Genomic DNA, 461,373 nt, shown 5'->3' on the forward strand with positions numbered 1-461,373 from the left:
ATGATTTGCTTAAGGCCATTGATGAGGTGGAGTCCTATGCGTGGGATATCGACCAGATTATGGGCCATGCACGCAAATTCGATGAGCAGGCGTTTATGGTTCAGTTCAAGCAGTATGTGGAACAGGCCTACGTCAATTTCCTAAAAGGAGGATGAAAGTATGAAACTCGCAGTGATTGGTACCGGCTATGTAGGACTTGTATCAGGCGTATGCTTTACCCTAAATGGAAATCATGTCATCTGTGTGGATAAGGATGAGGAGAAAATCACTAAGCTGAACCGGATGGAATCTCCCATCTATGAGCCGGGCATTGAGGCCCTGATCGAGATGAATCTGCGCGAGGGCCGGCTGAGCTTCTCGTCCGATCTTCAGGAGTCGGTCCGCCGCTCGGATATCGTCATTCTTGCCGTGGGTACACCGTCCCTGCCGGGCGGCGAAGCCGACCTCAGATATATCGAAGGAGCGGCTGCCGAGATTGCGCAGGCGATGGAGGGCTATAAGATTATTATGACCAAGTCGACTGTCCCCGTTGGCACCAATGAGCGTATCCGCCAGCTGATCTCCTCCCTCACGAATCATCCCTTCGATATCGTCTCTGCGCCTGAATTCCTCCGTGAAGGCTCTGCCATCCGCGACACGCTTCATCCCGACCGGATCGTGATCGGACTCGACAATCCTGAACTGGAGCCGACCATGCGCGAGCTGCATAAGGGCTTCACAGAGAATGTATTCGTCACGGATATCCGCAGCGCCGAGATGATCAAATATGCCTCGAATGCTTTTCTGGCGACGAAGATTTCCTTCATTAATGAGATTGCCAACATTTGCGAAAAGGTAGGAGCGGATGTCACCGAAGTCGCAGGCGGCATGGGGATGGACCAGAGAATCGGTTCGACCTTCCTGCAAGCCGGTATCGGTTATGGCGGCTCCTGCTTCCCGAAGGACACCAATGCGCTGATTCAGATTGCCGGTAACGTGGATTATGAGTTCAAGCTGCTCAAGTCCGTCGTTGAAGTCAATAAAGGCCAGCGCTTCATGATTATCTCCAAGCTCCATGAATCGCTCGGCAGCCTGCGCGGTGCAGTTATCGGCATCTGGGGGCTTGCCTTCAAGCCCAATACCGATGATGTCCGCGAGGCTCCGGCCCGTGAGATCGTCGAGGCGCTGGTCGCCGAGGGCGCCATTGTGAAGCTGTACGATCCCATCGCTGCGGATAACTTCCGCAAGGAATACGATCATCCGCAGCTGCGCTGGTGCGGACTGGCCGAAGAGGCAGCCGAGGGCAGCGATGCCGTCTGCCTGCTGACCGACTGGAGCCAGTTCAAGGAGATCAACCTGCACGCCCTTGCGGGAACCATGCGCCGCCAGGTGCTGATCGACGGCCGCAACGTCTATACCAAAGAGCAGATCGAGGGCACCGGCCTTGAGTACATCTCCGTCGGCCGCCCGCAGATGGGCGGGCTTAGCGGATTCTCCGCCAGCGTGGCTGGCGCGGTGTAGCTGGCGATCCACTTGAAGGCGTTACGCCGGAAGTAGGCTGCGCGGCGAAATGAAGGGGATAAATCCCCTTGAATGGGCCGAAAGTGGGCCGCGCGGCGAAATGAAGGGGATAAATCCCCTTGAATGGGCCGAAAGTGGGCCGCGCGGCAAAATGAAGGGGATAAATCCCCTTGAATGGGCCGAAAGTGGGCTGCGCGGAGAAATGAAGGGGATAAATCCCCTTGAATGGGCCGAAAGTGGGCTGCGCGGCGAAAAGAGAGGGATAAATCCCGTTGAATACGCCGAACGTCGGCTGCGCGATGAAATGAGAGGGATAAGTCCCCTTGAATGCGCTGAAAGTGGGCTACGCGGTGAAATGAAGGGGATAAATCCCCTTGAATGTGCCGAAAGTGGGCTGCGCGGCGAAATGAAGGGGATAAATCCCCTTGAATGTGCCTAAAGTGGGCTACGCGGTGAAATGAGAGGGATAAATCCCTCTGAAGGTGCTAAAAGTTGGCTGGATGTGGAAATGAGGAGCACAAGTGCCCCTGAATCCCGGAAAAGTTGGCTAAATGAGTAAATGAGGAGCACAAGTGCCCCTGATTTCCCGGATACGAGCAAAATGGAGGAAATGAGGAGCACAAATGCCCCTGATTTCTCGGATTCGAGCCAATTGGAGCAACTGAGCAGCATTTGTGTCCCGTACTTAAACTAACCAGCTTCTGCCGCCGCAAATTTGTGCGGCAAGCCCTTGGAACAAGCGGCAGCCCGGCCCTATTGCCGCTACAACAGGCCGGCAATACCCGGATCTTTAGCCGGGAGCTTCGCCTGCGGGCGAAGCGGTTATGAAATCACAAGCCTGTTATGAAATGGAGCGGAGAGGAATTTTGGAGCTGTAGGAGCGTAGCGTCCGCCTAAAAGCTTTCCGCAGGAAAGCTCGCTTCGGAAGCATATGCTGTATTTGGATTTCTACCGCGAGGAGCGGTTTTAATCAGGAAATCCAAATTGGGCAGCGGCCGTAAGCCCAAAATTCCTTGCAGCGACCCTCATAACAGGCGGGGTTTTAACCTACAACCGCAATAAGAAATACCCAATAACAATACGATATGGAGGGTTCACTATGAAACTAGTACTTCTATCAGGCGGCTCAGGCAAGCGGCTCTGGCCGTTGTCCAATGATTCACGCTCCAAGCAATTTCTGAAGGTACTGGCAAGTCCGGCAGGTGAACCGGAATCAATGGTACAACGGGTATGGAGACAGCTGGAGGAGAACGGCATGGCCGGGTCCTCTTATCTGGCGACCGGACGCAGCCAGGTGGAGATGATCCAGAGCCAGCTCGGCAGCGGGGTGCCGATCATCGTGGAGCCGGAGCGGCGGGATACCTTCCCGGCCATTGCGCTGACGGCGGCCTATCTATATTCCATCGCGGGAGTATCCCCAAGCGAGACCGTGGCGATTCTGCCGGTGGACCCATACGTGGAATCCTCCTTTTTCGAAACGGTGCTGCAGCTGGAGAACACTATGCTGGTGAGCGGAGCGAACCTGGCGCTGATGGGCGTAGTGCCCGAGCATGCTTCGGAGAAATACGGCTACATTATTCCAACGGGCGCAGATGCGGGAGCGAATGGTTATCTGCAGGTCAGCCACTTCCAGGAGAAGCCGGACCGTGTGCAGGCCGAGGAGCTGATCAGCCAGGGCGCGCTCTGGAACTGCGGGGTGTTCGCCTTCCGCCTGGGTTACCTGCTGGATATTCTGCAGCGCAAAGGGCTGCCGCTGAATTACGAGGAGCTGCAGAAGCAGTATAAGCTGCTGTCTTCCATCAGCTTCGATTATGAAGTGGTGGAGAAAGAGGAGAACATCGTCGTGCAGCCGTACGCAGGATTCTGGAAGGACCTGGGTACCTGGAACACCCTGACCGAGGAAATGACCAGCAACCATGTCGGCAAGGGCTTCGTAACGGCAGACTCCGAGGGCACCTCGCTCATTAACGAGCTGGATATTCCGATTACCGTGATCGGGGCGAAGGATCTGATTATCGCCGCCAGCCCGGACGGCATTCTGGTGACACATAAGACCGAGAGTCCGCGGATCAAGGAAGTGCTGAAGACCTTTGAACAAAGACCGATGTACGAGGAACGCCGCTGGGGCCACTACAAGGTGATCGACTATGTGAAATATGACGAGGGCAACGAGGTGCTGACCAAGCGGATTTTCATCAATGAGGGTAAAAATATCAGCTATCAGCTGCATCACAAACGCAGTGAAATCTGGACCTTCGTCAGCGGGGAAGCCAGCATAGTCATCAATGAGAAGATGCATACGGTGAAGGCGGGAGATGTGGTGCGGATACCGGAAGGGACCAAGCATGCCATTCTGGCTCTTACCGATGTGGAATTCATTGAGGTGCAGACCGGGTCTGAGCTGGTAGAGGAAGACAACATCCGTATTACTCTGGACTGGGAGGATATAGCGCTACATCAGTTCATTTCATAGGTCTAACTTATCTATTTAACCAATTGTTACAAAATCAAAACAGGTACTCGGAACTATTTATTCGGAGAAATTCGCGTTTGCTCTACAAAAAAATTGCATAAAGACGATAATTTACGGTAAGAGGGATTGATCCTTCCAAAACGACAAAGGCAAACCTGATCGAAAGACAGGGACGCAAAGCTATAGGGCCTTCGCAAGAGTGGCAGCCTGGCTACCGAAAGGAAGAGAATATTGTGAAAACTTACCGTAAGTCTCGTTTGCTCTGCGCTGTGCTGTCGCTGGCCGTGGTATGGTCTGCTGTACCTGTGGGACTGGGAATCGCCCCTTCCACCGTCAAGGCTGCCCCTTCTGAAGGAGCGCCGGTGAACCCTAACGCCTCAGCCGAGGCGGTCAAGCTGCTGAACAATCTGTATGAAATCTCGGGAAATGGAATCATTACAGGCCAGCATGACTATTTCGAGAGTCCGGATGAGCTGAGCAACAAGCTGAAGGGAACAAGCGGACAATACGCAGCACTGCATGGTTATGAGCTTGGAGCAATCGGTCGGCAGAGTGAGAGCGGAGTAGCTGCACAACGCAAAAATATCGTCTGGAGTGCGACGAACTGGTCCAGAGCAGGCGGCATTGTCGCTATGACCTTCCACCAGAATCTGCCGGGCACCAAGTACGAATGGTCCAATGTGCAGAAGTCAATCACCCAGGCGCAATTTAACAAATACGTAACCCCCGGAACACCAGAGTATAATGCGCTGATCACCGATCTGGATAAAGTAGCTGTCTCTCTGAAAAGCCTGCGGGATGCCAAAGTTCCGATCCTCTGGAGACCTTACCATGAAATGAACGGCGGCTGGTTCTGGTGGGGGAAGAAAGATAATTTTGCAGCATTGTGGAATATTATGTATGACCGGTTCGTGAACGTTCATCAGTTAAATAATCTGCTCTGGGTATGGAACCCGAATGCGCCGAATGCAAACTCCGATCCCTATCCACGGACTTATCCGGGTGCGGACAGAGTGGATGTGCTGGCGGCGGATATATACAATAATGACTACTTGAATAAATACCATGATGATCTGACCAGCCTGGCTGGCGGCAAGCCGATAGGCATCGGCGAGAACGGTGAAATGCCAAATATCTCGAAGCTGAAGCTGACCCAGCAGAATTATGTGTTTATGATGAACTGGGGCAAGATGCTCTACGAGAATAACAGCACAGCTACGATCAAGAATTTCATGAATGACAGCTACACACTGACCCGTGACCAATATAAGGCCTGGTCTGCTCCGGCGGCGGCTCCTAAGCCAACCGCAACGCCGACACCAACACCAACCGTAACACCGACACCAACTGCAACACCAACGCCGACGCCAACTGCAACGCCGACACCAACACCAACCGTAACACCGACGCCAACTGCAACGCCGACACCAACACCAACCGTAACACCGACGCCAACTGCAACGCCTACCGCAACACCTACCGTTGCGCCGAAGCCGGTCCCAACTCCCGGTGATACGGAGGGTAAGCCTGCCCAGAATGGCTTGCTTGGAGAATACTTCAAGAACATGACGCTCTCGGGGACACCGGTTATGGTCCGTAACGATGATGTCATCAGCTTCAATTGGCGTCAGGGTACCCCTAATGCCGCACTTGGAGTAGATTACTTCTCGATCCGCTGGACCGGCCAGATTAAGCCCGCTTACAGTGAGACTTATCAGTTCTATACTACATCGGATGACGGTATCCGCTTGTGGGTGAACGGCACAGCCGTCATTGACAGCTGGGTCAAGCAGAGCGGAACGGCCCGCACAGGAAGCATAGCCTTGACTGCCGGGCAACTGTACGACATCAAGGTAGAGTATTACGAGAATGCAGGCGATGCGAATGTTCATCTGATGTGGCAGAGTCCCAGCCAGGTGAAGGGAACCGTACCTGCAAGTGCGCTTTTCTCCAGGGCAGGCAACACATCCATACCTGCTCCGGCTGCAACCGCAGTACCGACCACGGTACCAGCAGCGACAGCAGCACCAGCGCAGACAGCAACGCCGGCACCAGTAACGACACCAATGCCAGCACCAACACTGACGCCATTACCGGCACCGACACCAACGCCAACACCGGTGCCAACGCCGACAGCGGCTCCTGTTCCCGTTCCTACTCCTACAGCAACACCGGTGGATCTGCCGGTAGAAGTCCCTGCTGCTAATGGATTGTACGCGGAATACTTCAATAACATGACGCTTTCGGGCGAACCCGCTGTAGTGCGTACCGATGCTGTGCTTGATTTCAACTGGCGCCAGGGCTCGCCGGATGCCGCTATCGGCATAGACTTCTTCTCTGTCCGCTGGAGCGGGAAGATTAAGCCGCTGTACACGGAGACTTATCAGTTCTATACCCATTCCGATGACGGTATCCGCGTACGGGTGAACGGTGAGCTTGTGATTGACAGCTGGGTGAAGCAGAGCGGCACTGAACGCATGGGCAGCATCAGCCTGACCGCAGGCGAGCTGTATGATATCCAGGTAGAGTATTATGAGAATCAAGGGGATGCAAAAGCGCGGCTGATGTGGCAGAGTCCGAGCCAGGCCAAGGGTACCGTTCCGGCAAGCGCGCTGTTCCTCCCGTCCGCTTCCTAAGCTCATAAGGTCCGCAGCTGTGTTCATCATTGGCGCTGTTACTGGTTAAGACGTTACAATTATAAATCCTGTAAGCCACACTCTTAATGGCCCTGCTTACCAGCAGGGCTACTAAGCTATAGAAAGGCAGACAATCCGGGTGGTATAACCTCAGGGTTCTGCCGGAGAAGTGTGGCTGGAGAAAGGAGATTACATTGAACACTTACCGTAAGTACAGGCTATATACAACTATTTTCCCTCTAATCCTTATCCTTTCATTACTTCCATGGGGGGAAGGGCGCAGTCTGCCCGCAGCCGCCAAGGTTACGGCACCTGCCGCCCCCGCTCCCATAAAGCCCATTAATCCTTCGGCCTCCAAGGAGGCTTCCGCACTGTTAAGCTATCTCAGTGATCTTAGCGGCAAGGGGATGATCTCCGGCCAGCATGATTACCTGGAGAGCCCCGATGAATTCAATAATAAGCTCCGCACAACAAGCGGCCGCTATGCGGTTCTGCATGGCTATGAGCTGGGAGCTATAGGCAATCAATCCAAGGAGACCATTGCCAGACAGCGTCAGGCTGTCGTGGACAGTGCTATACGGTGGCATGAGGGTGGTGGCATTGTCGCCATGACCTTCCATCAGAATCTGCCGGGAACCGCGCCGGTATGGACCAATGTGCAGAAGCCGATTACCCAGAGTCAATTCAAGCTGTATATCACTCCCGGAACGCCGCAGTACAAAGCATTAGTTGCCGAGCTGGATGAAGTGGCCAAGTATCTGGGCGAGCTGCGCGATGCCGGAGTTCCGGTGCTATGGCGGCCCTATCATGAAATGAACGGCGGCTGGTTCTGGTGGGGGCAGAAGGATGACTTCGCGAAGCTCTGGGACCTGGTCTATGACCGCATGGTGAATAAGCATAAGCTGAACAATCTGCTGTGGGTGTGGAATCCAAATGCCGAGAACAAGTCGTCTGAGCCGTATGCCGCCTATTTTCCCGGCACCGCCAAGGTGGATATTCTGGCCGCCGATATTTATGACAATGATTTCAAGCAGTCCTATTATGATAGCCTCCTGAAGCTTGCGGACGGCAAACCGATCGGCATCGGGGAGAGCGGAGAGCTTCCAGACCCTGTCATCATGTCTCAAAAGCAAAGCAAATGGGTATATACGATGACATGGGGCAAGATGCTGGTTGAGAATAACCCGACTGTGAAAATTCAAAGCTTCATGAACCATAAATACACAGTATCGCGGGAGGATTACAAGCTGGCGGCGGGTGTCAAAACCCATGCGGCGGCTGTAAGCTCAAGGAACGGCCTGCGAGGCCAATATTATGGCAATATGGACCTGTCCGGCACACCGCTGCTTACCCGTAATGACAGCACCCTTCAATTCAACTGGCATGGCAATTCACCGGCCTCCGGCCTGCCCAAAGATGCATTCTCGGTACGCTGGACCGGGACCCTTAAGCCTCTCTACAGTGAAAAGTATACGTTCACCGCTTCTTCGGATGACGGCATCCGCGTATGGATCGGCGGCAAGCTCCTGATCGACAACTGGAAGAATCAGAGCAGCGCGGGCAAGGAGGGCAGCATCACCCTTTCCGTAAATACCCCTTACGCCATCAAGGTAGAGTATTATGAGAACCGCGGGGATGCCAGCGTCAGTCTGATGTGGAGAAGCCAGAGCCAGAAGCAGATGATTATCCCACAGAGTGCGCTGACGCTTCCTTAAGGAAGCCCCGCAGCAGAAGAAGCGTGACGTTATCCCGGTACAGCATAGAATTCCGGAAGAAAGCGAGGACAAGGGAATGAGGACTAGAGTTCAAAAGAAACCCGGTAAATATCTCCACAGGCTACTAAAATTCGCAGCATTGATCATCTTGATTCTGTTGTCCGTCTCTGTCTTCGGAGATTACGGGACGAAGGACGGTGAAGAGGATGTGGATCTGTCTTCATTGTCGGCGGCTAAGGATGCCGGTCCTGAGATGCCGGAAGGAACGGTTCTATGGCAGCTTGGCAAGCATGACGGCTCTGCCGATGAGTTCAAGGCGGCGGGGTCAAGCGGGGTGAAAAAGACGCTCAGCATAGCCTCAACCACTGCCAGGTCGGGAGAGCTGAAGTCACTGCCCTCCGGCCTGCACGGGGAGACCAACCCGGAGCTGCGGATTCAGTATGAGCTGGATAAGATCCCGGAGCACGGGGTCTTATTTCGCGTGAGCATTATCGATGCTTACAAGTCTGTACCCCAGATGAGCGTATTCTCCAACGGTCAACTCTCAGGCATCATTCAGATCGCCGGGATTGCCGGAACCGGCAGCAAATACGATTTCCGCAAAACCTATGAGCTGTACATTCCCAAAGAGCAGCTCATCAGCGGCACCAACGAGCTGACGCTGCGGACGGCCAGGGGAATCTATTCCTCAGAAGCTGAGGATAAGTACAACTGGTGGACATGGGATAATCTCAGTCTGGAGGCGCTCAAGTCTCCGGTTAAGGAGCCGATCCATGGCAGCTATACGCTGACCGGGACGGTGGTGAATAACAAGCAGTTTTATTTTGACGAGGGGGCGGTTACCCATCTGCCCTATATTATGAAGTGGCTGGGCGTAGCCTACAGCGGTAATATCATGCGTACCAGCTGTGCCAGTGATGTGGGCCGTTCCTGTGAGAAGATGGATGAGTACTACAAGGTCCTGAAGGATTACAATATGCAGGCCGTAGCGCTCTATCTGCATACAGGCGATATCAAGCTGAAGGCAGACGGCACGCTGCCCGAGGATGCCGAGAAGAAGCTGACGGATTATTTCCAGAAGTACAGTCCGTACTTCCAGTACTACGAGGTGGATAACGAACCGGGCCTGTTCAACCGTTCCAAAGCGGTCAATCTGGCCATAGCAGAGTGGCTGAACAGCAAGGGAAAGACAATTGCGCCGCATCTGCAGACGGTTGCACCCGGATGGGCCTACTGGCCGGGCTACAGCGAAGATTCGTGCGGCAACCAGAAGGGGCCGGTGAAGCAGTGCGGGGACCCGGACGGCTGGGAACGTGACCCGAAGCAGCGGGATGAGCTTGAGACGGTAACGGATCTGACGAATGGCCATTCTTATGGCGATTCCTATATTTTCGGTCAGGGCGGGAGCTTCACGGAGAACCTGAAGACCTTCGGGGGATCGGTAGACGGCCTTAGCAAAAAAATGCTCGCCACCGAGTTCGGCACCTCGGACTCTCATGTGGACGCGTATCAATACGGGGCCAAGGAGCGGACCTCGGCGGTGTTCGACCGGATTATGCGGGCACATATCGGCTATGCCGAGATGTTCGTGCAGCATGCCGCCTTCTTCAAGAATTTCAGCCTGTTCAAATACGGCTTCAATCTGGAGGATCATGATCCGGCGGCTACAGAGATCTACTACACCAAGGAAGGCGAAGAATCCCGTGTCAGTATCATGCGCAGGCTGGATCTGGCTTATGCCACACACGGCGCTCCGCTGACCTATCAGATCAGCAATAAGGAGGAGCTGAAGGATAAGCTGGTCTACGTAAGAGCCGTGGACACCTCCACGCTTGAGCCGCTCGCGGGCAGCAAGGCGACATCCAACAAGGTGCTGGTGAACTTCGTCAATTTCGAGCAGACCGAGCGGACCGTTAAGGTCAAGATCACTATGCCGAAAAAAACGGAGTACGAAGGAGAACGGTTCGGCAAGGGCGATACTTATGAGGAGGCCCGCAGCTATGTAACCGGCAGAGCCGCTTCGCCGGAGCTGGAATTCACGGAGACGCTGGCTCCGGGAGAAGGCGTGCAGTACATTCTGGAGCCTTCCTCCGAGGTGGCAGATACGGCGCCGCAGGGTCTGAAGGCAACTGCTGTCAAAGGATTATCTATGCATCTGAACTGGCTGGAAGCCCCCGGAGCAAGCTATGAAGTGCTCCGGGCGGACGGCCCGGACGAGAAGCTGAAGGTCATCGCTACAGCGGTGAAGGGAACGGAGTATAACGACAGCAAGCTGAAGGAAGGCACACTTTATACTTATGCTGTACGGGTGTCCGGCTCTGGCGTGATGTCAGAGAAGACACAGATTACAGCAACCGGACTTGTCCCGCTGGACCGGGCAGGCTGGAAGGTGACGTCCAGTGTGAGTAAGGAGGCATCCAATCCGGGAGGTGCCATTGACGGAGACCGGCGGACCCGCTGGGATACGGTCAAGCATCAGGCTTCGGGGGAGTACTTCCAGATTGATCTGGGCGCAGAACATACGGTAGAAGCTATAGATATGGATTATCCTTTATCACCCTATGACTATCCGCGCGGCTACATTGTGCAGGTATCGGATGATGCCAAGAGCTGGAGACAGGTTGCAGCGGGCAAAGGCGGGCTGGCGAAGACCAAGATTACGTTTGCCCCGGTCAAGACCCGGCATATTAAGATTACCCAGACAGGCTCCGGCGGCAACTATTGGTCCATTCAGGAGCTGCAGGTGTATTCAAGAGAATGAACGACGGCATAATAACCTCCGTGGAACTCAGCCCACCGGGGTTTTTTTCTGTCCTGGAATCATAAACATTACTATAAAATACATGGGGCTAAGGCGGATACCCGGCTCCGGGGAAGGTGTGAACCGGTTCATGACTCATCTTGCAGATCAAATCATTCTGCTGCTGGCGGCTTTACTGCTGATCGCCGTGCTCTCCACCAAATTCTCCACCCGTTTTGGCATGCCTGCTCTGGTCCTGTTTATTGCAGCCGGCATGGTGCTCAGCCATTTTATTTATTTCAACAATGCTTCGCTCACACAGATTGCCGGCATTTTTGCCCTGGTGGTGATTCTGTTTGAGGGCGGCATGCAGACGAGCATGAAGGATATTCGCCCGATTCTGAAGCCGGCATTGTCGCTGGCTACACTCGGAGTACTGCTGACTACCGTGATCGTTGGTATTTTTGCCAAATTTGTACTCGGTGTACCCTGGGCGGAGAGCTTCCTGTTCGGGGCCATTGTCGGCTCCACAGATGCGGCGGCGGTATTCTCCGTACTGGGCGGCAAAAATATCGATAAACGGCTAACCTCCACCCTTGAAGCCGAATCCGGCAGCAATGATCCAATGGCCGTATTCCTTACCGTGTCGCTGATTGAATGGCTACAGCACCCGGATACCGCAGTCTTGCGTCTGGTGCTGTCATTCTTCTGGGAGATGGGGGTAGGGCTGCTGGCCGGGATCATCATCGGCAAGCTGGCAGTTTATCTGATTAACCGGATTAATCTGGACTCCACCGGGCTGTATCCGGTCATGGCGGTCGGCTTCGCAGTTCTGACTTACGGGGTCTCGGCCATGGTACACAGCAGCGGGCTGCTTGCCGTCTATGTCATGGGGCTGGTGCTGGGGAATTCCGAGCTGATGTACCACCGCACCATTATGAACTTCAACCATGGCTTTGCCTGGATGATGCAGATTGCCATGTTCATTCTGCTCGGGATGCTGGTCTTCCCGCAGGAGCTGGCGGCTGTGGCCTGGCAGGGGCTGCTGCTGTCCGTCATCCTGATGGCCCTGGCAAGACCGCTTGGCGTATTCCTCAGCCTGCTTGTGTCGAGGTTCTCCTTCCGTGAAAAGCTACTGATCTCCTGGGCCGGGCTCCGGGGAGCCGTCCCGATTGTCCTGGCGACCTACCCGCTGCTCGCGGGGCTGCCGCATGGCAGGCTGTTCTTCAATGTCGTATTCTTCGTGGTCCTGACCTCGGCTGTGATTCAGGGAACAACCATTTCGCCCCTGGCCTCGCGGCTGAGGCTGGTGGGCCGGGAGCATGCATCCCAGCCTTCATTAATGGAGCTGGTCGCATTCGGGAAGACCGATTCTGAATTCAATCATATCGGAATCGACCGGCAGATGGCGATATGCGGCAGGCAGATTGCAGAGATCGGCCTGCCGGACGATATTCTGTTCACGGCCATTATACGGAACAAGACCATCGTGACGCCGCATGGCAGCACGGTGATTGAGCCTGGGGATACGGTATATGTGCTTAGCCCCAAGAGCAAGCGGGAGGAGATGCGCGCCATCTTCCGCAGCGGCCTGGGACGGGCGGCAGAGACGGATATCCCCACGGTGTAAGGGAGATCCTACGGAAGGATGTAAGCTTCTCTTCCGGTTCAAGTGATTTATGTCAATCCATGTGCATTTGCGTCAATTGTGATTCAAATTATAGGATAGGCTCCCGGAGGAATGCTAGAATGTGCAATACATCAAGGATGCAGGATATTCGATTGCAATACGGCAAAAAGTATGTTAAATTGTATATAGATTTAGAACGAGTCTAAATACAATACGTTGTAAAACACACACTCCGGGAGGTTTTTTGAATGAGTACACAAGTTAACAGCCACACTGCACTGCATGCTGTCCTGAACCGTCAGACCGCGAACTGGACGTTGCTGGGAGTGAAGCTGCATCATTACCACTGGTATGTCAGCGGACCCCAATTCTTCACACTGCATGAGAAATTCGAAGAGCTGTACAACGAAGCTGCGGGTTATGTGGATGAGCTGGCTGAGCGGCTGCTCGCCATCGGCGGACGTCCTGCATCTACTATGGCAGAGTACCTGAAGCTCTCCAGCCTGGAGGAAGCTGCCGGCGGTGAGAGCGCGAAGGAAATGGTGGCACAGCTGGTTCAAGATTTCGCTGCCGTAGCGGAAGAGCTGAAGCAGGGCATTACTAGCGCAGAGGAGGTCAGCGACCAGCCTACCGCCGATCTGCTGATCGGAATCCGGACAAGCGTAGAGAAGACAGCCTGGATGCTGAACGCTTACCTGGAAATATAAGAACGTATAGGTTTCACGCTGATATAGAAGAGCGCCCGCAGGTGTAACGCGGGCGCTCTTTGCTTACTTAATAAATACACCGCCGAAGGGCAGGGCCTCCCGCAGGAAGCGCTTGATAATGCCGTCTTCATTATTGTCGCGCTCGAAGCGTCTGCTCTGGCGTCCGGCCTGGAACAGCACAGGCCCGTGGCCTGTCATTTTCCAGTGATAGCTCATATGCTGGCTGGCGAGATGATTGCCGTAGACCGTCAGCTCAAGCTTGGCATTCTCGGGATAAGCGATAATGCTCCCGGCATCGACATACAGCGGATCGAAGGGATGCAGCTCTGCTTCGCAGACCGTACCCTCCGTGAGAATGCCTATGCTGCCGCGGCCGGAGAATTTGACCTTGACGATATCCCGGGTAATCAGCATATTCTTCATGCTCAGGACTCTTGTCTGCATCGTGACTCCCTTGCTGTAGAAGAAGAGATGCCTGAAGTCGTAGAGCAGATCGCTTTTGCTGTCGAGCCGGATGGTCTTGACCCGGTAGCCCGGCGGCAGCGCGGCTGTGAACCGGCAAGGGCCGGTCAGATCCGCCCGGATCAGCTTGCGTTTGCGGTACATGCCCTTCACATCCATGAACCGGTCGGCCCGTCCTGCCGAAGGGCCCTGGTAAGCAATAATCTGCTGCGGGTGCAGCACATGGACTTCTTCGTTCTCCTGAATGGTAAAAGCAACCGCCTGTCCGCTGCCGCTGTCGCCTTCATCCTGAATGTCAATATTCATGCTTCATTCATCCTCCTTAACGCAGCCGGTCACTTCTTCTGGAGCGGTGGCGCATTGTGAAGCGCAGCACCCGGATCAGCAGGAAGTAGCCGAGAAGAAGAGCAATCCCGGAGATGACCGTCACCTTGATCCGGTTGAAGTAGTTCTCTCTCGCTGTCCGGTCATTCTTCAGCTCGTCCACGACCTGGCTAAGCTGGCGGTTCTGCTCCTGCAGGGCAGCGTTCTGGGATTGATACGTCTGCATTTGCTGCAGGCTGTCCGTCAGCTGCTCCTTGGTCTGCCCCAGCTCGTCTACCGCTTCTCCGAGATCCTCCTTCGTCTGCTGAAGCTCCTCGGCAGTCTTCCGGTAGCTCTCCTGCAGCTTGCTGACCTCTCCGGGCAGCTCCGAGAAGCTCTGGATTCCATTGTATATATCATTCAGATAATTGGCCTTTGCCTCGGGGGCAGGCCAAGTGAGAATAAGGCCAAGCAGAAGCAGGGACGAACCCAGCAGCTTCAGCATCACTTCAGTTACCTGTCTTTTCATCAACTGATCACCACCTGTTAGAGCTAATTGTCTTCCTATTTTATCATAGCTGCTTGCCGTTTGGACAACCTGAAAGGCTGTAGGCATAATTACCCTTCAGGTCCATAAAGAGAACCATACAGAGAACCATACAGGTAATACAGCGTTAAGCCAGGGATGGTTCCCGCGATATTGAGTGTCGCTGCAAATTAACGTATACTGTGAACGGAAAGGGGCTGTATTCAATGAATAGATGGCTCAAAACACTGTTGTTCCTGGCAGGCTCCGCCCTGTTAACCCGGTTTATTCCGTTCTCCTCCTTATTCCGTAATCTGGATACCATGTTCCATGAATTCGGCCACGCGCTGATGACCCTGCTGCTCTCCGGCAATGTGCTGCGCATTGAGCTGTATTCGGATCACAGCGGTGTGACCTATTCGGCAATAGCTGCCGGAGGCAAGGCGATCCTGGTGTCGCTGGCGGGGTATCCTCTGGCTTCACTGTTCGCGTTGCTGCTCTTCTATTTCTATAGTAGAGATAAACGGGAATGGGGGCTGGTTCTGGCCAGCCTGGTCGCACTAATTATGCTGGTGCTGTATGTGCGGGGCGGCTTCGGGATGATCTGGCTGAGCGGCTTCATTCTGCTGAATGCTGCAATGCTGTTCCTCTGGCCGAAGGTCAGCAAGGTGTACTACCTGTTTCTTGCGTTTCTGACCCTGGAGGAGTCTGTGATGGGGACCGTATTCCTGGTCTATGCTTCCGTCGTGACGCCTGCCCGTGCAGGGGATGCAGCGAATCTGTCCAGATTAACCATTTTACCGGCTCCGGTGTGGTCACTTCTGTTCTTCCTGTTCGCATTGCTGTGTGCAACCTGGGCCCTTGGCCTGTTCTTCCGGCATGAGAAGGCGGGCAGACGGGTCAGATTGATGTAATGCGTAAAACTTTGTTCGTCATATTTTGACAAAAGGATAGACTTTCGTAAAGAGGCAATCCCCTTTAGGGGGAGGTTGGCTCTTTTTTTGTCGATATTATAGGACCGAACATACATTCCATGACAAGGAGTTGTCCGCCAATATTGGTACATTAATAGAAGACCCAAAATAAGAAAGAGGTGGAAATATGCAAGCAAGTATTCAGACGTTGTTTACATGGAGCCAGGAGCGTATTTTGGCGGGCGGTGCCAAGAAAGTAGTGCTGCTCGTGGAGTGGAAAGGAGCGCTACAAGGCGAGGAGTTCCGCAAGAAGAGCCGCAAGGTGGTAGCCCGGGATATTGAGCTGCGTGTCTGGCTCGAAAGTCATGTCAAGGTAACAGGATGTTACGGGTGTAGTGCAGAAGAAGGAGAGGGAAGATCACTGCTCCTGAAGCTTGGCAAAATCCATTCCGGACAGCGCAGGTACATTGCCCTGGAATTCATGATGGCAGGTATGCCTGCAGGCATACATGAAGCCCTCTGGCTGCAATGGCAATACAAGCAGCCTACGGTGGAGCGTATCCGCGAGCTGCCGCTCAAGAAGCTGGGAATCGAATATTCCCATCATACCGACCTGCTGGGGGCCCGCTCCTGCTTTCATGTGGAGAAGCATCTGGCGCTGCTGCAGACAGAGGCGCTAATCGCGGAGGCCCAGGAGGCCCGGATGAAGAACAAGCCGGAGGTACCCGCAGATATTCTTCGCAGGCAGGCGGATCAGTTACTGCTGATGTCTGCCCGCTCCGGGGATATGCAGCTGCTCAGAGAAGCGGAAGCGCTGTATAAAAGACTGGAGGTGGAGAATCTGCCGCTTAGCAGGACCGGAATGAGATAATTGCAGGGAAGCTGCGTAGATAGAATAGGAATTACCCATACATAGGGCTCAAATATAGAATCACACCCGGCGGAGCAGATAAAGAAATGCGTAATATCTAAATGTGGTGACATAGTAAAATAGTTCTATTATATTTTCTTATCTCGGTTATTACATCCTTGGTTATAGATATATATAACTAGTTTATTTAAAAATAATGGGTCTATTTTACCATAAGTCAAGGAGAACTGAATATGACAGACCGATTGATCCGGCTGATGCGCATCATTACGCTAGTTCAAGCCAAACCGGGAATTCTGGCCCGTGAGCTGGCGGAACGATGCGGCAACAGCGAGAGAACGATTTATCGGGATATGGATGCGCTCAGTGCCATGCATATCCCCATTACTCATATGGGACATGGCAAGGGGTATGCTTTTATCGGGAATTTCGCGCTGTACCCCTTGGATTGGTCAGAAGAGGAAGAAGAGGCTTTTTCACAGTTGCGCAGTATTATGGCGGAGATCAAACCTTTGCTGCCCCCGGGCTTTGAAGATGCATACGAGAAAGTGATGGCGGCAGATTATAAGCAAAAGGCAGAAAGGGAAGAAACAATGGAGCATACGAAAAAAGAAGCCGGACCAAACTGGACGGAAAATAGCAGATCTCAGGGAGACCAGCCCCTCTTTCTGACCGACATTCTGGATGCCGTGATGAAGCAGAGAAGCATACAGGCCGACTATAGTGAGAATGCCTATGAAGAAAAAGGTATCCGAATTGATCCTTATTGTCTGGTCCCGCTAGAGAATCGTTTTCACCTGATTGGTTTCTGTCACCGTTTCGGGATCATCCGTACCTTTCATATTAACGGCTTCTCCAGTGTGAATCCGCTGGACAGGTGGTTCTCCAAAGATAAGTTCGATCTGCAGTCCTTCATGGAACAGAAGTGGTCCCTGGAGCAGGACAGCCTGCAGGTTGAATTCAGAGTCAAATTCTCGCAGCGGATGATGGAACGGCTGAAGCAGGAGGACATGTTTGTCAAGCCGAGCAAAGTGGACCGCCAGAACCGCAGCCTGCATTTCAAGGTCGCTGTGGAGCAGGACATCGGCTTCGTCCATTGGATTATGAAATACAAGGAAGAGGCTGAGATTATGGAGCCGCTGTACTACCGGGATGTGCTGAAGCATCAGCTGGAGAAGTGGCTGTCGCTGTACAAATAACGATAGATATATTTTCCCCGGATTTTTATGCTCTGATATATTCATATAAAATTCATAGGGTTAGTTATATGCACAAATTTCCCTTGCTTAGATAGGATATCCATAGTAATGTTATACATTAAATAACAGTAATATGCATTTAAAGTTAATTACATTACTTGTTGTGTTAGGTAATAGTTAATATATCTAACTTTTTAAATAGTTTTCCTGCTTTTTGAATAGTTTTCCTGACTAGTCATTTGACCTTCGTTCAATTTTTAACAGAAAAGAGGGAGAGACTTGATCCAGCCGATTCTGAGCATTGAAAACCTGCATACCCACTTTTTTACGGGCCGCGGTGAGGTTCCCGCAGTGGATGGTGTTGATCTCTATATTAATCCGGGCGAGGTTCTGGGCGTAGTGGGCGAATCGGGCTGCGGCAAGAGCGTCACCTCCCTGTCTATCCTGAAGCTGGTCCCAAGCCCCCCGGGAAGAATTGTAGACGGACGTATCCTGCTGAAAGGCCGCGATATTGTCCCGCTGAAGGAGAAGGAGATGCGTAAGATCCGGGGAGATTCGGTCTCCATGATCTTTCAGGAGCCGATGACCTCGCTGAATCCCTTATTCACAGTTGGACAGCAGATTATGGAGACAGTACGCCTGCACCGCGGCCTCTCCAGGAAGGAAGCCCGGGAGCATGCGGTCGATATGCTGCGCAAGGTTGGAATCCCCCGGCCGGAAGCGATCATCGACGAGTACCCGCATCAGCTCTCGGGAGGCATGCGCCAGCGTGTTATGATTGCCATGTCGATCTCCTGCAGCCCGGAGCTGCTGATTGCCGATGAACCGACAACCGCGCTGGATGTAACCATTCAGGCCCAGATTCTGGAGCTGATTCGTCAGTTGAATGAGGAGCAAGGCACTGCTGTCATGCTGATTACCCATGATCTTGGCGTAGTGGCCGAGATGTGCCACCGTGTGGCTGTGATGTATGCCGGTAAGGTGGTAGAGGAAGGCAGTGTTCATGATATCTTCAAAAATCCGCTGCATCCGTATACAAGAGGACTGATTGCCTCCGTCCCCCGGATGGATGAAGCTAAGGAACGTCTCTACTCCATTCCGGGTAATGTGCCGGTTCTCAGCACAGATATGCAGGGCTGCCGGTTCGCACCGCGTTGCCCGGAAGTCATGGAGCTCTGCATGCAGAGCCTTCCGGGGCTGACACGGCAAGAGGAACAGCACAGCTGCAGATGCTGGCTGCATGACAGTCCACAGGAGGATGCGGTATGAGTGAGAGCCTGCTTGAGGTCAAGGGACTCCGGAAGTATTATCCGCTGAACAAGGGCTTCTTCAGCCGGGAGGGCGGCAGTGTGAAGGCTGTGGATGATATCTCCTTCGCTGTGAGCAAGGGCGAGACCTTCGGTCTGGTTGGGGAGAGCGGCTGCGGCAAATCAACTACCGGCCGCGCGCTGCTCCGGCTGATTGAGCCGACAGCGGGTGAGATCTGGTTCGAAGGGCAGGAGCTTACGAAGCTGTCTGCCGAGGAGATGCGGAAGCAGCGCCGGGAAATGCAGATTGTCTTCCAGGACCCGTTCTCCTCTCTGGACCCGCGCCATACTGTGCAGCGTATTCTCGAAGAGCCGATGATTGTACACGCCACCGGCGATGCCAGGCAGCGTAAGGCAGAGGTGGAGCGGCTGGCGGATGTAGTCGGATTGTCCAGGGCGCATTTGCAGCGTTACCCTCACCAGTTCTCGGGCGGACAACGCCAGCGGATCGGCATTGCCAGAGCGCTGGCACTCCATCCGAAGCTGATTATCGCAGATGAACCTGTCTCTGCGCTGGATGTATCAATCCAGTCCCAGGTCATTAACCTGATGCAGGATTTGCAGCGGGAATTCGGCTTAACTTACATATTTATCGCCCATGATCTTAGTGTAGTGAAGCATATCTGCGACCGGGTAGCCGTAATGTACCTGGGGCGGATTGTCGAAATTACGGACAAGCATACGCTATATACCCGGCCGCAGCATCCTTATACGCAGGCTCTGCTCTCTGCGGTTCCTGAACCTGATCCCGATATCCGCAAGGAGCGGGTCATTCTGCAGGGAGAGGTCCCGAGTCCGGCCAATGCGCCAGTCGGATGTGCATTTAACACGCGCTGTCCGCGCGTGATGGAGCGGTGCCGGGTGGCCAGACCTCCGCTGCTGGAGACAGAAGCCGGACATTTCACAGCCTGCCATCTCTATGATGAAGAAGCCAATACACCGCTTGCCTGATCTGCTTGCATCTTAGAGCCATATACAGAAGAACCTTGGTTTATAGCTGTGCTACCTGCACCGCTCTATATAAACACTTTGATATTTCAATGAAAGAAGGGAGCTTTCTGGAGATGAAGAAATGGGGTAATCTCGCATTGGTACTGATGCTTGGCGCGGGGCTCGCGCTCAGCGGCTGCGGCGGAGGGAATAACACAGGCAACGCAGGTAACACTGGAAATACCGGAGGGAATACGGCGGCAACGAATGCTCCGGCAAGCTCGCCGGAGACATCCGGGACAGCGCAGGATACCCTGATTCTGGGGCGCGGGGGCGACTCGGCTTCCCTGGACCCGGCGATTGTGACGGACGGGGAGTCGCTGAAGATTGCCCATCAGGTCTTCGATTCGCTGCTCGAATATAAGCCCGGCACCTCCGAAGTCCAGGCCTCACTTGCCGATAGCTGGGAAGTAACGCCGGACGGGCTGAGCTACACCTTCAAGCTGCATCCCGGCGTGAAGTTTCATGACGGAACCGATTTCAACGCCGAGGCCGTTGTGTTCAATTTCCAGCGCTGGAGTGATCCGGCCAGTGAATACAAATTCGAAGGCGATTCTTTCGACTATTATGACTCCATGTTTGGCCCGGACGGGTCGCGGGTGATTAAGGAAGTGAAGGCGGTGGACGAGTCGACGGTTCAATTTGTACTGAACCAGCCGCAGGCGCCGTTCCTGCAGAATATCGCCATGACGACCTTCGGGATTGCCAGTCCTGCTGCGATTAAGGAGAAGAAGGAGAATTTCAAGAATGAGCCGGTAGGAACAGGCCCGTTCGTGTTCAGGGAGTGGAAGCGCAATGATTCCATCACGCTGGACAAGAATACCGCCTACTGGAAGGAAGGGCTTCCCAAGCTGAACAAAGTCATCGTGCGCTCGATCCCGGACAACTCGGCCCGCTTCACGGCGCTGCAAAACGGGGAAATCGACCTGATGGAAGACCTCAGCCCTGATGACTTGTCCACGCTCGAGAGTAACAGTGCTCTGACCAAGATTGAGCGCCCGCCGTTCAATGTGGCTTACCTCGGCTTCAACTTCAAGAAGAAGCCGTTCGACAATGTGAAGGTCAGACAGGCACTCAGCCATGCGGTCAACAAGCAGGAGATTATCGATGCATTCTTCGCCGGCCAGGCCCAGGCTGCGGTCAATCCTATGCCGCCTTCCCTATGGGGCTATAACGACAGCGTGAAGGATTATGAGTATGATCTGGACAAAGCCAAAGCCTTGCTGGCCGAAGCGGGCTATCCTGACGGACTGCCTGACCCGGTGACCCTGTACGCAATGCCTGTATCCCGTCCTTATATGCCTGACGGCAAGAAGGTAGCCGAAGCGATTCAAGCGGAGTGGGAGAAGATCGGGGTCAAGACCGTGATCGAGTCCCCGGAATGGGCCACTTATCTCGATGACACCAAGGCCGGGGAGAAGGATGATATCTTCATGCTCGGCTGGACCGGCGATAACGGCGACCCGGACAACTTCCTGTACACCCTGCTGGACAAGGATGCTATTCCCGGCAATAACCGTGCCTTTTATGTGAATGAAGAATTGCATACACTCCTGACCGGCGCCCAGAAGGAGACAGACCAGGGCAAGCGCACCGAGCTGTACAAGCAGGCTCAGGAGATTATCAAAGCCGATGCGCCATGGATTCCGCTGGTTCATACCACACCGCTGCTGGCCGGCAAGGCCAATCTGAAGGGCTTCGTGCCCGGACCGACAGGTACAGAGTATTACAGTGAGATTTATTTTGAATAAATACACCTTTGGAAGGTGAACGGAATTGAACTCTTACCTCATAAAACGTGTGATGGTGCTGTTCCCGGTGCTGATCGGCATGACCTTGATCGTCTTCTCCATCATCCATGCGATTCCGGGTGATCCGGCCGAGACGATTCTCGGCCAGAAGGCGACAGAGCAATCCAAGCAGGCGCTGCGTAACCAGCTTGGCCTCGACAAGCCCTGGCTGCAGCAATATTTTAACTACATGGGTGATTTGGCCCGGGGGGACCTCGGGACTTCGATCCGCACCAAAACGCCGATTGCCAAGGAAATCGTACCATATCTGGCCGCTACGCTGGAGCTGACGGCTGCCAGTATGCTGTTCGCAACCTTTGTCGGAGTGAACGCCGGTATCCTCAGTGCCTGGAGGCAGAACTCCTGGTTCGACTATACGGCGATGATCATCGCGCTCATTGGGGTATCGATGCCGATCTTCTGGCTGGGGCTGATGGAGCAGCTGCTCTTCGCACTGAAGCTGCACTGGCTGCCGTCCATCGGCAGGATGGACCAGCGCAATCCGGTGGAGACGATAACCAACCTGTACGTACTGGATACAATTCTGGCCGGGCAGTGGGACCAGCTGTGGACGGTCATTAAGCATCTCATTCTGCCGAGTATTGCGCTTGGCACGATTCCGATGGCGATCATTGCCCGGATGACCCGCTCCAGTATGCTGGAAGTAATGAATTCCGATTATATCCGTACAGCCAAGGCCAAGGGTATGTCGCAGTTCCTCGTGGTCTACAAGCATGCGCTGAAGAATGCACTCATTCCGGTGCTGACGGTAATCGGCCTGCAGACGGGGGCACTGCTCGGAGGGGCGGTGCTGACCGAGACGATTTTCGCCTGGCCCGGGGTGGGGCGTTATATCTTCGAAGCGATCAGCTCGCGGGATTATCCGGTAATTCAGACGGGGATTCTGATTATTGCCTTTATCTTTGTGGTCATCAATCTGCTGGTGGATCTGCTGTATGCCGCTATCGATCCGCGCATCAATTACAAGTGAGGGGGAGCAGCTATGGGACAGGCAGCACTACAGGCTCCACCTCCTAAGGCTCCGGCGGATCAAGCCTCCGGCCCCTGGCGTGATGCGTGGAAGGCCTTCCGCAAGAACAAGACGGCTATGGCCGGGCTTGGCATTATTCTGTTCTTCGTACTGATTGCGCTGCTCGCGCCGTGGATCGCCCCGTATGATTTCAAGGCTCAGCAGCTGGTGAACCGCCTGAAGCCTCCGTCGGCGGAGCATTGGTTCGGTACGGATGATCTGGGGCGGGATCTGTTCACCCGGGTGATCTACGGGGCGCGGATTTCACTCTGGGTGGGATTCTTCTCCGTCATCGGCTCGATCATTGTCGGCACCGCGCTGGGCATCCTCGCCGGATACTACGGCAAATGGCTGGATATGATCATCTCCCGTCTGTTTGACATTTTGCTGGCTTTTCCGAGTATTCTGCTGGCTATCGCGATTGTAGCTATTCTGGGGCCTTCCTTGCAGAATGCGCTCTACGCGATTGCCATCGTCAACATTCCGACCTATGGCCGGCTGGTCCGGGCCAAGGTGCTGAGCCTGAAGAACGAGGAGTATATCACGGCGGCCAGGGCGATCGGGATGAAGAACGGGCGGATTCTGTTCAGCCATATTCTGCCGAACAGCCTGACGCCGATCATTGTCCAAGGCACCCTTGGCATCGCTACAGCCATCATTGAAGCCGCAGCCCTGGGCTTCCTTGGACTCGGCGCCCAGCCGCCGGACCCGGAGTGGGGCAAGATGCTCTCCGACTCCCGCCAGTTTATCCAGAAGGCCCCCTGGACCGTAGTCTTCCCGGGCCTGTCCATCATGCTGACCGTCCTCGGCTTCAACCTGATGGGCGACGGCCTGCGGGATGTGCTGGACCCGCGGATGAAGAACTGAAATTAAGATCTTATCAAGAGCTGTCCCAAGCCATATCAATGGCTGTTGGGATGGCTCTTTATTTTGAGGGGGATTATTTAATGAAATGTTATCATGAAGGAAGGCACGGGCATGTCCCACCTGTTAGGGGGAGTTTGTTCTATTTGAATAGGAGGGAGTAGGGATAGTTGCAGAATATACACTTAAAAACAGGAAAAAGGTATGAAATTTTCTTTTAACTGTATTCGGTACAACTAAATCTGCCCAATGAGGTGAAAACCGGCAGAAGGTTGCTATTTAATGTACAAAATACAACTAAACGTCGAAATGGTTGGAAATCGGAAGTTTTAGTTGTACTAAATACAATTCAGCCATCATCCCATGTCCCATCCTCGGGCCACTGCTAATCCTCAGTTGGGCAATAGCCCAACGTGGTTTTCGAATAGGAGCTTCGTTTCTCAGCGTTCCGGGAACCGAAGCCTTACTTTTCCCGAAAATAACTTTGTGAATTTTCGAACAATATCCAATATTCTTCGTAATGTAGGTTGAAAGGGCGGCGGGGAACAGATGATGACCGACAAACAGCTCGTTGAAGGATGCAAGTCCGGCCAACAAGAGCATCTTGAGCTTCTCATTGTCAGGTATAGGGATGAATTATACCGGTTCTGCCGCCATCTCACTTTGAACAGGCAGGATGCGGAGAAGCTGAGTATGAAAAGCGGCGAAACGATCAGCATTGATTATAAATCCAAGGTGGAAGAAGGCCAGCTGTCTATGAAGTTATACGGACCGGATAATCAGGTGCTTACTGAACTGGCAACCAATGAATCCGGTACTGAGAAGGTGAAAGCCGGGAAGGACGGGAAATACCGGATTGAAATCAAGGGTGAAGATACCAAGGGAAGCTTCAAGGTAGCTTTCAACGTCGAATAACTGGAACTGGTGAGAAGATGATTACGATAGACATAGAACAGGCCTCTTCCCTATACGTAGGGCGGGTTTTTTTGTTGTGCGGACGAGGGAAAACCCTGATTTTGATACTAATCATAACTAAATATATACAAACATAATCAAATATATTGTATAATTCGATTTAACTTGCTAGAATATGTTCAAAATATACGAAATAGCGATTGGGAGGTATGGAGTGTGCTGAAGAAGTGGATAGCGGGATTATTGGTGCTGCTTATGGTGGCGGGCGTGTCGGCGGGATCAGCAGGTGATGTGGAGGCGGCAGTGAAGAAGACGGAGATTGTTGTCTCCGCAGCGGCAAGTCTCCAGGATAGTCTGGACAAGATTGCCGTGCAGTATGAGAAGCAGCATCCGGATGTTAAGCTGGTATTCAATTATGGCGCGTCCGGTACACTGCAGAAGCAGATCGAGCAGGGAGCTCCGGCGGATTTGTTCTTCTCGGCAGGCGATAAGCAGATGAATGCGCTGGTGGACAAAGGGCTGATCACAGACCATAAGGCGCTGCTGAAGAATCAACTGGTCGTCGTGGTTCCTTCCGATTCGAATACGAAGCTTACAACCATTACTGACCTTACCGCTCCAGCCTTCAAAAAAGTAGCCGTGGGCCAGCCGGAATCGGTTCCGGCCGGACAATATGCCCAGCAGTCCTTGACCGCGAAGAAGGTATGGGATACGCTGCAAAGCAAGCTAGTCTTCGCCAAGGATGTCCGTCAGGTGCTGTCTTATGTGGAGACAGGCAATGCAGATGCAGGGTTCGTCTACAAGACAGACGCGTTAACCTCGAAGAAGGTGAAGATTGCCCTGACGGTGGGTGGTCATGTACACAAGGCGATTAACTATCCGGTGGGCATTGTCGCAGATTCGTCGCATCAGGCAGAGGCCAAAGCCTTCTACAGCTATGTGCAGACTGCTTCTGCAAGCTCGGTCTTTACAGGCTACGGCTTTCAATTGGCTAAATAACTAACTACCATTAAGATAGGGTGAAAAGAGATGGAGATCAATTGGACCGACTTTTTCGCCCCGGTCTGGCTGTCCATCAAGATTGCGGTATTAACCAGTGTGATCGTATTCCTGTTGGCCACGCTGGCTGCCCGGAGGATGGCGGGACGCCGGTTCTTCGGACACAGCCTGGTCGAAACGGTCCTGCTGCTGCCGCTGGTGCTGCCGCCGACCGTAGTCGGCTTCGTCCTGCTGGTGGTCCTCGGGCGGCGCAGCTGGATCGGCAGGCTGTATGAACAGTTTACGGAGCAGACGATTCTATTTACCTGGGGGGCAGCGGTAATTGCCGCAGTGGTAGTGGCTTTTCCGCTGGTATACCGCACGGTTAAGGCAGGCTTCGAGGGGGTAGAGAAGGACCTTGAGGATGCAGCGCGGGCGCAGGGAGCCAGCGAGCTTCAGGTGCTGCGCTATGTAACTCTACCGCTGGCCAGCCGTTCGCTGGCTGCCGGATATGTCCTCGGCTTCGCCCGCGGACTGGGTGAATTCGGAGCGACGATTATGGTGGCGGGTAATATTCCGGGCCGCACCCAGACTGTGCCTACCGCGATTTATGTAGCGGTGGACGGCGGCAACATGACGCTGGCCTGGATGTGGGTCGGCTCGATCATTGTGATTTCCATGCTTATGCTGATGTTCGTGAACCGCCGTTCCTGATGGATTACAGGTTAATAAGAGCAACCCCCGTCCTCACCGGATTTCCGGTGAAGGCGGGGGTTGTTTACGGTAAACCGGACACAATTGGCTGGAGCGGACGACACACGTCCCCAATGTAATCGAAAAACCGACTACAATGGGACGGAAGGCGGCGCGTAGGCCAAATGTAATCGAAAAACCGACTACAATGGGACCGGGGGCGGCGCGAAGTCTAAATGTAATCGAAAAACCGACTACAATGGGACCGGGGGCGGCGCGCAGGCCAAATGTAATCGAAAAATCGCTACAATGGGCTGAAGAGTATCCATGCTGCCCTCACAGTTTAGTTCCTGAATTTATATGCTTTGAGCCCCCTGCCGGCGGTAATCGGAGGGGGAGACGCCAGTCTCCTTCTTGAAGATGCGGTTGAAGGAACGGTAATTCTCGAACCCGATGGATTCGGAGATTTCGAAGGTTTTGTGGTCGGTGGTGAGCAGCAGCAGCTTGGCCTGTTCGATCCTCAGGCGGGTCAGATATTGGACAAAGCTCTCGCCGACGGCCTTTTTGAACATGGAGCTGAAGTAAGGCACGCTGTAATTGATTGAAGCCGCCAGCTCCTCCAGCTTGTAGGGATAGCTGAGATCCTCGCGCATCTGCTGAATGATACGTGTGATGGAGGCATCGATCTTCCGGCCGCCCTCTTGAAGCTGCTGAAGCTTGCGGAAATAATCGCAGGTGATCTCATGTACGGAGTTGAACGTCTGGCACAGCTCGATTTGTACACGCAGCTCTGCTTCGAGGTCCGCCCCGCCTTCCGCCCCAATGACGTTATGGCTCATATCCAGGAAGACCCGCAGGTACAGGGACTTAATCTGCTCCGGGTCCCAGGCTTGCTCCATGGCTTGACGGTGCAGGGACTGGCGCTCCTGCTCCAGAGCCGCCGTGCTGAGATGGGGCTCCAGCAGCGCTTTCTTCAGCACCTTGCTCCAGAAGCGGCTCTGCGGCTCAGGAATCCGCTGGAAGCTGGAGAGCTGACCCCACTCCCCGATACTGATAAGCTCATTGCAGCGGTAAAAGAACGGATACGGCGCTGAAGCCAGCCGCTTCAGCGCCTCCGGCCGCTCCTCCAGTCCCTGGTCGAAGCTGCACAGCAAGGCGATGCAGTTCATCCGGAGATTCGCGGCCAGGGATTCCAGCACCTGCTCCAGGAAGCGGGGTCTCTCCGTCTTCATGCTGTCGGTATACAGGGCCAGGAATCGCCCTTTGTCGAGGGCAATAACCTTATGCGGGCCTATGCTGCCGAGCAGCTCCTTCAGCACGTTGACCCCGGCGAATTGCCACAGCTTCAGCTCCTCCAGCTGGTCGATCGGGAAGCGCAAGGAGTTGCGGTCCAGCTCCAGCAGCAGGGTCATGAAGCCCTGGCCGTGAAGCGGAAGCTGCGCGTCTGCAAGACTGCGCAGCCATTTGGCTTCGGCCGCCGGGCTGCGCAGCATGTCCAGGAACAGGCTCTGCTCGATCTCGACCTCGCTCAGACGGACCTGCTGCTCCAGCTGCAGATAATTGTCCCTCGTCTCGCCGCGTGAATCCGCCAGGACCGCCAGCTCCTCCATCGTCCGGGTCAACAGGCCCGGATCGGAGAGGCAGTCATCCTTAATCAGATAGGAGGCTGCCTTCAGATGAATGGCCTGCTGGGCATAGTGGAAGTCCTGATGGCAGGTCAGGATAATGATCTGCGGCGCACGGACCCCGCTCCGTTCAATCTCGCGCAGCATCTCCAGCCCGTCCATGCCCGGCATCGTAATGTCGGTGACAATCAGCTCCGGCTTATGCTTCAGGAACAGCTCCAGTCCGTCCCGGCCATCCTCGGCTTCGCCGACAAGGGTGAACAGGTCTGCGCGCTCCTCAATGAAATGCCGGAAGACGGTTCTTGCCGGAATCTCATCCTCGACAAGGACAACTCTATAGTGATTCATGATGTTCCTCCTTAATCAGAACGTTCCCGGACGGCAGCAGCATGCGGATGGTCAAGCCTTCGCCCGGAGCGCTTGTGAGCAGGATTTGTGTCTCCGCCCCGAACAGCAGCTTCATACGCATCCATACATTCTGCAGTCCGATGTTCTCGGCAGACTCTTCCTGCTGGAGATGGAGCTGCAGCTTCTTCAGCTCAGCCTCTTCCAGACCGATCCCGTCGTCCTCCACTTGTACAATAATATGGCTTCCGCCGGGACTTCTGTATACGCGCACCCGGATATGCCCTTCCGGTGCCTTGCGCGGGAGAATACCGTGGAATACCGAGTTCTCAATCAGCGGCTGCAGACCCAGCTTCGGAATCATCATACCCCGCAGCGGCTCCTCGATCTCAGCCTCCAGATGGATCTGGCATTTGTAGCGCATATTCAGCAGCCCGACATAATCCGCCAGATAATCAAGCTCCTGCTGGAGCCGCACCGTCTGCTCGAAATTCTCCATCGAATACCGCAGCAAGGCCACCAGCCGTCCCATCAGGGAGTTGATCTTCTCATAATCCTTCATCATGGCGAACATACGGATCGTATTGAGGGTATTGTACATAAAATGGGGGTTGATCTGCGACTGCAGTGCCCGAATTTCCAGTTTGCGCTTCAGGTCCTCCGAATCATGCAGGTCTGCCAGCAGATCCTGAATGCGGACAGCCATGGTATTGAGCATCCGGCCCAGATCCCCGATCTCATTACTCGCGAAATGGGTAACCCTGGCCTCGAAATCCCCTTTTTTCAGAGCATCTACCTGCCGCTTCACAGCCTGCAGAGGCCGGTAGAGCTGATACCCGAAGCCGACCACACAGAGCGCCCCCAGACAGACCAGTATCAGCAGGAAATAAGTGACGGTCCGGCGGATGATCTCGGCGCTGGCCGTCAGCTCCTTGGACGGAATCTCCGAGAGTACGATCCACTTGTCATAGGTGGAGGTCTGTTTGACAGAGACTATGGAGGAGCCTGCCGCGAACTGATCGGGGTGTTTCAGCTCCTTCCAGCGCTTCAGAATCTCCTGCACCCGCTGTGTATCCTCCTGCTTCTCCAGCTTGCTGGTCGTGGCAATGGTCAGGCCGTCTTCAGTCAGCAGGGAGATGGAGCCCTCGCTCCCAAGCTGAATATTCTCGATCTGCTGCTGGTATTGGCTGTTGCTCATGGAGATCAGCAGCACGCCCTTCAGGTCCTTATATAAATCGAAGGGAACGCGTGAGATATAATAGGTAGACGAATTAAGAATAGCCAGCTCAGGCATCGAGTGCTTGTCCAGAAAAAGATTCGGCCGTCCCGAAGCCAGATACGCTTCAATCAGCGGCCTGTACGGGGACTCCTCCAGCATGGCAGGAGCTTCCGTGGAGGAGAGGACTTCTCCGGTGACGGCGGAATAGACCTGCAGACCCTCCACATTCCCGATGATGGCGGAGGCGCCGCTGAGGACGGAGATCAGATCCTTTTTGCGGACCACCTCCTCAAAATATTGAGCCGACGGCGAGACCAGCGCGCTCTGAATGGACGAGATCCGGGAGTATTGCTCGCTGAGCTCCCGCAGCCGGGTCATGGTTAATTCAATCCGGTCCACGACCTGATTGACGAGCTGGGCGTTCAGGCGGTTCACCTGCTGCTCTACTGTTGTACTGGATACGCTTACAGAGATGAAGGACAACACAATCAGTGGAACCACCGAGATGGCGAACATGACCACAATCATCTTAATATAGAAGCTCCGCCGCAAAAAGCTGAAAAAGGGTGAATTCATAGAGTCACATCCGTTAAGGGTTTTGGACTACGGATACCGGGCAGGCTATCCTAAACAGATTATAGTACATTGGCGGACATGGAGATACCTGCGGCCCGGCAAATCTTAAAAATGGTGACACTTTGGCTGGAATCCGGCATGTTCTTAAGCTCCGGCGTCTTCTATAATCCAAAGTGTAAGCACGATGTAAACGCAATCAATACAAGCAAATGGGGGATGACAATGAATATTACAAAAAAGCTTGTACCGCTTGTAGCTTCAGCGGCGTTGATGGTAACTACACTGGCGGGCTGCGCCGGAGATAAGAATTCAGCCGCAGGCAGCACGGCAGCGCCGGAAGGCAGTACACCAAGCGGTGCGGCCAGCAAGCCGGCCAGCATTAAAGCGATGACGATTCTCTTCGGCAACCCGCCGGAGATGACGAACAACAAAGCGCTGGAGGATCTGGAGAAGCGCGGCAATGTCGATCTGAACGTTACTTTTGTACCCTCTGAGGCTTATACGGATAAATTGTCTGTGGCGGTATCCGCCGGAGATTCCTATGACCTGCTGCTGATGGACGGCGGCAAGGATGACAAGTTCAACAACCTGGTCAAGATGGGCGCCTTCCATGATCTGACCCCTTATATTGAGAAGACCAAAAATATCAGCCAGATTGATGAGGTGGTCTGGAACGGTGCCAAGATTGACGGCAAATCCTACGGGATTCCCCGGCCGCGCGGCCTCTACGGCGGTGGTGAAGCGAACATCCTGATCCGCAAGGACTGGCTGGACAAATATAGTCTGCCTGTTCCGAAGACCATCGATGAGCTGACGAATGCGCTGAAGGTCTTCAAGGAGAAGGACCCGGCCGGCGGCGGCAAAACCATTCCGTTCACGATCTACGGCTCAGATGGTGTGAACAGCCCTGGACCATTCTCCGGTGTTCAACCCATTCAGTATGCCTTCGGCATTCCAAATGTGTGGAAGCTGGACGGAGACAAGGTGGTCCGTGATTTCCAGACCCCGGAATACAAGGCATTCCTGGAGTGGCTGAGAGATTCGTGGAGCAAGGGACTGATCGACAAGGATGCGCCGGTGCTGAAGAACCAGGGACAGGCGCGGAGTAAGTTCCTGGCCGGTACTGCGGGTGCTTTTGTCGGGAATGTCAGTGATATTGTGGAGACCAACGTGGAGAAGCTGAAGCAGACAGACCCGAAGGCCGAAATCGCGATTGTCGATGTGCTTGAAGGCGCGAACGGACAGAAGGGCGCTTCTGTACTCTCCGGGTACTACGGACTGTGGGCGGTTCCAAGCTCCGTGCCGGAGGATAAGGTGCAGCAGATTGTAGACTTCCTGGATTTCACCGCCTCCGAAGAGAATGTCGCATTCTCCAAAGCGGGAGTTACAGGCATTCATTCCAGTGAATTCAAGGATGGGATGGCCGTGCAGACCGAGGAGCAGAAGAAGCAGTATGAGCTGGATAAGCCGAACAACTTCATCCTGGAGAACCGCGCAGATCCTTATGTATACGCCAACTCCAAGGAGCCGGACATCCTGGCGCTGCAAAAGGCGACTCTGGATACGATCAGCAAAATCGGAGTGGAGAATCCGTTCCTCAGCTACAACTCACAGTATGCCAGCAAGAATCCGGACAGCTATAAGAAAATGAGTGCGGTAATGACGAAGTATGTGCTGGGCGAGGGAGCCTGGGAGGATGTGCAGAAGGAAATTGATGCCTGGACGGAGGGTCCGGGGGTGCAGATCACCAAGGAATTGCAGGACCAGTATAACGCAGAGCATTCCGCGAAGTAATACAACAACACTATACACAGAGGCAAAGGAGGGGGCTTTCCCCTTTCTTTTGCCCATTTGGATAAGGAGGTTTAGCCTGTGCAGAGAGCTTTACGACCCAAACGGTTTCATCAGCTATGGCCCTTTTACTTACTGGCAGCACCGGGTATTCTCTACTTTCTCACCTTTCATTACATCCCGATGACAGGACTCATTCTGGCCTTCAAGGAATACAGCCCGTTCAAGGGCATGATGGACAGTCCCTGGGTGGGGCTGGATAATTTCAGACAGTTTTTCGGGACCTCCGATTTCTATATGTTGCTGAAAAATACGCTGCTGATCAGTCTGCTGAATCTGATCATTTATTTTCCCTTCACGATCTTCCTGTCGCTGCTTCTGAATGAAGTGCGGCTCAAGGTGTTCAAGCGTGTCTCGCAGACCATCGTATATCTGCCCCATTTTCTCTCCTGGGTCGTGATTTACGGGATTACGATTTCCTTCTTCGGTCCTTCGGGCGTCATTAACCATTACCTCGGCCAGTGGTTCGACGGCAGCGCCAATTTCCTGGTCAGCAATGAATGGTTCCGGCCGCTGGTCATCTTCCAGTCCATCTGGAAGGATGCGGGCTGGGGCACGATTATCTTCCTGGCGGCACTGGCGGGGATTAACCCTGAGCAGTATGAAGCAGCCAAGGTGGATGGAGCAAGCCGGTTGCAGAGCATCTGGCATATCACCCTCCCCGGCATCAAAGGGACTATCGTGATTCTGCTGCTGCTCCGTCTGGGCTCCTCCATGGACTCCAACTTCATGCAGATCTTCCTGATGACCAATAGCCTTAACCTCGATGTCTCCAATGTCTTCGATCTGTTCGTCTACCACGTCGGTCTGGAGCAATTCAATTACAGCTTCGCGATTACCGTAGGCATGTTCAAATCCGTTGCCAGTCTGATCCTGGTCCTCGGGGCCAATTATGCGGCGAAGCTGCTGGGTGAGGAAGGCATATTCTAGAACTAGAACAGGAGTGGAGAGGTTATGAAGCTTAAGGCAACCTGGTTTGATACCATTATTGTAGTCATAATTTGCTTAATCAGCTTGCTGGTTATTCTGCCTTTTCTATATATTATTGCGGTCTCGTTCAGTCCGCCGGGAGATTCGATGGCCGGGAATTTCTTCATCTGGCCCAAGCACTGGACACTGGACGCCTACAGCTATCTGCTGAATGCGAACACGTTCCTGACCTCCGTCAAGAACTCTGTAATTATCACGGCGATGGGCACGGTGCTCAGCCTGTTTGTCTCGATTACACTGGCTTATGCCCTGTCGAAGAAATTTCTGCCCGGACGCCGGATCATGCTGCTGGTTATTTTCTTCACGATGATTTTTCACGGGGGCATGATTCCGAACTATCTGGTCGTCAAAAATCTGGGTCTGATCGACTCCTACTGGGCGGTAGTGCTTCCGGCAGCCTCCAGTGCCTTCAATATCATGGTCATCCGCTCGTTCTTCCAGAGCCTGCCTGAGAGTCTGGATGAAGCGGCAAGAATTGACGGGGCCGGAGAATTCCGGATTCTCTACTCGATCGTGCTGCCGCTGTCCAAGCCGATTATCGCCACGTTCACTCTGTTCTTCATGGTGCAGTTCTGGAACGAGTTCTTCTCGGCGGTTATCTATCTGAATGATACGACGCGCTGGCCGATTCAACCGCTCCTGCGGCAGATGGTAGCGATCAGCGCCTCCAATATCTCGGCAGAGGCAGCGGTGGATGCCTCGCTTGCGGCTAACCTTGGACCCAATGTCCAGAATGCGGCCATTCTGCTGGCGATGCTGCCTATCGTCATAGTGTACCCGTTCCTGCAGAAGTATTTTGCCAAGGGTGCCATGCTTGGTTCGATTAAGGAATAGACTCAGGCGGAGAGATCCGCGAATATAAAGGTGATGATAGAATTGAATATGGGGTATAAGGATCTGCGGCACAATCCCGCATATACGAAGCCGCAGCTGGCTGCCGGGGAGTTCTTAAGAACAATGCTGGACTTGACCAGACCGGAGCTTGCCGGTGTAGCTGCGAAGCTGGACGCTGGCGATGTCCCCGGTGCACGGGATGCTTATTTAGAAGTCATTGCAGCGGGTAACAACTGGAGATATTACTTTGAGGTGAAGGATGTTCCTGGGCTTACGGCGTACGCTGCCAGCCATTATAGCGGAGAGGAGGAGGCGCAGCAGGATATTGCCGAGGCGGACCGGATTGTAGAGGGGGATATCCCCCTGTTCAAAGGGAAAAGAGTGGTCTTCCGGCAAGGAAGGTATGACTGGAACAGCTGGCTGTTCGACAGCTCGCAGTATCAGCTGCATCTGACCCGGTTCGTCTATGTGAAGCGCCTGTCCAGGGCCTACGCCCTGACCGGGGATGACAAATACGCCAAATGCTTCAATGATATGATCAGCCATTTCATTGACGATAACCCTATGCCGGTGGATGGTACCTTCCGGGCAGAGCATTCGACCTGGGACCCCCTCTCGGCCGGTGTGCGGATGTTCATGCTGCCGGAAGCGTTCATTACCTTCTTCGGCTCCCCGGCCTTTAGGGCTGAGGTGAAGCTGAAGCTGATTCAGTCCTTCCAGCAGCATGGGGAATATGTGCGCAAATACCATGCCGGCGGCGGCAACCATGTCTGCATGCAGCTCCGGGGGCTGACTCAGACGGCGCTGCTTCTGCCGGAGCTGAAGGATTCCGCCGCATGGCTGGAATACGCCGGACGCAAGCTGCCGGGATACATCCTTGAGAACGTCTACCCCGACGGGGTACAGTTCGAGGGCAGCCCGAATTACCACCTGATCGTCATGCGCGAGCTGTATGAACTGGTGGTTCTCTACCAGAAGCTCGGCATCGATGCCGGAGAATACCGGGAGACGCTGGAGAAAATGTATGTCGTCACGATGCATCTGCTGGCACCGGACGGGCAACTGGTCAAGTTCGGCGATACCGATGTTCAGGTCGTCAGTGAGCTGAGGGGTGTCATGAGCCTGGGCGCTTATCTGTACCAGCGGGGGGACTTCAAGGCATTGGGCCATGAGCGGCTGCCGTTCTCCCTGCTGTGGAGAGTGGGGCCGGAGGCTGCGGCGGAGTATGATCAGCTGAAGGCCGTGGAGCCCGCGGAGACAGCAGCCTGCTTCCCGGCAGGCGGTTATGTGACCTCGCGCCAGGGCTGGAGCCCTAACGATATGTACATGGCGATGCGGGCAGGCGTCGGGATCGGCGGGCATGCGCATTCCGATGCGCTTAGCCTGGTGCTCTACGCCGGAGGACGCGAGCTGCTGGCGGATTCGGGCATGGGCTTGTTCGAGTGGAACAAGGAACGTAAATATATAGTCTCGACCCGCGCCCATAACACTGTAGTTGTTGACGGGCAGGACCAGCATGTCCGCAGCTTCCACTGGAATACGCCGCCTACAGCCAGCTGCAGAATCTGGGATATGCAATTTAATGAGGTCTATGATTATGCTTTTGCAAGCCAGTACGGATATACCCGGTACGAAGATCCGGTGGTTCACTCCCGTAAGGTGCTGTTCGTCAAGAACAGCTATTGGCTGATCGTGGACCTGTTCGAAGCAGAAGGGCAGCACCGTTATGAGCAGTACTTCCACCTGCCGCCGGGTACAGCAGCCTGCGACTCTCTCAGCGGGGAAGTGGTCTCTCAGCTGGAGGGGGCCAATCTGCTGCTGAAGCCGCTCCCCTCCGGGCTGGCTGAGGACCGGCTGACGCTGGAGCAGGGCTTGATCTTCAAGCAGGGCCACTACAGCGGGAATCCGGTAATGAAGCGTTCCCTTACCTTGACGGGGAGCGAGGCTATCGTTACCCTGGCTGTTCCGTTCGGGGCAGCAAAGCCGCAGGTGAGCGCAGAACGGCTGCCGGTACGGCAGCATGGGGAATTACTCTCCGTGCAGGAGGCCACCGCGCTGCGTATTGTGATGGAGGACCGGGTGGATGATATCTGCCTTTACCATAAGAGCATTGATGTCACCAGCTACCTTGACCATACCGGCAATATTATCTCCGAGGCGCTGCTGCCCCGTAAGAGGGAGCCGGAGGGCATCATGTTTGCCGGAGGCAGCTATAACCGGGATGTTATTGTCAATATGGGTCCTAGAGAATAGCAGAACAGAACAAAGCAACGCCCCTCCCGAACCGGTGAGGGGCGTTGCTTATTCATCTAATATACGCCCTCGCTCTTCCGGGGATAGCTTGGGGCAAGTGCTGCAATACTCTCCGGCATCAGGCCCAATCCTGATCCGGTAGGCCAGGCAGCAATGCTTGCGAAGATATAATGAATGGCCACGCAGCTTCGGATGCTCATACCGCCGGAACCGCATGGATAATTCATCCGGCTTCTCCGGCTGAAGCAGGGTAGTATAATCCTTGCCTATGATCCGGCCCCGGTCCTCAGAGTCCCAGAGTCCCTTGTCCGTATGCAGCCGTCCATACAGGTTATGCAAATTATGCGCAATCAGCGACCACATGACTTTCTCCTGAGCTCCCGTATACCCTGATACAGACTGGAGCACCTGCCGTAAATGTGCCAGCAGGCGATCCATATAATCGGCAAGGCAGGCTTGACGGACTTCCGAAGAGTTAGCAGGCCATTTGTCCGTGGCGGCCCTTTCTGCTTCATAATGCATCATTCCTGCATCCGTCAGTCTGAACCGTAAAGCGCCGGGCAGCAGAGAGAGCGGGGTATCGAAGAGTGTGATGGAGGCGGCCAGTCCCATGATCAACACCGAGTACCTTTTGGCAAACAAAGCTCCTACTACAATTCCTGGAGGCTGCCCAAGCTGAAGTGATTGCTGCCCGATAATGAGCGGAAGCTTCGCTTCGTCCAATAGATCCTCTGTACTGAACGGAAAAGAAGTACTCCGTTTCTCCGCGACAGTCACGGCAAAATGCTGCTGCATGAAAGCTTGTCTCCACTGGCTGCCAAAAGGTACAACGCCACTCATTGCTCTAGCCATGCCATGATTTCATCAATAATTTCACCCCGGCCGATCACTCCCCAGCCCTTGAAGAGCCAGAAGGAATCGGTCTCATGAACCTTTCCTCCCTGTACGGCAGGGATGTTCTTCCAGAGCGGGCTGGCCTGCATGCTGTTCAGGAAATCGCGGGCATTGGAATCGACCTCAAGGACGATAAAGTCTGCTCCCAGCTCCGGTATTTTCTCCAAGGATAAATCTGCTCTTTGGTCTTCCGGCGTAAGTGCGGCAGGTTCGAACCCGAGATCCTGGTAGAGTAATGCATTGGTTGGATGACCTTGCTGTGCGTACACTTGGAGTGTCTTCTCCCGTACACGGAGGTAGGCGAGTTTTTTGTTGTCCAGCGCTTTGATTTTCCCGCTGGCCTGGACCGTTTTCTGTTCCAGTTCAGCAATTTTTTCCTTCGCCAGGTCCGTCTTGTCGTACATCTCCGCAATGGTTAGCAGATCCTTGGTCCAAAAGGAAGTATCGTCTCCATAATCAAGCCATTCATTTCCAAGAACGATGGTAGGGGCGATTTTGTTCAGTTGCTCATACGAATTCTCGGCCGTCCTGCTCTCAATAAGAATCACATCCGGATCAAGCAAGGTAATGGCCTCAAGGTTGGGATTATCTGCCGAACCTACGGTTTGTACACCCTGCAGCTTGTCAGCCAGATAGGGAAGATACTCTCCTCCGTACCGGACCTCGGTGTTTACACCGGAGGGCTTCTCTCCGATAGTCAACAGATGATCTATGTACTCTGCTGTGAGAACAACGATTTTTTCGATTTTGGCCGGAATCACAGCTTCTCCCTTAAGGTGGGTAATTGTGCGTGTGCCCGGTTCCGCAGCTCCCTGACCGCTGGTTTGGGAGGCGGAGGGACGCGGTTCTTCAGAAGCCGGTTGTGGTTGTCCTGCTCCATTGCTGCACGCAGCCAGTATCAGCAGCAGCACGGCAAGGAGCAGGAACTGGAGGGATTTCATTCGCTTCATTTATTTCTAGTCTCCTTTGTGCAATAGATAATAATAATCATTATCATTATGATAGGAGAACGATCCATACTTTTCAATGGATTATAACCCTGTGTTGGCGTGGATAATTCTATCGGCCGGTCTGCTAATCCGGGATGCAACATACGACATGGCCCACTTTCTGCCTGAGGGTCCGAGTGTTTTGAACAACAGATCTCCGGCATCGAATACCCGGGACTGCTTCACTGCATCCAGTGAAGACCATTCTCTGGACGAGAGCAGGGCTTCCAGCCGTTGTCTCGATTCAAGGGTAGGGTCCGCAGCCAAAAAGATGGTTCCCGGATTATACCGGGGAAGCTCATGAATCTCGAAATCCACTGCTCCCGTCTGCTCAAGGGTTGAGGAGGGAGGACGCAGTCCAAGATCCTGGTATAGCAGAGTTCCTGTCTGATTGGAGGCGCCGTACAAGCGGTAGAATTCAGAGCTGACTCTGATAAAAGAAACGGTGGGCAGCACATCCTGTGCCTCCAGCTGTGATCTAAGGAGGTGCTTCTGCTCTGCGTAGCGGTTCATCCAGTCGTCAGCCTGCTGCTCTCTGCCCAGAATACGGGACAACCTTGACAACTGCTGCTCCACATTATCGGTATGCATAAGAACAACCGTCGGTGCGATGGACTCCAGGACCTCGCCTGGTAACAGGCGGTCGCTCCCAATAATCAGATCAGGCTTCACCCGTGCCAGCTCTTCATAATTCAACCGGGAACCGTTCAGGCGGACTATGTCCTGCTCCAGTATACCGGAGTGGGGGAGGCTGTAATTTCTTGACACCCGCTCCCGGTAAGACAGCGCAGCCACTGGCGCCAGTCCAAGTGTCATCAGGTAATCATCCAGACCATAGTAGAGAACAGCAATACGGATATGATTATTTTTGAGGTAGCTGGCCGGTGCCACGCCTTCCGATTTTTTGAACACCCGGCTAAAATAATGCTCGTCCTTATAGCCCACTTCCTTGGCGATCTGCTTGACCCGTTCAGAAGAGAACAACAGTTGCTTGGCCCTTTTTATCCGCTCCTCCATTAAATAAGTCATAGGAGTCTTTTGTGTAAGCTGCTTGAACGCTCTGATAAAATGATTGGTGCTTAAGCCCGCCATTAGAGCCAGTTGCCCGACTTTAAGCTCTTGGTTGTAGTTGTTCTTCATGTGGGCAAGCACAATGTCCATCCCTACAGCCTTGTCCTGCACAATACGCTTACTTGGTTGAAGGAGCATCGCGAGCAGCAGCTGCAGCCGGTATTTGGCGTGCATCATATCCTCCGGGTCACGGGTACGGTGAAAGGAGGTCATGTGGCGGGTGATCTCTGCAGCCTGTGGATGGCCGGAAGCTTCAAGCTTCCCGCTAATTGGAAATTCCGGAGGGTGGAGCTGCTGTTGCCTGCGATTTGTACGAAGCTGGATACAGGAGAAGAAAATGATCATATAATGCAGCGGTTCTGTCGTCAGCGCTTTGCCTTCCACCGAAGTTTCGGGCAATAACAAAAAGAAATCTCCTTTATTCGCCGTAAGCGTCCTCCCATTTAGGATAATCTGCCCTTTACCTGCTGTAACATAACACAAGGCATGGCGGTGAAGGACCCTGCGGGGCAAAGACTCCCCTTGTGCAAATCTTCCGTAATAGCTGTGTATGCTTGAAAAAAACAAGCGCTCCGGCCTGAATGCTGCCTGCGGTATTGTGGATAACATGCGTACCTCCTCGTTCGGCCGGAAAAATAGCAGATCTTTTCAAGTCTCGTAAATAATATCTCCCGTCTCACTCAGGTCATAGCTGTGAATCGAGCTTAGCTCACTGCGGAACGCCTCCGAGCGCAGAATATCCAGAATGGCATTAATCCAGGCTTCATTCTCCGGCTTCTTCACCATGACCAGATCGTAGCGCTCGCGGATCAGCGGAATGAAGTCGATGCCTTCAATGATTTTGGCTGCTTTCTCGGTGCCGATGCCCACATCCGCTCCGCCTCTCGCCACCAGACTGGCTACTGCCAGATGACTGTTCTCTTCATTAGTATATCCATTCAAACCTGATGACGGAATTCCATGCAGGCGCAGTTGTTCATCCAGCAGCACCCGGGCGCCGGAGCCGCGTTCACGGTTAATCAGCGTCACTCCGTCCTGCCGGAGGTCACCCCAATTGCGGATGCCCAGCGGATTACCCTTCTGCACATAGAAGCCTGCGCTGCGTGTCAGCAGATGCACCACTATATAGGAGAAGCCTACGAGCAGCTTGCGGATATAAGGCAGGTTATATTCACCGCTGTCGCCGTCCAGCAGATGGGTGCTTACAATATCGGATTCACCCTGATACATGGCTATGAGGCTGTCCAGACTGCCCGCATAGGAACGGAGCGGACGGGTGGACGGCAGGGTCCGCTCCAGATGGGTCGCCAGAATATCAAGTGACATATCCTGGCCGGTAATGACTACATTTATACTGCTGCTCTTCATGCTGTGCGGCGGCGGGGAGGCGAAGGCCTGATAAGGCGCGGCGAACGGCGGCCCCGTCTGCTGCGATGGCTGGGCCTGCGGCAGTGCAGCTTCGGTTAGTCCGCCCCCGGGCAGCGGATTTGCATAGGCCCCGCTGTTGCGGGAATTCTGCTTGTACTTCTCCAGATCGGAGAGGTCCACGCGCATTTGCTTGCCGACGCGGTAAGAGGGCAGCTCGCCCTTTTTGATCAGATCATAGACCTTGAGCTTGGAGATTTTGAGCAGCCGGGCGATTTCCTCGGTTGTATAGGAAGTATTCTCGGTCATATATTAACCCTCCTGGGGGATGGACTGGCAGATTCACAAATAGCCATATTAGCATAGCCTTATTATGCTCAAGCCTACCTTATTTTGAGAACCTGTGCAATCCGGGGAAGGCCTCTAATAGGTCATATGCCGGTCCGTCTTCGCCTGCTGCACATCGGATAACTCAATCAGCTCCGACACGGTCACGAACCGGAAGCCCTGCTTCTTCAGCTCAGGCAGAATGATCTTCAGCGCTTCCTTCGTCTGTGACGGCCCGTGGACATGGTCGTGGAACAGGACAATATCCCCGCTCTTGGCATTGCGGATCACCCGGCTTGAGATGTTCCAGACGCCGGGGCGGTTCCAGTCGCGGGTGTCCTGATGCCAGGACCACAGTACGGGCTTCAGGCCCATGCTGTTGGACACATCGATCAGGGTCTCGTCGTACATTCCGCCCGGCGGTCTGAACAGGCTGCTGTGCCTGCCGGATATCTTCATAATTTCCTGCTCCGTCAGCGCGAGCTCCTCCTGAATCTGCTTCCCGGAGATCGGCCTTTTGAAATAGACATGGTTATAGGTATGGTTCGCCAGCTCGTGTCCTTCATTAATTACGCGTCTGGCGACATCGGGATAGGCAGCGATCCGCTTGCCAATCGCAAAAAACGTACATTTCGCATCATACTCATGCAGCACCTCCAGAATGCCGTCTGTCTCCAGGGGGTCCGGTCCGTCATCGAAGGTCAGGGCAATCACCTTCTGGCTGGTGCGAACTTCCCAGATCATATCGCCGCGCTCCTCATAGTAATAGCGGTTTTTTGCCTTGCCCGGACTGCCCAGGACCAGCCCGGAAGGGCTATGCATCAGCGCCAGCGCTGCAAGAACTGCGGCGGTTATTCGGGTTGCTGTTCTCATAGCTCTCAGATTCACTCCACACTTGTTTTTATAAGCGGTTCCTGCTGCTTAAGTCTTAGAATGCTCTATCCCCCTTGGTTGCTATGCATTTATAGCAGCCCGCAGGGTGATTTGCATTTTAGAGTGAAAGTTCCGGCGGAAATGACTTATAATAAGTTACTAAATACAGATCAAGGAATAGGGGCAGCGGAGATGACACTGATTGAACAAAGAGAGCATAGACAATATCCCGAAATCACGAAGCTGGAGACCTCCAGAGCCGCATATGAACGCGACTATTCGCGTCTGATCCATTCGCCGACCTTCCGGCGGCTGCAGGGCAAATCCCAGGTATTCGGAGCCGGAACCGGGGATTACTACCGGACGCGCCTGACCCACTCGCTGGAGGTGGCGCAGATTGCCCGTGAAGCGGCCAAGAGTCTGCTGCGTTCTTACCCGGAAGTAGAGACAGGAGCTGCGGACAATCCGGGCCTGGTCATTGATCCCGAGGTGGTGGAATGTGCGGCCATCGCCCATGACTTCGGACATCCCCCGTTCGGGCATAAGGGAGAAGAGGTGCTGGACAACCTGCTGGAGAAGCTGGTGACCCGCAAGACGGTGGAGGCGGTAGCCAAGTCCGGGGCAGGGCCCGTTCAGCAGCAGACGATTCATGAGAGTATGAAGCGCAAATATGAGCATTTTGAAGGCAACGCCCACAACTTCCGCCTGATTATGTTCCTGGAGAAGCGCGAGAATATCGACGGCCTGAACCTCTCGGACGCGGTGCTGCTGGGCATTAACAAATATCCTTTTCCCGGGACAGTGCTGAAGAAGGGCATGTATCTGCACGAATGGGAGTATATCCACGAGATCCGCACCCAGTGGGGAATTCCGGCAGGCAAAAAAACGCTGGAAGCGCAGCTGATGGACCTGTGTGACGATATTGCTTATTCGGCGCATGATCTGGAGGACGGTATCAAAGCCGGGAAGATTGAGGTGCATGAGCATTTCATGCATGACGACTATATCCAGCGGCTGATTGTCGAAAAAATCACCACGCTTGAGGATGCCTTCTGGTCCGGCTGGAACAAGTCCGCGATCCGCTTCAAGGTGGAGGAGGTGCTGAGCTCGTTCCTGCGGGTCTGGAAGGAGAAGATGCCGACCTGTGAGAATGACTACTCCCGCACCCGCCGTGAAGTTAAGGCCTATTGGGTCAGTACCTTTGTCGCCAGCCTCGGCGTGATCGGGGACGGGGACTGGAAGAAGGTTACCTTCATTAAGGAAGGCAAGGAGGATGAGGACATGCTGCGGACCGTCAGTGTGCTCAAAAGCTTCGCCTGGGTAACGATGATCCGCGATTTGCGCGTACAGCGTCTGCAGAAACGGAGCGAGTGGATACTGCGGCGGCTGTGGGAGGCGTTCCTTGATCCCGAGACATCCCGGAGCATTATCCCTTCCGACTGGCTGCAGCGGTTCGAGAAGGACCAGAAGTCAGCCAGACCGATCTGGACCTGGGAGCATATGGTGACCGATTATATTGCCGGAATGACCGACGCTTTTGCCGAGAAAATCTACAACGAGCTGTACGGGCTGAAGGTCGGCTCGATATACGATCTGGATTAGACCTATATAGTGGAACCTTTACCTGTCCGCTGCCTGGGCTGGCAGGTAAAACCTTACATCGAAAGAAACATATAAATTTTTAGCCGCCTGCTGCCGACATAGTACATATAACCTATTTTTTTTTGCTTTTTTTATGAAAACGAATGTAAACAGATGGAAATCGGTGGGATCATCCAGATTATTTCAAGGGGGCACACAAGTGTGGGCATAGGTCAGCGACTGAAGGATTTGTTAGGAAAAGGGAGGAAGGGAGCAGGCAAGAAGCAGCAGGCGAAGCTGTCCAGCGGCGGAAAAAGCATTGGCTTCAAAATCGCATCCGGTTATGCGGCTCTGGCTGTATTCGTTCTGATCAGCGGCGGGGTGTCGCTCTATCAAATGAACGGCATGCAGAATAATACCGGGAAGATCATTAATCACATCATCCCCGAGTTGAATAAAATTCATAATGTCAATTACCTCACAGAGCATGTTATGGCACTCAGCCTGCAGCATATTCTGAGCACTGACAACGCAGACAAAAACGCCCTTGCGGAAGAACGGTCGGAATTCATCCGTAAAGTATCGGATACCTTTAAGGAATATAAAGCCAATCTGAAAGGAGATCAGGAGCTGAAGCAATTACAGTCGCTTGTCGGGAAATGGGGCGAGTTCCTGACGGTCAACAATCAGGCGATCCTGCTCAGCAGCTCCAATGACGAGAAATTAGCTCTGGAGGTATCGCAGAAGGGAATTGACGCTTTTAATTCCATGCAGGTGGATCTGGATGCGCTGGTAGCACACAGTCACAAGGATGCTGAGAATGAGGGTGAAATCTCTGCGAAAATTTTCAACACCTCCGTGACGTTAAGTATTGTGACTGTGCTGGCTGCGCTTCTGGTGATCGGCTTGACGAACACGGTTATCCGCAAAACCATTATCAATCCGCTTAAAAGGGTAACTGCACAACTGCAGCAGATCTCCAGCGGGGATCTGACGGCGGAAGAGACGCTGATCCGCAACAAGGACGAGATTGGCCTGCTCGCCAAGACCGTAAATGAAACGAACCGCACGCTGCTCGAAATGGTCAGCCAGATCCGAAATGTATCCACTATTATTTCGGAGCAGGGCGATGAGCTGATGCATCGTATTGCCGATACAAAGGAAGGCAGCAGCCAGATCGCGCTGACGATGGAGGAGCTGGCCACAGCCTCCGGGAGCCAGGCCGAAGCAGCGGTGGATGCCTCCAAGGCGGTGGAGGAGCTTAACACATTAATTGAGAATTTTGCCGGCAGAGGCACGGATCTCTCCAATCATTCCGAGCAGGTACGGCAAAAGGGTGAGAAGGGCCGGGCGCTCATGGAAAGCTCCGTGGCGCAGATGAACGAGATTGCCGCTGCGGTCTCGCAGTCTATGGACACCGTAGAAGAGCTGAACCGCAAGAATGAAGGCATCTTCCATCTGGTGGGGGCCATCCGCAGCATCTCGGAGCAGACACATCTGCTGGCGATCAATGCCGCCATTGAAGCCGCACGGGCCGGTGACAGCGGACGCGGCTTCGCTGTTGTCGCACAGGAAGTACGGAAGCTGTCAGAGGATGTGCAGCGGACGGTCTCGGAGATTACAGAGATTACGCAGGGCATCCAGCTCGACTCCAGAACCATGGTGGAGCAGTTGCGCGGCGGAGTAGCCAAGACGGAGCAAGGCAGCCGGCAGATTGTCGAGACTGGTGACGCGCTTGCCGAGATCAACGGCTCGGTCCGCATGATGGCGGTGACCATCGACGAGATGGGCCAGGACCTGCAGCAAATGACTGGTGCCAGCGAGACTATGAACGAGTTCAGCCAGCATATCTCGGCACTCTCCCAGGAATCCGCGGCAGGTGTCGAAGAGACCTCTGCTTCTGCACATGAGCAGCTCAGCTCAACCACCGCTGTAGCTAACGGCATCGCGGAGCTGAAGCTGCTGCTTACGGAGCTTCGGGAGTCGGTGACCCGCTTTAAGGTGTGAGGGGGATAGATTGAAGCGGTAAAATTTCGGGGATTAGGGATACGCCGTGACTGCAGAGAAAGTTTGGTCTTCCGGCCGCTGTTGTTCCCGGATTTCTTGGATTGAACCGCAGCAGCGAAATCTGGGAACAAAGGCGGACGCTGTCGCTCCTACAGTTCCAAACTTCTCTTCCGCCACTGCTCCCTAATGAGGAAATTTCAAGTTCAATCTATTTAGGGATGGAAGTATATAAAGAGCCTCTGCTTAGTTCAGCAGAGGCTCTTTATTATGCGTGAATTCGTGAATCGCCGAATCATTGAATGAACTGAATCGCTGAATTGCTGAAATTAGTTGAAAGAGTTGAACGAGCTGAGCATTTATCGACATGTGGTGCTGATGCTGGTGTTGGTGCTAGTGCTGGTGCTGGTGCTAATGAGTCCGCTTGGAATCCTGCACAATTTGCAACATTTACCTGATCAATATGAGGTGAATGAGAGATTGTTGCACAAATGTCAGCAATTCTTCTCCAGTTGGCAGATGAGGGAGACAATTCCTGCATTTCATGCAACATTCCGCTCGAATAGCCTAAATTGGCGATACCCGAGTTGCAATATGTGCAACATTTGGCGGCAGGGGAACGTTAAAACTCTAAAATGTGAGCCAACGCGCCAAGACACAGCCCGCCAGCGCACCAGTCCGGCAGCGCCCCCTCCGCGGAACCAGCCTAATACTGACGGCTATAGTCCACCAGATTGCGCGAAGGCTTGCCGGTATCCAGGTAGGCTTTCATGTTCTGCACGAAGATATAGACTACCCGGTCGGCATAGCGGTCGGTTACCCCGGCACAGTGAGGGGTGATGATGACCTGCTCCATGTCCCATAGCGGGTGGTCCTCCGGCAGCGGTTCGGTCTCGAAGACATCCAGGCCCGCTCCGGCCAGCTGGCCGCTGTTCAGTGCAGCGATCAGGTCATCCGTATGAGTGGTCACGCCGCGGCCAATATTAATATAGTATGCCCCCTGCTTGCAGGCGGAGAAGATTTCAGCATCGAACAGGCCGTGGGTTTCGTCGGTGAGCGGCAGCGTGTTGACCACGAAGTCCGCTTCGCGGACGGAGTCCTTCAGCTCCCCGGTAGTGAAGATCTCGTCAAAGCACTCCACCGGCCGGCCGGAGCGGCTGACCCCGATTGTCTTCATCCGGAAGGCTTGGGCGATTCTGGCGGTCTCGCTGCCGATCGCACCCGTTCCGGCGATGACGATCGTCTTACCGGTCAGCTCGCTCTCCTGCCCGTCCGAGTGCCAGCGGCGGTTCTGCTGATTACGGATGGCCGTATGCATATTACGTGTGAACATCAGCATGAAGCTGAGGATGACGGCAGTAATCGGTTCCGCATGCACGCCGCTGGCGTTCGTCAGCTGAATTTCGCGTTCCTCCAGGGCTTCCAGCGGAAGCTTCTCTACTCCGGCGGACCAGGCTTGTACCCAGCGGAGCGGTGAGCCCTGGCGCAGCACGGTGTCACGGATGCCTTTGCCCCAGCCGATAATAATCTCTGCGCCGGAGAGCAGCTCCAGATCAGGGTTTCTGGAATCCCCCAGGGTAAGTGTGTACTCTGGTGCAGCGGCGCGGATCAGCTCCTGCTGAGCAGAGGAGAGCGGCTGCATACAAACGATGGATTTAGTCATGATGGTTCCCTCCTGTTCTACATTTCAGTAGAGAAATGGACGATAAGTATAGATAAGCATAACAAATCTGCCTGGAAAGGTGAAATTCGCATGAACCATTGGGACCCGGAGCAAGAAGCAGAGCGCCTGTTCGTTGCGGTGCCGTTGCCTGATAGGCTGCTTGAATATTTGAAGAATGAGTCTGCCCATGTGTCGTCCGGACTTAAATTTGCGAGATGGACACATTTCAAAGATTTCCATATTACGCTTCAATTTCTTGGAGATACCCCCAGGGAATCTATTCCAGCTCTCTATGAGGCACTATGGAAGGTAGCGCGCTCAAGTAAAGGCTTTCAATTGAAGCTCGGTGAATGGGGCACCTTCGGTCTTCCGGACTCGCCAAGAGTGCTCTGGGCGGGGGTTTCCGGCGAATTGGAGCCGCTCTTGGAGCTGCAGCAAAAGGTGGTTTCAGCGACCCTTCCCCTAGGATATACTCCAGAGATGCGAACGTACAATCCCCATTTGACTGTGGCCCGCAAATATCGCGGAGAAGATCCGTTTACGCTTACGCGGCTGGAAAATTTACGGACGGAGAAGCAGCCTTCGGACCAATTACTTCCAGACATAGGCTGGACGGTAGATGCTTTTGTGGTGTATGCTACCAGGATGCATGCCATTCCTATGTATGAAATGACTGAAAAATTTACATTTTTCTAACTATAAAATCGACAAGAAAGTTTTCAAAGCTTCCATTTTCGGTTACATACAATAGGAATGTGCCGTAAAATAGGAGGTAAAACATGTTGATTTTCAAACAGAGCCGCTATATTGCGCTGCTGGTTGGTGTAATCCTAGTGTCTTTCTCAGCGATAAGTTTGATGAACCCCGAAGGAACTGCTGCTACCGGGGAGAATGTAATAGAAATGGGTAAGCTGAAGTCTGCAAGCCATCAACCGGTAGAGCAGCTTATTCCGCAAGCCGCATCCGTCCTGCACAGGACAAGCCATTCAGCCGACAATAATACACCCATGCTCTACACCACAGCTGCCAAGCCGGTCCATACCTGGACCCGCACGGTAAGTGCAGGATGGATAAGTCCCGAGAAGCTGCAGCACAAGAATGCGGCTAAGCCGGCTTCCATTGTGACTAAGCCTAAGGTAACTGTGGTGAAAGCATCGCCGCCAGTGGCGCAAGCGCCCAAAATCGCGGCAACGGGGACGAAGAGTGTGAAATCAAGCAAGACTGTAACTCAGCAACATCCCCCCGCAACATTGTTCTTCTCCCGGACCAAGCTACTACCCAAGGAGCAGCAAGCTGAAGCTACCTGGAGCTACGCCGTATCCGGAGAAGACCTGCATCTGCTGCAAAAAATCGTCATGGCAGAGGCAGAAGGCGAACCGTACAAGGGCAAGGTGGCAGTTGCCAACGTTGTTCTAAACCGGCTGCGGTCAGCCAATTTTCCCGACACTATCAGAGAAGTCATCTATCAGAAAAGGCAGTTCAGTCCTGTGGCCAACGGGCGTCTTAAACGCGTGAAGCCAAATGCGGACAGTATTAAGGCTGTGAACGCAGCGCTTATGGGGGTCAAAGAAGTTACGGATGATACGTATTTTTTCCTGTCGCTGACGCTGGCACAGGACCTTACCGTGCATCATTCACGGACACTTGCCAAGACCATCGGCAATCATACCTTTTATAAATAAAAGACCCGCTGAATTTCAGACGCTATACGTCTATTCTGTTACGGCCATATGGTGTTAACGGCTGAAGCAGGCATACCCGGGGATATCGCTGGCTGCTATATCTTGTCAGCTCCGCACAAAGAGCCTCCAAATCCAAGCGTACTGTTGGATTGGAGGCTCTTTACAGTTCGGGGAGGGTCACCCGCTTAAGGGGTGACATAGACGGCTTCTTCTCCCCGTACCTTGGGCGGAGGGGCGCTCCACGCCTCGGAGAAGACGGCTTCCGCAGCTGGCTTGCCCAGCATCTTAAGAATGGTGGCGGCGCAGTGCTGCGGCTGCTGGAGGTCCGGAGAGGTCTTGCGCTTCTTCGGTCCTCCGAATCCGGCATATTCGCTCAGGAGCATGGAGAACCATTTGTCCACGACGCCCGGCTCCAGCATCTCGGCCAGCCCCAGCTCGACGAAATACTGGCTGTTCTTCTCTTCCTGACCGGGGATGGCGTTGTAGAACAGCATCGGAATACCCTTGGCCTGACCCTCGGTGCAGGTCATTCCGCCGGGCTTCGTGATCAGCAGATCTGAGGCATCCATGAGCTTGTTGATCTCGCTGCTGTAACCGAGAATCCTTACGTTGGGATGGTTCAGCAGGGGATTGGATTGCATTTTGGCTATAGCCTTGTCGTTGCTGCCCATACAGAAAATAAGCTGAATCTCATCGATCCGGGCGGTGAGCGAGTTCATTATATCCTTGCCGAACATCAGGCCCCAGCCGCCGCCCATAATAAGCGCAGTCGGGATATCAGCAAGCCCCAGCTCTTTGCGCAGCTTGGTCTTGCCCTGGGACTCCCAGAATTTCGGATGCACGGGAATCCCGGTCACCGTCACCAGCTCGGAGGGTACGCCGCGTCCTGTAAGAATGGATTTGACCCTTGAGGTCGATACCAGATACCGGTTGGCTTCCGCATTCACCCAGCTACCGTGGGCATCATAATCGGTAATCAGCGTATAGAACGGCACATCAAGACCCTGGCGCTTCAATCTGGAGATGACCGCAGCAGGAATCGGATGAGTGCAGATAATCAGATCCGGCCGCAGCTGCTCAATGACCTGAGAGGCATGGGTATAAAAAATCCGGTGAAGGGCCAGCTTGGTCAACCGGTTCAGTGATTTATGATATTGGGTCTTATACATCATGCCGACCAGCTTCGGCTGGCTGCTGACAGTTTTGCGGTAAGCGGAAAGAATCCAAGGAGCGACCGTAGGATTCAGGAATTTTCCGAGCTCGAAGACCCGGCACTGAACATCAGGGTTCAGCAGTCGTATTCCTTCAGCCAGAGCATAGGCTGCCCCTGTATGGCCCGTGCCGAAGCCTTCCGAAAACAGCAGTACTCTTTTCTTTCGCATAAGTTCACCTGCAACTTTCCATTATAGGTAGGTTTGTTAGATAGCTTCATAAGTCCGTCTGCGGTTACTCGTGTACATGCTTCTCCTAATATTATACTAGGGATTTTGCTTCTTTTCTCACATTATACAAATAAGACGTAAATAGAAAGTTAAAACACTGCAATAAAATAAAAAAAATTAGCAAAAGTATTGCAAAGACATAGGCAAAGTGATAAAGTTGGTCTTGACCGAGTGACCGGATTAGTAAATTGGTCAGAACGGGAGTTATAGACGATCCTTCAGGAAAGGGAGTGTATGAATGGCTGTGGTAGATCGAAGGCAGCAGGTGCTTCAGGCGGCGACGAAGTCTTTTTCATTATTCGGGTATAAAGCAACAACGATGGATCAGGTCGCCAAGATTGCCAATGTCGGCAAAGGGACGATTTACACCTTTTTTACGAACAAGGAACAGTTATTTGATGAAATCCTGCGCGATGTCATCATCGAGATGAAAATGATCGCCGAGCGGGAGATTAGGCGTGATAAGCCGTTTTTTGATAACCTGCACCGTGTGCTGGATGCCCTGCTGGAATTTCGAAGCGAACACGAGCTATTCATCAAGCTGTCCCAGGAGAGTCTGGACTTCGGAACACCGCAGGCTGGTGAAGGGCTCGACAAGATCGAGAGTGTGGTGCTTGAATATCTGGAACGGGAGGTGGAGCAGGCCATTCATCAAGGGGAAATCAAACCCTGCGATCCCCAGATTGTGTCGGTGGTAATGTTCAGGCTATATATCGCGCTTACTGCTGAACTGAGCAAGGTACATGTGCCGCTGACCAAAGAACAGATTAAGCATTACTTTCATCTGTTTTTGGCAGAGGGGCTGTCACAGTAGAAGTTAAGTCCGGTATAGGGATGGCGTTTCGCACTGCTGCGCTTTCCCTGATTGGAATGGATGGGCTGAGACGGATGGTACTGAATTAGGATAGACCCATTTTTTTTTGCTCTTGATTGACCGAATGGGGAAAACAGTCATCCAGTGTTACTGTAACATTCACGAAACTATCATTTCAAAGCAAGTCATCGTATTTTTCAAGAGAGAGCATATGATCATAAGGAGAGAACCAGAATGAAATCTTTATCCGTGTTTATGAAGGATCTTGGTGCGGTATTCAAGAATCCCAAGATGCGTATTTCCATGTTCGCCATTCTATTTATTCCTGTTCTGTACAGCGGATTGTTCCTGAAGGCATTCTGGGACCCTTACGGTAAAATGAACGAGCTTCCGGTAGCGGTTGTCAACCAGGATAAGGGTGCTGATTATGAAGGCACTAAGCTGACCGCCGGAGAGGATCTGGTCACGGAGCTGAAGAAGACGGACGGGTTCAAATGGAATTTCGTCAGCCGGGAGACGGCGGAAGCCGGTCTTAAGGACAATACCTATTATATGGCGATTGTGGTGCCGGAAGACTTCTCGGCCAAGGCAACTACACTGCTGGATGCAGATCCGCAGCCGGCCAAGATTATCTACGAGCCGAATGAAGGCTACAACTTCCTGGCAGGCCAGATCGGCGGCACGGCAGTGAAGGATATCAAGAGCAAGGTATCCGCCAAGATTACGGAAGCTTATACCAGTTCTGTGTTTGATAAAATCACCAAAATTGCAGACGGTCTGGGCGAGGCCGGAGACGGTGCAACCAAGATCGCAGACGGCGCCACCAAGCTGGATGACGGCGCTCTGAAGCTGAAGGACAATCTGGTTGTCCTGACCGAAGGCACCGGCAAGCTGCTGGATGGTGTAGCGCCGCTTACCCAGGGCGTGAGTGATCTTAATAACGGAGCAGCCGCACTCAAAACCGGTACCAGCACGCTGGCCGGAGGTCTGCAGCAGTTATCCGCAGCGCATAAGCAGCTGCAGGAGGGTGTGACGCAGTCGGCAGCGGGCAGCAAGCAGCTGAATGCCGGGCTGCAGAAGACGGCAGCCGGAACAGCTTCGCTGCAGGCTGGAACACAGTCGGCTGTAGCCGGCACCGAGAAGCTGCAGACTGGTACGAAGGCGGTTGTCGACGGCAGCGCGAAGCTTGCGGCCGGATTAACTTCCTCCGCCGAGGGCAGTGCTAAGCTTGAAGCCGGACTTACGGCTTCGAAGGACGGCAGTGCCAAGACAGCAGCCGGAGCCAAGGCTGTAGCAGATGGCCTGCAGGCGCTGGCGAAGTCAAATCCTCAGCTGGCAGCAAGCCCTGAGGTACAGAAGCTGCTTGCAGCAAGCGCAGCAGTAGCTGCGGGCACGGCGCAGCTGGATCAGGGTCAACAGCAGCTCCTGAACGGGGCGGCGGCCTTGAACAGCGGCCAGGAGCAGCTGCTGCAGGGAGCGAATCAGCTGCACAGCGGTACACAGCAGCTGGATGCAGGTGTAGGCCAGCTGCATGACGGAGCGCAGAAGCTCTACGCAGGCAGCACTCAGCTGCTGGATGGCCAGAATCAGCTGGCCGCCGGAGCAGCCGCACTGGAGAACGGCGGCGTGAAGCTGACCGCAGGCATGAAGCAGTTCGGCGCGAAGCTGGACGAAGCTGCAGCGGGCGGCGTGAAGCTGGCAGACGGCGGCAAAGCGCTGGAAGCGGGCACCACGAAGCTGTTGGCTGGAGCAGGCAAGCTGGGCAGCGGTCTTAGCTCGGTAGCCGATGGCTCGAAGAAGCTGAGTGACGGAGCAGGGCAGCTGAAGGATGGCCTGGATGAGCTGAAGACAGGCTCCGGTGAGCTGGCAAGCAAGCTGGGCGATGCGGCAGCGCAGACCAAATCGGTGAACAAGACCGACGGACTGGTATCGATGTTCGCCCAGCCGGTACAGATTGAAGAAGTGAAGGTGAACAAGGTGCCTAACTACGGTACAGGGTTCGCTCCTTACTTCCTGTCCCTCGGATTGTTCGTGGGTGCACTGATCTGTACGATTGTTATCCCTATGCGTGATTCCGAAGTCATTGGAGCCAGCCGGTTCAACCGGTTCATGAGCCGTACCCTTACGTTCTCCATGATGAGTGTGCTTCAGGCACTGCTGGCTGTCCTGATTGTCTTGTATGGTCTCGGACTTGAAGTACAGAACGGACCCTTGTTCTACGCGTTCTCGTTCATTACCAGCTTGGCCTTCATGTGGATGATTCAAGCTATTGTTACTTGGCTGGATCAGCCGGGCCGCTTTGTAGTCATTCTGATTCTGATCTTCCAGCTGACTACAAGCGCAGGAACCTTCCCGCTGGAGCTGATTCCTAACTGGATGAAGATATTCAATCCGCTGCTGCCGATGACTTACAGTGTCAAAGGCTTCAAGGCAGTAATCTCTACTGGGGACTTTGGCTCCATGTGGGCTGATGCAGGAACACTTGGTGCTTATGGAATAATATTCCTGGCTCTTACCTTCACCTACTTCATGACCCGTGACCGCGGCAATGAAGCTGTGCTGAAAAGTGAACAAGTTTTGACTGTATAAAGCAGCAATATTCTTTGTAAATCATATAAACCAAAAGCGCCTCCTAAGGGGGCGCTTTTGGTTTATTCATAAATATAAATAGCTAAAGGAAGTGCCGTTTTCAGGGCGGGAAAATGATTGAAACGCTTTCAATGCATAAGTGTCTATTCGTCATTTATGCATAATTATACATTCGACAGTTTTTTTACGCTTTTATTCGCTAAAGCTGCACTGCAAAAGCAAATGTTAATCAAGCTCATAAAAAAGTTTAAATTGCGCTCATGTCAGCTCGATGATAAAATAATAACACCAATTCTGCCTGAATAATTATTAAGATTTTCCGCTGAAAAATTTTCCTGGAATTCCGTCTACTTTATAATAGAGAGGTTGCATGTGATGAGACACACTGAACTGCCCGGCAAACAGGGCCTTTATGATCCCCAGTTCGAAAAAGATGCTTGCGGCATGGGATTTGTCGCGCATATTAAAGGCAAGCCGTCCCATGATATTGTCAGCAATGCGCTGACTATGCTCTTCAATATGGAGCACCGGGGAGGCCAGGGAAGCGAGCCGAACTCTGGAGACGGAGCCGGCATTATGCTGCAGATTCCTCACCGGTTCTTTGCGGGAGAAGCCGCGAAGCTGGGCTTTGAGCTTCCGGAGCCGGGCCATTATGGCGTGGGCATGATCTTTCTGTCTCATAATGAGCAGATCCGGGCCAGCCATGAGGCACTTCTCAGCGAGATTATCGCGGAAGAGGGCCAGCAGGTACTTGGTTACCGCGATGTTCCTACCTTTGACGAAATGCTCGGCAAGACGGCCAAGGCTGCGAAGCCATATGTACGCCAGGTCTTTATCGGCCGCTCGGAGGGAATCAAGGACGATCTGTCCTTCGAACGCAAGCTGTATGTGATCCGCAAACGGGCAGAGCTGGCCATCCGTTACGGCGGGGCAGAAGAGGGCGAATCCTTCTATGTGCCGAGTCTTTCCTGCAAGAAAATCGTATACAAAGGCATGCTTACTACTGTACAGGTAGGACAATTCTATCTGGACCTCCAGGAAGAAACGCTGGAATCAGCGATTGCGCTGGTCCACTCCCGCTTCAGCACCAACACCTTCCCTAGCTGGGAACGTGCCCACCCTTACCGCTTCATGATTCACAACGGTGAAATTAACACCCTTCGCGGCAATGTGAACTGGATGCATGCGCGCCAGTCGCTGTTCAAGAGCGAGAACTTCGGAGAAGACATCAGCAAGGTTAAGCCGGTGGTGAATCCGGACGGCTCCGATACAGCCATGTTCGATAATACCTTTGAATTCCTCTACCTGAGCGGACGCTCCCTGCCCCATGTGGCGATGATGATGGTTCCTGAGCCTTGGAGCAATCATGACAGCATGGACGAGAAGAAGAAAGCCTTTTATGAATACCATAGCACCCTGATGGAACCGTGGGACGGGCCTGCCGCAATGGGCTTCACCGACGGTGTGCAAATCGGGGCCATCCTCGACCGCAACGGCCTGCGTCCTGCGCGTTACTATGTCACCAAAGATGATCTGATTATTCTCTCCTCTGAAGCGGGTGTCCTCGACATTCCGGCAGAAGATGTTCTATACAAAGACCGGCTGAGACCGGGCCGCATGCTGCTCGTGGATACGAAGCAGGGCCGGATTATCTCGGACGAAGAGGTAAAAGCCGAAATCGCCTCCGAGCAGCCTTATCAAGAGTGGCTGGATGAGCATCTGATCGGCCTCGATCAGCTCCCGGATGCACCGGAGCTGCCGAATCCGAAGCATGATAATGTGCAGCAGCTGCAGCAGTCCTTCGGCTATACCTTCGAGGATCTGCGCAAGGTGCTGGAGCCCATGGCCTCCACAGGCGCCGAAGCTGTCGGCTCCATGGGATACGATTCACCGCTGGCGGTGCTGTCTGACCGCCCGCAGCGTCTCTACAATTACTTCAAGCAGATGTTCGCTCAGGTTACTAACCCGCCAATTGACGCCATCCGTGAAGAGCTGGTAACGTCCACAGCGACTACGATCGGACCTGAACGCAACCTGCTGAAGGCAGAACCCGAGAGCTGCCGGCAGATCTCGCTGGATTCTCCGATTCTCTCGAACGAGGATTTCGCCAAAATCCGTCATGTCCGCCGTGCGGGCTTCAAGTCGATGTCCATTCCGATTCTCTTCCCGGCCGAGCTGGGGGCAGAGGGACTGCGAATTGCGCTTGACCGGATGAATGAGGCGGCAGACCGCGTCATGGGCAAGGGCCATAATATTCTTATTCTGTCCGACCGGGGTGTAGACCGCGAGAATGCGGCAATTCCGGCGCTACTGGCAGTTTCCAGCCTGCATCACCATCTGATCCGCTCGGGAACCCGCACCAAGGTCAGCATTCTGCTGGAATCCGGCGAACCGCGTGAGGTTCATCATTATGCGCTTCTCCTGGGTTATGGTGTAAGTGCGGTCAATCCTTACCTGGCCTTCGAGAGTCTCGATGACATGATCAGCCAAGGCCTGCTCCGCGGAATCTCGCATGAGAAGGCTGTGAAGAATTATATCAAGGCAGCTACGAAGAGCGTGGTCAAAATTCTGTCCAAAATGGGAATCTCCACGATTCAGTCCTATCGCGGGGCACAGATTTTTGAAGCAGTAGGGCTGAATTCGGAGTTCGTAGACCGTTACTTCACCTGGACGCCTTCGCGTATCGGCGGGATTGGCCTTGCGGAAGTGGCCCAAGAAGCGCTTGCCAGCCATTACCGTGCCTTCACCGACAAAGACGGCAACGATATGGTGCTGGACTCCGGCGGTGAATACCAGTGGCGCAGTGACGGGGAAGAGCATCTGTTCAACCCGCAGACGATTCATCTGCTTCAGCACTCCGTGCGCAGCGGTGATTATGAGATGTACAAGAAGTATGCGGCGCTTGTTCAGGGCGAAAGCGAGAAGCACCAGACACTGCGTTCGATGCTGCAGTTCAAGAGCGTAGGTGCTCCGGTAGCGCTGGATGAGGTAGAACCGGCTGAATCGATCATGAAACGCTTCAAGACCGGTGCCATGTCCTTCGGCTCAATCAGCAAGGAAGCGCATGAGACGCTGGCCATTGCCATGAACCGTATCGGCGGCAAGAGCAATACCGGTGAAGGCGGAGAAGATCCGGCGCGCTTCCTTACCGACGCGAACGGCGATTCCCGCCGCAGTGCGATCAAGCAGGTCGCTTCGGGGCGCTTCGGCGTTACCTCGAATTATCTGGTGAATGCCGACGAGATTCAGATCAAGATGGCACAGGGCGCGAAGCCGGGTGAAGGCGGACAGCTTCCGGGCCGCAAGGTCTATCCATGGGTAGCAGAAGTCCGTGGTTCAACGGCAGGTGTGGGACTGATCTCCCCTCCGCCGCATCATGATATCTATTCCATTGAGGATTTGGCTGAGCTGATCTATGATCTGAAGAATGCCAATCCGCGTGCAAGTATTAACGTGAAGCTCGTCTCTGAGGTTGGCGTAGGCACCATCGCCGCAGGTGTGGCGAAGGGCCGCGCTGATATTATCCTGATCAGCGGTTACGATGGCGGTACCGGCGCTTCGCCAATGAACTCCATCCGTCATGCCGGACTGCCTTGGGAGCTGGGCCTCGCGGAGACCCATCAGACGCTGATGCTGAACAATCTGCGCGACCGTGTCGTGCTTGAGACGGACGGCAAGATGCTCAGCGGGCGCGACCTCGCGGTAGCCGTTCTGCTGGGTGCTGAAGAATACGGCTTCGCTACTGCACCGCTGGTAGCCGTGGGCTGTATCATGATGCGTGTATGCCAGATGGATACTTGTCCGGTAGGCGTAGCTACCCAGAACCCTGAGCTTCGCAAGAACTTCATGGGTGATCCGCAGCATGTGGTGAACTTCATGACCTTCGTGGCACAGGACCTGCGCGAGATTATGGCAGAGCTGGGCTTCCGGACGATTGAAGAGATGGTCGGCCGTACCGATTGCCTGGATGCTGTTAAGGCATCCACACATTGGAAGAAGAAGGGCGTCGATCTGAGCAGCCTTCTGCACATTCCGGCTATGCCGGAAGGAAGCACACGCTTCCGCAGCAAATTCCAGAACCACGGTCTGGAAGAGACCCTGGATATGACCCATCTGCTGGATATTGCTGCACCTGCGCTGGAATCCGGTGCGGCAGTGGAAGCTTCCCTGCCGATCACGAATGTGAACCGTGCCGTGGGTACGATTCTCGGCAGTGAGCTGACGCGTAAATACGGCGCAGCCGGATTGCCGGACGATACGATCCGGCTGCATTTCACCGGATCAGCGGGACAGAGTCTGGGCGCTTTCGTGCCGAAGGGCATTACCATTACCGTTGAAGGCGACTCGAATGACTATGTCGGCAAAGGGCTGTCCGGAGGCAAGCTGATTATCCGGCCTTCGCGCAAGGCAACCTTCGCGGCAGAAGAGAATATCATCATCGGAAATACGGCGCTGTACGGAGCGACCGGCGGCGAAGCTTACGTAAGCGGCATTGCCGGTGAACGGTTCGCTGTCCGCAATTCCGGAGCTAATGTAGTGGTTGAAGGCGTGGGTGACCACGGCTGCGAATACATGACTGGCGGCCGTGTCGTTGTACTGGGTACAACGGGCCGTAACTTTGCAGCAGGAATGTCGGGCGGTATCGCTTATGTATACGATCCTGACAACACCTTCATCAAACGCTGTAACCTGGAGATGGTGCTGCTGGAGCGTGTAGAGGAAGCGGACGAAATCGCTGAGCTGCATGCTATGATCAGCCGCCATACCGAGCTTACAGAGAGTAATGCGGGCCGGGCGATTCTGGATTCATGGGATGAGGCTCTGCCGAGATTTGCCCGTGTCATTCCGAAGGATTACAAACGGATGCTGGAGCAGATCCGTAAGGTGGAGAGCAGCGGCCTGACTGGCGAAGCTGCACTGATGGCTGCTTTTGAAGCGAATATGCGTGAGCTTGCGCGTGTTGGCGGTTAAATGTTCTACATTTCATAATTGATGTGCTTCAGCATTGACGGAGCGCATTGTCAATTTAAGAGGCCACCCCTTTCCCGCATGGAAGAGGTGGCCTCTTAGGTTTTTGTTACAGGAAATTAGGGTCTCGTCTGATGGTGATAAAGTATGCATCGAATGGTGGAGGATACATGCTCCTTCAAACCCGAGAATTATGATCGGTTTTTCGATTACATTTGGTCCACACGCCACCATCCAGCGTAATGTAATCGGTTTTTCGATTACATTGGGTCCACACGCCACCATCCAGCGCAATGTAATCGGTTTTTCGATTACATTTGCTCACACGAGGGCGATGGCCCGAATGTATGCGGAAAACAGCACACATTGAGCTATCCCGTTCACCCTTAAGGGGGATTTTGTGCCAAGCCGTTTCAACTGGCTTTCACTGCATTTCTTTCCTAATTTCAGGGAAAAGGGAAGGTGTGGTAAAATATATAAATGGTTGAAAATGGGTTGTTGATGCACTGATAAGGTTAATAATAGCTTGAACATCTACATTAGCTTCTCTTCAGTTCTGCTATGACTATACCTTATCTTAAAGCACAAGCCGTTTCACACCAAACCGACGAAAGGAAGTGAAGTTATGCCGAATACGGCAGAAGTGGTGAAGCCCGTAGCCAGCCTGATGGGGGTCACCAAAAAGATCGGCTCCAAAACGCTGATCAGCGACTTGACACTCGACATTCCACCCGGGCAAATCTTCGGATTCCTCGGGCCGAACGGAGCCGGTAAGACCACTACCATCCGTATGATGGTAGGACTGATCTCCATTAGCCGCGGGGATATCCTGATCTGCGGACGAAGCATCAAAGACCATTTTGAAGAGGCCATAGCCAATGTGGGGGCCATCGTAGAGAATCCCGAAATGTACAAGTTCCTTACCGGATACCAGAATCTTCGCCAGTATGCCCGCATGGTGCCCGGCGTGACCAAAGAGCGCATCAATGAAGTAGTGCAGCTGGTCGGCCTCAGCCAGCGGATTAATGACCGGGTCAAGACCTATTCCTTAGGGATGCGCCAGCGGCTGGGGGTGGCCCAGGCTCTGCTGCACCGGCCGAAGCTGCTGATTCTGGATGAGCCGACCAACGGACTGGACCCGCAGGGTATCCGCGAGCTGCGTGATTATCTGCGCGAGCTGTGCAGGGCCGAGGGGACAACCGTGTTTGTCTCCAGTCACCTGCTGTCGGAGATGGAGCTGATGTGCGATAGTGTGGCGATTATCCAGAACGGCCGCCTGATCGATGTGAAGCAGCTTAAGACCGTCGGGGATGCGGCGGTACCGGTGAGCCAGACGTTCTTCGAGTTAGATAATCCTGAGGCTGCACTGGCGCAGATCGGCCAAGGCGTGATCATGGAAGGCGGAATAGCGGTAGAGGCGGGCCGGGAAGAGATTGCCGAGCTCAATGCCAAGCTGGTAGCTGCCGGGATTAAGGTCTACAGCATCAAGGCGCTGTCCCGTTCGCTCGAAGATCAATTCTTGGAAATTACAGGAGGTGAAGGCATTGGGTGAGTTCGCTTCTCTCATACATAATGAGAATATCAAAATATTCAGACGTCTGCGGACATGGATTATGCTGATTCTGCTGGCACTGATGAGCGCACTGTTTCCGGCGCTAATTCATTTCACCACGAACGGAAGTAATGTAGTCGGGTTGTGGGACAGCTTCCGGACCACCGTAGCCATAGCATTTTTCCTGAATACCATCTTCACAGCCTTAGTGGCTGCCGACTCCGTAGCGGGCGAATTCACCTGGGGAACGATTAAGCTGCTGCTGATCCGCCCTTGGAGCCGCTCCAAGATTCTGCTCTCGAAATATATTTCGCTGGTCATCTTCAGCCTTGTCAGCACGGGTGTGCTGATCCTATTCGGCTATGGCTCCGCCTTCATTTTCTCTTCCCGGGATGCAGGGATTACGGGGGATATGGTGATGGGCTGGGGGCAGGGAGAATATGTCTTCATGCTGGTTCTGTGCAGCTACATTGAGCTGTTCCTGACAGCAGCCATTGCCTTCATGATCTCCAGCGTGTTCCGTTCCAGTGGGCTGGCGATTGTCCTGTCGCTGTCGATCATGTTCACCAAGGATATCTTTATCGCCATCTTCAACCCTGACCGGTATGAGTGGGCGAACTATCTGATTTTTGCCCATATGAATCTTAGCAATTATGTGGTGTCGGATACCGGTCCCGGGGGAGCGACGCTGGGGTTCGCGATTGCCGTCCTGGCTGCGTATTATGTTATTTTCATGGCGGTATCATGGATTGTGTTCCGTAAAAGAGACGTAGCAGCGTAAGTGCAGGATAGGGCTGGCTAGTGTATCCATACAGGCTGAGAGCTTACGGCTCATGCGCCCTCCAGTTTACTCTGCTTGCTCTCTCTGCGCTTGCCTGAAGTCTTCTTGGCAGTGACCGTATGCAGCCCGCCCGCTGTCTCAGGGGCGGGCTGTTCGGTCATGACCACAGCCCCGCTGAGCAGGCTGCCTTCCGTAATGCTCAGGGAACCGGCGGCAATGTTACCATGCAGTTGTCCCGTTCCGGTGAGAATCAGCTTCCGCTGGGCGATTACGTCTCCATAGACCTTGCCGGCGATGATGATCTCCTGCGCTTCAATGCTGGAGTGGACGGTGCCCTGCTCACCGACCGTCACAGTACCCTCACATAGAATCTCCCCGCTGAAATTCCCTTCAATCCGCAGGTTCGTATCGCAATGCACTTTCCCCTCAAGCGTGCCGCCATGTCCGATCAGCGAGTCGGTTGACCTCAGCGAAGCACGCGGTTGACGTCTGTTCCACATTCCTGCATTCCTCCTTATATTCTTGAACCTATAAAGGCTTAACATAATTGAGCGGATTCACCGGCTTGTTCTGCTTCACGACCTGAAAATGCAAATGGGGGCCCGTGCTGCGTCCGGTGCTGCCCAGCATGCCGATCTGCTCCCCTTTGCCGACCCGCTCACCGGGGGTGACTATCATCTGGTTCAAATGCATGTACCAGGTCTCCAGTCCATTGTCATGCTTGATGATGATGTATTTGCCCCGGGCTCCCATTTGTTCTGCAGAGGTAACCACGCCGCCCAGCGCCGCGTATACTGCATCTCCGATATTTCCCGCAATATCAATCCCGGAATGATAAGCAGAGACCCCTTTGAAAGGATCGGAGCGGTAGCCGAAGCTGGAGGTGATGACCTTGGAGCCGGTAGGCCACATCACGGCCCTTGCCAGCCGGGCTTGCTTCTCCTGGGCTTGTTTGGCCTGAAACTCTGCTCTTGTCTTGTGTGCCTCCTCGGCCTGTGTAATCGTGCTTGAGATACTGTTAATCATCTCATCCATAATGCTGTGGATTTCCTCGAATTCGTCCTTGGTTTCCTCAACCAGCCGCTGAGGATCATTCTCATAAACGGCGACATATTCCCCGCCGACCTGTGGATTCGCAGGCAGGCTCAGTGCGGTGGCAGCAGCCCGGATACGGAAATTGACGGCAGGCGATACGGCGGCAGAGAGAGCTTCCGGCTGTTCCCGGATGAACGGGCCGGCGCTTAACCTGCTGACCTTGCCATAGCTTCCGGCAGCGGCCGCGGCTCCGGTATCAGGCAAATCCGCCACCACCGGCTGGCTGCCTTTGAAGGAAGCTGCTGAGGTTGACGTATCCGCACTAGAACCGCTGCCGGCAGCAGAAGAGGTGGTTTCTTTGTTGATCAGTGATTGCAGCTGCTCTTCCAGCTCAGTCACACTCTTCAGCTTGTCTTTAATGCTCTCCGCTTCCTCTGAGAGCTCGCTTACCTGGCCGCGCAGCTGCTGTAATGCCTGATCCTTATCAGCAACCTTCAGCTCCATGCGGATATTGGTCAGCGATAAGGCGGCCGCTTCGGCCTCCAGCTCTGCGATGGACCGGGAAGCATGGATATGCATAGAGGTGACCAGACTGGAGAGGGACAGAGCGGCAGCGGCAGGCAGCGCCAGAGCGAAGGGCTTTGACATCTGCAGCTGCTTCACAGGCCGTCCGGCCTCACGCATAACGAGCAGCGTAATCTTTTTCTGACTTGGCTGACTCTTCATAACGTCTCCTTACTGCGGCCATGGCAGCCGCTTGGTATGAACTGACTGAAACCATCTGTCGGGGTATAGGGGGCTTATCCGATTCGTCCTACTACTCTATGTATTCCATAACTAAGGTGAACATGACAACGGTTTACTTGAATAAAGAAGGAGAGTTAAGGCAAAACCTGTAGTAAGTGCAGGCTTCTGCCACGGCAGATTCCTCATGAAAGTTAGCAAGTGCTGTCTATGCCCGCAGAGATAATAAGAGTTCATTCAGTTGATCAGGAGGCCCGGAATGAGGATATTTGCCGTTATCTTATGTCTTTTTATTGTGCAGCTTGCCATTATTACCGCTTCCGAATTCCGCCGTCCGCAGCGGGCGCTTGCCTGGATATGTATTACCTTCTGCTGTCCGCCGCTGGGCCTGCTGTTCTACTATTTCCTGGGACGCGATTACTGGCAGAGCCGTAAGCTTGGCAACCGGTGCGTCTCCCTGCTGCGGGAAATCCGTATTCATGTTACCGGCAAGATTCATAAGGTCAAGCAAGCGGAGGATACCGGCAACCCTGGATTTGAACACCGCTCAGGGCTGCTGCACCTGTTCTCTGGACTGGCGGACAGTCCGGTTACAAGCCACAACCGGTGTGAAGTGTTGTCCAGTGCAGAGGCAGCGTATAAGTCCATGCTGGAGGTGATGGAAGGTGCGCAGGAGCATATCCACATGGAATTTTATATTTTCCGGGAGGACGGGATCGGCCGGCAGTTCCAGGAGCTGATGATCCGCAAGGTACGCCAGGGGGTGAGGGTACGCCTGCTGTGCGATGGACTGGGAAGCCATAAACTAAGCCGGGGCTTTGTGAATACACTGAAGAATGCGGGAGTGCAGGTGTATTTTTTTCTGCCTCCGCTGACTGCACTGCCGGACCGCCGCTTCAACTACCGCAATCACCGGAAGATCCTGGTGGTGGACGGACTGACCGGATTCACAGGAGGCATGAACATAGGCGATGATTACCTGGGCAAAAATCCGAAAATGGGCTACTGGCGGGATACGCATCTGCGCCTTGAAGGGGATGCCGTCTATCAGCTGCAGTATGTGTTTCTCAAGGACTGGCGGCTGGCGGCCGGTGATATTATCAGCCATCCGCGCTTCTTCCCGGATCATAGCTGTAGCGGAAGGGATGCCATACAGATTGTCGCCAGCGGACCGGATGCGGCTGTCGATGCCACCCAGGAGATGTATTTCGCTTCTATCTGCGCCGCAAGGCAGCGGATCTGGATGACCTCGCCGTATTTCATCCCCGACCCTGCGATAAGCAGGGCGCTGAAGAATGCGGTGCTTAGCGGAGTGGACGTAAGGATCATTATCCCGGCTAAACCGGATAACAAGCTGGTCTATTATGCCACGCTGTCGTATTTGGAGAATCTGCAGGACGCCGGCGTGAAATTTTACCGCTATACCAGAGGGTTCATGCATGCCAAGGTAATGATTATCGACAGCCTGCTGGCCACCGTCGGCAGTGCCAATCTGGACATGCGCAGCTTCTATTCCAACTTCGAGCTGACGGCGGTGCTGCTCCGTCCAGAGATTATTTCAGAGCTGGCAGAGGATTTCAGCAGAGATCTGGAGCAGAGTGAATTCATCGATCCGAAAAAGTTCCGGGAGCGCAGCCATAATGTCAAACGCATAGAAAGTCTGTGTCAGCTCTTATCGCCGCTATTATGACAGAAAAGATGGCGGAAGCATCGATTATCGAAGGTTATATCAATTTATATGCGTTATTTGACTTTCCTTTATGATATAATGGAAATATAAGAAGAACAGGGGAGAAGGCACGACTGTACGTTCGCTTTCGTAAGCTTCTTAGATATACTATTTATAGGGGGAGTTCTATGACTGTAAGCCAACATATCTTTACGAGTGAAGAACAGAAGAAGCCGCAGAAGTCTGGAGTGTTCAAGACGGCAAGACTGGCCCAGCGGGTTGTGATGATTGTCATCGGAGCAGCCATGATGGCTGTTGCGCTTGAAATTTTTCTTGTTCCCAATAAGTTGATTGATGGCGGAATCACTGGTATTTCCATTATGTTAGCCCATGTTTTCCATATACCGCTTGGTATTCTATTGACCCTGCTTAACCTGCCGTTCCTGATTATCGGGTATAAGCAGATTGGTAAGACATTTGCCTTATCTACTCTATTTGCTGTAATTGTAATGTCCATCGGTACCCAATTGCTCCATCCTGTTCATCCCATTACCGTTGAGCCGCTGCTCGCAGCAGTATTCGGAGGGGTAATTCTCGGCGTTGGGGTCGGGCTCGTTGTCCGTTATGGCGGATCACTTGACGGTACTGAGATTGTAGCCATTCTTGTATCCAAGAGGCTTCCGTTCTCTGTAGGGGAAGTCGTCATGTTCTTCAATCTGTTCATTCTGTCCGGCGCAGGCTTTGTGTTCGGCTGGAATAATGCGATGTTCTCGCTTATTGCCTACTATATCGCTTTTAAAGTGATTGACATTACACTCGAAGGTCTGGATCAGTCGAAGTCGGTTTGGATTATCAGCGATAAATTCCGTGATATCGGCGAAGCTCTGACAGAGCGTCTGGGACGCGGAGTCACCTATCTCGATGGTGAAGGCGGATTCTCCGGCGACAACAAGAAAGTGATCTTTGTAGTCATTACCCGTCTGGAAGAAGCGAAGCTGAAGTCTATCGTAGAGGATTGGGATTCTGACGCCTTCATCGCGATCGGCAATATCCATGATGTTAAGGGCGGCCGCTTCAAGAAAAAAGCAATTCATTAGCATTAGCGTCACCGGTTCAGCTGGAGCGCTTCGAAGGAAGGTATATTTACGAACGACAGAGTAACCCATACGGCGGTCCTGACCTGCTGCGCCGTATGCCCATATATAATAATACCTTCCGTCCTGATTCTGGACGCCAAATAAGCCCGCAGCCTGAGAATGGCATTTGCGGGCTTATTGCTGTCCTGGGGGCAGCTTGGCAATAATCGCTTCAACCGGCTGGGGAGGAACCTTGGCAATCAGATCTCCTAACCGGCTGAGCCGCTCCTCTATATTCAGCAGGTTGAAATCTGTAGGCTTGACGCCCCGTTCAACCTCCTCCCACAGGAGGGGAGTAGAGACGGTAGCCAGTGGCCGGGCGCGCGGGGTATACGGGGCAGCGAGTGTTTTGCCGCCGTAATGCTGGAGATAATCGAAGTATATTTTATCTCCGCGATGTTTCTTCAACCGCTCCAGGGTGAAGAGATCCGGCCGCTTCTCGGTGACGTAACGGCCTACGAAATGCCCGATCCGGCGCAGTTCATCGAAGGTCACCCCCGGCCCCACCGGAACAATGATCTGCACTCCGGTGGCTCCCGAGGTTTTGGGAACGGAGTCCAGTCCGAGCGATTTCAGCACCTCCCCTACCATAGCAGCGGCTTCCATAATCCGCGGTTCAATCTCAAGCGAAGGGTCCAGATCAATCATCCATTCGCAGGGCAGCGTGCTGCCGGCATAATGGAGGGAAGGGTGGAATTCGAGCGCAGCCAGATTACCCAGCCAGAGCAGCTCCGGCAGGCCCTGCAGCACAATGTAGGTGATATTGTCCTGCACCGCCGTGCGAACGAATTCCGGCAGCGGCTCCGGGGCGTTCTTCTGATAGAAGGACATCCCGGGAACGCCATGGGGATAGCGGATCACCGTGAGCAGCCGGTCTTTGCAATAGCGCAGCAGGAAGGGCGAGAGGGCCGCCAGCTTTTGCAGATAGATCTGTTTGGTGATGCCCATCTCTGGCCAGAGCGGTTTGTCGGGATTGGTGATGCTGATTTGCTGCCCGTCTACGGTAATGGTTCCTTTAGTGGCTGCTGGCATGGGACATCCCTCCTTAGCTTTCCCCTTAACTTAAATTCCAAGTTCAATCTATATAGTATTTGCCTTACTTTAGTTTTTCAGTCGGGATTCCGGTCCGGGACAAGGGCAGTTCACTTTTTTTTGAGTACAATGTCCCTTTTGGCCCGGACAGGTGCTTATAAGAGTGTTAGCTATAGGAGAGGAGCGTTTTACGATTTTGGATGAAATGGAACACCTCGTTGTTCAGGTGCAGAACGGCGACGTGGAGCAGTATGGGCAGATCGTTGAGGCTGTTCAGCAGCCTATGTACCGTTATTGCAGCCGTCTGCTCGGCAGCGGGGCAGAGGCGGAGGATGCCGTGCAGGAGATTCTGGTCAAAGCGTATCAAAATATCGGTAAGTATCGACCGCTGGTAAGCTTCTCTTCATGGCTCTATAAAATCGCTTATCACCATTGTCTGGCAGTTATCCGCCAGCGCCAGCGGCAGAGCCGGGTGATGCTGTTGCTGCGGCCGCAGAAATACGCGGAGAGTCCGGAGCAGGAGATGGACCGCTTCCTGTTCGATGAACCGCTTGCTGTAGCGCTCTCCCGGCTGAAGGCGGAGGAGCGGAACCTGCTGGTGCTGCGGATTTTTGAAGAGCAGAGCTTTGCCGACATCGCCGTCATTCTGGGCAAGAATCAGGAGGCGGTCAAAAAAAGATACCGGCGTACGATCATTAAGCTCACGAACCTGCTGCAAGCGCAAAGAGAGGGGGAGGAACCACAGTGGACAAGCACATCGCTGCTGAAGAAAAAAGGATAAGACGAATGGGTACTGGTGAAGCTCTGGGCAGCATTGATGTTAAGCCATCCGTTATGGAGCGGGTACGGGCCATTCATGCCCAGCAGATAGCGGCACAGGACGGAGGAACCTCAGCTTCACCGGGACAGGCGGTGCCGGGAACAGATGGGCAGGCACCTGTGATGACCAGGCAGCCCATACCTTCGCAGCGTCCTGCGCTGCAGCGGGGCAGAAGGCTGACCGCCGGACTCTGCGCAGTTGCGCTGCTGAGCCTGGCCGGTTTCGGTGTGCTCCGTAATATGACGGATGAAGGAGCTACCGGGAAGGTGCTGCAACCGGACTTTGCGGTTATCCGGCAGACGGAAGGACAGCCTCTAGCCTTAAGGGACAGCAGCGGCAAAATCGTGGTGCAGGTGAAGAAGGGGGTGTCGAAGGTCTACACGCCTTACGTTGGCTCTAGCTCCGCCCGGGAACGTTACTTTAAGCTAACGGAGCAATATGAACAACAGGCGCAAGAGGATTTACAGCCGGGAGAGACAGCGGCTTATTATGTCAATGACAGTGAATTGATTGCATTAATGAATGGGCTTGGGTATGGAAAACCGTTATTTTTCACCAGCAAAACGGTTACGTATACCAGCTACGCGAAGCTGTCAGCCGCCCGGGAGCAAACGGGCAAATGGAGCTTTGCACTGCCGCCTGAAAGAATAGGCGAATTACGGTTTGCTAGTGGCCGGCTGTACGCCAAAACCCCCTCTTCGTTTGAGCCGGAGTACGAACTGACCCTGGAGGTACTGAAAGCCAAAACCGAAGGTGCTACGGATGAGAATCCGCTGGCTGCAACTCTATGGCCCGTAAAGGGAATTGCAAGCGCCGAGGTGAATTATCAGGATGGCAGCCAGCAGTTAAAGCTTCACTTATTCTGGAATAAAGAAGCAACAACTGGTCCTTCGCAAATTCACGTAACCCCGGACGAAGCTGCCGAAAAGTGGTCCTATGAAGATAAGGAGCTGCTATATATTCCCGGGGTAGGCGCCAACAACAACGGGGGTTCAGTAAGCAGACTGTATTGGTATGACAGCGCCTACGGAGGGCTTGCTTGGATGACGGACCCGCCGGACCAGCGGCTGACCCGGGAACAATGGGAGACCATTGCCGCCGGTATGGTTCAGCAGTAAAGGAACAACAAATGAACCGGAAGGAAGGGATTGAACTATGAGTTTGTTTAAAAAAGCGGCTGCTGCCGCAATCTGCATGTCCATGCTGCTAAGCGCGGCTGGCGCTACGGCCGGAGCAAAGGGTACGCTGCCCGATAAACTAAAAAATAAAAGCAACGGCATTATGGCTACAGAAACCGCTGAACCGGCTGGGCCCTCTCCGCTAGACGCATTGCTGGTCAAGGAATATATGATTCCCTTGAACAGAGGGGAGATCCGGGCCGTGTATGTGAATGATACCAAAATCAATACGCTGGATAGTCTGAATATCAGGTATGTGCCGTTTAGTTATACGTCCGTAAGCGAAGCTGCGCAGAAATTAAGATCAATGGGCGGAGGTGTATTAATGGCTCCCGCTTCGCTGCCGAAAGATTATGTGCTGAAGGAGGCGATCATCAGTCCTGACATTCCTTTTTCGTATGAGGATGAATATATGCAGCTCAGGGAGAAACTCAAGGCACAATCCACAGCAGCAGGTAAAAAGGTTATCACCAAAATGCTCCCTTGGAGCGGTCATGTCACCACGTTGACCTATACCCGCCAGGGAGAGCTGCTGAGCCTGCGTGCAGAGCCTGCAAGCCAGCTTCCAGCTGGAGTTACACTGGCCTTATTGCCGGGGGACAAGGATGAGCTGGTGCAGGTTAACGGACAGGAGATGATGTTCACCTCGTTCGGGCCGCATCATGACAAGCTGAAATCCCAATTGCAGTGGAGAAGTAGGGACGGCAGCAGGGAGTACACATTAACGGATACCCGGAGCACTGTGCAGAGTAAGGCCGAACTGCTGAAGATTGCCGGAAGTCTAATTCCGCAATAGACAGCTAGAATCCCCGCTGGCTTAAAGAACAGGAATGGGCGGGCAGATCGACCTTCGCCTGAATCACAGGCTGGCGGAAGGTTCCTGAGGGATTCCATTCCAAAAAATGCAGCTTAAACACCAGCTCAGGCTTAATCCAAACGGAGCCTGAGCTTCGCTGCGGAAGGGCGGCAAACGGCATATGCTCTGTGACAAGTCCAGGAATTCGTGCGGTCAGCGTCCGCCAGTCCTGGACGGTCATTCTGCCTGCCCCGGCATGTCCGATATAATGCAGCTTCCCGGCATCATCATACAGGCCGAAGAGCAATGCATTCACGATGCCGTCGCGGAAGGTGACTCCCCCGGCGACAGCAGTGACATCGGAGATAATCTTGAGCTTCTGCCAGCGTTTGTCCTTGCTGCCCGGCGCATAGGTGCTGTTCAGATCCTTGCAGACGATCCCCTCCAGACTTCCCTGCCGCGCCGCGGCGAGCAACTGGGCGGGTTCCGGGTAACTCGGCACCTGCTGTACATGGGGATGGGGCAGCAGCCTCTCCTTCAGTATTTCTTGCCGCCGGGACAGCGGTTCGTCCAGCAGCCAGATGCCGTCACAGTACAGCATATCAAAAACCATATACAGCACCGGTATTTGCGTCTGCACCGCCCGGATCGCCGCCTCGTTCTTCAGGCTGTCCCGCCGCATAACCTCGTGGAAGGAAGGCTTGCCGCCGCTGAGTGCAATGACCTCGCCATCCAGGATGAAGGAGCCGGCCCGGCAATAGCTCTCTGGTCCGGCCAGTTCAGGATACTGGAGTGTGCGGCGGTTGCCCCGGCGGTTAATCAGTTCGGCATGGCTCCCGTCGTAATAGGAGATCATCCGCACGCCATCCCATTTGATCTGGGCGATCCACTGTTCGCCGCTTGGAAGCCCAGTGGCCAACACAGGCTCAAACGGTGTGACGGGCTGAAGCTGAAGGGGACTGCCTGTCCTTGCAGCAGGTGCAGGAGTCCGTCCCCTAGGCACCGGTGACCTTGCTCTTCGCGCTTCTGCGCTTCGGCTTCGGGGCGATCACCGGAATCGGTCCGGTGGCTTCATCTACAACCGGAGCGGCGGTTGTATCGGTTGAAGCCGCAGCGGCAGTGGCCTTGGCCGGACGTTTCTTTGCACCTGCACCGGCGGCTGTCCGCGCCTTGGCCCCGCTGCCTCCCTTGGCGGGTCCGGGATCGGAAGGAATATGCTGTACTGCTTCGATACTGGCCTGCAGTGCGGCCATCAGATCGATAACATTATTCTCCTGGCGGGCCGGAGCAATGTGGAACTCTTCCCCGGCAATCTTGTGCGTGATCAAATCAAGCATCCGCTGGCGGTAATCATCGGTATATTTGGCAGGCTCGAACGGGGTGGACAGCTGTGAGATCAGCAGCTTGGCCATGTCCAGCTCTTTATCGTTCACACTGCCCGGCTCCGGCAGGCCCGGGACCTGCGATACCGGACGGACCTCGTCCGGGTAATAGATGGTTTCAATCGCCAGGCAGTCCGCCAGGACGCGGATGGCGGCCAGACTGCTTTTGGAGCGGATGGAGATCTTGGCAATCCCGATCTTCCCGGTCTGACGCATAGCCTCCATCAGCAGACGGTAAGCATTCGCGCCTGCCTGATCGGGCGATAAATAGTAGGTCTTCTGGAAATAGATCGGGTCAATCTCCGTCAAATCCACGAAATCCAGAATGGTGATGCTCTTGCTGCTCTCCTCGCTTAGCTGATCCAGCTCCTCCTTGTCGAACAGGACAAATTTGCCCTTCTCATATTCATACCCCTTGCCGATCTCCTCCCACGTGACCTCCTTGTCACAGACAGGACATTTACGTACATAAGACAGCGGACTGCCGCATTCTTTGTGGATGTAGCGCAGCGAGATGTCTTTATCCTCCGTAGCGGAGAACATCTTGACCGGAACATGCACAAGCCCGAAGCTGATGGCTCCTTTCCAAACGGTATGCATGAGAATCGCCTCCTGATGGGATATGTTATGGCTTAGTATGGGGCGACAGGGCTTTTTCTAGCCGGATGCATTATTTGAGAGTCATGGGAAAAAATAAGGCTGCTCAGCTTGCACAGACTCATTGCGGGAAGGGGAGGCAATATGGACAAGGAATTTTATCACTGGAGCGATGCCCTATCGGAGCAGGATATTCCGGCAGAGGCGGTCAATTGGGACAATATTATTGCGGGTCCGGAGGATGCCGGACTGGACGAGGATGCAGGACTGCTGGATGCCGATGCAACGATCGGGGAGCTTCCGGCGGAAGATGAAGACGAGGAATAAGGGGGCAAGAAAAGAATGGATATAACACGTGCACAGGATATTTACGCTTCCAAGGACAAAATTGCGGTGCATCTTGATGGAGAACCAGTCTGGATTGAGCATGTTGATTCCGCTAACGGCATGGCAACGGTTCAGGTAGGCTCCCGGCCGGATAATACGCAGACTGTTGGTGTTGAACGGCTGGAGGAGCAGGGGAAGCAGGAGTAGGAACAGCAGGAAAAGCAGGGGCGTAAAAGTAACTCAGCATTGGGGCAGGACCTTATTGGCGGTATGATTAACGCCGGAGGGCCTGCTTTTTTTGGAGTTGAATGATCCTCTAGCTGGTGTATGGATCTCTATATGCTAGTTATAGGGGGTTGCAGTGGCGAGTTGGAGGGCGGACTGGAGTGCACTTATATGGATGAAATTCTTCGTTTTGTGCCCCGCCCGGACTCAGATGTCGTTAAGTGACCTATCCGGTGTAACATTTAGCTCAAAATTCGAAGTTAACGGTTCTTGATTCCTCAACAAGCAGCAAAATGATATTTTAAGCCAAATAGCGGCTTCTGTGTTCGTCTAACACCCACCGGCTCCCTAATTATAGCTGACACAGATATTGACGCCGGGCGTGGTGACCCCCTATATTTGGAAGAAGAATTTTGACGAAAAGAGATGATGGAAGTGCGTCCGATATTGCTGGGTGTGTGCTCGGCGCTGTTTTTTGCGGTGACGTTTGTGCTGAACCGGAGGATGGAGCTTGCGGGAGGAAGCTGGGCCTGGAGCGCTTCGCTGCGGTACTTGTTCACTCTCCCGTTGCTGCTTGCTATTGTGGCCTGGAGAGGGAGGCTGAAGCCGCTGCTGGCTGCGATGAGAGAACGGCCGGGGGCGTGGCTGCTGTGGGGCACTGTCGGGTTCGGCCTGTTCTACGCGCCCATCTGCTTCGCCGCTGCCTATGCACCGGGCTGGCTGACGGCGGGAACGTGGCAAATCACGATTATCTCCGGTTCGCTGCTGGCTCCGTTCTTCGGAGAATGGGTCAGCGGACCGGGAGGACAAGTATACATAAGAGGTAAAATCCCGCTGCGCGGGCTGCTCCTCTCCCTGATTATTCTCGCCGGAGTAGCGCTGCTGCAAGTGGAGCATGCCCGCCAGCTGCCCCCTTCCCAGATCCTGCTCGGCATTGTCCCGGTACTTATCGCTTCCTTCGCCTATCCGCTCGGAAACCGTAAGATGATGGAGCTGTGCAGCGGCCAGCTGGATGTATTTCAGCGGATTCTTGGCATGACGCTCGCCAGCCTCCCCTTCTGGCTGGCTGTCGCTTTGTATGGTATGGCAGATACTGGCCTGCCCTCCTCCTCTCAGGTAGGACAATCTGTCATTGTTGCACTCAGTTCGGGAATTGTGGCTACGGTGCTGTTTTTCCGGGCTACCGATCTGGTCCGGGATAGCATGAGCAGTCTGGCAGCCGTGGAAGCGACCCAGTCACTGGAGGTGCTGTTCGCCTTGCTGGGGGAGATGCTCCTGCTGGCCTCGCCGCTGCCTTCCCTGCTCTCATGGGCAGGGATTGCGGTCATTATTGGCGGAATGGTGCTGCAAAGCCTGTTCTCCCGGCATCCGGGGAAGCCTGCGGCGGTTCAAGCGGCCACGATGGAATAACAGCGGCTGTTGCGGTGCAAGTAGCATACCGATATAATTAAGGATATTGTTAACCGTTAAGGGACTTCAAAAAGGTGGTAGTTGCAGCTTTGGACAATAATACACAAACGGTGTTTACCTACCGTTCATTCAGCCTTCAGGATACGGAGGCTCTTGCCGCCGCCATCGCTGCCGCGTCATCGGCGGGGATGGTTATCGGACTTGACGGGGACTTAGGTGCAGGCAAAACGGCGTTCTCGCAGTGCTATGCTCGCCATTTGGGTGTGGAAGGTATTGTGAATAGTCCTACTTTTACCATTATCAAAGAGTATGAAGGACGTCTGCCGCTGTATCATATGGATGTATACCGGATCTCGCTGCAGGAAGCGGACGAGCTGGGGCTGGAAGAGTATTTCTACGGCCAGGGTGTGAGTCTGGTGGAATGGAGCCGAATCATCACTGATCTGATGCCGCCGCGGCATCTCCATATAGAGCTGAAGACCGCCGGCCCGGATGAGCGGGAGATTACGGTGACCGGAATCGGAGAGCCTTACGGCGAAGTGTGCCGGATGCTGATCCAGAAGTGGGGTAAAAAACATGACGAACTCGAATAATGAGCCGCGTAAGCGGTTTTTGGCGCTGGATACAGCAACGGCAGTTCTGGGAGTGGCCGTGACAAGCGGCGGGGAGCTGCTGCATGAGATTAATGCTTCCGGGGAGCGGAACCATTCGGTTCATCTGCTGCCTATTATTGAGCAGGCGCTTCAGGCGTCTGCGACGACGAACGATACAATCGGCGGAATCTCGGTCGGGATCGGTCCGGGCTCCTATACCGGAACCCGGATTGCTGTGACCGCAGCCAAGACGCTGGCCTGGGCCTGGAACGTTCCGGTTACCGGCGTATCCAGCCTGCATGCTCTGGCCTGGGGCGGATACCACGCGGCTTCTGCGCTTGGCACGGCAGGAACAGACTGGATCATTCCGCTGATCGATGCCCGGCGGGGACAGGCGTACACCGCTGTATTCGCAGCGGACGGGGACAAGCCGCCCCGGCGGCTGGCGCCGGATGCTATCCGGCTGATGGCTGACTGGGTGCAGGAGCTGGCGGTACGGCTGAAGGAAGCTGCAGCTGAGGGCAATCTGCCGGACACCCTGTGGTTCGTAGGCGAGACAGCGCTGCACGGAAGTGCGGATATGCTGGCTCCGCTGAAGGAAGCCGCTGCGAATGTCAAGGCGCTGTCTTATGAGCTGGAAGGACGCTGGACCGGATTCCTGGCGGAAGCGGGCCTTTATGAGGAGAGCGGAGATCTGCATACGCTGATTCCCAATTATACGCAGCTGTCGGAGGCTGAGGCGAATCTGCGCCGCAGCAGCGAAGGGAGCCTGAATACACGATGATCGAACCGGAACGTAGACCAGCTCAGGGGGCTGAGCTTGTTTTTCGCCTGATGCGGCTGGAGGATGTGCCTGAGATTCTTGTGATTGAACGGGAGGCCTTCACCATGCCATGGACAGAGGAAGCCTTCCGCAACGAGCTGACCCACAATCATTTTGCCAAATATATGGTAATGGAGCTGGCAGGGAAATTAATCGGCTACGCCGGAATGTGGGCGATTGTCGATGAGGCGCATGTCACCAACATTGCACTGCTGGAGGCCTACCGGGGGCGCAAATGGGGCGAGCGGCTGCTGGACGAGCTGATGAAGACGGCGGCTTATCTAGGCATGCAGTCGATCACGCTTGAAGTACGGGTCTCTAACGAGGTGGCCCAGAATTTATACCGCAAAAAAGGCTTCAAGCCTGCCGGTACCCGCAAGGGCTATTATTCGGACAACCGCGAGGATGCGCTCATCATGTGGGCCGATCTGCCGGAGTACGGGGAGCAAGCTGCAACGGAAGGAAGCGTGGACTTGAAATGAAGACAGACACGGGCGCAAGGGAGCCTGTATTGATTCTGGCGATTGAAACCAGCTGTGACGAGACCTCTGTAGCTGTAGTGAAGGATGGCTGTGAGGTGTTGTCCAATATTATTTCCAGCCAGATTGAGACCCACCGGGCATTCGGGGGAGTGGTGCCTGAAGTGGCCTCCCGCAAGCATGTCGAGGTGATAACGCTGGTCATTGAAGAAGCCTTAAGCGTAGCAGGCGTACGTCCGCAGGAGCTGACGGCAGTGGCGGTAACACAGGGTCCGGGACTGGTGGGGGCGCTGCTGGTTGGAGTCGTAGCTGCCAAAAGTCTGGCGCTGGCCTGGGGCAAGCCGCTCATCGGCACACATCATATTGCCGGTCATATCTATGCCAACCGGCTGGTGAAGGAATTGAAGTATCCGAGCATGACGCTGGTCGTGTCAGGGGGCCATACAGAACTGGTGCATATGGAGCGGGAAGGAGCTTTCCGGATCATCGGGCGCACCCGTGACGATGCCGTCGGCGAAGCGTACGACAAAGTAGCCCGTGCCCTGGGCTTCCCATATCCGGGAGGGCCGCATGTGGACAAGCTTGCGCATGAGGCGCAAGAAGCCTTCGCTCTGCCGCGTGTGTGGCTGGAGCCGGGCTCGTATGACTTTAGCTTCAGCGGGCTGAAGTCTGCGGTGTTGAATGCGGTGAACCAGAGCAAGATGAAGGGGCTTGTGCCGGATGTCGCGGGCATTGCGCGCGGCTTCCAGGAATCTGTAGTGGAAGTGCTGGTCGATAAGGCGATTCGGGCTGTCCGTGAATACCACGCGGAGCAGCTTTTGCTCTGCGGAGGGGTAGCGGCGAACAAGGGGCTGCGCGAAGCTCTGATCCGGCGCTGCGGGACAGAAGGGATTGAGCTGATTATCCCTCCTCCCGTGTATTGTACGGATAATGCGGCGATGATTGGGGCCGCAGCTTATGTGAAATGGAGACATGAAGGCGGGATTCCGCTGGATATGGTCGCCGACCCCGGCTATTCGCTGGAGAAATGGTCGGTATCTGCCTATTGACTTTTACAGAAGCCGCCGGGTATAATCAGTTCAATTCAATTACTTTATATTTGAACAAACGCAATGATCGGAAGCAGTAAGGTCACTCCGGGATAAGAGAGCTGCGGGAAGGTGCGACGCAGTCGAAGGAGGCCTGAACTCGTCCGGGAGCGGGGCGGTGGAAGCGGGGAGCTCTTGAACAGGAGCACTGGCCGGTACAGGATGTAATCCGGCAACCTTAGGTACACCGTTACGGTTAACCTCCGTGAGAGGGTGGTCAGTCAGGGCTTTGGCGGAGTGTGAACATTCCGGGAACCTTGCAGACATGGAGTGGGTATCGCAGAACAGCTGGAAGGTAGCGGGTTCGGATATCAACAAGAGTGGTACCGCGACAGTGAACAGCCTGTCGTCTCTTGAATGAGACGGCGGGCTTTTTTGTGCAAATTATTAAGAAGTTATATAGGAATGACACGCAAGGATCGGGAGCAGTAGACGGCTAAGGTGAACAGAGAGCTGCGGGGAGGTGCGACGCAGACACCGGAGGCCGGCGAATCTCGCCCGTGAGCGGAACAGTGGAAAGAGCTACAGGTACGCTGCTACGGATGTCCCCGTTACCGGACCTTTCAGATCATTAGAGCTTCCGTTATCGGAGCTGTGAGATCTGATACTAAGCTGGACGCAGCCGGGACTTCTGTACATCAGGAAGCCTATGCGTCAAAAAGAGTGGTACCGCGGAGGGCTGACCCCCCGTCTCTTTATAAGAGACAGGGGGTCTTTGTGTTTTTTAGGAGCCGGCTCTCCATTAGATAAACCTAATTTGAGGAGGAATTACGATGATCATTCCGGTAAAGAAACGAATTCAGATTTTTGACACGACGCTGCGCGACGGGGAGCAGGCCCCGGGAGCCAGTCTTACTCCTGAGCAAAAGATTATTCTGGCCGGCAAGCTGGCGGACCTGGGAGTGGATGTCATGGAACCGGGGTTCCCTATATCCAGTCCGGGGGATTTCGCTGCGGTGGAGACGATCTCCCGCAACATTCAGGGCGTAGAGATCTGCGGCTTCGCACGTGCCGTCAAGGGGGATATCGATGCCGCTGTCCGGGCCACCCGGGATGCCGCACGGCGGCGGATTCATCTGTTCATCTCCTCTTCTGACATCCACCTGCGCCATCAGCTGCGCATGAGCCGCCCTGAGGTTGTAGCGGTTGCAAGAGAGATGACGGCTTATGCCCGCCAGTTCTGCGATGTGGTAGAGTTCACGGCAATGGACGCTGCGCGGACTGGTATCGACGATCTGATCGAGATGGTCGAGGCAGTGATTGAAGAGGGCGCTTCGATTATCAATCTGCCGGACACGGTGGGTTATGCGCTGCCGCAGGAATACGGAGCGATGTTCCGGCGGGTGCGCCTTGGAGCCAGGGGCGGAGACAAGGTCATCTACAGTGCCCACTGCCACAACGATCTGGGCCTCGCTGTCGCCAACAGCCTGGCGGCCATTGAAGGCGGCGCGACACAGATTGAGGTCACGGTCAACGGTGTGGGTGAGCGGACCGGCAATTGTGCGCTGGAGGAGCTGGTCATGGCGCTGGAGACACGCGGAGACTCTATAGGAGCAGAGACTGGAATCGTGCTGGATAAGCTGTATGACACCTCGCGGATGATCAGCGGGGCAATGCATTTCCCGATTGCCTTCAACAAGCCGGTGGTCGGGCGCAATGCCTTCCAGCATGAATCCGGCATCCATCAGGATGGTCTGCTGAAGGACCGCAGCACCTACGAGATTATGGACCCGGAGCGTCTGGGCATCCCGCGCAGTATGATTATTCTCGGCAAGCATTCCGGCCGGCATGCGCTGAAGGACCGCGCCGCGAAGTACGGCATTGCCCTGGATTCGGCGGAGCTGGACGCGCTCTACGAATCCTTCAAGGAGACGGCTGACCGCCAGAAGGCCGTCAGCGATGATGAGCTGCTGCGGATGGTCAGCAGCACCACAGGACAGCAGGCGCAGGTCTATGCGCTCGGCGAGGTCCAGGTCCTGGCCGGCAGCGCGCCGCGCCGCGTGGCCGCAGTGACGGTGCGCCATCTGAGAAGCGGCGCAGAGACGACCCAGACCAGCACCGGAGACGGTCCGCTGGAAGCAATCATTGCCGCTATAGGGCAAGGGATTGCCGAGGATATCCGCTTCGACGGGCTGGAGCTGCATTCGCTCGGCAGCGGCGGAAATGCCCAGGCCGAGGCGGCCGTCATGGTGGAGTGGAAGGACACCAAGTTCCGGGGCACGGCCATCCATCACGATATCGTGATGGCCGCAGGCATTGCCTATATCGCCGCCTGCAATGCGGCGCTGCTGTCGGAATCGGAGGTGCCCTCTCCCGGCACGGCGGTGAACAGCTAGAGCGGGGTTGTCCAAAGCATCAGGAGCACCAGCACCAGGAGCAGGTAGAGTGCCTTTGCTCTAACGCATCTTGCCAAGCCCGATTTTACGGACTTGGCAGATGCGTTTTTTTGAAGCCGACGGGACAGGGGTATTGGAGGGGAGAGCGTAAAGCGGATATAACGGGAGGAGTAAGGAGAGGTTTACCCGTCAAAGTAATCGTGCAAAGAGAGTACAGTTGGAGAAACGTAGCTTAATTTCCCGGTTTCTGAGATATATAACGAAGCAAGTGGAAAAACAGCATTTAATGGTGCTAATTGTGCCACATGGGCCGCAACTGTGATCTATTAAATGTAGTTTCTCCAACTGCTGTTGCTGTAGGGAACAATCTTGCTTTAGCAAGTGGAGAAAATCCATTTAATGAACAGAATAGCACCGCACCTGGCTCGTACCTTGCCGAAACAGGTCATTCCGCCGCTGTCCTGTCTCTGAAATTTGAGCTTTATCCAGCAGAATTTTTGCCTCATGCGGCATTTGTCAACCTGTGGACAACGTTATCCACATATTCCGCACGAGTTGTGTAAAAACCGTGTAAAATCAGCAATAACGCCTTTTTTGCGAGCGCCATAAACCAGAGGTTATACTCTGAAACAGAATTGTGAGAATTGTGGATAATGTGGACAATTCGGTGGATAAAAAGTCCTTGACAAGCAAAACAGCCATTTTACGCATGAAAAAAGCCCCGGAGGGCTAATTTTAGGCGATAGTTATGCACGGAAACTGTGGATGGAGCTGTGGATAACCACATTTGAACAAATTGGAAACTGTTAAAATTTTTTTTGGACCGCTTTTACATTATTCCTCAGCCAGTTTCTCCCATTCGCTAAATAAATCTCCCAGCTCGCGTTTTTTGTCCTTAAGCTCACCTTCATGGTCCTGAAGCGCCATATAATCCTGATACACCTCAGGTTTGGTCATTTCATGTTCAATTCCTGAGATGGCTTCCTCCAGCTTCGCGATTTTCTCCTCCAGCTCAGAGATGCGGCGCTGGCGGTTCCGCTCCTCGCGTTTGGCCTGCTTCTCCGCTTCATAGGAGAGGGAGCTGCCTTTTTCCGCCGCTATCGCTTCGCTGTCGGCACTGCGGGAGGACTTGGCGGCGGACAGCTCGGCTTCCTCTTCGGCAATTGCCTTGAGCTCGAGTTTTTTCTCAATATAGTCGTCATAATTGCCCAAATACTGATCAATTCCGTCCGGGTGCAGCTCAAGTACCCGTTCAGCCATCTTGTTGAGGAAATAACGGTCATGGGAAATGAACAGCAGGGTGCCTTCAAAATCGATCAGGGCCGATTCGAGCACCTCCCGGCTGACGAGATCCAGATGGTTGGTAGGCTCATCGAGAATCAGCATATTGGCTCCGCGCAGCATCAGCTTGGACAAGGCCACCCGGGCCTTCTCGCCGCCGCTCAGCGCGGCTACCTTCTTAAGTACATCCTCTCCGCTGAACAGGAAGTTGCCGAGAATTGTACGGATTCTGGCCTCCTCCAGCATCGGATATTCACTCCACAGCTCCTCCAGCACCGTATTGCGCGGATTCAGCCGGGTCTGCTCCTGATCATAATAGGCGATCTTCACCTTGGTTCCCCAGTTCACGGTTCCGCGGGAAGGCTCGCGGGTGCCGGTCATACACTGCAGCAGTGTGGACTTCCCAATCCCGTTAGGTCCAATCAGCGCCGCTGTCTCGCCGCGCCGCAGCTCGAAGGAGGCATTGCGGAAGAGCGGTGCAGCCTCCGGAGTGAAGGACACAGCGACCTCCCGGACCTGCAGCACCTCCTTGCCGGACATGAAGTCGGGCTCGAAGGAGAAGCTGGCCTTCTTCAGGTCGCCCAGCGGCTTATCAAGGCGCTCCATCTTGTCGAGCGCCTTGCGGCGGCTCTGTGCCCGCTTGGTGGTGGAGGCCCGGACAATGTTGCGCTGCACGAAATCCTCCATCCGCGAAATTTCATCCTGCTGCTTCTCATACTGCTTCATACGGATCTCGTATTCCGCAGCCTTCAGCTCCATATAACGGCTGTAGTTGCCTGTGTATCTGTGCGATTGGTGCCGCTCGATCTCCACGATGGTCGTCACCAGGCGGTCAAGGAAATACCGGTCATGGGATACGACCAGGATGCCTCCGGCGTAGCCGCGCAGATAATCCTCCAGCCAGGTGAGCGTCTCGATGTCCAGATGGTTGGTCGGCTCATCGAGCATGAGCAGGTCGGGCGCTTGAAGCAGGATGCGGGCCAGTGCCAGACGCGTCTTCTGGCCTCCGCTTAACGTTGAGATTGGAGTATCCGGTGCGAACTCCCCGAAGCCCATCCCGTGCAGCACGCTGCGGATGCGTGTATTAATCTCATAGCCGCCGTGATCTTTGAACCAGTCGGAGCGTCTGGCATAGCGCTCCAGCAGATCCTCATACCGCTTCGGATCTTCGGCAAGTGCGGGATCGGCAATATCCGTCTCAAGCTGCCGCAGTTCGGCTTCCGCCTCCAGCAGCGGCGCAAATACCGCGAGCATCTCTTCCTGTATGGTGTTATCCGACTGCAGGCCGCTGTTCTGGGCCAGGTAGCCAATCGTAGTCTCTTTAGACTTATGAATTTGTCCGCTGTCATAAGACATCTCACCTGCGAGAATCTGCAGAAAGGTCGATTTGCCAGCTCCGTTGACGCCGACCAGCCCGACTCTCTCCCTCTCGTTCACCATGAGGTTAATGCCGTCCAGCACGCTTTGTATACCATATGATTTCGTTATTCCTGTCGCTTGAAGAAGCATTCTGATGAAACCTCCGCCCTTGCAAATTGGCCTCGGCGGCTTGCGCCCAGGCGATTGTCCAATCTTATTCTCCAGTTTACATGAAAAAGGTTGGACGTGCGAGGTCCATTCTCCTAACAAGGGGAATGAATCAACCTTGGCGAACCAGTGAGAAGAGTGGTAAACTGAGCTTACAAACTATGATAAGCTAGGAACAAGTGAAGGAGGAGGCTGCCTATGCAGGACAGCAGCACGCAGCTTGCCGGGCGGAAGCGTGAGCTTCGCTCCGGGAATACCGCGCTCCGCGATACCTTGCCCATGGAGCAGCGGGAGCTGTTATCCGCCCGGGTATGCGCTCATGCCTGGAGCTGGTTCTCGCAGGAAGGCGCAGCTTCACTGCTTGCGTATGCGCCGTTTCGCTCCGAGCTGGACTGCCGCCCGCTTCTGGCGGCGGCGTGGGCGGAAGGGCACGAGGTGCTGCTTCCCCGCGTCAACCGGGAGAGCGGGGACTTAAGCCTTCACCATATAAGCTCCTGGGATGAGCTTGTCCCTGGAACCTACGGGATCATGGAGCCGCCGGCCGGTAGTGCTGCTCTTGCCGGAACGATCGCGCAAGCAGGACGGGGAACCGGCTGGCCGGAGGTCATCTTCGTACCCGGGCTGGCCTTTGACCGGCGGGGCGGGCGCCTCGGCTACGGACGCGGATATTATGACCGCTTGCACACCGCCTTGGAGGCCGGAGTCCCCGGCACGGCTGTCAAGCCTATGTGGATTGGTCTGGCCTACGGCCTCCAGCTGGTACCCGAAGTACCGCTTGAAGAGCATGATGCACTAATGGATCTGCTGATTACGGAGAACGGCATCTGGGATTGCCGGAAGGAGAGAGCTACATGGAATTAACTCATTTCAACGAGCAGGGCAGAGCGCGCATGGTGGATGTAAGCGACAAGGAAGTTACCAAGCGGACAGCGGCAGCCAGAAGCCGGGTACACATGGCCCCGGAGACGCTGAGCGCCATTAAGGCGGGAACGATCCGCAAGGGCGATGTGCTTGCGGTAGCCCAGGTTGCAGGAATCATGGCGGCGAAGCAGACCTCGGGCTGGATTCCCATGTGCCACCCGCTGCCGCTTACCGGAGTAGATATCCGCTTCATGGATAACAACAAAGATGAACTATATATAGAAGCAACCGTCAGCACTACCGGCAAGACCGGGGTGGAGATGGAGGCGCTCACTGCCGTATCGGCGGCGGCGCTGACCGTATATGATATGTGCAAGGCGCTGCAGAAGGACATGATTATCGGACCTACGATGCTGGTGTCCAAGAGCGGCGGGAAGAATGGGGATTACGTGCTGGAAGCAGAATAGAGCAGCAGCAGGGAAAGATACAGCCGAAGGCGCAGCGGCAGCTGCTTCAGCAGCCGGATATACATAGTATATAGAGAGGGAGGGACAACCTATGGCGTGGAAAACAGCAATCCTGACGGCCAGCGATAAAGGGGCCAGGGGCGAACGGGAAGACACGAGCGCCCAGGTAATTCGGGAGCTGGTGGAAGAGGAGCTGGGCGGCGAGATCATTGAATACCGGATCGTGCCTGATGAGCAGGATGAGATTATTGCTGCATTGATTGAGCTTACGGATTATTTCCAGGCGGATTTGGTGCTGACTACCGGAGGAACTGATCTGGCGATCCGCGATGTTACGCCGGAGGCGACGCGGCGGGTCATTGAACGCGAAGTGCCCGGACTCTCCGAGGCGATGCGCAATACGGTGATGCAGAAGAACCGCGCGGCTATGCTGTTCCGGGGAATCTGCGGCATCCGCGGCAGAACCCTGATTGTCAATCTGCCCGGTACCCCGAAGGGGGTACATGAGAATCTGGCAGCAATTATGGATCAGCTGCCGGAAGCTCTGTTAATGGTTACGGGGCAATACCGCCAGTAATCGGATTCTGCTCTCTTCACTTTTGCCTAAATCGTTCAGGATAGACGATGGATGTGTGATATAAGTTATGGTATTATTATTTTATCGTTAACTATTGTCATGAACGGACAGAAGGATGGGAGGAAACCGGAATGTTAGGTGGTATTGGCACACCTGGAATTATCTTGTTGGTTATCTTGGCGCTGCTGCTCTTTGGTCCCAATAAGCTTCCTGAGCTGGGGCGGGCAGTCGGGCGTACCTTCCGTGAATTCAAGGACGGTGCGCGGGAGATTGTGAACGAGCCGGAACCGGCCAAGCGGAGCGAGACACCTGCTCCTGCGGCCTCGCAGGCAGTGTCAGCAGAACTTCCGCAGGACCGCCGTCTGCCGGAATAATTGTAAGGTTCCCACGCAGGGGCGTCTTTCCCAGGTCTGCTTATAGACTGGGGCGGCGCCCTTTTTTTGAAATATAAGAATTTATATGTTTCACAAGATAACTTATCCATTGCTAATATATCAATCCGGGTGGTGTCAGTTATGTCTCTGGAAGCGGAAGAAATGTCCCTCGTCGATCATCTGACGGAGCTGCGCAGGCGTCTTATCTACGTGCTGATTGTGTTCGTGGCCGGACTTGTGTTGGGCTTATTCGTCGCCAAACCAATCTATCTGTATCTGATCAGCGCCGATGCTGCGCAGGGCTTCGTCCTGCATGCGTTCTCCTTCTGGGACGGAATCGGGATGTATATGAAGATCGCAATGGCGGTCTCACTGGTCTTCTCCGTGCCGTTTATCGTCTTTCAGCTCTGGGCGTTCATCAGCCCCGGCTTGCGGCCGGTGGAGCGGAGCGCTGCCCTGCGTTATGTGCCTTATGTGTTTGTGTTGTTTATTGCCGGCATTGCTTTTGCCTATTACATAGTGTTCCCTATGGCCTTATCCTTCACCATCTCGATTACGCGGAATATGGGGCTTGAGGAGACCTACGGCATCGCCGAATACTTCAATTTCATGTTCAGTCTGGTGATACCGCTGGCCCTGCTCTTCGAGCTGCCGCTGATTGTCATGTTCCTGACCAAGCTCAGGGTGCTGAACCCGCTGCGCCTGCGCAAGATGCGCCGTTATGCCTATTTCGCGCTTGTATTCATAGCTGTGGTCATTACGCCGCCTGATTTCATCTCGGACTTTCTGGTGACAATTCCGCTGCTGGTGCTGTACGAATTCAGTGTGTTCTTGTCCGCATTCGTCTACCGCAGGCAATTGGCTGAGGACGCTAAGCGGGAGTCACAGTATGTGAAGGCAGATTAGCGGGAAGGGAGCATAATATGCCCCTTGCTGGATAGAATGTAGGAGTGTGTGTGCCGGACAAGCGCTGAAACCATAATTTTGGCAAAACAAATACGATTTTGTGTAAAAGGACTTGAAATCCGTCTTCAAGTTGAGTATCATAAAAATTGTTGTTAGCACTACAGAGGGTTGAGTGCTAACGCTGCTGAAAAACCGGGATTGGCCGGAGCGCATTCCTTTAAGAATGCTGATGGCGCAGATCCCCGCAGCTCTATCTATGTTTTCAAGGCAAAACACATAATTTCAAAGGAGGCTATTTTTTCATGATTAAACCACTAGGTGAACGCGTATTGGTAGAACCAAGCGAGCAGCAGGAAACCACTTCTTTCGGGATCGTGCTTCCAGACTCTTCCAAAGAGAAGCCGCAAGAAGGTACTATTATCGCTGTAGGCAGCGGAGCTTTGAAAGACGGAGTCCGTGTAGCGCTGGAAGTGAAAGAAGGCGACCGTGTGCTTTTCTCAAAATATGCCGGAACTGAAATCAAATACGAAGGCAAAGAATATCTGATTATGAAAGAAAGCGACATCCACGCGATTCTTGACTAGTCTTAAACGATTCAGAATACATTCACAAATTATATTAGGAGGTTAACTATACAATGGCAAAAGAAATTAAGTTCAGTGAAGATGCTCGCCGCTCGATGCTGCGCGGGGTTGATGCTTTGGCAAATGCAGTAAAAGTTACACTGGGTCCAAAAGGCCGCAACGTGGTGCTTGAGAAGAAATTCGGCAGCCCGCTGATCACTAACGATGGTGTAACCATCGCCAAAGAAATCGAACTCGAAGATGCCTTCGAGAACATGGGCGCACAGCTCGTTAAAGAAGTAGCTACCAAGACTAATGATGTAGCCGGTGACGGTACTACAACTGCAACGGTTCTGGCTCAGGCGATGATCCGCGAAGGTCTGAAGAACGTAACTGCAGGCGCTAACCCAATGGTTATCCGTAAGGGGATCGACAAGGCAGTGAAAGCAGCTGTTGCAGAACTGCAGAACATTGCTAAGCCGATCGAGGATTCCCAAGCTATCGCACAAGTAGCAGCTATCTCTGCCGCTGATGATGAAGTGGGCCAGCTGATCGCTGAAGCTATGGAAAAAGTCGGCAAAGACGGTGTTATCACTGTTGAAGAATCCCGCGGATTCCTGACTGAGCTTGAAGTGGTTGAAGGTATGCAGTTCGACCGCGGTTATATCTCCCCTTACATGATTACAGATACTGACAAGATGGAGGCTGTTCTGGATAACCCGTATATCCTGATCACCGACAAAAAAATCAGCAGTACGCAGGAAATTCTTCCGCTCTTGGAAAAGATCGTTCAACAGGCGCGTCCGCTGGTAATCATCGCTGAAGACATCGAAGGCGAAGCTCAGGCGATGCTGATCGTGAACAAGCTGCGCGGAACATTCAATGCTGTAGCCGTTAAGGCTCCTGGCTTCGGCGACCGTCGTGAAGCTATGCTGCAGGATATCGCTGCTCTGACAGGCGGCCAAGTGATCACTGAGAAGCTTGGACTTGATCTGAAAAGCACTTCCATCGAGCAACTGGGTAACGCCCGTCAAGTGCGCGTAACCAAAGAAAACACTACTATTGTTGACGGAAGCGGCGACAAGGCAGACATCAACGCACGTGTAAGCCAAATCCGCTCCCAGCTGGAAGAAACAACTTCCGAGTTCGACAAAGAAAAACTGCAGGAGCGTCTGGCTAAACTGGCTGGCGGCGTAGCCGTTGTCAAAGTCGGTGCTGCTACTGAAACTGAACTGAAAGAGCGTAAGCTCCGCATCGAAGATGCCCTGAATGCAACCCGCGCTGCGGTTGAAGAAGGTATCGTATCCGGTGGGGGTACAGCCCTTGTGAACGTATATAACGCTGTTGCTGCTGTTAACGTAACTGGCGATGAAAGAACAGGTGTGAACATTGTTCTGCGCGCTCTGGAAGAGCCGATCCGCACAATTGCTGCGAATGCCGGTGAAGAAGGTTCCGTTATTGTGGACCGTCTGAAGAAAGAAGCTGTAGGCATTGGCTACAACGCTGCAACCGGCGAATGGGTGAACATGTTCGAAGCCGGAATCGTTGACCCTGCCAAGGTAACACGCTCCGCGCTGCAGAACGCAGCCTCCGTAGCGGCTATGTTCCTGACTACCGAAGCGGTTATCGCTGACAAGCCTGAGCCGGAAAAAGCCGGCGGTATGCCTGATATGGGCGGCATGGGCGGTATGGGCGGAATGATGTAATAAGGGTTACAAACCCTTATGCATTAAGGGTTTCCTGAGAAGGAAACACCGTTTGACCACATGATACAAAAATAAGAGGCTTCCTATGAGTTCATTGAACTTGTGGGAAGTCTCTTTTTCTTCAATCTAATTCTAGATCTAAAAGAGGTTTTACTAAACGACGCACTTCGTCTGTTGAAGTGGTTTCCATTAATTGGTCTCTTAGTTCGCCTGCGTCTCTAAATCCACGAACATAGATTTTGAAATAGCGAAGAAGTGGTTTAAATGAACGTGGCAAGGTTTCTGTTGAATATTTATCGTGAAGATCCAACTGTAAAAGAAGTAAATTGAGAAAATCCTTTGCGCTATGTTCTTTAGAGTCTTTCTCAAAAGCAAATGGATTAGTGAAAATGCCGCGGCCAATCATGATACCATCCACGCCGTATTGTTCAACTATTTTTAATCCTGTTGCGCGGTCCGGAATATCTCCATTAATGGTTAACAACGTATTTGGGGCAATTTCATCGCGCAATTTTTTTATTTCAGGAATTAGTTCCCAGTGTGCAGCTACTTTACTCTTCTCTTTTTTGGTCCGAAGGTGAATGGACAGATTCGCAATATCTTGTTTCAATAGATGTCCTAACCAATCGCGCCACTCATCAATTTTAGAGTAACCTAATCTTGTTTTAACACTAACCGGCAATCCACCTGCTTTTGCTGCTTGAATAATTTCTGCTGCAACTTCAGGATGGTGTATTAATCCAGCCCCTTTCCCACTGGCTGCGGCTTTTTGTGCTGGGCATCCCATGTTTATATCGATACCACGAAAACCAAGTTTTTTCATATCAATACTCATCTGTTCAAAAAGTGCAGGTTTATTGCCCCAAATATGAGCGACAATCGGTTGCTCATCCGCTGTGAACATTAACCGGCCACCTACATTTTCTTTTCCAACAGGATGACAATAATGTTCTGTGCTTGTGAATTCTGTGAAGAATACGTCAGGTTGTGCAGCTTCACTAATGACGTGACGAAATACAATATCTGTGACGTCTTCCATTGGAGCTAATATAAAAAACGGTTTCGGTAAATCCAGCCAAAAGTTTGGTTCGTTACTCATATTATCTTCTCCTGTTGCAACATATAAAAACGATATAATCTATAGCTAAGTCTTTTACCCATCCTACATAGACTAACACATTTTGTTAGGGGATGTGAATCAATTAGGTATCCTTAAAAGTCTGATCTCCCGGAGATCAGGCTCTTTTTGCTGTTGGCCAGAAGGGAGCGGCAAGCGCGAACTTAAAGATTTCTTTAACTTTCACACAGGGGTTAATCCGCCATGTAAAATTGTAGCTTGATAGGATCAATCCATTGAAGGGCCGGAACATGATGACAAAAATCCGAGGTTTTATCATTTTTTTAATCTTTCTTCTTGCAGCAACTCCATCATCAGCAGCCGCAGCGGCACAAAGCTCCAGCTATGCAGAAGCGCTTAACCGCCTGGGATTGTTCAGTGGAACGGAGAATGGATATGAGCTGTCGCGGGTGCCTACCAGAGCAGAAGCCCTTGTAATGATGCTGCGTCTGTGGGGGAAGGAGAAAGAGGTCCTGAAAAGCACCTACCAAAGCCCATTTACGGATACAGGGTGGGAAAGCCGCTACGTGTCGTATGCCTATACCAAGGGTGTAGTTAATGGAATCGATGAATTTCGTTTTGGCGGTAACCTGGCCGTCTCGCTTAACCAATATTGTTCAATGGTTTTAAGGGTGCTCAGATATTCAGAAACAAAGGGCGATTTCACCTATGGAACCGCGGTTTCTTTCGCCTCAATAGTTCTGGGGATAGACCTTACCAAAGAACGCGAATTCAATCGGGGAACGCTTGCGAAAATAAGCAGTTATGTTCTAAACACAAGACCCAAAGACCAGCTTGCAACGCTGGGTCAAACCCTTAGTGCAGCAAATATTTTCACCACGCAAGCTTTAAACGAGGCGAGGTCACTTTGGGAGCAGGATAAAAAGTTGAATGGAACGACGATTTTAATCTATGCAGTGGGTTCTGACCTTGAATCACAGCAAGGCCGGTTAACCGATGACCTGGAAGAAATTTTGCGCGGTCAGCCAAGCCAAAATACGAAAATCCTGCTGCAAACAGGCGGAACGCTCAACTATCACAACAAATACATGACCGATGGAGCATCCGAACGCTTTGAAGTTAGCCATGGACAGCTGCTAAAGCACGACAGCCACATCCAAACCGCCGCATCAGACCCTAAAACACTAAAGGATTTTCTTGTATGGGGCAAAACCGTTGCACCAAGTGAGCGTTATATCCTGATTCTATGGGACCATGGGTATGGAACAATGGGCGGATTTGGTGCAGATGAGTTAAACGAACGAAAAACGATGAAGGTTTCGGAGCTATCCAACGCGATCGATTCATCAGATATGTATTTCGACTTAATCGTCTTTGATGCCTGTCTTATGGGTACAGTTGAAATTGCCTATGCACTTAGAAATCAGGGCAAATATCTCATAGCTTCTGAAGATTCAACCCCCGCAGCAGGCTTGTATTATACCACATGGATAGGTGCGCTAGAGCGAAACCCGCAGATCAGCACTGAAAGGATAGGGCGTTTAATTTTAGAGTCCTTTACCCTTCATTCGGGGATTGAAGCTGAGATGCAAACCACCCTATCAATGCTGAGGCTGTCTCAGGCGGAATCTCTGGTTAAGGCCATAGAACATGCAGAATTTGATCTCTCCCTAACAGACCTTGCCAACCGCTCAGAGCTATTAGGCAAAAACGACGGGATATTCGACCAATATGATCTGATAGAGCTTATGGGCCAATCCTCAGAAGTCACTGCCGCCGCCCAAGCACTTGCCTTCGAAGTAAGAAATTCAGCAGGCTATAACCATCGGGGCGGCGTAGCTGTATATGTCCCTAACAAAAAAATTGAACTCGCACATCAAATGAAAGAAGAGCTGAAAGCTATGGGTCTTAGCTCAAAATATATAGAAACTATTTTCTAACGAGGAGGGATTTTATGAAGAAGATTATAAGCTTGATGCTGGTATTTTCGCTTTTACTATCAGTAGCGCCTGTGTATGCGAATGTAGCAACAGAGTACACTTATGTGTTTGGTGTGAAAACAGGTGGCAACGACAACGGCGGAACCGGTGATAATATTTATATGGGCGTAAGTACATATGAATCTGGAATAAACTCTGATCAAGCAACAAATTTTGGCGGCGCTGCCGCTTGGTCTGATACACAACATACATTTAAATTGCAAAATACTCCACCGTGGAGAATGAACGAGCTCGTTTTTTGGCTGGTGGGCAGTGATGACTGGTACGGTGAGTCGGTGGTTCTGTGGCTTCCTCAAATTGGGGGAAACATAAATCCAACACAGACGAAGACCATTCCAATATACTCATGGACAAAAGACCAGGGCAGACTGTATCGTGACATTTCGGACGTAACCAAAAGAAAATTCACCGATATGGGTGACGTTGATAAGCATGGAGGAGAGTTCTATCTGGATGCGAATTCGTCAGGCTCTGAACTTGCAGAGTGGGACAACTATGTCAGAGATCAATATGGTCACTATGACATTATGCAATATGAGGATGCTCCTGTTGTCAGCTATAGCGTTTCGGACGACGCTGTGGGAAGGGATTGGCTGAAATTCCAGGAACCGACAAAAACAAATACATTCCAGATGGATATTGACCGCAAGAAGCTTTACGATCAGATGGTTGCCAAGGACAAAGCAGAGATTTCTCTGACCTATAGAGTGGCGCTGCTTGCCCAGTCTACCAATGCTGAAAGCCTCGGGGGAACCTTTGCCCATACAAGCTCAGGAAATCCCGAGGTTAAAACCTATTTAACAACAAAGATAGGGCAAGCGGACTACTATTATAAAGATGTAACGTATACGTTCTATCGTAGCATATATAACCTCGGCAACCCCGATATCACTCAAACGGTTACCTATTCACCGAGCCAGGACAATCTGTATCTCAACCGTAAATTCACAGATGTTAATATCACGGTTGAAGCGGTGTCCATTCATAAAAAAACTATGACGCAAGAAATTAAAACGGAGCTGATCACCAACCTCCAAGCCACGCCTTCGTTATATATTGGGAACAACACGACAACACCGCTTGCCAACCTGACCATGACGAAACTGCAGGGCAATGACGGCAAGCCAAACGGCAAGCTTCAGTTCACTGGACAAGTCCCGCTGGATGTTAGCGCAGTGGAAAGTGAGGGTATAAGGCTTCAGCTTGACAATGTATCTACCCATCTGACGAAAAAAGGCCGTGCGCAGGCTTATTATTTAGAGAACCCAACTCCAGAATCACCGGCATCACAAAGCTTTTATTTTTCAACTCATAAAGTGGACACCAAAACCCCAACGGTAAGAGTGACCGACCAAACTGGAAATGACCTGACGGGGGCAAATTCCATTCAAGGCAACATCAAAAAGCTGCATGAATTTTATATGGTGGCCAGCGAAACCCTCTATCCAGAAGGAAATGTCGCCCACAGCGAGTCGAATCGAAACTATTTTAATTATGAGCTGTACAAGAAAACCGGTGATTCCTATGAACCGGCCATGACCCGAATCACAAACTTTGACGGTACAGGAAACAAAGCAAGAGTTACCGCACCGATTAACACGCAGGTTATCAATGGCGTTAGCCTAAAGCTAAGTCCAATTGATCGGGTGGAAGGCGAATTCAAGCTTCGGCTGTATGGATGGGATCAAGCTGACAATCCGCTTGGCGGAGAGGCCGGATATGCAGAAATTGAGAATATCCTAATCGATAACCAGGCTCCGCGGGTGACCGTAAACGAAACGGTACATCCCCAAGATGCACAGCTCCGCAAAAGAAATGACTATAGCTTTGAAATGAATGACCTTGAGCAAAGCAATAACGGCTGGTCAAGAACTTATTATACCTTTATGAACGGGAATGCGGCGCCGCCTGACACGCCAATCAATCAAATTAAACCTGCCTCTGCAGAAATTTCCTCAACTCAAGGGATATGGGCATTTGTAGACTCAGAAGGTGACAGCACCACTGCCATTCTATCCATTCCCAAAGGAGACAACTTTGAGGGAACGCTCTATTATTTCACAGTAGACTCACTTGGAAACGATTCTAGAAACGAGCAAGCCTCCAGATACTATAAAAAACCTGTGAGTATTTTCAATGGAAATGTTGCTGACACACTGATTACGGAGGATTCCAGTCTTCCAAAGCCGTATTTCGACCTTAGCTTTGACGTAAGCAATCCAAACCTTGAAACGAGTTACCGGTGGATTTCTGATCCTGGCAATGACAACAGCTTTACACAAAAATTCAGAGTGTACGAATCAAGCGATGATGTTGGTGCAGCTGAAAAAACGAATCTTAGCGGAACCAAAGTGCTGACGGACGGGAAATATATCCTTGAATATCGTGTGAAAAATAAACAGTCTGGTAACACTGCCGAATTCTCACAAGTATACACGTATGACGCCTATCCTCCGGAGATTAAATTTACCGTAGGAAGTCAGCACAATCTCTTTAAATCATCCCATCAGTTTAACGTGAAAGTGACAGACCGCAGTGAAATTGCCAGTGCATATTACTATGTATCCAAGCCGGACTCCGAGATCAGAATTGAGGGTATGCCGAACTATCCGCTGACACTGACCCTTGGCAGTGACAACATAGCCCAGGTTAATCAAACCTTGACCCTGACCGGACTTCCAACAGGTGCATACAGTATTGTGGTTGTGGCCAAAGACCCGCATGGCAGAGAAAGTAAAAAGGTGTCCCCGTACTTTGGGATGAGGTCAGAGCCTGCGGTAATTGATACCTTAAACTTTGGCGGGGCACAGACTCTAAACGGAATGGGTACAACAACGGATGGAACCTATAGTGTCTATGCTGTGTTGAATGAGCCCCATGCCTCATGGACTTCTGACAGCGCAACGAAATATCAGAACCCGGTATATTATGCAACCACGGACGGCATGCCAACAGATAACGGCACTTTAGTTCCTGAGTTTACAGCGAGCAGCAATTCCGGCGGGAATTATGCATTTACACTCGACACACCGGTTCCGCTTCAAGAAGGTGTCAACACCATCTATTTTCAGTTTGGACTCATGAATGTTCCTGCTGACGACAGACCTGAGTTTGTAACAGAAGCAAGACCGGTCACCATTCTGTATGATAGCCAGGCACCAACCTTTGAATTGCCGGACTATAACACCATTCAGCCAACCAACGCCTCAGTGACAGCAACAATAACCGCAAGTGATGCCGGCACAGGGATCAGCAAGCTGACCGTTGCACCCGAGGATGCAGACAAAATCACGGTTTCTCCCTATACAGACGGTGCATTCACGGTAACGGTAAGCGAAAATATAACCACAAATCTGATCCTGTCCGACGAGCTTGGCAATCGTGTTCTGGTTCCTGTTTCCGTATCTAACATTGACCGGGCAGCTCCATCTGCGCTTGCTTCAAGTGACGTTGTGACCAAAGGAGCCAGACAGGATGGTGTGATTACAGTTGATGTCTCAGACAAGAATGACACAACCGTCTCCTTCGCGCTTATTCAAGATCCGGCAGCAAACCATATTCTAACCGAAGACGACTATGCGCTGTTTCAATCAAGTCCATCCGTGGAAATGCAGAGCAGTCCGGCAATCATTAATGGCGAAGGCAACAAACAGAAAACCTACACCATTGACTTGAAGGGGCTTAGCGGAAGCTATGCCATTGGGGTCAAAGCCGTCGACACCGCAGGAAATGTGACTGAAAAAGTGTTCTTTGACGCAAAACTGGACCTGGTTGACGCGGGGGCAGCCATTGTAAGTGTCAGTGCAAACCCCAGAACCACAAAAACCACCGCAACGGTCAGCGTTTATTTTAACGTTCCAGTAACCGTAATGCCAAACGCACCTGTAGAGGGAGATGCTGTGGGGGATATGGCCAGGTCGAACCTGCTGTATACAGGACTTTTAACAACCTCCGCTAACTATGTAATGGACTATGAGGTTGTTATCCAAAACAATAATAAAATCAGCCTTTACGTTCAGGACGAGGTTGGAAGAGACAGTGTTCTGGAATTCACGCCTGAGGTTGATTTTGTTACAGGCTTTGATACTACAGGCTATGTAGAGAAAAATGGTCAAACGATTCAAAACGGCGGGTTCATATCCTTTAACCAGGGAGACAAGCTGTATTATATTGTAGTTCCGAATCCAAAGTATGCCGGACAATATTTCTTTGTTGAACATGCAGTATTATCCGGTTTAGAACTCAATACCGAGCTAAGTGTTCCTGACCCGTCGTTTACAGAAGTTGAAGGAAGAACAGCTTATTCTAAGCTTGTATTTGAAGCGCTAAGAGACGGCAAAACAACAAAATCAGCTTATTTCGAGACCTATACGGCAGAAGGTATGGAAGCTGACCGGATGGAAGCGGAATATGCTGCCATTGCATCGGTTGACGAAACTGCACCAGCTGCAAAGGTGAACTATTCGACCACGGAGCCAACCAACCAAAATGTTACCGCAACACTTTCTGTATATGACCCGGAAAGCGGAATTCTAAAACTTGAACGTTCGTATGACGGCATAAGCTTTAGCCCCATTGAATCGATTGTTTCACATACCGAAACCTTCGAGCAGAATGCAACAGTGTATTTCAAAGTGACAAATAAAGCGGGAATAGTAACAATCGTGCCGGTCTCGGTTTCAAACATTGATAAAACGCCAATTACGCAAGACAAACACTACACGATGGAATACAGCTATGAGAACTATCTTGGAAACTGGGTTCCAATCCAAGAAGGAAAAGCCTATAGAAGGGTTATGGCAACGCTCAAGTTTACCGGAGGCGGAAAAACGCTTGCTATGACAAACAACAACGCAGCCTTCTCAAGGACGCTAACAGAGGATAATCACACATTCACCTTTGAGTTTAAAGATCAATCGGGCAATACAGGTTCTCAAACGGTTAGCTATAACCATTACGACAATACCATTGGCCAAACCTCCTATGTGTTATCCAGCACGTCCAAGACGAACCAAAATATCTTTGCAACGATCACTTTAACGGATGATTCAGGTGAAATCGCCTTTGCAGAGGTGAAGAAGGGCGAGGTGGTCTATCCCTTCAAAGGGGAGCCGCTTGAGAATGAATATGTCGTAGAACTGGACAGCTCAGGAATCTACAATGTGACAGCCTATGACTACGCTGGAAACCGTTGGACAACTCCGATCACTGTCTCAAATATTAACAAGGTAGTGCCAACTGCTATCGCAAAAACGTACAGCACGCCTCCCACCGCCATTACTGCACAAAGCGTGAATGTAGAGTTGACACAGTTCAGCAAGGAGCTCAAGACGATTACAGTCACCGGTGTAGAACCTGCCGGAAGCCTAACTGCGGGCGATATTGTTCATATCCCCGGCACAAAAGCTGTCCGCTTTAGAAAAAATGGTACGGTGTCCATGTTCTTTGTTGACGACTATGGCAATGAAGGCCAGGAAGTGATTACTGTATCCAATATTGTGTCCACACCGCCGCAAATCAAAGCCACAGCCACATTAGCTGAAGATAAGCTGAGCGTGAATGTGACCTTTGACCAGATCCGTGACAGTGACGGCGTTCCGCTGGACCTTCTTAGAAAACTAACAGACCTTACCGTTTCTTATCGTGGCTATGAACATGCACTTCTGACGGAAGTGAAGGACGAAGCCAGCGGTGCCCTGTCCTATAAAGAGGCAGTGATCAACGTAAAAACGAACGGGGAGCACGTCTTTCAAGTTAGGGACCAAACAGGCATCACACAGAAAATTCTTGTAACGGTTGAAGGAATTGAAGTGGGCGGCCCAAGGGTTAAAGAAGTCCGCTGGACATATAAATATCTCGAACAGAACCAAAGCGGCGAGTGGGTGGAAAAGGATCATCAAAACAAGATTGTTGTTGGTGTTGACACCTCTGGAAAAGAAGAAGGCTATGTTGTGGGAACCGACAAGAACCCGGCAACGAACCAGAATGTGAATGTCACGGTAATCACGGATAAAGATGCTAAATTCGTGGGCGGGAACGATCCGTGGGAACAAGAGAAGTCAATGAACTATAGAGACAATGGACTTTACAATTTTAACCTTGAAGGAAGAACAGGGACCTATACCTCGTACGGTGTTGACATTGGTCTAATCGACAAAACACCCCCTGTGCTGAAGCTTAAAAATGGTGAAGAGCTCATCTTCATCGAAGGCATGACGCCACAAAAAGATGCCTCCATTGCCTATGACAAGTCCAAGCTTCTGGACTTCGAGGCATGGGATATGGTTGCGGGTAAGAAGGTGGACCTGACGAAGCGGGTCACCATAAGCTATGGAGCCGGCGGGCGGATGTTTAACCCTGACAACATCTCGGCCAATGAATTTGTCCGCTCGAACCCGTACTATATCGACTATACCGTAAGAGATGATGCAGGGAATCAAACCACCATTCGCCGGACTGTTCGCCTGGTAGGTCTTTATGACACCATAGCACTTGTGAACGGCGTGATGCCGGACAGCTCCAATGCTGCGTCCGTTCTTGGAAACAAGGTTGAAATTTCACTGAAGAACTTCTCCGGGATCTCGTATGCACGTTATGAAAAAGGTGTCTTAACCCAAGGTCAGATGAAAACAAAAGGAACAGTCCTGCCGGAGAAAAGCGGAGTGTATACCCTCGACAATGTGACGAACGGTTGGTACACGGTATATATCCAAACGGATAAACGCGACTATTTCAACATTCATGTATATGTCTCAAATCAAGGGGGGAAATAGGCAATGACGTTCTATAGAACAATGAAACGCAGCATAGCTGCAGCTATTATTCTATCCATGCTTTTCACGTTTGCAAGTTTCCCTGTTCATGCTGACGCCAGTAATGCTAATTATTCCATTGCGAACGAATATATGAAATATTCAATTAATTCAAAAACCGGTGGTTTCTCCATCGAAACTATTGACGGTCATCCGCAAAAAGCGTTTGATAACAACCTTCCGCTTCTGTATAAGGAAGATGCGGCAAGGAGTAATGGAACATCGTTCACAACCGTCCGGATCGACGGAAAGGATTTTATTTTCGGTCAGGAATATGGCTGGTTTGGAATTGATACCAAGCTTCATGAACCTGTCGTTTCTGAGCAAAACAGGCTTTTAACCATTGCATGGGACATTAAGGGCTATACCATCACACAAAAGGTGTCCATTTCAATCGACCCTAACAATTCAAGGACGGGTAACATTGGTATTTCATATGATGTGAAAAATAACAATGCCACAACCGGAACGGTGGGGATTCGGCTTCTGCTGGACAACGCGCTGGGTTCAGAGATTGACGCACCTTACGTTTTGGTTGACCCGTCGCAGCCGACAATCGTTGAAACGGAATATAGCGGTGACAACCTTCCGCAGCAAATCAGATATGTTGATTCTCTGTCCGCTTCGAACAAGACGGCTTATGCCCTCTTGTCCGGCTGGAGCGGCAACAAGGATGTCAACGTTGATAAAGTGATTGTCGGACACTGGATTAATCTTGCAAACACCAGATACGAGTATACACCAAACCCTAGTGTTGACTTTACTAATTATTCCAACCAATACTTAGTTCCTGACACTGCAACAGCTTATTATTGGAATGAAAAAACCATTGAGCCGGGTCAAGTCAGAATTTCTGAAATGCTCTATGGCATCGGCAGCTTTGCTGAACAAACCCAAAAGGAGCATGTATCCATAGGGATTCAAACCGAAAATGTATTGCTGGCTAACGACAAAAAGGGGTATGAAAACAATGGTGTTTTTAAAGCAAATGTAGTCATTGACAATAGTGTCTCAGGAGCAAAGGAACTTATAGAACCCATTGTGAAGCTTAGTCTCGAAGAAGGACTTGTGTTTGCAGCCACGAAGACACGGGAATACACAGTGAAGATTTCGGGCGGTCTTAACATTGGAACGGTGTTTGATATTCCGGATGTTGACATTATTGCTGAGGCACAGTCCATGATCACATCAAAACGCCTGGTCGTTTCGCTAAACGCCACAGAAATTATTGATGCTAAGACCCATAAAGTGGTTGACTATAGTGCCAACACAAACATTTTGATTCCTGCAGTGGAAGGAAAGCTCCCGGAGGTTTCAATGAAGCATGTTTTCCCGGCGGCCGTGTATTATGAAGGCGACAAAAACCTTACCGTTTCTGGCGATATGAAGGTGTTGTCAGGGGCCCTTTCGGGAAGTGACGGATGGGGTCTGTACCTTGTTTCATCAACAAGCGGTGAGGCTGCTCTGATTGACAAAAGAAAAATAAGCTTTATTGATGAAGGCCAAACGCTTGCGTTCTCAACGAATCAGACGTTGGCGGTTGGAAAGTATGATATTGAATTCAGATTTACAAATCAACAGCTGATCGATGCCTTTGGTACCAAAGTTAAAGCAGCCGCTACAGTCGACGTTACCGATAAGTTAGCGGATAAAAGTGCAAGCTACGGTATTGTCTCGCTAGTCCGGTTCACAGATGCTGCAAACCACAGACAGTTATATGACTATATCAGTTTTACAAACGAAGATGTAATGAAGAAATTTATAGCCGGCGGCGTGAATAAAGACGGCATTCTTCACAAAGGAATAGCCTTTAAAGAAGGCGAAACAGAAATCCTGTTGACGCTTCGCGGGAAAATCAGGCTGATGGATACGGGTACGGAAAAATATTACTCTGCCAGCCCTGCCGATGGCGACATTACCATCAACAGCATCTTGACCTATGACAGCACCGAAGCCCTTAAGATGACCGTTGACAACAAGGGGGCTAAGCTGGAAGGCGATGGTACGATCAAAGTGATTAACTCGATTAATATTTGGCATAATAAGTGGCATTTTGAAGCCAGCAATGGTACCAAATATACCTTGAACCGGGAGGCTGTTGCCGAGAAGACTGCTCAGGCTTTTGAACTACAGCTCGGTGATGCCGGTTATATGCTGCAGAATATTGCAGGTTTTTTGATCAATATTAAGTACGGTGTTATGACTCATGACGATGATGATTTCGGAATTAGCTTTGGCGGTAGAATTTCAATGCCTTTAAAAGCTGCTGATTCATCGAAGGGTGAGGAGCATTATGATTATAAAGGCTCGCTGACAGCGAACGTTCAAGATGTTCTCTATGGAAGTAAAGACAGCGAGATTGGTTTTGTTGGCATTAACACAACACTGTCTGTAGCCTTGCCCAAAGATATATTAGGCCCGTTAGTAGGAAACGAAGCCGGTGTTAAGGCGGATATCACCATTAACACCATTGATGATATTTATAGTATTGATGCCGGTGTTTCTGTTACCATGCTGGAAGTAGAAGGGTCATTGGCCCTCAAAAAGGTTCCTATTAACTCCGTGCCCAAAATGATGCTGGACAAGCTCACCTTCTTTTTAGCGCCATCCACAATGAAGGTTCCTGTGGTTGCACCTTATGTATTTATCACAGGCCTTGGCGGAGGAATCTCAAACCTTGCAGACACCGTTGCCGGAGAACCGGCAGGCGAGCTTCCGCCCCTTACCATCCATCTTCAGACGAGGCTATTAATTAATGCCATTATTGTAGGTGACTTTAAGCTGGATGCGAAGCTATCCGGTCTCGCCATAGAAGGCAGCGGCCACCTGGAGAAAGACGAAGAGGGAAGGCTGCTTAATATTCAGGCGGGAATGAATGTTCAATGGATCTCGCCGTTTCAGCTTAATGCCTTCGGCAACATCAGTATTCATGCCGGAGCCATTCGCGGCGGGATCACGATTAAAATTACGGAAGATTATTTCTATGGTTACGTGTACGCAGGGCTGTTCATTCCAGACTCCATCCCGCTGCTCGGGGGTAAGGAGATCGCAGGCGTTGAGGCAGCCGTCTCATCGGACTTTGTGGGTGCGAACTTTAAGGTCATTGGGGTGAAGCTTGGCTTCATCTATTATTGGAACGGTGACCTAAGCTTTGGCGGGTCCATCGACCTCTCTTCAAGAGGAGACGCCGTTCACTATGTCCACTCGGAGGCGCTGGACGAGAGCGGCAATCTTGTGCCGACCACCATGATCTATGGAACGAATATGAGAAGACTGAGTACGGAGGCTGTCGCTAAGACAAGGGCCGGGAATGGGGTGACCAAAGAGATTAATCCGGCCACAAAGGATGCCCTTCTCTTTGAAATTCCGCTTCGCGGTTTAATCAAGCCGTCTGCATCTGAAATCATTGTCACCAATCCAAATGGCAAAAGACTGACCATGGTTGAAGACGATAATAAGGGCAACGGAAACTACCTTGTTCAATCTTTAGACGGCACGAATTATCTGTACATCTCAGTCACTGATCCCTCTCTGATTGTTGGGGGCAACTGGTCCGTTTCAGTTTCGACACCTGATGTCTTTATAGACAGCTTTGCAGTAAACAGTGTTGACTATATGCCTGAGCTGACAGGAGTTAGTGCTGCTACGAGCGCAAATACAAGCCGTGATATTAACGTTTCCTGGACTACGGACAAGCAGGGCCAATATTCGGGTGCACTTAATGTCTATGTCACGAAGGACCCGTCGGTCATGAAAGCCATTGAATCCTCTAACATTCAAGATACTTCATCATTAATTAGTATCGGCAACCTGGAGTTAGATGAAATTAAATCAGGTTCTCATGTATTCACGCTACCTGAGTCGTTTCCTGAAGGGAAATATCATGTGGTGGCAATGCTTGTGAACCATCAAGGCGGAATGAGCAAGAAAATCACGGCTTCAACCTTCACTTTTACCAATCCATTGCTCCCGCAGAACCCGAAATCTGTGTCTGCGGTCTACAGCGGTGACGGCTATGTGAGGGTTGGCATAACGGGAAGCGACGACACTGCAACACATTATCTTGTGGCGATCCAAGATGAAGACGGGGATGAGGTCGAGAATTCCTTTGGTCAATTTAAAGTTGGCAGTGAGATCATTCTCAAACCATTAGAAAACCAAACCAACCGGCCTCTATTACAGGAAGGCAAGACTTATTCAGTTAAAGTGCAGGCGGTTAGAATTGTGGAGTCTCCCCTTAAACAGGCGGAATATTACCGTTCAAGCGAATTTGCATCATCGCCAAGCTTTGTTATGCCTTCAACGGATAAGCCCAAGCTTGTAAGCGTCGAGACAAACATTGACAGATCGAAAGATATCTATTACTTAAATACTGACCAATTCAAGGCGACGTACACCTTCGACAGACCTGTTAAAATGACCCTAAACCTTAACACCGAAGATAAAAACACACCTCAGGAATTTAAGAAGGTGTGGTCCTTTGAAGAAAGTCTTGAAGACGGCCAGCACTTGGCTGATTTTATAGCGGTTGCTGAAAACCGGGACACCCTCCAAGGCAGCCGCTCATCAGGAGCCCTAGGATTTACTGTGGATACAAAAGCGCCTGTGTTACTCCTTGATGAAGAGGTTAAAACCAGCCTGGATAAGGAAAACGTTGATAACACCGTCAGCAATCAGGTTGTTTTTGTTGGTGCGGACCTAAGCTATAGCTTCCATGGCCTAACAGAACCATCCGCAAGCTTAACGTTAGACGGCAGTTCAGACGGCATTGTTATCCGTCCTGACGGAACCTTCGTTGTTAACCGCAAGGCTTCAAGTGAGGACCCGAACCAGACCCTGATGCTTACAGCGGTTGATGATGCCGGGAATGAAACGGTGGTTCCAGTGTATCTTGTGAATCGTGTTCTGTCAGAGTATGAAAGCATCAAACTCATCTCTGACCTGGAAGGCTCCGAGGATCAGCCTGATTCGATTGAGCTTGGCATAGGCGGGACAACGGCGCTTTCTGTTAAAGCTCTCCGCACAGTTAACGGCACCGTTCTAAAGGCAGAAGACGTTGTGTGGGACGTTCTGTATAATCAGAACATCATCAGACTTTCCCAAGACGGGACCCTTGAAGCATTAGCTCCAGGCGAAACGGCCATCAAGGTTAGTTATAGACTGTCTGCTTTTGAAGGTCAGAACGGGAAGACGGTCTATAAAGAACTGTCAGACGTTATCAAAATTCATGTGAAAGATTATGGTTACCGTTATGAAATTCGTCAGACCCAAGGGTTCTCGTTGTACACCATATACACTGAAATGAACATGGGCAAGGCAACGGTTGTGATTGGAGGCAACAAACAAACTCTATTATATGACAATCTCAAGAAAGCCTATATCGGTGCTTCAAAGGAGCTTGTCACAGGCGAGCAATTAACAGTCAAGCTTGGTTTTGAACCAACGGTAAAATCTCCTGTTCTTCTGCGTGGAGATACCGATGGCAGCGGTACGATTGATAAAGTCGACGTTTTGGCAACCTTGAACGCTATTTTAGACAATGTTTACAGTGGTTTTAGTTCTGTAGAAAATTGGATGAGAGCTGATACCAACGGTGACGGCGTTGTTGACATTGTAGATGCGCAGCTCACCCTAATGGAGGCACTGAAAAGATGATCAAATACTTAAAAGTCATTTTGTGCATCATGCTTCTAGGGGCTGTTCTACCATCTTATGCCTACGGTGCAAATGATGCTGCAGACCTTAGTTATCGTGTGGGCATCACCGTAACAGACAGCTCGGGTTCATTGAAATCATCCTTTAAGGTTGGAGAAAAAATATTTGTTAAGCTTAGTCTTGCCTATACGGGTGCCGGAAGGGCACCGGTATATGGCTTTCAAGGAAAGCTGCTGTTTGATGCTTATGTACTGGAAAATACCGCTGTGAAGATGGAAAAGGATATTTCAATGAAAGTTTCAGGTGGCGCCATCAACTATGTCTATCTAGACATGACCGCCAAGGGCACAGAGGATTCCATCCTGCAAAATATCGGAACGGCTGTATTTCAAGCTAAAAACAGCGGCACGTTCAGCATTTCTTCAAGCGGCTTCATTCTAACCAACAAAGATGCGACACACCGGTATATTGAACCGGTTGAAGCTGTGCAAATCATTGTGGGCGATGGAGTAAAGGATGCCTCAAAATCTCTGTTATATGAAAACATTATTGCTGCAAAAGCTTTACTTGCTTCAGTAACTATTGCGGATAATCCCAAAACCATCTATTATCCGGATTCTTGGTATCCAACAAAATCCGCGCAAACATTGAGAGATGTGATTGCCGGGGCTGAGGCTGTTTTTAATAACAAGGACGCGCTGGCTTCGGAAATCTCTGAGGCTATTGAAAAGCTTAGCACTGGCGTTTCCGATTTCGGGAACTCCAAAATTACCGGTCCGAAACGTTGGGCTGCTCCGGAGGGCAATTCCACAGCCGGTAGCACCACAGTGGATCTTTACTATTCCGTTAAAGCTTCGGTGAAAGGCGGAAACGGCAAAATTGCCGAGGGCTTTGAAGTTCAAACCATTCGCGCCACCACCTCTGCCACCATCCGAATGATTCCGGGTGAAGGGTATGAGACCGAATATATCTTTGTCAACGGTGAGAAATATATAGGCCATGACATTTACACCATTCCAGAGGTTAGCCGTGACACCCTTGTGGTGGTTACCTTTGCGAAAAAACCTCCTTTTACAGATATAGCGCATGACGATTGGTTCTACTCTTCTGTAAGATATGTGTACAACAAGGGACTGTTCACGGGAACCACTGAGACAGAATTCTCGCCCTCCGGGAAGATGAGCCGTGCCATGCTGGCCACTGTACTCTATCGCATGGAGAATAAACCGAAGGTTACATTTGCCAGTGTATTCTCCGATGTTCAAAGTGGCCGCTGGTATTCAGATCCGGTGATTTGGGCCCATCAAAAGAGCATTGTTAACGGGTATGATAAGGGGAAATTCGCTCCCAATGATGCGATCACCCGTGAGCAAATCGCGGTTATGCTGCATAGATATGCCAAGGTTAAAGGGGTAGGCCTTCAAGCTAAAAATGCAAGCCTGAGCTTCAAAGATGCCAATCAAATTTCAGGCTATGCCAAAGAGTCTATTACTTGGGCTGTGTCCAAGGGCATCATGAAGGGCAACACGGATGTAACTATAAATCCTTCTGGTCTTGCTACCCGAGCGGAGGTCGCCACTATGCTCGAAAGGTTTAATGAGCTGAATTGAATTTAGAATGAATACAAACCGTTCAAAATATTTATTTCATTAAATAAAAAACCGCGAAGCCTTGCTGCTGCTGGTATTATCCCCTTCAAGTAGACACTCGTAAAAAACCTCATGTGTTAACATGAGGAAGTGAGGGAACTGGAGGGGGATGTTGGTATGGCCAAAAAGGGACAAGTATTTCAATCGTACACAGAGGAATTCAAGAAAGAGGCTATTCAAGCCTATCTTACAGGAGGTGAGAGCTATAAGGTTGTCTCCGACAGGTTGGGGATTGTGAACTGTACCCAGCTTAAAGTATGGGTAAAGAAATATCGCAATGGGGAGCCACTCGATACACAAAAAGGGGCAACAAGCCCTTTAAAAGGACGTCCACGTTCTACATTTGCCAGTATAGAAGAAGAACGAGATTACTTAAAGGCACAGGTGGACTACTTAAAAAAGCGGTATCCAAATCTGTAAAGGGAGGGAAGCTTGGACTACACGACAAATACGCCGTCATCGAAGAACTACGTGACCAGCATGGCGTCACCCGCCTATTAACCATTGCAGAGGTGCCGCGGGCAAATTACTACAAGTGGCGAGGTGCACAAGCTCGACGAAAGGATGCCCATGAGCAAGAGCACGCCATGAAAGAGCATATGGTGGCTATTCACCTGGCTCATCCCTATTTCGGGTACCCCCGAATGCAGGCAGCCCTGCGGGAGGCAGGCTACCTCGTCAACCACAAGAAGGTATGGCGGCTCATGAAAGAGCTATCGATCCAGTCCGTCATTCGCAAGAAAAGGAGTCGTGCGGGCTCTGCGCCTTCCGTGGTCTACCCGAACCGGTTAAAGCGTAAGTTTCATGCAACAGCACCTCAGCAGAAGCTAGTAACGGATATCACGTATATCTCAGACGGCACCCGCTTTTATTATCTGTCTGCGATTCAGGACCTCTTCAACAATGAAATTGTAGCTTGGCAGATCTCGGAGCGAAACGACGTAAACCTCGTCTTAGATACCGTTGAACAGTGGACACGGAAAAGAGACGTGTCTGAGGCCGTGCTCCATTCGGACCAAGGCTTTCAGTACACGTCTCAGGCGTACAACACACGATTAGAGGCATTCAGCGTCAAGGGCAGCCACTCTCGCAAAGCAACCTGCCTGGATAACGCCTGCATCGAATCCTTCTTTTCGCATCTGAAGACAGAAAAGTTGTACCTTCACCAGTGTAAGTCAGAAGCAGAGATTCATCAAGCCGTTGAGGAGTATATCTACTTTTACAATTACCAACGTTTTCAGGCCAAACTTAAACAGCGCGCGCCGATTGAGTATCGACACGCGCTGGCTGCTTAGCTTTTTTTATCTGTCTACTTGACAGGGGTATGACCACTGCGCGGTTTTTCTCTGTTTGTCCCCGAAAGTTTTCATTATTCTTTTATTCCCTTCCTTTAGACTCAAATATACAAGATATGATTTTGTCTATGAGAAAAATCTCATAGATTGTCGAAAACATGGGTGCTTTGATGAAGGGGGAATTGACGTGAAGAACCACCGGGCAAAACAGAGAATCAGGCTCTTGCTCCATTGGCTGTTGATTGTCAGTCTAATTGCGGGGCTGTGGAATCCCGGACTTTGGCAGACTGGCCAGGCAGAGGCTGCGGCTGTGAACGGGACAGCCTCTGCTGCGAGCGATATCAGCGGTCATTGGGCGGAGCCGCAAATGAGCGAATGGGTCGGGGGCGGGTATATCAAAGGCTTCCAGGATGGAAGCTTCCGGCCTGATCAGGCTATCTCACGCATAGAGTTCGTGGCGTTAGTGAACCGCTTGTTTGCTTACCGGGGAACGGGAAAGATCAGCTTCAAGGATGTTCCCTCTGCGGCCTGGTTCGTCTCACAGGTGCAGGCAGCGGTCCAGGCCGGATATGTGACGGGATTTCCTGACGGGACCTTCCAGCCGGACAAGCCGTTGTCACGGGTGGAGGCGGCTGTGATGCTCGCCAAGCTTACGCCTGTACTGATGAAGGACGGCGAAGATCCGCTGAAGGGGTTCAAGGATGCGGGCAGTATTCCGGGCTATGGCCGTGATGCACTGGGTGCTGTGCTAAGTGCCGGTTACATGAAGGGTTTCCCGGATGGAACGATTGCAGCTTCACGGCAGCTTACACGGGCCGAAGCCGTAGTACTGTTGGACCGTCTGAAGCAGCAGTCCGGCAGCCGGGCAGAGGGAGGGATCATTCCTCCGGCGAAGACCTTGGAGACCGGCGGCACTTATGGTCCTGCTACAGGCTCGTTCACCGTTGCCGGCGATCTTACCCTGAATGCGCCGGGCATAACGCTGCGCAATATACAGGTTCAAGGAAATCTGCTCATCGGCTCCAAGGTCGGAGACGGAGAGATCTACCTTGAACAGGTGACGGTACAGGGCAGTACGGATATTCAAGGCGGCGGTGCCCATAGTGTACATATTAATCAGTCCCGGCTCGGTGTCGTAACCGTGGATCGGGCGGACGGTCTGGTGCGGGTTGTGGTCGGCGGGACAACGATCATCAGGCAGTTGAATGTCCAGTCTGAGACTAAGCTTGAGTCAGAGCAGAGCGGGGCAGCGTCCGGCGGGATTGAGGGAGTTGTCATTTCAGGGTCGGGTGAAGTTACCCTGAGCGGAGACTTCAGCTCGGTGGAGATTAAGAGCAACGTCAAGGTTGTGGTCACCTCAGGGACCATAGGCCGCTTAAGCGTTGCCGGGGGAGTTAGTGGTTCGGCTATTACGCTGAACGAAGGCGTGAAGGTGAGTGATCTGGAGCTGCATGGCACAGCCAGTGTATCGGGCACTGGGGAAATCGTGAAGGCGCTGGTAGATGCTCCAAAAGTAGTGTTTGAACGTTCCCCAGGCAGCGTGGAGACTACGGCACGCGGAGAGTACACGGTTACTGCTCCGGCTGCAAGCACGCCTCCAGCCGGAGCAGGTGGAACTGGCGGAGTTAGTGGTGGAGGCGGCGGTGGTGGCGGAAGCAATCCGACGACCCCGCCATCCCCAACAGCGACTCCGTCCCCAACACCTCAGCCGACCCTGCCGCCTGCAGGGCAGCCGCTTGAGGTAGCAGTCACTGCTTCGCTCGGCACCCTGGGAGGCTTCATGCTTAGCTTCAGCAAGCCTGTTGCGAATCTGACAGCAGCAGAGCTCTCGCTGAAGGATGCCGCGGGACAGGCCGTAGAGATATCTTTCATCGGCTCACTGAACGGAGGAAGTACTTACCGGGTTGCCGCAGACTTGAAGGAGGGAGAGACCTACTCTGTGACTCTCTCCAAGGCAGGGTATGTCTTCGGCGACCCGTTAACCTTCGTTGTTCCGGTGACCGCACCAGAGGACATTCAGGTCGCTACAGCGGCGCTTAATATTACCGCAGCTGGCCTGGAGGTCCAATTTGATCAGCCGGTCGCAGATGTGCCGCTGTCCGGCTTCACCCTGAAGCGCAGCGGGACGGGCGAAGCTGTAGCTATTCAAGAGGCTGCCGCTCTTAACGGCGGAACCTCTTACCGGCTGGCAGCCGGCTTGCAGGAAGGAGCTACCTACCTGCTAACTGTGTCGAAGGCGGGCTACCGCTTCGGCGGGGTGGTGTCCGTATTCGTTCCGGTCACCGACCCGGTAGTGATCTCAGTATCTGCTGAGGTCTACGGCATTACGGAGAAGGGCTTCCAGGCATCCTTGAATCCGCCAGTGGCGGGGTTGACCGCTGCCAATTTCGCCCTGACGGCGGGGGATGGCAGCGGTGTTCCAGTGGACGGAGCGGCTTCCACAGAGGATGGCGGAGTATACACGATTACTGCCGGGCTTGTTCCGGGCAGCACCTATACGCTGAGTATGGAACGGAGCGGCTATAGCTTCGGGACAGCGCTTGAAGTGACTGTACCAGCCGCAGGCAAGGTGAAGGTTGAACCTTCGGTTGGCACGGTGCGAACCTACGGCTTCATCCTGTCCATGGATAAGACAGTGCCGGATGTAGATTCGCTGAGCCTGGTGCTGGAGAACGCTGCGGGCGGGCCTGTCAGTATCGATATGCTCAGTACAGTGGTTCCGGGCCGGCAATATGAAGTGTGGGCCAGCCTGGCCCCGAAGGATTCGTATACTCTTTCACTTGATATGGACGGGTATGAGTTCACGGAACCGGCGGCTCTGGCAGTCCAGGCAGAGGAGGTTCCTTCTTCGGCAGGCTGGGTGACACATAGCGGATTTGAGCTGCGGTTTGCGCAAGGCGCACCGGACTTCCCGGCAGGCGATATGACTCTGCTGGCTCCGGGCGGCGGGGCCGTAGCGGTGGATGAAGTCAAGCTTAGTCCGGACAGAACATCGGCAGTGATAGCCGCGGATATGCCCGCAGCAGGAAGTTATGCTTACCGTGTCAATCTCTATGACGGACGGTTCATACAAGGGACTGTAGTTGTTCCTGAGACAGTGGAGATTAGTAAGTATACGACCTTCGACGGGTACCCCGGTGCTTATAGCGGCCTTACGGTTCACTTAGGGCGGGCGGTGCCCGGGTTAACAGTCTCGGCCTTTGAGCTTAAGAATAGCAGCGGCGGGGCGGTTGTATTGGACTCGGCGAGCTCCAGTGACGGGGGCCGCACCTACAAGCTGCTTACCACGGAGATTAATGCCGGAGGCCCATTTGTACTTGGCCTTACGGCTCCGGGCTACAGCTTCGGGAAGCCGGCCACACTGGTGAATGCGACTCTGAATGTGTGGGGAGCGGGGCGGAAGCCGACCCAATTCATGGCTGGACTGAATCCGCGCGTGCCGGATTTGACGGCTGAACATTTCAGCGCCACGGATCTGGCAGGCCGTGAGGTTGCGATTACAGGTGTGACGTGGGATAACCAGCAGCGGATTTATGTAGTGACTTTTGACGGAGAGGGCGGTCAGAGTTATTACGTATCTGCCCATGCGGACGGGTATGACTTCGGCGCGCCGAAGAAAATTTATGTGTATGCCCAGAACACGGTGGTAGATCCGACATACAGCGGCTTCACGCTTGTTATGGCACCTGCGATGAAGATTAATACACAATACGGCTTTAAGCTAACCCGTGCCTTCGAAGGCACAGAGGTTCCGATCCAGAAGATCGTCATGAACGATCAGCAAGGCGGAAGCTATCAGTTCTCAGCCGCCTTGACCCCGGGCTACTACAGTCTCGCGCTGGATGCGGAGGTGGACCCGAACGTTGTCTCCTTCTTGGTTCCGCTAACCGCTACAGTCTCTGTCGGAGAGATTGAGAACAACGGGCTGCTTGCGAAGCTTGATTATGCCGTGGATGGGCTGGATGCCGGGAATTTCGTATTGCTCAACAACGATACAGGTGATCCGGTAGTGGTATCCTCGGCGTCAACGGCGGACCAGGGCGCAAGCTACCGGCTGTCGGCCCATCTGGCGGGAGGCAGCTACAATCTGAAGCTGGCCGGGCATCTGCCGGAAGCGGGTGTGAATTTCAAGGTTGCGGCTACCACAGACGCAGGAACAACAAGTGTATCGAAGATCACGAGTGCAGGCTTCGAGCTTTCCTTTGCCAATCCGGTGATGGGCCTGCTTCCTGGTGACCTTACGATCACAGATGCGCAGAATAACAAGCTTAGCGGAATTACATTAAGCACGAGTGACAATGGCGGGACCTATCGTGTGCGGGTAACGCTTGCGGAGAATGCGGACTACACGATCGTGCTGAAGAAAGGATATATCCTCTTCGACTCGCCGGTTACGTTCCATGTGAATAAGTGGATTGCCGCCAGCATAGCGGATGTAACGAAGGACGGGCAGTTCACCTTGAAGTTCGCTCCCGCGTTCCCGGAGATTGAGAATTATCTGGGACTGTCGTTAACGGATGAAGCGGGCACGCTCTATTATCCGAATCTGTTCGAGTCGGCAGACGGCGGGGCGAGCTACCAGCTTCGAGTGCCGGGCAATCAGCTGCAGCCGGGTATGGCTTACTCGATCAAGCTGGACAAGGATGAATTCTCAATGAATCCGGTCTCCTTCCGGCTGCCGCCAGCGCTGACAGTGATGGAGGCGACGACAGCAAGCGTGAAGGTGCAGCTGGATGCGCCGGTCCCGGGGCTGGCCCAGCGGCATTTTGTGATCCGAAATGCCTCCGGTGACAGCATTGCACTGACTTCAGCGGCGACCACGGATGCGGGCGCTCATTACACTCTGGCCGGTGCCTTTGCAGGTGGACAGACGTATACGGTGCAGTACAAGCCTGATGTAGCTTATCAGGTGAATGAACCGGTTGCTTTTTCAATATCCGCAACGATTACGGCTGTGGTCAGCAATGTGACGGTGCTGGGGTTCAAGCTTCAATTCAGCTCCCGGGTTCCCGGTCTCACCCCGCGGCAATTGATTCTCCGCGATCCAAGCGGCAATCTGCTCTCTGTCACCGACTATTCGCTCAAGACAACGGATCAGGGGCTAAGCTACCAGGTGACGCTGAATGCGGCGGCAGCGGGCAAGGGGTATACGCTGGATCTGGCGAGAGAGGAATTCCGGCTGGCTTCTCCGCTCTCCTTCGATATCTCGGCGTCGGCTGCTCTCCGGCTGGTGGGCACTGTACTGAACAAGATTGTGGTGTCGGTTGCGCCGAATCTGGCAGATATGACACAGGAGCACTTCACCCTGTATGACAGCAAAGGGCGCAAGACTGCAATTACGGTGACCTCTCAAGGTCCGGCTAGCGCGATGTACAATATTGAAGGGAAATTCGACGCTTTTGAGACCTATACCCTGCAAGCGAAGTATCCCGGCTATCTGTTCGGAGCACCGCTTACCGTGGGCTTCCAGATTGGGGTATATGCAATCATTCACAGCCAGTCGCGGAGCGGCTTCAAGCTCGTATTGAGCACGGAGGTGCCTGGTCTAAGCGCTGCGGATATTACGGTCACTGATAAAGAGGGAAATATCGCTGCGGTACAATCCCTCCAGGCTTCCACTGCTCCAGGCAGCTATAACGTGCTTGTTCCGCTATCCGGCGGCAAGACGTACACGGTGAAGATTGCTGCGAAGGCACCGTATGTGTTTGACAGCATTGACCCGTTCACCCTGAATGCGGCTGCGGTCACGGTGGATCAGCTGTCGCTGACCGGCTTCAAGCTGAATCTGTCTTCCCCGCTCAGTCTGGACCCCGGGAATCTTAGCCTGACGGATGAGCAGGGCGAAACGGTTAACCTCCGTTCGATCCTTACCCGGGATGCAGGCCGGTCTTATGAGGTTAGTGTCTATCTGAAGGCAGGCGTGCAGTATAAGCTGGGCCTGCATGTGGCGGGATACGATCTGGGTACGGAGCTGCCGTTGTCCATTCAGGCTGTTGCGGCTGCATTCGAGGGGATGGAGAGCGGGAACAATCAGGCGTTCACCGTCCGTTTCGATCAAGCGATGCCAAGTCTGCTGCCGGGCGATTTCAACATTACCCAAGGGGAGAACACACTCCAGACTCATCCCTTGAAAATATCGACAGCAGACGGAGGATTCACCTATAGGGTGGAAGCGAGCTTCTGGGGAACCGAGCGTTACGCGCTGCGCATTGCGAGGCAGGGATATGACTTCGGTGCTCCGCTCTTCATTGAGGTTCCGGCGATGATCAGCGCGGCTGTGCTGAGAACAGGCTCTGACTATGTGGAGATCGGACTGAATCCCGGTGTCTTCGGAATGAGCGCCGCAGATTTCACGGTGAAGGACAGCGCAGGGCAAGCTTTGCCTGTGTCCTCTGCGGTGACGGACGATCATGGCTTAACCTACCGCCTGAAGGCAGCCTTTGCCGGAGGCCAGACCTATACAATTGCGCTGCAACAGACGGGCCATGACTTCGGGGAGGTCTTGTCTGCTACGCTGCCAAGTGTGATTACAAGTGAGACAGGGCCGGTTAACGGGCAAGGGGGAACGGTTCTCCTGAACCCGGCTGTTGGCGGGCTTAAGGCAGGCAGCTTCAAGCTGGTGGATGCTGCCGGGCAGGCCATTCCGGTTACAGCTGTCAAAGAGCTGAATGCAGGAGCCGCGTATTCGTTATCTGCTAATCTTACAGCTGGAGCGGTCTATACGCTGACTGTGACTGCGGCAGGCTACGATTTCGGAGCCCCGCTTGCGGTGAAGGTACCGGTTCCCATCGCACTGAGCTATGACTCCATACAAAACGACGGGCTGACGGTGAAGCTGGACCCGGCTATTCCGGGACTTCACGCAGCCAGCTTCATCTTGAAGGATGCGGAGGGCAATCAGAGCGTTGCATCTGCGGCAAGCACGGCAGATGGCGGTGCAACCTACGCTGTGCGGGCGGCGCTGCAATTTGGAACGGATTACAGCCTGAGTATTGCGGCTGACGGGTATGATTTCGGAATGGTGCTGCCGTTCACGGTGCTGCAGCCTGTCGCCAAGTCTATTGAGACGCTGTCCAAGAACGGGTTCACTCTGCGCCTGCAATCCGCAGTTCCAGATTTGAAGGTCAATCACATTCTGCTGAAGGACAGCAGCGGTGAGGCTGTTACGCTTGATTCCCTGGTGACGGCGGACGGCGGGCTGACGTACCAAGCGGCAGCGAAGCTAATTGAAGGGGCGGGATACCGGCTGGCCTTGACCGCTAAGGGGTATGATTTTGGCCCGTCGGTTCATGTGGATGTTCTTCCGATGCTGCAGTTGACTGCGGGTAGCATTAGTACCTCAGGCTTCAGTCTGAATCTGAGCAAGGCCGTGCCTGATCTGAAGCTGTCTTCCGTTCGCCTTAGCGGACCGGACGGGCAGGATATAACCCTTACCGCAAGCTCATTCTATGATGCTAATCCCGGTACAGCAGATGCGGGCAAAGTATATCAGGTGCGTGTGCCTATAAGTGCAGGACAAACGTACACACTTACGGTGCAGGATTCAATTCACCCGGTAGAAGGGCCGCTGGAAGTGGTTCTGCCGGTTGCGGTTACGAGCCAGGTCACCCGTGCGGATACCGGCGGAATAAGTGTGCTGCTGGCCCGCAAGTCTATCACGTTGCTGCCTGAGGATGTGGAGCTTCTGACGGCTGCAGGCGATAAGATCAACGTGACGGGGATCGCAGCGGGAACTGACGCCGGCACCTTCATCATTCAAGCCCGGCTTGCTGAAGGCAGCACGTATATGCTGACTCTGAAGAAAGCGGGGTATGATTTTGGCGCAGCGGCTAAAGTGTACGTGGCTTACCATGTTGCCTCAAGCCTCACCGGAGTGAATGAGAATGGCTTCACTGTAAGCTTCAGTGCGCCGGTTCCAGATGTACAGTTCAGCTTGCAGGACGCCGGCAACAACCCGGTCACACTGGGCGCGGTGTCCACCACAGACTTCGGCCAGACGTACAAGGTGGCAGCGAACCTGGCCTACAATAAGGAATTCAAGCTGCGGCTGAGCGCAGCGGGGTATGAGCTTGGAGCGGAGCTGACGGTGAATAATATAAGCGCGCCGCCGCAACTTATGGATGCAACCTCTTCAGAGAGCGGAACCCAGGTGATCCTGACGTTCGACAAGCCGCTGGCCAGCGTAACAGCAAGCGGGTCCTTCTCCGTTAAGATCGACGGACAATGGCAGAGCTCCGTAACTGCGGCACTCGGCGCAGATCCGGCGCAGATTCTCCTGAGCTGGAATAGCAGCGGCCGGGTAATTGGCTCAGCCTCTACGGTATCGGCAGCTTACACCGGCGTGAACCGGGTGAAGGCGGTCAATCAGACGTTCCTGGCTGTCTTTGACGAATTGCCGGTGGCCAATGTGGCGACCCTGGCCGGGTTCGTCTCCAGCTATGCCTATAAGAACGATGCAGCCTACCCGGCTCAAATCCTTCACAAGCAATATGGCAAGACGGCGCTGGAGACGGCGGAGCTTCTGCGGGACGGCGGCTTCAAGGCAGCGAATCTGTACCGTGCGGTGCTGGTCGAATACGGGATGATCCGTTCAGAAATCACTCCTATCCTGTATGCAATGAATGCGGATGCGTCAGCGCTCTTTGATGCTTACAATTCGCTTAAGCCAGCTACGGCTGCGTATGATGGATTGATTATAGGAGAGCTCCTCTCGGCGGGCTATTCGGCCAGCGAGATTGGCCCGGTCCTTCAGCGATTTGGTCTGCTCAGCAAAGATATCCTGGGATATCTGAAGCGCTACAATGTACCGGTGACAGAAGCGGCGAAGGTCCTGAGGGATAACTGGAATGAAACAAGCGGAAATACCGTGGAGTTACTCGGGCGTACGGGTTATGACAGCAACGGGATTGCCGGAGCTGTCCAAAGTGCCTATGGTCTGAGCCACGCAGAGACGGTGTCCGCCATGGCCGAAGGCAAGCAGCCGGCAACGAAATCGGCAGCGGTCATTAAGGAGCTGTACCAGGAGGGTGCGGTTACAAGTGCAGCCTGGCTGTCTCAAGCCGGATATCCGGCGGCGGAGGTGAGCAAGGCGATTGCAGAGCAGTACAGCTATGCCAGTGCGGCTGAAATGCGGCAGGCCTTCATGGACGCCGGCTTCCCGGCAGCCTATACGTATGCTCTGCTGCGGCGGGAGTATTCCCAGCAAGATGCGGCATCCGAGCTGCTTAATGCCAAGGTGTCTGCCCGGGAAGCGGCTGAAGCGGTGAAAGCAGCCGGTGACGGAGCCGCTGTTATCATTAGCGCCTTAACGGCCAAGCACTATGAGGTGCAGGAAATTGCCCTCATTGTGAATGATTTATGGGTATCGGCGGGTACCCCGTTAAGCGATATCCTTGCCCAGTTCGCTGCTGGCGGATATGAGCCTTCGGCACGGGCCGCGCTGCTGCGGGAGCAGTTCCGTGCAGAGCTTCCGGCAAGCATTGCGGCGCTCTCTCCAGGGCTTACCCAGACCCAGCGGGAGCATATCCTGAAATACCTGTTGGACGGGGGATATGATCCGGTTCTCTTAGCAGATTATTATCTGAAGCAGGGCAGCCATCCTTATGAATTGTTCAGACAATTCAGGCTGGCGGGCAAGACGCCGGTACAATCGCTGCAGACGATGCATGATGCCTATATTCAAGCGGGAACACCGCTGACGTTGAGCGGAGCCATGGATCTGTTCTACAATGATTACAATACCCGTTACGAAGCAGACCAGGTCCTGACGGCGCTGCGTACTGTGTTCGCCCAGGAGGTAGACGGGAAGGCGGATGCTACCGCACTAGCGGCCGTTATGAGTAACTCCAGACTGTGGGATAAGTACGAGATTGCCAAGCCGCTTATCCGGCAGATGGGCCTCACCATGCAGGATTGGGTGGAGCTGGAGCGCACTGAGGCTTTGTCCCGGTTCGGCTGCGCCTGTGATGTACGTACGGTGGTGAAGGATACCCAGTATTTATTCGCCGGTGCAACCCTGCCGGAGATTACGGTAGCCATGAGCTTATCCAGCAGCTATACCTTGAACATGATAGTGGAAGGAACGATTAATCTCTACCCTACAGGGGGTGTCAGAGCGAAGGGAATGCCTTACCTGATCTCTGCGCTGAAAAATGCAGGGTATTCCTTCGAAGAAGTCGCTGCGGAATTCGACCGCCAAGGGTGGAGCGAATGGGTGTCTGTCTTCAGCACATACGGAATTGCAGCAAGTGATGTGACTGCCTATTTGGTTACAAAAGGTCTTACCATGAGCCAGGTCATTGACCGGCTGGCTCCTTATCCGCTGAAGGACCGGGCGCTGGTCCTGCGCGAAGCCTATGGGCTGGATAGCGCTGCTACGATTGCACTACTGCTTCAGCAGACTGATGAGGATCAGGAGGATATCGGCCGGGCAGCGGCCTGGGCCTACGGCAACGATCCAATCGCGCTGTGGATTCAGACGCTGCGGGCGCAGGGGGCTACAGCCTCCTCTGTGATTAATACGCTCGCCGCACGGTACCCTGCCTACTGGCAGTCGGACAAGGTGGGCCCGGCCCTGATTCAGGGCGGATTCAGCCAGGATGAGGTGATGAGGGGGCTGCTGATCCATGCCGGAGTGCGTAACAACCTGAAGGCAACGCTTGCGCTGCTGCAGTCGCTGTATAGCCAGCAGCAGATTACCGTTGCGCAGCTGCTGAGTGCGGCCAAGCTCAAATCACCGGGAGACGGACTGGAATTTCTGCAGAAGGGCGGCTATAAGCTGCCGGATATGGCCCGCGCACTCAAAGATTATTACGGGCTTACGGCCGGTGAAGCAGCCAAGCTGCTTACCGCCGCTTACCCGAATGATCAGAGTCTTATTCTCTCCGGGCTTGCTTCCGTATACGGACAGACGCTCGGAAGTACGGTAGCAGAAGCGCTGCAGGAGCAGGGAATTACTGAAGTAGGAACAGCTGTTGAATATCTGTGGAATGCGGGATTCGCCCCCAAAGATATTGCGCTTTCCGCCAAAGACGCCTTCCATCAGGATGCAGGTCAAACCGCACTGCTCTTCGTGCAGAAGAATATTCTGGCAGATAAAAATGTACTGGTAACGACCCTTGCCTCTGTCTATGGACTGTCCGTAGAGCAGGTGATCCATGCGCTGCTTGTCCGGCAGGGAGACCCCTCCTTCGAGGGAGCCATTGCCTTTGTGTTCCAGGCCCGGTTCAGTCTGGCGAACAGCATCAGGCTGGCCAAGACAGAATACGGATTATCTGCGGGAACCGCCTTGCAGCTGCTCGGAGATTCCCGGCTATACCGCCAGGAGGATATCCTTGCGGGGGTGACGGATATCTACCGGACCTCGCAGCGTGAGAGTATCGTGGATTCACTGGCAGCCAGCGGGCTGGTCACCCTGGAATCTGCCGTAACCTTCCTGCGTAACATGAAGTTTGATCTGAACGGGATCGTCCGGGTGGGCAAGGAGCATTACCGGTTAACGGCCGGTGAGACTGCCGCCGCTCTGACTGTCGAGGGCACTTATAGTGATGAGGACATCCAGAGTGCGGTGTCCTATGTATACGGACAGAATCTGACGCAGACCCGGCTCGATACGCTGAATGCGCTGGGGATCACCGTGTTCGCTGATGCTGTGCCGGAGCTGATAAGCGCCGGATTTGCACTCGCCGACCTGGTGCTTGCAGGCAAGACGCACTACAAGCTCAGCGCCGGAGAGACGACTTACAGCCTGCTGCAATCCGGGAAATATCCGGCGGCAGACATTCTGACTGCTGTGGCGGAATTCTATGGCAAGCCGGTAAATGAGAGTGTAGAGGAGCTGCTGAACCGCAGCGGAATTGCTTCCATCCAGGATGCAGCGCCATATCTTCGTTCGCTGGGCTACACACTGCAGGATGTGAGCGAAGTATCCAAGAACTACTACGGTAATACGCTACAGGCTACCTATGACGCCTTACTGTCGCTCCAATTGGAAGACGCCAGCATTATAGAATGGACTGTACGGCAGGCCTACGGCACAACTGCGGAGGAAGGCACTACGGCTGCCACGCCTCAATCGATCCTGCAGGAAGCCGGAATTACAGGGGAGCCGGCGGCCATTGCCTATCTATGGAACGCAGGCTACCCGCTACAGGAAATTGTCAGAATGCTTAAGGAGTATAACGGGAAGTCCGCAGCTACAGCCGCAGCACTGCTGATTGCCGATGGCTCGTTCAATACCTCTGCGGTTCTGAGCAGCATCAGTGCTATATATGGCACTGCTTATGATCCCGCTGTAATGGAGCTCTTCAGAGCACAGGGCATCTTCACAGAGGCCCCGCAAGCGGCGCAGGTCTTGAGCACAAGCGGCTACCGGATGGCGTATATCGCAGAACTATTGAAGAAGAGCTATGGCAAGACGGAGGCGGAGACGAAGGCCCTCCTGAACGGACTGGGTATTTACACAGCGGATGCAGTACAGAAGACAGTGGCTGAGGTGTATTTCGCAGTGGGCACATCCTCTGGAACGCTTCAGCAAGTGCTTGATCTGTATGGAATCACGGGTGCAGAAGCTGCTGTAAGCCTGCTCTATAAGCAAGGTACACCGGTGCAGGATATCCTCCAGTATTTGAAGGATGCTTATAACCTGGGTGCCGATGAAGCAACCGCCCTCCTGGCTGTGCATGTCAAGGGTCCAGAGCTTGGGTTGGCCGTCACTACGGTGTATTACAGCAGCACGAATGTCGGTTACCTCGCGAAGCTGATTCCGGCCACCTCTATGGGCAGCCCGGGTACAGTGGCGAACTATATGAAGGCGAATTTCAGCGATACCGATATCGTGCTTGCGCTGAAGGTGATGTTCAATCTGGACGCTCTGGGAGTACTGGATGCAATCACTACTGCGGTGATGCCTGCGGAGCGGGTCCGGGCAGCGGTAACCGAAGTGTTCGGGGCTGATCCGCTCTATGCCTATCTGAAGCGTATGAAGGACCGGGGAGCGAGTGCCAATGATGTCGCTGCCGAACTGAATCTGCGGGGACTGCTTGAGCTGGCGCCGTCCGGCTACCTGGTGGATACACTGCGGAGTCTGGGGTACGACAACGCCAGCATTCTGAAGATGCGCTACAATTATTTCAACGAAATGCGCCAGAATGCAGGCACGGAAGAGGAGCAGGGGACACAGCTGGTGCAGCTCGGCGTGAATACACCAGCTGGCATCGTTCAGTATTTGCGCAAGTGGAGTCTGGCTCCTTACAAGATGCTTAAGATCGTAAGAGCAGGATTGCCTGATGCGCCAATCGCGGAGATTGCCCTTGCCATGCGTGAGCAGGGCTACGGTGGCGAAGCGATTATGGGAGGTCTTGAGGTTGTTGGAGAAGGCGGGGACAGCATTGCTGCGATTCTACGGAAGCTCGGACTTCCAGTAGAGCAGGCCCTGGTCTTCCTGGGCAAAAGCTGGTCCGTAGACGAGCAGCTGCAATGGCTGATCCGCAATGGGTATACACCAAGCGAATACATCCGCTACCGGAATGTGGAGACCGACAATACCATTGCAGTACTGAGACAGCAGCTCGGCCTGTCCGCAATTGATATTGCCAAGCTGCTGAACAAGTATAAGGGCAGTATGAGCCACTATTACTTAGCCAAAGCCCTGTATGACGGAGGATTTACACAGGTTAGTGAGGTAGCGGGTGCTCTGATCGCGATCAATTATCAGCCGGTCTGGCTGCTGGAATTGCTGGTGGGGATTGGCGGCTGGACCATGGATGATATTGCCCAGGGGATGCTGGATTCCGGGCTGATCTCACTCGTGGATCTGGGAACGGCGATTCAGATGGCCACAGGCGGCGTGCTCAAGGAGACCTACCGTATTCTCAAAAAGGTATCTACCGCCAAACAGCGGGAATTCTATGACAGTCTGAGCAGCATCGAGCGCAGGCTGCTGGACAACAATGAAATCGCCATGATCGTGGTGGTATCTGCCATGCGTAATGGAAGGATCAGTATCGCCGATGTTACCAATCAGCTGAAGGTGACAGAAGTGATTGAACCGGAGGATGCACTGAAGGTGCTGATTGTATCCGGGGCAAATGTGCTGGATTCGGCCGGAGCGGTATGGGATGTCTACCGCGATTACATTGGGGCGAAGATTGTCCTTAAGATGTTCGAAAAGGCGGCAGGCAAGTATATCTCGGACTTTAAAAATTACTATACGCTGGTCATGACGTTATCCAAGATTATCTACAAAGTATCCAAGTAAGAAATGAGGGTACAGCGAAGGCCGGTCCGCATAAGGACCGGCCTTTGCCGGTAACCTGTCATGAAAAATCAAGGCGTGGACACCCCGCCCCGGAAGGTGCTATCCTAACTTAATAGAATTTGTTATTAAGGGAGACGCAGCCGTGGAAAGTAGGCACTGGATGTCGATTATGCTTTTTATTGCAGCAGCACTGATGCTGTTTGTGTCGTTCCTGTCGTACCAGAAAAGACATCTGCCTGTTGCCAGAACGATGATTCTAATTATGCTGACAGCGGCCTTCTACGCCTTCGGCTATGGTCTTGAGCTGCTTAGCGGGAACTTAAGCCAGGTGAAGCTGGCGCTGCACATTCAATATCTGGGTATTCCTTTTGTGTCCACCTTATGGCTGGTACAAGCGATTCAATTCACCGGAGCCGCTGCGCGTTTCCGCAAGCGACTGATCGCTCTGCTGTTCCTGATCCCGGCCGTCATCTTCATTCTGCAGCTCACCAATGAATGGCATCATCTAATCTACCGGGATTTCCTGCTGAATACGGACCCTTCGGTCTCCTTGTATTACACCGTCAAGGGACTGTGGTATAACATCCATGCTGCTTATAATTATCTGGTGCTGCTTGGCGGCATTGCGCTGTTCATATCCATGTTTGTACGGGCGCTGCCGATTGTACGCAAACAGATTGCTGTGCTGCTTCTGGGTGCGGTTGCGCCTATGCTGCTCAATCTGTTCCTGTGGACCGGAACCCGGATAGATCTCACACCGTTCGGATTTGCAGTGTCGGGCATCGCCTACGCCTGGGGTATCCTCAGATTCAACCTGCTCCGCCTGACTCCGCTGGCTATGGCCCAGGTGTTCGAGACGATTCGGGACGGTGTCCTTCTGTTCGACTATGAGAATCAGATCGTCAGCTACAACCGTGCCGCAGAGAAGATGTTTCCCGAGCTTGGGAGCAGGCGGCGCTACCCGGCGGATATGACGGAGGTGCTTGCCGGCAGCGGGGAGCTGCTTGGACGTCTCAGGGGCTTAAGCGATGAGGACGAACGGTTTGCCTACGAGCGGCTCCAGGCTGGCAGGCGTCTGTACTATAATTGCAGCCTGTCCTTCATTCATGATACTGGCAGCACCCCTATCGGCAAAATCCTCTTGTTCAGCGACATTACCGAGCTGAAGGAGAGCGAGATCCGGCTGCGCGAGAATGCCCGGCAGCTATCCGAGCTGAATGCCTTCAAGGACAAGCTGTTCACCATTGTGGCCCACGATATCCGCGATCCGGTAGCACTGCTGGTCAGCCTGACAGAGCTGCTGGGCGACGGGCTGACAGCTGCAGATGATGAGCACGCGGAGGTGGTGCGGGAGATCAAAGGGCAGGTGCGGAATACGTTCCAGCTTGTTGACAATCTGCTGGACTGGTACCGCAGCCAGAAGGGGACGGTGTCGTTCCATCCGCAGGCCTGGAGTGTGCAGCAGGTGGTCCGGCAGGCCCTGATGCTGGCGGGTACGAAAGCCGGAATGAAGCAGATCCGCCTGACGGAGCGCATCGGCAGCGAATTAACCGTCCGGGCGGATAAAGAAATGCTGGACCTGATCCTGCGCAATCTGCTCTCTAACGCTATCAAATTCACGGGGATAGGCGGCTCTATTGTGGTTGAGGCCCTTCTTGAAGAGGACAAGGTTATCTTGTCTGTGTGCGATAACGGGATTGGTATCGATGAAGCGACCGCAGACATGCTGCGTCTGGAGGAACCGATTCTGAAGGCACCGCTGGGGGAGGAGGCAGGAGATGCCCGCTTCGGCCTGGCACTCGCGCGTGAATTCGTGCGCATCCATGGCGGGAGCCTGTGGTTTGAGAGTAAGCCGGGTAATGGAACCACCTTCTTCTTCACCTTGCCGGGATCGGCCGGAGGAGAACGGATGGAGTAACTGGGCAGCTGGAGGGAGGAGATATCAAATGAAGGTTATACTGGTCGATGATGAACGGATGATGCATCTGATCCTTAGCACTATGCTGCTTAAGCTGCCTGAAGTCGAGCTTGCGGGTACGTTCACAGATACGGAGTCGGCTGCTGCCTTTCTGGAGCAGCACCCGGATGTGGAGCTTGCCTTCGTAGACCTCTCTATGCCGGGAGAGGGCGGCATGGCCTTTGCAGCCAGGCTGGCGGCTGCCGGTTCTCCAGTGCAAATGGTGTTCGTGACCTCACATAAGGAATTTGCCCTGGAGGCTTACGACTTGTCCGTGCTGGATTATTTGGTCAAGCCGGTCTCCCAGGAGCGGCTTGCGCGCACGGTGAACCGGGTGATTACTCAGCGGCGGGCTGCTCCGGCAAGGCTCTCCCCTCTGCCAGAGATGCAGCAGGCTCCGGCCGGTTCCAGCCGGGTAACGCTCACGATGCTAGGGGATGTTGCTGTGAGCAGCGGGGCAGGCCGGGTCAAATGGACCTCCCGTAAATGTGCCGAACTGTTTGCCTATCTGCTGCTGCTCCGGGGGAAGCGCGTCCCCCGTTCCAGGCTGGTTGCGGATATCTTCGGCGGCATGCATAAGGCCAATGCGGAGAGCTATCTTAACACTACCGTCTATCAACTGCGCAAATCTCTGGAGCCGCTGGGCCTGCGGGAAGCCATCCGTTCGGAGAACGACGGGTATGCGCTTGAGCTTCAGACGCCGGTTATGGACTATCTGGAATTTGAACAGGAGGCAGCCGCCTTGCACACCATAGAACCTCCCGATATAGAGAGGGCTATGCGTATCGAGCAGCTCTATACAGGGGAGCTGTTCGGCGACAAGGCTTATGTGTGGGCTATCCATGAGACGGAGCGTTATGCGGAACTATATGCCTCCTTCGTCAAACGGCTGGCCGCAGCGCTCATTGCCAGCCGGGATTCCGCTGCGGCCTCCAAGCTGCTGCTGAAGCTGAACAAGCGGAATCCGCTGGATGAATCGGTGATCCGCCAGCTGATGGCCGTTCACGAGCTGGCCGGAGACAAAAAAGGTCTGAATGCCGTCTATACAGACTACGTACGGCTGCTGAGCCGCGAGCTTGGCATCAAGCCTTCCGGTGACCTGATCTACCTGTATGATTCCCTGGTCCGGCGGATCTCGGAACTCAAATAATCTTTGTTTCAGCCTTCTCCGGAGGGCCCGGATTACGGGTCCTCCGGTTTTTTTTTTGCTGCTCAACCCAATCAGAATGGCACTTGCTAGAGTAGATTAGCTTGAGGGTGATTCTGTTAGAGTGGCGGCAAGGAATTTCGCCAAAAATGTGGACAGGGGTAAAGGCGCGAATCCGTTCCGATTACATTAGGAAATGGGGGGATACAGATGGATTTCAGTGCATTGACTGGCCTTTTCGTAGATAACAACGGTTCAGTCGTGCTGAATGTTCTGTTATCTATTGCCTTGATCTGGAGTGTTAAGCAAATTGCGAATAAAGAGAAAGTAATCCAGAACTATCAGAAACGCGATGAGGAGAATGAGAAGCAGCTTAGCGAATATAACCGTACGCTCGTGAAGCTGCTGATTGAGAGAGGAACCGCAGAGCGAAAACCTAATGATGAGGAGGTCGTCAACAAGTGAAGCTCCTCGATATCTTTCGCAAGCACGAGCTGAAGCCCAGCCGGGTTAAACGGGAAATTGAGACCCTGGGCCAAATTCAGGAGGCGTATGAATCCAATGATCTAGAGAGGCTTATTGATCTGCACCGCACTGGCTTAGGTAGAAGGGGAGATGATCTGCATGGACATTATTGACTTGGTACTGATTACACTGGAACTGATCGCCTTGATCGCTTTTACCGCATATGTTATCCGTTACAGCAAATATTTCATCGGACGCGGGCCGATGCGCACCTATAATTTGTATCTCCGCAGTGTGTGGGTAACTTATGGTGCGGTAGCGCTCCTGTGTCTCAATCTGCTGTGGGGAAGGCTGAATATCATCCTCGGGCTGAATCTGTCCGGCAGCTTATCCGATATTCTGCGTGAGTATGTGCTGGTGCTGACGCTTGTCATGCTTGTATTCTCGGGCTTGATGCACAAGGAGTTATGGGACAACAACCATAGGATCAAGCCCCGCAACGAACGCAAGAAACTGAAGTAGGCCCCATTCCTCATCATTCCCCCTCGGACACCTGTCCTCTGCCACGTTCATCTCTCTCCATATGAAAAAGCACCAGCTCCAGCTGAAACAGCTGGCCGCTGTAAGCAAGCTGAAACAGCCCGCCGGCCCGCTCCATCGTCTGGCGGATATTCCGCAGTCCGATCCCGTGGGAGCGCTTATCGCTTTTGGTCGTCAGCAGCTCGCCGCCTGGGCCTTGGAGGACAGACCCGTAGTACGGATTCTGAATCCGTATGAATAAGCTGTCATTCAGATAATGCATATGTACCGCGATGTATCGTTCTGTTCCCTGTTCCTTGGGGATCAGACTGACTGCTTCCCGTGCATTGTCAAGGGCATTACCCAGAATAACGCTGATGACAGCGGTATCCAGCATCAGCCGGGGCGGAAGGCTCAGCTCCAGCCGGAGCTCAATCTCTGCTGCGGATGCCTCCTGCCGTTTGTAATCCAGAATGGAGTCAATAACCGGGTTGCCCGTGTTGCAGTAGGCTTGGGCTTGTCCAGCCGAGCCCAGCAGAGCGTCCAGCTCGGCTGTAGAGGCAGCTTCTTCTCCGCTGAGAATTCTGGAGCGCAGGCCCAGCAGAATATGGTTGAAGTCATGGCGGAACCGGAGGGCCTCCTCCTGGAATTCCCGGTTCCGGTGATACTGGTTCACATAATAGCTATTCTGCTGCTCCAGCAGCATACGCTGGCTGCGTTCAGACTGTGCGCTCAGCATGCGGTCAATCAGGAGGAAGACCAGAAGATTAATAGCGAGCAGCAAGGCGGGAACGACAGGGAATAACTGCGGATATAGCCGGAAGAAGGGACTGCCGGACAACTCTAGCAGCACGACAATGCTCAGGCAAGGACAGAGAAAGACAATGGACCTCAATCCTCCGTCCAGCTGGCCCCGGCACTCGCCTTTTACTCCCCGGCGCAGCAGGATGACGAGCAATAGCATCAACAGCTTCGAGAGCAGCAGGCTGATTCTGTAGCCGTTGTCTGTCCATATCCATTGAAATGCCCCATCGCTGAGGACAATTACAGCAGAGATAAACAGTGCAGCATACAACCGCCATGCAAAAGCCCCACGGTAAAACAAGGACAACACCAATACCAGTCCGACATTGCCGGCCATCAGCAGCAGAGCGGGCAAGGAACTGTAATGGAACAGAGTGTGAACACCTATATACAGCATATACAGTGCAATCAGCCGCAGCCGGGATTCAAGACGGCAGATGAAGAAACGGCTGAAGAAGAGATGCAGTACGAATGGCAGCAGCGGAAGTACAGCAAGATAAATAATTTCATCAAGGAGCACAGAAGTCATACCAGCTCCCCTCTGAAATTCAGATAGGCCCTGCGCACAGCGGGGCTATATTTGCTGCTGACCGGCAGCTCACAGCCGGTGGTGAGCATGATTTTTTTGGCGCTGATAGCCTGGATTGAATAGAAGTTTACGATATAGGACTGGTGAATTCTTACGAAATGGCTGGACGCCAGCTTCTCCTCCTCCACTACCAGCTTCCCGTAATATTGCAGTGTCCGGTTCTGAGTAACCAGTGTAATCCGCCGGATGCTGCTCTCCAGATAATGAATGTCCCTGTGCGGAATCCTTAGTTCCTGGTTCTTCAGCTGTACCGCAAGGAAGTTCGTCCGGCCCTGCTGCCGGAGACGGAGGGTCTTATGTATGGCCCGGACCAGCTTCTGCTTGAAGCTCTCCGGCGTTACCGGCTTCTTCATGAATCCCGAAGGACGCAGGTCAAACAGCTGCATATGGTATTCTTCATGGCTGGAAATATAGATAAGCTGCACCGGATCATAGCCGTCATCCTCCCTCAGGAGCTGCCCCGCCGCAATGCCGTCCAGACCGCCCAGCTCAATGTCCATCAAGATAATATCGAACTGCCTGCCGTCCCGAAGGGCCCGGGCGAAGCTTTCTCCTGAATAATATAGGGAAATCTCAATAAGCTCGTTCAAGTCTTCTCCGGTTTGCAGAATGAGGCGCTCGGCCTCTCCGGCTGCACGGGGCTCATCGTCACACACAGCAATATGAATCATCGGCTTCTCCACCTTTGCATTGATCCCTATATTATACATTTTCATCCTCAAAAACGACATGATCCCGCGTGAATATGACACCTGCGTTAGCGGAGGGAACACCAGATGGTATCGTTAAGCCGTCAACAGGTTTGAATGGGAAAAGGAGTGTTTGCTTTGACGGCAACGGTATTTGAGGCTGAGGATTTATCCAAGGCGTACTCTACAGGAGCGGCGCTGGATCAGCTCTGCATGAGAATTAAGGCGGGAGATGTATACGGCTTCGTGGGGGAGAACGGAGCGGGTAAAACCACGCTGATGCGGATCATCGGCGGTCTGGTGCATCCGACAGCCGGAAGGATGGCCTTATTCGGAGAGCAGAGTAAGGAGAAGCAGATTGCAGCCAGACGCCGGATCGGCTTCCTGATTGAACGCCCTTCGCTCTATCCGCATATGAATGCGATGGAGAATCTGGGCTTTTACTGCCGGATCTTCGGCATCAGGGATAAGGGGAGGAGCGCTGAAGTGCTGAAGCTTGTAGGTCTCGATGAGGCGGGACCGAAGAAGGCGGGCGAATATTCGCTTGGCATGCGCCAGCGGCTGGGAATTGCCGTGGCCCTGCTGAACCGGCCGGAGTTCCTGGTGCTGGATGAGCCGGTGAATGGACTCGACCCGGCGGGAATTGTGGAGGTCAGGCATATCCTGGAGCAGCTGTCCCGGGAACAAGGCGTGACCCTGCTGATCTCCAGCCATATTCTGAGTGAGCTGCAGCTGCTGGCCGGTAAATACGGCTTCATTCATCAGGGCCGGCTGATTCAGGAGATTTCGGCTGCTGAATTGCAGCAGTCTGCACAGGTGATGATCTGTATTACTACATCATCTCCGGCAGCGGCTGTAGCTGAAATGCTGAGGCAGGAGCTTAGCCGCGGGGATATCCGGGTTAAGCAGACCGGAGAGATCGAGCTTCCCCGAAGCGGGGTGGATCTGGAGCGCCTGATGGCTATACTCGTGCAGCGGGAGATTCCGGTGGACGGCTTTCAGCTGACGGCGCCCAATCTGGAGCAGTATTATATGGATTTGATCGGGGGCGGCGGAAGATGAGGAGCTTCTGGCAGGCTGAAATCTATTATTTGCGTAAGGATCTGGCCTTCAAAAGCGTTACCGCAGTCTTCGCCTTAGCCAGCCTCGCACTTGTTCTAATTCTGGGCGGCAAAGGCGGTTATGACATGGGCAGTTATACAGAGCCGCTCAAGACGGCTGCTTCGTTCTCCATCCTGTTCTATCTGGTTATTCCGCTGCATGCCTGCTTTTTTGCAACCGAAGGCTTCGAGTACGGCTCGGTGCAGAATATTATTGCTGCCGGGCATAGCAAGATGAAATACTTTACCGGTAAATACGTACTGGAGCTGCTTGCCGTTCTGGGCTGGCTGCTGGAATTCTACGGTTTATATTATCTCTTCTCTCTGGCGGCAGCGCTGATCACAGGGGCTCCAGTGGGACATACCGGATATACTGAGGATCTGGCTGCTGGTCTGACAGCCTTGGGACTGAACCTGCTCTACCTGGCAGCTTATTGTGCAGCAATTATGATGCTGGGGATGCTGATCCGCAAACCGGCTTCGGCGGTGGTAGCGGCATTCTTCTTCATCTTCGGCAACCTGCTGCTCAGCGGGTATCTTAAGGACGCCTCCTCTGCGGTTCTTCGTACAATTTCTGAGCATTCCCTGATGACGCAGATTTTCAAATTCTCGGGGATATACGTGGAGAACTCACAGCTGATTCTGCTCTCGGGGACGGGAGATTATATACGCGCGTTGTGGATTCCTGCAGCTTGGATCTTGCTCTCTCTAACCATCACCCTGACCGTTTTGGAGAAGCGGGATATTCAGATATAATAGGGGAAAAGCATGCAGGGAGGCGGTCTGTTTGACTTCGAATGATACGCTGCAGCTGGCGACCTTCGCCGGCGGCTGCTTCTGGTGTATGGTCAAGCCGTTCGACGAGCTGCCGGGCATCGTCTCGGTAGTGTCAGGTTATACAGGCGGGCATACGGAGAATCCGACCTATGAAGAGGTAGGGTCGGAAACTACCGGGCACCGGGAGGCGGTGCAGATTGTCTATGATCCGGAGCTGTTCCCATATGAACGGCTGCTGGAGATCTATTGGCAGCTGATCGATCCGACGGATGACGGCGGGCAGTTCATGGACCGGGGGCATTCTTACGCTCCGGCAATCTTCGTTCAGAATGAAGAGCAGCGAAAGCTGGCGGAACTGTCGAAGGAGAGGCTGAAGGCCAGTAAACGCTTCAAGGCGCCGATTGTGACGCCCATCCTGCCGGCTGCGCCGTTCTATCCGGCGGAAGCGGAGCATCAGCAATACTATCTGACCCATCCGCTGGATTATAAGCTATATCAGAAGGGCTCGGGCCGTGACGACTTCACAGCGCTGCACTGGAACAGCCGTGAGGATAAGAAGCGGCTGCGGGAGCGGCTTACAGAGCTGCAATATGAGGTCACCCAGAACAAGAGCGCGGAGCCAGCCTACCAGAACGCGTATTGGGACCACTTCGAGGAGGGGCTCTACACGGATGTGATCAGCGGTGATCCGCTGTTCAGCTCGGCAGCCAAGTTCGATTCCGGCACAGGCTGGCCCAGCTTCACGGGTCCGGTGGAAGAGGGGATGATCCGGCGGGAAGCCGATTATAGCGGCGGGCAGGTGCGGACCGTGCTGCGCAGCAGGCTGAGCGGAGCTTATCTGGGATATCTGACCTTTGACGGACCGGAGCCGGCGAAGCAGCATTATCATATCTATTCTGCCGCACTTCAGTTCGTCCCGAAGGCAGAGCTTGAAGACCGGGGGCTGGGACGGTATACGAGACTCTGAAGCTTGGGTCTATTTATAGCTGCCTTGAGCATATGCTTAATCTATAGTCCTGTCCACAAAAGGGGTTGAAGATTTGGCGGGTGCACTTTTAGGCAGCTTTTTGTCTGCAATGGCAACAGTTCTGGGCGTTATTCCTATTCTGTTCGTAAGGAGGCTGTCCGAGCTGTGGAAGGATGTGCTGGTGGCCTTCACCGCCGGGATCATGGTCTCTGCAAGCACGTTCGGGCTGATGCCGCAGGCGATCAAGGAATCAGGTATTATCGCCCTGACGCTGGGGCTGATTACCGGCGTATTGCTGCTCGATCTGATCGAGAGCCATATTCCGCATATCGATGTGGAGAATAAGCCCGGCCTCAGTACGCTGGATTCCAAAGCGCTGCTCGTCATGATTGCACTGTTCATTCATAACATCCCCGAAGGGCTCAGCACAGGCTTCAGCTATGCCAGCGAGCAGACAAGCCTTGGCCCGATGGTGGCGATTGCAATCGGCGCGCAGAATATGCCGGAAGGGCTGATTCTGGCGATCTTCCTGATGAATGCCCGCGCCAGCCGGCGCAAGGCGTTAATTATAGCCGCATTGACCGGGCTAATGGAGATGGTGTCGGCCGTGATCGGGTATTTTACAGCCAGCTATGTACAGAATGTGGTTGGATACGGGCTGGCATTCGCTGCCGGAGCGATGCTCTTTATTGTATATAAGGAGCTGATCCCGGAGAGCCACGGTCACGGATATGAACGGCCCTCGACGTATTCGTTTATCTTCGGGCTGCTCGCGATGGTCTATATTACACAGTTTTTTGGCTAGGCTGCTTCAGCGGCAGTGTCATTTGCATCTGCCTGCCGCAGCCGCTATACTATAACGCAATCCCCGGTTCCTATGGAGAAGGAGTGGTGACACGATGGTTAGACTGGAATGGGAAGCTGTATTATCTTTCGTACTATTGATTGCGTCATACCTGTGCTTATACGCGGCTATTCAGAAGCGGACGAATTTCGCCCGGTACAGCATGGCGGTTCTCCTGATAGCCAGCGGAGCGCCGCTTGCCGTGATGCTGATTCTGGAGAGCAGAAGGGAAGCGCTGGATGCCAATATCGGGCTGGGCATGGCGTTCCTGCTGACCTGGCTCATTACCGCAGTTGTATTTGTGGCTGCACTACTTACGTGGATAGTTAAGGCAAGGAAACGCGCTCAGTAGGTAGACAATAAGAAGCTAAGCAAAAATAAGAAGCTGTCCAGAAACTGTAATGCCTACAGTTTCCGGACAGCTTCTTCTGTTAGGCGTAGGCTGCTCTATACGTGCAGGGTATACCGTCCTGCCTTGCTGGCATCCCGTACAGTTTCAAGCTCAAGTGCAGAGAGCGGCTGCGAGCGTGCAGCCGCAATATTCTGCCGCAGCTGCTCCAGGCTGCTGGCTCCCGGGATAACAGCGGCTACCGCCGGATCGGCCAGCGGATATTGCAGCGCGGTCTGTGTCAGCGTCCGGGTAAGGGTGGTCTGGCTCATCAGCTGCTCATACAGCGCCGTGAGCTCGGCCTCCGTATAATCCAGATACGCCCGCTGCGCCTTGCTGCGGCCATGATCGGTCAGAATGCCGCTCGCCAGCGGCCCCCGGGCAATCATACTGATGCCCGTGCGGCCCAGCAGCGGAAGAATGTTCTCCTCCGGGCGTCTGTCGAGAATGCTATATTGGCTCATCACGCTGACGATGCCGGAGCGCTGCACATATTCACGGATCACATTCGGCCGGATGGAGGAGATGCCATAATGGCGGATAACCCCTTCCCGCTTCAGCTCCTCGAAGGCTTCAACCGTCTCATCGATATCATCCTCCAGCGTTCCTCCGTGCAGCTGATACAGATCAATATAATCGGTCTGCAGCCTGCGCAGGCTCTCCTTCACAGCGGAGCGGATATAGGCCTTGGAGGCATCCCAGCTCCAGCCTTCCTTGCCGGGAATTCTGCGGTTGCCCACCTTGGTCGCCAGGATCACGTCAGCGCGGCGGTGCCGGATGGCCTGACCGACAAGCTCCTCATTGCGGCCCTCATCATAGAGGTCGGCGGTGTCCAGGAAGTTAATTCCGCGGTCGAGCGCTTCGTGGATAATGGCGGTGGCCTGCGCTTCCTCTGTCCCCAGCGACATGCAGCCAAGCCCCATGGCACTTACATGTAAATCGGATTGCCCCAATCGGTTAGTCTTCATCGGATGTCCTTTCGTTACGCAGTGATGGGTATTAATGGTTATGAATAAGTTCATTATAGCATTCAGGCATAGCGTAAGCACCCGGGCGGGAAGGCTTCAAGGTTCAACTGGTAGAGCAGCAGTCTTTAAACTGTTGTTGGGCAGGATGAGAACTGGAGTTTTAAAAGTGTGAAAGCGTTGGGAGGGAAGTGTATGCGGAAAACCGAATACAATGTGCCTGCATGAAGGCAGCGGGCTGAATCTATGCGGAAAACCGAATACAATGTGCTTACGCGAAGGTGGCGGGCTGAATGTATGTGGAAAACCGAACATAATAGTTTTGGTTCGTCTTACTGATCCAATTCATATATTTCAATATGATGCTGTATCAGATTAAATAGGATGGATAAGCTTGTTAAACCCAATCCACCCCAAATCTAACGGACCGGAGAGATCTTATCCCCGCGAAAACGCCACTTTTTGCAGCGTAACGGACTCAGGCGACCTTATAGTCTCTCTATGAGTCGTTTCGGAGCTGAAGTGCAAAGGATAAGGTCTGTGGAGTCCATTACTCACCCAATTGGCGACTTTCTTCCCGGATAAGAGCCCCTGTGTCCGTTACGCGAAGCCAAACGCCCCTGAAGAACAACGCCCGCTTGGAAAAAAAGATGTAATTTGAAGGGGATTGCGTCTGCTCCACTATTTTAAAGCTGATAAGCTACTAGTTAGGGATATCCGCACAAAAAAGAATCCTGCACCACCGCGAGCGGGTGGGCAGGATTTCCGTCATGTCTGTGATCTGGTATCTGTATTCTATAATCTGTAATCTGTAATCTGGTATCAGTGATCTGCAGGTTTGGCATGTGCAGTATCTGCCCGCCCCCGCTTATCCGCGCAGAATGCTCTCAATCTGCTCCAGCTCTTCCGTGCTTAGCTCAGGCGCATTCAATGAAGCTACAGCATCCTCGATCTGGCTGGTCTTGCTTGCCCCGATCAGTGCAGAGGTCACCTTGCCGCCGCGCAGTACCCACGATAAGGCAAGCTGCGACATCTTCTGTCCGCGTGCCGCCGCGATTTCGTTCAGCTTGCCAACCTTGGCCAGCACCTCAGGCGTGAGCTCCTTCTCGGAGAGGAACACGCTGGGTCCGGCTGCGCGGGAATCGGCTGCGATGCCGTTCAGGTAGCGGTCGGTCAGAATCCCCTTTTGCAGCGGGGAGAAGGCGATGGTGCCGATGCCCTCTTCCTCCAGCACATCCTGCAGGCCGTCCTCGATCCAGCGCGACATCATCGAATAGTTCGGCTGATGGATCAGGCAAGGCGTGCCCAGGCGGCGGAGAATCTGCGCGGCTTCCCGCGCTTCCTCCGGCTTGTAGTTCGAGAGGCCGACATACAGCGCTTTGCCCTGACGGACCAGGAAATCGAGGGCGGACATGGTCTCTTCCAGCGGCGTATTCGGGTCTGGACGATGGTGGTAGTAGATGTCTACATAATCAAGTCCCATCCGCTTCAGGCTCTGATCCAGACTGGAGACCAGATACTTCCTGGAGCCCCATTCACCGTAAGGGCCGGGCCACATATAGTATCCGGCTTTGCTGGAGATGATCAGCTCATCGCGGTAAGGCGCGAGATCCGTCTTCAGCATCCGGCCGAAGCTCTCTTCCGCAGAGCCGGCAGGCGGGCCGTAGTTATTGGCAAGGTCGAAGTGGGTGATCCCTAAGTCAAAGGCCCGGCGGACCATCGCACGGCCGTTCTCATATACATCATTGCCGCCGAAATTATGCCACAGCCCGAGGGAGATGGCCGGGAGCAGCAGGCCGCTGCGTCCGGTGCGGTTATATTTCATCGTGTCATAGCGTTCAGGATTGGCGATATACATATTGGATTCCTCCTAAGTGTAAGTTGTGCGGGACTTCATACCTCCCTAATTGTAGCGGATAAACGCTTTCAATCGTATGTCAGCAAGGATGATTTTTATAGCACAATGTCCGTATCTGCATGGCGGAGCCGGTATTCTTTGGGCGAGCAGCCTTTGACCTTCTTGAACATCCGGGAGAACAGCAAGGCATCCTGATACCCCACCGATTGCGAGATCTCCCCGATAGTGCAGCCAGTCTCCGTCAGCAGCTCGCAAGCCTTAGACATGCGGAATTGGAGCAGATATTGCTGCGGAGGCAAGCCGACCGTTCGCTTGAACAGCGCCGACATATATTTGCGGTCCAGCTTCAGGGAAGCGGACAGGCTCTCCATCGTCACATTCTCGGCGTAGTGGGCTTGAAGGTAATGCAGGCATTGCTCGACATAGACACTTCTGCTGCGCGGAGCCGGGCTGCCGGCAGCCGGAACCGTGCGCAGCAGCAGCGAGAAGAACTCATAGAGCATCACCTTCAGCGGCAGGTCCAGCAGCTCCCCGCTGCTCCCCGTCTCCGATAACCTGGCGGACAGCGAGGGCATCAGCACCTGGTCCATCGGGAACACCGGCTGCTCCGGGGTAAGCGAAGTCCGTGACAGCAGATAACTTGCCTCTTCCCCCGTAAAAGCAATCCAGGAATACAGCCACGGGTCAGCCTGATCTGCGGCATAATGCGTGACCACATGCGGATAAGTGAGGAAGGCCTGCCCTGCGTTCAATGTATGGGTGGCTTCACCGACGGTTACCTTGCCGGTTCCGGCGTGTATGAAGTGAATTTTGTACAGGCTTCGCACCCCGGGTCCGAACGAATGACCGGGTGCGCACTGCTCCTGGCCCCAGTAATGCAGATATAAGTCAGGATTGGCCCGGTGGGGGCGATGGGCGTTATATTTGAATACTGTCATGCTTGCAGCCTCATTTCCTAAAAGGATGTTGGCACTCCTATTGAACATATACCTCTAGTATACCTCAGAAGGAGGAGGGCCGGACAACCGCAAATAGTCCCAGCCCGGGAGGGAAGGGACCAGGAGTATGAGGCTGAAGGCGGGCAGGCTGGGGACGCTGGGACTCAGGCTTCCATTTTGAGCATAACCAGCTCTTCTACGGGCTGACCGTTCACTAAATGCTCCTCCACGATACGGGCCACATCCTCCGTCGTTACATTGTAATACCAGACCCCGTCCGGATACACGATGACAAAAGGTCCATTGCCGCATAGGCCGAGACAGCTGGTTTTGTTGATTTTGACCGTCTTGTTGATCCCTTGCTCCACCAGTTGCTCCTTGAATTCCTGCATGACATCCTCTACATCCTGGTTATTGCAGTGCTCACTGCAGCAGAAGAGCAGATGCTTCTTAAGTACCTTCAGACGCATATTCATCGCGGTTTCCCCCTGAATTCTATAAGAGTAGCTTACCTGTTATACGAGGAGTATAGTCTCTTTTGGCCGCGCTGTAAGGAGATTGGAGCATTGTTCCCAAAGGCTTAATAACTGCCATGAACCGGAGAATTCAGTGTAATCTAAGTTGACTTCAAATCACTGAATTTGTGGAAAATGTGTCCGGCGGGCAATTTCCTGTTTCATAAATTTTTTTGCGGAACCGGCTCAAGATCGAAAGTTACCAGTTTCGCGGAGAAGGGTTTGGTTAAGTAATTAACAACCTAAAACAGCTACCAGGAGGGAATCGTTATGAATAAGAAAATTGTAGGTGTGTTCCATACAGAGCATGAAGCTTCACGGGCCATTGAAGATTTGAAGGCGCAAGGCTTTCTGACAGAGGATATCTCAGTGATAGCGAGAAATAAACGTGATGTGGAAGCGATTAATGATGAGACCGGGACGAAGGTGCCGGAGGGGATGGCTTCCGGGGCGGCGACCGGCGGTATCCTCGGCGGTGTAACCGGACTGCTGGCAGGCATCGGCGCTCTGGCGATTCCGGGCATCGGGCCGATTATCGCAGCGGGGCCGATAGCAGCCACCCTGACCGGAGTAGCCGTAGGCGCAGGAACGGGCGGTTTGGTCGGCGGGCTGATCGGACTGGGCATCCCTGAGGATGAAGCTGCGAGCTATGACAACTATGTGGACGAAGGACGCATTTTGGTCATGGTGGATGCAGATATCTCCCGCGAACAGGACGTATACACTGTATTCCGCAACCATAATTCGTCGAATGCTGACCGCTATATGAGGGATACCGGCACTGCGGGGGCGGCTGCGGATGTGAATGCTCCACGGGACTCCGTAACAGACGCGGTGGATGCGGCGTTCAATGGCTCAGGTCTGGAAGGCAGACATGATACCGGGCTGGACACGATGAATTCAGCCACGGAGCATGATCTCCCGGAGCGCAGCGCAGTGGAGGATATGAAGCGGCCGGGAATGACAGGGGATCTGTATTCCGGCACGCGTAACGGCATCGACAAGATGCCGGATCATACAGCCGACCGCAGGCTCCAAGACCTGGAGGAACGGCAGGCACAGGAAGCAGCCAGACAAGAAGGTGCACGGCCTGGCAGCCTTGTTGATGAGAAGGCGAAGGTTGACAGCGAGTTGCTCAGAAACCAGGGGCGCATCCGTTAAGCGGCGAATGAACAGCGGATGACGCATAAGCATAAGATGATCACAGACAAGGGTTTCCCGAAGTCCCGCCGGACTTTAGGGAGGCCCTTGTTTTTGTGTGTCCAGTGGTCAAGGGAGAGTGTTTGATTTTTAGAGTAGTCTGCTATATTTTTCACAGGATGAAAGGAATGCCGCGAAAATGTATTTTGCTCCACCAGTTAGCAATTCATAGACAAGCTTTCTTTAACTGAAGATTTATGTAATAAGAAACTTTTATGAAAAAGCGATTGCTAAAAGGATTATGAATTCTTATTTTCTAAATATGTCGGTTAATAGTATTAATTGTCGAATATATACATAACGTTTAGGAGTTAACTACTATTTTCCAATATAAGGATTAAATAACGTTTATTTATATCACATATGTGGTAAGGTTTAGTGGGTGGCCATCCTAGATGAAAAAATTTTCAAAAAAACGCAGGGGAGAGTAAATTATGAAAAGACTAGTTTCGATCATGGTTGTTGCTATACTGATCTTCATACCTTTAAATGCCTTTGCAATGGAAAATAATCTGGAAAATAAAGAATTTAGAACTGTTGTTGATAGTATGTCTGCCGCTGAGACGGCGATCATGAGCATTAATGAACTGCCTGAAGTGACTATAAACTGGTTGCGTGAGCAGGGTGCAACTCTTGATCAGGACAGTGCAGTACAGTATGTACCTGCAACTCAAAATATTGAAACAATGCGTGGTGGAGAGATTCATGGTGAAGCCATTAGAATTTGGAATGAATTGGACAGTGGAGATATAAGTGTTACTACGGTATTGCCAATCTCAAAAGCAAATGCAATAAGTGCTATAGGTGAGGCGGGTAAACCAACTGGGACACCAGGGACAATCGGTTACGGATTAAGTTCCGTTAGTATATTTACTGCACATTATGATCAGTTTAACAATCTTACGTACATGCGCCCTCTACGTCAAGATGTTACAGCGTATGCTAACAGCGGATATAACATAGGTAATTTTAAAGCAACATGGGTTACTTTTGGAACACTCCTTACTTATCCTGGGTATACTGCTGCTCCTGAAGCAAACAATTTTCCTTTTCGACATGAAGTAACCACAAGTGTCAGTTCGCCCATACTGGGAACAAAATATACTGGATATAATGCATTAAGCAGCAATAGGGTTTATCTTGTAGGAGGAGGTATAGCTTGGGTATGCGGAGTATCATATGATATAAATGTAAATGGTACTAATCATCATTTTGAAGTTACTGGCATCTTGTAAACCAAGTTGGACATATAATATAAAATAACTTTCCTAGTGTTTGATTTCTAGGTAAGTGAAAGACAAGGAGGTGTATTCAATTGAGAAGATCATACTTTTTGCTCATCTGTGGAATAGTGGTTCTTTCCTTATTGACGGCGGGCTGCAGCAAGGATACACCCCAATATAACAAGCTGTTCACACAGGTAGAGAAGCACCGGGCCGTATTCAAGCAGCCGCTTGAAGAAGGGCTTACTACTCTGGGAATGAAGGCTGCTGCTCAAGCGTACGATACAACCTTGGGTACACTGATGCTGGACGAGAAACTGACCGTCAATCAAAAAGAATTCATCCAGCAGATGACGGCAGATGTCACAAACGGTAAGATTACCGGTTACCGGATCGGGACGGTTTTTCCCAGATCGGACAGCGGGTATGAGGATGCGAGAGAGCTGGTACGTGCTTTCCTGAACCAATACAAACCAGGAGATGAGGCAGAGGCTGACAAAGTAGAGGAATCACTCCAGTCGATTGACGGGATGACCTTCCCATTGAAGCCGCTGACTGGAGCAGTAGAAGAATCCTGGACGCACGGCGAGGGTGATGACAAGTTGTTCATCACCTATAGAATGGCAAATAGCCTGGATAGCGATAAAGAATTGCCGCTGAATTTGTATTTCAGCTCAGAAGAGCAGCCATAGACGCCCATCGGCGCGAATCCTGTTAAGATAAAAGAACAGCCTGCATCCCTTTAAGTCAGGGTGCAGGCTGTTTGTGTTAGGGGGAAGCGCAGATAGTTACTCCTGAACCAGGGGTTCAACGCTTGCTTTTGGCAAAACGGGGATTACCGGTTTAGGCTTGGTGAACAGCTGCTTCAGAGCGCCAGCATTCACAAGGATGGTTCCGGATATAATTGTGAACACGCCAAGCAGCGTTACCCAGGTGACCGCTTCGTTATAGAACAGGAAGCCTACGCCGACGGCAATCGGCGGTGAGACATACAGCCAGGTGGACGGAAAGACCGGATTCGTCTTGGAAACGAGCCAGTAGAACAGGGTATGTCCAACCATGGAGCCGACAACGGTCAGGTAGAGCAGGGAACCGGCGGTCTCGAACGATAACAGGAAGGACGGGTGCAGCGGCTCAGTGAACAAGGAGACGATGAACAGCAGCGCCCCGCCGTACATCATCTGGGCTGCGTTCAGGGCCACGGGTGACTCGGAGGAGAAGGCGGTGATTACTTTTTTGGAATAGATCGCCCCCGCCGCGTAGCAGAGTTCCCCAATCAGCACCACCACACAGCCGATTAACCAGAGCGGAGTGACGTCATCCGCCAGACTGGGCAGCACCAGCAACAGGACTCCGGTGAACCCGATGATACAGCCGAGCAGGGAGTAGGCGGGAGCTTTTTGGCGCAGGAAGGCCGTCTGCATCAGCAGAATCATCATCGGTCCGGTAGCTGACAATACGGCAGCAAGCCCGGAGGATACATATTGTTCCGCCCAATAGAGCGCGGCGAAGGTACCGAAGGTCAGGGCTGCTCCCGTGAGCAGCATTTCCTTGCGCAGCAGCAGGGAGAAGCGGGCTTTTCCCTTCAGAACCATGAACAGGAACAGCACCGCACCCGCCACGAAAAAACGCAGTCCCGCAGAGAAGAAGGGCGGCGCTCCGGCGTCTACGCCGATTTTGATGGCCAGGAAGGTAGTGCCGAAGATCAGACAGACAAGTGAATAAGCTAACAGAATCATGGTTCAGTTCCCCTTTGCGGTGGCAGTGTGCCACCCTCTTACAAGATTTCAATTAATCATATCCTCATAGGCACAGAACAGATTGGAGATAGTAGAACAGTTGCGGAGGGGAATGCTGTACAATAGGACAAAGAGAAGTTAGCGGCGGAGCGTGCGATGATGTGCAGGAGCCGGCAGGCGTCAGCAGGAGCCGTGTTGAGTGAATATGGAGCGATGGAGCGGGGGGAGCCCCGGTATATGTTGCAGAAAGGCGGTAGTTTTTTGATGAAAAAAATAGCAGAAGCCGGGCAGAATAGTCCCTTATTCCGCCAAGTCTATGAGTTCATGCTGAACCGGATGGAGCGCGGGGAGTGGAGGGCTGATGATAAGCTGCCGTCGATCCGGCTGCTGGCGGAGGAGCTGGGAGTTCACCGGCTGACAGTGTTCAAGGCCTACCGGGCGCTTACCGAGAGCGGCAAGCTGTATGTCAAAGACAAATCCGGTTATTATGTGGCGCCGGGCAGCAGGTTTAACCCTCCGGCGGACGAAGGGACGGCAGTGCCCGGATATATGGTCAGGAGCCCGATGTCCGATATTCAGCGGCTGCCGGTCACGTACCGGTTCTCTCAGGCGTTGATTGATCCGGGGCTGCTGCCGAACCTGTTCCTGTCCGATTATGTCAAAAAAGTATTCGACCTCTACCCGAAGGTCATGGGCACCTACTCATCCGTGGAAGGGGATGAAGAGCTGCGTGTTACGCTGAGCAGCCATTTCGGGGAGCGGTATAAGCTCCAGCTGTCGGCCCGCGAGCTGCTGATTACCTCGGGCGCACAACAGGCCATCAATCTGATTGCCGGGATCATGCTCGGTCCGATGGATGCTGTGCTGGTGGAGCGGCCTACGTATAGTGTGGCGCTGGATATTTTCAAGCGGGCAGGGGCGCGGCTGATTGCCGTGGAGGTCTCACCGCAGGGCTATGATCTGGCGGCAGTGGAGGAGCTGATGCGCAAGGCTAAGCCGCGGATGTTCTACATCAACCCGACCCATCATAACCCGACGGGGTATACGGTTCCGGCGAAGCAGCGTAAGCTCCTGGTGGAGCTTGCGGAGCGCTACCGCTGCCTGATCGTGGAGGATGATCCGTTCCGTGATATGTACTTCGGGGAAGAGCCGCCCCCACCATTCTTCGCCTATGATACGGAGGGCTGGGTCATGTATATCAGCAGCTTCAGCAAATATGTGGCTCCCGGCCTGCGGATCTGTGCAGTGGCCTGCCGTTACCCGTTCATGGAACGGCTGATCGCGGCCAAGTCCTTGGCGGACAACGGGACGCCGCTGCTGAATCAGAAGATTTTCCTGCATTATTACACCTCGCCGCGCTTACAGCAGCATCTCGGCAAGCTGCGGATTGCCCTCCAAGTGCACAAGGAGATTATGGAGGAGGAGCTTGCGGCCACCGGCTGGGAATGGACTACTCCGCCGGGCGGACTCAATCTGTGGGTCAAGCTGCCGGACAGTATTCCGGTAACTAAACTGCTGGCCCGTTGCCTGGAGCAGTCCATCTCCTTCGTTCCCGGTGAGCTCTGCGATCCGCTGGGGGAGATGAAGTCCTGGCTGCGTCTTAGCTACTCATTCGCAAGTGAAGCCATGCTGCGCGAGGGAATGCAGCGGCTCACCGCCATTGCGCGGGAGATTGAGGCAGGGGAGTAGAGGGCGGGCGTATGTAACCTTTCTCTGGAAGCTTCCGTCTGAGGGCTATGAGGAGCGTGATGATGATGGTAACGAGAAGGAAAATACGGAGCGCCTGGCTGATGGCTCTCTGTGCGCTAATTGTCTTCATGACACTGCTGACTGTGCGCCCGCAGGTTACCTATGCCTGTTCTTGTGTAGTGTCTCCGCCGCCGATGGAAGCAATGGAGAAGAGTGCCGCTGTTTTTGAGGGAACGGTAGTCTCCATTAAAGAGAAATTTAAACTGATGCAGTCCAGCGCTGATCCGGTGCAGGTAACCTTTCAAGTGGGAGTCCGGTGGAAGGGTGAAGTAGGGGAACAAGTGACGGTAACTACCGCACAGGCGGAGGAAAGCTGCGGCTTCCAGTTCACCAAGGGAGAACGCTACATCGTGTATGCAGGCGGAGAGGAAGCGGCAGGTGAGGAAGGAACAGCTAAGCTTACAGTCAGCTTCTGCAGCCGGACCGCATTATTTTCTGGTGCGGAAGAGGACCTGAATGAGCTTGGCGCCGGCATGTCAGGGGTTTCGCCCACGGAGCCGCCCGGGATCGCTGATGATCCAGGGGCGGTCTCTGGAAACAATTCAACCTTAGCTAACATCCCAGTTTCTGGAAATAACCCGACGACTGAAAATAATCCGACGACTGAAAATAATCCAACGACTGAAAGTAACCCAACGGGCGTACCTGAAACCAACTCTGCATCTTGGCTGATTTACGCCGGAGCGGGTGCCGGAATCATAGTCCTTGGAGGCGCTGTACTGATTCTCCTGCGACGTCAATCTAACTCGCGCAAGTAATCTGGAGTGGATGCAGCATCCGTAACTCCAGAATACAGTGGACAGGGAGCGTTGAGTATGTGAAGGGCTGAAATGCACCTGAATTAGCTTTGTGCAGCACATGGTATTCGGTTTTTCACATACAGTTTGTCCCAATGTACCCCTGAAATCAGCAGACGCGTGCTAAACGAGCGAATGAGGAGCACTAGTGCCCCTTAATTCCACGGATGCGGGCTAAACGAGCGAATGAGGAGCATTAGTGCACCTGAATTCAGCAGATGCGGGCTAAACGAGCAAATGAGGAGCATTAGTGCCCCCGAATTCCCCGGACACGCGCCAAATAAACAAAGGAGGGGCATTAATGCCCCTCCTTATTTCGTCTGCTCTATTCCATCAGAGCCGATAAAGCCGATGCTCCGTGAGCCAGCTGATCAGCTCTTCGATGCATTGCTCCGGTGTACGCTCCGCTGTGTGCAGCGTCAGCTCCGGGTCTGCCGGAGCTTCATAGGGATCGGAGATCCCGGTGAAGGCCGGAAGCTCACCGGAGCGGGCCTTGGCGTACAGCCCTTTGACATCCCGCGCTTCGCAGACGGGGAGCGGGCAGTCCACATAGACCTCGACGAAGCCCGGCAATTCCTGCCGGGCATAGCTGCGCATCCCGGCATAAGGGCTGATTACCGAGACCACGGTAATCACGCCATGCCGGTTCAGCATCCCGGCGAGGTACACCGCTCTGCGGATGTTCTCGAACCGGTCCTCGCGGCTGAAGCCGAGTCCCCGCCCCAGGCTGCGCCGCAGCTCATCGCCGTCCAGCCATTCCACCGCCTGGCCCTGCTCCCGGAGCCGGTCTGTGAGCAGCGCGGCAAGCGTAGACTTGCCCGCTCCCGACAGACCGGTAAGCCATATTGTTAACCCGGCAGAGGTCTTGTGTGCCTGTAACTTACCAGTAGTCATTACTCTGTCCTCCCTGCGCCGTAAGGAATCCGCTCCAGCAGGCCGGAGCCGTAAATCTGCTCCAGGCCCAGCTCGGGCATATGAATATAACCGATGTAACAGTCGCAGACCTTCATCCGGCAGCTCCGCCGGGCAGCCAGTCCTTCCAGCCCGTCACGGTAGAGGTTGCCGATCACCGCGCGGTCCTTGTAGCAGCGCTTCACTAGCCCCGGCCCTTGCACGTAGAATACGCTGCTGCCGGCATTACAGCTCGCGCCGAGGCTGTCGTAGTCCACCGCATTAATCTGGAAATGCGGGTCTATCACGCTAAGGAAGCTTATGTCCTCTGCGGTATAATAATCCCGCTTGTCCTTGTAGGCGTTCACCCACAGATAGACGTCCTCCGGCAAGGCCGCACGGAGCGAGGCGATAGCCGGGAAGGCACTATGCACCCCCACACTGCCCACGCTAAAAGGAATCCCCCGGCGGTATACGCTCATACACTGCGCCAGGAACCGTTCCTCACTGACCTGACCCGGATGATAGGTCGCCCAGAAGGCTGCCTTGGCCGGATTCAGCTCAGCGGTGAAATCAAGCCGGGCGGACAGATTGGTCTGGATGGCGACCTTGTCCACATGCTCCATATGGGACAGCGTAATCAGTGCCTCCCGGTACCAGCGGTGCGTCAAGCCCTCGCCATATGGATTGAAAAAGATTGACAGGCGGTGGCCTGCAGCCCCCTGCTCCGCTACCCAGCGGACAAAGGTCTCAAGACCTGCGCGGTCTTTGGCGAGGGTGGCGGCACTGTCTTTGGTTTTGCCGAAGGGGCAGTACGGGCAGTCATAGTTACAGGAGGAGAGGGAGCCCCGGTAGTAGAGGACTGCCTTCATGGCAGGACGAACTCCTTCATCTGCTCACGGATCTCACCGGAGATGAACCAGTCACCGATGGAATCGGAGTAGCCCAGCCCATCTGGAGTCAGCCGCAGAATGCCCTCATCCTCCGTGGCGAAACCGCTCTGTACCATGAGGCCAAGCTCAGGATGGTCCTCCCATAGCTTTGTCCCGAACCGCTGGTTATAGTCGGCAATCGTCAGCCCTTCGCTGTGCAGGATTGCTTTTAGAATGAACCGCCGTTTCTGCTCGTCCTGGCTCAGTACAATGCCATAATCGGCTGTATCATAAAGCTCTGCGGCAACATAATCCGCGATGATGCTCTCCGTAGCCTTGCGGCTAACACCGTATCGGGAGGCATAATGTACATTCCGGGTATAAGACCGCGCTCCGCAGCCGAGGCCGACCATCCCTTCCTCCTGACAGCTGTAGTCGAGAATATCCTTACCGGTCCCGGCATCCTCTTTGGCGAATCTGCGCATGGAATATTGACGGTAGCCGCGCTCTGCCAGCACTGCACGTGCTGCTTCATAGCATTCATGACGGATATCCAGCTGGTTCACCAGGTCGCCCGGCTTCACAATCGTATGCTCACGGGTGTAGAGCGGATAGAGGAAGATTTCCTCCGGTTCATGCAATAGCGCCTGGTTCAGCGAATAGAGCCAGGAGTCCACCGTCTGCCCCGGGAGTCCGTAGATCAAGTCCAGATTGAGGATGGGAAAATCAAACTGTCCCAGCAGCTCCAGCGCACGGTACACCACCTCCGGGTCCTGCGGGCGGTAGATCGCAGCCGACTCGGCGGCCACGAAGCTCTGGATGCCCATGCTGACGCGGTCCACGGTATGCTCCTTCAGAATCGTCAGCTTCTCCTCCGTCAACGTCTCGGGGGAGGTCTCCACGGAGATGGAGGTGGTTCCCAGATCCACTCCCATAATATCCGTAGCAATCCTGAACAGCCGGTTCAGCTGGGCAGGAGCCAGAAGACTGGGCGTTCCGCCGCCGATGGCGAAGCGTGCGTAAGGCTTGTGACGGGTGAAGGCTGACCACTGCCGGGCTTGCCGTTCCAGCGCATCCACGTATTCGGCATGCACATTCGCTCTTTTGTCGGGCAGCGTGAACAGATTGCAGAAGCCGCAGCGCGCGCCGCAGAACGGAATATGCATATATAAGAACAGACTCTCCGCAGGCTCATCCCGCCACAGCTCCTCTAAGGGAAGGGGGGACGCGAACTCGCGGTAAGCGGTTTTGTGCGGATAGGAATAGAGATAATTGCGGTAAGGATGGGCCGTGATCTGCTCCGTCCATTGCTGAAGCTCCCCGGCGGAGAAGGGAGGGTGTCCGTCTTGGTTCAGGTGATGCAGAGATTGCCGGATGGACGTCATACGTTCTCCTTCCTTGTGCGGGATCGAAATTTCAGTTCATGCCTATAAAATAAATTCCCGGTACGGAACATTCCATACCGTGTCATGCGCCAGCCGGTGGCCCTGATAGCCGTCCTCGCCGTACGCCGTACCGTGATCGGAAAAAGCCAGACAGAACACCGGATTGCCGCGCTTCCGGAACGCATCGAACAGACGCCCAAGCTCTCCGTCGGCATAACGCAGCGCTGCGCGCTGGCTGTCCACCGAATCCTTGCGGGCACCCGGCAGGAACATATGGTTCGGGCCATGGATCGCCGAGACATTCATGAACAGGAACAGCCGCTGGTCCAGCGGGGTGTTGCCGAGCAGCTTGAGCGCGTGATTCACCTGGTGCTCCGTCGAGCGCGGATTCGTGACCCCGAAGGTCATCCGCCAGTAGCTGTGCTGGAAGTAGCCGGGGAGGACGCGGGCGAGGGGCACTTTTTTACTGAAAAAGATGACGCCCCCGATACACACCGTCTGATAACCCGCCACTGCCAGCCCCGACACCATATCCGGTGTATCGAACAGCCAGGTATGGGGATGGGTCTTCATCCCGGTATTGCTGGAGTGGAACAGCCGCACATGCTCAGCCTTATTCGTGTTCGCCGGAGTGGGCAGGAATCCGCCGAAGAAGGCATGATGGGCCGCATACGTGAAGCTGCCGGGGGTATGCCGCTTCTCCCAGGGACCGCTGCCGCACAGATTGGGGCAATTGGCCTCCTCCAGCACAGCCGCATCGTAGCGCAGAGTATCGAGTGTAATCATTAAGATATCGTGGGTGCCGACAATGGCGTTCATATCGGTCATGGGGCCGGATTCCTCCTAAGACAGCTGCTTCATTTCCCACTCGTAGGTGCTGCAGCCTTGGTATTCAACATCGTACAACAAGTCGCCAAAAGGATTCACATCCGCCGTATACGTCTGCCCGGTGCTTCCAACCAGCACATCGATGCCCGCGACGGAACAGTTCGGAAAAGCGGCCAGCGAAGCCTCCGCTGTCCGGCGTACCTCCGCCTGCTGCGCCTCGCTCAGCCCGGCTTCCGCCGGGGTCATCCGCCGGCTGCGCAGATGCAGATTCGTAATCGGTGTGGTGCTGACCCTGGCGACAGCGTGGCAGGCTTCTCCGGCGACAACCAGCTGGCGGATGTCGAAGGAATGCCCGTCCCTGCCGGGCTTCGGAATCCACTGCTCGGCATAGGCGCCGTGGCGGTAGAGCCAGTTAATGATGCCGGCAAGGCGGGCAGAATCTGTATAGCGCTGCAGCTTGCCGGAATTATAATACACCGGAGGGCGGGTGATATAGCTCTCAACCCCGATGGTGGTAACCGCCGACTCAGCTCCCGTGGCCGGGTTCAGCTGATAAGCAATCACGCCGGAAGCGGCGGAACCGCTGGCCAGCTTGATGAATACGCGGTGCATCCGCTGCGACAGCATCAGCTCGCGCAGGGAGGCGTAGTCCACGGGGACTTGTCCGCCGCTGCCGCGGAGCGGCCGGGGAACAGACACGCCGGACTCAGCCAGAATCTGCTGGGTCCGGCGCTTGTCCGTCATGGCTGCGATCTCCGCCGGGTCGTTGGTCCAGCGGGAGGCGGGCAGGAGCTGCCCGGCCTCCTGCCGGAGCCGCGCCAGCAGGCGGCAGTAGCCGCGGAACCACTGGGCCGGGTGATGCAGCACGCCGGGCAGATCCTTCAGGGCGGAGGCCGCTTTGAAGCTTAGCGGCCGCAGGTCCGGCTGCTGCCCGAACGGGTGCAGCGAGTCGTCCGCGTCCGGCGCATCCGGTGCGCCCAGCGCGATAAGCGCCCGCTCCAGCGCGAAGCTGCCGCCGGGGGACTCCAGGCGCAGCAGCGGAGCGCCCGCTGCGGGCCCCGGTACAGCGGGCACGCTGAAGCTGCCGCCGGGAGAATCCGGCAGCAGGCGCTGCGCTTCCGCTGCGGGCCCCGGCGCGGAGTGCCCGGCGCTCCGGCGGCCCGGGGACTCCATCGCCAGCTGCTGTGGCCCCGCTGCGGAATCCAACACGGAATAGCCGCTGCTGTCCGGTGTAGCTGGCGGTACTGCCCCTGGCCATCCGTTCAGCGCTGGCGAACTCAGCCCCGGCGGTTCCGGCATTGTGCCCCGGAGCTGCCGGCTCAACTGTTCCGGCAGCCCGGCAGCCTGCTGCTGCACGGCCTGCTCCAGCAGATCAGCCAGCGGCTGGTTCTCCAGCAGCCCAGCATAGGGAATCAGCAGCGCCGGTGGCATCCCGAGGCGCGAGCGCGCCTGCTGGATACCGGCCGAGCGCCGGTCGCCGGGCTGGCAGAAGACAATCAGCGGTGCTGCGGGCTGCATTATTCTGTGATCGACGGATAACGCCAGTCATCATCGTCATCGGCTTGCTGCTGGTCGCTCACATCGACCGGCAGGCCGCTGTCCTTCAGACGCTGCATCATCTCGTCAGACAAGAAGTGATGGCTCAGATTGAGCAGCTTCAGTCCCTTGACCCGCTCGCTGGCGAGCAGCGCTTCTGCGCCGGTGTCGCTAAGCGTTCCCAGTGACATATCCAGGGTATGGAGCTGGTCCAGAATCGGCGCATCCGCCAGGGCTGCGGCAATTTCGTCCTGGATCTCACTGTTTTTGAGTCCAAGATAGGTTAGCTTAGGGAACTTCCCGGGCTCGATCAGCGGCAGGAGGTCCTCCAGCCCGCCGTCGAAGCCGTAATTGTCCACCCCAAGATAGAGTTCGAGCTTCTGCAGGTTAGGCAGCGTGGAAGCGGCGATATCCGCCAGCACATCCTTGCCGAGTCCGCCTGTAATAATAATGAGTTCTTCGAGCTTGTCGTGCTGCAGCTGGCTAAGCCGCAGACTGGTACCGCCCTGGATCGTCAATGACTGAAGCTCCGGATAGGCAGGGAGCAGCGGGGAGAGGTCACTCTGGGTAATCCACGAAATTTCACATTCCTCGTAGCTCATATCTCCAATGAAAAGCTTACGCAATGCCGGGAAGCTTACGCTATGCTTCACCAGCGCCTGGACAACTTCCTCCGAGCTGTTCTCGTAGGCTTGTCCCCAGTCGCCAATCGTAAGACTGGTCAGGCCGGCGGCTTCAGGGCTTCCGCTTAAGCGTTCAATCTCCGTTACCATCCGCTTGCCTTCTTCATATCCATCATAATCAATACTGAGCTTCACTGCTGTCATGAACAATCCCTCCCGGAAAATAGTACCTTCCAAATCACCCTAACATGTAGGGTGAGGGGGAGTCAAATAGCAGCGGAACAAGTGTCCCTATTTGCCCGTTAACTCCTGTAACCACGGGGGGACTGGACCAAATGTAATCGAAAAACCGACCACATTCGGCGCTGCTTGGGTGCGTGGACCAAATGTAATCGAAAAACCGATCACATTGGGCGCAGTGGTGGCATGTGGTCTCAATGCAGAATGTAATCGAAAAACCGATTACATTGGGCCTGGCGGCGGCGAGTGGTCTCAATGTAATCGAAAAACCGATCACATTGGGCGCAGTGGTGGCATGTGGTCTCAATGCAGAATGTAATCGAAAAACCGATCACATTGGGCGTGGTGGCGGCATGTGGTCTCAATGTAATCGAAAAACCGATCACATTGGGCCTGGCGGCGGCGTGTGGTCCAAATGTAATCGAAAAACCGATCACATTGAGCCTGGCGGCGGCATATGGTCTCAATGTAATCGAAAAACCGATCACATTGGGCGTGGCGGCGGCATGTGGTCTCAATGTAATCGAAAAACCGATCACATTGGGCGCAGTGGTGGCATGTGGTCTCAATGTAATCGAAAAACCGATCACATTGGGCCTGGCGGTGGCACGTGGTCCGAATGTAATCGAAAAACCGATCACATTGGGCGCAGTGGTGGCATGTGGTCCAAATGTAATCGAAAAACCGATCACATTGGGCGCAGTGGTGGCATGTGGTCCAAATGTAATCGAAAAACCGATCACATTGGGCGTGGCGGCGGCATATGGTCTCAATGTAATCGAAAAACCGATCACATTGGGCGTGGCGGCGGGGGTTGCCGTGAAGGACGCGCCCCAGAGCGCATAAAAGCACTATCCGCCCGTCCGGGGGAATAGTGCTCTGCATGATTTACACCCAGCCGAACAACCGCGCCGCCGAAGCCACTGCGAAGGTTACGCCGATAGCGATAGCCAGCGGGATGACGGCGGAGAGCACCGCCCACTTCAGGCTTTTGGTCTCCTTGTAGATGTTCACGAGTGTGGTGCCGCAAGGATAGTGGAGCAAGGAGAACAGCATCATATTCAGCGCCGTCAGCCAGGTCCAGCCGTGGCTCAGGAAGATGTCCTTAATGCTGCCGAGACCTTCGATATCGACCATGGCCCCGGAGGACATGTAGCCCATCAGCAGGATAGGCAGCACAATCTCGTTAGCGGGCAGGCCGAGGATGAAGGCCATAATAATGAAGCCGTCCATGCCGAGCAACTGCGCGAACGGATCGAAGAACGCGGCCATATGATTCAGCACACTCTCCCCGCCGACAAACACATTGCCGAGAATCCATGTGATGATCCCTGCCGGAGCGGCCACGATGATGGCGCGGGTCAGCACATTCAGGGACTTTTCCTTGGAGGAGCGGACAATGGTCTTCCAGATCTGCGGGCGGCGGTAAGGCGGCAGCTCCAGGGTGTAGTGGGTAGGCACACCGCGCAGCGCGGTTTTGGACATGATCCATGATACGCTCAAGGTGACAACAATTCCGACCAGCACGATCCCCATCAGCACCAGCGCAGTGGAGAAGGTACGCAGTGCCCCGGTGGTTGCCGCCCCGACCATGAACATGGAGGAGAGCAGAATAAGTGTAGGCCAGCGGCCGTTGCACGGGACGAAGTTGTTGGTCAGAATGGCCAGCATCCGTTCGCGGGGCGATTCAATAATGCGGGTGGACAGAATAGCAGCAGCATTACAGCCGAAGCCCATCGACATCGTCAGGGCCTGCTTGCCATGCCCTCCGGATTTCTTGAACAAGCGGTCCATATTAAAAGCCACCCGGGGCAGATAGCCGAAATTCTCCAGCAGCGCGAACACCGGGAAGAAAATCATCATCGGCGGCAGCATGACGCTGATGACCCATGAGGTTCCGCGGTATAGTCCCAGCACAAGGACACCGTGCAGCCAGGCCGGGGCATGAACAGCCTCGAAGCCGGCAGTCAGATAGCCTTCGATCCAGCTGAAGAGGGAGGCAATCCAGCCGGAAGGATAGTTGGCTCCGGCAATGGTAATCCAGAACACCAGACCAAGACCGGCGAGCATAATAGGAAAGCCCCAGATCTTCGAGGTGACGATATTATCCAGCTTGTAGGTGCTGCCCAGCTTCTTTTTGTCATGATAAGTAACGGCATCGCTGCAGATTCCGGCCGATACGCCGTAGATTCCGCTGACGATCTCGTCGCGGACCGACCCTTTGTCTGCCAGCTTCTTCGCCGTTGCGAGCAGGGAATCCAGCGGGTCCTGGCTGTTAATGGCACGCGGTGACTCCATGGCGGGCTACCTCCTTCGCTACAGATATACCCTTGCGTCCCATATGGGCTCTTAGGGAAGCCAGCAGGCTGTGGTCACCGTCCAGCAGGCGCAGGGCAATCCAGCGTGCCGGATATCTGGCACCGACCGTCTGCTCCACCATCGGAATCAGTTCGGCAATGCCTTGCTCGATCTCCTCATTGTAGGTGATCTTGAGCGGCTCTGCCCTGAACTCACCGGTAGCTACGCGTGCGATCTGATCCAGCAGCGCTTCAATACCGATCCCGTTGCGTGCCGAAATGGCTGTGACAGGCACACCGAGGCGCTCCGCAATCCGCTTCAGATTAATATCAATCCCCAGCCGCTTGGCTTCGTCGATCAGATTGATGCAGACCACGGCGCGTCCCGTAATCTCCAGCACCTGCAGGGCCAGATTGAGGTTGCGCTCCAGCGACGTGGCATCCAGAACCACCAGCGTTACATCCGGCTCTTCAAAAATAATATAGTCCCGGGCCGCCTCTTCATCGGCGGAATTGGAGTAGAGCGAATAGGTGCCGGGAAGGTCAACAGCCCGGTAGGTATGCTCCTTGTGAGTGAACCGCCCTTCGGCGGTGACTACGGTTTTGCCGGCCCAGTTGCCGGTGTGCTGGCGCATCCCGGTCAACAGGTTGAACAGCGTGCTTTTGCCTGTATTGGGGTTGCCCGCAAAAGCTACAGTATACTCGCTCATCCTTCTCCGCCTCCAATCAGTTCGCCATAAATGAGGGAACTCTCTTCCCGCCGCAGGGCAATGGTAGTATTGCTGATCCGGTAAGCCGTAGGGTCTCCGAGCGGGCTGCGCCGCAGCACTTCTACGCGGTTCCCGGCGACAAATCCGAGATCAAGCAGTCTTCTCCGCAGCACACCCTGGACCTCGATGCCGCTGATCCGCAGCGTGCTGCCGTTCGTAGCTTCAGACAATGGAATTACGGCTCCAGCCATTAGCTCTCCCACTTTCGTATGAATAATAAATGAATAGTTATAGTTATCCTTAAGTATGAAATATGCACTTGTATAGTATATTGTGCAGGGAACAAAATATTGCATCCTGCCACAATATTAGTATACGTAAATAAATTTGTCCTTGCAACAATAATGTTTCCCTAGGGAAAGAATTATCAGGCGCAGAATCAGAAGCTCCGGCCGGCAGCCGGAGCCATCTGCTTCAAGCTGAACGCTGTAACCGGCCCCGCACCCAGATCGACAGGGCCAGCAGCAGCGGAATGGCAACCTGGAAGAGCGGGTCAAGCTTCAGGCTCGGCCCCAGACCGATGGCGATATGCTGGGTGTAATCCCGTTCGAGGAAGGAGGAACCGTAGATGACAGCCCCCACAGGGAAGACCCACCATTTGGCCGGTTTGCCGGTCAGCTCGGCAAGAGCTTTTACGGAACAGAAGTAGAAGAGCATCATCTTGATCAGCAGCCCCAGGAAGAGCTGGATAGTGACAAGAATATCAAGCCTTTCTACGAATTTGAGGTTGGACAGCACCCGGACGGTTTTGAGAAAAGGCAGCTGGCTGACTCCCGCGATCGACGGGCCGAGGACGGCCACATTCAGCGCATTCATGAAGATCAGGAACGCGCTGATGAGCAGGTAGGCGTTCACTGTGTATTTTACAGGCATACCTGGCTTCTCCCATAACGTCCACAGCATCAGAAACACAATCATCTGCCCGAAGGGAAACGAGACGATCTCCGGCAGCGCCGCTTGCAGCACCGGCATCAACCCGCCCTCCATCACCGGCGCCAGACGGCTGAAATCGATCACTCCCATGATGGCCAGCATCAGAACAAGCAGAAAATAGAAGAACAGCATGACCGGCAGCAGTACCTCAGGCAGCCTGAAGACGACCTCCGCCCCCTTCCAGATGGCATATAAGGCCAGCAACACGAACACCAGCATCGTAATGGCCATCGGGGTTCTCGGCAGCATGGTCATCGCCGTCAGCTCACCGAGATCGCGGACATTGCGCATGGACTGATAAGCGAAGTACAGGCTGTACACCGTGCCGATGAACGCCCCGGGAGCTGTGCCGAAATGAGCTTTGAGCATTCCAATCAGGTCCGTGCCCGGAGACCGGTGCTGAATCCACATCAGCACAAGGAGAAGGGCGAAGCCCGCCGCAGAGCCTGCACACATCGCCAGCCAGGAATCCTGCTTGGCGGTGCCCCCCAGCAGGAACAGCGGCGTGCTGCCGATTTCAAACAGCATAATCATGAACGCAATCTGCAGGGAAGAGACCTGTTCTTTGACCTGTTTGCTGTTCACCATAAGGTTCTCAGCCTCCTAACCAATAGATGATGGCTCTGCCGACAGGCTGGAAGTACGCCGTATACAGGATGCCCAGTGACAGGTGAGGGGTATCGGTAATGCCGCATATATTAAGATAAGCCCCGTACCCCATAATGCAGCCAAGTAAGAGCCGACGCCGGCGGTGCCCTTCTCCGTGCAGCATTCTCCATCCCCACCCGTAGGCCAGCGCATAGAGTAGAAGAGTAATAGCTATTTTCATAGTTATGCTCCTTTACTTCTGCTGGACAGATTTGAACGATTTGTTGCTGAGTCCGGTCTGTTCCATCTCAATGGAGACCTGCGGGCGGAGCTCGATCGCCTGAAAGACGCTGTCCCAGCTCTTCTCCTGCTCAATCTGCTTCCAGCGCTTCGGATCGCTCCGGTGTATTCTTACGGCAAACCCGGTGACGTCAGCCTTCAGCCGCTTGACCTCTGTCCAGGCGTTATTCATCAGCTCCAGCACCCGCTGCTCCAGCGATTCCTCCATTTCACTGATTGCCTTGCGTTCATTCAGATCCATGACACTGCCAAGCTCTGTCAGAACACCGCTACCCTTAACGTTAACCTCCATCACATAATGATCCTTGGCCCAGACCGGCCTGACGGTAGTGGCTGAATTCTGCAGGACGAAGGAGGCATCCAGCTTGTCGCTTGTTGCCGGCCGGGAGGGGAAGGCGATGGTGGCAGAATCAACATTATCGGTTAGAAAAGAAAGCCCGAAGGCCTGCTTCTGGCTGAGCCAGCCAGCGAACGTATCTCCTTTAATAACGCCCAGCCTTCCCAGAGCCAGCCGCGAGGGCAGGTCGGTAACTGCGGTCTCACTGGTCTCATCCATCGTCTGGGAGCCAGTCAGCAGAATCTCCGGCAACACCGCGCTTTTGGACTCGGAGGACAGTGACATTGCCAGCTCATACAGTCGGGTTCCGGGATAGTAGGACAAGAGCCGGGATTCTTGTTCAATCATAAGCTGGATGCCTGCCCCTTGATTCTTGGTCATCTGCATCAGCTGATCCAGAATGACACCGGCCTCCCCCTCAGATATGAAGACATATACTGTTTCTCTGGCATCCTGCTTGCGCAGGAAGATATCAATTAGCTGATGAATCCCGTGGCGGGCGAGGCTCTCCCCGATCACGGCAATCCGGGAGTGGGAGAAGAACATCTCCCGCGTACTGGTCAGATTCGTCCGTTCGATGGCCTCCATGATCGTCCGGCCCTTGACGGTGAACGTGAGAAAGGGAGGCGAGCTGGTGCTGCCCCCTCCGCTGCCGCCCATACCGCTGGCCCCTGAAGAGGGATTGATGACCTGATAGGTCGCCTTCCATTGATTGTTCTCCCAGTCATAGGCGGAGCCGGAGGTAATGCCCAGCTCGTTAAGCTCCCGGTCATCCCAGCAGCCGGAGAGCAGGAGGGAGAGAAGCGGGAGACAGAGAATCAGGCACAACAGGGTTCTTTGTTTGTTCATGTGTCCCATCCTTTCCGCCTGGATCTTGATTTCTGCACCTTGTTCAGCAAGACTGCGCCCAGCGGTATCAGAACGTTGAACAGGAAGAAGACCACGAACCGCCCTTCCTCGTTATAGACATTCAGCTTAGCGGAGCTTTCCCAGGAGAACAGGCACTCCAGAGCAATGATCAGACCCAGCGCGCCGATGAAGGGCCGGCTGCTGCTGACCCGGAATGTCTGCTTGAAGCATTCCACCGTCACGAACAGGAAGATGGCGAATTTGAGATAGATCGACAGCACCCAATACGAGATGAAGAGAATATCGAGCTTCTCTATGAACCGGCCGATCCGGAGGATGCTGATGGTAGCGAAGCCAGGGTAGCTGCTGAGCTTAATGAATTCCGGACCGAAGACCATCAGGGCTGTGATCAGGGAGAACATCATCAGTACCGCCACGAACAGCAAGCCTGTCCAGCCGATAATCTTGGCCCGCTGCGGGTATTGCAGGTAAGGGGCCAGGAACAGCAGCACCGCCACTTCAGACATCCATGCAGTCGGAGTCAGGCTCGCCAGGGTGATCTCAGCCAGATTATGATCGAACATAGGCAACAGATGATGCACATTCAGGTCGTTGTACAGCCCAAACAGATAAAGCGGTACGAAGAACAGATAGAGCAGAATGACCAGACTGTTCACCCTGGCGATCGCTTCAAGGCCCTGCCTAACCATATAGATGGTGATGAAGAGAATGAGTATGACCAGCACCGTGACCGGGGTGTTGATCAGGACGTTGTCTTTCAAGAAATTGACGAACTCCCGCAGAATGGTTGCGGTGGTGTCCAGGTAGAACTGGAGCATCAGCAGACCCAGGATGACTGCAACCACCGGGGAGCTTTTCTCCCCCACCCACTCCAGAAAAGGAGCGCCGTTGCTGTTCTGAATCACCGCCCCGACGATCCACGCAATGAGCAGTCCCGCCACAGTAGACATGATAATTGCCAACGGAGCGTCCTGCTCTGCATAGGTGCTGATAATGATAGGCAGCACGACAGTAGCTGTCGGCAGGATGGTATTGACCACAAGCATGGCAGCTTGGGTGGTGCCGATTTTTCCATTCATGCTGGACCCTCTCCCTGCGGCTTAGGCTGTGCCGGTGATGGATTAGCTGCATTTTCAACGGGCTGCGGCTTCTGGTTAGGGACTTGTCTGCGGGTCTCCTTGCCCAGATTGGTCTTCGGACGCATATTCATGTTCCATAGCGGAACACGGATGAAGATATCCTTCAGATAACGCGGAATCATCGGCGCTACGGGAGACAGATAAGGCACGCCGAAGGAGCGCAGGCCCGCCATGTGAATCAGCAGCACCATCAGGAAGGACATAATGCCGAACAGGCCGAGCGAGGCGGCGATGAACATCATCACGAAGCGGATCAGCCGGATAGAGTTGGCGATGGCGAGTGAGGGAATCACGAAGTTCGAGATGGCGGTAAAAGAAACCACAATGACCATCGCCGCCGAGACCAGCCCGGCCTGAACGGCAGCCTGCCCCAGCACCAGTGCACCGACGATGGAGATGGCCGGCCCGATGGTCCGCGGCATACGTACCCCTGCTTCACGAAGCACGTCGAAGGTCAGCTCCATCAGCAGCGCCTCTGCGAAGGCGGGGAGCGGAACGCCTTCCCGCTGGGCAGCCAGACTGATTAGCAGCGTGGTCGGCAGCATCTCCTGGTGAAAGGTAGTAACGGCAATATAAAGTGCAGGCAGCAGCATAGAGACGAAGAAGGCACCATAGCGGATCAGCCGCAGGAAGGAGGAAATATCATACCGCTGGTAGTAATCCTCGCTGGATTGAAAAAAGTTGAAGAAGGTGGACGGGGCCAGCAGCGCAAAGGGAGTGCCGTCAATGATAATCCCGACCTGGCCTTCCAGAATGCCTCCGGCCATAGCGTCAGGACGTTCGGTATTCTGAATGGTGGGAAAGGGTGTCAGACCGCCGTCCTGTATGAATTCTTCAATATAATTGCTCTCCAGAATGGCGTCGGTATTGATGGCGTTCAGCCGGCGGCGGATTTCGGTCAGCACCTGTTCACTGGCGAGGCTCTTCAGATAAACGAGGGCAATTCCGGTCCCGGTACGCTGGCCGATGGTATATTCCTCAATCCTCAGATCGGCGGTTTTCAGGCGGCGGCGCAGCATGGCGGTCCCGGTGCGCAGGCTCTCGGTGAAGCCTTCCTTGGGCCCGCGGATAACTCCCTGGGAGGTTGGCTCATTAATGCTTCTTTTCTCCCAGCCGGAGGTGTCGGCGGCCAGTGCGGCCTGAAGCCCCTCGAACAGTATCAGGGTATAGCCGTCAAAAAGCAGGGGCAGCAGCACCTCCAGGGTCCGCGCCTCCTTAACTCCTCCAATTGGCAGGATGTGCTCCTTTATCAGGTTGAAGGCAGCTTCTGTGGTAATGCTATCTCCGTTCAGGGTGCTGTTATCCATCAAGGACTGGAGGACGGCCTGGTTGACGGTGTCGGCGTTGACCAGACCGTCAATAAAGATGAAGGCAAGGGTAAGCGGATGCTGGGCATCACTCTTATAATGGCGGATGACAATATCCGAGCTGCTGCCGACCCTGCGGTTCAATTCGTGCAAATTATCCTCAAGGGAGAGCTTCAGCGGAAGCGGTGCAGGTACGGAGGTTTCTACAGGATCTTGGGTAGTCTTGCGGCTCTTCTTCGGCTCTTGTGGCATCTTGGGGGCTCCCTTCTGCTGAAATCTGGATGTACTCCCTGTATTATCCCCATAGGCGTATTCCTTATTCTGCCTGATTGCAGACTGAACTGAGCGCGTATAGCAGCAACTGGAATCAAAAAAGAAACCGCCTCTTGGGAATGGCAGCTTCGCCGTATTCCATAAAGGCAGTTTCATATAATACAGTTTAATAAACACAACTTAAGATTTGAACTCTAAGCTGGGTACATTATTTAGTCTGAACGACCAAAGCGTTGCTGATCAGGCGTCCCGGAGTCGTCAGGTACTTGCCGTTGTAATATAGGCCGCTGGAGGCGCCGCCATCAAGGTTCATCGCCTGGTAGGCTCCGGCCTGCTTCATAATTTCCGCCAGCTGGGGAATTGTTGCCCCGCCGGAGGTCAGCAGAATCAGCTTATGATCGCGGGTAATGCCCAGCGCGCTGCGGGAACCTCCGCCGGTCAGGATTTTAGGGTCCCGGAAGCCTTCCCCCGCCACATTCAGCGCGACCTTTCCGTTAACCAGCAGCCGAGGTCCAGCTTGGAGTGCACCGAGAATGGAACCGGAATCGAAGCGTGCCTTAAATTCACTGCCCGGAATGAGCTCAGCAAGCATGTTGCGGTCGTAAGCGAAGACTGCCCGTTTGTCTCCAGAGCTGTTCTTCAGCATCTTGCCGCCGCTGATGATGTAGCCGTAAGGAGCCTTGAAGGCATCATTAGTGTATGCAGCGAAGAACGTGCCGTTGATGGCGGCGACAGCATTGCTTCGCTTGGCGATGCTGGCAAGAGCTTCAGTCTTGCCGACGGTATTCCCGGCCAGAACGGCATCCAGCTTCACCGATGGATGCAGCAGGGAGACTGTGACCGTCTGGACGCTGAAGGAGCGGCTGCCGACCTTGTAGGTATGATGTCCGCTGATTACAGCAGGCGAGCCGCTTTTGATCAGGCTGCCGTTCTGTACAGGCAGCGTGGCTGTCTCTGCAGTCCCAGCATCGGCTCTGCTTGTCAGCGTAAGCGATCCGGCCTCTGTATTCCACTGGAGCTGTATGCCAAGTGTCTGGCTTACCAGAGACAAGGGGACGTAGGTGGTCCCGTTCTCACTGAAAGACCGCACACTTACGGTAACGGGCTTGCCGTTGACGGAAGCCCCGGGCTTGCCTGGAGTGAAGGTAATGGAATTCTCACCGCGTGATATCTGGATCTGGCCGCCGGAAGCGGTAAGCACAGACTGGATACCGGCGAAGCCGTTCAGGAAGCGGAGCGGGATGAAGGAGTGATTCTCCTTGTCCACATACACGGCAAGCTTAGGCTGCGGTGCTGCAGCGGCACCGGATTGCATGGCTGGAAGAAGGATTGCCAGCAGACAGAAGGCGGTAAAGAGGGTGAACAGTTTTTTCATGATACACAAAATCTCCTTTGGATTGTAGCAGGTTCATCTGCAGGTTAGGATGATTCTGGAACAGACCCCAGAATGCAGCACTTGAGCTACCATCATATAATCGTCTCCCGTTACCGTCAATGGAGCATGCATGAATTTCATTACAATAAAGCGCCGTTCCTGCCGATAATAGACTTAGCGCTAATCCGTGCCAGGAGGATTCATTTACAGCGTCTCTTGCCGGAGTTGTTCAGAATTTGTTCAGTCCGTTCCTGTACAGTAGCGCTTGAAAGCGATAAATTCATAAATTCATTTGATAGGCTGAAGGAGGGCGTAAGACTAGTGGAAGAGGCCCGCAATTATATGCTGACGATTCTATCCATACTTATAGGAGTCCTGACCGTATATAGCACGCTCAGACTGACAAGGGATTTCTTCAGACAACCGCAAAGAACCCGGGCGGTCCGCTCGAGCCTTGTGGTACTGGTAATTAGTGCAGGGCTTGGTTGCATGCATCTGCTGGGCAGAAGAGCCTTAACCGGCTTCGATACAGAAGGCAGAAGCCTGCTTATTCCTTTGTTCCTGTACGTGCTGACACTTGCGGGTATTCTGTATCTGTTCCTGCGGTTGCGCATGATCCTTGGGGAGCGTGAGCAGCTCAAGGAATTGGCCTACCGCGATACGCTGACCGGCCTGCTGAATAAGAACGGAATGGATCATTTCTGGGATCATTGCAAAGTGAGCGAGCAGCTTGCGGTATTATATCTGGACCTGAACCGGTTCAAATCGATTAACGATACCCTCGGCCATCATACAGGGGATCTGTTATTGGAGGCCGTTGGAACCAGCCTGCAGCAATTCACCTGCAAGGGCAAGCGGCATATTTTCCGGGTGGGCGGAGATGAATTCGTCATTATCGCCAAACGCTACAGCCGCAAGGAGGCGGAACAGCTTGCCCTTAAGGTTCTGGAGCGCATCACCCGTACCTATAAGCTGGAGAGCCATGAATTATTTGTGTCCGCGAGTGTCGGCATCACGATAAGCCAGGGCCGGATCGATCCGAAGCGGCTGCTTCAGGAGGCGGATTCGGCTATGTACAATGCCAAGCAGCTGGGAAGCGGGCGTTATGCCGTATACAAGCAGGAGGGCCGTATTCCTTCCGTGAAGCTGGTCAGCAGCTCAAGAGCACAATGAGGTTTATGTTGGAGAAAAGGAACTTATTCAGCCGCAACGTAAGTCTTATAAGGAAGCAGTTGGAAAATGTACACTTAATCTGCCGAATCCGCCGGATTTAGAAGAAATCGGGCCGGCTAAGTGTTGTTTCTCCAACTGTTTTTAGTGTTAACTCCTGTTACGCCAAATTAGGTGTACAAATTCCACTTTGTTCACCCGCCGGACGGCGCCATCCTATGGACAGCGCAGCCGTGTTACATAAGTCAGACGCCTCTGGCAGCCAGAAGCCCGGCCAGCATATCCGGATGATCGGTAATGATTCCCGCCACCTCAGCATCGATTAATGCCTGCATCCGCTCGGGATCATTAACCGTCCACGGATGATAGACAATCCCTTTCTCCGCAGCGGCATTCACGAACTCCGGCAGTACTGAGGAATGATGGGCATGCAGCGCATCCGCCTGCAGGGTAGCCGCGTAATTCCAGGGACGGTACAGTCCCTCACCGTAGAGAATACCCGTACGGATCTCTGGTGCCAGTGATTTGCAGTAGGCCAGGGAATAGTGATTGAAGCTGGAGATTACCACCCGCTCACTCATGCCTTGCTCCCTTACAGCGGCGATTACCTTCTCTTCCATGCCGGGATAGAGGAAGGTCCCGTTCTTCAGCTCTATATTCAGAATCGTCTCCCGGCCCTGCAGCAGATCCAGCAGCTCGTCCAGTGTCGGAATCCGTTCTCCTGCGAACTCAGGGCTGAACCAGGAGCCTGCGTCCACCTCCAGCACCTCACGAAGCGTCTTATCCTTCACATAACCGCTGCCTGAAGTGGTGCGGTTAAGACTCTCATCATGGATCACTACTACTGCTCCGTCACTGGTCATTTGTACGTCGGTCTCAATGCCGGTTGCACCAAGCTCCAGACCCTTGCGGAAGGCCGCCATTGTGTTCTCCGGGGCGGCTGCGGATGCGCCGCGATGCGCGAAATTAATGATGTTCATGTCGAGTAGTTCCCTCCATCTCTATGATGTAATGCAGCCCGTAGTGTCCGGGCCCCTTATAGTATATTCCACATCACGTCAAGAAACCCTGTCCCCTGCTCTATAAAGGACGGGTTTCTTGAATTATATCGTGGTGCGTCTGGAAGCAATCGCTTAGAATAGACAACAACAATACTACCTACAGAAAGAAGCGATAGAATTGAAGTTTTGTCTGGAATGCGGAAAGCCTTTGGTCATGAAGGAATGCAATGGAGAAGGAGAGGTACCCTACTGTGAAGCCTGCGCCGTCTTCAGATTCCCTGTGTTCAGCACAGCGGTGAGTACAGCCGTACTGAACCGCGAGCTCGATAGAATCCTTCTCATCCAGCAGTATAAGCGTAAGGATTACATTCTGCTCGCCGGGTATGTGAATAAAGGTGAGAACGCCGAAGCGGCCCTGATCCGAGAAGTGAAGGAAGAAGCGGGGCTTGAGGTGGTTGCTTATGAATATATGCGCAGCCAGTATTTCGCCCCGTCTAATACATTAATGCTCAATTACATCAGCGTGGCTGACACGGAGGACCTGAGTGCCATGAGCGACGAGCTGGACCACGCAGCCTGGTTCACCCTGGATGAAGCTGCGGACACCATATTACCAGGCAGCCTCGCAGAGAGCTTCCTGCTTACCATTATTGATAAGCTGAGGCAGGGGCGGGCTCTGGAGGATTTCACAGCGGTTGTCCGGTAATTGCGAATTCTGAGGGTTAGGAATCCTTATGCAGAGACGATGTCGCGGATTCTCTCATGTACCTGCTGCGCCTCCAGGAAGGCTGCGGAATATTGCAGATCTGTTTTGCGGGCCGGCAGGCGCGGCGGGAGAAAAGGAATGGATACCACAGGCGTATCTGCGCTGCTGAAATAGATTCTGAGCGTCAGCTCGCGGATCTCTTCGGCAGGATTGCCGCCCTGGACAGGCTCTGTGAATTCATAGCCTGCGGCGGCACCTGCCCGTATTCTCGGTGCACTGGTGGTAATCCGGCTGGTCTTGCTGACCTTGCTGAGCGTCAGGGCATTCTCGACAATCTCTGCCCCAAGGATGGCATCGAATGTATACAGGGTGGCTGTCGCCGGCTCCGGCTTCCCCGGATGCAGCAGCCCGATGGCGAGCGCCTGGCCCTCTTCGTCCAGGGCAATCAGATGGGATTCGTCCGGAGTAATGAACCGTTGGGGGAATTTCAGGCTGAAGGCAGACAGGGCATGGGTAGCCCCGCTGTGGCCCGCTGCCTTGGGGCGGGAGAGTTTGTACTGAAGAACCGCAGCCAACAGCAGGAGAGACACGCCAAGCACAGCAAACAGATACACCAGGATCATGAGCACTGAACCGCCTCCTCACAAGGTTGTGCGGGCCGCCCGTCCTTCAATCAATACGGGCACAACCCGCTTGGTAAGCTTTGGCAAGTGAACTATTAATAGATATGCGGGAAGAGATCAGGTATGTATGACTTCAAGCGGGGTACTGCCGGAATTCACAGAGGTTCCTGACACTGCACTGATCCAGGCCGCGTACAGACGTCCAAGACCCACAAGCAGCAGCGGCAGAAGCAGCAGCAGTACAAATCCGGTTCCGCATAGCATCCACGAGCGTTCATCTGAGGTTGTGCCGGACAGGAAGAAGAAGACCTCCGGGTCCAGCATATTAAGATCATAGGAGAATACCGATGAACTGATTCGCTGAGCCACAGGTGACAGAAGAGCGCTGAAGGCCACCGCAGGCAGGACCAGCGCAAGTGTGAAGCCCAGAATCCCTGCGGGCAGCTGGAGGAGACTGTACAGGATTCCCCGGTACGATTCCCTGTCACGGAGCTGGTGTCCTAATGTCCGCAGCCCCTCCCAGCGGAAGGCGGGGGCAGGATCCGCTATAACAGCGGGCTTCCCGGTTCCCCGTCGGCTGTTGCTGCCGGACCAGGCTTCAACTGTTCTGTGTTCACTGGACATCATGCTGCGGCACCAGGCCAAGGTCAGGGCCAGCAGCGGCAGCCCCACCCATATAATAATCAGGGGCAGGCTTGCACACAGACCTGTAACAGCAATTATGAAGGCGATGATTCCTTTGGGCAGGGAGAGCATTAATATTTTCCACGCGTCTATACTTTGTCTTATCATTCAGGGCACTCCATTCCGGATTTCCAAATTTCAACTTCTTCAGTATAGAGGCTTCATCCCGAGAACACACTCTCCAAAAGGCGGGAAAAATACTGGTCGCAGGTCCAGTACTGACATAGTCAGGAATCTACCTGCTATTTACTATGTTTATCATTATACTAAGGTAAAGCGGCTTACAAGGATTACGACTAAGAAGGGGAGTGTAGCAATTTATGCTGTTAGAGGTTATAGCAACTACAGTAAGTGATGCGGTCACAGCGGAGCGTTATGGTGCTGACCGGATTGAACTGGTCACGGGCATCCGGGAGGGCGGATTAACGCCCAGTCTGGGCTTGATTGAAGCGGTCCGGGAGCAGGTCAGCATTCCGGTGAGAGTAATGGTGAGGCCGCATGCACGCTCCTTCGTGTATGATGCATCCGATGTGGAGACCATGCTGCGCGATATCCGCCATATAGCCGGGGTAGGCGGGCTGTCCGTGGTGATGGGAATGCTCCGGGAGGACCGGACGATAGACGAAGAGCTGCTGAGCCGGCTGCTGGAGCGGGCAGCAGGGATGGAGGTTACCTTCCATCGTGCGTTTGACGAGGTGCCGGACCAGCTTGAAGCTCTAGAGGTTCTGAAGCGGTATCCGCAGATTACCGATATCCTGACCTCCGGCGGGACTGCTGCTGCAGGTACGCCGGGCGGTATGGTGAGACTTGCTGTACTGGAACGGCTGTCTGCCGGTTCTTCGCTCTCCATCCTGGCAGGCAGCGGCTTGAATGCCGCAGACCTGAAGGATTTCGTTACACGAACTGGCGTGCGCCGGGTACATTTTGGTTCGGCAGTCCGGGAGGACGGTGACCCGCTGAAGCCGGTAGACCCGGAGCGGCTCGCAGCCATCCGTACGCTTCTCAAGCTCTAGAGCGGAAGAACAATCCTGAAGGTAAGGATAGAATTGAACACAGATGCTGCCATCTATATGGCGGCTACTTTTTTTGCAATTTTGTTAATAACATATTGATAATATCAAGAAGGTCTGCTATGATGTTGTTAATAACATATTAATAATAACAATTAATTAATAACTGAGTTCCCCTCTGCTCAAGAGATGACTCAGAATACAACCCCTAGGAGGTAATGACCATGTTCGGATTCCGGTTCGTGAAATTTCAGCCCAGTGATTATGTGCTTAAGGTGAAGAATGGCAAGGTAGTGCGTGAGGGGGTCGGGCTTTCTTTTCATTATTATGCGCCGACGACTTCGGTGGTGGTGGTGCCTGTGTCCTCGATAGATGTTCCATTCATGTTCGAGGAAATTACTGCGGACTATCAGACGGTAACCGTCCAGGGACAGCTGACCTACCGGATTGTCGATTACCGCAAGACCACCCAGATCCTCAACTACACCTATAATCTCAAAAAGAACACCTATCTCTCCGACGATCCGCACAAGCTGGCTCAGCGGGTAATTAATATCGCTAAGGTCCTGACCAAGAAGCAGCTCGGGCAGCTCCCGCTGAAGGAGGCGATCCAGTCGAGTGAACGGCTGGCCAAGATGATTACCCATGAAATCGGCCAGAGTGCGGAGATTGAGAAGCTGGGCATAGAGCTGATGGGCTTGTCCATTCTGGCGATTGTACCGAATAAGGAGACGCTGCGTGCCTTGGAAGCGCAGGCCAGGGAGGAGATGCTCCGTAACGCGGATAATGCGCTCTATGAGCGGCGTAACGCTTCGATTGAGCAGGAACGGCGGGTGAAGGAGAATGAGCTGAATACAGAGATCGCCGTTCAGACGAAGAAGCGGCAGATGCGTGAGGCGCTGCTTGATTCTGACCGTTCAGCGAAGCAGAAGCAGAATGAGATGAAGGAAGAGCAGCTGATTTTTGATACGGAGCTGGAGGAGAAGAAGCAGGCGCTGATTGAGCTGGCCATAGCGAATAAGAGAGCTGAAGCGGATGCCAAGGCTTACGAGCTGACGGCGGTAATGAATTCGCTGCAAAATGTATCGCCTAACGTTCTGCAGGCGCTGACGAATGTCGGCATGAACCCGGATAAGCTGATCGCCATCGCCTTCCAGGAGCTGGCGGAGAACGCCGGGAAGATCGGCCAGCTTAACATTACGCCGGATCTGCTGCAAGGAATCATGGCCGGTTCGGCAGCAGGCGGCGCCGGAGCAGAAAGAGGAGGTAACGGACGATGAGCACCCGGGGATCGGAGAACAAAATCATACTGGTCAAACGCAAGACCCGCCTGGAGGAGCTGGTGGTCCGCTACAATACGATCCAGCAGGCCCAGTTCTATATTGAACGGCTGGGCGCCGATTTCAGCGACTACTTAAGCGAGGATTTCCAATACCGCAAGGCGGTGGAGACCGCAGTGACCGAGCTCAGCGCCATCGGCCGGCTCCAGGTGCTGGAGCGGCAGCATGTGCCGAATTTCATCTTTGGGGCCGAGGATACCGTTGTGGTCCTGGGCCAGGACGGTCTGGTCGCCAATACACTGAAATACCTTCACGAGCAGCCGCTGATCGGAGTGAATCCTGATCCGCTGCGCTGGGATGGCGTGCTGCTGCCCTTCAGAGTCAAGGAAGTCCGGCAAGTGGTGACGGAGGTGCTGCGCGCCCAGCGCCAGGTCCGTGAGGTCACCCTTGCCAAGGTGGAGCTGAATGACGGCCAGAGCCTGTACGGGGTGAACGATCTGTTCATCGGCCGCCGGACCCATGTCTCGGCCCGGTATCAGCTGGAGCTGAACGGGCAGCTGGAGCAGCAGTCCTCCAGCGGCATCATTGTCTCGACGGGACTTGGCTCCACGGGCTGGCTCAAGAGTGTGCTTGCCGGAGCCGCAGGAATCGTCAGCCGTGCCGCTCAAATGCAGCATGCAGAGGCTGAACGGACAGCCCCGGTGTCTGCGGAGATTGCCGCAGTCAGCGCGGGCAGCGGGCTGGCCTGGAACCATCCCGAGCTGTACTTCACTGTGCGGGAGCCTTTTCCAAGCCGGACGACTTCAGCAGAGCTGGTATTCGGGAGAATCAGCAGCCGTCTGCCGCTCCGTATCACCTCACAGATGCCGGAGGACGGCGTGATCTTCAGCGATGGTGTGGAGAGCGATTATCTGGAGTTCAACTCCGGGGTGGAAGCGACGGTTGGGCTGGCGGAGAAGACCGGCAGGCTGGTAGTTTAAACGGTGCGCAGACCGACAGGGACTGCCCGGTATGCCAAAAGGGTTCTCTCAGCTTCCGCTGCTGCGGTCTGAGAGAACCCTTTTAAACGATAAACGAATGGTCTATGCTCCCACGCTACTTACTGGAAGCTTCTTCCCTGGTTCATTGGAGAGTTATAGGAGGAGCCTCCAGACATCGGTGTATGCATAGGTTGGTGGTTGATCCCTGCGTTGATCGGGCTGTGCAGTGAGTTCACCGGCTGGCTGCTTGAAGTGAAGGACGGGCTGAAAGATGAGTTATAACCTGTACCCATTCCGCTCATATTAGAGTTCTGATTCACAGAGTTGAAGCCCTGAATGCCTGTACCAAAGCTCTGGTGCTCCGGATTCATTCTATGAATATCATTGGTATTGAAGCCGGAAGTCTGCGGGTACTGCTCCATCGCTCTGACCGACTGCGAGATCTGCTGCAGCTGCTGCATCGCGGTCTGATGGCCCTGCAGCGCCTGCTGGATCATCTGAATGGCCTTGCTGTTATGCTGGCTGAGCTCCTGGAGCTTGGCGGCATCCTGCTGCTCCTGCTGAAGAAGCTGCTGGTAATTCTGCGTCCCCTGCTGGGTCTGTGCCATCAGCTGCTGAACGATTTGCTCGCATTCCCGGATCTGTGCAGATGAGTTGATATTCAAAATTTTTGGCCTCCTTGAAATGGGTGTTATAGTCATGCGGGCTTATTATCTCTGATAGGGCTGGCGAATATTCATGCTTCGGTGGGCAAGGAAGGCGCTCCCGCCAAGAACGGTTACAATATTGCAAACGTTGCGTCACTCCGGGCGGGACGAGTTGATAAGAATAGGTACAGGCTGCGCTGCAACTATTGCGGCAAATGAACGTCTATGTAGAAAAGACAATCCAGAATCATCCATAACCTGGAGGTGGGGAAACTATGAGTCAGCGTGAACAGGCAAGCCGGATTCAAACGTATTTTCCCAAAAGTATCGCATTAACACTGGTATTTGTAATGCTTTTGACTGCATGCTTCACAGGATCGGCCGCTGCGGCATCGTCTTCCTCAGATCTGATCATTGTGAACAAAAAAACGAACAAACTGGCGTATTACAGCGAGGGCAAGCTGGTGAAGATTTTTCCGGTTGCTACCGGCAAAACGAAAAGCCTGACGCCTGAAGGCAGCTTCAAGATGGTGGTCAAAATCAAGAACAGACCCTATTACAAGGATAAGATTCCCGGAGGCGATCCGGCCAATCCGCTGGGGGACCGCTGGCTGGGGCTGGAAGTAAATGATACTTACGGCACGACCTATGCCATTCACGGCAACAACAATGAATCCTCTATCGGTAAATATGTCAGCGCCGGATGCATCCGCATGCACAATGACGATATTCACTGGCTGTATCCGAAGATTGCGAAGAACACCCGGGTCATCATTACAACCTCCGGGCTAGAAATGGCGGCCATTGCCGAGAAGAACGGCTACCGTCTGGGCTCTACGATGATTGCGGGAGCTTTTGTCAAGGGCGGGGAGAAGCTGCCGGTGAAGAATTCCTTCCTGCTGGAGGATTCGCGGGTGTACATTCCACTGAGTGAATCCGTGAAGCTGCTGGGCGGAAGCCTGATGCAGGAGGCGGGAACCGGAGCGCTTATCATCACAATCGGCAAGAATACAGCAGTTCACAAACCGCTCAGCACGAAGGCCAAAGTGAACGGTAAAACAGTGGATATGCTGGCCTCCAAAACTGTAGACGGCCGTCTGTACATTCCGCTGGGCAGCTTAACGCCGCTGTTCGGCCTGCCGTTCACCTGGAATGCTAAAGAGGGAGCAGTGAAGCTGTAAAGCAGCAGGATACCGCTGCGCCAGCCAGGGATTATCCAACCAAGATGCCGCGATACATTGCGGCTCCAGAAGCCAGCCCATCAACCATTGATCGGCTGGCTTCAAATGTTTAACCGGGTGGAGTAGAGTGACAGGATACATAGAGAATAGTAATATGAGAGAGATTTGTTATATTCTTGATCTTCCAGGGGAGGGACTGAAGATTAGAGTACGGATTATAGGCGGCTGCGGGAGCGGGAAGACATATATCGCCCGGAAATTAGCTCAAAGTTACGGAATTCCGTGCTATGAAACGGATAATTTTGTCTGGGACCGCAGGGACAATACCAAGAACTCTCCGGAGGTGCGGGATGCCAAGCTCGCGGAAGCTATGGGAACGGAGTCGTGGATTATAGAGGGCGTACATTACAAGTGGGGAACAGAAAGCTTCCGGCAAGCCGATCTGATTTTTCTGATTCAGCCTAAGGCTTATGTACAGGATGCCCGGGTCATCCGCAGGTTCATGAAGACCAGGCTGGGATTGGAGCAGGGAAATTATAAGCAGACATTCAAGTATCTCCGGATCATGCTGCTCGAATGGAACCGCGGTTTCAGGAGAGAGGGGATTCCTGCAATCCTGGCATTAACCGAGGAGTATCAGGCTAAGCGGATCATCGTGCAGCAGAATCTTGAGATTTTGCAGCATGTGGGCAGGGTTGTGGAGGAGAAGAGTGTGCCGGGGAACGAGTGATTAATTCGATTCTATGGGAGGGGTGAAAGTATGGAGCCGTGGATCGAGGAAGAACTTAATTTATACGAATTTGTAGGCTTTTGGAAAAGAGTGCTGATTAATATCATTGACTCCCTTATTCTTATCCTACCTACCTATTTACTGACCAGGATTTCAGTGCCGGCGGCAGAGTCGGCAGGGTCAGCTTTTCCGCTTTTTATACAGTTTGTACTGCTTATGGCGTTCAATATATTTATGGTTGTCCGATACGGCGGGACGCCGGGCAGGCTGCTTTTGGGGGCAAGAATCGTTGATGAGAATGGAAGGTATCCGGTGCTCAGGCAGGCTTTGATCAGGGATAGTTTTATTATTGTTAACAGCTTCCTGGCAGTGGTTGTGAGTCTGAATACCGAGGCGTTGTCCTCCATCCCAAGCAGTCTCGTGAACTGGAGTCCGCTTGCGGCGGATTTGAATGCTTTTGTTGGCTGGGTCGTGGTGTTGGATTGCCTATTCATCGTATTTACCCCACGCAAGCGGGCGCTGCATGATCTGATGGCCCGAACTTATGTGGTGAACAAAACAGCACTGGACCGTGATCAGACAGGGAGATTCATAACATAAGGCAATGCGTATAATACCTGGATCAGTAGATCTGCGCCTGCAACCTTTGTTACAGCCCCTGCGTCATAGGGTACAGTTTAGACAAAAGAGATGTTTCCCATAACGAAGGAGATGGCAGCTTGACTACATCAATTAGGACAATCACAAGTATTCTTATCGTTGGGGCGATGCTCAGCCTTACAGCCTGTAATTCCGGCAAAACGGAACCATCGTCTAACAATACGGCTGCGGCTACAGCAACTGTGCAGCCTGGGGATAACACTTTATCGGCAGCAGAAGGTGCGCAGGTAAGCGAATCTGGTACAGATGACGGCGCTGCTGCGAGCGCAGAGCCTGTAACTGCTGACTCAGAAGCCCCCGACGGAGCCGCATCAGAGTCTACGGTTACTGAGGTTGCAGGGGCTGAAGCAGATACCGTAGCTCCCGCCACCCCGGAAGAACGCAGCAAGCAGCTGAAGGAACTGCTGGAGCTTGCTAAGCAGGGCAAGGTGCCCGGCGTTGAATATGCTGCACACACCGGACTTATTGATGAGGTGGAAGCCGCATGGGGAGAGCCGGACCTCAAGGAATCGGCAGGCAAAGGGATCTATTCCACTTATGCGGGCAAGCAGGTGGTCATCGGCTTCAATAAGGGCAGTAAGATTTTCGATGTGCGCTCCAGCGCCCCGGACCTGCGTAACCTGACACTGGAGCAGATTGAAGAAGTCCTCGGCAAGCCGGATGCTACTACAGTGAATGGAGAGCACAACATCTATATTTATCAGGCCAACAAGCAGTATCAGCTCAAATTCATCATCCCGGAATCCACAGGAACCGTAGATCATATCTCGGTGTTCTCGGAGCAGGACTCCATTAATAATATGGCAGGCTAGTTAGCCCAGAGCATCTTAGAGCAACAACACATCCTCTTGCAGCGGCAACTGCAGGGGGATTTTTCGGTTTACAGCCATGTAATCGGAAAACCGATCACAACGGGACCGAAGGCGGCGCGAAGGCTAAATGTAATCGGAAAACCGATTACAATGGGACCGAAGGCGGCGCGAAGGGCAAATGTAATCGGAAAACCGATTACAATGGGACCGAAGGCGGCGCGTAGGGCAAATGTAATCGGAAAACCGATTACAATGGGACCGAAGGCGGCGCGAAGGGCAAATGTAATCGGAAAACCGATTACAATGGGACCGAAGGCGGCGCGTAGGGCAAATGTAATCGGAAAACCGATTACAATGGGACCGAAGGCGGCGCGAAGGGCAAATGTAATCGGAAAACCGATTACAATGGGGCCGAAGGTGGCGCGAAGGCCAAATGTATCGGAAAACCGATTACAATGGGGCCGAAGTCGGCGCGAAGGCCAAATGTAATCGGAAAACCGCCGGCGCGTGAGCCAGGCCGCCTTAACCAGTCGGGAGTACTTAAATAAAGTCAACGCATGATGTATACTTTCTCTTATGAAAGAAATCAGAAGAAATGAGGCACGGCCATGCATGTGGAGCTGATCGCAAGTGAATATAAGGTATCCACCGGAGGATTAACGGTAGAGCTGCTGCCCAAGGAGTTCGCACTGCTGCAGTTTCTGTACCGCAACCGGGGGCGGACCTTCAGCCGCGAGCAGCTGCTGGATAAAGTGTGGCCGATGGAATATCCGGTGGAGCGGACGGTGGATGATCACATCTACCGGTTGCGCAAGAAGCTCAGGCCGTTAGGCGGAATCGACATTAAGACGATCCGCGGCTTCGGCTACAGTCTGACGATTCCCGGCAGCCTTGCGGGCGTAGCGGTGAATCCGGCAACGCATGACTCTGAGCTGCGGGATACCATGCGCGAGGTTTTCTCAAAATTCCATGTGTACGGCCAGGGCAAATCGATACTGACGCTGGCTCGCCAGCAGGACATCCTTGGTTTTGAGTTGGACCCGCATTATGCGATGGTGGTTCATTTCGTGCAGGGAGATCTGGAGTGGTTGATTCATACGGAAGAGATTCCGCTGAAGGACCGGCTCTTTTACCTCAATCTGTTCTACTTCTTCATTGGCAATCCCAAGGAGAAGGTGGAGTATGCTGAGCGTCTCATAGAGCGGAAGCTGCTGAATCCGACGGATCAGCTGGAGCTGGAGATTCTGACCATGCTGGACTTATACACCCTTGCCGGGCAGCCGGAGCTGGCGCTGGAACGCCTGAAACGCACCTATCAGGTTATCGCAGGACCCGGGTTCGAGAACTTCATACCTGTCACGATGATTACGGAGCTGTTCATCCATCTTACTGCGGGTGCAGGAGATGAAGAGCTGGAACGGCTGGATGAAGCGGTCAGCAAGATCCTGCGGGATAAGCCGTTTTTGCGCGAAATTGGCAGTTATAAGGTGGTAAAAGGACTTTGGGCGCTGCGCCGGGAACAATGGGCAGAAGGAGACAAGCTGATTCAGGAGGGACTGCAGGTGATGGAGATGTCCGGCTTCATTCCGCTGCGGCTCTACTCGGTCTACCGGATTCACCATTTCTGCCGCATGTTCCAGGCGGGGAGCACCTTGGACCGCAAATATGAGGAATTGTTCACTACAGGGCTTGAAGCCTACGGCTTGCCCCGGCTGGAGCAGACGCTTGAAGAGCTGCTGCTGGGGCTGCTGGAAGCCCCCTGATATTCCTCTGACAATCCTCCGTTATCTTAGGATCATAGATGGATCATCTAAGATTATAGGTAACCTGGAGGAATGTGAGATGGAGCAATCAACCAAGCAGGGAACAAGCCTGCTGCACAACAAAACGTACATGCGGGTCTACACCGCATTCGCCACCGCAAGCTTCGGCGACTGGTTCGACGCGCTGGCCATTCAGGTACTGGTCGGCTACCGCTGGCATGCCAGCCCGCTAATGCTGGCGCTCATACCGGTAGCGCTGGCATTGCCCAGCATTCTGCTCGGCTCGGTTGCCGGCGCAGCCGCCGACCGGATGAACAAGCTGAAGCTGATGCGCATCTGCGATCTGCTGACCGCGCTGGTGACCCTGCTGGTGCTGTTCGCGCCGGGCATGGTCTGGCTGCTGCCGCTGCTGGCGCTTCGATCCGCGCTGTCCACACTGAATATGCCGGCCCAGCAGTCCTTGACCCGCAGTCTTGTGAGAGAGGATCAGCTGCTGCAAGCCTCGTCTCTGAACGGACTGGTTAACCAGGGCTCCAAGATCGCCGGTCCCTTACTCGGAGGTTTGGCTCTCGCCTTTCTTACGCCGCAGTGGTGCATCATGCTTAATGCCTTGCTGCGCGGCTGCTCTTACCTGCTGTTGTTGTCTGTCAAGAATATCCGCACGGATGAAGCAGACAGCAGGCAGTCTGAAGCGAAGGAAGGCAAGCTCCCGCTTCTCACCATGTGGCGGGAAGGCTGGGGCTTCCTGCTGCGCAGCCGGCTGCTGCTGACTGCAATGCTATTTGGACTCGCCGGATCACTGGTGATTCAGGTGGTTGATTTTCAATTCACCAGTCTGTTCCGGATCTTCGCCCCGGAGCGCGAATCGCTGCTGGGCTGGATGGTGGCCGCCACGGGAGCAGGGGCCGTGTTGATCATTCTGATCCTGAACAAGCTGAAATCGGAAGGCAGGTATGGCTGGAAGCTGGGCCTTGGGTATGTGCTGATTGGCGGGTCGATTGCGGCGCTGGGTCTGCTTCAGCCGGGGGCGTCGATGCTGTGGGTGCTGGTATTCGGGTTTGTGCTGGGGACCGGAAACGGCATGTTTATGGTTACGTTCAATTATTGCCTGCAAAAAGAAACCCCGCCGCACATGACCGGCCGCATCTTCGGCATCCAAAATACCGTGCTCAGCGCGGTAATGATTGCAGCGCCTTTGCTGGGCGGTGTGCTGGTGCAGTATGCGGGCCCGGCCCGGATTTTTGTTAACATCGGCTTGCTGTTGTTGATTCTGGGGCTTGCGGGGGTGCTGCTTCAGCGCCAGCTCTGGCCGGCGGCAAGGGAGACAGCAGATAGCGCTGTCCAGGGGGCGGTGCAATAATAGAGGAACAGGAGGAGCGTATGACAACTTATATCTACATGGTGAGGCACGGGGATTCGCTCCGTACAGGAGTGGATGAATGGACACGGGGCTTGTCGCCTAAGGGCGAAGAGGATGCCCTGCGGGTCACGGAATGCCTGAAGGATGAAGGGATAGATGTGATGTACAGCAGCCCGTATATCCGGGCGGTCAACACAATTGCGGATTTGGCGGATCAACTGGAGCAGGAAATCATTCTGATCGATGGTCTGAGGGAAAAGGTCTGGATGGAGGGCGAACAGCAGCTGCCGGATGATGAGCTATATCAAGTGCTACAGAAGATGTACACCGATCCGGATTACGCCCTGCCGGGCGGGGAATCGAACCGGGAATGCCAGACGCGGGCGGTGAAGGCGCTGAAGGATATCCTGCAGACCCATGCTGGGAAAAGAGTGGTCATCGGAACCCATGGCATGGTGATGTCCCTGATGATGAGCAATTTTGACCCGGAATATGGTCTGGACTTCCTGATGCAAACAACGAAGCCGGATATTTATGTTATGGAGTTCATAGAAGATGAAGTAGCGGTCCGGCGGATGGCTATTTAACCTATCGTGATCAGCTGTCTTCAAAGACCGGGGTTGAAGCAGACATTCGGAGATAGTTGTATTCTATACATTTAAAAACAGTCAAAGGGAAGGATTTCCTCTTCTAACTGTATTTTGTACAACTAAATTTGCCCGAATGGGCGAGATCCCGGATTATGAGGGATTTTAAATGTATGAAATACAACTAACCGGTTATTCAGCCGTAAATCAAACAATTTAGTTATACAGAATACACTTAAGCATTTCGCCTGCACCTTAATCAGGTCTGATGCTGTATTTAAGTAGAGCGGCTAGCCCTATAACCCATAAAATCGCACCGTATTCGCCGTCAGCTTCGCTCTGGCTTCGGCAACCGAATATCCATGCAGCGCCCCCCAGGCGGCAGCAACGTCATGGACCATAGCCGGATGGGTGGTGCGCCCGGCGAACGGTCCTTCAAACGGCCACGGGCCGTCTGTCTCTGCCATGACCAGCTCCGGCGGATAGCGGCGTGCCAGCTCCTGAATCTCCGGTTCATAGAGGATGTCGGGAGTGAAGGAAATGTAGTAACCCCGGCTAATCATCCGGTCAACGGTAGCAGCGGGACCCTTGAACCAGTGGAAATGGGCCTGCGTAAGGCCATGCTGCTCGAGCAGATCGCATACGGTCCACGCATCCTCATAGACAGCATGCAGCACGACTGGCTTGGCTAATTGGGCGGCGAGGCCCAGAAGTCTGCCCAGCAGCCCGAGATAGGGTTCCATATCCCAGTCTTCACCGCGTGCGGCAGCTTCGGCGCGGGAGTAGTAGGGAAGGCCGATTTCACCAATAGCGGCCATACGGTCCGCATGGCCGGTAACCCATTTCAGCAGCACGTTCAGTTCTTCCTCTGTAGGCAGCGCCTGCTCTGGATGGAAACCATACGCAGGCTTCACAAGGCCCGGATAGCTGGCTGCTAACTCCAGAGTTCGCTTGCTCGAAGCGAGATTCATCGAGACGGCAATCAGTGACTCGATGCCCTGCTCCGGCAGTCCCTCCAGCATGGAGGATAATACCTTGTCCTCATATTGGTCAAGATGAATATGGGCATCAATCATTGCAAGCCTCTCCTTCCGGCAGCGGATTATTTCTCCACAATGGCTTCACTCCGTTCATGCGGCTCAAAAGCAATAGACCCCAGCTCCATCCCCGTCTTGCCTGCCTTATACTCCAGCTTCAGGGTACCGACACTCTCGGTCATGCCGACCATTAAGCTGGTATCTGCGAGCAGTTTGTTATTCTCTACTGAGTAGTAGGTCACTGCGCCAATAGCCGCTTTGCTGCCGAAATACTTCAGGCCGTCCTCAGCTCGGTCCGGGAGTCTGAGCGTCACCTTAGAGGGAACAGGTCCTGTAAGCTCAAGCTTCAGCAGGACATCAGCCTTATCCAGCGAAATACTGGAGGAGACTACAGCGGAGGCCGCTTTGTCCGCAGCAGGCACCGATATTTCCTTCCACTGTTCAGGCTTAACCACATGAACCTCCTGTGCAACCAGCGAGGTACCGGTACCCAGAGTGAACACAACCGCAATCTCCGGTTTGCCGTCCGAATCTACATCGGCATAGAAGAGCTGAGGCGGGTGCGAATAGACCCTGGATACGGTCCAGTTGAAGCTTTGCTTTTTCCCGTTCACTTCAAGAATGAACCCTTTGTAGGTATTGCCGTCCTTGAGCGCAGCGTACAGCTTCACCTTGGAATTATTCTCTGCAACGGCAAGGGGAGCTGCGGGTACTCTGACGGTGGTGCTAAGACTTCCCGGGGTAACAGTTACCCGGCTTCCTCCCGGATTCAGCTCTGTAACCGCTCCGGTAAGGGAGTCCAGTGTAGCTGCCGCAATATACACACGGCCTTCCTTCAGTAACACAGGAGAGTCCAGTTCTTCTTGATATCCTCCGTCCGTTTGTGTATAAGTCACTTGCGTAGAAGCGCTACCGGGCGTAAGAATCGTCTTGTCCCAGCTCGTGAAAAGAGTAAGCTGCTTAAGGGTGTTGTTCCATTGTAACTGCATCGGGTAGAACTCCAGCAGCGTGCGGGCAGGTACGTATAATGTGCCGCCTGAGTGGAAGGGGGGAGCCCCGGGAAGAACGGCTTGTCCATCCACAACAAGGGATAGAGGAGCAGCAGCAGAATGGGCAATATCTATGGATGAACCGGCCGCATGGCCTGCGAGGAGCAGGGCAATAGCGGCAGCGGTAATTAATTTTTTCATAAGATAACCTCCGGAGTCTGGAAATTCCAATCTCTTGTATTATAAATGAAAAACTCCGCCTGCGGGTCACGTTCTGTTAACAAAGATAAGACAAGCCTGTTACAGGACGCAACCTTTTAGACCCTGGCTTATGGGGCTCACGATGCGGCAGGTTCATGCTTACAGGCGCAGAAGCTGGAGACATCTGCGGATTATGAACAAAGCGGAGCTGACCAGTGAGACGATGGTACAGGATTTCTCCAGCGATGTCGTAGAGCGGATGACAAACCGGGTACTTACCGAAGGGGTTAGCCGTTTGCCGTATAAGCTGAAGCAAGTCATCATTCTACATTATCTGCATGAGTACTCACAGGAGGAGATATCGGTAATTCTTCAGATCCCGCTCGGGACAGTGAAATCACGGCTTCATGCCGCATTGCAGAAGCTAAGACGGAAGCATCAGGCGGATACGATCAGATTGGGGAAGGTGGAGGAGTTGTATGAGTCTCGAACATGATTTACGGTGCGCACTTCAGGAACAAGCCGGGAATGTACATGCTCCACCCGAACTGAAAGAGAAGATTCTGGACAGAATTCCAACAGGACAAGGAGGTAGACGTATGAAAAAATGGCTAATGGCGGCCATAGTAGCGGCGGCCTTAATTATTCCTACCGGAGCTTATGCCGGTTATAACTATCTGGCGGATACTCTGTATGGCTCACAGGATAGCTTGGCACAGATTGGAGGAACCCAGCAGCAATATGACCGGCTTGAGGCTAAGCTTCAGCAGTCAAGGTCCAGCTTAAGTGAGGAAGATTTCAAAGCGTTAACCTCTTTGCTGCATGAGTTAGCCGTCTATAATCGGCAGATTGCAGATGAGCAGGGCGTGCTGCAATTCGATAAGCTGAGTGATACAGACTTGATACGCTATAAGAAGTTGGCTGCTGAAGTTGAGCCATTTAATGCCAAGCTCAATCAGGCTGGAGCCCCACTTACAGCAACAACTATGACGGATTCTGATTTCGCCGCTTTCAGTGACCGGTTGCTGGATAAGGCAGAACAGACTTTTAGCGGGAAGGAGCTGGCTAGAGTCCGGCAATTGATAGAGCAATGGAAGGAGTACAATGCATCACTCACAGGACCGGACGGCAGTCGGTTGGAGCCTATACCGGATGATAGGATGGCAGAGCAGACAGCGTTACTTGACAAGCTGAACCCCTATTTGAAAAAGATGGGGTACATGTTTAAGCCTGCAACTCGCTAAAATTCAACCATAGCACCCTCTTTCTGAAATGGCGGGACCCTTTTAGAAAGGGGGTACTTGTTGTTCAGCAGAGGCGAGAAGCCTCAAGCTTCAAGCGCCTGAAGGGCAAGTGACACCAAGGCTCTGACGGAGTCTTCGTCCAAGTTTCCCCCGGTCAGCAGCAGCCGGTAGAAGATGGGTCCATAGACGAGATCAATACAGCTCCCGATATCAAGTCCCTGCTTCAGATCCCCTTGGGCAATCCCCCGTTCGAACAGCTTCCAGGCCTCCTGGCGGCGCGGGCCGAAATATCTGCTCCGGTACGCCTCCGCCAGTCCGGCATCGGACTGCCCTTCACCGATGAGCTCCGTAATGACTTTACCTTCCCGGCTGGTGAGGAACTGCGCGAGCGTTCCTGCATGAATCAGAATGTCCTCTTTGGCGGAACCGGTATCGGGGATAGGAAGTCTGGCGTTAGCAGCGTACAGATATCCGTCCATTACTACCGCCGCTTTATTCGGCCACCATTTATAGATCGTTGCCTTACTGACCTGGGCCTGCTCCGCGATCTTCTCCACAGTAACTGCGCCGAAGCCGGTCTCCAGCAATAATTCATATGAAGCGTTTAGAATAGCGTTCTTGGCCTCGGTGTTGCGCGGACGGCCTCTTTTTTTCTCCACGATGATTCCTCCTGACAGTGCTGGTTCAACTATAATTGGAGTATACCATAAAACTGCCTATTTACAATACTGTACGTTTAGTATATTATTTGTCCATGACTAATTAGTGTACTTAGCGTTTAGTATTTAAAAATTGGAAGGTGGAGTTTCAAATGAAGACTGGAGTTCCGTTGCAACAACAAGCAGATTCCCCTGAAGCCGGCAAAGCTGTTCCCGGCTGGATCACATTTCTGCTGGCCGTATCCTGCGGACTGATTGTGGCAAATCTCTATTATACCCAGACGCTGGTGGGGCCCATCGGGCAGGCGATTCATCTGTCGGCCGGAGCGACAGGGCTAATCGTTACCCTGACGCAGATCGGTTACGTAGCCGGACTGCTGTTCATTGTCCCGCTCAGCGACATTATTGAGAACCGCCGGCTGACTGTGATGTCGCTGATTCTGGTTGTGGCGGCCCTGGCGCTGTCCGTCCTGGCAACGAATGCACCGCTGTTCCTCGCCGCCTCCTTGCTGATCGGGCTGGGCTCGGTAGCAGCGCAGGTCCTGGTGCCCTATGCCTCCTATCTGGCCACAGAGGAAGATCGCGGCCGCGTAGTAGGCAATGTAATGAGCGGACTGCTGCTGGGCATTATGTTCGCCCGCCCGGTCGCCAGCTTCATGGCCGGACTCTGGGGCTGGAAATCCATCTTCATCGTCTCGGCTGTCGTAACGGCGCTGCTGACGCTGCTCCTGTCCCGTATTCTGCCCGCCCGGAAGCCCGCTCCCGGCTTGAGATACGGACAATTACTCCGCTCTCTGGGCAAATTGCTCACACATACGCCGGTGCTGCGGCGCCGCGCTCTATACCAGGCCAGTCTGTTCGGCGCCTTCAGTCTGTTCTGGACGACCGTTCCCTTGCACCTGTCCAGCGAGTTTCATCTGTCCCAGCAAGGAATCGCCCTGTTTGCCCTGGCTGGTGTGGGCGGAGCTGTAGCCGCGCCGATTGCGGGCAGATTGGCTGACAAGGGCTGGACCCGGTTATTGACCGGTCTTGGCATTTCACTGGCCGCTCTCTCTTTTATCCTGGCTTACCTGCTGAGGGATAGCTCCAATCTTACACTAGGCCTGCTGGTGCTGACGGCGATTCTGCTCGATATGAGCGTGTCCGGTAATCTGGTGCTGGGGCAGCGGGCGATTTATTCACTGGGCAATGAGACCCGAGGGCGGCTGAACGGCTTGTTCATGGCGATTTTCTTCATTGGAGGTGCCGTGGGATCATCACTCGGGGGCTGGGCGTACGCTTACGGCGGCTGGAGTCTGACCACTCTAATCGGGCTGGCACTGCCAGGGCTGGCGCTGATCTACTTTTTGACCGGGAAGAAGGAGCAAGCTTGAGAAAAGGAGCCTTGCCGCGTTCAGCAATAATGCGCATAGCCAGTAATTCCTAAAAAACTACAGTAGGCAGGGGAGCTTCGAGCCTCTGTCTTTTTTTGTGCCTGCATATGTAATGGATTCGATAGATAGAGCGTATTAGCTCATGTAAATTACAGAAATTAGTCGAGAAAGCCCACTCCTTTTGGGTGGGATTAATCGTCTTTGTTTAAGGAACATCCTTATGCTGTCAAAATTGAAAATCCTATAGAAATACCAAAACAACGGTATCATTAATTAACTATCATTTTGTTTTTTGCCCTAGATACAGACGTAAAGTGCTAGTCGATCAAGTAGAGATTCAGTTTAAGCAAATCGTTATGGAGATATGTGCCGAACAGGATTGGCAGTTACTCGCAATGGAAGTCATGCCTGATCATGTGCATATTTTTCTAAACGCACTGCCAACCGATTCTCCCGCAGAACTTATGGCGAAATTGAAAGGAATCACTTCCCGTCGCCTCCGTGAACAATTTAAGCACTTGAACCACTTGCCTTCCCTCTGGACTCGTGCCTACTTGGTCAGTACGGCAGGGAACGTTTCAAGCGAAACGATCAAACAATATGTTGAAGAACAAAAAAAGAGGGGGTGAAACCCTGCAAACCGTAACGATTCAAATCCGCATTTGTCCAACCCATCCGTCTGTATTGGTGGATATGGGTAATGAATATATCCGAACCGTCAACGAATTAACGGAGCAAGCCGAAAGGTCCGGAACGTTTCCGAAGCTAACTTCAAAAACCGTACATGCCAATCTACCCTCTGCCGTAAAGAATCAAGTGATTCGAGACGCCAAAAGCCTATTTCAGCGGTTTAAGAAAACGAAGAAGCGACCTCATCTCCAAAAGAGGGTGTATTACGTGAATAATCAAAATTATAAGATTTGGGGCAACCACATTTCTTTTCCAGTGATGCTGGAAGGAAAAGTACAACGTCTGGTGATCCCTGCGCTTCTTTCGGATCGGGAGCGGGACATGCTTTCGAATGGGAAGCTTGGACTTCTGCGAGTTGTTCAAAAATCAGCGAAATGGTTTGTTCAAATTTCAATCGACCGGCCGACCCAACCAGCCGATGGTCATGAAGTGATGGGGATTGATTTAGGCTTAAAAGTGCCCGCAGTTGTCTTTACCTCTAGCGGGAAGACCAAATTTTGCGGAAACGGACGTAAAAATAAGTTTGTTCGCCGTAAGTACAGTAGCTATCGCCGCAAATTAGGAAAGCTTAAAAAGTTATCCGCGATCCGTAAACAGAACGACAAGGAAAGTCGTTTTATGAAAGATCAAAATCACAAAATTAGCCGCCAGATCGTGAATATGGCGATTCAAGAAAGGGTATCTGTCATCAAGCTAGAGAAGCTGACGAATATCCGTAAGACGACAAGAACAAGTCGTAAAAACGCCAAGAATCTGCATCAATGGTCGTTCTATCAGTTGCAAATGTTCATCGGATATAAGGCGACACTCGCTGGAATCCAAGTGGTTGAAGTGAATCCAGCATACACTTCGCAAACCTGTCCCTCTTGTGGAGAGCGGAACAAAGCAAAGGATCGAACGTATCAATGCGAATGCGGTTATACAGCACATCGGGATCGGGTCGGTGCGATTAACATCATGCGTCAACCTGTGGCAGATGGTAACAGTCTGCCAGCCTAGATAGCTATAGGCTCTGATCTAGGATGGGCGAATGAACTCGCCCTTAACTTAGCAGTAGGGCTAAGCGGAAACGGATGCGCCCGCTAACTAGCTAAGAATCCCACCCTTGTAAGGGTGTGGAGGTTCAATTGGCCAAGTAAATTCAGCCTGGAAGGGAGGGCATAAGGAATGCAAGAGCGCGCATTGCTGCCTTTAATACATGATAGGGTTCCTGCCCATATAGAGATAGAGTTTACGTTTGCAGCGGTTTTTGAAGCCTATTATAAACGGATATTCAATTATATCGCCTACCGTGTGAGCTGCCGTTACACCGCCGAGGATCTGGCCAGCTAGGTGTTCGAGAAGACACTATCCAAGCTACCCGGTTATTCCCCGGAGAACGCACCGCTGGAAGTGTGGCTGTTCGCCATTGCCCGCAACGTAGTGAATGATTATTACCGGAGCCGCGCGCGGCAGCGCTTCTTCTCACTGGACAGTATCTTTACCCCCATGCCTAATACCTGCCTGAGGGCTTTGCCTTTGACCATGGGGAGTTCTATAAGGATGAGGAGGGCGTAAGCGGTCAGATTGTTGAGCTGCTCTTTGGCAGCAAGGATAAGAATAAGCGGATCTGGATGCAGCTGCGCCTGGCCAATGAGGAGAATGCCTTTTCAATGGCAACTGACGACAAGGTGGAGCAGGTGAAGCTTAAGGGGACGGATGCGGTTCTGGTCAGTGACAGAAGCCTGGACTGGGAAGCGAACGGCGTGATGTATAGCCTCAGCACCCGCGGTCTTGACCGGGCTGAGGTGCTGAAGATCGCAGAGTCGATTAACTGGTAAGCCGCTGAGGAGCGGATAAGGGAACAGGTACGAGGCGTAGACAGGCATAGGATGAATCAGAGCACCAGACTGCAATCCCGGAGCATGGCAGGGATTGCGGGCTGGTGCTTTTTTGCAAGTAGCGTTTCTACTATTCTTCATGCTTGTCATGCCCGTCTGCATATTGAGGTCAAGTCCTTCATAGACATGTACTAATCAATGCATTCAAAACAGGTTAAGGGGATGATGTCATGCGCCGGATAACATGGGTACTCGCGATCATTATGAGCGTGGCCTTAGTATTGGCGGGGTGCGGGAAGAAGGATGCCGCCTCTGTGGTCAAGGATCTGAATCAAGTGTCTGACAAGCTGGAGAGCAAGCAGGGAGCTTATCAGGGCTCAGGCACGATGACCTTGTACACCGGAGAGCAGCCGCAGGATTACAAGGTGGAGGTATGGTATAAGAATCCTTCGTATTACCGGATCAGCCTGTCGAACGTCCAGAAGGACGTGAAGCAGATTGTGCTGCGCAATGATGAGGGCGTATTCGTCCTGACCCCAAGCCTTGGCAAAAGCTTCCGCTTCCAGAGCGACTGGCCGGACAGCCAGGGTCAGGTGTATCTGTACCAGACGCTGCTGAAGGGAATTGTCAACGACAACAACCGGCAGTTCGTGGAGGACGGGGATAATTATGTGTTCGAGGTCGCTGCCAACTATCAGAGCAGTGCACTGGTCCGCCAGAAGATCTGGCTGAACAAAAAGACCTATGAGCCGAAGCAGGTGCAGGTATCGGATTCCGAAGCCAAGGTAGTGGTGAACGTGACCTTCGACAGCTTCAAGTTCGATCCGGAATTCACAGCAGATTCCTTCGATATGCAGAAGAATATGGCGGCCGGCAGCCCTTCCGAGAATACGATGGCGGAAGTGGATCAGGAAGGCAATCCGGTGGTCTCTGAAGATAGTGAACAGACCGGTGAGCCGGTTACGGCCGAGCTGGGCGACTTCGGGATCATTGAGCCGGCTTACATTCCGGCCGGTGTGAAGCTGAAGGACACCAATAAGATTGAAGGCAGCAAGGACCATGCGGTGCTGATCCGCTATGACGGTATCTACCAGTATACGATTATGGAAGCCCGTCCGCTGGACCGTGCGGTGTCGCTGGCTCCCGGAACACTGGTCGATCTGGGCTTCACGGCAGGCCTGCTTAGCGGGGATGAGCAGCATACGCTGACCTGGATGAGCGAGGGTGTAGAGTACCGGATTACAAGCGCAAATCTGCCAGTTACGGAAATGATGCAAATAGCCGCTTCTATGGAGGAACAATCGGGTAAATAAAAATCAGTGGGCGGATACTGCGCAAGGTGGGAATCATTCCTCTACCCGCGGTATCCGTTTTTTGCCTACACATTGCTCACATTGACAGCGGCCTTCACGAGCATTACCATTGGCAGTAAGACTTCTGATCTGTGCGAACAAGGCAGAGATGTTTTACTACAATGTAAGAAGGTGACCTGAAGTGAAGGCAAGCTATCGGCCGACAGCAGCCGAGATTAACCTGGATGATTTGCGTGCCAACTACGAAGCTTTTCGCGGCGTATTGCCGCAGGAGACCAAGTTCATGGGATGCGTCAAAGGAAATGCGTATGGACATGGAGCAGTGGAGGTGACGCGGGAGCTGGAGCGGCTTGGAGCAGATTACGTCAGTGTTGCTTTTCTGGATGAAGCATTGGAGCTGCGTCAGGCGGGAATACTACTTCCTATCCTGGTGCTGGGCTATACTTCACCGGAGGGCATTGCCGTAGCCTGGGAGAACAATATTACCGTTACACTGTTCACACCGGAGGTACTGGAAGCGGTTAGCGCCCTTCCTGTAGAGAAGGAGCACCGGCTGAAGGTACACATCAAGATTGACAGCGGAATGGGAAGACTGGGCTTATTGCCGGAGGATGCGCCTGCATTCATCGCTGAGGTTCATGCGGTGGCACAGGCGGAGCTTGAAGGCATGTTTACCCATTTTGCCAGAGCAGACGAACGCAACAAAAGCTATACACTAATGCAGCACCGACGGTTCATGAGCGTGACGGAAGCGCTTCGGGACATGGACATTACCATCCCGATCATACATACGGGCAATAGCGCTACGGCCATTGATACACCTCTACTATCCATTAACATGGTGCGTGTAGGCATAAGCTTGTACGGATTCTACCCCTCGGCTGAGGTGAACCGCGAGCTGGTGGCCTTGCACCCGGTAATGACGCTGAAGACGCAGGCTGTATATGTCAAAACCCTGCCGCCTGACTCAGGCATCAGCTACGGCACCCGGTACTTCACGGCAGACGATGAGGTTATCGCTACGCTCCCCGTGGGGTACGCTGACGGATATTCCCGCATGCTAACAGGCAAAGCGGAGGTGCTAATACGCGGACGCCGCGTTCCTGTCGTCGGAACGATCTGCATGGACCAGTGTATGGTATCACTCAAATCTTTCGCTCTAGAAGCGGAACAAATCAAAGCAGGCGAAGAGGTTGTACTCATCGGCCGCCAGGGCACCGAGTCGATCACGGCAGATGAACTGGCGCTCCATTTAGGGACGATCCACTACGAAGTAATCTGTATGCTGGCTCACCGGGTACCGCGCGTGTATGTACGCCAAGGTACACTACCTAACCTCGTTAATCCCTTGCTGCAAGCCTAATACCCTGACCAGATACCTAGTACAGGAACTGTATATAAGGAACATACCGTGTAGAGCTTGTGACTTATAGTCTATACGAACCGCCATTTCTAGTTTATAATGGGATGCAGCATACTTGATATACTGGCGGCATATATTCCTTGTATAAAATTCCTTGTATATTGTAACACTGGAACACAAGGGCAGAAGGTTTGTGGGGGTGGAAGAGAAGGTGGCCAATTTGCAGAACACCAAAAGAATCATGATCAGCTTGCCCGATCATCTCTTGCAGGAAGTAGATGGGATCGTTCAACTGGAGAACTCTAACCGTAGTGAATTGATCAGGCAGGCCATGAAGCTGTACTTGAGCGATCGGAGAAAACGTACCATCCGCGAGTCCATGCAGCGGGGCTATATGGAAATGGCTAAGATTAATTTGACCATGGCATGCGAGGCATTTCTCGCAGAGGAAGATGCAGACAGTACTCTTGGCCGCTTAGTAAGCGGGGTGTAACTATTGATTGTTAAACGCGGCGACGTTTTTTTTGCCGACCTTTCACCGGTTGTGGGTTCTGAGCAAGGTGGAGTAAGGCCGGTACTGATCATTCAGAACGATATTGGCAATCGTTTCAGCCCGACTGTGATTGTGGCAGCTATCACTGCCCAGATCCAGAAGGCCAAGCTGCCGACGCATGTCGAGATTGATGCAGCTGCCCATGGCTTTGACCGGGATTCTGTGATTCTGCTGGAGCAGGTTCGTACCATTGACAAGCAACGCTTAACGGATAAAATCACCCACCTGGACGATGAGACCATGAAGCTGGTGGATGATTCGCTGCAAATCAGCCTGGGGCTGATTGATTTTTGAACCCCGGGGCGGGGAGACAATATCAATAATCGTAACAAAAGGCAGGCCGGATCAACTCCGGTGCTGCCTTTTTTGGCGTCAGTCCCATATATACTTATTGATATATCGGGGGGATAGATGAGTATGGATGATGGGGGTTGTGCGGGGACATAACTGCGTGCTATAATTGGACCGATCGGTCGGTCTAGAGGAGGGATAACCATTAAGGGACGTTCAGATGGAGAAGAAACGAAGAGCCGGATTCTGGAGCATGCCACCAGTTTATTTGCGCAAAAGGGCTATGGCGCTGTAAGCATGAACGAGGTCTGCACAGCCGCGAAGGTTAGCAAGGGCAGTCTGTATCACCATTTTCCGGGCAAGGATGAATTGTTCCTGTACGTGGTGGAGGTGGATACCCTGAAGTGGCTCAAGGAGTGGGAGGAGCTGCGGAGCGGGATTAGCGGAACGGAAGCCCGTCTATACGCGCTTGGGGATCATTATGCAAAAGATGTCCAGAATCCGCTAATTCATGCCCTGGAGGAATACGGAAGATCCCATACGCTGTCGGAGGAGATCCGTGAGCGCCTCTCGCATATTTTCGAATCGGTGACAGAGGCCTGCCGTGTACTGCTGCAAGAGGGGATGGATTCCGGTTATTTGATCCGTGGTGATCTGGAGAACTATGTAATCACGCTCAGCGCCATGCTGGAGGGAATCAGCCGGGTCCATGAGATCACAGGGCGGACCGATACCCCGGAGACGATCAGGGCATACTACCGTGCGGGAATTCAGATCCTGCTTCAGGGGATAGGGTCCGGGAAGATTGAGCAATGAATAGAGATAACTGATGAATTACAACTAGAGCATATAGCAAGGCTCTGGGATATACGGAGGGAAACACCATGTCATTACTGTTAAAGAACCGGGGAGCGATGCTGCTCCTGATGATGAATATCTTTTTGGCGTTCACGGGGATTGGACTAGTTGTCCCTATTATGCCTACCTATATGAACGAGCTGGGCATTGGCGGGAGTGTGGTGGGACTGCTGGTGGCAGCCTTCTCGCTGACGCAGCTGCTGGTCTCGCCCTTCGCCGGAAGACTGTCGGATAAGATGGGCCGCAAAAAAATCATCGTCGGCGGGCTGGCCGTATTCGCCTTCTCAGAGCTTCTGTTCGGTCTGGCCAACGCCTCCTGGGTGCTGTTCGTATCTAGAATGCTAGGCGGTATCGGTGCTGCGATGATTATGCCTGCGGTTATGGCTTATGTGGCCGACACCACCTCCCCGGAGGAACGGGCCAAGGGTATGGGCTTCATCAACGCAGCCATTACCACCGGCTTCATCATCGGGCCGGGAATCGGCGGCTATCTTGCGGAGCTTGGCATCCGTGTCCCCTTCTTCGTCGCTGCGGGAGCGGCTGCCATTGTTGCGGTTATTACCCTGCTGGTCCTGCCGGAATCGCGTTCAGCGGAGCTGCGGGAAGAAGCAAGAACGATGGAAGGTAATAATGATAGTCTAATCATGCAGATCATGCGCTCGTATCGTGAGCCTTATTTCTTCGGATTAATTATTGTATTCGTGCTGTCCTTCGGACTGGCCAACTATGAGACGGTATTCGGACTGTTCGTGGATCACAAATTCGCGTTCACCCCTAAGGATATTGCGTTTGTCCTGACGTTCGGCTCCATTGCCGGGGCAGTGGTACAGATTACCGCATTCAGCTGGATTCTGAACAAATTCGGAGAGAGCCGGGTCATTTCCGCCTGTCTGATGATCGCGGGCCTGTCGATTCTTCTGACGCTGTTCGTGCATGGCTTTGTAGCGATTGTTTCGGTGACCTTTGTTGTTTTTCTGGCGATGGATATTCTTCGCCCGGCGGTCGGCACCCAGCTGTCCAAGATGGCAGATGATTCGCAGCAGGGCCTGGTGATGGGGATGAACTCCGCATATACGAGCCTTGGCAACATTGCCGGCCCGATTGTGGCGGGTGTCCTGTTCGATCTGGATATCAATTTCCCTTATGCGGTGGCTGCGCTCGTCTTGTTCATCAGCTTCATGCTGTCGGTAGGCTATGCGCGGCGGAGAAGAAGCAAGCAGGTTACTGCGGTGCGCTAGCACATCATCATATTTCATTTGAACAAATGTATGCGAAAAATCGGTTTCGTCTTACTGATCGGGTTAACGAATTTAAACCTGATGCTATACTTGCATGATGGCGGCTGTGCTGTCCCTGAGGGGAGGGTGCGGCCGCTGCTTCTTTTGTATGGGGCAAACTTTGGTCCTGCGGCAAACTGTGATAGTATTTCAGTAGAGAGCTATGAACTCAGACTGTGTATAGAAAGAGGGATATACTTGAGCGTTGATACGAATCAGGCGGCGAAGGCGGCGGAAGATGCCGCTGCCCGTCAGGAGCAGGAACTGATACTTTCAGCTATTGCGAAGGAGCTGAGCATCAGTCTGAAGCAGGTAAGAACTACGGTGGGGCTGCTTGATGAGGGCAACACCATTCCGTTCATCGCCAGATACCGCAAGGAAATGACCGGGGAGCTGGACGAGAACGTCCTCCGCGATGTTGAAGAACGGCTCGGATATCTGCGCAACCTCGGTGACCGCAAGAAGGATGTGATCCGCAGCATCGAGGAGCAGGGCAAGCTTACTCCTGAGCTGCAGGCGAGCATTATGAAGGCGGTGAAGCTGCAGGAAGTGGAGGATCTGTACCGTCCGTTCAAGCAGAAGCGCAAGACACGGGCCAGTGTCGCCAAGGAACGGGGACTGGAACCGCTGGCGGATTGGGTGATGGAGCAGAGACGCCAGGGGGTTCCGCTGGAAGAGGCTGCGAAGTATATCGATGCGGACCGGGGTGTGGAGAGCGCCGAGCTGGCGCTGCAAGGGGCGATGGATATCATTGCCGAGAATATTGCCGATGATCCGGCTATCCGTTCCTGGGTGCGCCAGTATACAGCGAGTCAGGGAATTCTGGTCTCCGAGGCCAAGGATGCCCAGCAGGAAAGTGTATACGAGAATTATTATGCGTACCGGGAGCCTGTGCACCGGATGCCGCCCCACCGTATTCTCGCGATCAACCGCGGGGAGCGGGAGAATATCCTCAAGGTCGGCATCGAGGTGGTGCCGGACAAGATTCATGCGTTCATTATCCGCAAGCTGGTGAAGGGGCCTTCTCCGGTCAAGGAGCTGCTGGAAGCGGTGACTGAGGATGCCTACAAGCGGCTGATCGCCCCTTCCGTTGAGCGTGAGGTGCGAGGGGAGATGACCGAGAAGGGAGAGACGCAGGCGATCTCCATCTTCTCAGGCAATCTGCGCAGCCTGCTGCTGCAGCCGCCGGTGAAGGGACGCCATGTTCTGGGCGTCGATCCGGCCTACCGCACCGGCTGCAAGCTGGCCGTAGTGGACGATACCGGCAAGCTGCTGGAGGTAGCGGTCACGTATCCGACGCCGCCGAACAACAAGAAGCGCGAGGCGGCGGCCAAGTTCAAGGAGCTGATCGCCAAATATGGCATCCAGCTCATCGTAATCGGCAACGGCACCGGCTCGCGGGAGACGGAGCAGTTCACGGCCGAGGTGATTGCCGAGGTCGGCGACCCTGACCTGGCCTACCTGATCGTTAACGAGGCAGGGGCCAGTGTGTATTCGGCCTCCAAGCTGGCGCAGGAGGAGTTCCCGGATCTGGATGTGGCGGAGCGCAGCGCCGCCTCCATCGCCCGCCGCGTGCAGGACCCGCTCGCGGAGCTGGTCAAGATTGATCCGAAGGCCATCGGGGTCGGGCAGTACCAGCATGATGTGTCGCAGAAGCATCTGGAAGAGAGCCTGAGGGGCGTCGTGGAGTCGGCGGTTAACCATGTCGGCGTCGACGTGAATACCGCTTCGGCCTCGCTGCTCTCGTATGTGGCAGGAGTAAATACGACGATTGCCAAGAATATTGTGAAGTTCCGCGAGGAGAACGGCAAGTTCACTACGCGCAAGGCACTGCAGAAGGTGCCGCGCCTGGGCGCGAAATCCTACGAGCAGTGCATCGGGTTCCTGCGTATCCCCGGAGGGGACAATACGCTGGACCGAACGCCGATCCACCCGGAATCCTACGCGGTGGTCGATAAGTTGTTCCGCGAGCTGGGGCTGGATGTGAAGCAGCTCGGCAGCAAGGAGGTTGCAGAGCAGCTAAGCGCTCAGGATGCGGAGGAGTTGGCGGTGAAGCTGGAAGTGGGCGTGCCTACGCTGCGCGATATCCTGGAGAGTCTTCAGCGTCCGGGCCGCGACCCGCGTGAGGAGCTGCCGCTACCTATCTTCCGCAAGGATGTGCTGAAGATGGAAGACTTGCTGCCCGGCATGGAGATGCAGGGCACGGTACGCAACGTAATCGACTTCGGAGCCTTCGTCGATATCGGGATCAAGAACGACGGGCTGGTCCATATCTCCCAGCTTAGCGGCAGCTATGTGAAGCACCCGATGGATGTGGTCTCCGTCGGCGACAATGTTACCGTATGGGTACTCGGCGTGGATGTGAAGAAGGGCCGCGTCAGTCTGACGATGCGCCAGCCGCGCGAGGCGGCGGGCAGCGGGGAGTAGAGGTAGAGGACGTTACGGACTCAGTGGACCTTATTTGGCTGGAATCGGCGTTTTGCGGACCGCTGTGGACGCAGGAGCCGTTATAATACAGGGATCGGAGCCTGTAAGTAGGCCTGACAGCCTCATTAGCGTCTTCTGAGTCCGTTTTGACCGACAAAAGAGGCCTTTCAAAGCGGATAACGGCATCCTGGTCCGCCGCAAAGACCCAAGGATCAAAAACAAGCTGTGCTTTCCTTCATCAGGATGGCACAGTTTTTTGCGAAATGGCGCTTATGAATTTGAACTGGAGATTCAGCTAACCAGTATAAAACAACTATAGTTATTCAAGAACGGAAGTCCCCTGCCAGGCGGTGTTATGATGGACAGAAACAGAAGGCGGCGAATGGTAAATGAGCAACAGAGTGATTCGGCAGTTTGAAGAGAGGGATATGGCGGCGCTGGGCGCGATGTACGAGCAGGTGTCGGCGCAGGAGGATGTGCTGTTCTGGTGGGTGGGGGATGCAGATAATTGGGAGAATGTCTTCTGCGCTTATGAAGGGGAGCAGATGGTGGCCAAGGGCCAGCTGCAGCTCATTAATGTGGTGCCTCCGGGGCGCGCGGCCGAGAGTAAACATAAGATTTTTGTGAATCTGAAGACCTTGCCGGGACGGGAAAAGGATCTGGAGCTGCGTGACAGTGTCTACGCCCTTCTGCTGGAACGGGCACGGGTGCTGGAGCGTACGCTGCCCCCCGAATATGGGACCCTTCTGTGCACAGGCAATTATGCGGCGGAGGAGAGCTGCCATGCTTATTTCGCAGAGCATCTCGGTTACTTGCCGGATAGCCGCTTGTATACACTTCAGCGCGATCTTCGTGAATCCGTCCATCCGGTGGAGCTGGAGGAAGGCTTCGAATTGACCCATGTGCCTTTGGACTCACCGGAGCAGCGGGCGGCTTATCTGGAGCTGGAGGCGGAGATCTGGCCGGAGACCCCGCTTGGAATGGAGCGTCTGCTGGAATATCAGCAGCATCCGCTCTGGACATCGATGGTTGTGCGGGATGCAGGCCGGGTGGCAGGCAGTCTGATGGTCTGGCAGGAAGAGGAGCTTGGCATCATTGAAGATATATTTGTCTGCAAGCCCTGGAGAAGAAGAGGCATTGCCAAGGCGCTGCTGAATCATGCATTAATGTATCTTCAGGAAAAGGGTCTGGAGCAGGCGCAGCTGGTCGCATTAACCACGAATGATTGCGCACTGACCCTGTACCATTCAGCCGGTTTCCAGACTGGGCGCCAGGAGATCAGATACTCTAAGGAGCTGGACTGACGAACGCTCCCTGATTCATAGTGACTATACAATCACATATCACAAAAAGCGCACCAGCCAAATATCCGGTGGTGCGCTCTTTGTGATGCATCTCGTTAAGTGGAGGCTGTTCATTTACTTTATGACTCTGGAAGCAGCTGAGGTTGCTGAGCCAGGTGCAGCTTGGGCTACTGCGGTGTAGCCTTCCGGCAGATATGTGACGGCGGTGCCTGACGAGATGACCTGGGGGTTCATGGAACCGGGCTTCGGTGAGGTTACCTTGAAGTAGATCACTGCGGTTTTGTCAGCGCCGAACTCAATCCGCTCAATGACCAGGCCATATCCCGGGTTCGGCAGATTGGATACGGTCACCGTAGCTTTGTTGACACCAGCGGCAGCTTTGTCCAGTGTAACAGAGGCATCGTATGTGCCGGCCGGAGACGAAATGTTCTCGTCCATCATAATCACTTCCTTCACGAATTTGGCGGCATCGTAGACCAGGACAGCAGCTTCTGCACGGGTAACCGGCTCGTTCGGACGGAAGGTGTTGTTCTTCTCCAGCGTGACCAGTCCGGTGTTGATCAGAATCTGCAGGCTGTTCATCTCTGGTGCGGATAGCTTGCCGCCATCCGTAATGTTGGCATACATCTCCGTATATGCGAAGTCCCCTTTGTTCTGAAGCGCCTGAAGCAGCAATTGTGCGAACTGGACCCGTGTCATTACAGCATTAGGGTCAATAGAGCGCTCCAGCGGCAAGCCGCTTTCTTTGGCCTTCAGGAATGCGGAAGCATACCAGGCGGTGTTTTTTACATTGTCAAAATAATCGCTGGCCTTCTTGCCGGAGGGGCGCTGCGGAGCAAGCTTCAGGCCGCTTACCATGAACTGCACGCCTTGCGCATACGTAAGGCTGGACTTCGGCGCGAACTTGTCGCTGGTCACTCCGTTAAGGATGCCCTCCTGATGAAGGGCATTGATTTTGGCTTCAGCCGCATGGCCCTTCAGATCCGAGAAAGCGGAAGCCGGTGCTCCGAAAGCTACGGTTGCCGCCAGAATGCTGCAGGCCAGCGAGATTTTGGCCGTGCGCATCCGGGTTAATGTATTCTTCATTATACCTCACCTCTTATCCTCTTAGATGGGATTCCGGAGCAAAAGGTTGCAGCCTGTCACTCCATAGCTGGAATTATTATTCTCTATCCCGCCAGCGGTGATTCTCCGTTGTCCAAAACAATTCATCATGTGTCAATTTTCATCTACCGAAAGTCGAATCTTCGCCTGAATTCAGCTACTATTGCAGTCAAAAAGGTCAATATACGATGATTAAAAGGTAATATACGGTGAGACAGGGTGCAGAAGAAAAATTATAATAATGATAACGCTTTCGCGGATGGTCCGAAGAAGGAATGCTTGTATTCCCTGACTATTGGGACCTAGCAGTTTCACGTTTCCCGGCTAACAGAGCCTCGCTCTTAAGCATAAATCATTTATGAATTCCTACTAAGGGGGTAAGTCAAATGAGAAAAAAGAGTATTCTAGCTCTGGTGCTGGCAGGCTGTCTTGCAGGGCTATCACTCACAGGCTGCAGCAGTAAGGAGAACAGCTCGGATGTTGGGAACGACAGCAGCAACACGCCGGAGGGGAAGACGAAGCTGAAGGCGATTATCGTGAAGCATTCACTGACCAAAGATGTCACGCAAATGAAATGGCTCGCTGAAATAGAGGAGAAGGCGAATGTCGAAATTGAATGGCAGCAAATCTCTGCGGACTGGGACCAGAAGAAAAGTGCCCTGTTTGCCAGCGGTGAAATTCCGGATTTGCTGTTCAATGCGACCTCGAACTCTGATTTTGTGCAATTCAACGGATTGTTCGAGGATCTGGGCCCGCTGATTGAGAAGGACGCGCCTAATATTCAAAAGATGTTCAGTGAGCACCCGGAATTGAAAACGCTTGCTACACAGATTGACGGGAAGCTCTACGGCACTCCGCGTTATAAGGGCATCTGGCCCGGCTCCACCGCCTCGATGTTCATTAACAAAACCTGGCTCGACAATCTCGGCCTTCAGGTGCCTACAACCTGGGATGAGCTAGAGACGGTGCTGCTTGCCTTCCGCGATGGCGACCCGAATCAGAACGGGGACAAGACGGATGAGATTCCGATGGACTTCAACCCGCTCGGCTGGGATTTCACGCCGAAGCTGCTGCTGGGCAGCCTGGGGCTGCCGCTGTCCAACGGGGCAAGCGATGGCTATTTTACAGAAGGGGCACAGGTTAAGAATTTCTATGTAGATGAACGGTTCAAGACACTCATGCAATTCCTGCAGAAGCTGTACAGCCAGAACCTGATCAGCAAGGAAGTGGTTACGCAGGATTACTCCAAATACCAGTCCGTTGCCCGCGGGAATGGAACTACGGCCAAGGTCGGATTCACCTGGGGCTGGGAGACTGGAGACCGCTTCGGCAATGAGCTGAAGGATCAATATGTGACCCTGCCGCAGCTGAAGCAGCATGCAGATTCAACGGATGAGCTGTACTGGAGCAATGACTACTACTACCAGAATTACGGCTCCAATGCGGTGTCGGTCAGTGCCCGCTCCAAGAACAAGGAAGCTGCAATGCGGTTCATTGATGCTTTTTATGAGCCGGAGGTTAGTCTGCAGGTTTTGTTCGGCGGGATGAATGACACGGATAAGGGAATCAAGGATAACGGAGATGGCACGTATGCGATTCTTCCTCCGGCGGATGCTTCTCTGGACCCGGGTTCGTGGAAATGGACGAATTCGTTCGCGGACAACGGTCCGATGTACATTGCTGATACGCTGAAGGACAAGGTGACGCTTGGCTCGGATATGCAGAATGTGCTGAAGGAGAAGGCTGTCTATGATGAGCTGCTGAACAAGGCGGACGAGAAGAGCAATGTCTATCCGCAGAACTTCATGAAATACAGCACGGAGGACACCAACACCCTGGCAATGAATCAGGCGAACGTCAATAATATCACGGATCAAAAGTGGGCCAACTGGCTGACCACCAAGGTTGACATTGAGAAGGAGTGGGCTGCCTATGTCGCCTCCGTCAATAGCTCCGGTCTTGAGCAGAACCTGCAAATCCGCCAAAAGGCGTATGACGAATACCTCTCGACCTTGAAATAGTGGACTTGAATGGAAGGGGCGCTCCTAAATGAAACCAGCACAGACCACGGTGCCGCATCAGACGCTGCGGGGGAACGGATGGCTGCGTAAGCATGCCGGGCATTATCAGCTATGGCTGATGGTGCTTCCTGCGGTCATTTATATCGCTATTTTCTGCTATGGTCCGATGTATGGCATCCAGCTTGCTTTTCGTGAATTTGATTTCAGCAAAGGACTGACGGGCGGGGAATGGGCCGGGCTCAAATATTTCGAGCAGTATTTCAACAGCCCGATGTTCTGGCCTACGCTGCGGAATACGTTTATCATTGCTTTTTTCTCCATCCTGCTGGGCTTTCCGATGCCGATCCTGCTGGCGCTGGTGGTCAACTCGATCCGCAGCAATAGACGCAAGCGTATCCTGCAGACTACGGTGTATATGCCATACTTCATTTCCACTGTTGTACTGGTCGCACTATTGCAGATTATGCTGTCTCCTACCACCGGTCTGATTGACGGCTTCCTGAAGGCGCTGCACCTGATCCCTGCGGATACGAATCTTATTGGTGATCCCGGCGCCTTCGTTCCGGTGTATGTCATCTCTGCCATCTGGCAGGCCTGCGGCTGGAACAGCATTATCTTCATCGCCGCCCTGTCCTCGGTGGATGCGCAGCAGTATGACGCCGCCCGGATTGACGGGGCTAACCGCTGGCAGACGGTATGGCATGTCGAGATTCCGGCGATCCTGCCGACCATTATTATTTTATTGATTATGAATATGGGCAGCATACTCAGTGTAGGCTTCGAGAAGACTTTTCTTATGCAAAATAGTCTCAACAAGCCCGTCTCGGAGGTCATCTCTACGTATGTCTTCAATGTGGGCGTGAAATCCAACCAGTTCAGCTTCGGTTCAGCGGTCGGACTATTCAATACCCTGATTAACTTCACGTTCCTGATGCTGGCGAATGCACTGGCCAAAAAAACTTCAAAAATCAGCCTGATGTAAGGAGGAAATGGGATGTCAAACAGTCAAGCCGCTCATTCGCAAAAGATCAGGCATTCGGGCGGTATCGCAGACAGGCTGTATACGCTGGTGGTTGCGGTTATAAGCATCGCAGCGTTCATTATGGTCGCGTACCCGCTGTATTTCATCATCATAGCTTCCGTCAGCAACTCTACCATGGTGAATCAGGGGCAGGTTATTCTATGGCCCAAGGACATTAACCTGTACGGCTATGAGCAGATATTCAAGGACACCCGGATCTGGCAGGGGTATAAAAATACGATGATCTACACGGTGCTGGGCACGCTGCTCAATCTGCTGGTCACGCTTCCGGCGGCATATGCTTTGTCTCAGCGGAAGTTCCGGGCACGCAGGTTCATTATGCCGCTGTTCGTGATCACGATGTATTTTGGCGGGGGCATGATTCCTACCTATCTGCTTATCCGTGACCTGAATCTGCTGAATACGCCTTGGGTAATGATTGTGAACGGCGCCATTAGTGTATACAATCTGATTATTACAAGGACCTTCTTCGAGACCGCTATACCGGAGGAGCTGCATGAAGCGGCTACCCTGGACGGCTGCTCTCACTTCCGCTACTTCATCTCGGTGGTGGTTCCGCTGTCCAAGGCGGTGATCTCCGTCATCACGCTCTATTATGTGGTGGGTCACTGGAACGACTTCTTCAACGCCCTGCTCTATATCAATACGGATAGCTTACAGCCGCTGCAGATCGTCCTGCGCAATATTCTGTTATCCAATCAGGCGTTCGCGGGCGGAGCCGGATCAGGTGCGGGTGCCGGTGCGGGCAGCTATGCCCAGCAGTTCGCGGATCAGATCAAATATGCGGTCATTATCGTATCGACGGTGCCGGTGCTGATTATCTATCCGTTTATCCAGAAGTACTTCGAGAAGGGTGTAATGATCGGAGCGGTGAAGGGCTGAGTGCAGAGCTGACGCTGCGTGCAGTATCCGGTGGGCCGGGAGGGAGGGAACCTCAGTGAGAAAAAGTCTTGAACTGCTCGATTCCATCGGCGAACCCGTATCCCAGGATATGAAGGAAAAGCTTATTCATGGCAGCAGACAATTCCGCATGAGTGTGCATGTAACCAAGGTATCTAAGGTAAATAATCTGGTGCTGTATTCCCACTGGCATGAGGAGCTGGAGCTGCTGTTCATGATTAAGGGCACGGCCAAGTTTCATGTAGGACAGGAGAAGCTGGTCGTCCAGAGCGGAGAGGCGGTCTTCATTCAGCCCAATATGCTGCATTCGGCGATCCGCGTGGATCAGGAGGAGATTATTTTCTGCGCGGTGCTGGTGCATTTCAATTTCCTCTCCAGCCTGGAGAGAGATAAGATTCAGCAGCAGTTCGTATCCCCGCTCTTCCTTGATAACCGGCGTTATCCGCTGCTGATCGGGCGGGAGCTGGAGGAGAAGCTGCGGCTTATTCCATTGCTGGAGGAGGTGCGGGATCTCTATCAGCAGGAATCGCACGGCTATGAGATGCTGATTAAGGCCAGGCTGTTCGAGGTGCTGTACCGGCTGGAGAAGTGTGCGGCTGAGCATCCGCGGGCAGGACTGCCCGGGCAGTCCCGGGGCGGCAACAGCTCGATGCTGGCCAAAAAAACGCTGGCCTACGTCCAGCAGAACTACAGCAAGCGGATCACGCTCTCGGATATGGCTCAGCAGGTCAATATGAGCCCGTCGTACTTTTGTCGGTTCATGAAGAAGCAGTTCGACCTGTCCCCGATGGACTTCCTGAACGAATACCGGATCTCGGAGGCGGTCAGCCTGCTGGAGACCACGGATAAGAAGATCATGGAGATCTCCGGGATGACCGGCTTCAGCAATGTGAACCGGTTCACGGAGATGTTCAAGAAAACCTACGGCTGCCGCCCGATGGATTACCGGAACCGGCTGCGGCAGAGTAAGTAGACATAAAGCAAGAAGAAGCTCTGCCTAAAAGCCATGAAAAGCCTGCTAGATCAACGTGGGCACTTGGGTGGACGCTCCGCGAACGGACCGTTGTTCCAATCGCTGTGCTCTCCAGATTTTTTTCATTCCCCTATACGGTGAAAATCCGGAGACCAAGGCGACCGCTGACGCTTTTACGCGGGTCGTTCCGTCCTCTCCGCTGTTTAAGCGGTATACGAAATACCCAACCCTAATAGACAGAAAGCAGCGATTCTCTAATAACGGAGAATCGCTGCTTTTGCAACGTTTAAAGTTTTAAGGAATTTATCTACCTTTAGATAAAGAGTAGATAGAGAAGCTTACTTCGCTGGAGCCGATGGCTCAAGCCAGCGCGAATCCATTACAGGCTCAGCTGTTGCAGTGTAGCCTGCGGGCAGGTACGTGGATACTGAGCCTTTGGTAATCACCTGTGGATACATTTTATCCGGGTCAGGCAGGGTTACCTTGAAGTAGATTACCGCTGTAGTGGCGCTGGTGAATTCGATACGCTCTACTGTCAGGCCGTAACCGGGATTAGGCAGATTGTCAACGGTGATAGTGGCTTTGTTGACGCCTTCCGCGGCTTTGTCCAGAACTACATCAGAGACATAATTGTTAGCCGGAACCGGCTCCGGCTCGGAAGGCTCATTGCCCGGATTGTTCGGCGTAATCACCCGGTCGGCGAATTCAGCGGCATCATGGATCATGACAGCGGCTTCAGCGCGGGTAATCGCATCGGACGGACGGAATTTTCCGTTATCCAGTGTGAGCACCTTCGTGTTCAGCAGCACCTGCAGGCTGTAATTCACCTCTGGAGTAAGCTTATCGCCATCCTCAATCATAAAGAACATCTTAGTTACCGGGAAATTGCCCTTGCTTTGTAAGGCTTGTGTCAATAGATGGGCGAATTCTGCACGGGTCATCGGTGCATTCGGGTTAATATCCTTTGCCAGCGTCAGGCCGCTCTGCTTCGCAAGGGCGAAGGAGGAGGCATACCAGGCATTATCTTTTACATTGTCAAAAAGCTGGCTGGCCTTAGTACTGCTGTCGGAACCGGCTTTCGGTGCAAGCGCCAATCCTTTTACAAGGAACTGTACGGCTTGCGCATTCGTCACTTTGGCATTGGGGGCAAACAGGTCATTCGTAATTCCGTTAATTACACCGGCGCTATGGAGTGAATTGATCTTGGTTTCGGCTGAATTTCCCTTGAGGTCCGAAAAGGCAAATGCGGACGCTCCGAAGGATAAACTGGCAGCCAGGATTCCGCACGCGATGCTCATTTTTTTTGCGTGCTTCGTTAGATTAGTTGGTTTCATTGTGCATCACCTCTATATACTCAGATGGTTCTTTACGGTGAAAAGTTGCAGTTGTCCGGAAAATTAATATAAAAATATCAGGACAACGGGATAAACCGGGTGGACCACAGGTATAGTTTATTTTGCGGATCGGTAAATCCTCTTTTATTCTGGTCCAGGGCTGCGATTCTCTTCATCTCTTCATCGGACAGGGAGAAATCAAACAGCTCCAGATTCTGTTTCAGCCTGGCAGGTGTAACCGACTTCGGAATCACAGCGATATCCCGCTGAAGGTTCCATCTCAGGATGACTTGCGCCGCTGTCTTACCATACCTCTCAGCCATTTCGGTGAGCACAGGATGGGTAAGCATCTCCGAGTTACCGTGTCCAAAAGGGCTCCACGCGACATGCTGGATACCGTGCCCCCTCATATAGTCATGAAGCGGCCCTTGCTGGAGCAGCGGGTTCGTCTGAATTTGATTCACTGCGGGGACAATCGTCCCCTGCTTCATGACCTTGTCCAGATGCTCCGGCTCAAAATTGGACACCCCGATCGCCCGGATCTTGCCCTCCTTGTATAAAGACTCCAGGACGTGCCAGCTTTCCAGATAGTGCTTGGCCGGCCAGTGGATCAGGTAGAGGTCAACATAATCCGTTTGGAGCTTCTGCAAGCTTTCTTCAAAAGCTTTACGGGTCTTTCGCCCCAGGTCCGTGCTCCATACTTTGGTTGTAATAAAGAGCTCGCTTCGGGGTACACCCGATTTCTGAATAGCCCTGGCTATCAGCTCCTCGTTGCGGTAAGCTGCGGCCGTGTCCAGATGCCGGTACCCGCTGCGGAGCGCCCATAGTAAAGCGTCTTCATTATTGTCTTTGATGTTGTACACACCGAGTCCCACCTTTGGCATCTGGACTCCGTTATTCAAAACGAAATGTTCCATTTCGTATCATCCTTTCTTTTTGAGCGTTCGGATAACCATCCCTCTTGGTCAACGATTATAGCATAAGAAGGCAACGAATTATCATTGGGAAAGAAAATCGAGACAGATGCACTAGAATCTATTTGGAAGCCTTTTTTACTGCATTCTATTGTACAAAATACACTTGCTACCGTTCCAGTGCTTACAGCATCCGAATAACGGTGTCGTGGCCCGTGTCCCAATTAAGTTACCAGCAATATGCTCAAGTGTATTCTGTACAACTAAATCGTCCAGTTTAGCGCCTAATTTCCATTTAGTTGTAAAACGTACACTTAAAATACCCTCTGCGCCGGAATTCCTCCGATATGTGCAGATTTAGTTGTACCAAATACAGTTAGAAGAGGAAATCCTTCTTAAACAGGGTTTTTAAGTGTACCGAATACAACTATCCCAGAGTGTGCGCGTTGAGGAGGAGCGGCAGCGGCCGGAAGTCCACATCTTATCTGATAGAGTAAATCAAACGCACACACTGCCAAACTTTGAACTTGTTCATTTTTTGAATAAGAAACTATGATATTTTTCCTTTTTAATCCCATAAAATACTATATTATAGGAGATGTATTCTTGGGAAACCGAGCTTATTTGAGAAGAATGGGATTGGAGAGAAGTTCATGCGTGTTGCGCTGGTGTGTTGTGCAGATTCCACAGAGCCTTGTGAGGATTGCAGGTTTAAGAATGTTCATTCTTTTTTTTCACAGGTGTACGGTTGTAAGGTATTGCATTTCAAGGAGCTGGAGGCGCTTGTCGATATTGTGAAGGAAGGCCTCCGGCTCGATGGTGTAGTGATTAGCACCCCTGATTTCAACCCGGGCTTCATTCACACGATGCAGTACCTGCAGCAGATGCTAACGCTGAGAATATTCTTCATTGTAGAGGAGATCAGCACGCACGGTACCCCTGTTCCCTTTCCTTCCAATCATATGTATATCAGCAGCTTCGAGCGCTACGGCTTCCAGGAGGAATTATTCAGCCGGTTGCGCTGCTGGTTCGACGAAGGACTGGGCCTCCCCGCACACCACACCAGACAAATCAAGGATATCGCCCTTCATCTGCACTCCAAATCCCTGAAGGTCGGAGAATTCGTCATTGAGCTTACCTGTAAAGAGTTCGAACTCCTGGATCTGCTGCTGGAATGCCAAGGCCAGTACATCCCCACCGAGCAGATTCTGCACCAGCTGTGGGACAGGTATACATCCCCTGAGATTGTGAGGCAGTACGTATACAAGCTGAGGCACAAAATTGAGATCATCTCCGGACGAAGCGACATTATCCTGTTTCGCCGGGGGATCGGATATTCGGTGAATCAATTGATCTGACAGAGTCCTGTCAGGTCTTTTTTTGCCCGGAAAATACCTGCTGTACTCTACCGTCTCCCCTCAGAAATGTACAATAACTGTAAATTAACGCAAGCTTAACAGCCGGGTTATGTCCCCTTCCGGGCTTAGGCGTTACGATGTCATTAATACGAATGGGGAGGCAGATGAAGTGGCAACGATTCAGAACAGTATCTGGATTCACGCAGACCGGATCACCGTATTTGAGCGGACGAATGATATTGCGCACTGGACAGATTTATTCACGGAATACAAGGAGACGCGGGTGCTGGAGCAAGGGGACGCCTACATCCGGTTTGAGCTGACGACACATCCCGAGGGGAACCGGCCCTCGCGCACATGGGAATCGGAACGCTGGCTGGACCGGCCGAACTTCCGGATTACAGCCAGACGCCTTGCGCCGCTGCTGCCGTTCAAGCATATGAATCTGGAATGGCTCTATGAGGAGCAGGACGAAGGAACATACATGACCTGGATTCAGGAATTCGAGGTAGATCCGGCAAGCGGGCTGACCGGGGAGCAGGTGGAAGCGCATCTGAACCGTACGACCAAGGAGCAGATGGCAGCGATCAAGCACAATATCGAGCAGCAAACGGTTCGGAGCTGAGGGCTTACATGGAGAAGGTGATGGGAAAAAGAGTTGTAATCACCGGCATGGGGCTGCTTACCCCGCTGGGGAATACGCTGGAGCAGTTCTGGAGGAACAGCCTGCAGGCCAAGGTGGGATATGACCGCTTGCAGGGCTATGAGCATATGGCGCTGAAAAGCCGCGTTACCGGCACAATACCGCAGTTTGAGCATTTGGGCCGGACAGCCGATGAAACGCAGCGGGCAGGCATGGGGCGGCCGGGGATTCTGGCGGTCAATGCTGCGATAAGGGCGGTTGCCGATGCGGGGCTTGTGTTCACGAAGGAGCTGCGGGAGCGTTCCGGGGTCTGCATCGCCAATGCGATTGCTGATACCCCGTTCTCGGAGCGGACCTTTCTGCGGATGACGGAGGGCGGGAAGGGGCCAATTGATCATGGACTCTGTCAGGAGGATTTGTACCGCAAGGGCATGTTCTCTTACATTGCCTTCGAAGTAGCGCATGAGTTCGGACTTCAGGGAGAGGCGCTGGTCATGTCTACGGGCTGCACGGGCGGCATTGATGCGGCCGGATATGGATATGAGTCGATTACAGCCGGGGAACATGACGTAATGATCTGCGGCGCAGCGGAAGCACCGATCAGCTCCATGACCATTTCCTCCTTCGATGCTATCGGTGCGTTGACCTCCAAGTTCAACGATGATCCGCAGCGGGCTTCGCGGCCTTTTGAGAAGAACCGCAGCGGCTTCGTGCTCAGTGAGGGCTGTGCTGTTGTGGTGCTGGAGGAGCTGGAGCATGCGCTCCGGCGGCAGGCGCCGATCTATGGCGAGGTGACCGGATTCGCAAGTACCAATAACGCTTTTCATATGACCGATCTGCCGCAGGACGGGGATGCGCTCAGTCTTACGATGAACGAGGCGCTGGGCTACGCGGGCCTTTCAGCGGAGGACATTCAATATATCAACGCGCATGGAAGCTCGACTCCGCAGAATGATGCTTTTGAGACCGCCGCTTATAAAAGGACGTTCGGAGAGCTCGCCTACTCCATCCCGATCAGCTCCACGAAATCGATGGTAGGCCATCCGCTCTCGGCCGCGAGTGCCATTGAGATTGTTCACTGCCTGCTGGCCTTGAACGAGGGCTATATCCCGCCAACCGCCAATCTGGACGAGCCGGACCCGGCCTGTGATTTGAATTATGTGCCGAAAGAGGCGATCCAGCGTGACTTGTACCATATTCTGACCAATGCCAGCGGATTCTCCGGCATTCACTCCGCCATGATCCTGGCAGCGAACGAATACAGTAATCAGGCGGGCAAGCTTCAGACTGAACAATGGATGTGCAGCCTATGAAGAATACAGTATTCGTAACCGGAGTAGGAATGGTGGGGCCGTGCGGGAATAGTGCCGGGGCCTTCTGGGAGGGACTCCTGAGCGGCCGCAATTATATGACTCCGCTCCCGCTTGAGCATACCACCGGAGCCGCCCCTCCCTTCGCGGGACAAGTCAGCGGGATGGAGCCGGAGCGGGTCATCTCCAAGCGTCTGCTCAAGAAATGCTCCCGCTTCTCTCTGATGTCGATCCTGGCTGCGAAGGATGCCATGGATGATGCGCACTGGGAGCTGAATCAGATGAGCCCCGAACGGATCGGTATCTTCGTCGGCAACAATTCCGGGGGCTGGGAGAGTGCCAGAAATGGCCTGCGTGTCCTGCACACCGAGGGGGCGCCCTTCATTGATCCGAACCTGGCGAGCAACTGGTTCCCGGCGGCGGCACAAGGGCATATGTCCCTCGCCTTCGGCATCAAAGGCTACAGCAAGACTGTGATCGCCGACCGGAGCAGCGGTCTGCTCGCCATTGCCTATGCAGCCAGAGCCATCCGCAGCGGGGTCATCGATGCGGCCATCGTGGGCGGAGCAGAGACGCCGCTTGATCCGTGGGCGTTGTCCTTCTATAACACGGAGGGGCTGCTGAATCTGAACGCGGATCGCCCGCAGACGGCATACCGGCCGTTCGTGGAGGGGCGCAGCGGGCTGGCCCTGGGCGAAGGAGCTGCGTTCCTCTGCCTGGAATCGGAGCGAAGCCTCCAGAAGCGCGAGGCATCCCGCCGGGTGCGGGCGAGCATCCAGGGCTTCGGCTTCACGAACGACGGCCAGGCTGCAGCCCCGCCTGAGGAGAGTGAAGCGCAGTGTGCCCGGGCAATCCGGCTGGCCATTAAGCATTCGGAGACGCAGCCGGAGAGAATCGGCTATCTGTCGCTGGATGGGGCGGCTTCCGCCCGCGAAGACGGAATTGAATGCTCGGCCATTCAGGAGGTATTCGGCAGCAGTGCAGAAGCCAAGTGGGCGGGCTGCCCCAAGACCGTCTTCGGCAACACGATTGGAGCGGCAGGGGCGTTCGATGTCGCACTGAGCGTACTGGCCATGAATCACGGAGAGCTGCCAGGTCTTCCGTATCTGACGGAATCGGTGCAGGACAATGGCTTGAACTTCGTTCCGGGAATCAGCCGCCGGACCGCTGTGGAGTCTTCGCTGATTCTGTCCAGAGGGAGGGGTGGTGTCTCATCGGCACTGGTTGTGAACAAGGAAGAGCTCTGAACCGTGAGCTGTAAATCGTGAATTGCAAAGCAAGAAGCGTAAGGCCCATTAACTCTAACGGGAGGGTATATCTAATGGTATTCGAGAAGGTAAAAGCAATCATTGAGGATATTGGTATTGAGGACGAGATTATTGAATCATCGCGGCTCTATGACGATCTGGCTTTGGATTCTACAGAGCTGGCGCTGGTCTCTACAGCACTATCCAAGGCTTTCGGCATCTTCATTGAGAGCCGGGTGCTCAAGACTTATTCTGTAGCGCAAGTGATGGAAGCCGTTGCCTTGAAGGCATGATCAGAGGAATCGGCATGGATCTGGTCAGCATCAGCTTCGTGGAGCAGATGCTGGCCAAGTGCGGTGAACTCTTCATCCAGCAGTACTATTCATTGGAAGAAAGGGAACTGTTCGCCTGTAAAAAAAGACATGCGGAACAGTTCCTGGCCGGCAGATTCGCCGCTAAAGAAGCGCTGCTGAAGGCCATCGGCACCGGAATGAACTGTGAGCTGGACTGGAAGGAGCTGGAGTTCCTGAGCCTTCCCAGCGGCCAGCCCTATCTGGTCCGCAGCCGAAGACTGGAGTCTTATATACAGCAGCAGGAGAGCATCCACGTAAGCATTAGTCATCACGGTGATTATGCTGCTGCATTCATCATTATTGAGAGCAGTCAATGACTGTGAGGAGGACGAATCACATGAGCAACAACAAAATATTCACACTACTCGCCATCAATATTCTGCTTGTATTCTCTATTATGGTCAGCATCTTCCCGATCGCACCCCTGATCAGCAGTGATCTCGGCATGACCTCCGGTGAGATTGGAAGCATAGCGGGGATTGCCTCGCTGGTGATGACCTTTCTGTCGATTCCATCCGGCGTGTTCGCGGACCGCTACGGGCGGAAGAAGATTATTATCGCTTCCCTGGCCCTGTCGGCCGTGGCCGTATTCATGGTAGCTGCAGCCCACGGAGTTCTGTTGTTCACAGCGGGGTGGCTGCTGTTCGGCTTCGCCAGAGGCTTCGTGTCCACACCGATCTTCGCGGTGGTGATGGATGTGTGCAAGCCCGAGGAGCGGGGCCGGGCGATGGGCATTGTGTCCGGGGCGATTGGTGCCGGGTCGGTGCTGGGGTATGTGCTTAGCGGCCTGCTGAGCAATTATTTCGGCTGGCATACCTCCTTCGCGGTGCTGGCTTCCCTGCTGCTGCTGTCCACGCTGGTTACCACAGTGCTGCTGAGGGAGACCGGGGTGAAGAATACAAGCAGAAGCATCGGGCAAGCCTTCAAAAGCTCCTTCAAATGGCTGGGCGTCCGTGAAATCCTGCTGGCGGGGATTGTCGGAACTCTGTGCTTCATGGTAGGTGTCTTCACCACCTTCCTGGTGCCGTTCGCGGCTAAGGAACAGGATATCTCCCTGGTGCTGCTCAGCTTGCTCTTCATTCCGTATGAAGCAGTAGCCTCGTTCGGAGCAGTTCTCGTTGGCTGGATCTCGGACAAGGTAGGCAGACATGCACCGCTGATCTGGGCCCAGTCGATCTGTGTGGGAGCGCTTGTGCTGCTGTATGCACTTGACTTCAACCCTTGGCTGCTAACCTTCGGGTATGCCTTGATCGGACTTACGGAAGGGCCGATTATTACTCTGGTCAACACGATTATTACGGATAAGGTCATCAAAATTAATCCGATGGAGATGGGCGCGGCCTTGGGAACCTTCCGGACCCTTCAGGGGGTCGGGATTGCGCTGGGGTCTACACTTGGCGGATTCTTCTACAGCCGGATTGGAACACATCCCAGCTATCTGGTGGCCGCCGGACTGATGGTGCTGACGCTGCTGATCTCACTAAGCCTTGGCAAGAAGGAAGAAGCCGGTGTCACCGAATATAAATCTGCGGGATAAGGGGTGCAGTATGAACCAGGTCTACACGAAAACAGTGGTCCATATGGAAGAGGTGCCGGTGGTTTATGCCAGAGGAGGACAGATGCGTGTGCTGGCGAGTCCGAATACTGTCGGGTCCACCCAGCTGATCATGGGCCATGTCCTGCTCCAGCCGGGAGAAGAGATCAAGGAGCATCTTCATGATTACGGCGAAGAGAATGTCTATGTCGTCCGGGGCCGGGGAACGGCGTTCATCGAGGATATTCCGCACGCTATCCGGGAGAATAGCCTGTTCATTGCGCGGAAGGGTGAGCGGCACCGGGTGGTCAATGAGGGTCCGGGCGAGCTGGAGCTGGTCTTCGCCACGGCGCCGCTGGCCCCCAGGCCGGAGATCGGGCACAGAGAGGTCTAGCCTCCCGGCCTTGCAATACCAATTCTAAGCAAAGTGGTGAGAAGACAAACGTGAAGAGCGATCTTGTGATTGTTGATACCCATGCCCATTTCGCCGTCAAGGAGAATAAGAGCCTGGAGCTTAGTCTGGCCGGAGCCGGGACGGTCCCGGATTACAAGAAGCAGAAGGGCTTCGATGATTTGCAGTATTTGAAAAAGATGGTGGGGGCCACGCAGGAGGACTTCGTCGATGACAACAATCTGCTGGAGGATTACCTCGCCTGTATGGACGAGAATCAGATTGCCATGAGCTGGGTTCACCAGCTGAGCTTCGAGGATGTCTACGGCTATGAGGTGTTGTCCAATGAGAAAATCGCCGAGGCTGTCCGCGCCCACCCCGACAAGCTGCGCGGCTTCGCCAGCGTCAATCCCTATAAGGGGAAGGAAGCGCTGGCGGAGCTGGATTATGCCATTAAGACGCTGGGCATGCAGGGCTTCAAGCTGAACCCCAATGATTACGGGGGCTTTGTCCTGAATGACCGGGATTTGCTCTATCCGCTGTATGAGCGGTGCAGCGAGCTGGGCGTTCCGGTCAGCGTGCATACCGGGATTACGCCGGGCAGTATTTTTCGGATGAAGCATAATTACCCGATTCTGCTGGATGATGTTGCTGTGGATTTCCCCGACCTGACCTTGATTGTGGAGCATATGGGCCATCCCTGGAATGACCTGTGCTACTACATGGTCGGCAGACACGACAATATGTATGTGACGATCACGGCGGTAGCCAATATCCTGATTCACAATAACCCTAAGGTATTCCGGATGGAGCTGGCCAAAATGATCTCGGTCTGCGGCAGCCACAAGATCCTCTGGGGCTCGGACTGGACAGTCACTCCGAACATTGCCGAGGTGCTGAATTACATGCAGAAGGTAGTGATCCCGCTGCCCATGAAGCTGATGATGGGGGTGAAGGAGATCAAGCGGGAGGATGTCCAGAACATCCTGGGGCGTAACGCACTCAGAATTATGAAGTAGGTGAGGACATGGCAGTTCAGTTCATTGATTTAAGCGTGCCGATGGAGCAGAATCCGGGCGAGCTGGCCCCGTACGCGTTCGAGCAGACCGGACATCAGGAGGGGGCAGACCGCTTTGCCCGCCAATTTGACGGGAGCCGGAAGGACTTTCCGGGCGAAGAGTTCCTGAACATGGAGATGATCACCGCGTCCACGCATACCGGGACCCACTTCGATGCCCCCCTGCACTTCGGCTCCATGAGCGGGGGAGAACCGGCAGCATCCATCGATGAGGTGCCGCTGGAATGGTGCTTCGGCGACGGGGTGGTGCTGGATTTCACCCATATCCAAGCGGGCGGAGCTATCGGGAAGCAGGATATTGTGCAGGCGCTTGAGCGGATCGGATATACGCTGAAGCCGCTGGATATTGTGCTGATCCGTACAGGTGCGGACCGGTACTGGGGAACTCCCCGGTATCTCACAGATTATCCGGGTATGAGCAGGGAGGCTACGGCATTCCTGACCGGGCAAGGCATCAGGCTAATAGGTATCGACAGCTACGGGTTCGACCGTCCGTTCAAGCATATGATCAGCGATTATAAGCGGACCGGGGACAACGCCTATCTGTTCCCCGCTCACTTCTGGGGCAGAGAACAGACGTATTGCCACATGGAGCGCCTTACGAATCTGGAGCAGATTCCGGTGCCGTACGGGTTCAAGGTGGCTTGCTTTCCGGTCAAGATCAGATCAGCCGGTGCGGCCTGGGTACGGGCAGTGGCGATTATTGAGTAGGCTATTACAGGTCAAGTGAAACGAATCACATAATCCAAGAGGAGGAATTAGGGATGAATTATGAATTTGAGCTTAAGGTTACGGGCGTTAAAGGGCATTGCCGGGCAGGTCATAAGGAAGGGGATATTATGAAGGTCTCCCCGCTGAACGCAGGCAATCTGTGCGGAACGGCCTTTCATGCGGTCTTCCCGATGCTGCTGGCGCTGAACATGGATGCGAAGCTCCCGTGGGACCCGGAGGGCAACATTGTACATTCGGCCTGCCCGGATCTGCGTAACCAGATGACGATGGAAATCCGCCGGATTCCGGTGGAGCCGTCTGAGGATTCCCCTTATGCCGGACGGATGCTGCAATCCAAATGAAGGGAGGCTGCTCCAGATGAATAGAGCGAAGTCATACGTTGAAATGTTCAAGGAGAGAGATTCGATCTGCGTCTCGCATTATCCGGTGCCTGTCTCACAGCACACAGAGCCTGAGGTCCGGGCGTTTATGGAGCTGGATCAGGTGAATACCAAGGATACACCGGTAGCGCTGTATCTGCATATTCCCTTTTGCGATGCCACCTGCTCGTTCTGCCCGTTCAACCGTTATCTGAAGCGGCAGGATCAGGTGGACCGCTACCTGGCTGCTGTCCGGCAGGAGATGGACAGCTATGCAGCTACGCCGTTTGGCAGCAGCATTACGGTCTCGTCCATTAATCTCGGCGGCGGAACCCCCTCCTGCCTGTCCTCGGAAGAGCTGACCGGACTCCTGCAATATATGAAGCAGTCGTTCCGTGTGGAAGAGGATGCCATGATCTTCATCGAAGGCAACCCCCGGAACTTCACCGCCGGCAAGCTGGAGACGTTGGCCTTGCAGGGGCTGAACCGGATCAGTGTAGGCGTGCAGACCTTCCAGGAGGAGCTGGCCGAGGTGTTAGGGCTGTATCACAGTGTCGAGGATTCGTTCGAGTTAGTGAAGAATGCGCGTAACAACGGAATTGAGAATGTTGGCATTGACCTGATGTACAATCTGCCGGGCCAGACCCTGGATCAATGGCGGGCGGATATCCTTACCTCCATTGAGCAGGAGATTGACCATATCTGCGTGCTTTCCTTCTGTGTGGTGCCTCATACCCAGATCGCCTCGCGTATAGCGGAAGGGAAGATTCCGGGCATCGGGGATGTCTACCGGGAGATCGAGCTGTATACCATCGCTAAAGAGATGCTGCTGGAAGCCGGGTATGAGCAGTACAGCGTCATCGATTTCGCCAAGCCGGGCAAGACGGACCGGCATGCCACCCTGTACTTCTCGGAGCAGTCGCATATGATCGGGATCGGCGCGGCCGCTTTTGGCATCATCAACGGCTATATGTATATCAATAGCGGCAACCTGAATGAATATATGACCCGTGTGCAGGACGGGCTGCTGCCGGTCAATTGCGGGGAGAAGGCGGATGAGCGGGAGCTGGCGCACGGGGCCATGGCTAAGGGTCTGCGGATGCTGTCCGTTAACCGTGCCGGGTTCGTGAAGATGTTCGGGCAGGAGCCGGAGCAGCTGTTCCCGGAGACGATAGAGCGTTTGGTGCAGGACGGACTGCTAATTCAGGATGCGGAAGGGATTCGGCTGACTGAGGACGGCATTGTGTGGGGCAACAATGTGAGCAAGCAATTTTTCTCCGCAAAATATGCGGATTACGGGCTGGAGCACCGGATGAAGCTGGCCAAGGGACGTCCGGTGCAATCGGTACAGTCGGTACAATCATAAGGAGGGTATAGCTGATGAGCGAGATGTTGATGAGAGTTAATCCGCAGGTTGGGAACGCTTTTGAGAGCATGTGCAAGGCGATTGAGGACACGGGGACACTTGACCCCAAGGTGCGGGAATTGATCCGGCTGGCTTGCGTGGTTACAGACCGTTCTACCTATGGCATCCGGCTGCATGCAATGAAGGCTTATGAGCTGGGGGCGAGCGCGGAGGAAGTGACGGAGACGGTGATGAATTGTCTGCCGGTGGCAGGCATTGAGGCGGTCTCCTCGGGCCTTGCTGCGGCATTGTCGGCCGTGGAAGCCAAGCGGGGTGTTCATCATGGCCGTTAAGACCACAACCCACGAATCCTTCTATAACGTATATCCCCACAGAGATCCTATCTGTGTGTCCCACTATCCCAACCCTGTGACCGAGGTTCTCCCGGCTGATATTTACGGAACGATGGGCCTGGGCGGCCAGCCGCCGGCGGATAATGTGGGTGCAGTCTATGTGCATGTTCCCTTCTGCGCCTCCGTCTGCATCTTCTGCCCCTTCAATAAGATGGCCTATCAGGAAAAGCAGGTGGAGCAGTACATGGAGGCCGTCAAGGCCGAAATCGGCATTTATGCCTCTTCTCCGTATGGTTCGCAGTCCGCGATCAGCGCGGTGACGTTCGGGGGCGGTACGCCTTCGGCTCTGTCGGCTGAACGGATGGTGGAGATGCTGAAGAGCGTCCAGGCGAATTACCGGGTGACGCCGGATGCGCAGATTTCTTTTGAAGGCAGCCCGGCAACCTTGACGCTTGCGAAAATGCAGGCCATCCGCGCCCAGGGGGCGAACCGGATCAGCATCGGCATCCAGACCTTCAACGATAAGATGGGACATCATCTGCGGATGAGCCATGATTCCCGGCGGGCCTTCGAGGTGCTGGAGGAAGCGAAGGAAGCAGGCTTCGAGAATATTGGCATCGATCTGATGTATAACCTGCCTGAGCAGACCATGGAGGAGTGGCTGGAAGATGTCCGTACGGCGGTGCGGCTCGGCATCGACCATATCACGGTATTCTCTCTGTGTGTAGTACCCTTTACTGCCCTGTTCAAAATGATCAAGGAAGGCAAGATTCCGCCTACCGGCAGCGTTGAGCTGGAAGTGGATATGTATCTGGAAGCCAAGCGGCTGCTCCAGGAAGAGGGCTATGTCCAGTACAGCGTGTGGGATTTCGCCAAGCCGGGCTTCGAGGACCGGCATGTTCTCTTGTACTATACCCAGCAGAAGGATCTGTTCGCGCACGGTCCGGCGGCCTTCGGGTACGTCAACAAGCTGATGTATATCAACCAGGGGGATATCCAGGAGTACAGCGACCGGCTCCAGCAGCAGTTCCTGTCCGTCTTCATCGCCAGCCAGGCGGATGATCTGGAAGCGATGCACGGGATGATGGCCAAGGGTCTGCGGATGCTGTCGGTGAAGCGGAAGGATTTCGCGGGAATGTTCGGATATCAGCCGGAAGAGGTCTTCGGTCAGACGATCGATGAACTGGTAGCCAAAGGCCTGCTGGAAACGGATGAGCATGAGATCCGCCTGTCGGCGAGAGGCATTGTCTGGGGCAACAATGTCTGCAAGGAATTCTTCTCGGAAGCGAACCAGCAGACCTTCGAGAGCCGTGTGAAGCTGGCACGCGGACAAAAACCGGCTGAGGCTGCCGGAGAGGAGCTGAAGGGATGAAGCTGTCTGTCGGCACGAACTTTGATGACCGGTTGCCCATCCTGCTGAAGGATTCGCATGTGGATGTCTTCTACGGCAAGCTGTCCTCTGATCTGGTGGGCGGCGGAAGACCGACCTTTGCACTGCCAACCATAGACCGGGTGAGGGTGGAGGAGCATGTGAAGCTCCTGCATGCTTACGGGTTCAAGTTCAATTATCTGCTGAATGCGACCTGTCTGGATAACCTGGAGACCACGAAGGATTTCCATTACCGCCTGCGCGAGCTGCTGGAGTGGATCGGCACGCTGCAGCCGGAATATGTGACGGTATCGCTCCCGATGCTAATTGATATGGTGCGCACCGCGCTGCCGGATGTGAAGATCAGCCTGTCTACCTTTGCCAATGTGAACACGCTGAGACAAGCCCGGTATTTCGAGGAAAAAGGCGTCAGCGAGATTACCCTGCCCGAGAGCCGCAACCGTGACTTCGCCTTCCTGGAGAGCCTGCGCAAGAATACCCGCTGCGACTATCAGCTCATTGCGACCAATGACTGTATGCTGGATTGCCCGATGCGCCAGAATCATGCGAATTTTCAGAGCCATGCCTCACAGTGCAACCATGTGACCGACGGCTTCGCGCTGGATTATTATATGCTTCGCTGCACGGAGCGTAAGCTCCAGCACCCGGAGGAGCTGCTGAAGTCGCAGTGGATTCGCCCGGAGGATATGTATATCTATGAAGAGCTGGGCTATCACAAGTTCAAGCTGACCGAGCGGATGAAGACCACGGAGAAGATTGCGGCAACTGCGCAGTCCTACTCCGAGCGGAAGTATGAGGGGAACCTGCTTAGCCTGCTCAATTCGCGGATGGCGGAGGCTGACTTCGAAATGCCGAACTTCTCCAAGAACATCAAGGAGGATTTCGCACCGTCTGACAAAATGAGACAGGTCTACCGCCTGCTGTTCAGCTTCCAGGCCAGCATCGACAACGAGAGTCTGGAAGGGTTCCTGGAGGGCTTCCGCTCGAAGCGCTGCGACCGGATGGACTGTGACAAATGCGGCTACTGTGCCGAATGGGCCAGCCGGACGGTATCCATGGCGAAGCCCGGGGACGAGGCGCTGAAGGAATTCGAGCAGCTGTTCGCGGCGCTGGCTTCGGGAAGCTTCTTCGAATCGGCGGCCGGAGCGAAGGCGGTCTGGAGTGCGGAAGGGGAGAGTCTTCTGGAAGCGGTCATTGGGCGCAAGCCCGAGTTCATCCGCGATATGGCCGGGCCTGAGATCCGTAAGAAGTCCGAGGAGCTGGCAGCGGCGCGCGGAAGTGCCCAGGTCTTAAGGCAGGATGTGGCTAAAGCGAACGTACTGTGTACCCCGGCGGACTTCCGGATGTTCGCGCTTAGCGATCTGCGGGCACTGGGCTTCGATACGGCTGAGCTGGACTTAGAGGAGGCAGCCGGATGAAGAAGATCATCGGGCTGGCCGGGTCAATGAAGAAGCATCACAGCTCCAGCGAATATCTGCTCTCCGTTGCGCTTGAAGCCGCAGCGGAGCAGGGGGTGCAGACGGAGCTGCTGCGGCTGAATGATTACAACATTCTGCCCTGTGACGGCTGCGGCAATTGCATGAACGGCAAGCACTGCCACCTGCTGAAGGACCCGGAGGACCAGTTGACGGAGCTGTACGACAAGCTGAAGGAGGCGGACGGGTTCGTCTTCGCCTCACCTGTCTATGCGCTCTCGCTTCCGGCCGTCTGGAAGAACTGGATCGACCGCTGCGAGCCGTGCAGCGACGAGGATCTGGACTTCGAATACTACAATTATGACCGGGTAGCCGGAGTGAAGGGCAAAGCGTTCAAGGGCAAGGTAGCCGGACAGATTGTGGTTGCAGCGGGACCGGGGCATGAATGGGCGCTGGCCTCGCTGATGCCTTGCTTCACAGCGATCAAGCTGTCGATGATTGCCAGCGCGGGCATCAGCCTGATTGAATATGACGGGCAACCGGGCATACGCAAGCGCTCCTGGAGCAAGCCGATTGAAGAAGCGGAGGAGGCGAAGCTGATGGCCCGGGCGGTCGGGATGCGGGTGGCCTCCTCCTTGGGCTTCTCTTACTTCGACCTTCCCGGGCAGTCGGGGGCAGGGCAAGGGCAGGGAAGCGGGGGGCAGGATGCTATGGAGCAGGGCCAGGAACCTATGGAGCAGAGTCTGGAACGCGGGGGGCAGGCTGAAGTCTGGTCTGCCTTCACTGTGCAGGACGTCCGGGATGAGGAGGTTACGCTCGGTGAACTGGCTTCGATTCAGCCAAGGATCTTCGTCATCGGCGATCAGCAGGCCAGCCTCCGCTGCGCGCCGCTGCTGGAACGGCTGGCGCAGCAGTTCGGCGGGAGCGCCGACTGTGCGTTAATTGCAAGAGTAGGGCAGCTGCCCCACTTCATCACGCATGAATTCGTGAAGGAGAAGACAAGCCAGACCGTTCCCGGCTTCGCGCTGTATTATGACTGGGAGGATAAGCTGGCCTCGCGCTGCACCCTGGCGCCCGGACAGCCGGCCATTCTGGTAGGCCGAAGCCCCGGGGAATGGCGGTTGTTCGCAGTGGATGAAGCAGACGGCCGGGACATAGACCGGGTCGTGGACTATCTGGAGGAAGCTGTCGTATGAGCAGCCCGGCCGGGAAGTTCAAGGGAGGAACCAAATTACATGTTGAAGACTAAAGGGATACCTTTACATTGCAGTATTCAGGGCAACGGGGAAGCTGTCCTGTGCCTGCACGGCAACCGGGACTCTTCGCTCGTCTTCCGGGATCTGGCCATGGCGCTTGCGCCTCATTATCAGGTGCTGTGCGCGGACTTGCGTGCACACGGCCAGTCGGAATACGACGGTCCGGCCTTCACCCTGGAGGACATGGCCGATGATATTCTCAGGCTGCTGGATGAGCAGGGGCTGAAGCAGGTCTCGATTATCGGGCATTCCCTGGGCAGCACGCTTGCGCTGCTGCTCTCCGCACGTGAGCCGGACCGGGTGAAGAAGCTGGTATTGATGGGGGCTGCCGCCACCTTCGCGGTTCCGTTCAAGCGGCCGGAGCACGGGGCAGAGATCACGCCGGAGGCTGTGCGGCAGACGAATGCGGCGGCGGTTCCGTATTTTTTCACCGAGGGGCATGAAGCGGTTCAGCAGCAGATTCTGGAGGGCTGGTCCCGGCTGCCTGCCGCGACCCACCGTCTGATGATTCAGATTAAGCATCCCGACCTGCGGCCGGTTCTTCAGGGCATCCGGCAGAGATCGCTGATTATTACCGGGGAAGCGGACCGGATTACGCCGCTGCACAAGGCGCTGGAGCTGAACCGGTATTTGCCGGATTCCCGGATGCATACGGTTCCAGGCGCCGGGCACTTTATGTTTCTTGAGGCGGGCGGGGATGTAGCTGCGGCCACGCTCACTTTTCTTAAGGGGGAGTGAGCATGGGCAGAGTGCTGCTGATCTCGGCGAATACGGAGAAGCGGCCGCCTGTATTCCCGCTGGGTCTTAGCTATATTCACGCCAGTCTTGTCGCTTCCGGCTGGGAGGCAGGCATGCTGGACATGACCCAACTGGAGTATACCCGGGAGGCTGTTACGAATTACCTTAATGCGTACGCGCCCGATTACATCGGGGTCTCGATCCGTAACCTGGATAATTGCTGCATGCAGTATCCCCGGAGCTTCGTGGATCAGGTCTGCTTGATGGTGGATTGGGTGCGGGAATGGAATAGCAGGGCCAGTATCATTCTGGGAGGAGCGGGCTTCTCGCTCCTGCCCAGGCAGTGGCTGCAGGAGACGGGAGCCGATTACGGCATTGTCGGTGACGGCTGTGACAGTATCGTAGAGCTGCTGGGCCAGCTGGAAGCGGGGCAGGTGCCGTCCGCAGTAAACGGACTCATGTTCAGGACAAGGGCCGGAGAATGGAATTACTGGCCGCCGTATGCGCCTGAGCAGCTGGATCAGGAGTATTTCCCCAGCCGCAGCGGATTTCTGCACAGCTATGATGTGGAGCGAAGGGTCCGATACAATGTATTGACCAAAAGGGGCTGTGCGCTAAGCTGCACCTATTGTGCTTACCCGTCACTGGAGGGCCGGTCCGTCCGCCTGCGGTCACCGAAGAGGGTGGCCGATGAGATTGAGCAGATGGTGGTGCAGTATGACATCGGTTCTTTTGATTTCGTGGACAGTGTGTTCAACTATCCGCTGGAGCATGCCGAAGAGATCTGCCGGGAGCTGATCGGGCGGACGTTACCGTTAGCCTGGGGCTGCTTCCTGAATCCGCGCTTCTTCACGGAAGCATTCGCCGGTCTGCTTAAGCAGGCCGGGTGTACGGAGGTGGAGTTCGGCATTGATTCCGGCAGCGATATCTGCCTCAGATCGTTCAAGAAAAATTTCCGGCAGGGCGAGATCCGCAAGGTGGTCCAGCTCTGCCGCAGCCAGGAGCTGGACTTCAGCTTCTGCCTCCTGATCGGGGGACCGGAGGAGACACCGGAGACGCTGCGCGAGACACTGGATCTGATGGAGGAGCTTGCGGTGCAGCGCATCTTCGGCTTGTTCGGCATCCGTATTCTGCCGTCCACCGATATGTACAGCTATGTGGGTTCGCCGGAGCCGGATGAGCTGCTGCATCCGAAGTTCTTCATGTCCCCGCAGCTGAGTCTGGAGCAGGCGAACCGCATCTGTGCTCCGTACCGGGAGCGTAACCCGGACTGGATGTTCATTTGAAGGAAGACAGGGTGGAGTGAAGCATGAGAATACTGGTAGTGTCTACGAATACCCTGCTCCGACCGATGCCAGTTCTTCCTGTCGGCGCGGGGATGGTCTACTCAGCCCTCACGGCTGCCGGATTTAGCACCCGTTTTCTGGATCTGGCCTTCGTAGCTGAACCGCTGGAGGCGCTTCGCGAGGAGCTGCGGGTCACCGGAGCGGATCTGATCTGCCTCTCGGTGCGCAACATCGATAATCAGGTGATTCAGCAGCCGGAGAGCTATCTCTCTTTCTTACAGGAAGTCATGCAGGTATGCCGTACTTGCAGTTCAGCCAAGGTACTGCTTGGCGGGGCTGCAATGCTGGTGATGCCCGGCGAGCTGGTGAAGGAGCTGGGGGCGGACTACGGAATCAAGGGGAGTGGAGGCGAAGCGGAAGCAGTGCGGCTGGCCCGTGAGATGGAACAGGGGCAGGCCCCGGAGACAGGTACGGTACGTAATGCAGATCCCGCCTATCATCCGGTGTACAGCCGTGTTCCGCCGAAGTCGCTGTTCGCTCCACAGTATTTTATCCCGAACCCCCGCATCAAAAAAGCCTCGATGGGCTATCAGGCCTCCAGAGGGTGCAGCCGGCACTGCATTTATTGCTCGGAGGGCTACATGAATGCCGGCGCCTGCCGGATTCCTGCGGAGCAGTTCAGCGAAGATATGAAGATCCTGGAGAATGACTATCAGGTGCGTAGTATCACTTTTGTAGACGGGGTGTTCAATCATGAGGTGGAGGAGACGGTGGAGTTCTGCAACCTGATCGGCCGTACCAGCCCCTCGCTGGAATGGAGCTGCGCTCTGACTCCGGCCCATATTACCGAGGACCTGATCCGCTCGCTGAAGGAGAACGGCTGCCGCTTCGTGGACATCGGGGCCGATTCGGGCTCGCGGCAAATGCTCCGGCGGATGGGCAAGCAGTTCACCCCGGAGCAGTTAGTTGAACTGGGACACCTGCTGGAGCGATATCAGCTCCCCTACTCCGTATCGCTGCTGTTCGGCGGTCCTGGGGAGAATGAAGAGACGGTGCAGGAGACGGTGCAGGTGGTCAATCAGCTGAATCCTGTCTATATTCTGGCCAGCCAAGGCATCCGTGTCTACCCTCATACGTCGCTGTATCATGTTGCGCTGCAGGAGCAGGTGATCCGGGCAGAGGATAACTTGCTTTTTCCGGCCTATTACCAGTCCAAGGATTACAGTGCTGATCTGCTCACCGATGCTCTGTCCGCATCACGCCACATCTATAAGGATATGCTTATGAATTCAATTGGAGGAAGGACTTGATCGAATGAACAAGCCTGTATACCCGTTCCGGGAGATCGGGATAGGGCATTATCCCATGGGAAACACTCCGGTGTCGCCAGAGGACAGCGCACGGCTGCCGTCTCTCATGAACTTGAATCAAGCCGCGGCAAGCTCCAAGCTGGTCTATGTACATATTCCCTTCTGCGATTCCATCTGCCCGTTCTGCCCGTACCCCAAGGCGTTCAACGAGCAGGGTGCCCGCAAGGATTATCTGGCTGCGCTGTTCCGCGAGCTGGAGATGTACGGGATGACGCCGCAGATCCGCAATTGCTCGGTAGAAGCGCTCTATATCGGCGGCGGGACGCCGAGTGTGCTGGACGAGGAAGAGATCACCGCACTCTTCGAGCAGCTACAAGCCACATTGCCTATGCACCATATCGAAGAAATCACGTTCGAGGGCAATCCCGCCTCGTTCACCGCTGCCAAGCTGAAGCTGCTTCAGGCGCTCGGCGTGAACCGGATCAGTCTCGGGGTGCAGACGTTCAACGATGAGCTGGGCAGACGCCTCGGACTGCTTCAGACCGGTGAGGATTCCCTGCGGGCAATTCAGAATTCCAGAGAGGCGGGCATCGCGAACGTCAGCCTGGATCTGATGTACAATCTGCCGGGCCAGACGATGGAGGAATGGCTTGCGGATCTGGCGAAGGTAGTGGAGCTGGACATCGGCCATGTCACACTATTTCCGCTGAAGATCATTCCCGGCTTCGGTCTGGCTAAGCGCATTGCCAGCGGCGAGCTTCCGGCCTGCGGCGGACTTGAGCTGGAACAGCAGATGTATGTGGAGGCTTGCTGTTACCTGGAATCGCAGGGCTACTCGGTGGAATCGACGTATGATTTCGTCCGGCCGGGAGGCCACCATGTGTATAGCCGCAAGCATTTCGACGATTATCTGGACCTGCTCTCGGTGGGGCTGGGGGCATTCGGCGATGTGGGCGGATATGCCTACCAGAATGTGAAGTTACTCCCTGAATATGTGAAAAAGATTACATCCGGCGACCTCCCCATTGCTTTAGGCTACGAAGTGAAGGCAGAGGATCTGCCCAACCAGTTCCTGGCCATGGGCCTGCGCCGTACAGCGATTGACCGCCAGCAGTTCCGCCGCAAATTCGGCGTTTACCCGGAGGAGCACTTCCCGGAGCTGTTCGACAAATTCGTGAAGGAAGGGCTGGTCGAAATCCGCGAGGACACGATTGCGCTCACGCGTTTTCATGGGCTGTTCTGGGGCAACAATGTATGTAAGGAGTTCTGCGAGGAGCAGATCAAGATGGCTTTTCCAAAATGATGGAGGGTACTGAAATGAACAGTAAAGTGAGTAAAAATGTCTTCTACGGCGATCTTCAGGAGGCCGGGAAGTTCGGTGAGCTGGAGCAGCGTCTCATGGGCGAGTCGAACCTGCCGGGACCCCGGGCGAATCTGGGCGCAGCTTCCACCTTCGCGGATGCTTTCGCGTCGGATTGGGTGGCCAGCGAAGCCTGGGAGCTGCTTATGGAGTGGACGGGTAAGACGGAAGCAGAAGCGCCTACGGATGATCCCCGCGAGTTCCTGCCGTTCTGCGCGCTCCAGGCGATGGGCAGCTACTACCGCTATGCGGAGCCTGCCCGTCAGGAGATTATTCTGGAGCGCTGCCGGGCGGCGATGAATGATGCCCGCTGGCGGATGCGCGAGGCGGCAGCGATGGCGCTGCAGCGCATCGGGGAGCAGGACTTCGGGGTGCTCCGCGCACTGTTCGACGGCATGAAGGGCACAGCCAACGCACTGGAGCAGCGCGCCTTCGTCGCTGCCCTGGCCCACCCGCCGATGCTGAAGGAGCAGGCCAATGTCCTGTATGCGCTGGAGCTGTCTGATGAGATCCTGGACCAGATTGCCGCCAGACAGACCCGCTACGCTGCGGAAGAGTTCCGCGTGCTGTCCAAGGGTCTGGAATATGCGCTCAGCGTCTTCGTGGAACGCGCCCCCGAGCAAGGCTTCCGCATGCTCGCCAAGTTCGCTGTGACGGACGATAAACGCATGCAAAAGATCGTAAAGTCCAACCTCGGCAAAGCCCGTCTGGCCAAAAAATTCAGCCAGGACGTGGAGCGTATTCAGGTGTTGATGAATGCTTGATGGGGGCGAGCGCGGCTGACAGCCCGTGCTTGAATGGACGGGCACGGCTGCTTGGCGGTGAGCTTGGAGGGGCGGCTACTCGCTGCTGCGTCTGGGGGGAGTGAGGCTGCCTACCAGGGCTTGGAGTAATAGGCCAGGCTGGCTAGTTGGCGGTGTGTCTGCGGAGAGAGCAAGTCTGCTTGCCGTCCGACTGGGGAGCAGGGCAAGAACACTTGCTGTCCTGCCTTGGGGAGAGTAATCTGCTTTCCAGTGCGGCAGGGCGGGAGTCAGACTGCTCGCTATTGCGCCTGTGGTTTGCTGAGCAGTCTATCGACTTTCGCGCCTGGAAGCCTGCGAACCCGCCTCGCCATCCCATGCTGCCTCTCCATGCTCCTTCGCGGACCAGGATTCCGTTATTTTCAAACAAACCTTGTTTTTTACTGCTTGGCGGACTGTGGTGCGCTTATTGTCTCTCTGCGAGGCGTTTTCAGGTGGTATAACCATCAATAACGGCCCTGGAGTCCGCGAATGCTGGAAAAGTTGGGCTTTTCGCGAAACAAGGGCCTCTGAGTCCACTTGGTACTGGGAGAGAGCACCACACTGAGGTCTTAGTCAAGTAAAAGTAACATAGATAGCCGGCCTGCATCCTGAGTATGCGGTCTGGCTTATTTGGAGTGTGTTTAAATACCCCGGTCGATACCATGTTGAGACAATATTTCGCACTTGGAAGCCCGCGAACCCATCTGGTCACCCAAGTCTGCCCCTCCATACTCCTTCGCGGACCTGAGGGCCGTTATTTTTAAACAAACCTTGTTTTTTGTGGCTAGGCGGACTGTGGTGCGCTTATTGTCTCTCTGCGAGGCGTTTTCAGGTGGAACAACCATCAATAACGGTCCTGGAGTCCGCGAATGCTGGAAAAATTGGGTTTTTCGCGAAATAAGGGCCTCTAAGTCCACTTGGTACTGGGAGAGAGCACCACGCTGAGGTCTTAGTCAAGTAAAAGTAACATAGATAGCCGGCCTGCATACTGAGTATGCGGTCTGGCTTATTTGGAGTGTGTTTAAATACCCCGGCGGATAACGTGTTGAGACAATATTTCGCACTTGGAAGCCCGCGAACCCATCTGGTCACCCAAGTCTGCCCCTCCATGCTCCTTCGCGGACCAGGATTCCGTTATTTTCAAACAAACCTTGTTTTTTACTGCTTGGCGGACTGTGGTGCGCTTATTGTCTCTCTGCGAGGCGTTTTCAGGTGGTATAACCATCAATAACGGCCCTGGAGTTCGCGAATGCTGGAAAAGTTGGGTTTTTCGCGAAATAAGGGCCTCTGAGTCCACTTGGTACTGGGAGAGAGCACCACGCTGAGGTCTTAGTCAAGTAAAAGTAACATAGATAGCCGGCCTGCATACTGAGTATGCGGTCTGGCTTATTTGGAGTGTGTTTAAATACCCCGGCGGATAACGTGTTGAGACAATTTAGGATTATGCAGAATATGGCCGAAGAGGTACAATAGAAACAAAGAGCCGGTGCGAATGCCAAGCTTCCATGAAATCCCCGGGGGTTTCGCACCTCAGAATTTGTCGAAACTCTCAGCAATCGAGGGAATACTTGAAAGGTCAAGCGTGGACAGATATCTTTTCGAGAATGGAACAAAGGAAGTTATAGTGTATGTATACGGAAACAGCATAGGTTATGCTGTTTCCGCTGTCGCACTCCGTGTGAGTGCGTGGATTGAAATGTAGATTCTGAGTTGCACATCAGATTTATTACGTCGCACTCCGTGTGAGTGCGTGGATTGAAATTTTGAAACAGAAGCAGTATTTATGTGTGCTGCTATGGTCGCACTCCGTGTGAGTGCGTGGATTGAAATGATTGAATTCAATGGTAATTGATATCCCTTAACAGTGTCGCACTCCGTGTGAGTGCGTGGATTGAAATCTACGGGTGAATCAGATAGTTATATCTGTGAAAGTCGCACTCCGTGTGAGTGCGTGGATTGAAATTTGATGGATGTTTTAGAGTTGGCGCAGGGAATCGGTCGCACTCCGTGTGAGTGCGTGGATTGAAATCGGATGATCCAGACAATCCCGGAAGGAATGGGGCAGTCGCACTCCGTGTGAGTGCGTGGATTGAAATAATCGGCACACATACGATGCGGAAGACCTTCGGGTCGCACTCCGTGTGAGTGCGTGGATTGAAATCCGCAGCTTGGACATTTCCTCTGCTTGCTGCTGGGCGTCGCACTCTGTGTGAGTGCGTGGATTGAAATATGTATGTGACCAGTCCGGGGTTTTGGCTGCTGGTCGCACTCCATGTGAGTGCGTGGATTGAAATTTGAGCTGCATCATGAACAGCCATATTGTTTGCGTCGCACTCTATGTGAGTGCGTGGATTGAAATTTAGCTCCTTTACTATTAACGTGAACTTCTAGCGGTCGCACTCTGTGTGAGTGCGTAGATTGAAATTTATAAACAAAGTATATAGAGTGGAGGTTAAAGCATTCGTACTCCGTGTGAGTGCGTAATTGAAATGCACCAAAAAGGCCGACCGCTATGCGACCGACCAAAGGGATCTTAAATCCTTCCTATCTTGATACGCCTGCTTTGTATTGCTCAGAATTTTCCAGCGCCGCAGTAAGCCGCGGCAAAGCTATCCCCAACTTTTTCGCTTCCCGCACAACTTCAAGGATCGCAAAGCCTGCTTTACTATTGTTGTATTCCATGAAAAGCCGCGGCAAGCTGCCCTTTGCAAAAATCACCTTGTTAAACAGCGTGCCGAGAAGTGCTGGCGGGATCTTAGTCAACAGCAGAGAAGTCATATCAGCGTTTCCGCCTCTGGCTTTTATTACGGGGATAATTTCCCTCATATTCCTGCCAACATTTGCGAAGGAGTCGCTATCATTCATGAGTGCCGCAAAACTTCCCAGTCTCAACACCTCGGTTTCCATTGCTGCGTTCATCGCGAAGTGATTCCAGAGCCAGTTCTGCATATCCTTGATCCACTTAATTTTAAAATGGGCACTTTCAAATAGCTCTTTGACCTTGTTGTTAATAGGTTCGGTGCCTACCCGTGGCTGTTCCAGAAACAGCATTTTTAAAAAGCCGCCTCTAAGCCTGTTGTCCTCAATGCCGCCGCCGCCTCCGGGGAACCCAAAGACCACATTGTTCATAGACAGGGGTGAGATCGATGATTTCAAATCCTGCCAAAGGTTATTGAAGATTAGAACAGGTGTGTTTCCTGCATGAGTCGATAAAAGTTGTGCTGCTGCCGGAAGCTGCTCCGTGTTGACACTCACAATAATGAGATCATAATTTGGTCGAATCTCCTCATGCAGTTTGACGTTCCAGCTTTCTTTTATGAGCTGCTTCCCCTTTCGTGCGTCCCACATTTCAAGCTCAATGCTGCTGCCGAAGGTTTCTTTTCTCCCTTGTCTAACGTAGAACTCCACTGTATGTCCTGCCTGTTCAAAAGCCCAAGCATATTGGGCCGATATGACACCTCTGCCGAAAAATAAAATTCTCATATTAGCCTCCTGAGCCTATATATTAATCCTTGTTGATTATCCAACAACGTGTTGTATAATTTATTGTATAGATCCGCTATACAGCCATCAACCATCAGATTTTTAAGATCTGTTGTGTAATCGATGTACAGAAACCGGAGGCCAATAATGAAAAAGCAACCTGAACTTACGGATAAAACAAGGCAAACCTTTATCAATGTATTCTGCGATTTATATAGCCAGAAACCCATTGAAAAAATAACCATCCAAGAGATCGCGAAACGATCAGGATATAACCGCAGTACCTTTTATCAATACTTTACGGATATCTATGAATTGTTGGACTACGTGGAAGCGCGTGTCTTTACATCCATTAAAGAGGAAATGGCAACCAGAGAGTTCTCCACTCATTCTTTCCAAGACGCACTGCAATGCCTGGAAAATACAGAGGAAATTTCAGTACTGAAAGCCCTCTTGGGCGACTATGGTTCTATTCATTTTATCGAACGTCTGAAGAGAGAAATTTCCTTGGAGAAATTGATTGTCGACCTTCCGGCAAATGAAGCTTTAGCACCGTATATCATTGAGTTTTACATATCCACACTAATGTCGATGTTTCGCCTTTGGATACGCAATGACAAAGACCTGTCGTCGGAAGAATTGGTCAAGCTGGTAGATACTCTATTTACAAATGGGATCGGGACTACGGTGATTCCTTAATGTGTTAAGATACAACACTTCGGAACAACTGGAGGAATATAAGCGGCTACTGGCTGCTTCAAACATCGAATTTCCTATCAATCAGTTCAATCAACTGTGTGCAATTGCCTCACGATACTTAGGACTTAGATATATGAGTTGGAATTTAGGGGCTTGGGCCAGTGATTCGCGGGCTAAAGATGATTTAAGGAAATACTTAGACATGGTGACGGGAGCTTGAAGCTTCGAGCAGGTCATTACATCTCCATTATCTGGAGCCAAGGAGGAGAACTAACAAATGATTCAGTCCATTGTACATATTGCTCTGGTCGTAAACGATTATGATGAAGCCATTGAATTTGTTAGAGAGCCTCAAGATCAATCGTACGGAAAAGTAGCGGTCTTTAAAGATTTATACGGGAATTTATGGGAGCTGCTGGAGTTGAATGAGGATCATCCGATTGCTAAACGTGTAAGGTGATATCTCATGAATTTAAAACGAATGATTATAGGAATGGCATACCTTGCTATAATTCTTCCAAATCTGATGAGTTAGGAGATTGGAAATGACTGAACAAACAGTGGCTAGTAGAATAGCAACATTAGGAATCGTTATCCCCCATGCAAGCGAACCTGCAGCTAAGTACGCAAATTACGTAAAAGTAAACGGGTTATTGTTCGTTTCAGGCAAGGGGCCTGCTGGTACGCCCAAGGGCAAGTTAGGTCAGGAGTATACAACCGCAGAAGGTTATCAGTTTGCACGACAAACGGGGATTGAAATTTTGGCTGTACTACAAACAGCTTTAGATACACTGGATAAAGTGAAACGCGTGGTTAAAATTCAGGGCTTTGTTAATGCGGTCGCCAGTTTTGAAGAGCATCATAAAGTGCTTAATGGTTGTTCTGATCTGATGCTGGATGTTTTCGGAGAAAAAGGTATCCATGCCCGTTCAGTCTTTGGAGCTGTTTCGGTTAGAGACAATCTTCCCATTATCATTGATTCAATATTTGAGGTTGAGGAGTAAAGTACATTGTACATGGAAATTAAGATAAGAGAAATTATAGCAAACGATTATACTGAAGTTGTTTTCTTATGGAACAATGTACTTGGCGTTCATACTGTTACGGATGAGAACTTTCGCGTTAAGATGGAACAGATGAGAATGGCAGGCAATTACAAAACGTTTGTAGCGTTACTTGAGAACCATGTTGTTGGTTTTATATCTAGCGTTCATGCATTAGCTGTAGGGTCTGCGAATGATTATCTGCATATAACCGGACTTGCTGTACATAATGATTTTCAGCGACATAAGGTAGGCACTAAATTGTTAAGATACACTGAAAATTATGCGAAAGATTGCGGAATATCCAGCATAATTCTATGCACAGGGATGAAGCGAACCGGGGCTCATGCTTTCTATGAACAAAACGGCTATGACAAAGATTCATACTGCTTTGATAAGTTTATTAAACTTGACTAAAAAATAATAGTGGGCAGTCTATGACTTTGGTTTTTAGTGAGGACTGATAGCATGGTTAACGGGAAAATCTTAGGAATCGCATACAATGTAATTCCGGTTAAAAATATAAAAAAATCTGCAGAGTGGTTTGTCCATCACTTCGGCTTCAACATTAGAAACGATAGAGGAAACTACCTAAGCTTATTCCGGGATAACCGTCCAATCATTGATCTAATCGCATCTGATAATGACACAAGAGCAGTTTTTGAGGTGAATGGACGGCCACGGTGGGTTGTAACATTTTTTACAGATGATATTGACTCGTTGCATATGAGGCTAACATCTGAGGGAGTCACGGCTAGACCCGTTAGCAATGAAGGTGTTTACGCAAGTTTTTTGTTTTTGAGGATCTGGGTTAGTTGCAATACAGCGGACCCCGTTTTTATTTAATCCCCTTCCCCAACTCGATGAACCCGCAGCAGGTTAGTGGTTCCGGCAAAGCCTACAGTGACACCGGCGGTGATGAGCACCAAGTCGCCATTACGTACGTATCCGGCAGACCTCGCCAGTTCAACGGCAGCTTCTACGGCTGCATCAGTGCTGGAAGCAGATTCGTCGCGGAGCAGCGGAATTACACCCCATGTCAAGGAAAGGGCATGCAGCACGTTCTTCTTTGTGGATACGGCGATGACAGGTGCAGAGGGCTTGTGCTTGGCGATTATCCGGGCGGTAAAGCCGCTTTCGGTCAGGGCGAGAATAGCTTTGGCGGAGAGTGTGAGGGCAGTGCGGACAACAGATTCGCCGATGGCACCTGTTACGTTGACGGCAGCCTCATTACCCTTGCAGTTACAGCGGCCATAGCTCCCCAGGACGGACTCAGCGCGGGCTGCGATGCGGGCCATGGTCTCGACGGACTCCAGCGGGTATTTACCTGCGGCAGATTCACCAGACAGCATGACAGAATCGGTGCCATCAAAAATAGCGTTGGCGATGTCACTTGCTTCTGCACGGGTCGGACGCGGGTGCATCTGCATGGACTCCAGCATGTGGGTGGCGGTGATAACCGGTTTTCCGGCCAGGTTACACTTCTTGATCATGTCTTTTTGAACCAGTGGCACCTCCTCCACCGGCAAGTCCACGCCCAGATCTCCGCGCGCAACCATTAGTCCGTCGGCTACACTCAGGATGGCGTCCAAGTTCTCCAAACCCTCGTCATTTTCGATTTTTGCGATGACTTGAATATGGCTGGCCTTGTGTTTGCTGAGAATATGTTTAATTTCGAGAATGTCTGCAGCTTTGCGGACAAAGGATTGAGCAATGATGTCGATGTTCTGCTCAACGCCGAACTTGATGTGCAGGATGTCCTTCTCAGTTACGCCTGGAAGGCTGGTTTTGATGCCGGGAACGTTGACGCCCTTGCGTGGCTTCAGCTTGCCACCGTTCTTGACGAGGCAGGTGATCTCGGTACCTTCAGCCTTTACGACTTCCAAACGGATCAGACCGTCATCGATCAGGATGCTGCTGCCGGGCTTTACATCTTGGGGTAACTGCTTATAGGTGACTTGGATACGGTCCTTCGTGCCGAGCACATCCTCTGTGGTCAGAACCACGGTTTCTCCTGGTACCAATTCCAAGTAGTCCGAGGCCATTTTGCCGATACGAATCTCCGGACCTTTGATGTCGAGCAGGACGGCCACATATTGGTTTAGCTCCTTGGCTGCTTCCCGGATGTGGCGGATGCGTTCTGCGTGCTCCTCTAACTCACCGTGAGCTAAGTTCAGGCGGGCGACATTCATACCGGCTTGGATCAGTTTACGGAGCATTTCGGGGCTTTCGCTGGAGGGACCGATGGTACAGACGATTTTAGTTTTACTCATGAAATTTTCTCCTTCATCGATAAATTATTTACCCTTGTGAAAATTTTCCCTTATCCTTACAATAAAGCATAATGATTCATCAGAAAAATATATATAATTTCGTTCTTCATCAATTTTGATGTAGGAGGCAGGTTATCTTATGAATCTTCATGCCCTTAAAATTTTTCACACCATCTCTGAAAAAGGCGGAGTCACCCGCGCTGCGGAGGAATTACGGATCAGTCAGCCTGCGGTTACGGCCCAGGTCCGCAATCTGGAGAAGGAATTAGGCATTCAGCTGTTAGCCCCCAAGGGGCGTGGTATCTTAGTGACCGATGCGGGGCAGATGCTGGCCAGCCATGCCAAAAGATTGTTTGCATTGGAGCGTGAGCTGGATGAGGCAGTCCGTGAGTACAAGGCCGGGTTCAGCGGAATCCTGCGTATTGTCGCCACCTATCTGCCCGCTAATCTGCTGCTGCCGGAATGGCTGGCACTATACAAGCAAGAGCATCCTTCCGTGGAGGTGGTTTTGAATACTGCGAATTCTCGGGAAGCGGTGGAGGGGCTGCTACAGTACGATGCCGAGGTAGCTGTATACGGAGGCGGCTGGGAGGAGCAACCGGGCATTGAATGGGAGCAGCTTCTGGAGGATGAGCTCTGGTTCATCGTCCCGAAAAACCACCCATACGGCGGAATGGAAATTACTTTAGCGGAAATGATGAAGGTTCCCTTTATTCTGCGTGAAGAAGGCAGTTCAACCCGGGAGCGTCTCTTCTCGTTATGCAGGGCTTTGAACGTGAGTCCTCCCAAGGTGGGTCTACAATTTAATGGGGTGAACGAGATGGTGCGGGCCGTCATCGCGGGCTACGGAGCCATCTTCATCTCCTCCCTGGCGGTAAGGGACAATGTAGAGCGCGGAGAAGTGGAGCGCGTGATGGTTAACGGTACTTCGCTGTTAAATCCGATTGCCGTCTGTACCCGGAAGCATGAGGCATTGTCGCCAGCGGCGGCAGCATTTCTCTCACTGGTCCGGGAGCAGTCGAAAGGAGGGGCAAGGAATTAACTTTTCTGGTGGGCAAACCACACAATTGTCATTGGTCGATACAGTGTTGAGAGGTTTAGGATTGTGTAGAATTTAGGAGAAGAAGTAAAATAGAAACAAGAAGTGTTGCGAATGCCAAGCTCCCATGAAATCCCCGGGTCCTTCGTACCTCAGAATTTGTCGAATCCTTAAGAAATCAAGAGATACCTTGAAAAGTCAAAGGTAGACTTATACCTTCTTAAGAAATAAATTGGGAAGTGGATAGTGAATTGATACGGAGAAAGCATGAGTCATGCTATTTTCCGCTGTCGCACTCCGTGTAGAGTGCGTGGATTGAAATACTCTGGCGACTCTCTGTGCGCTTGTATCCGGCCCGTCGCACTCCGTTGGAGTGCGTGGATTGGAATAACAATGGAATGTGATGATTCGGATCGTCATGGCTGGCTACATTGCTATTTTTCTCTTAAAGTAGTCGCTGCTTCTCTACTACCTGTAGGAGCTCATCCGTTTGTATGGAAAGCGATATTGCGGTGTATGAATGACAGAAATAATCTTACTCACACCAGCGCCATGCTGACGGCAGAAGCCAAATTAAACTGCTTTAACGAGGCAAATCATACATATGGAGGTAACGAAGCATGAGTACTCACTATTATTTCAGTTGGTTTAATGGTATTTTGCCAGAGGGGCTGGTGCAATGGTTGCAGGAGGATATTCAGGACAGACAATCGCTTGTGATGATCAGCGCTGAGCCGTCTAATTATGAAGATGAGGAGATTAACCTTGAGGATATAACGGAATGGACATGGCTCCATCGGGCTAATCTTATGTTTGATGAGTATCATTTCATCGATTACCGCATGCCGAAGGAAGAGGCCCGGCAAAGGATTCAGAACGCATCGGTCATTTTTTTATGCGGGGGAGATCCTGTTCAGCAGCACGATTTTTTGGCGGAATATGAATTAACGAATGGGATTAAAAACAGCAATGCCGTTATCTTGGGAGCCAGCGCCGGTTCGTTGAACATGTCTGCCAAATGGGTAACCTCGAATAACGCCGCTCATTCAGTGGAAATAGATTCGATCTATGATGGGTTGGGCTTTGATCCGTTTGCCTATGAATCACACTCGCAACGCGACTATGCCTCGTTCGTCCAAGGCTACCTGTTCCCCTTATCGGAGGAGATGGATGTATATGCGGCAGAGCAGGAGAGCGCGATGCGTGTAAAAGACGGCAAAATCGAAATCATGGGTCCGGTATATTTAATATCCCGCTCGAAGATTCAGAGAATAAGCGTATGACCACAGATTAGCATCCGATTGCGTTTAATGCATTGGTTCTTCCTATGAATATGATTTTCAGGTAACCAAGATTGGCGGGGAGACCATTGATTTATCAGTATACCAGCGATTGAGGCATTGCTCTAATAATCACACTATGGGCTTCTGTGCATATAATTGATGATGTGATTATTTGCATTTCTGGGGGTTTAGCTCATGTATAGGATTTATCCGTATTGGTGTAGATCACAATTCGTACCCGTTTGGGCCACTACAACACAAGAAGCACTAGAATTAATGAGGAATGCGGTACAAGGTGAACGAAATGATGAACTTTTTTATGATCAACTCATCAAACTGGCTCTGAACCAAGAACAAGTTGACGTGATTACCTCTATCCGGAATGATGAAAGAGGACATAATCAAATGTTTCGGCAAATGTATAGGGAACTAACAGGACATGAAGTAACAGGAGTTAGCAACGAAGCACTGGAGAATGTTAATTCTTATATTGCCGGGTTGCAACAAGCCTTCCAAGGTGAATTATCTGCCGTTGAGAAATATCGAAAGATATGGTTCGGCCTTCCGTACGGCATTTACAAGGATACTCTGTATGGCATTATTCTGGATGAGCAAAAACATGCGGCTAAATATAACAATCTGCTGATACAAAACTTGGCTGCAAATGAGTCCTGAATCTGTCTGATCCCTCCCACGCATAGGCCTCTTCTCTCACAAGGAGCGGGGGGCCTCTTCGTTATTTTAGTAATGAAACCTACCATTGGCATAATTCGTATTAATGGAAAAATATTCTGTTGAGGATGGTTATTATGATTCAAGAAAACACAATTTGTAAAGCTTGTGGAGGTACTACTTTTGTAAAAGGTGAAGTGAATGCAGTGGATGCTAGAGTGATGCCGATTGGTAAAACATTTTCTTTTGGCTCTCCGGTTATATATACATTTTGTAAAAAGTGCGGAGAAGTAGCCTCCATTAGAGTTAAAAATCCGGATAAATTTTGAATCCCCTTTCTGTTAAGCCCTATCTTCGTACTGCGTAACAATCATTAAGACTCTTGTTGAAAAAACTTCACTAACCTAACGGGCAGGATAGTTCGAAATCAATGTTGAACTATTGAATAAAAGCAGTGCATGAATAAGAGGTGTGACTATGAGGTTTGAACTTATTGATTTAAACGGTGTACCCGTAATTTCTCTACCCGCAGGTTATGATTTGTTAGAAGCATTCATTGGGACAAATCTTCAAGATAAAGATGCAAATGGTTATTGGCTAATTGACTCAATAAACGAAGTATTAAATGGGAAGGTAGAAAATTCAACTCTCGGCGATGTGAAATACTTTATAATCCAGTTAAATAATAAATCTGTGAAGATTATCGACCCATATTCTGATAATGGAGCCTATTGCGAGTTGCCAACAATATCATTTAAAAACATCATTATTAATTGGCTCAAAGAGAAGGATAATTATTACATTGATTAATTAACTGGACACGTTAGTCCAACAACACAGCGGCAGTCTATGATTTTATTTTCTCGTTCATATCTGCCGCCATTTAAAAAGCTGCTTCTCCCAACTGCTGCGCCGTATGCGTCTACTGTTCACTGGCCGCATCTCGTGCAGAGTACATAAATGAAGTTCCCTGTTCCATAAGTTAACTTAAGCTGTAAACTGGAAGCAGCTTTTTGAAGGAGTGGATTTAATGCAAGTTATCAAATCTATAACAGAGTGCCCAGAACGTCATATTGAGTTTGCTGAATATGTTAAAGAAAAGTGGCCCAATATAAAGAAGATGGTCCTCCCCAAAATTGACGAAAGTTTATCAACTGAAGCTGGGTTGCCATATACATTCCTACATTTATGAGCACGACACCATAAAGTAATTTATCATAACATGGTTTGTTCCTATCAAACAGAGTGCGCTATATACCTAAGGAGAATACTACATTGATACTACTCAGATCCAAAAGAATCAAAATCATCGCTTTTACTACCATTCTGATACTCGCTCTCGCCGCACTGTTCTTGTATTTGAGTTATGCGAAGCAAACAAATGCTGTATTAGTCAAATACTCTAGAATGAACCAAATTGCTCCTAATGTATACGTTGAACCTGAAATCAATGAGAGTGAACAAGCAGAACTAATCAATTATGTTCAAACATCTACCGCGAAAATCAATGCACTTTTTGGTCAAAAAGAATCGGCCCCTGTTGTAATCTATGCAAAATCAAAAAAGGCTTTGGATCATTATGCCGATTCAGATATTGGACAAACTTATTATTATCCATGGAATAACTACATTGTTATCGGCTCAAGGGGTTATAACGAGAATGTGATTGCTCATGAATTCACACATGCTGAATTAAGAAAGAGGCTCAAAAACAGCAGCAAAGTGCCAGTATGGTTTGATGAGGGGCTGGCTGCTATGGTCGATGGCCGATTTACAGATAATGAAAAGACTTGGAACACCCAAACTAAAGACGGTAAAGAATCAATTAATTTCGACCTATTGGACAACCACACTGCATTCCAGCCTAATGCTCAAAGTCGTACGAATTATGAACTGGCGTGTTATGAGGTTTCGAGGTGGTATGGAATTGTAGGCACTCCCGGTCTGTTAAAGCTGTTGGATTCTCTGAATGAAGGTGAAGAATTTATTAAGGTGTATAAAGGGATCGAAAGTAACATGAGTGATGAAGCTAAGGGCTAATGAAGTTTCAGTTAAGATATTTACAAGAAGGCCAGGCTATAAAATTTACAGGCAATTAAGGAGGAATACACGTGACAAGTCATCTTAAAGATAGTGCCCAGCAGGTTCAAAACAAACTAATGGAGCTCGGGTATGCAAATCAAGTTGTAGAACTGCCTGACAGTACACGAACTGCACAGGAAGCTGCCGATGCGATAGGCTGCGAGGTTGCACATATAGCGAAGTCCATTATCTTTCGGCTCAACAATGAAGATAAACCCTTATTGGTTATAGCAAGCGGAGTCAACCGGATTAACGAAAAACAAATTACCAGCCATCTGAATGACAAATTGGGAAAAGCTGACGCTGATTTTGTACGTGAACACACAGGATTTGTGATTGGAGGCGTACCGCCTTTAGGACATAAAGAGTCGATCCTCACGTTTATTGATGAAGACTTGTTACAATACAGAGAGATATGGGCTGCTGCCGGACATCCAAGAGCGGTGTTTCAATTAACACCTGTAGAATTAATTCAAATGACAAACGGACGAGTCATCTGTGTAAAATAAATTCATGTTTACCTTTCTGTTAGCTTGCTAATGGGGATGTTAGTTTACAATGACTTCTTTCCTTCAAGGGGGATTGTCCTACGGTGAAGACTCATTATAGAAGTGGGATTTGGCCTTATTCCTGAGATGCATAATAAGGGGTTAGCCACTGAGTCGGTAGGAGCTATTATAGAATGGGCCTTATCATCAAAAAAAGTCCAAAAAATTGTGGCCGAGTGCCTTATCGATAATATTCCGTCTATCAGAGTTCTGGAGAAATTGAGTTTTACACGAACCGGAGTAGAGAACGGAATGATAAACTGGGAATTGGTAAAGGATCAATCTCTACACTCACACTAAGAGTCTGATATTCAAACCATAATGCTCATGATATAATCCCAAAAAAGGGGGGATTGCGTTGAGCGGGTTCATAATCGTTGTTCTTATTTTTATTATAATTTTTGGAGTATTCAGGAAAAAGAGGTGAGTCCGCTTGAACCTTCAAGCTGTATTTATGGGTGATAACCGTTGTGCTGTGATTGGCGATGGCAGCAGTGGGGGCCAGAAGAATTCTGGTGGAGACGGGCTGGGGGATGCAGTCTTTGGATAAATACCGTAACCTGTGGTATGAGCAGGCAGCACCGGATTATATTGCGAAAGACCTCCTGGATGCGGCAAAATGGTTGGTTAGCACAATAAAGCGGACAACGCCTGGATAGAGCTACGTTGGCCGCTTTTTACGTGGCAATGGGTTAGGGCTTTACCTCTCCCGGAATCTCAAAAAACACCTCAGAATTCATATCCTTCATTCCCAAAGTAGTCACGTTCCCGTCAGGATCAATGAATCCATAACCCGCTGCTCCAATATGCCCCATGAAATGGTAGAATACGACCCGGCCCGCTAGTTTGGGGAGTGTGCCGTCCTGGTTGGTAATTTGGTAAGGTTTAAAGAACAGGCCACTGGCTGCTTTAACCTTCCAGTCGAAGGTAGCGGTCCACTTGACTTCGCTATGGTCCCCCACAACCTCATAGTAAGAGATACTGTTACCCTCGGATAGGAAAAATTGGTCGGCCCTACCCTCCGGGAAATAGTAATCGAAATTGCCTCCTTCTACGCCACTCACTTCAAATTGTTTAAGCGCGCTGACTCTGGGAAGTTTCAGGGCGGCGGTCCGGGCTTCAGCCAGATTGGAGGAGGCCAATTGCTGCTTAAGCTCCTCGCTGGGCCTCGAAGCGACGAAGACGATCCGCTGCTTCGGATTCCATAAGACATATGCGCCAGTAGATTCAGCTATGAAGCGTAAGGGAACCATCACCCGTCCTTTGCGGATGACCGAAGCGGCTTCGAGCTTCACTTCCTGATTGCCGATCTTTGCAGTCTGTTGGCCTGCCACTAAGGTGACGGTCTGTCCGTCCCGGGTAAGCGTGACGGTCTTCGAGGCGTTGTTCCATTGGATGGGGCTGCCGATTTTTTTGGCCACCTGCAGGGGGACCATCGTAGTACCATTCGTAATATACGGGGCAACATCCGTATCCACAAATGAGTTGTTCATCGAGATCTGAATCGCAGATGCAGCGGCTGAAGCCGTTCCTGGTGTTAAGGCATTTCCAGTGAATAGCAGCGACGCGATAAACCATCCGGCAACGCCTTTTTTTAACAATATGTTCACTAATGCAAATCCTCCTTGTTCCAATTTATGTTTTATTCTTCCTGTGAATGTAGACGCTTGAGGGGAGAAAAGGTTGCTTGAAGTTCTTGTGAATCACTTTGGATTAACGGGCCTTCAACCACTCGCTATAGATTTTCGGAGTTGAACTCCTCAAGCCGGATCAATTTCTGTTTGCCGCGATTTCCTTTTTTCATTGTGAGATGTCCCTGGTCGTCCGTTCTACGCTGAATGAATTGTCCTGTTAGATAGTTAATGTCATCCTCGTCCGATTGTTCCATAGTTGTGGCTCCTGTAAAGTAGCTTCCCCGGGTGGAACCAATCAAAAACCAATCCTGATCTTGATACCGAAACCGGTATTTGTTATACCATCGCCAGTTGCTTCCTCCGTAATCACTGACCAGCACAGACCCCCGATCAATGGTTATGCTCTCAAAAGGATCGCCCCATATTCCGCCTTCATCTGCTTGCAAAATAACATGATCGGCGATGATCGAGAGGGTGTATGTGTTATTTTTGCCGCCAAAAGCGATTAATAGGGATCGCGGTGATGCCTCTCCCTTGACCGAATTTTTCTCAATGACCATTGCAAGATCTGAAATCCCGTCTTTATTTAAGTCGCCTTTGGCGAGGGCCTTCTCTCCCAGATATGACTCCAAAATATGCCATCCGGCCGGAATCAAGGCATTCATGCTCTGTGCTTTAGGCACTGGCGTAGGGGAGGGGGCAGACCTTGGTGATGGGGTGTGAGATGGAGTTGCTTTTGACACCTGGGCTTGGAGTGCATAAGTATCCTTACACCCCATTAGGTAACTTAAAAGTGCAATAGCACTGATAGATGTTAATATATATTTTTTCATTGAGTTCGATTCCCCTTCTCCTTAAGGTATGTAGCCTAATGTTGACCTTTACCACTACCAGTATATCGAATGGCCTAGTGCATATGAAACGCCGCACATACAACAAAAAAACTACAATATTGATAGATTTATCATTATGCAGAATGGCTTGCGATGGATTAAAATAGAAGGAGAGGGCCGGTGCGAATGTCAAGCTCCCATGAAATCCCCGGGGGGGTTCGCACCTCGAAATTTGTCGAATGTTTATAAATATGAGGGTATTCTTTAGAAGTCAAGGTTGGTTGTATATCTTTTAAAGAATAGAATTAGGGAACAGATGGTGAATTAATACGGGAAAAGCATGGGTTACGCTTCTTTCCGCTGTCGCACTCTACACGAGCGCGTGGATTGAAATAGTACCAGAAACTTCAGGTGCAGCCGTGTTCCGGTCGCACTCTACACGAGCGCGTGGATTGAAATATCCAGTAGCTTGACGATGAATCCGTAGTTAGGCGTCGCACTCTACACGAGCGCGTGGATTGAAATACCTGGTGGAAAGAGAACATTTCCTCCCGTAGCTGTCGCACTCTACACGAGTGCGTGGATTGAAATATCGGCGGCTTTTTGTGCAGCGCTCAGGTTGTAAATCGTCGCACTCTACACGAGTGCGTGGATTGAAATCTGAATATAATCTTTTCCATACTGATCTCTTAAAGTGTCGCACTCTATACGAGTGCGTGGATTGAAAATCGTATATTTTTGGTATAGTTTATGTATGGTCCAGTCGCACTCTATACGAGTGCGTGGATTGAAATTTTAATACCGCGTCGATTCCCGCAAACATCTCGCGGTCGCACTCTATACGAGTGCGTGGATTGAAATTGGCAGGATAAGCGCAGTTGATTTAGCTGGCCCGGATACGTCGCACTCTATACGAGTGCGTGGATTGAAATATGGTTATATCCTCCTTGTTATAGGGGAGAGCCGACGTCGCACTCTACACGAGTGCGTGGATTGAAATCCTCCCGGCCATCATCAGGCGGATGACTCACTCTGTCGCACTCTACACGAGTGCGTGGATTGAAATGCCATGCCCTCAATGATCGGAAAAATACCAGATATTGTCGCACTCTACACGAGTGCGTGGATTGAAATTTCGGAAGCCAGTTGAATATGCCCCAGGCATTGTTGTCGCACTCTACACGAGAGCGTGGAGTGAAATTTGACGTTCGTGTGGATTTGCATAGGTTTGCGCGTCGCACTCTACACGAGTGCGTGGATTGAAATTTTGGTAACTGCCATTGGAAAAATGATCAAGGAGTCGCACTCCGTATGGAGTGTGGCCTGAAGTAAATACCGGCCTTACACAAAAAATGCGAATGGAGGTATCCTACCTTGCAACGATACACCGTTATCAAAGCTCATACATCTACTTATCCTGATCCAATCATCCTGCAAAAAGGTCAAGAAGTTTGGTATGGCAGGGAGGATACTCAATTTCCTAATTGGATTTTTTGTAAATCAGTGTCCACTAGCAAAGAGGGATGGGTGCCGAAGCAGATTTTAACGACTCCAGATCGCCGAGGCATCGCAACAGTTACTGAAGATTATTCCGCGCATGAACTAACCGTTGCTCAAGGGGACTTATTATGGGGGCTGAAGCACTTAAACGATTGGACTTACTGTAAAACGGATAATAACGAATACGGTTGGGTCCCAGCTTTTTGTTTATCTGACTTACACGAATCTGGTTAGCTCCATCTTATAAATAAAAGCACTGAATATCTGCGCAGCCGCAGGACTCAGTGCTTTTTTTAATCCTATCCTATTCTTTCCGTCGTACCTCAAATAAATCGTTAGGGCTGACTTCAAAATAGAGGCATAGCTTCATGATTAATTCTGCTGATATTTTCTTTTTATCCATGTTGGTGTTATGCACTAACTCCATGATAGTCGTTCTCCGGTGGCCGATTTCATTGGACAATTTTAGTACTGAGATATTATGTGCCTTTAAAATTTGGTCGAGTTTACAGTGCAGTGTATATTTATCAAATTCCATGGGGACCTCCTAATAATAATGATTGCACTTTCATAGTGCATGATGTATATTATGGATACAGAAATTGAACTTTAAACGTGCAGTTTCTGGAGGTAATCAAATGGAGGTTGCTCTATGTCCAAACGTCGCCCTCACAAACTCAATACTCAAGCTATTCTGGACATATCCCGAAAAAACTTGGTGTGGCCAGAGCTAAATGGATTACCGGATACGATCCACTACTATCATTTGACTGATGCGCTGGGACGTAAATGGCAGACAATTGGTTGTCATGTTACGGATGCGATTAAGGTTTTTAAAATGGGAGCGTATCCACCCTGGACAATTATTATTGAAAAGGCACCTGAAACGTCTGACCTAACAGCTCGAGAGTTGGTAGCAATTCTTAACTGTGATGACAAAGCGTTAGTTAATGACATGCAAATTATTTTAAATACACCAGTAAGATGCAATCAGTTTATAAATACGATTGTTAACGTTAATCATTATAGCATTTTTACAGTGTTATATGATCTGAAAAATGAGTATTTACTAAATGATCCAATGCCTACTCCACACTTCGAAGCTATGTATAAAATAAACCCCATTGAAGCCTTATCCCGATTGTACTTGGAGAATGTAGATACATTGGATTATTGGGATTGGGTGCAAGCTGGAGGTTCAGCTGAACGGGCTGTGGATTTCAGAAAACAAAACCCCACTTTAACATTTATTCAAGCCATCGAAAAGGCCGAGCGTAGGAACAATAATCCGTAGACTACTGAAGCTAGTAGTGAGCTAATTAGTTTGCAGAAATTAAGTGGTAGAGTAAGATAGGAGGGAGGGCTGGTGCGAATGCCAAGCTCCCATGAAATCCCCGGGAGATTCGCACCTCAGAATTTGTCGAAAATCTAACCTTGAGAGAGTGTACTTGGAAAGTCAAGAGTGGACTGTTACTTTTTCAAGAATAGAGTTTGGATAAAGATAGTGAATTAATACGGAAAAAGCATAGGTTATGCTGTTTTCCGCTGTCGCACTCCGTGTGAGTGCGTGGATTGAAATTCCATTCCAAGCAGACAGGAAAAGCAAAGATACAAGTCGCACTCCGTGTGAGTGCGTGGATTGAAATAGAAAAACGCTACAGAAGCAACAAGAATCAAAACGTCGCACTCCGTGTGAGTGCGTGGATTGAAATGATACCTACAGAAAGCCAAGCGACAGGATAAATGTCGCACTCCGTGTGAGTGCGTGGATTGAAATACCACCCCTGAAAAAGAAATAGCCAGTAACAAGTGTCGCACTCCGTGTGAGTGCGTGGATTGAAATATACAATCAATCCTTTCCTGTTAACATTGTCCGGTCGCACTCCGTGTGAGTGCGTGGATTGAAATAGATCTCGATGAACAACTCGTTTGTGGATACAGAGTCGCACTCCGTGTGAGTGCGTGGATTGAAATGGTAAATTCCATATAGATGATATTAATCAAACTAGTCGCACTCCGTGTGAGTGCGTGGATTGAAATTTGTGACCCTTCATTTGAATCAAAACCGTTAAGTCGCACTCCGTGTGGGAGCGTGGATTGAAATTACACGGCCGGAGATGGGCGTCAATATTGGTCACAACGTCGTTCCTCGTGTAGGAGCGTGGATTGAAATAAAGAAAATTAAGTATTTGACTAGGAAAATAAAGTGTCGCTCCTCGTGCAGGAGCATGGATTGAAATTCGCAGATCATGATGTATTACGATTACGGGATGGAGTCGCTCCTCGTGCAGGAGCGTGGATTGAAATAGCCGAATTGATGGCCTTCGGCCTATGAGTTACTGTCGATCCTTGTGTAGGAGCGTGGATTGAAATGGTGTAAGATGGCCCAATTCATATGTAATACTTGTCGCTCCTTACGTAGGAGCATGGATATAAATCGCTCATTGCTGCTCGGGCCAAACCGGAAAACGAGGGTCGCTCCTTAAATAGGAGCGCAGATTGAAATTTAGCATGTCTCAGTAATTGCTGGGAAGTGTCGCGCCTCATACAACCAATAAGCAAGTTACTTCCCATCCGAATGCTAGGATTAAAATCATTTCCTTACTTCTCCCCCCCACCCCCCGTACATATCCCACAAGTGAGTATCGAAGCCGGGGCGGACATGATAGAATAGGAGCAATGTGTACATCCTATGTGTGAATTTAATCGGGGGGCAACAGGTGAGAGCGTTGAGATTAAGAGATTTCATGGGCCCTTCGGAGACTTCGGCGCACCGGCAGGCGAAGTGGGTCAAGCGGTTTCTGTATACGTATTGGCTGGTGATTGCTCTGCATTTCCTGGCCCAGCTGGGGTCTTTTGTATGTTTGCCGTATCCCATGGGGGCGCATGAGTTCTACTATGATGTGCTGCTGTATCCGACGCTGCTGATGAGTGCGGTGGTCGCGTTGACGCAACTGGTGGATGTTGCGGCACCGAAGTATTCCTTCGTGCTGCTGTTTGTGGCGGGGACGATTATTGCGATGATGATTATTCACCTGAATATGGACATCCGGATTATCGGGGCGTTGATGCTGCTGCCGATTATGGCGTCGGCAATCTTTTTCCGGCTGGATCTGACCTTGTTTACGTCTGCCCTCCAGGCAGCTGCGTTCTTCATTCTGTACCGCTGGGATTACTGGTTCAAGTATTATCTGACGGATTTTGACCTGATTGCGATCCCGCTCTTCCTGTTGGTCGGCACGCTGGTTGCGGGGATTATCATCATTAACGGGCGTGAGCTGGCAAGCGATCTGGAGGCTACTCTGACGGCGAAGCAGGACCTGATGATTGAGAATGCGGTGATCCGCAAGCTATCTACCACTGATGCACTGACAGGACTGTATAACCATATTTCTTTTCACGAATTCTATGAAAAAGCGCTGGAATACGGCAGCCAGGGTGCCCCGTTCCATCTTGCGCTGGTGGATATCGATAATTTCAAGCAAATTAACGATAAGTATGGACACCGTACCGGAGATATGGTGCTGGCGCGGGTCGCCCAGATCATTAAGGACCACATCTCGCCCGCAGATATTGCAGCCCGCTATGGCGGGGAGGAGTTCGCGATCCTGCTGTTTGAGAAAAGCTTCGAGGAAGCTTATGCGCTGATTGAACAAGTCCGCAAGGAGCTGTCGCATACGTCCCATGAGGAGATGGAGCAGCGGGCGGTTACTGTCAGCATCGGGCTGCAAAGCTATGCCGAAGGCATATCCAAAGAGAAGCTGTTCGAGGAAGTGGATCATCTGCTCTATACCGCCAAGCATTCCGGCAAAAACAAGACCCTGACCCCGCTGATGGAGCGCAGCGCCGTGTAGGCTGGGCCCTCTAAGTCTGTTAACGTTCCGATCTGCCGCAGCCTCTACGCCCGCCTGTTCACAGCCTAGCCATTTCACCCGACACTTGGCTGACCCCGCTGACCCAGCGGAACGCCGTATAGTCAAATTGGTCTCACCTGGTAACCTGCTTACGCTGTCGATGATTCATCCGCCGTCTCCGGTAACACGCTTACTCCTTCGTAGGCTCACCCTCCGCTGCCTTTTTGCGTGCCCGGAACCGCCTTACCTTCATCAGATTCCCGCACAGCTTGTCGTCGCAGTAACGCTTGGAGCGGTTGCGGGTATCGTCGTAATAGACCCAGAGACAGTCGGGATTCCCGCAAATACGGAAGCGAGAGGGCTCCTTCTCCAGCAGCGCGGCTGCAAAAGAGGCAGCGATCTCCGCCATAATCTGCCCCCAGTCCGCACGCTGCGGCTGGAGGGAGATCCCGGCTTCATCTGCTGCCGTCCAGACCACCTGCCGTACAACGGGCCCGTCGCTCATGTACGTATTTAACTGCACAAGCAGCGCTGTAGACGGAGACTCTCCCGCGACCAGACGCTGCAGCTCGTCCCATAACAAGCCGCGTAGGCCTTTCAGTTGCTCCAGCTCCTCCGGCCGGGGAGGGGACGCCGCCGGCAGCTTATGCTCCTCCAGCCATTTTGCCAGCCATTTGGGATCTTCCAGCCGGTCCTGGTCTGTGCTACGATCACTAGTCCGCCAATTCCGCCAATAGCTGTTCATGAAATCTACCCATAGCAAGCTTCATCTGTCCCTTCGCATGATCTTTCCCTTGATTGTAACAGTTAAAATCGGGTTATGCTAGTTACTTGATACGCTCCGCCGATTATGTTACATTGCTTATGTAACTGTTATTCGGTTTATTTAGTCGTTACCAAAGCTTGTGTACCTATAATTACAGGAGGGATACAAATGGAAAACAAAATTAGCGATGTGCTGGTCGAGAACTGGGATTATGTGATGGATGTAGAGGATTGGCAGCCGCCGCTGAGTGCGGCGCTTGAAGGCGTGAACAGTGAGCAGGCGCTCTGGAAGCCGGAGGGAGCTGCGGGCAATTCGATCTGGGAGAACGTTAACCATCTCACGTATTATAAGGAGCGTCTGCTGCGTAAGCTTAAGGGGATGGAGAAATTGCCTGATCTGGAGAGCAATGACGCTACATTCACTGTAACAGGAAGCGGGAAAGAGGACTGGAAGCAGGCGGTAGACAAGCTGAAGTCCATTCATGCCTCGCTGCGCGAGATTATTGTAGCTCTGGAGGAAGGCGCTTATGAATGGGGCGGCTCCGGGCATGCGCCGGGCGAAGAGGTTATGAGCCTGATTCTGCATGATGCCTATCATACGGGACAGATTGTGCTGGTCCGCAAGCTGCAAGGCTCCTGGCCTGGTACCCGCCGTTTCGATTAAGAGGAACAGCCATATTTTACAAGTGATCTGTTCGTAGGCGGCTCTGTTTCAGCTCCAAATCCCCGGGTTAATGGAAGACATGCAGCTATCAACGGAGAGGAGAGATTGAGGATGGAGCCGAATTACAAGGACAGAAGTGTTGAGGTTGAACGGACAGAGGTGCACCGCAAATCGGATTCCAGTCTTGTCGCATCCACGTTCATTAAATATGCAGCTTACATTATTATCACCTTCGGAGTTCTGTTTTTCCTGGTGAAATACGTATTCCCGATGTTCAAATAAGCCAGTTGCCTAGTGCAGACTTGGACGGATTCACGCCAAAAAGCCACGAACCCCCTCGGGAGATCGCGGCTTTTTTTGACATAACCTATACGTTCTTCTGGATCATCTCGTGGGAATCAGCGGTATTCCGGTAAAAGAACCAGCATTCATTCAGCAGTCTAATCTGACGGCAGTCCTTCTTGAGATAGGCCTTCATGAGCTGTTGGCGAAGCCATTGTGGCAAGGGTACCCCTCCTCTGCATGCTTCCTGTGTATAGATAGCATATGGGGGAATACGCCCAAAGGTGCACGGTTAGTTTCAGGTAGCCAAGCCGAATTTCACAAGGCCGCCCGGAACCGGCATTACTGCACCCGTTCTTCTTCCTCTTCATACCATTGTTCAAGCTGGGCCTGGAGCGCCCGGATTTCGGTCAGCAGTGAGATCAGCGGGTAATGCTCCTCCTTAATGGAGGCAAAGGCCTGCTCCAGCCTGTTAATATACGCCAGCCCCGACTCCAGATGATGCTCTTCGCGCAGCAGCTCCAGCGCCTCACATTCGGCCACCGCCCGCGGCAGTCCGGGTACATTCTCGGCTGTCAGCTTGTCGATTTCTTTGTTCAGGCGAAGATTGAGGGCGCTTAGCTGGTAAGCATATTCCTCCGGCATCTCCACGAATAGCAGCTCCTGATCCTGCTGCATAATTACATAACGCATTCTCGGCATCTTTCATTCTCCCTCCGGACTTGTCTTCCTTCTTGACAGTGTAGCCCATGGGCAAGTTACAATTCAAGTAGAGATCTAATTTCCTTGAGGAGAGGACCGTGAAGGAACGCTATGACCAGTATGAGCAACGAAGAGCTGCAGCTGTGGATCGAGCAGGTGTCGCTGAGCAGCTTCGGCGTGCCTTTCCGGCATACGGCGAGCTTTAACAGCAGACTTACAACAACCGGCGGACGATATTTTACAAAGAGCCATAATATAGAGATTAACCCCCAGCAGCTGGCCATGTACGGGCGGGAGGAGACGGAGAAGATCATCAAGCATGAGCTCTGCCACTACCACCTGCATCTGGCGAAGCGGGGGTACATGCACCGGGATGCCGATTTCAAAACACTGCTGGCCCGCGTCGGCGGCAGCCGGTATTGTCAGACCCTGCCGGGAGCCAAGGCCCGCAAGCCGCAGCCTTACCGGTATAAGCTGGTATGTATTGCCTGTGCCACCGAGTATCTGCGTAAGCGCCGGGCCGATCCCGGGCGGTACCGCTGCGGTAAATGCTCCGGCAAGCTGAAGCTGATTGCGCTTGAAGCGGGCGCGGGTCCGGCCACTTAATTTTTGATAACCAGACCTAGTAGTCCGGCAAAAGAAGCCGCCTGCTCCGCAGAGATGATGCAGCCCTCCAGATCCTGAAGATCCACCAGCAGGCCGGTGAACCCGCAGTCGCTCAGGTCAACGCCCTTCAGCTTGCAGCCAGCGAGCGTAGCCTGCTCCAGATTGCATTCCGAGAGATACAGGCCATTCAGGGTGGACTGGTAATAATCCGCGCTGACCAGCGAGCTGCGCTCGAAGGAAGCCCCTTTGAAGTTGGCGAAACGGAAGACCGCGAATTCCCCGATACATTCGGTGATGGATACATTTTGAAATCGTGCTCTGGTGAAGTCTGTTCCGATCATGCGGCAATCCCTGAACTCGGTCCGGTGTATGAAGGCGTCGCTGAAATCTACATTGGACAGGTCGCAATGATCGAAGACCACATCGGTAAGCTCCATGCGCTGCAGCGAGGATTCCGTGATGGTGACGTTTTTGAAAATAGTCTTGTCAAAGGCTACCCGGGTAGCCTCCTGATATTCAATGAGCGCTCCTTCAATGAGGCAGCGGCTGAATTCGTCTTTGGAAGCAAGGGTGTGAATGTCCTGCGGTGTAAGCAGCCCGGGATCTGGAATTCTGGGTGGTTCTATCTTGTTACTCATGTCAGCCTCCTTGGCAGTTCCTATCCTTATTTGTCCTTATTTGATCTGGCCCATGTCCAGGCTGAGCCGGTAATTGCCGTACTTCAGCAGTTCATCCAGAAAAGCGGTCAGCGCCTCCTGATCCACCGTGCGCACCCGCATCCAGTAACATCCTTCCCCGCTGATGCGGTAGAGCTCAATGACACTCTCATGGGCCTTCGCAAATGCCTGGAATGGCTGATGAGCATTATTGCTGCTAAGAAAAACGGCTATAAAGGCGTGAATGCTCTGGCCGATCCGCAGCGGGTTCCACCGGATGGTATAGCCTTCAATGATGCCAAGCTCCCGCATTCTGCGGATACGTGCGCCTACAGCCTGGCCGGTCAGATGAACCATCGCCCCGATATCCTTATGGCTTAAGGTGGAGTCTCCGATAAGGAGCTGGAGGATACGGTAATCGGTATTGTCGATGAGGTAAGAGGTCATTTCCTTGAATTCCTTTCCGGCTGAAAGCAGAACCTAAGAAACACTTTCGCGGCACAATGTCTTCTGTTCCTGCGCTGATTTATACTTATTGTATCAGAAAGTGAACATAAGGTAGATATCCGGGAAGAGGTGCATATCATGAAAATAAAGCTGATCCGCCACGCCACCCTATGGCTGGAATACGGCGGTGTAACGTTCCTGATCGATCCGATGCTGAGTGAGCAGGGTGTGAATCCGCCGATTATGAATTCCGGCAATGACCTCAGGAATCCGCTGGTGTCATTGCCGGGGCCGGTTCAGCAGTGGCTGGAGCCGGATGTGGTGCTGGTCACGCATCTGCATCAGGATCACTGGGATGCTGCGGCAGTAGAGTTGTTGTCCAAGGAGTTGCCGGTGTATTGCCAGGAAGGTGATGGGAAGCGAATTGCTGCCCATGGCTTTGGGCGTGTTACAGAGATAATGGATAACGGCTCTGCGTCCTTCGGCGGTGTGGCCTTGACACGTACAGGCGGGCATCACGGGACAGGAGAGATCGGGGAGCTGATGGGTAAGGTCTCCGGGTTCCTCTTCCGGGCAGAGGGAGAACCTGTGCTGTACTTGGCGGGAGATACAATCTGGTGCGAAGAGGTTCAGCAGGTGATAGCCGGGGAAGTGCCTGAGGTGATTATTGTCAACGCCGGAGGAGCACGGTTCCTGAGCGGAGGACCGATTACTATGGATGAGCAGGATATTGTGGAGGTATGCCATGCTGCTCCGTCCGCTTCCGTGATTGCTGTGCACATGGACTCGATTAATCACTGCCTTGTAACCCGGGACGTGTTGAAGCAGCGCCTTGAACAGGAAGGCTTGTCCGGCCGTGTGGCTGTTCCGCTGGACGGAGAGTGGATCTGATTATGTAAACGATCTCACAATCTCTCGCGACCCGCTTGACTAACCTGTAGAATCATGATAAATTAATCCTTGTTCATGTTAATGTTCCCTGATAGCTCAGTTGGTAGAGCACTCGACTGTTAATCGAGTTGTCACAGGTTCGAGTCCTGTTCGGGGAGCCATTACTTGGAGAGATACCCAAGTGGCTATAAGGGGACCCTCTGCTAAGGGGTTAGACTGCGTAAGCGGTGCGAGGGTTCGAATCCCTCTCTCTCCGTTTGATATACTTCCCTGTTAGGGATGAGAACCTTCGTGGTTCGTTGGAGCATAAGCTTCGTTAGCAATGGCATCGCAATCTCTCGCATAGCGAGAGTATCCCTCTCTCTCCGTTTGATAAGGAGCTCATATTGAGCTCCTTTTTTGATTAGGAAATTATGATTTTAGTCCGATGTGGATTCACCGAACACATTGGGCATTACGTGGTCATCTGGGCCGGAGACGGATGTAGTCGAAAAACCGATCACATTCGGTGCAGCAAAGGCGTGTGGGCGGGATGTAGTCGAAAAACCGACCACATTCGGTGCGGCGGAGGCGTGTGGGCGGGATGTAGTCGAAAAACCGATCACATTCGGTGCGGCAGAGGCGTGTGGGCGGGATGTAGTCGAAAAACCGACCACATTCGGTGCGGCGGAGGTGCGATGGCCAAATGTGGTCGAAAAACCGACCACAATGGCGATGCCGCAGGCATTTTGTTCAAATATGAGAGTTTATATGTTTCGGTAACGTCCTTTAAAAGGACGTTACCGTTTCCACTTGTTCGCAAGAATTTGGGGCCCCCGCAAAGTACCTGCTTTGTGGGGTTATTTTGCGTTCCGATAGCTTGAGTATGCTGAATCCTTGAACGATATGATTTTCCATTCCGATGTCGTAATTACATATAGTCGATGTCGCATTTATCTACTAAAAATCCTGCTTGTTATATGATACTTTATAGGTGATGTCAGAATAATGTATATGGAGGTGCAGGCGGGTGAGCATTAGGATTGGTAAGATCAGCTTTTGGCATGTACATGCCTGGGATTATACGAAGCAGGCTCAGGAGCATGGAGATACGGAGATTGCTGCGGTATGGGACGAGGATGCGGAGCGGGGCAGGAAGGCGGCAGAGAGCTTGAATGTCCCGTTTTATGATTCTTTGGAGGATATGCTTGCCCGGAAGGATATCGATGCCGTGATTGTCGACGCGCCCACCCGGATGCACCGGGAGGTCATGATTGCGGCGGCCAGAGCAGGCAAGCATATTTTCACCGAAAAGGTTGTAGCTGCAACGCTGAGTGAGGTGAATGAAATCCTCTCCGAGGTCGAGACTCATGGAGTGAAGCTAACGGTGTCGCTGCCGCGGCTAAATGACGGTTATACGTTAACGGTTCAAGATATTTTAAGCCAGGGACTGCTTGGAGATATCACTTATGTCAGAGTCCGCTTATCCCATAACGGCGCAACGGCCAACTGGCTTCCCGAGCATTTCTATAGCCTTGAGCAGTGCCAGGGCGGGGCTTTGATTGATCTGGGATGCCATCCCATGTACCTGACCAGACTGTTTCTGGGTCAAGAGGTGACCGGGGTAAGCGCGAGCTTCGGATATGTGACGGGCAAGGAAGTGGAGGACAATGCAGTAGCGACGCTCTATACGGATTCGGGAGCAATCGGTGTGGTGGAAGCCGGCTTCGTGAACAGCTACTCCCCTTTTACCATAGAAGTGCATGGAACGGAAGGGACCCTGCTCTATGGAGCGCCTGAAGCGAAGCTGCTTGTCAGAAGTAATCAAGCAGCAGATCAAGGGGCGGCCTGGAACGATACGCCTGTGCTGGCCAATCGTGAGAGCTCTTTTGAGCAATGGGTGACCCACATCCAGAACAACACGCTGGCTTCTGATAATATTCAATCGGCAACGGAGCTTACCCGGTTAATGGAGGCGGCGAATCTCTCGGCGAAGGCAGGACGTGTGGTCCAGTTAGCCGAACTGAAGTCCTGATCACTTATCCGGTACCGAGCTTAGCTTAAGCAGGAGGTTAACATGAGCCCTTTTCCCTTCGAGATTATGTTTGAGAAAATGGATCTGCTGGAAAGATTGGATATTTCTATCCTGTGGGGACATTATGAAATTTCTGTTCTCCGGTTTCATTTGACCTCTTTCCCGCCGGGGAGGGTCATTGATTTCCATAACCATGCTGAATTTGAATTTCATTTCATACCACGGGGCAAGGGAACGGTCATTCTTGGCGATCAGCAGTATCCTCTATCGGAGGGAATGCTCTATTTGACCGGACCGGGCGTGATGCACCGTCAGGAAGCGGATGCGGAAGAGTCGATGGAGGAGCTATGTCTGCATGTCCATATTGCGGAGAAGCAGAGAGACGATGCAGACCCGTGGGAGGTTGCGGAAGCGGAGGAATGTGTGGAGAAGCTGAGGAGGCTGCCGCTTATCCCTGCGCAGGATTATCACAGGGCGATGAAGTGTTTTCTGGAAGCTTATGAGGCCTGTGACGGCAAGCTTGCGGGATATTACACCTCGATCAAGCATCTAGTGATTAGTATCTTGCTCAAGGTGACCAGAGCGTATGATACAGGCGGGATGGGAGCCGCGGCACCCGTGCGGGATATGGTGACCTACCGCTACCAATATGCTGTTCAATACATGGAAGCGAATTATTCAGCAGCCGTGACGCTGGAGAATGTTGCGGAGAAGCTGAATATCAGCGCCAGACAGCTGCAGCGGATATTTAAGCAGATCGATCCGGATCAGACCTTCAGCCGGATTCTTGAGGAGATCCGATTGAAGGCTGTGTGCAGCAAGCTTGAAGCCAGCAGCCTGTCAATCGAACATATCGCGGAGTCCGAAGGGTTCACCACTGCGACCTATCTGCATTCAGTATTCCGCAAGCGGCTGGGCATGACCCCTGCTGCATACCGTAAGGCCCGAAAAATAAATCAACAGTGAGGATGAGTGACGATGAGCAAAGTGTATCGTGTTGGTGTAATCGGCTGTGGAGGGATTGCGAACGGGAAGCATCTGCCTGCTTTAAGCAGACAGGATAAGGTTCAAGTGGTAGCCTTTTGCGATATTATCAAGGAACGGGCTGAAGCGGCTGCTGAACAATACGGCGGTGCAGATGCTGCTGTCTATACGGACTATGAGGAATTATTGAAGGATGCCTCCATTGACATTGTTCATGTGCTTACTCCTAATGACGCGCATGCGGAAATATCCATTGCGGGCTTGGAAGCGGGCAAGCATGTGATGTGTGAGAAGCCCATGGCCAAAACAGCGGCAGACGCCAAACGTATGGCTGAAGCAGCGAAGCGTACAGGAAAGAAGCTGACTATAGGGTATGACAACCGGTTCCGGCAAGACAGCTTATATCTGAAAAAAGTCTGTGAAGCAGGCGAGCTTGGCCATATCTATTATGCGAAAGCTCATGCGATCCGGCGGAGAGCGGTCCCAACCTGGGGGGTATTCCTGGATGAGGAGAAGCAGGGGGGAGGCCCGCTGATTGATATTGGAACCCATGCGCTGGATCTGACGCTCTGGATGATGGACAATTACAAACCGAAGGTTGTGCTGGGGACCAAGTACCACGAGCTCTCCCAAAAAGAAGATGCCGCCAACGCCTGGGGACCCTGGGACCCGAAGAAATTCACCGTGGAAGACTCGGCGTTCGGGATGATTGTGATGGAGAACGGGGCAACGATTACCCTGGAAGCAAGCTGGGCGCTGAATTCGCTGGACTTGGACGAAGCCAAGTGCAGCTTAAGCGGAACCGAGGCGGGTGCGGATATGAAGGATGGTCTCCGGATTAACGGGGAGAAGCACAGTAAGCTATACACGAATGAAATTGAGCTTGGTGCCGGGGGAGTAGCCTTCTATGATGGCAAAGAAGAGAAAGCTACGGATATCGAATTAAGAAAGTGGATCGAAGCGATCGAACAGGATAAAGATCCGGTCGTCACTCCTGAGCAGGCTTATGTAGTCTCCCGGATTCTGGAGGCCATCTATGAATCGGCCCAGACGGGGAAGGCTGTATATTTGGATTAGGCAGTCATTGCTGAGTCAAATCTCAGATTTTTTAAAAGCTTCAATGTTAAAAGAGCAGCGATTCTCGTTAATGGAGAATCGCTGCTTGCTGTTTTTGGTCCTTTGCAGCATGTTTTAATAGTAACTCCATTTTACCAAAGGACGCTTTCTTTTTGTGTTGAAAAAATGTGTTTTCGCATCCCGCTTAAACAGCGGAGCGGACGGAACGATTGTGGAAAAGCGATAGCGGTCGCCTTTGTGTCCGGATTTTCACCGCTAAGGGGAATGAAAAAAATCTGGACACAACAGCGATTGTAACAACGTTCCGTTTGCGGAGCGTCCACCCAAGTACTAACGTTGATCCTACTCAAAAAAGTTTTTCCCTATTGCCACTTACAACCGGACATCCTTCACGAACGCAGATCTTCTGTAGAAGAACCACGCTGCAATTACGAGCGTAGCAGCCACCAGTATCCCCGACTCACCTGTCCAGAGATAGGCATTCTTCCCGCTGGTGTAGCGGTCGAAAGCGTCCTGAATGATGGCATTCCATGAGGCGTGGAGCAGAACAGCCGGCCATATGCTCCCCGTGCTTAAACGCAGTAGACTAATAATGATGTTAAATGAGCTGATGGTTACCATGAACAATACGATTGATAAGGCCAGAGAAGGGCCGGAATAGTAACTGCCGATTAGAATCGCCGGGATATGCCATATGCCCCAGATCAGCCCGCTCATGAGAATAGGCTTCGGGACGTGGGCCTCAGTAAGCCGTGTCAGCATATAGCCTCTCCAGCCTAGCTCTTCCCCGGCACTGCTGATGATTCCCATCACGGTCCCAACAGACATCTGAATTAGGATCGTCCCGGCTAGTGCACCGACAACATTGCCATTGTGGCCGGTATACTCTGTCAGTCCTGTGATCCAGGCAGTCCCGTAGGCCACCAGGCCAACCGCCACCGGCAACAACAAGATGAATGGAGTCGTCCTGAGCGTGCGCTGTCCCCCGAATCTAAGGGAGATATCAGCGAAGCCCTCACGAAGCAGGATACGGGTGAGTATAGAGGAGATCCCGGGCGCCCACATGAGCAGCAAGCCATACACAGGCGTTACAGTAAGAGCCAATATGTAACTGATAGCCGTGAGGGGAATGAGTATCAGGAAGAATACCAACAACCCTCTTCTGGCAGATTGGACGGTCTTCTCTTTTTCGATGGTGCTCATTTCAATTTCACTCCTTTGAATGTGTGTAATGCTTGGTAGAGTATAGCAACGAACGGGAAAGTGAGGAACAACCCGGAGCCCAGCAGCCCGCCCGGACCTTGGCCTAGTCGTCGATGAGACTGTAGATGTAGGGGAGCTTTTATACGTTTATTTCTGACCTCTACCACCGCACACTGCCGGTTCAATCCGTTACCCCTTTAATTAATTGAAGGAATGATGCTGTAAAGAGACAAATGTTATATTAATTCCGCAGAAAAAAAGTATTGTATAAGAAAAGGAAACAACTTCTAAAACGTCCCTGCTTGAAAATCCTCTGTTTTTCTCCTGTTTTCTGCGCATTTTTCGAAAACCTATATTATCCTACCGAATCCTACATATATCATGTTATGTAATATAACACCAACTATTGAATTTTGTATTAATTCACACAATAATTAGTGACGATTCTCTGACCTTGTGTTAATATAAATGACATCATAATCCAAGAAAAGAGAAACAGCACAGAGAAAGGGGTATACAAGATGAATATGGGGAGAAGGGGATGGCGATGGAGTATTTCATTCAGCAACTAATAAACGGGATATCCGTAGGCAGCATTTACGCTCTGATCGCCCTTGGTTACACAATGGTGTACGGTATCATCAAGCTGATTAATTTTGCGCACGGCGATGTATTTATGGTAGGGTCGTTCATCGGTCTGTACAGTGCCAAATACCTGGCGAATGCCGGATTGCCGCCGATCGTTGTACTGCTCTTGTCGCTGATCATCTCGATGACCATCAGTGCATTGCTAGGTATCAGCATTGAACGTCTGGCGTATAAGCCGCTTCGTAAGTCCACTCGAATTGCAGCGCTGATTACAGCGATCGGCGTATCCTTCCTGCTAGAATATACCGGAGTCTTGATTCTCGGGCCTCAGGCCAAGGGCTTCCCGGATATTATGGATAAGAAGCAGTATCATCTCTTCGGGTCCTCCATCCAGGTCGAATCGAACCAGATCATGATTCTGCTAACAACGATTATTCTTATGCTTGTACTGCAATATATCGTTCGTTACACCAAGACGGGAAAAGCCATGCGCGCTGTATCCTTCGATGTAGAAGCGGCGCGGCTGATGGGTATCAACGTAGACCGCACCATTTCGGCCACCTTCGCTATTGGTTCGGCGCTTGCCGCTGCCGCGGGCGTGATTTTCGGAATGACATACAATTCAGTTGATCCTCTCATGGGCGTTATGCCCGGGCTTAAGGCTTTTGTCGCGGCTGTGCTTGGAGGGATTGGAAGTATTCCGGGTGCGCTTGTCGGCGGATTGCTGCTGGGAACGGTGGAGACAGAGATTTCTTCGCTCGGGTTCTCCTCGTGGCGTGACGGTGTAGCCTTTGCGGTACTGATTCTAATCCTTATCTTCAAACCATCCGGACTGTTCGGCAAGAATGTCCGGGAGAAAGTGTAGGGGGAAGCTGCCGTGAAAAAGATAAATAAAAAGTTCTGGCTGGGCATACTTGTCGCCCTTGCGTTCTATGGATTCGTAAAGGTTCTTTTAACAACGGGAATTCTTAGTGATGTGAATCAGTCTATGCTGCTGCTCATCGGGGTTAATATCATGCTGGCCGTGTCGCTGAACCTGATTACCGGGATTACCGGGCAGTTCTCCATTGGCCATGCCGGGTTCATGTCGGTGGGTGCGTATACCTCGGCGATTCTTACCCTTGACTACAATGTGCCGTTCATTCCTGCTATTCTTGCGGGCGGACTGCTGGCAGCGGTATTCGGTGTATTAATCGGGATGCCTACGCTCCGGCTTAACGGGGACTATCTTGCTATTGCTACGCTGGGGTTTGGTGAGATTATCCGCATCATTATGCTGAATACGGAATATGTCGGCGGAGCTTCAGGACTCAGCGGTATTCCGGCCAAAACCACCTGGACCATGCTCTTCTTCTTCACTCTGATCTCAGTCGTACTGATTAATAACTTCATTAGATCTACTCACGGCCGGGCCTGTATTGCGATCCGCGAGAATGAGATTGCCGCTGAGGCGATGGGGATTAATACGACACGTTACAAAATCATTGCCTTCACCATCGGGGCGCTGTTTGCCGGCATGGCGGGCGGCCTGTCGGCCCATACGTTCTACGTCATTACGCCGGGGAGCTTCAACTTCCTGAAGTCTTTTGAAATCATCGTCATGGTGGTTCTCGGGGGGCTGGGCAGTACGGCGGGCTCTATCGTGGGTGCGGTGTTCGTTACACTGCTATATACCTACTTACGTGAATTCCCGGAATGGCGCATGATTATCTACTCGATTGTGCTCATTCTGATGATGATTTTCCGTCCGAGCGGCCTGCTTGGCGTAAGCAAATTCTCACTAGGCAAGTTCGGCAAAAAGGAGGCGAAGGCAAATGACGCAATCAAGAGCAGCGGTACTCCTTGATGTGAAAGCGGCCAGCCGGGCTTTTGGCGGACTGAAGGCAGTCAGCGAGGTATCTCTTCATATTGATAAAGGCGAGCTGATCGGCCTGATCGGACCCAACGGTGCCGGTAAAACCACATTGTTCAACCTGTTGACTGGAGTGTACCCGCCATCGTCGGGCAGCATTCTTTTGAATAATGAGTCTATCGGCGGGATGAAGCCCTACAAGATCAATCATAAAGGCGCTGCGCGTACGTTCCAGAACATCCGTCTATTTACGGCTATGACGGTGCTGGAGAACGTTAAGATTGCCTTCCATCAGCATGCAAAGCACTCGTTGTTCTCTTCGATGCTACGTCTGCCGAAGCATTTTCAGGGGGAAGAGGAGATTACCCGGAAGGCGATGGATATTCTCTCCATCTTCAATCTGGCTGATCAGAGTGAAGAGGTAGCGAGCAACCTGAGCTATGGAAATCAGCGGCGTCTGGAGATTGCCCGGGCGCTTGCGGCCGGACCCAAGCTGCTGCTGCTCGATGAGCCGGCCGCCGGGATGAACCCGAATGAGACGCGTGACCTGATGAACCTGATCGCCTGGATTCGGGAGGAGTTCGACCTGACGATTCTGCTGATTGAGCATGATATGTCACTGGTAATGGGAGTCTGCAGCCGCATCTACGTGCTGGACCGCGGAATCCTGATCGCTGATGGCACGCCGGCGGAGATCCGCAACAATCCGAAGGTCATCGAAGCGTATTTGGGACAGGAGGCGTAGCGCCATGCTTACAGTACAAGGGATTAATGTATATTACGGAGCGATTCATGCCTTGAAGGATCTCAGCATCACCGTGAAGCAGGGGGAAATTGTGACGCTAATCGGTGCCAACGGCGCCGGCAAGTCAACGCTGCTGAAGACGCTCTCGGGGCTGCTGAAGCCGAAGACAGGAAGTATTGAATTCCTGGGTAAATCGATAACGAATCAAAGTGTACAGGCGATTGTCAAAGAAGGGCTGATCCATTGTCCCGAAGGACGGCGCGTATTCGCTAATATGTCGGTCGAGGAGAATCTCGAATTGGGGGCTTACCTGCAGGATGGAAGCAGTCTGGCTGCGGACTTCGAGAAGGTATACAACACCTTCCCGCGATTGCTTGAACGCAAGAAGCAGCAGGCCGGAACCTTATCCGGCGGGGAGCAGCAGATGCTGGCGATGGGGCGGGCGATTATGGGCCACCCGAAGCTGCTGCTGCTGGATGAACCGTCGATGGGGCTGGCGCCGCTGCTGGTCCAGGATATTTTCAAGATTATCAAGGAAGTCAACGATGCCGGAACCACTGTCCTGCTGGTTGAGCAGAATGCGCACCAGGCGCTCAAAATCGCTGACCGCGCCTATGTCCTGGAGACAGGCCGGGTAGTGCTTGAAGGGGATGCCAAGGAATTGGCCGACTCCGATGAGATCAAAATGGCTTATCTCGGGCACTAAGCAGGGGCATCCATCCTATTAGCAGCATCACAGAAACAACATATATAAACTAAATAATCAGGAGGCTGGGAGAAACTATGAAGAAAATTGGGGCCATTATCTTGTCGACAGTATTGACTGCGGTATTAGCATCCGGCTGCGGCAACAACACAGCGAACAGCGGTAACTCTGCAAGCGGCGGCAACACTGCCGGGGGCACCATCAAGATCGGGGCTGACCTTGAGCTCACAGGCGGTCAGGCTTCTTTCGGCGACTCCGCATCCAAGGGCGCGAAGCTGGCAGTGGACGAGATCAACGCCAAAGGCGGTATACTCGGCAAGCAGCTGGAGCTGGTAGTTGCAGACAATGCATCGAAGTCTGAAGAAGCTACCCAGGCGGCACAGAAGCTGATCACCAATGACAAGGTCGTGACTATCATCGGCGCATCCACTTCGACCAACACGCTGGGGATCGTTCCGGTAGCTACGGAGAAAAAGATTCCGCTTGTCTCGGTAGGGGCTACTAATCCGAAGGTTACTGTGGATGAGCGCAGTGGCAATGTCAATGAATACGTGTTCCGTGCGGCATTCATCGATCCGTTCCAGGGTGAGGTAATGGCTAACTTTGCACTCGATTCCCTGAAGGCTAAGACTGCTGTCATCTATACCGACACTTCATCTGACTACTCCAAGGGCCTGCAGAAGTTCTTCGAAGAGACCTTCAAGGCCAAAGGAGGCGAAGTGCTGAGCCAGGAGTCGTACCAGCAGAAGGATTCGGACTTCAAGGCGGTTCTGACCCGGATCAAAGCAGCGAACCCGGATGTCATCTACCTGCCTGGTTATTATGAAGAAGTAGGTAAAATTGTGAAGCAGGCCCGTGAAATGGGCATCACCGTTCCGTTCCTGGGCGGAGACGGCTGGGATTCCCCGCAGCTGGCCGAAATCGCTGGTGCCAAAGCGCTGGAGAACACGTTCATGTCCAATCACTACTCGCCTGAAGATACAGCTCCTGAAGTAACCAGCTTCGTGGATGCCTACAAAGCGGCTAACGGCGGAGCAGTACCGGATGGTATGGCGGCCCTGGGCTATGATGCCCTGAAGCTGGTGGCTGATGCAATCACCCGTGCGGGTGAAGCTGATCCGGCCAAGATTACAGAAGCGCTGGCAGCGACTAAGGATCTGCAGCTCGCTACAGGCAAAATCACCCTGAACGACAAACATGACCCGGTCAAAGCCGCAGTTGTGCTGAAATTTGTTGACGGGAAGCAGACCTTTGAGACCAAGGTTAATCCTTAAGCAGCGAAATTGCATATACTAAGGTGAAGGGAACGGGAACCGGTCCGCAGTAGGCCAGGGGTCTCTTGCCTCACCTTAACCGTGAAGAGGAAGGCCCCGAATGGGAGCCTTTCTTTTCGCATCTCACAAGGATAGAATGTTGACTATACTTACTATAACTTTGAGGGGGAATCGGCATGATTATTGGCGTACCCGCAGAAATCAAGAATAACGAGAACCGCGTCGCCATCACCCCGGCCGGGGTGGAAGCGCTCCGGAAGGCAGGTCATGAAGTCTACATCCAAGCTTCAGCCGGAGCAGGCAGCGGCATGTGTGACAAGGAGTACGCAGATAAAGGCGCAGTGATTCTGGATACGGCTGCTGAGGTCTGGAGCAAGGTGGAGATGATCATCAAAGTGAAGGAGCCTCTGCCGGAGGAGTACGGTTATTTTCGCAAAGGGTTGATTCTGTTCACTTACCTGCATCTGGCACCGGAAGCGGCGCTGACTAAGGCGCTGGTGGAGAGCGGTGTGACCGCAGTGGGCTATGAGACCATTCAGCTTGAAGACGGCTCGCTGCCGCTGCTGATTCCGATGAGTGAGGTCGCAGGACGCATGGCGGTGCAGATCGGTGCCGGGCTGCTGGAGAAGCCGCATGGCGGCAAAGGCGTTCTGTTAGGCGGTGTACCTGGCGTACAGCAGGGAGAGGTAGTCATTGTAGGTGGCGGAATTGTCGGCACCAATGCGGCGAAGATAGCGCTGGGCATGGGAGCGCGCGTCACCATACTGGATCTGAATGCGGGCCGTCTGCGCGTGCTCAATGATATTTTTGGCGGACGGCTGGTGACCGTGATGTCGGATTCCTATCATCTGGAGCAGGCTGTGCGCCGGGCGGATCTGTTGATCGGAGCAGTACTGATTCCTGGTGCCCGTGCTCCGAAGCTGGTCACAGAGGATATGGTGAAGCAGATGGAGGCTGGCTCTGTCATTGTAGACGTTGCGATTGATCAGGGCGGGTCGATCGAGACCATCGACCGGATCACCACACATGAGAACCCGACGTATGTGAAGCATGGCGTAGTCCACTACGCCGTAGCCAACATGCCTGGAGCGGTCGCCCGGACCTCGACCCTGGCGCTGACCAACGTAACGATCCCCTATGCGCTGCAGATTGCCAACCTGGGCATCCATGCGGCTGCGGTGAAGAACGCGGCGCTTGCGCGCGGCCTGAATGTGGTAGCCGGACAGGTGACCAATGCTGCGGTGGCCGGAAGTCTGGGGTATGAATATGCGGATGGAATCCAGGTGCTGGCTGCTTGCGGGGAGAAGTGAACTATATAAATTAACGAAAAGCAAAAAGAAGCGGAGGGGAAATTTGGAACTGTAGGAGCGATAGCGACCGCCTGAAAGCTTTCCGCAGGAAAGCTAGCATCGTAAGCATCAGCGGTCGCCGAATTTCTACCACGAACAGTGGTTTAAAACAAGAAATCTGGGGACAACAGCGGCCGGAAGTCCAAATGTTCACCGCAGTGACGACCAAGCTTCGAGTGGAACTGATTTTTTTGAAAAAGGCTTGTCAAATACGCCAGCGTTTGATATACTCATTTTTGTTGTCACAAAGAAAAAACATAAATTTGGCTCGTTGGTCAAGGGGTTAAGACACCTCCCTTTCACGGAGGTAACATGGGTTCGAATCCCATACGAGTCACCAATATGCGGTAGTGGTGGAATGGCAGACACGCTATCTTGAGGGGGTAGTGGGTGTATACCCGTGGAGGTTCGAGTCCTCTCTACCGCATAACATTCAAATGAGCAAAAATCCTTGGTAGTTCAAGGATTTTTTGCTTTTTTATTTTTCTGAAAAAACTTACACTAACAATCTGTTTATTTTTGTAAGTAAAACAATGATGCCAAAATTAGGTGCGAATTTTTGGGATTAGTATTACCAACGTTCAACCAACTGCTATGCATAAGGGGAGGATGGATTTCCAACCGTTTCGCCAAAGCCAATGCCTGTTCAGGGGGAAGGTTTCATACAAGGATGAGATCGTATGGATATTTAAGTTGTCCATCACTAGCCTAAGCTGCTTTGCCGCTGAATAGTGGACCTCCAGCAGTTCTTGGATCTGCAGAGCCCAGTCAAATTTCGTGCGTCTTTCTGAAGCCTGCACGTAACGTCACCCAGCGAAAGGCTTGGTGAACAGAAACAGGCTGCAACTTCTTTTACGAACGTGTATTTGCATTATTCTCGAAGAACCTAACCTGGCTGCATGATTTGTGGAGGGGAAAATGACCTTCCCTGTTAGGCGTCCTCAATTATGAATTGGGCATACACACTACCGTGACGGAGAGCGCCATTATCCGCGCCTACTTAAACGCCGGTGTCATGGTGGTTGGAAGTTTGAACGTATCTGGGGGACGCCACAACATTCTGATGGATTATCTGGATAAGAGATTGACCGGCGAAGGTTACGATTTGTACGTTACGCGGACGATTGTAGTAGGAGAGCAGGGGAGTACGTCATGGAGTCGGTAGGTCGGTTTTTAGAAAAAAAGCTAAAACTCTGAATATGAACCGGGATAAGAGCACTGTGGCAAGGCCATGGTACGGGAAATTTTTAAGATTTAGTTTCCTGAGCCAGAGACAAGCAAATATTCGAATAACACTGAAGAGTCTCTTAGTATATAAAGGAAGGACTCGAGAATTAACAAAACAAACCTGGTTCATTTCCATGGAAGCTTGGATATTTATTCCTATCGGTGGCGAAGAGACTCTAAAAACTGGAACAGTGGATTCGGAGAAGACTATGAATGTGCCTGTGGAAGCAAGGGAAACGAGTGCGTACAGGGATCCGCGACCTTAGTGCGCTAGGTGTTCCAGAATGAGATTTCTTCACGATGGTAAACTTAAGCAGAGGTACATGGGAAATATCCTCTATTAAAAATAGTATGGAAACATAGTTAAAGTAGAATTAAGATGATATACCAAGATGTGTATGATCTTCATATCCAATAACTAAAAACATACAAAAAACTAAACGAGTAATATTGAATTGTTGCTCAGTACAGAAGTGTTCTTTAGGGCGGAGCTCTCGTCCTAAAGAACACAGGAATTAAATTTATATCTAGTTCTTCTTGTATCAGAGAATGTACATCAAACATCTAGATTAGATTTTGCGTGTATATCATTTTACTGAATGAGTGTGGAGGAAATGTTAAATATTGGGTGTTTCTGAAAACGAAAGAATCATATGATATGAGAAAATAGAATGGAGAAACAAGCAAGATTCCAAGACGGTACGAAATAACCGATGAACAGTGGGAACAAATCAAGGAGGACATGTTCCCGCCCTATGAAACAGAACGTCCGTCGAAATTAAGCAATCGTACGATGCTTAATCCCTTTTTTTTGAATTGCCCGATCGATTCGCAGAAGCGACTGTAGGACGTTTTCCATGAACCATAATGTTATTCGGGCAAGTTTCGCCATGCCGCACCACTTTATACGCATAGCCTCCATTTTCAAATTGACCCAATGATAAGTTTTCAGACACGCTCTAGTTAAATATGGGAGTGGGTGAGATAAGTGTATTATCTATAGCTGGAGGACTTGGTAAAGATAGTAACGATGCTACCGATAATTAGGAGTACAATTGGAAACCCAAATAACAATATGAGTGCTGATGACATTCCTTCAAAGGAAGTTGTATTAATAACAACTGGAATGTTTACACCAGATACTGAAAGAATGAACAGGACTACACCGATGACAAGTCCTACAAGACCAAACATTTTAATCGTTCTTACTTTTGATTTAGATGAATTTTTGCTCATTAAAACTCCTCCATTGTTCCAATTTTGGATTTTTTGATTCTGGCACTTAGGTAACTTGTGTTAGGCGGTTCCTTGTAATATACGCCGAGACCAGTAATCCAATACTAAAAAGCATATAAATGAGGCTTACGATCCAGAAGTTTATGCCTGCGTCCGAGATCCAGTTTGTCCCTTGTACTGACTTCATACCTAAGAAGTCGAGATAGGGTAATTTATTTATCGGACCTATGTACCAAATGATCATATACAACACCTCAAATGTACGGTTGGTTTTTGTAGTTACACCTGCTGCAAGTGCAAAGCTAGAAATGAGCAGAGCAGCAGAAATCCAAAGTGATATATACTCAACATTTCCTTCTAGGATAAAACGAATTAACATCCCCCCTCCTGTTAAACATGTAAGTAAAAAACCTGACAACCAAACAGCTGTTAACTGTCGGGAAACAAAACGTGGGCTAGACGCTATTAGAAAATGAGTCTGATAGCGATATTCCCGATTCCCCATTCCAGACCACAATATCAGTGGCCAAATCCATGTAACCGGCCAGATCATCCATTGAGATGATAGACTTAGGGGCATCAATAGACCCAGGGTAATCAAAATTATCGCAACAATATACCAACCGAGTGCCACGTCCTTCATCATTAAACGCCATTCAGCAGTTACCAATGTCAAGAAAGAGTCACGAACGGTCACAGGCGTAAGTGTCGTAGTGCGGATTTCGGGGTTCGTTAAATACTTATCTTGAACTGGCGGAGTCAAAGCGATTTCGAGTACTTGATCACTGTCAGTTTCTGATGTATGAGGAACTTCCTGAAAGCGGCGAAAGAAAACGGCTGATAATAGTACCAGCAGGAATGCAAAAAAGAATAATGAAAGCTGCTGCCCGATTAACGACCCGGTCCAATGAACACCTTGCCAATCGAAAAGCTGAATGGGCGTCTCGCCAAGAGTCAGTATGCCCATTCCGAATAAACCTGAATATTGTGGTTGAAGCGTAGAGAGATCATTGACCATTCTGTTTGTGATTATACTTGTTCCGAAAGGAATATAGCTGGAACTAGCAGTAAATGTAATGAAGAGGAAAAAATAAATTATATTTCCGAGTACACCTTGTAAGGCCTTTCGTGTCTCAAATAAAACAGAAAGTGCAGAAACGACGGCTATCATCGGGAAAGTAAGGAATAGAAAGGGTGATATTAATTTCCATATTTCGAGCTTAGTAGCTTCCCCGCGTACCTGTTGCATAATAATGGAAATAATCATTACTACAATTACAATAATGGATAAAACTACAAAGTTACTGATTGCTTTACCGACTAAATATTTCAGCTTACTTACTGACGTAGAAGCGATAATTTGTCCAAAACCAGTTTGTTCATCACGTTTTATACTGTTTCTTACTAAATAGAAACCAAACAGCGATAAGAACAATGTAGTTGAAATGGCGACAGATGCACCTACCCAAGCCGAGTTATAAATTCCCCGAAAATTATCCAAATATAGCGTTACGTAACCGCCCTCGGCAGGTGGAACAAAGAAGTATGCTATCATAATAGCAATACCCAAAATGACTACAAACGCAAATTGTCTAATTCTCTCAAAAAGATCAGCACGTGCAATGTTAAATATTGTGCGGAATACTTCCACTTAAAGTTCCCTCCTGGGTAGTTTTAATATATAAATAGGCATCCTCAAGAGTTGGAGATACTTTTGTTGAGTCAGGAAGTGGGGAGTGGTCAGAGACAATACGAAGTTGAAGGCCATCTTCTCGTCTAATTGTACCACTGATTGTCCATTTACTACGCGCTTCCTGAAGGTCGTGATCAGCTATAATTACTGACCATACCTTGTCTTGTACTTTATGTAGAAGTTGGGAAGGAGCTAACTTAGTTAGTAATTGCCCCTTCGATAAAATAGCAATCTGATCAGCAGTTGCCTCTATGTCGGATACAATATGTGTGGAAAAGATAATAATTCTTTCTCCTGATAAATCAGTCAGGAGACTGCGGAAGCGGACTCTTTCTTCTGGATCAAGGCCAACCGTTGGTTCGTCAACAATAAGTAACTGAGGATCATTGAGAAGCGCTTGAGCAATCCCTATTCTCTGACGCATCCCCCCTGAAAAACTTCCAATCGGGCGCTTTAATGTATCGTGTAAATTTAACAGTTCAAGTATTTCCATAATTCTAGGTCTGATCCTACTGTTGTCTAATCCTTTTAATGCGGAAACATACTGGAGAAATTCTACGGGGTTTAAATGCGGGTATACACCAAAGTCTTGAGGTAAGTATCCGAGGACACGACGTAATTCGTCAGGACTTTTGCGAATATCCGTTCCATTCCAACTTACAATTCCATTCGAAGGCTGTGAGATGGTAGCCAAAATTCGCATAAGGGTGGATTTACCAGCCCCATTAGGTCCAAGTAAACCTACAATCCCTGGCTTCAATTGCAGAGTTATCTCCTGTAATGCCCAAAAACCTTTCCTGTACTGCTTACTCACTTGTTGTATGTCGAGCAGCATTCTCCTACCTCCTAAGGGTAAAAATAAAATATATGGAAAAAAATAAATGTTAGTTAATCATACAAGTTCCTTTCATACTTGTCTATATTGAAAATGAATACATACTATCAAATTTCGATATAGAAAATCGGTAATAAAAAAAGTATTGAACTTACAAAATAATGAGTTTATGATAATAGAAAAATAATGCAATTAAGTATTATTTGTCGAAAAAAAGAATATCGTATTTATTTTAGGGCATTGCAAACTACATAAAGAATTTACTATTAATAATACCATATTTATCTATGTAAATGTAAAAAAAATCAAATTCGCAAGAGTCTTAGCCTTTCCTTTTTGCCGTGATACTTTTTAACTTTCTTCTAAACTCGAAGAAGTTAGAAAGTGAATTGTAACAAAGACTTCGATATACATAAAACTTCATATTTTCAAACTATTTTCAAACTGCATCACTCTAATTACCTCTTACAACATTGAGATTAAATTTATTTAATGATTTTCTCATTATCATCTTCAAGGGTTTTTAATATTGGTATATGAATTTAGTTTAAATTTTGTGATTATTCTGGTGTAAGAGCAAGTTTCTTGTGAATTATTGCGCATAAATAAATATGCCGACTTTATCAGAGTTAAAGGATTAATTCCCCTGAGTTAAGTCCTTTTTCTGTAATCATATTTTCATCAAATTAACTCAATCAATAATATATTTATAGTTTCTTTCATTCGATGAGAAATTGATCATTACTTTAGTCAGAATTAACATAACAACGTAAGATGTGGGTTTTTAGTTGTAATCTTCAATTGATAAGGGAAACGAAAATCTTGAGTGATTAAGCTGAGAAAAGAACCAAGTTGACCGAGCATCTATACTTTCCAAGGGGTGAATACCTAAATGCTTCAAGTAGGATTAATATTTCCAGGCCAAGGATCTCAATATGTAGGAATGGGAAAATGGCTTCTCGAGAATTATTCTGAGGCACGTCCCATCTTTGAAGAAGCAAATGAAGAATTAAATTTTGATATAAAAACTCTTTGTATGGAAGGAAGCTTAGCTGAATTATCACAGACTAAGAATGCACAACCCGCAATACTCACTGTTAGTACAATTGCACATCATTTTTATATGAGTGAAGTTGGAATCAAACCAAAATTTGTTGCTGGACATAGCCTTGGTGAATATTCTGCTTTAGTAGCTGCTGGATCACTTGAATTTAACAGTGCATTACAAATTGTTCGTCAAAGAGGCCTCTTTATGGAAGAAGCCTCTTCAGATAAAGTTGGAAGTATGTTCTCTGTTACAGGAGTTGAAAAAGAATGGATTGAACATTTATGCGAAAAGATTAGTACAATTAATGCCCCGGTCAACATTGCCTGCTATAACACCTCGAAACAGTATATTATATCGACACATCGACACTCTGCTCCGAAATTATTGGATGTACTGGATCGAAACCATGTGTCCTACATGCCACTCAATGTGAGCGGTCCCTTTCACAGTCCTCTGATGCATGGGGCTGCCGATAAACTTTCACCAATACTAAATCAATTTTCATTTCAAAATTGGCATACACCTATAATTTCTAACGTAACTGGTCGTCCTTATCATTCCTCAAATAAAATAAAAAATGGTTTACTTCTACAGATGACAAGGCCGGTTATGTGGGAGTCTTCAATTCGATTTATGTTTGAACGGAAGGTGGATGTCTTAATTGAACTCGGTCCACAGTCGATATTGAAAAAAATGACAAAAGATATTTCAGTCCAACTAGAAGCATATGCTTTTGATAATTATCAAGATCTGTCACGATTCCAAAATGGGCGAATGCGTCTCTATAGAAGCTCAGTTTTTATAAATCTATGTCTTGCAATTGTTGTATCTACGCCAAGTAGTAATAAATCTCAAAATAAATATGAAGCAGACGTGCTCTGCGGAATACGTAAGCTGAAACAAATGAACGAAGAACTACAAGAGAGTGGTACTTTTCTAACTCCGGAGCAAATGAGAGAAGCATACAGACTAGTTTATTATATTTTACAGACTAAGGAAGTATCTGAGGAAGAACTATCTTCCACTGTGAATGAATTAGAATGCTTTTTCTAGAGGAAATATGCAACTGATAAAAGGCTGATGATAAAACTACATTTAAATGCAAAGGAGAAGAGTATGAAAGATACAACTACATTTATACAGCTGTTACAAACTCGCGCTAAAAATAGTAACAAAGGTATTACCTATATATCAGGTGATAAAGAAGAAGTATATGAAGCGTACACAGAATTGTATCAACATTCGTTGAAGGTTCTCTATCAATTGCAGGCTAAGGGACTTAAACCTGGGGATGAACTGATTCTGCAGATTGAAGATAACCAGACATTCTTATGGTTCTTTTGGGGAGCAATTTTAGGTGGAATTGTTCCTGTGCCTATAAGCATTGGCAATAATAATGAACACCGAATGAAACTACTTAAAGTGTGGGATGTATTATTACATCCTTATATGGTTACAGAAAAAAAGGCTTTTGATAACCTTTGTAAATATGCGCAAGAAGTTGGTTTGGATAAAAAAATGATTTCTGTCACGAAAAAAACGATGACTATGGACCAAATGGTTAGCATAGGAGAGAACGATGGAATAGTTCATGCTGCAAATTCTGATGATGTGGCATTTATTCAGTTTTCTTCAGGCTCAACAGGCGATCCAAAAGGCGTAATACTGACTCACAGGAATTTGCTTGTGAATATTAGGGCAATTGCTAAGAATTCTGGCGTGCAACCAGAAGATTCGTACTTATCGTGGCTGCCCCTCACACATGATATGGGGATGATTGGTTTCCATTTAAAAAGCATGTGGGCTGAAATTCAACAGTATATCATGCCGACTTCATTATTTATCCGTAAACCTTCAATTTGGATAAAGAAAACCTCAGAGCATAAGATAACCTATCTGTGTTCCCCGAATTTCGGGTATAAATTTTTCTTGGGGCATTATAAACGTGAACAAGCAGCGGATTGGGATTTGTCACATGTGAAATTTATTTACAATGGCGCTGAACCAATATCAGCCGAATTATGCGACTTGTTTTTAGATGAATTGGGCAAATACGGTCTGAAGCGTAATACTATGCACACAGTATACGGATTAGCAGAAGCCTCAGTAGGAGTATCTATAAAGAGATCTACGGATGAGTTCGCTAGGTTGCATCTTTTACGGGATTCTCTCTATGTAGGTGGACAGGTGGCGGAATTAGAGGAACCTAGTAGTCAGACCGTTACTTTTGTTAAAGTGGGATTCCCGATTGATGATTGTCAGGTTAGAATTTGTGATTCTAGTAATATTTCAGTTCCCGATGATATCATTGGACATATTCAGATTAAAGGTTTGAATGTTATGTCCAGTTACTATAACAATCCGACGGCAACCGAAAAGGTATTTACTTTTGACGGGTGGTTATTAACAGGTGATTTGGGTTTTATGCGCGGAGGGGAACTTGTCATTACTGGGCGAGAGAAGGATATATTGTTTGTAAACGGACAGAATATATATCCGCATGATATTGAAAGAGTTGCCGAACAAGTAGAGGGGATTGAACTCGGTAAAATAGCTGTATCTAGTGTTTATAATGAACTGACTCAACAAGATGATATTATTATCTTTGTCGTACATACGAAGTCTCCTGAATTATTTTTACCATTAATTAAGAAGTTAAAGCTTCACTTGAATTTATATGGCGGTTGGAACGTGAAGGATGTTGTACCTATCCGCCGTATTCCAAAGACAACAAGTGGTAAGGTGCAAAGATACAAATTAGCTAAGGATTTTAAGGAAGGCGAATATAGTGAAGTGCTAGAGAAGCTTGCCAAGCTAAGTCAGCAGGAGCTGCACGAGAGAGGTTCTATACTTCCCAAAAATAAAGTTGAAGAAAAATTACTTACTATTTGCAGAGAGTTTATACATAGTAAAGAAATCGGAATTGAAGATAGTTATTTTGATGTTGGAGCCAGTTCATTACAGTTAGTGCAGATTGCTAAAAAAATTGAGCAGGAGTTTGATATCCAGATTTCTGTTTCTGACTTATTCTCTTATCCAAACATTAATAAATTATCTGAATTTATTATTGAGGGAGAGAAAAGCGAGTCAGAGACAGCACTAAAGATAGAGGAGCATTCATCTGACAACCAGTCAGAAGAATTTACTGAACATGATATAGCGATTATTGGTGTTTCAGGTAAATATCCTATGTCCAAAAATTTGCAAGAATACTGGGCTAACTTAACTACCGGCCAAGACTGTATCCGGAGTATGAATTCGCTGCGTCAGCAAGATGCCGATTATTTCTTGTCCCACATAAATATGGAAGGCCGCGATCTTAGTTTTGCAGAAGGCGGATATTTGGATGAGATCGACAAGTTCGATTATTCATTCTTTAGAATAACCCCGAAGGAAGCAAGCTTAATGGATCCCAATCAACGTTTATTTCTTCAAACGGCGTGGAGTGTGATTGAGGATGCAGGTTATAGTGGAGAAGATTTGAAGGAGCGTAAAGTAGGGGTGTATGTCGGTTATTCTAAGTCGAGCTTTGAGTACGAAAGACTGCTTACAGAAGTAATACCTGGTCAGCTTCCGAACTTTGGAATGGGGAATCTGGCATCAATTATTCCAAGCCGGATATCATATTTGCTTGACTTGAAAGGTCCTGCAATAACTGTCGATACTGCATGTTCTTCATCCCTTGTGGCATTACATACGGCATGTCAGGCTATTAGAGGCGGAGATTGTGAAATGGCGATAGTTGGCGGGGTGAAGACAATTATTCTTCCCGTAAAAGCCGGCATAGGAATGGAATCTTCGGACGATCGCGCTCGTGCATTCGATGATAGTTCGGATGGTACCGGTTGGGGAGAAGGCGTGGGGGCAGTTATGTTAAAACCACTTCATCAAGCTCAGTTAGACAGGGACAACATACATGCTGTGATTAAGGGAAGCGCTATAAATCAAGATGGAAGAACTGCTGGTATAACTGCTCCAAGTGCTTCCGCACAAGCAGATGTAATTTTACAAGCTTGGAAAGATGCTCGAATTGATCCTACAACAATCAGTTATATTGAGGCGCACGGTACAGGTACTAAACTTGGCGATCCAATAGAGGTTGACGGAATCCAAAAAGCGTTTCGTTACAGAAATATTACTAATAAGCAATTCGTTGGATTGGGATCTGTCAAATCCAATATTGGTCATCTATACGAAGCTGCCGGTATAGCTAGTTTGCTGAAGACAGTAATGGCACTGAAGTATAAACAACTCCCGCCATTAATCCATTTTGAAAAACCAAACCGTAACATTATTTTTGAAGAATCCCCAGTTTATTTGAATACAAAATTATCACATTGGAAGACACAAGCGGGTGTACCCCGCCGTGTTGGGGTAAGCTCTTTTGGTTTTAGCGGAACAAATTCCCATGTAATTGTGGAAGAGTATATTCGAACTACAGGCCCAATAAACAGAGATGTTGGGAAGCCCTATATAATTACAATGTCAGCGAAGTCAGAGGTTGCGTTAAAGGAACTAGCAGGACAATATCTTCAAATGATTCAAGATGCTAACTGGGGAGATACACCATTTCGTGATATTTGCTACACAGCTGCAACCGGAAGAGTGCACTGGGCGCACCGACTGGCAATTATCGCTTCGGATATCGAGGAACTTCGTCAAGAATTAGTACAGCTAAATACGCTTGGACCTTCGGGAAATTCGGTTTTTGCAGGAGTGCATCGTGTAACCTTTGAACCTGATAGAGAACGAATTAATGGAGAATTGAGCCAACAGGATATTGAAGAAATGAATGAACAAGTCTCATTACTCTTAGATGGCTTATATGAATCAGAGCCATCAGTTATTGAGGGGAAGTTGCGTAAACTCAGTGAGTTATATGTACAAGGTGCACGAGTTGATTGGAGACTTCTTTATGAAAAGGAGTTGTGCTACAAAGTTTCGTTACCCACATATCCGTTTGAGCGCAGACGTTGTTGGATCGATTATAACGTTCATTCTTTGAGTTCCGAAATCAATAGAACTGTCAATTGTCGTACGATCAGGAGGGAGGAACAAATTGTCATGAGTGTCAAGCAGGCAAATGAAAGTCGGTCCGCACAAACGAGGGACAATATACTTGAAACATTAAAACTGATGATCCAAAATGTTTCGCAGTTAGAGATAGGTGAAATCAATGAGCATACTCACTTCATAGAAATGGGTCTGGATTCTATCCATTTAATGCAGGTTATGCAAAAAATCAAAGATAAGTATCATCTAAATATCCCGATGAATATTTTTTTTGAATCACTAACTACGATTAATAATCTTGCTGAATATATTCAAACACAAATTCCGGAAGAACAGACTGTAGAGGGATCATCTGTTGGTGCCGGACTTCATCAGAGCTTGCCGCAACAACAATCGAATTTAGTTGCTCCAGAAGTGAGGGCCGAATTAATAAATGTATCTGCACATGCAACAGCCACTGCATCAGATTTTCCTAGATTAACTGGAGGTTCGTCGGTAGAACGAATTCTTGAAGAACAGCTTCATCTTATGTCACGGCAGCTTGATATTTTGCAGCAAAGGCCCCATAACAACGAAAGTGACACAAAGAAACTGACTCATTTTAGCGGAGGATCCAATAGTGGGATTGTCAACGAAAAAACCACTCCAGAATACGGTTTAGGGAAGTTACATACGGAGAAGAAGGAGCCGGCAGGAGAACGGCCGTTTTCTCCATACACGCAAATTAATGTCAATGCTAGAGAGCAATTGACACATAGACAGGAAGAACATATTGGTCAACTGATCGAACGATATACAGCTAAAACTAAAAAAACTAAAGAATATACCCAGCAGTATCGCTATGTATACGCAAATAATCGGAATGTTGCCGGTTTTCGCCCACTTTTAAAGGAGATGGTGTATCAACTCATATCGACAAGAGGGCAAGGCTCAAAAGTATGGGACTTAGATGGAAATGAATACATTGATTTTACAATGGGATTTGGTGTTAACTTTTTTGGTCATGGCCCATCATTTATCCAGAGCGTCTTGTTAAAAGAAATAGAAATCGGGATGTGTATCGGCCCCATGTCCAATTTGGCAGGGAATGTCGCCGAGGCTATCTGTCAGTTAACGGGCGTTGAACGAGTAGCGTTTTACAATTCTGGGACAGAAGCGATTATGGTTGCTTTACGGCTGGCGCGGGCAGGAACGGGAAGGTCCAAGGTTGTTATTTTTGCGGGGTCGTACCACGGCACATATGATGGAGTGTTGGCATTAGCAGGAGATAACAATCAAGCCATACAGATGGCACCAGGCACGCTAGCCAATATGGTAAAAGATGTTGTTGTATTGAATTATGGGAGTAAACAATCTCTTGAATATATCCGTGATCATGCCAATGAGTTGGCCGCTGTTTTGGTAGAACCGGTACAGAGTCGCAGACCTGACCTACAACCAAAGGGATTTTTGAAGGAGGTACGTGAAATAACGGCTAAATCCGGTACCGCTTTAATTTTTGATGAAGTCATTACTGGGTTCCGAATTCATCCAGGCGGTGCTCAAGCTTGGTTTGGAATTCGTGCGGACCTAGTAACTTACGGAAAAATTATTGGTGGAGGACTACCAATAGGGATTGTTGCAGGAAAATCCCATTTCATGGACTCTATCGATGGCGGAACTTGGAGGTTTGGCGATAATTCTTATCCTCAAAACGAAAATCGTAGGGTATTTGTGGCCGGAACATTCTGTCACCATCCATTAGCTATGGCTGCTGCCTCGGCGGTTTTAAATGAGATTAGAAGCCAGGGTGATAAGTTACATGTGAGTTTAAATGAACGGACCACTGGATTAGCGAACGCATTGAACCATTATTTCGAATCTGAGCATGTGCCAATTAAAGTAGTCCATTTTGGTTCGCTTTTCCGCTTCGTGTTGAAGGGTGATTTGGAGCTCTTCTTTTATCACCTGCTTTATAAAGGTATTTATATTTGGGAGGGACGTAATTGTTTTCTCTCTACAGCTCATTCTGATGATGATATCCATCGATTTATTGAAGTTGTAAAAGAAACTGTAGAAGAACTTAGAGATGGCGGGTTCTTACCTCAGCCACCAGAACCAAACGGTCCAGGCGGGACACTTATATCATCCAGAACTGTGTATGAAATGAACCACAATATCTCCAGCAACCCCACAGCATTAAAATTGCTAAGTGAGAATAAGTTTAATCTCTCTAGTGAACAAAAACAGATGTGGATAGCAACTCAGACTTCAGAGCAACTGAATTTAGCGTTTAATCAAACAATTACGCTCAAAATGACTGGCCCTCTACAACTTGACAAGTTACAAAAAGCGGTGCAAATACTTGCAGAACGACATGAAGCACTTAGAACAGTAATAGATGAGACAGGTGATGTTCAACTCGTATTGCCTTTCGTTCAAATTGATATTCCCATATCTTACATGAGTGGTCTGGATAAAGAAACCTGGGTTCAGCAATGGCTCAAAGAAGAAGCAGGGCGTCCATTTACTCTTGACTCACTCACTCCTTTATTTCGTCTTAACTTGCTGCAAATAGCTGTTGATGAAGTAATTACAGTCGTAACAATGCATCATCTTTTAATAGATGGTTGGTCAATTAGTGTATTTATCGCAGAACTAGAGCAGGTTTATTCGGCGCTGTGTAAAGAGGAACAGTGGTCGCTGCCCCCAACGGCTCAATTCAATGATTTTTTGGCATGGCAGCAAGAAAGAAACAATTCCCCGGAAATGGCAGAAGCTGTTCAGTACTGGGGAGATAAGCTGGAAAGTGCAATACCGGCAATTCAATATCCAACCACAGATATACTTACCAAACCTGCCTACCGTGGAGACCGAATTACACATACTATAGATCCTTTATTATCTTCTAAGTTAAAAGCATTAAGTATCAGATTTAAAAACAGCTTGTTTGTAACAATGTTGGGATCATTTCAATTATTTCAACACTATTTAACCAGTCGGAAGCATTTTGTCATCGGAATTCCGACGGCCGGACAAGCACAGACAGGCAATTACTCCATGATTGGAAATTGTGTCAACCTTTTGCCGGCTATCACTGAAATTGAAGGTCATGAAACTATAGAGCAATTCTTTTCCAATGTGAAAGCGGGCATGAATGCAATAGATCGATATCAATCGTTCCCATTTTCATATGTGAGTGAGCAACTTATCAATCTTCCTGTCTATAACATTGTATTTAATATGGATAGACCGCTCAAAGGCTTAAAGTTTCATGGACTTGAAACGGAAATAATTGCAACTCCGGTTAAGTACATGAATTATGATTTATTTCTAAATGTTACAGAATTAAATGGAAATCTCCGGCTAGATTTCGACTTCCGTACTGATATCGCCAGACGTGAAAATATGTCTTTGTGGGTTGAATGTTATATTTATTTACTGGAATCACTTGTGAATTTAAGTTCTGACCAAATTATGATAAGTGAACTGACTCTCCTAAATAATGAGCATCTAGAAAGATTAAATGAAATTTGGAGCAGACAAGAAACTGAAGTATGCGTGATGAGCGAGTATCACCATCCTACACCAATGGGGGCGGTTGGCGAACTATACGTTCTTGATTCAAAAGAACATAGATGGAATAGCACTGGAAAGCTGGCTATGAGTACCTTTAGTGAAGGAATAACAATATGGGGCCGATTAGAGCGAATTGTCTGCATACAACAGTATTATGTAAGTCTCGATCAAATAGAGAGGACTTTGATTGAAATATCCCCAATAACTGCATGTGCGGTTGTCTTACATAACGATTCACATCTTTTAGTCTATATTGAAAATAATGCAGCATTAATTGATGAGAATAAATTGAAAGAAATTTGGAATGAAAATATGCCGAATTATGCTCTGCCGAAGTCGATAGTAGTAGTGGATAAATTGCCTAGGAACGTAGAAGGGGAGGTTGATTATTCTTTACTGCCTGATCCGGGTGACTTGAATATTGCTGCTTCCGAATTTATTAAAGCTGAGGGTGAACTGGAATTTCAACTTCTGGAAATTTGGAAGGATGTTCTCAAGACAAGTCAAGTTGGAGTATTGGATAATTTCTTTGAAATTGGCGGTCATTCGCTACAGGCTATGGTTGTATTAGCGCGTATCTCTAAAGAACTAGGTGTTACAATTCCGTTACGACAGATTTTCAGTACACCAAATGTTCGAATGATCGCTAAATATGTTAGCGAACAATTGGAGACAGGCGAGGTTATGTATAGCGAGCTCACTCCAATAGATCGCCAAGACCTGTACCCAGTATCCTCTGCGCAAAAACGTATGTACATTATGCATCAGTTCGATGGCAATGGAATTACCTACAATATATCTGGAATGTTAAAGTTAACAGGTCCTTTAGAGAAGCGGCGACTAGAGGATGCCTTTGCAGCTCTTGTGCAAAGACATGATGCAATGCGAACCTCATTTATAGAAACAGAAGAGGGTGTAATGCAGCGCATTGATGAAGAAGTGCAGTTCTCAATCCAAGATATTTTAGGCAACGTAGATAACTCTGAGGAAAGTATAGAATCGTTTGTTCGTCCGTTTGATTTAGGGTTAGCCCCGCTCATTCGTATCGGATTAATGGAAAGGGGTGAACAAGAACATATATTGCTTATGGACATGCATCATATAATCGCCGATGGAATTTCTGTCAGACTGCTTCTTCAGGAGTTTGCCGCGTTGTATGAAGGTAGAAATCTTCCTGATCTTCGGGTGCAATATAAGGATTATTCGGCTTGGCACAATGAGTGGATAGGTACAGAAGCCTACGCTTCTCAGGAAAACTATTGGGTCGAGCAGTTTGAAAATGGAGCCACAACCCTGTTAGATCTTCCTTATGATCATCCTCGTCCAGCAATACAAAATTTCAAAGGAGACGTTCTCTACTTTTCTGTTGAGGGCGAATTGAAAGAACAATTGCAAAAGCTAGCAAACGACAATGGTGTGACGATGTATATGGTGCTACTTGCGGCTTACTTTACATTATTGTATAAATACAATTGTCAAGAAGAGATCGTGATTGGCACTCCAGTTGCCGGGCGAAATCATCCTGATAGCGAAAATATGGTAGGCGTATTTATCAATACGCTGACTTTAAATTGCTCTATTGATGGGTCTATGAATTTCCTTGACTTCTTGGAACAGGTTAAAAGGACGGTTTTGTCGGCATTTGATTCCCAAGAGTATCCTTTCGAGGCATTGGTGGAAAGGTTAGACATTTCGCGAGATTTAAGCCGTAATCCACTGTTCGATACTATGTTTAGTTATACAAAGGATTCAGACACATTTCAGGCGGGTGAACTTTTCTGCACTATTGAGGAAGCGAAAAATAAGATTTCGATGTTTGATTTGACGCTGGAAACTACTGAATGTGATAGTAAACTTAACTTTAAGTTTGAGTATGCGGTAAGCCTATGGAAGCAATCGACGATTGAACGAATGTCAGGCCATTACCTTGAATTATTGAAAGAAATTGTAGTTAGGCCAGATGCTGCACTAAAGCAGTTGAATTTACTGACGGCCTGTGAGAAGACGCAACTGCTTGAAGAATTTGATGTCTACGAAGCTGCAGAAGATATCGATGTACCGTTTCATGTCTTGGTCGAGGCTCAAGTTATAAAAAAACCAAATCATACGGCAGTTGTATATCAGGATAAGCAATTGACGTATCGGGAACTCGATCATGCCGCCAACAGTCTTGCTAGAAGACTAATTGCTGAAGGAATCGGACGAGAATCTATAGTTGGTATTCTGGTGGAACGCTCGGTAGAAATAGTTGTTGCTATCCTTGCTGTATGGAAAGCGGGTGGAGCGTATGTTCCGATAGACTCTGATTATCCGGAAGACAGAATTCAGTTCATGCTGGAGGATAGCGGAGCAAAAGTTCTGATTACCAAATCGTGGTTGATAGCACCGTTAGCATCCGTGATGCAACATAGCAGGTTAGATATCCCTGTAATATGTTTGGATAATGAAAGTGCATATGATAGCGACGACTCTGCAATTCCTAACCGGAACGAGGGGCATGATCTGGCATATATTATTTATACATCAGGCACTACTGGACGTCCGAAAGGGGTAATGATCGAGCACAAAAGTCTGGTAAATACCGCTTACGCTAACAGAAGGGAATACCATTTGAATGAGTTCCCAGTGCGATTGTTACAGTTAGCCAGCTTCTCCTTTGATGTTTCTTTAGGTGATATGGCCAGAGCATTATTCAACGGTGGAACAATGGTGATTTGCCCCAAGGAAGATCGTATTGATCCTATACGATTATATCAGTGGATTTACGATTGGAAGATTACCTTATTAGAGTCGCCACCTGCTCTAGTTGTACCATTTATGAGTTACATTGCTGATCAGGACCTTGCAATTGATTGGTTAAAATTAATAGTTGTAAGTTCTGATGCATGCAGCGTTAGTGATTATTGGAAATTACATCAGCAATTCGGTACATCCATACGTATTATTAATAGTTATGGAGTTACTGAAGCGGCTATAGATACTAGCATATATGACGAACCTCTTGAGTTGCTTCCACAGACCGGAAGTGTTCCTATTGGAAAAGCTACTTTTAATGCTCGATTTTATATTCTGGATTCATCATTTAATCCAGTTCCAATCGGTATTCCTGGTGAGTTGTGTATTGGAGGTCCAGGTGTCGCAAGGGGGTATTTGAATCGGACCGAGCTGAACAATGATAAGTTCTTATTGAACCCGTTTGTTTCTGGGGAACGGCTATATCGTACAGGAGATCTAGCCCGTTGGATGCCAGATGGAAACGTTGACTTTATTGGGCGAATGGATCATCAGGTTAAAATTAAAGGATATCGCATTGAACTTGGTGAAATTGAGGCAAGTCTTCTAAAACTGAATCAGGTGAAAGAAGCGGTAGTAATTCCGGGTACAGACAATGCGGGCAGCAATTATTTGTGTGCTTATGTAGTACTTAGTCCCGGATTTGATAATATGGTAATGTCTGTGCTTCATGATGAACTTGCAAGCCAATTACCGCTTTATATGGTTCCTTCATATTTTGTTATCTTGGAAGCCATGCCGTTAAGTCCCAATGGAAAGATTGATCGAAAAAGATTACCTTCTTCTACTCGTGAAAATACAATCTTATCTGCTAACTATATTGCGCCTCGTAACCAAATTGAAGAAGCAGTGGTAACAGTGTGGAAATCTGTACTTGTAATCCCAATCATTGGTATAAAAGATAATTTCTTCACATTAGGTGGCGACTCCATAAAATCACTTCAAGTTGTATCACGCTTACTACAAGCGGGTTATAAACTAGAAATGAAATATTTGTTTCAGTATCCAACTGTAGCGGCCCTCATGCCATTTATTCAATTGGTATCTAAAAAAGTCGATCAGAGAGAAGTGAAGGGTGTAATACAAATTTCACCAATTATTTCCATGTTTGCTGGGCTAGATTCTGTTAATAAACATCATTATAATCAGGCAATCGTCCTTTATAACGAAAAAGGTTTTGACATAGAAGTACTTGAACAAGTAATGTCAGCCATTATTGTCCATCATGATGCGCTTAGACTAGTGCTTCGCGAAACTGAGGAGGGTTTTGTAGCATGGAACCGCGGTGTGAGCGAGGGAGAATTATATACGATTGAAGTTCATGATCTTGAAGGGATCAGAGATGAGATTACGCTTGCAGAGATAATAGAAACTAAAGCAACCCATATTCAAAAATCTATGGATTTAACAAATGGACCGTTAGTGAAATTAGGGTTATTCCGTTGTTGGGATGGCGACCATTTATTGATAGCAATTCACCATCTTGCAGTAGACGGAGTTTCATGGCGAATTATTTTTGAAGATTTAGGAACGGCGTATGGTCAAGCATTGAACGGAGATCCAATTCGTATCCCGATAAAATCTGATTCATTTCAATTGTGGGCGGCGAAGATTACGGAATATTCAGATCACTTCAACACTAAGCGAGATTTCGAATACTGGAAAGAAATTAATGACAGCTCCTTCATCCCGCTGCCGCGAGATTTCATGTGTGATCAACCACTGAATCACGAGACTGACACGGTAACTCTCTCATGGTCGGAAGATGATACAGAAGCATTACTGAAACAGGCACATCAAGCTTACAATACTGAAGTTAATGACATATTGCTTGCAGTATTAGGAAGAGCATTAACCTCGTGGTCCGGTCTGGAACGGGTCTGTGTGAACATGGAAGGTCATGGGCGGGAGGCAATTATTCCTGATATTGATATCACCCGTACTATAGGTTGGTTTACATCTATGTATCCAGTTGTGCTTGAAGCCCCGCGCAATGAAAATTTGGGGGACTATATTAAATTAACAAAAGAAAACTTACGATCTATTCCGCTAAAAGGAATTGGATATGGAATTTGGAGGTATTTGGCTAATCATTCCGAGGACTATAATTTCTTTTTCAATCCTGAAATAAGCTTTAACTATCTAGGACAGTTTGATCAGGATATTGAAGGAAGCGGGTTAAAAGAGTCGCGTTTCGCAACAGGTGAAACAATCAGTAGAGATTCACCGATTGAATTTGTTCTTGATATTAACGGTATGATTAGGAATGGTCAGTTAACGCTGACGATTGATTATAGCAAACAGCATTACTATCGAGAAACGATTGAGCGTCTTGCCAGCGAACTGCATAAGAGTCTGCAAGAAATTGTGATGCATTGCGTGTCTAAAGGTTACTCTGAACTTACACCAAGTGATGTAGCAATGAGTGGGTTATCGCTGGAGGAATTAGAACTGCTGACTGAAAATACAAAGCAAATTGGAGAATTGGAAAACGTTTATCTACTGACACCTATGCAAAAAGGAATGTTATTCCATCATTTGATGAATTCTCAGTCAGGATCTTACTTTGAACAAATGAGTATGGATATATCCGGACATTTGGATCTTACACTATTTGAAAAAAGCTTTAATAGTCTGCTACAACGGCATGATATATTACGAACCAGTTTTATTACGGGCTTTAAAAGTGAAGCTGTGCAAGCAGTATTTAAAAATCGTCAAATCACATTGCATTACAAAGATATCGGCACCTTATCTGAAACTGAACGTCTGAACTACATTGCTCGATATGAAGATGAGGACAAGAAGAAAGGTGTTGATTTGTCCAGTGATTCTCTCATGCGGTTAGGTGTACTACAAACTGGTGAAAAAACTTACCATCTTGCGCTGAGTTATCATCACATATTAATGGACGGTTGGTGTATTGGCATTGTCATGAAAGAGTTAATGGACCATTACCGTTGTTTTCGTAACGATAGACAGCTGGAACTTCCAAGCGCAATTCCATTTAGCCGCTACATTAAATGGCTGAATGAACAAGATAATGAAGAAGCATTGAATTATTGGAAGTCCTATTTAAGCGGTTATGAGGAGCAGGCGAGCTTACCTTCAAAGAATAAAAGAAAGAGTAATGAGTTTAGCCCTGGGGAACTAAGTTTTACTCTGAGTGAGTCTGATACCAGCAAGCTCAAAGCTACGGCAGACCAATATATGGTCACAATGAGTAACTTATTTTTAGCAGCATGGGGTCTTGTACTTGGACGTTACAACCAAACTGATGATGTTGTGGTAGGTAACGTAGTTTCCGGCCGCCCTTCAGAAATTCCTGATGTCGAGCGAATGGTGGGTCTGTTCATAAATACAGTTCCTGTAAGAGTTAAATTATCTGAAAAGGATACTTTCGCGGATTTGATGGGAAAAGTACAGCACGACTCATTAAATTCACAAAATCATAATTATTGCTCGTTGGTTGATATTCAGGGATTATCCTCTTTAAAGCATAATTTGTTTGATCACATTGTTGTATTTGAGAATTACCCTCTTGAGAACGTAATTGATTCAACTGACACTGATCTTGGATTTGAGATAATGCAAGCCAGTTTATCCGAGCAGACAAACTATGATTTCAATTTGAGTGTGGAAACTGGAAAAAACATGAAGGTGACTATTTCTTACAATCGAAATGTATATGCAGAGAAGACGGTCCAACGGATCAAAGGTCACTTGCACTCTGTGCTTACTCAGGTTTCGTTTAAGACTGACATGCCGATCGAATCATTCGATTTACTTACTGCTGAAGAACGAGTTCAGTTGTTAAAGATGTCATTAGGTCCAGTTGCTCAGCGGACAGAGGATACTTTTCACCGTTTGTTCGAACTTCAAGCATCTCTCACACCGAATGTAACTGCGGTTACATTTAATGGAGTATCGCTATCCTATCGTGAACTGAACGAACGTGTGAATGTGCTGGCAAGATTGTTAAGAGACGGTGGGGTGGGACGGGAGAATCTTGTAGCTATTCTGGTAAATCGGTCGGCTGCGATGGTTGTGGCCGCTCTTGCTGTAATGAAAGCCGGAGGTGCTTACGTACCCATTGATCCAGCGTACCCGCAGGAACGTATTTTGTACATGCTCTGTGACAGTGATGTGAACATCTTATTGTCGCAACCAGGACTGCTAAAGCAGCAATTCGGTGGAGTGGAAATTGATGTGACGCCATTTTCTGAAGAATCTGAAAAATGGATAGAATGGCAAGATAAAAGGAAGCAAGATCTTGAACTCTCAGATAATGCTTGGCTACTGGGCATGTCAAATCTGGAACATGTGAATGAGATATCTGATCTAGCGTATGTAATTTATACATCCGGAACTACGGGGAATGCTAAGGGAGTTTTGATTGAGCATCGGAGCTTTGTAAACACAGGGTGGAGCTTCCGTTACGATCATCGTTTGTGTGAATTTAATGTGATACTCCTGCAGTTAGCCAGTTACTCTTTTGACGTATTTGCAGGTGATATGGCTCGTACCTTTTTAAATGGAGGTACGATGGTAATTTGTCCGCAGGAAGTAAGGAGAGACCCGGCTGATTTGGCCAGATTTATTGCTGAATATAAGATTACGGTAATGGAATCAACGCCTGCACTAATTGTTCCATTAATGCAGTATATTTACGAGAGATCCCTGGACATTAGCAGTCTAAAACTATTAATCACGGGCTCAGATAGCTACAGTGTTGAGGATTACCGCAATCTGCTCCTGCGTTTCAATAAACAGTTCCGTATCATTAGCACCTACGGTGTAACAGAAGCCTCTATTGACTCAAGCTTCTACGAACCTTCTTTTGAACAGCTTCCTGAATACGGAAGTGTTCCAATCGGAAGACCCCTTAGCAATCAACGGTTTTATATTGTCGATGCTAAGCTTCAATTAGTTCCGGTTGGCACACTCGGAGAATTATGTATAGCAGGCACTGGTGTTGCTCGCGGTTATCTGGGAAGAGCACAATTGACGTCGGAAAAATTTGTAGAGTGCCCATTTGAACCTGGAAGCCTCATGTATCGGACTGGTGATTTGGCGAGATGGCTTCCGGATGGAACTGTTGATTTTGTGGGTCGGCTTGATTACCAGGTGAAGATACGAGGATATCGAATTGAACTTGGTGAAATTGAATCGGAGTTACTTAAGTTTAAGCAAGTTACGCAGACGGTGGTTGTTGATCAGGTAGACAGTAATGGTCACAAATACTTATGCGCATACGTGGTCTTAACTGAAGGGGAAGTTCTTGATATTAATTTATTCCGTAAAAGTCTTTCGGGACGTTTACCTGACTTCATGATACCTACTCAGTTCATGCAACTGGATGCTATACCCATTACGCCTAATGGAAAAATTAATCGCAATACATTACCAGAACCTGTGGGCAACCTATTGGCATCTTCTATCTATACTGCACCACGTAATTTAACAGAGGCTGTTCTTACGAGGATTTGGCAGGAGACACTTGGTCTGACGCAAGTTGGAGTTGACGATAATTTTTTTGATCTGGGCGGACATTCGCTGAAGGCCATGCTCCTCTTAAATCACATAGCTAAAGACTTTTGTATCGAGTTGGCGTTACGAGATATATTTGCTTTACCGACAGTCCGTCAATTGGCAGAAGTCATTGTGCAAACGGAGAAGAGTGAATATGCAATGATTGAAACGGTTGCGGAAGAGATGATCTATCCTGTCTCTTCTGCCCAAAAAAGGCTATTCGTTATTCATCAACTGGATACAGCAAGCACAGCGTATAACATGTGCGCAGCACTGTTAATTGATGGGCCAATCGACAGAAACAAAATGGCGGAAGTATTCAATCAAATGATTATACGCCACGAATCACTCCGTACCTCTTTTGAGCTAAATGAGGGTCAGCCTGTACAGCGAGTGCATAAAAATGTCCATTTTGAGCTCAACTATACTGAATTGGATGCTGCAATGGTTAGTGAATCTGCTGTTGCAGTAACAAATGGGCATCAAATGGTTGGCAAGGAAAACCAAATGGAGACATTTTACAAATGGATGGTTGATCCATTTATTCGTCCGTTTGATTTATCTGAAGCATCGCTTTTCCGCTCAGAGCTAATTAAGATAACCTCGAAACAACACATTCTGCTTGTTGACATGCATCACATTATTACAGATGGAATGTCTGTCGAAGTGTTTGTAGAGGAATTCAGTCAATTGTACGCAGGAAATACGTTGGAGCCTTTACGTATTCAGTACAAAGATTACGCTGTTTGGCACAACAACTTCCTCAAGCAGGAACGTATGAGACAACAAGGGGCATTCTGGATAGATCAGTTTGGCGCAGAAATACCAATGTTGAACATGCCCACAGATTACATGCGACCTCGAGTACAAAGTTATGAGGGAGACCAAGTCTCATTTGAACTGGAAGCAAACATGGTTAGGAAGTTGCACCAGTTATGTTCGGACACAGGCTCAACGCTATTTATGGTGCTTTTTGCAGCGTATAATGTTCTGCTACACAAATATACTGGACAAGATGACATTATAATAGGCATTCCAGTTGCAGGAAGACCACATAATGATCTCCAGCAACTTATAGGTATGTTTGTTAATACGTTAGCACTTCGCAATTTTCCGGAAAAAGAAAAGACATTGTCCCAATTTCTGAACGAAATTAAAGAACACTCTCTACAAGCCTTTGAGAATCAAGAATATCCGTTTGAAGAATTGTTACAGCATCTTCAAATTCGTCGTGACTCTAGCCGGAATCCATTGTTTGACACCATGTTCGTTCTGCAAAACACAGGTATGAAGCAGATTCAAGTGGAAGGTGCAACCTTTAAACCTTTTGATTTTGCAATGGGAATATCCAAATTTGACCTTACTGTAAACGTGGAAGAGGTCGGAGATCAGCTTCTAGTAAGCTTTGAGTATTGTACCAAGTTGTATAATGCTGCAACAATTCACCGGATGTCCCGTCATTGGATTAAAATATTGGAGATGCTAGTCGATCATAGAGAAGTAAAACTAGGAGATATCGTGTTGATTTCAGAAGAAGAGAAATCTCAAATTCTGAATGAATTTAATGATACTTCTACGGAGTATCCTACAGATACGATTGTAGCCTTGTTTGAAGCAACGGTGGCTAAAGCACCTGATCGGATTGCAGTAATTTATGATGAGGAGCAGCTGACGTACGGCGAACTGAATGCACGGATCAATCAAGCAGCACGCAGATTGCAAAAATTCGGAGTAAAGCCAGATCAGATTGTACCTATTATGCTTGAGCGTTCGATAGAAATGACGGTTACGCTCTTTGCAATTATGAAAGCAGGCGGCGCGTATCTTCCTTTGGATCCGGCACTACCAGATGATCGGATTCGTTATATGTTACAGGACAGTAGTGCAAAAATTGTATTAACGCAGAAACGATTTGAAGAGAAACTTCATCAAATTTTGAGTATGGATGGAAATGAGAACGACGGAATTTCATATGGAGAAAAATATGGGATAGAAATGTTAATTGTCGATGACGCGGAAATGTATCAAGGCCAGGACAGCAATTTCCCGCTCATTGCTAGACCTGAGCATCTAGCTTATGTCCTGTATACATCAGGTACGACTGGGAATCCAAAAGGCGTTATGATAGAGCACCGCTCGATTTCAAATTTCCTAAACTGGATGCAAAAGCATTTCCCGACTGAGGAATCTGATGTTATTTTGCAGAAGGCGCCTATTTCCTTTGACGTTTCTGTCAGAGAGCAATTTTGTTGGGCTATTCAAGGGGCAAAAGTGGTTTTCCTGGTACCAGGAGGAGAAAGAGAACCGGAAGAGATCGTACAAGCTGTTTCGAAGCATGGTGTGACTTCCATTCATTTTGTACCGTCCATGTTATCGGTGTTCCTTGATCATGTAGAGACAAAACCAAGCATCATTGCTGACATGCTCGTAAGTCTGAAGCAGGTTTTTGTTGGAGGAGAGGCATTAAATGAACAACTATTAGAGAGGTTCAATTCTTTTTTATCTCGAGATGGCCGGACGAAGATTAGCAATATGTATGGTCCGACTGAAACTACAATTGATGCTTCATACTTTGACTGTGCTTCAGGTCATTCGTCTCATAATATACCGATTGGACGCCCTGTGGATAATACACAAATGTATGTAATGAACGAGCAAGGAGATTTACAACCAATAGGTGTACCAGGGGAGATTTGTATCGCCGGTGTGCAGTTGGCCAGAGGTTATCTAAACCGTGAAGATTTGACCAAAGAGAGATTCGTACCGGTTCCTTTCCATCCTCAAGCTCGTATGTATCGAACGGGAGATTTGGGACGCTGGATGCCCGATGGAAATATTGAATATCTTGGCCGGATGGACCATCAGTTAAAAATTCGCGGCTTTCGAGTCGAACTTGAGGAAATTGAGACGGCTTTACGGAGCTTTCCTGTAGTTAAGGAAGCCGTCGTGATGGATCGGGAAGACTCACAAGGCTGGAAATATTTATGTGCCTATCTGACATTACATGAAGATACAACGTTGACCATAGCAGAGATAAGAAACTATCTTGTAGTAAAATTGCCAGATTACATGATTCCCGCTCGTTTCATGCTTTTAGAACGGATGCCCCTCAGTTCAAACGGTAAAGTGAATCGGCGTGAGTTACCGCCTCCAGACAGAGAGATGGAAACTGGAAAGGCATATTCTGGGCCGGAGACTGAAATGGAGGAGCTGCTTGTTGATATATGGCAGGATGTACTTGCAATGAGACAAGTAGGGGTGGAACAGAATTTCTTTGAGCTGGGCGGTGATTCTATTAAGGCTCTGCAGATTGCTGCCCGATTGAGTGGACGCGGGTATAAGCTGGAGATCCGAGACTTATTCCAATATCCGGAGATACGTTTGCTCAGCAAATATATTAGAACTGTCGACCGAGTAATTGATCAGGGAATTGTTAGAGGAAATGTTGAACTAACCTCAATTCAACGAAGATTCTTTGAACAAACTGGTTTCGAACATCACTATAATCAATCGGTTATGTTGTCTTGGAAAAAAGGGCTGAACGAGAAGGCGCTCAGTCTTTCGCTGGACAAGCTAGTAATCCATCATGATGCTTTAAGAATGTCATTTTATGAGTATGGCGAACAGGTTACGGCGTTCAATCATGGGGTTCAATTAACTGATACGGCTAATTACTATAATCTTGATATCTTTGATTGGTCGAAGCAAACAGAAGTGGGGATAGAGCAGAAAATTGAATTCGAAGCAAATGGAATACAGGCGAAAATGAATATTGAGTCCGGACCATTAATGAGACTTGCCTTGTTTAAAACAAAAACCGCTGATCATCTTTTATTTGTAATACATCATCTTGTTGTTGACGGTGTTTCGTGGCGAATATTACTGGAAGATCTGGCTTCACTCTATGAGCAGGCGCTTCAAGGTTTTTCACTCGAGGAACTGAGTTTGCCGGAAAAGACTGACTCATACCGAGAATGGGCTTCTAGACTTAAGGAGTATTCAAGGAGCTCAAAGTTGCACCGTGAAATCGGGTATTGGAACAGCCGAGCGGAGGAAACCGCTTCTCCTTTACCAAAGGATTACGAATCTCTGTCAGGATATATAAGCGATTGCCGTGATGAGATCATTACTCTAACGGTTGAGCAGACAGATATGTTGTTGAAGAGAACACATCACGCTTATAACACGGAGGTCAATGATTTGCTGCTCACTGCCCTTGCTTCTGCAGTACAAGAATGGACTGGGAACAAAAAGGTATGGATTAGTCTTGAGGGTCATGGACGTGAAGAAATCATTCGGGAAATTGATGTTACACGAACCATAGGTTGGTTTACCTCAATTTATCCAATTAGACTTGAAAATGATAAACCTCAAGATCTTTCTTATTTGATAAAAACGACAAAAGATGAGCTTCGTAGAGTACCGAATAAAGGAGTTGGATACAGCATTCTGAAGTTCATTACGGATCGCCTATCTGCAGATGAACGGCCTTCTGAATTAACAAAGGACTGGAGGATACAACCGGAAATAAGTTTCAATTATTTAGGACAGATGGACGGAGGGAGCAATGATAACGAACAATTCACTGCTTCCAGTATCCCTACAGGCCAAGAATTTAGTTTGAATATGTCAAGGTCGCATGTATGGGATATCAATGGGTGGGTTGTAAATGATCAACTACAAATGAACTTCAACTACAGCATTTTACAGTATAAAGAGGAAACGGCCAAGCAGTTTGCTGCGTTGTTCCATAAACACCTGCTTTTAGTTATAGAGCATTGCTCAACCAAGCAGGAAACGGAGCAAAGTCCAACAGATTTTACTTATAAACAGTTGTCAATTGAGGAATTTCAGTCACTGTCCAGCCAATTAATGACGAAGGTGAAAAAAGCGAGGTCAAAGAACTAAGTCTGAAAGGGTGATTCCAAGTGAGCCAAGTGCAGATTCTTAATATATACCCTCTGTCGCCTATGCAAGAAGGAATGCTGTTTCACAATATGCTCGATCCAGAGTCTGATGCTTATTTTCAGCAAAATATTGTGAATATTAGTGAAAAGCTTGATCACGATTTACTTTATCGCAGTTTGCAGTTATTAGTCGAACGCTTTGATATTTTTCGTACTGTGTTTGTATACAAAAATGAAGAACGGCCTTTACAGGTCGTTCTTTCTGAACAAGAAGCTCAATTTTACTATGAGGATTTAAGTAATCTGACTAATGGTGAGAAAGAGGAGCGTTTCCGATCATTTATGCTGAATGATCGGAAACAGCATTTTGACCTGGAAGCTGACGGGTTAATCCGATTGTCAGTATTTGAGATGGAGAAAGAGGAGTTCAAACTAGTCTGGAGCTTTCCTCACATTATTATGGACGGCTGGTGCTTAGGCATTATCGCGAAGGACTTTTTCAATATTTACAACGGACTTAAGGAATCCCGTCCAGTGTATCTTGAACCCGTATTTCCTTATAGCAGTTATATCCAATGGCTGGGTGAACAAAGTAAAGAGGAAGCGTTGGATTACTGGCAACGGTATATTGGCAATGTTGAATTAGAGACAACACTTCCAGGCCGCAAACTTGGTGAGTTTAATAAAGGAAATTCCAAGTTTATGCAGGAAACACTTCATTTTGACGAATCTCTAACCCAGGATATGATTCGGTTATCTCAGACATATCAAGTGACTTTGAGTACAGTGTTTCAGGCCATTTGGGGATTGCTATTACAGGTATATAATCAGTCGAAAGTGGTTGTTTTTGGATCAGTAGTATCAGGACGACCAAATGAAGTAGCCGGTATTGAGGAAATGGTTGGATTATTTATTAACACCATACCCGTAAAGGTATCTTTAGAAGCAGGGGATACATTTGGTGTGATTTTAAAACGTATGCAGTCTGAGTTCATAGACTCGAATGGTTATGCATACTTGTCACTTGCTGAAATTCAAGCAATATCTCAGCTCAAGCAACAGTTGGTTCAACATATTGTTGTATTTGAAAATTATCCGATCTCAGAAGAAATAATGGGCAATGATAATGAAGGAAATTCAAAACTGGTTAACATAACCGGGTTTGAAGGGTTTGAGCAAACAAATTTTGATTTTGATGTTTTAGTTGCTCCGGGAGATAAACTTGAAGTTAGTTTCAGGTATAACACGGCCCGTTTTGAATCAGATATGATCCGCCGTTTGAGTGCTCACCTGATGAAACTAACCCAGGAAATTGTTACAGATCCAGAGATAGCAATTGAGCAATATGATATTGTAACAGACGAAGAACGCAGACAGATTATCCAACTATTTAATAATACTTCTGCAGTGTATCCAATGCAGACTACAATTGTAGAGCAGTTTGAATCAATGGTTACTAATTCACCAGAGAAGACAGCTGTAACCTTTGGAGATAAACAGCTCACGTATATTGAGTTAAATGGACGTGTCAATCAGGTAGCACGCAAACTGCAGAATCATGGAATAATTCCGGATCAGATAGTTGGTATTATGGTTGAGCGATCATGTGAGATGGCTATTGCCTTATTGGCAGTGTTGAAGGCTGGAGGAGCATACGTTCCAATAGATCCTTTGTTACCGGAAGAACGCATCCGCTATATGTTGAAAGACAGTAATGTGAATGTAATTTTGACACAGCGCAGGTTTGAGGAGATGCACCGCCATATTCTAAAAACCGACGAATGTGATGCTGCTAATGGTGGATTAAAAGATATAATAACTATTATTGTTGACGAGGAAGATTTATATCAAGGTGATACCAGCAATTCTTCTCTCGCTGCAATGCCTGAAAATTTGGCTTACATAATTTATACTTCAGGAACAACAGGAAACCCTAAAGGGGTCATGATTGAGCATCGTTCGCTTGTGAACCGACTTCATTGGATGCAAAAGCAGTATCCAATTAATGATTCGGACGTTATTTTGCAGAAAACGCCTTATACTTTTGACGTATCGGTCTGGGAGCAATTCTGGTGGGCGATACAAGGGAGCAAGGTTGTATTTCTTGAACCAGGCGATGAGAAGGACCCGCACCAAATTGTAAAAGCTATTGCCCGCAATAAAGTAACTATAATCCATTTTGTTCCTTCTATGCTATCGGCATTTCTAGATTATGTTGAGTCAGGAGGAAATGTGGTTTTAAACGAACTCTCAAGCTTGCGGTATGTATTTGCTAGCGGTGAGGCATTAACTCCGGATCAGGTGAACCGATTCAATGCTCTTCTGTTTTGTGGAGGAATAACTAAGCTAATTAATTTATATGGCCCGACTGAAGCAACAATAGATGTTTCATATTTCGATTGTTTCTCAGAGCAGCCATTTGAGCGAATACCTATTGGGAAGCCTATTGATAACACTGAATTATATATTATAAGTGAAGGAGAGAAATTGCAGCCAATCGGAGTACCTGGTGAATTATGTATTGCCGGAACGCAACTTGCCCGCGGCTACCTGAACCTTTCAGAACTTACAGCGGAGAAATTTGTTCCAATTCCATTCCGCACTGAAGAAAGAATGTACCGCACAGGAGATTTGGCGCGCTGGTTACCTGATGGCAACATTGAATATTTAGGTCGTATTGATCATCAGGTGAAAATAAGGGGTTATCGAATTGAACTCGGGGAAATAGAAAGAGTGTTACAAAAACATCCTGCGGTAAAAGAAGCAATCGTTGTTAAACATGAAGATTCACATCTAGAAAGCTATCTATGTGCGTATGTAGTTACCAAAGGGATTGCTGAGGTTCAATCAAACGAGTTTCGTGAGTGGTTAGGCCGGGAACTTCCACAGTATATGATTCCAATGCAGTATGTCACGTTGAAGCATATGCCACTTTCCCAAAATGGTAAAATAAGTAGGGAATTTCTTCCGTTACCACTAGAGGCTATGTTTAATGAGAAGGAGTATGTGGCTCCTCGTAATGTAATAGAGGTCCAACTAGTGAGAATATGGAAGGAAGTCCTTGGGCGAGCGAAAATAGGAATTAAAGATAACTTTTTTGAAATGGGAGGGCATTCGTTACGCGCCACTATCCTGGTTGCTAAAATACATAAGGAGATGAATTTCAGCTTGTCACTGCGGGAAGTATTTCAGTTCCCAACAGTTGAACAATTGGCAGATTTGATTTCCGCAATGGAAAGGAAAGAATTCACGTCGATCCCGAGGACGGAGGAAAGGGAACATTATCCAGTGTCTTCATCCCAAAAACGTCTGTTTGCTTTGAATCAGATTGAGGGTGGAGAGCTGACCTACAATATGCCTGGAGCGATGATGCTTGAAGGTTCGCTTGATTCAGGACGCTTAGAGAAGGCATTTCGCCAATTGATTGCACGGCATGAAATTCTGCGTACCGGATTTGAAATGGTTGACGGAAAATTGATGCAGCGTGTGCATTTAAGTGTGGAATTTCAAATGGATATAGTTACTTCACAAGGGAAGGTCGAAGAAACTGTACGTCATTTTGTTCGTGTGTTCGACCTGCAGAAACCGCCACTATTACGTGCAGTATTGATTGTTGTGGAACATGACCGCCATATTTTACTGTTTGATATGCACCATATCATCTCTGATGGAGCTTCAATAGATATTTTAGTTCAAGAATTAGTATTGTTGTACGGAGCGGAAAATCTGTCCCCATTGCAGATTCAGTTCAAAGATTATACGGTTTGGCAGCAAGAAAATATGCAAAGCGGGCAGAAGGTAGAGCAAGAAAATTATTGGTTGGATACATTCCGCGGAGAACTTCCAAGACTTGAAATGCCTACCGATTTCCCAAGAGCTGCAGACCATCGATTCGAGGGCGACAGTCTTGAATTTATTATCAACATTCAGAGAAGCAATGGATTAAGGCAATTTGCTGCGGAGACTGAATCAACAATGTATATGGTATTGCTAGCGGCGTACACTATGTTGCTCCATAAATACACCGAACAAGAGGATTTAATTATTGGAACACCGGTTGCTGGAAGACAACATTCAGAACTGGAGAACTTAATAGGCATGTTTGTGAACACACTAGCTCTTAGAGTTTATCCAACAGGGGATAAAAGTGTTCGTAATTATGTCATGGAACTAAAAGATCATGTATTGAAGGCGCAAGAAAATCAAAATTATCCGTTTGAGGAATTGGTAGAGAAATTAAATGTTCGTAGGGAGCTGGGAAGACACCCGCTATTTGATACAATGTTTGTCCTTGAGAATAAGGAAGATAGAGAGCTACATATGGAAGGAATTAACCTAAAGCCATATCCGCTAGATTTTTCAGTATCGAAATACGACATCATCTTCCAGGCAGTGGAACAAGGGGCTGAGTTAATTTGCAGTTTTAATTTTGCAACTTCCTTGTACAAGCGGGAAACAATTGAACGCATGGCAGAACATCTTTTGCACCTCATTGATGTTATGGTAGTAGATCCGCAGACAAAACTTTCTTCTGTAGAACTGATTACAATCGAGGAGAAAAAACAAATTTTGGATGTGTTCAACAACACTTCAAAGAAATATCCAAATGAGATGACTGTACACAAACTATTTGAAACCCAGGCAGATTGCACACCGGAACAGATCGCGATTGTGCATGAAAATAGGCATCTGACGTATCGGGAATTGAATGAACAGGCCAATCGATTAGCCCGAACTTTAAAAGCAGAAGGTATTAGAGCGGGTAAACGGGTAGCAATTATGGTTGAACGTTCTCCTGAAATGCTGGTAGGTATTCTGGCAGTACTAAAAGCAGGAGGAGCATATGTTCCGGTTGATCCGGATTATCCGCAGGAGCGCATACGCTATATGTTACTGGATTCTGGAGCGAATGTGTTACTGCTTCAGAGACGATTGCGAGGGAATCTTGAATATGATGGCAAAGTGTTAGAATTTGAAGATACAGCTATTTACAGTGAAGACAGTACTAACCTGGACCTTAATAGTAATGCGGATGACCTTGTATATGTAATCTATACATCAGGAACTACAGGAAAGCCTAAAGGAGTTATGGTTGAACATCGCTCCTTAGTGAATTTGTGCTGCTGGCACCAAAGAGTGTTTGAAATTAATTGTAATGATCATAGTACTCTGTTTGCCGGGGTTGGATTTGACGCGAGTGCCTGGGAAATATTCCCTTACCTGCTTGTTGGTGCGACTATTTATGTTGTGGATCAGGAGAGTCGCTTAGACCCTAGAAAATTGAATGAGTTTATGAATACGAATCAAATCAATATATGTTTTCTTCCATCACAGATTTGCGAGCTTTTCATGGAATTTGAAAATGAATATCTGAGAATTATATTAACGGGAGGTGACAAGCTTCAACGTTACAACCGGAACAATTATCAGCTCTACAATAATTACGGTCCTACTGAAAATACAGTTGTAACGACTTATGTAAGAGTGGATCGTTCTATGGATAACATTCCCATTGGAATGCCTATAGATAATTGCCGTGTATATATCTTGAATTCTCATCGTCAGCTGCAGCCTGTGGGTGTGGCAGGAGAAATTTATATTTCTGGTGCCGGTCTGGCTAGAGGCTATTTAAACCAACCAGAATTAACGAGTGAAAGATTTCTTCAAGATCCTTTTGTTCCGGGTGAGCGAATGTATCGAACAGGAGACCTGGCTAAATGGCTTCCAAACGGATCTATTTCTTATTTAGGAAGAACCGATAATCAGGTTAAAGTTCGTGGATTTCGTATAGAACTTGGGGAGATTGAAGTACAACTTTTGAATATGGAGTTTGTGAAAGAGGTTGTCGTTATCCCAAGGGAAGATGAATCGGGACAAAAGCTTCTATGGGCTTATTTCGTTGCTGATAAGAATGTAAAAGTGGCAGAGCTTAATAACGCGCTTGCGAAGTTATTGCCTAGTTATATGATTCCTGCGTATTTTGTACAGGTTGAACGAATTCCGCTTACATCAAATGGTAAAGTGGATCGTAAAGCATTATCGGCTCTGGAAGGGAATTTTTCTACTGGCATGGAATACGTCCCACCACAATCTTTAGTAGAAAAATTACTGGTTTCGGCATGGCAAGATGTACTTGGTGTCACATCTGTAGGTATTATGGATGATTTTTTTGAGCTTGGCGGAGACTCTATCAAATCAATCGGGGTATCTTCAAGAATGTATCAAGCAGGCTATAAGCTTGAAATTAAACACATGTTCAAATATTCTACAATTTCAGAGCTAAGTCCTCATGTAAAACCGATTGTTCGCATTGCCGATCAGGGTGAGGTGAAGGGGGAAATTGGCTTTTCGCCAATACAGCACTGGTTCTTTGAACAGGAGTTCGATAATCAACATCATTTTAATCAGTCAATTATGTTATTTAGGGAACAAGGTTTTGAGGAATCGGCAATTCGTAAAGCTTTATATAAGCTAGTCGAGCATCATGATGCACTGCGTGTGCTAATTCGCCATAACGAGAACGGAGATGAAGCGTGGAACAGAGGAATTAATGAAGGAGAGATATTTAGCCTTGAAGTTGTGAATTTTATTGGATCACCTGACTTCATAGCCAATGCCGTTGAGCTCAAATCAAATGATATTCAAAGTAGTATCTCATTAGAGGACGGACCATTGATTAAAGCTGGTTTATTCCACTGTGAGGATGGGGACCACTTACTCTTAGTGATTCATCATCTGGTAGTTGACGGAATATCATGGCGTATATTGTTAGAGGATTTGGCATCAGGATATGAGCAGGCTCAGCTAGGAGAGAAAATTAAACTTCCGGAGAAGACAGATTCCTTCCAGCTTTGGACAGAACAAATATCAGCTTTCGCCCAAAATTCCGGCTTTAAAGAAGAATCAGAATTTTGGCGTTCAATTTGTAGCGTTGATGTGCAACCACTCCCAAAAGATATGGAATACAACCATTCTTTACTTCGAGATATGGAAATGATTACTGTCCAATGGACGCGGGAAGAGACAGATCAACTTCTGAAACAGGTACACTTTGCATACAACACAGATATGAATGATCTTTTATTATGTGCACTAGTATCTGCCATTTCTGATTGGGGAAGTGTTGATCAAGTATTACTTAATCTGGAAGGACACGGTAGAGAGGCCATTATTTCTGATATTAATATTACACGTACAGTTGGATGGTTTACCAGCATGCATCCGGTCGTGCTGGGGATAGAGTCAGGGACAGAATTACCTTTCCGAATTAAGAATGTAAAAGAGAAATTGCGCCAAATTCCTAACAAAGGAATTGGGTACGGGATCTTAAAGTATCTCTCAAGAGAACTGGATGATACCGGTTTGGCAATCAATCCGGAAGTCAGTTTTAATTATCTCGGGCAATTTGACCAGGATTTGGACAAAAATGATCTGCAATTATCTCCATATTCAAGCGGTGTATCGTTGAGTGAAAATATGGAAAGTTCTTACGTTCTTGAAATTAATGGTAGAGTTATAGGCGGATTCTTGGAGTTTTCAATTAGCTATAGTGGTAAGCAGTACCGTAAGGAAACCATAGAAGGGCTAGCTAACCTCTTTCATAAGAGTCTTCAAGATATAATCTCGCATTGTACAGCAAAGCAGTTAACAGAGCCAACGCCTAGCGATTTCATGATCAAAGGAATGACGTTAGATGAACTAGAGCAATTAACGAAGAAGATGGATCCTATTGGAAGAATTGAAGATATATATCCGCTCACACCAATGCAGAAAGGAATGTTATTCCACAGCCAGATAGACCCTGATTCTTCGGCATACTTTGAACAAATGACTTATAAGGTAAAAGGTGTTTTTGATCCAGAATCATTTAAAGAAAGCTTAGAGATTTTAACACAACGACATGATGCACTTCGAACCAATTTTTATGTTGGATGGAGAGAAGAAGCAATTCAAGTAGTGTTCAAGGATAGAAGTCCAATCTTCACTTATCTGGACCTTCGTGACATTCCAGAGAATCAACGTGAAGATTGTGTCAAGAAGATGCAACAAGAAGATAAGGTCCGGGGATTTGATTTGAGCAAGGATGCACTGATGCGGATGACAGTTTTACGAACCAGCGAAAGTACGTACCGTTTTTTATGGAGTTTTCACCATATTCTGATGGACGGATGGTGTTTATTTGTTATTGCTAAAGAAGTATTCTCTACGTACTATGCAATTTCGAATAAATTGAAGCTGGATCTCACTAAAGAATGGTCGTATCGTCAATTTTTCGAATGGTTGAAACGGCAGGACGTTAAGGCAGCAGCTGACTATTGGAGAAATTACCTCTCTAATTATGAACAGCAGACTTTGTTGCCGCAAGCCAAGACTCGTGGAAAAACTAAGGAGTACGTTGTAGGGAAATTGGTTTACACATTAAGTCAGGAATTTACTGGCCTTCTTAAGAAGACGGCTAAGAGACAACAAGTAACGATGAATACTTTGATTCAGACAGCTTGGGGAATCTTACTTCAGAGGTATAATGGGACTGCAGATGTAGTCTTCGGTAATGTTGTCTCAGGCAGACCCACTGATATTTCTGGGATCGAAACAGCAATTGGCCTCTTTATTAATACAGTTCCGGTACGTATTCGTTGCCAAACTGATAATCCAACGGTAGCGGAGGTAATGCGAAAGACCCAAGAGCAAGTGCTAGAGGCACAGCCATACGATACCTATCCATTATACGAAATTCAGGCGTTAAGTGATCTGAAACAGAACTTGCTAAATCATATTATGGTATTTGAAAATTACCCGGTTGACAAGCAGGTAGAGGAAATGGGGAATGACGGCCAGACAGGCTTTCAGATTACAGATGTGGAAATTGTCGAACAGACAAACTATGATTTTAACTTGATTATTGGGTCTGATAAGGAACTAGTAATTCAATTGGTATACAACGCATGCGTATATGATAAGGATGGCATGGAACAAGTTCAAAATCATTTGGTTCATTTATTGGAACAAATTGTGGATAACCCGAAGATGAGTGTTAATGATCTGGAACTTATAACACCCGAAGAGAAAACACGGATTTTGGAACAATTCAACTCCCCAACAACAGAGCTTGAATGGAATAATACGATCCATCAGTTGTTCGAAGCTCAGGTGGAACGAACACCGGATCAGGTAGCTGTTGTATTTGAAGATAAGAGATTAACTTATCGAGAGTTGAATATGCGAGCCAACCAATTAGCACGTACTCTGCAATCAGAAGGGGTAAAGGCGGATCAGTTGGTAGGTATTATGGCTAATCGTTCCATTGAAATGATTGTTGGAATACTAGGGATTTTAAAATCTGGTGGTGCGTACGTTCCTATTGATCCGGAATATCCACAGGAACGTATCGGCTACATTCTTGAGGACTCGGGTGTTAAGGTAATGATACTGCAGCATCATTTGCTTGAGCGAGTATCCTTTTCTGGCACTATTATAGATCTGGATGATGTGCAGATTTACCATAAGGATGTTTCAAACTTGATTTCGATAGTTGGAGCCCATCATTTAGCGTATGTGATTTATACCTCCGGGACAACAGGCAAGCCAAAAGGCGTTATGGTAGAGCACCGTGGTCTGTGCAATTTAAAGCCTTATTTTGAGGGAACATTAAAAATAAGTGGAAATGACAAAATAGCTCAGTTCGCTAGTTTATCATTTGATGCAGCGTCATGGGAAATATTTATGTCTTTATTTTGTGGGGCCGAATTATTTATACCTTCTACTTCAGTGTTATTAAATTATGAATTGTTTGAGGGATTTATCAGTGGAAATGAGATCACAGTTGTCACTTTACCTCCTACGTATGCAAATAATTTAAATCCGAAACGTCTGCTTTCTTTGGAAAAAATGGTTGTTGCTGGCTCGGCTTCCTCTATCGAACTAGTTCGTAAATGGAAGGACGAAGTGACATATCTGAATGCTTATGGTCCTACAGAAGATTCAATCTGTTCATCGGTTTGGCCTGCTTCAACTGACTTTACAGAAGATGGTTTAATACCCATTGGCCACCCTATCCCTAATCACCAAATGTTCATTTTGGACCGACAGGGTCACTTACTGCCTACAGGTATTACAGGTGAACTATGTATTTCTGGAGTAGGGTTAGCACGAGGGTATCTCAACCGTCCAGAACTGACCGCAGAGAAGTTCGTAAGCAATCCTTTTATTGAAGGGGAACGGATGTATAGAACAGGCGATTTAGCGAAATGGTTGGGGGATGGGAAAATTGAATATGTAGGGCGTATTGATGACCAGGTTAAAATTCGAGGTTACCGAATTGAGCTTGGAGAAGTGGAAACTCAACTTTTGAAAGTTGATTCTGTTCAAGAGGCAGTAGTTGTTGCACGAGAAGACGAGGGGGGACACAAATATCTATGCACCTATTTTGTTACAGATAAACCGCTAACAATCACTCAACTAAAAGTTTCCCTAGCTCAAACATTGCCTGAGTATATGATTCCATCACTTTTTATTCAACTTGAACAAATGCCTTTGACAACGAACGGAAAAATTGATCGTCGAGCGTTACCCAAACCTGAGGAAAGAATTCAAATAGGATCTGAATATTTGGCACCTCAAAGTACGCTGGAATTACATTTGGTGCAATTGTGGGAAGCGGTTCTTGGTCTAAGTAATATAGGAGTTAATGATAATTTCTTCGAAATTGGTGGTCATTCACTTAATGCATCATTGCTATTGTCGCGAATAAATAAGTTTTTTCAAGTAGCTTTACCACTTCGAACTCTGTTTGAAGCGCCGGTGTTAAGATTGCAGGCCGAAATAATCAAGAACGCGGAGAGTTTCAAGTTTGAGGCGCTGGAACCGGTTGAAAAACGTCAGTATTATCCAGTAACCTCTGCACAGAACCGAATTTTAGTTGCCCAGAATCTTGATATTGAAAAAACAACTTATAATGTACCCCTTGTACTGGAGATTAATGATTCTATTAACATGGAGCTTCTTGAGAATTCATTTGTACAGCTAATTGAAAGGCATGAGGCTTTTAGAACTTCGTTCGAGCTTCGTAACGGACATTATGTACAAAGGATTCATGATCAGGTACCGTTCAATTTTGTTAAGACGCAGGTTGTAGCGGGTTCTGGATCTAATGGAGATATCACAATCCTGGAGAATCACATCAAGCAATTTGTCCAACCCTTTGATCTGAATCAAGCGCCATTGATACGGGCTGAACTTGTATCAATTAATCAGAATAGCAATTATCTGATGATTGATTTACATCACGTAATAGCAGATGGATTGTCTATGGAAATCATAACGGAGGAGTTCTATGCGATATGTAAAGGAGGCCCATTATCCGAACCTAAGAATTCCTACAAGGATTATGCAGTATGGTTGGATCGCTTAAAAGTAAATGGCGCTATGGAGCGGCACGAACGTTTTTGGCTTCAGACTTTTGATGGTGAATTACCCGTGCTTTCGTTGTCGACCGATTTTCCTCGTCCCCTAATTCAGAACCATGAAGGATCAATTGTATCGTTGACGGTCACTGAGGAAGGATTGTTGGAGAATATCAATCAAATAGCCACCGAAACAGGAACTACTATGTTTATGGTGCTACTTGCTTGTTACGAGATATTAATGCACCGTTATACCGGTCAAGAAGACCTTATCGTAGGAACACCTGTTGCTGGGCGTTCCCATGTGGATATTCAACGGACCGTCGGAATGTTCGTAAATACGCTTGCAGTTCGATCCAAGCCAAATGGAAGCAAAAACTTCATGCAAGTTTTGTTGGAATTGAAGGAGTACATGCTGAAGGCCTTTGAACACCAAATTTATCCTTTTGAGGAATTGGTGGACAAATTGCGATTAGAGCGTGATATAAGCCGACACCCTTTATTCGATACGTTATTTACACTACGAAATTCTGTAAATAGAAATTCGGAGCCAGAAGAGAATCCATTTACAGTATATGAATATGAATCTAGAACTTCTAAATTTGATCTTTCTTTTTTCGGACAAGTAGATGGTCAATCCCTACAGCTTGATATAGAATATGCGACAACGCTATTTCGCAAACAAACTGTGGAGCATATGCTCCAACATTATATCACTATACTTAAAGCAGTGATTGCAAACACTCTTGATCCTATCGAGCGCATTGATATGCTTTCTGATAAAGAAAACGAACAGATTGTGAAAGAGTTTAACCAGACTAGAGCTGATTATGCAAGGGAAGATACCATTCATGGCAGCTTTAAGAATCAGGCAGAACGAGTGCCTAACCAAGTAGCCATCGTGGATGGTGAGAAGACTTGGACTTACCATGAACTGAACGAGCAAGCGAATTGCATGGCACAGCAACTGATTAAAATTGGTCTAAAGAGTCAGGAGCCAGTTGGTTTAATGGCTGGAAGATCTGCCGATACGATAATTGCTATGCTTGGTATCCTGAAGGCAGGCGGTGCTTACCTGCCCATAGATCCTTCATACCCTGATGAACGCGTAAATTTTATGATGAAAGATGCGGGCATTAACATCCTAATGACTGAGAGTATGGAGCGAATGGTGAGTCTTGACTATAGTGGTATCATTCTCTGCCATAATGATATTCCTCCAGTCACCGGGATGATTTCATTACCACCGGTATCTGCTAAGGATTTATCTTACATCATGTACACCTCAGGCTCGACAGGTAGACCCAAAGGGGTAATGGTTCTTCACAAGAACGTCAATAGACTGGTTCAAAATGTGAATTATGTTTTTTTTGGAAAAGAAGACCGCATGTTATTAACGGGCAATATTGTTTTTGATGCTTGTACTTTTGAAATTTGGGGTGCTCTCTTAAACGGGTTACAACTTCATATTATTTCAGAAAAAACAATATTAGATTCCTGCCTGCTGGATGAAGCGATCCGCAGGAAGAAGATTACAACGATGTGGTTAACTACACCGCTCTTTCATCAACATGCGCAGTATAAGCCTAATATGTTTGAGTCTCTGAAGCAGTTGCTGGTTGGAGGAGACGTGCTTAATCCGAGTCATGTTAGAAATGTACAACAGCACTGTCCTGGCTTGAAAATCATTAATGCTTACGGACCTACTGAGAACACGGCCTTTTCTGCTTACTTTCTGATAGAGGGTGACTATGCAAATATTCCGATCGGTAGACCAATTGCGAATTCAACATTATATATTGTTGACAAACAGCTTAATTTACAGCCAGTTGGGGTACCAGGAGAGATTGTTGTCGGTGGTGATGGGGTAGCAGCTGGATATCTGAATAATGAAAAGCTAACAGGTGAGAAATTTGTGTCTAATCCTTTTGAGTTAGGGGAGAAGTTGTACCTTACCGGAGATATGGGGCGATGGTTACCAGATGGTACAGTTGAGTATTTGGGACGAATGGACAACCAAGTGAAAATCCGGGGCTTCCGGATCGAAATTGGAGAAATCGAAAAGCGATTACTTGAACATGAAGCCATTAATGGTGCCATTGTTATTGCCGTTGATAATGAAGAGCAGCAGAAATATTTATGTGCTTATGTTGTTTCAAATTATGATTTGAAGCCTCTGAATCTAAAGAACTATCTGGCGTCTGTATTACCAGAATATATGATTCCATCCCGTTATATTATGCTTGATAGAATGCCTTTAACGCAAAGCGGTAAAATTGATCGCCAAGCATTGCCGCAGCCACAACTAGTATCATATGTGCAACAAGAGTATGAAGCGCCTCGTAACGAAGCGGAAAGGAAATTAGTGGAGATATGGCAAAGGGTTCTAGACGTTGAGCGGGTTGGAATCAGTGACAATTTCTTTGAACTGGGCGGACACTCTTTAAAAGCAGTTCAAATCGTATCTGAAGCCCGTGAAAATGGGATATTGTTTAACTTAAATCAGATTTTCCTTGAACAGACGATAAGCGGATTAGCTCGTTCTCTTGGGCCGGTTATGGAGTTAAAGTCAGCTTTACTATCAAAAAATAATATGCTCTTTAACTTTGACGAGGCTGAGACACTATTGTCCGATTATTTAGGAGTCCCTTGTCATTTGGTGGTGGAAGAGCAAGCAGTTACTCAAGCGATTTTGAGAAATCACATAGTACTGAACATATCAGACTTATATCTGTCGGATGAGGAGCAGGCTCAGTTAGTACAATTTCTTAAATTGCATCTAGACCCGTCACTGCATCCGCATTATATTCGGACATTAAATGAAGCAGCAGAGGTAGCCAGTACTCTGGAACTAGGGGAAATAGATGCTAAAGCGCCAAGCAATGAAAAATCTTATATAATTGCAGAGATTTTGGAGGATGCTGCAATGGCCCAACTTAACTATATGTATGATTCAATTCTCTCTGAGCCTGTTATCGGTGAGATGCCGTTATCGGGCACCCAATATTATCATTTAAAGCATCCGGATATTTCAGGAACGTTTATTGAGTTGGATAGGTATGTTCAATTCGATCTGATGGCAGAAGCGGTTCGGATTTTAATTCACAGACACGAATTGCTTCGTTGCACGATTACTGGTTCTGATATGGCTCCTACCTGGGAGATTAGGCAGGCACCTAGCACATTTAAATTGCCCGTACTTGATTGTTCATTGTATCCGTCAGTGATGATGGAAGATGTCATGCTCAGTCTGATGTCGAGATTCTTCTATAAGCCGTATGATATGCAAGCGGGCCATCCACTTTATAGGGTGCTTTTAGTTCGGCGTAATCTTCGTGAACACCTTTTACTCTTACCTTTTGCTCATATTATCTTTGACTATATGAGTAGTGAGTGGTTAAGCAAGGAATTGATTCAAATATATGAGCTACTTGAAACAGGAACAGAGATGCCTGCTACGAACGTTCGAAGTTACAGCGAGTACATAGCACAATTGAGACGTGGTCCCCAAGAGATCAACGAAGCGGAACTTATTGACCAATTTTCATTGTCTCCTTTTGAAAATAAATCTTCTGTCATTTCGGAGACGCTGGTGAGGAGAAGGGAAGGTAAATACACGAAATTTATGTGGGTAATAGATGCGAAACCATCTGAGGGGCAAGCAACACCTGAGGATATGTGGGAGCTTGCTTTCAGTAAGGTAATTGCATTTTGTTGTAAATATTTTGATGTTGAAAGAGTGCCAATTTGGATCACACATTTCGGAAGACAGTACGAGCAGTCAACTTTTTACGATATTATCGGCGAGTTTATCGATCAGATTCCACTTCTAGCAGATGGAACAAGCACTCCTATTTATTTAGCAGCAGAGACAAAAATGCGGATCGATCAGGCTGTACGGGATAACATTAATTTTATGTCATTGATATACGACGAGAAGCTGGCTGCCGAATATCCTGAGTCAAGCCGGCTACTCAAATCAAGCCTTGAAGGTATGCCGATTGTTTTCAATTATGTTGGAGAAGGTTCTGTTGTAAATGAGGGGAATATGATGCGACCTATAGAAAGCGGCGAGACAAAAATTGAAGATCACGCCATTGTATTCACTGCCCGATCTTTGGCTAAGCAAGTGCACTTATCGTTAGTTCTTCCTTATGAAGAACAATACGATAAGATAGCAAGTATCATGGGACTGAATATACAACTTGCAAGTCAATCCATAGGATTTGAGGAAATAAACTAATGAAAACTAAATTATTTAGTAATTATCGCTTTCTCTCTTTTTACTTGTCACGCAGCTCTGCCAATATAGCCGATAGTATTTATTCTATTGTATTGCTTTATTTTGTTCAGAGCATGACAGAATCTGTAGCTTACACTAGTTTTATGTATTCGGCCACTACGTCAACTGCAATTTTCAGTTTCCTTGTGGGTCCAGTGGTAGATCGGTATTCTCCAAGTAAGCTTGTAAGTTTGTCATTACTTGTACAGGCAGGGATTATCTTTTCAGTACCGTTTTTAATTGGTGAGAATCAGTCGAATTTATTTTTAATTCTGGCACTTGTGTTTTTGGCATCATGTTTTTCGTTACTGTTTTATCCTGCAAATAGTAAAATCATTCCCATGTTATTACCGAGCAATGAAGGTATTGTCAAGGCAAATGCCCTCATTAGTTCTACCGATCAAATGATAAATATCCTTGGATATTTGGTAGGGGCTTCGATAATAATTGGAATGGGGATGAAGAACACATTCTTTTTAGCAAGCGGATTACTATTAGTATCAGGAATTATCTATTTACAAATGAACAGAAAGCTTACAATATCGGATACTTCCAAAAAGGTTTCAACTATAGAGCCAAAATCTTATTTACATGATTTGAAGGAAGGATTTGGTTTCGTCAATCGAAGTACGTTCTTGAAAATTATGTTACCATTTTATGGGCTTATTAACTTTTTAATGGCGATATTAATCATTACTATTCCTTCCTTAGCAGTAGATGCTGGCTCGCCGATTTATTATAGCCTGATCTACATTGCATTTTTCATTGGTGTATTGATTGGATCAGTTTTGACAAATAAATTACCCAAGAGTGGCATCGTTATTGCATTTGCTTGGATATTCATGGGTGTTTCTCTTGGAGTGTTTGCCTCCGTTCAAGGAATTTGGTTGAAAATGGCTGCTGTACTTTTGATTGGGATAAGTACAGGACTTATTAATGTGCTTCAGACCTCCTTGATACAAATTATTACACCCAATGAGCTCCTCGGGCGCGTTATGTCGTTTCTTACATCACTGTCTAACGCTTCATTACCTTTAGGCGCTCTGATAGGCGGAATTCTCGCTTTACGTTTTCCAATTGAAATTGTGTTATTCGTTAGTGCAGTTTTGATACTGCTTAGTGGAATTTTATTACTAATGATCAAGACGGTACGTGAGTTTGTTATTCAAGGTGAAGATGAGGAGGTGTTACAATTAGAGTCAACTAGTACTGACTCGATGCAGGCATAGCTTGGGGATAATCGTTATAGTTGACAATATTGAGGACCACCAAGATTTTTAAACTTGAAGACAATGTTTTCAAACTATGAGCATAATCTTCAAAAGGAGTATATCGTAACACAATACTTCGATAGTGCGAATAATAATAGCCTCCTTTGAAGGATAAATTTCTTTTTAGGGGGCTTAACAAAGCGTATTTGTGAGAATGATCGATAACTGTTCAATAGGTGTTGGACGTAGCTTGGAGATCTTGTTGAATATATGCAATGGTTTAAAGAAAGGGAGAATTTCATGAGCCAGATAACCTTATTTTGCCTTCCACATGCTGGAGCTTCAGCGTCGATATATGCTAAATGGCGACCTTTTCTGAATGCCTCGATTGTACTTTATCCTGTAGAATTGGCTGGGCGAGGTAAACGACTCAATGAAAACCAATATAATTCATTAGAAGAAGCAATTGATGATATTTATATTCAGATCAAGCCTTTGCTGAAATCCCCTTTTGCCCTTTTCGGTCATAGTATGGGGAGTTTATTGGCGTATGAACTGAGCTGTAAAATTAAGCAACAGGATGGATTAGAGCCAGTTCATCTTTTTGTTTCTGGTAGAAAAGCTCCTCAATGCCCCTCCAGTAAGAGACTTATCAATCTGCTTCCTGACGATGAATTTACAAGAGAAATTAAAAAGTTACGTGGTACTCCAGAAGAAATATTTCAAAATAAAGAATTGTTCGACTTTTTCAAACCCATTCTAAGGGCTGATTACAAGATGATAGAAGAATATGAGCCTCCAGTCCGGGATTTTATACTTAGTTGCGGAGTCTCTGTGCTGAATGGAACCGAGGATAATATTGCAATAGAAGAGTTAACAGCTTGGAAGCAACTAACAACTGGAGAATTTAACATCACCGACTTTGAAGGTGGACATTTTTTCATTTACGAGAATGTAAGTTCCATAGTCCATCAAATCAACGAAGTAATACGAGTAAAGGTGAGCAATTGCACTCAAATTTATAATAAGTAAAAGTATATAAGGATGGCCATTTATGTTTTCAGACTTATTCATAAGAATTAATAAGTAGCAGAATGGAAGAGTCGAAGATGGAAGAAGGGAAATCCTATGTTACTGGAAACGGAAAGGCTAATTGTCCGTAAATTTTCAGAAAATGACCGGAGCGACTTACACGAGTATTTGTCATTGGAGCAGGCTCTGAAATACGAGCCAGGCGGTGTAATCAGTGAAGAGGGATGCAAGAATATAGCTAAGGAACGTGCGGAAGGAGATTGTTTCTGGGCAGTTAGCTGAAGGAGACCGATTAAATGATCGGTCATGCTTATTTTGGGCGACAAGGGCCTGCTGAATTTGAAACATGGATGATAGGAGGCCTTTTTCAGAAGAACAGATGACGGGCAACCTGTATGGCATGATGCGTATCAATATGCGATTCTAAATGAAGAGTGGAATTCTATCGTATAATCCTATCAATCTTGGAGACAATACTAGTAAAAGCCTTACCTGGGAGGTAGTCTACGGTAATGAATTACTCTGAGATCTATGATCTTCACCTTCAATTGTTAAAAGCTTACTCTGCCCATAACAACGGAGAATACTCGGCCTATCAGAGGGAACTCGATTACTACACGAATCAGCTGCGTTTTGCGGAGGATAAGGTGCAGAGAATCTTCGTGCTCAATCAATTGGTCAAGATTCATGAGAAAGAGCGGGATGACCTGATCCGGTGGTGTTCAGAAGCCTATTTTCATAAAAAATACGATGTGAATGACTCACCGGACGGCATTCTTGGATAATGCCAGCCGGTGAGTTTTTTTGTAGATGGAGTGTTGTGGGCGGGAAAAGAAGGATTTTGCCAGGACTAGATGGAATAAGAGTAGCTACAAGAAGAATAATCCTAAGAATTCTCACTTATGGAGAGCTGCTGCCCGAGCTGGAATTAAGATGGCGGCAGGTTCAACAACTCCGCGACTTGACGGCGGTATCTGTCTGCCTTGCGTGTGCCGTGAATCAGGTTGGACAGCCGATAGGGTGGGATGTCATGTAATTCACAGAATTTCTTCTGATCCAAGTGCAGTTCTGCCAGACGTTGCTTGATGGCCCAGCCGTAGGCAGTAATAGGGCGTTTGCTGTTCAGATTGCTCACCTCGTATCGACTATCCAGCCGCTATGATATAAAATAGGTAAAGATATAATAATAGTTAATTATATACTTTTTTACGTCATTTTTCAATAAAAAATAACGTTTTTACGTATTATATTTTTGGAGGAGGCAGTTGGCTGATGCAATCCATCTATGAACGTATTGAATTATTGATTAAACGGCAAGGAATTACAAAGAAATCCTTCTGTGCACAGCTCGGGATCAGCACCGGCAATATGGGAGACTGGAAGCGCGGCAAATCTACGCCCGGTACACATAAGCTGATTGAGATTGCTGCATTTTTTCATGTGAGCTTGGATTGGCTGATCTTGGGTAAGCAGCCCCAAACGATTCAGGAAAGCGGCGAGGATTATTTTTTTGGCCAAATGCGGCAATTGAATTGCCAAACTGAGGAACTGCTGCCGGAGGAAAAGAACTTTATTAAGGAATATCTGGCCTTCACGAAGTACCGTAAGGATCAGGATGCAAGCGGCGAAAAATCTTAAGCCGGCACCTTTACTTTTGAGCGCAACCGATTTATAATATTGAATGTTGGCCTCAAACAATACATCAACGTTTAGACACACCGCGCGGTAGTGGTGGAATGGCAGACACGCTATCTTGAGGGGGTAGTGGGTGTATACCCGTGGAGGTTCGAGTCCTCTCTACCGCATACTTTTTCAAAAAAGCCGAGTTCCTTGATGATTCAAGGATTTCGGCTTTTTTTGAACCCAAAAACACCCTTCACACGGAGCTATCCGGGTATGAAGGGTGTTTTTGTTGAACCCGCTCTAGCGCAGCAGCTTCTCGATATCCTCTTCGATCTGGTCCGGTGTGGTCTGCGGGGCGAACCGCTTCAGCACACGGCCTTCCTGGTCCACCAGGAACTTAGTGAAGTTCCATTTGATGCTCTTCGAGCCGAGTACTCCAGGTGCCTCTTTGGACAGATACTTGAACAGGGGATGGGCGTCGGCGCCTTTGACATTGATTTTCTCGTACATGGGGAAGGATACACCGTAATTGATCTCGCAGAACTCGGCAATATCCTCGCTCTTACCCGGCTCCTGCCCGGCAAACTGGTTGCTGGGGAAGCCCAGAACCTCAAAACCGCGGTCTTTGAATTTATCGTACACTTTCTGGAGACCCTTATATTGCGGGGTAAGTCCGCATTTGCTGGCTGTATTCACGACGAGCAGAACCTTGCCTTTGTACTTGGAGAGTGATTCTTCCTGGCCCCGCAGGGTGTTGGCTTCAAAATCATGGACATTCATGAATGATTCCTCCCGAACATTGATTTATCACAATTTAATTGTACACCATTTACCGCCGGAAGCAAGTTTTAAAAGGTAACAATCTGCCGGGTCGTTTCAAAAATGTGAGGTTGTTTAAGTTAAGGATAAGTGTTCTTACAAAATTTGTGTTAAAAAGGAGAGAGTTAAAGATGAGTACATTGAAACTTAAACCCCTATATACAGCTTCAGCCAAGGTTCGCGGAGGCCGTGAAGGTTCGGTAGAATCGTCCGATGGAGCGCTCAAGCATGATCTGAAAATCCCTAAGGAGCTTGGCGGTCCTGGCGGGGCAGGCACAAATCCGGAGCAGCTGTTCGCGGCGGGCTATGGTGCATGTTATGAGAGTGCCCTTGCTAATATTGCCCGTAAAGAAGGCGTAAAGCTGCAGGATGTCGAGATTACCTCGAATGTGCTGATCGGCAAGGACGAGAGCGACGGGGGCTTCAAGCTGGCCGTGAAGCTGGATGTGAAGCTGCCGGGCATAGAGCGCTCTGTGGCAGAGGATCTGGCTAAGAAAGCCCATGATTTCTGCCCGTACTCCAAGGCGACCCGCGGAAATATTGAGGTTGAGCTGAACGTTCTGTAATAGATAGCAATGTAAAATTGAATAGCATGGTTATCTGTAAGACCAGACATTGAATGTCTGGTCTTACGTTATGTTGAGCGCAGAGATACGGGTAGGAATGGACAAAGCTGGGAATAATGGCTAAATAGAGTCTGAGAAGGCCGGAAGTGTGGTAAATAGCGTGCAGGAGCCTGTACTTTGGTTGACATCACCCCGGAAATTCTTTAATATGTCTAAGTATCTGTTAATGTCGCGCGTGCTATTAACTACCAAAAATTTAAATAATGGGTGATGAAGATGTCCTACAAACCGAGTATTACGAATGTGACCAAAGCCAGCAGCAATGATAAGGAAGGATTGTACGAGTTCATTATCAAGCTTGCTGACGGAACGGAGTGCCGCGCGTTCTACAACCGGTTTCCGGAATGGAAAATGACGAACATCAGCCGCCTGCTCAAGACGCCTTGTCCGGTATGCCGCAAAGATTTCATCTGCAAATGCATGGAATCCTTCACTGCTGATTTCGAAGAGCAAATGACCGGGGACGAATGGATTAACAAAGCAATTGCTGAATAATTAGACGAACGGACGTTACAGGCGCGGGAGCTATCCCGCGTTTTTTGTTTTTTTTCAAAAGGAGATATGAATGTTACACTATGCTTATGAGGAAGGAGGCGGCGATGTGGCTGAGGAGCGGAAGGAAATGCAAGGTAAATCTATTGTGCTGATCGATGGGGTCTGTCATCTGTGCCAGGGAATTGTCCGGTTCATTATTCCGCGTGATCCCAAGGCGCACTTCAAATTCGCCTCCTTGCAGAGTGAAGCGGCCCGGGAACTGCTTAAGGCAGGCGGGTTGCCCGAACAGCAATTAGACACTGTGGTGCTGATAGAGAACGGCAAGTATTATACGAAATCGGCTGCAGTGCTGCGGATTGCCCGCAGACTCCGGTTCCCGTGGCCTGCCGCCTATGTGTTCATCCTGATTCCGGGGCCGCTGCGTAACGCGATGTACAAGATTGTGGCCAGGAACCGCTACCGCTGGTTCGGCCGGGATGAGCAGTGTCTGCTGCCGACACCGGATATGAAGCGCAGATTTCTGTAGCCGGGAAGGGGGATTCTGAGGGATTCTCTCAAATAGTGGTGAAAAATCTATTGCCGACCTCTTATTTATATGCTACTATAGCAGTAAATTACAGGAACAGTAACGGAAGCACCGTTCAATGACCGTATTCACGGTTATTGGCGGTGCTTTTTTGCTGTTCTTTTTCCCATGCATTCCAGAGAGGAGGGGATTTCATGACGGCAAGAATCGTGCTTGCAGTCCGGGAGAGCCAGTATATTGAACCGCTGCTTCATTACCTGCACCATAGCGAATATGGGGAGATGCTGCGGATTACGGCATTCAGCAAATTGGACGCTTTTATGGAATTTATGACAGGTGACGAGCTGCCGGATGCAGTTGCCGCTGATCCGTCTTTCATTGAAGCCTGGCTGGTGGAAGGGAGGAGTACTGTTCCCTGGGCGGTCTTAAGTGAAGGCGGAGAATTGGCGAATGGCCGGAATCTGGCGGGGGGAAGGCATATTGCCAAGTATCAGGCACTGCCGGCGCTGCTGGAAGCGATTCTCCAGCTCTGTGATCAGAAGCGGGTCCGGATAGCTGCTCTGCCTAAGGAAGCAACGCTGCTGCTCGGTGTCGTCTCAGCCAGCGGCGGCAGCGGCAAAACCACGGTAGCGTTGAACATGGCAAAGCAGCTTGGAACGGTTGGCCTGTCCGTGTTCTATCTGAATCTGGAGAGTGTGGACAGCAGCGGATTCATCCTGCGGATGCCGGGCAGCCATGTTCCCGGTCTGGAGCGGCTTTTATATGAGCTTAAGGCCGGAGGGCCAGAGAATAAGGGAGGGAGAGGACAGCCTAAGTGGACTGATTATGCATTCAGACATGACAGTCTGCGGTGTGATGCCTTCCGGCCTGTGGAGAACTTCAAAGAGATGCTCCAGATGTCGCGGCAGGATTCACTGGATCTCTTGGAGGGGCTGGCCGGAGCCGGAAGCTATGATGTGGTTATTGTAGATACCGGCGCTATTGAGGAGGAGCGGGCCCAGGCTGTTCTGAACAGATGCAGTGTCCTGCTGTGGGTGCTGAAGAATGACCAGGCCAGTATCCGCAAAACCGAACGCTGGCTCGATTATATTGCCAGTCCGCACTCCGGCATGCAGCCGGAGCTGCTGAACCGGAGCCGATTCGTCATGAACGGCTGCATAGTGGAGAATGAAGGACTGCTATCCGCTGCACTCCCGCTGGATGCTGCACTTCCGTATATTCCATCCTGGGGGTTACAGCATTACGGAGAACTCTGCCTAAGCTCTCCCCAATTCATCGACGGCATTCAGCAGCTTTCCAGAGCTATAGTAGAGCCTGAATTGCCCGGGGTGTTCACCGGGATTCCTGTATGAATGAAGAGATGTTCCGCGCCTTACGGAGCGACATCCGTGCAGGGCTGGATGTTACCTCGGTCATCGGGAATGATGAGCTGGCTGCTTACATCGAACGGATCATTCTGGAGCGGGAGCAATTACGCCTCCTGACTGCCCAGGAGAAGCACGAACTGGTGAAGAAGCTGTTCGACTCCTTCCGGGGGCTGGATATTCTTCAGCCGCTGGTGGACAATCCGGCGATCACCGAGATTATGATCAACAGCCATGAGGAGATCTTTATTGAGGAAGCGGGCATGATCCGCAGGCTGCCGCTGGCTTTTGAATCGGGGAGCAGGCTGGAGGATATCATTCAGATTATCGTCTCCGGCGTCAACCGTGTGGTTAATGAGTCCTCGCCGATAGTGGATGCGCGGCTGCAGGACGGTTCGCGTGTCAATATCGTACTGCCGCCTGCGGCGCTGAAGGGTCCGGCCCTGACCATCCGCAAATTCCCGGAGACACCGATGACGATGGCAGAGCTGGTGAGGCGTGAAGTGCTCTCGGAAGAAGCAGCAGAATTGCTGCAGATTCTGGTTGCTGCCAAATACAATATTTTCATCAGCGGCGGTACCGGATCAGGGAAGACAACCTTTCTGAACGCTCTATCGCAGTACATCCCGCCGCAGGAGCGTGTCATTACAGTGGAGGATTCGGCAGAGCTGCAGATCGTTACGGTTCCGAATCTGGTCTCTCTGGAGACCCGTAATGCCAATACGGAGGGGCGGGGGGAGATCACCATCCGCGACCTGATCCGCACCTCGCTGCGGATGCGGCCGAACCGTATTGTCGTCGGCGAGGTGCGGGGAGCTGAATGTCTGGATATGCTGCAGGCGATGAATACCGGTCATGACGGGAGCTTGTCAACGGGACATTCGAATAGTGCGCTGGACATGCTCAGCCGCCTGGAGACTATGGTGCTTAGCGCTGCTGATCTGCCGGTAACCGTCGTCCGTCAACAGATCAGCTCGGCGATCGATATATTCGTGCATCTGTCGCGGCTGCGTGACCGCTCACGCCGGGTGATGGAGATCAGTGAGGTTGCGGGTATCCGCAGCGGCGAAGTCACACTGAATCCACTATATGAATTTCGGGAGTCGGGCGAACAGGATGGCCGGGTGCAGGGGAGGCTTGAGTTCTGCGGCAACCCGCTTCTGCATACGGACAAGCTGCGGATGGGCGGAATCCATGATTATCCGCTCAAGCAGTATGAGGGGAGAAGCTCTACGAAGGAGGCGGTTGTACCTTGAACATCCTGAAGAAGAGCGACAGGCATTCCGCTGTAAGGCGACACAAAGGGTTCATTAAGAGGAAAGCGCCCGTGCTGCCGGTTAGCACATCTCAAGGGGGCGAGCAGGTGCTGCTGCCGGATTATACCGTATACGAGCTTACCTCCCTGCAAAGAATGCTGGTTATTCTGGGTACCGGAGCGGTATTGTTCGGTATTGGTTACCTGTTCTATCACCGGCTGATTCTGGCGGCACTGCTTGTCCCCGGAAGCGCATATGGGCCGCGGCTGCTGCGTAAATATCTGCTGCAGCGCCGCAGGGCTGCGCTGAATCTGCAATTCAAGCAGATGCTGTTCTCGCTCTCATCCTCGCTCTCTGCCGGACGTTCGGTGGAGAATGCCTTCCGTGAGGCCGTGCAGGATCTGCGGATGCTTGACCCGGAGGGCGCAAGTGACATGATCTCCGAGCTGAATATTATCTGTGCCCGGATGGAGAACGGGGAGCCGATTGAAGATGCGCTGTATGAATTCAGCAAAAGAGCAGGAATGGAGGATGTGGAGCGCTTCGCAGATGTGTTCATGGTCTGCAAGCGTACGGGCGGTGATCTGGTTGAAATCGTACGCCGTACATCTTCGATCATCGGCGAGAAGCTGGATATCCAGCAAGACATAGCGGTTAGTATAGCCCAGAAGAAATTCGAGGCGAAGGCGCTGCTGGTCTCTCCGCTGATGATGGTGATGTTCATGAGTTTGAGCGCCGGAGACTATATGCAGCCAATGTATACTGGTGCAGGAATAGCGGTGTCTACACTGGCGCTGATTGCACTGTTCCTCTGTTACCTCTGGACTAATAAGATCATGAATATTCCTCTGTGAAGGAGGGGGAGTGAAGGGATGTCATTGATCTGCGGTACCATTCTGCTTCTGCTTGCAGCAGGCTGGCTCATTCTGAGGATGAGCTGCGGCAGCCGTTATGCTGCTCTGCGGGAGCTGCCCATGGAGGGCCTGCGGCTGCGGCGGCTGGGAGAGCCTCTATTGTTACTGGTTGAAAGGGGCAGAATCGCCAGTTATCTGCCGTCTGTGATGTTCAGAATACAACGCTCGCTACAGCGGATCTATGGTATGCGCTATAGCGCAGAACGGACCTTGCTGTTCATGGGGGAGATGCTTAGCTACAGCTGGCTGCTTGCCGCAGGCGGAAGTGCGCTGACAAGCTTTACGGGAGAGCAGGCGGGAATAATTCTCGGTGGGCTCTTGGCAGTTGCACTCCCGGTGGCGATGGTTAGCGATCTGCACAAAAAGGTACGTGTACGGGAGCAGAATATTATGCTGGAGCTCCCTGAGCTGCTGAACAGTATTGTTCTGCTGGTAGGCGCGGGTGAGACGGTTCAACGGGCAATTGTCCGCTGTGTGAACAGCCGCCAAGGGGACAGTGCCCATCCGCTCTACGCTGAATTAATGAAGATGACGGCTGAATGGGACGGCGGTTACTCCTTCCAGCAGGCGTTCGAGAACTTCAGCAAGCGCTGTGCCGTGCAGGAGGTCTCCATCTTCACAACTACAGTGCTGCTTAATTACCGCAGAGGCGGGGCCGACTTTGTTCTGTCACTGCGGGATCTGTCACGGATGCTCTGGGAGAAGCGGAAGGCGATCAGCCGTACACGCGGGGAACAGGCATCGTCGAAGCTGGTTTTTCCGATGGTGGTTATCTTCTTGATTGTGATTGTGCTGGTGGGAACACCAGCGATTATGATGCTAAAAATGTAGGAGGTAGAGGCGAATGTTAACACAGATGGCAGAAGGAGCAAAAAGCTTTTGGAAAGATGAGGAGGGGCTGGGGACACTGGAGATGATTCTGATCATCGCTGTACTGATTGCAGTCGTTCTGGTATTCCGTGAGGAGATTGTGAAGGTGGTGAAGGATCTGATCGGCACGGCCGGAGATAAGAGTCAGGAAGTCTTTGAGTGATTCCGCTGGGAGAGGATGAGGGGAGCTTCACGATCGAGGCTTCACTTCTGCTGCCGATGCTTATGGGGATTACGATGGTGCTGCTGTTCTTCTCCCTGTACAGCTATCAGAAGTCGATGCTGCTGCAGATTGCCTCAGCTACTGCGGAGCGGGCTGCTTATAACTGGGAGAATAGTAACCGGGCGGTAAGCGGAGAATTTCAGACCGGAAATGTTGATCCGCTGTACTGGAGAATCGGTGAGGATGGACTGTTGGCTTCGCTATTCGGTTCAGGAGCAGAGAATGGCAGTACCGCCATTACGCTGTCTGATAGTGCTGAAGAAGGAGGTCCCCTGCCGGTAGTAAAGCTGCGCCGGGCATCACAGATGGTGCCTGCCGGATTACAGGGGGAAATGAGCTATGTCTACGGATTGACTGGCCGCAGAATCAGTACGGAGCTGAAGAAGGTGCTACATCTGCCTGTTCTGGATAATCTGCTGGCTGATAGAGCCGCGCCTGAGGTGTATGCCAGCTCCTACGTTACGGAGCCTGTTGAATTCATAAGAACGGTGGATCTCATGCGCTACTACGGGTCGAAGTTCAAGCAGCATTCCTCCGGCGGCAAGGAGAGCACTGGTATGGAAAAGAAGCATGCAGCCCTGATGCTTGATAAGCTGCATTAAGGATGGCTGGTGATGTAGCAGCGTGGGACGGGGTGTTCAAGAATAAGGTTAAGGGGAAGTTCGGATGCGTATTTTCAGTCACGGGAGGTTCTTAAGTAAGCCATCTCGCCGGAGCCGCTGCTTGGATTATGGAGGTAATCCTATGAACAATACTCCGGGCAAAGAGTTAGCCGGAGATAGATTCAGAGGTCTCCGATCGGCGGAAGGTTCGGTATCGGTCTTTCTTATAATGGTGCTGGCGTTTGTATTTCTTTTTAATGCTGTGCTGATCGATTACGCACGCATTGCGGCGGTAAATGTACAGGAGGAACGCCTGGCGAGAGCCGCTATACGCTCTGTAATGTCCGCTTATGATATTGAGCTGCGTGAGAATTACGGCTTATTCGCTTTCGGCGGCGGGGACGGCAATCAGCTGCTGTCGAAGGTGCTTAATGACAATCTGTACGAGAGCGGACGGGGGGATGCCTTTAACCTGCTTCCCGTGATGGTCGATTCCTCTTCACTGGACTGGAGCCGCCCGCTGGGCACCTATGAGGTCTTCCGGCGGCAGATTATAGAAGAGATGAAATACAAAGCTCCGGTTGATTTCGCCCTGGAGCTGGCAGGCAAGCTTAAGCCGTTATCGGCGGCGATGACTGAGGCTTCACGGACAACAGAGATACTGGGTGATTTGCAGCCCTTATATGATCAGCGTGAGGAAGCGCTGGATCTTATGCTGAAGAAGCGCAAGGAAGCTGCTGACAGTGCACAGAGTCTGCAGAAGCTGCTGATGAATCCTCCGGGTGACCTTATTCGGGAGCGTTCGCTTGCATCCTTGGCCGCAAGCTCCGATATCCCGGCGATGTACGGGGATTATGTCAACAAATATTATGACGATTATTACCGTCCCCCCAAGACAAGGCCGAAGTACACGGCAGTGCTATCGCAGTATCAGGTTCAGGTTGTTGAAGTAACAGGCAAGATACCGGCAGTGCTGGCTGACTTCCAGGAGAAAAACAGCCGTCTGCTGGATGAAGCAGAGACTGCCTTTAAGCAAGTGAACGCACTGAACCTTCAGATGAAGAGTGTCATTGATCAGGCAGAGGCGAATGTGAGTGCTGAAGGGGATGATCCTGCCCGTAACTGGGACATTCCGGACACGGCCGGAGAGCTTAGCTCAGAGCCTCTTAAGAAGCTGAAAGCACAGGTGGAAGGTCTTATCCTTCCTCCGGCTGAGCTTAGCGGGATGGGCAATAACATCGGGGTACAGCGAAGTACCGCGCTTCCCTTGGAGCCGCTGGTCGCTGGCTTGCCGGCAAAATTAAGTACAGCATCCGGGCTGTATGCCGACTATTCTCTTATGAGTGCAGGGGTTCTTAATGCTTCCAGAGCTGTTCACGGCTATATAAGCAGTTATGGGCAACACGGTACTGTTATAACGCAGGAAGCGGAGCAGATTGAGAGACGCCGCACTGCTGACAGCCAGCGCAAGCAGATAGAAGGGCAGGCGAAGAAGAAGCTTGGCGATGCGATGAAGCTGCTGGATCAGATCCGCGCGCTGGGAAGCAGCGCACATGAAGCGAAGGAGCAGTATGGTAGTCTGCGTCGATACTACCAGCAGAATATCGCCTTTAACGAAGGTCTGGAGCAGGAGCAGGGAGCTGCTGTGAATAATGGTGATCAATACGCTGCGGGCAAGTCGTCCATGAAAGATATGGATGGGATATATGGTGCTATGGGCAGTGTGCTGTCAGGGGCCAGAGACCGGCTGTACCAGACGGAGTACTCTGCGATGTATTTCCGGCATTTCGATCTGTCTGCGCTAACCTCACTGGCCTCCGGGTCTGATGAAGGATTCGGTGAGCAGCTGGGAGAGCAGTTGAAGCCGCAGGCGCAAGAGCTGGAATATATTTTGTACGGATTCTATAATCCTGCAGGCAATGTGGCAGCCGCTTATGGAGAGATCTTTGCTCTGCGGCTGGCTGTGCGGACGATGGAAGGCCTGATTGAGAAAGCCGGTATGGGGAATCCGCTTATCGTCCTGGCTGCCGCGCTGCTGTACGGCATTGAGCAGGCTATCCAGGATATGATTCAGCTCTGCACCAAAGGAGAGATCCCCTTATCGAAATACATGACCGCACAGCTCAGCTATCGTGACTACCTGCGGCTGTTCCTCCTGTTGCATGGGGGAGGAGAAGAACAGCTGTCCCGGATGCTTGCGCTGATCCGCCTGAATACCGGTATCAATCCGGTAGAGAAGTATACATATGCCTCTGCCCGGATCACGATGGGCATGAAGCTTTGGTTTCTGCCGGGTGTAGTGAAGCTGGTGAATTACAGTACCGGGCTGCCAGGAGATGTGCGGGGCAAAGTGTATTTCAGACAAGCAGCAGCTGACTTTTCTTATTAAGGGGGACGGTGGAATGAAGCGCTGGCTGAGGAAATCGCCGGACCCTAAGGATGAAGGCAGCATGGTTGTGGAGGCGGCACTGATTCTGCCTGTGTTCCTGTTATTTGTTCTGTTCCTCATCTTCATCATTCAAATGACCTTGTATTCGACAGCGCTGCAGAGTACGGCTTCTGACACTGTCAAAATAATCTCAACCCATATGTATCCCGCAGCTCTGGCAATGCAGCAGCAGGAGGGGGAAGACGGCGGGGGAGATGAAGCCAAAGAAGCAGGTAAGGGTGAGCGCTCAGATGATGCGGAGTCCTCCAGCATCTGGAGCATTCCACGGCTGTCGATAACGCAGTGGAGTGAGGACTACGTGGAGAAGCTTCCGCAGCCGATGGAATCCTGGGTCAAGGCTGTGGTCCGGGAGGGAGAAGGGCCGCTGCAGAAGGTGCAGGCGGGAGCATCTGAGGCCGCACTGGATCTGGTGCTTAAGCCGATGCTGCGGCCGTATCTCTCCTCAGACCTGCTTGAATATAGCAGGATTCATGTATCCAATGTCACTGTACCCGATCTGAGGCAAGGGACGCATCCGTATTTCGGCATGGTGGTCAGCTATGAGCTGCCCATGCGAGTCCCCTTCCTGAATGAAAGAATCGTGCTGGAGGCCAGCGCAGTTGAGCGCTTATGGGTCGGCAACACTGATTCTTCCGGGGAAGGAAATCCGGCTGAGCCTGCTGAGGAGACCGGGGACATTATGATTCTGGAGAAGCCTAATCCTGGAGTAGCGAATCATCAGGGCATCATCAAGGTGAAGGTGCCTCCCGGAGCATCGGCTAATCTGTCGATCTTTTATAAGAGCGGCCAGAGTACTGCCAAGTATCTGGGCTGGAAGCAGGCGGATGAGCACGGGTACATCGAATGGGAATGGAAGATCGGCGTGAATACTACGCCGGGTACCTGGCCCTTTGTGGTTAGTCTGGCTGATGGAGCTACGCTTCAGGCGACTTTTACAGTAGTCAAAAAATAAAAGAGTAGAGAAAAGAGGAGCACGGATGACGGAATGGGCGTTATGGGGCTGCCTGCCGTTCCTGACAGCAGCATTATTCACAGATATACGCTGGATGAGAATTCCTAACTGGATTACACTGCCTGCGCTGATCGGCGGACTGCTCCTGCAGCTGATTATTAATGGCTGGCAAGGACTGCTGTTTTCACTTTGCGGCAGCGGAGCGGGCTTTCTGCTCCTGCTGATTATGTATTTTGCCGGGGCGGTGGGGGCTGGCGATGTGAAGCTCTTTGCGGCTATCGGTGCTTGGACGGGAGTGCTTTTCTCGCTCCAGGTTATTCTCTATTCGGTGCTCTTGGGGGCAGTCGTGGGCTGGATTATCATTCTGTACAGAAGGGAGACAGGACGCAGGCTGCGGAGCATGATTAGCAGAACAGCCGGGTTCCTGCTGCTTCGTAATATGAGTCTGGTCAAGGGCCGGGAGGGAGAACTGCTCCGGTTTCCTTTTATGCTGGCCGTGTTTCCGGGCTTCATCTGTGCCTATATATATTTCTAACTTGGAGCTTATCGTTGACAGCTTAGGAGGTGAAGAGATTTGTTTGGACTAGAACGGGATTTCATCCAGCAGGACGGAATAACGATGCTGCTGGACAGATCCGGGGGGCTGAGCGCAGGAGAACTGAATATGGTGCAGGCCCGGATGCTGATGGCCAGCGGGATACCGCATCATTTACGGTTGCTGCTTAGAGAAATAGATCTGAAGGTCACACTGGAATACACGGTTGCAAGACGTAAAATGCTTGGAGCTCTGCTTAAAAGCGGCAAGCTGAGCATGATGGAATTCTTCGGGCTGATGCTGCAGATCGCTGCCGGGATGGAAGAGGGACAGCTGTATATGCTGCGTACAGAGCAGTATGCGCTTCATGAAGATTTTATCTTTATCGAAGGTCCGCTAAGCAGCGGCAAGGTCTTCCTGACTTATATTCCGTTGGAACTCACTGAGCCTGCGCAGAAGCCGGGAGAAGCCTTGAAATCGCTCATTATGGTCTTCATGGGAGCCATTCAGGAATTATCGGGTGACGGGATTCAGCGGCTGCTGCAATATTGCGGGGAAGAAGCTTTTAGTCCGGCGGGGCTGAAGGAGCTGCTTGCAGAAATGCTGACAGAGGTAACTTCCCACAAGGTCCATATTGAAAGTGTTGAGCCTGCACATCTAAGTCCAATGGCTGGCGCAGGCACCTCTGCCGTCGTGTCGGGAACGAGTATAGACTGGGCGCAGTCTACAGCTAGCAGGCTGGAAGAACCGGGAAGGGAGAGGTACGCGGCAACAGCGTTCTCCCGTGCACATGAAGATAAGGAGATGCAGCCTTCCGGTTCGATACTTAATTCAACGCCTTGGATGAGCGGTACGCCGCAACTGAAGCGGAAGGAGGAAGTATCAGGAGTTCAGGCAGCAACGGGTACAGCAATGAGACCTGCTCAGGTTGAGGACAAGCAGAGTCCTTACAGGACATATATATTGCTGGGGGCCGTGCTAGGAGATGCATTACTATGGAAGTTTCTCTATCTGAATGATCCCCGGACACTGTGGCTGGCAGTATGTGCTGGGGTGACTCTGATACTTGCGGCTGTATGCTGGCTGGTGTGGAGTGGGAGGCTGGCTTGGGGCGAAGCAGAGGAAGAGATGGATGCTCTGGAGGAGGGGCCGGAGGATTATAACAGTACAGCCCGGAACCGTAAGCTGAGAAGCGAATTGGAGTGGGATTTCAGCAGGAATACGGTAGATCAGCATCGCTCTCCTGCACCGGTCTACACTCCTCAGCAACATGAAGCAACTGTGGAGAAGAGCGGATTCACAGCCGCACCAGCCGGCAGACAACAGACTCCGGCGGGGATGACCGCCAGCAGTCCGCAGAAGAAGGAAGCGGCGATGGCTACAGCGTTGCTGACCCGGGAACCCGTTCAGGCTACAGGGAGCAGACTTCCCCAGGCCGGAAGGACAGTGCCTTATCTGGAAAGAAGCGACCCGGATGACGGGGAAGCTCCCGAGCGAATTGAGCTGAACCGGCCCAGCTTCATTATTGGACGCTCCTCTGAAGTGGCTCAGTACATTGAGAAATCGGAGGGGGCTTCACGGGTTCATGCTGAAATCTCCAGGGCCTCAGGAGGTTACATTCTGAAGGATCTGGATTCCAGGAATGGGACGCTGCTTGCAGGCGAGGCGATGGTTCCCTACAAAGAATATCCGCTGACCGAAGGCAGTGTGTTCACCATTGTTAAGGGTACCTACACCTTTCACACAGCGTAGCAGAGATAGATGGAGCAGATCGACTGGTGGGTTTGCAGCAGCCTACTGGCTTTTCAGTTGCTCCAGAGCAGGCTGTAACGTGGGATAGTTGAAGGTGAAGCCGTGATTAATTGCTTTGGAAGGAAGCACACGCTGGCCTTCCAGCAGAATCTCTGACAGCTCGCCTACAGCGGTTTTTAGCAGAAACGCCGGAAGGGGGAACCAATGCGGGCGATGGTAGACCTTGCCGATCATCCGTCCGAACTGTTCATTAGTGACCGGCTGTGGAGCCGTGGCATTAACGGGACCTTCGATTTCAGGCTGAAGAATGCAGAATTCGATCAGGCGCACAATGTCTGTCAGGTGAATCCAGGACATCCACTGCTTGCCGGTGCCGATTTTGCCGCCGAAGCCAAGTGAATAGGGCAGCTTCATTTTGGGAAAAGCACCGCTCTCATTGCCTAGCACAACCCCGGTGCGCAGCTTGACCAGCCGGATACCGGCATAGGCTTCATCTGCAGCCTCCTCCCAGGTCTTGACCACCTCGGAAGGGAAGTCGACAACCCGGGTCTCAGAAGCTTCGGTATAGGTATCCTGTACGGATGTACCATAAATGGCGATTGCTGAGGATTGGATGATCACGCTTGGCTTATGCTGGAGTGAATTCAGCAGCTTTCCGGCAGCGGCAACGGTTTCAAGACGCGATTCCATAATCGCCTGCTTCCCCTTAGGGGTCCAGCGTTGACTGAGCGAAGCTCCGGCAAGATTAATCAGCGCATCTGCGCCTTCTGCCGCTTCAGGATTGGCTGCCAGGCTGTCCCAGGTGAGATAGCTAAGTCCGGGATGCTCCAGCTTGTTCTCGGGGGTCTTGCGGCCGACACTGATGATCTGATGTCCGCTGTGCAGCCAATATCCGGTAAGCTCGCTGCCGATGAATCCGCTGCCTCCGCAAATGATATATTTCATAGGGATTGCTCCTTAATATACTTTATTTAACCAGATGCTTGTAAGGCGCGTAGTCGATGCCGTTCTTCTCCAGGAAGGTGATCAGGAACCTGTTGTCACGACGGGGAGTGGCAATAATGTACCCTTGGATACAGTGCTCACGGGTAACCTCCGTTGCTTGGCTCTCTACAGCAAGCTTGCCGATCTCAGCAGCGATAGAGTGCTTGGCAATGTCGCGGAACGGGCTGGGCACCGGCTGTACAAGCTGGTCCAGAAAAGACTTCATCTCGTCGCTCCACAGCGGACGGCTGCGTTCCACCCAGTAGTTCTGCCAGTCCAGCTTGGATTTGCCGTCAGCCTTGGGCAGCACCTTCAGAAATTTGCGGAACATAAAATAGCCGCCGATGCACATGCTGCCCAGCAGTAAAAAGGTCCAAAATGCGATAGAGTTCATAAACCAGTTGCTTGGAGACGTGGACAATAAGCTTGAAGGTAAATGGAAATGCATGAATACACCGCCTTTGACAATGATGATTGTCACTTTCCTTTTGCTCCTCTTGAGTATAGCGTATTTCCTTAAGTTTGCGAAGCGGAAGCGGCCTTCCCGGGCTTGCCTAGATTTATTCTTCCGATCACGGTAGAATAAGGGTTAATTCGTGAAGGAAAGAGGGAAATTAAGCATGCTGAAAATAGGTTCACATGTGTCCTGCGCGGACAAGGGTCTCCTGAGCGCGGCCAATGAAGCAAATGAGTACGGATCTACCTCGTTTATGATATATACGGGAGCGCCGCAAAATACGCGCCGGAAGCCGATTGAGGCGATGTTCCCCGAGGAAGGCAAGCAGAAGATGCGGGAGAATGGTGTCGGAGAGATTGTGGTTCACGCTCCTTACATTATTAACCTGGGCTCCTACAAGGAGAATACCTACCAGCTGGCAGTAGATTTCCTGCAGGAGGAGATCCGCCGGACCCATGCGCTTGAGGTTAAGCATATTGTTCTGCATCCGGGTGCATTCACCGATAAGGATGCTGATTACGGCATTCAGCGTATTGCAGACGGCCTGAATGAGGTGCTGGGCGGTACGAATGAGACTGATGTGCATATCGCACTGGAGACGATGGCTGGTAAAGGAACGGAGATCGGCCGCACCTTCGAGGAGCTTGCCTCCATTATAGATAAGGTCGAATTTAATCAGCGGCTATCGATCTGTCTGGATACCTGTCATATTCATGATGCCGGATACGATATCGTGAATGATCTGGATGGGGTGCTGAAGAAGTTCGATGATACCATCGGCCTGGAGAGGCTGGGCGTAATCCATCTTAATGACAGCAAGAACCCGCGCGGAGCGGGCAAGGATCGTCATACACCGATTGGCTCCGGCTACTTAGGGTTCGAGACGATTAACAATGTAGTCCGGCATGAAGCACTCGCAGGTCTGCCGTTTATTCTGGAGACACCCTGGATCGGCAAGGATGCCAAGAAGCTCCGTCCCATGTATGAAGTAGAAATCGCCCTGCTGCGCGGCAATGTCGCTGAACGCTTCGGTGCAGAATTCCTGCAGGAGCTGGAAGAGCTGCATGCTTTTTTTGCCAAGCAGGAGCTGGATTCCCGCCGTTATGTGCTGGAGGTGTGGGAGCTGCTGAAGAATGACGCCAAGGCCAAAAAAGCAGATCCCCGTGAACCGCTGGAACGTCTCTATGATCAAGTCATAGCTGCCGGATTATTCCCTCAGCTTAGTGAGGAAGCCGTTAATCACCGGCTGATCGCCTGGCTTGCAGGCAAACAGCTGCTCGTGAAGGCATAGACCCGCATAGATAACGCAAGCAGATGAGAGGATGAACGGAGAACTATGGAATTACATGTGAAGAGAGAGCATTCAACAGGCAGACCTTATCCCGACCGGGCGCGTATGCTTATATCTTGTCCTGACGGACCGGGGATTGTAGCGGCGGTATCGCATTTCTTGTATCAGCATGGCGCGAACATCGTGCAGTCGGACCAATATACGATGGACCCGGACGGCGGAATGTTCTTCATGAGAGTAGAGTTTGACCTGCCTAAGCTGGATGAGCGGCTTGAGGAAGTACGTAGCATCTTCGGCGGTGTTGCCGAGCGCTTCAAGATGGACTGGCAGATCTTCAAGGTAAGCCATAAGAAGCGGCTGGCGATCTTCGTCTCTAAGGAGGACCATTGTCTGGTGGAACTGCTCTGGCAGTGGCAGGCGGGCGACCTGGATGCAGATATCGCACTTGTGGTCAGCAACCACACCGATATGCAGGCTTATGTGGAATCCTTCGGTATTCCGTTCCATCATATTCCGGTTACCGCAGAGACGAAGGCTGAAGCTGAAGCGCGTCAACTGGAGGTTATCGGTGAGGATATCGATGTGATCATATTGGCCCGGTACATGCAGATTATCTCCCCTTCATTCATCGAGCATTACCGGCACCGGATCATCAATATCCATCATTCCTTCCTGCCCGCCTTTGTCGGCGGTAAGCCTTACGCCCAGGCCTATCAGCGTGGAGTCAAGATCATCGGGGCGACTGCCCATTACGTGACCGAGGAGCTGGACGGCGGGCCGATTATCGAGCAGGACGTTCAGCGGGTCAGCCACAGTGATGATGTGAATGAACTGAAGCGCATTGGACGTACTATTGAGCGGGTCGTTCTGGCCCGCGCGGTCAAATGGCATATTGAGGACAGAATTCTCGTGCATCACAACAAAACAGTAGTATTTAATTAATCAACCTTATCTTGCAGTCAACGTTACAACCACTCCGGTAAAAGTCAGCAACCCTGCTTAACGCAGGGGATATAGAACATCGTTCTGGCCTGACTTTTACCGGCATTCATCTTCAGCGGGAGCTTCCCGCAGCCTCAGGCTTCACAACCTCACAAGGATAATCTAATACACTTCTCAACCACTAAGGTAAAAAAGCATTTTACCGGCATTTTGGACATAAGCGCCAAGATGTATTTTGCTATGTGCAGAAATCACATTCAAAGGGGGTAAAGGGCTTGTCAACAAAGCGCGGACGTCTATTAAAACGCAATTATTTCTTCGCCGGACTCATCCTGCTCATCGGCTTCGGCGGACTGCTCGGCTATGATCTCTACTTCAAGCCTTATGTACTGTCACAGACCGTTGTCAAAATCAAGGTGGATGGCGGGGGCTTCCTGCCAAAGAATCATGAGCTGACAGCGGAGAATCTCTATCTGGATTCCGTACAGACCAAAGACATCCCGGCAGGGGTCGTCCGTAGTCTGGAGCAGGTGGAATGGAAGATTACGAATGTTAATCTGACGGATGGCAGCATTCTGACCGAGTCGCTGGTGGATGTAAGCGAGTTGGAGCCACAGCAGGACGAGGGGATTTTTCCGATCCCCAAAGACGCCATCTATGCCATCAACGGTTCGCTCCGCAGCAGGGATAAGGTAGATATCTATCTGGTCGAAGGAGACTCACCCGCAAAAGAACGCAGAGGATACAGTCCGGCTGCTACTGCATCTGTAGCTACTCCCGGAGGAGGGCCGGCTTCAGACGCTTCTTCCCTGCTGGAAACAGAGGCTCCGCCGGAAATCCCTGCGCGCAAAGTATTCTTAAGCGGAGTGACAGTAAACTACGTGCGGACGGAAGACAACAACGATGTACTTGACTCGGAGAATGGCAACAACAATAACCGCTTTACTTCGACCGGGAAGGTGGCAGCCCCGGAGCTGAAGCTGAAGAAGAGCGACGGTGAGCTGTTAGGAGCATATCTCGAGCAGGGCAAGAAGCTATGGATTGTCCGGGTGGAGTAGAAGAGCAGACAGAAAGGAGGAGGAATGAGACTTGAGAATATTCAGTCTGGGCATAGATCAGCTAACGATCAACGAGATTAAGCTGGCAGGCTTCACCGTTATTGCCCAAAGTGTGCTGCCGGAGCCTGAGCATGCCATGGGGCATCTGTTAATGGTAACGAGTGAGCAGGTGCCTGTAACGGGACTAAGGGAGCTGAGAGGGAGGTACCCGGACTCTTCCATTTTGTACATCTATCTGCAAAAAGGGGTGCGGGGTTACCAGGCTATACATATGCAGTGTGAGAGTCTGGGCATATTTTTCATGCCTCCGCGCTCAACCTCAGCGGCAATCATCGATAAGCTGCGCTATATGCTCGAAGATGAGCATAAGGAAAGCGGCAATGTGGTAGGCTTCTTCGGCTCGGGGCCGGGGATTGGCTGCACGAGTATTGCCAAGCTGTTCGCCAGGAGGATAGCGGCTTCGGGGCTGCGGGTGATTATGCTGGGTCTCAACCTGTACGATCCGGGCTATGACCGGAAAACGGCGGTTAGTCTGGACAGGCTGCGGCCGCGGATTACCGGCAAAATGCTGCATGATGAGGATTTCAGCACGCTGGTGAAGCAGGAGGGTTATGCCTATCTGCCCGGGAACTTCGATTATCTAAGCGCCCAGGATTATCAGGAGGAGGAGATCGAATACCTGCTTGCGAGAGCAAGTGAAAGTGCTGAGGTGGTGATTGCTGATTACGGGTCGATTCCCGAGAGCGCTGCGTGGTATGTGGGGATGCAGAAGTCGGTGCTGCGCATGATCGTCACACACCCGCGGCATGAACACAGGCTGCAGCCCCTGATGGAGCTTGCCGGACATATGGATCTGCATCCGCAGGACTTCCAGTGGATTATCAACCGCAGCAATGTGGAGGAGCTAACTTCACCGAAGAACCTGGCTCTGCGTTTTGGCAGCGAGCTTCTGCTGGAGCTGCCGTATTATCCCTCTTTTCCAGAGAGCCTGCCGCTGGGCAAAAAAGAGCTTCAGCAAGTGGACGATAAGGTCCACGCATTGCTTGTATCACTGGGCCTCACACAGGAAACACGTAAGAAGGGGATATTTCAATGATGAACAACCAGGATGACAGCTTGCCGTTGCAGCAGAAGCGTGTGCTGTCCGGATGGGCTCTGCTTGACCCTGAACAGGGCAGGAGGAAGGAGCAGCGCGACGAGAGCTTACTGGCGGTGCCTGGACTCGCGGACGGAGGGCAGAGCAGACAGCTATTCTCACTGAAGCAGAGCGTACTGCGAACCAGCAAGCCCGGCAAAGAGGACTTCTACAGCTTCCTGCACACCATGAAAAGTGAAATGAACGCCGGTCTGGAGCGTGAGGATGACGGTTATTTCGAACTGAATGCGAAGGCGCTGATTGGTGATCCGCAGGCAGTCAGCTTTTTCATGAACGAGATTGAGAAATATCTGCGCCGGACCCCGTTTACCGGAAAAGTGCCAGAGGCTTACCGCACAGCCGCTGAAGCGCTGTTTCATGAATGGAAGGGCTTCGGCCCCGCCTACCGCTGGTTCACAGACCGGGCCTATAGCGAATCCACCGGACTGCAGATGATCGGGCGGCAAATTTTTTATAACCATCAGGGGAGGTTTGTGGCGTATCCCTATGAGATGCCTTCGCTCGACCGGGTGGAGCAGCTTAAGCGCTCTCTTCTCAAAAGTGATCCGGGCAAGAAGCTGAACAAGGATAATCCTTCCGTGGAATTCAAAATGGATGATCCTCTCTGGCCCGGCCGGTTCATCCGTCTGGCCATCTGGGTCTCGCCGCGGGTCTGGGAAGGCTTCACTACCATCTCGCTGCGGCGGCAGGTCGTGGAATTTCTGGATCTGGATGATCAGGCCGGCACGGAATGTATTCCTGCGGAAGCGATTGAGCTGATTCGTGCGCTTACCGGGACGTTTCGCAACACGATTATCGCGGGGGCCGTAGGTTCGGGCAAAACCACTTTTGCCAACACGATTGTCGGCGAGCAGCTGCTCGGCTCCTCTTCATGCATGGGCGTCGTGATGATCGAGAAGCACCCGGAGTCGATTTTACCGTATCAGATCAAGGGCCACCGGATCATTCCTATTCAGGCGTCTAATGAAGAATTGATGGAAGTAGGTGTGGAGTCGCTGAGGCATGACCCGAATATTCTCTATATGACAGAAATGCGATATAACGAGTGGGAATTCTACCTGTGGAGCGGCGAAAAGGGCTATGACGGCATTACGGGCACCTTTCACACCGTAGATTCGGAGGATATTCCATATCAGGGAGCGTTCGCTGTATCTACACGGATTGGCGGGAGTCTGAAGGGGCATTTAATCTCAGCGCTGAAATCCTGTGAGCTGGTGTTTATTCTGGAGAGTGTCCCGGATGGCAAGAAGCGGCTCACACGGATCTCCGAGGTCTTTTATGAAGAGGCCAGTAATTCGGTCTTCGCGAACGATCTGATGCGCTGGGAACCGGAGCAGGCAGGCTGGACCTATAATGACAAGCTGACCCAAGCGCTGATCGCGAAGATGAAGAAGAAGAACGCCAGAGCGGCACGGATGCTGCTGCAGGAGCTTGGACATCTCGCTGCGCAGAAGCCGATGACTGACCCGCTGAAGGAGAGCCTGAAGTCCAAAATCGTTTTGAACGAATGAGAGGAGGGAGTGCCTGTGGAGCTGCTGTTCTATATCATCCAGTTTGTGCTTCACCTGTTCGTTGCAGGCGGACTGTGGCTGCTGGTCAAGCCGCTGATTGAGCGGCATCTATGGCAGTGGGGGCAAAAGCTGGATCTGCGGATGAACCTGAGGATGAGTCTGTTCGGCCAGAAGGTCAGTAGCACGAAGAGGAAAATGTGGCTGTACCGCCATCTGGATGATCTGCTGTATTTTGCCCATAAGCGATATGAGCCGGGCATCAGTGTGCTGCGCTTCGTCACCCGTTCGGGGCTGCTGTTCCTCGGGGTATTCCTGTCGAGTCTGCTGACTCTTAAAGAGCTGCCGGGGCAGATGAGCTTCAGCAATCCTTTTCTGGAAGGCATGGTGTTGAATGACGGCGCACCTGTGGCGAATGCCTGGCGGCTTCCCTTGTTCCTGGCGGTTCTCTCGGCCTGTATTCCTTATCTGCGGATGAGATATACCTATGCCCAGCGCAAGGTGCGGGGGAGCTACGATCTGCTCGATGTGATCAAAATCGCCACCAAATTCACGCATTTATCTGCGGATTCCATTTTGTCCAAGACCAGTGACTTGCTGCCGGTGGAGAATGTGCTGAAGACGCCCTTGAAGCTGCTGGGGGCAGCGTTCGCCGGCTATAGCAATGAACGGGAGCTGAATGAGGAAGCCGGGCGTTTTGCCGGAGCGATTGGCACGACGTTTGCCGTAGAATTCGTATCCGATCTGCTCTATTGCGAGAAGGAGGGCACCCGTTATCTCAAAAGCTCACTCATGACGCTTAACCGCTCCATGGAGCTGCAACGGGAGACCATTCTTACGGTAAAGGCCAGCAGCAGGGATGCGATCAGCCTGGGGCTGTACGGTAATCTGATTGTACTGGTGTCTTCTGTGGGAACGTTCATGTACATGCTGAAGCCGGATGTGTATTTCAAATTGCAGTTCGAAACAACGATTGGACTTACATTTATGATGGTGATCCTTACGGGCCTATTCATCTCGTTCATGATCAGCACCATCCTCGCCAGACCCAGACTGGACTACCATTAAGGTGATGAATGATGGATAGATTACTACTTTTGATAGCTGTAACAGGTATTGTGTATCTTGCCTTATTGGTCTTTGTCAGCAGCAGCAGCCGTCAGCAGCGGTATGTGCTCCGTTTGGGCCAGCAGTGGAAGGCGTTCGGGGAAGGTGTGCAAAATGAACGGCTGCAGCAATTGCTCCACCAGAGCGGACTCTCTATATCCGCAGCCAAAATCACATTATTCCGATATTCGGCGGCCTTCCTCTATCTTCTGGTTCAGGCAACGGGAGATTTCGTGCGCTCAGAGAGAGTGTCCATATACGATCCACTGATTGCGCTGCTGATTCTCGTAATTACCAGTCCGCAGCGGGTGCTGCCGTTCGGCTGGGTGCTGAGCTGGCTGCATCAGAAGACGCTGATTCAAAAAGACGGGGAGCTGATCTCCTTCATCCGCCTCTATGAGAACAACAGACTGCGCAAGCGGGGGTATGTGGAATTTGGAGCCTTCTGCGCCGGGACGGCCAACCATTTCAGCTACATCCGCCAGGATCTGTATGAGCTTTCGGAGCGGGCGGTGGATGAGGGCACGGAGCGGGCCATTGAATGGTTTTGCAGCAAATTCCCCGAGAACCACATGTTTATCAATGATATCCGCTCGATTCTGCTGGCGACAGAGGGGATGGATGATGACCATGAAGCAGCGAAGTATCTGCAGGAGCAGGGTAAAATTATCACCAAAATCTCAAGTGACCAATATCTGAAGAAGTGGTCTTTTATCGGAGACATGTCCACAATCATCAATGTTATTCCGTCAATCGCTACCTTTCTGATGATTGTTTCGCTGGCGATGCAGTACATTATGCTGATCAAGGGGAATTTTAACGGTGTAGGGATGTTCCAATGAGCACTTCAGGCAGGTTGGCAGCAAGACAAAGCATGAAGTGAAATTTTTGTTATATTCAAGAAGCATTTTAAAATATACAATCAAAAGGGAGATATTAACAATGAAAAAAGATGCTATTTCTACTGGCTTGTTTATCGCTATCGGGTTCCTGTGTGTGGCTATCGTAATTGCTGTATTGATTCCTGTAGTACGGGACGTAATCGATAAGGCGGATGACAACAGACCTGAAATCCCGAAGGTTAGTATGGTTCAGCCCGCAGCTTCTGTGGAAGCGGCAGTAACGTACACAATTGCTGGCCCTTTGGTTTAACCGGGATGAAGAAGGACTCGATTTCCGTCGCGCTGTTTCTGGCTATTGGCTTTGTGATAGCCGGGATTTTTATCGCTGGGGCTACAAGCATCATAGGCGGCAGCCAGGATGATATTATCACCCATGTCAAAGCTGTCGAGAAGTATTAAAAGGAGGCGCTGCGCTTGAAGGCAACCGTCCTCCGGGCTTTGTTCATGTGGCTGGTGCTGTTCATTATCCTGCAGCCGATTTTTACGTACATCGATTATCTGCTCGATCTGCAGGTCAAAGCCAACACCTCGTATATTACGCAAAAGGCGGCGACAGAAGGGATGGTCACTGCCTCCATGAGGGCTGAGGTCATTTCGAACCTGAAGGCTGTAGGATTTCCCGAAGGCTCGATTAAGATCACCAGCGGAACAGAAGTGGTCCTTGAGCGCAAACAGCGGATTGATGTATATGTGACTGCGCCGCGGGTGAACCTGTTTCCCTACAATTTCTCCGGCGTATCCCAGCCGACACAGTATTATGGACATGGCTCGATCATGAGTGAATATCTCGATTAATTAAGGGATGAAGCTAACCTATGGATTATATTATTAAGCTGGCCTTTGTCCTGTTGATCTTTATTTATTCCTGGTTTTTTCAGATTCAGAATCAGGAATGGGACATCATGCGCAGCATGCTTAAGGATGCCAATAATATGGCCGTCCATGACGCATCACAGGAGTTGAACGAAGCAGCGAGGGCCCAAGGCCGTCTGGTCATTGATCCCGCTGAGGCTTATGCCGCCTTCCGCCATACCTTGCAGAGTAATCTGGGACTGGATGACGGTTTATCCCCCTTAGCGGGGAGCCGGCTTCAGGCTCAAGTGAAGATCGTCAAGTTCGACATCGTGGATGAATCCACAGGCGATACTTTTCCGCTGCTCTATGAGGACAGTGTTTACGGTATCACCAAATACATACAAGGTCCTTCGGTCATCGCCGTTATTCAAACGCAGCACCCGGTGCTGATCTCCAGAAGCAAGGTTCAAGAGGCCATCACGGTACCGGCAGTTCAGGAATATAGAATGAATCAATAAAGCATCCAGCTGATGCGTTTGATGAAGGTGCAAAACTATGAAAACTAAGGGAGAGATTAATTATGACAAAGTTGAAGATTAGCAAGACAATAGCGGGGAAAACCGCAGTAAAAGCTTTTCTGGCAGTGGCCTTGTTGGCCGGTCCGGCTGTTGGTTCAGCGGGGGATGTTAGTGCTTCGGGGGTGAAGGCTACGGCGGCTCCGGTGATGACAGATAATTTGGCTAAATTCGGACTGAAGAAGGCAATGGACCTGCCAGTCACGCTTGAATCGGAAGGACTTAGTTATACACTTCATAAGATTATGATTTATGATTTTAAGTCTCCGGAGGTGAAGAAGCTTCAGAAGATGTATGGGTTTCAGGATTCAACTGATATAATAGATAGCCCAAAATACTTTATTTGGACTAAGGTAACCATAGAGAATAAGACGAACAAAAAAATGCACGGTGGTGGTAACGATATTAAAGCTTCTATCCCACTTACCTTTGCAACTGGAAAAATGACAGATGCAATTTGGCCCAAGAAATTAGCATCTAAAACCAACAGTAAAGAAGCATTGTGGACATACTCACTTAAACCTGGAGAAAAGATTACATCTTATATTGGGTATGTTTACAACGGTGAGTTTGATCATTTTGTTATCCGTATGTTCTACGGGAAAAACTATGTAGAAAAGTTTGTGGTACCTGAATGAAGAAAATACTGACACTTTTGATAATACTCACTTTAAGTACTGCCTCCTTAATTGAAGTTAAGGAGGTAGTAGCAGCAGAAGTTAAAACAGTCTCCATTTCTATCCCTGCAAATACGGGATTAATAGGCGATGATAATGCTGTTAAGTCATACAACTTAGATCTACCAAGTGGGGTAACAGTAGCTTCAATTAATTCAGGAAGTTTTAAATATAATGGAAGTAATCAATTGAATGGAAATATTACATTAGAAAATGGGAAGATTAATTTAAAATTAAATGGCGTGTCTAATAACAAAACAATATCAAATGTTCTCGGATATCGTGCCTCTTTCGGATCATTATATATTTCAAATCCATACAACTCCATTTGGAGATACTCTGATGGTAGACGCTGGCAAATTAATGAGTATGATGAATCCAACGATGGAATGAAAACAAAAGATATGCCAGCAGAAGACAATGCAAATCCCTCGGATCTTCCACCTAGAGTAGTTGTTTCGGCTGCTCCTTATCAGTCTATGGATTACTTAAAATGGTACGATGGATCGCAAACCAATGTCATAGATTCAAAATATATTAATGCAAGCACGATTAAACCGTATTTTGAATCAAAATATTCTTCTAACACTATTAAAGAGATTAAATTTAAAAACAATAGAGTTATTGTAAACTATGCTATTCCCTATTTTGTGAACTCAGATGGAAAAATAACAGAACAAACTTATGTTAATCAAGATGCAGATTCATCTCACCCTCTTGTAGGTCTAGCTCAGGGCAGAAAGTATGAGGTAACGGCTACTTATTATTATAAGGCCGATGCCAAAGTCCCAACCTATAGCTACAGCGGCAGCGTATCCTTCAGCTACACGCCCATCACCGAACCCACCCTAGACGGCGGAGTAAGCATCCTCAAGCCTTCGCCCAACCCGGCGAAGTTTGAGGGGAAGGACACGGAGGTATCCTTGAGAGTCAAGGGAGACCTTTTGGCTTACGATAATTCATCTAACATCGAGGAATGGATATTTTATGCGAAGGAGACTGGCTCTAATGATGTGAAGATTAAGAAGGATTACGGCAAGGTTCTGAACAGCACACAGACCTTTGATAACTTTGTCATCCCAAAGAGCCGGGGCAGCAATGTAAAACAGGAGTACACCCTCACGGTGACCGTTCGCTTCACCAAGCCGATAGTGTCGTCAGGGGGGACCATATCCTCACTGTCCAAAACAATGAAGGCAACCGTAGAAGTCTCAGATTCTCCTATCCCTGCAACACCACCCCCAGCCAATAACAATAAGCCGCCTAAAGCTGTACTCGATGTACCTGAAGAGGTCATGGCAGGGGAAGAAACCTTGATCTATGGTAAAGATTCATATGATCCAGACGGAACGATTGTAGATTATAAGTACAATACCCCTGGAGCTGTGGAGCCGGTTAGTGGTCCCTTCGGCTGGACTTGGTATCCGCTAAGTGCTCTCGGCCAGCATTCCGTACGCCTAACCGTAACTGATAACGGAGGACTGACCGGTTCAACCAGCGCCAAAATTAATGTCATCCAACCCATCCCTAAAGCGGTCATTGATGTAAAGGGGACAAAAAAAGAAAACAGGAAAGTAACACTATTGAGTAAGAGCCGAAGCCCGGAGCATTACCCTATTGATGAGACCAAGACGCAGTGGACGATTTCACCTGTTTCCGGCGGCACTGCCGCAGATATTAAATACCTGGGAAATCTCTCAGGGATGAACTCCAAAGATGTATTGTTTAAGAAACCTGGGACATACAAGGCCACCCTTACAGTAACTAACACTGCCGGATTTGGCGACTCCACAAGCATGATTTTTCAGATTGTTGCCGATGAACCGCCTGTTGTGTATATCTCGGTTCCCAATAAGATTTATAGAGATCCTAATCAAGGCAATATAGCCAGCGCTGCGCTTACGGATATGTCCTTCTCTCCGGATTATGATTTTCTGGATCGCCGTATTTGGGAGTACAGATACGATTCTAATAACGACGGGAATTTTGCGGATGAAGCTTGGGTGATATTCAGCAACGAGAACAAAACAGCCTTTAATTTGCAGTTGAGCAGTGTGGGGAGATATGAAGTGCGCCTTACAGTAACCGAGGAGTTCGATCAGCCAACCATTGAAGAGTTTATTACTCCAGCCGACCGGAAATCTAGAGACTCCTATAGCAGTTCGCCGCCGCAGCCGATAGCTGAACGAGTCATTGAAGTGTACAACCGTGCTCCGGCAGTCGATTGGTCATGGTAGAAGAGAGGATAACCGCATGAAAAGTCTGAGTCTGATAAAGCGAATTACGATATTAATTTTAATGGTCACTATGCTCCCCTGGTTTTCTTGGATGGGGATTAGTACTGAACAGGCAGCGGCTGCGGGAGAGATTATTGAATTTAATGATGTACATATTCCGGCAAGGCAGTTAATTGCCTCACGCCCTCCATCTTTTGAAGGAGACAGGAACTGGTATGCATCTTCAATGCGGGTTGATATACCGGCTATTGATTTAACAGGTATGACATTCAATAAAATCACTGGGGTACTTCACATTAACATGAGCAATCTCCAAACTCCAACATTATGGAGTCTTACGCGTGAACAAATACCCTTTTACCCCAAAGAACAAGATCGGGAATCGAGATGGAAGCATGGTCTTACCACCGGATTCTCTACCAGCACGACAGTAGGCTATCCAGATGGTAGTAGGGGTTCCATAGCATCAGCAGGAGAAGGGTCTTTTCTTGATAGTGAAAATAACCCGCCCTATTTTGACTCGACCCGGTATACTACTCCGGGGTTATATGAAAAACGGATTTACTTTGATGATTATTATTATTCAATATATGATGAGTTACCTAGTTCATTTTCAGTCTACTTGACTCCAGGAAAGACGCCTAATTCTATTCAGTTTTTGCAATCGTTCTCTGAATTTTACTGGGTAGCAGACGTATCGAAAGATTCAGGCACATATCAATATTTCCACACTTATACTGTTAGCGATGAACGGGTCTTTCCGTTATCGACCAACAAGAAACCTAATCTCACCCTAACCTCTCAGCCGGGACAGAATATTATCAACGACGCTGGCCTGAGTACATATAATCTTGAAGGATACGTGCAAGACCCGGATAACGACACGGTGGATGTCATTGCCGAGATCCCGAACGTGTTCTACAAGAAAATCACCATAGCAAATACAGGATCTGCGAAAAATTTCACCATTCCTATCGATGTGTTGAATGAGGGAATCCCGCCTGGATGGTACAACGTCAATGTGAAGGTAGTGGATCCGTTCAATCTGAAGGCGGAAGCCTCCACTTCCTTTAGTGTGACCAACCGGCTGAGGAACAAAGCCTTCTTCCTTATTAACAGCCCGATTGATATCAGCACAACGTATACCGACTATGAGAATGATGGCAAATATGCAGAGCGGTACCGCTATGATCAGGACCCGGCTATTTTTGATAACTCCATGGGGATGATCTGGGACAGCGGGTTGTGGCGGGATAGCAAGTATCCGTCATTTCCCTTCAGCGGCGCTTACACGGCTACCTTTCAAGCGATGGATAATCCGAAGGGCGATGACCGGTTTGATAATTACCGTATGTGGAGCCGCGACAACTTATCCAGTATGACGTTCATGATCCACCGGAAGCCGGTTGCCTTATTCTCAGCGAAGCTGATCGGCGGTACGCTGCATCTCACAGACAGCTCTTATGATCTGGACCATATGTCGAGTCCTGCTAAGGGGCTGGTGACCTGGCAGTGGCAATGGCGCAAGGCGGGGGATGAGGTCTGGACCGAAGGACAGCCACCGGCGCAGCTTCCATCTGCGGCTGCATATGAGATCCGGCTGCGTGTGCGGGACATCGACGGGCCTAGCGGCTTCGGGGTCTGGAGTGATTGGATGCAGCAGAGTGTGGGCAGTGCGGCCAATCTGCCGCCGGTTGCTCTATTCACAGTGAATCCTACTAATGTCTCTTACCGTAAGGCAACCACTGTTATTGATAAGTCCTTTGACCCGGATAATGATCCGCTCGATGTGTATTCCTGGACGGTTATAAAAGACGGCTGGCAGCAGGTGTGGAGTCATTCGGGCGGTGCAGCTGTACCCCCGAATATCGCGGCCTTCGGCGTGGGATCTTACCAGCTGAATCTGCAGGTTCGCGATAACCGCGGACTCTGGTCGAATGTGTACAGCCAGACCGTGCAGGTCATCAATCATCCGCCAGCGGCCAGCTTTACGATGCCTAATGAGGTCTACAGGGATACGGTCATCAGCTTGAATAACCTGACCCCCGATCCGGATGAAGACGGAGATAACCTGCAATATGGCTGGTATACCAAGCTTAATAATGATCCCTATTACTGGCGGGGGAGCAACCGCAATCAGGTATTCAGGGTGCAGGACGTACTCAATGATTATGGGATTTCTGCGCAAAAAGCCATCTCTGACGGCTGGGAAATGCGGCTCAATGTGACAGATGGAAGCCTTTATTCCTATGCCACCCAGATGTTCAGCGTCAAAAACCATATCCCGATAGCGGCAATCAACGGTCCGGCAGCGGTCAATCAGTATGATAATCGTATCTTCACTTCCTCCGATGCGGATGAAGATATAGCGGATCAGGGCAGCTTGATGTATTACTGGCGGGTAACGGGAAGCGATCATAAGATCACACTTTTCCAGACTCCGAGTATCTCACTTGCCTTCGATGAACTGGGAACCTACACGCTGGAGCATTGGGCCGTGGACCAGATTGGAGACAAGTCGAATATAGCCACACTTAAGGTGGCGGTTAAAGAAAACCTGGCTCCTAACCTGACCCTTACGTATCCTGCCGGGACGGTGAACAACCCTACAATTATCGATGCCGAAAAAGAAGGAGATCCGCTGATCAAGTGGACCTACTCCGACCCGGAGAATGATCCGCAGGAGAGCTACCGGCTGGAGTTCTTTACAAAGGACAAGCTGTTAGCCAAAACGGTAGAGAACGCCGACAGTTCAGGCTCAGTACGCCAGTATCAGTTACCGGATCAATCGCTGGACCGATTCCTGCTCTACACAGTTCAAGGGCGCGCATTCTCCAAACGGAAGTGGTCTGAAATCTCCAACGAAAAAGTCTTTATCATCGACAATCCGCCTAAGCCGGGATTCACCCTCATTACGGATACCGGAAAAGATGCGGCGAAGGTACCGATCTACCGGACTGATGTTCTGAACATCCAAAGTACGGCAACGGATGCAGATATTCCGAAGGGGGACACCATAAGCCATCAGTATTTCATGAAACTGGCAGGTGGGGCGGAGGCACTCTTCAATACACAAAGCAACTTTACCAAGCAGTTCACTTCTAACGGAACCTTCGCCCTGCGGCAGGTTGTCACAGATTCCCTGGGACTGTACCGGGAACTTATTCACAATATTACGGTAGTAAACCGGCTCCCTGTGGTGAACATCACTTACCCGGCGAGTACTGTGTACACCAGTCCAACCATTGTGAGCACCCTTACGCCAGTTATCAAATGGGATTACCAAGACGAAGACGGCGATCAGCAGCAACGCTTCAAGGTTCGGATCATCGATCTGACGAGTGGCCAGATTATCGGCTCAGGCGAACAGTATTCCAGCAATAAGCAGTGGCAGGTGCCGGCTGGCAGGCTCATAGAGAACGTAAGGTATGGCGTGGAAGTAGAAGCCTATGACGGCTTTGAATGGAGTAAGGTCTCTCCTAAGAAATTCATGATGGTTAACCTGCTTAGCATCAAGGGGGCTGTTCAGCATACAGAGGAGTGGAACGGCAACCGGCAGGCATACAATATGAAGCACAGCGGCTCGCCTGAAAGTCCGCGGGGGTATAATGTCTATTGGGCTGGCGAGAAATTCGTGCTGCAGGGGACAGCTACCGGACTGCCGGATACCGTGCAAGTCACAATGACTGGAGGATACACGGCTGCGCTGAGTCCGGCCGGGAGCGATAAGACCATGTGGACAGGTGAGCTGGCCGATCCCTCGTTCGAGCAGCTGCCGGATGGTCCGGTTACTTTTACCTTCACTGCTACCAATGAGTATCAGACCAAGGTGGATACAGTGGCAGTAACGATTCTCGGAGATTGGACAGAATATTATCAGAGCCATCGTGTAAAATAGCGCGGGGAACCAAACCTTGTGACTTATGCTTCCTGCCATAATTTTATGTTTTACTAGGCATCAAGCGGACGGAGGGTGATCGTTCAGACGATTCCCTCGGCCCGTTCTTCATGCAGCCGCAGTCTTGTGGCTGTATATTCTGCCTGATCAACAGCTTGGGGGTTATGTAGACTGGAACCTCGGTGGGCCGCAGAATGACTCCGGTGCATATAGTAGGAGAGTTTGCCGCTGAATATTTTGTGGGCATTCAAGGATAACGCGAAATCCTCCGGAGTTACGAAGCAGGAGGGCTTGGCTACCGGATGAACAGCTGTTTCCTCAAATACAGAGGCGACGAACTGGGAACAGAAATAGGCGTTCTCCCGGTCAATCCGTATGTTCAGCAGCACACCGACCAGACCGAGCAGGTGATATTTATAGCGCGCCTGATTCTGCATCATACCCTGGACATGGTTATACATAGTGTCATACTCTTCCTCACTGACTCTAAGCTGGTAGATGGCACAGTCAGCACTGCTATAGAACGGATGGATGAAGTTCTCATGGATCAGCCCGGCGATAAAAGGGTTGTACACTTTTTTCCGGCCGAAGCTGTAGACCTCGCGCAGTTCACTGTCAAAAGCAATTGAGGCATGATTCAGCTCCGCTTTGGTGAACCATTTGATAATTCCGCTGAAGGCCGTACCTGTTCCGGTCAGCACAATATAAATATCTCTGTTTGCAGTCATCTTCCGACTTCCTTTCTGCTGGAAATTATGGATAATCCGGCTAAAATTCCGCTGAGGTACTTCCATCTTACTGTATATATCCGCTTTGTAAAACAAACTTTAGTCTTAATTAGAAACTAGACTTAAGGCTAAGTCCCTGTATTCCTGTCTTGTATCTTCAAGTGGCGCCGGAAATCTGGCTTAAGAGTGTATAGACCCGGCAGAAGCCGCTAAATATAAGCTACAGCAAAAACAATTGGAAATGCTTCCACTTCCGTGATACAATAATAGTCAAAATGACATTCTTGATTCGAGGAGGATTATTGTAATGACTGAACAAGCAAAAGATCAAGCCATTCATAAAGAAGAAAACTCAACGGTGGACAACCTGGCCATCACTACAATCCGTACACTTGCCATTGATGCCATTGAAAAAGCAAATTCAGGACATCCAGGTATGCCGATGGGCTCCGCTCCTATGGGATACCAATTGTTCGCCAAGACGATGAATCATAACCCGGACCACCCGACTTGGGTCAACCGTGACCGTTTTGTGTTGTCTGCCGGACATGGCTCCATGCTCCTCTATAGCTTGCTGCATCTCAGCGGCTATGATCTGCCTATGGAAGAATTGAAGCAGTTCCGCCAATGGGGCAGCTTAACTCCGGGACATCCGGAAGTCGGCCACACTGCCGGAGTAGATGCAACAACTGGTCCGCTTGGACAAGGTATCGGTATGGCTGTAGGTATGGCAATGGCTGAAGCACAGCTGGGTGCCACTTACAATAAAGATGAACATAACGTGATTGACCACTATACCTACGCCATCTGCGGCGACGGCGATTTGATGGAAGGGATCTCTTCCGAGTCTGCTTCACTTGCCGGACACCTGAAGCTGGGCAAGCTGATTGTAATGTACGATTCGAATGATATCTCCCTTGACGGCAAGCTGAACCTTGCATTCTCCGAGAATGTTGCTAAGCGTTTTGAAGCTTACGGCTGGCAGGTTCTGCGCGTAGAAGACGGTAATGATCTTCCTGCACTGGCTAAGGCTCTTGAAGAGGCTCAAGCAGACAGCAGCAAGCCTACACTGATTGAAGTGAAGACTGTCATCGGCTACGGCAGCCCGAACAAGCAAGGTAAAGGCGGACACGGCGGTACTCACGGCTCCCCGCTGGGTGCTGATGAAACGAAGCTGACAAAGGAATACTACAAATGGGTATATGAAGAAGATTTCTATGTACCGGATGAAGTCCGTGCCAGCTTTGCTGAAGTGAAGGCCAAAGGGATCGCTGCTAACAAAGCATGGGACGAGAAATTTGCAGCCTACAAAAAAGCATATCCTGAGCTTGCTGCACAGCTCGAAACTGCACTAAGCGGTGAGCTTCCTGCAGGCTGGGATGCCAATCTGCCATTCTACAAAGCAGAAGACAAGGCGGTATCTACCCGTGTGGCTTCCGGTAATGCACTGAACGGATTGACTGGCGGTATCCCGCAGCTGGTTGGGGGTTCTGCCGATCTGGAGAGCTCGACCATGACGCACTTGAACGGTCTGTCCCAATTCACCTCCGAATCCTATGACGGCCGTAACATCTACTTCGGCGTACGTGAATTCGGAATGGCTGCAGCTATGAACGGAATTGCCCTGCACACCGGTCTTAAGGTATTCGGCGGTACGTTCTTCGTATTCACAGATTACCTGCGTCCGGCTGTCCGTCTGGCTTCCATCATGAAGCTGCCGGTAACCTATGTGCTTACTCATGACAGTATCGCTGTCGGTGAAGACGGTCCTACCCATGAGCCGATTGAACAGCTTGCTTCCCTGCGTATCATTCCAGGTCTGACAGTTATTCGTCCGGCTGATGCCAACGAGACTTCTGCAGCTTGGGCATACGCCATGGAGAACACCGCTAATCCGGTAGCACTGGTACTGACCCGTCAGAACCTGCCGATCCTGGCTGGAACCGTAGACGGTGTGCGCGATAACATCAAACGCGGCGGCTATGTGGTATCTGATTCCAAGAACGGTACTCCGCAGGCACAGATTATTGCTACTGGCTCTGAAGTACAGCTGGCAGTTAAGGCTCAGGCTGCACTTGCCGAAGAAGGCATTGATGTTCGCGTAATCAGCTTGCCAAGCTGGGATCTGTTCGAGAAGCAGGATAAAGCATACCGCGATTCCGTTATTCTGCCTGAGGTGAAAGCCCGTCTGGCCATTGAAATGGCACAAACCTTCGGCTGGGAACGTTATACAGGCGATCAGGGCGACATTCTGGGAATCACTACCTTTGGCGCTTCCGCCCCTGGCGACACTGTAATCAGAGAATACGGCTTCACTGTAGAAAATGTAGTCAGCCGCGTAAAAGCGCTGCTATAATAGACGGATCTAAGGATCTATGAACAAAGGGGAGAATGAGCAGATGAGTCAGTTTACTAACGCGACAATTCAAAAAGCAGCCAATATTTATTACGACGGAAAAGTGACCAGCCGTACAGTTACTCTGGAAGACGGCACTAAGGTGACACTCGGCATTATGCTGCCTGGCGTATACGAATTCGGCACAGATGGCCCCGAGACGATGGAGATTCTCTCCGGCAAGCTCAAGGTGCTGCTTCCCGGCACTGAGGTGTGGAAGGACATCGAGGGAGCGGAGACCTTCCATGTTCCCGGCAACTCCAAATTTGCCCTGGAAGTATTCGCATTAACTGATTATTGCTGTTCTTACCCGATTGTTTAAAATAAAAAATAAAAAAGCGCCCTGAGGATAACCTTGGGGTGCTTTTTTTGTATTGTCTGCTTCACCGGAGTTCAGCTCCCAGTGCTTTTGTAATGCCTCACGCCTATGCGCCAGACCAGCAGAGACACTCCGAGAAAGGCAGCTCCGGAGGGAAGCGAGAGGAAGCCCAGCCATCGGGGGTAATCCCAGCCGCAGACGGTGGCCGCCGGATAGAAGCTGATGAACAGCATGGGGAGCATGAAGCTGAATACGGATTTTAGCATCCGCGGCATATAGGGCTCCGGGCAGCGGGTAATCTGGTAGCTGGCATTGGTTAGCAGATAAATCCAGTCCAGCCCTTTGATAGTGAAAAAAGCAATCCCTGAGGTTAGCACGAATACACCGCAGTACATCAGACAGCCTCCGGCCAGCGCCATCGCCAGAATGCCGAGCCTGCCGGGCGTCAGCGGAACGCCGAGCTCTCCCAGCGCCCAGCCCGCCGCACAGATCCCTGTAAACGGCCGGACCAGCCGGTGCAGATGGAATCTGGAAGCGGCGACCTGGACGAACAGGGATCGTGGACGGAGCAGCAGCCGGTCGAAATCGCCGGAGCGCAACAAATGCCAAGGGAAATAATCAAAACCGCGGCATAGACTCTCGGCAAGTCCGAAGGAGGCAACCGCCAGCGAGTAGACCAGAATGATATGGGCAACAGTCCATTCGCCTACATTACCAAAGCGGGAGAACAACAACACGGTGGCGATGGGATCAGTGACTACTACGGTAAGCACCTGAATCAGCATCAGCCACCAGCCCTTATATTCCATACCGGACAGCAGATGCATCCGCAAGTATTTGCAATAAATTTTACCTTCAGCAAGCATATGTTACTCTCACCCTCCCTGGACGATAATGCTGTGCAGTCTGCGTTTCATGATCATCCGGCCCGCCGCGATAAAGATAAGGCTCCAGAGGATCTGCAAGCCTATGCCTGGAAGTGCACCGGCAGGTGCCACGCTTCCTATATAGAGCTGCAGAGGGATGTCGGCGAATCCGCCAAACGGCTGCAGGTACAGGAAGGTCTGCATGAAATCAGGCCAGAGCCGCAGGGGAAGGTAGGTGCCGGACAATATGCCGCTTAGCAGTAGAAGCATATAGGTCGGTCCGTCCCCCCAAGTGATATTCAGCCGGATCGCAGTCACAAGCATAGCGAAGGCCGAGCACAACACAAACGCCATCACTACCGACAGCAGAAAACAGAACAGTGCCGGCAGGGAGGCCGGCCCGCCCAGGGCATAACCGGCAGGCATCAGCAGACCGGCGAGCACGGTGGACAGTCCCCGCATCCAACTGGTGCCTAGCTTACCGGCCGAGCTTTTGACAAACCAGTGGGTGTACAGGTTCATCGGCCGGCACAGCTCGATACCGACGTCGCCGTTGTTGATTTTGCCCATGATTTCGCTGTCGATGTTCATACTCTGGAGTACAAACAGACCCTGGGCCAGCCAGACATAGGATATGGCCTGAGGAAGACTGAGTCCGTTATTGTTCCAGGAGCCATTGTCGCTGTATGTATAGAACACGGTGAACAGCACACATTCTATAAGCGCCCAGAACACACTGACCATCGTGCCCGATATGGCGGACACCCGGTACTGGAGCCCCTCTGCCATGCGGATTCGGAAGAGGGAGCTGCAAGCCCGGCATGTATTTCTAAAGTTCATTGTGCACCTCCTGATGGGTGGATGGGCTTAACCCAAAGCTAAGTCATTGTACATAGCCGCAATCATCGCATCCGTGTTCACTTTCATGACGACCTCCGGCGCATATTTCTGCTGCAGGCCTGAGAGCTGCCCGTCATAGAGCAGTTGCCCGTGCCCGATCACCATGACCCGCTGGCATAATGCCTCAATATCGTCCATATCATGTGTGGTCAGCAGCATCGTAATCCCGTACTTCCGGTTCTCTTCCTTCAGAAAATTGCGCAGCGCCAGCTTAGATACCGCGTCGAGTCCGATGGTTGGCTCATCCAAAAAGAGCAGCTTTGGCCGGTGCAGCAGTGCCGCCACCAGCTCACAGCGCATCCGCTGCCCGAGCGAAAGCTGTCTCACAGGGGTCCTTAAAAGCGCTTCCACACCAAGTGTTGCCGATAACTCAGATAGTCTTAAGCGGTAGTCGCCTGTGGGGATCGCATAAATATCCTTCAGCACGTCAAAAGAGTCTGCCACCGGAACATCCCACCATAACTGTGAGCGCTGGCCAAATACGACGCCGATCTTGGATACATGCTCTACGCGGTGCTTCCACGGAACCTTGCCCAGGATGGTACACTCTCCGCTGTCCGGCGTCAGGATGCCGCTCATCACTTTGACAGAGGTGGATTTACCGGCGCCGTTCGGGCCAATGTAACCTACCAGCTCACCCTCTTCAATATCAAAGCTGATGCCGCCGAGCGCGTCTACCCGGGTAACATTCCGCATAAACGCTCCTCTCAGCAGTCCCCATTTTCCTTCGGGCCGTTTGTACACCTTGAAGCTTTTGCGGATATTTCTCAATCTGATTTGCATAGCTGTCGCCTCCTTCGCGCAGAAGATCATATCATCAGGGGAGGGGAGGGGGACAGCCGCTTCGGGCGCCTTCTTGATCCTTGCTGCCCGGCTGACACGGGGAGAATCATTTATTTTCTTCATATTCCATAAAAATGCTTGTTATGTTGACATTTCTGTGCTATATTAATTTTATAGTTAACGCAAGGAAAACGTATGTTTTTTTGTATATGTACTGTAAAATAAACTACTTGTACCGGTGATGAAATCACCGGTATTTTTGCGTCCACACCCTAATTAGGCGGTCTTGCCATGAATGCAAAGAAAGGTGCCCTGGAATTCCAAGGCACCTTTTGTATGGGATGCGGGCAGAATGTATGCGGAAAACCGAACACATTCTTAGGTGTGGCACAAGGCAAAGACTGGTTCACTTAATAGACTAATTCTGCTCTTAACGGCCTGCCTCTGTCAGCGGACTTCTCCGCTCATATTCCCAGATGCTCTCATTACTCTCAGCATCCTTGGTCTCCCCGGTCTTTATGAAGCCGTGCTTCTCATAGAAGTGATGATTTCGGACGGCCCACGAGGGTGTATCCAGCGTCCAGCGCTTGGCAGCAGGGTACTGTACAAATAAGAAATGCAAAGCCTCATGCCCGAAGCCTTGATTCTGGCAGAGCGGATCGATAAAGATACGGCCCAGATGACATTCCGCTTCTGCAGATGACGGAAAGATTATCATCCCGCCGACAATTTCACCATCCTTCAAGAGCTTGTAATAATGGCTCTGCTGCATCTGCCTGATCTGCCAAGACACCGAATCATAGCCTGGAGGGCCATCCTCTTCTTTATCCTGATAACAGCGGGCATCATCGTCGAAGGTTCTTTTTTGGACATCCGCCAACATGGCCGCATCTTCTGGCCGGGCCAGTTCAAAGGTTAGCATTGAAATTTCCTCCCCTGTTTACAATAGTGTGTAACACCATCATAAACAGATTCTGGAAAAGCCGCCGTTAGATTAGTTACCTTCTCCGATCTTCTTCCCGATCCAGTCCTCGTAGGATTTGACCACAGCGGACAGATCCTCGTCGCCGAAGCCGTGGTTGAAGCCTGCCTGGAACATGCTTTTGGCTACGCCGAGCATAGGGGAAGGAACGCCGGTGGAATCACTGAGCGAGGACGCCAGCTTGAGATCCTTGAGCATGAGGGCTAAGGAGAATTGGTTGCTGAAGTCTCCTTCGATGATCTTCTGGCCCTTCAGCTCGGCTTGCTTGCTGCCTGCTGAGCCGTTCTTCACCAGCTCCAGGAACTTGTCTGCGGGTACTCCGGACTTCACTGCAATGGAGAAGCCCTCGGCGAGTGCGACATTGTGAATGCCGACCATGGCATTGTGAGCCAGCTTGGCTACAGCGCCGCTGCCGTTAGCGCCCATATGCAGCAGCAGGCGGCCCATGGAGTCGAAGAGATCCCGGTGCTTCTCAATCACTTCGGCATGTCCGCCGACCATGAAGACCAGTGTGCCGTCGATAGCTGCCGGCTTGCTGCCGGTTACAGGGGCATCAAGGAAGCTGCCGCCCCGTGCTTCAACTTCAGCAGCGATCTCTTTTGCGAGTCCGGGGGAGATGGTGCTGGAATCAATCACAGTTGTTCCCGGCTGAAGGGTAGCGAGAATGCCATGGTCACCATAGAAGACTTCACGGATCGAATCATCGTTGCTGATCATGGTGATAATAACATCCTTGCCTTCCGCTGCTGCCTGCGGTGTGGCGGCTGTCCTCGCGCCTTCCTGTTCGAGAGGTTTGCATTTCGCTGCTGTACGGTTGTACACCGTAACCTCAAAGCCGCTTCGCAGCAGGTTCGACGCCATAGGTGCTCCCATTGTTCCGAGTCCGATAAAGCCGATGTGCTTCATTTCAATTCCACCTTTGCTCTCCTGAGATCATATTTATAGAAACTAAGTTTGCCTTCATTCTATCAGAAGGTTACAGCATGTTCCACAGAACAGGTATGCTTGTCTGCTTGGTAACCGCTTTCAGTGTTTTTTTCATAAACAGGGTTCGGAAAGCCGGGGATATGCCTTAAGACCTTGCCAGTCAAGGCAAATTAAAGTATTCTAGATTATAATGTTGCAACACACGGTGTCAAATCTAAAGAGATAAACAGGAGGCTACCATTACCGATGTCCAAGAAGATTAATTTTGACTACACCAAAGCCCTTTCCTTCTTCAGCCAGACCGAGATCGACTACTTCGCCGCTCCGGTGAAGCTGGCCCACGAACAATTGCATAACAAGAGCGGAGCCGGCTCCGATTACCTGGGCTGGATCGATCTCCCTACAGCGTATGACAAGGAAGAATTCGCCCGCATTCAGCAGGCTGCCAAGAAGATCCAGAGTGATTCGGAAGTTCTGATCGTGATCGGGATCGGCGGTTCTTATCTGGGAGCCCGCGCAGCTATTGAGGCGCTGTCACATTCTTTCTACAATAACCTGTCCAAGGACAAGCGCAAGACACCGGAGGTTTATTTTGCCGGTAATAACATCAGCTCTACCTACATCACGCATCTGCTTGACCTGGTAGAAGGCAAAGACTTCTCCGTGAACGTAATCTCCAAATCCGGTACAACTACCGAGCCGGCTATTGCTTTCCGTATCTTCCGTGCAGCACTGGAGAAGAAATACGGCAAGGAAGAAGCCCGCAAACGGATCTACGCTACAACAGACAAGGAGAAGGGCGCACTCAAGAAGCTGGCTAACGAAGAAGGCTATGAGTCGTTCATTATCCCTGATGATGTAGGCGGACGTTATTCCGTACTGACACCGGTAGGCCTTCTGCCTATCGCCGTAGCGGGAATTAACATTGAAGAAATGATGCAGGGGGCCGCAGCCGCAGCCGATGAGTTCAACAATCCGGATGTGGCTACGAACCAGAGCTATCAATACGCTGCAGTACGTAACGCGCTCTACCGCAAAGGCAAGACGACAGAAATCCTCGTGAACTACGAGCCGTCCCTGCACTTTGTCTCTGAATGGTGGAAGCAGCTGTACGGCGAAAGCGAAGGCAAGGATTTCAAGGGAATCTATCCTTCCTCCGTTGACTTCTCGACGGACCTGCACTCCATGGGCCAATTCATTCAGGAGGGTAACCGCAACATCTTCGAGACGGTTATTCAAGTGGAGAAGGTACAGCACCATGTAACGATCGAGAATGATCCGGATGATCTGGACGGTCTTAACTTCCTGACTGGCCAGACCATGGACTTCGTTAATAAGAAGGCGTTCCAGGGAACTATGCTGGCGCATACCGACGGACAGGTGCCGAACCTGATCGTTACCATTCCTGACCAGACTCCTTATACTTTCGGCTATCTGGTGTACTTCTTCGAGAAGGCTTGCGGAATCAGCGGATACCTGCTGGGTGTGAATCCGTTCGACCAGCCGGGTGTTGAGGCCTACAAGAAGAACATGTTCGCACTGCTGGGCAAACCAGGCTACGAGAAAGAAAAAGCAGAGCTGGAAGCCAGACTTACCGAATAGTCCCACTCTAACCGCAGATCATTCATAGTAAGAAAAGTCATCAGGGAGCAGTCCATAGGTAAACACTACCAGGGCTGCTCCTAATATATATCAAGTCATCACATGTAGAGTAAGGAATGGACAACAATGCTGGAACAATACCGGACGGTACGTACCCCCGGCTCGCGGGAGGTCGTAATCCGTAAATCACGCTTCATCGGGCATGTCATGCCGGTGGAGAACGAGGAAGAAGCTGTGCAATTTATCGATTCGATCAAGAAGCAGCACTGGAATGCTACGCATAACTGCTCTGCTTATATGATCGGGGAGAGGGATGAGATCCAGAGACAGTCGGATGACGGGGAACCGAGTGGTACGGCCGGGAAACCGATTTTGGAAGTAATCCGCAGCCAACAGGTGAAGAATGTCGCTATTGTAGTTACCCGTTATTTCGGAGGCATTATGCTGGGTGCAGGCGGGCTGATTCGGGCCTATACCGATGGCGCTGTACTGGCGCTTGCGGCCGGAGAGGTCATTACACGTGTGCTGAGACGGGAGGTATTCGTGGAAATCGAGTACACTTGGCTGGGCAAGGTGGAGAATGCACTGCGGAGCCGGAATATTCAGACCGGAGAGACTTTGTTTACGGATAAAGTTACACTGCTGTGTCTTCCGCGCAATGATGAAGGTGACGCATTTATCGCATGGATAACCGATCTTACGGAGGGGCAATCCCTCGTTACGGAAGGGCGGCGGCTTTACTACAGCGAAGGGGAATAGATTATGGCAAGAAGAGCAGTGGAACAGGAGTTGTCGAGAGAAAGAATTCTGGAGGCGGCGAGGCATCTTTTCATCACCAAAGGGTACCGTGCCATTTCGATGCGCAGCATTGGCCAGCACCTGGGTTACAGCCACGGCTCCCTGTATTACCATTTCAAAGAGAAGGCCGAACTCTTCTACGCCATTGTAGTTGAGGATTTCAATCATGTGGCTTCGCTGCTGAATGAGGCTATGACCACTCCGCCTGAAGAGGGAATGACCCGGGTGGAGCAGCTGATTATGGAGTTCATCCGGTTCGGGCTGGACCATCCGTATCAGTATGAGATCATGTTCATGATCCGCGACGAAGAGCTGCTGGCTTATTGCCGGGCAGAGCAGGGCCGATGTTTTGAGTTATTCGCAAGCATTGTCCGCCGTCATATGAAGGAAGAGGGATATGTGTCGGAGGACTGGCAGAATGTGCCGCTGACCTTATTCTTATCTGCCCACGGATTTATTTCCTATTATATTCAGGATAAAGTATTGTTCGAAGATGTGAAGCAAGTTGCTCTGACACATGTCAAGGTATTAAGCCGCAGTTTATAAAAAGCTGTTTTTTTTAACAGCTTGTACTTTAGAGCGTTGCATTGGTATAACTTTGCATGGTGAAAGTGTTACAGGAACTATAAATTGTATAGAGAGCAGCTTCGCGGTTCATGCGTTGCTGCTCTTCTACAAGGGCAGGCAGTGCTAGCCCTCCATAATTTTGAGGTGGCACTGGCGTTGCCTTGGACCGTCGAACTCGCAAAAATAGATGCCCTGCCAGCGGCCCAGCAGCACAGCCCCTTCATGAATAATGAGGGTCTGCGAAGGACCGGCCGTAATGGACTTCAGGTGGGAAGCCGTATTGCCCTCCGCATGGCGGTATTTGGGATGCTCCCAGGGATAGACCTCATCCAGACGCATCAATACATCGCGCTTCACATCAGGATCGGCGTTCTCGTTAATCGCAATCCCTGCGGTGGTGTGCGGGCAGTAGACAATCAGCAGTCCGTTAAGGACTCCGCTATTCTTCACATAAGCCTGAACCTCGCGGGTAATATCCCGCATTTCATCCCGTATGCCGGTGGTGATCTCCATAGTATGCAACATCATGAACAGCCCCTCTCTGATTTGAATGCAACAAGTGCTACTTATACTTTAACCCAAAAACTAACAAAGTAATTGACGGCAGTAAGCGGTATTTGGTAAAGTAGGGATAACTTTAAACCAAGTATATTAATAGGAATAATCAAGCCTTAAAGTCGAGTATACCGACCGGTTATCCGGAGGTGGGAGGTTGACCATTGAATTCGCTGATCAGGCACAAGGGCTGGACCTGGGGATTTAGATCAACGGTTGTACTGTATTTTGTCATACTGATTGTGCTGCCGATCCTCGGCGTCTATTACAATTCATTCTCATCCGGACTCGGAAGCTTCACTGAAAGTGTGAGCGATCCGATTGCCTGGAAATCGGTCCTGTTAACACTCAAGCTGGCGGTCATTGCGGCTCTTGCGAATGTGCTGCTGGGCACGATGATCGCTTGGGTCCTTATCCGGTATAAGTTCCGGGGCAGGGCGCTGCTGAACAGCCTTGTCGATCTCCCGTTTGCTCTGCCTACTGCGGTTGGCGGATTAATGATTCTGCTGCTGCTGGGCCCGGGAAGCATGATCGGAGGCCTTGCGGAATCACTGGGCTTCACGATTGTTTTCCACCAGCCTGCCATTGTGATTGCGATGGTCTTCGTCACCTTCCCCTTCGTCATCCGGGCAGTCCAGCCGCTGCTGGAGGAGCTCGACGCATCAGAAGAAGAGGCAGCCTATACGATGGGAGCGAAGCCGGGCCGGGTCTTCTTCCAGGTCATTCTTCCCTCTATGGCACCTGGCATGATCGGCGGCGGGATGCTGGCCTTCTCGCGGGCGCTCGCTGAATTCGGTGCGGTTGTCCTCGTGGCAGGCAATATTCCGGGGCGCACGCTGGTGTCTTCCGTTTATATTTTCGGAGAGGTCGAAAGTGATAATCCGGCGGGAGCCGCCGCGGTGTCGATCATTCTGCTGACTTTATCCTTCCTGATTCTCTGGCTGATCAGCCTTATGCAGATGCGGGGGAGAAGATCATGAGAAGATTGTGGATTGGACTGACTTATCTCGTGTTCTTCGTCCTGATCGCAGCTCCGCTTGGCAGAATGACAATGGGGGCCTTCAGCGAAGGCTGGGGCGGCTTCTGGAACGCCCTAACCCGGCCCGAGGCGCTGCATGCGCTGCTGATGACCGGATACGTTGTGGTGGTTGTGACGCTGCTCAATACGCTGTTTGGCATCATGACGGCGTTGTATCTGGTACGGGCGAACTGGCTGGGGCGGCGTCTCAAAAGCCTGCTGAACAGCATCGTGGATCTGCCTTATGCGGTATCGCCGGTGATCGGCGGGCTGATGATCGTTCTGCTGCTCGGGCCGGACAGTGCGCTGGGTGCGTTGTTTGAGCAAATCGGAGTGAAGATTGTGTATGCTTTTCCGGGAATGGTGATTGCGACCCTGTTCGTGACGTTCCCGCTGATGGTGCGTGAGGTGATGCCAGTGCTGCAAGAGATCGGGTCCCAGCAGGAGGAAGCTGCGTCTACACTGGGCGCGTATGGCTGGACGACCTTCTGGAAGGTGACCTGGCCTTCTATCCGCTGGGCGGTCATCTATGGAGTGATTCTGACGGTGGCCCGCTCTCTGGGTGAGTTCGGTGCGGTGCTCGTCGTCTCAGGCAATATTATGAACCGGACCCAGACGGCCACCACACTGGTCTATCAGGATGTCGAGAATTTCAATGTTACGGCTGCGGGCGGGATAGCACTGGTGCTGGCCGCATTCTCCGCAGGACTGCTGCTGCTTATGGAATGGAGCAAGAGAAGAAAGGGAGGGCACTAATTATGCATGTAGAGGTCCGGGGACTCGATAAGCATTTTGGCGATTTTCATGCGGTGAAGGATGTCCATTTCGGCATTACCAAAGGCCATCTGATCGGGCTGCTCGGCCCAAGCGGCGGTGGCAAAACCTCGATCCTGCGGATGCTTGCGGGCCTTGAGACGCCGGACAGCGGCGAGATTATTTTCCACGGCAAGAGGGTGAACCACCTTCCGCCGCAGGAGCGTGAGATCGGCTTTGTCTTCCAGAATTATGCGTTGTTCAAGCATATGACGGTGTTCGAGAATATCGCCTTCGGCCTGAAAGTCAAGAAAGCCAGTAAGTCTGTCATCCGCGACCGCGTCACCGAGCTGGTGGAGCTTACCGGACTGAAGGGCTTCGAGAGCCGGTATCCGCATCAGCTGTCCGGGGGGCAGCGCCAGCGGGTGGCTTTTGCCCGGGCGCTGGCCCCTGAGCCGCAGCTGCTGCTGCTGGATGAGCCGTTCGCTGCAATTGATGCGAAGATCCGCCAGGAGCTGCGTTCCTGGCTGCGGGAGCTGATCGAACGTGTCGGGATCACCTCCATCTTCGTCACCCATGATCAGGACGAGGCGATTGAAGTAGCGGATGAGATTATGATCATTAACCAGGGGCGGCTGGAGCAGAAGGGTACGCCTTGGGATATCTATAAAGAGCCGAAGACACCGTTCGTGGCCACCTTCATCGGGGAATCTACGCTGATCGGGAGTGCTTCCGAGCTGAAGGGCTTCGAGGGCGCGGGCGGCGGTAAGCCGACCAAGGCGCTGATCCGTCCCGAGTACATTGAGGTAGGCTACCTGCATGAATTCAAAATGGCTTCGGCCACGGAACAGGGTACGGTCAAGCATTTGCATTTTCGCGGCAGTGAATGGCTCGTAGAGGTTGAAGTAAAGGGACATAAGCTGGTCACCTACCGCTCCCTTGAGAAAGAAACGCTCACTCCGGGCCAGGAGATATCCGTGCTGGTACACCGCGCTTACCTGTTCAATGAGGAGCGGAGCTGGATTCAGGAGAATGGGCTGAAGAAAGATCCGATGCCTGTATTTATCTAAATATAAGAATTTATAGGTTTCACTCAATAACTTATCCTTATATTTCTCGCTGAAACGGTACCGTCCTTCAGAAGGACGGCAAGGCCGTTTCTACTTGAAAAAATAAATGATGTGGGATGTGTCGCCGGGATGAGGCTTATCAGAAGGAGCAGACAACTGCACGGATGGCTGACGGTCTTACTGCTGGCGGTGTTCACCCTGACCGCTGCCGGCTGCGGGAATGAGCAGCAGGCTGCAGGAGAGGCAGGTGCGCCGCCGCAGGGAGATCTGACGCTTGTGGTGGGTGCCTACAGCGTGGTGAAGGATGCCATGGGCGAGATTCTCCCCGGGTTCGCGGAGAAGTGGAAGGCGGATACCGGGCAATCGATCGTATTCCAGCAGTCCTATGAGGCTTCCGGAACCCAGGCGCGGGCGATTGCCGGCGGCTTCGAGGCGGATGTCACGCTGCTTGCCATGGAAGGAGATGTCGGGAAGCTGGTCAAGGCCGGTCTGGTGGAGAAGGACTGGAAGCAGCGCGGCGGTGAGGCGGGCATGGTGACGCGGTCGGTTGTGGCTCTGGGAACGCGGGAGGGCAATCCGAAGGGGATTCATGATTTTGCTGATCTGGCGAAGCCGGGGGTGAAGGTACTCTACCCTAATCCGAAGACCTCCGGCGGTGCGCAGTGGGACATCAACGCAATCTACGGCGCCGGCCTGAAGCGTTCTGAGGAGCTGGAGGGGGCGAAGGACCCTGCGGCGGCCAAGGCCTTCCTGGAGAGCATACACCGAAACGTCGAATCTCTGGATAAAAGCGGGCGGGCGTCCATGGCTGCCTTTGAGTACGGGGTGGGCGATGTGATCGTTACTTATGAGAATGAGCTGCTGGCGCGGATTGCCGAGGGTGTGAAGTATGAGGTGGTCATCCCGAAGAATACGATCCTGATCGAGAATCCTGCGGCCGTGGTGGATAAGTATGCGGATAAGCATGGTACCCGTGCAGCCGCAGAAGCGCTGGTCGATTATTTGACGACGCCTGAGGCGCAGGAGATATTCGCCAAGTTCGGCTTCCGTCCCGTGAACCAGCAGGTCTATGCGGCGCATGAGCGCCAGTATCCGGTTCCTGCCGGGCTGTTCGACATCAGCTATCTTGGCGGCTGGGAGGAAGTCCGCACCACCTTATACTCCAAGCGTGGCATATGGTATCAGGTGCTGGCCGGGATCTAGGCTTGCTAGGCTGGTAGATGGAGCGGAGTGCGATTAGCAGACATGAGCTTAATGTGCAGTGCGAAGGATAATGAGAGCTGTTCTCCAGCCGGATGAGGCTGAGGGACGGCTCTTTGCCGTTCTTACAGGCTGGTGTGCAAAGAAGGGGCTGCTGTTCTATAATAAATTGACGGATATTCGAGAAAAAAGACGGTGAGGTGGGCAGGCATATGGATACATTAGTGTTCCTTGGAACAGGGGATGCCATGGGCGTACCCCGCGTCTATTGTGATTGTGAGACTTGCACGGAAGCAAGAACCACCGGGCGCAACAACCGCCTGCGTTCTTCTGTGCTTATAGATAACGGCAGCGGCTTCCTGGCAATTGACTGCGGGCCGGACTGGCGGAGGCAGATGGAGCTGCAGGGACACCGTACCATGAAGCGTCTGCTCGTGACACATGCGCATTTCGATCATATCGGCGGGCTGCCGGAGTGGGCCGACAGCTGCCGCTGGATGGGCTTCCGGGGCGAGCTGTATGCTCCGGCAGAGGTTATTCCTGTCATTCAGCGTCAGTACCCGTGGCTTACTGGGCATATCGACATGATTCCCTGCGATGACGGCATCGCAGTGGACGGCTGGCAGATTAGCACATGGCGGGTAAACCACGGTAAGAACGGGTACTCTTACGCCTACCGGCTGGAGAAGGAGGACTATGTCTGGGTGTACTGCCCGGACTCGATCTCTCTGACCACGGAGGAAACCAGGCGTATGCATGGAGCGGACCTGCTGGTGCTGGGAACCAGCTTTTATTACGAAGCAGCTGAATTGTCCACCCGCTCTGTGTATGATATGACCGAAGCCGCCGACCTGCTGGAGACCGTTCAGCCGCGCCGTGCGGTCTACACACATATGTCACATGACATCAATCTGGATAAGGATTATATTCTGCCGGAGAAGGTCACGCTTGCCGTTACGGGGATGAGGCTTCCGCTGTGCCGGGAGGAGACTTAAGTATCAAGGTGCAGCAACAGGTTCACGAATAACACAAAAAGGAGCTTTCCAGAAAGTTAGTTTGTACTGACTTTATGGAAAGCTCTTTCTCGTTGGTTTGGAAATTATGATTTTCTACAGTTATAGAGAATCCTGCATGAATTGCAACAATACTGCCTCATAGAAGCGGTCAAAGCCTGAAATCCTGCACAGAATGCAACAAATCCCGCGCTGACTTGCTCACCACACCGGAATTTGTGCAAATTATGCAACATTGTGCTTCAGCCAGTAATAGGTATAGAAGAATCCTGCAAAAAGTGCAACAATACTGCTCCTTACAAGCGGCCGGCGAGAGAAGGCATCAGCTTCCTTCACCCGCTAGGGTAATTTTGTTCTTTGTATGGTCACTAATCGGATTTGCTTAACGCAGCGAGTGGCCCGCAAAATAATCACCCCGCTCGATTTCGGCAAGCAGCTCACGCTCCTGCGGGTTCCAGCCGAAGCACTCGCGGGTCAGCGCTGAAGACACGGGATTGTCGGCCGAGACAAACGGGCCCAGCCAGCCGAAATAAGCGCTGGCTTCCCCGGGTCCGATCTGCTTGGAGGGCAGGTTCGCCTGCCGCGCCACCGCTTCGGCAATCTGCCGGAAAGGTATCCCTTCTTCCCCCGCAGCATGGAGCCGCGTGCCCGCCGGAGCCTGCTCGACGGCCAGCCTGAACAGACGCGCCGCGTCAAGCCGGTGTACAGCGGGCCAACGATTGGTCCCTTGCCTGATATAGGCGGCAGCTCCCTTGGATCTTGCGGCCCGGATCAGGGAGGGCAGCAGGCCGCCCTGGTCACCGCTGCCGTATACGATCGGCGGAAGACGTACCAGCGATGCCCGGACGCCGGAACCGGCAAGCGCCAGCAACGCTTGCTCCGACGCCACCCGTCCTCCTCCGATGGAAGCAGGATCTCCCGCATCCTCCTCGGTCGCCAGCCTGCCGGGTGTGAGCGTCATGGTGGGGATCGCAATTACAAGCGCACCAGACCGCTCTGACAGCCCGGCTCCCAAAGCCTGAATGGCGCGGCAATCCGTGCCGACCGCCGCAGCCATGAAGCGGGCCGCCGCGCGCCCCGGACTTCCTCCCAGCATAATCCGCAGTTTTGCCGGCAGCCCGGCATGGGAGAACTTATGATAGAATGCCGTATGCACAACAGCATCAGCTTGAGCTGCTTCCCGGCGCAAAAGCTCCGTATTCTCAATAGAGCCGCGAACGGCTCTCGTTCCGCCGGCTTCCAGCCGCCCAGCCGCTTCCTTCGAGCGTACCAGTCCGGAGACTTGGTGTCCGCCCTCAAGCAGTTCCCGGACCACTGCCGACCCGATAAAGCCGCTTGCTCCCGTTACAAAAATCCGCATTCCGGTGTCCTCCTCAAGAAATCAAGCCTTTATTCAGCAGCTTGTTCCGGTGATCATTTCCGCTGCGCCTCCCGGCGCCTTCGGATAAGAATCAGTATAGACGGATCGCTGCCTGAACGTTTGACCGTTCCGCTTGATTGTTTGCCCGATTCAATGGAAAAACACCCTCATTCCCATTGCTGTCATCTCCATTTGGCAATATCCCGGCTCGGAGGATTGCCGAAAAAGCGGCTGTAATCCCGGCTGAACTGTGAATCGCTGATATACCCGACCAGCCGGCAAGCTGTGGTTATATCCCGCCCGCCGGACAGCATCAGCCGCCGCGCCTCCTGAAGCCGGAGCGCCTTCTGGTACTGCAGCGGACTCATTGAGGTCACCGACTTGAAATATTCGCGGAACGAGGATTCGCTGAGATGAACCATGGCGGCCAGCTCGGCGATAGTCCGAGATTCCGCGAAGTGGCTCCGCAGCCAGTCGATCGCTTTGGCAACGCGCTGAACATTCGATCCGGCCAGCACGGTTTCGGCCACATATACGCCGATTGGACTGCGCAGCAGCCGGACGAACAGCTCATCCGCTGCAAGCGAGGCCAGCAGGCCATTATCGCCAGGCTCATCCAAGCACGAGACCAGCCGGGCCACCGCGCCGATTATGGCAGGTTCGCCTTCCAGCACATAGCTTGCGCTGCGCTTGCCGGTTTTTGGCAGGCCGTTGGGATAGACCTTCGGGATCAGCGCAGCGATTTTATGCGGATCGAGATAGACACCTACTCCAAGGAAAGGCTCTGAGGTGCTTGCCTGAATCGTTTGCATGCTGATGGGCATCGCTACGGGAGCAACCAGGATACGCGAGCCGCTGTATTCGGAGGTCTGTTCGCCGATTTTGATGATTTTGGTCCCCTGCGCTGCAATGCCTACGGTTGGCCACTGCATCGTGTGCATGTAATCGGATGGCTCCGGTCTGGAGTAGCGATTGAAATACAATCCTTGAATCGGTGTCTCGGCTGTCCCGTCACTTGTAACATGTGCCTCGATCAGCAGGGCCAGCCGTAGCGTTTCCAGCCGTGTTTGCTCTTCTGCTATTACCTCCATATGTGTTTTGGCCATGACCAATCATTCATCCTCTCTCTATCAACCCTCCATGCTTTGTGCAAGTATACAATATTACGATTGACGAAGCATAAGAATTCACCTATCCGCAATGCCTTTTGACGCTATAGCGTTCATTTCCTTCACAATTGCTTACCATTTATTTCAGCCCCAAGACCGACAGGGAATCAGCCCCCCGCCGCTGGGTCCCTTACCTGGGGGCTAGTAAACTAGAGATATCGGAGCCGCAGAGAGTGGGCTTACCACGAGCCTCTCTTCCAGTTTTATGTATATGATGCGTATATTTCTTTATTTTCAAAAAGAGAAGGAGGCACTATACTATAACGATGTTCCATAATGCATTCAATCGATCATCCTGGAGGTTTAAGAATATGAGTAATGATTTAATCCCGATTCTGCTTGATATTCCAGAGAGCTTTGAGACAGAGCGGCTGCTTGTCCGTGCTTTGCGGCCTGGAGACGGTAAGGAAATGAATGAAGCCATCCGGGAGAGTCTGGATGAGCTGAAGCCGTGGATGCCCTTTGCCCAGAGTATGCCGGCTGTGGAGGAAACGGAGCAATACGTCCGTGAATCGCAAGTAGCCTATCTGAAACGCACCACTTTGAATATGGAGGTTTTCCGCAAGGAGGACGGCAGACTCGTGGGCAATATAGGTCTGCATCATGTGGATTGGGATTGCCGCCAATTCGAAATAGGGTACTGGATCAGAAGCTCTTGCTCGGGCAAGGGATACATGACGGAAGCGGTGAACGGAATTACAGATTTTGCAATCAGAGAACTTGGAGCAAGCCGGATTGAAATCCGGTGCAGTGCCCTTAACGGGAGAAGCGCCGCTGTCGCGGAGCGTGCCGGATTTACACTGGATGGTATTTTGCGCAAAAGCACCCGTGAGTCGGACGGGGAGCTCCATGACAGCAAGGTATATGCCAAGGTGCGGGGTGCTGAATTCTAAAGAGGAGCTGATGATGTGAAGAAGAAAGGTGCTTTTGCCAGATTAAGTACATACATGCTTAGGCATAAGCTGATCTATGCTGTGTTGCTGCTGGTGACGTTATTCAGTATTGTGCTCGATCTTACGATGGCCTGGTTCCTGGCCAGGATTACGGATGCGGCCGTCCGTCTTGATGTGGAGGCGTTCAAGGGGCTTACCTGGTTCGGGATTCTATTCTTGCTGGTCACAGGATTGAATACCTTCGTCAGTGCGTATCTCAAGACCAATGTATCGGCCAAAATCAGAAATGAGCTGCGCCAAGATATGATGGGGCATACGCTGGCCTTGCCGCAGTCATATTTCGACCGCAATCATTCCGGTGATTTGTTGTCCCGGTTCACAAATGACAATCAGTCGGTGGGGGAAGCGTGCGGGCAGGTGATGCTGGATCTGCTGCGCAACCCGCTGCTCGCGGTAGCCTCCTTCGGCTATCTGATCTATATTAACTGGCTGCTGGCGCTGATCTGCCTGTCCATCGGGCCGCTGCTGTTCCTGACCGGTAAAATCTTCGGCAATGCGATGCGCATCAACAGTGTGCGGGTGCAGGAAAGTATGAGCCGGACTACGGCTTTTCTGAACGATATTCTGGGCAGCAGTATGGTGTTCAAGGCCTTCTCTATGGAGCGCAGGCTGCAGAAGCAATATGTGGGCTACAGTGAGGATATTACCTCAGGAGAGAAAAAGAAAGCGAGAATCGAAGGCGCAACCGGAGCGATCTCCTCCTTGCTGGGGAATCTGACCTTCCTGCTGGCGCTGGTGATTGCCGGGTGGTTCGTGGCGAATGGAAGACTTGAGGTCGGTGCGATGATTGCCTTCATTCAGTTGATGAACTATCTGGTGGGTCCGTTCTCGTCCCTGCCGGGCCTGGTCGCTTCCATGCAGCAATCGCTGGGTGCAGCGGAGCGGATATTCGAGGTAATGGATGCGCCGGCCGAGGTTGAAGTGCTGCCTGAAGTCCAGGCGGAGCTGCCGGGATTCGGGGAGCTTCGGCTTGCAGAGGTGTCATTTAGCTATCCGGGCAGTGAGAAGCAGAGCCTTAACAAGGTCAGTCTGGAGCTGGCACGCGGCCAGCAAATGGCCGTAGTTGGTCCGAGCGGCGGCGGGAAATCCACCCTGTTCAAGCTGCTGCTTGGTTTCTATCAGACGGATGCGGGTGAGGCTGCGATCAACGGCCGTCCGATCAGCGGAATACCGCTGGCAGAGCTCCGCAGCTACTTCGCCTATGTGCCTCAGGAGTCGGGCCTGTATTCCGGGAGTATCCGGGACAATATCGAGAGCGGCAAGCCCGGTGCGTCAGATGAAGAGATTGTCGAGGCGCTGAGGCAGGCGAATGCGTACGAGTTCGTGGCGGAGCTGCCGGAAGGCATACACACGGATATCGGCGAGCATGGCTCCCGGTTGTCCGGAGGTCAGAGACAGCGGCTGTCCATTGCCAGAGCGATGCTCAAAAATGCGCCGATCCTGCTCTTGGATGAAGCTACGGCTGCCCTTGACAATGAGTCGGAGCGGATGGTCCAGCAGGCCATCCGTAAGCTGATGAAGGATAAGACAACGCTTGTAATCGCCCACCGTCTCTCAACCATCCAGAATGCCGATGTCATCCTGGTAATGGAGAACGGGGAGATCGTGGAGCGGGGCGGACATGAGGAGCTGCTTGCGGCAGAGGGGCGGTATTCGGATCTGTATCATTCACAGCTTGAGCGGGAGGCGACGGAGGAATTGTTAGCCCCTATCGCCTAGGTTCTTAGAGGGTGTCCATGGCCTGGATCACCTGTCCCAGCGCCTGGAGTCTTCTTTCCAGGAGCGTCCGCTGCGGGCTGCCAGCCTTAGACTTAGCATAACTGGATTCTACGGATGGGGTTAACCCGAGCAGAACATGGCGGGCTTCTGCCAGCTCGGCAGGAGTATAAGAGAGAGGCTTCTCATTCCAGACGTTGTCGAGAACAGCTAAACCGATGTGCATGGCGTTCAGGCGTTTCTGGACCAGAGTGGTATTGGAGCCGCTGCTTATCATCTGGGTTAAGGCGCTCTCAAGCTTACGGATGGTTGATTGCATCGAGGCTATGGATTGCAGTTGTTCCTCATTTGATATCTCTTCCATGAAGGATCTTCCTTTCTATATTAGGATAAAAGGGTGGCGCACCGCAGTTCGTACCATGAACCTGCGGGGTACCACCCTTTTTGGCATTGTACTCTGCTGTTATTGCAGCAGCTTATGCTTCTTGGCCTGCGTTAAGAATGAACTTATCAATGGCGTATTTCACGCCGTCCTCATTGTTGCTGAGCGTAACGAAATCAGCGATTTCCTTAAGTGCAGGAATGGCATTCGCCATCGCCACACCGAGACCCGCAGCTTCAAGCATCTCATGATCATTCCAGGAATCGCCGACAGCCATCGTCTCGGACAGCTCGCAGCCAAAGTGTGCGGCCAGGAATTCCAGGGCCAGACCCTTGGTGCCTTCATGATGCATGATCTCCAGGAAATGCGGCTTGGACTTCGTGATATGAACGGAATCACCGAGCAGGCTGCGCAGGATTGGGGACAGCTCATCGAGGAAATCGGGATCGTCGATAATGAGCATTTTTGGAGTTTTTTGAGGAACCAGCTTCGCTTCCCAGTCTGGCTCGATATAGTACTGCGTTCCGTTCAGAGTCGAATAGTCAATCAGCTTCTGGTTCTCTTCGCGGGCATACAGCTTGTCGTCAATATAAGTCTGCAGGTGCAGATTATGCTCTACACAATACTGGAAAAGCTTGCGTACCGCCTCCTGCGGCACATAACGCTCATATAGGACCTCTTCATCCAGCAGGTTCTTTACCAGCGCCCCTTGGTAGGTAATAATCGGCACATTCAGTCCGGTCTGGCGGGCAATTGCCTGGGCGGAAGCATAAGCGCGTCCGGTAGCGAGGGTGACTACAACGCCTGCGGCTACAGCCTGCTCCAGCGCGGTTTGGGTGGCCGGGGTCACTTCCTTGTCGTCGTTAATCAGGGTATCGTCAATATCAATGGCAATCAATTTGTACATTTGGGTTCTCTCCTAAGTGTGGTTTGTAGTCCGGCTATCCGCTATCACTTCTATTAGGAAGGGGAACGGAAGCACGGCTCTCTGTCTGTAGCAAGTCTGGTAAAAAGGTTCGCGGATTCCGGTTCAGCCCTCCGCCTGCGTCCGGGGCGGTGCGGGGCTGAGCTCCGCCAGCAGCATGGCGGCCAGAATGCAGCTGCAGCCGAGCAGCGCAGATATACCCAGCGTCTCTCCGCCGAAGAGCAGGCCGGTGACGGCCGCGAACACCGGCTCCATGGCATAGATGACCGCCACCCGGGACGGGGTGGTGTATTTCTGGCAGGCCGTCTGAATCCAGAAGGCGAAGGCACTGGTGGGCCCGATGGAGATCAGCATTGCAGTGAGCATCTCCGGCTGGCGGAGCAGCTCTCCGCTGTGCAGCAGCGGGCCGCTTCCGTCTACGAGCAGGGAGGCGGCGATGCTGAGCAGGCCTACGAAGCCGAGCTGAAGCGACGCGAGCGGCAGGGCCGGATAACGCTGTGCGTATCTGCCGGTATACGCGATCTGCAGCGCAAAAGCCACGGCGCAGAGCAGAATCAGGCCATCGCCCTTATTCAGGGAGAAGGCAGAGCCGGTAAAGGTCAGCAGATATAAGCCGCCTGCTGCAAGCCCGGCGCTCAGCCAGGTATATCTGGAGATGGCCGTCTTCAGCAGCGCCAGAGACAGGAACGGCACGAGCACCACCGACAGCCCGGTAATAAATCCCGTGTTGGAGGTGGTGGTGTACAGCAGCCCGACGGTCTGGAAGCCGTAGCCGAGGAACAGGAAGAGGCCCAGCAGCAGGGCATGCACCACCATGCGCAAGCTCAGCTTCCGCCATTCCTGGCGGTAAAAGACAGCGGTAATCAAGGCCAGCAGCACAGCGGCACCTGTAAACCGGATGCTGTTAAAGGCAAGCGGCGGCAGCACCCGCACGGCGGACTGCACGATCAGAAACGTACAGCCCCACATCATCGCCACCAGGAGGAGACTTAGATCGGCGATTCGGGAGCGATTCACAGGGTGTCATCCTTTCAGGGCCAGTTGAGTTGTCCAAATTGTATCCTAAAACAGGGGGCAGGACAAGCCGAAACTGTACGGCTTCCTTGGTCCTGCGGGCCTGAGGAGCCTCTAAACTACATATAAGCTGGACAAAAAAGGAAAGCCTTGGTATACTTCGGTAACCGCACACCTGTTCTTATTTCAAGACATCCAGAAGCATTTATACTTTCATCTAAGGAGCGGATTCACCATGATGGGCAAATCCCATTTAGTTATCAGCACCGGGGTTACCCTGTCCGCCATGAGCTTGCTAGGGCATGCTATTACCCTTCCGGCTGTTGCCGTCGCCGTGGTCAGCTCACTGCTGCCCGATATCGACGAGCCGAATTCCTTGCTGGTACGCAAGGCCGTGCCAGAGTTTTTGCTGCGTATTTTACAGGTGTCGCTGATCGGAGCTGGCATTTATCTTTATTTTGCCGGGATAGCGGAGCCGCCCTGGAATATCGCACTGGCGCTGCTGGTCGGCAGCGTATCCTTCCTGCCCAGCCGCAGGCTGCGGCATCTGGTGATGCTGCTGATTGCGCTGGCCTTGTTTGCTTTTGCCGATGCCTACGATCCCTGGAATTATATCGCCGCCTGTGTGCTGGTCGTAGCTTCCGTAGTTCCACACCGGGGAATCACGCATACGCTGTATGCCGTAGCCGGATGGGGCGCGCTGTTATACTTCGTCTCCCTTGACATGAATGACGGCGGCAGTCTGTGGATTGCCGGGAGCCTGTCCTACGGGCTGCATCTCCTCGCCGACTCCCTGACCCAGCGCGGGATTACCCCGCTGCCTCCGATCCCCTTCAAGCTGCGCCTGAAGCTGATGAGCACCGGCACGAAGAAGGGCAATGCGGTGGAGAAAGTATGCGTGATGCTTACGCTGGCGCTCGTTGTGTATGTGTTCGTGCTTGTATAGTCCGTGCAGGATTATTGTAGGGTTACAGACAGGTTCTCGTGTGTGCGAGAGAGTGGGCTCACGTAAATTAGCGGATGGGAATGCCAGATTAGGTGAGATGGAGTAGATATGATTCTTCGGAATTTGGATCGGATGAGTTAAGTGCAGAAACAGTTGGGTTTTCTACACTTGCTGATGAACGAGTAGCGCTTTACGGGACAGTAGTTGGATAAACAACACTTAATTCCTCTCCTATCGGCCCAAGTAGCAGAATCGCATATGAATAGATGCCATTTATCCACCTGCTTCCGTGAAATCCGCAGAAACCCACTAAATAAGATACGTTTCTCCAACTGTTTGTGGCGGGTCAAAGGTTGCAATTGCGCCAACCCCGTCAAACCCACCAAGCCCACCAAGCACACCAAGTATACGAAGGCAAAGAACCCCACTAGCTCTGCGCAGGACGCGGCAGGTTAGCGGGGTTCTTTTAAAATATAAAATTCGACTTGCTATGAAACTATTCCTCAAGAAACACAAGTCCGATGAAGTCCTCCGGTTCAATGCGGCCGAAGTAATGCTTCAGATCGAGATCAGCCAGTGCCTGGCGGACCTCTGCCTCCTCATAACGCTTGCCGCGCAGCGCGTTCTCCACATCTGCCACATCGCCGACGCCGAAGAAGTCGCCGTAGATTTTGATCTCCCGGATGACTGAATCCTCAATATCCATGCGGATGTCCACGAGCCCTGCCGGGAATTTGCGGGTGTGCTTCACGTTGCTCTTCGGCGACAGACCATAGTTCCAGTCCCAATTCTGGTAATGCTCCTTGGAGATTTCATTGATCCGCACCCAGTCGTCCATTGTCAGCTTGTACTGCGGCACCTCGGAGGCCTCCATGCCGAAGATTGAACGCAGCAGCCCCTCGCGGAATTGTTCAATGGTCATGTCAGGATTGCCCAGCAGCTCCTTGATATTGGCGACCCGGCTGCGCACAGACTTGGTACTCTTCGACTTGAACTTCTCTGGATTTACGTTCAGGGAAGCCTGGACATCATCCAGATTCAGATCGAACATCAGGGTGCCATGGCTGAACATACGTCCACGCGAGGAGAATTGGGCGTTGCCGGAGATTTTCTGCTCCCCGACCTGTAGATCGTTGCGTCCGCTCAGCTCGGCGTTCACGCCCATAGACTGCAGATAGTCGATGACCGGCTGGGTGAATTTCAGGAAGTTATGGAAGGACTGGCCGTCATCCTTGGTAATGAAGCTGAAGTTGAGGTTGCCGAGATCATGATACACCGCACCGCCGCCGGACAGCCGCCGCACGACCTGGATGTTATGCTCCTTCACATATTCCTGGTTGATCTCCTCGATCGTATTCTGATGCTTACCGATAATGATCGACGGGCTGTTGATATAGAAGAGCAGGTAGCTCTCGTCCATCGGGAGGTTTTTGAGCGCAAACTCCTCAATGGCCAGATTGATCGAAGCGTCTGTAATTCCGGTGTTATCGATAAAAAGCATTCGTGATTCCTCCGTTAACCATAGTAAACTGCTGTACTTATTCTAAACTAAAAGAGAGATTTCTACAAAAGGGAAGGGGGAATGGGGCGGGGAGGCACGGAAGTGGGGGAAATAGCATTGACGGATTTCCGGCAATTGGCCAATAATTGGGAGAATGGGAAGGTAACTGCCTGATGTAGCGATGATAAATTATTAATAGTGTGGACAGAGAGGATTTAGGATGGAAACATGGACACGGAGGATATTATGATGGGGAGTTATGGACACGGGGGATGTAGGATGACGAAATATAACCATGGGGGATATACATATGCTTGAAAAATATGGACATGGCGGTGATCTGTTGACCGCAGCCGAGTTATACGGGGACAACAGCGGCGGGTTCCTGGATTTCAGCGCCAATATTAATCCGCTGGGGCCGCCGCCCGGCGTGCTGGCGCTGCTGCGGGATGCGGTCTCCGCTATCACAGCGTACCCCGATCCGGGCCACCGCAGGCTGAAGGCGCTGCTGGCGGAGGACCTGGGTCGCGGGACGGATTGGATTACCGTGGCGAACGGGGCGGCAGAGTCGATGGCGCTGCTGCTCCTGGCGGTGGCGCCGCGCCGGGTGGGTGTCGTGGAGCCGTGCTTCTCCGAGTACCGCCAGCTCGCGGAGCAGTTCGGCGCGGAGGTCTTGTCTGTTCAGGGAACAGCAGAAGAGGACTACAGGGCATCTGTGGACGCCGTCTCCGGCCTGCTGGAGCAGGTCGATCTGCTGTTCCTCGGCCAGCCGAATAATCCGAACGGCGTCCAGTATCCGCTGGACGCGCTGCGGCAGCTCGCGCAGCAGGCGGAGGCCTGCGGGACGGTGCTGGCAGTAGATGAAGCGTTCATCGACTTCATCCCGGAAGCGGACCGGCAATCTCTGCTGCCGGAGCTGGGGGCTTATCGTCATACGGTGCTGGTGCGCTCGATGACGAAGTTTTTTGCCATTCCGGGGCTGCGGCTGGGCTTCACTGCCGCGCATCCGGCGCTTGCCGCGGCCATGACCGGCAAGCAGGTGACCTGGAGCGTCAACGGCCTGGCGCTGCTGGCCGGGGAAGCTTGCCTGCGCTGCGGCGGCGGCTACGGGCAGGAGACGCGCGCGCTGATCGCAGCCGAGCGGCAGCGGCTGCGGGAGGGCTTGCTTGAGCTCGGCTGCGGCGTGCCGCCGGGCGAGGCGAACTTCCTGCTGCTGCGGCTGCCTGCTCCGTGGAGCGCGCAGGAGATGCAGCAGCGGCTGGGCGCGGGCGGCATCCTCGTCCGCAGCTGCGCGATGTATCCCGGCCTTGAAGCCGGGCATATCCGCATCGCGGTCAAGGGCCGCGGAGACAATGACCGTTTGCTGCGGCAGTTGGGGGAGCTGGTCCGGGCGGGGATGTGAGACATCCGCACTCAGGAGATTTTGAGAGTCATTAATGAAAGGAGTCGGTGATACATGGATGAGATCGAGGTTCGTTTGCCTTTTAATTTGGAAGGCGGAGTGAAGGCGTACCAGAGCAAGGTATGGCCCGGGCTGGCGCTGGAATGGCGGGAGGGCCATCTGCTGCTGGAATTTCCGGCTGAAGCGGACAGTATATCAAGTGCGGTATATGGCGGAGGCGCGGGGCGTCTGAAGCGTGCGGTGAATCAATACGTCAGCCGGGACTACGAATGCAGCAATCCGGTGCAGGATCTGGAAAACAAGCTTCAGGAGTGGGGCTACCCGCTGGAAGGCTGCGCGGGCCTGATGACGGCAGTTCCGCTGGAGCACGCCGCCGTTGCTGAGGAGGATACCGGATCAGCGGGCATATTCTGCTGCGTCACAGCGGCTGCGGGCAATGCGGCCCGGGCCGGGTCTGAGCGCAGTGTGCTGGCGGCCTATCGGCCGGGCACGATCAACATCATGCTTGGTATCGACGGCTGGCTGTCCCAGTCGGCCATGGTCAACGCTGTGATGACGGCTACCGAAGCGAAGGCTGCAGCACTGGCAGACCTCGGAATCACGGATTCCGAGAATGGCCTCATTGCGACCGGCACCACTACGGATGCTATCGTGCTTGCGGTGAGCGGAAGCCGCCGTTATGCTGCGGAGCATGTGTATGCCGGGACGGCGACTGACCTCGGCGGAGCCATCGGCAGACTGGTGTATGCCGCAGTGACGGAGAGCCTGCGCTCAGTGGAAGCAGCGAAATCTGTGAGCAGAGCACAGGTGGAGGAATCGGAGGTTGCACAAGGGGTACACGCGGAAGAATCACAGGCTGCGCACGGCGTTGACGCGGAAGCGCCAGAGGCACCACGATCTGATCTGCCCCGTATTTCTCAAAGCGGCGGCTGGGAATGACGAACACGGACTACTATACAGAGCGGCGGGGTGAGCCAAGGTGAGGCTTGCTATCATCCTGCTCTCTGCTTATATTGTGGACCGGATAGTCGGCGACCCACGCAAGCTCCCCCATCCCGTTATTTATATGGGGAAGGCGATTAGTGCCCTGGAGCGGGGGATTCGCCGCTTCGCTGCAACGCCTGGTGCTCTGAAGCGGGCGGGAATTCTTCTTCCGCTGCTGGTAGCAGGCGGCGCATGGGCGCTGACAGCGCTGGTTGTCATGCTGCTCTACCGGCTATCGCCCTGGCTGGCCGGAGCAGCCGAAGTATGGCTGATCTCCACCACCATTGCCTCCAAAGGGCTGAAGGACGCGGGCATGGCAGTTTTCGCCGAGCTGCGTTTGGGGGATCTGCCCGCCGCCCGCCGGGCGCTCGGGATGATCGTTGGCCGCGATACAGGCCATCTGGATAGCCCGGAGATTGTGCGCGGTACGGTGGAGACGGTTGCGGAGAATATCGTCGATGCGATCATCTCACCGCTGTTCTTCGCCCTGCTGGGCGGGGCACCGCTGGCCATGGCTTACCGTGCGGTGAATACGCTGGATTCCATGGTCGGCTACAAGAACGATAAATACCGCGATCTTGGCTGGGCATCCGCCCGCCTGGATGATGTCGCCAACTACATACCTGCACGGATGACCGCGCTGCTCTTAACCTTATGTGCTGCGCTTCTGCTGCTGGACTGGCGCAGATGCTGGCACACGGTTCGCCGGGATGCCCGTCTTCATCCCAGCCCGAACAGCGGCTACCCGGAATCGGCAGTGGCCGGAGCCCTCGGTATCCGGCTCGGCGGTGAGAATGTATACCACGGAGTAACTTCTTTCAGAGCTTACATGGGTGATCCGCTGCGGACGATGGAGCCGGAGGATATTATTGTGACCTCGCGGATGATGATGTGGTCCTCGGCTATCTTCGTCTGCATCTGTGCAGCGGTTGCCTTGCTGTGGCATGGGATCGGGGGCTAAAGCAGAATGAGGAAAGTTCAGAAAGCTCGAAAAACTCAGAATGCTCGAAAAACTCAGGAAGCTAAGAACATCCAGGAAACTTGGGGAGATCAGGCAGCTCCAAAGTTGCAAGACATGCCATCATCACTCATCCAATCTGCGCAGCCGGAACTGGAGCTGGTTTTAGTCCGACATGGCTATACCCAGTGGAATAAGGAACACCGTTATCTGGGCAGCACTGATTTGCCGCTTGTGCCGGGAGAGGCAAAAAGGCTTGAGAAGCTGGGGGCTCAGCCGCCGCTTGGCGGAGAGTTCAGCCATGTCTATTGCAGTGATCTGCGCAGATGCCGGGAGACTCTGGCGGCCTTGGTTCCGCGACTGATGCCGCAGGCAGTCTATGATTCCCGGCTAAAGGAGATGGACTTCGGGGCGTGGGAGGGCTACACGTATGATCAACTTAAGGATAATCCGCTGTACCAGAGCTGGATTGACAACCCCGGGTCCGCAACGCCTCCGCAAGGGGAGGCGTGGGCGCAATTCGCCGCCCGGGTTGAGCATTTCTGGACACAGCTTCAGCAGGAAGCAGAGGCCCCTGCAGTACCCCGTATATTACTGGTAACGCATGGCGGCGTTATCCGGCAGCTGCTGGCGCAGATCATCGAAGGCGTGACGTTTTATACCGCAGCAGCACCGGCTCCTGGTGAGGTTACGGTCCTGCGCCTGCGGAGGGATGGAGGATGCTGGCACATGGCAGAGGGGAACTAACGGTGACTGATGGCGCAACTGCTAACGGGTGATGATCCGCTAATGAACACACTAATGCTAATGTTGCTGATTACCCTGACACTAACAAATACGCTAATGAACATGTTAACGCTATCTCTAACGCAAATGCTGATGATTACACCCAATCGCTGACGCGTGATTGCACTTTGTACATCAGAATGATCTAAAAACGTATCCAAAACTCATTCTGCTGTATTTCCTGCAACAGAATTTCAGTAATTAGCCCGATAACAGCCAAAATCCAAATTTCTAATGCACATAATGCAGCAGAATACGAAAAAGGGCCAATATACGCTTATCTGATTGTACAAAATACAATAGAACCCTCAGGCAGCGCTCAATTAGTGCCCGGGCAATACACGACAATACCCGATAATCACAACCCGCCCGTATCCGCCCGCATCAGGTATTCCCCATTACCGGCTTGCTGAGAAGACGCATGTATAAGCAATATTAGCTCCACATTCCAGCTCCACATTCCAGCCCCTCATCCCCCACAGAACCACACCCGGAAGAAAATCCCGGGGCAGTGGTTCTTTTTTTACGGCAAAGTCTGTGCCATGATAGCTATGGAGGCGATCGCAGGATGTTTAAGGATTTCAAGCTCATTGCCGGGCGTCCGGTATCGATCCAGGTGAAGGATTACATGAAGCATCTCATCATTAAAAGCGCGCTCCAAGGCGGGCAGAAGCTGCCCTCGACACGTGAGTTGAGCACCTTGCTGAAGGTCAGCCGGAACACCGTGATCTCGGCGTATGAAGGTCTGGAAGACGATGGCTTCGCCTATACCGTACAGGGCCAGGGCAGTTATGTCGCACAAGGCGCGGCAGCACAGAACGGTGCGGAAGCCGCCCCGTGGAAGCTGGACTGGACAGAGCGGATCAGCAGCCAGGCGCTGCTCGCGGAGGAGCTGGACATTATGAAGCGGGGGATACGCGCGGAGAAGGGTACGATTTCTTTTACCAGCATCGCCCCGGATGAGCGTCTCTTCGAGCTGGATCATGTGCGTAGAGCGTTCCTAGAGCGTATGTCCGTTGAGGGCAACGTTCTGCTGAATTATGGATATGCCAAAGGCTATAAGCCGTTAATAGACTATCTCAAGCAATATATGGAGCATAAAGGCGTGGATCTGCGCGGGAAGGATCTGCTCATTACGAACGGGTTCACGGAGGGCTTCGACCTGGTGCTGTCGGCTCTCGGCAAGCGGCATGGCGCAGTGGTCTGCGAGAATCCGACGCATCATACGGCGATCAAGAATCTGAAGCTGCACGGCTTCGGAATTCACGGGATCACGATGGAGCGGGACGGCATCCACCTCGGGGAGCTGAAGCAGGCGCTGGAGGCGCGGCCATATGACTGTGCTTATCTGGTTCCCTCCTACCATAATCCCACCGGCATCGTCATGTCCCCCGAGAAAAGACAAGGGCTAATGAAGCTGATGCAGGACTACAACGTGCCGGTGATCGAGGACGGGTTCAATGAGGAGCTGCGCTATTCCGGCGCCCATGTGGCTCCGTTAATTGCGGCGGCGGGCGGCGGGAACGGCGTGGTGTATCTCGGCAGCTTTTCCAAAGTCCTGTTCCCCGGGCTGAGGGTGGGCTGGGTGCTGGCGGATGAGGAGCTGATCTATTATCTGGAGAGTGTGAAGCGGGCGCGGACCATTCATACCTCGACGCTCGACCAATCCATTCTGTATCAATACCTGCTGGGCGGTAACCTGGAGAAGTATCTCAAAAAAGCCCGGCTGGAGTATAAACGCAAATACGAGCTGACCCTGGCCTGCTGTAAGGAGCATATACCATACGCCTCCTTGTCGGGTGATGGGGGGCTGCATCTGTTCGTAACGTTCGCGGAAGGCTTCAATACAAGGGAATTGCTGGCGGCTTGTCACGCGCAGGGGGTTATTTTTACGGCGGGAGATATCTTCTTCACAGACGGAACAGGACAGAATTCGCTGCGGCTGGGCTTCTCCAGGGTGGCGGATGGGGATATTGTGCGGGGCATTACTATCATCGGGAAGACAGCACGGCAAATCATGGGAGAATGAGGTGCGGATATGCTAAGAGTAGGTGTGATTATGGGCGGGGTATCGTCCGAATATGAGGTGTCGCTGAAGACCGGCAGAGAGATGCTGAAGGCGCTTGATCCGGCAAAATACACAGGAATCCCGGTACACATTACCTCGCGTAAAGAGCTGCTTGAACAGACGGAGGGACTGGACTTCGCTCTGCTCGCCTTGCATGGGGCCTACGGGGAAGATGGTACAGTGCAGGGAACCCTGGAGACGCTCGGAATTCCGTATTCCGGGAGCGGGGTGCTCGCAAGCAGCTTGTGCATGGATAAAGGGCTGGCCAAGACGATCATCCGCAGCCGCGGAATCGCTACCCCTGACTGGGTGTGCTGGGACCATATCGGGGAATTTGACCTGGAGGCCGTGGCACGGCTAAGGTATCCGGTGATGGTGAAGCCGAATTCCGGCGGGTCCAGCATCGGCATGAGCAAGGTAAGAGGGCCGGAGGAGCTGCGGGCGGCGGTGGACAAAGCTTTTGCCAGTGCAGATGGAGGAGCGGTGCTGATTGAACAATACATCCCGGGAGAGGAGATTACCTGCTCCATCCTGGGGGGAGAGCTGCTGCCGGTCATCGGGATTCAATCGCTGGGTGCGGACTGGTTCGATTATGAGGCCAAATACGAGCAGGGAGGAGCGCAGGAGCGGATTATACAGCTGCCGGATGCGTTGCAGAAACAGGTGCGGACGGCGGCATTAACCTGCTACCGGGCGTTTAAATGTGCAGTGTATGCACGGGTGGATATGCTGCTGAAGGATGGCATCCCTTATGTGCTGGAGGTGAATACATTGCCCGGCATGACAGCAACCAGCCTGTTGCCTCAGAGTGCAGCGGCAGCCGGGATGGACTTCAGCAGCCTGCTGGATGAGATCATTACCGGATCGCTGCGTGAGCGCGGGGAGCTGCATAATGCATTTGGCGGGGGAGCGCGGCTGGCTGTGGATGCAGGAGTTAAGCTGCAGGGGCAAGTCAAGGAAGCGCAGCAAGCCGATTATGGCAATCATACCCATCCTACTCATCCTACTCATCATGTCCCTCAAGCGCAGACTGTAGAATATGGAGGTGTCAGGCTATGAGCACTATAAGAAGGAATAAGGTTGCCTTGCCTGAAAATAAAAGTAGCAGCCCTGTTCACAGCCAACTCATTAATCCGCGGTTACAAGAGATTCCGCCTTCGGGCATCCGAGCTTTTTTTGATATGGCAGCGGGTAACAACGATATTATATCACTTGGAGTAGGCGAGCCGGACTTTTCAACACCCAAGCAGGTAAGAGCAGCCTGTATCCGTGCGCTGGATCGCGGGGAGACGGGATACACCTCTAACAGCGGACTGCCGGAGCTGCGGGAAGAAATTGCCGGCTATTTAGAGAAGGGCTTTGGTTTGCGCTATGATCCTGCGGACGAAATTCTGGTTACGGTGGGGAGCAGTGAAGCGGTGGATCTGGCACTGCGGGCCTTCATGGCTCCCGGGTATGAGATCCTGATTCCTTCTCCGGGTTATGTTGCCTATGCGCCTATCGCTCACCTGAACGGCGGGACACTGGCACCGGTGGAGACGAAGGTGGAGGAAGGCTTCAAGCTTACAGCAGCAGCCTTGCGCCGAGCGATTACTTCACGTTCCAAGCTGCTGATGGTGAATTTTCCAAGCAATCCTACGGGAGCGGTCATGACTTACGAGGACTGGCTGCCGGTGGCTGAAGTGGTGAAGGAGCATGGTCTGATTGTCATTTCCGATGAGATCTATGCCGAGCTGACGTATGACAGCAAGCATGTAAGCATCGCTTCCCTGCCCGGGATGCAGGAGCGGACCGTGGTGATCAGCGGGTTCTCGAAGGCTTTTGCCATGACGGGCTGGCGGGTGGGCTATGCCTGCGGGAACCGTGAGCTGCTCTCGGCCATGCTGAAGATTCATCAATACACCGCCATGTGCGCACCGCTGCCGGGGCAGATTGCTGCGGTCGAGGCGCTGCGCAGTGCGCTCCCGGATATGGAGCGGATGAAGGCATGCTTCAAAGAACGCCGCTCGCTGATCGTGGAGGGCCTGCGGGCCGCCGGATTGTCCTGCCATATGCCGCAGGGGGCCTTCTATGCCTTCGCTTCGGTTAGCCGCACCGGGATCGGGTCGGAAGAGTTCGCCATGCGCCTGCTGCAGGAGGCTGGGGTTGCCGTGGTGCCGGGTCATGTGTTCGGAGATGGAGGGGAAGGCTACATCCGCTGCTCCTACGCCGCTTCTACGGCGAAGCTGACCGAAGCGCTGGAGCGGCTGGAAGGCTTCATGAGAGTTAAAAATCTAATTGTAAGTTGATTTCATATCCCCTATAATCCTAACAGGAAGAAATAGGGAGATTGAAACGGCATTCCGGCCCGCCGCCGGATCAGGAAGCCCTCTTCTTCGAAGTTGGGGGCTTTTGGGTTGGATTGTACTAGGGGAAGGCCGGGCTGGAGAGGCAACTGGTGCAGGAGGATGGATGCCGGCTGGCAGAGAGATTATTGGCAGTAAACTATGTAAGTGTAACCTGATCAGCAGACACAGATGTATTCTTGCAGCGGGAGTCCGCTTTCGCACTAACTAATAGGAGGCATTATTAATGATCTCAGCCATTCAAGACGTAACCGGACGGATTGCTCCGCCTGACGAAAAAGCTACACTCCGCGCGGTGCTCCGCCTGAACAGTCTGACGAAGCCGCCCGGAAGCCTCGGGCGGCTGGAGGCGCTGGCTGTCCGGCTGGCCGGAATCTCCAAAGTAGAGCAGCCCTGCTACAGCAAGCGAACGGTAGTGGTTATGGCCGCAGACCATGGGGTCTGTTGTGAAGGCGTCAGTGCTTTTCCGCAGGAGGTGACCATGCAGATGGCCTATAACTTCCTCGGCGGAGGGGCGGCTGTGAATGTGCTGGCCCGTCAAGGCGGTGCTGAGGTACAATTCGTGGACATCGGGATCAACGGCGATATCGATCACCCGCAGCTGATTAACCGCAAGGTCCGCCGGGGCACAGACAATATGGCAGCAGGTCCGGCGATGAGCCGGGAGGATGCACTGCGCGCGATTCTGGCCGGAGTTCATGTGGCGCAGGAGGCGGTGAAGAACGGTACGGAGATTTTTATTACCGGGGAGATGGGCATCGGCAATACGACAGCGAGTGCGGCGGTCTTGTGCGCACTTGAAGGCATTCCGGCAGAGACGGCGGCAGGACGCGGGACAGGCATTAACGATGAGCGGCTCCAGCACAAAGTCTCGGTAATTGAACGTGCTCTCCGGGTAAATAACCCCGACCCTGCTGATCCGGTAGATGTGCTTTCTAAGGTAGGGGGGCTTGAGATTGCCGGGCTGGCCGGGCTGATTCTCGGAGCGGCGGCCCTGCGGATTCCGGTCATTCTGGACGGCTTTATCTCCGGGGCGGCAGCTCTGATCGCTCGGGCACTAGCGCCGGAATCCACAGCGTACATGATCGCTTCCCATGTCTCTGGTGAGCAGGGGCATAAGCTGATGCTTGACCGCCTCGGTCTGGAAGCACTGATTGATATGGGCCTGCGGCTGGGCGAAGGCACCGGGGGTGCGCTATGTCTGCATTTCATCGAAGCGGTCTGCCGGATTATGCGTGAGATGGCGACCTTCGAGAGTGCAGGCGTCTCCGGCTCGGAGAGCGTATGAGCATTCTGGTCACGGGCGGGGCACGCAGCGGTAAAAGCGGCTTCGCCGAGCGTCTGACCCGCAAGCTGTCTGACTCGCGGCAGGCGGTCTATGTGGCGACCGGACAGGCTTTTGATGCGGAGATGGAGGCGCGGATTGCCTTGCACCGGCAGCAGCGGCAGGCAGACGGCTTCCAGTGGGAGACGCTGGAGGAGCCGCTTAAGCTCGCAGCGCTGCTGGAGCAGCTCTCCGGCAGCGGCCAGACAGTGCTGGTGGACTGCCTGACGCTCTGGCTGTCGAATCAGCTACTGGCTGTGGAGGAGCGGAGCGACAGGCAGGAATTAGCAGAGGCTGCAATTGCCGAACTGGAGCAGGCTGTCTCTGGCTTCGAGGGCACGCTGATTCTGGTTACGAATGAAGTGGGCGACGGCATTGTGCCGGAATATGCGCTGGGGCGGCTGTACCGTGATCTGGCGGGAAGAATGAATGCCAGGCTGGCTGCCCGGTGCGGGCAGGTCTTTCTCGTGACTGCCGGAATCCCAGTTGAGCTGAGAAGCCGGGAGTATATCCTGTGAGTGCGCGGGGAAATGCTGCGGCCGCGTTTCAGTTCCTGACGCGGTTTCCGGTCCGCACCCAGGAAGACTTCTCGCCGGAGCTGCTGCGCGCGAGCGTGGTCTATTATCCGCTCGTCGGGGCAGCCATCGGCCTTAGCACCGCACTCTGCGCCGCCGCAGCAGGCTGGCTGCTGCCAGCCTGGCCTGCCGCTGTCGTCACCCTCATCCTGTGGGTGGGGCTGACCGGCGGGCTGCACCTGGACGGCTGGATGGACAGCGCCGATGCGCTGCTCAGCTACCGCTCCAGGGAGCGGATGCTTGAGATCATGAAGGACAGCCGTGTCGGGGCTATGGGCGTGCTGGCCTGCGTGCTGCTCCTGCTGCTGAAGGCCTCGCTGCTGGCGGCATGGCTCGAAGGCGGCAGCTTCAGCCTGCTGCCGCTGCTCCTGCTGCCGCCGGTCTGGGGCCGCTGGTACATGGTGCGGGCGATGGCCCGCTATCCCCTGGCCCGCGGCAATGAAGGGCTGGCCGCCACCTTCGGCGGGCTGCCTGCCCGGCAGGAGCGGCGCGCGGGCCTTAGCGCCGCGCTGCTGACGCTGGCCGCAGCCGCTGCGCCTCTGGCGCTGGGCGCGGGCAGCGGGGCCTGGCCGCTGCTGGCGGCTGCGGCCATCCTGGCGCCGCTGGCTGCGGCGGCCTGCGGCAGGCTCGCTGCGCGGCGGATCAACAGCCGGCTCGGCGGGCTCACCGGCGACGTCTACGGCGCGCTGGGCGAGCTGCTGGAGACGGTGGTCCTGCTTGTGCTGGTACTAATCCAGCACAACCTGCCTTAGCGGGCCGTGCGGCAACTGCCCGCATCCGAGTCCGCTTCAGTCTGAATTGTGCGCCGTACCTATGCAGTATTTATGCGCCGCTTCACGCCGCTCCCGTAGCGAACAATCAGTGACACATGCATTCTGTGCATCTAAAAACAGTGAAACAGCAGGCTTTCTTCTTGTAACTGTAGTCTATACAACTAAATTTGCCAGAATGAGCGAAAATCCAGATCTAGAAGCTGTTTAATTGCACGAGATACAGCTAAACCGAGATTCGGCGGCAGAACAGGCGATTTAGTTGTACAAACTGCGTTTAAGCCACACTCTACACTCTAACCGGGGGACTGCGTTGCTCAGCAAGCGACGAGTTAAAGCAATGCTCACAAGTGAAAATCTGCTGAAGACTAATGCATCATCAGATTTACACTAGCGGGTGGGCATGCTGAACCCTAAAAGGACGAAAAGTGAAGTCATTGGGCCAATGTATGCTGAAAACAGCATACAATGTGCAGGTAGGGGTGTGTGTGGCTCGAATGTATGCTGAAAACAGCATACAATGTGCAGGTAGGGATGTTTGTGGCTCGAATGTATGCTGAAAACAACATACAATGTGCAGGTAGGGGGTGTGCGCGGCCTGAATGTATGCGGAAATCCGAATACAATGTGCTGGTGCGAAGGTAAGGGGCCTGATGTATGCGAAAAACCGAACACAATAGCAGGTGCTGTACCAGTGGTCCTCGTTGCGCCGTTCAGCCCATGTGCGCGGCTTCGCCCGGCGCAAGAACCGACGGCGCCGTCCAGCTCTTGTGAGCCGGCTCTACACCTATACGCCGCACCACGCCCGGCGACCAACAGCTGCCGCCGCCAAGCGCCGGCAGCAGCAAGAAAGCGAGGAAGATGAACATGGAAGATACAGCCGCATACACAGCCGCAGGCCGGGCAACGGAAGCCGGTCAGCGGCGGTCCGGCGCTGTGCTGATGATCCAGGGGACGGCCTCCGATGTCGGCAAAAGCCTGGTCACCGCCGCCATCGGGCGGATTATGACCCGGGACGGATACCGGACCGCCCCGTTCAAGTCGCAGAATATGGCGCTGAATTCCTACGTCACGGCGGACGGCAAGGAAATCGGCCGTGCCCAGGGGATGCAGGCAGAAGCCTTCGGCATTACGGCTACCAGCGATATGAATCCGATTCTGCTGAAGCCCTCCGGGGAGATGAGTGCGCAGATTGTCGTGCACGGGGTGCCGCATGCTGCGCTCAGCGCGAGGGAATACCGCGAGAAGTTCCTTCCCGAAGCTAAGGACACCGTAATGGATGCGCTGGGACGGCTGCGGGAGGCCTATGATATTGTGCTGATGGAAGGCGCGGGCAGTCCGGCTGAGATCAATCTCAAGAGCCGGGATATCGTCAATATGAATCTGGCCGGATGGGCGGATGCACCTGTGCTGCTGGTCGCCGACATTGACCGGGGCGGGGTCTTCGCCTTCATTGTCGGCACCCTGGAGCTGCTGGAGCCGCATGAACGCTCCCGGGTCAAGGGCTTTATCATCAATAAATTCCGCGGGGATGTCTCTCTGCTGCAGCCCGGACTGGACTGGCTGGAGGAGCGCACAGGCATCCCGGTACTCGGGGTGCTGCCGTTCCTGCCGCAGCTGCGGATTGAGGCGGAGGATTCCGTAGTTCTGGAAGGAACGTCCGGCCGCCAGCGGGAGGAGTCCGCGAAGGAGCTTGATATCGCAGTCATCCGTTATCCGCGGATCTCCAACTTCACCGACTTCGATCCGCTGGAGGAGGAGCCGGATGCTGCCGTACGTTATGTGCAGTCGGCAGATGAGCTTGGAACACCGGATGTCATTATCCTGCCGGGCACGAAGAACACCGCGGCTGACCTGCAATATCTGCGCGAGCAGGGGTTCCCGGCTGCAATCGAGCGTGCGCTGGAGCGGGGAACAGAGCAGCTTGCCGGGATCTGCGGCGGGTATCAGATGCTGGGCTTGAAGCTGCTTGATCCCTATGCTGTAGAGAGTTCCGAACCGGGGGAGAGCGAGGGGCTGGGCTATCTGCCGCTCTCAACAGCTTTTCTCCAGCATAAGACTACGGTGCGGGTAAGCGGAGGGCTGGCTGCGGACCACCCCATGCGCTTAAGCGACGCAGCCACCGGTGTAACACCGGAAGCATTGCTTGTCGCCGGGTATGAGATACATATGGGAACAACCACGAACCACGATCCGTCTTCGGTTCTTAGTCTGTTTACACTGGCCGGACCGGAGGGACAGGCTGTGCCGGAGGGTTGGGGGACACGGGATGGCAGAGTCTGGGGCAGTTATCTGCATGGGCTGTTTCATAATGATGCTCTGCGCCGGAGCTGGCTGAACGGACTGCGCATTGCCAAGGGACTGGCACCACTGAACGCCACTTTCTCGGCTGCTGCACTCCGTGAGCAGGAATTCGACCGGCTGGCAGATGCAGTAGAGTCCCATTTGAATATGGCTGCCGTATATGCAATCATGGACCTGCCGGGAGGAGGAGAATAGCGATGCTGCTTGCTGTGCTGCTGTTTGTCGTAGCTGGTCTCGCTGAGATCGGCGGCGGATACCTCGTCTGGCTCTGGCTGCGGGAATCACGCCCGTTATGGTATGGATTGGCAGGCTCGGTTATCCTGATCGCCTATGGTATAATCCCGACCCTGCAGAAGTTCCCTTCGTTTGGCCGGGTGTACGCCGCTTATGGCGGAGTATTCATCGTACTGGCTGTACTGTGGGGCTGGCTGGTGGACCGCAAGACGCCGGATCTCTACGACTGGATCGGAGCCGGCATCTGCGTCATCGGGGTATCCGTCATTTTATGGGCGCCAAGGCACTGAGCAACAACCTTCACTTCTCAAAAAAAAGCAGTTCCAAAGGCTATATCGCCTCGGGAACTGTTTTTTCAATTAGTTAATTGAGTAGTTAGCTGAGTAATTAGTTAGCCGGTCCAACCGGGTAGCGTCAAGGTCAGCATCAGCATCAGTATCAGCATCAAAAATAGTTGGATTTTCGGCACTTGTTCATGCACCACTAGCACCTTGCTAAGCAATAGTTGGAAAAAAGGCACTTAAACAACCTGGAATTACCGAAAAAAGAGAATTCGCTGAAAATAAGTTACACTTCTCCAACTAAAATCCTCCAATGTTCCATAATTACTGAATTAGGATACATTTATCCAACTAAAACCTGCCTTGCTACCCGCTACCCTGTAATTAGTGACTAAACGCTTCCAGAAGCAGCGTTCCCAGAAGCTGGAGGTAGCCAGAATTTCCAGCATTCTAGTACATTTCCTGCGCTCTCGGTATCTCCACATGACCGCGCTTAGCACCCTCAAATCTTAAACTGCTGAGCGGCCTTTTGCAGCTTCACGGCCTGCTGGTAAAGGTGCTCGACGGTCTGGGCGTGGCCCTCCAGCTCCTCATGCTGGCGGGACGAGTTGTCGGCAAGTGTGTCTGCATTCTGCTGCGACTTGGCGGTAATCTGCGCCGTTTCTTCTACAGAGGCGCTGACTTCCTCGGTGCCTGCCGAGATCTGCTGAGTGGCGGCAGAGACCGACTGGATGCTGTGATTGATGCTCTGAATGAGGATCAGCAGGTGGTTAAACGCATTGCCGGCTTCGGCCACCTTGTTCATCCCGGAGGCCACTTCCGCATTGACATGGTTCATTTCGGATACAGACTGGTTCATATCCTCCTGCAGGCTCATCAGGAACTCACGGATCTGCTCATTGGATTCCTTAGACTGCTCGGAGAGCTTGCGCACTTCTCCGGCCACCACAGCGAATCCGCGGCCATGCTCCCCGGCACGGGCGGCCTCAATGGAGGCATTAAGCGACAGCATCTGAATCTGCTTGGTAATCTCGGTAATGCCCTGCACGACCTCACCGATCATCAGTGAGCGTTCGTTCATCAAGCGGAACTGCTCCAGCGATTGTTCGGAGGCCTGCTCTACCTGGCGCATCTGCTCCACTGCACTCTGGGCAATATCATTGCCGCTCTGGGCTTCGGTGGATGCTTCGCTGATCTGCTCGGTGACCTCACCGGCGGCGGAGGCAATATGCTGGATGCCCATATTGATCTCATCCATCGCGCGGGAGTTATCCATCGCGCTGCTGGCAATCATGGTACTGCCCTTGCCGATCTCCTCCACAGAGGCCGCTGAATGTTCAGCCATCTCATTAAGGATCTGGACACGCGTCTTCAGATCATTGGAATCGGCCACTACGGTCCCGGAGGTATCCAGCACATGTCCGATCATCTCCTTCAGGCGTTCACTCATGATGCGGAAGCTCTCGGAGAGCTGTCCAACTTCATCCGTACCTTTGAGAGTCAACGCTTCGGTGAAGTCGCCGCTTGCCAGCTTGTTGCTGTAGGCAGCAAGCTTAGTGATCGGGCGGGTAATTCTGCGGCTCATGAAGCCTGCGGCAGTAACCCCTACCACCAATGCCAACAGGGTAATACCTGCGCTTGTCCACAGGATGCTGCTCATCTTGTCTTTGACGAAGTCCATATCTGCGCTTGCGGCAACAATCATGGTTGTTCCGGGAATGCCGACATAGGCACTTTTATGTATACCGTGGCTATCACTATACATTTCACTAAGTCCTGTTTTTCCTTTGGAGGCTTGCTCCATGGCAGGCGTTACTTCTATCGCTTCATCCGGTTTGAGCTTGGCACCATGATCTGCGGTCAGGACAGTGGCCTGGCCATCCTTCAGATTGATGAGGAAGATCGTATCCACATCCAGCTTTTTACGCTTATCCTCCAGATAGAATTCGACGTTGGTCCTGGCCTGCTCATTCTTGTTCAGGGTCTGCTGCGCACTGGTTGCATTCAGGTTCTTATAGGCATCCTGGGCTGCGGCACTCAGAGACTTGTCGATCTGCGGAATGACATAGCTGTTAATGGTGCCGATAGATATAATGTAGAAGCTGATACTCAGCGTAAGAGAAGTGAGTAGCAGAACGACGAACAGCAACAGCGTAAACTTGCGGCTAATTGATTTTTTGAAGCCAAACATGGCATTCGCTCCTTTTTACGTGAAATGCATCTTAATCTCCATATTCTATAGAATTAACCTCCGGTTGAATAGTGAAAAATTGCTATTTGCTGCATTATTTTCAGAAATACCTGAATATTTAATGACTCTATCACTATTTCGGCAAAAAGAAGCAAGGAATTGCTGCTTTTCTGAAAATTTAAAATTTCATAGCATGTTAGCTTTGTATGTGATAGAGTAGTTATGTTTTGTTTCTTAACTGTGATCCGCGGTTCGTAACCATCCCGCGTAACCAAAACTAGGAGGAATACCAGGCATTATGTTTAACTTGTTGTGGGGCGTTTGTTTTGTTGTCGTTAATTTTGTGTTTTTTCTGCTGTGCTACCGTTTATTCGGTAAAAAAGGGCTCTACGCCTGGGTCGGCATGGCGACCGTAGTCGCTAATATCCAGGTGGCTAAGACCATTGCGATGCCGTTCGATATTGTAATGACGCTGGGCAATACGATGTATGTCACGCTCTATATGACCAGTGACCTGCTCAATGAGCGGTACGGCCGGGCTGAAGCGCGGAGCGCCGTGTGGTTCGGCTTCTTCACACTGCTCATGACGACCGTCATTATGCAGATGGTGCTTGTGTTCAAGCCTCAGGAGACGGACATTGCCCAAGCCGCACTGCAGAGGATATTTGGCCTGATGCCGAGACTTGCGCTGGGCAGTTTGACCGCTTATTTTATCAGCCAGTTCCTGGATGTACGGCTCTATGCCTGGATACGAAAATATTACGGCAGCTCTAAGCAGCTATGGATTCGCTCGAACGGCAGCACGATGATCAGCTCCTTTGTCGATACGCTGATCTTCTGTACGATTGCTTTTGCCGGGACCTATGACATGAAGGTGTGGACCGAGATTCTGCTGACCACCTACCTGTCCAAGTTCATTCTCACGGCCGCCGGCACGCCGGTGCTGTATCTGGGCCGTTCCTTCAAATTCGCCGAAGATGAGCAGAAGTCTGTTATCCGGGAGTAAGCCTCCCGACGATTAAAGCCCCAGCCCCGAAGATCGGGAGACTGGGGCTTTTGTGTGCCGTGATGTATAGCGGACTCGCGCGCTAACTTGAAGCTTCCTGAACGTTCGGCAGAATTACAGGTTAAGCACTGTCCATTCTTTGGGGAAGCTGGTCAGCGTCTGCGGACCTTCGGCGGTGACCAGCACATCGTCCTCAATGCGCACACCGCCGAGACCCGGCACATAAATCCCCGGCTCTACGGTGAAGACGTTGCCGTTCCGGATAATATCCGTATTCAGCCCGTGCAGCGAAGGATACTCATGGGTATCCATGCCCAGCCCGTGTCCGACACGGTGCATGAAGTACTTCCCGTAACCTGCGGCATCAATCACATCACGTGCGGCCTTGTCGACAGAACCGAAGGTCGCTCCAGCTACAGAAGCGGCAATACCCGCTTCGTTAGCGGCGAGCACAGTATTGTAGATGTCTCGCAGCGTGCTGTCTACTTCCCCCACGGCGAAGGTGCGTGTAATGTCCGAGGCGTAGCCTCCGGCATAGACACCCAGGTCGAACATTAACAGGCCGCCCGGCTGAATCAGGCGTTCGCCTGGTACGCCGTGCGGCAGGGCCGTGTTCGAACCGGACAGCACCATCGTGTCGAAGGAGGGGCCGGAGGCGCCGGCTTTTTTCATCAGATACTCCAGCTCCGCTACCAGTTCAATCTCGCTGACTCCGGCTTTGACATGCGCCAGGCCTTGGCGGAGAACCTCCTCCACCAGCTCGGCGGCATGCTTCATGATACGCACTTCCTCCGGGGTCTTGACCGCGCGCATCGCCCGGAGCAGATGGCCGATATCCTGGTAGGAACCGGCGGCGACCGCTTCTGCGAGCAGCTCATAACGGCTGAGCGAGAAGTGTTCCTTCTCGATGCCGATGCTGCCCGGACTTACACTGCCGAAGCGAGACTTCAGCAGAGCGTACGGGTTGTCCGTGTCGCTGTGTGTCAGAATCGTCTTCACCGAGGAGGCGGCATGCGCGGCTTCGGCGTCCAGCGCCGGAACGATCAGCACCGGTTCTTCGCCCCGGATCAGCAGCAGGCCCAGAAAACGTTCATGCGGGTTGCTGGCAAAGCCCGTCAAATAGTACACATGCTTGGGATCGGTTACGAGCAGGGCATCCAGGCTTGCGGCTGTCATGTCCTGCTCCAGTTGTTGCAGAGCTGCATTCATTTCAATAGTTCCCCTTTCATCTACACGCTTGAACAGCAATGTTCCCATTATAATTCATAAAAATGGATGCTGCACCTCCCGTTATCACTGCAGCCTCAGTCGTTTGAGGGAGAGAAGCACAGGGTAATAGTTGCCACAATCAGGATTTGATAATACCTGAAGGAGGTTAGAAACATGGCTGTAACCAAAATACGGCTGCTCTCCCGTACCTGTCTGCTGCGTGTAACACTGGTCTTGATGATGACATTGCTGTCAGCCTGCACTCCCGCTGCACAGGAGGATAGTCTGCAGGAGAATGGGGCAGAAGGCAGTCCGCCGGTCAACGCCCAGCCTGATGAAGCTCCGGGTGTATCCCCGGATTTACCCTATACTGCTGAGACTGTAGCCAGGGGCCTTGAGGTTCCCTGGGAGATGGCGTTTGCAGCGGATGGACGGATTTTCATTACCGAGCGTTCCGGCAGCCTGCGTGTCATGGAGAACGGCAAGCTGCGCGATACTCCGCTGCTGAAGCTCTCGGAACCTTTTGTCAGCAAGGGAGAAGGCGGGCTCTTGGGGCTTGCGCTTGATGCTGATTTTGAGCAGAACGGACGGGCTTATGTCTATCACACCTACCGCACGGAAGAGGGCGAACCGGCGAACCGGGTGCTGCAGATTCAGATTGGAAGAGAAGCAGCAGAGATCAGCCGGGTTCTGCTGGATCACATACCGGGCGACACCAATCATAACGGCGGACGGATCAAGCTCGGGCCGGACGGGAATTTGTACATCACCACAGGTGACCGCTATGAGCCGGAGCTGGCGCAGGACAAGAATAGTCTGGGCGGCAAAATCCTGCGGATTACGCCCGGCGGCTCCATCCCCGAAGACAACCCGTGGCCCGGCTCGCCGGTCTACAGCATGGGTCACCGCAATGCCCAGGGGCTGGCCTGGCAGCCGGAGAGCGGCGCGCTCTACAGCTCCGAGCATGGCCAGTCCAGTCATGATGAGCTGAACCTAATCAAGGCCGGAGCCAACTATGGCTGGCCGCTGATCGAAGGCGATGAGACCGGAGAGGGTCAGCCGAAGCTGACAGCTCCGCTGGCCCACAGCGGTGAGGAGACTTGGGCTCCGTCAGGAATGACCTTCATTACGCAGGGACCCTGGGCCGGTGAGCTGCTGGTTGCCAGTCTGGCCGGGCAGCAGCTCCTAAGGGTATCGCTGCCGCCAGCGGGCGAAGCACCTTCAATAACCAGTCTGTTCAAGGAAAAGTACGGACGAATCCGCAATGTGGCGGAAGGGCCGGATGGCACCCTGTACCTTATGACCAACAACCGCGACGGCAGAGGCGGCCCACAGGCGCAGGATGACCGGCTGATTGCGCTGCGTCCGGACTGGAAGTGAAGAGTGGCGGTTTTTGGACTATGTTAACCCTCTGAAATGATGTAACATGAGCTTAACGCATATACTTACTCGGATTAGGCCAGCCCGGCACAATTGCCGCTAGGGCCTGTATGCAGGAGAGGGGAAGATGTCCATGCAAGGAAAAACAGTGCTGATCACCGGCGCCAACTCCGGGATGGGGCTGGCTACAACCGTAGAAATGGCCCGCAGAGGGGCTACTGTCATTATGGCCTGCCGCAGCCTTAAGCGGGGGGAAGAAGCGCTTGCCGATGCTGTGCGGCAGAGCGGATCCAGCCAGATCCGGCTGATGCTGTGCGATCTCGCTTCCTTCGATAGCATCCGCGCTTTTGCCGGGGAGTTCACTGCCGAGTATCCTGTACTGGATGTTCTAATTAATAACGCAGGAGTGGTAGCACTGAAGCGTGAGCTGACGGCGGACGGCTACGAGCTGGACCTGGGCGTGAATCATCTGGGGCACTTCCTGCTGACCCATCTGCTGCTGGATAATCTCAAGGCTGCTGAACAGGGCCGGATTGTGGTTGTGGCTTCGGGAGCATATAAGCTCGGCAAGCTGTACCTGGAGGATCATACGTTATCCCGCGGCTTCAATCCGGCGAAGGCATACGCCCGCTCCAAGCTGGCGAATATTCTGTTCACCCGTGAGCTGGCTGCGCGCTTGAAGGATACCCGGGTTACGGTGAATTGTCTGCATCCGGGCGCGGTGGGGACGAGTATCGGGGTGAACCGGGAGACTGGTTTTGGGCGCGGAGTACTGAAGCTGCTGTCCCGCTTCTTCCTGACACCTGAGCAGGGAGCAGATACGGCCATCCTGCTGGCGACTGTGCCGGAGCTGGACGGGGTAAGCGGGCAATATTATTACCGCCGCAAGATCAAGGAACTGACGCCGCGGGCGGAGGATACAGAAGCGGGCGCACGATTATGGAAGTGGAGTCTGGAGCAGACGGGGCTTGAATAATGCTGGTTCAGGGTGTTGAAATTGTAGAACTGCTGCGTAATAAGACAGGCTTGCAGTATAATCACTGTATCGGATGCTTATACCACAACTAGGGGGACATATTGGATGGATTGGCAGGCTTACAGTATAGAGGATGCAGTAATAGAGGATTTGGATGCAATTGTGGAGATCTATAATTCGACGGTTGCCGGAAGAGTGGTAACTGCGGATCTTGAACCGGTAAAAGTAGAGGAGCGGGTGGGATGGTTCCATGAGCATAACAGCCATCACCGGCCGCTGTGGGTACTGAGACAGGGTGGCGAGATCGCAGCCTGGTTCAGCTTCCAGTCCTTCTACGGCCGTCCGGCCTATAATGGAACAGCAGAGATTAGTGTCTATGTAAATGAGAAATTCCGCGGCAGCGGTGCGGGAAGCATTCTGCTCGCCAAGGCGGTGGAGGAATGTCCGCGCCTTGGGCTGCAGAATCTGGTCGGGTTCGTATTTGGCCATAATGAGCCCAGCCTCGCCCTGCTGCGGAAGTTCGGCTTCAAGGAGTGGGGACTTTTGCCGGGAGTTGCGGTGCTTGACGGTATCTCGCGCGATCTGGTCATCATTGGCCGCAAGCTGTAAATATATAATTAGACAGGCTTTATTGAGGGTGCGGAGGAGCGCTGAAGGCGGAACGGCATTCCTCTTCCGTAATCCAGGATTCCGACCAGACTTGAAGATCGCGGATGACGGATTCCAGCGCCCGGCCTTTGCCTGTAAGTGAATACTGGATGCGGACGGGGGTCTCAGGGAACACCTCGCGAAGCACGATGCCTTCCTGCTCCAGCTCCTTCAGCCGTTCGGACAGCAGCCTGCCGCTGACAGGCAAGGAAGACTCGATTTCCCCGAAGCGCTGGGGGCCCAAGAGCAGCTGATAGATGATTAAGCCCGTCCAGCGTCTGCCGATAATATCCATGCTTTTTTGTAATCTTGGACATAACTCTGTGGATTTCATTAGGCTCACCTCTTACTGTACATTATAAACGAATTTCCCTGTACCTAAAACAAATTTGAAGGATTATACCCGTATGAAAGGATGATTCCTATGGCAAAAAAGAAGAAGAATACACCGGCCCCTCGCCCGGCGGCAACGGATGCTCCGGCAACCCTGAAGGATATGCTGAGCGGCGAGGTGCTGGAGAAGCTAAAGGCGCAGTCCGATGCGCTCAAGGCTGAAGAACGGGACAAGAAGGAGGCTGCCCTGAAGGCAATCGAGGATAAGCGCAAGGCAGAGCAGAAGCGGCTGGAAAACGATTTCGGCCACCTGCTGGAGAACAGCAATCAGGACTGGTCCAAATTTAAGTAAAATAATTCTTTCCCAGAATAAGGGTTGACAATCTGCTGCAAGGCCATATATTATTGGGTTTATCATTTAGAGAAGGGAGGCTGACGGGTCATGATTGGAACAAATGAACGGAACAGACAGCAGGATCACCAGACAACCGCATATGTACGATCTGATCTCATCGCCTTCGTCCGGAAGACATAATGCGCACGGTTTTGCTGCTGATGTCTGAACTGAATACAGGTGTGCTTTGAATGGGTGCAAGCTTCAACGGGAAGCTGCACTTAGCGCGCCGGGAGCCGCATGATCAGAACTGGTCTGCGGCTCTTTTTTGTGTACCTGGAAACTCGAAATTTGCTTGAACCCCTATGGAACCAAACCAGAAACCCAACCTGAGAGGAAATGAAAATAGATATGATCAGCATGAAGCAACAAGCGGAGGAGATCTCCCGCTATAAACATGAGGTGGCCCTTCCGGGCGGCGATCTCAAAATCTACGCCAGTGAGCAATTATTCGGGACGCTGGATTACAAGGTCCTGGAGATGGCTAACAATAATCTGCAGATTCCCGGCATCGAATATATGAGCTACACCCCGGATGTGCATGTAGGCGTCGGAACCTGCATCGGTACAACCGCAGTCTGGGATGCCGAATCAGGCTATGTGTCGCCGTCCATTGTGGGCAGCGACATCGGCTGCGGGATGCGCGTGCATCTGACCAACCTGCATAAGGATGATCTGCGTGAAGTGAAGCTGCGCCGCAAGCTGGTCCGCGCCATTGAGAAATATCTGCCGATGGAGGCCCAGCAGCGCGGCCACTACAGTGATATCCGGCTGGAGAATATCGTGCGCAAGGGCCTGCACGGCCTGCCGAACAAATATATCCCGGACAGCTACACGCCGAAGAAATCAAGTGCGCTGTCCCACGTGGAGATCAGCAAGCTCGGCTTCGATGAAGAGATTCTGAATGAGCTGCCTGATTTGGCTTGGCACCGGGGCCACCGTCAGCTTGGAACTCTTGGCGGGGGCAACCATTTCGTGGAGATTCAGGCGATTGAGATCGCAGAGGAGCAGCGGGAAGTAGCCGAAGCCTGGGGGCTGAAGGACGGACAGATTGCCGTGATGATCCACTCCGGCTCACGGGCCTGGGGCGGCATGGTCAATCAGTTCTGCACCCCGGCGTTCGCCAAGGTCATGGGCCAGCTGGGGCTGGGCAGCGCCGACCCGCGCCTGATCTTTGCCCCCCTGGCGCATCCGCAGGCTCAGCGCTATGTTAATCTGATGTACTCGGCACTGAACTATGCGGTGGTGAACCGCCACCTGATCGCCTATGGAGTCCGTGAGGGCTTCCGTGACGTCTTCGGCACAAAGTGCGAGCTGCGTACCCTTTACGATCTGATGCACAATTACGCCTGGGAAGAGAAGACTTCCTCAGGCAGCAAGTTCGTCCACCGCAAGGGGGCTACACGCGCTCTGCCAGCAGAGCATGCAGATAATCCGCGCCCTTATGCAGCGACCGGACATCCGGCGCTGATTCCCGGCTCGATGGGCACGGCATCGTATATCATGGTCGGCCAGCCCGGCGGAGAAGAGAATTATTATTCCATCTGCCATGGTGCAGGACGTATCCGCTCCCGCTCGGCCACCAAGCGGCTGGTGAGTGTCCAGGAATTCTCCCGGTCGATGAAGGTGGGGACGGAAGATGAGATTGTTGTGAACCAGCATTCCCTGGAATCTATTATTGACGAATCTCCCCAAGCCTATAAGAATGTAGATGAGATCATAGAAAGCGTTACGGGCGCCGGCCTGGCTGCCGTGGTGGCCAAATGCAAGCCGCTCGCAGCGATAAAGGGGACGAAATAAGGATGGAGCAGGAGAACAAGAAACCGGCTGTAATCTATGAGTATGATGAAGAAAGAGCTGGAATCATCAAAGGCTACGATGTGTACGCCCGTCTGGTGGACGGCATCCTTGAAGCCCTCTTCACCCGGTACGGTGTCCGTTATGAGCTGTATGCCAGCGATGATCCCAACAGCGAATACTGGAAGCTGCTGGAGAACGATGTGCAGAGCGGGAATGCCGGTGTGGAGCATGTAGCGCGGATTTTTGACCGGCTGGAGGACCGGACCTTTGTGTTCGACGATGAGAAGGAGCAGCCGGAGTATCATATCCATCTGTCGGTCCGCAATAATGTGCTCGCTTATCCGGCGATGGGCATTGCACTGGCCCGGGTTCCGGTGTTTCAGGAGAACGGGATTAACTTTCAGGATTATGTGTTTGCCGCATCGGATCAGCAATTGCAGTTCTTCCTTGGCAATGTGCGCAAGCGTCAGCGGGAGCAGAATATCAACAAGGTGACGGTGTTCACCGACCGGCGCAACGGGATTTCCCGGGAGGATGAGCCGATTACGCGTGCGGTTAGGCGTGAAGAGGTGATTTTGGATGCCGGTATCAAAAGAGAGATCTACCGCTCGCTCGACCAGTTCTTCGACAGCGACCGCAGCTTCTATGTCACCTACGATATCCCGTACAAGCGGGGGATTCTGCTCTACGGGCATCCGGGCAACGGCAAGACCACATTGGTCAAATCCATTGCCGGGAGCGTCCCGGGACCGGTGCTCTATTGGCAGATTACCGAATATACGAGCAGCGAATCGGTGAATGAGGTGTTTGAGGCGGCTGCACGGCTGGCACCGATGGTCCTGGTGATCGAGGATATCGATTCCATGCCGCAGGAGGTCCGCTCCTTCTTCCTGAACAAGCTGGACGGTGCCACCTCCAAGGAGGGGATCTTCCTGATCGGCACGACCAATTACCCGGATAAAATCGATCCGGGTCTCATGAACCGCGCCGGACGCTTCGACCGTGCCTATGAGATCAAGATGCCAAGCGAGGCGCTGCGCCTTGAATATCTGCAGCTGCGCGGCTTCTCCGCCTTCGCGGGGGATGAAGGCACGGCCACGGCGGCACGCCTGACCGGAGATTTCTCCCTGACCCAGCTCGGTGAGCTGTATGTCAGTGCCGCCCTGGAATGGCATGAGAACGGTACGGCAGATGTGGAGACTCTTGTATGCGGCATGCGCGGCGAGCTGGACAAGGGCCGCAAGCGGGAATGGATGAAGGATGCCTCGTCCAGCATCGGCTTTTATTGAGCCGCCGGGGAACCGTGGCGGAATAACAAGTACTTGAGGGAGCCGTGAGGCTCCTTTTTGTTCGTAATGTCCAAGAAATGATGACGGGGAGGCGCGTCGGCCAAATGTAATTGGAAAACCGACCACAATGGAACCGAATGCAGCGCATCGACCAAATGTAATCGGAAAACCGACCACAATGGAACCGGATGCAGCGCGTCGGCCAAATGTAATCGGAAAACCGACCACAACCGGACCAGATGCAGCGCGTCGGCCAAATGTAATCGGAAAACCGATCACAATGGAACCGAATGCAGCGCATCGACCAAATGTAATCGGAAAACCGATCACAACTGGACCAGATGCAGCGCGTCGGCCAAATGTAATTGGAAAACCGACCACAATGGAACCAGATGCAGCGCGTCGGCCAAATGTAATCGGAAAACCGACCACAATTGGACCAGATGCAGCGCATCGGCCGAATGTAATCGGAAAACCGATCACAACTGGACCAGATGCAGCGCATCGGCCGAATGTAATCGGAAAACCGATCACATTCTAAATAATCGTATCCATGCTACCTATGGTTCACTTGTTAGGGCGAACTTGTTTAGCGTTCCAAAGTATTAAGGGAATTTCGTGCAGAGATGTAACTTTTCGCGTGCTCATACGTGGATGGAGTAAGAGGGGAGGAGATGGAGCCGAATTCGCTGGATGAACTATATGAACAATATGTTGACGACATCTACCGCTATCTGCGCTCCCTCTGCCAGGACCATCATGCGGCTGAAGATTTAATGCAGGATACCTTTTATCGGGCGTATCTGTATCTGGAGGATTGCCGGGAGGAGCGGATTAAGCCGTGGCTGTTCCGGGTCGCCTATAATGCATTCGTGGATTATACGCGCAAAGAGAAGCGGAGTATAGCGAAGGAAGGCGCATATTTCAGCAGCCTGCCCCACCCGGAGACGACGGAAGGCACTCTGCTGAAGCAGGAACGCTGGGAGGAAGCGGCGCGGACGCTAAGACTGCTGCCGGAGGGGCAGCGTCATGCTCTGCTGCTGCACGATGTGCACGGGCTGAGCTATAAGGAGGCCGCCGGCATTATGGAGGTGGGCTTGTCCCAATACAAGATACTCGTATTCCGCGCCAGGCAGAAGCTGCGTGAGGCGGATCGGAGGAGGAATGAGCATGAGTGAGGAATTTAAAGAGAAGCTGCGCAAATACAGTGAAGGCACTCTCCCGGAGGAAGAGCGTGACGAGGTTGAAAGCGAGCTTGTAAAGCTTGAGGCGTATCAGCTGTATCTGGAGGAGCAGATGGAACGGGAAGAGCAGGACGGGCAGGCCACCGGGAGCTGGACCAAGACAGATGCGCAAGGAAGCGCAGCTCCAGAGTTCAAAAAGGCGAAAACGAAGAAGAAGCGAAGAGAGAAGTCCATTATCCGCCGGGGCAAATGGAAGGCGCGGATCAGCAACACGTTAACAGTATTTTCGATGTTTCTGCTATTTACGGTCATCAGCAGCATTATTACAGCAGTTTTTTACAGCACCGGAGAACGTGGTGACACTTACAGAGATGTGGTGTCATCAGCAATTGCCGTTACCCGTCCCAATACAACGGTGCGGCTGTCAGCGAATGCGCATTATTTTTTCCGGATGGAGTTATCCGGGAATCTGCTGAAGCAGGTGGGCAGCGAGAGAATTCAGGTTGGTAATTATACGCAGAATTTTGTTCTGGGACTGGCCAATATTGGGATGTTTAATTGGGTGGATGAGCAGAACGGGGCTGGAAATGTGTTCTATTATCCGCCTGCGAAGGGGACTGCAGGGGGAGGAGATGACAATTATCAGTGGAAGAGGCTTACCAAGCTTCCTGAAGGTACGGTTGCCGAAGCTTATCTGTCGCTAGACCGTCTGTATACGACCGATGAACTGCTGAAGCAACTGGAGCCGCTGAATCTTCAGCCTGTCTGGTTTGGGGCGGATACCGGACCTTCGACGAGGGATAACGATGTGGTCGTATACCCGCTTGGCTTTCCCTATGATCCCATATGGCACGCAGATGATATGAAGAGATCGGCGGTCACCAAGGAAAAAACAGGCTGGTTCAGCTCCGTATCTACCTACAGCAGCGTGTCGCCTTCCGTTGAAGCATACGGGAGCGGCGAACTGCGGGATGCTAACTTCATCAAGACACTTAGACTGCTGCAGGAGCATCCGAAGCTTACCAGGTCAGCGGCATACATCAATCAGTTAGACACCTCTGTGGCTTATCTGGAGCAGAACGGAGTGAAACTCTACGGTACCGTTGTCACCGGACCGGTCAAGGAACTGCTGAAGCTTCGTGAAGCTTCATGGGTCCGGCATTTGCAGGTGGGCGAAGTCCGGCTGTGGAACTGGACGGAGTGAGGATGGGAATATGAAAAATGGCTGAAGGATCAGATCGTGGTGACCTGCAGCTTCAATTTGCATTCCCGCTTCAGGGCATCGTACAATAATAGAACGTAAACTTGGGTTAGAATATGCAAATGGCTGAGAGTCGCAGTTTACCGCGCTTCTTAGCCATTTTGAATAAGGAGGAGAAGGCAGATGAAGATTGGAGTAGTCTCGGATACACATCTCTCGAGCAGAGCGAAGGGCTTGCCGTCCGTGCTTGTGGAAGAATTCCGCCAGGTGGATATGATTCTGCATTTGGGAGACTGGGTGTCGCCGGAGATCTATGATATGCTGTCCGAGCTTGCCCCGGTGGAGGGGATTGCCGGAAACAACGATGGCTATGAGATTATTGAGCGCTTCGGCGAGAGTAAGATCCTAACGCTAGAGGGCATGCGCATCGGAATGATTCACGGACACGCGCCGTATTCCCGTAAAGGGACGGATGGCAATGCACTGCTGGCCTTTGAAGGCCAGGAGGTGGACTGCATTCTGTTCGGCCATTCCCATCAGCCGCTGATGCGCCGGGAGAACGGGATTCTGCTGTTCAACCCCGGTTCCCCTACAGATAAGCGGCGCGAAAAGCAATATTCCTTCGGTCTGATGGACATTACGGACCGGAAGATCACAGCCCGTCATGTCTTTTATGATTCCAAGGCGTAAGGGGGAGCAGCATTGTTGAACTTTCGGTTTGAACGGGCGGGTCTTGAGGATGTGGGAGAGCTTGCACCGGTATTTGATGAAATAGGCAGCTTTTACGGCCAAGCTGCCGACCTGGAAGCTGCCCGTGAGTTCCTGACAGCAAGACTGCAGCAGGAGGAGTCGGTTGTCTTCATGGCGGTCGCCGGTGAGGGTGAAGACAGGCAGGTTCATGGATTGGCGCAGTTATATCCTTCGTTCTCGTCTATTACGGTGCAGCCGATATGGATTTTGAACGATCTGTACGTGACGCAGGAGCAGCGCGGGCAGGGGCTGGGTTCGCTGCTGCTTGAAGGCGTGAAGGGATACGCGCAGGGGACAGGAGCTAAGGGACTGACACTGTCCACCATGGTGGACAACACAGGTGCCCAGCGTTTATATGAAGCCCATGGATATGTGCGGGACGAGAGTTTTTATAATTATTATTTATATTTCTGAGGTGCTGTTAGGAGAGTTCATGTGACGGATACAAGTAATAAGCTGGCTGTGTTTTTTGATCTGGATGATACGCTGTATGACCACCTGGTTCCCTTCCGGGAAGCGGTACGTGAGGTGCTGGCCCCTGAGGAGGACAAGCTGGATTATGCGGAGCTGTTCTACACGGTAAGACATCACAGTGATTTGCTGTGGCCGAAGTATCTGCGCGGGGAGATGGAGCTGGAGGAGACGCGGGTAATGCGGCTGGAGCTGGCTTTTGCCGAGTATGGCTTGCCGCTCTCCCGGGAGCAGGCTGTGCAGATACAGGCCTCTTATATTGCCCGCCAGTATACGATTGAAATGATCGAAGGCGTAGCGGAGCAATTACATCGGTTCATTAGCCAAGGCCACCCGGTAGGCATTATCACGAACGGGCCGCAGGAGCACCAGATGGGTAAACTGCGCGGACTGGGGATCGACCGGATCATCCCGCAGGAGATGATCTTCATCTCGGATGCTGTCGGCCTGGCGAAGCCGGACCCGGCCATATTCGCCCATGTTAACCGTGCGACGGGAACGACGCCGGAGAACAGCCTCTATGTAGGCGACACCTGGGCCAACGATGTGGTCGGGGCACTGACGGCAGGCTGGCAGGTATGCTGGTACAATCCGCGCGGGCGGAAGCCGGGTACGGACCATACGCCGAGCTACAGTTTCACCAACTATAAGGAATTCAGCGAGCTGCCGCTGGTGTAATGTTCATACACAAAAAGGTGCCCTCCGTGAGCGAAAGGCACCTTTTTGTGTATTTTACCTGGAAGCTACTTAGCCACATCAGCACCACGCTCCGTTAATTAGCGAAGCTATAAGCCGGATCGGTCAGATTCAGCCGTTTTTTCAGCTCAGAGGTGGCGTAGATCTTGTTATCATCCGTAATGAAGAAGGCCTCAACCTTCTCCGGCAGCGCTTCAAGATATTTCATCCCGTCTTCCAGGCCCATGAGGAACACACCGGTGGAAAGAGCGTCCGCGTCTGTCGCATTGGGGCTCATGATAGTGATACTCTTCAGCCCGTTTTGGGAAGGGAAGCCCGTGCGGGGGTCGAGGATATGGTGGTAACGCACCCCGTCCTGCATGAAGAAGCGCTCATACACCCCGGAAGCATCAATGACCTCATCGGTAATTTTAATCGTGCCGAGCTGGGTGCCCCGGCTCTGATCGGGGTCTTGCAAGCCGATATTCCACTGTGAACCGTTGGGTTTGTTGCCCAGGGCGATAATGCTGCTGCCCCCGAGATTGATCATCGCGCTGTTCAGGCCCTGGGCCTTGAGATAGTCGGCGATCCGGTCAGCCGCATAGCCCTTGCCGATTCCGCCCATGTCCAGCACCATGCCTTCTTTGGCTAACTTCACTGTCTTCGTGGCTTCATCTACGATAACATCCTTATAATTGACCAGGCTCCGCGCCTTGTCGATCGCTGCTTGGTCCGGTACACGTTCTCCGCCTTCACCGATGGCCCAGAGATCCACCAGCGGCCCGATGGTCGGATCATACAGCCCGTCCATTTCCTCGGCATACTTGAGGGAGAGCTTCACGATATCCAGCGTTTCATCAGATACGGCAACGGCTTCTTTGCCGGCTGCCCGATTCACTGCGTACAATTCACCGTTCGTTTTGGTGCGGCTGAACTCGATGTCCATCCGTTCCAGCATGGCCTGAATGTCGTCCATATTCTTCTGCTCCACTGTATCGCCGAACACCTTGATATTCACGACGGTGTCATAAATATAAAATGTCTGCTCCAGGGACTTCGTATCGCCGGTTCCGGTAGCAGCAGGGCTGTCTTCAGTCTTGTTGTTGCCTACTGTAAGCCAGATTACCACAGCCGCAGCGATAACAACGACGAGCGCGGCCAGAGTTACAACGGTTTTTTTGTTCTTAGATGTTTTTTTGATTTCAGACATATTCCACCATCCATACAATTAGTTTCGTGGTTGCATCTTTACTATCATACCCCAGAAAGAACGGCAATGGATACTCATTTGGTGACATTTTGTGCGAAAGCGCGGCTTGCCGAAGGGGGAGGCTTGTGATATTTTCAACATATAAAGTAAAGGAGCATGACCTATGTCTATTGACCGTAAAGCGTTAATTCTGCAGGCAGCAACTCTGTCCTTTGTACAATTCGGCTATAAAGCTACGACGATGGATCAGGTATCCAGAATCGCCAATGTGGGCAAGGGTACGATCTATACCTTTTTCAAAACGAAGGAAGAACTGTTCGAGGAAATTCTGGACAAGGCCACATCCGAATTAACATCGGTGATGAGCCGTGTGGCTGCGCAGCAAATTTCTTTCGTACATAAGCTGCTTCATCTGCTGGATTCCATTCTGGAGTTCCGCCTGGACCATGAGCTGTTCGTGAAGCTGGCCCAGGAGGTCCGGGATATCGGTACAGCCCAGGCGCTCGAAGGCGTGAAGCGGATGGAGGGCTACGCGCTGGACTTCCTGCAGCAGCAGATCGAGGAGGCCATCGGGAACGGAGAAGTGAAGGCCTGCGATGCCAGTGTGGCGGCGTTTATGATTCTGCGGATGTATCTGGCGCTGACCACGGAATGGAACAAATCCCATGTGCCGCTGGATCAGGACAAAATCAAAGAGCATATGATTCTGTTCATCTCCACCGGAATGCTGCAATAGTGGCAAACTAGCGAATTGTTGTGATAACTAAACAGAGCTTCAGGTTGTACGTTGAGCTGCTCCAGCCCCCGGGCTATAATGGATTCGTTAATGCAGACTATTATGGCGCAGCTGAAGTCAAGAGCGGGCATGGCGGCGGGGAATAGCTGTCCTGGTCCTGATGGGTGAGAGCGCCTTCAGACAAAGTGAGGCTGATGGATATGGAAGAGTATAGCAGTGGTACCGGGCTTGGCGGGCAGGAGGGTCCGGCGGCACCCCAAGATCCAGTGGAGCGCCGTGACGGCTTCTTCGTCATGTTCGAGACAGCAATCGAAGCGACTGCCCTGGCGGAGGGTAAGCCCTCGCAAGAGGTCTATCTGGAGGGTAATTATCTGATCGATAAGGCCAAATACATAGGCGGGGTTACGGATGAGCAGATGCTGGCGATGCTTAGGGACTGGACCGGCTTCCGCAAGCTGGTGCATAGCATTGGAGTGTCTGTGAAGACGGCGGAGGAAGGGGCTGCGGTCACTTTTCTCATGCAGAATTGGGGCAGAACCAGCAAGTATGAGACCGGCACGCAGCTGCGGGTCCCCTGCCCGGGCGATGGAACGGAAATCCTGGTGAAGCTGGAGGAGACAGAGTGGTCTGAGGAGGATGTGGCTCCCGGCAAATATGCCTTTGAGTTCAACAACGAGGGGGAACTGGCGACAGCGAGCATCGTTCTCTACCTGAATGACGGATACACGGCGCCTGAGCTGACAGCGGAACCTCCGGTAGACTTCGATTCGTCTGCTTACCGCGCGATGATTGCGAAGTCCCTGCTGCATGCGGGCAATAACCGGCGGCTGAAGCGGGCTATGGACAAAGCTGCGCGCGGCGAGGATGTGACGATTGCTTATATTGGCGGGTCCATCACACAGGGTGCAGGGGCCAAGCCGATCCATACAGAATGTTATGCTTATCAGTCGTACTTGAGGTTTAAGGAGCTGCTTTGCAAGGACGGTGGAGAGAATATTCATTTCATCAAGGCCGGGGTTGGCGGGACGCCCTCCGAGCTGGGGATGATCCGCTACGAGCGGGATGTGCTGAGGGATGGTGCAGCCGCTCCTGACATCGTAGTGGTGGAATTTGCTGTGAATGATGAAGGGGACGAGACGAAGGGCAACTGCTTCGAGAGCCTCTGTCTCAAAATCCTGTCTGCCGCAAACCAGCCAGCCGTCATCCTGCTGTTCAGTGTGTTCGTGAACGACTGGAACCTGCAGGACCGCCTCTCCCCGGTAGGCAGACGCTATAATCTCCCGATGGTCAGTATCAAAGATGTAGTAACAGAGCAGTTCCGGCTGAGTAAGGCCGAAGGAAATATCATCTCCAAGCGGCAATTCTTCTACGATATCTATCACCCTACGAATGACGGGCACCGCGTAATGGCGGACTCCCTGGGCTACCTGTTCTCCGAAACCGCCCGGGCGGGGATGGATGAAGAGGAAGAGGATACGCTGACGGGGGCGCCTGTGCTCGGCAATGATTTTGCCCAGGTCCGGCTGCTGGACCGCATAAGTGATCTGGGCAGCGCAGGTGCTGCAATTGCTATTGAAGCAGGCGGCTTCAACGGTACGGATGACGAACTGCAGCAGGTGGAGATGGATGACAACCCGTTCGGCACTCCGCAATTCCCGCATAACTGGATGCACACGGCTGCGTCCGGCGAGGATCGCTTCAGGCTGACAATCACCAGCAAGAATCTGATCCTGGTCTTCAAAGATTCGCGCAGCCCGGATGTGGGCAAGGCGGAGGTCTATGTGGACGGCAAGCTGGTGCTGACGGCAGATCCGCATGTGAATAGCTGGACGCATTGCAACGCTGTGATTCTGTACAAGAATGAGCAGAGCGAGCAGCATATGGTGGAGATCCGGATGGCGCCGGAGGATCAGGAGAAGTGCTTCACCATCCTGGGCTTTGGCTATTCGGCTTAAGAGCTAAGCGGGTAAAAGGGTGTCACCGGGGCAGCACGAAGCTGCTTCGGGGGCACCCTTTTTGTCCGGCCATGAACAGGACAGCGTCTCGGCTTGTGGTACAGAACTTCTGCGACAGCGCGGAAGCCGGCCTAGTCCAGCATGAATTCCCTGTATTTATTCTTGCGGGGATTAAGCACGAACAGAATGCCGCTGGCGTAGCCGGAGACGGCATTGAAGTTCCGCTTGAGCGTAGACTTGACGGTGAGGTAAGACAAGGTCCAGAGCAGAGCTGCATAATTTTTCACGGGTGCTTTGCGCAGATTCAGCAGATAATAATGATTGACTGCGGTCGCCCGGGCGACCCGGCCTGCCTTGTCGCGCGAGCTGGGCGATTCATGATGCATAATTTTCAGCTCCGGGTTAATCACCAGCTTGCCGTATCTGCTCGCCAGATGGCACATATAGATATCGTCCGCCACTGCATAGCTGGTCATCCAGGGGTACGGCTTCATATCCCGCAGAGCCGAGCTGCGGAAGGACATATTGCAGCCATGGAAGAAGTCCGTCTCAAAAATATTCTCCGTCTCCCCCCATAAGAGAAGAGATCCGGCCAGTGTGCTTGCCGACAGTCTGCCTGGTGACGCCGACATTTGACAGGTCAGCCTGCCGAGCAGCTTGCCCGATTTGCTGCTGGAGAGACCCTTGGCGATTCCGCCGACCCCGGCAATGGACGGATCTGAGGCGTAAGTATCGAGCATCCGGCGGATATAGAGCGGATCATCCAGCTCCGCATCGTCATCGAAGCTGAGCAGAATCTCCCCGTCGATGAGCCCGAGAGCCTCGTAGCGGGAGAGCCAGACACCGGGCTTGGTTTTGCGGTAATAACATAGACTGGCATCCGGAAGACGCCCGAGCACCTCACGGAAATACTCCAGCACCCGTTCTTCGATCTCACCGTCGTCCACAATCAGCAGTTCGATGGAGACATTCTCCAGTCCGGTTTGCGCGCCGATGGATTCAATGCAGAGGGTCAGATCGCTGATCCGGTTACGCGTGGGAATGACTATAGACAGGTCATGCATGCCGCTGACTCCTTTCGGGACGCCATAGACCGTCCGCTTTGTATTAAAGATGTTGCTCTAATTTTACCTGTCCGGCCGGGTGGACGTATATACCTCTTTCGTTTACTTTTCTCCGGGAAGCCGCAGGGAAGAGGGATGCGGGGCGTTCAGAAAGTTTGTTTGTAATTTTCGGTTTTTAACTATATAATAGTAAGTGAATTGCAAGTCCATTACCATTCAGGAGGAATACCCATGAGAATAGATATATGGTCTGATTATGCCTGCCCGTTCTGCTATATCGGCAAAAGACGGCTGGAGCACGCGCTGAGCCAATTCCCCGGCCGTGACCAGGTGGAGGTTGTGTTCCGCAGCTTCCAGCTGGACCCGAATGCACGCACCGATGAGACGAGAGATATTCATGAGCTGCTGGCCAGCAAATACGGCATGACCCGTGACAAGGCCAAGGAGATGAACGCACAACTGGCTGAGCAGGCGAAGGGTGTGGGTCTGGAGTTCAATTTCGATACGATTCAGTCCACGAATACCTTCGATGCTCACCGCTTGAGCCACTATGCCGCTACTCAGGGCAAGGCTGCGCAGATGACTGAACGGCTGCTGCGCGCATACTTCACAGATTCACTGAATGTGGGTGACCGCCAAGTGCTGGCTGAGCTGGCTGACGAGGCCGGACTGGATCAGGCCAAAGTGGCTGAGGTGCTCGACAGTGAGGCTTACGGCGACCGGGTCCAGGCTGACATTGAAGCTGCCCGGCAGCTGAACATCACCGGCGTTCCGTTCTTCGTCTTCAATAATAAGTACGCCGTATCCGGTGCACAGCCGGGTCCGGTCTTTACTGAAGTCCTGGATACGGTATGGGCGGAGGAACAGAAGGGTCCAGAGCTTCAAGTGGTCGGCCAGCCGAAAACCGGGGCTGCACCGTCTGCTGACGGCTGTGATGACGGTTCCTGCAGCATCTGATTGCGATCAGTGGCTGGCTTCAGGTAAGCGTTGCAGCGTTCTGCGCCGGGACGAACGAGTCTGGTTACGGACTACAGTTCCGCTAATTGCGCCAAAAGGCTATTTTAGGCGGCTTGCCGGACTCAGAGGGCGTTATGCATAGGTTTTGGAAGCGGAATTGCAGGATATTCGGGCCTACCTTGGCAAGTTTGCAACAAATGGACGCACGAAACCCCCGCCGCATGAAATTCATGCAGCGGGGGTTTTTATTAGCTGGATCATTCCGTTACCGGAACGAAGTCACCAGACTGGAGAACAGGGTGCGCACATCGTTCTGGTACGCATTGATCGGCTCTACCGGACGATTCACGCTGAACAGGGTGTAGACGGCGATGCGGGCGGCACGGACGGAGTATTCTTCTGTGAAAACAATATCGTCCGGGATCTCACAGTATTGGCCGATAAAGGCCAGATTGGTTGAGCCTTCAGGCACCACCCGCGGCCGGTCGCTGTTCAGGCGCGGCATGAACTGGGAGGTGATATACGGCATCATGCAGGGAATACAGTTGGCGGTAGCCATGATCTCTTCCTTATGCGCCTCGAAGTGCAGATGTCCGATCAGCTCCTCCATAATCTCCTCGCCGGTGCAGTCGCACATTTTTTTGTGCACATAATCGCCGACCTTGTCCGGGTACAGGCCATATCCCCAGAAGACCCTGACATGCTCCGGCTGGTTGCGGAAATGCGGCTGGAACGCCAGCACGACCGACATGAACCAACTGGAATCCTTGAACGTTACGAGTGCGCCGGTTCCGGCCCGGTTGCGGGTGAACTTCTCCATCAGGTCGAAGAACTTCGAGTCCTGGAAGGTCACCGTGAAGGATTCCCATTTGGATTCGTCTACATGATCGTCGAAGGAAGAGGGATTACCTAGCCCCGGCTTCTTCGCGGCGATCGTCTCCCACAGCTTCCAAGAGCTGCCCTTACCGTTCAGGCCGGGAGCGGAGGTCATCGATCCGAGGCTTGCGCCTTCGGTCATCGAGCCGTTCGTCACAATTACGCGGTCGCCTTCATGAACCTGGATCGTGTCCTCCACGCCCTCGCGGACCACCTTCATCGCTGTCACAGTAATGCCGTCGCCATCTTTGAATTCCAGATCGGTTACGGTACATTTCAAGGTGAAATCTACGCCCAGCGGCTCCAGATATTGATACAGCGGCAGAATGATGGAATCATATTGGTTGTATGGGGTACGGGTTACGCCTTCAAGCGTTTGAATTCTAGGGAACTCGTGCATGAAGCGGAGCATATAACGCTTGAACTCAACCGCACTATGCCAAGGCTGGAAGGCAAAGGTGGTTGCCCACATGTACCAGAAGTTCGTTGTGAAGAAATGCGGTCCGAACCAGTCGTTAATCCGCAAGGTGCCCATGGCTGGCTCCGGCGTCATGATCAGCTTGCCCAGGGCCAGGCGGTCTGCCATATCGAAGCCCATGGAGGTGACGTCCTCAACCTCACCCTTGCTGTTGATCAGCCGTGCCTGGCCGCGGGTCGGATTGGACTCGTCGAATTGAACGATTTCTTCCCGCAGCGTCATACCCGGCTGGTCAATGGACGGAATGGTACTTAATAGCTCCCACAGGTTCTCATAGGTCTCATCGTTCAGCATCCGGCCGCCGCGAATGACATATCCATGCTCTGCATCGCCGGCACCGTCATTGCTGCCGCCAAGGATCTTCATCTCTTCAATAATGTGAATGTTCTGTCCGGGAAAATTGCAGTCTCTAACCAGATAGGCCGCACCCGCAAGAGATGCAATGCCACCGCCTACGAAATATACCTGCTCGTTACCGTACTCTTTTTTCACTGATTACCGCCTCCATAGATTTGCTTGAATACTGGACCTGAACCGAGTGTAATCCAGTCCCGCTCTGGAGGGTATCATCAAAGCGCTTGATCTGTATAAAATTTGGACATATGGAACAAAGTGTAACATTTTTGGGGTAAAAAAAAGCCGGAGCCCTAAGGCTACGACAGAATATTCTCATATTTATGCAGTGCCTTCAGAAAGTTCCCTTCAATCAGGACGCTCAGCTTCTCAATCATCAGCCCCGGCGGCTCCTTCATCCCGTCCTGCATCCACTGAATGATTAGTCCGGTGAAGGCCAGTGTGTAAAAGTTGGCGATGAACCGCTTATCCGATGTCCCGACATTCAGCCCGGCGGCCAGCTCGTTGATGACGCCCATGACGAGATCATTCGTCACCTCATACAGATATGCGTCCAGATGCCTCCGTCCGAGGGAGTCCAAGGTGTTGCAGCAGAACGCCTTATTGTTCTCGATATAGCAGAATATCCGGTAGAATCCGTCAGTCCACGTACTGTAGCTGCGGTACTGGGCAATGCTCTCGACAGCCTCCGTCTTGTAGATCCAGCCCAGCAAATCATAGATATCCTGAAAATGATAATAAAAGGTCTGCCGGTTCACACCGCAATCCTCGACCAGATGCCGGACAGAGATTTTGTTCATCGGAAGATGGGCCATCAGGTCCTTGAGCGAGCGGGCGAGCGCATTTTTGGTCAGCAGGGAATTAGACATAGGGGTCATCAGCTCCTAACAGGAATCAGCGTGTGCGCCAATAGTGTATCAGCAGGCGGCCGCCCTCGGCGATCAGACCCAGAGCGAAGCCGCCTGCTGTAAACAGGCCGAAGGACAGAAAGCCCGCAAGATCCTCGAAGCCCGACATCTCACGGTAAGTGTACATGTACATCATGAAGATTCCCGCCACAGTTCCAGCAGTTGAGAAGATCCACACAAGCTGCGCACCCAACCAGCCGAATCCGTTGACTATACCGGAGATGACAAGGGCAAGGATCGCCCAGCGTAGGGCAAGAATAGAGTTGAAAGGCTCACCTAACCATATATACCTGTGCAGAATCAGCAGTAGCCATAGCAGCAGCGCATAACCGGCAGACCATGCCAGCCAGCGGCCCGTCCGGGCAGGAGGCAGGAAATTCATTATCAGCTCACCCCATGTATAGCGTTATACCTCTTCCAGCTCCTCTGCGCTCTGCAGCAGAAACTTCAAGAGGTTCGGAAGATCTTCCATTTGCTCTTCGGTAATTTGCCGTTTGAATTGCAGTTCAACACAGTTGTTGTACGTATCCTCCGTCTGTCCATAGCGGAAGCTGAGCGATTGCACAGGCTGGAATTCAGGTCCCCAGATTCGGGTCAGAATCTCTTCAATCGTGGAGCACTGCTCATTTACATCCTGGATCTCCAGATAAAAGCGTAAGAAAAGACTGCATCCCGGGTCGCTGCCCGGCGTCTCCAGAATCTCATCGCCAAGGTCCTTCACTGTGGACTGGAGCAGAATCTCCGACGTCACATTCAGGCCTCCGGTCAGCTTGAAAGCGAGGCTGAACTCCCGCGACATCAGCGCGAGATTGAGAGAATCGGACCGGTCTGTTACAACTAGAATCCCATCCAGATTATCGAAGTCGTAGATCTGGTTCTCCAGGGCAATTTTGATATTGTCAAAAACAGTAGGGTGGAACAAGAGCGCACCTTCTTATCGTTTCTCTATTATGCTTCGCTGTCAGCACTTACAGCTTAGGGATTAGTTCGTAGGTGCCGGTGCCGTGTATTTCAGAAAAGTCTTCGGGATCGCACTCTCAAACGTCAGAATCTCGCCTGTGGTCGGATGAACGAACGAGAGCACACGGGCATGCAGGCCGAGACGGCCGACCGCCTTGGTCTCTGCGCCGTACTTCTTGTCCCCGGCAATCGGATGGCCGATGTCGGACATATGGACACGGATCTGATTCTTCCGTCCGGTCTCTAAGTGCACCTCCAGCAGAGAGAAGTGGCGGTTCGCCTGGATCAGCTTATAGCGGGTTACGGCATGCAGTCCGTCTCCCTCATGCGGACTGGAGTACATCTTCAGCGTGGAGGTCTCCTTCAGCCAGGAGCTGATTGTGCCTTCGGATTTCTTGACCGCGCCCTCCACCAGCGCCACGTAGGAGCGTTCCTTGACGGTTTCCTTCCAGCTGTTCTGAAGCTGCTGCTGAATCGCCTCGCTGCGGGCAAACATCATGACGCCCGAGGTATCACGGTCCAGCCGGTGCACCACATAGACGCGGTTCTTCGGACTACTCAGGCGGACATGCTCCATCAGCTGGCGGTAAGCCGTCAGTTCATTGTCTTCTCCGGTAGCGATGGACAGGAGGCCCGCATCCTTCTGAATCACAATAATGTCGTCATCCTCATGGACAATGGTCAGTCCGAGCAGTTCCTTGGCTTCGGCAGGCTTCTCCTGGTCAATCGTTACGGTCTGTCCCGGATGGAGCTGGTGGTTATGCTTCGTCACCGGCTTGCCGTTCACAGCAACCTGGCCGCGGGAAAGCATGGATTTGATCGAGTTGCGCCCCTTATTCGTAATTGTCTTCAGCAGAAAAGCAAGCAGCTCCGCAGGCTCCGCTACCGTATAGGATTTGGGTGCAGCTGCCGGCTTGGCCGGGGCTCCCGATCTGATTCCCTGTTTATGGTTAGAGGTTCTGTTCCCCTGATTTCTGGTTCTTCTTGTATTCATGACCGCATTCTCCGTCCTTTAATAGGTTACTCCTCAATATACCATGGGCCGTGAAGAAATACTACGGACGTAAGCGGGCAGCTAGATATAGAGGAGCAGGCCGACACAGATCATCAGGGAGAGCACGATATAGCTCCAGGCCACGATTTTGGCGTGCTTTTTCTCCCGGTGCCAGCCCCGGTTACTGTAAATTCGGATATCCACCACCAACAGGAGCATTGCCGAGACCAACATTATCCCGGCTAGGCTTCCCAGCAACCGGATCATAGGCTTTCTCCTCCTTCAACAGATACTTGTATGGGCTGATGCTTAGTCATGCTTGAGGCCGACTCTGCGGATATGCAGAGTCAGTCTGATCTCTACACCAACACTGCTGTACAGGCTCTCCCAATCGTTTTTGCCGTGGATGTGTTCCCTCCAGTATCCGGGATGATGGCTTCTGATCTGTTCGCCCATGCCAAAAATATCAGAGTGGTCCTTCTGGGTCTGCTTCACCAGTCCGTGCAGCACCGTCTGAATCTGCTGCTCGAAATCCCGCTCGATCTCATGCAGCTTCTGCGGGGAATTGACGGGAACATCGCTGCTGTAATGCTCATCCAAATCTCCCTCCAGGAAGATCTCATAGGACAAATAAGGCTTGCCGTCCTTAATATAGCTCCGGGTGCGGGTGAAGCGTTCATTGATCTTGGTCATAACAATCCCCAGCTCCTGCGTACGGAGGAGAGTGGAATAGCCGCCGGGGTCCATCCCCTGCATCGCCATGAACCCGCCAATCTCAATCGGGGCCGTTTTGCCCGCCATCCGGCCGCCGCTGAAATAAGCAAGCCCAGCAATGAGGATATTATCCTTGTTGCGCAGTGCCACATAAGGCAGATATGCACTTTGTCCCCACTTAGAGTCGGCTGACCAGAAGGTGCCGATATAATCCCGGGGGAATTTGCCGGAGGAGACGGACTTCTCCATCATGGACAAAATATAAAGAGTAGGCACACGCTGCAGCGGCGGGTTCACATCCATGAAGCCGGACGCGCGGCCCTCGGAGACGAGCAGCCAGGTTCTGCGCCTGATTTCCGGGTTACGCCGCAGATAATCATTCAGCTCGGCAAGGCTGCCCCGGGCAATCTCCTCGCTGATAATGATGATCCGCAGGTGGACCAGATAACGCGGGTCGGCAATCTGCTGCTGCAGATTATTCATGGCATCGTCGAGAGAGATGCCGCGCACGCTGACTACCCAGACGGGACTCGTCTTGCCTTCCCCTGCGCTGCCGCCGGTGCCGGGGCCCAGCGGGACTCTGCCCGGGACGGCAATCTGAGCGGTGACACTGATCATCTCCGTAGGCAGAGAGTTATCATGGATGTGAGTCACCCGGTCTTCTTTTTGCGTATCGTCTGCAGAGATCTTGTCAATGGATAAGCCAAGAACCAGCGCACGGTCCTCAATCTCCACCTGATCCCAGCATCCGCTGAGCAGCAGGGCGGCTATCGCCAGCAATAGGAGCAGGGCGAGCGTGCGCGGAAGCTGTATATTCATGAGGTCACCTTCTTCTTGTGGCGTCTGAGCAGATAGACCGTCCAGAGCAGCAGCGGATAGCCGAACATTAGCATCATGCCGGCATTGCCGAGGTGAAGGGCCCACCGGTAAGATTCGAACACATTTGAAGGCAGCATAGCCAGGATGAACACTACCGGCAGCAGAATCGTGGAGGCCATCCGCTGGTCGCGGAACCGCAGCAGCTTGTGCAGCAGATAGGCAGATATGTAATAAGTGGTGTAGATCGTCGTGTAGACAGAGATGACCCAGATAATAATGAAGATCGCATCCAGCCGCTCCAGGAATCCCTCGCCAAAGGCCGCCGAACGGGCCATCTCCAAGGTAGGGTAGATCAGCAGCTTGGTCTCCTCGGCACCGAATATCCCTACAGAGGCAATGACGATCAGCACGTAGATTGCTCCCGACAGGAAGATGGCCCAGGCCCCCGCACGAACCGCATGCCCGGGCTTCTCCATGAATGGAATCAGCAGCACGATGACGAAGGAGCTTTGGAACAGATAGGTGGCCTCCCGCGCTCCTTTCCAGAACTGCAGGCCGGGAGCCATCAGGACAGGCTGCAGATTGAGCATATCCACATTTTTGAGTGAGAGCAGAATGGTGACCAGAATAGAGCCGGTAATCAGCGGCAGATAGAAGAAGTGGATATAGGAGAACTTCACAACGTTGCGCCTGGAGGACAGCAGACTGATGAGCAGCATCAGGAAGATGGTTGCTTCGATCGGTGTTTTTTTGTACAGCACGGTTGTGGCAACATCCCCGAATTGGCGTACAGTGAGGCCGGTGAGTACAATGAACAGCAGCATAATTACCACAGTGAAAATAGCAGCAAGCGGGCGTCCAATCAGGCGGCGGCTGAACACAAACAGGGTCTCCTGCGGAAACCGCTGACAGAGGGAGGCCAGGAGCCAGTAGCTGATGAAGGAGAGCAGTACACCGCAGAGCGCAACAAGGGGAGCGCTGCTGTTGCCTGCTTCGGTCATATAACGCGGGAAGCTGAGGATGCCCACTCCGATAATGGTGCTGCTGATCACGGCTGCTGCGCGCAGAGTCGTAATCTGGCGCGGATTATTCATCGGTCTCATCTCCCTGCCTGAGAATCTGGTCAATCTCTGCGGATGGCACGCTGCGGGGCAGTCTGTCTGTATCCCGGACATGCAGGAAGCTGGGGCGGCGGCGCATCCACCAGAGAGGTACCCGCACCAGCGTATCCTTCAGATCACGCCATTTGCCGGGAATGTAAGGGGACATATAAGGAACGCCGAAGGACTCCAGGAACAAGAGATGATTCAGAATCAGAATCGTGCCAATCATGACTCCATAGAGGCCGAACATACCGGCCAGAAGGATTAGCGGAAACCGCAGCATCCGCAGGGCGATCGCCGCATTGTAGGCGGGGGTGGCGAATGAGCCGATGGTCGTCAGAGCCACAATGACAACCGTGATCGGACTGGCCAATCCTGCGCCCACGGCAGCTTGTCCGATAACGAGGACGCCTACAATAGATAATGCTCCGCCGATCATCTGCGGCAGCCGGATCGTCGCTTCCCGCAGCACCTCCATCGATACCTCCATGATCAGTACTTCCAGCACAGCCGGAAACGGCACACCCGCCCGGCCTCCCGAGATCGCGACAGCGAAATCCGTAGGCAGCAGCTCGGGGTTGAAGGAGATTACAGAGACATATAACGCCGGGAAAAATAGTGAGCTGGCCAAAGCAATCAGCCGGATGATCCGGATTAGGCTGCCCATAATGAAACGTTCCGTATAGTCATCCACCGTCTGGAAGAACTGGTTGAAGAGGGCGGGAACAATCAGGGCAAACGGTGAGCCATCGACGAGAATGGCAACCCGTCCTTCCAGAAGGGCGGCCACAGTCTTATCCGGCCGCTCAGTGCTCTGGACCTGAGGGAAGGGGGAGAGCGGCTGGTCTTCGATGAACTGTTCGATGTATCCGGCATCGAGAATGCCGTCGGTATGAATCAGCGAGATTCGGCGCATGACTTCAGCCACCAGAGCGCTGTCTGTGACGCTGTCTATATAGCATAGAGCCACCCTTGACTGGGTACGCTCCCCAAGCGGACTGACCTCAATCCGGAAGTCTGTGCTCTGCAGCCGGTAGCGCAGCAGGGACAGGTTATTCTCCAGCTTCTCCACATAGCCTTCACGGGGCCCGCGGATGACCTGCTCCGTCTGCGGCTGCTCGACCCCGCGCATTTCAATCTGGCGCATCTCCATACGGAGCGCTTCGGGAACCCCGTCGATCAGCAGGATCAGGTCACCCTTCACAGCCGCTTGAGGGAGAGCGGACAGATCGGCAGTTGTGGTGCCTTGAGTGACCTGGACGGCAGTGCTCCAGATATAATGAATCATTCCGCCCGTATCTTCCGGGATCTCAGGCTTGCCTGGCGGCGGGGCCATCAGCGGCTTCAGTACATGCTCGCGCACCTGCTCCATATTCACGAGTGAGGAGAAGAAGAGCATGGCAGCAGGATAAGCCCCGAAGAGCAGGAAGTCGCGTACCACCAGGTCGCCGTTCTCTCCGAGCCTGGCCTGAAGGTCCGGCAGATCGGTCTTTAGCTCTCCTGTCAGCTTGCTGCCGCTGGCAGGCTCCTGCTCTGTAGGAGAAGACTGTTGCTTATCTATGTAGGAGGCATATTTTTCTTTCCAATCTTGCAAACGGGCGACCTCCTTTATGGGGCAGATGGATGAATCTATCTAAAGTGTTGCTTGATCGTGCGGTTTTTATGTAACTTCTATGCGGACGGCCCGGAAGGAGTGCTATGATATCTGCTTCAGGCGGTTGCTTGGCAGCCGGTTGCCCGGTAAACTAAAAGGTAGAAAGCCTTAAGGAGTTTGAAGCGATATGGAGATGCAAGGATCATTAATGGAGCAGGCCCAGGCCGAGCTGCAAAAATATTACGGTTATCCCGATTTCCGGGACGGCCAGAAGAAAATTGTGAACAATCTGCTGGAAGGCCGCGATACGCTGGGCATTCTGCCCACCGGAGGCGGTAAGTCCATCTGTTATCAGGTTCCGGCGCTGCTGCAGCCGGGGCTTACCCTAGTCGTCTCACCGCTGATCTCCCTGATGAAGGATCAGGTGGATGCTCTTACGACGGCAGGGATTCCCGCTGCTTACATCAACAGCACCCTGAGCGGCAAGGAAGTGAATGAGCGCATACGCGCGGCCCGCCGCGGCGACTTGAAGCTGCTCTATGTGGCTCCCGAGCGTCTGGAGCTGGACTGGTTCCGCCTGGAGATGGCGGGACTGAACATCTCCTGCGTAGCTGTCGATGAGGCGCACTGCGTCTCGCAGTGGGGCCATGACTTCCGTACCAGTTATCTCGCGGTCTCTCCGTTCGTGGAGCAGCTGCCGCAGCGTCCGATTCTGGCGGCCTTCACCGCTACGGCTACCCCGGAGGTCATGGAGGATATGGTCCGGCTGCTGCGCCTGCGCGACCCGGGCGTCTTCATGACCGGCCTTGGCCGCGACAACCTGGCGATGTCCGTGCTGCGCGGAGAGAATAAGCGCGAGTTCGTGCTGGATTACGCGGCTCAGCATGCCCATCAGCCGGGCATTGTGTATGCCGCTACCCGCAAGGAGGTGGATGATCTCTACCAGCGCCTTCAGGCCGCAGGGATCACTGCCGGGCGCTATCATGCCGGAATGAACGACCAGGAGCGGGCGGACAGCCAGGAAGGCTTCCTGTATGACGATATCCGCGTCATGGTCGCTACGAATGCCTTCGGGATGGGGATCGACAAGTCTAACGTGCGTTATGTCATTCATTACAATATGCCGAAGAACATGGAGGCTTATGTTCAGGAGGCGGGCCGTGCCGGGCGTGACGGGGAGCCGAGCGATTGTATCCTGTTGTTCAGTGCGCAGGATATCATGACGCAGAAGTTCCTGATTGAGCAGAACCCGCAGGACCCGGAACGCAAAGCCAATGAATACCGCAAGCTTCAGCAGATGATTGAATACTGCTATACCACCCGCTGCCTGCGCAGTGCGCAGCTCGACTATTTCGGCGAGAGCCATGACGATGATCACTGCGGGATCTGCAGCTCCTGTACCGATGAGCGTGAGCTGGTGGATATCACCGTAGAAGCGCAGAAGATATTCTCCTGCATCCACCGGATGCGGGAGCGTTACGGCGTGGCGCTGGTCTCCTCCGTGCTGAAGGGCTCGCGTAACCAGAAGGTGCTGCAATACGGCTTCGAGAAGCTGCCGACCCACGGCGCCATGTCCAGCCGCAGCGAGAAGGAGATTACCGAGATCATCAATATGCTGATCTCGGAAGGCTATCTGGCCTTGTCCGAAGGCCAGTATCCGGTGGTCCGGCTGCAGCCGCTGGCAGCCGAGGTGCTGCGCGGCCAGCGCCAGGTGCATCAGCGCGTGGCCCGCACGCTGGTCACCTCCGGCACGCGGGACCGCAGCCGCCCGCGCGATACTTCGCCGTCTGCGGTCAACGAGACGGTGTTCGAGCAGCTGCGCCTGATCCGCCGCGAGCTGGCGGGGCGCGAGCATGTGCCGTCGTACATCATTTTCAATGATGCGACGCTGCGCGAGATGAGCGTGGTCTGTCCGCAGACGGAAAGCGAGATGCTGAGAGTGAAGGGTGTCGGTGAAGTGAAGTACCGGAAGTACGGCAAGGCCTTCCTGGAGTTTTTTCAAAATGACATGTAAAGAAGGTTATAAGGCATGAGAATCATCCTGGCCACATTAAATGCCAAATATATTCATACATCGCTTGCGATCCGGCTGCTGAAGGCGTATAGCGAGCATGAGTTCAAGGATATCCTTTTGGCGGAATATACTATCAAAGATCCCGCGATGAACATCGTGTCTGACCTTTTTCAGAAGCAGCCGGATGTGATTGGCTTCTCCTGTTACATCTGGAACATCGAGGAGACCATCAAGCTGGTCGGAATTCTCAAGCAGGTCATGCCGGAGGTCAAGATTGTGCTGGGCGGGCCGGAGGTATCCTATGAGCCGCTCTACTGGATGAAAAGGGAGGCCGGAGTAGATTTCGTCGTGAACGGTGACGGGGAAGAGACCTTCCACCATCTGCTGCAGGAGATCCGGGATGAACACAAGTATCATTTCGTATACGGTGCAGCTTACCGCAAGGGCGAAGAGCTGATCGTCAATCCTCCCCGTCCCAAAAGCGATCTCAATACCCTGCCGACCCCGCACCGCTTCGCGGAGGATCTGCCGGAGCTGAGCAAGCGTATCGTTTATTTTGAGACAAGCCGGGGCTGTCCCTTCAACTGCCAATTCTGCCTGTCCAGTATTGAGGTGGGCGTGCGCTATTATGATATCGAACGGGTGAAGTCCGATCTGCTCTATCTGATTGAGGGCGGTGCCAAGGTGATCAAGTTTCTGGACCGCACGTTCAATATCAACCGCAATTATGCGATGGAGATGTTCCAGTTCCTGATCGATAATCATCAGGGCTGCGTGTTCCAGTTCGAAATTACCGCCGATATTATGCGTCCCGAGGTGCTGGATTTCCTGGCGCAGAACGCCCCTCCGGGCGTCTTCCGCTTCGAGATCGGCGTCCAGTCGACGAATGATGAGACCAATGAGCTGGTCAAGCGCCGCCAGAACTTCACCAAGCTGTCGCGCACGGTGATGAAGATCAAGGCCAGCGGCAACATCGACCAGCATCTCGATTTGATCGCCGGACTGCCAATGGAGGATTACGCCACCTTCCGCAAGACCTTCAATGACGTCTTCGCCATGGAGCCGGAGGAGCTGCAATTAGGTTTCCTCAAAATGCTGCGCGGCACCGGGCTGCGCGCCCAGGCCGCCAAATACGACTATACGTATATGGAGCATGCGCCATACGAAATTCTCAGCAGCCATGTCATGCCGTTCGCCGATATTATCCGGCTCAAGCGGCTGGAGGATGTGCTGGAGAAGTACTGGAACAGCCAGCGGCTGGCTCATTCGGTCAAGTACCTGATCCGCCATGTCTTTCCGTCCCCGTTCGACTTCTTCCAGGAGTTCGGGGACTACTGGGAAGAGCGGGGCTGGCAGAAGATCGGGCATCAGCTGGAGGATTTGTTCACCCGGCTGCATAATTTCCTGACGGACCGGGGCACGCCGTCTATGGGCATTGTCACTGGCCTGATGAAGCTGGACTACTTCCTGGGCCACAAGTACAAGCCACGCAAAATCTGGTGGGACGATGTGCTTGATAAAGCTGAGTGGGCGAAGCACCTGAAGCAGATCGCCAGTCAGCCGGAGCTGATCTCTGCCAAGCTGGCGGAGGCCGGACTTAGCGAGCGGGAGCTGCAGAAGTTCATCGTGCTCGACGAGCTGCCGTTCCGCCTTACGCCGGTGCTGGACTCGATCAGCGGGCTTCGCTATGACGGGGAGCTTGGCGCTGGGGCGCAGGCTGAGGCTGAGGCTGGTGCCGGGAACGGGAACGGGAACGGGAACGGGAACGGGAACGGGAACGGGAACGGGAACGGGAACGGGAACGGGAACGGGAACGGCCGGGAGATACTCGCGGCGGTTACAGCAGCGGCCCCGGCAGAACGCGGGGGAGCTGGAGCGGGCGGCGTGGCCGCTGCTGAGGCAGATCTGCTGCGTTCTGTGGCAGCAGCGGCCGGTGGTGTGCCAGCGGCGGCCCTTAACGATCCGCACCCTGGGGCAGGCGAAGGCCGCACGCTGCTGGTCGTCCTGTATCAGCAGGACGAGAGCCAGCGGGCACAGTATTACACGCTGCCTTTGTAGGTTAGGGACCCTGGTTGCACCGGACATGGGCTGATATAATCGAAAAACCGATCACATTCGGCGCAGCGTGGGCGCGTGAGCCAAATGTAATCGAAAAACCGATCACAATAAGCAATGCGGCCGCAAAGGAGCATGAGCGGGAGTTGCTTACCTATGGAGGGCATACGTTTGAATGAGCAGCACATATCATTGTTTAAGTTCGGTGACGAGCACAGGGAGCGATTCAGGGACCAGTTACTTGGCTTCCAGCTTCCGGCGGAGCAATTGCAGTTCACCGGGTTGCCGGGGGAGACTCTTCAGGATATCCGGGAAGATGCCGGTAAGGCCGGGGTGGTCATTGTTTACGAAGAACAGGCGGTAGGCTTCTTCATCCTTCATACTGGTGAAGGCATCTCGAATTTCTACCAGGACTACTAAGGGGCAGTTCTGCTCCGGGCTTTCCTGATAGATTACGCCAGTCAGGGCCGGGGGTTCGCCAAAGCAGCAATGTTGCTGCTGCCGGATTTTATCCGCTGTCACTATCCTGAAGCCCGGCAGATTGTGCTGGCTGTGAACGAGGAGAATTATCCTGCTAAGCAGTTGTATGCCATCGCAGGGTTTAAGGATAACGGCTTGAGACGCCGCGGCAGCAAGGGAGCGCAGAGGATTTTACAGTATGAGCTGTCACCCGAGTCCATAGTTTTGCCTATGAAGGAGCATGAGGAATTGTATGAACGCCTGACAGGCATATTCTCGCGCAGTATGCTGCTGGCGGATGTATTCAAGCGTGCCCAAGTATGGGTCCCGTTCCCTTATTACATAGGTGCAGGCTGCCTGGCCCAGACGGTATGGAATGAGCTTACCGGACGGGCGCCGGAATACGGAATTAGTGATATCGATATCGTTTATTTCGATGCGGAAGATTTGAGCTATGCTGCCGAGGATGAGGTGATTAAGAAGGGCAAGGAGATTTTTGAAGGGATATCGGTTCCGATTGATCTCAAGAATCAGGCCAGGGTCCATCTGTGGTACCCGCAGAAGTTTGGTGTGGAGATCGGGCCTTACCAGTCGCTTGAAGCGGCAATTGATACCTGGCCGACTACAGTGACTTCGCTGGGAGCAAGGCTTGAGCCGAACGGGGAATGGAAGATTTATGCCCCATTTGGTCTGGAGGATTTGTTTCAATTCGTTCTGCGACCCAATAAAACACTGATTACAGAGCAGGTTTATTTGGCCAAAATAGTGAAATGGAAGTCGAAATGGCCGGAGCTTACGGTGATTCCTTGGTCTTTTCATAATACCTAATTGAATTAAACCTGCTCCAATGTTACGATCAATAAAGAGATGCCAATAAAGGAGCTTAGACCCTATCATGTGGATTACTTTGTAAGTGTGAATGAACTGAAGGACGGGCTGGCAATAGTGGAGATCACTATGCTATTAGGCATGTCTTTCTGTCAACTTACAGGGTATGCAGGGTGAAGGGTTCGTACACCGGCTTCTGCGGATACCTTCGGGTATCCTTTTTTGTTGCCGGAAATAGCATCTCTATGGCTCTTAACCTGTTTATCCTCCTAATGAGTGAATGGGGGAACGATATATGAAACAACCGAAATTAGTCTTAATTGAAGGTCTGCCCGGCTACGGGAAGTCTACAGCGGCTCAACTGGTTTACGAAATTCTTACGGAGATGAATATGGGCGCTCAGCTTGTCCTGGAAGGAAATCTCAATCATCCTGCTGATTATGAGGGCGTAGCTTGCCTTACCCAAGCAGAATATGTTGAGCTGTCGAGAATCTGCGGCGGGAATTCAGGGGAAGTATTAAGCGCGCACACTACCTGTCAAGACAACAATTATCTGGTCGGATACCGGAAAATAATAAATGAACACGGTCCTTTCCTTCCGAAGGAATGGATGGACACATTGGCCGGGAAGGATGTATATGAACTGCCGCTGGCTCAGCACAGGAAGCTGATTACAGCAAGGTGGCGGCAGTTTGCCGAGATGGCCTTGCGTGGGCCGGATACGTATGTGTTTGATTGCTGTTTTATCCAGAATCCTGTGACTATGGGGATGATCAGGCACGATGCAGCCGAGGAGTACATGATAAGCTACATTCAGGAGCTGGAGGCCATTGTTAAGCCGTTGAACCCGCTGCTGATTGTTATTGAACAGGATGACCTGGAGCAGGCTTTCCGCAAAGCTGTCCGCGAGAGACCCCTGGAGTGGTCAGAAGGGTTCATCCAATATTACACCACACAGGGGTATGGGGTGAGGCAGGGAAACCGGGGCTTAGAAGGTACGCTGGAGGTACTTAGGAGCAGAAGCAAGCTGGAAGATAACATATACAACCTGTTAAGCTTGAATAAGACAAAAGTAAATAATTCTGCGTATGCGCTCCAGGCCTATAAGCAAGTTTTGAAGGAGAAGCTTGTCGCTTGGCGCAATCACCCGGCGGGTTCTTAACCCGCACAATTCAAAGAGAGGCATCCCGTACCTGACGGAGTGCCTCTCTTTTGTTGAAATATGGATTTTCTATATTTCACACGACAACTTATCCTTCTATCTCCCACTGAAACTGTACCGCCCTTTAAAAGGACGGTGCTTAAAACCGAATACAATGGCTGGTACAAGGCATATCTACCAAACGTATGTGGAAAACAGCATACATTATGCTCGTTAGCAGGCACACGGCCAGAATGTATGTGAAAAACAGCATACATTGTGCTCGTTAGCAGGCACACGGCTCAAATGTATGTGAAAAACAGCATACATTATGCTCGTAAGCAGGCACACGGCCCAAATATATATGTGAAAAACACTATACATTGTGTTCTATGCCACCGGCCCTGGTGGGGACTGTGAAAACTAATCCGCCGTGGGCGGAAGCCGCATGGATTCGGCAGGCAGGTGGCGGGCGAGCCAGTCCAGTACATCGGCCGTGACCTCGTCCCGATTGACCTCGTTTAACATTTCATGCCGGCCTCCCGGATACAGCTTGCATTCTACATCCTGAAGCCCCTGCTTCCGGTATAACTCAGCCAGACGCATCACCCCTTGGCCGTTCATCCCCACAGGGTCCTTCTCGCCTGCGAACAGGTAGACCGGCTTGTCGCTGCATAAATGCTGAAGAGTAGAACTGGTATGCAGCTCCCGCAGCATATGGAAGAAATCACGGAAGAAGCGGGTAGTGCAGATCGCTCCGCAATACGGGTCGGCAATGAAGTGGTCTACCTCCTCAGGGTCGCTGCTGAGCCAGTCAAAAGCCGTCCGGACCGGAGAGAAGGAGCGGTTGTATGCGCCAAACACAATTCCGTTCATTAACACGCTGCGGTGGTGGTCTCCCTGGAGCCTTAACTGCAGCTTCGACAGGGATTCCGCCAGCTGCAGCATGCCCCGGGGACCATTGGTGCCGCTGAGGATGAAGCCGCTATAGATCTCATGGCCTTCCTCGCACATCAGCTTCTGTGCTAGAAAGGAGCCCATGCTGTGCGCGAACAGGAAGATAGGCATGTGCTCATGCCGGGAGCAGGCGAGCTCTGCAAGCTGAAGAAGATTGCGCCGCATCCAGTAGAAGCCGTTCTCCCCGCTGTCGCCGAGCAGATTGACTCTGCCGGCGGTAAGGCCATGTCCCCGGTGGTCATTGGCATACACAGCATAACCGGCTGCGGTGAGCGCCGAAGCGAACCGGGCATACCGCGCAGCCGTCTCACACATACCGTGTGCAATCTGCACAATCCCCCGGATCTCCGTTTCCGCCTCAGGCAGCCATTCATAGACATGGATTTTGACATCTAAGGGATCAGTCATGGTAAAAGTGTTCTCAGTCATCGCCTGTCCTCCTGAAAGTGAAATTCAGCATTCCTAGCGTAAAGAGTACCTGTTGCTTCTGATCCAAGTGAAATGAGTCTGGCTGCTTAAGGCAGATAAGAGCGCAGGACGGTAGACTGTCCTTCAATGCTGTAAGCGCCGAGGCTGGACGGAAGCAGATAACATTCGCCAGCCGCATAAGGCTGGGAGCCGCCTTCCCAGATCAGATGGCCGCTGCCCTCGCAGATTACCAGAATGGTGAAGCTGTCATCCGTGGTGGCGAGCTGCCATTCGCCGGATACCAGTCCTTTTTCCACAATAAAATAAGGAGAGGAGGCGATTCTAAGCCATTCCCCGGCCACAGCACCATCTGTCTTCATCGAAGTTGCGCCTGCCCCCTCATAGGCAGTCACATTCAGGGAATCCTCGATATGCAGCTCGCGCGGCTTCCCGTCCAGACCCGGACGGTCATAATCGTAAATCCGGTATGTAGTGTCTGAGTTCTGCTGGATCTCCGCTACAACGACACCTGCACACAATGCATGTACAGTCCCGGCAGGGATATAGAAGGAGTCACCGGCAGCTACAGTCACTTCCTGCAGGCTGTCCATAACCGTTCCGTTCTCCAGCGCGTCCTTCAGCATCTCGCGGGTGACGCCTTCCTTGAGGCCGTAGATGATTTTGGCGCCTGGCTTGGCGTCGAGCACGTACCACATTTCGGTTTTGCCCAGCTCACCCTTGGGAAGTCCGGCATAATCATCCGTAGGGTGTACCTGTACGGAGAGGTTGTCGTTGCAATCCAGCAGCTTGATCAGCAGCGGGAATCTTCCGCCTTCTTCCGTAGTTCCCTTGCTGCCGAACCACTCGTGCCCGAACTGCTCACGGATGGCATCCAGGCCTTGTCCGGCCAGCTCGCCGTTGACTACAGAGGAGGTGCCGTTCGGATGATCGGCAATCATCCAGCCTTCGCCGATATGGCCTTCCGGCAGATTCAGGCCAAATTTCTCCAGCGCCCGGCCTCCCCAGACACGTTCTTTGAATTCCGGCTGAAATTTCAGAGGATATGGTTTCGTCATTACAACATCTTCCTTCCTGATAATAGAATGATCTTAACTTATAGAGGGTTTGCTGCCTTCAAGTGCTAGCCCCTTTGTCTCTTCTCTATAGCTACAACATACGGTGCAGACTCGCGCTGAAGCTGCCGGTACACGATGGTCTGCGCGTCCTGCTGGGCCAGTCCGGCGGCCCAGGCTTCGACAGCGGCGGCTTCGCGGCCGCCGCCTTCGTGGCCGGGATACAGCACGGCCGTGATGATCCCGCCCGGGCGAAGCAGCGCAAGCGCCGCCTCCAGCGCGGCCAGCGTGCTTGCCGGTTCGGTGATGATGGTCTTATCGGCATCGCCCGCAGGCAGATAGCCGAGGTTGAACATCACCGCCGAGACCGTTCCGCGCCAAGTGGGCGGAACGGCTTCAGCCATGGCTGCATGGCTCTGCTGCAGCAGCGTCACGGGAGCCAGCGCAGCCGGCGCTTCCTCCCGGGCCAGCCGCAGGCGCTCGCCGGCAAGAGCCAGCGCCTGCGGCTGGATGTCGAACCCGTACACCCCGCCGCGCGGCCCGGCCGCCCTGGCGAGGAACAGGGTGTCGGCGCCGGTGCCCACGGTGGCGTCGATAGCCCGTCCGCCCGGCGAGAGCCGCTCAGCGGTCAGCTTATGGGCGAAGCTAAGGACAGAGAGGAAGCCCATCAGCCCTTCCTCCAGTACTTACCCTGCCAGGTATCCCTGGCAACCAGTTCATGGTCAATGGCATTCAGCACTTCCCACTTCTTGAGGCTCCACATCGGGCCGATCAGAGCATCGCGCGGGGCATCACCGGTCAGCCGGTGGACAATCATGTCCGGCGGCAGAATTTCCAGCGAATCGGCGATGAGCTTCACATACTCATCCTGCTCCAGGAACCTCAGCAGCCCGGCTTCGTACTGCTTCACCATCGGCGTTTTGCGCATGAGGTGAAGCAGGTGGATTTTGATTCCCTGAACCCCCATATTAGCTACAGCAGCTACAGTCTCCAGCATCATCTCATGCGTTTCCTGCGGAAGCCCGTGAATGATGTGGGTACACACACGGATGCCGTGCCGCCGGAGCTTGGCAACAGCTTCAGTATAGCAGGCGGTATCATGTGCGCGGTTAATCAGATCCGAGGTAGACTGATGAATGGTCTGAAGCCCCATCTCCACCCATAGATACGTGCGCTGGTTCAGCTCCGCGAGATACTCGACTACATCATCCGGGAGGCAGTCCGGCCGGGTGGCAATGGCTAGGCCGACAACCCCGGGCTGCTGCAAAATGACTTCATAATATTCCCTTAGCTCCTCGACGGGAGCATACGTATTGGTATAGGCCTGGAAGTAGCCGATATATTTGGCATTCGGCCATTTCTGATGCTGGCGGTCGCGGATATGGTTGAATTGGGTGACCAGATCATCCCGGCGGCTTCCGGCGAAATCGCCTGACCCTCTGGCACTGCAGAACGTACAGCCTCCTTTGGCGATGGTACCGTCACGGTTCGGACAGGTGAAGCCCGCATCGAGCATGACCTTGAACACCTTGGTATCCATCTGCCCGCGCATTTCGTAGTTCCAGGTATGGAACCGTTTATCCCCCCACAGAAGCGGAGAGGAGGCCTGTTGAAGATTAGACATGTGCAGCTCCTTTCATTAACCTTCCCATTGTATCAAAAATCCGTGATGAACGTAACAATCCCTCCCGGAAATCCGCCGAAAAAAAACTGAAAATAGGCTGTGAATTACCGCCATTTGGCTTGAAAATGCTTACACATTATGTTATATTTAAAGTGTTAAAAAAGCCGCTGCAGCAACCACAATCATATGCTTGAATTCATAATTTCGTGTCGTCCGGTCCATACTAAACCTTAGAGGTGATAACGATGAATTCTCCAACGGTATTTGCTGATAACAAAGGTTCGATTGATGTGCAGCTGACTCCCGATGAAGCTCTTGCCCTGACAGGCGTAGAATTCAACGGCAACCACAAGATCAAGACAGAAGCGCAGCGGAAGATCCGCAATGCGTTCGAGAAGACCTTCGAGTTCGATAAATAAATGGCAGTCCGCTGAACGGCGGGCCGGTAATGCAGATACAACACGCACGGAACTTTCGACCAGTCCTAACAGGGGCGGGACGGAAGTTCCTTTTCTTTTGCTGAAATCCCTTTACTTTTGCCGGTAAGTTCGGCACAATATTGCAAGTGGCAGTTATCCTATTCACAGATAAGGCAATAAGAGATAAGCGGAGGAGTACCTATGCGTTTACGCGGAAGAAAAGGAATACGTGAAAGTCTTGAGGAGCAGACCGATCTGGTCATCCTGGAACCACGCAGCCTGAAGGGGCGCTGGTCCGAATTGTTCGGCAATGACCATCCGATTCATGTGGAATTCGGAATGGGCAAGGGGCAGTTTATCAGTCAAATGAGCTTCAAATACCCGGAGATTAATTTCATCGGCGTGGATATGTATGACGAGCTGGTGCGGCGCGCCGCCGAGAAGGCCCGGAATGTATGGGAGCCGGCAGGTGAAGAGACACCGCCGAACGTGAGAGTGGCACTGGCCAATATCGATTACGCAGAGGAAGTGTTCGCTCCGGGGGAGCTGGAACGGATCTATCTCAACTTCAGTGATCCCTGGCCGAAAAGCAAGCATGCCCGCCGCCGTCTGACGCATCCGCGTTTTCTGGATAAATACCGCGGGCTGCTTAGTCCGCTCGGTGAGATCCATTTAAAGACGGATTCCCGCAGCCTGTTTGAATTCTCGCTTAATGCCTTTGCGGACTACGGTCTGCAGATGAAGAATATTTCCCTTGACCTGCATGAGGGCGGCGTGATTAACGAAGAGCATGTAATGACCGAATATGAGACCAAGTTCTATGGCCGCGGTGTGAATATTCACCGCTGCGAGGCGATTGTCGGAAATGAGGCGCTGAAGCAATATCAGGCCACCCGTCTGGACAAGTACCGGCTCTAGGCTGCATTACCGGTTATTACAGCAAAAGGCAGTCCGGTTCATTCATACCGGACTGCCTTTTGCGTTCCATTTTAGTTCTCTACTTTCCATGTTCTGCGCGCGGTTTATCCAGCATATCAATAATGCTTTGGGCGCTTTGCAGCGGGTTGTACCTGGAGATAGCCTCCAGATGAGCTTTGCGCGCCGCACGGACATTTCCGTAATCATTCAGCAGCCGCTCCATCCACCGGTCAACTACATCGAGGGAGCTGATCGGCTCCCCCAAGCCGGCGGCAGTGAAGTAACGGCAGTTCTCTTCTTCCTGGCCCGGCAGCGGCGAATGGAAGAGCATTGGAATGCCCTTGGCCAAGCCTTCGCTGCAGGTCATGCCACCCGGCTTGGTGACCAGCAGGTCGGACACCTCCATCAGCTTGTCAATCTCCCGGGTGAAGCCCAGCAGCCTGATGTTGGGATGCCTGAACCGCGTGTCCTGCTTCATCTCCTGCAGCAGCTTGCCGTTCTGGCCGAGGCAGAACACAATCTGCACCTTGTCCCGCCATCCGGCCAGGGCCGCGTTCACTACTTCGTCATTCATCATGCCCCATCCACCGCCCATAACCATGACCGTTGGAATATTCAGCAGCTTGAACTGCTCTTGAATGTCTTCCCGTCCGTGCTGCTCCCAGAAGCTCGGGTGTACAGGGATACCGGTTACCCGGATTTTGAAGGCGGCAACGCCCCGGCGGCGCAGCTTCGCCTTGACCTCGGGGGTGGATACCAGATAGCGGTCGACCTGCGGGCTGATCCAGCTGCCATGGGCGTCATAATCCGTAATGACCGTAATCAGCGGGGCCTTGAGCGGCGGGTGAAGCCGTTTCAGGCGTGAGATAACAGCGCCGGGAATGAAGTGGGTGCAGACGATAATGTCCGGCTTCAGCTGCTTCACAATATTTTGGGCATGCGTATAAAACAAGTGGTGCAGGGCAAGTGTGGTAAGACGATTGAATGATTTCTGGTGACGGTACACATAGCCCATCAGCCGGGGCTGGGAGGTGACCGTCTTGCGGTAGGCCGAGACAATCAGCGGGGCCACCTTGGGATTCAGGAAGCTTCCCAGCTCCAGCACCTTGGTCTGCACCTCCGGAGACAGCTTCCGCAGGCTGCTCGACAGCGCATATTGCAGCCTGGGTATGCCCGGCACCGAAGCCCTCCGACAGCAATAATATTCTTTTTTTGCGCAATGTATAGTTCACCTGTTCCCTAGAGGTATTCACTGGCCGGCGCGCTTCTCAGGCATCATATCCAGAGGGCAAGCGTACCGGCTGCGACTCCAGACCCAATGACTGCTCCAGCCAGGACATCAGACGGATAATGCAGTCCGAGGTAGATCCGGGAGAAGCCCACTGTGCAGGCCAGAGGAAGCAGAACCGCAGTCAGGACAGGGTAGGCTATCATATAAGGAACCGTTGAGGCGAAGATAGCGGTCGTATGGCCTGAAGGAAAAGAATGATCCTTAAGCGGATTACGGAACGTATTAGTGTCCGGCAGGGCCAGATAAGGCCGCAGGCGCGGGTAGAGCTTTTTGGCGATAGCGACGGGCACATGGCTTATCGCCAGCGCGGCCAGCGCTTGCAGTCCTGTAGTTCTCCATGGCTGCGGGCATATTGCCCAGACCAGAAGATTGATGCCGATCGCGCTTGTTGCACCTCCGAGATGAGTGAGGTAGAAGAGCCAGAAGTTCAGAAACGGATTGTGCATCCGTCCGTTAATCCATTGAAACACCCGCTGCTCCAGGAGATGCAGTTTCTTGAATAAAGGTCTCATATCATGTCCCTCCGATAGTCCGGCTAAAAGAGTTCTGGCGCAGCTTAAGCAGCAGATTTCACGGCCTGAAGCTGTCTTTATCATACTTTTTTAAGGTAGCCCGTTCAAGAAAAAGCTCAGGTCCGCTCGAAAAATGTCTCTTTTGACTTGGGAGCCCCAAAGCGACTACAATGATTCAAGCAGGAAGATCGCGTTTATAAGGTAACAGAGAAATAAGGAGCCAGCCAGTACACTGGAATCCATATTCATATCTTATGAAACGGGACCAACAAATTCGGAATCCTGCCCGGCTAAAAAGGGATATATCTTGTCTACTGTAAGGAATTGAACAAAAAGGGTCAGATAGAACGTTACAAGCCAGAGTAGAGAAAGAGAACATCTAGACTTGGAAAAAGGGGGCATCAAAAGATCATGACAGACGCACTGTTTGTTACGCTCCAAGTGATCTTGGCGGCAATTGCAGTTTATCAGTTTGCATTCTCACTGTTTGGACTGCGCAAGAAGAAGAACAAGGTTCATTATGCGCCACAGAAATCATTTGCCGTGCTGGTTGCTGCGCATAACGAAGAAGAAGTGGTCGGCGCCTTGATGGAAAACCTGAAGCAGCTTAATTATCCCCAGGAACTGTACGATGTATTTGTCATCTGTGACAATTGCACGGACAATACAGCTGCGATCGTACGGGAGCACGGCATGAATGCCTGTGTACGTACCAACAGTAACCTGCGCGGTAAAGGCTATGCCATCGAGTGGATGCTGAAGGAACTGTGGGCGCTACCGCGCCAGTATGACGCTGTTGTCATGTTCGATGCCGACAACCTTGCACATACAGAATTCCTGACAGAGATGAACAACGATCTGTGTTCAGGCGGCCGGGTCATTCAAGGCTACATCGATACGAAGAACCCGGAGGATTCCTGGATCACGGCTGCTTACGGAGTATCCTATTGGTACATCAACCGGCTGTGGCAGCTGTCGCGCCATAATCTGAAGATGGCCAACTTCCTCGGCGGAACAGGCATGTGCTTCGAGACGAACCTGCTGAAGGAAATGGGCTGGGGCGCTACCAGTCTGGTGGAGGATTTGGAATTCACCATGCGCAGCGCCTCCAAGGGCGTATATCCAAGATTTAATTATGATGCCAAAGTATTCGATGAGAAGCCGCTTACCTTCAAGGCTTCCTCCAGGCAGCGTCTGCGCTGGATGCAGGGTCATTTCACCGTAGCCCGCCGATACTTCTTCCCGCTGCTGTGGCAGGGGATCAAGGAGCGCAGCCTGACGAAGTTCGACCTGGCACTGTACGGAGCGAATGTGTACATTGTGTTGCTTACGTTCCTGATGACTGCTGTAATGTTTGTGGATAATGCTGTGTTGGGCGGACCGCATATTGCGAATATTTACGGACATCTGCCACTGTGGCTCGGGTACTTTGCCGTAGGGGCGAACATTCTGACCTTCCTGCTGGCTATGGCGCTGGAGCGGGTGAAGTTCAAGAAGGTTTATCTGTACCTGCTGGTGTTCCCGGTGTATCTGCTCTCGTGGTATCCCATTACGTTCTATGCGTTCTTCACGCAGAACAACAAGCAGTGGAGTCATACCAAGCATACGCGTGTAGTCCGGCTGGAAGAAGTACAGAGCAAGCAGGTTTCATAATCCGCACTGTAAATTAATAATTTCAGAAGGTGTTGACTCCTTCGGTCTGATGATGTATAGTATTCAAGTGTGCAAAACATAGGGATTGCAAGCAGAAGCACCGGCTTCTCACCTGACTGGCTAACAGCCTGCTGGTTTTGATCTCAATGCTTTATGAATGGTTACAATTCATGAACGTTGATCAAACGGGGTGTCGGGGAATTACCGGCATCCCTTTTTTATGGAGAACCGTAATATATTATCTGAAAAATATTCGGAGGTGGAGGATTATCAGTAAGGAACATATGATCAATGATGAAATTCGTGCCAAAGAGGTTCGGCTGGTCGGAGCAGAGGGTGAACAAATCGGGATCAAGCCGATCCGCGAGGCGTTACAAATGGCGATCGATCTGAATCTGGATTTAGTCAACGTAGCACCGCAGGCGAAGCCGCCGGTATGCCGCATCATGGATTACGGCAAGTTCCGTTATGAAACGCAGAAGAAAGAGAAGGAAGCCCGCAAGAACCAGAAGATCGTGGATCTCAAGGAAGTCTGGTTCCGCGCAAACATTGAGGAACATGATTATCAGACCAAGTTCCGCAATGTAATCAAGTTCCTGGGTGAAGGCGATAAAGTGAAGTGCTCCGTCCGTTTCCGCGGCCGTGAGATTACCCACGCTAGTATCGGCCAGAAGATCCTGGAGCGCGTGAAGAGCGAAGTAGAAGAAATTGCTGTTGTAGAGCGCCAGCCTAAGCTGGAAGGCCGCAGCATGATTATGATTCTGGCTCCGAAGCCCCAATAATCCTGGAGTCACTTGCATAGCAATCTGGCGCCGCATAATATTCAAGGAGGAAACACCATGCCTAAAATGAAAACACATAGCAGCCTGAAAGGCCGCTTCAAGATCACTGGAACTGGTAAAGTATTGCGTTACAAAGCTCACAAGAACCACTTGCTGTCCCACAAGTCGAAACGTGCAAAACGCGTATTGAACGGCAATCCGGTAATGGCCCCTGGGGATGTAAGACGTTTGAAACAAGGACTCGCTAACTTGAAATAGTTAATCACACATTTTTGGGAGGTTTATTAATATGGCAAGAGTTAAAGGCGGATTTGTAGTTCGTCGTAGACATAAAAAAGTATTGAAGCTGGCAAAGGGTTACTTCGGTTCCAAGCACCGCATTTTCAAAACAGCTAAAGAGCAAGTAATGAAATCGATGGTTTACGCATACCGTGACCGTCGTCAGACTAAACGTAACTTCCGCAGACTGTGGATCGTACGTATCAATGCTGCAGCCCGTTTGAACGGTCTGTCTTACAGCAAGCTTGTATACGGCCTGAAATTGGCTGGTGTAGAAGTGAACCGTAAGATGCTGGCTGATCTGGCAGTGAACGATCTGAACGCTTTCAACTCCCTGGCTGTTGTTGCCAAAGAGAAGATCAACGCGTAAGACGCTATAAACCGAAAAGCACCGCCTGCGGGTTCTCCCGTGTGACGGTGCTTTTTTTGCGCGGTGGGAACCGCCCGGACGGACGGCTATTCCCAGTATTTCGTTGTGCTAAGCAGTGAAGCGAGCTTCTTGCTGCTGGAGCGTCTCAGCTTACGCAGCGCAGACCGCTCGTCCGCAGACTGGCAGATCAGCTTCTCTTCGTCGGTCTGGGCCACAATGGCCGGAACTGGAGCTGTAGTACCGTCTTCATTCATGGCTACGAAGGTCAGGAAGGAAGTTGCGGCAACGGCGCGTTCGCCTGTGTAGAGATTCTCAGAGATGATCTTGACAAACACCTCGATGCTGGTACGGCCCGTCCAGGAGACAAAGGATTCGAAGCAGACAGAATCCGTTGGCCGGATCGGCAGGAGGAAGTCTACAGAGTCAGCGGATGCCGTCACCACGTTGACCCGGCAATGGCGCATAGCCGAGATGGAGGCCACTTCATCAATGGTGCTCATCAGCTTGCCGCCGAACAGCGTCTTGTGATTGTTCACATCATTCGGGAAGACACGGCCGGTTTTGAATACGCGGGATTCATGACAGTATTTGAAGTCGGGTGCAGCTTGTGGTGTGTGTTCTTGTTCCATTTTCAGTAACTCCCTTTGCGTACAAGATGTAATCATACATGATAATAGAAAAGCCTTCCCTGTGCAATAATAATGTTAATGCACTTGGAGCCATAAGCTACATTTTGAGGTTTTCTAACATATAACGGACATAGAGGTAACGGCTTGTGTCAAGGTAAGCGATTTCTTGTTGAAAAATGCAAATTATTATTGACCTGAGGTCATTAATAGACTGGATTTTAGCTTTTTTTGCAGGTATAATTTGTACTAATGGTATGTCCAAAGCAGAACACAGAAGACATCCAATTTACTAAGGGGGATCACTTTCGATGAAGAAGTTTTACCAACTATCTTTGGTTATGGTTATGGCCTTCACTGTCATTCTGGCAGGATGCGGTAACAATAACAGCGCTAATTCCGGTTCCAATGCTGGGGCAACTACTGCACCAACCGACGCAGCAGCTGCAACAGAAGCACCGGCACCAACTGAAGCTCCTAAGGCTGTCAAGCTGGGCCTCGTAACTGACGTAGGCGGCGTAAATGACAAATCCTTTAACCAATCCGCGTGGGAAGCACTCCAGTCTCTTGAAAAAGAAGCTGGTGCTGAAATCAAGTACCTGCAGAGTAAATCCAATGCAGACTACGAGCCTAACCTTAACCAGTTCGTTAAAGGCGGCTATGATCTGACTTGGGGTATCGGCTTCGACCTTGGTGATGCTGTACTGAAGGTTGCCAAAGAGAACCCGAATGCTAACCTGGCGATCATCGACAGCGTAGTAGAAGCTCCTAACGTTGAATCTGTAACTTTTGCTGAGAATGAAGGTTCCTTCCTGGTGGGTGTTGTTGCTGGTATGACAACCAAAACTAACAAAGTTGGCTTTGTCGGCGGTATGGAAAGCCCGGTTATCAAACGTTTCGAAGTGGGCTTCAAAGCCGGCGTAGAAGCAGTTAACCCTAATGCAAAAGTAACAATCACTTATGCAGGTGCCTATGACAAGCCTGATACTGGTAAATCCCTGGCTGCAACGCTGTATGATGCCGGCAACGACATTATCTTCCCTGCTGCAGGCGCAACAGGCAACGGTGTATTCAACGAAGCGAAATCCCGCAACAAAGCCGGCGGAACTAAAGTATGGGTTATCGGCGTTGACAAAGACCAGTCTCTGGAATTTGGCGATGATGTAACTCTGACTTCCATGATCAAACGTGTTGACGAAGCGGTTAAGAAGGTTTCCCAGCAGGTTGTTGATGGTACATTCAAAGGCGGTACTACAACTGTTCTTAGTCTGAAAGACAATGGTGTAGGCCTTCCTGAAACATCCAAAGCTAACGTTAGCGCAGATATTCTGGCTAAGGTTGACGAATACAGCAAGCAAATCATTGACGGAACAATCGTTGTTCCTGCCGAGTAATTCACTGCTTTAGCTTTACCCGATTTAACATAACGACGAAGCAGGGCCGGTTCAAGTACTGGCCTTGTTCTCTGTCAGCAACTGTTATAGACAATCACAACTGTACCGTCCTTGTGTGGGGCGGTACAGCCGTGTCTTGAAGGCAATATTATATCTATTCTGTGATGAGGGTGATTCCATGAGTGCTGCGGCTCCTGTCGTAGAGTTGAAGCAAATCACAAAACGCTTTCCCGGTATCGTTGCGAACGACTCTATCAGTCTGACGCTGGAAAAAGGGGAGATCCACGCGCTGCTTGGTGAGAACGGGGCAGGCAAATCGACCTTAATGAATATCGTATTCGGACTGTACCAGCCCGATGAAGGCAGCATCGAAATCGACGGGAAACCGGTTATTATTGATAACCCCAATAAAGCTATTGAGCTTGGCATTGGTATGGTTCACCAGCATTTCAAGCTTGTTGATCCTTTCACGGTTACCGAGAACATTGTTCTGGGCATGGAACCGAAGAAAGGTCTTAAAATTGACTATAAATCCGCTGCGGAGCAGGTTCGTAAGCTATCTGAGCAGTACGGGCTACAAGTCAATCCAAATGCCAAAATTCATGACATTTCGGTAGGCATGCAGCAACGGGTAGAAATTATGAAAACCCTGTACCGCGGAGCGGATATACTTATATTCGACGAGCCTACCGCTGTACTTACGCCGCAGGAAATTACAGAACTGATGGCGATTATGAAGCGGCTCGTTGCTGAAGGTAAATCCATTATCCTGATCACCCATAAACTGAAGGAAATTATGCAGATTTCCGACCGTGTCACGATTATCCGGCGCGGCAAGGTAATTGATACAGTGAAGACTGCCGGAACCAATCCGAATGAGCTGGCTGAGAAGATGGTCGGACGCGGGGTTACGTTCAAAGTGGACAAGCAGACACCGCATATTGGCGAGAGCATCCTGAAGCTGTCTAATGTCAGCAGCAAAAGCAAGGATGGCGTGCCTGTGCTGAATAACCTGAGCTTTGAAGTGAAGGCAGGGGAGATTCTCGGAATCGCCGGCGTGGACGGCAACGGCCAAAGTGAGCTGATTCAGGCCATAACCGGGCTGCGCAAGATTGATTCAGGTTCGATTCAGGTCTCCGGTAAGGAGATTGCCAATCTGTCACCGCGTAAAGTATCTGAAATGAATGTCTCCCATATCCCAGAAGACCGTCACAAGCATGGTCTGGTGCTGGACTTCTCGGTAAGTGAGAACATGGTTCTGGAGACGTATTATAAGAGTCCGTACAACCAGAACGGATTCTTGAACACAGATGTCATTAACAAGCATGCAGAAGACCTGGTAAGGCAGTTCGATGTGCGTACACCGTCCATAGAGAACAAAGCCCGTTCCTTATCCGGCGGTAATCAACAAAAAGCGATTATTGCGCGGGAAATAGACAAGAATCCGACTCTGCTGATTGCCGCACAGCCAACACGCGGTCTGGATGTCGGGGCGATTGAATTTGTACAGAAGCAGCTTATTGCCCAGCGGGACCAAGGCAAGGCTGTGTTGCTGATTTCTTTTGAATTGGATGAAATTATGAATGTGTCTGACCGGATTGCTGTTATTTATGAAGGACAGATTGTCGGAGAAGTATTCCCGCAGGATACGAATGACCAGGAACTGGGTCTGATGATGGCGGGCAGTTTGAAGCGGGGAGGTCATGCGGATGTCTAGACTCCGGAAAATATTCGCAACAGACAGCTATATCGTTCCGCTTGTAGCGATACTAATGGGCTTCCTGGTGGGTGCTATAGTCATGCTGTTTGGCGGTTATGATCCTATCGCAGCCTACTCTGCGCTGTTCAAGCGCGTGTTCGGCAGCCCGTATGATTTCGGTGAAGCGATCCGTGAGATGACTCCACTGATGCTGACGGGTCTGGCGGTAGCCTTCGCTTTCCGCTCAGGGATGTTCAACATTGGTGCGGACGGGCAGGTCATGATCGGAATGACGGCTGCTTCTGTTGTCGGCATTAAGCTTGGCGGAGTATTGCCTTCCTTCCTGTTAGTCCCGCTTGCGGTCATAGCGGCTGCTGTATGCGGCGGGCTATGGGCCGGTATTGCCGGATATCTGAAGGCCAAACGCGGAATTAATGAAGTTATTACAACGATCATGTTGAACTGGATTGCGCTCTTCCTGTCGAATTATATTGTCCGGACCTTCCTGCTGCTCCAGGGGCAGAACCGGTCGGAGGATAATCCGGCTTCCCTCTCCATGACCTTCCTTTTCTCCACCTTCGATAACGCCCGTCTGCACTGGGGAACTGTAATTGCCCTGGCAGCAGCTACCTTCTTCTATGTCTATTTGTGGAAGACCAAGCAGGGTTACGAGATGCGTGCAGTAGGTCTGAATCCGCATGCTGCCGAGTATGCAGGCATGAATGTTGGACGTAATGTAGTGAAGGCTATGTTCATCAGCGGCGTGTTCGCAGGACTCGCAGGCGCTGGTGAAGTGCTTGGCGTTTTCCATTATCAATCTGTATTTGCAGCTTCACCTGGCTATGGATTCGACGGTATCGCTGTTGCCTTGCTCGGATTGACTCATCCGCTGGGTGTCATTCTGGCTGCCATTCTTTATGGCACGCTAACGTACGGCTCGGCTGGAATGAGCTTTGGTGCCGATGTACCGCCGGAGCTGATCCGTATTGTAATCGGTTCGATCATATTCTTCATTGCTGCGCAAGGCATTGTGCGCTGGGTGCTCAAACCGTTTTACTTCAAGCGCAAGAAAGAGAAGGTGTTATAGATGGAAATCTTAGGCCAATTGCTCAATACAACGCTTGTATTTTCCACAGCGTTAATATTTGCCGCCCTTGGCGGCATCTTCTCTGAACGATCCGGTGTTGTGAACATTGGACTTGAAGGCTTGATGATGTTCGGTGCGTTTGCAGCGGCTGTAGGCGGGTATTATGCACAGGAAGCAGGCATGGGCGAATGGGCTCCTTGGGTCGGAGTGCTTAGCGCGATGGGCGTAGGGGTGATTGGTTCACTGATTCATGCAGTGGCCTCGATTACCTTCAAGGCGGACCAGACGATAAGCGGTACGGTCATTAACTTCCTGGCCGCAGGCAGCACGCTCTACATGGTTAAGCTGATCTTCGAGGGATCAGGCGAGACTCCGCTGATCGACGGATTCAGCAAAGTGGCGATTCCCGGGCTCTCGAAGATTCCGGTCATCGGAGAAGGGATCTTCAACTCGTATCCCACCACTTATCTGGCGATTATCTTAGTTATTGTTATTTATTTCATCCTGTTCAAAACTCCATTCGGACTTCGTCTGCGCGCAGTCGGAGAACATCCGAGTGCGGCTGATACGCTGGGTGTCAATGTCAACAAGATGAGATACATCGGGGTTATGCTGAGCGGACTGCTGGCTGGGATCGGCGGAGCCACTATTACGTTGACTACTACAGGCACGTTTGCGCATAATACGATCTCTGGACAAGGCTTCATTGCCATTGCCGCGATGATCTTCGGGAAGTGGAATCCGCTGGGCGCTTTTGGTGCAGCTGTATTCTTCGGCTTGTCCCAGGCGATCCGCAACTATGTCCAGCTGTTCGAATGGTCGAAGAGCATTCCGCAGGAGTTCATCTTCATGATTCCTTATGTGTTAACCATTATTGTTCTGGTGAGTGCAGTAGGCCGCTCCTCGGCACCTAAGGCGCTTGGTGAACCTTACGACCCGAGCAAACGCTAGGGCCATCAGCAATACCATACTTAGTACTGAACAGAACAGAGCGCATTTCCGGAATTCCGGAAATGCGCTTTTTTTGTAAACTTGCAGGCAGCTGCTGCCGATACTTCAAGCCCGGAGGCGGGCGGATGTACAGGCAAATACCGGGTGAGGCGAATAGACTGTTAAGAAACAAATACAGGAGGGATATTATGGCACACCCGGTTACGAAACAACAGGTAATCAAGCTGATTGGCAAACATATCGTGGCGGTAAAAAAAGACGGGTCCAAGGTGACGGGCAAACTGGTCCGCATCTCAGGCAACCGGCTGATCTTGCAGCGAATCAGTGGTAAAAAAGTACAAACCAAGGCACTGATTCCGCTCGTGTTGTTTGATTTGCTGGCCATCGGTACGGCTCCTTACGGTTACGGCGGAGGCTACGGCTATGGCGGCGGGGCTCCTTACGGGGGTGGTTATGGTTATGGTCCTGTTCCCGGCCCTTATGGCGGCTATGGCCCCGGTCCTGGTTATGGGATTCCGCCGATTGGATTCTTTTAAGCCATAGAGCTTGCCTGCTCTATCAGCGGAACTGTTTCTCAAGCTCGTAACAGTAATTTTGCGGTTGATAACGGGCTACGCTGTAGCCCAGTTTTTCATAAAAGGCCAGACCGGCGGTATTTCCGGTATCTACGGAGACCTTCGCTCTATGGCATGCACGGGATAGTGCAAACCGCTCTGCCCTGTCCATGAGCATATTACCGTAGCGTTTACGCCTTGCTCCCGGGGAAATAGCGAGCATATCAATGTATAACAAATCGCCGTGCAGCAGAAAATGCACGAATCCCAGCGGATCGCTGTCGTAGTCGGGACAAGCAACAAGTGTGACTCCCTGTCCCAGGCGGCGCGGCAGATCCTTCCTGACCTGATTAATGATCGTCTGCGGAAGATGGGATAACGGGACAAGCTGCTTTTCAATCAAGTCATAAATAATCGTGTCATCCTGCCTGGGTCTGCGGTAACGAATCATAAATATTGCCCCCTTTCCACGCATTGTCGTACATCATATGCCCCTGGCGGTGTGGGCGTTCCGGCATGAATAGAACAAGATTTTATGAAGAATTTAAGGTATAACCCGCAGATGGGTATTGACTAACCGTGTGAGGAATCATATAATGTGTCTAAACATTTAACGAGCATACATGTATCGGCAATGATGAGGACGAAGTTTTAAGGGCTCTTTTGTTCAGAGAGTGAGAGGAATTGCTGCAACCTCCACCAGAATCCCTTATATACGAGCTCACCTCGGAGCTGTTTCCCTGAAAGGTCCATCAGCAAGAGCGGTGGAATTATTAGGGGGAATCGTTTGGTCCGCGTTAGGGACTTCAGGTTACGAAGATTTGGGCCCTGCCTACATCGATGGATTTTTGTATCCTGATAAGGCATATCATCGAGAGATGTTATGCAAACATGGGTGGTACCACGGAAGCTAAACCTTTCGTCCCTCACGCGCTTCTTCTGCGCGTGGGAGGCGAAAGGTTTTTTTGTTGAACAGGGAGAAATTACGGCCTGTTCGTAAATATTAAGGCATGTGAACGATTGAAGGGAGGAATACTGATGAGCGCGCAATTACCGGAAGAAGTGCGGTCGATAGAGCAGTTACGTGAGAAATGGAAGAATCCTGAGGTGGTATCGGGGTCTGAGATCCTGCTTCGCAGCCTGGTACTTGAAGGTGTAGATACGGTATTCGGATATCCGGGCGGGGCTGTACTTTATATCTATGATGCGCTTTATGGCTTCGAGGATTTCAAACACATTCTGACACGCCACGAGCAGGGAGCGATCCATGCAGCTGACGGGTATGCAAGAGCGAGCGGTAAGCCTGGCGTATGTATTGCGACTTCAGGTCCGGGAGCAACCAATCTGGTGACCGGAATTGCTACAGCGTATATGGACTCCGTTCCGCTGGTAGTGATTACCGGGAATGTATTCTCCAGCCTGATCGGTACCGATGCGTTCCAGGAAGCGGATATTACCGGGATCACGATGCCGATTACGAAGCACAGCTATCTGGTGCGGGATGTTGAAGATCTGCCGCGTGTTATTCATGAAGCCTTCCATATTGCGAATACGGGCCGTAAGGGTCCGGTACTGATTGATATTCCGAAGGATGTATCCGCGGCTAAGACCTTGTTCACGCCGGTTCAGCAGCAGGGAGTTAACCTTCGCGGCTATAATCCGCGTACCGTTCCTAACAAGCTTCAGCTGGATAAGCTGGTGAAGGCCATTGCTGCTTCCGAACGTCCGATCATCATTGCAGGCGGCGGGGTTATCTACTCTGGAGCGCATGAGGCGATGTATGAATTCGTGAAGCGTTCAGAGATTCCTATTACTACAACCTTGCTGGGTCTGGGCTGTTATCCTAGCGCGGAGGATCTCTGGATGGGAATGCCGGGAATGCATGGCACATATACCGCTAATAATGCAATTCAGCAGTGCGACCTGCTGATCAATATCGGCGCCCGGTTCGATGACCGTGTGACCGGGAAGCTGGACGGCTTTGCGCCTAAGGCAAAGATTGTACACATCGATATCGACCCTGCCGAGATCGGCAAGAACGTATCGCCGGATATTCCAATCGTTGGCGATGTGAAGACGGTGCTGGAGATGCTGAACCCGGATGTGAAGCGTGCTTCGCAGGCAGATGCCTGGAGAACGCAGATCGCCCAGTGGAAGCTGGAGCAGCCGCTCCGGTATAAGGATTCAGATACCGAGCTGAAGCCGCAATGGGTTATCCAGATGATCAATGACACCACCAAAGGTGAGGCTATTGTGACGACTGACGTAGGCCAGCATCAGATGTGGGCTGCACAGTATTACAAGTTCAATCATCCGCGCTCCTGGATTACTTCAGGCGGCCTTGGAACAATGGGCTTCGGCTTCCCTTCGGCGATTGGGGCACAGATGGCTCATCCGCAGCGGCTGGTTGTCTCCATTAATGGTGATGGCGGGATGCAGATGTGCTCCCAGGAGCTGGCGATCTGTGCGATTCATAATATCCCGGTCAAAATTGTGGTTATTAACAATCAGGTGCTTGGAATGGTCCGCCAGTGGCAGAACCTGATCTATGAGAAGCGTTACAGCTATACTGATCTGGCGGGAAGTCCGGATTTTGTAAAGCTGGCTGAGGCTTACGGCGTGAAGGGACTGCGGGCAACCACCAAGGAAGAAGCCGGCGCTGCCTGGAAAGAAGCCATGGAAACACCTGGACCCGTCCTGGTAGAATTCGTTGTTCCAAAGGATGAGAATGTCTACCCGATGGTAACTCAAGGCTCTACCATTGATCAAATGCTGATGGGGGATGAATAACAGTGATGAGACATACGATTGCTGTGCTCGTAAATGACCAGCCTGGTGTGCTGCAGCGGGTATCCGGATTATTCGGCCGCCGCGGCTTCAATATTGAGAGTATTACGGTGGGGCAATCCGAAGAGGTCGGATTGTCCCGGATGGTAATTGTAACATTGGGTGACCAGCATACCCTGGAGCAGATTGAGAAGCAGCTGTACAAGCTGATTGATGTAATCAAGGTGGTTGATCTGGGCGCCAAACCAATGGTAGCCCGGGAGCTGGCACTGATTAAGGTGAAGGCAGAGCCGTCAGAACGGCCGGAGATTATGGGCGTAGTCGAAACCTTCCGTGCTTCTGTAGTAGATATTGGCTCAACCAGCCTGCTTGTACAGGTAGTTGGGGATACCACCAAGATTGATGCAATGATCGAGCTGCTTAAGCCTTATGGAATAAAGGAGCTGTCACGGACCGGAGTCACTGCGATGATTCGCGGGAATGCCTGATTGTCACATTTTACAGCTTTAACGAATTACTGCTTGCGTGCATTAATTTATTAAGATTAGCTCAGACTTGCCCGCGAAAGAGCGGGGGCTTGAGGAACGCGTCATTATATAGTAAGACTAATATGCAACGTGTTTTTGAAGCACCCGCTCTTTACGATGGGTCCCAAATTAAAGGAGGATTTTGACAATGGCAGTTACAACGTACTATGAAAAGGATGCAGAGCTTAGCGTATTGAAAGGAAAGACAATTGCGGTAATCGGGTACGGTAGCCAAGGACATGCCCAGGCACAGAACCTGCGTGACAGTGGTCTTCAGGTGGTTATCGGTCTGCGTGAAGGAAAATCGTTCGAAGCTGCCAAGAATGACGGGTTTGAAGTATTGTCTGTAGCAGAAGCGGTATCACGTGCAGATGTGGTGCAGATTCTTATGCCGGACGAAACACAGGCATCTGTATATAAGAACGATATCGAACCGAACCTTAAGAATGGTGCGGCTCTGATGTTCTCCCACGGCTTCAACGTACATTTCGGACAAATCGTAGCTCCTAAGGATGCCGATGTGCTCCTGGTAGCTCCTAAATCCCCGGGACACATGGTACGCCGTACTTATGTTGAAGGCTTCGGCGTTCCCGGCCTGATTGCTATTGAACAGGATGCAACCGGCAATGCCAAGGCTATCGGTCTGGCGTATGCTAAAGGCATCGGCTGTACCCGTGCGGGAGTCATCGAAACCTCCTTCCGTGAAGAGACTGAAACGGATCTGTTCGGTGAACAGGCTGTCCTCTGCGGCGGTGTGTCCGAGCTGATCAAGGCTGGCTTCGAGACATTGACTGAAGCCGGATATGCTCCTGAGATGGCTTACTTCGAGTGCTTGCATGAACTGAAGCTGATCGTTGACATGGTATATGAAGGCGGATTGTCCAGCATGCGCGATTCCATCAGTAACACTGCGGAATACGGTGACTATGTAACTGGACCACGCATCATTACTGCTGAGACCAAGAAAGCTATGAAAGAAGTACTGTCTGATATTCAGCAGGGTAAATTCGCCCGCGACTTTATCCTCGAGAACCAATCCGGCCGTGCTTTCCTGACTGCTACCCGCCGCAACGAAGCCGCTCATCCGGTAGAAGTAGTCGGCAGCCAGCTGCGTGAAATGATGCACTGGATTAAGAAATAGGTCATATACTTACAATTGCAATGAACCATAGGTAACCCTCAGATGCGGCCGTAATTTTGCGGGCCGCATTTGAGGGTTTATGGACAATCTTCAGGAGGTGCTCAGCATGCGGAAAATTTATGTGTTCGACACGACGCTGCGTGACGGGGAGCAGTCGCCGGGTGTGAACCTCAATACGCGTGAGAAGGTAGAAATCGCTTATCAGCTGGAGAAGCTGGGAATTGACCGGATGGAGGCAGGTTTTCCTGCCGCTTCGCCGGGAGATCTGGCTGCGGTGAACGCAGTGGCCAGAGCGGTTAAGAATGTCACTGTAATCGGTCTGTCCCGTTCCAGAGAGAGCGATATTGATGCGGTCAAGGAAGCGCTGCAGGGGGCACAGGACCCTTGCATTCATATTTTCCTGGCAACCTCGCCGATACACCGTCAGCATAAGCTGCGCATGGAGAAGTCGCAGGTGCTGGAAACGGCTCAAGCGGCGATCCGCTATGCCAAGAAGTATTTTCCCAAGCTGGAATTCTCCCTGGAGGACGCCGGCCGTACCGAGCGTGATTTCATGGCTGAAATGGTGGCGATGGCGATCCGCGAGGGTGCGAACGTGGTGAATATTCCAGATACGGTCGGGTACCTGAATCCGGCGGAATACGGGGCCATCTTCAAGTTCCTGAAGGACACAGTACCGGATATCGACCGGGTACAGCTTAGCGCCCATTGTCATAATGATCTGGGGATGGCTACGGCCAATACCCTCGCTGCCATTCAGAATGGTGCAGACCAGATTGAGGGTACAATCAACGGAATCGGGGAACGTGCCGGCAATACAGCGATTGAAGAGGTCGCTCTGGCGCTGGAGACCCGCAGTGAGTATTTCGGTGCCAAGACCTCTCTGGTGCTGTCTGAAATCTCCCGTACCAGCCGTCTCGTCAGCAAGCTGACAGGGATGGTTGTGCCGGGCAACAAGGCGATTGTCGGTGCGAATGCCTTCGCTCATGAATCCGGGATTCATCAGGACGGTATGCTGAAGGAGAAGACGACCTACGAGATTATGACGCCGGAAACGATCGGCCTTAAAGAAAGCAAGCTGGTGCTCGGCAAGCATTCGGGCCGTCACGCTTTCCGCGATAAGCTGAGTGATCTGGGCTATGACATTTCCGAGGAAGAGGTCAATGCCGCTTTTGCCAAGTTCAAGGATCTCGCAGATAAGAAAAAAGAAGTCTCGGACGAGGATATCCTTGCGCTTCTGGAAGAGAAGCTGATCGATACACCGGAGACCTTCAGCCTGCAGACGATCTATGTTACGTATGGCAATGAGGCAACTCCAACCGCCAAGGTAATCATTCACGGCCAGGACCCGCAGCCAATTGTGGCGGTTGCCGAAGGCAACGGGTCGGTAGACGCGATCTACAATGCCATTGACCAGGCTACAGGGGAAGAAGTTACACTCGGCGATTACTCGATCAAAGCCGTCAGCAGAGGTAAGGATGCTCAGGGTGAGGTACATGTCGTGCTCTCGCAAGGCGAGGTGGCTGCACAGGGCCGCGGACTTAGCACCGATATTCTGGAAGCGAGTGCCAGAGCCTACTTGGATGCACTGAACAAGCTGATTGAGAAGCGCAAGACCTACACCAAGCGTGAGCATGCCAATCTCTAATTCAACTCTTTAAAAGAAGCTTCACCGGACCAGTTCATTTATCCGGGGAGGCTTCTTTTTTTTGCTCAAAAATATGCTGAAATTTTTTTTGCGTAGCGTATGCCGGTTTAGAATCCAGCCGGAGAGGATTTGAAACAAGTTTTTGTATAAAAAGAATGAACAAGATGGGTCGGAAAAGTGAAAAAAAGTTCACAAACAAAGGCTGATTCCTCATATTCTGCGTTTGAAACCACTTTTTTGCCGATAAAATTATTTAATATTTTAATTATCTATGATTTATCTCATAATCTGTTCAGAAATTGTTCAGAGGCGGGAAGTAAAGTTACGAAAGTACAGTAAAAGCGAAATTGAAGGCCCACATACATACTAGTGACAGGGGGACGATCAGGAAGAAGCAGGCGGGAACGGTATTTGCAACGCTGGAACAATCATTTTGCAGAAAGAGAGAGAGGTTATAGTGATATGAAGAAAAAGACGATAGGCGCCTGGTTGGTTGTTGTAATGCTCATTACACAGTTTGCCAACGGTTTCGGGTTCATGACCAAGGTTAAGGCAGATGGGACGGACAGTATCATCACCAGTGTTACGATGGCCGTATATGAGAATGGCACACAGGTCACGGATAATGTCTATAAGCTTGATTCGGAGGTTAAAGTAGGCTTGACCTTCAAGCTTCCAGTAACGGACCCTGATACTGGGGCACATGGCTACAAGGGAGGAGATACATTCGTATATCAGTTGCCTTCCCAGTTAGCCATCGATAAAAATTACTCCGGTAAATTACTCTACGATGGAGTGGAGTCAGGCAGTATCGGGACCTATGCGGTAGGCACAGATAACAAAGTGGTGCTTACATTTAATAGTGAAATCGAAGGCTTGTTTAATGTAGGCGGTACTTTTAATGTGACGTCCAAACTTAGCTCCACCAAAGTCACTGGAACTACGACTCAAGAGCTGTTATTCCCGATTGCCGGGAACCTGAATAATACGATTGTTATTAAAGTCCATCCTAAGGGCGGCACCAGCATTACCAAGGACGGAATTCCACAGCCGCAAAAATACAATCCGTCCAGCATTCTCTGGACCGTTGATGTAAATACTGTGCAGGATGAAGTATATAAAGCGGTCGTTACGGACTCTCTTCTGGCAGGACTGGAGCTTGACCTAAGTTCAATTGAGGTCTATAAGCTTGCAGTGGATGTCCAAGGGAATACATCGCAACAAGGGAAGATCAGTTCGGATCAATATGATGCTTCAGGAAGTACGGTAAGCAGCTTGAACCTGAAGTTCACAAACACCATTACAGATGCGTATCGTGTGAAATTCTCGACGAAGATTACAGATACAGCGGTTAAAAGTTTCACCAATACCGCTAAGCTTACTGGTGAAGGAATCGATAAGAGTTCTTCCAAGACGGTTGATATTGTGCGCGGACTTCCGCTGAAGAAGACTGCGGGAAATTTTGATCCTGCGGATGAGACCATTCCTTGGGAGATCCAGTTCAACTATAATGAACAGACCATTACATCCGCTAATGCGGTGTTGCTGGATTATTTTAATGATTCCCAAAAATTAGTTGAAGGTTCATTAGTCGTATACAAAATTCAATTGGATCAAGACGGAAAAGAAGTAGGAAGCGGGACTCCTATCAATGAAGGACCCGATTATACTCTAACCTCGCCTTTGACCGACAAAACGGGCAAGACGGGTTTCAAACTGCAATTTAACAACGATATCAATACTGCATATAAAATTAAATATAAAACCAAAGTCAAAGACCGTGTATACGGATATACGGAAACCATCCGCAATGATGTGACCTACAACGGCGAGACCAAATGGGCTACGTGATATTAACCAGCGCATCGTGGAGAAAAAAGTCGCTGATGTAGACTATTTGAACAAGACGGTAAAATGGACCATCGAGGTAAACAAAGATTCTAAAGTGATGAAGAGTCTGGTATTGAAGGATACTTTTGATAATGGCGGGTTGAAATTAATCGAGCCAATCACAATTACCTCGACACCAGCTATAAACAGCTCAGATTATACGATTACACCTAACGGAACGGATTATGCCCAAGGCGCCGGATTCACCATCACATTCTCGAAGGCTATTGATAAGCCGTTTACGGTGACGTATTCGACCAGTTTTGACTATTACAAATTGCAGAGTGGTGCAACCAGCTTCAAGAACACCGCACAGCTCGATTGGAAGGATGCTAACGACAAGGATCACACCATTAAGGGTGATGCAACCTTTAATCCGCGGGATGAAGTCAAAAACAACGGTAAGAAGACTGGTGTATACGATGTAAATACCAAGCAGCTTACCTGGACAGTTGGGGCTAACTATAATAAACGTGTACTGGCAGCAGGGGCTACGCTAGTAGATACAATTCCTGAAGGCCAGAAAGCAACTAGCGTAACTGCAGTAGTTTACAAGATGAACTATGGAAAAGACGGGGAACATACGAAGGGGGCTGTGATAGACGCTTCCGAATACACGCTTAATGTTACCGACACGAAGCTGACAGTCAAATTCAAAGACCCGGTGGATTATGCATTCTATGTAGTCTTTAGTACAGAATTCATTGGCAGTGATGTAAATAAAGAACAGGTTAAGAATACAGCTACCTTGTACGATAAGGACAACAAGGCTGTATCAGAGCCTCTGGAAGTCACAGTAACCATTCCTAAGGGCGGACAATATGTAGCCAAAGGCTTTACCCAAGATAACAATGATCAGACTCTTCTGAACTGGAAAGTGGTCATCAACGCGAACCAGTCCGTTGTCAAGAACGTAAAACTGGTAGATAAACCTAGCGCAAATCAGGTGCTTTTGCCGGACAGCTTCCATCTCTTTGAGACAACTGTCGATCAGCAGGGGAATGCAGGAAACCAAGGTTATGAATTGAAGAAGGATGTTGATTACACCCTTACCTTCAAAACCGGCACAGACGGTAAAGAAAGCTTCGAGCTTGTCTTCCTGAACACAATCAGCAAACCATATATTCTGACTTATCAGACGGTTGTAACTGAGGCAGGAAATAATGTACAGCTGAAAAATGAAATCTCGTTTAGCGGTGACGGTGTAAGTCAGATTACAAAACCTGTTACTTCTGACAAGAGCATTCAAATTGTAGATACATCCGGTACAGGTAGTGGTGTAAAAGGCTCGCTAATAGTTACCAAAACCAATCAGGCCGGTGATGAAAAACTTAAAGGCGCTGAGTTCGCACTCTCACGGATAATTGGAACTGAACTGAAGGAGACTCAAAAACAGACTTCTGCAGAAGACGGAACCCTGACTTTTACAAATCTTAAGGCTGGTAAATATGTACTGAAAGAAACCAAAGCGCCGGTTGGCTATTCACTGGACAGCTCTGAGATTAAGGTGACGATTAATTCGTCCACGGCGGTGCAGCTAACCGTCAAGAATGATTTCTTCGGTTCACTCAAGCTGACCAAGGTGGATGTGAATGATTCCTCCAAGAAGCTGGAAGGTGCAGTATTCGAATTGTTTAACTCCCAGGGTGCACTGGTAGGAACGAAAACAACCGATGCCAAGGGTGAACTGGAGTTCACCAAGCTTAAGGGCGGGGAGTATACCCTGAAAGAGAAAACAGCCCCTGCCGGTTATGTCCTGGATTCTAAAGTGATTAATGTGACCATTGATCCATCACAAGAGAAAAAAGTTACCGTGACTAACGCACTGATTCCTGCCGAAGTCTTCGGCTCACTGAAGATCACTAAGATTGCGCAGGAGGATGCGAGCAAGAAGCTGAAAGACGCAGAATTCGGATTGTATGATTCCACCAAGAAGCTTGTGACAAGCGGAAAAACAGACGCTGACGGCGTATTGGAGTTCAAATCGCTGAAGCTCGGAACGTATACCCTGAAGGAGCTTACTGCTCCGGTTGGTTATGTGCTGGATGAGACAGAGCATACCGTAACGATTGACTCCGGTGTACAAAAGATATTGGCCCCAATCACGAACAAACAGATTCCAGCCGAAGTCTTTGGTTCACTCAAGCTGACTAAGGTGGCTGAGCAGGATACCAGCAAGAAGCTGGAGGGTGCAGAGTTCGCGCTGTATGATTCCGCTAAGAAATTAGTGGCAAGTGGTAAAACAGACGCTGACGGCGTATTGGAATTCAAATCGCTGAAGCTCGGAACCTACACCCTGAAGGAGCTTACTGCCCCTGCCGGTTATGTTCTGAATGCAACAGAGCAGACTGTAACAATCAATTCCGGCGTACAGAAGGTACTTGCGCCAATTACGAACAAACTGATTCCGGTTGAAATCCTTGGTTCGCTCAAAGTAACGAAGGTTGCTGGTGAGGATACGAACAAGAAGCTTGCAGGAGCAGAGTTCGGACTGTATGATTCCGCCAAAAAATTGGTGGTCAGCGGAAAAACAGATGCAAATGGTGAACTGGTATTCACATCGCTGAAGCTGGGGAATTATATTCTGAAGGAAATTACAGCTCCGGAAGGTTATGTTCTGAGCGTAACAGAGCATCCTGTGACAATTGATTCCGGTGTGCAAAAAGTGCTGTTGCCGATTACTAACCAAAAGGTAACCACACCGCCGGCAGAATCGACACCGACACCAACGCCGGTGACACCAACAGCAACACCGACGCCAGTTACAGAACCAACAGCAACACCAGTGCCAACATCACCGCCGGTGTATTATACACCGACACCTGTACCATCAAGCATTCCTGGAGTTATCGGTACACCAACGCCGACACCATCGGTAGCGCCAGCACCAACGGCAACTCCGGCTGCATCAAGTACGCCAGGAGTAACAGCAACACCACAGGTGACGCCAGCAGTAACACCGGAGCAGCCTGGAACGGTTAGCACTCCAACGCCGCAAGCCACACAGGTGACTACGATTGAGGAAGTGCCTATCGACGGCGAGATTCCGCTGGGAGGTATCCCTAGCATCGGCGAAGAGCCGGCGCATGGTACGGTAACTATTACACCGGATGGCAAATGGACGTATACACCAGATCCAGGCTACACCGGCAAGGATAAATTCACAATTGTCGTTACGGATGAAGACGGCAATGAGGAAGAGATTACAATTGAGGTTGGTGTTGATGAAGTGCCTAAGGGCACGGTTACTGAACCAACTGACAAAGGCAACAACAGCGGACTTCCCGGCAAACTTCCACAGACCGGAGAAGAAAGTCCTCTCCCGCTGTATCTGACTGGCGGCGGATTGATTATTCTGGGATTTGTACTGTCCAGAAGATTCAATGCCCGCAAGAAAATGTAGGAGAGTACAACTGATCAGGCATTAACAGCTAATATGGCAGTATAGACAAAGACACCCGCAGCAGGCTGCGGGTGTCTTTGGTATAACAAATATAAAGTCGCTGAAATAATGCCGTCCCTGAATGGTCAGCATTGCCGTTTCTATTTACGGAGAATCACATACTTCTGAGGTTAAGATGCTTCCATTCCTCATACCAGCGCTTAATACTCGCTGGCGGCTTCACGCCGAGCTCCCGCTTCAGTAATGCCGTCAGAGTATGATATTGCTCCTCTACCGCTGAACGTTCCCCAATGCTGTCGTAGACCTTCATCAGCCCGAGATGCCCCTGTTCAAAATAAGGCTGGAGCTGCACCACTCTCTGGTACACGGTTACCGCTTCCGGTATCCGGCCGCTGCTGACATAGAATTCGGCGATAGTCATTGCGTGATGCAGCCAGATGGTCCGCAGACGCTGCCGTTCTCCTTCAGCCCAGAGGTAATCGTAATCGCTCAGATAGTCGCCCGAATAGAAGTCGAACAACCGCTGATGCTCCTCATAGTTGTCCTTATTGATGGCATCTTGAGTCAGAATACCCTTCTCCCATTCGTAGCTGTCTATCAGCAGGCTTCCGGTCTCCAGGGTGTAGCCTTCCCCCCCGCTGGCATTGCTGATCTGCAGATCAATCTCTGCCTGCTTCAGGCATTGCCGAACCTGATAAATCGTTGTATAAAGATGGGTGGAGGCTTTCTTAAGATTGAAATCGGGCCACAGCAGATCGGTTAAGGTATCTTTGCTTACGAACCGGTTGCGGTTGTGAAATAAATAAGCGAATAATTCCTGTGCCTTGGTGGTGCGCCAGCGGATATTGGGCAGCGGCTGGCCACCCAGTTCGAATCTTAAGGACTGGAAGCTGCGGATCATGACCGTCTGCGCAGGCTTACGCGAATCCTCCTGTGCCTGGCTGACACGCTCCTCCAGCCGCTCAATGGTCTTCAGCAGCCGGCCCCGCTGTACGGGCTTAAGAACATAGTCGAGCGCATATAGCTCGAACGCCTCGATGGCGTAGCTGTTATGGGCAGTCACAAATACGATGCTTGCCTGCGGGCACAGCCTTTGCATGGCCTCCGCAGCCTGGACGCCATTCATCTCAGGCATATCAATGTCGAGGAAAATCACATCAGGGCGTAGCAGCGGAGCTGCATTGACCGCCTCGGAGGGATCCGTATAAGCAGCGATTACATTTATAGTTGTCAGTTCTTCCAGCATCATTTTCAGCTTCATAAGAGCAAGCCGTTCATCATCTACCAGCAAGGCCTGAATCATATCTATCCCACCACTTCATTAAAGAATGTTGTCTTGTCATAGGCTGTTTAAGGATAAATTCGACAACAAAGTGGGTTATCCTCCCTCTATGCTTGCGCTTGTGTCTGATTTTTGAATAGAAATGCTGCTATTCTAAAATAATTTAAAAAACCTGCAGGGGAACCTTAAAGCCAGGCGTCTAACGATATGTAGCTGAAGGAGGGAAGAAAGACTTGGAAGAGACGGAGTGGATCAATGCTGTGCTAAGCGGGGAGCATCAGACCTTCGGGAATCTGGTGACCCGTTATCAAGGCATGGTATATAGTGTATGCATCAAAATTACAGGAGAAGCCGAGTCTGCCAAGGATATGGCTCAGGAAGTCTTCATCAAAGCCTATAAAGCCCTTCCCACCTTCAGAGGACAGTCTTCCTTCTCCACCTGGCTGTACCGGATTGCTTACCGCACCTGTCTGGACTGGAAACGGGCCAATGACCGGGAATGGCGGCACCGGAGTGCAGCAGATTACACAGAGAATGACTGGGTGACTTCACAGACACCTGAACAGGCAGTGCTTCACAAAGAGGCTTCCCGTGAGCTGGGTGAGAACCTGAATAGTCTGGCGGAACCGTACCGGTCGGTTGTGCAGCTGTACTATTTTCAGCGACATTCGTATCAGGAGATAGCTGATCAAAAAGGAATTTCGGTTAAAACGGTTGAATCGCAGCTCTATCGGGCCAGACAGATGATGCGCAAAAGCGGGGAGGAATGGCGATGAATTGTTCAACAGTAAAAGAGTGGATGCCGCATTATATAGATGGACAGTTGTCACCAGAGGCCCAGCAGGCCATCTATCTGCATACCCTGACCTGTCCCGGCTGCGCGGAATGGCTGGAGGAGGCACGCGGGCTTGCGGCGATGTGGAGCGAGATGGAAGCCGGGCTTGATTTTAACGGACAGGAGCCCGTGTTGCCGCATGACTTCCCTGATTTGACCGGGGATGTTATGGCAAGGATCGGCCAGCTGGAGAACGGGCGCAGAGAACGGATAGTGAAATCTACCATGACCAGACGGCGCACGACCCGGGGAACCTCCTGGATGCATTACGGCGTGGCGGTTGGCCTGACGTTTCTCCTGCTGCAGCTAGGCGTATTTGAGAATTTGGCTTATGGCATCACTGAAATCAACGGGCATATGTCCACATCGGTCAGCTCCTGGTTTGGCCCGAGGTAACCATAAATAAATCCATAGCGGCTTCGCCGGTTATCTATTTTATTTCACAAAACTTTTGGGAGGGTAACATATGATTAAGAAAAGACGCTGGCTCACGTTTCTCCTGGCTATGGTTCCGGGACTGGGCCACATGTATCTGGGCTTTAAAAAAATGGGTCTGGAGTATATGATTGGAGCATCGCTCTGTATTATATTCATTCCGTCCATGCCCGCAGTGTTTCCGTTCGCACTTGCTGCGCTCTGGTTCTATCAATTATTTGATGCGCTGCAAAAGGCGGCTTGGATGAAGGTATCGGCTGCCGAGCATGAGCGGATGATGTTCCATCCGGATAGCTTTGGAGCGCCTTGGTCGATGGGCATGTCTGCAGCCCCGATGTACCCGCATGATGATGTAAATCCGGTGTGGGTCGGTATAGGGTGTGTCATCGCGGGCATTCTGCTGCTGCTCATCACTGCATTTCCCGCTCTGTGGGAGATTCTGAACGATATGAACATCGGAGCGATTCTGCTGTCGCTTGCCTTGATCGGGTATGGATTCAGAATGCTGAAGAATAATTCAAAAGTATAGTGAAATGGGGAATTGAAGGATGGGGAGATGGAAAGTCGGCAGCTTCACTGCCGCAATAGGGTGCATAATAGTAGGAGTTATTGTAGTCATGGCTCAGTATGGTGTAATCACGTACGATGTGCTGGGCTATATCTGGCCGGCCCTGCTTATCCTGTTCGGCCTGGAGATGCTGCTTAGGCTCTTCATTAAATCCGATGTCAAAAGCCGGGTAAGCGGCTGGGCCATTCTGCTGATCATTGTGCTTATCGCGGCAAGCGGGGCACAGACGGTGTTGGCCGGAGGATCGCTGAGCAGTATCTTCGGCAATACCAAGCTGGTTCCGGTGAACGGGAAGGTAGAAGTACAGCAGGATATTAAGAACGTGCGGATTAATCTGCCCCAAGGCAAGGTTAAGCTTCAGGGTGTGGACGGGAACACGCTTGCGTATGAAGGTAAGCTGGAGCTGCCGGGCAATACAGACAATGAAGCGGCGAGTGCCCTGGAGCGTAAATGGAAGGTGACGACCGAAGATGATACACTTGTGATGGAGCTGGAGGGGGATTCTGGATGGCTCTCCAATATCCAGATCGGCTTCAACAACAATGCGCCATATCTGAATGTCAGCATTCCGCAGAATCTCGCTGCTCAGGTAGAGACCAGTGACGGTTCTATCGAAGCCGGCGGGCTGGCCGCAGGCATTAATGTGGATACGAGCAACGGAACGATGGATATCCATGATGTCTCCGGCGGTGTGAAGGCTCATAGCAGCAATGGCACATTGACAGTAAAGAATGTACAGGGCGGAGCAGACCTGGTTAGCTCGAACGGTGCGATTACGCTGGGGAATATTGACGGCGCAGTGTCGGCCAGAAGCAGCAACGGCAAGATTACAGTCAATTCGGCAATCACGGGTGCATGGGAGCTGAAATCCAGCAACGGCAAGATTGTCTTGGGTCTTCCGGCGGTAGCGGATGCCAAGATTACGGCAGATACCAGTAACGGATCGCTTAAAGGCAATGTGAACTGGGGCGGCGACGATGAGAATCATGGAACGGCTATGCTTGGCAAAGGCACCCATGAGGTTATTTTGTCTACCAGCAATGGTTCTATAACAGTGGATACGGCACAATAAAAGACATAGAAACATAAAGAGCTGTTCACCGGTACGTTATACTGGTGGACAGCTCTTTATTGTAAGTGAAGATATGACTTCCGGGAGGATTATGCGGGCTGCAGCCGGTTAGTCCGGATTACCATGCATATGCCTTCGGAGCCGCACCGCCGGGTCCGGGGAAAATCTCATCAAGGCGTTTCAGCACAGATTCATCCAAAACGACCTCCAGGCTGCGCAGCGCGCTCTCGAATTGCTCCAGCGTACGCGGTCCGATGATCGGAGCTGTGACGGCAGGGTTCGCCAGCAGCCAGGCCAGAGCGATATTATCCTGCGGCTCGCCCAGCTCCAGGCTTAGCTCAGCAAAGGCCTCTAGCTGCTTCTTGTGCTGCTCTACACGCTCCGCGTTGCCGCCGCTGCGGCTGCCCTCAATCTTCTTCAGCGCATTGCGGCCAAGCAGTCCCCCGTCAAGCGGACTCCACGGAATAATGCCAAGGCCAAGATGCTGTGCGGCAGGCAGAACCTCAAGCTCCGGCAGACGGCAGGTCAGACTGTATTTGTGCTGCTCGGATACCAGTCCAAGGAACCCGCGGGCCTTCGCCTCCTGCTGGGCAACGGCAATATCCCAGCCGGCGAAGTTACTGGAGCCGGTGTAGCCTATCTTGCCTTGGCTGACCGCAAGCTCGAAGGCGCCCCACAGCTCGTCCCAGGACACATTACGGTCGATATGGTGCATCTGGTAGAGTTCGATATGATCGGTCTGCAGACGCTGCAGGGAGCCCTCCAGATGACGGCGGATAATGTAGGCAGAGAGGCCGCCTTCATCATTGGGTCCATCCAGCTTGTCACTCATCGCCCCGTAGACCTTGGTCGCCAGGACAACCTTCTCACGGCGTCCGCCGCCCTGTTTGAACCAGCGGCCGATAATAGTCTCGGTCAGACCCGAGTTCTCACCCCAGCCATACACATTGGCGGTATCAAAAAACTGGACTCCCGCGTCCAGTGCCGCATCCATAATGCGGAAGGCTTCCTTCTCGTCGGTGATGGGACCGAAGTTCATCGTGCCCAGACAGAGGCGGCTTACCTTCATACCAGACTTGCCAAGCTTCGCGTATTGCATCTTAAAGATCACTCCTCTTCCATAGGATTAGAGATCCGATAATTTCACCTGCCCATTAATTGTAATCAATTGGCGGGACAAGGGCAAATTCACGCTCTGCTTCACTTATAGGCTATATCTATGAACGTGATAGAATCTATATCTTTGTCCTTTGTCCTTCGTTATGATACAACAATATACAGAAGAACTATGTCTGCGACCAGCAGGACTACCTAAGGAGTGACAGAAATGAGCGAGGTCAAAAAAATCGCCGTAATTGCCGGGGACGGTATCGGACCTGAAGTTGTGGCGGAAGCGGAAAAGGTATTGAAAAGAACGGAAGAGCTGTTCGGGTATGCATTTGAAACGGAGCACGCCCTGTTCGGAGGAATCGCCATCGATGAACGCGGAACTCCGCTGCCTGAGGATACGCTTGCAATCTGCCGAAGCGCCGATGCTGTATTGCTTGGAGCTGTAGGCGGACCGAAGTGGGATAACAATCCGAAGGAGCTGCGTCCGGAGACCGGACTGCTGGGTATCCGTAAGGCGCTTGGCCTATTCTCGAATCTGCGTCCGGCGGTGGTCTTCGATTGTCTGAAGGATGCTTCGACACTGAAGCCGGAGGTACTTGAAGGAACGGACCTGATGGTCGTACGTGAATTGACAGGCGGGATCTACTTCGGGGACAAGCTGCGCCGCCAGGGCGAGCATGGCGAAGAAGCGGTAGATACTTGTGTCTACAACGTCACTGAGGTGGAGCGGATCGTACGCCAGGCGTTCGAGATTGCCGGGAAGCGCCGGGGCAAGCTGGCGAGTGTCGACAAAGCCAACGTCCTGGAGACCTCCCGTCTGTGGCGTGAAGTGGTGAACAGACTGGCGCCGGAATATCCGCAGGTTGAAGTTGAGCACGTACTGGTGGATAACTGTGCGATGCAGCTGCTGCGCCGTCCTTCGAGCTTCGATGTCATCGTGACCGAGAATATGTTCGGAGATATCCTGAGCGATGAAGCAGCGATGCTGACAGGCTCCATTGGCATGCTGGCCTCCGCTTCACTGGGTGAAGGCAGCTACGGCCTCTATGAGCCGGTTCACGGCTCCGCGCCTGATATTGCCGGACAAGGGCTGGCGAATCCAATCGCTACGATCCTGTCGCTTGCACTGATGTTCCGTATGACCTTCGGCTACGAGAACGCAGCCGCTGCCATTGAAGCCGCAGTTGCGGAGGTACTGGATGCCGGTCACCGGACGAGCGATATCGCAGTTGATAAGAGCAAGGCGATCAGCACCACTGAGATGGGTGACCTGATTGTAGCCGCTATCCGCAAAGCCTAGTTCTACCACATAGATCCCTTTTGACGCAGAACAAAGAAAAACTTCACAAAATGTTGCTTATTTATAATTATTATAAAAAAGTAATCAATGTAATATTGACTTTGATTTTGTACGATGATAACATTTATTCTGTACCCGAAAGAATGTAACCATCCCATAAAATCAAGAAAAGCATATTGCATCCGGCAACGGTCCGGTAGCTGTTTTTCTTACATAATCAAAAGGAGGATTTAAGCAATGGCAGAACGTTTGGTAGGTAAACCCGCTCCTGACTTCTTCATGGAGACAGTAACAGGCGACGGTAAGGATTTCGGTAAGGTAAGCTTGTCCGACTATCGCGGCAAATGGCTTGTATTCTTCTTCTACCCGCTTGATTTCACCTTCGTATGTCCAACTGAAATCACAGCCCTGAGCGATGCTGCTGCTGATTTCGCAGAGCTTGATACAGAAATTCTCGGTGTGAGCGTGGACTCGATCCACAGCCACAAGGCTTGGCTGAACACACCTAAGGATATGAACGGTCTGGGTCCGGTGAACTTCCCGCTGGCCTCTGATATTACGAAGAAGGTTGCCAGTGATTATGGCGTCCTGATTGAAGAAGAAGGCATCGCACTGCGCGGATTGTTCATCATCGATCCTGAAGGTGAACTGAAGTATCAGGTTGTTAACCACAATGACGTGGGACGCAGCGTTGAAGAGACATTGCGTGTACTGCAGGCTCTCCAATCCGGCGGGCTGTGCGCTATGAACTGGAAACCAGGCGACAAGAACCTGTAAGCTTCCGGGCCTCATGAGCCGCGATCTTTGATATACTAAGAGGACCTCCTTGCGGGAAGCATGACTCCCTTCAAGGAGGTTTTTTGCAAAGATAAGAGCAAAGATAAGAGCAAAGATAAGAATGTATATGCTTCGCGCTATAATTTTCCTTATCTTTCTCGCTGAAACGGTACCGTCCTTTAAAAGGACGGCAAAGCCGTTTCCACTTGAGATAAGGACAGACGTTTGAAAATGGGCATAAAGGTTAATATATAGCTTGTAAGGGGAGGAATCTCTCCCGCTGCTTTGTAATATACTAATAGGAATTCAAATCAACGACAACACTCAAGGAGGGTGAACAAAAATGAGCTTTTGCTGTGGAGCGAGTATGGTTGGAACGAAGGGGACCCTAAAGCATTATCGCACGCAAGTCCATAATGTTCCCCTGCTTTTTTGTCCGGTATGCCACCGGGTAGAGGTACATTACAAAGTCGAGAATGAATATGAAATTCTGGCGGAATATGCCCATGGCGACGGCGTCACGGATGTGGATTTCCAGGATTATGTGATGGAGGAAGAGGAAGCGATCTTCGAGAACGTCATCAATATGGAGAGCGAGGACCCGCTCACGATCATACGCAGCCAGATCGATATGTCACTGGACCTGCTGGCGGTTGCCAAACAGATCGGCGACTCCAAATGGGAACGTGAGCTGAAGAAGCGTCTGGCTGTCATGAGCCAGCGGCGTCACCGGCTCCAGCAGAAGGCTTGAACATCTGTCTTGATCCTGCCACCGTCATGTTATAAATTAGTGAGCTCCCGCCCATGGCGGGGGCTCTTTTCAATGTATTTGCAGGAAATAAATCATTCCTCTCACACTTAAATGTGTCTTAAGAATCATTTTAAGAATATTTTTGTCATTCGACAGATTCTCTGATTGCGTTGTCTTCTTCTCTTGGATATGATTGGAATATAGTTGAAACGGTTGGATAATACAATACGATTTTCGAATGTTCTGGCGGCTTCGTCATATACTCAGATACATAGTAATTTGATGTCGCTTAAGCGTCTTCGTCAATTGCAGTAAAAGGGGGAACTTCGTATCGTGATAAGCCAATATCAGGAAAGCTTGCTATTATCGGCAAGAACGTTTCAATCTGGTCCGATGGATACAACATTTGAGGATGTGCTGGAGCACATCGACAGCGGGATTCTGCTTTTTGATGATGAGGGTGTGCTGACTTTCGTCAACAAGCAGATGTATGGCATTCTGGAGCTCAACCGTCACTCTCTTCTGGGCTGCACCTTGCATCATCTGTTATCCCATATTCAGCTTAGCCGCTTCAAGAAGAAGCAGGTTCTGCGGAGTTATCGTGAAATGGTGCTCAAAGGTAAGCCAAGCTATGAATTTGTGGATGAATATGGACGGTACTGGCGCGCAACCCTGTCCAGCGGAGAGGAAATGAAGGGCAGTTACCTGTTCACATTCAAAGAGATCTCTGACTATAAGCTGATTGAACAGACGGCTTACCAGAATGACAGTCTGGCCATGCTGGGCCGGTTATCAGCCTCCATCGCCCACGAGATCCGCAATCCCCTGACGGCTATCCGGGGGTTCATCCAATTGCTTCATCCCCATCTGCATCTGCTCGGCAAAGAAGAATATGCGAAGATTATATTAGCGGAGATTGACCGTGCCAATGACATTATTCATGAATTTCTGACTTCCTCCAAGCCTTCTGTACCGCAGATCAGCATGATTCCTGTCTCTGCCTTGCTGAAGGAAGTGGTCCTGCTGACAGAGAGCGAGGCGCTGATGAAGGGCTGCCAGATCAACTTGCAGGTGCTCCAGGAGGATTTGGTCATCTCAGGGGATATTAAGCAAATGAAGCAGGTTGTGCTGAATATGATCAGAAATGCGATGGAAGCCATCTCGGAGCGGGTGGATGATTCTGTAGGCCGGATTGAGGTAGGCGCCCGTAAAGAAGGAACAGAGGTGCGTATCTTCATCTCTGACAACGGAAAGGGAATGGATATCTGCACGCTTGACAGACTGTTCAATCCGTTCTTCACCACGAAGGAGAATGGGACGGGACTTGGACTTTCCGTCAGTGACCGGATCATCAAGAATCATGGCGGCTGCATCTCGGTCAGCAGCCGGCTGAATGAAGGAACAAGGTTCGTCATTTCGCTTCCGCTTACTCATTAATGCTTATCTTAAGCCCGTTGTTCTCGGTGGAGTGCATACGGGTTATAATCAATATGTAAGGGCTGATTCCTGCAGAGCACGAACAAGTGCGGGAGATCAGCCTTATCTGCGTTTATCGGAGGGATGAGGATTGATTTTTGAATGGAGTAGTGATCCCAGTGCAGCCATGGCGCGGGGAGAGGCTGTATGTCTAATGATCTCAGAGGCACAGGCACAGGGTGAAGGTCTTCCGGCGGACTGGGCCGCACGAGTCCGCCAATTGTCCGCAGCGGGGCTGTTCAGCGGCAAGCAAGGGCAAGTGTATATCCTGCCGGTCATGGAGCAACCCGGGCAGCCTGTGGTCATTCTGGCCGGAAGCGGAAAGGGCCAGACGGGTATGCACGAGCTGCGGCAGCTGATGGCGCAGACCGCCAAGGCGGCTTGCAGGCTGAAGGCCGCTGCGCTCGTTGTGCAGATACCGGCGGCATTAGGCCGGCGGGCTGGGGCGCTTAGGGCGGAGCAGGCCGGCCAGGCCATCGCGGAAGGGCTGGTCCTGGGCTCGTACCGCAGAAGACAATATAAGCTGGAACAGGCAGCTTACGCAGGTATAGATACGGTACTTCTGCGTATGGAAGGCAAGAGCGAAGCAGCAGAAGAGGAAGCCTGGAGACAAGGGATCAAGCGGGGGCAGGCTTTCGGGGAGGCTGTAAGCCTTGCCCGTGATCTGACCAACCGTCCGGGGAATCTGCTGACTCCGTCGGATCTTGCGGTGGCCGCTATTGAAATCGCTGAACGGCACGGGCTTCCGGCTGAAGTGCTGGATGAACGGGAGCTTGCGCTTAAGGGAATGGGCGGATTGCTTGCGGTCGGCGGCGGCAGTGTAAATGCTCCCCGCATGATTGTTATCCGCTATCAGGGAACGAATCAATGGGAGAACGTAACCGGTATAGTCGGCAAAGGGATTACCTTCGATACTGGAGGCATCTCTCTGAAGCGGGCACCGGGCATGGAGAGCATGCACAGCGATATGGCCGGGGCCGCAGCCGTACTGGCGGTCATGGATGCGCTGGGGCATTTGCGCCCTAAGGTCAATGTGGTCATGCTGATTCCGGCGGCAGAGAATATGCCGGCAGCGAATGCTTTTAAACCGGGCGATATCATTACTACCCTTAGTGGAAGAACCATTGAAATTATCAATACCGATGCGGAAGGGCGGATCATCCTGGGAGATGCGCTTACCTATGCACGGGAGTGGGGGGTACAGCGGATCATTGACGTAGCCACGCTGACAGGGGCTGTCGTGTCCATTCTGGGGGATGTGGCAACAGGAGCTGTAGCGAACGATCAAGCATTCCTGGAAGAGCTACTGTCAGCCTCAAGGCTGTCGGGGGAGCCGATCTGGCCGTTGCCTGTCTATCCTGAATTCCGGGAGATGCTGGCAAGCGAGGTTGCGGATCTACGTAATGCTGCCGGGCGGTATGGAGCTGCCAGCACGGCGGGACTGTTCGTTGGAGAATTCGCGGAAGGACTGCCGTGGGTGCATCTCGATATTGCAGGGACTGCCTTTCTGTCTGCGGAACGGGGAATGAATCCTAAGGGCGCCACGGGCGTAATGGTCCGCACCTTGCTGGAATATCTGCTGAGCGCTGCCGCTGAACCGGACCGCCGCTCCCCTGAAGCCTGAGCTTGAATCACCCCTGACAGACAAAGAGCCGCAGATTCTCAGTTTCCTGAGACCTGCGGCTCTTTGTTCACTTGGAATCCTGCTTCTCATAACTGCAGGAATGGCAGCCTATTTACGGGCCTTCATCTGAGCAGTGAGGGATTGGACGCCATTCATAATCTTATCCCGTGTATTCTTATTCTTCAGCAAGTAGGCGGCTCCCAGGGCTACCGTTGTAAACAGAGTCTTCTTGGTGTTCATGGTTATTCCTCCTTGGCAATAGTCTGGTTGTTAAAAGCTTATAACTAACATACCCGCATGCCAAGGTTTCTAAACGAAAGAATAACCGGCATATCCGCTAGAGCTGTATCCTAGCGCTTGCTGCCCAGTGTAGCACTGCTGCAGGACAGCGGTGAATCCATCGCTGCTGCGGGACAGGTCTTACCCTTGTCACAGCCTGCACAGGCCCCCTGCTTGCCCTTCTGTACATGACGGTAAATCATCCAGCCGGAATACCCGAATATTAGCGCCACAATCACAATATTAACGATCATTGCTGCCATCGCTTCCTCTCAATATATCTTGGACTTGCCAGGGCTACGACCATCCGAGCAAACGTCCTCCTTGATAAATCACCAGTGACACCGCATAAGCCAATACCAGAGAGTAACCCATGGAGAAGAATGTCCATTTCCAGGAGGCAGTCTCCTTCTTAATAACGCCGACAGTGGCCAGGCAAGGAATGTAGAGCAGGATAAAGGCCATGAAGCTGATCGAGCTAAGCGGTGTAAAGACTGAAGCAATTTGTCCTTCCAGTCCTGCTGCATCCGGGGCATGGTAGATGATGTTCATAGTGGAGACAACAACCTCTTTAGCGAGGAAGCCGGGCACCAGGGTAGAACCGGCCTGCCATGTTCCGAAGCCGAGCGGCTGCAGCAACGGGGCGATGAAGCCGCCGAATTTGGCCAGGAAGGAGTGATCCATGTCCACATTGAGGCCGCCAGGACCGGCATAGGACATCAGCCAGATCAGGACCGAGCCGGCCAGGATGATGGTCCCTGCTTTGCGCAGGAAGCCTTTGCCCTTCTCCCAGGTGCTGCGGCTTAGTGTCTTGAACTGGGGCATCCGGTAAGGAGGCAGCTCGATAATGAAGATAGACGTCTCATTCTTGAACAGATGCTTGGAGAAGAACTTACACAGAATCAGGGCAAATACAACACCCATTACATACATAGAGAGTACAGCTGTGGCTTGCTGGGCAGGGAAGAAGACCGCTGCGAACAACAGATATACCGGGAGCCGGGCAGAACAGGACATCAGCGGCATTAGCAGCGTTGTCAACAACCGGTCCTTGGGCTGTTCAATGCTGCGGGCCGCCATAATGGCCGGTACGTTGCAGCCGAAGCCGATAATGAACGGAATGAAGGCCTTACCGTTCAGTCCCATCCGTTCCATCGTGCTGTCCATCAGCAGGCAGACACGGGCCATATACCCGGAATCCTCCAGGAAGGAGATCATCAGGAACAGGATGAATATTTGCGGGACAAATACGAGTACGCCGCCCACACCGCCAATAAGACCATCAACGATCAGTGCGTGCGTGAATTCCGAAGCCCCGATGGTTCCCAGCAACGAATTGGTCCAATCGCTGAGCGGACCGCCGATAAAGCCATCCAGGAGATCAGACAAAGGCCCGCCGATCCAGTCGAAGGTAGTTTTGAACATGGCATACATAAAGACGATGAACAGGGGAAGTCCCAGAAAACGGTGGGTAAGGATGGAATCCAGACGTTCGGTCAGATTATGCGGTTTTTGCAGGGTAGAGTCTATGGCGTCAGCGCATACCATACGGATGTAGTCCATGCGGACGGAACGAATCCATTGGGGAAGAGTGAGTGCAAGCTTCTCCTGCTGCAGCCGGGTCTGAGCAGCATCTGCGATCAGCAGCAAGCCAGAAATATCGGTTCGCTTCTTCAGCAGCTCAAGGATAACCGGGTTCTGCTCCATCAGCTGCAGAGCAACCCAACGGAGATTAGGCAGACCAGAGATCTTCTGTAATTGTGCAACAATGGAGGCTATGGCTTGCTCAGCGATGTCGCCATAATTCAATTGGAAGGTAACAGGCGGGATATGCGAGGGCTGCTCCAGTACGCTAAGCACCTGACTGGTTCCCTTGCCTGTCCGGGCAATCAACGGCAGCACGGGGATACCGAGACGTTCATTAAGGATGTCGGGATTCACCTGGATACCGCGCGCCTTGGCGACATCGGTCATATTCAGTCCGAGGATCGTCGGCTTGCCGTATTCCAGCAGCTGCAGGGTAAGCAGCAGGTTCCGTTCCAGCTGCGACGCATCGACAATATTGATAAGCGCTTCAGGGGTTTCTTCGATCAGATATTGTGCAGCTACGCCTTCATCGCGGGAGAGGGGGTGAAGAGAGTAGATTCCGGGCAGATCGATCAGCTTGCCGGCTCCGTTCTTGAGACTGCCGATCTTTTTCTCAACCGTAACGCCTGCCCAGTTCCCCACGTATTCGTAGGAGGAAGTCAGGGTATTGAACAGCGAGGTTTTCCCGGTGTTGGGGTTCCCCACAAGTGCAATAGAGCTCATGATACCTTCACCTCTATCATAGATGCTTCCTTCCGCCGGATAGCAAATAGCTGACCGTTGCATTCAAGCGTAATCGGACCCATGAAAGGCCCTTTGCCCTTGAGACGGATCATTACACCCTCAGATACTCCCAGATCGGCCAGACGGCGGCGCAGGATAGGATTCATGCCTTCAATTTTTTGAATAGAGCCGGTAGTGCCTGGTTGCAAACGCAGCAAGGAGCAGGATGTTAGAACCATTGTTATCCCTCCGAAAGAGACTGATAATCAATCTCAATGATTTCTTGTAATGTAGCATTTTACTGCCATTTATTCTGTGATTAATGTCATTGTTTCTGATCGCGAAAATCGATATGAGGATTACTGAAATTTTCTTTACAATATCTTCTTCATTAAAGTATGATTGAACGATAATATAAGCATAGTACTTAAGAGATACCCCGAAGGGAGAACAGATTGTGAAGACTAATCATAGTAAAATTGTCGATTGTACCATCCGTGATGGGGGATTGGTGAATAACTGGGATTTTAGCATTGAATTTGTTCAGAAATTATATGCCGGTCTGAATGAAGCCGGTGTTGATTATATGGAAATCGGTTATAAGAACTCGCCGAAGCTGCTCAAAGGGGCAGAGGGTGCAGGCCCTTGGCGCTTTTTGAATGATGACTTCCTGCGCAAGGTCATTCCACAAAAGGGGCATACGAAGCTGTCGGCTCTGGTCGATATCGGCCGTGTGGACGAGAATGATATTCTGCCCCGCAGCGAGAGCATGCTTGATCTGATTCGTGTGGCTTGTTACAGCAAGGATGTGGACAAGGCTCTTCAGCTGGTGCAGACGTTCCATGATCTGGGCTATGAGACGACCATTAATATTATGGCCCTGTCCAATGTAATGGAGAATGAGCTGCTGGAAGCCTTCGAGCAGATCCGCGAGAGCGTAGTTGATGTAGTCTATATCGTGGATTCTTACGGCAGCCTGGATCATAATGACTTTCATTACCTGGTAGAGAAGTTCAAGACACATCTGCCGGAGAAGCGGCTCGGTGTGCATACCCACAACAATCTTCAGCTGGCCTTCTCCAATACGCTGATTGCAGCCGAGAAGGGGGTAGAGCTGCTGGATGCTTCCTGTTACGGGATGGGCCGCGCCGCAGGCAACTGTCCTACAGAGCTGCTGGTTACCCATCTGAAGAATACGAATTATACGCTCCGTCCTGTGCTGGATATCATTGAGAACCTGATGATCCCGCTGCGGGAGAAGGAAGAGTGGGGCTATATCATTCCGTATATGATTACAGGAACGCTGGATGAGCATCCCCGCTCGGCAATGGCGCTGCGATCTTCGGCCGATAAAGATAAGGCGGTTGACTTCTATGACACACTGACAACACCTGAGGTCAATTTCGGGGACAAATAACCGTCTGGAAGGAGAAAGCACTGGCCTCTATTTGTAGGCAGGTGCTTTTTTTCTGCCGGAGCTGCTTTCGTGCAATATTGTAGGTGATCAATGTAACTTTACGGAGCTGTCTGGCCGATATTTATACATAGGACATCATACACACCCATCTGACTTTATAGATATTATTTTTAGACGCGAGGGACTTATGAGACAAGAAGAGAGAAAGACGATTCATGCGGCTATTCTGGGGGCTGCGCTATTCCTTCTGATCCAGATTTTTCGTACACCGCTGGGCCAAATAGAGGACAAGGATTTACTGATGGCCTTTTACCTTATTTTGGGCTGTTGTACTGTCGCGTTCGGTTTTGCGATTTTTGCCCAGGGCTGGATGCTGTTCGCCAATAGTTTATCCAAGGCCAGGCTGTACACTTCTGCATTATTCCTGGGGGTGAGTATTTTTGACTTCCTGCATGTACTCGGGTTTGTAGGTATTCCCGGAATCACCCCTTTTATCAGCCAGGGGCAGTCCTTATGGCTTCTGACGTTCTCCCGGCTGGCCAGTGCACTGGGGATTATGCTTATTTTCAGCAGAGAAGACCAGCTTGTAGGAACCGGCGTCAAGGGGAAGGTGTTCAGGAATGCTTTTGTGGTGATTTTGCTGTCTTTGGCTGTGTTTGGTCTCGGCAACCTGATTGTCTCCGGGCTGGCGGATGAACCATGGGCAGAAACGGCAAGAGATCTGATGAATATGGCGATACTGTTCGTCTATTTGCTTGGTGCTTCGATTATTATCTATCCTGGCAAAAGCGAAAAGTCAGCCTCTCTGCTGATTATTATCCGTTCCCTTGTGTTCTTCTCCCTGGCTCAGGTCTTCTTCATGAATCTGTTCAGTGTCGGAGAATTGGATTATCTCTTCGGGATGCTCAGCAGCGCAGCGGCCTATTATCTTCTGCTGACCGGAGTCTACAGATTGACGATTGAGGAGCCGTTTCAGGAGAATCAGCAGGCGGAAGCGCGGATTAATTATCTGGCGTATCACGACGAGCTGACCGGTCTTCCGAACAGACGCCGCCTGATGCAGCGCATGGAAGAGGTGGTGCTCCAGAGTGAGCAGGACAAAAGCCGAGGCTTTTCGGGGCTGGTCATTATGAACATCAACCATTTTAAGAACATCAATGACTCTCTTGGTCATTATGCAGGAGATCTGCTGCTGCAGCTGGTCGCCCGGCGGATCGGGGACGAGGTTAGAGTCAATGAAGAGCTCTTTAGTATGGGGGCGGACGAGTTTGCTTTTCTGATGACGGAGCGGACGGGGCTGGAGAATTGTCTGGTCCGGGCGGGTGAGCTGCTGCGCCTGTTCGAGACACCGGTAGGTCTGGAGTCAGGTGAATACCATATCTCGCTTAGTCTGGGGGTAAGCATCTATCCCGGGGACGGAGATACGGCTGAGCAGTTAATACAGAATGCTGATACAGCGGTACACAATGCCAAGGAGCAGGGGGTGGAGATCCGCCGCTATATTCCGGCTATGCAGATGAAGGCGAAGGAACGCCTCAAGCTGGAGAATGATCTGCGCCGGGCGCTGGAGCGGGGGGAGTTCTATCTGGTCTATCAGCCCCAGGTGCTGCTTGAGACAGAAGAGATTGTCGGCATGGAGGCGCTGCTGCGCTGGAACCATCCCAAACGCGGCTTGGTCTCTCCGGTAGATTTCATTCCTATCGCTGAAGAGAGCGGGCTGATTGTCCCTATTGGGGAATGGGTGCTCAAGACGGCCTGTCTGCAGAATAAAATGTGGCAGGATGCCGGCTATCATCCGATTTGCGTATCCATTAACCTCTCCATGCGCCAGTTCCTGCAGCCTAATCTGGCCGGCAAAATTGATGCTATCCTGAAGGATATCGGTCTGGATCCCTGCTACGTGGATTTAGAGATTACCGAGAGTATGACCCTTGACAAGGAGACCGCCTTCGACCAGCTGAACCGTCTCAAAAGACTTGGCGTATGCATCAGCATCGATGATTTCGGCACAGGCTACAGCTCGCTGCATTATCTGAAGAATATGCCGATTGACCGCTTGAAGATCGACCGTTCCTTCGTATCGGATGTCATGGAGGACAGCAACAATGCCGCGATCGTCTCTACGATCACCTCGATGGCCCACCATTTGAAGCTCAAGGTTACCGCCGAAGGCGTGGAGAACAAGGAGCAGCTGCACTTTCTGCGCCAGCAGCATTGCCATGAGGCCCAGGGGTATCTGTTCAGCAAGCCGGTGAAGGCGGCTGAATTCGAACAGTCCTTCCTCAGGCCTCTGCTGGAAATGCCGTCGTAACCTCCTGCCCTCCAGTATCTGAATTTAATAGGGTTGCAATTTATTCGTAGTGATGCTACAATGTTTCTTGTACTCGTTTTTGAGTTGCGGGTGTAGTTCAATGGTAGAACTTCAGCCTTCCAAGCTGATAGCGTGGGTTCGATTCCCATCACCCGCTCCATATTTAACTTCCGAAATCCTTGTCCGCAAGGGTTTTTTTTGTTGTATAAGAAACAGTAGTTTAATGCTGCTGTAGAGAAGGTATTCTGTTGGGCTAAATGTATGTGGAAAACAGCATACATTGTGCTCGCAAGCCGGCACACGGCCTAATGTATGTCAAAAATAGCATACATTGTGCTAACAAGCAGGCGCACGGCCTGAATGTATGTCAAAAGCAGCATACATTGTGCTCGCAAGCCGGCGCACGGCCTAATGTATGTCAAAAACAGCATACATTGTGCTGGTGTGAGTGCGCGAGACTGAATTTATGCAAAAACAAACAAAAAAAAGCCAGGCCCCCGATCTACCGGGGGCCTGGCTGTATGAAATGACAGATACGCTGTCGGTTCTGGACGTTAGACGGTCTTCAGGAACTCGACCAGGGTCAGCAGGCCCTTGTCGAAGTTCTCCAGGTTGAAGTGCTCGTCCGGTGCATGCAGGTTCTCGTCATCGAGTCCGAAGCCCATCAGGACGACCGGTGCCTTCAGGATGCGGGCGAAGCTCTCCATGATCGGGATGGAGCCGCCGTCTTTGGTGAAGAGGGCGCGGGTGCCGTAGACCTTGCCGTAAGCATCGGCAGCGGTCTGGAGGATCGGGTGCGACGGATCAATGTTGAAGGCGCGTGCCTTCTCCATCTGCTTCACCTGAACCTGGGCGCCCTTCTGAATATTAGCCTTCAGGTGGGCTTCAACGGCATCCAGGATGTGCTGCGGGTCCTGGTCGCCGACCAAGCGGCAGGTAATCTTGGCATGAGCTTCCTTCGGGATGACGGTCTTGCTGCCTTCACCTTGGAAGCCTCCGTATACGCCGTTCAGCTCAAGCGTTGGACGTGCGCCGACCCGTTCCACGAAGGTGTAGCCTTCTTCCCCGTACAATTGCTCCAGGCCGAGGGCGGTGCGGATCTTGTCTTCGTCCACGCCTTGCTTGGCGAATTCTTCGCGCAGCAGCGGAGACAGGGCAGGCACGCCTTCGTAGAAGCCTTCTACAGATACGCGGCCCTTGTCATCATGAAGGGTGCTGAGCAGCGAGACCAGCGCATGCAGCGCATTGGGAACGCCGCCGCCGTAGGAGCCGGAGTGCAGGTCAGTCAAGGCGGTGTTCACTGTAACCTCCATCGAGCAGAGACCACGGAGCCCGGTGCAGATGGCAGGGCGTCCGCGCTCCAGCAGAGAGGTATCCGAGACGAGGACGGCATCTGCTGCAAGCTTGTCCTGGTTAGCTTCCAGGAATGGCGGCAGGTTGACGCTGCCAATCTCTTCTTCTCCTTCGATGCAGAGCTTGATGTTGACCGGTAGAGTGCCCTCTTGCTTGAGGATGGCTTCGATGGCCTTGATATGCATGAATACCTGGCCTTTGTCGTCTGTAGCGCCGCGGGCATAGAGCTTGCCGTCACGGATCTCCGGTTCAAACGGAGGCGTAGTCCACAGGTTCAGCGGATCAACCGGCTGTACATCATAATGGCCGTAGACCAGAATGGTCGGCTTGCCGGGGGCATGAAGGTAATCGGCATAGATCACCGGATGACCGGCTGTAGGATGCAGCTCGATATTCTCAAGGCCTGCACGCTTCAGGGTCTCTACCAGCCAGCCGGCAGCGGCATTGATATCTTCTTTGTGGCTGGACAGGGCTGAAATGCTGGGGATCGCCAGCCATTGCTTGAGTTCGCCAAGCTGGGCTTCACGCTCAGCCTGAAAGTAAGTTTCGTATGACATTGTAGGTATGTACCTCCTTGGAATTCGCTGCTTAATACCACAGCTACCCGTATTATGCGGCAACATGCATAACGGAGGGTCTCTGCGGCTCAGGTTCGGCAGTGTAATGCATTCATTATACTGGAGATAGCCCGAGGGATCAAAAAAGGATTGTCCCACCCCACCAACAGAGGGTGACCAGACCTGCGTAGCTTGGGGAACAGTTCCTTGCAGGCTGTTGATTACTGGCAGTAACCGTGATAGACTTACTTAGTTTAAGCCAAGGAACCGCCGGGAGCGGCGGAAGCGACAGGAGCGAAATTGTAGTGTCAACGAACATATCTGCAAGTGTTGAACCGATATATATTTATACGTATGCCCATTCGCCGGATGAGACCTCATTATGCGGGATGGAGCTGCGCTGCCTGTTCGGCAGGGAGATCCCTCCGGCTATATTCGCAAGCGGGGTAGAGGCGGATGTCAGCCGCAGTCCTTTTATCAAAGAGCGGATAGATGTGATGTACGAAGGGGACACGCTCCCGGAGATCTACAAGCAGACAGAGCAGGTAGAACTGGGGGGGCGGAGCTTCAAGGTTATTTTTGTGAAGACTAATGATCTGGCTCCTGAGCAAAAAATAGAATACGGTGAGCGCAGAGTGATTGAGCGGGAAATCGGCCTGCGGATTGAGGGAGAGGCGGATGTGAACCATCCGGAGCTGGTGTACGGGATTGTGACGCTCGGCGGACGCTGGTACTTCGGCCCTTATCATAAGAACAATGCAACCTGGTTTCGGCAGATGCACAAGCCCCGAAGCTACTCCATAGCGCTCAGCACACGGGTAGCCCGGGCAGCGGTCAATATGGCGGTTCCGCGCATACCCGGTGTGAAGCTGATCGATCCCTGCTGCGGAATTGGCACAGTAATGGTGGAAGCTCTGTCGATGGGAATCGATGTCGTCGGCCGTGATATTAACCCGCTCATAGCGGCAGGTGCACGGACGAACATCGCTCATTTCGGCTTCGAGAGTGTTGTTACGCTCGGGGATATCGCAGATATTGAGGAGCATTACGATGCAGCGATCGTGGATATGCCTTATAATCTGTATTCACGGATTACCCCCGAAGAGCAGTTTGCGATTCTTAGTCATACGCGGCGGATTGCGGACAGAGTGGTCATTGTGGCGATTGAGGCGGTGGATGAGATGATTGCGGCGGCCGGTTTTACAATTGTAGACCGTTGTGTGGCACGAAAGGGTTCGTTCTCCCGTCATCTGATGCTGTGCGAGTAGAGCGTCTGGAAGAAATAGCGTAACTAAATCCGAGTGAAGGCGGTGTGCTTATGGAACCGAAATGGTTAACCTGGGCCAAAGAAATTCAAGGGATTGCCCAGACCGGACTGACGTATGCCAAGGATGTATTTGATATTGAGCGTTATCAGGCACTGCGCGAGCTGAGCGTGGATATTCTGGCGAACTATACGTATGAGAGCAAGGAGCGCATCCGGCTCTCCTTCGCGGGCGAAGGCGGGTATAGCACACCTAAGGTGGATATCCGGGGAGTTATTTTCAAGGATGATAAAATTCTGCTCGTACACGAGAAGCTCGACGGAAAATGGGCACTGCCCGGAGGGTGGGCCGATATCGGCCTGTCACCAAGTGAGGTGGCTGTCAAAGAAATTGCCGAGGAATCCGGCTACCAGGCAGAAGCGGTCCGTCTGCTTGCTGTAATGGATAAAAAGTTCCATCAGCATCCGCCGGAGCCATACCATACCTATAAAATGTTCATTCTGTGCAGAATAACCGGCGGGGAGGCGGCGGGTGGTGTGGAGACGAGCGGTGTTGGATTTTTTGCCGAGGATGCATTGCCCGAATTGTCTGAAGAACGCAATACGGCAGAGCAGCTGCACACTATGTTCCAATATTTACATAATCCCGAAAAAGAAGTAATATTGGACTAAAGCACTGCATAGAATAGATAACCAAGAGTGTATATAAGTTTTAGTAATACATTTTTTGGTTAATATTATTTATGTAAGCCTTTACAATGATTATCCGCTGAGCCTTTATATCTAAAAAATTTATCGAAAACATCTCTTTTTGGGCCTGGCGGTCTACATTTTTTCCTCTGCTTTGACGATAAGAATTTTAGGAGGGGATCGCATGGAACAAGAAGAGCTAAGACTTCCGCTTGCGCAGGAGGGAATGACCCGGCCTACAGAGGGCAATATCGCCACGGGCCTGGTATGGGGTGTCCTGATCAGTATTCCCTTATGGATCTCGTTGATCGGCTGGATAATGGGCATCTGGAAATTCTAAGACCCGCCCGCAGCATTAGCTAAGTCCCACAACTACTAACTGCACATATACAATGAAGGCTGCCTCTTCGAAGTGAAGAAGCAGCCTTTTTAGATTGATTTACGATTCGTTGTTAATATGCACCAGCTGGAAGCTCTCGCAGACCACCCTCATCTCCGGGTCAAAGGGCTTACCCTCACGCTCCAGCTCTCTGGTG

381 protein-coding genes, 6 tRNA genes, 4 pseudogenes, 3 CRISPR repeat arrays, 1 riboswitch and 1 other annotated feature (2 of these 396 only partly in view) are annotated in these 461,373 nt (G+C 51.8%); of the genes and pseudogenes, 279 read left to right on the forward strand and 112 right to left on the reverse strand.

What is annotated here, in order from left to right; all coding sequences use genetic code 11:
* The 9 genes from MKX63_RS17620 to MKX63_RS17660 form a co-directional block, all read left to right on the forward strand.
* Positions 1–155, forward strand: partial view of a glycosyltransferase gene (locus MKX63_RS17620; RefSeq protein ID WP_341018911.1) — the 3' end only. Its footprint begins 946 nt before the window's first position; 155 of the gene's 1,101 nt are visible here — the last part of the coding sequence; its start codon lies off the left edge, out of view; it ends in the stop codon at positions 153–155.
* Between the two features lie 4 nt (positions 156–159).
* Positions 160–1,500, forward strand: coding sequence for a UDP-glucose dehydrogenase family protein (locus MKX63_RS17625; RefSeq protein WP_341018912.1), 1,341 nt, complete (start codon positions 160–162; stop codon positions 1,498–1,500).
* 49 nt (positions 1,501–1,549) lie between these two features.
* Positions 1,550–1,939 carry a hypothetical protein gene (locus MKX63_RS17630; protein ID WP_341018913.1) on the forward strand — a complete coding sequence of 130 codons (390 nt, stop codon included), beginning with the start codon at positions 1,550–1,552 and terminating at the stop codon, positions 1,937–1,939.
* Between the two features lie 660 nt (positions 1,940–2,599).
* The gene (locus MKX63_RS17635) at positions 2,600–3,973 is read left to right on the forward strand and encodes a sugar phosphate nucleotidyltransferase (RefSeq protein WP_341018915.1); all 1,374 of its coding nucleotides are present in this window, start codon (positions 2,600–2,602) and stop codon (positions 3,971–3,973) included.
* 138 nt (positions 3,974–4,111) lie between these two features.
* A riboswitch (cyclic di-GMP riboswitch) is annotated at positions 4,112–4,192 on the forward strand.
* A gap of 14 nt (positions 4,193–4,206) precedes the next feature.
* Positions 4,207–6,609: a PA14 domain-containing protein gene (locus tag MKX63_RS17640; RefSeq protein WP_341018916.1), complete on the forward strand. Its 2,403-nt coding sequence runs from the start codon at positions 4,207–4,209 to the stop codon at positions 6,607–6,609.
* Positions 6,610–6,803: 194 nt separating this feature from the next.
* Entirely contained in the window at positions 6,804–8,324 is a 1,521-nt protein-coding gene (locus tag MKX63_RS17645) for a glycosyl hydrolase (RefSeq protein WP_341018917.1), read from the forward strand.
* Between the two features lie 76 nt (positions 8,325–8,400).
* A complete protein-coding gene (locus MKX63_RS17650) occupies positions 8,401–11,085 on the forward strand; it encodes a discoidin domain-containing protein (protein WP_445321805.1) in 2,685 nt (894 codons plus the stop codon).
* 130 nt (positions 11,086–11,215) lie between these two features.
* Positions 11,216–12,694, forward strand: a complete 1,479-nt coding sequence (locus MKX63_RS17655) for a potassium/proton antiporter (protein WP_341018918.1) — start codon at positions 11,216–11,218, stop codon at positions 12,692–12,694.
* 248 nt (positions 12,695–12,942) lie between these two features.
* Positions 12,943–13,401: a Dps family protein gene (locus tag MKX63_RS17660; RefSeq protein WP_341018919.1), complete on the forward strand. Its 459-nt coding sequence runs from the start codon at positions 12,943–12,945 to the stop codon at positions 13,399–13,401.
* Between the two features lie 63 nt (positions 13,402–13,464).
* Here MKX63_RS17660 and MKX63_RS17665 read toward each other — a convergent pair whose 3' ends face one another.
* Both MKX63_RS17665 and MKX63_RS17670 read right to left on the reverse strand, forming a co-directional pair.
* Positions 13,465–14,169 carry an AIM24 family protein gene (locus tag MKX63_RS17665; protein WP_341018920.1) on the reverse strand — a complete coding sequence of 235 codons (705 nt, stop codon included), beginning with the start codon at positions 14,167–14,169 and terminating at the stop codon, positions 13,465–13,467.
* A 16-nt stretch (positions 14,170–14,185) separates the two neighbouring features.
* Positions 14,186–14,698, reverse strand: coding sequence for a hypothetical protein (locus tag MKX63_RS17670; RefSeq protein WP_341018922.1), 513 nt, complete (start codon positions 14,696–14,698; stop codon positions 14,186–14,188).
* A 221-nt stretch (positions 14,699–14,919) separates the two neighbouring features.
* Between MKX63_RS17670 and MKX63_RS17675 the strand changes: the two genes are divergently transcribed.
* From MKX63_RS17675 to modB, 11 genes are all read left to right on the forward strand, one after another.
* Entirely contained in the window at positions 14,920–15,606 is a 687-nt protein-coding gene (locus tag MKX63_RS17675; protein WP_341018924.1) for a M50 family metallopeptidase, read from the forward strand.
* A gap of 187 nt (positions 15,607–15,793) precedes the next feature.
* Positions 15,794–16,477: a hypothetical protein gene (locus tag MKX63_RS17680; protein ID WP_341018926.1), complete on the forward strand. Its 684-nt coding sequence runs from the start codon at positions 15,794–15,796 to the stop codon at positions 16,475–16,477.
* A 233-nt stretch (positions 16,478–16,710) separates the two neighbouring features.
* A complete protein-coding gene (locus MKX63_RS17685; protein ID WP_341018928.1) occupies positions 16,711–17,676 on the forward strand; it encodes a helix-turn-helix transcriptional regulator in 966 nt (321 codons plus the stop codon).
* A 279-nt stretch (positions 17,677–17,955) separates the two neighbouring features.
* On the forward strand, positions 17,956–18,945 hold the full coding sequence (locus MKX63_RS17690; protein ID WP_341018930.1) for an ABC transporter ATP-binding protein: 990 nt from the start codon (positions 17,956–17,958) through the stop codon (positions 18,943–18,945).
* Positions 18,942–19,934, forward strand: coding sequence for an ABC transporter ATP-binding protein (locus MKX63_RS17695; protein WP_341018932.1), 993 nt, complete (start codon positions 18,942–18,944; stop codon positions 19,932–19,934). The genes MKX63_RS17690 and MKX63_RS17695 overlap by 4 nt, the downstream gene beginning before the upstream one ends.
* A 113-nt stretch (positions 19,935–20,047) precedes the next feature.
* Positions 20,048–21,724, forward strand: a complete 1,677-nt coding sequence (locus MKX63_RS17700; RefSeq protein WP_341018935.1) for an ABC transporter substrate-binding protein — start codon at positions 20,048–20,050, stop codon at positions 21,722–21,724.
* 25 nt (positions 21,725–21,749) lie between these two features.
* Entirely contained in the window at positions 21,750–22,754 is a 1,005-nt protein-coding gene (locus tag MKX63_RS17705; protein WP_341018937.1) for an ABC transporter permease, read from the forward strand.
* A 12-nt stretch (positions 22,755–22,766) separates the two neighbouring features.
* Positions 22,767–23,660, forward strand: coding sequence for a nickel transporter permease (gene nikC, locus MKX63_RS17710; RefSeq protein ID WP_341018939.1), 894 nt, complete (start codon positions 22,767–22,769; stop codon positions 23,658–23,660).
* Between the two features lie 546 nt (positions 23,661–24,206).
* Positions 24,207–24,572: an RNA polymerase sigma factor gene (locus tag MKX63_RS17715; RefSeq protein WP_341018940.1), complete on the forward strand. Its 366-nt coding sequence runs from the start codon at positions 24,207–24,209 to the stop codon at positions 24,570–24,572.
* A gap of 255 nt (positions 24,573–24,827) precedes the next feature.
* Positions 24,828–25,571, forward strand: coding sequence for a molybdate ABC transporter substrate-binding protein (gene modA / locus MKX63_RS17720; RefSeq protein ID WP_341023085.1), 744 nt, complete (start codon positions 24,828–24,830; stop codon positions 25,569–25,571).
* Between the two features lie 30 nt (positions 25,572–25,601).
* Entirely contained in the window at positions 25,602–26,264 is a 663-nt protein-coding gene (gene modB / locus MKX63_RS17725) for a molybdate ABC transporter permease subunit (RefSeq protein ID WP_341018942.1), read from the forward strand.
* Positions 26,265–26,599: 335 nt separating this feature from the next.
* Here the strand turns inward: modB and MKX63_RS17730 are convergent, their stop codons facing one another.
* Both MKX63_RS17730 and MKX63_RS17735 read right to left on the reverse strand, forming a co-directional pair.
* Positions 26,600–28,216 (reverse strand): helix-turn-helix domain-containing protein, encoded by a 1,617-nt coding sequence (locus tag MKX63_RS17730; RefSeq protein WP_341018944.1) that lies wholly within the window; start codon positions 28,214–28,216, stop codon positions 26,600–26,602.
* Positions 28,203–30,008: a sensor histidine kinase gene (locus MKX63_RS17735; protein ID WP_341018945.1), complete on the reverse strand. Its 1,806-nt coding sequence runs from the start codon at positions 30,006–30,008 to the stop codon at positions 28,203–28,205. The genes MKX63_RS17730 and MKX63_RS17735 overlap by 14 nt, the downstream gene beginning before the upstream one ends.
* Positions 30,009–30,230: 222 nt before the next feature.
* Here MKX63_RS17735 and MKX63_RS17740 point away from each other — a divergent pair, with 222 nt between their 5' ends.
* From MKX63_RS17740 to MKX63_RS17755, 4 genes are all read left to right on the forward strand, one after another.
* Entirely contained in the window at positions 30,231–31,802 is a 1,572-nt protein-coding gene (locus MKX63_RS17740) for an extracellular solute-binding protein (RefSeq protein ID WP_341018947.1), read from the forward strand.
* A gap of 78 nt (positions 31,803–31,880) precedes the next feature.
* Positions 31,881–32,789: an ABC transporter permease gene (locus MKX63_RS17745; RefSeq protein ID WP_076157105.1), complete on the forward strand. Its 909-nt coding sequence runs from the start codon at positions 31,881–31,883 to the stop codon at positions 32,787–32,789.
* A gap of 24 nt (positions 32,790–32,813) precedes the next feature.
* A complete protein-coding gene (locus MKX63_RS17750) occupies positions 32,814–33,683 on the forward strand; it encodes a carbohydrate ABC transporter permease (protein ID WP_341018948.1) in 870 nt (289 codons plus the stop codon).
* A 33-nt stretch (positions 33,684–33,716) separates the two neighbouring features.
* Positions 33,717–35,936, forward strand: a complete 2,220-nt coding sequence (locus tag MKX63_RS17755) for an alginate lyase family protein (RefSeq protein ID WP_341018950.1) — start codon at positions 33,717–33,719, stop codon at positions 35,934–35,936.
* 48 nt (positions 35,937–35,984) lie between these two features.
* On the opposite strand, the gene MKX63_RS17760 is transcribed toward MKX63_RS17755, so the two are convergent.
* The 5 genes from MKX63_RS17760 to MKX63_RS17780 form a co-directional block, all read right to left on the reverse strand.
* Positions 35,985–36,776, reverse strand: coding sequence for a (2Fe-2S)-binding protein (locus MKX63_RS17760; RefSeq protein ID WP_341018951.1), 792 nt, complete (start codon positions 36,774–36,776; stop codon positions 35,985–35,987).
* A complete protein-coding gene (locus MKX63_RS17765) occupies positions 36,773–37,780 on the reverse strand; it encodes an iron-siderophore ABC transporter substrate-binding protein (protein WP_341018952.1) in 1,008 nt (335 codons plus the stop codon). The genes MKX63_RS17760 and MKX63_RS17765 overlap by 4 nt, the downstream gene beginning before the upstream one ends.
* An 81-nt stretch (positions 37,781–37,861) precedes the next feature.
* Positions 37,862–39,499, reverse strand: a complete 1,638-nt coding sequence (locus MKX63_RS17770) for an AraC family transcriptional regulator (RefSeq protein WP_341018954.1) — start codon at positions 39,497–39,499, stop codon at positions 37,862–37,864.
* Between the two features lie 39 nt (positions 39,500–39,538).
* Positions 39,539–40,564: a helix-turn-helix transcriptional regulator gene (locus MKX63_RS17775; RefSeq protein ID WP_341018955.1), complete on the reverse strand. Its 1,026-nt coding sequence runs from the start codon at positions 40,562–40,564 to the stop codon at positions 39,539–39,541.
* A 114-nt stretch (positions 40,565–40,678) separates the two neighbouring features.
* Positions 40,679–41,455: a polysaccharide deacetylase family protein gene (locus MKX63_RS17780; RefSeq protein ID WP_341018957.1), complete on the reverse strand. Its 777-nt coding sequence runs from the start codon at positions 41,453–41,455 to the stop codon at positions 40,679–40,681.
* A 192-nt stretch (positions 41,456–41,647) separates the two neighbouring features.
* Between MKX63_RS17780 and MKX63_RS17785 the strand changes: the two genes are divergently transcribed.
* Both MKX63_RS17785 and MKX63_RS17790 read left to right on the forward strand, forming a co-directional pair.
* On the forward strand, positions 41,648–43,057 hold the full coding sequence (locus MKX63_RS17785; RefSeq protein ID WP_341018959.1) for a deoxyguanosinetriphosphate triphosphohydrolase family protein: 1,410 nt from the start codon (positions 41,648–41,650) through the stop codon (positions 43,055–43,057).
* 201 nt (positions 43,058–43,258) lie between these two features.
* Positions 43,259–45,043 (forward strand): methyl-accepting chemotaxis protein, encoded by a 1,785-nt coding sequence (locus MKX63_RS17790; RefSeq protein WP_341018961.1) that lies wholly within the window; start codon positions 43,259–43,261, stop codon positions 45,041–45,043.
* Positions 45,044–45,746: 703 nt separating this feature from the next.
* Here the strand turns inward: MKX63_RS17790 and MKX63_RS17795 are convergent.
* On the reverse strand, positions 45,747–46,703 hold the full coding sequence (locus MKX63_RS17795; protein WP_341018963.1) for a D-2-hydroxyacid dehydrogenase: 957 nt from the start codon (positions 46,701–46,703) through the stop codon (positions 45,747–45,749).
* A gap of 90 nt (positions 46,704–46,793) precedes the next feature.
* Here MKX63_RS17795 and thpR point away from each other — a divergent pair, with 90 nt between their 5' ends.
* Both thpR and MKX63_RS17805 read left to right on the forward strand, forming a co-directional pair.
* Positions 46,794–47,399: an RNA 2',3'-cyclic phosphodiesterase gene (gene thpR, locus MKX63_RS17800; protein WP_341018967.1), complete on the forward strand. Its 606-nt coding sequence runs from the start codon at positions 46,794–46,796 to the stop codon at positions 47,397–47,399.
* An 83-nt stretch (positions 47,400–47,482) separates the two neighbouring features.
* Positions 47,483–48,385, forward strand: coding sequence for a cell wall hydrolase (locus tag MKX63_RS17805; RefSeq protein ID WP_341018969.1), 903 nt, complete (start codon positions 47,483–47,485; stop codon positions 48,383–48,385).
* Positions 48,386–48,570: 185 nt separating this feature from the next.
* On the opposite strand, the gene MKX63_RS17810 is transcribed toward MKX63_RS17805, so the two are convergent.
* Positions 48,571–49,767 (reverse strand): MGDG synthase family glycosyltransferase, encoded by a 1,197-nt coding sequence (locus MKX63_RS17810; protein ID WP_341018971.1) that lies wholly within the window; start codon positions 49,765–49,767, stop codon positions 48,571–48,573.
* A gap of 298 nt (positions 49,768–50,065) precedes the next feature.
* Here MKX63_RS17810 and MKX63_RS17815 point away from each other — a divergent pair, with 298 nt between their 5' ends.
* From MKX63_RS17815 to MKX63_RS17835, 5 genes are all read left to right on the forward strand, one after another.
* Positions 50,066–50,641 (forward strand): TetR/AcrR family transcriptional regulator, encoded by a 576-nt coding sequence (locus MKX63_RS17815; protein WP_341018973.1) that lies wholly within the window; start codon positions 50,066–50,068, stop codon positions 50,639–50,641.
* Positions 50,642–50,875: 234 nt separating this feature from the next.
* Positions 50,876–53,230: a YhgE/Pip domain-containing protein gene (locus MKX63_RS17820; protein WP_341018975.1), complete on the forward strand. Its 2,355-nt coding sequence runs from the start codon at positions 50,876–50,878 to the stop codon at positions 53,228–53,230.
* Positions 53,231–53,605: 375 nt separating this feature from the next.
* A complete protein-coding gene (gene gltB, locus MKX63_RS17825) occupies positions 53,606–58,201 on the forward strand; it encodes a glutamate synthase large subunit (protein WP_341018977.1) in 4,596 nt (1,531 codons plus the stop codon).
* Between the two features lie 622 nt (positions 58,202–58,823).
* Positions 58,824–59,750, forward strand: a complete 927-nt coding sequence (locus MKX63_RS17830) for an ABC transporter ATP-binding protein (RefSeq protein WP_341018979.1) — start codon at positions 58,824–58,826, stop codon at positions 59,748–59,750.
* Positions 59,734–60,531 (forward strand): ABC transporter permease, encoded by a 798-nt coding sequence (locus MKX63_RS17835; RefSeq protein ID WP_445323523.1) that lies wholly within the window; start codon positions 59,734–59,736, stop codon positions 60,529–60,531. Before MKX63_RS17830 ends, MKX63_RS17835 begins: the two co-directional genes overlap by 17 nt.
* Positions 60,532–60,581: 50 nt before the next feature.
* Here MKX63_RS17835 and MKX63_RS17840 read toward each other — a convergent pair whose 3' ends face one another.
* Positions 60,582–61,031 carry a bactofilin family protein gene (locus tag MKX63_RS17840; protein ID WP_341018981.1) on the reverse strand — a complete coding sequence of 150 codons (450 nt, stop codon included), beginning with the start codon at positions 61,029–61,031 and terminating at the stop codon, positions 60,582–60,584.
* A gap of 28 nt (positions 61,032–61,059) precedes the next feature.
* Positions 61,060–62,292, reverse strand: coding sequence for a M23 family metallopeptidase (locus tag MKX63_RS17845; protein WP_341018983.1), 1,233 nt, complete (start codon positions 62,290–62,292; stop codon positions 61,060–61,062).
* Positions 62,293–62,569: 277 nt separating this feature from the next.
* On the opposite strand from MKX63_RS17845, the gene cls reads away from it, so the two are divergent.
* Together cls and MKX63_RS17855 are read left to right on the forward strand one after the other, a co-directional pair.
* On the forward strand, positions 62,570–64,000 hold the full coding sequence (cls, locus tag MKX63_RS17850) for a cardiolipin synthase (protein WP_341018985.1): 1,431 nt from the start codon (positions 62,570–62,572) through the stop codon (positions 63,998–64,000).
* 167 nt (positions 64,001–64,167) lie between these two features.
* Entirely contained in the window at positions 64,168–65,076 is a 909-nt protein-coding gene (locus MKX63_RS17855; RefSeq protein WP_341018986.1) for a YitT family protein, read from the forward strand.
* 174 nt (positions 65,077–65,250) lie between these two features.
* Here the strand turns inward: MKX63_RS17855 and ligD are convergent, their stop codons facing one another.
* On the reverse strand, positions 65,251–66,147 hold the full coding sequence (gene ligD, locus MKX63_RS17860; protein ID WP_341018988.1) for a non-homologous end-joining DNA ligase: 897 nt from the start codon (positions 66,145–66,147) through the stop codon (positions 65,251–65,253).
* Positions 66,148–66,352: 205 nt separating this feature from the next.
* On the opposite strand from ligD, the gene MKX63_RS17865 reads away from it, so the two are divergent.
* Genes MKX63_RS17865 through MKX63_RS17875 form a run of 3 tightly spaced genes read left to right on the forward strand, consistent with a single transcriptional unit; the run spans position 66,353 to position 68,941 of the window.
* The gene (locus tag MKX63_RS17865; protein WP_341023086.1) at positions 66,353–66,928 is read left to right on the forward strand and encodes an RNA polymerase sigma factor; all 576 of its coding nucleotides are present in this window, start codon (positions 66,353–66,355) and stop codon (positions 66,926–66,928) included.
* On the forward strand, positions 66,892–68,085 hold the full coding sequence (locus MKX63_RS17870; protein ID WP_341018989.1) for a hypothetical protein: 1,194 nt from the start codon (positions 66,892–66,894) through the stop codon (positions 68,083–68,085). Before MKX63_RS17865 ends, MKX63_RS17870 begins: the two co-directional genes overlap by 37 nt.
* 37 nt (positions 68,086–68,122) lie before the next feature.
* A complete protein-coding gene (locus MKX63_RS17875; protein ID WP_341018990.1) occupies positions 68,123–68,941 on the forward strand; it encodes a hypothetical protein in 819 nt (272 codons plus the stop codon).
* A 4-nt stretch (positions 68,942–68,945) separates the two neighbouring features.
* Here MKX63_RS17875 and MKX63_RS17880 read toward each other — a convergent pair whose 3' ends face one another.
* Entirely contained in the window at positions 68,946–69,863 is a 918-nt protein-coding gene (locus MKX63_RS17880) for an ATP-dependent DNA ligase (protein WP_341018991.1), read from the reverse strand.
* A 73-nt stretch (positions 69,864–69,936) separates the two neighbouring features.
* Complete coding sequence (ku, locus tag MKX63_RS17885) at positions 69,937–70,923, reverse strand: non-homologous end joining protein Ku (protein ID WP_341018992.1); 987 nt, start codon at positions 70,921–70,923, stop codon at positions 69,937–69,939.
* Positions 70,924–71,064: 141 nt separating this feature from the next.
* On the opposite strand from ku, the gene MKX63_RS17890 reads away from it, so the two are divergent.
* The 9 genes from MKX63_RS17890 (at position 71,065) to MKX63_RS17930 (ending at position 78,764) form a co-directional block, all read left to right on the forward strand.
* Positions 71,065–71,247 (forward strand): hypothetical protein, encoded by a 183-nt coding sequence (locus MKX63_RS17890; RefSeq protein WP_341018993.1) that lies wholly within the window; start codon positions 71,065–71,067, stop codon positions 71,245–71,247.
* 15 nt (positions 71,248–71,262) lie between these two features.
* Entirely contained in the window at positions 71,263–71,454 is a 192-nt protein-coding gene (locus tag MKX63_RS17895) for an H-type small acid-soluble spore protein (RefSeq protein WP_341018995.1), read from the forward strand.
* Positions 71,455–71,907: 453 nt separating this feature from the next.
* A complete protein-coding gene (locus MKX63_RS17900; protein WP_341023088.1) occupies positions 71,908–72,882 on the forward strand; it encodes a DMT family transporter in 975 nt (324 codons plus the stop codon).
* A gap of 89 nt (positions 72,883–72,971) precedes the next feature.
* Positions 72,972–73,475, forward strand: a complete 504-nt coding sequence (gene tsaE / locus MKX63_RS17905; protein WP_445323524.1) for a tRNA (adenosine(37)-N6)-threonylcarbamoyltransferase complex ATPase subunit type 1 TsaE — start codon at positions 72,972–72,974, stop codon at positions 73,473–73,475.
* The gene (gene tsaB, locus MKX63_RS17910) at positions 73,459–74,259 is read left to right on the forward strand and encodes a tRNA (adenosine(37)-N6)-threonylcarbamoyltransferase complex dimerization subunit type 1 TsaB (protein ID WP_341018997.1); all 801 of its coding nucleotides are present in this window, start codon (positions 73,459–73,461) and stop codon (positions 74,257–74,259) included. Before tsaE ends, tsaB begins: the two co-directional genes overlap by 17 nt.
* Positions 74,256–74,780, forward strand: a complete 525-nt coding sequence (gene rimI, locus MKX63_RS17915; protein WP_341018999.1) for a ribosomal protein S18-alanine N-acetyltransferase — start codon at positions 74,256–74,258, stop codon at positions 74,778–74,780. Before tsaB ends, rimI begins: the two co-directional genes overlap by 4 nt.
* Entirely contained in the window at positions 74,777–75,826 is a 1,050-nt protein-coding gene (gene tsaD / locus MKX63_RS17920) for a tRNA (adenosine(37)-N6)-threonylcarbamoyltransferase complex transferase subunit TsaD (RefSeq protein WP_341019000.1), read from the forward strand. Before rimI ends, tsaD begins: the two co-directional genes overlap by 4 nt.
* A 445-nt stretch (positions 75,827–76,271) precedes the next feature.
* Positions 76,272–76,563 (forward strand) — a binding site (T-box leader).
* Positions 76,564–76,638: 75 nt separating this feature from the next.
* Positions 76,639–78,201: a 2-isopropylmalate synthase gene (locus MKX63_RS17925; RefSeq protein WP_341019001.1), complete on the forward strand. Its 1,563-nt coding sequence runs from the start codon at positions 76,639–76,641 to the stop codon at positions 78,199–78,201.
* 305 nt (positions 78,202–78,506) lie between these two features.
* Positions 78,507–78,764 (forward strand): hypothetical protein, encoded by a 258-nt coding sequence (locus tag MKX63_RS17930; RefSeq protein WP_341019003.1) that lies wholly within the window; start codon positions 78,507–78,509, stop codon positions 78,762–78,764.
* A 271-nt stretch (positions 78,765–79,035) separates the two neighbouring features.
* Here MKX63_RS17930 and MKX63_RS17935 read toward each other — a convergent pair whose 3' ends face one another.
* Positions 79,036–80,991: an ABC-F family ATP-binding cassette domain-containing protein gene (locus tag MKX63_RS17935; RefSeq protein ID WP_341019004.1), complete on the reverse strand. Its 1,956-nt coding sequence runs from the start codon at positions 80,989–80,991 to the stop codon at positions 79,036–79,038.
* A gap of 216 nt (positions 80,992–81,207) precedes the next feature.
* On the opposite strand from MKX63_RS17935, the gene MKX63_RS17940 reads away from it, so the two are divergent.
* The 7 genes from MKX63_RS17940 to groL all read left to right on the forward strand — a co-directional run bounded on the left by MKX63_RS17940 (position 81,208) and on the right by groL (position 86,463).
* A complete protein-coding gene (locus MKX63_RS17940; protein ID WP_341019006.1) occupies positions 81,208–81,870 on the forward strand; it encodes a 5-formyltetrahydrofolate cyclo-ligase in 663 nt (220 codons plus the stop codon).
* Positions 81,861–82,337, forward strand: a complete 477-nt coding sequence (moaC, locus tag MKX63_RS17945) for a cyclic pyranopterin monophosphate synthase MoaC (RefSeq protein ID WP_341019007.1) — start codon at positions 81,861–81,863, stop codon at positions 82,335–82,337. Before MKX63_RS17940 ends, moaC begins: the two co-directional genes overlap by 10 nt.
* Positions 82,338–82,428: 91 nt before the next feature.
* A complete protein-coding gene (locus MKX63_RS17950; RefSeq protein ID WP_341019008.1) occupies positions 82,429–82,914 on the forward strand; it encodes a MogA/MoaB family molybdenum cofactor biosynthesis protein in 486 nt (161 codons plus the stop codon).
* 131 nt (positions 82,915–83,045) lie between these two features.
* Positions 83,046–83,288, forward strand: coding sequence for a twin-arginine translocase TatA/TatE family subunit (tatA, locus tag MKX63_RS17955; protein ID WP_341019011.1), 243 nt, complete (start codon positions 83,046–83,048; stop codon positions 83,286–83,288).
* A 141-nt stretch (positions 83,289–83,429) separates the two neighbouring features.
* Entirely contained in the window at positions 83,430–84,194 is a 765-nt protein-coding gene (gene tatC, locus MKX63_RS17960; RefSeq protein ID WP_341019013.1) for a twin-arginine translocase subunit TatC, read from the forward strand.
* Between the two features lie 302 nt (positions 84,195–84,496).
* Positions 84,497–84,778 (forward strand): co-chaperone GroES, encoded by a 282-nt coding sequence (gene groES / locus MKX63_RS17965; RefSeq protein WP_036723192.1) that lies wholly within the window; start codon positions 84,497–84,499, stop codon positions 84,776–84,778.
* A 53-nt stretch (positions 84,779–84,831) separates the two neighbouring features.
* Positions 84,832–86,463 (forward strand): chaperonin GroEL, encoded by a 1,632-nt coding sequence (groL, locus tag MKX63_RS17970; protein ID WP_341019014.1) that lies wholly within the window; start codon positions 84,832–84,834, stop codon positions 86,461–86,463.
* 121 nt (positions 86,464–86,584) lie between these two features.
* Here groL and MKX63_RS17975 read toward each other — a convergent pair whose 3' ends face one another.
* On the reverse strand, positions 86,585–87,562 hold the full coding sequence (locus tag MKX63_RS17975; protein WP_341019016.1) for a tRNA dihydrouridine synthase: 978 nt from the start codon (positions 87,560–87,562) through the stop codon (positions 86,585–86,587).
* Between the two features lie 269 nt (positions 87,563–87,831).
* On the opposite strand from MKX63_RS17975, the gene MKX63_RS17980 reads away from it, so the two are divergent.
* The 12 genes from MKX63_RS17980 (at position 87,832) to MKX63_RS18030 (ending at position 123,300) form a co-directional block, all read left to right on the forward strand.
* Positions 87,832–89,481 (forward strand): clostripain-related cysteine peptidase, encoded by a 1,650-nt coding sequence (locus MKX63_RS17980; RefSeq protein ID WP_341019018.1) that lies wholly within the window; start codon positions 87,832–87,834, stop codon positions 89,479–89,481.
* A 14-nt stretch (positions 89,482–89,495) separates the two neighbouring features.
* On the forward strand, positions 89,496–96,314 hold the full coding sequence (locus MKX63_RS17985) for a hypothetical protein (protein ID WP_341019019.1): 6,819 nt from the start codon (positions 89,496–89,498) through the stop codon (positions 96,312–96,314).
* A gap of 21 nt (positions 96,315–96,335) precedes the next feature.
* Positions 96,336–102,008, forward strand: coding sequence for a dockerin type I domain-containing protein (locus MKX63_RS17990; RefSeq protein WP_341019021.1), 5,673 nt, complete (start codon positions 96,336–96,338; stop codon positions 102,006–102,008).
* Entirely contained in the window at positions 102,005–103,618 is a 1,614-nt protein-coding gene (locus MKX63_RS17995) for an S-layer homology domain-containing protein (protein WP_341019022.1), read from the forward strand. Before MKX63_RS17990 ends, MKX63_RS17995 begins: the two co-directional genes overlap by 4 nt.
* Before the next feature lie 156 nt (positions 103,619–103,774).
* Complete coding sequence (locus tag MKX63_RS32580; RefSeq protein ID WP_445323470.1) at positions 103,775–104,077, forward strand: transposase; 303 nt, start codon at positions 103,775–103,777, stop codon at positions 104,075–104,077.
* On the forward strand, positions 103,999–104,952 hold the full coding sequence (locus MKX63_RS18000) for an IS3 family transposase (RefSeq protein WP_445323511.1): 954 nt from the start codon (positions 103,999–104,001) through the stop codon (positions 104,950–104,952). Before MKX63_RS32580 ends, MKX63_RS18000 begins: the two co-directional genes overlap by 79 nt.
* Before the next feature lie 187 nt (positions 104,953–105,139).
* A complete protein-coding gene (locus tag MKX63_RS18005; RefSeq protein WP_341019023.1) occupies positions 105,140–119,209 on the forward strand; it encodes an S-layer homology domain-containing protein in 14,070 nt (4,689 codons plus the stop codon).
* Positions 119,210–119,351: 142 nt separating this feature from the next.
* The gene (locus MKX63_RS18010) at positions 119,352–121,127 is read left to right on the forward strand and encodes a sensor histidine kinase (RefSeq protein ID WP_341019024.1); all 1,776 of its coding nucleotides are present in this window, start codon (positions 119,352–119,354) and stop codon (positions 121,125–121,127) included.
* 28 nt (positions 121,128–121,155) lie between these two features.
* Positions 121,156–122,316, forward strand: coding sequence for a response regulator (locus MKX63_RS18015; RefSeq protein ID WP_341019026.1), 1,161 nt, complete (start codon positions 121,156–121,158; stop codon positions 122,314–122,316).
* A 207-nt stretch (positions 122,317–122,523) separates the two neighbouring features.
* The gene (locus MKX63_RS18020) at positions 122,524–122,778 is read left to right on the forward strand and encodes a hypothetical protein (RefSeq protein WP_341019028.1); all 255 of its coding nucleotides are present in this window, start codon (positions 122,524–122,526) and stop codon (positions 122,776–122,778) included.
* Complete coding sequence (locus tag MKX63_RS18025; protein WP_155991288.1) at positions 122,775–122,951, forward strand: hypothetical protein; 177 nt, start codon at positions 122,775–122,777, stop codon at positions 122,949–122,951. The genes MKX63_RS18020 and MKX63_RS18025 overlap by 4 nt, the downstream gene beginning before the upstream one ends.
* Entirely contained in the window at positions 122,938–123,300 is a 363-nt protein-coding gene (locus tag MKX63_RS18030) for a hypothetical protein (protein WP_341019030.1), read from the forward strand. The genes MKX63_RS18025 and MKX63_RS18030 overlap by 14 nt, the downstream gene beginning before the upstream one ends.
* A 13-nt stretch (positions 123,301–123,313) precedes the next feature.
* Here the strand turns inward: MKX63_RS18030 and MKX63_RS18035 are convergent, their stop codons facing one another.
* Positions 123,314–124,630, reverse strand: coding sequence for a GHKL domain-containing protein (locus tag MKX63_RS18035; protein WP_341019032.1), 1,317 nt, complete (start codon positions 124,628–124,630; stop codon positions 123,314–123,316).
* Positions 124,627–125,406, reverse strand: coding sequence for a LytR/AlgR family response regulator transcription factor (locus MKX63_RS18040; RefSeq protein WP_341019033.1), 780 nt, complete (start codon positions 125,404–125,406; stop codon positions 124,627–124,629). The genes MKX63_RS18035 and MKX63_RS18040 overlap by 4 nt, the downstream gene beginning before the upstream one ends.
* 111 nt (positions 125,407–125,517) lie before the next feature.
* Between MKX63_RS18040 and MKX63_RS18045 the strand changes: the two genes are divergently transcribed.
* The 5 genes from MKX63_RS18045 (at position 125,518) to MKX63_RS18065 (ending at position 129,419) form a co-directional block, all read left to right on the forward strand.
* Positions 125,518–126,441 carry an ATP-binding cassette domain-containing protein gene (locus tag MKX63_RS18045; RefSeq protein ID WP_341019034.1) on the forward strand — a complete coding sequence of 308 codons (924 nt, stop codon included), beginning with the start codon at positions 125,518–125,520 and terminating at the stop codon, positions 126,439–126,441.
* A complete protein-coding gene (locus MKX63_RS18050) occupies positions 126,438–127,235 on the forward strand; it encodes a hypothetical protein (RefSeq protein WP_341019035.1) in 798 nt (265 codons plus the stop codon). Before MKX63_RS18045 ends, MKX63_RS18050 begins: the two co-directional genes overlap by 4 nt.
* 31 nt (positions 127,236–127,266) lie before the next feature.
* On the forward strand, positions 127,267–128,223 hold the full coding sequence (gene msrA, locus MKX63_RS18055; RefSeq protein WP_341019036.1) for a peptide-methionine (S)-S-oxide reductase MsrA: 957 nt from the start codon (positions 127,267–127,269) through the stop codon (positions 128,221–128,223).
* A 73-nt stretch (positions 128,224–128,296) separates the two neighbouring features.
* The gene (locus tag MKX63_RS18060) at positions 128,297–129,028 is read left to right on the forward strand and encodes a ZIP family metal transporter (protein WP_341019037.1); all 732 of its coding nucleotides are present in this window, start codon (positions 128,297–128,299) and stop codon (positions 129,026–129,028) included.
* 94 nt (positions 129,029–129,122) lie between these two features.
* Entirely contained in the window at positions 129,123–129,419 is a 297-nt protein-coding gene (locus MKX63_RS18065) for a hypothetical protein (RefSeq protein ID WP_341019038.1), read from the forward strand.
* Positions 129,420–129,514: 95 nt separating this feature from the next.
* Here MKX63_RS18065 and MKX63_RS18070 read toward each other — a convergent pair whose 3' ends face one another.
* The 4 genes from MKX63_RS18070 to MKX63_RS18085 form a co-directional block, all read right to left on the reverse strand.
* Positions 129,515–130,423 (reverse strand): aldo/keto reductase, encoded by a 909-nt coding sequence (locus tag MKX63_RS18070; protein ID WP_341023093.1) that lies wholly within the window; start codon positions 130,421–130,423, stop codon positions 129,515–129,517.
* An 865-nt stretch (positions 130,424–131,288) separates the two neighbouring features.
* Positions 131,289–132,278, reverse strand: coding sequence for an aldo/keto reductase (locus MKX63_RS18075; protein ID WP_341019039.1), 990 nt, complete (start codon positions 132,276–132,278; stop codon positions 131,289–131,291).
* Between the two features lie 95 nt (positions 132,279–132,373).
* Positions 132,374–133,216: an AraC family transcriptional regulator gene (locus tag MKX63_RS18080; RefSeq protein WP_341019041.1), complete on the reverse strand. Its 843-nt coding sequence runs from the start codon at positions 133,214–133,216 to the stop codon at positions 132,374–132,376.
* Positions 133,217–133,380: 164 nt separating this feature from the next.
* Positions 133,381–133,692: a (2Fe-2S) ferredoxin domain-containing protein gene (locus MKX63_RS18085; RefSeq protein WP_051493345.1), complete on the reverse strand. Its 312-nt coding sequence runs from the start codon at positions 133,690–133,692 to the stop codon at positions 133,381–133,383.
* Positions 133,693–134,001: 309 nt separating this feature from the next.
* Here MKX63_RS18085 and MKX63_RS18090 point away from each other — a divergent pair.
* From MKX63_RS18090 to MKX63_RS18100, 3 genes and pseudogenes are all read left to right on the forward strand, one after another.
* A pseudogene (locus tag MKX63_RS18090) lies at positions 134,002–134,496 on the forward strand (general stress protein); the annotation flags it as partial.
* Positions 134,497–135,365: 869 nt separating this feature from the next.
* On the forward strand, positions 135,366–136,166 hold the full coding sequence (locus MKX63_RS18095) for a hypothetical protein (RefSeq protein WP_340756469.1): 801 nt from the start codon (positions 135,366–135,368) through the stop codon (positions 136,164–136,166).
* An 80-nt stretch (positions 136,167–136,246) separates the two neighbouring features.
* The gene (locus tag MKX63_RS18100; protein WP_341019044.1) at positions 136,247–136,846 is read left to right on the forward strand and encodes a hypothetical protein; all 600 of its coding nucleotides are present in this window, start codon (positions 136,247–136,249) and stop codon (positions 136,844–136,846) included.
* A gap of 96 nt (positions 136,847–136,942) precedes the next feature.
* Here MKX63_RS18100 and MKX63_RS18105 read toward each other — a convergent pair whose 3' ends face one another.
* Positions 136,943–137,893, reverse strand: coding sequence for a DMT family transporter (locus MKX63_RS18105; RefSeq protein WP_341019045.1), 951 nt, complete (start codon positions 137,891–137,893; stop codon positions 136,943–136,945).
* 264 nt (positions 137,894–138,157) lie between these two features.
* On the opposite strand from MKX63_RS18105, the gene MKX63_RS18110 reads away from it, so the two are divergent.
* Both MKX63_RS18110 and MKX63_RS18115 read left to right on the forward strand, forming a co-directional pair.
* Positions 138,158–139,582 carry an aminotransferase-like domain-containing protein gene (locus MKX63_RS18110; RefSeq protein ID WP_341019046.1) on the forward strand — a complete coding sequence of 475 codons (1,425 nt, stop codon included), beginning with the start codon at positions 138,158–138,160 and terminating at the stop codon, positions 139,580–139,582.
* A gap of 65 nt (positions 139,583–139,647) precedes the next feature.
* Positions 139,648–140,400, forward strand: coding sequence for a hypothetical protein (locus MKX63_RS18115; protein ID WP_341019047.1), 753 nt, complete (start codon positions 139,648–139,650; stop codon positions 140,398–140,400).
* Positions 140,401–140,772: 372 nt separating this feature from the next.
* On the opposite strand, the gene cysC is transcribed toward MKX63_RS18115, so the two are convergent.
* Genes cysC through MKX63_RS18145 form a run of 6 tightly spaced genes read right to left on the reverse strand, consistent with a single transcriptional unit; the run spans position 140,773 to position 146,778 of the window.
* Positions 140,773–141,333: an adenylyl-sulfate kinase gene (gene cysC, locus MKX63_RS18120; protein WP_341019049.1), complete on the reverse strand. Its 561-nt coding sequence runs from the start codon at positions 141,331–141,333 to the stop codon at positions 140,773–140,775.
* Positions 141,333–142,202, reverse strand: a complete 870-nt coding sequence (locus MKX63_RS18125; protein ID WP_341019050.1) for an STM4011 family radical SAM protein — start codon at positions 142,200–142,202, stop codon at positions 141,333–141,335. The genes cysC and MKX63_RS18125 overlap by 1 nt, the downstream gene beginning before the upstream one ends.
* Entirely contained in the window at positions 142,199–143,587 is a 1,389-nt protein-coding gene (locus tag MKX63_RS18130) for an STM4012 family radical SAM protein (RefSeq protein WP_341019051.1), read from the reverse strand. The genes MKX63_RS18125 and MKX63_RS18130 overlap by 4 nt, the downstream gene beginning before the upstream one ends.
* A gap of 42 nt (positions 143,588–143,629) precedes the next feature.
* Entirely contained in the window at positions 143,630–144,415 is a 786-nt protein-coding gene (locus MKX63_RS18135; protein WP_341019052.1) for an STM4013/SEN3800 family hydrolase, read from the reverse strand.
* Positions 144,416–144,430: 15 nt separating this feature from the next.
* The gene (locus tag MKX63_RS18140) at positions 144,431–145,933 is read right to left on the reverse strand and encodes an STM4014 family protein (RefSeq protein WP_341019053.1); all 1,503 of its coding nucleotides are present in this window, start codon (positions 145,931–145,933) and stop codon (positions 144,431–144,433) included.
* Positions 145,933–146,778 (reverse strand): STM4015 family protein, encoded by an 846-nt coding sequence (locus MKX63_RS18145; RefSeq protein WP_341019055.1) that lies wholly within the window; start codon positions 146,776–146,778, stop codon positions 145,933–145,935. Before MKX63_RS18145 ends, MKX63_RS18140 begins: the two co-directional genes overlap by 1 nt.
* A 342-nt stretch (positions 146,779–147,120) precedes the next feature.
* On the opposite strand from MKX63_RS18145, the gene MKX63_RS18150 reads away from it, so the two are divergent.
* Positions 147,121–147,660: a hypothetical protein gene (locus MKX63_RS18150; RefSeq protein WP_341019056.1), complete on the forward strand. Its 540-nt coding sequence runs from the start codon at positions 147,121–147,123 to the stop codon at positions 147,658–147,660.
* 42 nt (positions 147,661–147,702) lie between these two features.
* Here MKX63_RS18150 and MKX63_RS18155 read toward each other — a convergent pair whose 3' ends face one another.
* The 9 genes from MKX63_RS18155 to MKX63_RS18195 form a co-directional block, all read right to left on the reverse strand.
* Positions 147,703–149,112, reverse strand: coding sequence for a nucleoside recognition domain-containing protein (locus tag MKX63_RS18155; RefSeq protein ID WP_341019057.1), 1,410 nt, complete (start codon positions 149,110–149,112; stop codon positions 147,703–147,705).
* Complete coding sequence (locus MKX63_RS18160) at positions 149,090–149,821, reverse strand: FeoB small GTPase domain-containing protein (RefSeq protein WP_341019058.1); 732 nt, start codon at positions 149,819–149,821, stop codon at positions 149,090–149,092. The genes MKX63_RS18155 and MKX63_RS18160 overlap by 23 nt, the downstream gene beginning before the upstream one ends.
* Positions 149,818–150,072, reverse strand: coding sequence for a FeoA family protein (locus tag MKX63_RS18165; protein WP_036723378.1), 255 nt, complete (start codon positions 150,070–150,072; stop codon positions 149,818–149,820). Before MKX63_RS18165 ends, MKX63_RS18160 begins: the two co-directional genes overlap by 4 nt.
* A 223-nt stretch (positions 150,073–150,295) precedes the next feature.
* Entirely contained in the window at positions 150,296–151,402 is a 1,107-nt protein-coding gene (locus MKX63_RS18170) for a GerAB/ArcD/ProY family transporter (RefSeq protein WP_341019059.1), read from the reverse strand.
* 7 nt (positions 151,403–151,409) lie between these two features.
* Positions 151,410–151,643 (reverse strand): hypothetical protein, encoded by a 234-nt coding sequence (locus MKX63_RS18175; protein WP_341019060.1) that lies wholly within the window; start codon positions 151,641–151,643, stop codon positions 151,410–151,412.
* Positions 151,644–151,655: 12 nt separating this feature from the next.
* The gene (locus MKX63_RS18180) at positions 151,656–152,888 is read right to left on the reverse strand and encodes a Ger(x)C family spore germination protein (RefSeq protein ID WP_341019061.1); all 1,233 of its coding nucleotides are present in this window, start codon (positions 152,886–152,888) and stop codon (positions 151,656–151,658) included.
* Positions 152,885–153,988 (reverse strand): GerAB/ArcD/ProY family transporter, encoded by a 1,104-nt coding sequence (locus MKX63_RS18185; protein ID WP_341019062.1) that lies wholly within the window; start codon positions 153,986–153,988, stop codon positions 152,885–152,887. Before MKX63_RS18185 ends, MKX63_RS18180 begins: the two co-directional genes overlap by 4 nt.
* Positions 153,985–155,607 (reverse strand): spore germination protein, encoded by a 1,623-nt coding sequence (locus MKX63_RS18190; protein WP_341019063.1) that lies wholly within the window; start codon positions 155,605–155,607, stop codon positions 153,985–153,987. Before MKX63_RS18190 ends, MKX63_RS18185 begins: the two co-directional genes overlap by 4 nt.
* 229 nt (positions 155,608–155,836) lie before the next feature.
* On the reverse strand, positions 155,837–157,003 hold the full coding sequence (locus MKX63_RS18195; protein WP_341019064.1) for a phosphodiester glycosidase family protein: 1,167 nt from the start codon (positions 157,001–157,003) through the stop codon (positions 155,837–155,839).
* 321 nt (positions 157,004–157,324) lie between these two features.
* Here MKX63_RS18195 and MKX63_RS18200 point away from each other — a divergent pair, with 321 nt between their 5' ends.
* Positions 157,325–158,176, forward strand: coding sequence for a GGDEF domain-containing protein (locus MKX63_RS18200; protein WP_341019066.1), 852 nt, complete (start codon positions 157,325–157,327; stop codon positions 158,174–158,176).
* A gap of 242 nt (positions 158,177–158,418) precedes the next feature.
* On the opposite strand, the gene MKX63_RS18205 is transcribed toward MKX63_RS18200, so the two are convergent.
* Positions 158,419–159,153, reverse strand: a complete 735-nt coding sequence (locus MKX63_RS18205) for a glycerophosphodiester phosphodiesterase (RefSeq protein ID WP_341019068.1) — start codon at positions 159,151–159,153, stop codon at positions 158,419–158,421.
* A gap of 235 nt (positions 159,154–159,388) precedes the next feature.
* Here MKX63_RS18205 and MKX63_RS18210 point away from each other — a divergent pair, with 235 nt between their 5' ends.
* Complete coding sequence (locus MKX63_RS18210; RefSeq protein WP_341019070.1) at positions 159,389–159,880, forward strand: NAD(+) diphosphatase; 492 nt, start codon at positions 159,389–159,391, stop codon at positions 159,878–159,880.
* A gap of 26 nt (positions 159,881–159,906) precedes the next feature.
* Here MKX63_RS18210 and MKX63_RS18215 read toward each other — a convergent pair whose 3' ends face one another.
* Both MKX63_RS18215 and MKX63_RS18220 read right to left on the reverse strand, forming a co-directional pair.
* Entirely contained in the window at positions 159,907–160,509 is a 603-nt protein-coding gene (locus MKX63_RS18215; protein ID WP_341019071.1) for a hypothetical protein, read from the reverse strand.
* 111 nt (positions 160,510–160,620) lie between these two features.
* Positions 160,621–161,295 carry a sensor domain-containing protein gene (locus MKX63_RS18220; RefSeq protein WP_341019072.1) on the reverse strand — a complete coding sequence of 225 codons (675 nt, stop codon included), beginning with the start codon at positions 161,293–161,295 and terminating at the stop codon, positions 160,621–160,623.
* Between the two features lie 212 nt (positions 161,296–161,507).
* On the opposite strand from MKX63_RS18220, the gene MKX63_RS18225 reads away from it, so the two are divergent.
* The 3 genes from MKX63_RS18225 to MKX63_RS18235 all read left to right on the forward strand — a co-directional run bounded on the left by MKX63_RS18225 (position 161,508) and on the right by MKX63_RS18235 (position 164,457).
* Positions 161,508–162,200: a copper homeostasis protein CutC gene (locus tag MKX63_RS18225; RefSeq protein ID WP_341019073.1), complete on the forward strand. Its 693-nt coding sequence runs from the start codon at positions 161,508–161,510 to the stop codon at positions 162,198–162,200.
* 221 nt (positions 162,201–162,421) lie between these two features.
* Positions 162,422–163,477, forward strand: a complete 1,056-nt coding sequence (locus MKX63_RS18230; RefSeq protein ID WP_341019075.1) for an SPFH domain-containing protein — start codon at positions 162,422–162,424, stop codon at positions 163,475–163,477.
* Positions 163,474–164,457, forward strand: a complete 984-nt coding sequence (locus tag MKX63_RS18235; protein ID WP_341019077.1) for a sugar kinase — start codon at positions 163,474–163,476, stop codon at positions 164,455–164,457. Before MKX63_RS18230 ends, MKX63_RS18235 begins: the two co-directional genes overlap by 4 nt.
* Before the next feature lie 119 nt (positions 164,458–164,576).
* Here the strand turns inward: MKX63_RS18235 and MKX63_RS18240 are convergent, their stop codons facing one another.
* Positions 164,577–165,122: a hypothetical protein gene (locus tag MKX63_RS18240; RefSeq protein ID WP_341019078.1), complete on the reverse strand. Its 546-nt coding sequence runs from the start codon at positions 165,120–165,122 to the stop codon at positions 164,577–164,579.
* 257 nt (positions 165,123–165,379) lie between these two features.
* On the opposite strand from MKX63_RS18240, the gene MKX63_RS18245 reads away from it, so the two are divergent.
* From MKX63_RS18245 to MKX63_RS18260, 4 genes are all read left to right on the forward strand, one after another.
* Positions 165,380–166,285: a L,D-transpeptidase family protein gene (locus MKX63_RS18245; RefSeq protein WP_341019079.1), complete on the forward strand. Its 906-nt coding sequence runs from the start codon at positions 165,380–165,382 to the stop codon at positions 166,283–166,285.
* Positions 166,286–166,439: 154 nt separating this feature from the next.
* Positions 166,440–167,015 (forward strand): hypothetical protein, encoded by a 576-nt coding sequence (locus MKX63_RS18250; RefSeq protein ID WP_341019080.1) that lies wholly within the window; start codon positions 166,440–166,442, stop codon positions 167,013–167,015.
* A gap of 30 nt (positions 167,016–167,045) precedes the next feature.
* The gene (locus MKX63_RS18255; RefSeq protein WP_341019081.1) at positions 167,046–167,615 is read left to right on the forward strand and encodes an RDD family protein; all 570 of its coding nucleotides are present in this window, start codon (positions 167,046–167,048) and stop codon (positions 167,613–167,615) included.
* A gap of 119 nt (positions 167,616–167,734) precedes the next feature.
* Entirely contained in the window at positions 167,735–168,487 is a 753-nt protein-coding gene (locus MKX63_RS18260) for a YjgB family protein (RefSeq protein WP_341019083.1), read from the forward strand.
* Between the two features lie 68 nt (positions 168,488–168,555).
* Here the strand turns inward: MKX63_RS18260 and MKX63_RS18265 are convergent, their stop codons facing one another.
* The gene (locus MKX63_RS18265; protein ID WP_341019085.1) at positions 168,556–169,041 is read right to left on the reverse strand and encodes a hypothetical protein; all 486 of its coding nucleotides are present in this window, start codon (positions 169,039–169,041) and stop codon (positions 168,556–168,558) included.
* Positions 169,042–169,095: 54 nt separating this feature from the next.
* Here MKX63_RS18265 and MKX63_RS18270 point away from each other — a divergent pair, with 54 nt between their 5' ends.
* From MKX63_RS18270 to MKX63_RS18280, 3 genes are all read left to right on the forward strand, one after another.
* Positions 169,096–170,250 (forward strand): winged helix-turn-helix domain-containing protein, encoded by a 1,155-nt coding sequence (locus MKX63_RS18270; RefSeq protein ID WP_341019086.1) that lies wholly within the window; start codon positions 169,096–169,098, stop codon positions 170,248–170,250.
* 79 nt (positions 170,251–170,329) lie between these two features.
* The gene (locus tag MKX63_RS18275) at positions 170,330–171,610 is read left to right on the forward strand and encodes an MFS transporter (RefSeq protein WP_341019088.1); all 1,281 of its coding nucleotides are present in this window, start codon (positions 170,330–170,332) and stop codon (positions 171,608–171,610) included.
* A gap of 20 nt (positions 171,611–171,630) precedes the next feature.
* Positions 171,631–172,197 carry a histidine phosphatase family protein gene (locus MKX63_RS18280; RefSeq protein ID WP_341019089.1) on the forward strand — a complete coding sequence of 189 codons (567 nt, stop codon included), beginning with the start codon at positions 171,631–171,633 and terminating at the stop codon, positions 172,195–172,197.
* A gap of 296 nt (positions 172,198–172,493) precedes the next feature.
* Here MKX63_RS18280 and MKX63_RS18285 read toward each other — a convergent pair whose 3' ends face one another.
* Positions 172,494–173,273: a TatD family hydrolase gene (locus MKX63_RS18285; protein ID WP_341019090.1), complete on the reverse strand. Its 780-nt coding sequence runs from the start codon at positions 173,271–173,273 to the stop codon at positions 172,494–172,496.
* A gap of 26 nt (positions 173,274–173,299) precedes the next feature.
* A complete protein-coding gene (locus tag MKX63_RS18290; RefSeq protein ID WP_341019091.1) occupies positions 173,300–174,424 on the reverse strand; it encodes a stalk domain-containing protein in 1,125 nt (374 codons plus the stop codon).
* Positions 174,425–174,533: 109 nt separating this feature from the next.
* On the opposite strand from MKX63_RS18290, the pseudogene MKX63_RS18295 reads away from it, so the two are divergent.
* Positions 174,534–174,920, forward strand: a pseudogene (locus MKX63_RS18295) (sigma-70 family RNA polymerase sigma factor); the annotation flags it as partial.
* Positions 174,921–175,023: 103 nt separating this feature from the next.
* Positions 175,024–175,668 (forward strand): DUF3600 domain-containing protein, encoded by a 645-nt coding sequence (locus tag MKX63_RS18300; protein ID WP_341019093.1) that lies wholly within the window; start codon positions 175,024–175,026, stop codon positions 175,666–175,668.
* An 83-nt stretch (positions 175,669–175,751) separates the two neighbouring features.
* Here the strand turns inward: MKX63_RS18300 and MKX63_RS18305 are convergent, their stop codons facing one another.
* Entirely contained in the window at positions 175,752–176,327 is a 576-nt protein-coding gene (locus MKX63_RS18305) for a TetR/AcrR family transcriptional regulator (protein ID WP_341019094.1), read from the reverse strand.
* 152 nt (positions 176,328–176,479) lie between these two features.
* On the opposite strand from MKX63_RS18305, the gene MKX63_RS18310 reads away from it, so the two are divergent.
* From MKX63_RS18310 to MKX63_RS18375, 14 genes are all read left to right on the forward strand, one after another.
* Positions 176,480–177,700, forward strand: a complete 1,221-nt coding sequence (locus MKX63_RS18310) for an MFS transporter (protein ID WP_341019095.1) — start codon at positions 176,480–176,482, stop codon at positions 177,698–177,700.
* 272 nt (positions 177,701–177,972) lie between these two features.
* Positions 177,973–178,329: an IS200/IS605 family transposase gene (gene tnpA / locus MKX63_RS18315; RefSeq protein WP_341023096.1), complete on the forward strand. Its 357-nt coding sequence runs from the start codon at positions 177,973–177,975 to the stop codon at positions 178,327–178,329.
* Positions 178,301–179,389, forward strand: a complete 1,089-nt coding sequence (locus MKX63_RS18320; protein WP_341019096.1) for an RNA-guided endonuclease InsQ/TnpB family protein — start codon at positions 178,301–178,303, stop codon at positions 179,387–179,389. The genes tnpA and MKX63_RS18320 overlap by 29 nt, the downstream gene beginning before the upstream one ends.
* A 168-nt stretch (positions 179,390–179,557) precedes the next feature.
* On the forward strand, positions 179,558–179,722 hold the full coding sequence (locus MKX63_RS18325) for a hypothetical protein (RefSeq protein WP_341019098.1): 165 nt from the start codon (positions 179,558–179,560) through the stop codon (positions 179,720–179,722).
* Positions 179,723–179,947: a hypothetical protein gene (locus tag MKX63_RS18330; protein WP_341019099.1), complete on the forward strand. Its 225-nt coding sequence runs from the start codon at positions 179,723–179,725 to the stop codon at positions 179,945–179,947.
* Entirely contained in the window at positions 179,890–180,210 is a 321-nt protein-coding gene (locus MKX63_RS18335; RefSeq protein WP_341023098.1) for a DUF4367 domain-containing protein, read from the forward strand. Before MKX63_RS18330 ends, MKX63_RS18335 begins: the two co-directional genes overlap by 58 nt.
* 230 nt (positions 180,211–180,440) lie before the next feature.
* Complete coding sequence (locus MKX63_RS18340) at positions 180,441–181,523, forward strand: LolA family protein (protein WP_341019101.1); 1,083 nt, start codon at positions 180,441–180,443, stop codon at positions 181,521–181,523.
* Positions 181,524–181,704: 181 nt separating this feature from the next.
* Complete coding sequence (alr, locus tag MKX63_RS18345) at positions 181,705–182,886, forward strand: alanine racemase (protein WP_341019102.1); 1,182 nt, start codon at positions 181,705–181,707, stop codon at positions 182,884–182,886.
* 211 nt (positions 182,887–183,097) lie between these two features.
* The gene (locus MKX63_RS18350) at positions 183,098–183,379 is read left to right on the forward strand and encodes a CopG family ribbon-helix-helix protein (protein WP_036697455.1); all 282 of its coding nucleotides are present in this window, start codon (positions 183,098–183,100) and stop codon (positions 183,377–183,379) included.
* A 3-nt stretch (positions 183,380–183,382) separates the two neighbouring features.
* Complete coding sequence (locus tag MKX63_RS18355) at positions 183,383–183,733, forward strand: type II toxin-antitoxin system PemK/MazF family toxin (RefSeq protein WP_036697332.1); 351 nt, start codon at positions 183,383–183,385, stop codon at positions 183,731–183,733.
* A 243-nt stretch (positions 183,734–183,976) separates the two neighbouring features.
* Positions 183,977–184,546 (forward strand): TetR/AcrR family transcriptional regulator, encoded by a 570-nt coding sequence (locus MKX63_RS18360; protein ID WP_341023100.1) that lies wholly within the window; start codon positions 183,977–183,979, stop codon positions 184,544–184,546.
* 68 nt (positions 184,547–184,614) lie between these two features.
* A complete protein-coding gene (locus MKX63_RS18365) occupies positions 184,615–185,826 on the forward strand; it encodes an MFS transporter (RefSeq protein WP_341019104.1) in 1,212 nt (403 codons plus the stop codon).
* Between the two features lie 303 nt (positions 185,827–186,129).
* Positions 186,130–188,292, forward strand: a complete 2,163-nt coding sequence (locus MKX63_RS18370; RefSeq protein WP_341023102.1) for a Tex family protein — start codon at positions 186,130–186,132, stop codon at positions 188,290–188,292.
* A 389-nt stretch (positions 188,293–188,681) separates the two neighbouring features.
* Positions 188,682–189,596, forward strand: a complete 915-nt coding sequence (locus MKX63_RS18375; protein ID WP_341019106.1) for a GNAT family N-acetyltransferase — start codon at positions 188,682–188,684, stop codon at positions 189,594–189,596.
* Between the two features lie 114 nt (positions 189,597–189,710).
* Here the strand turns inward: MKX63_RS18375 and MKX63_RS18380 are convergent, their stop codons facing one another.
* Complete coding sequence (locus MKX63_RS18380; RefSeq protein ID WP_341019109.1) at positions 189,711–190,682, reverse strand: S-layer homology domain-containing protein; 972 nt, start codon at positions 190,680–190,682, stop codon at positions 189,711–189,713.
* A 404-nt stretch (positions 190,683–191,086) separates the two neighbouring features.
* Between MKX63_RS18380 and MKX63_RS18385 the strand changes: the two genes are divergently transcribed.
* Genes MKX63_RS18385 through MKX63_RS18400 form a run of 4 tightly spaced genes read left to right on the forward strand, consistent with a single transcriptional unit; the run spans position 191,087 to position 195,636 of the window.
* Positions 191,087–192,721, forward strand: coding sequence for an ABC transporter substrate-binding protein (locus tag MKX63_RS18385; protein WP_341019111.1), 1,635 nt, complete (start codon positions 191,087–191,089; stop codon positions 192,719–192,721).
* 28 nt (positions 192,722–192,749) lie between these two features.
* Complete coding sequence (locus MKX63_RS18390; RefSeq protein WP_445323525.1) at positions 192,750–193,703, forward strand: ABC transporter permease; 954 nt, start codon at positions 192,750–192,752, stop codon at positions 193,701–193,703.
* Between the two features lie 12 nt (positions 193,704–193,715).
* Positions 193,716–194,645 carry a carbohydrate ABC transporter permease gene (locus MKX63_RS18395; RefSeq protein ID WP_341019113.1) on the forward strand — a complete coding sequence of 310 codons (930 nt, stop codon included), beginning with the start codon at positions 193,716–193,718 and terminating at the stop codon, positions 194,643–194,645.
* 55 nt (positions 194,646–194,700) lie between these two features.
* Positions 194,701–195,636: an AraC family transcriptional regulator gene (locus MKX63_RS18400; RefSeq protein WP_341019114.1), complete on the forward strand. Its 936-nt coding sequence runs from the start codon at positions 194,701–194,703 to the stop codon at positions 195,634–195,636.
* Between the two features lie 338 nt (positions 195,637–195,974).
* On the opposite strand, the gene MKX63_RS18405 is transcribed toward MKX63_RS18400, so the two are convergent.
* Both MKX63_RS18405 and MKX63_RS18410 read right to left on the reverse strand, forming a co-directional pair.
* Entirely contained in the window at positions 195,975–196,934 is a 960-nt protein-coding gene (locus MKX63_RS18405) for an S-layer homology domain-containing protein (RefSeq protein ID WP_341019115.1), read from the reverse strand.
* Positions 196,935–197,047: 113 nt separating this feature from the next.
* On the reverse strand, positions 197,048–197,887 hold the full coding sequence (locus MKX63_RS18410) for an aldo/keto reductase (RefSeq protein ID WP_341019116.1): 840 nt from the start codon (positions 197,885–197,887) through the stop codon (positions 197,048–197,050).
* A gap of 737 nt (positions 197,888–198,624) precedes the next feature.
* Here MKX63_RS18410 and MKX63_RS18415 point away from each other — a divergent pair.
* The 21 genes from MKX63_RS18415 (at position 198,625) to MKX63_RS18515 (ending at position 218,106) form a co-directional block, all read left to right on the forward strand.
* Positions 198,625–199,242 (forward strand): winged helix-turn-helix domain-containing protein, encoded by a 618-nt coding sequence (locus MKX63_RS18415; RefSeq protein WP_341019118.1) that lies wholly within the window; start codon positions 198,625–198,627, stop codon positions 199,240–199,242.
* 169 nt (positions 199,243–199,411) lie between these two features.
* On the forward strand, positions 199,412–199,867 hold the full coding sequence (locus MKX63_RS18420; protein ID WP_341019120.1) for an SRPBCC family protein: 456 nt from the start codon (positions 199,412–199,414) through the stop codon (positions 199,865–199,867).
* A gap of 20 nt (positions 199,868–199,887) precedes the next feature.
* Positions 199,888–201,198: a beta-ketoacyl-[acyl-carrier-protein] synthase family protein gene (locus tag MKX63_RS18425; protein ID WP_341019122.1), complete on the forward strand. Its 1,311-nt coding sequence runs from the start codon at positions 199,888–199,890 to the stop codon at positions 201,196–201,198.
* Positions 201,195–202,442 (forward strand): beta-ketoacyl-[acyl-carrier-protein] synthase family protein, encoded by a 1,248-nt coding sequence (locus tag MKX63_RS18430; protein WP_341019124.1) that lies wholly within the window; start codon positions 201,195–201,197, stop codon positions 202,440–202,442. Before MKX63_RS18425 ends, MKX63_RS18430 begins: the two co-directional genes overlap by 4 nt.
* Positions 202,443–202,516: 74 nt before the next feature.
* Complete coding sequence (locus MKX63_RS18435; protein ID WP_341019126.1) at positions 202,517–202,735, forward strand: phosphopantetheine-binding protein; 219 nt, start codon at positions 202,517–202,519, stop codon at positions 202,733–202,735.
* The gene (acpS, locus tag MKX63_RS18440) at positions 202,732–203,112 is read left to right on the forward strand and encodes a holo-ACP synthase (RefSeq protein ID WP_341019127.1); all 381 of its coding nucleotides are present in this window, start codon (positions 202,732–202,734) and stop codon (positions 203,110–203,112) included. The genes MKX63_RS18435 and acpS overlap by 4 nt, the downstream gene beginning before the upstream one ends.
* 20 nt (positions 203,113–203,132) lie before the next feature.
* On the forward strand, positions 203,133–204,332 hold the full coding sequence (locus tag MKX63_RS18445; RefSeq protein WP_341019128.1) for an MFS transporter: 1,200 nt from the start codon (positions 203,133–203,135) through the stop codon (positions 204,330–204,332).
* Positions 204,304–204,723, forward strand: coding sequence for a cupin domain-containing protein (locus MKX63_RS18450; RefSeq protein ID WP_341019130.1), 420 nt, complete (start codon positions 204,304–204,306; stop codon positions 204,721–204,723). The genes MKX63_RS18445 and MKX63_RS18450 overlap by 29 nt, the downstream gene beginning before the upstream one ends.
* A gap of 65 nt (positions 204,724–204,788) precedes the next feature.
* Entirely contained in the window at positions 204,789–205,739 is a 951-nt protein-coding gene (locus tag MKX63_RS18455; protein WP_341019131.1) for an amidohydrolase family protein, read from the forward strand.
* Between the two features lie 8 nt (positions 205,740–205,747).
* The gene (locus tag MKX63_RS18460; protein ID WP_341019133.1) at positions 205,748–206,509 is read left to right on the forward strand and encodes a cyclase family protein; all 762 of its coding nucleotides are present in this window, start codon (positions 205,748–205,750) and stop codon (positions 206,507–206,509) included.
* A gap of 53 nt (positions 206,510–206,562) precedes the next feature.
* Positions 206,563–206,871, forward strand: a complete 309-nt coding sequence (locus MKX63_RS18465; protein ID WP_036697299.1) for a TIGR04076 family protein — start codon at positions 206,563–206,565, stop codon at positions 206,869–206,871.
* Positions 206,872–206,887: 16 nt separating this feature from the next.
* Positions 206,888–208,255 (forward strand): radical SAM family heme chaperone HemW, encoded by a 1,368-nt coding sequence (gene hemW, locus MKX63_RS18470; protein WP_341019135.1) that lies wholly within the window; start codon positions 206,888–206,890, stop codon positions 208,253–208,255.
* A gap of 14 nt (positions 208,256–208,269) precedes the next feature.
* On the forward strand, positions 208,270–208,587 hold the full coding sequence (locus MKX63_RS18475; protein WP_341019136.1) for a carboxymuconolactone decarboxylase family protein: 318 nt from the start codon (positions 208,270–208,272) through the stop codon (positions 208,585–208,587).
* The gene (hemW, locus tag MKX63_RS18480) at positions 208,577–209,959 is read left to right on the forward strand and encodes a radical SAM family heme chaperone HemW (RefSeq protein ID WP_341019137.1); all 1,383 of its coding nucleotides are present in this window, start codon (positions 208,577–208,579) and stop codon (positions 209,957–209,959) included. Before MKX63_RS18475 ends, hemW (MKX63_RS18480) begins: the two co-directional genes overlap by 11 nt.
* A complete protein-coding gene (locus tag MKX63_RS18485) occupies positions 209,956–211,395 on the forward strand; it encodes a U32 family peptidase (protein WP_341019138.1) in 1,440 nt (479 codons plus the stop codon). The genes hemW (MKX63_RS18480) and MKX63_RS18485 overlap by 4 nt, the downstream gene beginning before the upstream one ends.
* Complete coding sequence (locus tag MKX63_RS18490; protein ID WP_341019139.1) at positions 211,392–212,588, forward strand: flavodoxin family protein; 1,197 nt, start codon at positions 211,392–211,394, stop codon at positions 212,586–212,588. Before MKX63_RS18485 ends, MKX63_RS18490 begins: the two co-directional genes overlap by 4 nt.
* A 39-nt stretch (positions 212,589–212,627) precedes the next feature.
* Positions 212,628–213,386, forward strand: a complete 759-nt coding sequence (locus MKX63_RS18495) for an alpha/beta fold hydrolase (protein WP_341019140.1) — start codon at positions 212,628–212,630, stop codon at positions 213,384–213,386.
* A gap of 2 nt (positions 213,387–213,388) precedes the next feature.
* A complete protein-coding gene (locus MKX63_RS18500; RefSeq protein WP_341019141.1) occupies positions 213,389–214,672 on the forward strand; it encodes a B12-binding domain-containing radical SAM protein in 1,284 nt (427 codons plus the stop codon).
* Positions 214,673–214,695: 23 nt separating this feature from the next.
* Positions 214,696–215,982, forward strand: coding sequence for a B12-binding domain-containing radical SAM protein (locus MKX63_RS18505; RefSeq protein ID WP_341019142.1), 1,287 nt, complete (start codon positions 214,696–214,698; stop codon positions 215,980–215,982).
* Between the two features lie 4 nt (positions 215,983–215,986).
* Positions 215,987–217,285: a radical SAM family heme chaperone HemW gene (gene hemW, locus MKX63_RS18510; RefSeq protein WP_341019144.1), complete on the forward strand. Its 1,299-nt coding sequence runs from the start codon at positions 215,987–215,989 to the stop codon at positions 217,283–217,285.
* A gap of 14 nt (positions 217,286–217,299) precedes the next feature.
* Positions 217,300–218,106 carry a hypothetical protein gene (locus MKX63_RS18515; protein ID WP_341019145.1) on the forward strand — a complete coding sequence of 269 codons (807 nt, stop codon included), beginning with the start codon at positions 217,300–217,302 and terminating at the stop codon, positions 218,104–218,106.
* A gap of 1,684 nt (positions 218,107–219,790) precedes the next feature.
* Positions 219,791–220,549: a CRISPR direct-repeat array (repeat unit 32 nt; unit sequence GTCGCACTCCGTGTGAGTGCGTGGATTGAAAT).
* Between the two features lie 119 nt (positions 220,550–220,668).
* Here the strand turns inward: MKX63_RS18515 and MKX63_RS18520 are convergent.
* Positions 220,669–221,607 carry a ketopantoate reductase family protein gene (locus MKX63_RS18520; RefSeq protein WP_341019147.1) on the reverse strand — a complete coding sequence of 313 codons (939 nt, stop codon included), beginning with the start codon at positions 221,605–221,607 and terminating at the stop codon, positions 220,669–220,671.
* 147 nt (positions 221,608–221,754) lie between these two features.
* Between MKX63_RS18520 and MKX63_RS18525 the strand changes: the two genes are divergently transcribed.
* From MKX63_RS18525 to MKX63_RS18545, 5 genes and pseudogenes are all read left to right on the forward strand, one after another.
* Entirely contained in the window at positions 221,755–222,306 is a 552-nt protein-coding gene (locus tag MKX63_RS18525) for a TetR/AcrR family transcriptional regulator (protein WP_341019148.1), read from the forward strand.
* Positions 222,307–222,622: 316 nt separating this feature from the next.
* Positions 222,623–222,766: pseudogene (locus tag MKX63_RS18530) on the forward strand (VOC family protein); the annotation flags it as partial.
* Between the two features lie 85 nt (positions 222,767–222,851).
* Entirely contained in the window at positions 222,852–223,310 is a 459-nt protein-coding gene (locus tag MKX63_RS18535; RefSeq protein WP_341019150.1) for a RidA family protein, read from the forward strand.
* A 12-nt stretch (positions 223,311–223,322) separates the two neighbouring features.
* On the forward strand, positions 223,323–223,766 hold the full coding sequence (locus MKX63_RS18540; protein WP_341019151.1) for a GNAT family N-acetyltransferase: 444 nt from the start codon (positions 223,323–223,325) through the stop codon (positions 223,764–223,766).
* A gap of 51 nt (positions 223,767–223,817) precedes the next feature.
* On the forward strand, positions 223,818–224,195 hold the full coding sequence (locus MKX63_RS18545; protein ID WP_341019152.1) for a VOC family protein: 378 nt from the start codon (positions 223,818–223,820) through the stop codon (positions 224,193–224,195).
* On the opposite strand, the gene pyk is transcribed toward MKX63_RS18545, so the two are convergent.
* A complete protein-coding gene (gene pyk, locus MKX63_RS18550; protein ID WP_341019154.1) occupies positions 224,192–225,622 on the reverse strand; it encodes a pyruvate kinase in 1,431 nt (476 codons plus the stop codon). The genes MKX63_RS18545 and pyk overlap by 4 nt on opposite strands.
* A 139-nt stretch (positions 225,623–225,761) precedes the next feature.
* On the opposite strand from pyk, the gene MKX63_RS18555 reads away from it, so the two are divergent.
* From MKX63_RS18555 to MKX63_RS18595, 10 genes are all read left to right on the forward strand, one after another.
* Positions 225,762–226,664 (forward strand): LysR family transcriptional regulator, encoded by a 903-nt coding sequence (locus MKX63_RS18555; protein WP_341019156.1) that lies wholly within the window; start codon positions 225,762–225,764, stop codon positions 226,662–226,664.
* Positions 226,665–227,281: 617 nt separating this feature from the next.
* The gene (locus MKX63_RS18560; protein WP_341019158.1) at positions 227,282–227,944 is read left to right on the forward strand and encodes a Type 1 glutamine amidotransferase-like domain-containing protein; all 663 of its coding nucleotides are present in this window, start codon (positions 227,282–227,284) and stop codon (positions 227,942–227,944) included.
* Positions 227,945–228,139: 195 nt separating this feature from the next.
* On the forward strand, positions 228,140–228,619 hold the full coding sequence (locus tag MKX63_RS18565) for a ferritin-like domain-containing protein (RefSeq protein WP_341019160.1): 480 nt from the start codon (positions 228,140–228,142) through the stop codon (positions 228,617–228,619).
* A gap of 134 nt (positions 228,620–228,753) precedes the next feature.
* Positions 228,754–228,945: a hypothetical protein gene (locus MKX63_RS18570; RefSeq protein WP_341019162.1), complete on the forward strand. Its 192-nt coding sequence runs from the start codon at positions 228,754–228,756 to the stop codon at positions 228,943–228,945.
* A 148-nt stretch (positions 228,946–229,093) separates the two neighbouring features.
* Positions 229,094–229,426: a hypothetical protein gene (locus tag MKX63_RS18575; protein WP_341019164.1), complete on the forward strand. Its 333-nt coding sequence runs from the start codon at positions 229,094–229,096 to the stop codon at positions 229,424–229,426.
* 220 nt (positions 229,427–229,646) lie between these two features.
* Positions 229,647–229,808: a hypothetical protein gene (locus MKX63_RS18580; protein WP_341019165.1), complete on the forward strand. Its 162-nt coding sequence runs from the start codon at positions 229,647–229,649 to the stop codon at positions 229,806–229,808.
* A gap of 215 nt (positions 229,809–230,023) precedes the next feature.
* On the forward strand, positions 230,024–230,656 hold the full coding sequence (locus tag MKX63_RS18585) for a hypothetical protein (protein ID WP_341019166.1): 633 nt from the start codon (positions 230,024–230,026) through the stop codon (positions 230,654–230,656).
* A 71-nt stretch (positions 230,657–230,727) separates the two neighbouring features.
* Positions 230,728–231,207, forward strand: coding sequence for a YbaK/EbsC family protein (locus MKX63_RS18590; protein WP_341019167.1), 480 nt, complete (start codon positions 230,728–230,730; stop codon positions 231,205–231,207).
* Positions 231,208–231,309: 102 nt separating this feature from the next.
* Entirely contained in the window at positions 231,310–231,546 is a 237-nt protein-coding gene (locus tag MKX63_RS32585; RefSeq protein WP_445323528.1) for a GNAT family N-acetyltransferase, read from the forward strand.
* A 185-nt stretch (positions 231,547–231,731) separates the two neighbouring features.
* On the forward strand, positions 231,732–231,905 hold the full coding sequence (locus tag MKX63_RS18595; protein WP_341019168.1) for a hypothetical protein: 174 nt from the start codon (positions 231,732–231,734) through the stop codon (positions 231,903–231,905).
* 33 nt (positions 231,906–231,938) lie between these two features.
* On the opposite strand, the gene MKX63_RS18600 is transcribed toward MKX63_RS18595, so the two are convergent.
* Both MKX63_RS18600 and MKX63_RS18605 read right to left on the reverse strand, forming a co-directional pair.
* Positions 231,939–232,856 carry a copper amine oxidase N-terminal domain-containing protein gene (locus MKX63_RS18600; RefSeq protein ID WP_341019169.1) on the reverse strand — a complete coding sequence of 306 codons (918 nt, stop codon included), beginning with the start codon at positions 232,854–232,856 and terminating at the stop codon, positions 231,939–231,941.
* Positions 232,857–232,981: 125 nt separating this feature from the next.
* The gene (locus MKX63_RS18605) at positions 232,982–233,713 is read right to left on the reverse strand and encodes a hypothetical protein (RefSeq protein ID WP_341019171.1); all 732 of its coding nucleotides are present in this window, start codon (positions 233,711–233,713) and stop codon (positions 232,982–232,984) included.
* 362 nt (positions 233,714–234,075) lie between these two features.
* Positions 234,076–234,979: direct repeats of the CRISPR family, unit length 32 nt; unit sequence GTCGCACTCTACACGAGTGCGTGGATTGAAAT.
* A gap of 108 nt (positions 234,980–235,087) precedes the next feature.
* Here MKX63_RS18605 and MKX63_RS18610 point away from each other — a divergent pair.
* Positions 235,088–235,447 (forward strand): SH3 domain-containing protein, encoded by a 360-nt coding sequence (locus tag MKX63_RS18610; RefSeq protein ID WP_341019173.1) that lies wholly within the window; start codon positions 235,088–235,090, stop codon positions 235,445–235,447.
* Positions 235,448–235,517: 70 nt separating this feature from the next.
* Here MKX63_RS18610 and MKX63_RS18615 read toward each other — a convergent pair whose 3' ends face one another.
* Positions 235,518–235,751, reverse strand: coding sequence for a helix-turn-helix domain-containing protein (locus MKX63_RS18615; protein ID WP_341019174.1), 234 nt, complete (start codon positions 235,749–235,751; stop codon positions 235,518–235,520).
* Between the two features lie 114 nt (positions 235,752–235,865).
* Here MKX63_RS18615 and MKX63_RS18620 point away from each other — a divergent pair, with 114 nt between their 5' ends.
* Both MKX63_RS18620 and MKX63_RS18625 read left to right on the forward strand, forming a co-directional pair.
* Complete coding sequence (locus MKX63_RS18620) at positions 235,866–236,507, forward strand: hypothetical protein (protein WP_341019176.1); 642 nt, start codon at positions 235,866–235,868, stop codon at positions 236,505–236,507.
* Between the two features lie 253 nt (positions 236,508–236,760).
* A CRISPR array of direct repeats spans positions 236,761–237,317; the repeat unit is 32 nt; unit sequence GTCGCACTCCGTGTGAGTGCGTGGATTGAAAT.
* A 625-nt stretch (positions 237,318–237,942) separates the two neighbouring features.
* Complete coding sequence (locus tag MKX63_RS18625; RefSeq protein ID WP_341019178.1) at positions 237,943–239,067, forward strand: GGDEF domain-containing protein; 1,125 nt, start codon at positions 237,943–237,945, stop codon at positions 239,065–239,067.
* A 190-nt stretch (positions 239,068–239,257) separates the two neighbouring features.
* Here MKX63_RS18625 and MKX63_RS18630 read toward each other — a convergent pair whose 3' ends face one another.
* The gene (locus tag MKX63_RS18630) at positions 239,258–239,830 is read right to left on the reverse strand and encodes a CGNR zinc finger domain-containing protein (RefSeq protein ID WP_341019179.1); all 573 of its coding nucleotides are present in this window, start codon (positions 239,828–239,830) and stop codon (positions 239,258–239,260) included.
* A 171-nt stretch (positions 239,831–240,001) separates the two neighbouring features.
* Here MKX63_RS18630 and MKX63_RS18635 point away from each other — a divergent pair, with 171 nt between their 5' ends.
* Together MKX63_RS18635 and MKX63_RS18640 are read left to right on the forward strand one after the other, a co-directional pair.
* Complete coding sequence (locus tag MKX63_RS18635) at positions 240,002–240,496, forward strand: DinB family protein (RefSeq protein ID WP_341019180.1); 495 nt, start codon at positions 240,002–240,004, stop codon at positions 240,494–240,496.
* Between the two features lie 111 nt (positions 240,497–240,607).
* Positions 240,608–240,778, forward strand: a complete 171-nt coding sequence (locus tag MKX63_RS18640) for a hypothetical protein (RefSeq protein ID WP_200869223.1) — start codon at positions 240,608–240,610, stop codon at positions 240,776–240,778.
* Between the two features lie 85 nt (positions 240,779–240,863).
* Here MKX63_RS18640 and cmpA read toward each other — a convergent pair whose 3' ends face one another.
* Both cmpA and MKX63_RS18650 read right to left on the reverse strand, forming a co-directional pair.
* Positions 240,864–241,001 carry a cortex morphogenetic protein CmpA gene (gene cmpA, locus MKX63_RS18645; RefSeq protein ID WP_143804182.1) on the reverse strand — a complete coding sequence of 46 codons (138 nt, stop codon included), beginning with the start codon at positions 240,999–241,001 and terminating at the stop codon, positions 240,864–240,866.
* A gap of 119 nt (positions 241,002–241,120) precedes the next feature.
* The gene (locus tag MKX63_RS18650; protein ID WP_036697237.1) at positions 241,121–241,480 is read right to left on the reverse strand and encodes a hypothetical protein; all 360 of its coding nucleotides are present in this window, start codon (positions 241,478–241,480) and stop codon (positions 241,121–241,123) included.
* A gap of 120 nt (positions 241,481–241,600) precedes the next feature.
* Between MKX63_RS18650 and MKX63_RS18655 the strand changes: the two genes are divergently transcribed.
* Entirely contained in the window at positions 241,601–242,086 is a 486-nt protein-coding gene (locus MKX63_RS18655) for a SprT family protein (protein ID WP_341023104.1), read from the forward strand.
* On the opposite strand, the gene MKX63_RS18660 is transcribed toward MKX63_RS18655, so the two are convergent.
* Both MKX63_RS18660 and MKX63_RS18665 read right to left on the reverse strand, forming a co-directional pair.
* The gene (locus MKX63_RS18660; protein ID WP_341019182.1) at positions 242,083–242,724 is read right to left on the reverse strand and encodes a pentapeptide repeat-containing protein; all 642 of its coding nucleotides are present in this window, start codon (positions 242,722–242,724) and stop codon (positions 242,083–242,085) included. The genes MKX63_RS18655 and MKX63_RS18660 overlap by 4 nt on opposite strands.
* A gap of 36 nt (positions 242,725–242,760) precedes the next feature.
* A complete protein-coding gene (locus tag MKX63_RS18665) occupies positions 242,761–243,189 on the reverse strand; it encodes an Lrp/AsnC family transcriptional regulator (RefSeq protein WP_341019184.1) in 429 nt (142 codons plus the stop codon).
* Positions 243,190–243,327: 138 nt separating this feature from the next.
* On the opposite strand from MKX63_RS18665, the gene MKX63_RS18670 reads away from it, so the two are divergent.
* From MKX63_RS18670 to MKX63_RS18695, 6 genes are all read left to right on the forward strand, one after another.
* Positions 243,328–244,080: an MBL fold metallo-hydrolase gene (locus MKX63_RS18670; protein ID WP_341019186.1), complete on the forward strand. Its 753-nt coding sequence runs from the start codon at positions 243,328–243,330 to the stop codon at positions 244,078–244,080.
* Positions 244,081–244,165: 85 nt separating this feature from the next.
* A tRNA-Asn gene (locus MKX63_RS18675) sits at positions 244,166–244,241 on the forward strand.
* 6 nt (positions 244,242–244,247) lie between these two features.
* Positions 244,248–244,336 (forward strand) — tRNA-Ser (locus MKX63_RS18680).
* Positions 244,337–245,089: 753 nt separating this feature from the next.
* Positions 245,090–246,094 (forward strand): Gfo/Idh/MocA family protein, encoded by a 1,005-nt coding sequence (locus MKX63_RS18685; RefSeq protein ID WP_341019188.1) that lies wholly within the window; start codon positions 245,090–245,092, stop codon positions 246,092–246,094.
* 42 nt (positions 246,095–246,136) lie between these two features.
* Positions 246,137–247,060, forward strand: a complete 924-nt coding sequence (locus tag MKX63_RS18690; RefSeq protein WP_341019189.1) for a helix-turn-helix domain-containing protein — start codon at positions 246,137–246,139, stop codon at positions 247,058–247,060.
* 12 nt (positions 247,061–247,072) lie between these two features.
* Positions 247,073–248,155 (forward strand): Gfo/Idh/MocA family protein, encoded by a 1,083-nt coding sequence (locus MKX63_RS18695; RefSeq protein ID WP_341019190.1) that lies wholly within the window; start codon positions 247,073–247,075, stop codon positions 248,153–248,155.
* A gap of 372 nt (positions 248,156–248,527) precedes the next feature.
* Here the strand turns inward: MKX63_RS18695 and MKX63_RS18700 are convergent, their stop codons facing one another.
* A complete protein-coding gene (locus tag MKX63_RS18700) occupies positions 248,528–249,358 on the reverse strand; it encodes a type II CAAX endopeptidase family protein (RefSeq protein ID WP_341019192.1) in 831 nt (276 codons plus the stop codon).
* Positions 249,359–249,905: 547 nt separating this feature from the next.
* Here MKX63_RS18700 and MKX63_RS18705 point away from each other — a divergent pair.
* The 9 genes from MKX63_RS18705 to MKX63_RS18745 all read left to right on the forward strand — a co-directional run bounded on the left by MKX63_RS18705 (position 249,906) and on the right by MKX63_RS18745 (position 257,037).
* Positions 249,906–250,811 (forward strand): branched-chain amino acid ABC transporter permease, encoded by a 906-nt coding sequence (locus MKX63_RS18705; RefSeq protein WP_340756290.1) that lies wholly within the window; start codon positions 249,906–249,908, stop codon positions 250,809–250,811.
* A 12-nt stretch (positions 250,812–250,823) separates the two neighbouring features.
* A complete protein-coding gene (locus tag MKX63_RS18710) occupies positions 250,824–251,792 on the forward strand; it encodes a branched-chain amino acid ABC transporter permease (protein WP_341019195.1) in 969 nt (322 codons plus the stop codon).
* Positions 251,761–252,543 (forward strand): ABC transporter ATP-binding protein, encoded by a 783-nt coding sequence (locus MKX63_RS18715; RefSeq protein ID WP_341019197.1) that lies wholly within the window; start codon positions 251,761–251,763, stop codon positions 252,541–252,543. Before MKX63_RS18710 ends, MKX63_RS18715 begins: the two co-directional genes overlap by 32 nt.
* A 4-nt stretch (positions 252,544–252,547) precedes the next feature.
* Complete coding sequence (locus MKX63_RS18720; protein ID WP_341019198.1) at positions 252,548–253,249, forward strand: ABC transporter ATP-binding protein; 702 nt, start codon at positions 252,548–252,550, stop codon at positions 253,247–253,249.
* A gap of 77 nt (positions 253,250–253,326) precedes the next feature.
* Complete coding sequence (locus tag MKX63_RS18725; RefSeq protein WP_341019199.1) at positions 253,327–254,523, forward strand: ABC transporter substrate-binding protein; 1,197 nt, start codon at positions 253,327–253,329, stop codon at positions 254,521–254,523.
* Positions 254,524–254,699: 176 nt separating this feature from the next.
* Entirely contained in the window at positions 254,700–255,833 is a 1,134-nt protein-coding gene (ald, locus tag MKX63_RS18730; RefSeq protein ID WP_341019201.1) for an alanine dehydrogenase, read from the forward strand.
* Positions 255,834–256,137: 304 nt separating this feature from the next.
* A tRNA-Glu gene (locus MKX63_RS18735) sits at positions 256,138–256,212 on the forward strand.
* 4 nt (positions 256,213–256,216) lie between these two features.
* Positions 256,217–256,299: transfer RNA gene (locus tag MKX63_RS18740), tRNA-Leu, on the forward strand.
* A gap of 525 nt (positions 256,300–256,824) precedes the next feature.
* Positions 256,825–257,037: a hypothetical protein gene (locus MKX63_RS18745; protein WP_341019203.1), complete on the forward strand. Its 213-nt coding sequence runs from the start codon at positions 256,825–256,827 to the stop codon at positions 257,035–257,037.
* A gap of 1,055 nt (positions 257,038–258,092) precedes the next feature.
* Here MKX63_RS18745 and MKX63_RS18755 read toward each other — a convergent pair.
* The 3 genes from MKX63_RS18755 to MKX63_RS18765 are packed head-to-tail and all read right to left on the reverse strand — an operon-like array spanning position 258,093 to position 260,863.
* Entirely contained in the window at positions 258,093–258,335 is a 243-nt protein-coding gene (locus MKX63_RS18755; RefSeq protein ID WP_341019204.1) for a hypothetical protein, read from the reverse strand.
* 46 nt (positions 258,336–258,381) lie between these two features.
* Positions 258,382–259,986 carry a hypothetical protein gene (locus tag MKX63_RS18760; protein WP_341019205.1) on the reverse strand — a complete coding sequence of 535 codons (1,605 nt, stop codon included), beginning with the start codon at positions 259,984–259,986 and terminating at the stop codon, positions 258,382–258,384.
* Positions 259,961–260,863, reverse strand: a complete 903-nt coding sequence (locus MKX63_RS18765) for an ABC transporter ATP-binding protein (protein WP_341019207.1) — start codon at positions 260,861–260,863, stop codon at positions 259,961–259,963. Before MKX63_RS18765 ends, MKX63_RS18760 begins: the two co-directional genes overlap by 26 nt.
* Before the next feature lie 892 nt (positions 260,864–261,755).
* Here MKX63_RS18765 and fabD point away from each other — a divergent pair.
* The 6 genes from fabD to MKX63_RS18795 all read left to right on the forward strand — a co-directional run bounded on the left by fabD (position 261,756) and on the right by MKX63_RS18795 (position 302,426).
* A complete protein-coding gene (fabD, locus tag MKX63_RS18770; RefSeq protein WP_341019208.1) occupies positions 261,756–262,964 on the forward strand; it encodes an ACP S-malonyltransferase in 1,209 nt (402 codons plus the stop codon).
* 63 nt (positions 262,965–263,027) lie between these two features.
* Positions 263,028–283,715, forward strand: coding sequence for an amino acid adenylation domain-containing protein (locus MKX63_RS18775; protein WP_341019210.1), 20,688 nt, complete (start codon positions 263,028–263,030; stop codon positions 283,713–283,715).
* A gap of 29 nt (positions 283,716–283,744) precedes the next feature.
* A complete protein-coding gene (locus tag MKX63_RS18780; RefSeq protein ID WP_341023107.1) occupies positions 283,745–299,359 on the forward strand; it encodes an amino acid adenylation domain-containing protein in 15,615 nt (5,204 codons plus the stop codon).
* A complete protein-coding gene (locus MKX63_RS18785; RefSeq protein WP_341019211.1) occupies positions 299,359–300,627 on the forward strand; it encodes an MFS transporter in 1,269 nt (422 codons plus the stop codon). Before MKX63_RS18780 ends, MKX63_RS18785 begins: the two co-directional genes overlap by 1 nt.
* Before the next feature lie 282 nt (positions 300,628–300,909).
* Positions 300,910–301,641, forward strand: coding sequence for a thioesterase II family protein (locus tag MKX63_RS18790; protein ID WP_341019212.1), 732 nt, complete (start codon positions 300,910–300,912; stop codon positions 301,639–301,641).
* A gap of 512 nt (positions 301,642–302,153) precedes the next feature.
* Positions 302,154–302,426, forward strand: coding sequence for a hypothetical protein (locus tag MKX63_RS18795; protein ID WP_341019213.1), 273 nt, complete (start codon positions 302,154–302,156; stop codon positions 302,424–302,426).
* A gap of 143 nt (positions 302,427–302,569) precedes the next feature.
* Here the strand turns inward: MKX63_RS18795 and MKX63_RS18800 are convergent, their stop codons facing one another.
* Positions 302,570–302,767: a hypothetical protein gene (locus MKX63_RS18800; RefSeq protein ID WP_036697411.1), complete on the reverse strand. Its 198-nt coding sequence runs from the start codon at positions 302,765–302,767 to the stop codon at positions 302,570–302,572.
* 146 nt (positions 302,768–302,913) lie between these two features.
* On the opposite strand from MKX63_RS18800, the gene MKX63_RS18805 reads away from it, so the two are divergent.
* Together MKX63_RS18805 and MKX63_RS18810 are read left to right on the forward strand one after the other, a co-directional pair.
* Positions 302,914–303,279: a helix-turn-helix domain-containing protein gene (locus tag MKX63_RS18805; protein ID WP_341019215.1), complete on the forward strand. Its 366-nt coding sequence runs from the start codon at positions 302,914–302,916 to the stop codon at positions 303,277–303,279.
* An 84-nt stretch (positions 303,280–303,363) separates the two neighbouring features.
* Positions 303,364–303,446, forward strand: a tRNA-Leu gene (locus MKX63_RS18810).
* A 118-nt stretch (positions 303,447–303,564) separates the two neighbouring features.
* On the opposite strand, the gene MKX63_RS18815 is transcribed toward MKX63_RS18810, so the two are convergent.
* Positions 303,565–304,044 (reverse strand): glutathione peroxidase, encoded by a 480-nt coding sequence (locus MKX63_RS18815; RefSeq protein ID WP_341019216.1) that lies wholly within the window; start codon positions 304,042–304,044, stop codon positions 303,565–303,567.
* Between the two features lie 170 nt (positions 304,045–304,214).
* Between MKX63_RS18815 and MKX63_RS18820 the strand changes: the two genes are divergently transcribed.
* From MKX63_RS18820 to MKX63_RS18880, 13 genes are all read left to right on the forward strand, one after another.
* On the forward strand, positions 304,215–304,649 hold the full coding sequence (locus MKX63_RS18820; RefSeq protein ID WP_036697152.1) for an organic hydroperoxide resistance protein: 435 nt from the start codon (positions 304,215–304,217) through the stop codon (positions 304,647–304,649).
* Between the two features lie 276 nt (positions 304,650–304,925).
* Positions 304,926–305,204 carry a hypothetical protein gene (locus MKX63_RS18825; protein ID WP_036727511.1) on the forward strand — a complete coding sequence of 93 codons (279 nt, stop codon included), beginning with the start codon at positions 304,926–304,928 and terminating at the stop codon, positions 305,202–305,204.
* Between the two features lie 127 nt (positions 305,205–305,331).
* Entirely contained in the window at positions 305,332–305,730 is a 399-nt protein-coding gene (locus MKX63_RS18830) for a thiol-disulfide oxidoreductase DCC family protein (RefSeq protein ID WP_341023109.1), read from the forward strand.
* A 194-nt stretch (positions 305,731–305,924) separates the two neighbouring features.
* Positions 305,925–307,082: a hypothetical protein gene (locus tag MKX63_RS18835; protein WP_341019218.1), complete on the forward strand. Its 1,158-nt coding sequence runs from the start codon at positions 305,925–305,927 to the stop codon at positions 307,080–307,082.
* Entirely contained in the window at positions 307,079–308,350 is a 1,272-nt protein-coding gene (locus tag MKX63_RS18840; RefSeq protein WP_341019219.1) for a CpaF family protein, read from the forward strand. Before MKX63_RS18835 ends, MKX63_RS18840 begins: the two co-directional genes overlap by 4 nt.
* A gap of 53 nt (positions 308,351–308,403) precedes the next feature.
* Positions 308,404–309,204, forward strand: a complete 801-nt coding sequence (locus MKX63_RS18845) for a type II secretion system F family protein (protein WP_445321858.1) — start codon at positions 308,404–308,406, stop codon at positions 309,202–309,204.
* A gap of 18 nt (positions 309,205–309,222) precedes the next feature.
* Positions 309,223–310,095, forward strand: a complete 873-nt coding sequence (locus tag MKX63_RS18850) for a type II secretion system F family protein (RefSeq protein ID WP_341019220.1) — start codon at positions 309,223–309,225, stop codon at positions 310,093–310,095.
* 13 nt (positions 310,096–310,108) lie between these two features.
* Positions 310,109–310,297: a Flp1 family type IVb pilin gene (locus MKX63_RS18855; protein WP_036696953.1), complete on the forward strand. Its 189-nt coding sequence runs from the start codon at positions 310,109–310,111 to the stop codon at positions 310,295–310,297.
* A complete protein-coding gene (locus MKX63_RS18860) occupies positions 310,294–310,959 on the forward strand; it encodes a TadE family protein (RefSeq protein ID WP_341019221.1) in 666 nt (221 codons plus the stop codon). The genes MKX63_RS18855 and MKX63_RS18860 overlap by 4 nt, the downstream gene beginning before the upstream one ends.
* Before the next feature lie 142 nt (positions 310,960–311,101).
* Positions 311,102–313,348 (forward strand): hypothetical protein, encoded by a 2,247-nt coding sequence (locus MKX63_RS18865; protein WP_341019223.1) that lies wholly within the window; start codon positions 311,102–311,104, stop codon positions 313,346–313,348.
* 13 nt (positions 313,349–313,361) lie between these two features.
* On the forward strand, positions 313,362–314,360 hold the full coding sequence (locus tag MKX63_RS18870) for a TadE/TadG family type IV pilus assembly protein (protein WP_341019224.1): 999 nt from the start codon (positions 313,362–313,364) through the stop codon (positions 314,358–314,360).
* Between the two features lie 25 nt (positions 314,361–314,385).
* Complete coding sequence (locus MKX63_RS18875; protein WP_341019226.1) at positions 314,386–314,895, forward strand: A24 family peptidase; 510 nt, start codon at positions 314,386–314,388, stop codon at positions 314,893–314,895.
* Positions 314,896–314,934: 39 nt separating this feature from the next.
* On the forward strand, positions 314,935–316,647 hold the full coding sequence (locus MKX63_RS18880; protein WP_341019228.1) for a DUF6382 domain-containing protein: 1,713 nt from the start codon (positions 314,935–314,937) through the stop codon (positions 316,645–316,647).
* A gap of 42 nt (positions 316,648–316,689) precedes the next feature.
* Here the strand turns inward: MKX63_RS18880 and MKX63_RS18885 are convergent, their stop codons facing one another.
* Positions 316,690–317,592 carry a TIGR01777 family oxidoreductase gene (locus MKX63_RS18885; RefSeq protein WP_341019229.1) on the reverse strand — a complete coding sequence of 301 codons (903 nt, stop codon included), beginning with the start codon at positions 317,590–317,592 and terminating at the stop codon, positions 316,690–316,692.
* Positions 317,593–317,614: 22 nt separating this feature from the next.
* Positions 317,615–318,079 carry a DUF2621 family protein gene (locus MKX63_RS18890; protein ID WP_341023114.1) on the reverse strand — a complete coding sequence of 155 codons (465 nt, stop codon included), beginning with the start codon at positions 318,077–318,079 and terminating at the stop codon, positions 317,615–317,617.
* A 172-nt stretch (positions 318,080–318,251) separates the two neighbouring features.
* Between MKX63_RS18890 and MKX63_RS18895 the strand changes: the two genes are divergently transcribed.
* The 14 genes from MKX63_RS18895 (at position 318,252) to MKX63_RS18960 (ending at position 334,234) form a co-directional block, all read left to right on the forward strand.
* Positions 318,252–319,379, forward strand: coding sequence for a deoxyribonuclease IV (locus tag MKX63_RS18895; RefSeq protein WP_341019231.1), 1,128 nt, complete (start codon positions 318,252–318,254; stop codon positions 319,377–319,379).
* 45 nt (positions 319,380–319,424) lie between these two features.
* Positions 319,425–320,321: a formyltetrahydrofolate deformylase gene (purU, locus tag MKX63_RS18900; protein ID WP_341019232.1), complete on the forward strand. Its 897-nt coding sequence runs from the start codon at positions 319,425–319,427 to the stop codon at positions 320,319–320,321.
* Between the two features lie 275 nt (positions 320,322–320,596).
* Positions 320,597–321,379, forward strand: coding sequence for an SAF domain-containing protein (locus MKX63_RS18905; protein ID WP_341019233.1), 783 nt, complete (start codon positions 320,597–320,599; stop codon positions 321,377–321,379).
* A 31-nt stretch (positions 321,380–321,410) separates the two neighbouring features.
* Positions 321,411–322,475, forward strand: a complete 1,065-nt coding sequence (locus MKX63_RS18910) for a hypothetical protein (RefSeq protein WP_341019234.1) — start codon at positions 321,411–321,413, stop codon at positions 322,473–322,475.
* Positions 322,472–324,046: an ATPase, T2SS/T4P/T4SS family gene (locus MKX63_RS18915; RefSeq protein ID WP_341019235.1), complete on the forward strand. Its 1,575-nt coding sequence runs from the start codon at positions 322,472–322,474 to the stop codon at positions 324,044–324,046. The genes MKX63_RS18910 and MKX63_RS18915 overlap by 4 nt, the downstream gene beginning before the upstream one ends.
* 15 nt (positions 324,047–324,061) lie before the next feature.
* Positions 324,062–325,111 carry a hypothetical protein gene (locus MKX63_RS18920; protein WP_341019236.1) on the forward strand — a complete coding sequence of 350 codons (1,050 nt, stop codon included), beginning with the start codon at positions 324,062–324,064 and terminating at the stop codon, positions 325,109–325,111.
* Between the two features lie 11 nt (positions 325,112–325,122).
* Positions 325,123–325,992, forward strand: a complete 870-nt coding sequence (locus MKX63_RS18925; protein ID WP_341019238.1) for a hypothetical protein — start codon at positions 325,123–325,125, stop codon at positions 325,990–325,992.
* A 100-nt stretch (positions 325,993–326,092) separates the two neighbouring features.
* Entirely contained in the window at positions 326,093–326,302 is a 210-nt protein-coding gene (locus MKX63_RS18930) for a hypothetical protein (RefSeq protein WP_341019239.1), read from the forward strand.
* 5 nt (positions 326,303–326,307) lie between these two features.
* Positions 326,308–326,451, forward strand: a complete 144-nt coding sequence (locus MKX63_RS18935; protein WP_155991580.1) for a hypothetical protein — start codon at positions 326,308–326,310, stop codon at positions 326,449–326,451.
* A 15-nt stretch (positions 326,452–326,466) separates the two neighbouring features.
* Positions 326,467–326,847, forward strand: a complete 381-nt coding sequence (locus tag MKX63_RS18940) for a hypothetical protein (protein WP_341019241.1) — start codon at positions 326,467–326,469, stop codon at positions 326,845–326,847.
* A 20-nt stretch (positions 326,848–326,867) separates the two neighbouring features.
* Positions 326,868–327,365: a hypothetical protein gene (locus tag MKX63_RS18945; protein ID WP_341019243.1), complete on the forward strand. Its 498-nt coding sequence runs from the start codon at positions 326,868–326,870 to the stop codon at positions 327,363–327,365.
* 62 nt (positions 327,366–327,427) lie between these two features.
* Positions 327,428–328,060 (forward strand): hypothetical protein, encoded by a 633-nt coding sequence (locus MKX63_RS18950; protein WP_341019244.1) that lies wholly within the window; start codon positions 327,428–327,430, stop codon positions 328,058–328,060.
* Positions 328,057–330,336: a hypothetical protein gene (locus MKX63_RS18955; RefSeq protein ID WP_341019246.1), complete on the forward strand. Its 2,280-nt coding sequence runs from the start codon at positions 328,057–328,059 to the stop codon at positions 330,334–330,336. Before MKX63_RS18950 ends, MKX63_RS18955 begins: the two co-directional genes overlap by 4 nt.
* Before the next feature lie 622 nt (positions 330,337–330,958).
* Positions 330,959–334,234 (forward strand): hypothetical protein, encoded by a 3,276-nt coding sequence (locus tag MKX63_RS18960; protein WP_341019248.1) that lies wholly within the window; start codon positions 330,959–330,961, stop codon positions 334,232–334,234.
* A gap of 83 nt (positions 334,235–334,317) precedes the next feature.
* On the opposite strand, the gene MKX63_RS18965 is transcribed toward MKX63_RS18960, so the two are convergent.
* Positions 334,318–334,962, reverse strand: a complete 645-nt coding sequence (locus MKX63_RS18965; protein ID WP_341019251.1) for a hypothetical protein — start codon at positions 334,960–334,962, stop codon at positions 334,318–334,320.
* 307 nt (positions 334,963–335,269) lie between these two features.
* On the opposite strand from MKX63_RS18965, the gene tkt reads away from it, so the two are divergent.
* Together tkt and ppnP are read left to right on the forward strand one after the other, a co-directional pair.
* The gene (gene tkt, locus MKX63_RS18970) at positions 335,270–337,318 is read left to right on the forward strand and encodes a transketolase (RefSeq protein ID WP_036727551.1); all 2,049 of its coding nucleotides are present in this window, start codon (positions 335,270–335,272) and stop codon (positions 337,316–337,318) included.
* A gap of 43 nt (positions 337,319–337,361) precedes the next feature.
* Positions 337,362–337,679, forward strand: a complete 318-nt coding sequence (gene ppnP, locus MKX63_RS18975) for a pyrimidine/purine nucleoside phosphorylase (RefSeq protein WP_341019252.1) — start codon at positions 337,362–337,364, stop codon at positions 337,677–337,679.
* Between the two features lie 71 nt (positions 337,680–337,750).
* Here the strand turns inward: ppnP and MKX63_RS18980 are convergent, their stop codons facing one another.
* The 5 genes from MKX63_RS18980 to MKX63_RS19000 all read right to left on the reverse strand — a co-directional run bounded on the left by MKX63_RS18980 (position 337,751) and on the right by MKX63_RS19000 (position 342,119).
* The gene (locus MKX63_RS18980; RefSeq protein ID WP_341019253.1) at positions 337,751–338,503 is read right to left on the reverse strand and encodes an ABC transporter permease; all 753 of its coding nucleotides are present in this window, start codon (positions 338,501–338,503) and stop codon (positions 337,751–337,753) included.
* A 48-nt stretch (positions 338,504–338,551) separates the two neighbouring features.
* Entirely contained in the window at positions 338,552–339,382 is an 831-nt protein-coding gene (locus tag MKX63_RS18985) for an ABC transporter permease (RefSeq protein ID WP_341019254.1), read from the reverse strand.
* A 27-nt stretch (positions 339,383–339,409) separates the two neighbouring features.
* Positions 339,410–340,225 carry an ABC transporter ATP-binding protein gene (locus tag MKX63_RS18990; protein WP_341019255.1) on the reverse strand — a complete coding sequence of 272 codons (816 nt, stop codon included), beginning with the start codon at positions 340,223–340,225 and terminating at the stop codon, positions 339,410–339,412.
* A 430-nt stretch (positions 340,226–340,655) separates the two neighbouring features.
* Complete coding sequence (locus MKX63_RS18995) at positions 340,656–341,147, reverse strand: GNAT family N-acetyltransferase (RefSeq protein WP_341019256.1); 492 nt, start codon at positions 341,145–341,147, stop codon at positions 340,656–340,658.
* A 72-nt stretch (positions 341,148–341,219) separates the two neighbouring features.
* Positions 341,220–342,119 carry an NAD(P)-dependent oxidoreductase gene (locus tag MKX63_RS19000; RefSeq protein WP_341023117.1) on the reverse strand — a complete coding sequence of 300 codons (900 nt, stop codon included), beginning with the start codon at positions 342,117–342,119 and terminating at the stop codon, positions 341,220–341,222.
* Between the two features lie 261 nt (positions 342,120–342,380).
* On the opposite strand from MKX63_RS19000, the gene MKX63_RS19005 reads away from it, so the two are divergent.
* From MKX63_RS19005 to MKX63_RS19015, 3 genes are all read left to right on the forward strand, one after another.
* Positions 342,381–343,736, forward strand: a complete 1,356-nt coding sequence (locus MKX63_RS19005; protein WP_036700477.1) for a glucose-6-phosphate isomerase — start codon at positions 342,381–342,383, stop codon at positions 343,734–343,736.
* Positions 343,737–343,862: 126 nt separating this feature from the next.
* Entirely contained in the window at positions 343,863–344,495 is a 633-nt protein-coding gene (locus tag MKX63_RS19010; protein ID WP_341019258.1) for a YigZ family protein, read from the forward strand.
* A 3-nt stretch (positions 344,496–344,498) separates the two neighbouring features.
* A complete protein-coding gene (locus tag MKX63_RS19015) occupies positions 344,499–345,080 on the forward strand; it encodes a TetR/AcrR family transcriptional regulator (RefSeq protein WP_341019259.1) in 582 nt (193 codons plus the stop codon).
* 144 nt (positions 345,081–345,224) lie between these two features.
* Here MKX63_RS19015 and MKX63_RS19020 read toward each other — a convergent pair whose 3' ends face one another.
* The gene (locus tag MKX63_RS19020) at positions 345,225–345,626 is read right to left on the reverse strand and encodes a secondary thiamine-phosphate synthase enzyme YjbQ (protein ID WP_341023119.1); all 402 of its coding nucleotides are present in this window, start codon (positions 345,624–345,626) and stop codon (positions 345,225–345,227) included.
* Positions 345,627–345,820: 194 nt separating this feature from the next.
* On the opposite strand from MKX63_RS19020, the gene cysT reads away from it, so the two are divergent.
* The 5 genes from cysT to MKX63_RS19045 all read left to right on the forward strand — a co-directional run bounded on the left by cysT (position 345,821) and on the right by MKX63_RS19045 (position 350,692).
* Positions 345,821–346,636, forward strand: a complete 816-nt coding sequence (gene cysT / locus MKX63_RS19025) for a sulfate ABC transporter permease subunit CysT (protein WP_341019260.1) — start codon at positions 345,821–345,823, stop codon at positions 346,634–346,636.
* Complete coding sequence (locus MKX63_RS19030; RefSeq protein WP_341019261.1) at positions 346,633–347,430, forward strand: sulfate ABC transporter permease subunit; 798 nt, start codon at positions 346,633–346,635, stop codon at positions 347,428–347,430. Before cysT ends, MKX63_RS19030 begins: the two co-directional genes overlap by 4 nt.
* A gap of 2 nt (positions 347,431–347,432) precedes the next feature.
* A complete protein-coding gene (locus MKX63_RS19035; protein WP_341019263.1) occupies positions 347,433–348,497 on the forward strand; it encodes a sulfate/molybdate ABC transporter ATP-binding protein in 1,065 nt (354 codons plus the stop codon).
* Between the two features lie 129 nt (positions 348,498–348,626).
* Positions 348,627–349,700, forward strand: a complete 1,074-nt coding sequence (locus tag MKX63_RS19040; protein ID WP_341019264.1) for a sulfate ABC transporter substrate-binding protein — start codon at positions 348,627–348,629, stop codon at positions 349,698–349,700.
* 209 nt (positions 349,701–349,909) lie between these two features.
* The gene (locus MKX63_RS19045; RefSeq protein WP_341019266.1) at positions 349,910–350,692 is read left to right on the forward strand and encodes an MBL fold metallo-hydrolase; all 783 of its coding nucleotides are present in this window, start codon (positions 349,910–349,912) and stop codon (positions 350,690–350,692) included.
* A gap of 400 nt (positions 350,693–351,092) precedes the next feature.
* On the opposite strand, the gene MKX63_RS19050 is transcribed toward MKX63_RS19045, so the two are convergent.
* Entirely contained in the window at positions 351,093–352,070 is a 978-nt protein-coding gene (locus MKX63_RS19050) for an SDR family oxidoreductase (protein ID WP_341019268.1), read from the reverse strand.
* 182 nt (positions 352,071–352,252) lie between these two features.
* The gene (locus MKX63_RS19055) at positions 352,253–353,176 is read right to left on the reverse strand and encodes an AraC family transcriptional regulator (protein ID WP_341019269.1); all 924 of its coding nucleotides are present in this window, start codon (positions 353,174–353,176) and stop codon (positions 352,253–352,255) included.
* Between the two features lie 374 nt (positions 353,177–353,550).
* Between MKX63_RS19055 and MKX63_RS19060 the strand changes: the two genes are divergently transcribed.
* Both MKX63_RS19060 and MKX63_RS19065 read left to right on the forward strand, forming a co-directional pair.
* Positions 353,551–354,132: a GNAT family N-acetyltransferase gene (locus MKX63_RS19060; RefSeq protein ID WP_341019270.1), complete on the forward strand. Its 582-nt coding sequence runs from the start codon at positions 353,551–353,553 to the stop codon at positions 354,130–354,132.
* Positions 354,133–354,147: 15 nt separating this feature from the next.
* Entirely contained in the window at positions 354,148–355,911 is a 1,764-nt protein-coding gene (locus MKX63_RS19065; protein WP_341019271.1) for an ABC transporter ATP-binding protein, read from the forward strand.
* A 4-nt stretch (positions 355,912–355,915) separates the two neighbouring features.
* Here the strand turns inward: MKX63_RS19065 and MKX63_RS19070 are convergent, their stop codons facing one another.
* From MKX63_RS19070 to MKX63_RS19080, 3 genes are all read right to left on the reverse strand, one after another.
* Complete coding sequence (locus tag MKX63_RS19070; protein WP_341019272.1) at positions 355,916–356,272, reverse strand: hypothetical protein; 357 nt, start codon at positions 356,270–356,272, stop codon at positions 355,916–355,918.
* 112 nt (positions 356,273–356,384) lie between these two features.
* Positions 356,385–357,197 carry a Cof-type HAD-IIB family hydrolase gene (locus tag MKX63_RS19075; RefSeq protein WP_341019274.1) on the reverse strand — a complete coding sequence of 271 codons (813 nt, stop codon included), beginning with the start codon at positions 357,195–357,197 and terminating at the stop codon, positions 356,385–356,387.
* A 123-nt stretch (positions 357,198–357,320) separates the two neighbouring features.
* Positions 357,321–358,232 carry a DMT family transporter gene (locus MKX63_RS19080; RefSeq protein WP_341019277.1) on the reverse strand — a complete coding sequence of 304 codons (912 nt, stop codon included), beginning with the start codon at positions 358,230–358,232 and terminating at the stop codon, positions 357,321–357,323.
* A 232-nt stretch (positions 358,233–358,464) separates the two neighbouring features.
* Between MKX63_RS19080 and MKX63_RS19085 the strand changes: the two genes are divergently transcribed.
* The gene (locus tag MKX63_RS19085) at positions 358,465–359,175 is read left to right on the forward strand and encodes a metal-dependent hydrolase (protein ID WP_341019280.1); all 711 of its coding nucleotides are present in this window, start codon (positions 358,465–358,467) and stop codon (positions 359,173–359,175) included.
* Between the two features lie 496 nt (positions 359,176–359,671).
* Here the strand turns inward: MKX63_RS19085 and MKX63_RS19090 are convergent, their stop codons facing one another.
* Positions 359,672–360,676, reverse strand: a complete 1,005-nt coding sequence (locus tag MKX63_RS19090) for a lipoate--protein ligase (RefSeq protein WP_341019282.1) — start codon at positions 360,674–360,676, stop codon at positions 359,672–359,674.
* Between the two features lie 310 nt (positions 360,677–360,986).
* Between MKX63_RS19090 and cobD the strand changes: the two genes are divergently transcribed.
* From cobD to MKX63_RS19150, 12 genes are all read left to right on the forward strand, one after another.
* Complete coding sequence (cobD, locus tag MKX63_RS19095; RefSeq protein ID WP_341019283.1) at positions 360,987–362,078, forward strand: threonine-phosphate decarboxylase CobD; 1,092 nt, start codon at positions 360,987–360,989, stop codon at positions 362,076–362,078.
* A gap of 54 nt (positions 362,079–362,132) precedes the next feature.
* Positions 362,133–363,017: an adenosylcobinamide amidohydrolase gene (locus MKX63_RS19100; protein WP_341019284.1), complete on the forward strand. Its 885-nt coding sequence runs from the start codon at positions 362,133–362,135 to the stop codon at positions 363,015–363,017.
* Between the two features lie 40 nt (positions 363,018–363,057).
* Positions 363,058–364,023: an adenosylcobinamide-phosphate synthase CbiB gene (gene cbiB / locus MKX63_RS19105; protein ID WP_341019285.1), complete on the forward strand. Its 966-nt coding sequence runs from the start codon at positions 363,058–363,060 to the stop codon at positions 364,021–364,023.
* A 114-nt stretch (positions 364,024–364,137) separates the two neighbouring features.
* Entirely contained in the window at positions 364,138–364,767 is a 630-nt protein-coding gene (locus MKX63_RS19110) for a histidine phosphatase family protein (protein ID WP_341019287.1), read from the forward strand.
* Positions 364,768–365,374: 607 nt separating this feature from the next.
* A complete protein-coding gene (locus MKX63_RS19115) occupies positions 365,375–366,835 on the forward strand; it encodes an aminotransferase-like domain-containing protein (RefSeq protein ID WP_341019289.1) in 1,461 nt (486 codons plus the stop codon).
* Between the two features lie 9 nt (positions 366,836–366,844).
* Complete coding sequence (locus MKX63_RS19120) at positions 366,845–367,933, forward strand: D-alanine--D-alanine ligase (protein ID WP_341019291.1); 1,089 nt, start codon at positions 366,845–366,847, stop codon at positions 367,931–367,933.
* A 122-nt stretch (positions 367,934–368,055) separates the two neighbouring features.
* On the forward strand, positions 368,056–369,162 hold the full coding sequence (locus tag MKX63_RS19125; protein WP_341019293.1) for a pyridoxal phosphate-dependent aminotransferase: 1,107 nt from the start codon (positions 368,056–368,058) through the stop codon (positions 369,160–369,162).
* 283 nt (positions 369,163–369,445) lie between these two features.
* Complete coding sequence (gene cobT / locus MKX63_RS19130; RefSeq protein ID WP_341019295.1) at positions 369,446–370,507, forward strand: nicotinate-nucleotide--dimethylbenzimidazole phosphoribosyltransferase; 1,062 nt, start codon at positions 369,446–369,448, stop codon at positions 370,505–370,507.
* Positions 370,504–371,061: a bifunctional adenosylcobinamide kinase/adenosylcobinamide-phosphate guanylyltransferase gene (cobU, locus tag MKX63_RS19135; RefSeq protein WP_341019297.1), complete on the forward strand. Its 558-nt coding sequence runs from the start codon at positions 370,504–370,506 to the stop codon at positions 371,059–371,061. The genes cobT and cobU overlap by 4 nt, the downstream gene beginning before the upstream one ends.
* Complete coding sequence (gene cobS, locus MKX63_RS19140; RefSeq protein ID WP_341019298.1) at positions 371,058–371,870, forward strand: adenosylcobinamide-GDP ribazoletransferase; 813 nt, start codon at positions 371,058–371,060, stop codon at positions 371,868–371,870. Before cobU ends, cobS begins: the two co-directional genes overlap by 4 nt.
* A gap of 885 nt (positions 371,871–372,755) precedes the next feature.
* Entirely contained in the window at positions 372,756–374,387 is a 1,632-nt protein-coding gene (locus MKX63_RS19145; RefSeq protein WP_445323531.1) for a cobyric acid synthase, read from the forward strand.
* A gap of 2 nt (positions 374,388–374,389) precedes the next feature.
* Entirely contained in the window at positions 374,390–374,716 is a 327-nt protein-coding gene (locus MKX63_RS19150) for a YnfA family protein (RefSeq protein WP_036727604.1), read from the forward strand.
* Between the two features lie 493 nt (positions 374,717–375,209).
* On the opposite strand, the gene MKX63_RS19155 is transcribed toward MKX63_RS19150, so the two are convergent.
* A complete protein-coding gene (locus tag MKX63_RS19155; protein WP_341019299.1) occupies positions 375,210–376,898 on the reverse strand; it encodes a methyl-accepting chemotaxis protein in 1,689 nt (562 codons plus the stop codon).
* Positions 376,899–377,196: 298 nt separating this feature from the next.
* Here MKX63_RS19155 and MKX63_RS19160 point away from each other — a divergent pair, with 298 nt between their 5' ends.
* Positions 377,197–377,904 carry a queuosine precursor transporter gene (locus MKX63_RS19160; protein ID WP_341019301.1) on the forward strand — a complete coding sequence of 236 codons (708 nt, stop codon included), beginning with the start codon at positions 377,197–377,199 and terminating at the stop codon, positions 377,902–377,904.
* A 114-nt stretch (positions 377,905–378,018) separates the two neighbouring features.
* On the opposite strand, the gene MKX63_RS19165 is transcribed toward MKX63_RS19160, so the two are convergent.
* A complete protein-coding gene (locus MKX63_RS19165; RefSeq protein WP_341019303.1) occupies positions 378,019–379,113 on the reverse strand; it encodes a M24 family metallopeptidase in 1,095 nt (364 codons plus the stop codon).
* Between the two features lie 174 nt (positions 379,114–379,287).
* Between MKX63_RS19165 and MKX63_RS19170 the strand changes: the two genes are divergently transcribed.
* The 3 genes from MKX63_RS19170 to MKX63_RS19180 all read left to right on the forward strand — a co-directional run bounded on the left by MKX63_RS19170 (position 379,288) and on the right by MKX63_RS19180 (position 382,078).
* Positions 379,288–380,493: a PQQ-dependent sugar dehydrogenase gene (locus MKX63_RS19170; protein ID WP_341019305.1), complete on the forward strand. Its 1,206-nt coding sequence runs from the start codon at positions 379,288–379,290 to the stop codon at positions 380,491–380,493.
* 133 nt (positions 380,494–380,626) lie between these two features.
* Positions 380,627–381,469 (forward strand): SDR family oxidoreductase, encoded by an 843-nt coding sequence (locus MKX63_RS19175; protein ID WP_341023125.1) that lies wholly within the window; start codon positions 380,627–380,629, stop codon positions 381,467–381,469.
* 105 nt (positions 381,470–381,574) lie between these two features.
* On the forward strand, positions 381,575–382,078 hold the full coding sequence (locus MKX63_RS19180) for a GNAT family N-acetyltransferase (RefSeq protein ID WP_341019307.1): 504 nt from the start codon (positions 381,575–381,577) through the stop codon (positions 382,076–382,078).
* A 19-nt stretch (positions 382,079–382,097) separates the two neighbouring features.
* Here MKX63_RS19180 and MKX63_RS19185 read toward each other — a convergent pair whose 3' ends face one another.
* Positions 382,098–382,451, reverse strand: coding sequence for a winged helix-turn-helix transcriptional regulator (locus MKX63_RS19185; protein WP_341019310.1), 354 nt, complete (start codon positions 382,449–382,451; stop codon positions 382,098–382,100).
* 90 nt (positions 382,452–382,541) lie between these two features.
* Here MKX63_RS19185 and MKX63_RS19190 point away from each other — a divergent pair, with 90 nt between their 5' ends.
* The 8 genes from MKX63_RS19190 (at position 382,542) to MKX63_RS19225 (ending at position 390,217) form a co-directional block, all read left to right on the forward strand.
* Positions 382,542–382,802: a YqkE family protein gene (locus MKX63_RS19190; protein WP_341019312.1), complete on the forward strand. Its 261-nt coding sequence runs from the start codon at positions 382,542–382,544 to the stop codon at positions 382,800–382,802.
* Positions 382,803–383,204: 402 nt separating this feature from the next.
* Positions 383,205–384,644, forward strand: a complete 1,440-nt coding sequence (locus tag MKX63_RS19195; protein WP_341019313.1) for an RtcB family protein — start codon at positions 383,205–383,207, stop codon at positions 384,642–384,644.
* 2 nt (positions 384,645–384,646) lie between these two features.
* Positions 384,647–385,933: an ATP-binding protein gene (locus MKX63_RS19200; RefSeq protein WP_341019315.1), complete on the forward strand. Its 1,287-nt coding sequence runs from the start codon at positions 384,647–384,649 to the stop codon at positions 385,931–385,933.
* Between the two features lie 650 nt (positions 385,934–386,583).
* Positions 386,584–387,111, forward strand: coding sequence for a sigma-70 family RNA polymerase sigma factor (locus MKX63_RS19205; RefSeq protein ID WP_341019316.1), 528 nt, complete (start codon positions 386,584–386,586; stop codon positions 387,109–387,111).
* Complete coding sequence (locus MKX63_RS19210) at positions 387,104–388,321, forward strand: anti-sigma factor (protein WP_341019317.1); 1,218 nt, start codon at positions 387,104–387,106, stop codon at positions 388,319–388,321. Before MKX63_RS19205 ends, MKX63_RS19210 begins: the two co-directional genes overlap by 8 nt.
* Positions 388,322–388,501: 180 nt before the next feature.
* Positions 388,502–389,008, forward strand: a complete 507-nt coding sequence (locus MKX63_RS19215; protein ID WP_341019318.1) for a metallophosphoesterase family protein — start codon at positions 388,502–388,504, stop codon at positions 389,006–389,008.
* A 12-nt stretch (positions 389,009–389,020) separates the two neighbouring features.
* Positions 389,021–389,482, forward strand: coding sequence for a GNAT family N-acetyltransferase (locus MKX63_RS19220; RefSeq protein ID WP_341019319.1), 462 nt, complete (start codon positions 389,021–389,023; stop codon positions 389,480–389,482).
* A 21-nt stretch (positions 389,483–389,503) separates the two neighbouring features.
* Positions 389,504–390,217: an HAD family hydrolase gene (locus MKX63_RS19225; RefSeq protein ID WP_341019320.1), complete on the forward strand. Its 714-nt coding sequence runs from the start codon at positions 389,504–389,506 to the stop codon at positions 390,215–390,217.
* Between the two features lie 94 nt (positions 390,218–390,311).
* On the opposite strand, the gene MKX63_RS19230 is transcribed toward MKX63_RS19225, so the two are convergent.
* Positions 390,312–391,424: an FAD:protein FMN transferase gene (locus MKX63_RS19230; protein WP_341019321.1), complete on the reverse strand. Its 1,113-nt coding sequence runs from the start codon at positions 391,422–391,424 to the stop codon at positions 390,312–390,314.
* 163 nt (positions 391,425–391,587) lie between these two features.
* Between MKX63_RS19230 and MKX63_RS19235 the strand changes: the two genes are divergently transcribed.
* From MKX63_RS19235 to MKX63_RS19245, 3 genes are read left to right on the forward strand one after another with little or no spacing between them, the layout of a single operon-like run.
* Positions 391,588–392,160 carry a TetR/AcrR family transcriptional regulator gene (locus MKX63_RS19235; protein WP_341019322.1) on the forward strand — a complete coding sequence of 191 codons (573 nt, stop codon included), beginning with the start codon at positions 391,588–391,590 and terminating at the stop codon, positions 392,158–392,160.
* A 20-nt stretch (positions 392,161–392,180) separates the two neighbouring features.
* Entirely contained in the window at positions 392,181–392,306 is a 126-nt protein-coding gene (locus MKX63_RS19240; RefSeq protein WP_341019325.1) for a hypothetical protein, read from the forward strand.
* A gap of 54 nt (positions 392,307–392,360) precedes the next feature.
* Positions 392,361–394,115 carry an SGNH/GDSL hydrolase family protein gene (locus MKX63_RS19245; RefSeq protein WP_341019328.1) on the forward strand — a complete coding sequence of 585 codons (1,755 nt, stop codon included), beginning with the start codon at positions 392,361–392,363 and terminating at the stop codon, positions 394,113–394,115.
* Positions 394,116–394,246: 131 nt separating this feature from the next.
* Here the strand turns inward: MKX63_RS19245 and MKX63_RS19250 are convergent, their stop codons facing one another.
* Positions 394,247–395,179: a glycosyltransferase family A protein gene (locus MKX63_RS19250; RefSeq protein ID WP_341019330.1), complete on the reverse strand. Its 933-nt coding sequence runs from the start codon at positions 395,177–395,179 to the stop codon at positions 394,247–394,249.
* A 231-nt stretch (positions 395,180–395,410) separates the two neighbouring features.
* Here MKX63_RS19250 and MKX63_RS19255 point away from each other — a divergent pair, with 231 nt between their 5' ends.
* Complete coding sequence (locus MKX63_RS19255; RefSeq protein ID WP_341019332.1) at positions 395,411–396,136, forward strand: DsbA family oxidoreductase; 726 nt, start codon at positions 395,411–395,413, stop codon at positions 396,134–396,136.
* Between the two features lie 265 nt (positions 396,137–396,401).
* Here the strand turns inward: MKX63_RS19255 and MKX63_RS19260 are convergent, their stop codons facing one another.
* The 9 genes from MKX63_RS19260 to MKX63_RS19300 all read right to left on the reverse strand — a co-directional run bounded on the left by MKX63_RS19260 (position 396,402) and on the right by MKX63_RS19300 (position 404,936).
* The gene (locus MKX63_RS19260; RefSeq protein WP_341019334.1) at positions 396,402–397,982 is read right to left on the reverse strand and encodes an oleate hydratase; all 1,581 of its coding nucleotides are present in this window, start codon (positions 397,980–397,982) and stop codon (positions 396,402–396,404) included.
* A 161-nt stretch (positions 397,983–398,143) separates the two neighbouring features.
* Complete coding sequence (locus MKX63_RS19265; RefSeq protein WP_341019335.1) at positions 398,144–398,713, reverse strand: TetR/AcrR family transcriptional regulator; 570 nt, start codon at positions 398,711–398,713, stop codon at positions 398,144–398,146.
* Between the two features lie 25 nt (positions 398,714–398,738).
* Positions 398,739–399,134, reverse strand: coding sequence for a hypothetical protein (locus MKX63_RS19270; RefSeq protein ID WP_341019337.1), 396 nt, complete (start codon positions 399,132–399,134; stop codon positions 398,739–398,741).
* Between the two features lie 24 nt (positions 399,135–399,158).
* On the reverse strand, positions 399,159–399,674 hold the full coding sequence (locus tag MKX63_RS19275) for a hypothetical protein (RefSeq protein WP_341019338.1): 516 nt from the start codon (positions 399,672–399,674) through the stop codon (positions 399,159–399,161).
* 60 nt (positions 399,675–399,734) lie between these two features.
* The gene (locus MKX63_RS19280) at positions 399,735–400,706 is read right to left on the reverse strand and encodes an RluA family pseudouridine synthase (RefSeq protein WP_341019339.1); all 972 of its coding nucleotides are present in this window, start codon (positions 400,704–400,706) and stop codon (positions 399,735–399,737) included.
* An 81-nt stretch (positions 400,707–400,787) separates the two neighbouring features.
* Complete coding sequence (locus MKX63_RS19285; protein WP_341019340.1) at positions 400,788–400,973, reverse strand: CLC_0170 family protein; 186 nt, start codon at positions 400,971–400,973, stop codon at positions 400,788–400,790.
* A gap of 42 nt (positions 400,974–401,015) precedes the next feature.
* Positions 401,016–402,239 carry a Ger(x)C family spore germination protein gene (locus MKX63_RS19290; RefSeq protein ID WP_341019341.1) on the reverse strand — a complete coding sequence of 408 codons (1,224 nt, stop codon included), beginning with the start codon at positions 402,237–402,239 and terminating at the stop codon, positions 401,016–401,018.
* Positions 402,236–403,342: a GerAB/ArcD/ProY family transporter gene (locus tag MKX63_RS19295; RefSeq protein WP_341019342.1), complete on the reverse strand. Its 1,107-nt coding sequence runs from the start codon at positions 403,340–403,342 to the stop codon at positions 402,236–402,238. The genes MKX63_RS19290 and MKX63_RS19295 overlap by 4 nt, the downstream gene beginning before the upstream one ends.
* Positions 403,326–404,936 carry a spore germination protein gene (locus MKX63_RS19300; protein WP_341019344.1) on the reverse strand — a complete coding sequence of 537 codons (1,611 nt, stop codon included), beginning with the start codon at positions 404,934–404,936 and terminating at the stop codon, positions 403,326–403,328. Before MKX63_RS19300 ends, MKX63_RS19295 begins: the two co-directional genes overlap by 17 nt.
* A gap of 187 nt (positions 404,937–405,123) precedes the next feature.
* Between MKX63_RS19300 and recQ the strand changes: the two genes are divergently transcribed.
* The 5 genes from recQ to MKX63_RS19325 all read left to right on the forward strand — a co-directional run bounded on the left by recQ (position 405,124) and on the right by MKX63_RS19325 (position 411,454).
* Entirely contained in the window at positions 405,124–406,950 is a 1,827-nt protein-coding gene (gene recQ, locus MKX63_RS19305; RefSeq protein WP_341019346.1) for a DNA helicase RecQ, read from the forward strand.
* Positions 406,951–406,965: 15 nt separating this feature from the next.
* On the forward strand, positions 406,966–409,008 hold the full coding sequence (locus MKX63_RS19310; protein WP_341019347.1) for a B12-binding domain-containing radical SAM protein: 2,043 nt from the start codon (positions 406,966–406,968) through the stop codon (positions 409,006–409,008).
* 168 nt (positions 409,009–409,176) lie between these two features.
* Positions 409,177–409,425, forward strand: a complete 249-nt coding sequence (locus MKX63_RS19315) for a hypothetical protein (RefSeq protein ID WP_341019349.1) — start codon at positions 409,177–409,179, stop codon at positions 409,423–409,425.
* A gap of 69 nt (positions 409,426–409,494) precedes the next feature.
* On the forward strand, positions 409,495–410,292 hold the full coding sequence (locus MKX63_RS19320; protein ID WP_341019351.1) for a nucleotidyltransferase family protein: 798 nt from the start codon (positions 409,495–409,497) through the stop codon (positions 410,290–410,292).
* A 295-nt stretch (positions 410,293–410,587) separates the two neighbouring features.
* The gene (locus tag MKX63_RS19325) at positions 410,588–411,454 is read left to right on the forward strand and encodes a hypothetical protein (RefSeq protein WP_341019352.1); all 867 of its coding nucleotides are present in this window, start codon (positions 410,588–410,590) and stop codon (positions 411,452–411,454) included.
* A 402-nt stretch (positions 411,455–411,856) separates the two neighbouring features.
* On the opposite strand, the gene MKX63_RS19330 is transcribed toward MKX63_RS19325, so the two are convergent.
* From MKX63_RS19330 to MKX63_RS19345, 4 genes are all read right to left on the reverse strand, one after another.
* Positions 411,857–412,819, reverse strand: coding sequence for an alpha/beta hydrolase (locus tag MKX63_RS19330; protein ID WP_341019353.1), 963 nt, complete (start codon positions 412,817–412,819; stop codon positions 411,857–411,859).
* 86 nt (positions 412,820–412,905) lie between these two features.
* Complete coding sequence (locus tag MKX63_RS19335; RefSeq protein ID WP_341019355.1) at positions 412,906–413,874, reverse strand: type I phosphomannose isomerase catalytic subunit; 969 nt, start codon at positions 413,872–413,874, stop codon at positions 412,906–412,908.
* A 65-nt stretch (positions 413,875–413,939) separates the two neighbouring features.
* Positions 413,940–414,539 carry a tRNA (mnm(5)s(2)U34)-methyltransferase gene (locus MKX63_RS19340; protein WP_341019356.1) on the reverse strand — a complete coding sequence of 200 codons (600 nt, stop codon included), beginning with the start codon at positions 414,537–414,539 and terminating at the stop codon, positions 413,940–413,942.
* The gene (locus MKX63_RS19345) at positions 414,539–415,495 is read right to left on the reverse strand and encodes a TIGR01212 family radical SAM protein (protein WP_341019357.1); all 957 of its coding nucleotides are present in this window, start codon (positions 415,493–415,495) and stop codon (positions 414,539–414,541) included. Before MKX63_RS19345 ends, MKX63_RS19340 begins: the two co-directional genes overlap by 1 nt.
* A 245-nt stretch (positions 415,496–415,740) precedes the next feature.
* Here MKX63_RS19345 and MKX63_RS19350 point away from each other — a divergent pair, with 245 nt between their 5' ends.
* Positions 415,741–415,914 (forward strand): hypothetical protein, encoded by a 174-nt coding sequence (locus MKX63_RS19350; protein ID WP_179090500.1) that lies wholly within the window; start codon positions 415,741–415,743, stop codon positions 415,912–415,914.
* 201 nt (positions 415,915–416,115) lie between these two features.
* The gene (trmB, locus tag MKX63_RS19355; protein WP_341019359.1) at positions 416,116–416,832 is read left to right on the forward strand and encodes a tRNA (guanosine(46)-N7)-methyltransferase TrmB; all 717 of its coding nucleotides are present in this window, start codon (positions 416,116–416,118) and stop codon (positions 416,830–416,832) included.
* A gap of 79 nt (positions 416,833–416,911) precedes the next feature.
* Here trmB and MKX63_RS19360 read toward each other — a convergent pair.
* Both MKX63_RS19360 and MKX63_RS19365 read right to left on the reverse strand, forming a co-directional pair.
* Positions 416,912–418,052, reverse strand: a pseudogene (locus tag MKX63_RS19360) (MGDG synthase family glycosyltransferase).
* Positions 418,053–418,107: 55 nt separating this feature from the next.
* Positions 418,108–418,635, reverse strand: coding sequence for a phosphatase PAP2 family protein (locus tag MKX63_RS19365; protein ID WP_341019361.1), 528 nt, complete (start codon positions 418,633–418,635; stop codon positions 418,108–418,110).
* Between the two features lie 411 nt (positions 418,636–419,046).
* Here MKX63_RS19365 and MKX63_RS19370 point away from each other — a divergent pair, with 411 nt between their 5' ends.
* The 4 genes from MKX63_RS19370 (at position 419,047) to rplT (ending at position 421,719) form a co-directional block, all read left to right on the forward strand.
* Positions 419,047–420,288, forward strand: a complete 1,242-nt coding sequence (locus tag MKX63_RS19370; protein WP_341019363.1) for a glycosyltransferase family 2 protein — start codon at positions 419,047–419,049, stop codon at positions 420,286–420,288.
* Between the two features lie 284 nt (positions 420,289–420,572).
* Positions 420,573–421,070: a translation initiation factor IF-3 gene (infC, locus tag MKX63_RS19375; protein ID WP_036696103.1), complete on the forward strand. Its 498-nt coding sequence runs from the start codon at positions 420,573–420,575 to the stop codon at positions 421,068–421,070.
* 57 nt (positions 421,071–421,127) lie between these two features.
* Entirely contained in the window at positions 421,128–421,328 is a 201-nt protein-coding gene (gene rpmI, locus MKX63_RS19380) for a 50S ribosomal protein L35 (protein WP_036696104.1), read from the forward strand.
* 31 nt (positions 421,329–421,359) lie between these two features.
* Entirely contained in the window at positions 421,360–421,719 is a 360-nt protein-coding gene (gene rplT / locus MKX63_RS19385) for a 50S ribosomal protein L20 (RefSeq protein ID WP_036649386.1), read from the forward strand.
* 86 nt (positions 421,720–421,805) lie between these two features.
* Here the strand turns inward: rplT and MKX63_RS19390 are convergent, their stop codons facing one another.
* Positions 421,806–422,348 (reverse strand): acyl-CoA thioesterase, encoded by a 543-nt coding sequence (locus MKX63_RS19390; RefSeq protein ID WP_036696107.1) that lies wholly within the window; start codon positions 422,346–422,348, stop codon positions 421,806–421,808.
* A 308-nt stretch (positions 422,349–422,656) separates the two neighbouring features.
* Here MKX63_RS19390 and MKX63_RS19395 point away from each other — a divergent pair, with 308 nt between their 5' ends.
* The 5 genes from MKX63_RS19395 (at position 422,657) to MKX63_RS19415 (ending at position 428,012) form a co-directional block, all read left to right on the forward strand.
* Entirely contained in the window at positions 422,657–423,739 is a 1,083-nt protein-coding gene (locus MKX63_RS19395) for a BMP family lipoprotein (RefSeq protein ID WP_341019365.1), read from the forward strand.
* Positions 423,740–423,917: 178 nt separating this feature from the next.
* Positions 423,918–425,456, forward strand: a complete 1,539-nt coding sequence (locus MKX63_RS19400) for an ABC transporter ATP-binding protein (protein ID WP_341019368.1) — start codon at positions 423,918–423,920, stop codon at positions 425,454–425,456.
* A complete protein-coding gene (locus MKX63_RS19405) occupies positions 425,449–426,525 on the forward strand; it encodes an ABC transporter permease (RefSeq protein WP_341019370.1) in 1,077 nt (358 codons plus the stop codon). Before MKX63_RS19400 ends, MKX63_RS19405 begins: the two co-directional genes overlap by 8 nt.
* Positions 426,526–427,476 carry an ABC transporter permease gene (locus MKX63_RS19410; RefSeq protein ID WP_341019372.1) on the forward strand — a complete coding sequence of 317 codons (951 nt, stop codon included), beginning with the start codon at positions 426,526–426,528 and terminating at the stop codon, positions 427,474–427,476.
* 188 nt (positions 427,477–427,664) lie between these two features.
* Positions 427,665–428,012, forward strand: coding sequence for a hypothetical protein (locus MKX63_RS19415; RefSeq protein ID WP_341019373.1), 348 nt, complete (start codon positions 427,665–427,667; stop codon positions 428,010–428,012).
* Positions 428,013–428,034: 22 nt separating this feature from the next.
* On the opposite strand, the gene MKX63_RS19420 is transcribed toward MKX63_RS19415, so the two are convergent.
* Positions 428,035–428,481: a GNAT family N-acetyltransferase gene (locus tag MKX63_RS19420; protein ID WP_341019375.1), complete on the reverse strand. Its 447-nt coding sequence runs from the start codon at positions 428,479–428,481 to the stop codon at positions 428,035–428,037.
* Positions 428,482–429,068: 587 nt separating this feature from the next.
* Between MKX63_RS19420 and ilvB the strand changes: the two genes are divergently transcribed.
* From ilvB to MKX63_RS19450, 6 genes are all read left to right on the forward strand, one after another.
* Entirely contained in the window at positions 429,069–430,820 is a 1,752-nt protein-coding gene (ilvB, locus tag MKX63_RS19425) for a biosynthetic-type acetolactate synthase large subunit (RefSeq protein ID WP_341019377.1), read from the forward strand.
* 5 nt (positions 430,821–430,825) lie between these two features.
* Positions 430,826–431,305, forward strand: a complete 480-nt coding sequence (gene ilvN / locus MKX63_RS19430) for an acetolactate synthase small subunit (protein ID WP_036696181.1) — start codon at positions 430,826–430,828, stop codon at positions 431,303–431,305.
* 187 nt (positions 431,306–431,492) lie between these two features.
* Positions 431,493–432,485, forward strand: coding sequence for a ketol-acid reductoisomerase (gene ilvC / locus MKX63_RS19435; RefSeq protein ID WP_341019378.1), 993 nt, complete (start codon positions 431,493–431,495; stop codon positions 432,483–432,485).
* A gap of 106 nt (positions 432,486–432,591) precedes the next feature.
* On the forward strand, positions 432,592–434,133 hold the full coding sequence (locus MKX63_RS19440; RefSeq protein ID WP_341019379.1) for a 2-isopropylmalate synthase: 1,542 nt from the start codon (positions 432,592–432,594) through the stop codon (positions 434,131–434,133).
* A 462-nt stretch (positions 434,134–434,595) separates the two neighbouring features.
* The gene (locus MKX63_RS19445) at positions 434,596–435,984 is read left to right on the forward strand and encodes a collagen binding domain-containing protein (RefSeq protein ID WP_341019380.1); all 1,389 of its coding nucleotides are present in this window, start codon (positions 434,596–434,598) and stop codon (positions 435,982–435,984) included.
* A gap of 16 nt (positions 435,985–436,000) precedes the next feature.
* Entirely contained in the window at positions 436,001–439,426 is a 3,426-nt protein-coding gene (locus tag MKX63_RS19450) for a SpaA isopeptide-forming pilin-related protein (protein WP_341019381.1), read from the forward strand.
* 154 nt (positions 439,427–439,580) lie between these two features.
* On the opposite strand, the gene MKX63_RS19455 is transcribed toward MKX63_RS19450, so the two are convergent.
* Positions 439,581–440,729, reverse strand: coding sequence for a response regulator (locus tag MKX63_RS19455; protein ID WP_341019382.1), 1,149 nt, complete (start codon positions 440,727–440,729; stop codon positions 439,581–439,583).
* Positions 440,730–440,941: 212 nt separating this feature from the next.
* Here MKX63_RS19455 and MKX63_RS19460 point away from each other — a divergent pair, with 212 nt between their 5' ends.
* The 4 genes from MKX63_RS19460 to MKX63_RS19475 all read left to right on the forward strand — a co-directional run bounded on the left by MKX63_RS19460 (position 440,942) and on the right by MKX63_RS19475 (position 443,618).
* Positions 440,942–441,484, forward strand: a complete 543-nt coding sequence (locus tag MKX63_RS19460) for an RNA polymerase sigma factor (protein ID WP_341019383.1) — start codon at positions 440,942–440,944, stop codon at positions 441,482–441,484.
* A complete protein-coding gene (locus tag MKX63_RS19465) occupies positions 441,481–441,939 on the forward strand; it encodes a zf-HC2 domain-containing protein (RefSeq protein ID WP_341019384.1) in 459 nt (152 codons plus the stop codon). The genes MKX63_RS19460 and MKX63_RS19465 overlap by 4 nt, the downstream gene beginning before the upstream one ends.
* A 70-nt stretch (positions 441,940–442,009) precedes the next feature.
* On the forward strand, positions 442,010–442,507 hold the full coding sequence (locus MKX63_RS19470) for a hypothetical protein (protein ID WP_341019385.1): 498 nt from the start codon (positions 442,010–442,012) through the stop codon (positions 442,505–442,507).
* 19 nt (positions 442,508–442,526) lie between these two features.
* Positions 442,527–443,618 (forward strand): LiaF transmembrane domain-containing protein, encoded by a 1,092-nt coding sequence (locus tag MKX63_RS19475; protein ID WP_341019386.1) that lies wholly within the window; start codon positions 442,527–442,529, stop codon positions 443,616–443,618.
* 118 nt (positions 443,619–443,736) lie between these two features.
* Here the strand turns inward: MKX63_RS19475 and MKX63_RS19480 are convergent, their stop codons facing one another.
* On the reverse strand, positions 443,737–444,717 hold the full coding sequence (locus MKX63_RS19480; RefSeq protein ID WP_341019387.1) for an aldo/keto reductase: 981 nt from the start codon (positions 444,715–444,717) through the stop codon (positions 443,737–443,739).
* 228 nt (positions 444,718–444,945) lie between these two features.
* On the opposite strand from MKX63_RS19480, the gene leuB reads away from it, so the two are divergent.
* The 5 genes from leuB to MKX63_RS19505 all read left to right on the forward strand — a co-directional run bounded on the left by leuB (position 444,946) and on the right by MKX63_RS19505 (position 450,656).
* Entirely contained in the window at positions 444,946–446,028 is a 1,083-nt protein-coding gene (gene leuB / locus MKX63_RS19485; protein ID WP_341019388.1) for a 3-isopropylmalate dehydrogenase, read from the forward strand.
* Between the two features lie 237 nt (positions 446,029–446,265).
* A complete protein-coding gene (locus tag MKX63_RS19490; protein WP_341019389.1) occupies positions 446,266–446,805 on the forward strand; it encodes a peroxiredoxin in 540 nt (179 codons plus the stop codon).
* A 343-nt stretch (positions 446,806–447,148) separates the two neighbouring features.
* Positions 447,149–447,556, forward strand: coding sequence for a hypothetical protein (locus MKX63_RS19495; protein ID WP_341019390.1), 408 nt, complete (start codon positions 447,149–447,151; stop codon positions 447,554–447,556).
* Positions 447,557–447,889: 333 nt separating this feature from the next.
* The gene (locus MKX63_RS19500; RefSeq protein WP_036727689.1) at positions 447,890–448,993 is read left to right on the forward strand and encodes an ATP-binding protein; all 1,104 of its coding nucleotides are present in this window, start codon (positions 447,890–447,892) and stop codon (positions 448,991–448,993) included.
* Positions 448,994–449,123: 130 nt separating this feature from the next.
* Positions 449,124–450,656, forward strand: coding sequence for a leucyl aminopeptidase (locus MKX63_RS19505; RefSeq protein WP_341019392.1), 1,533 nt, complete (start codon positions 449,124–449,126; stop codon positions 450,654–450,656).
* Positions 450,657–450,764: 108 nt separating this feature from the next.
* On the opposite strand, the gene MKX63_RS19510 is transcribed toward MKX63_RS19505, so the two are convergent.
* From MKX63_RS19510 to MKX63_RS19525, 4 genes are all read right to left on the reverse strand, one after another.
* Entirely contained in the window at positions 450,765–450,896 is a 132-nt protein-coding gene (locus MKX63_RS19510) for a hypothetical protein (RefSeq protein ID WP_256707444.1), read from the reverse strand.
* Positions 450,897–451,006: 110 nt separating this feature from the next.
* Positions 451,007–451,198 (reverse strand): FeoB-associated Cys-rich membrane protein, encoded by a 192-nt coding sequence (locus MKX63_RS19515; RefSeq protein WP_341019393.1) that lies wholly within the window; start codon positions 451,196–451,198, stop codon positions 451,007–451,009.
* A gap of 34 nt (positions 451,199–451,232) precedes the next feature.
* Positions 451,233–453,245 (reverse strand): ferrous iron transport protein B, encoded by a 2,013-nt coding sequence (gene feoB / locus MKX63_RS19520; protein WP_341019394.1) that lies wholly within the window; start codon positions 453,243–453,245, stop codon positions 451,233–451,235.
* Positions 453,242–453,484 carry a FeoA family protein gene (locus MKX63_RS19525; protein WP_341019395.1) on the reverse strand — a complete coding sequence of 81 codons (243 nt, stop codon included), beginning with the start codon at positions 453,482–453,484 and terminating at the stop codon, positions 453,242–453,244. The genes feoB and MKX63_RS19525 overlap by 4 nt, the downstream gene beginning before the upstream one ends.
* Positions 453,485–453,702: 218 nt before the next feature.
* Between MKX63_RS19525 and MKX63_RS19530 the strand changes: the two genes are divergently transcribed.
* The 3 genes from MKX63_RS19530 (at position 453,703) to MKX63_RS19540 (ending at position 457,133) form a co-directional block, all read left to right on the forward strand.
* Positions 453,703–454,662: an aldolase catalytic domain-containing protein gene (locus tag MKX63_RS19530; protein ID WP_200869575.1), complete on the forward strand. Its 960-nt coding sequence runs from the start codon at positions 453,703–453,705 to the stop codon at positions 454,660–454,662.
* Between the two features lie 187 nt (positions 454,663–454,849).
* Entirely contained in the window at positions 454,850–456,973 is a 2,124-nt protein-coding gene (locus MKX63_RS19535) for a putative bifunctional diguanylate cyclase/phosphodiesterase (RefSeq protein WP_341019397.1), read from the forward strand.
* A gap of 86 nt (positions 456,974–457,059) precedes the next feature.
* A tRNA-Gly gene (locus MKX63_RS19540) sits at positions 457,060–457,133 on the forward strand.
* Positions 457,134–457,527: 394 nt separating this feature from the next.
* Here the strand turns inward: MKX63_RS19540 and MKX63_RS19545 are convergent.
* A complete protein-coding gene (locus MKX63_RS19545) occupies positions 457,528–458,883 on the reverse strand; it encodes a dipeptidase (protein ID WP_341019400.1) in 1,356 nt (451 codons plus the stop codon).
* 305 nt (positions 458,884–459,188) lie between these two features.
* Between MKX63_RS19545 and MKX63_RS19550 the strand changes: the two genes are divergently transcribed.
* The 3 genes from MKX63_RS19550 (at position 459,189) to MKX63_RS19560 (ending at position 461,177) form a co-directional block, all read left to right on the forward strand.
* Positions 459,189–460,151: a TRM11 family SAM-dependent methyltransferase gene (locus MKX63_RS19550; RefSeq protein ID WP_445323532.1), complete on the forward strand. Its 963-nt coding sequence runs from the start codon at positions 459,189–459,191 to the stop codon at positions 460,149–460,151.
* Positions 460,152–460,201: 50 nt separating this feature from the next.
* Positions 460,202–460,819, forward strand: coding sequence for an NUDIX hydrolase (locus MKX63_RS19555; RefSeq protein ID WP_341019402.1), 618 nt, complete (start codon positions 460,202–460,204; stop codon positions 460,817–460,819).
* Positions 460,820–461,021: 202 nt separating this feature from the next.
* The gene (locus tag MKX63_RS19560) at positions 461,022–461,177 is read left to right on the forward strand and encodes a hypothetical protein (RefSeq protein WP_341023390.1); all 156 of its coding nucleotides are present in this window, start codon (positions 461,022–461,024) and stop codon (positions 461,175–461,177) included.
* A 99-nt stretch (positions 461,178–461,276) separates the two neighbouring features.
* Here MKX63_RS19560 and MKX63_RS19565 read toward each other — a convergent pair whose 3' ends face one another.
* Positions 461,277–461,373 carry the end of an ASCH domain-containing protein gene (locus tag MKX63_RS19565; protein WP_341019404.1) on the reverse strand. 377 nt of this gene lie beyond the right edge of the window, so 97 of the gene's 474 nt are visible here — the last part of the coding sequence; its start codon lies off the right edge, out of view; the stop codon is at positions 461,277–461,279.

The organism is Paenibacillus sp. FSL R7-0179 (assembly GCF_038002265.1).
In the GTDB taxonomy this organism is placed as follows: domain Bacteria; phylum Bacillota; class Bacilli; order Paenibacillales; family Paenibacillaceae; genus Paenibacillus_AQ.

Bases quoted from the DNA above. Each gene is read 5' to 3' on its own strand.
- MKX63_RS17625 (WP_341018912.1), top strand. From the start codon at position 160: ATGAAACTCGCAGTGATTGGTACCGGCTATGTAGGACTTGTATCAGGC.
- MKX63_RS17630 (WP_341018913.1), top strand. From the start codon at position 1,550: ATGAAGGGGATAAATCCCCTTGAATGGGCCGAAAGTGGGCCGCGCGGC.
- MKX63_RS17635 (WP_341018915.1), top strand. From the start codon at position 2,600: ATGAAACTAGTACTTCTATCAGGCGGCTCAGGCAAGCGGCTCTGGCCG.
- MKX63_RS17650 (WP_445321805.1), top strand. From the start codon at position 8,401: ATGAGGACTAGAGTTCAAAAGAAACCCGGTAAATATCTCCACAGGCTA.
- MKX63_RS17655 (WP_341018918.1), top strand. From the start codon at position 11,216: ATGACTCATCTTGCAGATCAAATCATTCTGCTGCTGGCGGCTTTACTG.
- MKX63_RS17660 (WP_341018919.1), top strand. From the start codon at position 12,943: ATGAGTACACAAGTTAACAGCCACACTGCACTGCATGCTGTCCTGAAC.
- MKX63_RS17665 (WP_341018920.1), bottom strand. From the start codon at position 14,169: ATGAATATTGACATTCAGGATGAAGGCGACAGCGGCAGCGGACAGGCG.
- MKX63_RS17675 (WP_341018924.1), top strand. From the start codon at position 14,920: ATGAATAGATGGCTCAAAACACTGTTGTTCCTGGCAGGCTCCGCCCTG.
- MKX63_RS17680 (WP_341018926.1), top strand. From the start codon at position 15,794: ATGCAAGCAAGTATTCAGACGTTGTTTACATGGAGCCAGGAGCGTATT.
- MKX63_RS17685 (WP_341018928.1), top strand. From the start codon at position 16,711: ATGACAGACCGATTGATCCGGCTGATGCGCATCATTACGCTAGTTCAA.
- MKX63_RS17695 (WP_341018932.1), top strand. From the start codon at position 18,942: ATGAGTGAGAGCCTGCTTGAGGTCAAGGGACTCCGGAAGTATTATCCG.
- MKX63_RS17700 (WP_341018935.1), top strand. From the start codon at position 20,048: ATGAAGAAATGGGGTAATCTCGCATTGGTACTGATGCTTGGCGCGGGG.
- nikC (WP_341018939.1), top strand. From the start codon at position 22,767: ATGGGACAGGCAGCACTACAGGCTCCACCTCCTAAGGCTCCGGCGGAT.
- MKX63_RS17715 (WP_341018940.1), top strand. From the start codon at position 24,207: ATGATGACCGACAAACAGCTCGTTGAAGGATGCAAGTCCGGCCAACAA.
- modA (WP_341023085.1), top strand. From the start codon at position 24,828: ATGGTGGCGGGCGTGTCGGCGGGATCAGCAGGTGATGTGGAGGCGGCA.
- modB (WP_341018942.1), top strand. From the start codon at position 25,602: ATGGAGATCAATTGGACCGACTTTTTCGCCCCGGTCTGGCTGTCCATC.
- MKX63_RS17730 (WP_341018944.1), bottom strand. From the start codon at position 28,216: ATGAATCACTATAGAGTTGTCCTTGTCGAGGATGAGATTCCGGCAAGA.
- MKX63_RS17735 (WP_341018945.1), bottom strand. From the start codon at position 30,008: ATGAATTCACCCTTTTTCAGCTTTTTGCGGCGGAGCTTCTATATTAAG.
- MKX63_RS17740 (WP_341018947.1), top strand. From the start codon at position 30,231: ATGAATATTACAAAAAAGCTTGTACCGCTTGTAGCTTCAGCGGCGTTG.
- MKX63_RS17750 (WP_341018948.1), top strand. From the start codon at position 32,814: ATGAAGCTTAAGGCAACCTGGTTTGATACCATTATTGTAGTCATAATT.
- MKX63_RS17755 (WP_341018950.1), top strand. From the start codon at position 33,717: ATGATAGAATTGAATATGGGGTATAAGGATCTGCGGCACAATCCCGCA.
- MKX63_RS17760 (WP_341018951.1), bottom strand. From the start codon at position 36,776: ATGAGTGGCGTTGTACCTTTTGGCAGCCAGTGGAGACAAGCTTTCATG.
- MKX63_RS17765 (WP_341018952.1), bottom strand. From the start codon at position 37,780: ATGAAGCGAATGAAATCCCTCCAGTTCCTGCTCCTTGCCGTGCTGCTG.
- MKX63_RS17770 (WP_341018954.1), bottom strand. From the start codon at position 39,499: ATGTTATCCACAATACCGCAGGCAGCATTCAGGCCGGAGCGCTTGTTT.
- MKX63_RS17775 (WP_341018955.1), bottom strand. From the start codon at position 40,564: ATGACCGAGAATACTTCCTATACAACCGAGGAAATCGCCCGGCTGCTC.
- MKX63_RS17780 (WP_341018957.1), bottom strand. From the start codon at position 41,455: ATGAGAACAGCAACCCGAATAACCGCCGCAGTTCTTGCAGCGCTGGCG.
- MKX63_RS17785 (WP_341018959.1), top strand. From the start codon at position 41,648: ATGACACTGATTGAACAAAGAGAGCATAGACAATATCCCGAAATCACG.
- MKX63_RS17795 (WP_341018963.1), bottom strand. From the start codon at position 46,703: ATGACTAAATCCATCGTTTGTATGCAGCCGCTCTCCTCTGCTCAGCAG.
- thpR (WP_341018967.1), top strand. From the start codon at position 46,794: ATGAACCATTGGGACCCGGAGCAAGAAGCAGAGCGCCTGTTCGTTGCG.
- MKX63_RS17805 (WP_341018969.1), top strand. From the start codon at position 47,483: ATGTTGATTTTCAAACAGAGCCGCTATATTGCGCTGCTGGTTGGTGTA.
- MKX63_RS17810 (WP_341018971.1), bottom strand. From the start codon at position 49,767: ATGCGAAAGAAAAGAGTACTGCTGTTTTCGGAAGGCTTCGGCACGGGC.
- MKX63_RS17815 (WP_341018973.1), top strand. From the start codon at position 50,066: ATGGCTGTGGTAGATCGAAGGCAGCAGGTGCTTCAGGCGGCGACGAAG.
- MKX63_RS17820 (WP_341018975.1), top strand. From the start codon at position 50,876: ATGAAATCTTTATCCGTGTTTATGAAGGATCTTGGTGCGGTATTCAAG.
- gltB (WP_341018977.1), top strand. From the start codon at position 53,606: ATGAGACACACTGAACTGCCCGGCAAACAGGGCCTTTATGATCCCCAG.
- MKX63_RS17830 (WP_341018979.1), top strand. From the start codon at position 58,824: ATGCCGAATACGGCAGAAGTGGTGAAGCCCGTAGCCAGCCTGATGGGG.
- MKX63_RS17840 (WP_341018981.1), bottom strand. From the start codon at position 61,031: ATGTGGAACAGACGTCAACCGCGTGCTTCGCTGAGGTCAACCGACTCG.
- MKX63_RS17845 (WP_341018983.1), bottom strand. From the start codon at position 62,292: ATGAAGAGTCAGCCAAGTCAGAAAAAGATTACGCTGCTCGTTATGCGT.
- cls (WP_341018985.1), top strand. From the start codon at position 62,570: ATGAGGATATTTGCCGTTATCTTATGTCTTTTTATTGTGCAGCTTGCC.
- MKX63_RS17855 (WP_341018986.1), top strand. From the start codon at position 64,168: ATGACTGTAAGCCAACATATCTTTACGAGTGAAGAACAGAAGAAGCCG.
- ligD (WP_341018988.1), bottom strand. From the start codon at position 66,147: ATGCCAGCAGCCACTAAAGGAACCATTACCGTAGACGGGCAGCAAATC.
- MKX63_RS17865 (WP_341023086.1), top strand. From the start codon at position 66,353: ATGGAACACCTCGTTGTTCAGGTGCAGAACGGCGACGTGGAGCAGTAT.
- MKX63_RS17875 (WP_341018990.1), top strand. From the start codon at position 68,123: ATGAGTTTGTTTAAAAAAGCGGCTGCTGCCGCAATCTGCATGTCCATG.
- ku (WP_341018992.1), bottom strand. From the start codon at position 70,923: ATGCATACCGTTTGGAAAGGAGCCATCAGCTTCGGGCTTGTGCATGTT.
- MKX63_RS17890 (WP_341018993.1), top strand. From the start codon at position 71,065: ATGGACAAGGAATTTTATCACTGGAGCGATGCCCTATCGGAGCAGGAT.
- MKX63_RS17895 (WP_341018995.1), top strand. From the start codon at position 71,263: ATGGATATAACACGTGCACAGGATATTTACGCTTCCAAGGACAAAATT.
- tsaB (WP_341018997.1), top strand. From the start codon at position 73,459: ATGACGAACTCGAATAATGAGCCGCGTAAGCGGTTTTTGGCGCTGGAT.
- rimI (WP_341018999.1), top strand. From the start codon at position 74,256: ATGATCGAACCGGAACGTAGACCAGCTCAGGGGGCTGAGCTTGTTTTT.
- tsaD (WP_341019000.1), top strand. From the start codon at position 74,777: ATGAAGACAGACACGGGCGCAAGGGAGCCTGTATTGATTCTGGCGATT.
- MKX63_RS17925 (WP_341019001.1), top strand. From the start codon at position 76,639: ATGATCATTCCGGTAAAGAAACGAATTCAGATTTTTGACACGACGCTG.
- MKX63_RS17930 (WP_341019003.1), top strand. From the start codon at position 78,507: ATGGGCCGCAACTGTGATCTATTAAATGTAGTTTCTCCAACTGCTGTT.
- MKX63_RS17935 (WP_341019004.1), bottom strand. From the start codon at position 80,991: ATGCTTCTTCAAGCGACAGGAATAACGAAATCATATGGTATACAAAGC.
- MKX63_RS17940 (WP_341019006.1), top strand. From the start codon at position 81,208: ATGCAGGACAGCAGCACGCAGCTTGCCGGGCGGAAGCGTGAGCTTCGC.
- moaC (WP_341019007.1), top strand. From the start codon at position 81,861: ATGGAATTAACTCATTTCAACGAGCAGGGCAGAGCGCGCATGGTGGAT.
- MKX63_RS17950 (WP_341019008.1), top strand. From the start codon at position 82,429: ATGGCGTGGAAAACAGCAATCCTGACGGCCAGCGATAAAGGGGCCAGG.
- tatA (WP_341019011.1), top strand. From the start codon at position 83,046: ATGTTAGGTGGTATTGGCACACCTGGAATTATCTTGTTGGTTATCTTG.
- tatC (WP_341019013.1), top strand. From the start codon at position 83,430: ATGTCTCTGGAAGCGGAAGAAATGTCCCTCGTCGATCATCTGACGGAG.
- groES (WP_036723192.1), top strand. From the start codon at position 84,497: ATGATTAAACCACTAGGTGAACGCGTATTGGTAGAACCAAGCGAGCAG.
- groL (WP_341019014.1), top strand. From the start codon at position 84,832: ATGGCAAAAGAAATTAAGTTCAGTGAAGATGCTCGCCGCTCGATGCTG.
- MKX63_RS17975 (WP_341019016.1), bottom strand. From the start codon at position 87,562: ATGAGTAACGAACCAAACTTTTGGCTGGATTTACCGAAACCGTTTTTT.
- MKX63_RS17980 (WP_341019018.1), top strand. From the start codon at position 87,832: ATGATGACAAAAATCCGAGGTTTTATCATTTTTTTAATCTTTCTTCTT.
- MKX63_RS17985 (WP_341019019.1), top strand. From the start codon at position 89,496: ATGAAGAAGATTATAAGCTTGATGCTGGTATTTTCGCTTTTACTATCA.
- MKX63_RS17990 (WP_341019021.1), top strand. From the start codon at position 96,336: ATGAAACGCAGCATAGCTGCAGCTATTATTCTATCCATGCTTTTCACG.
- MKX63_RS17995 (WP_341019022.1), top strand. From the start codon at position 102,005: ATGATCAAATACTTAAAAGTCATTTTGTGCATCATGCTTCTAGGGGCT.
- MKX63_RS32580 (WP_445323470.1), top strand. From the start codon at position 103,775: ATGGCCAAAAAGGGACAAGTATTTCAATCGTACACAGAGGAATTCAAG.
- MKX63_RS18015 (WP_341019026.1), top strand. From the start codon at position 121,156: ATGAAGGTTATACTGGTCGATGATGAACGGATGATGCATCTGATCCTT.
- MKX63_RS18020 (WP_341019028.1), top strand. From the start codon at position 122,524: ATGGATTTCAGTGCATTGACTGGCCTTTTCGTAGATAACAACGGTTCA.
- MKX63_RS18030 (WP_341019030.1), top strand. From the start codon at position 122,938: ATGGACATTATTGACTTGGTACTGATTACACTGGAACTGATCGCCTTG.
- MKX63_RS18035 (WP_341019032.1), bottom strand. From the start codon at position 124,630: ATGACTTCTGTGCTCCTTGATGAAATTATTTATCTTGCTGTACTTCCG.
- MKX63_RS18040 (WP_341019033.1), bottom strand. From the start codon at position 125,406: ATGAAAATGTATAATATAGGGATCAATGCAAAGGTGGAGAAGCCGATG.
- MKX63_RS18050 (WP_341019035.1), top strand. From the start codon at position 126,438: ATGAGGAGCTTCTGGCAGGCTGAAATCTATTATTTGCGTAAGGATCTG.
- MKX63_RS18065 (WP_341019038.1), top strand. From the start codon at position 129,123: ATGGTTAGACTGGAATGGGAAGCTGTATTATCTTTCGTACTATTGATT.
- MKX63_RS18070 (WP_341023093.1), bottom strand. From the start codon at position 130,423: ATGAAGACTAACCGATTGGGGCAATCCGATTTACATGTAAGTGCCATG.
- MKX63_RS18075 (WP_341019039.1), bottom strand. From the start codon at position 132,278: ATGTATATCGCCAATCCTGAACGCTATGACACGATGAAATATAACCGC.
- MKX63_RS18080 (WP_341019041.1), bottom strand. From the start codon at position 133,216: ATGACAGTATTCAAATATAACGCCCATCGCCCCCACCGGGCCAATCCT.
- MKX63_RS18085 (WP_051493345.1), bottom strand. From the start codon at position 133,692: ATGAATATGCGTCTGAAGGTACTTAAGAAGCATCTGCTCTTCTGCTGC.
- MKX63_RS18095 (WP_340756469.1), top strand. From the start codon at position 135,366: ATGAAAAGACTAGTTTCGATCATGGTTGTTGCTATACTGATCTTCATA.
- MKX63_RS18105 (WP_341019045.1), bottom strand. From the start codon at position 137,893: ATGATTCTGTTAGCTTATTCACTTGTCTGTCTGATCTTCGGCACTACC.
- MKX63_RS18110 (WP_341019046.1), top strand. From the start codon at position 138,158: ATGAAAAAAATAGCAGAAGCCGGGCAGAATAGTCCCTTATTCCGCCAA.
- MKX63_RS18115 (WP_341019047.1), top strand. From the start codon at position 139,648: ATGGTAACGAGAAGGAAAATACGGAGCGCCTGGCTGATGGCTCTCTGT.
- cysC (WP_341019049.1), bottom strand. From the start codon at position 141,333: ATGACTACTGGTAAGTTACAGGCACACAAGACCTCTGCCGGGTTAACA.
- MKX63_RS18125 (WP_341019050.1), bottom strand. From the start codon at position 142,202: ATGAAGGCAGTCCTCTACTACCGGGGCTCCCTCTCCTCCTGTAACTAT.
- MKX63_RS18130 (WP_341019051.1), bottom strand. From the start codon at position 143,587: ATGACGTCCATCCGGCAATCTCTGCATCACCTGAACCAAGACGGACAC.
- MKX63_RS18135 (WP_341019052.1), bottom strand. From the start codon at position 144,415: ATGACCGATATGAACGCCATTGTCGGCACCCACGATATCTTAATGATT.
- MKX63_RS18140 (WP_341019053.1), bottom strand. From the start codon at position 145,933: ATGCAGCCCGCAGCACCGCTGATTGTCTTCTGCCAGCCCGGCGACCGG.
- MKX63_RS18145 (WP_341019055.1), bottom strand. From the start codon at position 146,778: ATGACAGCAGTGAAGCTCAGTATTGATTATGATGGATATGAAGAAGGC.
- MKX63_RS18150 (WP_341019056.1), top strand. From the start codon at position 147,121: ATGCAGAATGTAATCGAAAAACCGATCACATTGGGCGTGGTGGCGGCA.
- MKX63_RS18155 (WP_341019057.1), bottom strand. From the start codon at position 149,112: ATGGAGTCACCGCGTGCCATTAACAGCCAGGACCCGCTGGATTCCCTG.
- MKX63_RS18160 (WP_341019058.1), bottom strand. From the start codon at position 149,821: ATGAGCGAGTATACTGTAGCTTTTGCGGGCAACCCCAATACAGGCAAA.
- MKX63_RS18165 (WP_036723378.1), bottom strand. From the start codon at position 150,072: ATGGCTGGAGCCGTAATTCCATTGTCTGAAGCTACGAACGGCAGCACG.
- MKX63_RS18170 (WP_341019059.1), bottom strand. From the start codon at position 151,402: ATGGTGAACAGCAAACAGGTCAAAGAACAGGTCTCTTCCCTGCAGATT.
- MKX63_RS18175 (WP_341019060.1), bottom strand. From the start codon at position 151,643: ATGAAAATAGCTATTACTCTTCTACTCTATGCGCTGGCCTACGGGTGG.
- MKX63_RS18180 (WP_341019061.1), bottom strand. From the start codon at position 152,888: ATGAACAAACAAAGAACCCTGTTGTGCCTGATTCTCTGTCTCCCGCTT.
- MKX63_RS18185 (WP_341019062.1), bottom strand. From the start codon at position 153,988: ATGAATGGAAAAATCGGCACCACCCAAGCTGCCATGCTTGTGGTCAAT.
- MKX63_RS18190 (WP_341019063.1), bottom strand. From the start codon at position 155,607: ATGCCACAAGAGCCGAAGAAGAGCCGCAAGACTACCCAAGATCCTGTA.
- MKX63_RS18195 (WP_341019064.1), bottom strand. From the start codon at position 157,003: ATGAAAAAACTGTTCACCCTCTTTACCGCCTTCTGTCTGCTGGCAATC.
- MKX63_RS18205 (WP_341019068.1), bottom strand. From the start codon at position 159,153: ATGAACATCATTAATTTCGCGCATCGCGGCGCATCCGCAGCCGCCCCG.
- MKX63_RS18210 (WP_341019070.1), top strand. From the start codon at position 159,389: ATGAAGGAATGCAATGGAGAAGGAGAGGTACCCTACTGTGAAGCCTGC.
- MKX63_RS18220 (WP_341019072.1), bottom strand. From the start codon at position 161,295: ATGATAAGACAAAGTATAGACGCGTGGAAAATATTAATGCTCTCCCTG.
- MKX63_RS18225 (WP_341019073.1), top strand. From the start codon at position 161,508: ATGCTGTTAGAGGTTATAGCAACTACAGTAAGTGATGCGGTCACAGCG.
- MKX63_RS18230 (WP_341019075.1), top strand. From the start codon at position 162,422: ATGTTCGGATTCCGGTTCGTGAAATTTCAGCCCAGTGATTATGTGCTT.
- MKX63_RS18235 (WP_341019077.1), top strand. From the start codon at position 163,474: ATGAGCACCCGGGGATCGGAGAACAAAATCATACTGGTCAAACGCAAG.
- MKX63_RS18245 (WP_341019079.1), top strand. From the start codon at position 165,380: ATGAGTCAGCGTGAACAGGCAAGCCGGATTCAAACGTATTTTCCCAAA.
- MKX63_RS18250 (WP_341019080.1), top strand. From the start codon at position 166,440: ATGAGAGAGATTTGTTATATTCTTGATCTTCCAGGGGAGGGACTGAAG.
- MKX63_RS18255 (WP_341019081.1), top strand. From the start codon at position 167,046: ATGGAGCCGTGGATCGAGGAAGAACTTAATTTATACGAATTTGTAGGC.
- MKX63_RS18270 (WP_341019086.1), top strand. From the start codon at position 169,096: ATGCATGTGGAGCTGATCGCAAGTGAATATAAGGTATCCACCGGAGGA.
- MKX63_RS18275 (WP_341019088.1), top strand. From the start codon at position 170,330: ATGGAGCAATCAACCAAGCAGGGAACAAGCCTGCTGCACAACAAAACG.
- MKX63_RS18280 (WP_341019089.1), top strand. From the start codon at position 171,631: ATGACAACTTATATCTACATGGTGAGGCACGGGGATTCGCTCCGTACA.
- MKX63_RS18285 (WP_341019090.1), bottom strand. From the start codon at position 173,273: ATGATTGATGCCCATATTCATCTTGACCAATATGAGGACAAGGTATTA.
- MKX63_RS18290 (WP_341019091.1), bottom strand. From the start codon at position 174,424: ATGAAAAAATTAATTACCGCTGCCGCTATTGCCCTGCTCCTCGCAGGC.
- MKX63_RS18300 (WP_341019093.1), top strand. From the start codon at position 175,024: ATGAAAAAATGGCTAATGGCGGCCATAGTAGCGGCGGCCTTAATTATT.
- MKX63_RS18310 (WP_341019095.1), top strand. From the start codon at position 176,480: ATGAAGACTGGAGTTCCGTTGCAACAACAAGCAGATTCCCCTGAAGCC.
- MKX63_RS18320 (WP_341019096.1), top strand. From the start codon at position 178,301: ATGTTGAAGAACAAAAAAAGAGGGGGTGAAACCCTGCAAACCGTAACG.
- MKX63_RS18325 (WP_341019098.1), top strand. From the start codon at position 179,558: ATGCAAGAGCGCGCATTGCTGCCTTTAATACATGATAGGGTTCCTGCC.
- MKX63_RS18340 (WP_341019101.1), top strand. From the start codon at position 180,441: ATGCGCCGGATAACATGGGTACTCGCGATCATTATGAGCGTGGCCTTA.
- MKX63_RS18365 (WP_341019104.1), top strand. From the start codon at position 184,615: ATGTCATTACTGTTAAAGAACCGGGGAGCGATGCTGCTCCTGATGATG.
- MKX63_RS18375 (WP_341019106.1), top strand. From the start codon at position 188,682: ATGAGCAACAGAGTGATTCGGCAGTTTGAAGAGAGGGATATGGCGGCG.
- MKX63_RS18380 (WP_341019109.1), bottom strand. From the start codon at position 190,682: ATGAAGAATACATTAACCCGGATGCGCACGGCCAAAATCTCGCTGGCC.
- MKX63_RS18385 (WP_341019111.1), top strand. From the start codon at position 191,087: ATGAGAAAAAAGAGTATTCTAGCTCTGGTGCTGGCAGGCTGTCTTGCA.
- MKX63_RS18390 (WP_445323525.1), top strand. From the start codon at position 192,750: ATGAAACCAGCACAGACCACGGTGCCGCATCAGACGCTGCGGGGGAAC.
- MKX63_RS18395 (WP_341019113.1), top strand. From the start codon at position 193,716: ATGTCAAACAGTCAAGCCGCTCATTCGCAAAAGATCAGGCATTCGGGC.
- MKX63_RS18405 (WP_341019115.1), bottom strand. From the start codon at position 196,934: ATGAGCATCGCGTGCGGAATCCTGGCTGCCAGTTTATCCTTCGGAGCG.
- MKX63_RS18410 (WP_341019116.1), bottom strand. From the start codon at position 197,887: ATGGAACATTTCGTTTTGAATAACGGAGTCCAGATGCCAAAGGTGGGA.
- MKX63_RS18425 (WP_341019122.1), top strand. From the start codon at position 199,888: ATGGGAAAAAGAGTTGTAATCACCGGCATGGGGCTGCTTACCCCGCTG.
- MKX63_RS18430 (WP_341019124.1), top strand. From the start codon at position 201,195: ATGAAGAATACAGTATTCGTAACCGGAGTAGGAATGGTGGGGCCGTGC.
- MKX63_RS18435 (WP_341019126.1), top strand. From the start codon at position 202,517: ATGGTATTCGAGAAGGTAAAAGCAATCATTGAGGATATTGGTATTGAG.
- acpS (WP_341019127.1), top strand. From the start codon at position 202,732: ATGATCAGAGGAATCGGCATGGATCTGGTCAGCATCAGCTTCGTGGAG.
- MKX63_RS18445 (WP_341019128.1), top strand. From the start codon at position 203,133: ATGAGCAACAACAAAATATTCACACTACTCGCCATCAATATTCTGCTT.
- MKX63_RS18460 (WP_341019133.1), top strand. From the start codon at position 205,748: ATGGCAGTTCAGTTCATTGATTTAAGCGTGCCGATGGAGCAGAATCCG.
- MKX63_RS18465 (WP_036697299.1), top strand. From the start codon at position 206,563: ATGAATTATGAATTTGAGCTTAAGGTTACGGGCGTTAAAGGGCATTGC.
- hemW (WP_341019135.1), top strand. From the start codon at position 206,888: ATGAATAGAGCGAAGTCATACGTTGAAATGTTCAAGGAGAGAGATTCG.
- MKX63_RS18475 (WP_341019136.1), top strand. From the start codon at position 208,270: ATGAGCGAGATGTTGATGAGAGTTAATCCGCAGGTTGGGAACGCTTTT.
- hemW (WP_341019137.1), top strand. From the start codon at position 208,577: ATGGCCGTTAAGACCACAACCCACGAATCCTTCTATAACGTATATCCC.
- MKX63_RS18485 (WP_341019138.1), top strand. From the start codon at position 209,956: ATGAAGCTGTCTGTCGGCACGAACTTTGATGACCGGTTGCCCATCCTG.
- MKX63_RS18490 (WP_341019139.1), top strand. From the start codon at position 211,392: ATGAAGAAGATCATCGGGCTGGCCGGGTCAATGAAGAAGCATCACAGC.
- MKX63_RS18495 (WP_341019140.1), top strand. From the start codon at position 212,628: ATGTTGAAGACTAAAGGGATACCTTTACATTGCAGTATTCAGGGCAAC.
- MKX63_RS18500 (WP_341019141.1), top strand. From the start codon at position 213,389: ATGGGCAGAGTGCTGCTGATCTCGGCGAATACGGAGAAGCGGCCGCCT.
- MKX63_RS18505 (WP_341019142.1), top strand. From the start codon at position 214,696: ATGAGAATACTGGTAGTGTCTACGAATACCCTGCTCCGACCGATGCCA.
- hemW (WP_341019144.1), top strand. From the start codon at position 215,987: ATGAACAAGCCTGTATACCCGTTCCGGGAGATCGGGATAGGGCATTAT.
- MKX63_RS18515 (WP_341019145.1), top strand. From the start codon at position 217,300: ATGAACAGTAAAGTGAGTAAAAATGTCTTCTACGGCGATCTTCAGGAG.
- MKX63_RS18520 (WP_341019147.1), bottom strand. From the start codon at position 221,607: ATGAGAATTTTATTTTTCGGCAGAGGTGTCATATCGGCCCAATATGCT.
- MKX63_RS18525 (WP_341019148.1), top strand. From the start codon at position 221,755: ATGAAAAAGCAACCTGAACTTACGGATAAAACAAGGCAAACCTTTATC.
- MKX63_RS18535 (WP_341019150.1), top strand. From the start codon at position 222,852: ATGACTGAACAAACAGTGGCTAGTAGAATAGCAACATTAGGAATCGTT.
- MKX63_RS18540 (WP_341019151.1), top strand. From the start codon at position 223,323: ATGGAAATTAAGATAAGAGAAATTATAGCAAACGATTATACTGAAGTT.
- MKX63_RS18545 (WP_341019152.1), top strand. From the start codon at position 223,818: ATGGTTAACGGGAAAATCTTAGGAATCGCATACAATGTAATTCCGGTT.
- pyk (WP_341019154.1), bottom strand. From the start codon at position 225,622: ATGAGTAAAACTAAAATCGTCTGTACCATCGGTCCCTCCAGCGAAAGC.
- MKX63_RS18555 (WP_341019156.1), top strand. From the start codon at position 225,762: ATGAATCTTCATGCCCTTAAAATTTTTCACACCATCTCTGAAAAAGGC.
- MKX63_RS18560 (WP_341019158.1), top strand. From the start codon at position 227,282: ATGAGTACTCACTATTATTTCAGTTGGTTTAATGGTATTTTGCCAGAG.
- MKX63_RS18565 (WP_341019160.1), top strand. From the start codon at position 228,140: ATGTATAGGATTTATCCGTATTGGTGTAGATCACAATTCGTACCCGTT.
- MKX63_RS18570 (WP_341019162.1), top strand. From the start codon at position 228,754: ATGATTCAAGAAAACACAATTTGTAAAGCTTGTGGAGGTACTACTTTT.
- MKX63_RS18575 (WP_341019164.1), top strand. From the start codon at position 229,094: ATGAGGTTTGAACTTATTGATTTAAACGGTGTACCCGTAATTTCTCTA.
- MKX63_RS18580 (WP_341019165.1), top strand. From the start codon at position 229,647: ATGCAAGTTATCAAATCTATAACAGAGTGCCCAGAACGTCATATTGAG.
- MKX63_RS18585 (WP_341019166.1), top strand. From the start codon at position 230,024: ATGAACCAAATTGCTCCTAATGTATACGTTGAACCTGAAATCAATGAG.
- MKX63_RS18595 (WP_341019168.1), top strand. From the start codon at position 231,732: ATGGCAGCAGTGGGGGCCAGAAGAATTCTGGTGGAGACGGGCTGGGGG.
- MKX63_RS18605 (WP_341019171.1), bottom strand. From the start codon at position 233,713: ATGAAAAAATATATATTAACATCTATCAGTGCTATTGCACTTTTAAGT.
- MKX63_RS18615 (WP_341019174.1), bottom strand. From the start codon at position 235,751: ATGGAATTTGATAAATATACACTGCACTGTAAACTCGACCAAATTTTA.
- MKX63_RS18620 (WP_341019176.1), top strand. From the start codon at position 235,866: ATGTCCAAACGTCGCCCTCACAAACTCAATACTCAAGCTATTCTGGAC.
- MKX63_RS18635 (WP_341019180.1), top strand. From the start codon at position 240,002: ATGGAAAACAAAATTAGCGATGTGCTGGTCGAGAACTGGGATTATGTG.
- MKX63_RS18640 (WP_200869223.1), top strand. From the start codon at position 240,608: ATGGAGCCGAATTACAAGGACAGAAGTGTTGAGGTTGAACGGACAGAG.
- MKX63_RS18650 (WP_036697237.1), bottom strand. From the start codon at position 241,480: ATGCCGAGAATGCGTTATGTAATTATGCAGCAGGATCAGGAGCTGCTA.
- MKX63_RS18655 (WP_341023104.1), top strand. From the start codon at position 241,601: ATGAGCAACGAAGAGCTGCAGCTGTGGATCGAGCAGGTGTCGCTGAGC.
- MKX63_RS18660 (WP_341019182.1), bottom strand. From the start codon at position 242,724: ATGAGTAACAAGATAGAACCACCCAGAATTCCAGATCCCGGGCTGCTT.
- MKX63_RS18665 (WP_341019184.1), bottom strand. From the start codon at position 243,189: ATGACCTCTTACCTCATCGACAATACCGATTACCGTATCCTCCAGCTC.
- MKX63_RS18670 (WP_341019186.1), top strand. From the start codon at position 243,328: ATGAAAATAAAGCTGATCCGCCACGCCACCCTATGGCTGGAATACGGC.
- MKX63_RS18690 (WP_341019189.1), top strand. From the start codon at position 246,137: ATGAGCCCTTTTCCCTTCGAGATTATGTTTGAGAAAATGGATCTGCTG.
- MKX63_RS18695 (WP_341019190.1), top strand. From the start codon at position 247,073: ATGAGCAAAGTGTATCGTGTTGGTGTAATCGGCTGTGGAGGGATTGCG.
- MKX63_RS18700 (WP_341019192.1), bottom strand. From the start codon at position 249,358: ATGAGCACCATCGAAAAAGAGAAGACCGTCCAATCTGCCAGAAGAGGG.
- MKX63_RS18705 (WP_340756290.1), top strand. From the start codon at position 249,906: ATGGAGTATTTCATTCAGCAACTAATAAACGGGATATCCGTAGGCAGC.
- MKX63_RS18715 (WP_341019197.1), top strand. From the start codon at position 251,761: ATGACGCAATCAAGAGCAGCGGTACTCCTTGATGTGAAAGCGGCCAGC.
- MKX63_RS18720 (WP_341019198.1), top strand. From the start codon at position 252,548: ATGCTTACAGTACAAGGGATTAATGTATATTACGGAGCGATTCATGCC.
- MKX63_RS18725 (WP_341019199.1), top strand. From the start codon at position 253,327: ATGAAGAAAATTGGGGCCATTATCTTGTCGACAGTATTGACTGCGGTA.
- ald (WP_341019201.1), top strand. From the start codon at position 254,700: ATGATTATTGGCGTACCCGCAGAAATCAAGAATAACGAGAACCGCGTC.
- MKX63_RS18755 (WP_341019204.1), bottom strand. From the start codon at position 258,335: ATGAGCAAAAATTCATCTAAATCAAAAGTAAGAACGATTAAAATGTTT.
- MKX63_RS18765 (WP_341019207.1), bottom strand. From the start codon at position 260,863: ATGCTGCTCGACATACAACAAGTGAGTAAGCAGTACAGGAAAGGTTTT.
- fabD (WP_341019208.1), top strand. From the start codon at position 261,756: ATGCTTCAAGTAGGATTAATATTTCCAGGCCAAGGATCTCAATATGTA.
- MKX63_RS18775 (WP_341019210.1), top strand. From the start codon at position 263,028: ATGAAAGATACAACTACATTTATACAGCTGTTACAAACTCGCGCTAAA.
- MKX63_RS18785 (WP_341019211.1), top strand. From the start codon at position 299,359: ATGAAAACTAAATTATTTAGTAATTATCGCTTTCTCTCTTTTTACTTG.
- MKX63_RS18790 (WP_341019212.1), top strand. From the start codon at position 300,910: ATGAGCCAGATAACCTTATTTTGCCTTCCACATGCTGGAGCTTCAGCG.
- MKX63_RS18795 (WP_341019213.1), top strand. From the start codon at position 302,154: ATGAATTACTCTGAGATCTATGATCTTCACCTTCAATTGTTAAAAGCT.
- MKX63_RS18805 (WP_341019215.1), top strand. From the start codon at position 302,914: ATGCAATCCATCTATGAACGTATTGAATTATTGATTAAACGGCAAGGA.
- MKX63_RS18815 (WP_341019216.1), bottom strand. From the start codon at position 304,044: ATGAATGTCCATGATTTTGAAGCCAACACCCTGCGGGGCCAGGAAGAA.
- MKX63_RS18820 (WP_036697152.1), top strand. From the start codon at position 304,215: ATGAGTACATTGAAACTTAAACCCCTATATACAGCTTCAGCCAAGGTT.
- MKX63_RS18825 (WP_036727511.1), top strand. From the start codon at position 304,926: ATGTCCTACAAACCGAGTATTACGAATGTGACCAAAGCCAGCAGCAAT.
- MKX63_RS18830 (WP_341023109.1), top strand. From the start codon at position 305,332: ATGCAAGGTAAATCTATTGTGCTGATCGATGGGGTCTGTCATCTGTGC.
- MKX63_RS18835 (WP_341019218.1), top strand. From the start codon at position 305,925: ATGACGGCAAGAATCGTGCTTGCAGTCCGGGAGAGCCAGTATATTGAA.
- MKX63_RS18840 (WP_341019219.1), top strand. From the start codon at position 307,079: ATGAATGAAGAGATGTTCCGCGCCTTACGGAGCGACATCCGTGCAGGG.
- MKX63_RS18850 (WP_341019220.1), top strand. From the start codon at position 309,223: ATGTCATTGATCTGCGGTACCATTCTGCTTCTGCTTGCAGCAGGCTGG.
- MKX63_RS18855 (WP_036696953.1), top strand. From the start codon at position 310,109: ATGTTAACACAGATGGCAGAAGGAGCAAAAAGCTTTTGGAAAGATGAG.
- MKX63_RS18865 (WP_341019223.1), top strand. From the start codon at position 311,102: ATGAACAATACTCCGGGCAAAGAGTTAGCCGGAGATAGATTCAGAGGT.
- MKX63_RS18870 (WP_341019224.1), top strand. From the start codon at position 313,362: ATGAAGCGCTGGCTGAGGAAATCGCCGGACCCTAAGGATGAAGGCAGC.
- MKX63_RS18875 (WP_341019226.1), top strand. From the start codon at position 314,386: ATGACGGAATGGGCGTTATGGGGCTGCCTGCCGTTCCTGACAGCAGCA.
- MKX63_RS18885 (WP_341019229.1), bottom strand. From the start codon at position 317,592: ATGAAATATATCATTTGCGGAGGCAGCGGATTCATCGGCAGCGAGCTT.
- MKX63_RS18890 (WP_341023114.1), bottom strand. From the start codon at position 318,079: ATGCATTTCCATTTACCTTCAAGCTTATTGTCCACGTCTCCAAGCAAC.
- MKX63_RS18895 (WP_341019231.1), top strand. From the start codon at position 318,252: ATGCTGAAAATAGGTTCACATGTGTCCTGCGCGGACAAGGGTCTCCTG.
- purU (WP_341019232.1), top strand. From the start codon at position 319,425: ATGGAATTACATGTGAAGAGAGAGCATTCAACAGGCAGACCTTATCCC.
- MKX63_RS18915 (WP_341019235.1), top strand. From the start codon at position 322,472: ATGATGAACAACCAGGATGACAGCTTGCCGTTGCAGCAGAAGCGTGTG.
- MKX63_RS18925 (WP_341019238.1), top strand. From the start codon at position 325,123: ATGGATAGATTACTACTTTTGATAGCTGTAACAGGTATTGTGTATCTT.
- MKX63_RS18930 (WP_341019239.1), top strand. From the start codon at position 326,093: ATGAAAAAAGATGCTATTTCTACTGGCTTGTTTATCGCTATCGGGTTC.
- MKX63_RS18935 (WP_155991580.1), top strand. From the start codon at position 326,308: ATGAAGAAGGACTCGATTTCCGTCGCGCTGTTTCTGGCTATTGGCTTT.
- MKX63_RS18945 (WP_341019243.1), top strand. From the start codon at position 326,868: ATGGATTATATTATTAAGCTGGCCTTTGTCCTGTTGATCTTTATTTAT.
- MKX63_RS18950 (WP_341019244.1), top strand. From the start codon at position 327,428: ATGACAAAGTTGAAGATTAGCAAGACAATAGCGGGGAAAACCGCAGTA.
- MKX63_RS18955 (WP_341019246.1), top strand. From the start codon at position 328,057: ATGAAGAAAATACTGACACTTTTGATAATACTCACTTTAAGTACTGCC.
- MKX63_RS18965 (WP_341019251.1), bottom strand. From the start codon at position 334,962: ATGACTGCAAACAGAGATATTTATATTGTGCTGACCGGAACAGGTACG.
- tkt (WP_036727551.1), top strand. From the start codon at position 335,270: ATGACTGAACAAGCAAAAGATCAAGCCATTCATAAAGAAGAAAACTCA.
- ppnP (WP_341019252.1), top strand. From the start codon at position 337,362: ATGAGTCAGTTTACTAACGCGACAATTCAAAAAGCAGCCAATATTTAT.
- MKX63_RS18980 (WP_341019253.1), bottom strand. From the start codon at position 338,503: ATGCATCTGCTGTCCGGTATGGAATATAAGGGCTGGTGGCTGATGCTG.
- MKX63_RS18985 (WP_341019254.1), bottom strand. From the start codon at position 339,382: ATGAACTTTAGAAATACATGCCGGGCTTGCAGCTCCCTCTTCCGAATC.
- MKX63_RS18990 (WP_341019255.1), bottom strand. From the start codon at position 340,225: ATGCAAATCAGATTGAGAAATATCCGCAAAAGCTTCAAGGTGTACAAA.
- MKX63_RS18995 (WP_341019256.1), bottom strand. From the start codon at position 341,147: ATGCTAACCTTTGAACTGGCCCGGCCAGAAGATGCGGCCATGTTGGCG.
- MKX63_RS19005 (WP_036700477.1), top strand. From the start codon at position 342,381: ATGTCCAAGAAGATTAATTTTGACTACACCAAAGCCCTTTCCTTCTTC.
- MKX63_RS19010 (WP_341019258.1), top strand. From the start codon at position 343,863: ATGCTGGAACAATACCGGACGGTACGTACCCCCGGCTCGCGGGAGGTC.
- MKX63_RS19015 (WP_341019259.1), top strand. From the start codon at position 344,499: ATGGCAAGAAGAGCAGTGGAACAGGAGTTGTCGAGAGAAAGAATTCTG.
- MKX63_RS19020 (WP_341023119.1), bottom strand. From the start codon at position 345,626: ATGTTGCATACTATGGAGATCACCACCGGCATACGGGATGAAATGCGG.
- MKX63_RS19030 (WP_341019261.1), top strand. From the start codon at position 346,633: ATGAGAAGATTGTGGATTGGACTGACTTATCTCGTGTTCTTCGTCCTG.
- MKX63_RS19035 (WP_341019263.1), top strand. From the start codon at position 347,433: ATGCATGTAGAGGTCCGGGGACTCGATAAGCATTTTGGCGATTTTCAT.
- MKX63_RS19040 (WP_341019264.1), top strand. From the start codon at position 348,627: ATGAGGCTTATCAGAAGGAGCAGACAACTGCACGGATGGCTGACGGTC.
- MKX63_RS19045 (WP_341019266.1), top strand. From the start codon at position 349,910: ATGGATACATTAGTGTTCCTTGGAACAGGGGATGCCATGGGCGTACCC.
- MKX63_RS19050 (WP_341019268.1), bottom strand. From the start codon at position 352,070: ATGCGGATTTTTGTAACGGGAGCAAGCGGCTTTATCGGGTCGGCAGTG.
- MKX63_RS19055 (WP_341019269.1), bottom strand. From the start codon at position 353,176: ATGGCCAAAACACATATGGAGGTAATAGCAGAAGAGCAAACACGGCTG.
- MKX63_RS19060 (WP_341019270.1), top strand. From the start codon at position 353,551: ATGAGTAATGATTTAATCCCGATTCTGCTTGATATTCCAGAGAGCTTT.
- MKX63_RS19070 (WP_341019272.1), bottom strand. From the start codon at position 356,272: ATGGAAGAGATATCAAATGAGGAACAACTGCAATCCATAGCCTCGATG.
- MKX63_RS19075 (WP_341019274.1), bottom strand. From the start codon at position 357,197: ATGTACAAATTGATTGCCATTGATATTGACGATACCCTGATTAACGAC.
- MKX63_RS19085 (WP_341019280.1), top strand. From the start codon at position 358,465: ATGATGGGCAAATCCCATTTAGTTATCAGCACCGGGGTTACCCTGTCC.
- MKX63_RS19090 (WP_341019282.1), bottom strand. From the start codon at position 360,676: ATGCTTTTTATCGATAACACCGGAATTACAGACGCTTCGATCAATCTG.
- cobD (WP_341019283.1), top strand. From the start codon at position 360,987: ATGCTTGAAAAATATGGACATGGCGGTGATCTGTTGACCGCAGCCGAG.
- MKX63_RS19100 (WP_341019284.1), top strand. From the start codon at position 362,133: ATGGATGAGATCGAGGTTCGTTTGCCTTTTAATTTGGAAGGCGGAGTG.
- MKX63_RS19110 (WP_341019287.1), top strand. From the start codon at position 364,138: ATGCCATCATCACTCATCCAATCTGCGCAGCCGGAACTGGAGCTGGTT.
- MKX63_RS19115 (WP_341019289.1), top strand. From the start codon at position 365,375: ATGTTTAAGGATTTCAAGCTCATTGCCGGGCGTCCGGTATCGATCCAG.
- MKX63_RS19120 (WP_341019291.1), top strand. From the start codon at position 366,845: ATGCTAAGAGTAGGTGTGATTATGGGCGGGGTATCGTCCGAATATGAG.
- MKX63_RS19125 (WP_341019293.1), top strand. From the start codon at position 368,056: ATGGCAGCGGGTAACAACGATATTATATCACTTGGAGTAGGCGAGCCG.
- cobT (WP_341019295.1), top strand. From the start codon at position 369,446: ATGATCTCAGCCATTCAAGACGTAACCGGACGGATTGCTCCGCCTGAC.
- cobU (WP_341019297.1), top strand. From the start codon at position 370,504: ATGAGCATTCTGGTCACGGGCGGGGCACGCAGCGGTAAAAGCGGCTTC.
- MKX63_RS19145 (WP_445323531.1), top strand. From the start codon at position 372,756: ATGGAAGATACAGCCGCATACACAGCCGCAGGCCGGGCAACGGAAGCC.
- MKX63_RS19150 (WP_036727604.1), top strand. From the start codon at position 374,390: ATGCTGCTTGCTGTGCTGCTGTTTGTCGTAGCTGGTCTCGCTGAGATC.
- MKX63_RS19155 (WP_341019299.1), bottom strand. From the start codon at position 376,898: ATGTTTGGCTTCAAAAAATCAATTAGCCGCAAGTTTACGCTGTTGCTG.
- MKX63_RS19160 (WP_341019301.1), top strand. From the start codon at position 377,197: ATGTTTAACTTGTTGTGGGGCGTTTGTTTTGTTGTCGTTAATTTTGTG.
- MKX63_RS19165 (WP_341019303.1), bottom strand. From the start codon at position 379,113: ATGAATGCAGCTCTGCAACAACTGGAGCAGGACATGACAGCCGCAAGC.
- MKX63_RS19170 (WP_341019305.1), top strand. From the start codon at position 379,288: ATGGCTGTAACCAAAATACGGCTGCTCTCCCGTACCTGTCTGCTGCGT.
- MKX63_RS19175 (WP_341023125.1), top strand. From the start codon at position 380,627: ATGCAAGGAAAAACAGTGCTGATCACCGGCGCCAACTCCGGGATGGGG.
- MKX63_RS19180 (WP_341019307.1), top strand. From the start codon at position 381,575: ATGGATTGGCAGGCTTACAGTATAGAGGATGCAGTAATAGAGGATTTG.
- MKX63_RS19185 (WP_341019310.1), bottom strand. From the start codon at position 382,451: ATGAAATCCACAGAGTTATGTCCAAGATTACAAAAAAGCATGGATATT.
- MKX63_RS19190 (WP_341019312.1), top strand. From the start codon at position 382,542: ATGGCAAAAAAGAAGAAGAATACACCGGCCCCTCGCCCGGCGGCAACG.
- MKX63_RS19195 (WP_341019313.1), top strand. From the start codon at position 383,205: ATGAAGCAACAAGCGGAGGAGATCTCCCGCTATAAACATGAGGTGGCC.
- MKX63_RS19200 (WP_341019315.1), top strand. From the start codon at position 384,647: ATGGAGCAGGAGAACAAGAAACCGGCTGTAATCTATGAGTATGATGAA.
- MKX63_RS19210 (WP_341019317.1), top strand. From the start codon at position 387,104: ATGAGTGAGGAATTTAAAGAGAAGCTGCGCAAATACAGTGAAGGCACT.
- MKX63_RS19215 (WP_341019318.1), top strand. From the start codon at position 388,502: ATGAAGATTGGAGTAGTCTCGGATACACATCTCTCGAGCAGAGCGAAG.
- MKX63_RS19230 (WP_341019321.1), bottom strand. From the start codon at position 391,424: ATGTCTGAAATCAAAAAAACATCTAAGAACAAAAAAACCGTTGTAACT.
- MKX63_RS19235 (WP_341019322.1), top strand. From the start codon at position 391,588: ATGTCTATTGACCGTAAAGCGTTAATTCTGCAGGCAGCAACTCTGTCC.
- MKX63_RS19245 (WP_341019328.1), top strand. From the start codon at position 392,361: ATGGAAGAGTATAGCAGTGGTACCGGGCTTGGCGGGCAGGAGGGTCCG.
- MKX63_RS19250 (WP_341019330.1), bottom strand. From the start codon at position 395,179: ATGCATGACCTGTCTATAGTCATTCCCACGCGTAACCGGATCAGCGAT.
- MKX63_RS19255 (WP_341019332.1), top strand. From the start codon at position 395,411: ATGAGAATAGATATATGGTCTGATTATGCCTGCCCGTTCTGCTATATC.
- MKX63_RS19265 (WP_341019335.1), bottom strand. From the start codon at position 398,713: ATGTCTAATTCCCTGCTGACCAAAAATGCGCTCGCCCGCTCGCTCAAG.
- MKX63_RS19270 (WP_341019337.1), bottom strand. From the start codon at position 399,134: ATGAATTTCCTGCCTCCTGCCCGGACGGGCCGCTGGCTGGCATGGTCT.
- MKX63_RS19280 (WP_341019339.1), bottom strand. From the start codon at position 400,706: ATGAATACAAGAAGAACCAGAAATCAGGGGAACAGAACCTCTAACCAT.
- MKX63_RS19285 (WP_341019340.1), bottom strand. From the start codon at position 400,973: ATGATCCGGTTGCTGGGAAGCCTAGCCGGGATAATGTTGGTCTCGGCA.
- MKX63_RS19290 (WP_341019341.1), bottom strand. From the start codon at position 402,239: ATGAATATACAGCTTCCGCGCACGCTCGCCCTGCTCCTATTGCTGGCG.
- MKX63_RS19295 (WP_341019342.1), bottom strand. From the start codon at position 403,342: ATGAGACCGATGAATAATCCGCGCCAGATTACGACTCTGCGCGCAGCA.
- recQ (WP_341019346.1), top strand. From the start codon at position 405,124: ATGGAGATGCAAGGATCATTAATGGAGCAGGCCCAGGCCGAGCTGCAA.
- MKX63_RS19310 (WP_341019347.1), top strand. From the start codon at position 406,966: ATGAGAATCATCCTGGCCACATTAAATGCCAAATATATTCATACATCG.
- MKX63_RS19320 (WP_341019351.1), top strand. From the start codon at position 409,495: ATGTTGCTGCTGCCGGATTTTATCCGCTGTCACTATCCTGAAGCCCGG.
- MKX63_RS19325 (WP_341019352.1), top strand. From the start codon at position 410,588: ATGAAACAACCGAAATTAGTCTTAATTGAAGGTCTGCCCGGCTACGGG.
- MKX63_RS19330 (WP_341019353.1), bottom strand. From the start codon at position 412,819: ATGACTGAGAACACTTTTACCATGACTGATCCCTTAGATGTCAAAATC.
- MKX63_RS19335 (WP_341019355.1), bottom strand. From the start codon at position 413,874: ATGACGAAACCATATCCTCTGAAATTTCAGCCGGAATTCAAAGAACGT.
- MKX63_RS19340 (WP_341019356.1), bottom strand. From the start codon at position 414,539: ATGGGCTTCCTCTCTGTCCTTAGCTTCGCCCATAAGCTGACCGCTGAG.
- MKX63_RS19345 (WP_341019357.1), bottom strand. From the start codon at position 415,495: ATGTCTAATCTTCAACAGGCCTCCTCTCCGCTTCTGTGGGGGGATAAA.
- MKX63_RS19350 (WP_179090500.1), top strand. From the start codon at position 415,741: ATGAATTCTCCAACGGTATTTGCTGATAACAAAGGTTCGATTGATGTG.
- trmB (WP_341019359.1), top strand. From the start codon at position 416,116: ATGCGTTTACGCGGAAGAAAAGGAATACGTGAAAGTCTTGAGGAGCAG.
- MKX63_RS19365 (WP_341019361.1), bottom strand. From the start codon at position 418,635: ATGAGACCTTTATTCAAGAAACTGCATCTCCTGGAGCAGCGGGTGTTT.
- MKX63_RS19370 (WP_341019363.1), top strand. From the start codon at position 419,047: ATGACAGACGCACTGTTTGTTACGCTCCAAGTGATCTTGGCGGCAATT.
- infC (WP_036696103.1), top strand. From the start codon at position 420,573: ATGATCAATGATGAAATTCGTGCCAAAGAGGTTCGGCTGGTCGGAGCA.
- rpmI (WP_036696104.1), top strand. From the start codon at position 421,128: ATGCCTAAAATGAAAACACATAGCAGCCTGAAAGGCCGCTTCAAGATC.
- rplT (WP_036649386.1), top strand. From the start codon at position 421,360: ATGGCAAGAGTTAAAGGCGGATTTGTAGTTCGTCGTAGACATAAAAAA.
- MKX63_RS19390 (WP_036696107.1), bottom strand. From the start codon at position 422,348: ATGGAACAAGAACACACACCACAAGCTGCACCCGACTTCAAATACTGT.
- MKX63_RS19395 (WP_341019365.1), top strand. From the start codon at position 422,657: ATGAAGAAGTTTTACCAACTATCTTTGGTTATGGTTATGGCCTTCACT.
- MKX63_RS19400 (WP_341019368.1), top strand. From the start codon at position 423,918: ATGAGTGCTGCGGCTCCTGTCGTAGAGTTGAAGCAAATCACAAAACGC.
- MKX63_RS19405 (WP_341019370.1), top strand. From the start codon at position 425,449: ATGTCTAGACTCCGGAAAATATTCGCAACAGACAGCTATATCGTTCCG.
- MKX63_RS19410 (WP_341019372.1), top strand. From the start codon at position 426,526: ATGGAAATCTTAGGCCAATTGCTCAATACAACGCTTGTATTTTCCACA.
- MKX63_RS19415 (WP_341019373.1), top strand. From the start codon at position 427,665: ATGGCACACCCGGTTACGAAACAACAGGTAATCAAGCTGATTGGCAAA.
- MKX63_RS19420 (WP_341019375.1), bottom strand. From the start codon at position 428,481: ATGATTCGTTACCGCAGACCCAGGCAGGATGACACGATTATTTATGAC.
- ilvB (WP_341019377.1), top strand. From the start codon at position 429,069: ATGAGCGCGCAATTACCGGAAGAAGTGCGGTCGATAGAGCAGTTACGT.
- ilvN (WP_036696181.1), top strand. From the start codon at position 430,826: ATGAGACATACGATTGCTGTGCTCGTAAATGACCAGCCTGGTGTGCTG.
- ilvC (WP_341019378.1), top strand. From the start codon at position 431,493: ATGGCAGTTACAACGTACTATGAAAAGGATGCAGAGCTTAGCGTATTG.
- MKX63_RS19440 (WP_341019379.1), top strand. From the start codon at position 432,592: ATGCGGAAAATTTATGTGTTCGACACGACGCTGCGTGACGGGGAGCAG.
- MKX63_RS19445 (WP_341019380.1), top strand. From the start codon at position 434,596: ATGAAGAAAAAGACGATAGGCGCCTGGTTGGTTGTTGTAATGCTCATT.
- MKX63_RS19455 (WP_341019382.1), bottom strand. From the start codon at position 440,729: ATGATTCAGGCCTTGCTGGTAGATGATGAACGGCTTGCTCTTATGAAG.
- MKX63_RS19465 (WP_341019384.1), top strand. From the start codon at position 441,481: ATGAATTGTTCAACAGTAAAAGAGTGGATGCCGCATTATATAGATGGA.
- MKX63_RS19470 (WP_341019385.1), top strand. From the start codon at position 442,010: ATGATTAAGAAAAGACGCTGGCTCACGTTTCTCCTGGCTATGGTTCCG.
- MKX63_RS19475 (WP_341019386.1), top strand. From the start codon at position 442,527: ATGGGGAGATGGAAAGTCGGCAGCTTCACTGCCGCAATAGGGTGCATA.
- MKX63_RS19480 (WP_341019387.1), bottom strand. From the start codon at position 444,717: ATGCAATACGCGAAGCTTGGCAAGTCTGGTATGAAGGTAAGCCGCCTC.
- leuB (WP_341019388.1), top strand. From the start codon at position 444,946: ATGAGCGAGGTCAAAAAAATCGCCGTAATTGCCGGGGACGGTATCGGA.
- MKX63_RS19490 (WP_341019389.1), top strand. From the start codon at position 446,266: ATGGCAGAACGTTTGGTAGGTAAACCCGCTCCTGACTTCTTCATGGAG.
- MKX63_RS19495 (WP_341019390.1), top strand. From the start codon at position 447,149: ATGAGCTTTTGCTGTGGAGCGAGTATGGTTGGAACGAAGGGGACCCTA.
- MKX63_RS19510 (WP_256707444.1), bottom strand. From the start codon at position 450,896: ATGAACACCAAGAAGACTCTGTTTACAACGGTAGCCCTGGGAGCCGCC.
- MKX63_RS19515 (WP_341019393.1), bottom strand. From the start codon at position 451,198: ATGGCAGCAATGATCGTTAATATTGTGATTGTGGCGCTAATATTCGGG.
- feoB (WP_341019394.1), bottom strand. From the start codon at position 453,245: ATGAGCTCTATTGCACTTGTGGGGAACCCCAACACCGGGAAAACCTCG.
- MKX63_RS19525 (WP_341019395.1), bottom strand. From the start codon at position 453,484: ATGGTTCTAACATCCTGCTCCTTGCTGCGTTTGCAACCAGGCACTACC.
- MKX63_RS19535 (WP_341019397.1), top strand. From the start codon at position 454,850: ATGAGACAAGAAGAGAGAAAGACGATTCATGCGGCTATTCTGGGGGCT.
- MKX63_RS19545 (WP_341019400.1), bottom strand. From the start codon at position 458,883: ATGTCATACGAAACTTACTTTCAGGCTGAGCGTGAAGCCCAGCTTGGC.
- MKX63_RS19555 (WP_341019402.1), top strand. From the start codon at position 460,202: ATGGAACCGAAATGGTTAACCTGGGCCAAAGAAATTCAAGGGATTGCC.
- MKX63_RS19560 (WP_341023390.1), top strand. From the start codon at position 461,022: ATGGAACAAGAAGAGCTAAGACTTCCGCTTGCGCAGGAGGGAATGACC.